We start from the raw sequence: 355,637 nt of genomic DNA on the forward strand, positions 1-355,637 counted from the left end.
CGTAGAGAGCGGGATCTTCGGATCCTGAAGGAAGTTGTTGTAGCCGAGGGCGACGAACGTCTTCAGCAGGACCGCCATGAGGAACGAGGGCAGCGAGAAGAGGAAGAAGCTGAACAGCGTGATCGTGTAGTCGAAGCCGCTGTAGACGCGAAGCGCGGTGATGATACCGAGCGCGATGCCCAGCACGATGGCCAGGAGGAACGAGAGGGTGACCAGCTGGAGGGTCGAGCCCATCGCCGCCGGCAGCAGTGCCGTGATCGGCTGGTTCTGGAAGTTCACACCGAGGCTGCAGCTGCCGCCGATCGGAACCACACAGCGGGCGACGCCGCCGAGCCAGATACCCCATCGCAGGACGGGGTTCACGTCGAGGTGCTGCTGTTGGATGCGCGCCTCGATGAGGGCCTGCTTGTTCGGCGAGTTGCCGGTCTGCAGCTCTCGGAGCGGGTTGTCCGAGTTGGCGACCAGCACGTACATGATGAACGACGCGGCGACCAGGACGAGGATCGAGACGAGAATTCGTCTCAGGATGAAGCTGACCATTGATTCGGGACCTTTGCGATGCGGACGCGCCCGTTCATGCCGGACAGGAGCATGACGAGGCTACTACGGGACTCGGCAGACGACGGGCGTCGAGTTCTTGTGAGAACCCGACGCCCGCCCTGTCGAGGTGTGGAACGAGATGGCCGTCAGACGGCCAACCCGGTCACGCTCTTCCTATTTGGTCCAGTCCCAGATGTTCCAGACGATTCCGGTCTGGCCACCGAAGAACTTGACACCCTTGAGGTTCGAGTTCGTCGCGAACAGGCCCGGCGTCTGGAAGAGGGGCAGGCCGTAGGCGTCGGCGAACGTGCCGGCGTCGATCTGCTCCTTCTCGGTCAGGAGCTGGTCAGCGTCAAGAGTCGTCTGCGTCTTGACCGCGAGGTCGCTGACGGTCTTGTCGTTGTACTTGTTGTAGTTTCCGCTGTTGTTGGTCTCGAACAGCTGCGGAAGGGCGGCGTTACCGGCACCCGGGTTGACCCAGCCGAAGATCGACGCGTCGTAGTCGCCACCGGCGAGGAGTTCGCTCCACTTGGGCGAGCCACCGTCGGTGACCTTGATGCCGGCCTTGGCAGCGGAGGCCTGGATGGCCTGGAAGGAGTCGACGCGGTTGGGGTTCAGCGTGTTGTAGAGGATCTTGACGGTCGGAGTCGCACCGTTCAGGAGCTTCTTGGCCTGGGCGATGTCGACCTTGTCGTAGTCGCTCGAGCCGTTCTTCGAGACGGACTCCTCGTAGCCCTCCTGGCCCGGCAGGAAGACCTGCGAGTCGAGCACCTTGGCGCTGGAGTTGATCGGGGTGACGATCGACTTGAGGATGTCTTCGCGAGGGATGGTCAGAAGGAACGCCTTGCGCACGTTCTCGTCTTTGAAGACCGACGAACCGAAGTTGAGGTCGAGGTGGTCGTAGGCGACCTGGCTGCCGTCGATGACGGTCGAGTTCGCGGCCTTGAGGGCCTTGACCGTGTCAGCGGAAGGCTGCGGCTGGATCGCGTCGACCTCGCCGTTCTGGAGAGCCGTCACCTGAGCGTTCGCATCGCCGATGAAGCGCATGACGAGCTTCGAGAACTTGACGGTGTGGTCGCCCTTGTATTCCTTGTTCGGGACGAACGTCATCGACTGCTTCGGGGTCCAGGCCGAGACCTGGAGGGGTCCGCCGGAGACGAGGAGGTCTTTGTCGCTCGGAAGCGACGTGGCGTCGTAGCCCGTGTTGATGAGCTTCGCCGCGGCGAGGATCGTCTTGTTGGGCGAAGCAGGCTTCGCGGTGTCGCCCTTGGGCGTGTCGAGAATGGCCTTCGTGAGGTCTTCGGTCGAGACGCCGGCCTTCTTCGCGACGATGTGCGCCGGGAACTGGATCGGGTTCACGAGCTCCCAGTCGACGTAGGGCTCGTCGTAGGTGTACGTGATGGTGTGGTTGTCGTTCGAAACCGTCGGGAGGTTGGTCGAGAACGGCGCGCCAGCCGCGGTGGAGAAGTACTGCGTGCCCTTGGTGACTTCACCCGCGTCGTTCAGGGTGGCCGAGTCGTAGTACCCCGAGGCCTGAGCCCATCCGAGGAGAAGGTCGTCAGCGGTCATCGCCGTGCCGTCGGACCACTTGTCGTCGTCGTTCAGCGTGTACTCCACCTTGAGCGGGTTGTCGCTGAGCTTCTTGTACGAGCCGAGATCGGAGTTGTGAACGATCTTGTACTGGTCGTCGAGAGTGAAGAACTGCGGCTGGGTGAGGTAGTTCACCATGCCGTTCGTGTCGAGGTTGCCCTGGGGGGTGTTGTAGTTGAACGACGAGACCTCGTTGACCTGGGCGATCGTTACGTTGCCGCCGGTCTTGGACGTCTCGTTGTCGGTGGCACCCGAGGTGGTGCAGCCGGAGAGGACGACAGTGGCCGCCCCTACGAGTGCAATGGCCCCGACGAGCGGGCGCAGTCGCTTACCAGTGATTTTCACTGAATGTTCCTCCTGATGGAATGTGACGCACAGCGGCTCCGGGCAAGGGGCACGGCGGACCGCTCTGGATAAGAAGACACTAAGGAACGGGTTGCAATTCGCCAAACCGCCGAACAAAGCGTTACGACTTGGAAACACGCCAAGCGAGTTTCTTGCACGGGTGGCCGGTAATTAGCGCGGGGCTACTGCGTGACGCAATAATCGTGCGTTTCAGGCAGCATGCAGGTGCGTCCAAGTATTTCAAGCGGGGTAACTCGGTCTGACATCATTGCCCGGTGACCCGCCGCCCGTTCTTCCGTGCCCCGCTCGATTTTCCGGTGGCCGTTCCTCTGCCGTCCGGCACCACGCGAGGTCGCCTGCGCGCCGAGATCCTCCTCGTCCTGGGCCTCTCCCTCGGGGCCAGCGCCGTGTACGCCGTGGTGCAGATCCTCGATCTGCTGACCCGGCCCACTCCCCTGTCGAGCCAGACGGCCAACCTCAACAACTCTCTCGACAGCCGCGAACTCTTCGACTTCGTCTATCAGGTGCTCGGCATCGCCTTCGACCTGGTGCCGGTCATCCTCGTCGGGTTCCTCCTCTGGCAGGCCGCCTCGCCGCACCTGGCGCGTCTCGGCCTCGACTTATCGAGCGGTCGCCGCTTCGGGCGCGATGCCCTCGGCGGTGCCGGTCTCGCCCTGACCATCGGCATCCCGGGTCTCGCCCTCTACTTCGCCGGACGCGCCATCGGCATCACCGTCGACGTCGTGCCGACGAACCTCGCAGCTCACTGGTGGACCGTGCCGGTGCTGCTGCTCTCTGCGCTGCGCTCCGGTGTGACCGAAGAAGTGATCGTCGTCGCCTACCTGTTCGCGAGGCTGCGCGACCTCGGGTGGCGACCCGTCTGGATCCTTCTGTCCGCCGCCCTTCTCCGCGGCACCTATCACCTGTATCAGGGCTTCGGAGCATTCGTCGGCAACGCCGTCATGGGCCTCGTCTTCGGGTGGCTCTACCTGCGATTCGGCAGGATCCTGCCGCTCGTGATCGCGCACTTCCTCATGGATGCGGCGGTCTTCGTCGGCTACCCCTGGGCCGCCGCCGCTTTCCCGGCGCTGTTCGGGACGCCCGGCTGACGTCGTGCCGGGCCCGCTGATTCCCTGCTGACTCGCGGGCCGGCGGCACTACCGTTGCGGCATGAGCATCCCCGATGTCGGCGCCGCGGCCCCCGACTTCACCCTTCCCGGCATCCAGCTCGTCGACGGCGAGGTGGTCCGGTCGGAGTACTCCCTGTCGGCAGCCGCCGGATCGCCGTTGATCCTGGCGTTCTACCCGGGCGACGAATCAGCCGTCTGCACCGCCCAGCTCTGCAGCTACCAGACCGAGCTCGCGGGCTTCACCTCGCTCGGAGCCACTGTCTGGGGCATCAGCAAGCAGGGCCTCGACAGCCACGAGCGGTTCGCCCGCAAAGAGGGGCTCAACTTTCCACTGCTGTCTGACGAGCAGGGCAAGGCCGTCAGCGCCTACGGTATCGGCCTCGCGGGGATCGGCCTGCGCCGGTCGGTGTTCGTCATCGACGCTGCGGGTGTGCTGCGGTGGAAGCACGTCGCGCTCGTCGGCGCGCGTTTTCGGAAGCCCGAGGTCTTGCAGAAGGCTGTCGCCGAGACTCTCGCCGCGTAACCCCCGCTTGACACCGCTTTTCGGCCCAGGCACCGCCGATGGGCGGTGGGGGCACCGAAAAGCGGTGTCATGCCACTAGGCGAAGGCCTCGACGGGTGGGCACGCGCAGAACAGGTTGCGGTCGCCGTATGCCTGGTCGATCCGGCGCACCGGCGGCCAGTACTTCGAGCGGACCAGCGACTTCAGCGGGTAGACGGCTTCTTCGCGGCTGTACGCAGCCGTCCACTCCCCCACGATCGCCGATTCGGCGGTGTGCGGGGCGCCACGGAGCGGTGACTCCTCGGCCGACCACTCGCCGGCGCCGACCCGATCGGCCTCGTGCTTGATCGCGATCATCGCGTCGACGAAGCGGTCGATCTCGGTCAGATCTTCGCTCTCGGTCGGCTCGACCATGAGAGTGCCGGCGACCGGGAACGACATTGTCGGCGAGTGGAATCCGTAGTCGATGAGGCGCTTGGCCACGTCGTCGACGGTCACACCGGTCTCGTCGCGAAGCGGCCGGAGGTCGAGAATGCACTCGTGCGCCACCAGCCCGCCGTCGCCCGAGTAGAGCACCGGGTAGTGGTCGCGGAGACGCGCCGCCACGTAGTTGGCCGACAGCACAGCTGCCCCGGTGGCCTCGGTCAGGCCGTCGGTGCCCATCATGCGGACGTACGCCCACGAGATCGGCAGGATGCTCGGCGACCCGTAGGGTGCGGCCGACACGGGCACGCCGGCGTGGGCGAGACGGTCGGTGCCGACTGCCGCGGGAGCGCCGGTTCGACGATCGGCCTGCTGCGCGAGGGGATGCCCGGGCAGGAACGGCGCGAGGTGCGCCTTCGCCGCGACCGGCCCGACTCCGGGCCCGCCACCGCCGTGCGGGATGCAGAACGTCTTGTGCAGGTTGAGGTGCGACACGTCGCCGCCGAACTCGCCGAACCGCGCGAAGCCGAGCAGCGCGTTGAGGTTGGCTCCGTCGACGTAGACCTGACCGCCGGCGGCGTGCACGGCGTCGGTGATGTCGCGGATGTCGTGCTCGTAGACGCCGTGCGTCGACGGGTACGTGATCATCAGTGCGGCGAGCTCGTCGGCGTTCGACTCGACCTTCGCCCGCAGGTCGGCGAGATCGACGTTGCCCTGCTCGTCGCAGGCGACCACGACGACCCGGAGGCCCGCGAGGACGGCGCTGGCCGCGTTGGTGCCGTGCGCCGACTGCGGAATGAGGCAGACGGTGCGCGCGTCGTCGCCGTTCGCCAGGTGGAACCCGCGAATGGCCAGGAGGCCCGCGAGCTCGCCCTGGCTTCCGGCGTTCGGCTGCAGCGAGACCGTGTCGTACCCGGTGACCTCGGCGAGCCAGCCCTCGAGCTGCCCGATGAGCTCGAGGTAGCCCCTGACGTCTGCCGCGGGTGCGAACGGGTGGATGTTGGCGAACTCCGGCCAGGTCACAGCAGCCATCTCGGTCGCCGCGTTCAGCTTCATCGTGCACGAGCCCAGCGGGATCATGCCGCGGTCGAGCGCGTAGTCCTTGTCGGCGAGGTGCTTCAGGTACCGCATCATGCTCGTCTCGCTGCGGTGCGTGCGGAAGACGGGGTGCGTGAGGTAATCGCTGGTGCGCAACTGGGCCTCGGGAAGCGGCGAGCTGGATCCTTCGGGCACCTCGATGCCGAGCAGTTCGCCGAGCACCACGAGGTCGTCGCGGGTCGTCGTCTCGTCGGTCGAGATCGAGACGGTGTCGGCGTCGACCTCGAGCAGCAGGTAGCCGCGCTCGTGGGCGGCGCTGACGATCGCGCCGGCGCGTCCGGGAACCGTCACGGTGACCGTGTCGAAGAAGGGCAGAGCCGAGGATCCGAGGCCTCCGGCCTCCGCGCCCGCCGCGAGGTCGACCGCGTGCTGGTGTGTGCGCTTCGCGATGTGCTTCAGCCCCCACGGCCCGTGGTAGACGGCGTACATGGAGGCCATGACGGCGAGGAGCACCTGCGCCGTGCAGATGTTGGAGGTGGCCTTCTCGCGGCGGATGTGCTGCTCGCGGGTCTGCAGGCTGAGGCGGTAGGCGGGGTTGCCGACGGCGTCTTGCGAGACGCCGACGAGACGGCCGGGAAGCTGGCGCTCGAGGCCGGTGCGTACGGCCATGTAGCCGGCGTGCGGGCCGCCGAAGCCCATGGGCACGCCGAAGCGCTGGCTCGTGCCGACAGCGACGTCGGCACCGAACTCGCCGGGTGCCGTGATCATCGTCAGCGAAAGGAGGTCTGCGGCGACTACTGCGAGGCCGCCGCCCAGGTGGACGCGATCGACGACGGGCTCGGGGTTCCAGACCGCTCCGGACGCGCCGGGGTACTGAACGAAGACACCGAACGCCTCGGGGATCTGATCGACGTCGATTCGCGCGAGCGGCAGTTCGACGAGGTCGATGCCGACGGCCTCGGCACGGCCGTGCAGGAGAGCCTTGGTCTGAGGGAGGGCATCGGCATCGATGACGAAGACGTTCGCCTTCGACTTCGATGCGCGGCGAGCCAGAAGCATGCCCTCGACCACCGCGGTGGCCTCATCGAGCATGGACGCGTTGGCGGTGGTGAGGCCCGTCAGCTCGGAGACCATGGTCTGGAAGTTGATGAGCGCTTCGAGACGCCCCTGCGAGATCTCGGGCTGGTAGGGCGTGTAGGCCGTGTACCAACTCGGGTTCTCGAGGACGTTGCGCTGGATCACGGCCGGAGTGACGGTGCCGTAGTAGCCGAGACCGAGGAACGAGCGGTTGACCGTGTTGCGATTCGCGATGGTGCGGAGCTCTGCGAGTGTCTCCCGCTCGCCGATGGGCTCCGGGAGCACGCTCGAGGCGAGGGTTCGGCCGTGGATGCTGTCGGGGACGGCGCGCTCGACGAGCGAGCGGACGCTCTCGGCGCCGATCGCGTCGAGCATGATGCGCTGCGACTCCGGGGTCGTGCCGATGTGGCGGTCGACGAAGCCCTCGGCCGCGGTGCCCTCGATCAGGCCGCTAGCCCGCTGCTCGGCGCTCATTCGGCGGTGAGGGCGACGTACTCGTCGCGGGTCAGGAGGGCGGGGAGGCCGCCCGAGAGCGAGATCTTGACGAGCCAGCCGTCGTCGAACGGCGAGGAGTTGACGAGGTCGGGGCTGTCGACGACAGCGTCGTTGATCTCGGTGACCGTGCCGAGCACGGGGGCGAAGAGTTCACCGACCGACTTGGTCGATTCGATCTCGCCGACGACCTTGCCGGCCTCGACGTCGGTGCCCACGGCGGGGAGGTCGACGTAGACGACATCGCCCAGCTTGTCGGCGGCGTAGTCGGTGATTCCGACGGTGGCGGTGTCTCCGTCGATCAGGAGCCACTCGTGCTCGGCGGTGTATTTCAGGGTGGTCAGGTCAGACACGGGGGTGGCCTTTCGACGATCTCGGCTTAGGAGCGCTTGTAGAACGGGAGTGCGACGACGGTCGCGGGAATGACGGTGCCGCGGACGTCGACACCGAGCACGGTGCCGACTGCGGACGAGGCGGGTTCGACGTAGGCCATGGCCACGGGGTGGCCGAGGGTCGGCGAGAGCGCGCCGCTCGTCACGACGCCGACGACGGCGCCGGCCTCATCGACCACCGAGTACTCGGCACGTGCGGCGCGGCGCCCTTCGAGGGTCAGGCCCACCAGGACGCGGGCATCATCGGACGCGGCGACGCCGTCACGGCCGACGAAGCTCGCCTTACTCGCGTCGACGACACGGCCGAGACCGGCCTGCGCCGGCTTGGTGTCGAGACCGAGCTCATGACCGTAAAGGGGCATGCCCGCCTCGAGACGCAGGGTGTCGCGGCTCGCGAGACCGGCGGGCACGACGGCGCGCGGAGCACCTGCCTCGGCTAGGGACTGCCACAGGACCGGAGCGGTCTCGTTGTCGATGTACAGCTCGAAGCCGTCCTCCCCCGTGTAGCCGGTGCGGGCGATCAGCACGGGCGCATCGTCGAAGGTGCCCTGGAGCACCCGGTAATAACGAAGCTCGGAGAGGGGGGCATCGGGGGCGAGCCGATCGCGGGTGATGAGTTCGTCGAGCACGCCGACGGCCTCGGGCCCCTGGATCGCGATCAGCGCGATGTCGTCGCTCTCGTCGTCGACCGTCACGTCGAAGTCGTGGGCGCGGGTGGCAAGAGCCGAGAACGCGGCGTCACGGTTGCCCGCGTTCGCGACCACGAGGAAGTCGTGCTCGTCGAGGCGGTAGACGACGAGGTCGTCGATGATGCCGCCCTCATCGGCGAGCAGCAGCGAGTACTTTGCGCGGCCGACCGCGATCGTCGACAGGGTGCCTGCCAGGGCGTGGTCGAGAAAAGCCCCGGCGCCCGGCCCCACGACGGCGATCTCGGCCATGTGCGACAGGTCGAAGAGCCCCGCTGCCGTGCGCACCGCGTGGTGCTCCTGCAGGTCGGACGAGTAGCGGACCGGCATCTGCCAGCCGGCGAAGTCGGTGAAGCTGGCTCCGGCCGCGACGTGCACCTCGTGCAACGGGCTGTAGCGCGGCTCGACCGCGTCTTCGGCGGGAGGGACGATGGCATCGGTCATTCAGGACTCCGGGGGCGATGTTCGCGTGTCAGCTAGGGAGTCCCCCTCTGTCATGGGCCTGAGAGTTTCGCCGCGCCCAGGGGCGCGGCTTTCACCGTCGGCGAGGCGCGATGGTGTGCTCCTGCTTTTCAGAGTGGCCAGTGTGCTGCTACTTCGCCGCGGTACGTGTACCTGAGAGATTGGCGGGGATGCTTGCTCCTTCGGTGGCCGACCGGTGTGGTCGGAGGCTCTCCCGCGGCGTGTGTCTGGCCCGATGTTCGATTGTGATGTGCCTGGTGGATCGCGGTCGAGCCTAGCAACGGGATGTTTCCCGCGTGTGACTTCGAACCGATCGGCCTAGAAGTTCGGAATACCCGACGGGTCGACCTTGCCGGGGGTCGTCGTCGGAGCGGCGGGTTCGTCCGCCTGCGCCTGCTCCATCGCGGCGACCATATTGCGCACATCGTTCGCGAGCTGCTGCACTCCCTCGGCGAGCATCTCGAAGCCCTCGGGGTTGCCGGGGTTGACGACGAGCCCGGTTTCGGCCGGGATCGCCTGGACGAGCTCCGCTGCGGGCAGTTGCACGGCATACGACGCGACGTCGGCGACCTGCGGAGGAATGCGGTCGATGTGGGTGAAGACAGCCAGCATCGGCATGCCCTCGCGGTCGAACAGCACGGGCTGCAGCTCGTTGAGGTCGTCGGTGACCTCGGTGGCGGTCGGAACCACGATGAGCGCGTTGACGAACTGCGCGATGACATCGTTCATGTCGCCCTGACCGGCCTGGCCGTTGGCGATCGCAGCCTCGAGCGGCGTGGACTCGCGCGCTTCTTCTTGCGTGTCAGCCGTCTCGCCGGTGGTTGATGCGTCGATGTTCTGGGGCTCGTTCGTGTCGGCACCCTCGGTGGAAGTCATCAGAACACCTTGCCCGCCCAACCTCCGTAACCCCTCAATCGACGGCGGCGAGTCGGGGGACGTCCGCGGTACCCCGCGACATCGGCGCGGAGGCTCCGTCCAGGCTCGACTGACTGACTGGGCTCCTCGGCTCGACGACGCGCCCCCGACTCCCCCCGAGAGGACACCCCCGTGCGCCCGATCGTCCGCAGCAGCCTCGCCCTGCCGCTCCTCTTATTGGCCGTCTGCGTGCCTGTCGCGTGGATCCTGCTCTCGCCCGCCGCTGCGGCAGCCCTGACGGCCCTCGCGCTGCTCGAGATCGCGATGGCCGCCGACACGTCGGTGCCGATGGCCGGGATCGCGGCAAGGATCCAGCATCCCGCCCGACGACTCTTCCTCTCTGTCGGTCTGGTCCTCGGAGTCCTCGCCATGAGGTTGCTGCTCCCGCCGACCGCCGTGGCCGTGACGCAGGCCGAGTCGCCGGCCGACGCCGCGGCGGAGGCCGTCCTCCAACCCGGCCTCTTCGCAGCGCATCTGGCGGCGGCCCGACCCGGCATCGCCGCGTTCGGCGCCGTGTTCATCTGGCTGGTGTTCTCGGAGTACCTCTTCAACGTCGAACGGACGAGCCGCCGGGCGTGGCTGGGCCGCGTCGAAGCCGCCCTCGCGCGAGTCCGCTTTCCCCGCGCAGCCGCACTCGGCGTGGGGGTGGCGGCCGCCGCGGTCTCCGTCGCTCTGGCCGACCCGTCCGTCCGGGGCGCAATCGCGATCGGCAGCGCCACCGGGATCGCGGCCTACCTCGCGAACAAGGTCGTGGCCGCCTGGGCGACCCGCGACGGGGCAGCGGGCTGGAAGCTCCACCTGCATGCCGCGACAGTGGTCTTCGAGCGCGGCCTGACCGTGTTCATGCTCTTCGAGATCCTCGACGGGTCGTACACGCTCTCGTCGACGAGCTCGTCCCCCGGGTTGAACTACCTCGAAGAAGCCGCGGTGGCCGTCGTCGGGGTGGCAATCGGAGCCGTCTTCCTTGCTCGCCTCACAGCGACGGTCAACGCCGAGCGCGGGCTCAAGCGCCTCCGCTATCTCAAGGCGGGAGCGGCCTACGTCCTCGGTGTGCTCTCCGTTCTCCTCTGGGCGAGCCTCGCCGTACCCATCCCCGGCGGACTGGCCGGCTGGTTCGGCAGCGTCATCATCGGCCTCGCGCTGCTGACGTCGATCCCTCGCAGGCGCTCGCTCCGCAACCAGGATCCGGTCGCTCCCGCTTCGTGAGTATGTCTCGATGGTCACGGCTCGGTAACAACGGAAAATCGAGCAAACCATTCCAGGGGTGGTGGCGAACACATGACATCGGGCAAACGCCCACTGAGTACCCAAGAGGCATTCACAATTTATCCACGTAAGGAACAGCTCATGCGCAAGTTCTCGAAAGCTACAGTCGGATTCGCTACCGCCGGCCTCCTCGTCGCCGGCGTCACCGGCCTCGGCGTCTCCACCGCCTACGCCGCCCCCTCGTCCTCGAACGTCCACCTCGCCGCGTCCTCGTCGACCGTCCCCGCCCCGGCCGCGGCCGTCCCCGAGATCTTCGGCGGAGACACCTCCGTCGCCCTCGACAGCGACTTCCTCGCCGCGTTGAAGAGCCTCGGCCTCACCCCCTCCACCGAGGGCAAAGCCACCCTCACCGGCAGCGACATCGCCTTCCCCATCACCGGCGGATCGCTCGTCTACTGGAGCCCTGACGGCTCCTACCGCCCCTACGTCCAGGGCATCGTCGAGCACGACGGATCCGGCCTGAACCTCACCGCCGGCTCCACCAAGGTCACCCTCGAGAACTTCACCGTCAACCCGGGCAACTCCAAGCTCTACGGCGACGTCCTCGTCAACGGCAAGATGGCCGTCCAGCAGGCCTACATCTTCTCCCTCCACGGCGGCAGCCTCAAGCCCCTCTCCATGGACGGCAAGAACGGCGTCCTCACCGGCACCACCGTCCACGTCTCCGGCGTCGCCGCGAAACTCCTGAACTCCACCTTCAAGACCGACGCCGTCAAGGCCGACCTCCTCGTCGGAGTCGCCACCATCAGCGCCCAGATCACCGAGTAACACCCCCTCCCAGCACCATCCGAACGGCCCGTCGCACCCTGTGCGACGGGCCGTTCGGCGCGCGCCCAGCAGAAACCGGCGTGCGGGCCTCTGTCGGAGGCCATAGCTAGGCTGGAACGACACCGACTGAGTGAAGGGCCGACTGTGAAGCCGCTGACCGAAGACGACATCCGCTCGTCGTTCGTGAACGCCCTCCCCGGCGATCTCGACCGTCTGCCCATTCCCGGGCTGCACGAGATGCTCTGGGAGGAGCGCGAATTCCTCGGGTGGCGCGACAGCCAGGCCCATCTGCGCGGGTACATCGTCGTCTGGATGGACGACCGGCCAACCGGCCTCGTCGTCCGCACCGCCTCCACGACATTGCGCCCCGGTATCGCCGCCATGTGCTCCCTCTGCCACTCTCCCCAACCCGCCACCCAGGTGCGACTGTTCACAGCACCCCGGGCTGGCGAGGCCGGGCTGAACGGCAACACCCTCGGCACGTACATCTGCGAAGACCTCGCGTGCTCCCTCCTCATCCGCATCGCACCGCCCCATCTCAATCCTCCGGAGCGGATCGCCGAACGCGCCGCCGGGCTTCTGGCGCGCGTGCAGAGCTTCACGGCCGGGGTCATGAAGACGGCAGGCTGACGCCTGTCGACCGAACACTGCTTCTCGGAGTCGGCTCGCAGACTCGCGACGTAGCCTGCCGAATCACATGAGTCGCATAAGAAGGTCGTAGCAATGCTGCAGAAATCGAAGCTCCGGTGGATCCCCGCGATCGCCGTACCCGCCGTCGTCATCGCGGGCGCGGTCGCCATTCCCAGCATGGCCAACGCCGGTGTCTCGTTGCCCTCCAAGTCAGCGGCGCAGATCGTGGCTCTCGCTGAGAAGAGCGCGGGCACGTCGTTCTCCGGCACCGTCGAGCAGACGGCCAACCTCGGTCTTCCCGACCTCTCGTCGTTCGCCGGGGCGACTTCGAGCGGTGACGGCTCGGGCGTCTCCGACATCGTCAGCCAGCTGAGTGGCACGCACAAGGCCCGAGTGTTCGTCGACGGCTCCTCGAAGTCGCGCGTCCAGACGCTCGACCAGCTCGCGGAGCGCGACGTCATCCGTAACGGCACCTCTGTCTGGGCCTACGACTCCAGCGACAAGTCGGCCGTGCACCTCGCCCTCCCCAGCCGAGACGGAGACACGCCCTCGGCCGGCGCGACGCCCTCCACCGGTGCTGTGCCGACCGACCCGGCCACCGCCGCAGCCTCGGCCCTCAAGGCAATCGGTCGCTACACGACGGTCTCGACCTCCGACAACGTTCGCATCGCCGGCCAGAAGGCCTATCAGGTCACGCTCGAGCCCAACGACTCGAGCAGCCTGATCACGACCGCAACCCTGGCCGTCGATGCCACGACCGGGGTTCCGTTGCGAGTCGCGGTGACGGCCAAGGGCCAGACCGACCCGGCCTACTCCGTCTCGTTCACCTCGATCGACTACTCCACCCCGGCGGCCTCGACGTTCGCCTTCACGCCCCCGCAGGGCGCCACCGTGAAGAAGATCGCGGTGCCCGACCGCTCGGCGCACGCGGGCGGCACGACCACGAAGTCCCATCCCGGCATCACCAGCCGCAACGACCGCATCGCGAAGGCGAAGGCAGAAGCCCAGCCGACCGTCATCGGCACCGGTTGGTCGACCATCATCGGCGCGAAACTTCCCACATCGGCGATCAGTGCGCTTTCCAGCGACGACACGCTCGGTCAGGTCTTCACACCGGTCGACGGCGGACGCCTGCTGAAGACGGCACTGGTCACCGTGCTGATCACCGACGACGGCGAGGTGTACGCGGGCGCCGTGACCCCCTCTGCCCTCCAAGCCGCCGTCGCCGCGCAGTAACCCCCGCTCTGCCACCCGTGACCGCCGACCCCCTCGTGGCGACGACCGAACTCGCAATCGAGACGACGGGCCTCACCAAGGCCTTCGGACGCCAGCGGGCCGTCCACGACGTCGACCTCGCGGTGCCTCGCGGAAGCGTCTACGGCTTTCTCGGGCCGAACGGCTCGGGTAAGACGTCGACCATCCGCATGCTCCTCGGTTTGACTCAGGCGACCGGCGGCGACATCCGGCTTTTAGGATCCCGCATGCCCGACGATCTTCGAAGCGTCCTGCCGCGTGTCGGCGCCCTGGTCGAAGGTCCCGCGTTCGCGCCCTACCTCTCCGGTCGGGCCAATCTGCGCCGGCTCGACACGGCCGACCGTGATGCGCCCGGCGCGACCCGCAAGTCCCGTGTCGACGAGGCCCTCGACCGGGTCGGGCTCGGTCATGCCGCCGACAAGAAGGCCCACGCCTACTCGCTCGGGATGAAGCAGCGGCTCGGAATCGCCGGCGCACTACTCATGCCGCGCGACCTGCTCATCCTCGACGAGCCGAGCAATGGCCTCGACCCGCAGGGCACGCGCGAGGTGAGGTCGCTCATCGGCTCTCTCGCCGCCGACGGCACCACGGTGTTCTTGTCGAGCCATCTCCTCAGCGAGATCGAGCAGATGTGCACGCACGTCGGCGTGATGAGTGCGGGGCGCCTGCTGCTTCAGGGCACGCTCGACGACGTGCGGCGTCAGGGTGTGCAACGCGTCACCGTCGTCACACCGGATGCCGAGGCGGCGCAGCGGATCCTTGCGTCTCTCGGCCTCGAACCCGAGCTCCTGCCGACGGGTGTCTCTGCTGCGCTGCCGACCACCGAACAGGAGCCGGAACGCCTGAATGCGGCCCTGGTCGCCGGTGGTGTGCGCGTGCGCGGCTTCTCGGTGTCGGGAGCGACCCTCGAGGATCGCTTCGTCGACCTGACCGGAGAGGGATTCGCCGTTGCCGAATGACACCGTGCCCGCTGGCACCGCGCCGAACAAGACGGCCTCTCGACCCGCGGGCGGAAGCTCGCTGGGGCTCGCGCTGCTCGGGTCCGAGATCCGGACGCTCTTCCGTCGAGTGCGGACCATCGCCATGCTGGGCGCGCTGGCGGCCATCCCCATCCTCTTGGCGATCGCCGTGCGGGTGACGTCCGACGGAGGAGGAGGCGGGCCGGCGTTCCTCGGCGACATCACCCAGAACGGTCTCTTCGTCTCGCTCACGGCCCTCGTGGTCGCCATCCCCCTGTTCTTGCCCCTCACCGTCGGCGTCGTCGCGGGCGACACGATCGCCGGTGAGGCCGGTGCCGGAACGCTGCGCTACCTGCTCGTCGCCCCGGCCGGACGCGTGCGCCTGCTGGTCGTGAAGTACCTCGCGACGGCGCTGTTCTGCCTCACCGCGACCCTCGTCGTCGTGGTCGTCGGCGGAATCATCGGGGCGATCCTCTTTCCGGTGGGGCCGGTCACGCTTCTCTCCGGGCAGACCGTCTCCTTCGGCGAGTACGTGCTCCGCCTGCTGCTCCTGGCCCTGTACGTCAACGTCTCACTGCTCGGGCTGTCGGCGATCGGTCTCTTCATCTCGACGCTGACCTCGGTGCCCGTCGGAGCCATGGCGGCGACCATCGTGCTGTCGACGGTGGCGCAGATCCTCGGGTCATTGCCCCAACTGGAGTTCCTCCACCCGTGGCTCTTCACCGATCACTGGCTCGAGTTCGGCGACCTCCTCCGCACACCGCTCTCGTGGGAGTCGTTCGGCGACAACGCCCTGCTTCAAGCGGGCTACATCGTTGTCTTCGGCTTTCTCGCGTGGGGTCGCTTCTCGACCAAAGACATCCTGAGCTGAGGCGACCTCGGCGAGCGCCGCTGTCCCCCGCAAGCTGGACTCGGCACGACGTGGCGAGACTACGGTCACGGTCGTAAGGGTCGTCGGAGTCGACGCCCGGAAGGAGCCCCTCATGACCACCGATCTCACCGGCCGCCGCGTTCTGGCCATCGTCACGAACTACGGCATCGAACAGGACGAACTCGTCAAGCCCGTCGAGCACCTGCGCCAGGCGGGCGCGCACGTCGACATCGCCGCCACCACGCTCGACCCGATCGAGACCCTCGTGGACGACAAGAAGCCGGGCCAATCGGTCACGCCGACAATCACCCTCGACGACGCCGACCCCGCCGCCTACGGTCTTCTGCTCGTCCCGGGCGGCACCATCAATGCCGACACCCTCAGGACGTCCGAGCGTGCCGTCGAGATCGTGCGATCCGTCGTCGACGCCCACGGCGCCATCGCGGCGATCTGCCACGCGCCCTGGACCCTCGTCGAGTCGAAGGTCGTGTCGGGCAAAAAGCTCACGTCGTTCCCGTCGCTCCGCACCGACGTCGTGAACGCGGGCGGCGACTGGGTCGACCAGTCGGTGGTGCGCGACGACTCGAGCTCGTGGACGCTCATCACGTCACGGAACCCGGACGACATCCCCGACTTCCTGCGCGAGATCGACAAGGTGCTGGAGTCGCTCGAGACGCCGCAGCAGCCGGTTCTCTAGAGGCGAGTCGGCGAGCGGGGGCAGACCGACGCGACGGGTCTCAGTAACCGGCCGTGTCGGATCCTGCGCCCGCGGTGTCGTCGGCGGCGAGCATCGCTCGCGAGCCCGAGACCCCGAGGCGGGTGGCGCCCGCGGCGACCATCCGGCGGGCGTCGTCGAGGCTGCGGACGCCACCGGAAGCTTTGACGCCGAGGCGCGGAGCGACGGTCGCGGCCATGAGCGCGACAGCGTGCTCGGTGGCCCCGCCGGTGGGGTGGAAGCCCGTCGACGTCTTCACGAACTCGGCGCCCGCGCTCTCGGCGGCCTTCGAGACCGCGACGATCTCATCGTCGGTCAGGGCTGCCGACTCGATGATGACCTTGAGGACCGTGGGGGCCGGCGCGGCGGCTCGAACCGCGGCGATGTCACGCTCGACGCTGTCGAAGTCGCCGGCCTTCGCCGCGCCGATGTCGATCACCATGTCGATCTCGTCGGCCCCGAGCGAGACCGACTCGGCTGCCTCGGCGGCCTTGACCGCAGAGGTGTGCTTGCCGCTCGGGAACCCGCAGACCACCGCGACCTTGAGGTCAGACCCCTCGGGGATCACGACGGGCAGCATCGAGGGCGAGACGCACACCGAGTAGGTGCCGAGCTCGGCGGCCTCGGCGATGAGGGCGTCGACGTCGGCGCGGGTCGCCTCCGGTTTGAGCAGCGTGTGGTCGATGAGGCGTGCAATGTCTGAGGGCATGAGACCAGGCTAGTCGCCTCGAATTCGAAGGGGATCCGCCCCGCCCGATACCGTGGGGGCTGACCATGTGGGTGTTCGACGAGAGGCGGAGGTACGCGTGAAGAGAGGGCAACTCCGCGTGTTGCTCGGCGCCGCCCCCGGTGTCGGCAAGACCTTCACGATGCTCGAAGAGGGCTTACGGCTGAAAGCCGAGGGGCGTGACGTCATCGTGGCTGTCGTCGAGACGCACGGCCGGGCTGCGACCGCCGCTCTCACCGACTCACTCGAGATCCTCCCCCGAGTGGTCTCGCGGCATCGCGGGGTCGAGCTCACCGAGCTCGACGTCGCCGGGGTCATCGCTCGCCGCCCGAGCCTCGCCCTGGTCGACGAACTCGCCCACACCAACGCCCCGGGCAGTCGCAACGAGAAGCGCTGGCAAGACGTGCTCGACCTGCTCGAAGCGGGCATCGACGTCATCTCGACCGTCAACGTGCAGCACATCGAATCGCTGAGCGACGTAGTGGAGCAGATCACTGGCGCACCGCAGCGCGAGACGATCCCCGACGCCGTGCTCCGTTCGGCCGACCAGATCGAAGTGATCGACCTCGCCCCGCAGGCTCTCCGCGATCGCCTCGCCGAGGGCAACGTGTATCCCGCCGCCCGCATCGACGCCGCCCTCTCCAACTACTTCCGGCTCGGCAATCTGACGGCCCTCCGCGAGCTCGCCCTGCTGTGGCTGGCCGACGAGGTGGAGTCGTCGCTCAAGGCCTACCGGGCCGAACACGGCATCGACAGCAAGTGGGAGACCCGCGAACGCGTCGTCGTGGCCCTGACCGGCGGCCCCGAGGGCGACACCCTCGTCAAACGCGGCGCCCGGATCGCCGCCCGCTCGGCAGGAGGCGATCTCATCGTCGTGCACGTCAGCCGGCAGGACGGCCTCGCCGAAACGCACCCCGGTGCGCTCGCCTCGCAGCGTGCACTCGCGGAGAAGCTCGGTGGCAGCTACCACCAGGTGATGGGCGACGATGTTCCGCGCGCCCTGGTCGACTTCGCGAAGTCGATGAACGCCACCCAGCTCGTGATCGGGGTCAGTCGACGCTCGCGACTCGCGGCAGCACTGTCGGGCCCCGGCATCGGCGCGACGGTGATCCGCGAATCCGGCGCCATCGACGTGCACATCGTCTCGCACGCCCGCGCGGGCGGCCAGTTCACTCTCCCCCGCGTCGGCGGTGCTCTGACACTGCAGCGCCGGCTCATCGGCCTCGCCCTGACGATCGCGCTCGGGCCGCTCGTGACCTGGCTCCTCACGGCGCTCCGCTCCGACGACACCCTCACCAGCGACGTGCTCGTCTACCAGCTGCTCGTCGTCGTGATCGCCCTCGTCGGCGGCATCTGGCCGGCCCTCGTCGCCGCCGTGCTCTCCGGGCTCACCCTGGATTTCTTCTTCGTGCAACCGATCCACAGCGTGACGATCGATCAACCGTTGCACTTCATCGCCCTGGGCCTCTACGTGGTCAATGGCCTGCTCGTCTCGTACGTCGTCGACCAGGCGGCCCGCCGATCCCGATCTGCCGCCCGAGCCCTCGCCGAATCCGAGCTCCTTGCGACCGTCGCCGGGAGCGTGCTGCGCGGCCAAGACGCCCTCGAGGCCCTCGTGTCACGCACCCGCGAGGTCTTCGGCCTCACCAGCGTGCGAGTGCTCGCAGATGGCGAAGTGGTGTCGGAGTCCGGGCAGCCCGACCGCGACGACCGGATCACGACGGTGCCGGCCGGGTCACACGGCTCGCTCGAGCTCCGCGGGCCCACCCTCGCCGCCACCGAACAGCGTCTGCTCGGCGTCATCGCCACTCAGGTCGACGCCGCCCTCGAACGATCCGCCCTCCGGCAGGCGGCCGACGAGGTAGCCCCCCTCGCCCAGGCCGACCAGATGCGCACCGCGCTGCTCGCCGCGGTCGGCCACGACCTCCGTCGACCGCTCGCCGCCGCCACTGCCGCCGTGACGGGCCTCCGCTCCCCCGGTGTCGAGTGGTCGGCTGCCGACCGCGACGAACTCCTCACGACCGCGAGCGAGAGCCTCGACTCGCTCGCGACCCTCGTCACCAACCTGCTCGACGTGTCGCGGGTGCAGGCCGGCGTCCTCGCGGTGTCACTCGCGGCGGTCGACGTCGACGACGTGGTTCTCGGGTCACTCGACGAACTGAGCCTCGGCCCCGACCGGGTCGAACTCGGACTGGCCGACTCCCTCCCCCCGGCGCTCGCCGACGGGGTGCTTCTGCAGCGGATCGTCGTCAACCTGCTCGACAACGCCATTCGCCACGCACCACCGTCGACGAGGGTCCGCGTCGCGGCGAGCGAGTTCGGTGGACGAGTCGAACTTCGGGTCGCCGATCACGGCCCGGGGATCTCGAAGGAGCGACGAGACGAGGTGTTCGTTCCGTTCCAGCGACTCGGCGACACCGACAACACCACGGGGCTCGGGCTCGGGCTCGCGCTGTCACGGGGGTTCGCCGAGGGCATGGGCGGTACGCTCGACGCCGAAGACACACCGGGAGGTGGGCTCACGATGGTGGTGTCACTTCCCGTGGCGGCTGGCGCGGAGTCGAGCGGCGGTGGGCCCGGATCCTCGGCTTCGCCCGCCCGCGAAAAGGAGCCTGACGCATGAAGATCCTCGTGGCCGACGACGACCCGCAGATCATCCGGGCCCTGCGAATCACGCTCGGCGCCGCCGGATACGAGGTGGTCACCGCTGCCGACGGCGCCGCCGCCCTCGCGCAGGCCATCTCGCAGCACCCCGACATCGTGATGCTCGACCTCGGCATGCCGCACCTCGACGGGGTCCAGGTCGTTCAGGCGCTGCGGGGCTGGTCGCAGGTGCCGATCCTCGTCGTCTCGGGCCGCACCGGTGCCGCCGACAAGGTCGACGCCCTCGACGCGGGCGCCGACGACTACGTGACGAAGCCCTTCGCGATGGACGAACTGCTGGCCCGCATCCGAGCTCTCACCCGTCGGCTCGCGGGGCCGAGCGAGTCGTCGACCGTGCGCCTCGGCGACATCGCCATCGACATGGCGTCGCGCGTCGTCACCGGGCCGGACGGCGCGATTCGACTCACTCCGACCGAGTGGCGCCTGCTCGAGCTGCTCGTGCAGAACCCGGGCCGGCTCATCACGCGGGAGGCCATGCTCACCCAGGTGTGGGGTCCGTCGCACGCCCGCGACACCGGGTACCTCCGCCTGTACCTCGCGCAGCTGCGCAAGAAGCTCGAACCCGTGCCGGCCAGCCCGCGCTACTTCGTCACCGAGCAGGGCATGGGATACCGATTCGTGCCGCAGGGGCTCGCGTGAGACGGCGCAGCAGCGCGATCGCCGCCAGCGCTCTTGTCGCGGCCGTGCTGCTGACCGGCTGCACGGCGGGTGGGCAGGGTGGGAGCGGCACCGAACCGGCATCGGTATCGGCCTCCGCACCCGATGCGGCGGGCACGACCGCGCCGAGCCCGACCCCGACCCCGACCCGGGCAACGACGACTCCGTCGACGAGGGCCGCATTCGCCGCTCTCGAGAACAAATACGGCGCACGACTCGGTGTCTTCGCCGTCGACACCAGCGCCACCTCCGGCAGCGAGACGACCATCGCCTATCGCCCCGGCGAGCGCTTCGCCTTCGCCTCGACCTACAAGGCCCTGGCCGCCGGCATCCTCTTCAAACAGTCGACCGAAGACGAGCTCGACCACACGATTCACTACACGGAGAGCGACCTCGTCGACTACTCCCCCGTCACCGAGAAGCGTGTCGCCAGCGGCATGACCGTGCGCGAGATCATCGCCGCCGCTCTCCAGTACAGCGACAACACCGCCGCCAACCTGATGCTCGATCAGCTGGGTGGCCCCGCCGGGCTGGCCGAATCGCTCCGCTCGCTCGGAGACACGACTACCAGGGTCGACCGTCCCGAACCCGGCGTGAATGAGGCGATACCCAAGGATCCGCGCGACACCACGACACCCGCAGCCATCGCGGGCGACCTCCGCTCGTTCCTCCTCGGCGGTGCGCTCGCTACCCCGCGCCGCTCCGAGATGACCACCCTCATGCTCGGCAACACCACCGGCGCGCCCTGGATCCGCGCGGGAGTGCCCTCGACGTGGAAGATCGCTGACAAGACCGGCAATGCGTCGTACGGCACGCGCAACGACATCGCCGTCGCCTACCCGCCGGGGCGCGCGCCAATCGTCATCGCGCTGCTCAGCGATCGAGGCACGGTCGACGCTACGAGCGACGACGGGCTGCTGGCCGACGCCACTCGCGTCGTGGTGGGCGCGCTCGAGTAGTCCCGCTGCCGGCCCGGCCGCCAATTTGAGAGCGATTCGGCCTATCGCCACCACGCTCGCCCGGATCCGCGCGGCCGAGATTTGAGATCACTCGCAAATTGGCGGCCCGGCGGCCTGACAGCCGGCGGCCGAAGCACGCCCCGGACCTAGGGGTGCCTCACCCCGTCACCCGCGAGCACAGCGCGGTAGCCCTCGCGATAGGTCGGGTAGGCGAACTCGAATCCCGTGGAATGCAGGAGGGCGTTGTCGCAGCGCTTGTCTCCGGCTGCTCCCCTGGCCATCTCGGCTCCTTCGCTCGGTTCGTCGACGTCAAGCTCGGCAGCGATGAAGCGCAGGACGTCGGAGAGGGGCGCCGACTCGTCGTCGACCCCCAGCACGACCGGAGGAGGCGTGGCAACGTCGAGGGCGAGGTGCACGATGGCCGCCGCCGCATCGTCGCGGTGGATGCGGTTCGTGTGCGGCGAGTTGCGCGGGGCGTGCGCGCCCTGGCGCACCTGGTCGATGAGACGCTCGCGGCCGGGTCCGTAGATGCCGCCGAGGCGGAGGGAGACGGACTTCCAGCCCGACGCGGCGGACCGGGAGGCGAGCAGCTGCTCGGCCTCGAGCAGGATCGCGGCGGTGGGGCCCGACGCCGTGGCCGGGGTGTCTTCATCGACCACGCTGCCGTCGGCCACGTCGTAGACGGCCGTCGAGGAGACGAACACGATCCGCGGCGACGCCCCCGAGGCGGCGACGGCGTCGAGCACGTGCCGGAGCCCGTCGAGATAGGTGACGCGATAGACGTCGGGGTCTCGGCTGCCGGCGGCGAGCGCGACGACGACCACGGCGGTATCCGCCGGGATCACGGGTGCGTCGACGGAGAGGTCGAGGCTCTGCCGGTCGAAGGAGCCGGGCAGCAGGTCGGCCTGGCGTCGGATTCCGACCACTCGCAGGCCTCGGTCAGCGAATCGAAGGCCGGCCTCGGTGCCGAGGTCGCCGGATCCTGCGATGATTGCCGTTCGCCAGGCAGCAGCGCCCGGGAAACGGTGCGACGAGTCGCTCATGCGGCGCTCATCTCGAGCTCGGAGGCGGCGGCCCCGTCGGCGCCGAAGACGAGGCGACGGTTGGCGACCTTGTCGGCGAAGAAACGATCGTGGCTGACGACGATGACGGCGCCCGGGAAGTGCTGCAGAGCCCGCTCCATCACCTGCGTGCTGGCGAGATCGAGGTGATTGGTCGGCTCGTCGAGGAGCAGGACCGACGCGCCCGACAGCAGGCACTGGGCCATCGCGACTCTCGCCCGCTGGCCTCCCGAGAGGGTGCGGATGCGGCTCTGCAGGTCGGCCTCCGAGAACTGGAACATCGTCAAGAAGCGGCCCACCGATTTGCGCGTGGCGGTCAGCGCGAGACTGTCGGGCATCGCGTTGACCGCGTGAGTGACCGTGTCGTCGCCGTCGAGCTCGTCGAGCATGCGGTTGTACGAGACCACCTTCGCTCCGGCGGCCCAGTTCGCCGAACCGCTGTCGGCCTTCTCGTCACCCGTCAACACGCGCAGCAGCGTGCTCTTGCCCGAGCCGTTCGAACCGAGCACCACGATGCGATCGCGTCGCCGCACCTCGAACGAGACGCCCTCGAACAGCGTTCGATCGCCGTAGCTCTTCGCGAGCCCCTCGATGCGACCGAGGACGTCTTTGACGTGCAGGCCGCCGTAGATCTCGGTGATGATCTGGTCGACGGGTCGCGGCGTGCGAGCTTTCTTGATCTTCGAGAGCTCTTTCGAGAGCCCTGTACCGGCCTTCGCCGCCTTGACCGCCTCGCGACGGTCAGAGATCCCCTCCGACTCGAACGCGAGCAACTCCGACTCGTGAGCGAACTGCTGCTCGAGCGTCTTCAGCCGGAACTGCTTCTGCACGATGTACTCGCCGAAGTTGCCGGGGTACTCGTGCAGGTGGAAGTTCTCGACCTCGACGATGCGGGTCGCGATCGCGTCGAGGAAGCTCCGATCGTGCGAGACCACGATGGCGGCACCCTTGAAGTCGCGGAACCAGGCCTCGAGCCACTCCACGCCCGCGACGTCGAGGAAGTTCGTCGGCTCGTCGAGGAGAAGGACGTCAGGATCCTGCAGCACGATCTTCGCCAGGGCCGCCCGGTTGCGCCACCCGCCCGAGAGGTCGTCGATCGCGCTCGTCCGGTGCGCGTCGTTGAACCCGAGCACGCTGAGCGCCGTGTCGATGCGGCGGCCGTACTCCCAGCCATCGAGGCGATCCATCTCGGCGAAGAGCTCGGACTGGCGCTCGATCAGCGCGGTCAGCTCGTCACCGCCGTCGGGATCCATCGCCACGACGGCAATCCGCTCGTCGATGGTGGCCAGCTCGGCCTCGATCGCGCGGATGTCGGCGAAGAGGGCCTCCAGCTCGGCGACGATGGTGAGCGTGCCGTCGAGCTCGGAGAACTGCGAGAAGTAGCCGACCTTCACACCCTGCTCGACAGTGACCGAGCCCTCGTCGGGTTCGACCTGCTCGAGAATCAGCTTCAGCAGCGTCGTCTTGCCCGAGCCGTTGCGCCCGATCAGGCCGATCCGGTCACCGGAGTCGAGCTTCAGGAAAGCCTCTCGCAGCACGGGACGGTTCTCGAAGCGGACGGAGACGTCGTTCAGACGGATGAGGCTCATAGGCGACAGTCTGACAGGAGCGCCTGCGCGGGAACTTTCTGGGCGCCCTCGGCGTTGGGGCGTGTAGACCGACAGACACAAGGAGGCACCGTGTCGAACGACTACCGCAAGACCCCCGAAGCTCTCGAGAAGCTGACGCCGCAGCAGTATCGCGTCACTCAGAAGAACGGCACCGAACCCGCGTTCCGCAACGAGTACTGGGACACCCACGACGACGGCATCTACGTCGACGTCGTCACCGGCGAGCCCCTCTTCTCGTCCATTGACAAGTACGACAGCCACACCGGCTGGCCGAGCTTCACCAAGCCGATCGAGCCCGCGAGCGTCACCACCAAGACCGATCGCAAGCTGTTCGTGAAGCGCACCGAGGTCAGGTCGGCCTCGGGCGACAGCCACCTGGGCCACGTCTTCCCCGACGGCCCGCTCGCGACCGGCGGCGACCGCTACTGCCTGAACTCCGCCGCCCTCCGCTTCGTCCCCGCCGACTCGCTCGAGACCGAGGGGTACGGCGCCTACTCAGCCCTGTTCACACCGAAGGAGAACCCCATGACCGACACCAGTGCCGCAACAGACACGGCAGCACACCAGGATCCGGCTCCCGCCACGACCGAGACCGCCCTCCTCGCCGGTGGTTGCTTCTGGGGCGCGCAGCAGCTGCTCCGCCGCCGGCCCGGCATCATCTCGTCGCGCGTCGGCTACTCCGGCGGCTCGGTGGAGAACGCCACGTACCGCAACCACACCGGCCACGCCGAGGCCGTCGAGATCGTCTTCGACCCCGCGGTGACGTCGTACCGCGAGATCCTGGAGTTCTTCTTCCAGATCCACGACCCGTCGACGAAGAACCGCCAGGGCAACGATGTCGGAGACAGCTACCGCTCGGCGATCTTCTACACCTCCGACGAGCAGAAGAGCATCGCACTCGACACCATCGCCGACGTGAACGAGTCGGGCCTCTGGCCGGGCAAGGTCGTCACCGAGGTCACCGCCGCCGGACCGTTCTGGGAGGCTGAGGAAGAGCACCAGGACTACCTCGAGAAAGACCCCTTCGGCTACACGTGCCACTTCGTGCGGCCGAACTGGCGTCTGCCGCAGCGGAACGCCGCGTAGTCGCCGCGTAGTCGCTTCTAGGCGCTGAGACCAGCGCCGGCACCGACGAGGCCGGGTCGCATCACCTTGCGAGGTGCATGCGATCCGGCCTTTTGTGCGGCAGGGCCTTTCGCGCGGCAGGGCCTTTCGCGCGCCAGTGCCTTTCGTGCGCCAGGGCCCGGTGTGGAGCGCGGCTCCGCCGGATCCTGCGCCCTGGTCAGCTAGAAGCCGACGCGGCGCTGCTGCTGCTGCGGCTCGCCGAATCCCGGCAGACCGAGCGACGAGAAGTCGGGCATGGGGATCTCGGGAAGCGGCGGAATCTCGCCGTCGTTCACGACGATGGGCGCGCCGGGGGTCCAGAGCACCCACGTCGCGTTGCCCTCGGCATCGATGAGGTCGAATTCGGCGGGCTCACCGGCGGCTGCTGCGTGGCGTAAACCGTCTTTGACCTCGACGAGCTGGGCGTCGCTGATGGCGATTTTCTGACCGGAGTAGACGATGTGCGGCATAGGCCGAGCGTAGGCCGGGCTGGTTCGCTCGGGCCGCCGAGATCGCAGTTGAGGTCGGGTGGCGGCGACCATTACCGCGATCTCGGCGCGGAGCCGTTCTTGCAGCGCCGACCTGGGCTCAGCTCAACGGAGCGAAAAGGCGCGACTGCTCAGACGACGACGTGACCACCGTGCTGACCGCGACACTGCCGAGGGGCATCGAGTCGAGCGCGCGACGGATAGCAGTGCGGCGATCTTCGCTCGTCGCCGAGACGTTCATGACAGCGCCGTTGGCAAGACGCGCCTGGATTTCAACGTGGAACACTGGGCGGCCCTCCTAGGTCGGTGGTGTCTAAGAGAAGTGTGCCCGTTCGAGCCCAAACCGAGAAACGTGAACTGACCCATTGCTTTCGGTACCGATGTGTGCCTGAGCGGCTCATGCGTCCTCGTCTCCCCAGCGGCCGCTTGCGTTCTCCGCGTTGCACCCTGTGGAGAACGCCCGCAGGATCCGTCACGGGTCGTCAGGATTTTCGGCATGGGAATTCGTTACTACGCCTATCCGATCCTCGCCTCCGACATCGATCTCGCCCGCCGCGACCCGGTCGGCTACCTCAACTCGCATCCCCTCGTCGACGACGACAAACCGTACGACGAGCAGCTGCGCCTCGACCTCGACAAATCGTGGCGCGACCTCCAGGAGCTCTTCACGGTGCCGCACTGCTCACCGGCCGAGTGGGGAATGGATCTCGTTCGCGGCAACGTCCACTACGACAGCGGTTTCGCTTATCAGCCGCACTACGCCGTGCTCACTCCGGAGCAGGTCGCGACCGTCGCGACCCAGATCGCACGCTTCGACAAGGTCGATGTCCTCGCCATGTACGTCGATGGTGGGCGAAGCCATGTGCGTGAGACGGGCCGGATCCGCGACTACACGAGCTACGTCGGGCACTTCCTGGCAGAAGCGCAGAAGTTCACGGCCGCCTGCGCGGAGGCCGGCTACGGCGTGATCTACACGATCGGCTGACCTTCATGGCCACCGATCCGTGGGTATTCGGAACGACGCAGCTCATAACGGTCGGGGTTGCCGGCCTCGCGTTCGTCGGAGTGGCTCTGACTGCCACATTGCACTGGCGCGCCGACCGGAGCGACGAGCTCTGGCGGCGAATGAAATGGGCCTTCGATCAGTGCTGGCACGATAGGGCAAGCGCTCGATCTGTCGGGCGCTTCGCCTTGCGGACGTTCGTCGACAGCGCCCACGAATCAGACCATCCTCAGCCTCCCGCGTCGGTTTCGAGCTACGATTTAGTGCTTATAGAACGGGTGCTAAATACACTACAAGAAGAGGAGGCCCCTTGATGGAAGCATGGGAGATAGCCGACGCGCAGCTCGCCGTGACGGTCTGTAAGGCTTTGAATAAACCACTCCCTGGATGGATCGCCGAGCTCGCAAAAGTGGAATTGAACAACATCCCCGAGTGCACCATGAGGGAGTTCCGACTATCAGTGCACGACACCGTGCCGAAATACGCCGACATCGTCTATTGGCGTCGCGTGCCCTGGTGGAAGGTCTGGAAGCGCTGTCAATTCGAAGACCGGCCCCCGGAGCGGCTGACGAGGAAGAAACGGAAGGCGGCGCTTGAGCAGGCGGCTGCTGAGCATGACAACGCCGAACCGGGCTAAAACGCCGAGCTAGGCAGATCCTTCTCGTCTTCGGCGATCGCCCGGACGATGCGTTTCGCCACGTCATCGGGATCGAACCCGGCGCCCAGAGCGGGAGCAGTGCCAGCAATGGGGTGCTGAGAGAGTTCGGTGCCAATATGGCCGGGCCGGGCGTCGAGCAGCCGGATGCCCTGGCGCCGATACTCGCGAGAGGCGGCGGTCATGAACGCCGCGAGGCCCGCCTTCGCCGCCGAATAGGCAGCCATGCCCGCCGTCGGAACCTCGGCGACGATGCCGCTCAGCGTGACGATAAACGGTGAACCGCCCGCCTTCGCCGATTCGGCGAGCGCCGGCGTCGCCGCCCTGATGAGCCGAATCGGAGCCTGGAGGTTCACGTCGATCAATTCGTCGAGGGTGGCGTCGTCGATCTCGCCCGCCGGGCCGAAGGCGACCACGCCAGCGGCCACCACGACGCCGTCGAGCCGCCCGTGGGCCTCGAGGGCCGCGGCGACCAGCGAGGCTCCCCCCTCGGGCGATCGAAGGTCGGCCAGGTAGGCGCCGTCGCCGCTGAGACGTTCCGCGGTCCGGCCACCGCGTACGACGACCGCACCCGCCTCGGCAAGCTCCCGCGAGATTCGCGACCCGAGGCCTCCCGACGCTCCGACCACGAGAACAACCGCACCGCTGATGTCTGTCATTGCCCGCACGGTACCCGCTGCGGTGACGGAATGCCTGGCCCGGGGGCGACTCGCCCTCCAGGCCTGGTTAGGGGCGCTCGGAAGCGAGCGGCGTGATGCCAGACACGACGCTCTCGGCGTCGGGTATCCCGATGGACTGGAAGAGGGGAACCCATAGGGCCTTGAGACGCGCCTCGACACCCGGGCCACCCGGAGTCGGGAGGGCGCCGAGCACCCCGAAGGTGGCGTTGATGACGAGTTGTGCGGCGGCCTCTGAATCACCGAGAGGCGAGGATCGCGACCCGTCGAGTTCGGCCTCGATCTGGTCGCGGGCGAAGCGGTACCAGTCGTACCCGTCGGGCACCTCGATGTCTGCCCGTCGCAACTCGTGCAGGAGACGAATCGATCCGGCGGCGACCGGGCACTCCTGAGCGTTGAGCGCCGACGACAGCAGCATGGTCGCGAGCTTCTCGACGCCTCGCGATGCCGGGATCGCGTCGTCGAAGCGCTGCCATCGAGCCTGCTGATCGGCGATCACAGCCACGGCGAGACTGTGCTTCGACGGGAAGAGGTGGTAGCCGATGGCCGACTTCGGCTTGTTCATCGCCGCGGCAACACCCGAGAACGACGTGCCCTCGTACCCGTGCGCCGCGAATTCGGCACCGGCCGCCTCGACGATCTCCTGTCGAGCGCGAGCCATTCCTGCTTGGCGTTGATTCATGGAACCCCTCAGACGAGCGCTGCTCCGGGTCTTTCGATTCCCGGTCCCTCACTATACGATCATCTATGTCAGACGATCGTCTGGGATAACTGCGGCGATTCAGCGCGGCGACTCCTCGTGAGAAATGAGCCCGAAGATATGAGCGCGGAGAAATGAGCCCACAGATATGAGCGCGCAAGAATCGAGCGCGGTGAAATGACCCCACACCGCCATCCGCCTCACGCCGAGGTGTTCCGCAGCCTGGCTACCGGGCAGCCGATCCGCGTGTCGTGCACCTGCGATATCGCCCGCGACCACACCCATCTGGAATACCGAATGGCCCACCCGGGGCCGCCCGACCAGCTGAGAAGCGCTGCGGAGTCGATTCGCACCTACCTCGCCTCCTGGAAGACGGCATCCGTCGCGTCCCGGTCCACTCTGCGACAGGTGCCGACCGACTGGACCGGGTAGGTAATGCAGGCTGCGACGACGTCGTGACGATCTACCCCAGCGTTTTCTTCAGTTGCTGAAGCACGGCACGGGCCGCAGTCGGGCCCACATTCAAGAAGAACGTGTCGTCGTCGACCGCGACAGCGCGCTCCGCCGACACCGCAGTGAGGGTCGGCCAGAGCGGCAAGCCGGTGAGTTCGGTCTCGTCGCCACCCTGGACGCCGTAGAACACCCAGTCACCGTCGGCCTGCGACAGCTGTTCGGCGGAGATATCGACCGAGGTGTCGTCGGTGAACGCCTGGGTCGACGGGCGAGCGAGTCCGGCGTCTTCGGCGACCGAGCCACTGAACGAGGCGACACCGAAGATCCGGGTGCGATCGGCACTCTTTCGAAGGAACGAGACGGCCGGATCACCGTCGACGCTGCGACCGAAGGCGGCGGCGTCATCCTGGTAGTCCGTCAGCCACGCCTCGGCCTGCTGCGTTTTACCGACGGCATCGGCAAGGAGAAGGAAGTCCTGTTTCCAGTACTTTCCCGTTCCCTGCGTAGCGACGGTCGGGGCGATGGCGGTGAGACCGGCGTACAGGCCGGCCGCATCCTTCCCGGCAATGTTCATGAGGATCAGATCCGGGTCGACGTTCGCGATCGCTTCGAGGTTGGGTTCGAAGCGGTTGCCGACGTCGACGACATCGGCCAGCTGCGCGGCCTTCGCCGGGAACGCCTCGGTGAGGTACGCGGGGACGAGGTCGGCACCGTCGCCCGAGGTCGAGGCAGCCGGAGTGAGCCCCAGCGTGAGCAGGGCGTCCGCCTGCCCGGTCGAGATCACGACGATCTCCTTCGGCGCCGATGGGATGGTGGTGGAGCCCTCGAAGTGGGCGACCGTTCGAGGAAAGACCCCGTCGTCGGCATCGCTGCCCTTCCCTGCGGGCATGGTGCGCGGCGTCGACCATGAGCCATCGCCCTGCGTCGCGGCCGACTTCTCGCTCGTGGCGGAAGCGCCAGACACCTGCGCACACCCGCTGAGAGAGAGTGTCGCTGCCGTGACGACTGCAAGGACTATGGCAACAGGTGAGGTCGTTCTTTTCATCATGAAGTTAGCTTAGGCTATCCTAATTACTCGTGATGTCTGACGAACGCCTTCGCCCCGCCTCGGGCCCTCCTCGGGCGGCAATCCGCATCGTTTCCCTCGGGGCACTCGCTATCGGCTTCGCCGTCGCGAGTCTCCTAGTGGGATCGGGCGAGCTGGGCCCCGGGCAGGTGATGCGGGGCCTCCTGGCCCACGACTCGACGTCGGCGTCGATCATCGTCTGGCAGTTGCGCCTCCCCCGCACCCTGCTCGCTGTTCTGATCGGAGCAGCCCTTGCTGTCGCGGGAACCGTCATTCAAGCCCTGACTCGCAACCCCTTGGCCGAACCGGGTCTGCTCGGCATCAACGCTGGTGCCGCTCTCGCGGTCGTGACCGGAATAGCGGTCTTCGGCGGCGGTTCGGCTCTCGCTTCCACCTGGTTCGCTCTCGTCGGCGCCGCCGGCGCAGCGCTCCTCGTATTCGTCATCTCCGTTCGCCGATCCCGGGCCTCCCCGACTCGGCTGCTGCTCGCCGGTGTCGCTCTCGGGGCGAGCCTGAGCGCATTGACCGGGATCGTGATCCTGCGCGACGCCACCGCTTTCACGACCTTCAACTCGTGGGTGGTGGGGTCGCTGACGTCGCGAGGCATGGACGTCGTGGGCACCGTCGCGCCGTTCTTGACGCTCGGGTTCGCTCTCGCGCTCTTGTCCGGGCGCACGTTGAATGTACTGACGCTGGGAACCGAGCAGGCGACATCCCTCGGCATCCCTGTTCGCCTCGCGGTCGGAGCCGCCGTGCTGTCGGTGACGCTGCTGTGCGGGGCGGCGACCGCGGCGGTCGGCCCGATCTCGTTCATCGGGCTCGTCGTTCCTCACGTCAGTCGGCTGATCTGGGGAGCCGACCAGCGTCGGATCCTGGTCTCGAGCCTCGTCCTGGGGCCCGCGCTCCTCCTCGCCGCCGACATCGTCGGCCGCATCATCTCGTTTCCGGGCGAGATCGAGGCGGGTATCGTCACGGCGTTCCTCGGCGCACCCGTGCTGCTCTTTCTCATCGCGCGGCGAGCCTCGTGAGCGGCTTCTCCCGCCGCCGTGCTGTGCGGATCGGCGGCCTGTCGGTGGTCATTCGGCCGAGGGTGATCGGCGTGACCGGGATCCTCGCGCTCGTCGCACTGGCGATTGCAGCGCTGTCGGTGGCCACCGGCACATACCGGCTCGAGCTGTCCGGTGTCGTCGATGCCCTCACGGGCGGCGGAACCGCAACCGCCCGCTATCTCGTCGTCGAGCAGCGCCTGCCCCGCGCTGTGGCCGCACTCCTCGTGGGGTGCTGCCTCGGCGTCTCGGGGGCGCTCTTCCAGAGCGTCTCACGCAACCCGCTGGGCAGCCCCGACATCATCGGCTTCACGACCGGGGCGGCCACCGGCGGGCTCGTCGTCATCCTCCTGACCCCGTCGCCGTCGGCCCTGTCGATCGCCGGGGGAACGATCGTCGGAGGTCTGGCCTGCGCCACCGTCGTCACCCTCTTCGCCGCGGCACGACGCTTCTCGGGCGACCGCCTCATCCTGGGCGGCATCGCCGTCGCCGCGCTGCTCGCATCGGTCAACGACTACGTGATCAGCCGGGCCCCCCTCGAATCGGCCGAGGCGGCGCGAGCGTGGAAGTACGGCAGCCTCAACCTGATCACCTGGGATCGAACCGTCCCTCTCGCCGCCTGTCTGCTCGTCGCGTCGGTCGTCGTGGTCACGATTGCCCGCCCGGCAGGGATCCTCGAACTCGGCGACGATCTCGCCACCGGCCTGGGGGTGCGCACCCGACGGCAGAAGCTGACCATGGTCGCGGCTGGAACGATCCTGGCGGCCGCGGCGGTCTCGACCGCCGGTCCGATCGGATTCCTGGCCCTGGCAGCACCGCGTCTCGCCCGTGCCGCGACAGGCTTCTCGTCGGTCGGCCTTCTCCCGTCGGGGGTGATGGGGGCTGCCCTCCTCGCGGCGAGTGATCTGGCGGCGCAGCGGATCCTCGGTCCGTTCCAGATTCCGGTCGGGCTCGTCTGCTCGGCCCTCGGCGGCTTCTACCTGCTGTGGATGGTCGGTTTCGCGAAAACCGCCGACGCGTGACCGCAGTGCCCTCGAGATCCCGTGCGGGTCTAGCCTGATCGAGACCACGAGAGGGCGACATGGCTGACACCACGCGGGGAACGATCGAGCTGCAGGGCGCGACGATCGCGTTCTCGGAACAAGGATCCGGCCCCACCGCCGTCTACACCCACGGTCTTTCGGGCAGCCGAGCGCAAGTGTCTCGACTCGGCGTCCCCGATCTGTCCGGCGTCGTCGACACCAACCGGCTCGTCACCTACGACGCTCGCGGTCATGGCGAGTCGACCGGCGCTGCCGACCCGGCCTCGTACACCTGGTCGTCGCTCGCCGACGATCTACTCGAACTGCTCGACACGTTCTCGCCCGACGAGCCCGTCGCCGGCATCGGCACGTCGATGGGGACGGCAACGTTGCTCTTCGCCGCGCTCAGACGGCCGGAGCGCTTCAGCCGCCTCGTGCTCACCGCACCGCCGACCGCCTGGGCGACGCGGGCCGGGCAGACAGACGTCTACCGCCAGATGGCCGACCTGGTGGATGCGCGCGGCACCGGCGTGCTGGCCGGGATGATGGCGGCAGCGCCTGTCCCCGAGCTGTTCCGCGACGTCGCCGGCTACCCGCCGGAACCCGATGTCCGACCAGAGCTCGCGGCGTCCATCTTTCGCGGAGCGGGCTCGTCCGATCTGCCGTCACCCGACGGCCTCCGGGCGCTTGACCTTCCCGTGCTGCTTCTGCCCTGGGCTACCGACCCCGGGCACCCCGTGTCGACGGCCGAGATCCTGGCGTCACGCCTGCCGAATGCCGAGATGCGAATCGCCTCGTCACCACCCGAGCTGGCCGGGTGGCGCGAGGCGATCCGCGACTTCGTCGCCGTCTAGCAGGTCACTCAGACGAGCGGGCCGCCATCTTCTGTCGAACGGCGCGTGACGCGCTCGCCCGTTGCCGAGTCGATGCCCGAGCGCGAGGTGGTGGTCACCTGGCGGCGACGGCTGAGAAGCACGATTCCGAGGATGATCCCCAGCGCTCCCGCGGCCATCAGGATGTAGCCGATCAGGTGGATGTTGACGCCGGCGACCGTGAAGTCGACGGCGAACGCCAGAATGGCGCCGATAACGAGCAGGAAGATTCCTCCGCCGAGACTCATGGTGTTCCTTTCGTCGGGGTGACCTCGATTTCGAGGTTCAGAGGAAACCTATCGGGGCACGGCCCTCCGCGCCCACTCACGCGCGCTGCTGAGCAGCCCGGCCCCCTAGCTCTCGGGGGACTTGACGTTTCGTTTGCTACCTGACAATAATTGCAAGGTAGCAAACGAATTATCGTCGAACATGAAGGAGGGCGCCATGCCCACGGAACGCATCGCACTGGTCACCGGAGCAAATCAGGGAGTCGGCAAGCAGGTGGCGAAAGAGCTCGCCGAGCACGGGGTGACCGTGCTGGTCGGGTCACGTGATCTGGCGAAAGGCGAAGCGGCGGTGGCCGAGATCGGAAGCGGAGCCATCGCGATCCAGCTGGACGTCACGGATCCTGCGTCCATCGAATCCGCGGCCAGCACCATCCGCGAGCGCTTCGGCCGCCTCGACCTTCTCGTCAACAACGCCGGAATCTCGAACACCCTCGGTGCGGGCCTCACCCCGGAGCAGAACGCGGCGCAGTCGACGGCCAGCCAGGCGTCGCTCGACGAGATCCGAGCGGTGTGGGAGGTCAACGTCTTCGGCGTCGTCGCGGTCTACCAGGCGATGCTGCCGCTGCTTCGCGACGGTATCGATGCCCGCATCGTGAACGTGTCGAGCGGCGTCGGCTCGCTGGCGTCGAACGCCGACCCGAGCTTCCCGTACCGCGCCATCTTCGGCCCGGTCTACCCCGCCTCCAAGGCGGCCCTAAACGCGATGACCCTGGCGATGATGATCGAGCTCGAGGGCACCGACATCAAGGTCAACCTGGTCTCGCCCGGTTTCACGAGCACGGCGCTGAACAACTTCGCCGGCACCGAATCCGTCGAAGACGGCTCGCGCGAGGTCGTCCGCGTCGCCCTGTTCGGGCCGAACGACCCGACCGGCACCTTCACCCGCTGGGAGGACGCCACGATTCCGTGGTAACCATGTCGGGTGCCTGACGAACCCCAAGACCAACACGACTCGGTCGGAGCGTGGGCGAAGAAGTACTACCTCACCTCCCGTGCTCTGATCGAGTCGGTTCTGCGCGAGCACGACCTCGGGCCGACCCAGTGGTACGTGCTGTACCAGCTCGCCAATGTCGGCGCGACGAAACAGCGCGACCTGAGCCAGCTGCTGAACATCGAGCGAGCGACCCTCAGCGGCGTCGTCGCGACGCTCGTGCGCAAGGGACTCGTGGCGCAGGTGGCCGACGAGGTCGACCAGCGGCAGCGCATCCTGAGCATCACCGACGCCGGGCGTGCGCTGTGGGCCGAGCTTCCGGATCCTGTGGGGCGTGCGACGGCTCTGTCGTTCGACGGTGTCGATGCCGCTGACCTGGAGGTGGCGCGACGCGTGCTGCGAGAGGCGACGCAGCGGCTCGTCGAGCACATGGCGGGGCCTGGTTCGGCTGGCGCTTAGCTCCGGTTGCTGATCCTTTCGAGAGGAACGTCGGGCCAGTGCTCCTTCTCGAAGGAACGTTTACTGACCGATCTCCTTGCTGGAATGACGACCGGCGTCGTTTTTCCGGCTCAGCATCGCGCGGCTCCTTTCCAGAGGACGCCCCTGTCGTCCTCAAGAGACGCGGATCCCCGAGATGGTGCGAAGGAGAAGAGTCTCACTCGGCGGACCAGAGCTCCTCGGCCTCGAGGGCAAGATCGATCAGCTGACGCAAGAGACCCCCCAGCGTCGTCGACCTCAACAGGGTGTAACTGTCGTAATCACCCAGCGGGGCGATCGCCGCAAGCTGCCAGACGGCGGCGACGGGATCGTCCGACAGCTCGATGTCGTCATCCGACAGGGGCCCCGCGGCTCGGGTGATCAAGCGGCGGACCACTGCTTCGGCCTGGTCCCGCAGGGGTGCGAGCTTCTCGGACCACTCGAGATCGGGAAGCATCGAGAGCTCGGCCTGCGGGTACGGGTCTTCGTCGACCCAGCGCTCGACCGTGAACCGCTTGGTCCCCAGGCCGACGATGAACAGGTCGTCGGCACCCGCGGCGGCGCTCACGAGACGCGCCATCGTCCCGACCGAGGCGCGCTGGTCGCCACCCCCGGCCTCTGATCCGCGCTCAATGAGGACGACGCCGAACTCGGGTTCCTCCTCGTCGAGCAAGCGGCCGACCAACGTGAGATACCGCGGCTCGAAGATCCGCAGCTGGATTGGCATGAAGGGGAACAGCACTGATCCGAGCGGGAACATCGGTGAGACGGCCATACCTCAGTGAAGCACCGCGGGCGGAGTGTCGGCAGGTGCCCAGAGAGCGGTCGTCCACACCTCGAGAGAGGCCTAATTGTTGAAGCGGAACTCCGCTGCTAGCCCTCTCGTAACGCCCCGAGAGCGTCACCCGGAGGGACCGGTTGGCCCTGACGCGGCTTCTTGATGGCCGTGTCGCCACCCCCGACTCGATTGCTCCGTTCAGTCAGGGCAACGAGGGCCAGATGCTTGTCGGCAGTCCAGCAGACGAGACGACCCTTGTGATCTTTGCTCCGCCCAAGGATCCGGGCGTCCGCCAACTGGGTCAGAGCATTGTTCGCCGCCACCCGCGAGACACTATGCGCCTCGGCCACCGAGTCGATCGTGACGACCGGGTCGCTGGACAGCCGACCCAGAATCTTGAGGACGACAGCGTCTGCACGGGGAGACTCCGGAGCCAGCCCCTGCGATCGTCGGTAGGCGAGGAGTTGCTGCAGCAGGGCGTCGTCGAGTCGTGCGATGTCGTCGGCAAGGCGAACAGCATTCGAGGCCGCGATCTCTGCCGCCTGAGCGAAGCCGATAACCCAGGCGTCGACATCCCCCGCGCGATAGGAGGTGAGGCCGGCGATGTATGCGTCGACGTCGCCGGCGAATACCGTGCTGATCGGTACGAGGATGTGCCGCAGGGCATCGGCGCGTTTCAGCACGGTGTGGATGAGGGCCCGACCCGTGCGGCCGTTGCCGTCGATGAAGGGGTGGATTGTTTCGAACTGCGCGTGCGCCAGGGCGGCACGAACGACGGGGTTGCCGCCGGTCTTGGTGAGAAAGTCCGACAGGTTGGCCAGTAAGCGCGCGACCTCCGTCTCGGGGGGAGGTACGAAATCGGCGCGAAGGGGTGACCACCCGTTGCCGCCGACCCAGTTCTGCTCAACCCGGATGCCGGGCGCCAGCGAGGGCTCGATTACGTGTTGCAGGTGTTCCAGATCGGCCACCGCGATGGTTCGCTCGCGATCGGCCAGTGCCTCGATCGCCTCCTCGGTCGCCCTGACATTGGCGACCACATCGAGAGCGACCCGGTTGCCCTGGCGGAGCAACTCTGCGATTGCCAGCTTCTTGGGGGTGACTCGATTTCCCTCGATCCAGGATGACGAAATGCTCTCGGATCGAATGAGGAGGTGATTCAGGTAGCCGCCGCGGGTGCCAATGCGTTCATCGGCACGAGCGAGAACCGCGAGCGCGTCGGACGCAGCCTCTTCTGCCTCTCGTGAGAATCGGGGTAGCTCGGGCGGCAACTCGTCGGGGACGTAGGCGCGATAGCGGCCTGGCGCGCGATCTCTCCGGCTCAGGTGCGCCGCGTCTTCCGGGCTCCACAGGAGGTCGACGTAGCACATGGGTGCACCACCTAGCCTTGCCGGATCGTGGGTCAAAACAACTTTAGCTTGGTTAAAGTTGAGTATCTCTCGGAGGGCCTGACTTGAGGGCCACGCCGACACGCACCTCTAGGGACTCGGGTCGATGTCGGCGTCTTTCGTCAAAAGGATCATGGGCTTTTCGGTCGAAGGCAACGCCTCGACCTAGTCGAACGGCACCGCCTGCTCTCCCGTCAAAGCCGTCCCACGTCAGGCTCCGACAGTGACGAGCGTGGCGTTCTTCCTAATGCTCTCGTCAGTATGCGTGCTCGGGCCCGCAGTCATTGCAGTAGCCACCGACAGGGACATACGGAGCGGCACCATGGACATTCCCGGGTATCGCCGACCGACTAGAAGATGTGGTTCGCTGGTTTCGGTCTAGTTCTAGCCGCCGGGCTCGCTGGACTTGTCTGGGCGCTAGCAACCGCGTGATTCGCTGATGTGCTCCGGGCAGCGTCGATGCCTCTTGCACACGCAAGTGCCGCCTATTCGCCTCTCGCGATGCGTGCCTTCGCGTAGCGGGCTTTGATCTTGTCGGGGATGTCGTGTCCACCGCAGGCCTTGATAAAGCGTTCGAGGTGACGCAGCTGATCGACCTCGAGTTTTTGTTTGGTGAGGATCATGCAAATCTGATCGGTGGGCCAGGGGTCTGGACTGCCAGCGCTGGCCAGTGCGACCCGTTCCGTGGCTGAGACCATTTGATAGAGCCTCATGAGGGCTTCGTCGTATCGCCCTTGCTTCTTGAGCTCCATCACTTCAGGCTTGAAGATGGTCCAAAAGTCGCCTTTGATAGCTCCAGCTTCTCGGCGTCTCGCCTCGTCGGCAAATCGTCGATTTCGCTCGAGGTCTTCAGTGCCGTAGTCCTTCTCGATCTCAGGGTCCAAGTCATGACCTATGGTTACTCGGGCGCTCCATTGCCCGTCTCTGGGCCGACCCCACACGCGAGCGGGGATGACTCCGATATCGCCTCGGCTCAGCTGTCGAAGCGCGGCGGCTACTCGTGGGGCGAAGTCGCCTGGGACATAGCCGAGGTGGTATCCATCGACCACTACTTTGACGGCGTTCTTGTCGAAACGATTAGAGGGCTCAGCCTCGAGGACGGCTTCGGAGGTTGTAACTCCACCAGCCGGCCTTCCCAGACTAGAGAAGAACCGTTCAATGTCTGCGCGCCGATAGCTCTCTCCGACGACCTCGATGGGTTCCCAGGGCTGTCCTACGGCGACGCGGCCACCATCAGGCGATGCTGGTCCAGCGGTCGAGCCCCCAAGCAGCCGCTCGAATAATCCGGCCATGTCTACCCCCGATTGTCTTCTGTGCTCTATCACTATAGGAAAGTGAGCATGGCCCGGTAGCCCCCAAGCCTGACCTACTTCATCAGAGCGGGTCGTCGGAGACCGCACGCTTCCTTTCTCCATGCGCGTCAGCAGCAAACACCTAGACCTCGAGAGGGCATCTCACTGAATGGTCGGTGGAGTGAACACTGCAGGAGGGAAGAGACTGAACTCGCGCAAACCAACAGCTGCGCCGTACTCTCACTTCGTGGGCTATTTCGACGAGAAGATAAAAGGTAAGCCGCCAGCGTTGATTCTGCTCGGCGGCATGTTCCTCATTATCGGACTCTTCTTTTTCTTTGCCTTCGACCCGTCGGACACCATGAGGTATGGCCTTTTTAAGGGCCTTCCTAGCTGGATTCTTTCTGTCGTGATCATGGTTTTCGGAGTTGGCTTCTTAGTCGTTGGTCTCGTGAAAATGATCTTGTCTCGCCGTTAGATTCAGCCCGTGACCAAAAAGGTATTGGCCAAAACGAGTGCATGTCGCTCGAAGTTCTTAACTTTGCCCATGAAAGTCGATGCCCGCCGGCGCAACGACAACGCCCACGATGCGGACTCGGCACCACCCACATTCGTGGTGCCTAGTCCGCATCGTGGGCAAATTGCCGATGCGGCACGAACAGCTAGTTGTTGAAGCGGAACTCCACCACGTCGCCATCCTGCATGACGTATTCCTTGCCCTCGATGCGAGCCTTGCCGGCCGAGCGGGCGTCGGCGATCGAGCCGGTCTCGACGAGGTCGGCGTACGAGATGACCTCGGCCTTGATGAAGCCCTTCTCGAAGTCGGTGTGGATGACGCCGGCGGCCTGCGGGGCCTTCCAGCCCTTGCTGATCGTCCAGGCGCGGGTCTCTTTGGGGCCGGCCGTGAGGTAGGTCTGCAGGCCGAGCGTGTCGAAGCCGATGCGCGCGAGCTGGTCGAGGCCGGACTCCTCCTGGCCCGTGGAGGCCAGCAGCTCGGCCGCGTCTTCGGGGTCGAGGTCGATGAGCTCCGACTCGATCTTCGCGTCGAGGAACACCGCCTCGGCAGGCGCGACGAGAGCTGCGAGCTCGGCCTTGCGCGACTCCGAATTGATGATCGTCTCGTCGACGTTGAAGACGTAGATGAAGGGCTTGGCGGTGAGCAGACCGAGCTCGGCGATGGGCGACAGGTCGATCGACGTGGCCGAAAGGGCCTCACCGCGCTGCAGGGCGTCGCGGGCGGCGACGGCGGTCTCGTGCGTGATCGGCTCGACGCGCTTGAGGCGCAGTTCTTTCTCGTAGCGGACGAGCGCCTTCTCGACGGTCTCGAGGTCGGCGAGGATCAGCTCGGTGTTGATCGTGCCCATGTCGTTCTCGGGGTTGACCTCACCGTCGACGTGCACCACGTCGGGGTCGACGAAGCCGCGCACGACCTCGGCGATGGCGTCGGCCTCGCGGATGTTGGCGAGGAACTTGTTGCCGAGCCCCTCCCCCTCCGACGCGCCCTTGACGATGCCGGCGATGTCGACGAACGACACCGGCGCGGGCAGGATCTTCTCGCTGCCGAAGATGCCCGCCAGAACCCCGAGGCGCGGGTCGGGCAGGTTGACGATGCCGACGTTCGGCTCGATGGTGGCGAACGGGTAGTTCGCCGCCAGAACCTGGTTCTTGGTCAGGGCGTTGAAGAGGGTGGACTTGCCCACATTGGGGAGTCCGACGATCGCGATAGTGAGAGCCACGGTCCCCAAGCCTAACCGGCCCCACAGAACGAAGGATCCGGGCGGCGCAGGTCGCGGAGACCGGGTGACAGACCCGAGGTGGCCGGTTCGAGATCGGGGCGTCGGATCCTGAATGTCTGAGGCCCGTGTCACCATGACACCGTGCCCCTCGACTACGTAGCGATCGACTTCGAGACCGCGAACTCCTCCAGCGCGTCGGCTTGTTCGGTCGGTCTCGTGAAGGTCCGCAGCGGTGTCGTCGTCGACGCGGTGTCGTGGCTGATCAAGCCGCCGTTCGGGCACGACGACTTCAGCGAGTGGAACACCCGCATCCACGGCATCCGGCGCGACGACGTGATCGACGCGCTCGGCTGGCACGAGCAGCTGGCCGACCTGGTGACGTTCGCGGGCGACGACGTGCTGGTCGCGCACAACGCCGGGTTCGACATGGGTGTGATCCGGGGCGGGTGCGCCGCGACCGGCCTCGAACCACCGGCGTCCCGCTACCTCTGCAGCCTCCAGGTGGCGCGCAAGACCTACGCGCTCGAGTCGTACCGCCTGCCGGTCGCGGCGATGGCCGCCGGGTTCGAGGGATTTCAGCACCACGACGCCCTGGCCGACGCCGAGGCCTGCGCGGCGATCATCGTGCACGCCGCCGAGCGACACGGGGCCACCACGGTCGACGAGCTCGCGACCGCGACCGGCGTGCGCATCAACACGCTCACGCCGAAGACGGCTGTCCGCTTCGTTTAGGGGCCCTCGTTCGAACGGCTCCGGGGGCTAGCGCACGACCTTGATCGTCTTCGACTCGATGTCGACGTTGCCCTTGCCGTCCGACACCTGCACGTAGAAGCGGTAGACCCCGGCCGCCGCGGGAGCCTTGATCCGGTACCGCCCGGTGCTCACCTTCGTGAAGTTGGCGCGCGGGGCGGTGCCGTTCTGGTCGATCGTGGCCGACGTCCGCGACACGCTCCAGGTCAGCTTGTCGCGGTCAGGATCCGCCGCCGGCGCCGCAAGGGTGAACGTCTTGCCGGCCTTCACCGACCCGACCGAGAACCGCAGCGACGACACGACCGGCGGCCGGTTCGAGCCGACTGAGTCGCCCCAGGCTTTCGCGAGCGCGTAGTACGAGGCGCGCTTCTTGTCTCCCGGCCGGATGCCGAACCACAGAGACTGCAGGTCGGCCTGATTGCTGTAGTGGAACATGGTGCCGCCGAGCGAGATGCCTCGGGCCCCGGTGATGTTCGACCACGCCGAAGCGTAGGTGCGCGCGTTCGCCGCATCGGTCGGCTGGACCGGCTGACCGTTCGCGTCGCGGGCGACCTCCCAGGATCCGAAGGGGCCCGCCTCGGTGAGCACGTACGGCTTGGTGAACTTCCCGGCCCGCCACGCCTTCTCGACCGTCGGGATCCCGCCGTACATGTTGAGCCCGAACACGTCGAGCGACGGCGCGTACTTCTCGTACGCCGGCCAGAACGCCGTCTGAGCGTCGGTGGAGGTCACCAAGTGGTGGGAGTCGATGGCGTGGATCGCCTTCGCGGCCTTCTCGATGAATTTCGCGTAGCCGGCTCGCTGGGTGGCGTTCGGCAGGGTGAGCATCACCTCGTTGCCGACATCCCACATCAACACCGCGTTGTCGTTTTTGTAGGCCGTCACGATCTTCTTGATGGTCGCGAGCGCCTGCTTCTGGTAGGCCGAGTTCGTCGTCCAATTCTGGTTCTGGTCGATCCACAGACCCGCGATCACGCGGAGGCGGTTGGCGCGAGCCTGCGCGAAGAAGGTGTCGGTCGTGCTCGAGACGTCGGTGCCCCAGTCGCGCACGGTGTTCGCGCCCATCGACGCGATGTCGGGAAGGTACTTCGCGGGTGCGTTGACGTTCGGGTCGTAGGTGACGCCCTTCACCGTGTAGGCCTTGCCGCCGACAGTGAGATGCCACGACCCCTGCGATCCCGCGACGCGGACGGCCACAGCGGTCGTAGCGGCCGCGGTCGTAGCGGCCGCGGTCGTAGCAGCAGCAGCGGGCGCCGGTGCGGCGGCGAGACCGCCCGCGACGAGGGCCGCGACGGCGGCGGCCGAGACGACCAGGGCTGTGGAGGAACGGACAGTGCGCGGCATGGGGCTCCCAAGCGATCGGTTGCTCCCACGCTACGTGTCGCGAACGCACCGCGCAGTCCCCCAAAGTGCCTGCACTACTGGCCTCCGGCGCGAGCCGACGCTCCCCCAACAGGACGGATGCTATTGTCAGCACATATGCGGCCAGACCTTGCGGTCTACGGGGTCGCCCGTGCAGCGGGGAGTGGCGATGACAGCGCAGGATGGCGTCTTACCAGCGGACCTCTTCATGGATCTCGACCGATCCGGGCCCATGCCCCTGTACTTCCAGGTCTCGACCCGCCTCGAGCGGGCCATCACCTCCGGTCGCCTGCCCGCCGGATCGCGCCTGGAGAACGAAGTCGCCCTCGGTGAACGGCTCGGCCTCTCGCGCCCCACTATTCGACGCGCTATTCAGGAGCTGGTCGACAAGGGTCTTCTCGTCAGGCGGCGGGGCATCGGCACGCAGGTCGTGCACGGTCCGGTCAGCCGGAAGGTCGAACTGACCAGCCTCTTCGACGACCTCAAGAACGGCGACCAGCACCCCACGACGACCGTGCTCGGGCACAGCGTCATCCCGGCCGACGAACCGATCGCCGACGCCCTGGGCATCGACGTCGGAGACCCCGTGACCCACCTCCGGCGCCTCCGCCTGGCCGACGACGTTCCCGTCGCCCTGCTCGAGAACTACCTGCCGACCGCGGTGGCCGACCTGTCAGAGGTCGACTTCGACGAGTTCGGCCTCTATCAGATCCTCCGCGGCCGGGGCGTGACGATCCGTGTCGCGAAGCAGACCATCGGAGCACGGGCCAGCTACGACGACGAGGCGTCTCTGCTCGAGATCGACGAGCACGGTGCCGTGCTCACGATGACCCGCACGGCGTACGACGCCTCCGGCCGAGCGGTCGAGGTCGGCTACCACTGCTACCGCCCCGACCTCTACTCGTTCTCCATCACGCTGGTCGAGAAGTAACCGAGAGCTTGTGAGTCTCGCAGCCGAGCGGCCTCAGGCCTTGGGAACGTTTAGCTCGCCCGTCATGTACTGCGCGGCACCGAAACCGAACGACCAGTCTTCCGGCCCGTTCTCGACGTAGCCGATGAACACGTTCTCGCCCGCGACACCGACAGCCGCGAGCCCGGAGGCGATCCGGGCGTAGAGCGCCGCCTTGTCGTCGGTCGAACGACCGCGCTGCGTGAAGATCTGGATCATGACGACACCGTCGGTGCGCTCGAAGCCGAGACCGGCGTCTTGAGCGATGATCCGCGCGGCGGGCTGCTCGGTGATGATCTGGAAGCGGTCGCGGGGCGGAATGCCGTAGACCTCGACGATGGCCTCGTGAATGGCGTCGGCGATGGCGGTGAGCGTCTCGGCGGAGTGGCCCTGGATGACGTCGATACGAACGAGGGGCATGGGGATCCTTCGGTTTTGGGGGTTGCGAGTGTGGGAGTCAGACCGCGGGAACCAGGATGTCGCGCACCAGCGCATCGAGCTGAGCGTCGGCGTCGAGGAACTGGCGCAACGTCGTGACGGTGGCACCGAAGCGGTCGAACTCATCGGGCGTCATGCCGTCTTCGTCGTAGCTGCGACTGAACTCGGGAACCTTATCGCGCAGGCTCTGGATGATCTCAGGATCCACGGGGACGTCGATACGGTTCTCCGCCGGAATGGCTGCTGCGTTGATGTCGACCTGCCACTGGAACGGCGGGGAGACCACCAGGTCGCCGCCGACGAGCTCCGACCACTGCAGGTGGTTGCGGAAGGCCGCTGACAGCACGCGGGCCCGATAGCCGCGCGCCGTGAAGAGGTGGTGGGCCTTCTTGAGCGCGGCGACGCCGGCCCACTCGAGGTTGCCGGGGTCGATCATGATGCGGTCGCGCTTGACGACGGCCTTGAGCCAGTCGTCGAGGCGCCCGCCCATGATCGTGACGACGTTGCCGAACTCCTTTTCGGGCAGCCCGTCGGCGGCGCGGCGGTCGAGGGCGCGCTCCATCGCCTGCGCGACGGCGACGGCCTGAGCCACGGTGAACGAGACCGTGGCGTTGATGCTGACGCCCCGGTAGACGGCCTCCTCGATCGCCTCGATGCCCAGCTTCGTCGCCGGGATCTTCACGATGATGTTCTTCGCGAGCCCCGAGAAATAGATGGCTTGTGCGACCAGGGCGTCTTTGTCGCGGTGGAGTCGCGGGTCGGTCTGCATCGAGAGACGGCCGTTGCGCCCGCCCGACGCCTCGAAGGCCGACTCAAGAAACTGAGCGGCGCCGATCGACAGCTCTTCGACGGCCTTCCAGCCGAGCTCCGACTCCCCCGCGGTGGGGAACGCGTCGGCCAGCTGACGGATGCGCGGCACCCAGGTCTCTGGGTCGTTCTTGATGCAGGTGTAGGCGATCACCGGGTTGCAGGTCGCCCCGACGGCGCCGAACTCGGCGATCGACCGGCCCAGTTCACGAGGATCCGCGGAATCGTTCCAGAGGCTCGTGGGCGTGTCGTGCGCGGCTCGCAGTGTGCTGGGGCGCGTGTCGGTGGCAGTCGTCGTCATGGTGGGTCTCCCGTCTCGTCGACCAGCCTAGGCGCTCTGGTCTTATTGTCCTAACATATCTCGATGGCTATGGCACCGCTCTTCGGGTGAGACACCGTCGATCGACGGAGTCCTCACCGCACACCGGTGTCAAATATCAGGCCTAGGCGATCCGCGACCGGATCTCGGCGAGCTGATAGCGCGACACCTCATCGGCGTTCTCGTCGTCGGCGAACACGCTCGACACCGCGACGGTGTCGTCGCGGTCGAAGAACCCGAGGCCTTTCAGCCCGCCGAAGAACTCGCCGAAGTCGACGTCGCCGCCCCCGATCGGCAGGTGCTGGTGCACCCGGACCGCGTTGCCCGGCGGATTCGTGATGTAGCGCAAACCGTGCGACCGGTGGTGGTCGAACGTGTCGGCGATGTGCACGAGGCCGATCGACTGCCCCGCCGCCTCGAAGATGGCCGGCGTCTGATCGCCGTAGTGGAACGTGTGGCAGGCCACGAAGGCGAACCCGACCTGCTTCGAATTGAGCCCGCGGATCACGCGCACCGCCTCGAGGCCGTCCTCGACGAAGTCGTCGGGGTGCGGGTCGATCAGCACGCGGATGCCCTCGCGCTCGAAGAGCGGCAGCAGCTCTTCCATCGACTCGTAGAAGGCGCGCTCCGACTCCTCCTGCAGCTCGGGTCGGCCGCTGAACTCGGTGTTAATCAGATCGACGCCGAGCCTGGCGGTGATGTCGATCACGCGCTTCCACTGCTTCACAGCCGCGAGGCGCTCCGCCTCGACCGGGCTCGACCAGCGCAGGACCGGCAGCACCGACGCCACCTGTACTCCCGCGTTCGCGCAGGCTGCGGCGAACGCGTCGACCAGGTCGTCGTCTGCCTTCGGGTGCCGAAAGAAGGGGACGAAGTCTTTGTGCGGGGTGAGCTGGAGGTAGTCGTACCCGAGGTCGCGCACCTTCTGCGGCAGCTCGAGCAGCGAGTAGTCGTGATGGAACGGGGTCGGGTCGAGAGCGATCTTCACCATGGCTTCAGGATCCGACTAGGCCGTCGCCGAGGAAGGGGCCGTCGCGAGCGACTGCCGCGTCTCGTAGAAGGCCGGCTTCTCGATCGCGTAGGTGACGGGTTCTTTCTTGCCCGACTGCTGCGCGAGCACACCGGCGTCGGCGACGACGCTGGCGAGGTAGCCGTCCCAGGCCGAGGGTCCGTCGATCTCACCCCGGTGCGCAGCGTCGACCCAGCGCTGGATCTCGGTGTCGTAGGCGAGCCCGAAGCGCTCCTTGAACGACGGGGTCACCGACTGGCCGATCTGCCCGGCAGAGGCGACCTGGATCGTCTCGGCGCGCCCGATCGAGGCGACTCCCGACTCGAAGACGGCGTCGGTGGTGACCTGGTAGCCGAACTGGATGTTGACGCTGATCTCGACGATGGCCAGCGTGCCCGACGCGGTTTCGAACAGCACGAACTGCGGCTCGACGAGGCCGTCGGGGGCGAGCGAGTTGCGGCGCGGCTTCTTCACTTCGACCGAGACGATGGGCTCGCCGGTGAGGAACGGCACGATGTCGATCTCGTGGATGACCGAGTCGGTGATGAGGGCCGACTCGGAGTAGTTCGGCGGTGTCGACGGGTTGCGATGCGCGCAGTGGAGGGCGAGCAGCGCGCCGTTGTCGCCGCGTTCCACGAGCTCCCGGAGCTGGAGGTAGCCGGCGTCGAACCGGCGCATGAAGCCCACCTGGATGTGCGGGCGAGCGAGCTTCTGCTCGGCCTCGACGATGCGAAGGCTCGACTCGACCGTGTCGCTCAGCGGCTTCTCGCTCAGGATCGCCAGACCCGCATCGAGCGCGGGCAAGATCACCGGCTCGTGCAAGAACCCGGGCGTCGCGATGATGACGGCGTCGAGTTCGACGGCCTCCAAGGCCTCCTCGAACGAGGCAAAGGTCACCGAGCCCGGCGCGAGCTCGGCGGCGGCCGTGGCGCGGCCGGTGTCGGGGTCGACGATCGCCGTGACCTCGGCGCCCGAGATCCGGGTGGTGATTCGGCGGACGTGGTCGGCGCCCATGGCACCGGCGCCGACGACGGCGACGCGGAGGGGAGCGGGTGACTCAGACATGGGGTCTCCTTGAGAGCGGAAGCGGATCAGTGGATGCGGGCGGCCGACGTGCAGCCGAAGATGTGCTCGCGGGTGCGGGTGGCGATGCCGAGGGGCAGGTCGATCGACGAGACCGGGAACATGTCTTGCTCGACGATTCCGAAGATGGTCGGGTCGATCTTCGCGACCGCCTCGATGATCGGCGCGAACTCGGGCACCCCCGTCGGCGGCTCGACCATGACGCCCATCGCGACGGCGTCGCCGAACGGGATGTCGTTCTTCAGCACCGTGAAGCGCAGGTCGGAGTCGACCTGCTTGAGGTGGAGGTAGCCGATGCGGTCGGGATACTGCTCGATGAGCCTCACGTTGTCGCCGCCGTAGTAGGCGAAGTGCCCGGTGTCGAGGCAGAGGTTCGTGAACTGCTGGTCGGTCACCTCGAGGAACCGCTCGGTCTCCTGGTAAGTGCCGACGTGGCTGTCGGCGTGCGTGTGGAACTGCTGCTTCACGCCGAACTCTTCGAGTAGCGCTTTGCCGAGCTTGTCGTGGCCCGCGCCGAGCTTGCCCCACTGCTCGGTCGTCAGCGTGCGCGACTCGATCACACTCGCGTCGAGGTCGCTCCGCCAGAGGTCGGGGATCACGACGAGGTGCTCTGCGCCGAGCTTCGAGGCGAGACCCGCGACGTTCAGGGCTTGATCCCAGGCGCGCTGCCATTGGTCGTCGCCCTTGTGCAGACCGGTGAAGACCGTTCCGGCCGAGAGCTTGAGGCCCCGCTTGCCCAGTTCGTCTTCGAGCTGGTGCGGATCGGTCGGCAGGTAGCCGAACGGCCCGAGCTCGATCCACTCGTAGCCGGCCTTCTCGACCTCGTCGAGAAAGCGATCCCACGGAATCTGGCTGGGGTGCTCCGCGAACCAGACGCCCCAGGAGTCGGGCGCGGTGCCGATGCGGATGCCCCGGTCGACGGTGGTGGAGGTGACGGTCATGACGTCTTCGTCTTTCTGGTGGAGGTGGTGAATATGGTCAGCCGAGGAGCGGACGCTGGTGGGCCCGCTCCGCGAGGTAGTCGTCGTAGGCGGCCTTCGTCGACGGGATCGTCGAGACCTCGGCCACCGGCACGTCCCACCAACCGTCGCCGTCGGGCGCGTAGACCCGGGGGTCGCTGTTGACATGGATCAGCGTCGAGGTGTTGGACGCCTTGGCGGTGGCCAGCGCCGCCGACAGGTCGTCGATCGCACGGGCCGTCGGCTCGATCTCGATCACATCGAGGCCGTAGCTGCGCGCGTTCATGGCGAGGTCGACCGGGAGCAACTCGGCCCCCTGGAAGTCGAGGGTGTCGGGATCCTGCCGTCGATAGAGGGTGCCGAAGCGCTCCGACCCGACCGTCTCGGAGAGGTGGCCGATCGAGGCGTACCCGTGGTTCTGAATCAGCACGACGATCACCTTGATGCCCTCGGCGACGGCCGTGACGAGCTCGGTGTGCAGCATCAGGTACGACCCGTCGCCGACCATGACGATCACGTCGCGCTCGGGGGCGGCGCGCTTGACGCCGATGCCTCCGGCGATCTCGTAGCCCATGCACGAGAACGCATACTCGACGTGGTAGCCGAGGCTGTCGCGCACGCGCCAGAGCTTGTGCAGATCGCCCGGCAAGGATCCGGCGGCCTGTACGACGACATCCGTGGGGGCGCTGCCCGACTGGATCGCCCCGATGATCTCGGGCTGGCCGGGGAGCGCCAGGCCGCTCGGCTCGAACGCTTGGTCGACGAGGGCGTCCCAGGCGGCCTTCTCGGCTTTGATGCGAGCGGCGTAGTCGGCGTCGACACGGAAGTCGGCGAGGGCCTCGGCGAGCGCGTCGAGGGCCTCGCGAGCGTCGGCGATCACCGGCAGCTGCGATCCGTGCTTGTAGGCGTCGAACGAGGCCACGTTGATGTTGACGAACGTGACGTCGGGATCTTGGAAGGCCGTGCGAGAGGCGGTCGTGAAGTCGCTGTAGCGCGTTCCGATGCCGATGACGACGTCGGCCTCGGCCGCGAGGTGATTGGCGGCGAGGGTTCCGGTCGCGCCGACTCCGCCGAGGTACTGCGGGTGATCCCAGTCGAGGGCTCCCCCGCCCGCCTGCGACGTGCCGACCGGGATGCCGGTGGCCTCGGCGAAGGCCCTCAGCTGCTGCTCGGCGTCGGAGTAGATCACGCCGCCGCCGGCCACGATGATGGGGCGCTTCGCGTTAGCAATCGCGGCGACGGCACGGGCGAGCGGCCCCCTCTCGGGCACCGGACGTCGAATGTGCCACTCGCGCGGCTGCAAGAACTCGAGCGGCACGTCGAGCGCCTCCGCCTGGACGTCTTCGGGCAGCGCGATCGTGACGGCGCCGGTCTCGACCGGGTCGGTCAAGACGCGCATCGCCGCGAGCGCGATCGAGAAGAGCTGCTCGGGGCGATCGACCCGGTCGAAGTACCGCGACAGCGGGCGGAACGCGTCGTTGACGCTGACGGAGGTGTCGTGGGGCATCTCGATCTGCTGGAGCACAGGATCCGACACCCGGGTCGCGAAAGTATCGCTCGGCAGGAGCAGGGCGGGCAGCCGATTCGTCGTGGCGAGCGCCGCCCCGGTGAGCATGTTGGCAGCGCCCGGGCCGACCGACGCGGTCGAGGCGTACGTCGCGCGGCGACGGTGCATGCGCGCGAATCCGACCGATTCGTGCACCATCGCCTGCTCGTTGCGCGCCTGGAGGTAGGGCATGAGGCCGGGGTCGGTGTCGTGCAACTGCTTGAGCGCCTGGCCGACTCCCGCCACGTTGCCGTGGCCGAAGATGCCGAACATGCCGGGGATCGTGCGCTCGCGCACGTCGCCGTCGACCGTCCACTGGTTCGCCAGAAACTCGACCAGGGCCTGGCCGACGGTCATTCGCTTGGTGTTCGGGGTGCTCATCGAGACGCTTCTTTCGATGTTTCGGTGTAGGGCAGGCGGGGGTCGGGCTCCTGCGATTCCCATTCCGCCCGGACCCAGCCGTGGGCCGGATCGTCGGAGATGTTCCAGACCCGCTCGGGGTCGGGGCCCGCCATCACGTTGAGGTAGTAGAGGTCGTAGCCCGGGGCCGCAACGGCCGGGCCGTGATAGCCGAAGGGCACCAGGGCGATGTCTCCGGTGCGCACGAGCGCGTTGATGTCGATCTGGCCGGCCGGCGACGAGTACGTCGCGAACATGCCGAACGGGTCGGCCTCGGCGGGCGCGGTCACACCGCGCGACACCGCCGACTCGAAGTAGTAGATCTCTTCCAGCTTCGACTCGTGGCCGGGCACCGACTCGTCGTGCTTGTGCGCCGGGTACGACGACCAGTTCTCGGCCGGCGTGATGACCTCGCACACGATGAGCTTCTGCGCACGAAGGCCCGCCGGGGTGCCGTAGTTGTGCACCTGCCGGGTCGAACGACCGGCACCGCGGATCTCGACGGGAATGTCGGCTTTGCGGAGCACCTGCACGTCGAGCGCCTCGGTCGCGGGCGCCTCGGCGACCGCGACGCGGCCGGTGCCGGTGAGTGCGACGCTCGTGCCCACACCCGTGTACGCCACATCGGGCGGCCCGTCGAAGACCGAAGCGCGACCGGCGAGATCGAGTGAGCCGTGGGATCCTTCGCTCGTCACGTACTCGACGTGGACGTCGCCCGACAGCGGCACGATCATCCGCTCGACGTCGCCGCCCTCGAGCCCGAGCGACCCGCCCTCGGTCAACGCGCCGACACGGATGCCGGTGTGCTGCCACCCCTCGAGGGAATCGTCGACGACGCTCTCCCAGCCGTCGCGGGCGAGAGCGCCTCTCGGATGGAACCAGTTCTGCTGCGGAGCCATCGACTAGGCCTGCGGGAATCCGAGGTTGATGCCGCCGTGCGACGGGTCGGACCAGCGCGACGTGATCGCCTTCTCACGCGTGAAGAAGTGAAAGCCCTGCAGACCGTAAGCCTTCGAGTCGCCAAAGATCGAGTCTTTGAAGCCGCCGAACGAGTAATACGCGACTGGGACGGGGATCGGCACGTTGATGCCGATCATGCCGACCTCGATCTCGTTCTGGAAGCGCCTCGCGGCGCCGCCGTCGTTGGTGAAGATCGCGGTGCCGTTGCCGAACGCACCCGAGTTGATGAGCTCGACGCCCTCCTCATAGGTGTCGACGTGCACGACGCTGAGCACCGGGCCGAAGATCTCTTCGGTGTAGACGCGGCTCGTGAGCGGAACCCGGTCGATGAGGGTGGGGCCGAACCAGAAGCCGTCCTTCTCGCCGTCGACGGCTACTTCGCGCCCGTCGACGACGACCTCGGCACCGTCTTCGAGAGCGATGTCGACGTATGAGGCCACTTTGTCGCGGTGCTGCCGGGTGACGAGCGGGCCCATGTCGCACGAGCGTCGACCGTCGCCGACGACGAGCTTCGCCATGCGCTCTTTGATCATCGGCACGACCTTGTCGGCCACGTCGCCGACGGCGACGAGCACGCTGATGGCCATGCACCGTTCGCCGGCCGAGCCGAAGCCGGCGTTGATGGCACTGTCGGCGACGAGCTCGAGGTCGGCGTCGGGCAGCACCAGCATGTGGTTCTTCGCTCCGCCGAGCGCCTGGACGCGCTTGCCGTTCTTCGCCGCGGTCTCGTAGATGTACTTCGCGATCGGGGTCGACCCGACGAACGAGATGCTGGCAACGTCGGGGCTGTTCAGCAGGCCGTCGACAGCGAGCTTGTCGCCCTGAAGCACGGTGAAGACGCCGTCGGGAAGCCCTGCCTCCTGGAACAGCTCGGCCAGGAAGATCGACGACGAGGGATCCTTCTCACTCGGCTTGAGCACGACGGTGTTGCCGACCGCGATGGCGATGGGGAAGAACCACATCGGCACCATGACCGGAAAGTTGAAGGGGCTGATGATACCCACGACGCCGAGTGGCGATTTGGTCGAGTAGACGTCGACACCCGTCGAGACCTGCTGGCTGAACTCGCCCTTGATCAGGTGCGGGAAGCCGGTGGCGAGTTCGAGCACCTCGAGGCCGCGCTGGATCTCGCCGAGGGAGTCGGACACGACCTTGCCGTGCTCGGCGGTCAGGATCTGGGCGAGCTCGTCTTTGCGCTCGTTCACCAGCTCGCGAAAGCGGAACATGATCTGCTGGCGCTTGGTCATCGACATGTCGCGCCAGGCCGGAAAAGCCTTCTTGGCGCTCGCGATGGCCCGGTCGATCTCGTCCTGGCTGGCGAGGGCGACGTTCTTCGTCGCGACGCCGAGGGCCGGGTCGAATACCGGGCTGGTGCGGCCGGAGGTACCGGCGACGCGCTGACCGTCGATCCAGTGAGTGATCTCGGGAAGCGCGGTGCTCGTGCTGTCGGTCGTGGGAGCGGTGGTGGTCATGGCTGCTTCTTTCTGAACTAGGCGTGTTGGGTCTGCGCGGGCTGGATCGACGCGGACCCCGTCGGCGCCGGCTTCTCGGAATGGACCAGACTCGCCGCGATGTCGACAGCGCCCTGGACGTCGTCGTCGGGCGGGTAGAGGAGAGTGCGCCCGACGGTGAGGCCGCGGACACCGGGCTGCGCCAGCGCATCGGCCCACTTCGCGTAGCTCGCGTCCGGGTTCTCGGCCGGATCGCCGCCGAGGAGCAGGGTCGGGAGGGTCGTTGCCGCCATGACACGTTCCATCTCGTCGACGACCGGCAGCTTCAGCCAGCTGTACGCCGTTGACTCTCCGAGTCCCGAGGCGATGGCGACCGACTTGATCACGGCCTCGGTCGAGAGGTCGTTGACGATCGCGCCGTCGACCCAGTTCGAGACGAACGGCTCGAGCATGATCGGGAGCTTCAGGGCAGCCGCCTCGCTGACCGCCCGCGCCGTGGCCTCGACCGTCGCCGCCGTGCCGGCGTCTTCGAGGTTGAGCCGCACGAGCAGCTTCGCGAAGTCGAAGCCGGCGTCGACGATGCCGCGGGCCGAATAGGCGGTGAAGCGGTCGTCCATCTCGAAGCTCGCGCCCTGCAGGCCGCCCCGGTTCATCGACCCGACGACGACCTTTCCGTCGAGGGCGCCGAGGAGGGCGAGGTCTTCGAGGATGTCGGGGGTTCCGAGCACGCCGTCGACTCCGGGGCGTTCGAGCGCGACGACGAGGCGTCGCAGCAGTTCGCCGCGATCCGACATGGCCAGCGAGTCGCCGCGGACCCCCAGGGCACCCCGGGCTGTGTGATCAGCCGCGACGATGAAGAGCCGTCCGTCGCCCTGGAGCAGAGGGCGCTTGACGCGGGCTGCCAGTGCGGCGCCGATGGCAGCGGGCTGCGTGGCCCTGATGTCGCGGAGCCGCGCGATGTCGATGCCGTCGTGAGCGAAACCGTCAGACATGGAGAGCCTCCTCGAGGACGGCCTCGACCTCGGCCGAGGTCGGCATAGCGGTCGAGCACTCGAATCGGGTGGCGACGATGCCGCCGGCGGCATTCGCGAACCGCAGCACCCGCTCGAGCGGCCAGCCTTCGATGAGCCCGTGGCAGAGGGCGCCGCCGAAGCCGTCGCCCGAGCCGAGACCGTTGATTACGGTGACGAGGTGCGCCGGCACCTCGATCGTCTCGTCGGCCGTCTTCGCGAGCACTCCCCGCGGCCCCTGCTTGACGATCGCGAGTTCGACCCCGCGTTCGAGAAGCGCGTCAGCGGCTCGGTGCGGATCGGTCTCGCCGACAGCGATCTCGCACTCCTCGCGGTTGCCGACTGCCACGGTGACGTGCTCGAGCGCACGGCCGACCTCGCGGGTGGCGACCTCGGGCGACGACCAGAACATGGGCCGGTAGTCGAGGTCGAGGATCGTCAGCGGGCGGCGGCCACGTGCCTGATAGGCCACGTGGTGAGCCTGCCGGCTGGGCTCCTCGGAGAGGCCCGTCACAGTTGTCCAGAAGACCCTGGTCTGCTCGATCGCGGCGAGGTCGAGCGACTTCACCGAGATCATGAGGTCGGGCGCTTTGGGGGCGCGGTAAAAGTAGAGGGGGAAGTCGTCGGGCGGGAAGATCTCGCAGAAGGTCACGGGCGTGTTCAGCCCATCGACCGATGCAATGAACTTCGTCGAGACACCGAGCCGCTCGAGCTCTTTCACGACGTACCGACCAAAGGGGTCGTTACCGGTGCGCGTGACGACGGCTGTGCGGTGCTCGTACCGCGACGCGGCAATGGCGACATTCGTGGCACTGCCGCCGACCGACTTCGAGAACGTGTCGACCTCTTCGAGCGGAACCCCGGCCTGCTGCGGATAGATGTCGACGCCCACTCGACCCATGGTGATCACGTCGAAGGCGTGGTGCTCTGGTGTCTGCGTCATGCTCGTCTGGACAACTTCCTCGTCGTGGGCCGATCTGCGATTCTCGATGAGCGTACACCGGTTTTGGCTTAATGTCATGACATTATGTCTCAGCTCGGCTGAGGCACCGAAGAGACCGGATCTCAGGATCCGACGGCACTGTCGGTAGCTCCTGCCAGACTCCTCGCATGTCTCCCGTCGTGGCTCTTCTCCTCGGTCTTCTCACCGGTGCGGTGGCCGGTCTCGTGATCGGCCGCCTGCTGCTCTCAGCTCGCGCAGCTGCTGCCGACTCGACCGCCGCCGCTCTCCGCGATCGCCTCGCCGCGCAAGAAGAGCTGCACGCGCGGCAGCTCGAACAGCAGGAGCAACGGGTCGACGAGCTCCACGACCGGCTGATCGCCGCAGCCGAGGCCGAAACCAGGCGCTCGTCATCCGACGGGCGGGTCTTGACGGCTCTCAGCCCGGTCGCCGAGAGTCTGCGAGCCGTGCAGCTCAAGGTCGCCGAGCTCGAACAGCAGCGACACCGGCAGCACGGCGAGCTGAGCGAGCAACTGCGGAGTGCCGCCGAGTCGGAGGAGCGCCTCCGGTCGACGGCCGAGTCGCTCGCGGCCGCCCTTAAGTCGAACAGCACGCGCGGAGTCTGGGGCGAGACGCAGCTCCGCAACGTGGTGCAGGCGGCCGGGCTGCTCGAACGGGTCGACTTCGACGTCCAGACCGGCATCGTGGCCGATTCCGGTGCCCGGCGCCCCGACATGGTCATCCACCTGCCCGGCGGCAAGAACATCGCGGTCGACGCCAAGGTCCCCTTCTCCGCCTATCTCGAGGCGTCGAGCATCCCCGCGACGGCGACGGGGGCCGAGTTCGCGCGTCGGGGCGAGCTGCTCCGCGAGCATGTCAAGGCGGTCCGCGCGCACATCGACGCCCTGTCGAGCAAGGCCTACTGGTCGGGGCTCGAGTCGTCGCCCGAACTCACCATCGCGTTCATCCCGAGCGAATCGCTCGTCTCGTCGGCCCTCGAGGCCGACCCCTCCGTGATGGACTACGCCTTCCAGAAGAAGGTGGCGCTGGCCTCCCCCGTCACCCTCTGGTCGGTGCTCAAGACCATCGCCTTCAGCTGGCAGCAGGATGTCGTCACCCAGGAGGCCAAGCAGCTGTTTGACCTGAGCCGCGAGCTCTATGGCCGGCTATCCACGATGGCCACTCACGTCGACAAGCTCGGCCGGTCGATCCGCGGCACCGTGACCGACTACAACCGCTTCGTCGGCTCGCTCGAGCGGCAGGTGTTGCCGTCGGCGCGACGGCTGAGCGTGCTCGACGAGAGCACCGTCATCGCGGCGTCCCCTCCGATCGACGATGTACCGCGCGATCTCGCTGCGCCCGAGCTCATCGCCGAGCTCGACGCCGCTCCGGCGCCCGTGCCCACGCCTGCCTCCCCACCCGAGCCAACTCCCCCAGCTATCTAGGGCAGCGTTCCCTCGACCGACGAAAACGGGCGGACCCGCCACCGAAGTGGCAGATCCGCCCGAAATGGTCGGTCGAGGGTTCCGACCGGAGAAGCTCTTACTCGCCAAGCCACTTCGACTCGAGGTGGTCGGCGATCACACGACGCTGGGTGCCCGAGTGCGACCGCAGCACGAGCGACTCGGTGCGAATGAGGCCGTTCTTGCGCGAGACACCGGCCACGAGGCCACCGTCGGTGACACCCGTCGCGACGAAGTACGTGTTGTCGCCCGTGACCAGGTCGTCCTGGTCGAGAATCCGGTCGAGGTCGTGCCCGGCGTCGAGGGCGCGCTGGCGCTCGGTGTCGTCTTTGGGCTTGAGCCGCCCCTGGATCACGCCGCCGAGCGCTTTGACGGCGCACGCGGTGATGATGCCCTCGGGGGTTCCGCCGACGCCGACACACATGTCGATGCGCGAGTCGGGGCGGGCGGCGTTGATGCCACCGGCGACGTCTCCGTCGAGCAGCAGGCGCGTGCCGGCTCCGGCCGCGCGGATGTCGGCGATGAGCTGCTTGTGGCGCGGGCGGTCGAGGACGGCGATCTGCATCTCTTCGACTGGGATGCCCTTGGCCTCGGCCAGGGCGCGGATGTTCTCACCGATCGGGCGGGCGAGGTCGATGACTCCGCGACCCTCGGGCCCCGTCACGATCTTGTCCATGTAGAAGACGGCGCTCGGGTCGTACATGGTTCCGCGATCCGAGACGGCGATGACCGAGACGGCGTTCATGCGGCCGGTCGCGGTCAGCGAGGTGCCGTCGATCGGGTCGACGGCGATGTCGAACGACGCCCCGTTGCCCGTGCCGACGTGCTCGCCGTTGAACAGCATGGGGGCTTCGTCTTTCTCGCCCTCGCCGATCACCACGACGCCGTCGAAGTCGACCGTGCCGAGGAATTTGCGCATGGCGTCGACCGCGGCGCCGTCGGCGAGGTTCTTCTCGCCTCGGCCGATCCACGGTGCTGCTCGGATCGCCGCGGCCTCGGTCGCTCGCACCAGCTCCATACCGAGGTTGCGGTCGGGGTGTGTGAACAGGGTGCCTGGCTCCGTAGTCGTCATATTCCGAACTTTACTAGGGCCTCGACTCGATCCCTTCGTGCAGGGTGGGCTTTCGCCTGCACGTCTGTGCATCGTCATCGCGATGGAGCGCCCATTTGGGCGGCGAGTCTAGAGTTGAGCCCGAACGCGCCCGTCATCGAAGGAGAAGTCATGCCCGTCGCCACCCCAGACCAGTACGCCGAGATGCTCGACCGAGCCAAAGCGCAGGGGTTCGCCTACCCCGCCATCAACGTCTCGTCGTCGCAGACCATCAACTCGGTGCTGCAGGGTCTGACCGAGGCCGGCTCCGACGGCATCATCCAGGTCACGACCGGAGGTGCCGACTACTTCGCCGGTCAGACCGTCAAGAACCGAGCCGCCGGCGCCATCGCGTTCGCCAAGTTCGCCACCGAGGTAGCCAAGAACTACCCGATCACCGTGGCTCTGCACACCGACCACTGCCCGAAAGACGCTCTCGACGGGTTCGTGCTGCCCTTAATCGCCGCCTCCGAAGAAGAGATCAAGGCCGGGCGCAACCCGCTGTTCCAGTCGCACATGTGGGATGGCTCGGCGGTTCCCCTCGACGAGAACATCTCGATCGCCGAAGAGATGCTCAAGCGCACCCGTGCAATTAACGCCATTCTCGAGGTGGAGATCGGCGTCGTCGGCGGCGAAGAAGACGGCGTCGAGCACGAGGGCACCAACGACGCCCTGTACACGACCGTCGGCGACGTGACCCGCGTGGTCGAAGCGCTCGGCCTCGGCGACAAGGGCCGCTACATCGCGGCGCTCACCTTCGGCAACGTCCACGGCGTCTACAAGCCCGGCAACGTCAAGCTCCGGCCAGAACTCCTCGGCGAGATCCAGCAGGGCATCCAAGAGAAGTTCGGCACGAAAGACAAGCCCCTCGAGCTCGTCTTCCACGGCGGTTCGGGCTCGTCCGACGCCGAGATCTCGGAGGCCGTCTCGAACGGCGTCGTGAAGATGAACATCGACACCGACACGCAGTACGCCTTCTCCCGCTCGATCGCCGACACGGTGCTCAAAAACTACGACGGCTTCTTGAAGGTCGACGGCGAGGTCGGCAACAAGAAGACCTACGACCCGCGCTCCTGGGGCAAGATCGCCGAGTCGGCCATGGCCGCTCGCGTTATCGAGGCCACCAAGCAGCTCGGCTCGTTCGGCCACTCGCAGGGCTGAGATCCGACGCGAAAGCCCCGCCCACTCGGGCGGGGCTTTCGTCGTCTCGGGCCCTGGAGAATCGACCCCAGGATCCGTGTCGGTGACGCGACTAGACGGCTCCGGTGAACGACGGGTCGCCCATGACGATCGCCACGACGATCAGGCCCAGCGCGAGATTCACGATCACGCCCGGCAGCAGCAGCACCAGCCACGATCGCTTGCCGACTCGCAGGCGACGCAGAGCGACGACCAGCGCGATCAAGAAGACCGGCACCGAGACGATGGCCGCGACAAGAGCGACGGTGTCGAGGATCTCTGTGCTCTGAAAGGTGCCACTCAGGTACCCGAGCTTCGTGAACTCCGACACGTAGCGGCCGGTGAAAGTCTTGGCGTCGAACGCCGAACTGACGACGTCGTAGCCACCGAGAACGGCGAGCAGGACGGTGGCGAAGCGATTGAACGCGGCGCGACGAAGCGCTCGGGGCGGAGGGCCGGCGACGGGGGCACCGGTCGGCGGAGGGGCGTCGAATCGCTGCCGGGCCTCGGGCGGGGCCGGACGTGCGTCGCCCTGCTGACGAGCCGCAGGATCCTGCGCTCGTTGCTCATCGACAGGTGCCGGGGCAACCGGGCTCACCCAGCCCGGCGGCGCGTACTCGCCGTACTCGGGGGCCGGACGCCCCTCGACCCGCACGTCGCCGTCGGGATCGGTCATCGAGTGCGGCCGCCGAGCGCCCGCGAGTCGACGCTGCCGGTCGCGTCTTTGCGGAGCTCTTTGGGCAGCGAGAACATCAGGTCTTCTTCGGCGGTGACGACTTCGCCGACGTCGTTGTAGCCGGCGTCGGAGAGCTCGGCGAGCACCTCGTCGACCAGGACCTCGGGCACGGATGCACCGGAGGTGACGCCGACTGTCTCGACCCCGTCGAGCCACTCCTGCTGGATCTCGGAAGAGAAGTCGACCCGGTAGGCGGCCTTGGCGCCGTATTCGAGGGCGACCTCGACGAGGCGGACACTGTTGGAGCTGTTGGCGCTGCCGACCACGATCACCAGATCGGCGTCTTTCGAGACCTTCTTGATCGCCACCTGGCGGTTCTGGGTCGCGTAGCAGATGTCGTCGGACGGAGGATTCTGGATGTTCGGGAACCGCTCGCGGAGCCGGTTGACGGTCTCCATCGTCTCGTCGACGCTGAGGGTCGTCTGCGACAGCCACACGAGGTTGTCGGGGTCGGCGACCTCGATCTGGTCGACCTCGGCCGGGTTCTGCACGAGTGTCGTTCGATCGGGGGCGTGACCCATTGTGCCCTCGACCTCTTCGTGACCGGCGTGCCCGATGAGGATGATGTGCTGATCCTGCTTCGCGAAGCGGACCGCCTCGCGGTGCACCTTGGTGACCAGGGGGCAGGTCGCATCGATCGACAGGAGACCACGATCGGCGGCTCCCTGGACCACGCTCGGGGCGACCCCGTGCGCGCTGAAGACGATGTGGGACCCCTCGGGAACCTCGTCGACCTCGTCGACGAAAATGGCGCCCTGCTGTTCGAGCGTGGAGACGACGTGCACGTTGTGCACGATCTGCTTGCGCACGTAGACGGGCGAACCGTAGTGCTCGAGGGCTTTCTCGACGGCGATCACGGCGCGGTCGACACCAGCGCAGTAGCCGCGAGGGGCCGCCAGGAGCACGCGTTTGCGCCCGATGACGGGGGTATCCTTTAGCCTGTTGCGCACCGCGGGAACACGCGGCGTCGGAAGGTCTATGGCGAGAGCGCCATTGGTAATTCGGCTCACGAAGCGAGTCTAGGCGGGCCCGGTCCGGTCGGCCTGAGAGTCTCTCGATCAAGCGCCCAGGAGGAGCCCCCTTTGACGATCGTCACACCGCCTCCCACAGCCGAATCCCCCTGGCCGGTGGGGTTGCTCGCCGGCAAGGTCCGTGACTGGATCGACCGGCTCGGCACGGCCTGGGTCGAGGGTGAGATCACGCAGTGGAACTCCTCCGGCGGCAACGTCTACGGCAAGCTCAAAGACCTCGAGATCGACGCGACGGTCTCGTTCTCGATCTGGTCGAGCGTTCGTGGCAAGATCCCCGCCGACCTCAAGCAGGGCGATCGGGTCATCGCGGCGATCAAGCCCAACTTCTGGGTCAAGGGCGGCTCGCTCACCATGCAGGTCTTCGACATGCGCCACGTCGGCATCGGTGACCTCCTCGAACGACTCGAGCGTCTCCGACGCCAGCTCGCATCGGAGGGCCTCTTCGGTGCCGACCGCAAACGGCCCCTCCCCTTCCTTCCGGGCTGCATCGGCCTCATCACCGGCAAAGACAGCGACGCCGAGAAAGACGTGCTGCGCAATGCTCAGCTGCGGTGGCCCTCGGTCCACTTCAAGGTCGTCCATGCGGCCGTGCAGGGCGACCGGATGGTCGGCGAGGTGACCGCCGCGCTGCAGAGGCTCGACGCCGACCCCGAGGTCGACGTCATCATCGTCGCGCGAGGCGGTGGCGATTTCCAGAATCTCCTGGGCTTCAGCGACGAGACTCTCGTACGTGCCGCAGCGGCGGCCACCACTCCCATCGTCAGTGCGATCGGGCACGAGGCCGACCGGCCCCTTCTCGACGACGTAGCCGACCTCCGCGCTTCGACGCCGACCGATGCGGCCAAGCGGGTCGTCCCCGACGTGGGAGAAGAACTGCAGGGTGTTCGTCAAGCCCGTGCCCGGATGGGCTCTCGTCTCACCCACATCGTGAACGTCGAGATCGACCGACTCGGTCAGATCCGCAGCCGGCCTGTGCTCGCCCGCCCCGCCACGATGATCGAGTCTCGAGCCGACGAGCTGGTCCGCTACGTGGCCCGCAGCGAGGAGCTACTGCGGCGAGCGCTCGAACGTGCAGGCACCCGGGTCTCCGAGCTCACCGTCCAGCTTCGCGCCCTCTCACCCGAGTCGACGCTGCGACGCGGCTATTCCATCGTCCAGCTCCCCTCCGGCGCCGTCCTGCGCGACGCCTCCGAAGCCCCCGACTCCACACCCCTGGTGCTGACCCTCGCCTCGGGCACGCTCGGCGCCACCAGCACCGGCCCGGTCTCGGCCTGACCCTCCCCTCCCGATCGACGTCCACCCTCTCTCGATAGGATCACCCCGTGGCACAGACCTCTCCCTCCGACGCCGACGCACGCACCGCGGCGGCTGACTCCACCGCCGTCGCCGACCTCTCGTACGAGCAGGCGCGCGACGAGCTCGTCACCGTGGTGAACGAGCTCGAGCAGGGGTCGTCGACTCTCGAGAGATCGCTCGCCCTCTGGGAGCGCGGAGAGGCGCTTGCTGGCCGGTGCGAAGAGTGGCTTCTCGGTGCGAAAGAGCGTCTCGAGCGGGCACGAGCTCAGGTCGTAACCGAATGAGCAGCGTTCCCCCACCCCCGCCCCCGGTCGGCAAGCAGCGCGCACCCCGTGTCGTCGCCGAATTGGGGCGGCCCGAGACCCCCTCTGAGACGGCCGCCCGCAAAGCCGCCAGCTCGCGTGCCCATCGCGAGAATCAAACGGCCTTCAACCTCACCATCGCCATCATCGTGTCCGTGGGCATCGTGGTGCTCCTCGTCCTCGTCGTCGTGCGGCCGGGGGCCTCGCAGCTCAAAACGATCGATTACCTGAAGGTGGCCGCCGACGCGCAACCCCGGCAGAGCGAAACGCTCGCCGCCCCTCAGCTGCCCTCGGGGTGGACGAGCAACCGCGCCGAGGTCCGGCCGGCCGGCTCGTCGGGCGTCGCCAGCTGGTACGTCGGGCTCATCACTCCGTCCACGCAGTTCATCGGGGTGACCCAGGGCTTCAAGGCCAACCCCACGTGGGTCAGCAACCAGCTCGGCGAGGCTCGTCAGACGTCGTCGAAGACGGTCGGCGGAGTCCGCTGGGCCGTCTACAACCAGCGCGACAAAACAGACGCCGGCAACACCGAATACGCCATGGTCGCAGTCGAGGGTGACTCGACCGTCGTCCTCGCCGGTACGGCCGACGACGCCGAGTTCGACCTGCTGGCCGGTCGCATCGCCGACCAGCTCTCCGACTGACACCAGACCCCGCCCACCTCCGAACACCCGCAGGAGACCGCTCGTGACCACCGCAGACACCCCCACTCGTACGCCCGGCGCCGCCTGGGACGAAATGCGAGCCGGCAACGAGCGCTTCGTCGCCGGGGCGCCCGAGCACCCCCGCCAAGATGCCGATCGACGCGCTCAGCTCGCGGGCGGCCAGACCCCCGTTGCGGCCCTCTTCGGGTGCGCCGACTCCCGCCTCGGTGCCGAGATCATCTTCGACGCCGGCCTCGGCGACCTCTTCGTCGTGCGCAACGCCGGTCAGGTCGTCGGCGACACCGTGATCGGTTCTCTCGAATTTGCCGTCGGCGAGCTGGGCATCCCGTTGATCGTGGTCCTCGGCCACGACAGCTGCGGTGCGGTCGCGGCGGCGATCCAGTCGATCGACGCCGACTCCGAGCCCCAGTCGTTCCACCTCCAGCGCGTCATCGACATGATCGTCCCCTCCGTCAAGCGGGCCCACCGCGCACTCGGCGTCCAGCCGGGCGACGACCACGCCCTCGACCCGCGAGAGGTCGGGCGCCTTCACATCGAGGCCTCGGTCGGCGCCCTCCTGGAGCGGTCGATTCTCATCTCCGAGGCTGTGGCCACCGGTAAGTTGGCAGTGGTCGGGGCCAACTACGACCTCGCCAACGGCCGCGTCGACGTCCACACCGTGGTCGGCGACCTCTAACCGGCGGTCTCGAATCACAGTCCGCTCGTGAGCGGCTTGTCGTCGCCCCGATTCATCCCCGTCATCACCACACCACCAACGCACCGCTCGACGCCCCTACCGGAGCACCGAGCCCACGGAAGGACCACAACGACGTGACCACTACCGACGCCATCAACGCAGCCGAGTACCGCATCGAGCACGACACGATGGGGGAGGTGCGCGTGCCCGCGAACGCCCTCTACAGCGCCCAGACGCAGCGAGCGGTCGAGAATTTCCCGATCTCGGGTGCCGGGCTCGAACCGGCACAGATCGTGGCGCTCGCTCGGATCAAACGCTCGGCGGCCGTCGTCAACGGCGAGATGGGCATCATCGAGCCCGCGATCGCCTCGGCCATCGCCGAAGCGGCCGATCTGCTGATCGAGGGGGCCCACCACGATCAGTTCCCCGTCGACGTCTATCAGACCGGCAGCGGCACCTCGTCGAATATGAACATGAATGAGGTCCTCGCGACGCTGGCCTCGGGGATCCTCGGGTCTCCCGTGCACCCCAACGACCACGTCAACGCCTCGCAGTCGTCGAACGACGTGTTCCCGACATCGGTGCACGTCGCGGTCACCGGCGCGATTTTGCACGACCTCATCCCGGCCCTCGATCACCTCGCGATCGCCCTCGAGAAGAAGGCCGACGAGTGGAGCGGGGTCGTTAAGGCGGGTCGCACCCACCTGATGGATGCCACCCCCGTCACCCTCGGTCAGGAGTTCGGCGGCTACGCCCGCCAGATCCGGCTGGGCATCGAGCGCGTCACCGGCACGCTCCCCCGGGTGGCCGAGGTTCCCCTCGGCGGCACGGCCACCGGCACCGGCATCAACACGCCGGCCGGGTTCCCGCAGCGTGTGATTGCCCTGCTCGCCGCCGACTCCGCGCTGCCCATCACCGAGGCTCTCGACCACTTCGAGGCTCAGGGCGCCCGCGACGGCCTCGTCGAGGCCTCGGGTGCACTGCGCGTTCTCGCCGTCAGCCTCACCAAGATCAACAACGACCTCCGCTGGATGGGCTCCGGCCCCAACGCCGGACTCGGCGAGCTGCACATCCCCGACCTGCAGCCGGGATCGTCGATCATGCCCGGCAAGGTCAACCCGGTCATCCCCGAGGCCGTCCTGATGGTCAGCGCGCGCGTGATCGGCAACGACGCGACCATCGCCTGGGCCGGTGCCTCCGGCGCCTTCGAGCTCAATGTCGCCATTCCCGTGATGGGCACCGCCCTCCTCGAGTCGATCCGCCTGCTGTCGAACGCCACCCGGGCTCTCGCCGACAAGGCCGTCGACGGCCTCGTCGCCAACGTCGAGCACGCCCGTGCCCTCGCCGAATCGTCGCCGTCGATCGTCACGCCGCTCAACCGCATCGTCGGCTACGAGGCGGCGGCGAAGATCGCCAAGCACTCGGTGTCGGCCAAGATGACCGTGCGTGAGGCCGTCGTCGACCTCGGCTTCGTCGAGCGCGGCGAAGTCACCGAAGAGCAGCTCGACAAGGCGCTCGACGTGCTCAGCATGACCCACCCGGGCTGACGCGACCACACACCCTCGATAGCGCGAAATCCGCCCGGCAGCCGAGTGCTCCGGGCGGATTTTGCGCATTCGGCAGACGCGCGTGAGAGGTCACACGACGTTCACCGCCGCCAACGCGACCCAGTACCCGAACAACAGGCACGGCCCATAGGGAATCTCGCCGACCTCTCTCGCGGGGCCGACGCAGCGACTCTTCCGCCGTGCCACTCGACGCAGCCCCAGCCGCAGCCTCACCGCCAGCACCACCGCCCCGCCTGCGGCACCGGCGACGACCATCAACGCCCAGGCGGCATCGGCCCCCACGAGCGCCGCTGAGCCGGCCGCGGCGGCGGCGAGCTTGACGTCACCGAGGCCGACGCCACCGAGGCGCACCGACAGAAGGCCACCCGCGGCGATGAGCGTGGTGACGAGCAGGGCGAGCGCAGGATCCTTGACTCCCGTATCGACAAAGACGGCGACGGCACTCGATCCCAGCACGAGGCCGAGCGCGGGCATCGTCGCGAGGTTCGGCAGGCGTCGCCTGGTGACGTCGGATCGAATCAGGAGCGGCGTCGTGAATGCGAGCCACACCGCGGGCACGAGCGCACCCGGCGGGCTCGGCGCGGCAACACCGAGGAGCGCGAGGACGACTGCGGCGTCTACGAAGGCGATCATGCGTCGACGCTAGAGCGGGGCTCGCGCCGCAGGTACCGGACGGTTCCGTCAGTGGAGAGCCACTCTCCGCTCCGTCCCGGTGGAGACGAAGACGGGCCGGCGACCGGCTACACAGGCGCCCCGAGTCGAAACCCGGGGCGCCTCGTGTTACCAGAGATCGCGGTCGATCAGGCCAGCTCGTTCGACTCCAGCAGCTCGGTCACGAGGGCCGCGATCGCCGAGCGCTCGGAGCGGGTGAGCGTGACGTGGGCGAACAGCGGGTGGCCCTTGAGCGTCTCGATGACCGAGGCGACGCCGTCGTGCCGGCCGACCCGCAGGTTGTCGCGCTGGGCCACGTCGTGGGTGAGCACCACGCGAGAGTTCTGACCGATGCGCGACAGCACCGTGAGGAGCACGTTCCGCTCGAGCGACTGGGCCTCGTCGACGATCACGAAGGCATCGTGCAGCGAACGCCCGCGGATGTGCGTGAGCGGAAGCACCTCGAGGATGCCTCGCTCCAGCACCTCGTCGAGCACGTTCTGCGACACGATCGCCCCGAGGGTGTCGAAGACCGCCTGCGCCCACGGGTTCATCTTCTCGCCCGCGTCGCCGGGCAAGAAGCCGAGGTCTTGCCCGCCGACCGCGTAGAGCGGCCGGAACACCATGATCTTCTTGTGCTGCTGCTTCTCGAGCACGGCTTCGAGGCCGGCGCAGAGAGCTAGCGCCGACTTGCCAGTGCCCGCGCTGCCGCCGAGCGACACGATGCCGACCTCGGAGTCGAGCAGCAGGTCGATCGCGAGTCGCTGCTCGGCCGAGCGGCCGTGGAGCCCGAAGACGTCGCGGTCGCCGCGGACCAGCCGGACGTGGCCGCGAGACGTGACGCGGCCGAGAGCGGACCCGCGGTCGGAGTGCATGACGAGCCCCGTGTTGACCGGCTGCTCGGCCTCGCGGGTCGAGATGTGCTCGTCGTCGTAGAGCCTCTTCATCTGCTCGGCCGAGATCTCGACCTCGGCGATGCCGGTGTAGCCGGAGTCGACGATCTGCTCGGCCCGGTACTCCTCGGCCGAGAGACCGATCGACGCCGCCTTGACTCGCAGCGGCAGGTCTTTCGAGACGACGACCACGTCGAGCCCGTCGGCCGAGAGGTTAGATGCGACGGCGAGGATCCGCGAGTCGTTGTCGTCGAGACGGAGGCCGGAGGGGAGCACCGACATGTTCGAGTGGTTGAGCTCGACCCGCAGCGAACCGCCCTCGCCGACCTCGACCGGAAAGTCGAGTCGTTCGTGCTTGACGCGGAGGTCGTCGAGCAGCCGGAGCGCCTGGCGGGCGAAGTAGCCGAGCTCGGGGTCGTGGCGTTTCTTCTCGAGCTCGCTCACGACGACGACCGGAATCACCACCGACTGTTCGGCGAACCGGAACATCGCCTGGGGATCGCTCAGCAGCACCGACGTGTCGAGCACGTAGGTGCGCTGACCCGTGGCCGGCACCGCCGCCCCGCTCGAAGCTGAGGTTGCCTGGGGAGTGACTTCGAATGCGGTCACGACCGACTCCATCTCCGGGTGAAGAACACCCGGTACCTACCCTCGAGTCGGCCATGGAGCAAGAGCTAGACGAACTTACGTGGCCGTCTCGACCGGGTGCCTTACCCGATGGCTTGAAGCTACGTCAGCCCACCGACATCCCACAAATCCGACACACCGTGCCGGGGTTACGGGCAGATTAACGCGCGCCACAGGGGCCCCACGAGGGAGCAGGGCCAAGGGACGAGGATCCGAGCGGCGTCTGCCGGATCCTCGTCTCCGGTCAGCCCCCGAGCCGAGAGACGGTCAGTAGTGCACGGTCGTCGCGTACGACGTGAGCGCCCCCCGCAGGGCTCCGAGCGTCTCGTCGCCCGTCGAGACGTGCGCGCTGAGTCGCACCATGCCGTCACGGACGGTCGCGGTGATTCCGTGGTTGATGAGCGAGGCGGTGATGGCCGTCACCTGCGGCGGCTCGGGCTGAAGCACGACGATGCCGGCGCGCTCGCTCTCGTCTCGCGAGGAGATGACGGGAAGCGCGAACTCGTCGGCGAGGTCGATGATCGACGACACCGTCTCGGTGATCGCCCCGGAGATGGCGCCGACTCCGACGTCGGCGATGCCTTCGAGAGCCGTCGCGAAACGGGCCTGCGCGATCGGGTCGGTGCGCGTGACCTGGAAGGCGGCAGCACCCTGCAGGGGCGGCGGTACCTCTTCGTACGACGAGCCGAGCGGAACGATCGTGCCGGTGACTCCGCTGATGAGCGGAACCAGGTCGGTCGCCGCGCGTTCGCTCAATGCGAGGAAACCTGTTCCCCAGCCCGCCCGAACCCACTTCTGCCCGCCCGCCACGACGACGTCGGCCAGCTCGTAGGCGGCCTCGACGACTCCGAAGCCCTGGATCGCGTCGACGATCAGCAGCCGGTCGCCGATCACGTCGCGAATGCCCTCGAGATCGCTCCGGTAACCGGTGCGATAGTCGACGAGACTCACCGCGACGGCGGTGGTGGCAGGCGTGAGGTTGTCACGAACCACCTCGGGGGTCACGACCCCCTGCGGCGGCTGCATCGTGATCGAGTCGACCGAGTGCAGAGCCTGGGCGGCTCGCTGCGCCGCGACGGGGATGCTCGGGTACTCCCGCGCGGAGTAGAGCACCTGTCCGGTCAGGCCGAACATCGCGTGGAACAACCCCATCGAGGCGTTGGGCTGGAACACCACCCGGTCGGTCGGGAACCCGGTGAGGCGTCGAACCGCCTCGCGCACGCGGATGTCTTGCTCGTCGAAGACGCTCCCCGCGCCGTACCGACCTCGGGCGTGGATCTCGCCGAGGGCGTTCTGCTCGGCCAAGACGGCCTTGCTCATGGGCCCGAAAGAGGCGAAGTCGAGGTACCCCGGATCTTCTGCGAAACCCTGGCGGTACTCGTCGATGGTGGTCACGCGGGCTCCTTGTATGCGAACGAACCTAACTACCGTACCGGCGGTGGCGGTTCGCGAAGTCTCGGACGGCCCGCAAGAAGTCGACCTCGCGCAAATCCGGATAGAAGGCCTCGACGAAATAGAACTCGCTGTGCGCGCTCTGCCACAGCATGAAGTCGCTGAGGCGCTGCTCCCCCGAGGTGCGGATCACCAGGTCGGGGTCGGGCTGTCCGCCCGTGTAGAGGTGGTCGGCGATGAGCTCGGGGGTGAGCACGTCGGCGAGGTCGTCGATGGTGCCGCCGCCTTCGCCGTGGGCTCGCACGATGCTGCGCATGGCGTCGGCGATCTCGCGCCGGCCACCGTAGCCGACCGCGAGGTTGACGTGCAGACCGGCATGCTTCGCCGTGCCCGCCTCTGCCTCCTGAAGCGCAGAAACCAAGGATCCGGGGAGCCCGTCGACCGACCCGACGTGCTGCACCCGCCAGTCGCCCTGCTGCGACAGGTCGTGAGCCAGCTCGGAGATGATGTCGACGAGAGCTTCGAGCTCTTCGTCGTGGCGGTTCGTGAGGTTGTCGGCCGAGAGGAGGTAGAGCGTGACGACATTGATGCCGAGCTCGTCGCACCAGGTCAAGAACTCGCGGATCTTCGCGGCACCGGCACGATGCCCGTGCGCCGCGGTCTCGAGCATGCGCTGCTTAGCCCAGCGGCGGTTTCCGTCGACGATCATCGCGACGTGGTTCGGCACCTCGGCTTCGGCGAGGCCGCGGCGGATTCGGCGCTGGTAGAGACGGTAGGCGAAACCCCGGCCCACCGGCGTCTCGGCCGTGTCGCCGCCGCCTGATCGTCGCCGTGAAATCACGCTCTTACGGTAGCCCACTCGTCTGAGCCGGGGTATCCGCCTCCCGGGTGATGGACGGTGCCGCGCGGATGACGCCGCGCTGCTCCAGGTACGCATGAATGCGTCGGTGCTGGGCATCGAGTCGCGCCCTGATCTTCACGAGGCGGTCGGCGTACTTCTCCACCAGCTTCGCCTGGATATCCCACTCGGTGTCGTAGATGGCTTCGGCGTAGCCGCTTGATTCTTGGCACCCGGCGTCGGCCGTCGCGATCCTGATCTCGTCAGCGCTCGCCTTCTCTGTGGGTGGCGCATCGGCGTCGAGGCCGAACATCGCACGAAGGGAGGGTGTCGGCATATCTGCCGGGTCGGAGCCCAGATCGGCAATACCGAGCGGAGCCATGCAGTCGGCCCAGCGCCCGGCGGCGGCGACCACCCCGTGGTCTGCTCGGGCGCGAGCGTAGGCCTCGGCCGCGAGCTTCGTCGCGAAATGCGAGATCGGCTTGTCGAGCCCGAGACGCCGGTCGGCGCGCTCGGCACAGGCAGTCCAGGCCTTCTCGCCCGCTCGATCGAGGCGCGGTTGCCGAAAGAGCTCGTCGATCTTTCGCTGGTCGAGGCCGCCCTCGCCGATCTGCTGGTGATACCCGAAGGTACGCGCGGTCTCGGGAGTGAAGATCAGGCGGGTGACGGAGTTCCAGCTGGCGTTTCCGTCAGGACGCACCGTGCGGGGCGCGACGGACCACTTCTGGCCGGCCGCCTTCATGCAGGTGCCGATCGCGAGGTCGCGGGCATAGTCGCGGTTGCCGGTCTCCGTCTCGACGAAGGCGTCGGTCGGCATGACCATTCGGCTGCGGTCTTTGGCCGGCAGCCGGACGTCGTGGCGGCCCGTCTCGGGTTCGCTGCAGGCCAGTGCACCGAAGGCCACGACGAGGGTGACCGCCACGCCCGCCAGTGCGCGGCGAGCGCGGGGCCGGGCAGTCATTGCGCGACGAATTTGCCGGAACTGATGCGGTTGTCGAACACCTTCGTGATCGTGCCGCCCGCATCGCCGAGATAGCGGTCGCCGGAGCCCCGAGGGAGATCGATCGACGGGCCTTTGAAATTGGCGTCTTGCCAGAAGCGGACGGTCTGGTACCGACCCTTGTTGTAGACGGAGGTGGCGATGTCGTCGGCGTTCCACTGCCCCGAATCGCCGACACGCACCAGACGGAGATCGCTGACCGAGTTCGCGAAGCTCGTGCGGATTCCGCCATAGCTCTTCGCGTCGTAGAGACAGGCCGAACCGAGCGCACAGGTGCCCGGCGCGGGCGAGGTCGCGCGCGAGACGGCGCTGGCGGAGGCCGGGCTGGCGGCACCGATCGCGGCCGCCGCACCGGTGAGAGCGGCCACCGCGCTCACGAACATCCTCTGGCGAATGGACTTCATCGTTCTCCCTCGAGTCGTCGCCCGGCTGGGCCCCTTCATTCTATGGAACGAGAAGTGTCACATGCAAATACAGGTCTGTGAACTCCTGGCGGATAGCCAGAAAAGCCCCCTACGATCGGTGGATGACCGCTCTCAGCACCCAGCTCGAGGTCAAACCCACCTGGCGCGGGTGGATTCACGCCGCGACCTTTCCCGTGGCGATCGCCCTCGGCGTCGTCCTCGTGAGTCTGGCCGTGGGCACACCGGCCAAAGCATCGACGGCGGTGTACTTCGGCACGTCACTGCTGCTCTTCGGAGTGTCGGCGACCTACCACCGCTTCAACTGGAAGCCGAAGGCGAAGCTGCTGCTCAAGCGCCTCGATCACTCCAACATCTTCCTGCTGATCGCCGGTACCTACACTCCCCTTGCCGTCTTGAGCCTCCCGCACGACAAGGCGGTCATCCTGCTCTGGCTCGTCTGGGGCGGGGCCTTCGCCGGCATCGCCTTCCGCGTCTTCTGGACGAGCGCGCCCCGCTGGCTCTACACCCCGCTCTACGTGCTCCTCGGCGTGGGTGCTCTGCTCTACGTGCGCGAATTGATCGCCAACAACCCCGCGTCGATGATCCTGGTTCTCGCGGGCGGGCTCCTCTACATCATCGGAGCCGTCTGCTACGGCACGAAGCGTCCGAATCTCATCCCGGGCGTCTTCGGCTTCCACGAGCTCTTTCACGCCCTGACCGTGCTGGCGTTCCTCTGCCATTGGACGGCCGTGCTGCTCGTCGCGATCTAGCGCCGCTCTCGCGGGTTCAGCGAGTGGAGCCCGGGTCGTCCGTCTCGCCGCTCTCGCGGGTTCAGCGAGACGAGCCCGAGTCGTCCGTCTCGCCGCGCAACTCGTCGTCGAGCCCGGCGGCCGCCCTCGCGGCCTCCTCGCGCTCCGCCTCGATCTGCTCGCGCACTTCGCCCCGATAGCGGGTACGCCGCACTCGACGTGTCATGTCGACGATCAAGAACACCGTGGCCAGGGCGACGCCGAAGATCGCCAGGAACCCGATCCATCCGGGCGTGACGACGCTGTCGGGGACGGTCTGGACCCCCGGTGAAGACGGGTTGCCGGTTTCGGCAAGGATCCTCGTCGCCAGTGCACTGACTGACACCGATACAGCCAACACGCTCACTCGGTCACGCCCGCGAAGAGGTCGGTCTCGGGCAGCGTGGTCTCGACCTTGGAGTCGATGAGCTGGAAGTCTTCGGTCGGCCAGACCCTGGCCTGCAGCTCGTGGGAGTGCAAGAAGAAGAATCCGGTGGGGTCGACCTGGCTCGCGTGCGCTCGCAGCGCATCGTCGCGCGCCGGGAACGAATCGGCGACGTTCACATGTGTTGTCGACGGGTCGGCTCGTTCGCCCCAGCGTTCGAACATCTCATCCATCTGCGTGAGCACGGGAGAGTCGGGGGTCTCGACCTTGATGGCCTCGTAGATCGCCCTCATGCGCGTGGTGTTCATGATGCGGTCGTAGTAGAGCTTCGACACCTGCCAGGCAGGGCCCGCGTGGGGGTAGCGCGCGGGGTCGGCGGCAGCCTCGTAGGCCGCGACCGAGACCTCGTGGGTGCGGATGTGGTCGGGGTGGGGGTAGCCGCCGTTCTCGTCGTAGGTGAGGAGCACGTGGGGCTTGAACCGACGCACGATTCGCACGAGCGGCTCGGTCGAGATCTCGAGGGGAATGGTCGCGAACGAGTTGACCGCGACGCTCTCGCCCTCCTCGGGCAACCCGGAGTCGCTGTACCCGAGCCAGACATGGTCGACACCCATGGCCTCTTGAGCGCGGGCCATCTCGAGGATCCGCAGCCCGGCGATGTCCCGCTCGGCGTGCGCCCGCGCCTCGAGGTGCTCGTTGAGGATCGACCCCTGCTCGCCTCCCGTGCAGCTCACCACCAAGACCTCGACCCCGGCCTTGCGGTAGTGAGCGTACGTAGCGGAGCCCTTGCTCGACTCGTCGTCGGGATGGGCGTGGACTGCCAGCAGGCGCAATGGCACGGTGGTACCTCGGATCTCGGTCACGGCCAGCGTTGCTAACCTCTACCCAAGGATAATCGGACGGAGACCGCAGGTGGCGCCCACCCCCTCGAGCAACAGCACGAGCGCACCGCAGTCGTCGGCAGCACCCGCGGGCGACAGCAAGCTCGACGTCCGTTACGGCCGCACTCGCGCCTTCCGTCTGCGGCGTCGCTGGATCGCCGCAATCGCCGGCGGCGTGGTCGTGGTCGTCTTCGGAGCCTGGGTGCTCTTCGCAGCCTTCGATGGCACGAGCGCCACCATCGAGTCGAACGACGCCGGGTATGAGATCCACGACGCCCACTCAGCAACCGTGCGCTCGCAGATCAGCGTCGATCCGGGCACGAAGGTCGACTGCTCGATTCAGGTGCTCAACTCGGGCTTCGACGTGGTCGGCTGGAAGGTCGTCCACTTCCCCGCATCGATGAGTCAGAACAACACCTACACGACCGACCTCAAGACCATGAACCGCGGAGTCACGGGCTTGATCGACAAGTGCTGGCTGCCGTAAACTCTCGTGATTCCCGCTCGAGACCGGCCACACGGCCGGTCTCCTTTTTTCAGCCACCCACCCTTCGGGGTATTGGAGCAACCATGAGCAACGCAGAAACGACCACCTGGCTCTCGCAGGAGGCCTACGACCGACTGGCCGCCGAGCTCGAGACTCTCAGCACTTCGGGCCGCGACGAGATCGTCGGCCGCATCTCGGCCGCGCGCGAAGAGGGCGACCTGAAAGAGAACGGCGGCTACCACGCGGCCAAAGACGAGCAGGCGAAGATCGAGGCGCGCATCCGCACCCTGATCAACCTCCTCAAGACGGCAACCATCTCGGAGGGCGCGGCCGACACCGGCATCGTCGGCCCCGGCATGCTCATCACGGCGACCATCGCCGGCGACGAGTCGACGTTCGTGCTCGGCAGCCGCGAGATCATCGCGCCCGGCAGCGACCTCACCGTTTACAGCCCGACGAGCCCGCTCGGCGAGGCGATCGAGGGCAAGAAGGCCGGCGACTCGACCTCGTACACGGCTCCCAACGGCAAAGAGATCGCCGTCGCGATCTCGTCGGTTGCGCCCTACAGCTTCTAGCACGTCACGACAGAGGCCCAGGATCCCACGCGACTCGCGCTGGATCCTGGGCCTCTGTCGTGCGGACGCTTCAGCGTTGCAGACCGTTAGCGCCTACGAGGCCGCGGGCTGCGGCGTGAAGCCATTGTCGCGCAGACGCTCCATGACCTGCTCGGCGTGATCGGGGCCGCGTGTCTCGACGCTGAGCTCGAGCTCGACCTCGCTGATCTGGAGGCCGCGGCCGTGCCGGGTGTGCAGCACCTCGACCACGTTCGCGTTCGCCTCCGAGATGATCTCGGAGACGCGGGCGAGCTGACCCGGCCGGTCGGGAAGCATGACGCGGAAGTGCAGGTACCGGTCGCTGGCGGCGAGGCCGCGGCTGATCACTCGTTCCATCATGAGCGGGTCGATGTTGCCGCCCGAGAGCACGATGACGGTCGTTCCGGTCGGCTGCACCTGCTCGGTGAGCACGGCGGCCACGCCCACGGCTCCGGCGGGCTCCACGACCTGCTTGGCCCGTTCGAGCAGCACCAGGATCGCGCGGGCGGTGTCGTCGTCTTTGACGGTCACGACCTCGTCGACGACGTCGCGGGCGATCGCGAAGTTGAGCACTCCGGGCTTGGCCACGGCGATACCGTCGGCGATTGTCGGCGTGGGAACGACCGCGGTCGCCTCGCCCAGCTTCATTGAGATCGCGTAGGGCGCCGAGTTCGCCGCCTGGACGCCGACGATGCGGATCGTTCCGCCGGTCTCGCGCCGAGCCTGGGTGACCGCACTGGCCACCCCGGCGATGAGGCCGCCGCCGCCGATGCTCATGATGATCGTCTCGACGTCGGGCACCTGGTCGAGGATCTCGAGGCCGAGCGTGCCCTGGCCCGCGATCACGTCGGGGTGGTCGTAGGGCGGGATGAAGACGGCGCCGGTCTCGTCGGAGAACTCTTTCGCCGCTCGCAGGGCGTCTTCGACGGAGTTGCCGCCGAGCACCACATCGGCGCCGTAGTCGCGGGTCGCCTGCAGCTTCGGCAGCGCAACGCCGACCGGCATGAAGATCGTCGCCGTGATGCCGAGCTCGCGAGCCGCCAGCGCGACGCCCTGTGCATGGTTGCCGGCACTCGCCGCCACGACGCCGTGGGCGCGCTCGTCGGCGTCGAGCTGCGACAGCCGGTTGTATGCCCCGCGGATCTTGTACGAGCCCGTGCGCTGGAGGTTCTCGCACTTGAGGTACACCTTCGCGCCGAGCGCCTGACTCAAGAAAGACGAGCTCTCCATCGGCGTGACGTGCGCCACGTGCGAGACGCGCTCGCGGGCTTCTCGGAACTCGGCAAGTGTCGGGCCAGCCAGGGTCACATCCGTCATGGAAGAAGTGTAGGCGGCGAAACCCCGATTGAGGATCCGTATGTCGGTAGCGGCATCTATCCTCAGACCGTGCTCCCGTCCAGCGTTTCTCCCGCTCTCGCCCGTCGCGTCGCCCTGGCGGCGCAAGGGTTCGGTCGCGTCCCTTCCGGGCCCGTGGCGACGCGTCAACTCAACACTCTCATCGATCGTCTCGGCCTCTTGCAGATCGATTCCGTCAACGTGTTCGAGCGCAGCCACTATCTGCCGATCCACGCCCGGCTCGGATCCTTCGATCGGTCTCTGCTCGACCGACTCACCTTTGCCCGAGGGGGCCGCTACACCGAATACTGGGCGCACGAGGCGGCGTTCCTCCCGACGACCGATTGGCCGCTCTGGCGCTGGCGGATGGAGCACTACCGCGACTACTACGCCGCCCGGCCCGACTCGTGGGCGTCGGCCAACACCGCGACGCTCGACTGGTTGCGGGCGGAGCTTCGGGCATCCGGGCCCCTGCCTGCGAGTGCGATCGAGGCCGATGCCGTGATCGGCGCCGAGTCGACCGCCCGGCGGGGTCCGTGGTGGGGCTGGAGCGACGTCAAGCAGGGCCTCGAGGTGCTGTTTCGCACGGGCGAGGTCGTCAGCGCCGGTCGCACCCGCTTCGAGCGCGCCTACGGTCTTCCCGATCAGGTACTGCCCTCAGCGGTGCTCGATCGCACGGTCTCGCGTGCCGACGCGCACCGGGCGCTCGTCTCGCACGCCGCCCGGGCGCACGGTATCGGCACCGCGTCCGACATCGCCGACTACTTCCGGCTCAAGGCGGCCGACGTCGCTCCGGCCTTGGCCGATCTGGCCGAGGCCGGCGAGATCACTCAGGTCTCGGTTGACGGCTGGGGCCGGCCAGGGTGGCTGCACGCCGAGGCGAGACTGCCCCGACGAATCGAGGCCGACGCAGTGCTCTCGCCGTTCGACCCGATCGTATGGGAGCGCGCGCGGGCCGAGCGCCTCTTCGGGTTCCACTACCGGATCGAGATCTACACGCCGCAGCCCAAGCGAGTCTTCGGCTATTACGTGCTTCCGGTGCTGCAAGACGAGGCGCTGGTCGGTCGGGTCGACCTCAAAAGCGACCGTCAGGCCGGAGTGCTGCGGGTACAGGCGGCGTGGCATGAGGCGGGGCAGACAATCGACGTCGAGCGGTTGGCGGCCCTGCTCCGCCGGACGGCCGAGTGGCAGGGCCTGGAGTCACTCGAGGTGATGCCGCGTGGCGACCTCGCGCCGGCGCTGACTGCTGCCGTCCGCGCCCTCTCCTAAAGAAAGCGCCTGAGCACTCGCCGGGTTCGCTTCAGAACTGCACGCGGTCAGAACTGCACGCGCGGGGGCTCGGCGATCGCCGACGGCTCTGCCACTTCGAAGAAGTCTCGCGAAGTGAATCCGAGCCGCTTCGAGAAGAGGGTGTTCGGGAACACCGTGGTCTTCGTGTTGAACTCACGCACGCCGCCGTTGTAGAACCGCCTCGACCCTTGGATCTTGTCTTCGGTTTCGACGAGCTCTGACTGCAGTTGAAGGAAGTTCTGGCTCGACTGCAGCTGCGGGTAGGCCTCGGCCACGGCGAAGATGCTCTTCAGCGACTTCTGCATGTGGCTCTCGGCGACCGCGGCCTCGGCCGGACTCGTGGCGCTCAGCGTCTCGGCACGCGCCTTGGTGACGCTCTCGAAGACCCCCGACTCGTGAGTGGCATACCCCTTCACCGTGCTGATGATGTTCGGGATGAGGTCACCCCGACGCTTCAGCTGGACGGTGATATCGCTCCACGCCTCATCCACGCGCACCTTGAGGGTGACCAACGAGTTGTAGGTCGCCCAGAGGTAGATGCCGAAGATGATGAGCAGCAGCACGACGATGCCTGCTGCGATGAGAATGCCGATGAGGGCGGAATCCATGGTTGAGATACTCCTTGTCGATCCGGGGATCACTATAAATGGGCTGAATGGGGGCTCCATGCGCGGGGGGCATTCTCGGAGGCAACTCACGCCCAGCGGCGGTTTCGACGGATCCTTGGCCTCGTGCCTGTAGGTACTTGTAACAATTCACGGAGATTTCACGTACTCCGCCGTTCGAACGATTGACTTGTACCCCGCAACTTGGCTTACTGGGGGGCAGTGCTCACCAACACGACCCCCAGCTCCCGACGCTCCGTGGCCATGGCCAGCGGGCGCGTTCGTCGTGGGCGGGTGCCCGCAGCGATCTGCGTGGCAGCACTGGCCCTCGTTCTGATCGTCTCGGGTCTCTCGGTCGCTCCGTCCGCAGCCGAGGCGGCGCCGACGAGCGCGACGCCGACACCCTCGCAGGGCATCGGCACACCGGCCCCGCCCGTCGCCCCGACGATCTCGGTCGCCGACTCGCCGCGCGCCCGGGTGACGGTGTCAGGAACAGCCACGCCCTCGGCACACCTGCGCGTGCTCGACCCCGTCCACCCCGCATCGTCGCTCTGCACCTCGACAGCCACTGCCGACGGGCGCTGGTCGTGTGAAGTCGACCTCGTGTCAGGCGCCGGGCAGACTCTCACCGTGCGTGACCTCACCGACACCGCGCTCGGCGACGTGCAGTCGGCCCCGTTCTCGGTGCTCGCCGCCCCGGTGCTGTCGACCGGGTCGGGAGTCGACATCGGAGCCCGCGTCCAGGGGACGGGCTATCCCGGCGCTCGAGTGACGGTGACGACCGACGGCAAGGCTGCGGCCACAGCGACAGTCAGCGACGCGGGGCAGTGGAGCACCGTGCTCTCGGCCGCGACGACACCGTCCGGTCGCTACAGCGTTCAGGCTACGCAGTCGTCGTCGCGCGTGCCGGCGGTTCCGGTCTCGTCCGCCTCCGCCGCGGTCACCGTCACGATCGACCGCGATGCCCCGGCTGCGCCGACGGTCGTCCACCCCGCGCAGGGCTCCACCATCAGCCAGCAACCCGTGGTCTTCGACGGCACCGGCGAGAGCGGTTCCACCGTGACCACCTATGTCGACAGCAATCCCGTCTGCACCGCCGTCGTGAAGAACGGCGTGTGGAGCTGCAGTTCGGAGGGCCTCCTCCTCCCGTCCGGAGACCGCCGGGTCCAGGCCGCTCAGCGCGACGCCGCCGGCAACTACGGTGCGCCCAGTGCGGCCGTCCTGGTCACATTCGCCCCGTCGTCGCCATCGGCCACGCCCTCGACTCCGTCGGCGACTCCGTCCGCCCAGCCCACGACGCCATCCGACTCGACGGAGCCGTCTGCCGCTCCACCGACGGGCACGCCGACCAGCCCCGGTACCCCGGGCGGCGGGTCGCCCAGCGGTGACCCGTCTAGTTCCGGTGGGTCGACCGGATCAGGGGGAGGCACCGGCGGCAGTGGTTCAGGCGGCAGTTCAGGAAGCAGCTCAGGATCCCCCGGCTCGGGTTCCGCCTCGACCCCCGGCGTAATCGACAGTTCGTCGTGGTCGGGCCCGACCGGTTTCGGCGGCACCCTCCCCACGCTGTCGCAGGGTCTCGGCGGCTGGTCGTGGATGTGGGCCCTCGTCATCGGCCTCGTCTTCCTCCTCCTGGTCGTCGCACCCCTGCGCCTTGCTGCCTCGGCGCTGGGCGGTCGGCTCGCCGGACGAGCCCACCGACTCGCGGGCCGCAACCGCTCGCTCTCCGACCGCGACGAGCGGTCGGTCCTCTCTCCGACCGCAGGGGTCGTCCTGGCCCTCGCGGTCGGCGCCGTGCTCGTCGCCCTCGCCGCGGGCGTCGACGACCAGGTGCGCTACATCCGGCTCGTCGTGGCGATCGCCGTCGGAATCGCCCTGATCAACGGTCTCGGCGTCGTGCTCCCCACCTGGCTCCTCGGGCGTCGTCTCGGGCTGCGCCTCTCCCTCTCCGTTTCGCCCCGCCTCCTCATCGGTGCCGTGGCGGCGTGTGTGGCAACCCGAGTGCTGGGCATCGACCCGCCGCTGGCCCTCGGAGTGCTCCTCGCTGCGGGCCTCGCCGACGCGGGTGGGCGCGCTCTCCAAGCGAGCACGCTCGATGCACGCGGCCGTGACACCGGGCGGGACGACGTACGACGAGACGATGTCCGAACGGGCGGTGTCCTCGCTACGGCCCAACTCGGATCCTTGGCCGGTCTGTCGTTCCTGGCCTGGATCGCGCACGGGCTCATGCCTGCCTCGAGCACTGCGTTCGCCGCCGAGATCACGCGGGAGGCGCTGGCGACGATGTGTCTGGCGGGTCTTGGATCCTTGATCGTCTTGCTGGTTCCGCTCGGAGCCCTACCCGGCCGCGCTCTCTACGCCTGGTCGCGGCCGACGCTGGTCGGGTTCGCCGTGATCGGCGTCGCCATGGCCTCCGTCGTCTATCTTGGCGGCCCTGACGAGACGTTCCCGATGCTGCCGCTCGTGATCGCCTCCGCGGCGTTCGCGACCCTTGCCGTGGGCGCCTGGGCCTGGGTGCGCTTCGTCGAGCCCGGCGACGACATCTGACGAGCGAGTGCCCCCGCAGGGACTCGAACCCTGACTGAAGCGATTTTAAGTCGCCTGCCTCTGCCGATTGGGCTACGGGGGCGTGCCCGTCAAGCGTACTGAACGGGCCGCGAAACGCCTGATGCCCCCGCATGACGGGGGCATCGAGACTGTCAACGAGCTATTCGGCGGCGGGGGCCTTCTCGGCGGGCGCCTTCTTGGCAGCCGGCTTGCGCGCCGGAGCCTTCTTAGCGGCGGGCTTCGACTCTGCGGGCTTCGACTCGGCAGCAACCGGCTCAGCCTTCGTCTCGCCGTCGGCGGGAGTGGCGTACGCGGGGCCGGGCTGGCCGGCAACCTTGCCGATTTCAGGCGCGGGAGCTGCTGCGGGCTCGTCGGCCGGAGCCGCGGGCTTCGGGCGCGAGGCGAACTCCTCGAAGGCGGCGCGCGGCCTCGTGACGTTGTCGAGCGACGCGATGTCGCGGCCGAGCACGAAGTTGTTGGCCCAACCGGTCACGACGCGGATCTTCCGCTCCCACGACGGCATGGCCATGCCGTGGTAGCCGCGGTGCGCCATCCACGCCGGGAATCCCTTGAGGGCGAACTTGCCGCTCTGGAACACACCGATGCCGATGCCGAGACCGGCGACGGCTCCGAGGTTGTCGTGGCGGTAGTCTTTCGTGTTTTCGCCACGGAGGTCGGCCGTGAGGTTCTTCGCGAGCTGCTTGCCCATGCGAACGGCGTGCTGGGCGTTCGGCACGCAGAAGCCGCCGACGCCGCCGCCGGTGAGGTCGGGCGTCGCCGCGACGTCGCCGCAGGCCCAGGCGTCGGGCACGACGGTGCCGTCTTCGGTCACGATCCGGAGGTCGGGCTGCACCGAGATGCGGCCGCGGGCCTCGATCGGGAAGTCGGTGTTGCGAACCACCGGGTTGGCCATGACGCCGGCCGTCCAGATGATGAGGTCGGACTCGAACGACTCACCGGTCGACAACTCGACCTTGCCGCCGACGGCCGACTGCAGCTGCGTGTCGAGGTGGACGATGGCCTGGCGCTCGGCGAGGTTCTTGAGCACCCAGTGGCTCGTCTCGAGGGCGACCTCGGGCATGATGCGACCCATCGCCTCAATGAGGTGAAAGTGGGTGTCGTCGATGGTGAGGTTCGGGTAGTTCTTGAGCAGGTCGGTCGCGAAACTGCGCAGCTCGGCGAAGATCTCGATGCCGGCGAAGCCGCCACCGACGACGACGGTGGTGAGCAGGCGGTCACGCTCGGGGCCGGCGTCGAGGTTCGCGGCCTTCTGGAAGTTAGTGAGGAGCTTGTCGCGGATGGCCTCGGCCTCCTCGATCGTCTTGAGGCCGATGGCCTCGTCGGCGACACCCGGAATTGGGAACGTGCGCGAGACGGCACCAGCGGTCATGACGATCTGGTCGTACTCTTCCGTCCACTCGGGGCCGACCTCGGGGGTGATCGTCGCGGTCTTCGTCGCGTGGTCGACCTTCGTCACCTTGGCCGTGACGACGTTGGTGCGAGTCAGGTGGCGTCGCAGCGACACGATGGCGTGACGCGGCTCGATCGAACCGGCTGCGACCTCGGGAAGGAACGGCTGGTAGGTCATGTAGGGCAGCGGGTCCACCACGGTGACCTCGGCCTCGCCCTTGCGCAGCCACTTCTCGAGCTTCCAGGCGGTGTAGAAACCGGCGTAGCCGCCGCCGACGATCAGGATTTTGGGCACGAGGGATGAACTCCTAGATAGGTGTGGACGGGAAACAGGCTAGCGCCTGCTTCGCAGACGACTGAAATGGCGAACGGCCCCGATGACGACGACCAGCACACTGACCCCGAGACCAGAATAAACCGCGAGGGGGATCCCCGCAGATCTCCAGGTCTCGACACTCGGGAGGAATCCAGCGCTTCCGTCTCTATTCGCCACCGCGGTCGTCGGGCTCGCGGTCACCGGCGCGGAGGGCTCGGGCGACGAGGTCGGCTGCGGCGAGGCCTCGGCCCGGCGGTGGAGCCGAATCCACTCTGCGAGGTCGCCGACGGGGTTCGTCGAGACGCTCGCCACTCTCCTGGTGACGGCCGCATCGGCGTCGACCAGACCGTGGCCGTAGATCGGGCCGGGCGACGGCGACCCCTTGGGCGTGGCCGTCGAGACGATCCGCTGGATCACGTCGTCGGCCGAGATGCCGGGATGGCTGGCGAAGACGAGGGCGGCAATGCCCGAGACCAGCGGGGCGGCGCCACTCGTTCCGGACCACAGCAGGTACTGCCCGCCCGGCCCCACACCGACGAGCCCTTCGCTCGGTGCCGCGACCCCGATCGTGATCCCCTGGCTCGACGCGTCGAAACTCGCGTTCTTCGACTGATCGACGCCGGCCACGGTCAGCACTCCGGGCATCGTCGCCGGTGCCCCCACCTCGTCGGTTCCGCTCCCCCGGTTTCCGGCGGCGGCGATGACCACCGCACCTTTCTTCATGGCGTAGAGAAAGGCGTCGTCCCAGCTCGTGGGCCAGTCGAGGGTATTGCGCGTCAGCGACATGTTGATGACCTTGGCCCCGTGGTCGACCGCCCAGCGCACGGCCGTGGCGATCTGCCCGTCGGCATCGTTCGCCTTGGCGCCGAAACCGACCGAGATCGAGAGGATCTTCGCCTCGGGCGCGACGCCGATCACTCCGGAACCCGAACCGGTGCCCCTGCCGGCGATGAGCGAGGCGACCAGGGTGCCGTGCGCGGAGTCGTCGCCGATCGGCGTCTGCCCGTTCGACGATCCGCTCCCCGAGAAGTCCGCGCCACCGACGACGGCGCCCTGCAATTCGGCGACCGAGCCGTCCACTCCCGAATCGATCACGGCCACGGTGACGCCCTGGCCGCGGGTGGTGTTCCACGCCTGCTCGATGCCGTAGTCGCTGAGCCAGTACTCCCGATCGCGGATCGAGTCGGCAGACGCTGCGGTGGCCGGGAGGAGAACACCGGGGAGCACCAGCGCGGAGACGACAGCCACGGCGGCCGCGAACGCTCCGAGCCGGCGCACTCTGGTCAGCCCTTGGATCCTGCGGTCGCGTCGTTCGCGCCAGTCGCGCCGGTCGCGCCGGTCGCGCCGGGGCGCTCGGCCCCGTCGGCGGAGTAATCGGGGCAGGTGCACACGTCGGGGCTCCAGGTCGCTCGTTCGAGCGCGAGGTCGCCGAACGGGTTGACGCCGGGCCCGGCGGCGAGGGCGTGACCGGCCAGGGCGTGGAGGCACTTGACGCGCTCGGGCATGCCGCCGGCCGTCACGTGATCGATCTCGTCAACGTGCTCGATGCCCTCGCGATCGGCGAGGTACGCCTCATGAGCCGCACGATAGCTCTGCTGCAGGTCGGCGCTGTCGGCGAGCAGCTCGGTGTACTCGGCCATGACGCCGGTCGCCTCGAGAGTCGAGATCGCGGCCGTGGCACCCGGGTGGCACAGGTAGTAGAGGGTCGGAAAAGGTGTTCCGTCGGCCAGGCGGGGCTTGGTCGAGACCACGGTCGGATTGCCGCAGACGCAGCGTGCGGCGATGCCGATCACGTTGCGAGCCGGGCGTCCGAGCTGCTGAGAGACGACGAAGATGTCGTGCTCGGTGACGGGGGCGAAGGGTGGCGTGGTCATGGAGTGATCAGAATACCCGGCCCGTGCGCCTACTTGGCGCTCTTCAGGTCGGGCGACACGAGCTTCGCCGCGGGCTCGTCGGTCAGGCCCGCGTCGAGAACGGACGCGGTCATCGCCCCGACCCAGTCGACCTGCGGGTTCTGGATGTCTTTGGTGATCTTCGTTCCGGCCTCGGTCTTCGCGGCTGTCTCGGACTTCGTGGCCGCATCGTCCATCACGAGGTAGCTGTACTCGCCCGGATAGACGTACAACAGGCGATCGCGGGCCTGGGCCTCGATGTAGGCGGGGTCGTTCCACCGGGCGACGGTGTCTTTGAGATCGTCGACGTTCTGCTTCTGCGCATCGACGTCGGACTGCAGCGACGTGATCTGCTGCTGCTGCTGAATCAGCGTCTTCAGGCTCGGCGCGAGGATGATCACGAACAGCACGATGATCACGAGCATCAGCAGGCTGAACCCCGAGACGCGCATGCCACGCAGCCAGCCGCCGGCCGCCGTCTCCATCGCCGGCAGGGTCACCGGCACGCGTCGGGTCGTTTCGCCTTCGCGGTCGGAGGGTGAGCTAGCCATGCCTCGACCCTAGGCGACGCCCGGCCGCCTCTGGGCCAGCGCGCGCGTGCCGCCCGAATTCGAAGGAGATTCCCGCCTCCGGCGACGAGAAATCAAGGATCCGAGGGGGTCGCCCGGCAGTTTCTCCTTCAAATTCGGCAGGGGGCCGGCGCCGCGAGGGGTTCAGCGCCGCAGAAGCTCGCGAAGCGACGCGGTTCGGCCAATACGACCTGGCGCGCCGCGTCGTTTTGGCCGAACCGCGTCGCTTTAGCCAAACCGCGTCGCCGAGCGAGCGCGCGCACGCAAAAGCCCGCCCCGCGCCGAAGCGCGAGACGGGCCTCCTGCAGCAGTCGTTACGCGGTGAAGCGCGGGAACGCCGAGGCGCCGGCGTACACCGCGGCCTCGCCGAGCTCCTCTTCGATGCGGAGCAGCTGGTTGTACTTCGCGACGCGCTCGGAGCGAGCCGGGGCGCCGGTCTTGATCTGACCGCCATCGGTAGCGACGGCGAGGTCGGAGATCGTGGTGTCTTCGGTCTCGCCGGAGCGGTGCGACATAACGGTCTTGTAGCCGCTGCGCTGTGCGAGGGCCACGGCGTCGAGCGTCTCGGTGAGCGTGCCGATCTGGTTGACCTTGACGAGCAGCGCGTTGGCGGCGCCGTTCTCGATGCCCTTGGCGAGGCGCGTCGGGTTGGTGACGAAGAGGTCGTCGCCGACGATCTGCGTCTTGGAGCCGATGACGGACGTGAGGTGCGCCCAGCCCTCCCAGTCGTCTTCGTCGAGAGGGTCTTCGATGGTGACGAGGGGGTAGGACGCGACGAGCTCTTCGTAGTAGGCCGACATCTCTTCGGCCGACTTCGATGCACCCTCGAAGGAGTACGAGCCGTTCGAGAAGAACTCGCTGGAGGCGACGTCGAGGCCGAGTGCGATGTCTTTGCCGGGGGTGAAGCCGGCCTTGGTGATCGCCTCGACGAGGAGGTCGAGAGCGGCGCGGTTGCTGGAGAGGTTGGGGGCGAAGCCACCCTCGTCGCCGAGGCCGGTGGAGAGGCCCTGCGACTTCAGCTCGCTCTTGAGCACGTGGTACGTCTCGGTGCCCCAGCGAAGGGCCTCGGAGAAGCTGGAGGCACCGATCGGCAGGATCATGAACTCCTGGATGTCGACGTTGCTGTCGGCGTGGGAGCCACCGTTGATGACGTTCATCATCGGCACGGGCAGCGTGTGCGCGTTCGGGCCACCGAGGTAGCGGAACAGCGGCAGGTCGGCCGAGTCGGCGGCGGCGCGGGCGACGGCGAGTGACACGCCGAGGATCGCGTTCGCGCCGAGACGCTTCTTGTTGTCGGTGCCATCGAGGTCGATCATGGCCTTGTCGATGACGCGCTGATCGGTGGCGTCGAGACCTTCGATCTCGGGGCCGATCTCGTCGATGACGGCGGCGACGGCCTTGAGAACACCCTTGCCCTGGTAGCGACCCTTGTCGCCGTCGCGAAGCTCGTAGGCCTCGAATGCGCCGGTCGATGCGCCGGAGGGCACTGCCGCGCGCGCGACGACACCGTCGTCGAGCAGAACTTCGACCTCGACGGTCGGGTTGCCTCGCGAGTCGAGGATTTCGCGAGCGCCTACTGCGTCGATTGCTGCCACGGATAACTCCTTAGGATCGTCTGTTTTCGCTCAGGCTCGAAGCCCGCGCCCAATCCTAGTAGGGCGCCTTAACGCCGGAGGGGGTTCTCCACAGGCTGCCCGATGCCTCTTCTACGACAGGGAGCGGAAGGAGAGATCGGCGGCCGTCGCGGTGCTGTCGGAGACCGTGGCGAACGACTCGAAGCCCTGTTCCTTCAGGCCGGCGAGCTGGTTTTTGAAGTTCTTCGCCTTGCGGTCGAGGCGGATGCGGGTTCCGTCAGCGGCGAGCTCGTGCTGCAGACGCACGAGAGCGGCGGGCTCAGCGCCCGCGTCGTAGAGGAGGACGACGCCGTCGCCGGATCCTTCACCCGAAAGCTCGACGAGATCAACCAGACGCTCGAAGCCGAGCGAGAATCCGGCCGCAGGCACGTCCACGCCCAGGAACCGACCGATCATGCCGTCGTAGCGACCGCCGCCGCCGAGCGAGTAGCCGAAGTCGGGGTGCGCCACCTCGAAGATCGTTCCGGTGTAGTAGCCCATGCCCCGCACGAGCGTGGGGTCGAACTCGAGGCGGGCTCCGGGCAGAGCGTCTCGGAGCGAGACCAGATCGGCGAACGCGGCCGCGTCGAGCCAGTCAGCATCGGCGACCGATTCCCAGGTGGCGCCGGAGAGCTCGCCCAGAGCCTCGGCCAGACCGTCGACCGGGACCCCGATCGTGGCGAGCTCGGTGACGACACCGTCGACCCCGACCTTGTCGAGCTTGTCGACGATCACGAGCGCATGGTCGAACCGGTCGGCGGGAACGCCCCAGTGCGAGAGAAGGGTGACGAGGATCCGGCGGTCGTTGATCCGAATGGTCGTGCCCGCCAGCCCGAGCCCGTCGAGCACGGCCGACGTGGCACTGAGCAGCTCGATCTCGGCCATCGGGCCCGGCTCTCCAATGATGTCGATATCGCACTGGACGAACTGTCGGTAGCGTCCTTTCTGCGGCCTCTCGGCTCGCCAGACGGGTGCGATCTGAATCGCGCGGAACACCCCGGGGAGAGTCGCGCGGTGCGTCGCATAGAAACGCGCGAGCGGCACGGTCAGGTCAAAGCGGAGGCCGAGGTCGGCGAGCTCGAGCGGCTCGGAGGCCGCCGCGAGCTTCTCGGGCGTGATGCCGCGCTTCATGATGGCGAAGGCGAGCTTCTCGTTATCGCCTCCTAGCCCGGCGTGAAGGCGGTCGCTTTCCTCCGCCACGGGCGTCTCGATCTCGTCGAAGCCAAAGGATCGATAGGTCGACCGGATGCGGTCGAGGATCAGGTCGCGGCGACGCTTGTCGGCGGGGAGGAAGTCGCGCATTCCGCGCGGCGGAGTGACGGAGGAGGCCATGCGATCAGTCTTTCAGAGTCCGATGAGCGATTCGGCGCTCCGATCCGGTTGTCGAGATGTGACATTTCATGTATTCTGGCAACACCCGATCGGGTGGCCAACCGTTTCACACTGACCACCCCCCAAGACCGGCAGGCGCGAATCGGGTTGCGCGCCTTGCCTGCCCGGCAGCTCGTCCCTTCCCTGCGGTGACGAGCTGGTCCGGCCGGCGGCGCTCCGCTCCCTAGGCGGGGCGCCGCCACTTCGTTCCAGCAGACTTCGCGTAGGCCCTGCGTCGATCCCACGCCTCAGACAGTGGCGGGGGTGGCTGCCACTCGCATCCGCTCGGCGAAAGTCGCAACGTGACGACGAAAAACCTCGGCGACCTCCTCCGTCGCTCCCGTCGCCAGGGCGTCGTACTGCAGGCCGTAGACGGTGTCGGTGAACAGCCGCGCCTCGACCATAGCCACAGCCTCGGGCACCCCCTGCGAAACGCACCACTTCCGTGTAAAACCCTGCCACTTGGCGACTGCCGAGCGTGCGACGCCCGGCTCGACGCCGTCGATCATCTCGAGCATGGTGGCCTCGTACTCGAGACGCTGAAGTTGGAGGTTGTAGGGCGTCGACACTTTCTGCCACGCCGACTCCATGAAGTCGAGCCAACCCTGCTCGTCGAGGGTGGTGGGGTCGACCGCGAGGAGGTCGTCCTGGCGCGCCACGATGGCTCGTACGATCTCGTCGACGAGCTGCGCGCGATTGCCGAAGTGGTAGACGAAAACGTAGGTGCTGACGCCCAACGCTTCGGCGAGTGTGCGGAACGAGACGGTGGCGAGAGTCCGCCCGGCGAGGTGTTCGAGGATCTGGCCCAAGAGCTCCGGCTTGCGTGTCGGGTCGGGCTTTCTCGGCATCACACTCGTCTTTCGTACCGTCGCCGCGATGAGCCACCCTGCGCGACCCCAGCGACCAACGCTCACCATAACAGAGGGTGGACAGCAGGGGTCCGCCTGGTGAAATACTGAAAGTGACCAGGTGACATTTTACTGTGGTGTAGGGTTATTCCATCGCGCTGAACAAGCGCGGTCGAGCATGGCTGATCACCTGCTCGGGCGGGGTCCCCTCTATTCGGGTTGTGGGGTGCCCCGCCGTCTCTTCTCTTCGTCCTGCTCCACCTCGGCAATCCGCAGGGCAGCCTCGCGTCGGCGCACGGCGCCGCGAAGAGCTCGCTCGGCATCCCATCCGCGGGCCGACGCCTGATCCACCTCCGCTAAGAGGGCCGAGCCCCAAGCGGCCTCGCTGTCGGCGTCGAGAAGCGAGCCGTCGGATCCTGCACTCGGTTCTGAGACGGCCAACGACTCCGCGCGCGCCGCGATCTTCTGCGCTCTCGCCAGAGCCGGCAGCCCCGCGGGCACGCCCTCGAACCTGCTGCTCCGAGCCGCCTTCTCTCGGGCCTTCGCCGCCGACCAGAGCCGCACGATGTCGTCCACCCCGTCGGCCCGGTCGTCGCCGAACACGTGCGGATGACGCCGTCGGATCTTCGCGTCGACCTCCGTCACGACCGCGGCGAGGTCGAATCCGGAACCGTTCCGCTCGGCGATCGCCGCGTGCAGAACGACCTGGTAGAGAACGTCGCCGAGCTCCTCGCGAATGTCGGCCGGTGCTCCGTCTTCGATCGCCTCGACGAGCTCGAAGGTCTCTTCGACCAGGTAGGTGACGAGCGACTCGTGCGTCTGCGCGCGATTCCACTCGCACCCGGGCGGATCGAGCAAAGCACCGACCGTCGCCTCGAGGGCGGAGAGGGCGGCCGATGCCGGGGAAGACGTCACGTGATGCCTGCTTTCTGCGCCTGTCGGTGCTCAACGATAGAATGGGCATTGGTGAGTCGGGAAGTCTGGTCGACACTTCTCTGCCCGACCCTCCCGACAGGAACCCATGCCGAACCTGCTCCGCTCTGAGCGCGCCTCCGCCGTTCTTCTTCTCGCCGCCGCCGTTCTCGGCCTCGTCCTCGCCAATCTGTCGACCGGGCCCGGCCTCCTCGCCCTCAAAGACCACCACCTGTCGATTCCGCTCATCGGGCTCGACCTGTCGATCGGGCACTGGATCTCTGACGGCCTCCTGGCCCTCTTCTTCTTCGTCGTCGCGGTCGACCTCAAGCATGAGCTCGTCAAGGGACAGCTCAACTCGCTCTCGAAGGCGATCGTCCCGGCCATCGCGGCCATCGGCGGAGTCGCGGCGCCCGCCGCCGTCTACCTCATCTTCACGGCCGGTTCGTCGTACGCCTCCGGCTGGCCCGTGCCCACGGCCACCGACATCGCCTTCGCGCTGGGCGTGCTCGCCGTGTTCGGCCGGGGTCTGCCGGGGCGCATCCGCGTCTTCCTTCTCGCGCTCGCCGTGCTCGACGACCTGGTCGCAATTCTCATCATCGCCGTCTTCTTCACCCACGACAGCAGCCCGCTCTACCTCGGCCTGGGAGTTCTCGGCGTCGTCGCCACCTTCGCGGCCGGCCGGCTGCTCGGACGACGACAAGGATCCCTCGGGGTCGCGGCAGTCGCCCTCGTCACCCTCTTGGCAGTGGTCACCTGGTATCTCGTCCTGAGCTCCGGCGTCCACGCGACCATTGCAGCCGTCGCCGTCGGCCTCGTGCTGCCGCTGGGGCCAGCGCGCAAGGCCGTGCACGCGCTCGAGCCCTTCGTGAATGGCATCGTGTTGCCCGTCTTCGCCTTCGCTGCGGCCGCCGTTGCCGTTCCGAGCGTGGGTCTCGGCGAGCTGAGCCCGGTGTTCTGGGCGATCGTCGTCGCGCTTCCCGTCGGCAAGCTGATCGGTATCACCCTCGCCGGCGGTCTTGCCTCGAGAGCGTTCCGTCATCCCGACCCGGCGAGGCGCGGGCAGATCCTGAGCACGACCGAACTCATCACTGTCGCGATGCTCGGCGGCATCGGATTCACGGTGTCGCTCCTGATGAACGAGCTGGCCTTCGCGCGCAGCGAAGAGATCGTCGACGAGGGCACGCTCGCGGTGCTCGTCGGGTCGGGGCTGTCGATCGTGATCGCTGGCGCGCTCGTGAGCATGCTGGCGCGGGCGCACCGCAAGCGGGATCGCGCTCGCGCAACGCAACCCGCTTAGCTCGGCGCCGCCGCGCTGTCGGTGGGCCGCGCGGGCTCGGCCCCGTAGACGCTCGTCAGCAGCTGCTCGACCCAGGTGATCAGCTCGGCGTCGGGGAGCGCCTCGCCGTTCTTGCGCGGCATCGGCACGCTGACCGACTTGGTCTGGGCGAAGTAGCGCGCGCCTGGGAACAGCCGGGCGAGCCGGAGCTGCACGCTGTCGGCGAGTTCCATGGCCGCGACGCGCATGTTGGTTCCCATCGCGACGACCTCGCTGAGGCCGGTCTTCTGGGCCATCCTGCGAAGCCTCGACACCTCGATCAGGGCGAGGACCTCGGCGGGCGGTTCACCGTAGCGGTCGGTCAGCTCTTCGAGCACCGAGTCGATCTGCTCGTCGGAGGAGGTCGGCGACGACGCCGTCGAGAGCTTCTGGTACGCCTCGAGACGGAGGCGCTCGCTCTCGACGTAGTCTTCGGGAATGTGGGCGTCGACGGGCAACTCGAGCCTCAACTCGGTCTGCCCCTCTGCGACGTCGCCGCGGAAGGCGTTGACCGCTTCGCCGATCATGCGGAGGTAGAGGTCGAAGCCGACGCCGGCGATGTGACCGGACTGCTCGCCGCCGAGCAGGTTTCCCGCACCGCGGATCTCGAGGTCTTTCAGCGCCACCTGCATACCCGCGCCGAGTTCGTTGTTCGCGGCGATGGTCTCGAGGCGATCCTGAGCCGTCTCGGAGAGCGGCTTGTCGGCGTCGTAGAGGAAGTACGCGTAGCCGCGCTCACGGCCACGGCCGACGCGGCCGCGCAGCTGGTGCAGCTGCGACAGACCGTAGCGATCGGCGCGATCGATGATGAGCGTGTTGGCATTGGCGATGTCGAGGCCGGTCTCGATGATCGTCGTGGAGACGAGCACGTCGAACTTGCGCTCCCAGAAGTCGACCATCACCTGCTCGAGCGCCGACTCGGGCATCTGCCCGTGCGCTATGGCCACGCGGGCCTCGGGCACGAGTTCGGCGAGCTGGGCGGCCACCCGGTTGATCGACGAGACACGGTTGTGCACGAAGAAGATCTGCCCCTCACGGAGGAGCTCGCGACGGATCGCGGCGCCGATCTGACGTTCGCTGTTGGGGCCGACGAAGGTGAGGATCGGGTGCCGGTCTTCGGGCGGCGTGGCCAGAGTCGACATCTCGCGGATGCCGGTGACGGCCATCTCGAGCGTGCGCGGGATCGGCGTGGCGCTCATCGCGAGGATGTCGACATTCGTCTTCAGCTTTTTGAGCTGGTCTTTGTGCTCGACGCCGAAGCGCTGCTCTTCGTCGATGATCACGAGCCCGAGGTCTTTGAAGGAGAGCCCCTCGGTGAGAATGCGGTGCGTGCCGATCACGATGTCGACCGTGCCGTCGCCGATGCCCTTGATCGTCTCTTTCGACTCTTTGGCCGTCTGGAACCGGCTCAGCGCTCGGAGGTGCACCGGGAACCCGGCGAATCGCTCGGAGAAGGTCTCCATGTGCTGCTTGACGAGGAGCGTGGTCGGCACGAGCATGGCGACCTGCTTGCCGTCTTGGATGGCTTTGAAGGCGGCACGGATAGCGACCTCGGTCTTGCCGTAGCCGACGTCGCCCGAGATGAGGCGATCCATCGGAATGGGGCGCTCCATGTCGGCCTTGATCTCGTCGATCGTGGTCAGCTGATCGGGCGTCTCGGCGAACGGGAAGGCCTCTTCGAGCTCGCGCTGCCAGGGAGTGTCGGGGCCGAAGGCGTGACCGCGTGAGGCCATCCGCGCCGAGTAGAGCTTGACCAGCTCGACGGCGATGTCGCGAACGGCCTTGCGCGCCTTGCCCTTCGCCTGCGACCAGTCGCTGCCGCCCATCTTCGACAGCTTCGGCGCTTCGCCACCGACGTAGCGGCTGAGCAGGTCGAGCTGATCGGTCGGCACGTAGAGACGGTCGCCGGTCTGCCCGCGCTTCGACGGCGCGTATTCGAGCACGAGGTACTCGCGGCTGTGCTTGACGGCGTTGCGGCCGCCCGACGAGACCTCGCGGCTGGTGAGCTCGAGGAACCGGCCGATGCCGTGCGTGGAGTGCACGACGATGTCACCCGTCTTGAGTTGCAGCGGGTCGACGACGTTCTTTCGACGCGAGGCGAGCTTCTTGACCTGACGCCCGTCGTAGCCGGCGGCCCGACCGAAGAAGTCGGCCTCGCCGAGCACGGCGAGCTTCGCCTCGGGCACCTGAAATCCGGCCTCGACACCGCCGGTGACCAGATGCACGACCCCCGGCTCGAGGTCGTCGCCGAGCGCCTCGACGATGCGTGCCGCGACCCCGCGCTCGGCGAGGACGTCGCGGGCACGGTCGACGAGGCCCACGCCTCGGGCGGTGACGACGATGCTCCAGCCGGCGGCCGCGAGTTCGGCGACGTGCTCGACGGCACCCTCGGCGTTGCCGGAGAAGCTGGGGACGGTCTCGGCGTCGATCCGCACGTAGTCGCCGGCCGACTCGATCCGCTCCTCGTCGCTCAGCACGACGCCCGAGTCGAACCCGGACAGCGACCACCAGGTGCGGTCGCCGGCTTGCAGGCGCAGGTCGCCGACGGTGAGGAAGTCGCCCGAGTCGAGGTCGATGGGCGCTTCGGCACCAGCCGTGGCGGCACTCCAAGCGGCCTGGAGGAACTCGCGGTTGGTGTCGGCGAGGCTCTTGGCCCGCGACACGACGCGCTCCGGTGAGAGCACGGCGATGGCCGCCGACGGCGGCAGGTAGTGCGTGAGCGGCACGAGACGGTGCACGAGCGCCGGGGCCAGCGACTCCATTCCGTCGACGGGGATGCCCTGCCCGATCTTCTCGAGCATCTGCGCGAGGCTCGGGAACTCGTGCTGCATCTCGCGGGCCCGCTGGCGGACCGACTCGGTGAGCAGCATCTCGCGACTCGGCGGCAACTCAACCGTCTTCGCTTCGGTGTCGAGGCTGCGCTGGTCGGCGACCGCGAACAGGCGGATCTGGTCGATCTCGTCGCCGAAGAAGTCGACGCGGACTGGGTGCTCGGCCATCGGCGGGAACACGTCGAGGATGCCGCCGCGCACGGCGAACTCGCCACGACGCGTGACCATGTCGACGCGGGCGTAGGCGAGGTCGACCAGGCGCACGGCGATCGCCGAGAGGTCGTAGCCGCGCTCCCCCACGGTGAGCCGCACGGCATCGATGTCGGTGAGGTTGTCGGAGATCGGCTGGAGCGCGGCGCGCACGCCCGCGACGACCACGAGCGGGGCGACAGACGAAGGATCCGACGCGAACGCGGCTTGCCACTCGACCAGGCGCCGCAGTGCGTGGATGCGCTTGCCGACCGTCTCGGCGCTCGGGCTGAGCCGCTCGTGGGGAAGGGTCTCCCATGCGGGGAACTCGATCACCTCGGCGTCGGGCAGGTAGCTGGTCAGCGACGTGCGGACCGCCTCCGACTCGCGCCCGGTGGCGGTGATCACGAGAAGCGCCTGCGCCGCACCCGACCCTTCGGCACGGCGGTCGAGGAGACCGGCCAGAAGAGGCACGCGGAGGCCGTCGACGAGAGAGAAGTCGCTCGATCTCGTCGCCTGCTTCAGGGCAGAGTCGAACGTCGAGGCGCGCGAAAGCGCAGGAATCAAACCCTGGAGTATCACGAGTTCGAGTGTACGTGCCGCCTCCGACACCGGCCCGGGACTCCGCGCAGGGCGAAGTGGGTTACGACGCGGCAGTCAGCCGTCTCCGGCCATGGGCCGATCGGCGGCCCGCAGCCGGGCCCCGTCGACGCCTCCGCGCCGCGCGGACTCCGAGAGCGACCATCGCGAGCCCGTAGACGAGGAGGACGCCGGCGATCCCGGGCATGATCCACGGCCGGTCGTGGCCGTTGACGAGGGTGTTGACCCGGCCGAGCAACGGCACCGAATACCAGGCGACGCCACGGATCTGAATGGCGGCGACCGGGGCGTCGGCGACGTCGTTCGCGTCTCCGCGGAAGGTGAAGAGCCGTTCGCCGGTGGACGTGGTGGTGACGGCGCGCACGCGGTGCGTCACCACCTCGGGCCTCCCCGAGGCGAGCTGGTAGGTCGCGATGTCGCCGACTCGGATCCTTGACGGGTCTTCGGGGCGGACGACCACGAGGGTGCCGGGCGGGAGCGTCGGCTCCATCGACGACGTGAGAACGGTGAGCGGCGTCGAGCCGGTCGCCTTCGGCACGACGACGAGGATGACTCCGAGACCTGCCACGAGCAGCATCACCCCGAGACCGAAGCCCACCGCCACGGCGCGCACGATGCCGCTCACGCGCCGCACCGGAGTGTCCTGCCCGCCGACGTCGTTGCGAGCGTCACCGTGCTGGACGCCTGGATCGTCGCCGTCGCATTCCCGTTCGCGTCGAGGACGACCACGTCGACCCGGGCCGTTCCGTCGGGCGCGACCGTGGTCGAGATTCGACTGGCCGACAGGGTCGTCGATGCCGAGTACCCCTGGGTCGGGTCGCCGACGCGTGTGCCGCCGATCTCGAGGTCGTAGAAGGTGTCGGGCGATCTGCTCGAGGCGTCCCACGCGATGACGACGTTATTGCCTCCCGACTGGTCGGTGCAGGTTGCCGTCGCCACGGCGGCCGCGGCCTTGGCCGTGTCGACGTAGAAGCCGCCCGCCACCGTCGGCGACCGCCAGCTGCCCGCCGCGAGGACCATCGAGATCACCGGGTTCGTCGTCGACGACGCGGGTGCGCTCGACGTGGGCGCGCTGCGGAGACACCAGACGGCGGACTGCTTGGCGGGCAGGGATCCCGTGAGGCTCGGCATCGAGGCCCAGGTTCCCGAGAGCGACGAGGACGGGGCTTCGGCCGACGCAGTGCAGTCCGCAGCGGCGGCCACCTGCCAGGCGACCACCGTGATGTTCTGCGCGAGCGTTCGGCTCTGCGCGGTGACAGTCGATGTGAAGTACGTGCCCGCGATGGTGCCATTGTTCGTCAGGGTGAGCGGCGCGGTGAACGATGTGGCCGTCGACGAGAACGTCGTCGTCATTGCGTCGGTCCCCGAAAGGCCCCCCACGAGCGAGCCGATCGTGGCACTGGACTGGGTGATCCGAGATGTCGACCACAGGGCGAAAGCCGTCGACGAGGTACCGGCGATCATGGCCGCGACCAGGGCTGCGACGAGAGCCGCCCGCCCGGCGGGTAGTCGGATCCTGCGCTTCACGACACGACCTGCTTGCCCGACACGGTGACGACGAAGTCGACGACGGCACCCGAGACGGACTGCGGCGCGTCGGCCGCGAGCGACACCTCGAGGCACGCAGTGGCCCTGGTCGTCGTGACGGGCAGTCGGTAGTAGCCGGTTCCGGTGTCGAACGTCGCGATCGGCCCCGAGGCGCCCGACAGGCCGGCCTTGCAATCGGATGCCTTAGCAACGCTCGCGAGGTGCATCGTCAAGGATCCGAGGACGGTCGCGTCGGGGGTCGACCCGGCGTAGGCCACATAGGTGGACGTCGTCGACACCCGGATGTCCATGGGAACCGACCCCGTGTTCTGCACGGTGAACGCGCCCGTCGTGGAGCCTCCGGGGCCGAGAGCGGTCAGGTACATCGCGGGCAGGATCGACACGTCGAGGGAGGCCGTACCGCTCTTGATCGTGCCGGCGCGGATCGCCGCTTCGGCCTTCCACAGGGCGAGCGTGCCGCGGGCGCCGACGAGGCAGAGTAGGACTGCCACAGCCACGCCGAGGGCGAGCAGGGCGAGCGTCCGACGTCGCCGAGGCGCGGCGTGCCGTCCTGTCGCGATTTCTCGCATGGTTGCGTTCCCGTCGTCGCGGCTACGACCCGATGGCCGTCTGGGTGAGGGTGAACTTCAGCCCGGTCAGGTCGACGGTGCCGTTCTGCCCGGTCTCAGCCGTCTGCGGAAGCGCGATCGAGAAGACGACAGACACGGTCGATGTGCCGGCCGCCGGAGTCACGGTGAAGGTGTTGGAGCTGCCGACGCGACTGACGTTCGCCGACGACGAGGAGACGTCGAGCGAGCGCGTCGTCGCCTGGATGAGCTCGGACGTGCCCTTGATGCTGGCCTCGTCGTACGTCAGCACCGCCTTCAGATCGGTTCCGGTGGCCTTCACGGAGAACTGGCGCGTGTAGGAGTAGGAGTTGCCGGGCACCATCACGATGTTCGCGGCGGTTGTTCCCGTGTTGCGCCCGTACGTGGTGTCGGTCCAGGTGCCCGCCGATCCGGCGATGGGCGCGAGTGCGAGCGTGCCGGACGAAATCGTGCCCGCCTTGGCTCCGGTCGAACTGTTCCAGAGAGCGAACGTACCCGCTCCGCCGAGGAGCAGGACGATGCCGACGGCACCCGCGATCGTCCCGGAGACGATCCTGTTCATAGCGGTGCCGCGGGTGGCGGTGATCGTGGTGGTCTGGCTCATTGCATTGCCTTTTCTGCGCATCCGTGCGCGATCCTGCCGCGGACGTCGTCGGTGATGCTGACGATCGGGGTGTCCGCTGCGGAGTCCTTGAGTCCCCCGACTCTCGACGGCTCGGGTGCCGCCTGCGGAACAGGTCGGCTCACGGGGTGTTTCGGCTACCCGTGACGACCGTCGGGCAGTTGCCCGAACCGTTCTGTTCTGGGTAGAACCTAAGCCGGTCCCCCATACGGCGGACACACCCAGTCCGGGGGACATCGGGTGTCCCCCGTCCGGCGACGGCCCTCGCGCGCCCCGGCAGGCCCGAGTCAGGCGGTGTGGAACTTCAGCTGCGCCGCGGTCAGGCCGTCGGCCGCGATCATCTCCACGGCGTCGGCCGCATCGTCGAGGAGGTTGGGGAGCGTCTTGCGCTCGGTGCTCGAGAAATCGTGCAGAACGAAGTCGGCGGCGGGTTGACGCCCGGGGGGACGGCCGATGCCGACCCGCACCCGGGTGAAGTCATTCGACCCGCAGGCCGCGATGATGTCGCGCAGACCGTTGTGGCCGCCGTGGCCGCCGGCCTGCTTGATCTTGAGGGTGTCGAAGGGGATGTCGAGTTCGTCGTGCACGACGATGAGCCGCGACACGTCGAGGTCGTAGTACCGGAGGAGTGCGGCGACGGGCGGACCGGAGACGTTCATGAACGTGGTCGGCTTCGCGAGGACGAAGCGCGGGCCGCCGGGGAAGCTGCGCCCCTCGGCGACCACGGCCTGCGTCTTGTGGCTCTTGAAACCGGACTGCAACCGATCGGCGAGGAGAGCGAGGACCATCTGGCCCACGTTGTGTCTGGTCGAGGCGTAGTCGGGCCCGGGGTTACCGAGCCCGACCACGAGCCATCTGTTGTCGTCCAGAGCGCTGCTCCTCGCCGATCCGCTATTGCGCTGTTGTTCGGGGTGTTACTCGGAGCGCTCTTCGTCTTCGATCGACGGCACGTCGCCCTCGGCGGACTCGTCGGACTCGTCGGTCGAGTCGGCGTCGGACTCGAGGTCGAGCTGCGGCACGGTGACGTTGACGACGAGGGACTCGCCGTCGAGAACGAGCTTGGCGCCCGAGGGGAGCTCGACGTCGGAGGCGAGGATCTGGGTGCCCTCTTCGAGGCCCTCGATGGAGACGACGACGCTCTGCGGGATGTGCGTCGCCTCGACGTCGAGGAGCAGGGTGTTGGCCTCGACCACGTGGATCGTGCCGGGAGCCGACTCGCCCTCGATGTGAACGGGGATCTCGACCTCGACACGCTCGCCGGCACGGACGACAATGAGGTCGATGTGCTCGATGATCTGGCGCACCGGGTCGCGCTGGATGTCTTTGACGAGTGCGAGCTGCTGGGTGCCCTCGATGTCGAGCTCGAGGACCGAGTTCGCACGACGGGTGATCAGCATGGTCTCGTGACCGGGCATCGAGATGTGCACGGGCTCGGTGCCGTGACCGTAGATCACGGCGGGGATCTTGTCGGCGGCGCGGATCTTGCGAGCCGCTCCCTTGCCGAAGCTCGAGCGACGCTCGACGGAAAGCTTGTTGCTGTCGTCAGCCATTGTGTGTCTCCTTGGAAGATTGTGGGCCTCGCCGAAGTCGGCGATCTGTGGCCCGTGGATTCAACTCGAACGCAGTTGGTGAAACCGTGCGTGAGGAAAGACCGGGGCCTGCGCCCATAATCCGCCCACCGCGTCGATAACGGGTGCCGTGCACCCCTCGCCGAAGTTCAAGGGAAGAGTCTACACGGCACTCTCTCCGGCACCAGAGTGGGCCTGACAGACCCTGGATACGTGTCGGAGGTGGTGGATAGATTGACCTCACTTACTTTCGAAGGAGGCACCGTGGCCGAACACGGAAAGACCGCACAGGCGAACATCGGAGTGGTCGGGCTCGCCGTTATGGGATCGAACCTGGCGCGCAACCTGGCCAGCCGCGAGGGCAACACCGTCGCGGTGTACAACCGCTCCCCCGAGCGCACCGACACGCTGATGGACGAGCACGGCGACGCCGACTTCATCGCGTCGAAGACGATCGAGGAGTTCGTCGATTCACTGTCGAAGCCGCGCACCGCGATCATCATGGTGCAGGCCGGCAAGGGCACCGACGCGGTCATCTCGCAGCTCGCCGACCTCTTCGAGGAGGGCGACATCATCGTCGACGGCGGCAACGCCAACTTCCACGACACCATCCGTCGCGAGCACGACCTCAAAGAGAAGAAGCTGAACTTCGTCGGCACCGGCATCTCGGGTGGTGAAGAGGGCGCTCTCAAGGGTCCGTCGATCATGCCGGGAGGCAGTGCGGAGGCCTGGGAGACGCTGGGCCCGATCCTGAAGTCCATCGCCGCGGTCGCCGAGGGCGAACCGTGCGTCACCCACATCGGCACCGACGGCGCCGGGCACTTCGTCAAGATGATTCACAACGGCATCGAGTACGCCGACATGCAGCTCATCGCCGAGTCGTACGACCTCCTTCGCCGCGTTGGCGGCCACGAGCCCGCCGCGATCGCGGAGGTCTTCGAGGAGTGGAACAAGGGCGAGCTCGAGTCGTACCTCATCGAGATCACCGCCGAGGTGCTCAAGCAGGTCGACGAGAAGACCGGCAAGCCGCTCGTCGACCTCATCGTCGACCAGGCGGGCTCGAAGGGCACCGGCGTCTGGACGGTGCAGAACTCGGTCGGCCTCGGAGTGCCGGTCGGCGGCATCGCCGAAGCCGTCTTCGCCCGGGCGGTCTCGTCGAAGCCCGACCAGCGCGCTGCCGTTCAGAAGACACTGAAGAACCGACCCGAGATTCAGGATCCGGGCGACAACTTCGAAGACGACGTCCAGAAGGCCCTGTGCGCCTCGAAGATGGTCGCCTACGCCCAGGGCTTCGACGCCATCATCGCGGGTGCCAAGGAGTATGGCTGGAGCATCGACAAGGGCGCCGTCGCCAAGATCTGGCGCGGCGGCTGCATCATCCGCGCGCAGTTCTTGAACCGCATCGTCGACGCGTACGAGAACGACTCGACCATCGCCACCCTTCTCGAAGACGAGTACTTCGCGAAGGCCGTCGCCGACGGCGAAGACGCCTGGCGCCGAATCGTCGCGAAGGCAGCCCTCTCGGGGATCCCGGTTCCCGGCTTCTCGTCGGCCCTCGCCTACTACGACTCCCTCGCGTCGGAGCGCCTGCCGGCCGCGCTGATCCAGGGTCAGCGCGACTTCTTCGGAGCGCACACCTACAAGCGCACCGACAGCGACAAGGTGTTCCACACGCTGTGGTCGGGCGACCGCTCCGAGATCGAGACCGAACCGTCGACCCACTAGGGCCAAGCCGGCGAGACGGCTAGACGCGGCCGAGGAGGTCGGCGCTAGCCCGGGCTGCGGCTTGGGCGACGCCGACCTCGTCGATCGTCGTCATATGGCCGTCGTCGACGACCCGGCGCCCATCGACGAAGAGCCCTGCCAACGGCGGCATCGACGCGAGGCCGAGTGACGCGACCGGGTCGACGAGGCCGGCGAATTCGACGCCGCGGAGATCCCAGAGCGCGAGATCGGCCAGCTTGCCGACCTCGATCGACCCCAGATCGGCGTCGCGCCCGAGCACGCGGGCACCGCCCACGGTCGCGATCCGCAGCCCGTCACGGACGCTGAACCCATCAGCGCCGGCACGCAGGCGATTCATGAGCACGGCCTGGCGGATCTCGGTGCCGAGCTGGCCCGACTCGTTCGACGCGGAGCCGTCGACGCCGAGGCCGACCGGCGCCCCGGCTCGGAGCAGCTGCGGGATGGGCGCGATGCCGGCTGCGAGCCGGGCGTTCGACGACGGGCAGTGGGCACTGCCGGTGCCGGTCGCGCCGAAGCGGACGATGGCGTGGTCGTCGAGGTGCACGCTGTGCGCCATCCAGACGTCGTCGCCGAGCCAACCGAGATCCTCCAGATACTGGGTCGGGGTCTTGCCGAAGCGCTCCTGGCAGAACGCGTCCTCCTCGACCGTCTCCGAGCCGTGCGTGTGGAGGCGCACGCCGAGGGAACGGCCGAGAGCGGCCGCCTCGGTGAGCAGCTCGCTGGTGACCGAGAAAGGTGAGCAGGGCGCGAGAGCGATCTGCACCATCGAGTCGGCCGAGGCGTCGTGGTACCGCTCGACCGCGAGAGCCGACGCGTCGAGGGCTACGGCCGTGGTCTCCACGGCGAAGTCGGGCGGGAGCCCACCGGCCGAACGCCCGAGGTCCATCGAGCCGCGCGTACCGTGGAGCCGGATTCCGACTCGAGCGGCAGCACGGACGATGCCCCCGACGATGTCGCCGGATCCTCGGGGGAAGACGTAGTGGTGATCCGCCGCGAGGGTGCAGCCCGACTTGGCCAGCACGGCAAGGGCCGCTTCGGCACCCGCCTCGACGAGGTCTTCGTCGATGCGCGCCCAGGTCGGGTAGAGCGCGACGAGCCAGTCGAAGAGGATCGAGTCTTGCGCGATGCCGCGGGTGAGCCACTGGTAGAGGTGGTGGTGGGTGTTGACGAGGCCGGGCGTCAGCAGATGCCCGCTGCCGTCGACGCGTTCGACCTCGACCCCGTCGGCGAATACCCAGGGCGGCGCCGGGCCGTCGCCGACCGCGATAATGCGCGAGCCGTCGACCACGACGTGTCCGCCGGCGAACTCGCGATCGACCGCGTCGACCGTGGCCACGTGCGCGCCCTCGATGACGAGGCGACGCATCAGGCCAGCCACGCCGCGATCCCGGCGACTGCCTTCTGCTTGACGGCGTCGGAAGCGCCACTGCACTCGATCGAGCTGAGTGCACACGCCGCGATCTCTTCGTCGGTGAGCCGGAGCACCGACCGGCACAGCTCGTATTCCGACAGGAGACCGGGGCCGAAGAGCACCGGGTCGTCGGCGTTGATCGAGCATCGCACGCCCGCCTCGAGCAGCTGCTTGAGCGGGTGCGCGTCGATCTCGGGGATCACGCCGAGCAGCAGGTTCGAGGTCGGACAGACGTCGAGGCAGATGCCGTCGGCGGCCAGCCGTGCCGTCAGGGCATCGCTCTGAATCGCCGTCACCCCGTGCAGGATCCGGTCGGCCTGGAGGGCATCGACGGCTTTCTCGACCTGCTCCGGCCCTGCCAGCTCACCCGCGTGCGGAGTGGACAAAAGCCCCGCCTCCTTGGCGATCGCGAACGCCTCGTGGAATTGCTCGGCCGGGTGGCCCCGCTCGTCGTTGGCGAGGCCGAGCGAGACGACACCGCGACCGGCGTAGGCAGCGGCGATCTTCGCGTAGGCCGTCGCGGTCTCGACGCTCTCGGTGCGATCGACGGTGACCATGTAGCCGACCTCGACGCCCCAGCGCTCGCCGGCCTCGCGGGCTCGGGCGATCATGGCGTCGAGGGCGAGCTCGGTCGAGCCGAAGGTGTCGACGTAGAAGTGCGGGCTCGCACCGAACTCGGCGTAGACGATTCCCTCGCGAGCGCAGTCCTCGATCGACTCGTCGATCAGGCGGAACAGGTTCTCTTTGATCGAGAGCACCTGCAGCATGCCGCGGTAGGTCTGGCTGAATGCGCTGAAGTCATCGAACTCGGCGGGCACGGAGACGTCGACGCCTTCGGCGGCCCCCATCTCGGCAAGCGTCGTCGCCCGGATGGCGGCTTCGTGGTGGATGTGCAGGTGCGCCTTCGGCAGGGCCGTGAGGTCGCGGACGGGGGTGTCGCTCATGCGGGTACTCCTGGGTTCGGTACGGGGATGGTGCGGGTCACTTCGAGACGGCTTTTCCGGCGTCGGGGCCCCACTTGGCGAGAACGGCCGTCTCGATGAACGTCGCGATCGTGTAGAAGAGGATCGACACGACGGTGATGAGCACCACGATCGCCCAGATCATGCCGTAGTCGGAGCTCGACTTGGCGCTGGTGATGGCGGCTCCGAGGCCCTCGTAGGTGAAGAGCCACTCGTAGAGCATCGCCCCGGTGATGGCCCCGGGCACGGCGATCCGCATCGAGGCGAAGAAGTGCGGCAGCGCCGTCGGAATGGCGATCTTGCGCATGATCGTCCAGCGGCTGCCGCCGTAGACGCGGATCAGGTCGACCGACTGGGCGCTGACCGACCGGAATCCAAGTGTCAGGTTGACCAGCAGCGGGAAGAACACGACGACTCCGCCGATGAAGGCTGCCGTCACGAGCCCGTTGCCGAAGATCAGGTAGATGACGGGGGCCATGGCGAGCAGCGGAACGGTGCGCAGCAGCATGGCGATCGGCATGAACATGAACTCGATCGGGCGAATGAGGGTGAACACGATCGCGATGACGATCGATGCGCCCACCCCGAAGACGAAGCCGACCAGGGCATGCAGCAGTGTCGTGCCCAGCAGACCGAACAGCACCTCGCGGTTCTCGGCCGCGGTGGTCTGCGACAGCGACGAGTCGACGAACAGGTAGTTGTAGACGTCGAGCGGCTTCTTGGCGATGAAGGCGTTCGCGTGCAGTCCGATGATCGCGAACTGCCAGAGGAGGCCGAGGATCACGGCTGACGCGAGAATCGTCACGACCGTGCGGCCGATCCGACGCGCGACGAACCGCACGGTGGCTCCGGTCTGCGACGGCGCTCGGCTCTCACTCCGCGAGAGGCGGATCGCGGTGGCCATCAAAACCCCTGCCCCGCGCGGCTGTCGCCCGCCGACCACGGTGTGACGAGGCGACCGATCCGGCCGATCACGAAGTACGCGAGCCCGGCGACGCCACCGCAGATCAGCGCGATCGCCCAGAGCTTGACGCTGGCAGCGGTCGCCTGCGCGGCCAGAAGGAGGATCCCGATGCCCGAGTCGACCCCGAGGAGGAAGTACTCCCCGAGCACGGCGCCAAGGAACGCTGCGGGCGCTGCCAGCTTGAGCGCCGCCATGATGCTCGGCAGGGCCGCGATGAAGCGCACCTTGACGAGCTGCGTGAGGCGCGAGCCGCCGTAGGCGCGGACGACATCGAGTTGGGTCTGGGTCGCGGCGTTGAGGCCGAGAATGGTGCCGACCACGGTGGTGAAGATGACGCTCAGGGCGGCCAGGAAGATCGACGTGGTGCGGGATCCTGCGGGCATCAGCAACGTCACGATGGGCGCGATCGCCGTCAACGGGATGCACGAGGTGACGACCGCGAGCTGCGTCGACATGCCCTCGAACCACGGGAAGACAAGCACGAGCGCGGCCAGCACGAAGGCGATGAGGTTGCCCCACAGGAATCCCCAGCCGGCAGTCGCGGCCGTCTGGGCGATCGCGTTCCAGTAGACCGGGTCGGTGAGGTCGTGGAGGAGCTGGGCGGCGACGAGGCCCGGCTGCGGCACACTGCCCGTGACGGAGAACGCGGTGACGGCGACGATCTGCCAGACCACGAGGATCACGACGATGCCGACGACGGAGCCGACCCAGGGCGGCATCGAACGGAAGGAGCCGAGCATCGAGCGGCGGGCGGGACCACTGCTCGTCTCGACGTCGAGGGCGATGCTCTGCGAGAGCTCGCGCTCGGACGCCTGCTTGAGGTCAGTCATCGACGGCCGCCCCGTGCGAGCCGAAGAGGATCTCGGAGATGCGATCGACGTAGGCGTGGAACTCGGGAGTGCGAGTCAGTTCGGGGAGGCGCGGGCGCGGCAGGTCGATCTCGACGACCTCCGCGATGCGGCCGGGTCGAGCGCTCATGACGGCGACGACGTCGGAGAGGAAGACGGCCTCCGAGATGCCGTGGGTGACCATCAGCGTGGTCGCGGGCTTCTCGGTCCAGATGCGAAGCAGCTCGACGTTCATCCGCTGGCGCGTCATGTCGTCGAGTGCACCGAACGGCTCGTCGAGCAGCATGATCGTCGGCTGCACGGCGAGGCAGCGCGCGATCGACACCCGTTGGCGCATGCCGCCCGAGAGCTGGGCGGGCTTGGCGTTCTCGAAACCCTTGAGCCCGACCAGGTCGATCAGGTCGTCGACGAGCCCTGCGGGCGGGGTGATACCGGCGACCTCGAGTGGAAGCCGGATGTTGGCCGTCACGCTCCGCCAGGGCAGCAGCGCGCTGTCCTGGAAGGCGATGCCGGTCTCGTGGCTCTTCTGGATTTCGGCGGCGGATTTGCCGTTGACGACCACGGCGCCGGAGCTCGGGGTCTCCAGGCCCGCCAGGATGCGGAGAATCGTCGATTTTCCGCATCCCGACGGACCGAGGAGGGTCAGGAAGGCGTCTTTCTTCGTGCCCAGGTTGATCTCGGACAGGGCCTGGACCGATTTCCGGCCGAGCTGGAACGTCTTGGTGAGACCCTGGATGTTGATGCCGGTGGCGAGTTCCGGCGAACCGGCCGGGTCGTTCGTGGCGAGCGAGAGCTGAGTACTGGGCGCGAAAGACATGGCGATCAGGCGGTCGGGATCGTGAAGGTCGTGATCAGCTCGGGGTTCTCTTTGTAGACCTCGTTGATCAGGGTCAGGTCGAACAGCTTCTCGGCCGTGATGTCTGTTCCCATCGCCTTGAGCGACGCGATGTTCTCGGCCACGAGCTCGTCGGTCATCGTGAAGAGGCCGTTCTTGTTGACGTCGTCCGTCAGGATCAGGGTGTTCTGCGCCTCGGCCTCCTTCGTCTGCTCGGTCACGTCGAGATCCTGATCCTTGCCGTACTTCTCGGCGGCGTACTTGGCGCTCTGAGCGGGATCCTTGGCGGCGTCGGTCCATCCCTGCACCTCGGCCTTGAGGAAGGCCTTGAGGGTGTCGCGCTTGTTGTCGATCGCATCCTGCGTGGTGGTGAAGGTCTCGGCGACGAACGGGAGACCGTTGTCGGCGAAGCCCAACACGACCGGGGTGAAGCCGTCGGCCTCGGCCAGGATCGGCTCGTTGGTGATGTACGACATGTGCGCGTCGTACTTGCCGGCCTCGAGCGGGGCGATGTCGTACTGCGTGGTGACCATCGTCACGTCGGAGGTGGTCAGGCCGTTGGCCTTCAAGAAGCCCTCGAAGATGGTCTGGTTGCCTCCGGACTGCACGCCGATCTTCTTGCCCTTGAGGTCGGCGACGGTCTTGATCGGGGTCTTCTCGTCGAGCGACAGCAGGCAGAACGGGTTCTTCTGGAAGGTCGTGCCGATGATCTTGAGGGTCGCGCCCTTGTTGATCGAAGGGGCGGTGATCGACGGCGACGACAGGCCGACAAGCGCCTGTCCGGCGAGGAGGGCCTCTTCGGCGCCGGTCTGACCGCCGCCGGCAAGAAGCGTGACCGCGTCGAAACCGGCCTTCGTGTAGTAGCCCTTCTCGGTCGCGAAGTACTCGCCAGCGAACTCGATGTTCTTGATCCACGAGAGCTGCACGGCGATCGTGCCGAGGCTTCCGGCAGCAGCGGCGCCGGACGATTTCGGGCTCGAACCGGAATCGGTCGAGCAGGCGGCGAGGAGGGCTGTGGTGCCGACCACGAGGCCGACGCTTCCCCCGAGGCGCAGGAACCCGCGACGGTCGTAGTCCTTTTTCAGCACGGGCGGGGCAGAGAAGATGCTCATGGCACTCCAAGGGGCTCGGTGGCTCAGAAGGGATCGTTCGCGGCTGGGGCGGGTCTGTGGCCGCGGCATCGATCGGTGATCCTCGGAACGCTAGACCGCCGATGTTTCATCGGCATTTCGGTCGGATTGCCGTCGTCGCACTCCCGGCCAACCGATAGCGTCGACGGCATGGACGACGTCGACGGAGCCACTCGGGCCACGGGCGCACCCGGTCGCCGCGACGAACTGCTCGACCGCATCGTAGATCACGTCGTCGAGAACGGCATCGCCCAGATCACCCTGCGGGCACTCGCCACGGCGGTGGGCTCGAACAACCGCATGCTGCTCTACTACTTCGGATCGCGAGAAGAGCTCATCGTCGAGGCGCTGCACGGAGCCGAGTCGCGGTTTCCGACCATGGCCGAAGTGATCACGTTTCTCGATGACGACGCCCTGCCGCTCGCGGAACGTCTCGAGGGCGCGTGGGCGACCATCGCGGATCCTCGGAACCGGGCTTTCCACCGGCTCTTCTTCGAGATCTTCGGCCTCGCCGGGTTCGAGCGCGACCGCTTCGCCGCCCTGCTGGGGCTGATCGGCACCGAGTGGGTCGGTCATGTCGCCGGCGCGTTCGAAGACGCCGGCGCGTCACCCGACCAGGCTCTCGAGCTCGGCCACGAGACCGTGGCGCTCTGGCGGGGGCTCCAGGCGTCGCTACTCAGCCTCGGCGACGACGCGCTCGTCGGCCGGGTGGCCGACAGTGCGCACCGGGCCCTCTGCGAGCGCGTGGTGTGACGGTCGTCGCCCCAACGGAGCCCAGGATCCGGCCCGCCGTGTTACGACTTCGCGCCTGCTTCGTAAACAGCCTGTTTCGCACCTAGACCCCGAGTGAACCATTTGGTTCACTGGCGCCATGAAGCAGATGCATCTCGGCGTGTTCGAAGTCGCAGGCACACAGGTCGGCGGAACGCGCAGTTGGTCGCACCCTCGAAGCGACTCCGTCCGGTACCACGAGCTCGATCTGTGGATCGGCATGGCGAAGATCCTCGACCAGGCGGGATTCGACTTCCTGTTCTTCGCCGATGGCTTCGGCTACCCGACCATCGACGGCGACCTGCCCGAGATGGCGGCGCGGGGCGGAATCAACTTTCCGGGCATGGATCCGTCGCTGCTGATCCCGACCCTGGCCCGCGAGACCACCCGCCTCGGCTTCGTGGTCACTTCGGCGACGGGGCTCGACCACCCTCTGCAGACCGCCCGGCGTTTCGCCACGCTCGACCACCTCACCGGCGGCCGCATCGGCTGGAACATCGTCACGGGCGGCTCGGCGAACGCCGTCGCCGCGCTGTTCGGCCACACCGAGATGGTCAAGCACGACGACCGCTACGACCAGGCCGACGAATACGTCGACCTCGCCATGACTCTCTGGGAGGGCTCCTGGGAAGACGACGGCTTCCGCGCCGACAAAGACGCCGAGATCCTCGCCGACCGCTCGAAGATCCACCGCATCTCATTCGAAGGCCAGCACTTCCGCTCGAACGGCTACTTCACCGTCGCACCGTCGCCGCAGCGGACGCCAACGTTGTTCCAGGCCGGCACGTCGCAGCGCGGTCGCGCCTACGCCGCCCGCAATGCCGAAGCGGTCTTCGTCCAGTACACGACCGGCCCGCAGACCAAGGCGAACGTCGCCGACATCCGCGCCCGCGCCGCCGAGCACGGCCGCGACCCGGATTCCATCGTGACGATGGTCGGGCTCTCGGTGACAGTCGCCCCGACGAGCGAGGAGGCGCATGCCCTCCGGGCCGAATTCGATGCGATGCAAACCGACGAGGTCGTCGCGGTGCTCTACGCCGGCAACACCGGCATCGATCTGCTCTCGCTCGACCCCGATCGAGATCTGACCCAGCTGCGCGACGACGGCGGGCAGATCGGACAGATCGCCCAGAGCAACATCGACCGCTTCCTGCCCACCGACGGCACCGCTCCCCCGACCGTCCGCGAGATCCTGAACGATCTCAAGGGCAAGGGCACGCGCGGCCTCCAGCTCGTCGGCGATCCGATCGAGGTCGCCAACGCTCTCGAACGCATCATGGACGAGACCGGCCTCGATGGCTTCCTGCTCGAACCGCTGTTCGGCACCGCCGACTGCGTCGACTTCGCCGAGCTCGTCGTGCCCGAGCTCCGTCGCCGCGGCCGCATGCCCCTGGAGCCGGCCACCGGCACCCTCCGCGAGCAGGTGCTCGGACGACCCGGAGCCCACCTCTCAGCCGACCACCCCGGCCGCACCTTCGTGGTGACGCCGAGCCCGGCACCCGCCGATCAGGCGCGCGAGGCCCAGTCCGCGATGTCGTCGTAGAGCCCCTCGAAGGTCGGGGCCCGGAAAGTGGGCTTCGCTTCGGCAGCCGCGAACCGCTCGATCAGGGCCGTAGGGGATTTCTGATCGGCGGCCGGCTCGAGGTCGTTGCGCCAGATGTCGCCCACGCTGAGCAGACGCTCGGGGTGGGCGGCCAGGCCGTGCTTCTCCCGCAGAGACACCAGGATCCGAGGCATCCCACCCGGTTTACCGGCATCGGTCACGATCTCGTCGAAGACGCCGTCGAGCCCCAGGTGCGTCAGCTGCCCGGCTACGCCGGTCGCCGTGGCATTGGTGACGAGGACGACGGTGACGCCGGCGCTCCTCAGGCCGGTGAGGAAGTCGGCGAGGCCGGCCGGAGCCCAGGTCTCGAGGAGGCCGTCGGCCAGCTCGCGGCGGCTGGCCTCGTACGCGCGGCTGAGCGAAGCGGCGGCGACGCCGCGGGAGCGCGCGAGAGAGGCCGCAGCCGCGTAGCCGTCGGCGGCGTCGACCAGAGTGGCGAGGTGGCGAGCCGCGGATCCTGCACTCTCGTCTTCGTTCTCTTGAGCAGCCGCGTCGGGGCCGGCCAGGAACGCGCGGATCGTCGATTCGACGACGCGCTCGGTCTCGGGCAGGGCCTCGTCGATGTGCCGCACGTAGCTGAGCACGGGTTCGTCGCCGAGGCAGACGGTGCCGTCGAAGTCGAGGACGAGAAGTCGCGACAGCGGTGTCACCTCAGGCGGCGCCGTCGAACATCGACGTGACCGACCCGTTGTCGAACACCTCGTGGATCGCGCGGGCGATGAGCGGAGCGATCGGCAGGATCGTGAGGCTGTCGAACATCTGGTGCTCGGTGATCGGCAGGGTGTCGGTGACGACGACCGAGTCGATGAACTCGTTCGAGAGGATCTCGGGAGCCGGGTCGGAGAAGACGGCGTGCGTGGCGGCCACGATGACCCCGAGGGCTCCGGCCTTCTTCAGCGCCTCGGCGGCCTTGGCGATCGTGCGACCCGTGTCGATGAGGTCGTCGACCAGCAGGCAGACACGACCGCTGACCTCACCGACGATCTCGTGCACCGAGACCTCGTTCATGACGCGGGGGTCGCGACGCTTGTGGATGATCGCCAGCGGCGCTCCGAGCTTCTCGCTCCAGATGTCGGCCACCTTGACGCGCCCCATGTCGGGTGAGACGACGGTCAGCGTCGAGGGGTCGAGGCGCTCCTTGAAGTGCTTCAGCAGCACGGGCATGGCGAAGAGGTGGTCGACCGGACCGTCGAAGAAGCCCTGGATCTGCGGCGCATGCAGGTCGACGCTCATGATGCGGTGCGCGCCGGCGGCCTTGAACAGGTCGGCCACGAGGCGGGCCGAGATCGGCTCGCGACCGCGACCCTTCTTGTCTTGGCGGGCGTAGGGGTAATAGGGAGCGACGACCGTGATCCGCTTGGCCGAGGCCCGCTTGAGCGCATCGACCATGATGAGCTGCTCCATGAGCCACTCGTTGATCGGCCGGGTGTGCGACTGGATCACGAACGCGTCAGAGCCGCGGACGCTGTCGTCGTATCGCGCATAGATCTCGCTCGACGCGAAGGTGCGTGCGTCGGTGTGCGTCAGCTCGGTGCCGAGCTCCTGCGCGATGTCGATCGCCAGCTGCGGGTGCGCACGCCCCGTCACAAGGACGAGACGGTTTTCGCCGGTGATCTTGATTCCCGACACGTCACTCGCTCTCTGGCCCGGGGGCCCCGACACCGGCCGCGGGGCGGCGCAGTCGTCGATTGGTGGTTCTGGGTGCTCGGTCAGCTCGCCGTCTCGCTGGTCGCCGCCGCGTCGGCTGCCGCCTTCGCCGCGTCGGTGCCGGGGCGTTTGGCCTCGACCCACCCGCTCATGGTTCGCTGCGGAGCGACGGTGATAGCCAAGGATCCGGCCGGCACGTCTTTGCGGACGACCGTTCCGGCGCCTGTGTACGCTCCGTCGCCAATCCTAACGGGCGCGACGAAGACGTTGTGCGACCCGGTGCGCACGTGCGACCCGACCACCGTGCGGTGCTTGTTCACGCCGTCGTAGTTGGCCGTGATCGTGCCGGCCCCGATGTTCGCGCCGACGCCGACCTCGGTGTCGCCGACGTAGCTGAGATGGGGAACCTTGCTGCCCTCGCCGATGGTCGAGTTCTTCGTCTCGACGAAGGTGCCGATCTTCCCGTCGGCGCCGAGGATCGTGCCCGGGCGGAGGAAGGCGAAGGGGCCGACGCTCGCACCGGCACCGATCACGGCGAGGGTGGCGTCGGTGCGCTTGACGACGGCGCCCGCCCCGACCTCGGTGTCGACGAGCGTCGTGTCGGGGCCGACGATCGCGCCGGTCTCGACGACGGTGGCGCCCTTCAACTGCGTTCCGGGCAGGATCTCGACGTCGGCGGCGAGGCTGACGTCACGGTCGATCCAGGTGGTCTGCGGGTCGAGGATCGAGACGCCCTCGCGCTGCCAGTGCGTGACGATCGTGTCGTTAAGGCGTCGGGCCGCGGCGGCCAGCTGCACGCGGTCGTTGATGCCCTCGACGCGCCAGGCCTCGGCCACGGGCTTGGCCGACACGTGACCCCGGTTGATCGTCAGCAGCCCGACGACGTCGGTGAGGTACTTCTCGTTCTGCGCGTTCGCGGCGGTCACGAACGGGAGGTGCTTGCGGAGCGCCTCGACCGTGAACACGTAGGTGCCGGAGTTGATCTCGGCCACGTCGCGCTCGTCAGCCGAGGCGTCTTTGTGCTCGACGATCTTCTGCACCCGACCGGAGGAGCGGATCACGCGGCCGTAGCCCGTGGGATCCTCGAGGATCGCACTCAGCAGGGTCGCGTCGGCCTCGTCGGAGCGGTGCAGCTCGAGAAGGGCGAGGAGGTCGTCGTCGTCGAGGAACGGCACGTCGGCGCTCACCACGACGACGTCGCCCGTGAAGTCGGCGGGTAGGGCTTCGACGGCCTGCTCGACGGCTCGACCGGTGCCGGGGGTGTCATCTTGATCGATGAGAACGGCGCTCGGTGCGGCCTCGAGCACGCTCGCGGCGACCGTGTCGCGGTCGTGCCGGACGACGACCATGAGGTGCTCCGGCTCGAGCGAACGGGCCGTTTCGAGCACGTGGTGGATGAGCGGCAGGCCCGCGAGACGGTGGAGCACCTTGGGCGTCGACGACTTCATGCGGGTGCCCTGGCCTGCGGCGAGGACGATGACGGCGAGTGGCTGCATGGGTGCTCCTTGGTTCGACGTGCCGGGGCACGAGGTCGACTACCAGGGTAACGAGCCCGTCGCGAGGACGGTTCGTCTGTGGGGCGAGCCGAGGATCCCGCGGCACAGGTTCGACATTCGGCTCGTGCTCGAAGACCCGCGAGCTACTGCGAACGCAGTACACGGCCCGGCCCGAATCGACGACGTCATAGGGCTCCCGTTTCGAGATTCTTGAGGTGCAGCACGAGCTGCCACCCCGGACGATCAAGGAGTTTCCCATGACCATCACGACGCCTCCCACTGACCAGACCGTCGCACCGGCCCCCACCGTCTGGGACTACCAGACCATCACTGTCGCCCGCTCCGAGGCGGAAGAGCGACTCACCGCACTCGAGGTCTTCGGCTGGACCCTTCAGGATCAGGTCCCGACGATCCTCGACCGCCGCACCGCCACCTTCTTCCTCCGCCGCGATCGCGCCATCGCCGACCGAGCTGCACTCGATGCGCTCGAAGCAGAACACCTCGACGCGGTCACCGAGGTGAATCGCCTGGAGCGTTCGCCGGAGCGGGTGGCGCGCACCGTGGCGATCATCGCCGGTCTCGTCGGCGTCGCCTACATGGGCGGAGCGGTCTTCGCCTACCTCGACGGCGGCGGCCTGACCTATTACATCCTCGCCGCGGTCGCTGTCGCTCACTGCTTCCTGCCTATTCCGCTGAAGAAGACCATTCTGAAGAAGCGAACCGCGTCGGTGTCCGGCCGCCTGGCCGAGCAGAGGCAGGCCGCTCAGGAGGTGCTCGAGACCGCACGTGCGCTCCGCGACGGGCAGACCGTGTCGCGGTCGATCCGTCGGTGAACGCTTTTCTCCGGCAGGTCCGCTCGGGAGCGCTGCTGCGCGACAAGACCCGCCGGGCACTGTTCTTCACCGCGGCGTCCATTCCGGGCAGCTTCGCAATGGCGGCCTGGAAGGGCGCGCTCTTCCTGGTCGCCCCCTCCCTCTTCCTGCTCGCCACCGTGCTCTTCAACCTCGGGGTGATCGCGGCCAAGACCCTCCTCGTGCGGACTCACATCACGGCGGGGCGGAGGAGGGCGCTTGCCGAAGGGCCCGTCGGGAACGTGCGCGAACAGCACCGACGGGCCTACCGAGCCACCGGGATCCTGGTCACGGTCCTCTCGCTCCTCTACACGCTCAGTTTCATCCCGCTGTTCTTCGCCTCCGCGGAGAAGATCACCTACGACCGGCCGGTCGCCGTCATCATCGCCGCGATCACGTTCGCCGAGCTCGGCCTCGCCATCCACGGCACCGTCTCGGCCCGCCGCAACCGCGACCTCCTCTCCGAGGCGGTCAAACTCACCAACGTCGCCGCTGGCCTCGTGCTGCTCACCCTCACTCAGTCGGCCCTCCTCTCCCTCGAGAAAGACATCGACCCCGGGCACGCCAACGCGGTCAGCGGCGTCGTCTTCGGCACCATCGCGACAGGCATCGGCGTGTCGATGCTGATCCGCTCTCGTCGCGATTCGACCACCACCGAGCGTCTCGACGCCGACACCACCGAAAGGCCCCTCCCGTGCTGATCCTTCCCCTCATCACGCTGGGCATCGTCCTGCTCTCCGGGTTCCTGATCCGACGCCTCCTCGGCATCCGGAAGGGGCGCTGGGGTGCCACCGCGCTGGCTGTGATCCTCGGTCAGTCGGGCACCATCGGAATCCTGCAGTTCATCACCGGCGACGCCATCGGAGTCGGCCCGGAGTGGCTCCCGCTCGGTCTCACCCTCGCCGTGACGCTGTCCATGCTCGCGCTCACCCTCATCGAACTGGTCGCCCGCCCGGATGCGCGACCTCGGCCGTTCAGGATCCCGCACCCCGTCCGCGAGGTCCGCGGCAGTATCGAGCGCTCGAACCGATACGCGCAGGTCAGCACCATCGCGATCCGCTCGGGCCTGCTCGGCGTGACCGGCATCGACGGCCCCGATGGTGGCTCGCGTCTCGGTCGCGCGCTGGCAACCACTTTCGAGCAGTCAGGCGGTCTCTTCGTCAAACTCGGGCAGGCAATGGCCTCACAACCGCAGCTCGTCACACCGGCAATTGCGCACGAACTGACAAGGCTTCAGGATCAGGCCGCACCCGCTGACCCCGAAGCCGCCCTCCAGGTTCTCGCCGACGAACTCGGCCCCCTCGACTCGGTTTTCCGCACGTTCTCCGCCGAGCCGGTCGCCACCGCCTCCATCGGCCAGACCTACTTCGCAGAGCTGCTCGACGGCCGGCCCGTGATCGTCAAGGTGCAGCGCCCGGGCATCCGCCGCTCGCTCGAGCGCGACCTCGACATCCTTGCCCGCCTGGCCGAGATGCTCGAGCGTCGAGCCGCCTGGGCGCGCACCCTGGGCATCAAAGAGCTCACCGCGGGATTCGCCGAAGCCACCCGCGAGGAGCTCGACTTCCGCCTCGAAGCCGCCAACTGCGAGGCGGCGCGTGCGTCGCTCGACGCCGACCTGCCGATGGACATCCCCGGCATCGTGAGCGAGTTCACCACGAGCCGCGTGCTCGTGCAGGAGCGCATCCCCGGCGGCAGCATCCGCACGCCCGGCATCTTCGACGACATCACGCCGCGGCAGCGCAAGGAGCTCGCCGACGCTCTGCTCTCCGTGATGATCAAAGACATGCTGGGCGGCGCGAAGTTCCACGCCGATCCCCACGCGGGGAACGTGTTCCTCCAGCCGGATGGCCGCCTCGGCCTCATCGACTTCGGCGCCACCGGACGTCTGAACCGGTTCGAGCAGGCCGGGGTACTCGACCTCTTCCAGGGGCTCCAGCGCGAGAATCCGGCTTTGATGCGCAGCGCCGCCCTCCGCCTCGGCACCGCCACGACCCGCGTCGACACCGAAGCCCTCGATCGCGATCTCGCCCAGCTGCTCACCCGCGCGATCCTGCCCGGTGATCGCCTCAACCCGGCGGCGATCGGTGAAATCGTCTTCGTCTTTCGCGACTACGGGATCAGTCTTCCCCGGTCGATCACGGCACTGTTCCGCACCCTCTACACGACCATCGGCACTCTCGAGGTCATCTCCCCCGATTACGACCTCATCGGCGGCATCGCCCGCTGCAGCGACGTCATCGAATCGCCGTTCAGCTCGCCCAGCTCTCTCCGCGACTTCGCGCAGGATCAGGTACTCGCCCTGGCACCCGTGCTCGGTCGGCTCCCCGGCGACCTCGACGACGTTCTCCGCTCGCTCGGCAAGGGCGAGCTGCGCACGCGCGTCAGCCTGCTGTCCGAGCCGGAAGACGTCCGCGTGCTCTGGAGCATGCTGAATCGCGCGCTGCTCGTGGTCGTCGGCGCCGTCGGCCTCATCGCCTCGGCGATCCTGCTGGCTGCTCAGTCCGGTGGCGACCGTGGCGACGGCGCCGTCGTGCTCGGCTTCGTGGGTGGTATCGGGTTCGCGTTCTCGAGCCTGCTGCTGCTGCGCACCATCGTGCAGACTCTTCGCGATCGGCAGCCGAGCTGATGCTGTCGTGGTTCGGAACGGCCGTCCCCACGAGCCTGTTCATCATCCTGGAGGTCATCTTCTTCCTCATCGCCCTGGTCGTGGCCCCGCCGAACCGGAGACCCTCGTCGGCCCTCGCCTGGATCGTCGTCATCGTCGTCCTGCCGTTGGTCGGCATCGCGTTGTTCGTGCTCATCGGGTCTCCGAAGCTGCCCGCGGGCAGGCGCGCCAAGCAGCAGCGGATGAGCGATCTCATCACCGAGACGACCGCGCGCGCGCAGGCGGAGCGGTCGGCTTCGGAGCCCGGGTGGTTCGACTGGCTCGTGACGCTGAACCGCAACACCGGCGCGTTTCCGCTCGTCTCCGGCAACATCGGGCGTCTCCTGCCCGACTTCCCAGGCCAGATCGACGCACTCGTGGCCGGTATCGACGGCGCGGAGAAGTTCGTCCACGTCGAGTTCTACATCCTCGCCCTCGACGACAGCACGGAGCCGGTGTTCCGGGCCCTCGAGGCGGCCATCGCTCGGGGCGTGACCGTGAAAGTCCTCCTCGATCATCTCGGATCCCGCGGCTATCCCGGCTACCGGTCGGCCACGAACGAGCTCGACCGGATCGGTGCCCGGTGGCGGCTGATGCTGCCGGTGCAGCCGCTCCGCGGGCACTACCAGCGACCCGACCTCCGCAACCACCGCAAACTGGTCGTCATCGACGGGACGCGGGGGTTCATGGGGTCGCTGAACCTCATCGATCCGTCGTACCAGAGTCGAGCGAACGAGCGTCGCGGGCTGGCGTGGAAGGACCTGCTCGTCGAGGTTCACGGACCGATCGTGCAGGAGCTCCAGGGGGTGTTCACCACCGACTGGTTCAGCGAGACGGGAGAGCTGCCCGAAACAGGCTCCCTCGACACAGACACGATGACGACCAGCCCGGAGGCCTTCTCGGCGCAGATCACCCCGAGCGGGCCGGCTTACGACTCCGAGAACAACCTGGCGCTGTTCACGTCGCTGCTCTACGCGGCCGAGCGGCGCGTGTCGATCACCAGCCCGTATTTCGTGCCCGACGAATCGCTCCTAGCGGCACTCGTCACCGCGGCCCGACGCGGGGTCGAGGTCGAGCTGTTCGTCGGCGAGATAGGCGACCAGTTCTTCGTCTTCCACGCCCAGCACTCGTACTACCGCGATCTGCTCGCCGCGGGAGTCCGCATCCACCTCTACCGGGCTCCGACGATCCTGCACGCGAAGCACATGTCGGTCGACGACGACGTCTGCGTGGTCGGGTCGTCGAACATGGACATCCGGTCGTTCCAGCTCGACTTCGAGGTGATGATGCTCATCTGCGGCCGCGACTTCACCGACCGGCTCCGGGCCCTCGAAGACGACTACCGTGCGGCCTCGACGGAGCTGACTCTCGCCGACTGGGACGGCCGGGGGCGAGTGCACGCCTTCGTCGACAACCTCGCTCGCCTGACTTCGGCGGTGCAGTGACGATGCTTGGCACCCTTCATCCCTTAGTGGGCGAGAATCAATCCATGCCCTCATCGCGTCAGCCGATCCTGCCGCGGGTCACGCGGAACGGGATCTCGCGACTCGATGTACTGCCCGCGATCGTCGCCGGGGTCATCGCCCTCAGCCTCGCAATCGAGCTGATCCGGATGATCACCGACTCGCCCGGAATCCTGGTGATCGGAGGGCTCGCGGTCACGCTCGCCGGCCTCCTCATCGCGACGAAGCGGCCCTTCGTCGGCTTGACCGTGAACTCGTTCGGCTCCCTCGTCGTCGCCATCGGATCGTGGGGGCCTCTGGTCGAGTGGAGCATCACCGTCTTTCTGGTCTTCATCGTCACCCTTCGCTTCGGTCGACCCATCCGGGCTGCCGCACTGGTGGTCGCACCCACTCTCGCCGGCACGATCATCGCCGGCGACCTCGGGGACCCGCTCACCAGCGTCTTCGCGACCCTCGTCTCGTTGGCCGCAGGGTCGGCAATCGGCGCCGGCTTGCGGGCGCAGCGCCTCTACCGCGACTCGCTCGAGCGGCGGGCGGAGGACGCTCTCGCCACGCGCGAGCTCGAGGCGACACGACGGGTGGCCGAAGAGCGCCTCCGCATCGCCCGCGACCTCCACGACGTCGTGGGCCACGAGGTCGCCGTCGTCAGCATGAACCTCGGCGTCGTCGAGATGGCGCTGGTCGACACCCCTCCCGACGTCACCGAGGCGCTCGATCGGGCGCGAACCGGGGTGCGGAACGTCCTTGCCGAAACGCAGCGGATGCTCGTGCTCCTCCGCTCCGATGACGAGCAGGGTGGCGCCGATCCTGTCCCTGATCTCACCTCGCTTCCGGCCCTGTTCGAGTCGTACCGGCAGATCGGGATGGACCTGCACGCCGAGTTCGAGGTACCCGCCGACAGCGTGGATGCGGCGACGCAGCTGACGGTGTACCGGATCCTGCAAGAGGCCCTGACCAACGCGCAGAAACACGGTCGGGGCGCGGTGAGCGTCACGTGCGCGGCCGAGGGCGCGAAGCTGGTCGTCCGCGTGCGCAACGGGCAGCGCCTCGAGCCATCCGAGCGGAGCACCGGCCTCGGCCTCGTCGGAATGCGCGAACGGGTCGCCGCAGGTGCCGGGACGATGGCAGTGACCTCAACCGACACCGAATTCGTGCTGACCGCCCACCTGCCTCTGAAGAATGGACGTCTCGCGTGATCCGCCTCCTCCTCGTCGACGACCAGGAGATGATCCGGATCGGGCTCCGTGGGATCCTCGGCCGTCATGGGCCGTTCGAGATCGTCGCGGAGGCCTCTGACGGGCTCGGTGCCGTCGAAGCCCTCGCGTCGCAGCCGGTCGACGTGGTGCTGATGGACATCCGCATGCCGGGGATCGACGGTGTCGAGGCGACGCGAAGGATCCGACAGCGCTGGTCGGCGGAAGAGGTCCGGGTGGTCATGTTGACCACTTTCGAGCAGGACTCCAATGTGCTCGCGGCTCTCCGCGCCGGTGCCAACGCCTTTCTGAGCAAGGCCGCAGGACCGAAAGAGCTCATCGCAGCGATCGAGGAAGTGGCAGCGGGTGGCGGAGCGCTCTCGCCCGCCGCGGCCGCGATGCTCATCGGCCGGGTGAAAGACGAGCCGGCCACGGTCGTCGACGCGGACATGACGGCGCGCTTCGACGCGTTGACCCCGCGCGAGCGCGACGTGGTGCTCAGCATGATGACCGGGCTCGACGTCGACGCGATCGCCGCCGAACGGTTCCTGTCGCCGTTCACTGTGAAGACGCATGCGAACCGGGCGATGGCGAAGGTCGGGGCGCGCGATCGGGCGCAGCTGGTGGCGTTCGCGTACCGCGGTGGGCTCACGCCGTAGTCCGTGTCTACTGCACATGCAGTAGGTCGGATGTATGCGGTCAGACGATTCACAAGTCGAGCTCCGACGGGAGGCTTAAGGCATCACCTCAGCCCCCAAGGAGAACCGGATGTCCAGCTCGAAGCCCCTCACCCCCGCTCGGCCCACGACGATGAATTCGACCTACGTCACCGGCCCTGGAACGACCGCCGTGCTCGACGTGCCGACCCCCGAGGTCGGCCGGCGCGACGTGCTCGTGAAGGTGCGGGCCTGCGGCATCTGCGGTTCCGACTCGTTCTACGTCTCGCTCGGCGGGCTGCCCGGCCGGGAGGGCCACACGCCCCTCGGCCACGAGCCCGCCGGCGAGATCGTGGAGCTCGGTGCCGAGGTCACAGACCTCCGGGTCGGCGACCACGTCGTCGTCAACCCGATGGCCGCCCCGACGGGAATCATCGGCAGCGGCGGCTCGACCGGCGGTCTGAGCGACTACCTGCTGATCGAAGATGCCGAGGTCGGGCGCAGCCTCGCGGTCGTCCCCGACCACATCCCGTGGGAGGTCGCCGCGCTCAACGAGCCGATGGCCGTCGCACGGCATGCCGTCAACCGGACGGCGCCGAAGCCAGGTGACAAAATCGTCATCTTCGGTGCCGGGCCCATCGGCCTCGGCGCAGCCATCAGCTACATGGCCGCCGGTGCCGGGTCGATCGTCGTCGTCGATGTGATCCCCGAACGACTCGAGCTCGCCCGGGAAATCGGAGTCGACGATGTCATCGACTCCCGCACCGAGAACGTCACCGAGCGGCTCGTCGAGATCCACGGCGAAGGCGAGACGCGTCGCGGCGTTCGCAAGGCCGCCTCCGACATCTACCTCGATGCCGCCGGCGCCGCTCCCGTCATCGGCGCGATCACCGCCGCCGCCACGCACGGAGCGACCGTCGGCATCGTGGGTGTGCATAAGAACCCCGTCGAGCTGGACCTCGGCCAGCTCCTTGGAAGCGAGCTGACCATCGTGCTGTCGATGGGCTACCCGACCGAAATTTTCGAGGTCACGCGCGACATCGTCGCGAACTGGGAGAAGTACGCGGTGATCGTCAGCGACGTCATCCCGTTCGGCGATGTCGAGCAGGCGTTGACCCTCGCTGCGACACCGGGCGCCGCCGACAAGGTCGTCGTCGTCTTCGACTGACCCGTCCGGCACCACTCACGTCTCGAGAAAGAGAAGAACCATGCGAATCGCCGTTGATATGACCAAATGCCAGAGCTACGCACAGTGCGCCTTCCTGGCACCTGATGTGTTCCGGTTCGAGGGCGACGAGGCCCTCGTCTACGACCCCGACCCCGCCGAGGAGTTCCGGGCCCGCATTACGCAGTCCGCGGCAGCCTGCCCGGTGCAGGCCATTCGCCTCGACGGAGAGCACCGAAGGGCTGTGCCCAAGGCAGTGAACCCCTCGGCCCCGGCCTCCTCGGCGCTGGGCCCGTCTGCGCTGACCGAGACCGATCGCGTGGTCGTCGTGGGCGCATCGCTCGCCGGCCTGACGGCGGCGGAGGCCTTGAGGTCGGACGGGTTCCTCGGCCCGATCACACTCATAGGCGACGAGCCGGACGAACCCTACGACCGGCCGCCCCTGTCGAAACAGGTGCTGCTCGGTACGGCGTCGGCTTCGGGCACCCGCCTTCCGCAGGCCTCCGGCCTCGACGTGGAATGGCGCCTCGGCGTCGCTGCGACCGGCCTCGATGTCGACGCCCGTGCCGTTCTCCTCGCCGACGGCGCACGCGTGCCCTACGACAGGGTGCTCATCGCCACCGGAACCCGAGCCCGACCGTGGCCGGTGGCCGACGAAGCGGCTCTCGACGGAGTCTTCACCCTCCGCACTTCGGCCGACGCGGCACGGCTCCGCTCCCGCCTCGCCGCCGGACCGCGGCGAGTGCTCATCGTCGGTGGAGGCTTCACCGGCTCCGAGATCGCGTCGGCCTGCCGTCGCCTCGACCTCCCGGTCACCCTCGTCGATCGAGGCCCGGCGCCGCTCGCCCGAGCGCTCGGCGACACCGTCGCGGGCGTGCTCGCCGATGTGCAGCGCGAGCACGGCGTCGACCTGCGGTCGCTTGTCACCGTCTCCCGACTTCACTCGGACGAGAGGGGGGCGGTCGCGGCCGCCACGCTCTCGGACGGAACGACCCTCGACGTCGATCTGGTGGTAGTCGCGATCGGCGCCCTCCGGAACACCGAGTGGCTCAGCGAGTCGGGCCTGTCGGTCGGCCCGCTCGGGGTCGACTGCGACGCCACCTGCCGGGCGCTCGACAGCGACGGCACCGTACTCGACGGTGTCTTCGTGGCCGGCGATATCGCCGCCTTCCCGCACCCGTCGGGCGATGGCCGCCGAATGTCGGTGGAGCACTGGGGCAACGCCGTGGGCCAGGCCACCGTCGCCGCCGGAAACATGCTGACGGGTGCGAAGGTCCACCACGACGAGGTGCCGGTGTTCTGGTCGAACCAGTTCGGCCACGTGATCAAATCCGTCGGCATACCCGAGGCCGCAGACAGCGTGGTCATCGCTCAAGGATCCACCGAAAAGCGTTCGTTCGTCGCCGTCTACGGCGTCGGAGACCGCATGGTCGGTGCCACCGCCCTCGACCAGGTCAAGTGGCTCGAGCACTACCGGCGTGAGATCAACGACGGCGCCGCATTCCCGCCGACGGGCCGAACCGTCGACAGCCTGCCCGGTACCGACCGAAGCGTGCGCCCGCATTCCCGGGCTAGTCGCCCAACCACCATCCCCGCGAAGTCCGATGAAAGGACCACACTGTGAGCACTTCTCCCGAACCCCGCCCCGGCTGCCCCGTCACGGGCGGCTCCCCCACCGCCACGGCGGTGTGGAACGAATTCCTCGACCACGACAACCGCGCCGACCCGTATCCGGTCTATGCCCGCCTTCGTGATGCCGCGCCGGTTCAGCGCCTCGACGACGGGGCGTTCCTCGTCACGGGCTACGACGAGATCCTCGAGGTCGTCCATGATCCGCGGATCAGCTCCAACCCGCTCGCCGGCCGAGACGACACCGAGGGGGCCGCCCCCGGCCTCACGTCCGCGTTCGTCATGCAGGATCCCCCGGAACACGACCGCCTGCGCCGTCAGACCATGCGACACTTCGGCCCTCCTCATCACGCCGGCTACATCGACTCGCTCCGCGACGACATCACGCAGACGGCGACCACGCTCATTGACGCGTTCCCCGCATCCGGCACCCTCGATCTCGTCGAGGCCTTCGCCTACCCGCTTCCGGTCATGATGATCTGCGACGTGCTCGGCGTTCCCCACGAAGACGAGCCGCGCTTCCATGCCTGGAGCATGGCGATCATCGCGCCTCCTGAGGCCACGACACCCGAAGAGGCTGAAAGGCTGCAGGCGGAGGCGTCACGGGCAACCAGTGAACTCGGGGCCTATCTCGCCCAGCTTGCCGAGGTCCGTCGCGGAACACCCCAGGGCGATCTCCTGTCGGGACTTGTCAACGACACCGGCCCGGATGGCGCGATGTCGACCAGCGAGATGATCAGCACCACCATCATGCTGCTGATCGGCGGGCACGAGACCACGGTCAACATGATCGCCAACGGCGCGCTCACTCTGCTGCGGCACCCGGAGGCCCTCGACCGGCTTCGCGCGGACCCGAGCACGATGCCACTCGTCTTCGAAGAGTTGCTTCGGCTGGAGCCGCCCGCCCAGGTCACACCGAAGTACATCGCTCTCGAGGATGTGCGTATCGGCGACGTGACGATCACGAAAGGGTCCCCCGTCTGGATTGCCTGGGCCGCCGCCAACCGCGATCCCCGACACTTCGCCGATCCCGATCGGTTCGACCCCGAGCGGGAGAATCGTGACCACCTCGGATTCGGCGCCGGCATCCACGCGTGCTTCGGAGCGCCCCTCGCCCGCCTCGAGACCCAGATCGCCCTGGCCGAACTCTTCTCGCGACTCGAGAACGTGCGCCTCGTCGAAGACCCGCCGCCCTATCGCCGCAACCCCCTTCTGCGCGGTCCGAGTCGACTCGACATCACCTTCGACGGCATCACAGCACCGTGACCAGCCCGACGAACGAAAGTAGAGACCACGACACAATGGTGAACATGAGCGAGATCATCTCTTCCGGTGCTGCCCTCGTCGTCGTCGATATGCAGGTCGGCACGTTGGCGAACGCACGCTCGCAACCCGCCGACCGGCTCATCGTCGAGGTGGGGCGAGCGATCAACGACTTCCGAGAGGCGGGTCGACCGGTGGTTTTCGCGATCTCGACCGGCACACCGCCGGGCATAACCCAGTACGGATCGCAAGGGCGAACCTGGCCGAGCACCGACACCGAGCTCGTCGACGGCATTCAGGCGCAGGAAGACGAGCTGATCATCCACAGGGCCGCGTGGAGCGCCTTCGCGAACACGGAGCTCCATGAGCACCTGACGGCCGCGGCTGTAAACCAGGTCGTCATCGTGGGCATCGCGACAACCTTCGGGGTCGAATCGACGGCCAGGTCTGCCGCCGACCTCGGCTACGACGTCGTCGTGCTCGCCGAGGCCGTCTCCGATCCGGATCCCGCCGGTCACGACCGCACCCTCACCCGGGTCATCCCCGCCCTGGGTCGAGTTCTCTCGCTCGGAGGCTAGAAGACTCGGAGGCCGCCACATCACTGACTAGCCCGAAGCTCCGCCTCCAGGACTCGAACCTAGACCTAACAGCTCCAAAGGCTGTCGTGCTGCCATTACACCAAGGCGGACCACGCCCGGAGGCGCCGGACCATTCTGCCAGATCGCGGCTCCGGTTTTGGGGCGGGGCCCCGTGGGCGCGCGACAGGTGCGAGTGGGCGGGTGTTATCCGGAGTCGGCGGGTGCTGCAGCCCTCGCCGACCCTCAACGACACCCGCCCACTCCGACCGGCACCGGCGGCACACCGAGACCACGCGACATAATGGCCCGATGCCCGAAGAACAGCGCGACGAGGTCGACCGGATCGTCGCCAGCTGGAACCGCGAGCGCCCCGACCTCGACTTCGAGCCCCTGCACGTTCTGTCGCGCGTAGGCCGGCTCGCGAAGCACCTCGACCGCGAGCGCCGCGCCGCGTTCACCGCGAGCAACCTCGAATCATGGGAGTTCGACGTGCTGAGTGCCCTTCGCCGCGCCGGATCGCCCTACGCGCTCTCGCCGAAGGCCCTGCTCACGCAGACACTCGTGTCGAGCGGGACGATGACCAACCGGATCGACCGCCTGGTCGGGCGGGGCCTGGTCGCGCGGAACACCGATCCGAGCGACGGGCGCGGGATCCTGGTGTCTCTGACAGACGACGGTCGCAGTGCTGCCGACGCTGCCATCACCCGGCTCGTCGAGGCCGAACGCAGCCTGCTCGGCGACCTCTCATGCGCCGACCGCGAGATGCTCGCCGGGCTGCTGCGCTCGCTGTCGCTCACCCTCGGCGCCTAGAAGCCGGGCCGAAACCGAAGGATCCGGCCCACCCCCGCTCAGCCCTCGAGCTTCTCGCTCACTGCGAGCCATGCCAGCTCCAGCTCGTCGGCCTTGACCTCGATCGCGGCCACCTTCTTCTGCAGCTCTCCGAGCCCCACGTAGTCGTTCTGGTCGTGGGCGGCGAACTGGTCGAGGAGCGTCTGGCGCTCGGCGGCAGCCTTCTGCATGCGACGGTCGAGCGAGGCGCGCTCCTTCTCGGCGTTGCGCTTCTCGGCACCGCTCAGCCCCGAGGCCTTGGCCGCCGCGGTGACGGTCGCCGAGGCTCCCTGCGTCGCGGTGGGCCGGTCGGTCGCCTCGCCCGCGCCGCTAACGGCGATGCGGCGCAGCTCGAGATACTGGTCGACGCCCCCGGGCAGGTGGCGCATCTCGCCGCCGAGCACGGCGTACTGCATGTCGGTGACGCGCTCGAGCAGGTACCGGTCGTGGCTGACGACGAGGAGCGTGCCGGGCCAGGTGTCGAGGAGGTCTTCCATCGCCGCGAGCATGTCGGTGTCGAGGTCGTTGGTGGGCTCGTCGAGGATCAGCACGTTCGGCTCGTCGAGCAGGATCAGCAGCAGCTGGAGACGGCGCTTCTGACCACCCGACAGGTCTTTGACCGCGGTCTGCAGCTGCGGGGTGGTGAAGCCCAGACGTTCGAGGAGCTGACCGGGCGTCAATTCTTTGCCGCCCGAGACGTACGACGAGCGGTAGCGGGAAACGACCGTGTTGACGCGCTCGTTCGCGAACTCGTGGAGGTCGGCGAGCTGCTGGTCGAGCACGGCGAACTTGACCGTCTTGCCGCGGGTGACGCGACCCGTCGTCGGCAGAACCGCCCCGGTGACGAGCTTCAGCAGTGTCGACTTGCCGGCGCCGTTGACGCCGAGAATGCCGGTGCGCTCGCCCGGAGCGATGCGCCACTCGATGTCTTTGAGCACCTTGCGCTCGCCGTAGTCCACCGACACGTCAATGATGTCGACGACCTGCTTGCCGAGGCGCGACGTGGCCATCTGCGACAGCGAGACCTTGTCTCGCACGGGAGGCTCGTCGGCGATGAGCGTCTCGGCCGCCTCGATGCGGAACTTCGGCTTCGCGGTGCGCGCGGGGGCACCGCGGCGCAGCCACGCGAGCTCCTTCTTCATCAGGTTCTGGCGCTTGGCCTCGGAAACGGAGGCCGATCGGTCGCGCTCGACGCGCTGCAGTACATAGGCCGCGTAGCCGCCCTCGAAGGGCTCGACGATGCCGTCGTGCACCTCCCAGGTGTCGGTCGAGACCTCGTCGAGGAACCACCGGTCGTGAGTCACGACGACGAGCGCACCTTCGCGCGGCGACCAGCGGCGCTTGAGGTGCTCGGCGAGCCAGGCGACACCCTCGACGTCGAGGTGGTTGGTGGGCTCGTCGAGGAAGAGGACGTCCCAGTCGCCGACGAGGAGAGCTGCGAGCGCGACGCGGCGGCGCTGGCCTCCCGAGAGGGCGCCGATCGTGGAATCCCAGGGGATGTCGGTGGCGAGGCCCGAGATGACGTCGCGGATGCGGGCGTTGCCGGCCCACTCGTGCTCGTCGCGGTCGCCGACGATGACCTCGCTCACGATGGAGTCGAGGGGCAGGATGTCGCGCTGGTCGAGCACGCCCATGGTGATGCCGCGGCGGCGGGTGACGCGGCCGGAGTCGGGCTCCATGCGGCCGGCCAGCAGCGACATGAGGGTCGATTTGCCGTCGCCGTTGCGGCCGACGACGCCGATGCGCGAGCCCTCGTCGATTCCGAGGGTCACGCCTTCGAAGATCACACGGGTGGGGAATTCGAGGTGAAGCGCTTCAGCGCCGAGAAGGTGGGCCACCCGTCAAGGGTAGGCGGTGTGAGTGCGGGCTTCGACCGCCAGACCCGCACGATCGGCGTAAACACCTGCCCTAGGAGAGATGTTTATGCCGCCGAAGCGGGTCTGAGCCGATCGCGCGGGTCTGAGCCGATCGCGAGGGTCTAGCCGAGCGACGCCACCCACTCGCTCGTGCCGTCGGTGAAGTCCTGTTTCTTCCAGATCGGCACGCGGGCCTTGATCTCGTCGATCAGCAGCGCGCATGCGGCGAACGCCTCGGCCCGGTGGGCGCTCGAGACCGCGGCGGCGAGCGCGACGTCGCCGATGCCGAGCGGCCCGGTGCGGTGCTCGACTGCGATGGCCACTTCGGGATGAGCCCGAGCGATGTCGGCCGCGACCCCCGCGAGCACGTCGCTCGCGCTGGGGTGCGCCTCGTATTCGAGCGCGGCGACCCCGCGGCCGTCGTCGTGGTCGCGGACGACGCCCTCGAACGTGACGACGGCACCGGCCGTCGCCTCGTGCACGAGCGCCGAACAGGCCGCCACGCTGAGCGGGTCGGCAGTCACCCGGGCGAGGAGCACGCGGGGCTCAAGGATCTGACGCACGTCGTCATCCATGCCCGCCACCGCCGAGCTGGTCGAGGAGGTGGTCGAGCACACCGCCGAGAACGTCGAGGCCGTCGCGCACTCCCCCGGGTGATCCGGGGAGGTTGACGACGAGAGTGCGGCCGGCGATTCCGACGAGCCCGCGCGAGAGGAGTGCAGTGGGAGTGTGCGCGACACCTCGGCGCCGAAGCTCTTCTTCGAGCCCGAGGAGGCGCTTGTCGAGCAGCGGCGCAGTCATCTCGGGAGTGGCATCGGTGGGAGTCACACCCGTGCCACCCGTCGTGATGATGACCGAGACGGGCTGGGCGATGCCGCCGATGAGGGCCTGGCCGACCGGCTCGCCGTCGGCGACAACCGCGGGGTCGTCGAGAGTGAAGGAGCGCTCGCGGAGCCAGGCGGCGATGACCGGGCCGGTGCGATCTTCGGCTTCGCCCCGGGAAGCACGGGTCGAGGCGACGATGACGAGGGCCGTCCGTGGCACGACGACCGGAGCGGAAGCCGTAGAGAGTGGGTCGGTCATTGCGCGCCCTTCGAGTCGCGAGCCCAGTCGCCGCTCTTGCCGCCGGACTTCTCGAGCACCTGGATCGCCTCGATCACGGCGAACTTGTCGACCGCCTTGATCATGTCGTACAGGGTCAGGGCGGCGACGGAGGCGGCGGTCAGCGCCTCCATCTCGACACCGGTCACGCCTCGCGTCGACACGGTCGCGAGAATGCGCACCGACTCGTCGGCCGGTTCGAAGTCGATCGTGACGGAGCCGATCGGGAGCGGATGGCAGAGCGGAATGAGGCTCGACGTCTGCTTGGCCGCCATGATTCCGGCGACGCGGGCCGTGCCGAGCGCCTCACCCTTCGGCAGGGAGCCGTCGGCGATCCGCGCGACGACGTCGGATCGCGTGCGAAGCACGGCCTGTGCCGTCGCGACACGCTTGGTCTCGGCCTTCTCGGTCACGTCGACCATGTGGGCGCTGCCGTCGGCGCGCACGTGCGACAACTCTGAATCACTCATCGAGGGCCCACACTACGACCTCGTCGCCCGGCTCGACCCGTGAGACTCCGACCGGGATGTGCGCGAGCACGGTGGCCTGCGCGTAGTGGTGCAGCAGGTGCGAGCTCGGGCCGCCGACGAAGTGAACCCGGCCGTCAGCGTCGAGCCTGGCGCGACGGATCTGGTGCTTGCCGGGCGGCGAGTCGGCGGCCTCGGCGAGAGGCGCCCGACGATCGCGGTCAGCGACGATGGAGTGTGCTCCGCGGGCCAGCGGCACATGGAGAAACGCCTCGAAGGAGACGAGTGCGCTGACGGGGTTGCCGGGAAAGCACACGATCGGAATCGAGCCGTGCCCGGTCTCGACCGCGCCCCAGCCCTGCGGCCCGCCCGGCTGCATCGCCACCGAGGCGAATTCGACGCCGCGGTCGTGAAGCGCCTCGCGGACGACCTCGTACGCGCCAGCGCTGACACCGCCGGTCGTCACGACGAGGTCGATGGCGGCACCGTCGGCGGTCGTGGGGTCGGCCCCGTCGAGGCCTTGGATGAACGCGAGGAAGTCGTCGACGTCGTCGGTCGCCTGGTAGGTGGAGACGTGCACCCCGAGGGAGGCGATCGCCGACCCCAGGGCGGCCGTGTTGGCGTCGTGAATCTTTGCCGCGCCAAGGTTGCCCGGGCCCGTCGCCAGCTCGGCCCCCGTCGAGACGAGCATCACGCGAAGCGGGGCGATCACCTCGACCGTCTCGACACCCGACGACGCGAGCACACCCCAGTGCGCCGGTCGCAGAACCGTGCCGCGCTCCTGCAGAACAGACCCGCCCGGAAGATCGGAGCCGCGAGACCGGACGAACTGGCCGGCGGGGACCGGCCCCGGCAACGTGACAGAGAACGGGCCCGCCGCCTCGTCGAGAAACCGCGGCGGATCGGCGAGCTCGATCTGGACGACGGCGTCGGCGCCGTCGGGAATCGCGGCGCCGGTCATGATGGGGGCGGCCGTACCGGCGAGAAGCGGTGGCGGGGCGACGCCGGCCGGGATCCTTCGCCCGACGGTCAGCGCCCGAGGCCCCGCTGCGAGGTCGGACGAGCGCACCGCATAGCCGTCCATCTGGGAGTTGTCGAACGGCGGCAGATCGAGCGGCGCGATCACGTCGTGCGCGAGCTCGCGCCCGCGAGAGGCCGGGCCGAGCGACAAAGACCCGGAGGCAGCCGCCGTGACAGGCAGAAACTCGGTGCCCCGCGACGCGAGAGCCGCCTCGACCAGCTCGGAGATCGCTCGCTGATGCTCTTCGATCGTGCGCACTCGCACCTCGCTTTCACTCTCGGACGGGGCTGTCCCAGTAGTCTCGCATTCATGTCGCAGGCACCTCGGGAGTTGTCCACAGGCGCGCTTCCCCGCGTCGACGTCGCCGTGATCGGCGGCTCCGGTCTCTATTCACTGTTCCCGCGCGGGGCGTCCGACGAGGTCATCGTCGACACCCCGTACGGCCCCACGTCGAGCCCCGTCTCGATCGGCGAGCTCGGCGGCAAACGCGTCGCCTTCCTCACCCGGCACGGCGGCGACCACTCGGTGCCGCCGCACCAGATCGGGTATCGCGCAAACATCTGGGCCCTTGCAGCTCTCGGCGCCAAGGCGATCGTGTCGTCGTCGGCCGTCGGCGGCGTGCACCCCGACTACCCGCCGGGAACGATGGTCATCACCGACCAGTTCATCGACCGCACCTGGGGCCGTGCCGACACCTTCTACGACCAGGGATCGGTGCAGCACCTGTCCGCTGCCGACCCGTTCGACCCGACCCTGCGCGATCTCGCGGTCGACGCGCTCGCGAAAGAACTCGGATCCTTCGCCCCGTCCGGCACCTGCGTCGTGATCCAGGGCCCGCGGTTCTCGACCCGCGCCGAGTCGCTCTGGTGGCGGCAGGCCGGGGCCCACACCGTCAACATGACGATGGTGCCCGAGGTGCCTCTCGCCGGCGAGCTCAACATCGGCACCGTCAACCTCTCGTTCGTCACCGACGCCGACGCGGGGCTGGCCCCGAGCGACGACGACGCGGAGGCGGACGTCGAGACGGTCAGCCACGGACTCGTGATGGCCCGCCTGGCCGAGGCGCAGCCGCTCATCGTCGCGGCGATCGAGCGCATCGTCGCGTCCATCCCGAGCGACTTCACGCCGCGCCAGCTGATCCCCGCCGAGGCGGTCGACGCGGTTCTCGCGCGTCCCGTCTCGGGCGATCCGAGGCTTCCCGAATGACCGAAGGATCCGCGCCCACCGCCCCTCTGCTCCTCGTCACCGGCAGTGCAGGGTTCATCGGCTCGGCCGTCGTCGATGCCGCCCTCGAGCGCGGCTGGCGGGTGCGGGTGCTCGACTCCCTGCGGCCGGACGTCCACGGCGGGCCAGCCCCGATCGACCCTCGGGTCGACTTCCGTCGCGACGACGTCCGCGACGTCACCGCCGTCGACGAGGCTCTGCTCGGCGTCGACGCGGTGTGCCACCAGGCCGCGAAGGTCGGTCTCGGCGTCGACTTCCAAGACGCCCCCGACTATGTCTCGTCGAACGACCTCGGCACCGCCGTGCTGCTCGCAGCGATGGCTCGCGCGGGCGTCGGCCGTCTCGTGATCGCCTCGTCGATGGTGGTCTACGGCGAGGGCGCCTACCGCGGCCCCTCCGGCATCGTGCGCCCCGCGCCTCGCCGCATCGCCGACCTCGATGCCGGCATCTTCGATCCGCGCGACGACGCCGGCGATCTGCTCGCACCCGAGCTCATCGCCGAAGATGCGCAGCTCGACCCGCGCAACGTCTACGCCACGACGAAGCTCACCCAGGAGCACCTCGCTACGGCGTGGGCCCGCAGCACCGGCGGTCGCGCCGCGGCCCTCCGCTACCACAACGTCTACGGCCCCGGCATGCCGCAGAACACCCCCTACGCCGGAGTCGCCTCGCTGTTCCGCTCGGCGCTCGAACGCGGCGAGGCTCCCCGCGTGTTCGAAGACGGCGCCCAGCGACGCGACTTCGTGCACGTGCGCGACATCGCCTCGGCGAACATCGCCGCCCTGGAGTGGACGCGAGATCAGGATCCGACGGCTTACCGAGCCTTCAACGTCGGCAGCGGAATCGTCCACACCATCGGAGAGATGGCTGCCGCTCTTGCCCTCCACGCGGGCGGGCCTTCGCCGATCGTGACCGGCGAGTACCGGTCAGGAGACGTCCGCCACATCACCGCCTCCTCGGAGCGACTGCGGCGGGAACTCGGCTGGGAGCCGAGCGTGTCGTTCGACGAGGGCATGCGCGAGTTCGCAACCGCCCCGTTGCGCGCGAGCGTCTAGCCCCACCGGCCTCTCCGGCGACGGTCGATGCCACGCACGCCTAGCCGGTGACGAACAGCAAGTCCTCACGGCTCACGAGTGCGCCGTGCCCGGCGTGAACCGGTAGCCCACCCCCCAGACCGTGAGCAGGTGCGTCGGCGAGGCGGGATCGTCTTCGATCTTCTCGCGCAGACGCCGCACGTGGACGGTGACCGTCGAGTAATCGCCGACCTCCCACCCCCAGACGGATCGGAGCAGCTCATCTCGGCGGAATACTCGATCGGGGTGCGTGATCAGGTGCGCGAGGAGGTCGTGCTCTCGAGCCGTCAGAGTGAGGGTCGTGTCGCCGACCGTGATCTCTCGGCGAGCTCGATCGAGACGGAAACGCCCCGCCTCGATCGTGGCCGGGGGCTCTTCGGGTGACGAGGTGCGCCGAAGAACAGCCTCGACCCGGAGCAGGAGCTCGCGCGGGGAGAACGGCTTGACGAGATAGTCGTCGGCTCCCACCTCGAGGCCGGAGATGCGATCGTGCTCCTCGCCCAGGTCGGCCAGCATGATGATGGGCACGTCGGCGAGGAGGCGGATTCGCCGGCAGGCCTCCAGCCCGTCGATGCCCGGCAGCATCCGGTCGAGCAGCACGAGATCGGGTCGCGTCTCGCGAACCGCCTCGACGGCGTCGATCCCGTCGACGACCAGGCGCGCAGCGTGCCCGTTCGCCCGCAGAGACGACACGAGCACGTCGGCGGTGACCGGATCGTCTCCGACGACGAGAATGCTCCGCCGAGCTGGGCCCGATGAGCGAGAGGCGGGCTTGAGCGAAGGCGCGACCATCGGTGAATACGACATGTTTAACATGTTACAGATCGGTTACCGAGAGGCTTCAGGCTCATCGTTTCGTTCGACTTCTGTAATACCTCGGGCGGCCCAAGACCCCCGCCGCCCCGTACTCTCAGGGAATGCCGTTTTCTACCGTCGACGTCGTCTTGCCCTGCCTCGACGAAGCTGCCGCCCTTCCCGGCGTCCTCTCCCGGCTGCCCGAGGGCTACCGCGCGATCGTCGTCGACAACGGCTCGACCGACGGTTCAGCCGACGTAGCCCAAGCCCATGGGGCACTCGTCGTGACCGAACCCCGGCGCGGCTTCGGGTCGGCGGCCCACGCCGGCCTCCTCGCGGCAACGGCACCACTCGTCGCTTTCTGCGATGCCGACGGCTCGATGGATCCGGGCGATCTCCCTCGGCTCGCCGCCCCCGTGCTGGCCGGAGAATTCGAACTGACGCTCGGCCGCCGCCGCCCGACCACCCGCGGTGCCTGGCCTCTCCACGCGCGGTTCGCCAATCTCGTTCTCGCCCGCCTGATGCGCAGGGCCTCCGGTGTGGCCCTCCACGACCTCGGTCCCCTCCGAGTCGCCTCCCGAGAGGGGCTTCTGGCCCTCGACCTCCAGGATCGCCGAAGCGGCTACCCGCTTGAAATGGTGCTCCGTGCCTCCGAGGCGGGCTGGCGCATCCGCGAACTCGACATCGACTACTCCCCCCGGGTTGGGCGCAGCAAAGTCACCGGAACGGTGCGCGGAACGATTCGCGCAATCAAAGACATGTCGAGACTCCTCCGCGAGGCACGAGCATGACGACCCTGGTGGTGATCGCAAAGGAGTGTCTTCCCGGCAAGGTCAAGACGAGGCTGCACCCGCCGCTGACACTCGAGCAGGCAGCGGAGGTGGCCGCTGCCAGCCTCGGTGACACCCTGCTCGCTACCGATTCGCTGCCGGCGAGCCGTCGGATCCTGCTGTTCGATGGCAACCGACCGCCGGTCGGCTCCGAACAGTTCGATGTGATCCCTCAGACGACCGGCCCCCTCGACGAGCGGATCGCTGCGCTCTTCGAACTGGTCACCGGGCCGACCGTGCTCATCGGCATGGACACCCCTCAGCTGGTCCGCGACGACCTCGCCCCCGCCTTCGACGGTGAGTGGCCGGACGACATCGACGCCTGGTACGGCGCCTCGACGGATGGCGGGTTCTGGGCCCTCGGCCTGCGCGACCCCGACGGCTCACTCGTGCGCGGCGTGCCCATGTCGCGAGACGACACCGGGGCTCACCAGCTGGCCCGCCTCGCCGACGCCGGACTCCGAGTGAGCAGACTCCGCACCCTGACCGACGTCGACCACATCGACGATGCGATCGCCGCTGCCGCAGCCGCTCCCGACGGCCGATTCGCCGCCGTGCTAAACGACGCGCTCGGGAGCACCGAATGACCATCGCCGAACTGGGCCGCGAGGCCACCTTCGGTGCCGGCGGCGCCGAGCCGTACGCGCACGCGCTGCGCCGCGAAGGGCGCCTGACTCTCGTCCGTTCCGATGCGGGCGGCGAGACTTCAGGATCCCACGGCGAAGGATCCACCGAACCGAGCTCGGGCGACTACGACCTCGGCCGCTGGATGGCAGCCGCCGACGATGTCGACCGTGCCCTGCTCGCGGCCGAGCGTGGCCCCGTGCTCGACATCGGCTGCGGGCCGGGTCGCATGGTCGAGGCCGGAATCGCGCTGGGTCTCGTCGCTCTCGGCATCGACGTCTCTTCGGCCGCCGTCGCGGTCGCCAGGAACGCCGGTCTCCCCGTGCTGCGCCGAACGGTCTTCGAGCGCCTGCCCCGCGAACGTCACTGGGGTACGGCCCTCCTGCTGGATGGCAACATCGGAATCGGCGGCGACCCCGTGCGCTTGCTGAACCGCTGCCGCGAGTTGCTGTCTGCGACCGGCGCCGTCATCGTCGAGGCCTCCCCGCGGGACGAGGCCGACTCCGTCTTCTCGGCGCACGTCGTCGACGATCACGGTCGCGCCTCCTCGGACTTCCCCTGGGCCGAGGTCGGCGCCGACGCCATGGCGCGCCATGCTGCCTCGGCCGGCCTGCGGGTCGACCAGGAGTGGCGCATCGACGGGCGCGTGTTCGCCCGGCTGGTTCGCGCGTAGGCGCTGGTGCTCCTGGGGTGTGGAGGCGTTCTCAGCTGCATTGCCTCACGCGAGCCGGAGTCGGCGGGTGTTATGAGCAGTGGGCGGGTGCTCCAGCACCCGCCCACTCTCAATAACACCCGCCCACCTACTCGAAAGCGGCGAGCCCCCACCAGGCCAACCCTCTACGACCGAACGATCCGATCCCGCTCGGCCCGCCGACGCACCACCCGCAGGTACACCACGATGGCGAGCGCAGCCAGCACGGCGATAACCGCCCACAGGATCGCCAGCCGGTTGGCATAGTCGAACGGCAGCACCGTTACGTTCTTCGGGCCCTTGGCCTTGCGGATGATCTCGGGCACGACGACGAGGGTGAAGATCGAGCCGACGACGATGGCGCCCTGGATGATGCCGATGACGGCGGGCCGGACCCTGCGACCGCGTTTGCGCATCGCGAGGCTGATGGCGACGACAGCCGGCGAGATGATGCCGTCGTGGATGATCACGGCGCCGATCAGCCAGGTGACCAGACCCCAGATGTTTTTGGGCTTGACGGTATCGACCATGACGTAGGCGCCGAACAGGATCGCCGCCGCTCCCAGGCCGAGAAGGATTCCGCGAGCGATCTTCACGACAGCACCTCCAGTCGGCTCAACCATTTGGTTTGAAGCACACCGGGGCGGCCCGGAGCGATCATGCGCGCCGGATACCCGTGCTCGATGTCGAGCCGGGCGCCGTTGAGGTGGAGGGCGACCAGGGTGTTCTCGTCGCGCACGTATTCGGCTCCCATGAGGGTCACCCGGTAGCCGCCCTTCTTCTCAAGGCTGGTGATGCGCAGGCTGTCGGAGTCGCTCGCGCCGACCAGCGCGACGATGTCGCGCAGTCGCGGGCCTCTCCAGTCGGCCATCTGGCTCCAGCCCTCGACGCAGGAGATCGGCAGCGCGGCGTCGTGCTGGGGCAGCGCCTGGAGGTCGGCGAGCGAGAACGTGCGAGACGAGGATCCGCGAACCACCGTGAGCTCCCACCCCGGGTCGGTGGCGGTCTCGAGCACCTGGGCGGCCGCCGCGGTGCGGTTGATCGGCAGATCGTTCGGGCCGAGGCCGTTCTTGCGCGGCGCGAAGGCGTTGATCGGTGAGAGCGGGGTGGCCGACTGGCCCGCCGTCAGAGCGACGAGGCCGGCCGTGGTGACGCCGACGGCACCGAAGAACGCACGGCGAGAGGTCTTCGGGTCGATGGTGGGAGTGCGGTCGATCCACTCGAAGACGCGGCCGATGAGACCGGACGGGGCGCGAGCGGCGACGACCTCGCGGGTGACGTCTTCGGGCAGGACGATCCGCGGATCCTTGAGGTCGTCGGGGTCGACGCCCATCGTCGCGAGCTTCTCGCGCGCCACCCGCTGGGTCGTGGGCGGGACCTCGTCGACTCCGACGCTCTCGTCGACGAGGAAGCGGCCCTCGGCGTCGTAGCTGTCGCGCCCCCGCCAGTAGCGAGCGATGATCGGCAGTTTGACGCCGATGTGCACCGCCAGCGAACCGATGATCACGTACGAGAGCGCGTAGTGAACCTGCTTGAAGGGGAACGGCCACGGGTAGTACTGGAAGGTGTTCAGCAGGCCGGTGAAGATCTGGACGAGCGACGCCGCGACGAAGAGCGCGATCGAGGCGCGCTCGAGGATCTGCACGGGAGACGAGATCGGCGGGTACTTGAACAGCTGCGGGAACACCGCGTAGAGCTTGCCGAACAGCAGCGGGAAGCAGGCGATGCCGGCGGTGATGTGGATGCCCTGAGTCCAGCGGTAGAGCGACACGGGCCTCGTCGGGAACGACATCCAGGCCGCGGGCTCTTGGAGGAAGTGGCTGTAGAGGCCGGTGCCGAGGCAGATGACGAAGGCCAGACCGAGGAGCCGGCCCATCACCACTGCCGTCCGCGCGTTGCGGTTCGGCGAAGTCATCGACCGTCGGAGCCCGTAGAGCAGTTCTCGCATACTGAATCTCACCATGATCGGGAGGAGCGGCGGCCCGTTTCAAGCGGATCGGCTCGAGATGTCACAGTCGCGTAAGGGGTTCGGACCGGAACGCCCTTCGGTTCGGGCAGAGTAGAAGCGTGCGCACCTTTCTCGCCCTGCTCGGCTCGGCCGTCGTCGCCGCGACCATCGCCTGGGGCGTCGTGACGCTCGGCTTCTACAAGCCGGGAGTGGGGCATTCGTTTCAGATCTGGACCATCGTCTGCTGGTTGCTGTTCGTCGGCGCGGTCGTGCTTCTGCGACGGGTGCCCGCGCGATCCGCCACGGTCGTCGTGCTCATCGGTTCGGCGCTCATCGGCGGCGCCGCCATCGCGGGGCCACCGAACACGAGCACCGACTCGGCCCGATACGCGTGGGATGGCATCGTGCAGAACGCCGGCGTCTCGCCCTACGCCCATGCGCCCAACTCGGCTGCGACGGCCCGGCTGAAGCCGGAATGGCTGTTCCCGACGCCGACGACCGCGTCCGACGGCACCCAGCAGTGCATTGGCACCCGCATCATGACCACGCACGAGAAGGGGTCAGGAGACCTCCTGTGCACGGCGATCAACCGACCCCGGGTCTTCACCATCTACCCGGCGGCGGCCGAGCTCTACTTCGCCGCCGTGCGCGCGGTCGTGCCGGTCGAGGCCGAGTATTGGCCACTGCAGGCATCGGGGCTGCTCATCAGCCTGGCGATTACCGCGGGGCTCCTCGTGCTGCTGCGACGCCGCGGACTCGATCCGCGCTGGGCCGCGCTCTGGGGGTGGTGCCCGCTCGTCGCCTCCGAAGCCGTCACGAACTCGCACGTCGACCTGCTCGCCGCGGGGTTCGGTCTGCTCGCGACGGCACTGGTGGCGACCGAGAGCGTCTCCCGGCTCCGGCGATGGGGTGGCGGGGCGGCGCTCGGAGCGGCCATCGCCGTCAAGCTGATCCCCGTCGTCGCGGCTCCGGCCCTTCTCCGCCGCAAACCCCTGCCGGTGATCGCCGGTTCGATCGCGGCGTTCGTGCTCCTGTACGTGCCCTACATCATCTCGACCGGGCCGAAGGTGCTCGGCTATCTGCCCGGCTACCTGCAGGAGGAGGGGGTCAACGACGGCTCGCGGTTCGCACTCGTCTATCTCCTGGTTCACGGCACGGCGACGACCGTTCTGGCGCTCCTCATTCTCGCGGCGGTCGCCGTCATCGTGTGGCGGACCTCCGACGTCGACACCGTCTGGCTCGGGCAGCTGGTGATGATCGGGGCGTTCCTCTTCGTACTGAGCCCCCGCTACCCCTGGTACGCCTTGCTGCTGATCCCGTTCGTCGCCATGACCGGACGCATCGAGTGGCTGGCGCTGGCGCTGGCCATCTCGATCCGGCAGTTCTGGCCCTACAACTACGTGCGCGCCTCGACCCTCGGCGTCGCCCTCGTGCTCATCATCGTGGTCAGCATCCGGCGATCCGGGCCGGGCTGGCGGGGCAGGATCCGCGACCGCGCCGCGAGTGAATGGCGCCTCGTGACGCGCCGCCCGCCGCTCGCCGCGATCGGCCACACGCCCGCAGAGAACACCCCGTAGGCTCCGCTCATGCCCCAGCTCAGAATCAGCGAAGCCTCTCGCTACCTCGGCGTCTCGGACGACACCCTGCGGCGGTGGATCGACAACGGCACTCTCGAGGCATCGAAGAACGAGTCGGGCCGCACCGTGGTCGACGGCCTCGCCCTGGCCCAGTTGGCGAAGAAGAACGCCCTTCTGCCGGACGATCCGTCGGGCGTCGGCCGGTCGGCGCGCAACCGGTTCATGGGGCTCGTCACCGACATCAAGCTCGACACGGTCATGGCGCAGGTCGAGCTGCAGTGCGGGCCGTTCCGCGTCGTCTCGCTGATGAGCTCCGAGGCGGTTCGCGAGCTGGGTCTCGAACTCGGTTCCGTCGCGATCGCCGTGGTCAAAGCCACCACCGTGCTCGTCGAGACGCCGTCGCGCTGACACTCTCGAAATAAATTCTCACCAAAACCCAAACCGATGCGGCGAGGACTGCGAATCCTCTTGCAGCGCCGTCCCTACAACGGCGCTCGCTCTCTGCCAGGCGAGAGACCCGCAGCCTGGCATCAGCACACCGGATCGGTGAAACGCCCGGGGTCCCGCAGCGAACAACTCGCGTTGCGGTCTCCCGGGCGTTTGTTCTTCCGGGGGCTTAGAGGCCGCCCCAGTCGCTCAGGTGTTTCTTCTTGCACGCCGGGTCGGCCGCCTTGAAGGCCGGCGTCTCTTGGTCGATCCCCTCCCACGAGATGGTGCCCCGCGCCGCCTGGCTTTCGTCGAACCCGGTGATGCCGGCCTCCGCCATGCAGGCGATGTAGCCCTGCGTCTGCTTGGTCCAGGTGTCTTTCTGCGCGGTGCTCGCGCCCTTGGGTCCGCCGCAGCCGGCGGAGGCCTTCTGGAAGGCGTCTTCGTCGATGCCCTCGGGAATCCGGAGCCCGCCGCTCGCCAACTGGGCGTCGGTGGGGTCTTCGATCGAGATCCCGGCATCACGCATACAGGAGCCCCATTTGGCCGCGGCTCCGTCGGCGGACGGTGTCGGAGAGTCGGACGCCGGCGACGAGCAGCCGACGAGGCTCGCGACGAGGGCGGCTCCGAGAGCGAGCGCGATGACTTTCGGGCGGATGGTCGATGACATGGGATTGCCTTTCGTAGTGGGGTGGGTCAGGCCGCGGCGAGAGCCGAGGTCGGGGGAACGGAGGCGGCTCGGCTCGCGGGGTAGATTCCCGACAGCCCGCCGATGACCACGGTCGAGCCGAGACCGCCGGCGACGGCCCAGACGGGAACGGTCGGTGGCCAGCCCTGGGCGACGGCGAAGATCACGGTCACAACCGCGCCGAGCACGACGCCGCAGGCCCCGCCGAGGAGGGCCAGGAGGAGCGACTCGATCAAGAACTGGTCGCGGATGTTTCGTCGGCGGGCTCCGAGGGCACGACGCACCCCGATCTCGGCACGCCGCTCGAGCACCGTGATGACCATGGTGTTCGCCACGCCGATGCCGCCGACGAGCAGTGCGACGAGTCCGAGGCCGAGGAGCAGCCCTGTGAACGACGCCTCGGATGCCCGCTGCGCCTCGAGAGCGTCGGAGGGACGCGACACCGTGGCTCCGGCCTCGACCGCGGGGTTGGCGGCTCTCGGAAGGAGGGTGCGGACGCCGTCGAGCCGCTCGGGGTCGGCGCGGGCGGAGATCTGCGTGGGAGCCCCGTCGAACCCGAGGCGCGAGGTCGCCGCCGCGACCGGGACGAAGGCCGAGGAGTCGAGATCCGGCGCCAGGGTCAGCGGCTCGAGGATTCCGACGACGCTCCACCAGCTGCCCCCGATCCAGACGCGTTCCGCTCCGGTCACGCGGTCGATGCCGAGCGCCGTGGCAGCGCCGTGACCGAGGACGACCTCGGAAGGCGACCCGAAGGATCCTGCCGTCGCCGCTTCGGTCGGCCCCGGCTCTCGCAACCAGCCCCCGGAGACGAACCTCGCCCGGAGCACGCCCGGGAGGTCACCGAAGGCGGCGCGGACGTCGAGGCCCTTCGTCTGGAGCGTCGGGATCTTGTCGGTGCGATAGACGTGGGCGCCGACGACGAGACCCGTCCCCGCACTCTCGAGGACGCCGGGCACCCGTCCGACCTGGCCGACCGCCGTTGCGGGCAGCGGGATCGTGTCGCCCGTCAGCAATTTGCCGGGCAAGACCGCGAGCACGTTCGTCCCGAGGCGGTCGAGGACTCCCGTGAGCTGCGCCCGGCTCGACGAGCCCAGGCCGACGACGGCCACCATCGCGGCGATGCCGATCGCGATGCCGAGCGCTGACAGGAGGACGCGCGTGGGGCGGGTGCGCAGACCGAACAGCCCCAACCGGAGGAGGTCGCCGAAGCGGACGCCGGTGCGTGGGCCGGTTGCGATCCGGTTGACTTTTGCCGCGGTCATCGCGGGAGTCCGGTGGGCTCGAGCGGAGCGGGCGAGAGGTGCCCGTCGAGCATGCGAACACTCCGCGGGAGCGCTCCGGCGAGGTCGCGATCATGCGTGATCACGACCACGGTCGTCCCGTCGGCATTGAGCTCGCGGAGGACGGCGAGTACGTTCGCGCCCGACGCGCTGTCGAGGGCGCCGGTCGGTTCGTCCGCCAGAAGCACGCTCGGATTGCGGACGATCGCTCGGGCGATCGCCACCCGCTGTTTCTCGCCGCCCGAGAGCATCGGCGGCCGGTGCGTGAGACGGTGCGAGAGGCCCACGCGCTCGAGGGCTTCTGCAGCGCGGCGCCGACGCTCGGCGCGCTCGACGCCGCTGTAGAGAAGGCCGTCTGCGACGTTCTCCACCGCCGTGGCTCCGGCGGCGAGGTGGAAGTGCTGGAAGACGAAGCCGATATGGAGGGCGCGGAGCTCGGCGAGCCCGTCGTCGGAGAGATGGTCGACGCTGTGCCCGGCCACCGAGAGGCTGCCGGAGGTGGGACGGTCGAGCGTGCCCATGATGTTGAGCATCGTCGACTTGCCGGAGCCGCTCGGGCCGACGATGGCGAGCATCTCCCCCGCGGCGACCGTGAGATCGATCGAGTGGAGCACCCGGGTGTCGCCGTACGACTTCGAGATCTGTCGGAGGTCGAGGACGGGGCCGTTCACGAGGGCACCACGACCTCGAGTCCCTCGACGATCCCCTTTCCGCTGACCTCGACCCGGCCCTGCGCGAACAGGCCGACTTTCACCCGAAGGTGGGTGCGTCCGGCAGAAGAACGGGTCTCGACCTCGTAGCCGCCTTTCGGGTCGACGACCAGGGCCGCGACCGGCACCGACAGGACGTCCTTCTTCGCCGCGCCCGGCACGAGCACGTCGACGGCCTGCTCGCCCGTCTCGGCGTTCTCGAGAGCCGAGCCCACCTTCATCGTGACGTCGACGGTCGAGTCGGTCGACGACCCTCCCGTCGAGGGTTCCGGCTGGGAACGCGAACTCTGCGCCGAGACCTTGGCCGCGACCTTCGTGCCGTCGGGCAGACCCACCTCGACGCGATTGCCGATCGCGAAGGCGGATGCCTGCCGCGCGGTGACCGTGCTGGTGACGACGCGCGTGGTCGACGTGTACTCGAGGATGGGTCCGGAGGCGCTCGACCCCGCGGGCGCGGTGACGCCGGCGATCTTCACGTCGCCCGGCACGAAGGCGATCTGGTCGGCCCCGATCACGCCGGTCGCGGCGTAGCCGTGTGCCCGCTGCCAAGCGCTGACAGCCCGTGCCGTCTCGCGTGTGAACTCGTTCGAGGCGGGAACGGCGGTGTCTCCGAGCGCACGGAGGCTGGCGTTCAGCTGCTGCACGTCGCCGCCCGTCATGCCCCACGACATGGCCCGGTAGACGGGCAGGCGCCCATGGAGAGCAACGACGGGGCGCTCATCGACCGTGTAGAGGGTCTCGCCGAGCTTCACGACCGAGCCGAAGGCGGCGACCGACGTGATGGTGCCGGAGGCCGCGGCGACCAGCGTCTCGGGCGACCCGTAGCCGAGCGTTCCGGGATACAGCGTGCTGTCGACGAGGTCGCCCCGCAGCACCGGCGCGGTAGCGGTCGCAACGCTCGACCCCGCCGAACCCGCTGACGCCGGAGACTCGGTCGCCATCGCGACGACCCCGATGCAGGAGCCCCCGACGACGAGGGCGGTCGCGGCTGCCGTAATGACGAGTGTGCGCCGCCGCATCACAGCACCCGCCCTTCGAGTCGGGGAGCGGACGAGGGGGTGGTCGTGAGCATGCACTGGCCTTTCGTGTCGGGGCCGCGTCGGTCGACGCGTCGAGACCAGAAGACCAGGGCGCCTGTTTCGCCAGCGTCTCCCGACCGGAGAGGTCTGCGAAACACGCAGCGTCGTAATGTGCTGAGAGACGTGCGTCCGCCGGAGAGAGGAACCCATGCGACTGCTCATCGTCGAAGACGAGGTCACGCTGGCCGATCTGGTGGCTCGGGGGCTCCGGGCCGAGAACGTCGCCGTCGACGTGGCCTATCGCGGCGACGAGGCCGACGAGCTGCTGACAGTGAACGACTACGACGTGGTCGTGCTCGACCGCGACCTCCCCGGGCTGCACGGCGATCAGGTGGCGCGACGGATCTCGGAACGGGGCGACAGCACCAGGATCCTGATGCTCACTGCTTCAGGAACCCTCGCCGACAGGGTGGCCGGTCTCGACCTCGGGGCCGACGACTATCTGGCGAAGCCGTTCGAGTTTCCCGAACTCGTCGCCCGGGTGCGGGCTCTGGCACGACGGTCGGCACCGGCGTTGCCCACGATGCTGACCTCGGGAGACATCGTGCTCGACCCCGCCCGGCACCGGGCGACGCGCGGTGGTCGACCCCTCGACCTGACGCCGAAAGAGCTGATGCTGCTGCAGGTGCTCCTCGAGGCGCAGGGAGCCGTCGTCAGCGCCGAGGTGCTCTTGGAGAAGTGCTGGGATCACAACGTCGATCCCTTCACCGGGGCAGTCCGGGTCGCCCTGAGCAAGCTCCGCGGCAAGCTGGGCGAACCCGCGGTGATCACCACCGTCCAGGGGCGGGGGTACTGCCTGTGAGGAAGGAGTCGGCGCCGTCCCGACTCGGTTTGCGGGGCCGGACAGCCCTCGTCTTCGCGGTGGCGTTCCTCGTTCTCTCGGGTGGCGTCCTGGCCGGGATCAACGTGTTGACCGCCCTCGGCGTCAGCGCCCGATCGGGCGCCTCGATCACCGCCGATGTCTCCGGCACCTCGACCGGAGCCGGCACGGGCGTGGCCACAGTGGGCGTCGACGAGATCGCGCGCCAGCAGCTCCTGCTCTGGTCGCTCATCGGACTCCTGGCCGCCACCGTGCTCGCAGCCGCCGTCGGCTGGGTCGTCGCCGGCCGCATGCTGCGTCCGGTGCGGATGGTCACCGAGGCCGCGGGCCGCATCTCGGCCGAAGACCTGCACGAGCGCCTCGACCACGCGGGCCCCGACGACGAGCTGAAACGACTCGCCGACACGTTCGACGCCCTCCTCGCCCGACTCGAGATCGCGTTCGACAGCCAGCGACGCTTCGTCGCGAACGCGTCGCACGAGCTCCGCACGCCCCTCGCGATCCAACGAACGGCCATTCAGGTGGGTCTCGCCGACCCCGCGCCCGAGAACGTCGCCGCGACCGCCGAACAGCTGCTGGCTGCCAACCGTCGAACGGAGCGACTGCTCTCCGGGCTCCTCGCCCTAGCCACCGGTCAACGCGGTCTCGAGCGGACCGACGCGGTCGATCTCGACGCGGTCGTCACCGACCAGGTGGAGGTCCGCCGAGCCAGGGCCGCGCAGGAGCACACCGAGCTGCGGGTGCGAGTCGACCCCTTGGTGGTCTCGGGAGACGCGGTGCTTCTCGGGCAGCTCGTGGGCAATCTGCTCGACAACGCCCTCGAATACAGCACGAAGCCCGGAGTCGTCGAGGTCGACCTCGACCCCCGCCGCCTCCGCATCGGCAACACGGGCGCCGTCATCGACCCGGATGCCATTTCGAGGCTGTTCGAGCCGTTCGTCCGCCTCGACGGCGACCGGCACAGTGCCGGTGCACACGCGGGCCTCGGGTTGTCGATCGTCCGGTCGATCGCCGACGCGCACGGATTCACGGTGAAGGCGCAGGCACCGGCCACGGGTGGCCTCGTCGTAGAGCTCGCACTGACATAGGGTCGAGGAATGAGCATTTCGCTGGGCATGCCCACCCTGCCGGGTCAGCAGGATCCTGCGCGCCCGGGTGCCGTCTCCCGCCCCGCGGGCGTTCCCGGCCTCCTCGACCGTTTCAACCGGGTCGCGACCGACCTGCGGGTGTCGTTGACCGACCGCTGCAACCTCCGCTGCACCTACTGCATGCCCGCCGAAGGCCTGCCCTGGCTCGATCGCGAGCAGGCGCTCTCCGCCGACGAGATCGTGCGGCTCGTGGGGATCGCCGTTCGCGACCTCGGAGTGCGCCAGGTGCGCTTCACCGGGGGCGAACCGCTGCTGCGCGCCGACCTGATCGACATCGTCAGCCGCTGCGCTGCACTCGAGCCTCGACCCGAGATCTCGCTCACGACGAACGCGATCGGCCTCGCCTCCCGGGCTCAGGGCCTCGCCGACGCCGGGCTCGACCGGATCAACGTCTCGCTCGACTCCCTCCACGCCGAGACGTTCGCCGCACTGACCCGGCGCCCCTTCCTGCGGCAGGTGATCGCCGGAGTCGACGCGGCTGCCGCAGCCGGGCTCGGGCCCATCAAGATCAACGCGGTTCTGTTGCCGGGCATCAACGACCACGAGGCTCCCGGGCTGCTGCGCTGGGCTCTCGAGCGCGGCCACGAACTCCGGTTCATCGAGCAGATGCCCCTCGACGCCGACCACACCTGGAGTCGCGACAGCATGGTCACAGCAGCCGACATGCGTCAGCTGGTGGACGCCGAGTTCACCCTCACCGTGGCCAGGGAGCCGCGCGACGGGGCGCCCGCCGAACGCTTCATCGCGACGGCGCGCGACGGCTCCGGGCTCACCGGAACCGTCGGCATCATCGCCAGCGTGACCGAGGCGTTCTGCGAAGACTGCCGTCGCACCCGGCTCACCGCCGAGGGCAGCGTGATGAGCTGCCTGTTTTCACACGAGGAGACCGACCTGCGAGCCTCCCTTCGCACCGGTGGCTCCGACGACGACATCGCCGACCTCTGGCGGGGCGCGATGTGGGCCAAGCCGAAGGGCCACGGCATCGACGACCCCTCGTTCGTGCAGTCCGACCGTTCGATGAGCGCGATCGGTGGCTGAAGCGATGTCGACCACCGTCACCCTCCGCTTCTTCGCCGCCGCTCGGGCTGCCACCGGCCTCGACGAGCTCGCCTGCGTGTCGGCGGGCGAGCCGACCATCGGCGAGCTCGTCGACGGTGTGCTTCCGGCCAGTGGCAAGGATCCCGACGAGCTCGCCCGAGTGCTCGGCCGGTGCGCCTTTCTCGTCGATGGCGTCTCGACGCAGGATCGGTCGCGTGTTGTGCCGGCCGGTGCGGTCGTGGATGTCATGCCGCCCTTCGCCGGAGGCTGAAGACCAGAGGCTGGCACGGTGGCCCTCCTGCAAATTTGAAGGAAAAACGCGGCGGGCCGAGCGCAGACATCACGATCGGCGGGGGTCGACGCGAGGTTTCTCCTTCAAATTCGGAGCGGAGCAGGGCCGGGCGGCGGGACGGGGCGGAGCGGCCTACGAGTGCAGGTTCGGCCGGAAGCCGTCGGGGTCGATGTCGCCGAGCGGCAGCGGCACCCGTCCGGTCGCACCAGCACCAGCGGCGAGCGCGCCCGGCCGCAGGTTCCAGCCGAGCATGCCTCGGGTGAGCACGGTGACGTCGTACCCCTCCGCCGCCAGCAGCTCGGCGGCCTGTCGTGACCGCGGCTCGCGCGCGCAGTACACGACGATGGGCACGGCCGGGTCGAGCGGCGGGTGGTCGAAGCTGGTCGACCCGAATCCTGCAGCGAGGATCGACCCGGGGATCGCCTCGACGTCGTGCTCCTGCCGCTCGCGCACATCGACGAGCGCGAAGTCAGCGCCACCGTCGGCGCGAGCGGCGAGGCGCCCCTCCAGGGCGTCGGCGGTCAGGGCCGGAACGGTGACAGGCGGGCGGGCGGCGGCTACCGGGCGGTGCGCCGGATCCTGCCGTCGTTCTTCGGCCCGTTCGGGCGACCGCCGCAGTCGTGATTCGCGCCAGCCGCCGCCGAGCGCGTCGATCGTGACGACCCGGCCCAGCAGCGACTCGCCAGCGCCGGTCAGCAGCTTGATCGCCTCGGTGGCCATGACCGAGCCGACGAGGCCGCACAGGGGTCCGAGCACGCCGACATCGGCGCACGATTCGTCCCAGCCGTCGGCGGGGGCCTGCGGGTGGAGGTCACGGTAGTCGACGGCGAGGCCGTCGGGAGCGGCATCCCAGAAGACGCTGACCTGGCCGTCGAAGCGAGCAACGCTGCCCCAGACGACGGCGAGCCCTCGGGCGGCCGCCGCATCAGCGACCAGGTAACACGTGTCGAATGAATCGCTTCCGTCGACGACGAGGTCGTAGTCGTCGAGGATCCGAACGGTCGCCTCATCGAGACGGAACGCGTGAACGCGCACGGTCACCTCGGCATTGGCCTGCCGCACCCAGTCGGCGGCTGCGCGCGCCTTCGGCAGCCCCACCTGATCGGCGCGGTAGAGCACCTGCCTCTGCAGGTTCGAGAGATCCACAGCATCGTCGTCGACGATTCCCAGGGTGCCGATGCCGCTCTGCGCGAGATACTGGATGATCGGGCTTCCGAGCCCACCCGCTCCGATGACGAGCACTCTCGCGTTATGCAACCGAGACTGACCGCTCAGGCCTATCTCAGGCAATCGGATACTGCGTTGGTAGCGTGCGAAGTCGGGTGCTTTCGCGCCCTCTTCGCTGTGTCGGGGGAAAGCACCCCCGCTCGAGCCTTTTTGTCCGTCACCCACCAGAGGAGGAAGCGCCACCATGACCAACCTCCTCTCGTCGTCGACTGCTGCGATTCCTACTGTACGGCCCTCTCAGACGGGCCCGATCGGTCTGCTTCGACGCCTGCGGGCACAACCGGGCGGCGACCCCGCGATCGCGGGTCTCTTGGGCTTTCTCGTCAGCGTGGCGTTTGCGTGGGTGCCCTCGGTCTGGTTCGACGAGTCGGCCACCGTCGTCTCGGCGACCCGCTCGTGGAAGCAGCTCTTCGCCGAGGTGCAGAACGTCGATGCCGTCCACGCGACGTATTACGCGCTCATGCACGGCTGGTTCGACCTCGTCGGCTACACGCCCTTCACCCTGCGGCTGCCGAGCGCTCTCGCGGTGGGCGTGGCCGCCGGTCTTCTCGTCGTCCTCGCCCGAGAGCTCACCACGCGGCGGACGGCCCTCGTCGCCGGCCTTCTCTTCGTGGTTCTGCCACGGGTCACGTTCATGGCGACGGAGGGGCGTTCGTACGCCACGGCGACGGCCCTTGTAGTCGCCCTCACGCTCGTGTTCGTGCACGCCTCGAAGCAGACCCTGAAGAATCCTTCCCGCTTCGTTCGGTGGTGGCTCCTCTACGGAGTCGTGGCCTTGGCCTCCGGCGCGGTCTTCCTCTACACGGTGCTCGTCGTCGTGGCCCATGGCGTCACCCTCGCGCTCTGGAGCCTGCGCGGGCGCCGCGCCGGCCGGGCTCAGGCCTGGCGTTCGCCCATCGGCGGCTGGTTGGTCTCCTCGGCGATCGTGGGCGCCTGCCTGGTACCGCTGGCCCTCCTGTCGAGCAGCCAGTCGAAACAGATCAGCTGGATCTCGAAGCCCGACTTCTCCACGCTCGTCAGTCTCTTCACCTGGCCGTGGTTCATGCAGAACCTCCCGATGGCGGTGTTCGGCTGGGCGCTCGTCACCGTCGGCATCATCGCGGTCGTGCGGCGGCGATCGCGTTACGACGCTCCCAACGTGGTGCAGATCGCGGTGCCGTGGATCCTCGTCCCCGTCGTCGGCCTGATCGTCGCCTCGACCGTTCTCAGCCCCCTCTACTCGCCGCGATATGTCGCCTTTGCGGCCCCCGCTGTCGCGCTGCTGATGGCGGCGGGCCTGACGTCGCTGAAGTTCCGAGCTGTGATCGGTGCGGGCCTCATCGCCGCGATCGCCCTCACGGCCCCGAGCTACGTCGAACAGCGTCAGACCGAGGCCAAAGACAGCTCGTCGTGGTCGGAGGTGGCCGCCCTCATCGCGAAGGAGCGCGCCCTCGAGCCGAGCGGAACCACCGACGCGATCATCTACGGCCCCATCCGTCGGCACCCGGCTGCATCGGCCCGCAACATCGCCTACTCGTACCCCGACGCATTCGAGGGCATGACCGACGTGACGCTCAAGACGCCCGCCGCCGAGACCGGGTCGCTCTGGGAGACCCGCTACCCGCTGTCGGAGACGATCGATCGCGTCGACGGGCATCGGTACGTCTATCTCGTCACGAGCAACAGGCAAGACCTCCGCCCGAGCGTGACCTCGGCCCTCAAGGCCGAGGGGTACGACGTCGATCAGGAGTGGAGCCTGACCTGGGTGAACGTCGTCCGGTACGAGCGCTAATACCTCTCTGGCAGAACGAAGTCGGCACCGGGGATTCGGCACCGGGTAGTCGGCGCAGGTCGCTCTCGATCAGCCCGAATGCAGCGTCAGTCGGCGATGAGGCGGGCGCCGTGAACAGGACCCGTTGCCCGCACGACCTCGAGCTTCGCTGCGCCGAGGGCGAGTTGCAGTTCGAGCGCCGCATCGAGATCGGGCGCGAGGAACGCGACGGTCGGGCCGGATCCTGACACCATGCCCGCGAGGGCGCCGTTCTGCTCGCCCAGCTCGAGAACCGCGGCGAGCCCCGGCTCGAGGTGCAGCGCGGGGGCCTGCAGGTCGTTGTACATCACGTCGGCGAGGCGGGCGGGATCGCCTGCGCGAAGAGCCTGCAAGACCGCGGAGTCGACGCGGGGTGAGCGCACGACGGGGCTGATGTCGGCCTGGTGCCGCAGCCGGTGCTGGTCGAGTTCGCTGTAGACGGCGGGGGTCGACAGGCCGAAGTCGGCCAGGGCGAGCACCCACTGGAAGGTGCCCTGGGCCAGCGCCGGGCTCAACTCGTCGCCGCGGCCGGTGCCGATGGCCGTGCCGCCCATGAGGGCGAACGGCACGTCGGCGCCGAGCTGGGCCCCGAGTCGCTGCAGTTCGTCGCGAGAAAGACCCGTGTTCCAGAGGGTGTCGCAGGCGAGAAGAGTCGCCGCAGCATCGGCCGAGCCGCCGCCCATTCCGCCGGCGACGGGGACGTTCTTGTCGATCGAGAGTTCGACTCCCCCGCGGTAGCCGGCCGCCTTCGCGAGGAGTTTCGCGGCACGGATGGCCAAATTGGTGTCGTCGACGGGCACGCCGGAGAGATCGATGCCCGCGGTCGTCGAGGTGAAGCGCACCGTGAACTCGTCGGAGTCTCGGGCCCGGACGTCTTCGTAGAGCGAGACAGCCTGGTAGGCGGTGGCCAGCTCGTGGTAGCCGTCGTCTTGCAGGTCTCCGACGGCCAGGAAGACGTTGATCTTGCCCGGGGCGCGGGTGTGCACCACGGTCGAGGGCGCCACAGACGTCATACGACCAACCTACCTGGGTGCGACGGCCTCTCGTACCGACGTCGATTCGGCCCGCACGAGAGGAATGACGTCACGGGCGAACCGCTCCATCTCTTCGACCTGCGGCGAGAACTGGAGCAGCAGCGTGTCGACGCCCACCGCTTCGAACTCGAGGATCCGGTCGGCCACCTGCCGCGGGGTGCCGACGAATCCGGGCCGGAGCCCCCGGTTCGACACCGAATAGTCGCGAAGGTCGGGCTGGTGCTCGAGATGCGACTGCTTGATGAAGTCCTGGTACGACTCGTAGGCGGCGCCCGAGCTCACGTCGGTGATGCGGGCGAGCTCCTGCTCGGCCTCGGCCTCGGTGTCGCGCACGATCGCGTAGGCGGCCATGCCGAACGCCTCGAACGGCGTGGCACCCGCCGCCTCGCGCTTGACACGCATGTCGTCGATCTTGACCCGGAGCTCGTCGACGGTGCCACCGTGCGTCAGATAGGCGTCGGCGAACCCGACGATCGTGGCTTTGCCGGCCGGGCTCTCGCCCCCGGCGTAAATGCGCGGCTGCACCCGCGGCTTCGGCTCGAGGTGGGAGCGGGTGAGGTCGTAGTAGTCGCCGTGGAAGTCGTACGGCGTCTCGTTCCACAGCCCCTTGAGGATGCTGACGAACTCGCTGGTGCGCGCGTACCGGTCGTCGTGCTCCGAGAAGATGCCGCCGTACTGCCGCGACTCCTCCTCCCACCAGGCGCTGACCACGTTGAGAGTGAAGCGACCGCCCGAGACCTCGTCGATCGTCGCGGCCTGCTTGGCCGTGACGGCGGGCAGGTGGTAGCCGGGGCGAACCGCCGCCATCAACTCGAGCTTGTCGGTCACCGCAGCGATCGCGGCCGTGAGCGACCAGGCCTCGAGTGAGGGCGCCGCGACGCCCTTGATGTCGTTGAGGTTGAGCTCGGGGATCAGCGTCAGGTCGAAGCCAACGCGCTCGGCCGTCTGCACGACCTTCTTCACGTAGTCGAAGGTGACGGGCATCTGCTCGTCGTCGATGTTGCGGAGCCAGCCGCCGAAAATCGGTGTCCAGAAGCCGAACCTCATGCAAGGGCCTCGACCTTCGACGACTCCGGGTACCGTGCTTCGAGCAGGCCCCCGAGGAACTTCGCGATCTCGCGCGGCCCCGACTTCGGAGCCGCGGCCTCGACATCGGGGTTGTAGTTCGTGTTGGTGTTGACGTCGTAGACGACCGTGCGGCCGTCGGTCGTCTCGATGAACTCGATGCCGGCGATCTCGATCTCGTTAGCCGCCAAGAACTCGGGAAGCCGCTTGATCAGAGGGTGCTCGGCGATCGGATCGCCGTTCGCCGTCCGCTCGCGCAGGGCGAAGAGCGGGGCCTGGCCGGGAAGCGCGCACGCGTCGGCCGGGCAGAATTCGAAGGATCCGCCCGACGTATCGACGCGCACCGCATACACGAATTCTCCGCCAACGAACTCGGCCCGCGTCACGAACGACTCGGCGCCGACGAGCAGCTCCTGGATGAGCGTGATGCCATCCGGCGACGATTCGAAGTCCGGGCCATCGACCCAGGCCCGGAACTCGTCGATGGAATCCCAGCGGCGGACGCCGAGGCCCTTGCCGCCCTGGTTGTGCTTCGAGATGAACGGAGCGCCGAACGCCTCCGCGGTCGCGACCAGATCAGTCGTGCCGAACACGGCCTTCGTGCGGGGCACGTCGAAGCCGAGCGCCTGCAGAGCAACGTGCTGCTGCACCTTGCTGACCTCCAGGTCGATGACCGTGCGGCCACCGACCGTGCGGCGACCCGCGGCTTCGAGCCACGACAGGGTCGCGCGCGTGAACTCCTTCGAGAACTCATTGCCGCGCGTGTGGGCACTCGCCGACATGCGCGACCAGTAAACGCCCTCGGCGGGTTCGGCCGTGAGGTCGATGGCGCCATCGGTGAGCAGGAGCTCCTCGACGGGAACGCCTTCGGCCTCGAATGCGGCGCGCAGCGGGGGGAACCACTCGGGGTTCTCGTGGATCACGTAGACGGTGGGCTGATCGGTCACCGCCTCAGCCTAGGCACTCGCCTGGGTGTGCGCTGAAGTGTTGCGCCCCGCTACGCGTGCGTCGCACCTCGGCAGCGACACAGGCACACTGGAGCAATGGCACGGATGCAGCACTTCGGATGGTTCTTCGGCCGAGGCTTCGGACCGCAGGGCTGGCTCCGGCCCGACTGGCACTGGAACCTCCGCTGGGATCGCCCCAACCTCTACCAGCAGTCGGCTCGCGAACTGGAGCGCGCCGGCCTCGACCTGCTGATCATCGAAGACAGCCTCTCCCCCGGCCCCCGCGAGCAGCTCGACCTGCGCGTGCGCGGCGCGCTCGGCGCTCCAAAGCTCGACCCGCTCCAGCTCACGCCGTACCTCTTCGCCGCGACCGAGCACCTCGGCGTCGCCCCGACGATCAACGCCGGCGTCTTCCCGCCCTACCTCGCCGCGCGCCAGTTCGCGACTCTGCAGCACCTCAGCGACTACCGCGTCGGCCTCAACGTGGTGACCGACGTCAAGGGCAGCCGCCACTTCGGAATCCCCGAGCTGGCGCACGATCAGTCCTACGACCGCGCCGAGGAGTGGATGCACGTGGTCCGCCAGCTCTGGCACAGCTGGGCTGACGGGGCGATCGTCGAAGACACCGACACCTGGCGCTACGCCGACGGCTCGAAGCTCGACGCGTTCGAGCACCGCGGCGAGTACTTCTCGCTCGACGGCCCGCTCAACGCTCCCCCGTTTGACCCGGCGGCCGGCGGCGGAGACGGCGACCCGGTCATCGTCTCCCCGGGCGGCTCGGGCCGCGGCCTGGAGTTCGCCGGGCGCAACAGCGACGTGCAGCTCGCACTCGCGAAGCTCGACGTGGAGACCGTCCGGGCATACCGGCAGAAGATCCACCGAGCGGCCGAGGCCGAGGGGCGGAAGGCGACCGACATTCGGATCCTTTTCGTTCTGACCCCCGAAATCGTCGCGAGCGAGGAGGAGGTCAACCGGATCGTGGCCGCCTCGGCCCACCCGAGCGACGCCGATCTGCACGAGGTCATCGAACGGCAGTCGATCATCACCGAGACCGACCTCACGGGGCTCGACCTCGACAGGCCGCTCGACCCGGCGGTCTTCGGTCAGCACGTGTCGACGGGCAGCATCGGCGGACTCGTGGGCGGCGCCGACCCGGCCACTCCGTTGCGCGAGCTCTTCGTGGCGAAATATCGCAAGGGCCGGATCAGCGACGGCTCCGGGTTCGTCGGCACGGCCCCGCAGGTCGCCGACTTCATCGAACGGCTCGGCGACGACGCCGACAACGACGGCTTCATCTTCAACGGCGACCTGCACCCGGTCACGGTGCACCGCGTGCTCGACCGGCTTGTGCCCGAGCTGCGGAAGCGCAGGATCCTGCGCTCCTCGTTCGGTACCTCCGGTCTGCGCGGCAACCTCACCGATTTCTGACCGGCCCCGAAACTGACCATCGCGTTTCTCGACAATTCGAAGTAATCTCGGGAGTGTCGTTGCTACGGCCCGACACGGCTACCCGAGCCACCTCCGCGTCAACCGCTACCCGACCGGTTTGCCCTCCCCCAGGCGAACTGGTGCCGAGACGCTGATCCAGTACCACGCACTGAAAGCACCCCTTTGTTCCTGTCCCGAAACAGGAGACTCGCCGCCGCATCGGCAACCGTTCTCGCGCTCGTCGCGGGAAGCCTGGTCGCCGCCGATGCCGCGCTCGCGGACTCCGCACCCACCGCCCCGACCAACCCGAAGACTCCGGCCACCGTCTCGGCGGTGTCACTTCCGACGCCTCAGATCAACGGCGTCGTCTGGACCCAGACCGTCGTCGGCAACACCGTCTTCGTTGGCGGCAAGTTCTCGACCGCGCGGCCCGACGGCGCCCTGCCCGGCCGGTCGACGGTCAAGCGCTCGTCGATCCTGGCGTATGACATCCGGACGGGCGCTCTGATCGCGAAGTTCGCGCCCGTGCTGAACGGCCAGGTCAAGACGATCGTGCCGTCCGCCGATAAGAAGCGTCTCTACATCGGCGGTGACTTCACGACGGTGAACGGCACGACGAGGAACCGGATCGCTGCGATCTCGCCCGCTTCGGGCAACGTCGTGTCGTCGTTCCGCGCTTCCGCGAACAAGCAGGTCAGTGCCATCGGCGTCTACGGGTCGACGGTCTATGCCGGCGGAGCCTTCACGACGATGGACGGCCGGTCTCGAGTGAAGGTCGCCGCCGTGTCGTCGAGCACGGGCGCTCTCACCTCGTGGGCCCCCAAGCTCAAGGGCGGCGACGTGACGTCGATCGCAATCGCGCCGCGCGGAACACGGGTCGTGCTCGGCGGAGCCTTCACGTCGGTGAACGGCTCGTCGACCTACGGCTATGGCCTCGCCTCGCTCGTCCGCACCACCGGTAAGACCACGCGCTGGGCGGTCGACCGCGTTGTCCGCAACGCCGGGGCGAACTCGGCCATCACGAGCCTGACGGCCACGTCGACCGGTGTCATCGGCACCGCGTTCCGCTTCGGCACCAGCGGAAACTTCGAGGGGGCGTTCCGAGCCGACTGGTCGACCGGGGCCGTCCAATGGCTCGAGACCTGCCGGGGAGACGTGTACTCCGCAGCCGTCTCGGGCTCGGTCGTGTACACCGCCGGGCATGCGCACAACTGCGACTCCGTGGGCGGATTCCGCGAGACCAAGCCGGTGACCCACCGCCGCGCTCTCGCGTTCACGCTCGCAGCCACCCAGAAGCTCAATGACCGAGGATCCGGGCCGAACGCCGCTTTCACCGGCCGCCCTTCGCCGAGCCTGCTCAACTGGTACCCGGAGCTCACCCCGGGAACCTTCACCGGCAAGCAGCAGGCGGCCTGGAGCGTCGCCGCGACGTCGAAGTACGTGCTGTACGGCGGAGAGTTCACGGCCGTCAACGGACGCCCCCAGCAGGGTCTCGCGCGGTTCGCCGCACCGGCCTCCGCAGCTCAGTCGACCGGCCCCGTGTCGAACGGCGCCGGGTTCTTGCCCACCGTCACGTCGACGGTTCCGGGAACGGCCACGGTGAGCTGGAAGTCGAACGCCGACCCCGACAACTCGACGCTGACCTACCAGCTCTACCGCGACAGCCTCAACGACGCTCCCCTTTACCAGGTCAAAGCGGACTCGAGCGTCTGGTACCGACCGCGGTTGTCGTTCACCGACACGGGACTCACCCCCGGTGCCACCTATTCGTACCGAATCCGTGCCATCGACCCGTACGGCAACGCCGCCCTCGGCGACCGCGTCTCGGTGACCATCGCATCCACTGCGCCACCGGCGTACGCCGCGTCGGTCCTCGCCGACAAGCCAACATCGTTCTGGCGGTTCGGGCAGGCGAGCGGCAGCACCGTCCGCGACGAGACGGGACTCGCTCCGTTGACCGTCTTCGGAAAGCCCGTCCCCCGGGCCGCGGGCTCCAGTGCCGACCGCACCACCGCGACCCAGTTCACCGGCGCGACGTCGACGTACGCCGGCACCGCGGAGCCGTCGACCACGACAGCGGGAGCCCAGACCATCGAAGCGTGGGTCAAGGTACCCAAGGGCAAGGGCGGCACCGTGGTCGTCTTCGGAGACTCGATCGGCCGGACCTCGGGAGCGACCGACCGGATGCTCTACGTGAGCTCGAAGGGCCTTCCGGGCTTCGACCTTCGATCGTCGACCACCGGCGACCTGCTCGGCAAGAGAAGCATCGCCGACGGCAAGTGGCACCAGTTGGCGCTGACGGCCACGACGAAGTCGGCACAGCTGTTCGTCGACGGCAAGGTCGTCGCCTCGAGGACGGCGGCCATCTCGCTTCCGTCGCGCTGGGGCTACTGGCGAGTTGCCGGCGATCGATCGACGATCGCGAAGCCGTACCTCACCGGCACCGTCGACGACGTGTCGCTCTACCCGCGCGCGCTGTCGAGCAGCCGCATCGCGGCGCACTTCACGGCGTCGAAGAAGGCACCGGCCTCGAAGTAACAAGGATCGGCCATATCGACGCGGTTCGCCGCGTCGATATGGCCGATTCGCGTCGGTATGGCCGATTCGCGTCGGTTCGCCTCTCAGGCGGAAGGCCGAGCGGCGACGCGCTCGATGGCATGCTCGAGGCGACGACGAAGCTCGGGCACGCGTTCGGGCAGCCGGATCCTTGATTCTTCGATCGTGACCGCGCACCGCCCCTCGCGAGACGTACCCACGCGAGCCTCGAGCCGGTCGCCGCTCTCGAGCAGCCACACGGCGACGGAGCGCTCGGGTTGGCGATGCACCTCGGCTGGCGCGGCACCGCCGATCGTCGCGGCCTCGGCGATCGCGCCGTCGAGGAGGTCGGTCTGGGCACCCCGGATGCTGCGGCTCGCCGCCACCGCGAAGGTCCCGTCGGGCTGCTGACCGGGCAGCGCGATGCCGTGCGCCTGCTGATACCGGACGGCCACCGACTCGGCACCCCAGTCGGGCGCCTCGTAGACCTCGACGAGCAGGTCGACGATCTGCGCGTGCGAGAGACGCGTGGCATCTTCGGCGTCGAGGATCTCGAACCACTCGGCCACGCCTCGTCCCGATCTCGCGGCGAGCTTGGCATCCGTGGGGCCAGCCGCCGCTCGTCGCGTCGCCGGGCTCATGGCTGTACTCGACCCGCTCGGTGCGCTCCCCGCCCCCTCGGGCTGTCGCCTCCGCGTCGGAGACACGACTACTCGGCCCGGTCGGCCAGCCGCACTCGGGCGATGGCCAGGAAGTCGTCGACCGTGAGCTCTTCGCCGCGACCCGTCGCCGCCAGGCCCGCGCGCTCGATCGCGTCAGATGCCTCCGCCGACGACCCGAACACGACCGACAGCGACTGCCGGAGCATCTTGCGGCGCTGCTGGAACGCGGCGTCGACGAGCTCGAACGTGGCGGCACGCTCCGCCTCGGTGCCCTTCGGTTCGCGCTGGTCGTAGGCGACCAGAATGCTGTCGACGTTCGGCACCGGCCAGAAGACCTGGCGGCTGACCTGACCCGCCGTCGACCAGATGCCGTACCAGGCCGCCTTGATGCTCGGCGAGCCGTAGACCTTCGACCCGGGCGAGGCCGCGAGACGGAGCCCCACCTCGGCCTGAACCATCACGAGCCCTCGCGTCAGCGACGGGAAGTGCTCGAGGAAGTGCAAGAGCACCGGAACAGAGATGTTGTAGGGCAGGTTCGCGACGAGGTGCGTCGGCTCGGACGGCAGCTCGGTGACCTTCATCGCGTCGGCGACGACCACGGTCAGGTCGGCGTCGGGCTGCAGCAGGCGCACGGTCTCGGGCAGCTGTTCGGCCAGCCGCTTATCGATCTCGACCGCGGTGACCGAGGCACCGGCTTCGAGCAGACCGAGAGTCAAGGATCCAAGACCCGGCCCGATCTCGACCACACGGGTCTCGCGTGCGACCTTGGCAGCCCCCACGATCCGCCGCACAGTGTTGCCGTCGTGCACGAAGTTCTGGCCGAGCTTCTTCGTCGGCTGGATACCGAGGAGGTCGGCGAGGTCGCGGATCTCGGCGGGCCCGAGAAGCGTGCTGGATGCCACGTCAGGCCTCGATCCGGATGGGGTCGGACTCCCACGTGCCGTAGACCAGCTCGGTCGTCGACGTGATCTGCGCGGCGAGCATGCCGACGTCGGTGCCGAGGGTCTCGGCCATCGAGCGCAGGGTGTGCGGGATCAGGTACGGCGAGTTCGGGCGGCCGCGGAACGGGCTCGGCGTGAGGAAGGGCGCGTCGGTCTCGACCATGATGAGACTGCGCGGGGCCTGGATGAGAGCGTCGCGGAGGGCCTGCGCGTTCTTGAACGTGACCGTGCCGGCGAACGACATGTACCAGCCGTTCTCAGCGCAGACGGTGGCCAACTCGGGACCGCCCGAGAAGCAGTGGAAGACCGTGCGCTCGGGGGCGCCGACGCGCTTGAGCGTTGCGACGACGTCGTCGTGGGCGTCGCGGTCGTGGATCTGCAGGGCGAGATTGTGCTTCTTGGCGATCTCGATGTGCGCTTCGAACGACTCGAGCTGCGCGGCACGAGCGGCGTCGCGGGTGTCGTCGTCGGGAAGCCGGAACCAGTCGAGGCCGGTCTCGCCGACGGCACGCACGCGGGGCCTGGCGGCGAGTTCGTCGATCACGGCCAGCGCCTCGTGGAGTTCTCCGGCGGCGGCGAGCTTCGGCGCCTCGTTGGGATGCAGAGCGACCGCCGCCAGCACGCGCGGTTCACGGCTCGCGATCTCGGCCGACCAGCGCGATGTCGCCACGTCGTTGCCGACCTGCACCACTCCGCGGATGCCGACGCTCGACGCCCGGTCGAGGTGCTCGCGGTAGTCGAGGCCCTCTTCGCCGTCTTCGATCTCGAGGTGGGTGTGATTGTCGTAGACCGGAACCGTGAGGGGCTGCGGCAGCGGCGGGTAACTCAGATCGCGCTTCTGGCCGCCCGATTCGTCGCTGCGCTTACGGATGTGGGTCGCGCCGGCGTTCTGGTCGTGAGACGGGGGCATCGTCGCTCCGTCGCCGGATTCTGCGTCAGTCACGCTGTGGCCGGCTCCGGCTGCTCGATGCGCGGGAACAGCGTCGACGGAAGCGGCTGAACGTTCGGTGCCGACGACCACTCCGGAGCGCGGTCGACGTTCTGGCTCGTCAGCTCACCCTGGCCGATCGACGCCCACAGCTTGCGCGTGGCATCCGGGATGAAGGGGCTGAGCAGCACGGTCAGCGTGCCGAGACCCCGAAGCGCCGTGTTCAGCACCGTCGCGAGACGATCGCGCTTGGCTTCGTCTTTCGCGAGAGCCCAGGGCTCCTGCTCGGTGATGTAGCCGTTGAGGGCATCGACGAGCTCCCAGATGGAACCGAGGGCCTCGTGGATCGCGAACCGCTCGATCGCCGCGTCCGCGGCGGCGGTCACGCGCACCTCGGTCTCGCGGATGGCGAGGTCGGCCGCGTCGAGGTCGCCGGCGACGGGCACGGTGCCGTCGAAGTAGCGAGTGATCATGGCGATGATGCGTGACGCGAGGTTGCCGAATCCGTTGGCGAGCTCGGCCTGGTAGCGCGCCGAGATGTCTTCCCACGAGAAGTTGCCGTCGTTGCCGAACGTGATGGCGCGCATGAAGTAGTAGCGGAACGCGTCAACGCCGAAGGTCTCCGTGATCTGCTGCGGCGCGATACCCGTCAGCTTCGACTTCGACATCTTCTCGCCGCCTACCAGGAGCCAGCCGTGGCCGAAGACGTGCTTCGGCACGGGCAGACCGGCTGCCATGAGCATTGCAGGCCAGATGACGGCGTGGAAACGCGCGATGTCTTTGCCGACGATGTGAGTGGCGGGCCAGCGGCGGTCGAACTCGGCCTGCTGATCGGGCACGCCGTAGCCGACGGCGGTGACGTAGTTGAGCAGGGCGTCGAACCAGACGTAGACGACGTGCTTGTCATCCCACGGCACCTTGATGCCCCAGTCGAACGAGGCCCGCGAGATCGAGAGGTCGCGGAGACCCTGCTTGACGAACTGGACGATCTCGTTGCGGACGCTCTCGGGCTGAATGAAGTCGGCCTGCGACTCGTACAGATCGAGCAGCGGCTTCTCGAAGTCGCTCATGCGGAAGAAGTAGTTGCTCTCCTTCAGCAGCTCGACGGGCTTCGAGTGGATGGCGCAGACCTGCTGGCCCTCGAACGGACCGGTGCCGTCGACCAGGTCGGACGCCTGCTTGTACTCCTCGCAGCCGACGCAGTAGAAGCCCTCGAACTCGCCCTGGTAGATGAAGCCGTCGTCGTAGAGCTTCTGCAGGAAGGTCTGCACACCGGTCTCGTGCCGCTGGTCGGTGGTGCGGATGAAGTCGTCGTTGGCGATGTTCACCGTCTCGAGGAGCGGGATCCAGGCCTCCTCGACGAGCTTGTCGGCCCACTCTTTCGGCGAGACGTCGTGGCTCGTCGCCGTGCGCAGAATCTTCTGGCCGTGCTCGTCGGTGCCCGTGAGCAGCCAGGCGTCGTCACCGCGCTGGCGGTGCCACCGAGCGAGCACGTCGGTCGCGACCTCGGTGTAGGCGTGCCCGATGTGGGGCACGTCGTTGACGTAGAAGATGGGCGTGGTGATGAAGAAGGCGTCGCCGGCGGGCATGTCGTCCATCCTAAAGCCGCGCGGCGGTGCGTTTCGGCGTGTGGGAGGGGTCGGCGGGTGTTCACACCTACCGAGCGGCGAGCGCCCCCTGGTACAGGTCGCGCTTCGAGAGACCCGTCGCAGCCGACACCTCGGCGGCGGCCTCCTTCAGGCGGTCACCGGCAGCAACGGCCGCGAGCACGAGAGCGACGCCGGCCGAGAGGTCGACGTGACGGGCCGCGGATCCTTCGATCACGATGCAGATCTCACCCCGGACCCCCTCGGCAGCCCAAGCGACGAGCTCGGCCGCGGTACCCCGCTTGACCTCTTCGTGCAGCTTCGTCAGCTCGCGGCAGACGACCACGCGCCGCGACTCGCCGAGCGTCGACGCCACGTCGACGAGCGAGTCGGCCAGGCGGTGCGGAGACTCGAAGAAGACCATCGTGCGGCGCTCGCCCTCGAGTTCGCCGAGCACCCGCAGACGATCGCCCTGCTTGCGCGGCAGAAACCCCTCGAAGGTGAAGCGGTCGGTCGGCAGCCCCGAGACGGCGAGCGCCGTCAGCACGGCCGACGGGCCGGGAAGAGAGGTGACGGTCACTCCCGCGGCGGCCGCCGCTTCGACGAGCGGGAACCCAGGATCCGAGATTGCCGGCATCCCGGCATCGGTCAAGACGAGCACGTCGGCATTCCGTGCCAGCTCTACGACCTCGGAGGCTTTCTCGCGCTCGTTGTGCTCGTGCAGCGCGATGAGCCGCGGGCGGTTCTCGACGCCGAGGGCGCGCATCAGGTGGATGGCCGTGCGGGTGTCTTCCGCTGCGATCACCTCGGTGTTCGAGAGGGCCTCGATCAGGCGCCGGGAGGCGTCGCCGAGGTTGCCGATAGGAGTTGCCGCGAGAACGATCACCCGCCCATTCTCCTTCGTCGGGCCATCTACGATGGCCGAATGACATTTCGGCCGAGCGGCGACTTCGACCAGCTGGTCGGAAACGCGCCCGTCGAAGGCCCCGGCGGCGAATCCCCCCACGGTGCCGAGCCCGACCGGGTCGAGCGACCGCGGAAGCCGGTCGCGCATCGCTGGGGGCTCACGCCAATCGACGCCTGGTGGGGTCGCGTACTCTCTACCCCCGCCCGCCAGCGCGCCTGGCGCTGGGGCGGCCCGGCACTCGTCACCCTGATCGCCGCGCTGCTGCGCCTCTGGCACCTCGGCCACCCGAACACCCTGGTGTTCGACGAGACCTACTACGTCAAAGACGCCTGGAGTCTGCACAACCTCGGCTACGAGGGCACCTGGCCGGGCGACGTCGACTCTAAGTTCGCGGCCGGGCAGACCGATCTCTTCACGAGTTCCGCCGAGTTCATCGCCCATCCGCCCCTCGGCAAGTGGCTGATCTCGCTCGGCATGGCCGTGATGGGGCCGGCGAATCCGGCCGGGTGGCGGTTGAGCACGGCGGTGGCCGGGATCCTTGCCGTCCTCCTCATTACGCTAATCACGCGGTACCTGCTCAAGTCCGACGTGCTCGGAGTGCTGGCGGGGTTCTTCTTCGCCATCGACGGTCAGGCGATCGTGATGTCGCGGGTGTCGCTGCTCGACAACTTCGTGATGCTCTTCGCGTTGCTCGCATTCGGAGCCGTTCTGCTCGATCGCGCGCACAGCAAACGACGTCTGGACGCCTGGGTTCGACGGAGGAATGCGCGCGGGCGCGACCTTGCTTGGGGGCCGACGCTGTGGAACAGGCCGTGGCTGATCGCGGCCGGAATTATGCTCGGTGCCGCCTCGGGCGTGAAGTGGAACGGCATCTACTTTCTCGCCATCTTCGCGCTCTACACGGTGGCCGTCGACATGATGGCGAGACGTCGTGTCGGAGTCGAGCTGTGGGGCACGGGAACGCTCATCACGCAGGGTCCGGCGACGTTCCTGCTGATGGTGCCCGCGGCGGCAGTCACCTACATCGCCACCTGGACGGGCTGGTTCGTCACCCGGGGCGGCTGGAACCGCACCTGGCTCGAAGACGGCAACGGGGCCACCCCCTGGAAGGGCCTGCTCGCCTGGGTGCCCGACGTCGCGCAGAACTTCTGGCACTACCAGGCGAGCATCTACGCGTTCAACGTCGGGCTGTCCACGGCGCACCCCTACCAGGCGAACCCCCTGCTGTGGCTGCTGATGCAGAGGCCGACGAGCATGTTCTACCTCGGCCTGTCAGAGGGTCAGAACGGCTGCACGGTCGACCGCTGCGGCCAGGCCATCAGCGGCATCGCGAACCCGCTCATCTGGTACGCCGCCGTGCTCGCCTGCCTCTACCTCTGCTACCGGCTGGCGCGCTACCGCGAGTGGCAGTCGGGGGCCATCTTGATCGGCGTCGCCGCCGGCTACCTGCCCTGGATGATGTACCTCAACCGGACGGTCTTCCAGTTCTACACGATCGCGTTCGAGCCCTATCTCGTCATGGGGCTGGTGGCCGCTCTGGGCATCATCCTCGGCAAGCGCACCGACGATCCGCTCCGACGCCTGAGCGGGATCCGCGTCGTGGGGGTGATCGTGATCGTGGCAGTCGTGCTGACGATCTTCTACTACCCGATGTGGACGGCGACCCAAGCGCCGTGGACCTTCATCAACCTGCACTACTGGGTGCCGAGCTGGAAGTAGCCCGCTGACCCCTGGTCCGCGTGCAAATTTGAAGGAAAAACGCGCCGCGGCGACCGGAAACATGCCGATCCGGGGCCTCCAGCGCGAGTTTTTCCTTCAAATTCGGGCAACGGCGGCGAGCTGCTCCTCGAACTCGGGCACCGAGCCGACCGGCAACCGGCACACGAAGTCGCGGCAGACGTAGGCCGTCGCAGTAACTCCATCACCGGCGCCGAGCACCCGCCCTTTGAAGAGCTCGAATCCGGCGGCCGACCACTCTGCCGCCTGAGCTTCTGTCACGACGGCTACGACGGCGCCGGGCCGTCGCACTCGTCGGGCGGAGTCGGCGAGCGAGCCGTCGGATCCTTCGCTCCCGTCGGACACGACGACGACCTGAACCGCAGGATCCGACAGCGCGACACCGACCGACAGGATCGCCCCGAAGGCGGTCGGGTTGTCGAGCGCCAGGTCGTGCACCGAGCGAACGGCGCGCGCGGCGGCCTCCCGGTAGCGGGCGTCGGCCGTGAGCTGTGACAGGGTCAGCGCCGCCGAGGCCATGGCCGACAGGCCCGACGGGTAGGCGCCCTCCGACGGGTCGCTCGCGAGCTGGAGCCCCTGCGCGGCGAGCACCGGGTCTCCGCCGCCGGGAGCCACGAACACGCGGGCGTCGCCGGCCCCAGGGAGGCACTGCTCGACGAGGTCGCGCGCAGCCGTGGCGTACGACACCTCGCCGGTCGCTGTTGCGAGCCGCAGCAGCCCGTCGGCGAGCATGCCGAAGTCTTCGAGGGTTGCGACCGCGTCGGAGGCACCCCGCTCGGACGTCGCCCGCAGCAGGACGCCGCCGGTCGACACCGAAGACCCGAGGATCCGATCCGCCGCCGCTCGTGCCGCCGCGATCCAGTCGGCTCGCCCCTGCCGCACCCCGGCCTCTGCCAGCGCGCCGATTGCGAGGCCGTTCCACCCCGTCAGTACCTTCTCGTCGACCTTCGGCGGTGTCGCCGCGGCCCGCCCGTCGCCGCCCAGCGCGTAGTAGCCGCCCTCGCCGAGGTCGCTCTCGCTGTCTTGGGCCGACCCGAAACCACCGCCCGGCCGCTGCAGCGTCGTCAGCAGGAACTCGGCGATGCCCGCGGCCACGTCGAACGATCCGACGCGGGAGTAGGCGTCGAGCAGCACGGCATTGTCGTAGAGCATGCGCTCGTAGTGCGGCTCGTGCCAGTCGCGCCGAACGGAGTAGCGGAAGAAGCCGCCCTCCACCGAGTCGCGGAGAGGCGACGCGGCCATGGCGTCGAGGGTGCGTCCGACCAGCGCTCGCGCGGCTGGTGCGGCGGGCGACGAACTCGTCGCCACGTCGACGAGCAGGCGCTGCACCGGCGCGATCGGGAACTTGGGGGCGCGACCGAAGCCACCGAACTCGTCGTCTTCGAATGACGCGAGCCGAGTGACGATCGCCTGGATCTCGTGAGCCGTGACGTCGGATCCTGCGTTGTCGCCCGTGCCTGCGCCTATGGTCGTCGACGCTGCGGCGAGCGCGGCGGCGATCTCACCGGCGTTCTGCTCCACCTCGTCGCGGCGGTCGGTCCAGGCCTCCGATACGGCATCGAGCACCTGACGGAACGACGGCGTGCCCTGCACCGGAACTGGCGGATAGTAGGTGCCCGCGAAGAACGCGCGGCCCTCGGGGGTGACGAAGACGGTCAGCGGCCAGCCGAGGTTGCCGGTGAAGGCGCCCGCCGCCGCGAGATAGCTGGCGTCGACATCGGGGTGCTCCTCGCGGTCGACCTTGATGGCGACGAAGCGCTCGTTGAGATGCGCGGCCAACTCGGGGTCGGAGAAGCTCTCGCGGGCCATGACGTGACACCAGTGGCAGGTCGAATAGCCGATCGACACCATCATGGGGAGTCCGCGGCGGGCGGCCTCCTCGAACGGGGCGGCTCCCCACGCGTGCCACGCGACGGGGTTGTCGGCGTGGCTGCGGAGGTACGGGCTGATGGCGTCGCGGAGCTCGTTGGGCACGAGGCCACGCTACGCCGCCGGCCTGGCACCGGCTTCGGCCTCGCCTGTGCCGAGCGGTTGAGACACCACCTTTCGGCCTCACCACCGCCGATGGGCGGCGTCATGCCCGAAACCCGGTGTCGCGCCCTGCCTCACGACGAAGGAACGTCGCGATACCCCTCCCCCACGTACTCGCTCAGCGGTCGGATGAGCGCATTCGCACCGCGCTGTTCGACGACGTGCGCCGTCCAGCCGGCGACCCGCGCCGCGACGAACAGCGGCGTGAACACCTCGGCGTCGAACCCGAGCAGGTGGTAGGCGACGCCCGACGGGTAGTCGACGTTCGGCTTGAGGCCTTTCCGCTCGAGCACGCCCTGTTGAAGCGCGTCGTAGAGGTCGCGCAGCCGCTCGTTCTCCTGCCCGGGGCGCTCGTCGAGGAGCCGCCCGAGAGCGACCTCCATCGTCGGCACGCGACTGTCGCCGTTCTTGTAGACGCGGTGCCCGAAACCCATCAGGGTGCGCTTCTCGGCGAGGGCCGCATCGAGCCAGGCGTCGACCCGGTCGGGGTCGTGGATCTCTTCAAGCAGAGCCAGTGCTGCCTCGTTCGCACCGCCGTGGAGCGGGCCCCTAAGCGCGCCGATCGCGCCGACGAGGGCCGAGTGCAGGTCGGAGAGAGTCGAGGCGATCACGCGAGCCGTGAATGTCGACGCGTTGAACGAGTGCTCGGCGTAGAGGGTCATCGACACGTCGAACGCCTCGACGTCGAGCGGGTCGGGCTCTTCGCCGAAGACGAGCCAGAGGAAGTTCGCGGAATACCCGAGGTCGTCGCGGGAGTCCAAAGGATCCTGCCCTCGTCGTCGACGCTGGTCGTAGGCGATCAAAGCCGGGATCTGCGCGAAGACCCGAAGAGCCCTCTCGTAGGTCTCGTCGGGCGACGGCTTCGCCGGTTCAGGATCCAGGGTGCCGAGTGCACTCACGGCCGTCCGCAAGACATCCATCGGGTGCGTGGACTTCGGCAGCGAATCGATCAGCGAGCGGAGGGTCGGGTCGAGCGCCCGGGCACCGCGCTCGGCAGAGCGGAACGCCTCCTTCTCGGAAGCGGTCGGAAGCTCACCGCGCCAGAGCAGCCACACGACGTCTTCGAACGGCACGGCACCCGCGAGCTGCTGCACCGGATACCCGCGATAGAGGAGGGAGTTCGAGGCGGCGTCGACTTGGGAGACGCGGGTCTCGTCGACGACGACGCCGTTCAGGCCCTTGTGGATTTCAGGTGCGGTGTCGGTCGCTGCGGATGTCGTCATCGGTCACTCCTTCGTGAGGTCGAACGTGTAGATCGAGTCGTCGAACTGCGAGTAGCCCTCGTAGTCGATCAGGTCGTACAGGTCTCGGCGGTGCTGCATCCGGTCGAGGAGCGCCGCCTGCGTGCCGGCGGCGGCGATCTCGTCGAGACCGCGCTCGGCCTCGCCCATGGCCAGGCGCAACAGCGTGACCGGGTAGATCACGATCTTCACCCCGGCGCTCGCGAGCTCGTCGGCCGTGTGCAGCTCGCCCTTGCCGAACTCGGTCATGTTGGCAAGGATCGGCACGTCGAGGGCATCGGCCATCGCCTCGAACTCGCGGAGCCCCTCGAGCGCTTCGGGGAACACCGCGTCGGCGCCCGCGTCGACGAGGGCCTTCGCCCGATCCACGGCCGCCGCGAGACCGTCGACGGCGCGCACATCGGTTCGGGCCATCACCAGGAAGTTCGGGTCGCGACGACCGTCGACCGCGGCGCGGATCCGCTTGACCGCCGTCTCGGCGTCGACGACGCTTTTTCCGTCGAGATGCCCGCAGCGCTTCGGATTCACCTGGTCTTCGATGTGCAGGCCGGCCAGCCCTGCGTCTTCGAGCGTCTGGACTGTGCGCGCGACGTTCATCGGCTCGCCGAAGCCGGTGTCGGCGTCGACGATCGACGGCAGGTCGGTCATGCGGGCGATCTGCCCGGCCCGGGTGGCGACCTCGGTCAGGGTCGTCAGGCCGATGTCGGGCAGGCCGAGGTCGGCACTGATCACGGCACCCGAGATGTAGACGCCCTCGAAGCCCTTGCGTTCGATCAGCCGTGCGCTCAGCGGGTTGAAGGCACCCGGCAGCCGCACCAGACCCGGGCCGTCGAGTGCCCGCCGCAGGGCGACGCGTTTGTCGGCAGCCGAAACCGAGGAGTACAGCACTACAGCAGCCCCTGGCGCACGGTGAGCCCCTCGAAGTAGGCCGCATCGGGCATCACGGTCAGCCCGCCGAGCTCGTCGGCGGTCAGCTCGGGCAGACGCTCGGCGAGGTCGATGAAGGCGTCGATCGATGACGAATCGAGGATCCCACTGGCCAGGGTCCGGAACTTCGCCACGTAGTCCGCTCGCTGGAACGGCCGTGCTCCCAGGGGATGCGCATCGGCCACCGCGATCTCGTCCACGAGGGTGCCTCCGTCGGTGAACGTGACCTCGATGCGTCCGCCGAATGCCTGCTCGGCCGGGTCGAGCGAGTGGTAGCGGCGAGTCCAGTCGGGGTCTTCGACCGTCGTGATGGAGCGCCAGAGAGCGACCGTGTCGGCGCGGGCGGCCCGCTCCGGGGCGTAGGAGCGCTCGTGGTGCCATTCGCCGTCTTGCAGCGCCACGGCGACGATGTAGGGGATGGAGTGGTCGAGGGTCTCGCGGCTGGCGGTGGGGTCGTACTTCTGCGGGTCGTTCGCGCCGGAACCGATGACGCGGTGGGTGTGGTGGCTCGTGTGCAGCACGATGCTCGCCACGCGCGCGGGATCGCGCAGCTCCGGGTGCTCGCGGCCGAGCCGGCGGGCCAGGTCGATCCAGGCCTGCGCCTGATACTCAGCCGAGTGCTCTTTCGTGAACGTGTCGAGGATGGCGCGCTTCTGCTCGCCCGCGGCCGGCAGCGGTACCGAGTAACCCGCCTCGACGCCGTCGAGAAGGGTCGCGATCACGCCGTCTTCGCCCTCGTAGATCGGTGACGGGCTCGTCTGGCCGCGCATCGCGCGGTCGATCGCCTCGATCGCCTGCTTCCCGGCGAAGGCCGGCGCATAGGCCTTCCAGGTAGAGATGAGGCCCTTGCGCGACTGCCGCGTCGCGGTGGTCGTATGGAGGGCCTGGCCGATCGCCTGGTAGATCGTCTCGGCGTCGAGGCCGAGGAGCGTGCCGAGGCCCGCTGCAGCGCTCGGGCCGAGGTGCGCGACGTGGTCGATCGTGTGGCGGTGCAGGCTGATCGCCCGAGCGAGGTCGACCTGGATCTCGTACGCGGTCGCGATGCCACGCACCACGTCGGATCCTGAACGGCCCGCGTGCTGCGCGACAGCCAGCAGCGGCGGGATGTTGTCGCCCGGGTGCGAATATTCGGCGCTGAGGAAGGTGTCGTGGAAGTCGAGCTCGCGGACGGCGACGCCGTTGGCCCAGGCGGCCCATTCCGGGGCGAAGCGGAGGGTCGGGTCGGTGCCGAACACGGTTGATCCCCGGCGCCTGGGGTCTGTCGCGGGGCTGATCGGATGTGCCTCGGCCTGGGCGCGCGCTGCAACCACCGACGCGCGACGCAGCGACGCGGTCGCCACCGCCGCGTTGTCGATCACACGGTTGATGATCATCTCGGTGACGTCGTCGGCGACGGGCACCGGGTCGACGGCCAGCTCGGCGAGCTGCCAGGCGAGCTCCTGATCTTTCGGGAACCCCTCGTCGCTTCGGTGGACGCGGACCTCGACGTCTCTCACGCGTGAGCCGGGGCGAAACGCTGGACGAGCTGGCGCTTGAGCACCTTGCCGCTCGGACCGAGGGGCAGGGCGTCGAGCACGTGCACGACGCGAGGGTACTTGTAGGCCGCGATCTCTTCGGCGACGAAGGCGATGAGGTCGTCCGGGGTCGTCGTGCTCTCGGACGCCAGGACGACTGCCGCCTCGATCTCTTGACCGTGGGTCTCGTGAGGCACACCGAACACGGCGGCCATGCGCACGTCGGGGTGGCTGGCGAGGACTTCTTCTACCTGCCGGGGATACACGTTGTAGCCGTTGCGAATGATCATGTCTTTCGTTCGGTCGACGATGGTGAAGTAGCCGTCGTCGTCTTTGGTGGCGAGGTCGCCCGTGCGGAACCAGCCGTCGACGATCGCCTTCTCGGTGTCGTCGGGGCGGTTGAGGTAGCCGTTCATGATGTTGTGGCCGCGCACGACGATCTCGCCGATCGAGCCGTTCGGCATGAGCACGATGCGGTCGGCGACGCTGGGGTCGGCGACCTCGACGTCGACTCCCCAGATGGCCGTGCCGATCGTTCCGGGACGCGGCGTGCGGCCGACGTGGTTGAAGGTCGCGACCGGCGACGTCTCGGTGAGGCCGTAGCCCTCGTGGATCTCGGCCCCGAAGATTTCGCAGAACCGGTCGATGATCGCGACGGGAAGCGCGGCACCCCCGGAGATCGCGTATTTGAGACTCGGCCGCGACTCGGTGCGGGTCGCCGCGTCGAGCAGAGCCATGTACATCGTGGGGACGCCCATGAAGATGTCGCAGTGCTGCTCGACCATCACCCGCAGGGCCGTGTCGCCGTCGAACTTCGGCACCATCACCATGGTGGCGCCCGCCCGGAAGGCGACGTTCATGGTGCAGGTCTGGCCGAACGTGTGGAACAGCGGAAGCGCACCGAGAAGACGATCGCCGGCCTCGATCTTGAACGTGGAGAGAAGCAGGGCGTTGGTCTGCTCGAGGAGGCTGAAGTGCGACCCCTCGGCGCCCTTCGGCTGACCCGTGGTGCCGCTCGTGTACAGGATCGTCGCGGTGTCGAACGGGTCGCGGGGCACGTAGGTGTCGATGGGTTCGGCCGCCTCGGCGAGCGCCTCGAGGCGATCGAAGCCGGTGACGAGATCGGGCGGTGCCAGCACGGTGACCACGTCGACGCCGGCCAGACCGGCGCCGGGCGCCCCTTCGCCGAGGAGTGGTGCAGCGCAGACCAGCATGGCCGATCCGCTGTCGTGGAGGACGTATTCGATCTCGTGCTGCTTAAGCAGAGCATGGATCGGAACGGCCACTGCCCCGAGCGAGAGAATCGCGTAGTAGACGCGGGGGAAGTCGGTCACGTTCGGCACGAGCATGGCGACGCGGCTGCCCTCAATGACGCCCTTGGCACGGAGAGCGCCGGCGTAGGCGCGGGTCTCGGCCCACAGCTCGGAGTAGGTCGTCTCGGTCGGACCGACGACGACGGCGACCGCATCGGCGTGTCGGTCGGCCGACTCTTTGAGGATGGAAGCGACCGACGCGGTGGCACGAGAGGGGGAGGTGCGGGAACTACTCATTGGAGCTCCAATTTCGTCTTCGTTGACGACTCGGGTTCGAGCGGTGATCACAGCATACGGATCGCTCCTGATCGTCGCGAGCGCCTCATTCAAAATCCCAGATCGCCTCCTGCCAGTCGCTCCATTCCGATCGACAGCACTGCTCAGGGGGTCGAGTCGACGTAGCGGCGGTAGGCCCGCGCCACAGCAGCGACACCGGCGTCGACCCGAGGCTGAAGCCACGGCCAGGCGAACCAGACGCCCACGGCACAGGTCAGGAGCGCGAAGAGCCGCGAGACCCAGAACAGACCATCTGCCGCGATCTGCACGTCTCTCGGGGCGAGAGCGGCGAGGACGACGTACGGAAGCACGGAGGAGACGACCGCCACGAGAGTGAGCGCGACCAGGCCGTTCCGAGCGCGGGCAGACGCGTCGGGAGCGCGACCAACCAGGATCGCACCAGCGACGAGAAGAACCAGTGCCGCGAGCTCGACCACCAGGAAGGCCCATGAAAACGCCTGAACGGTCGGCGACTCGAACCTCTCGGAGGGCACGCTGCCGAAACTCGATGCGATGCCTGTCGCGAGCGAGAGCGAAGATGCTCCCACCAGTAGCAGCAGCACCACCCTGCCGGAGCCGAAGACGCCCGCCCTCCCGGGGAGCCCCAGGGCAAGCACCGCAAGCCCGACCGACCAGGCCAGCGCCCCGAGAAGGAAGGCACCTGAGACTCGACCTGCCCCCACCGACGCGACGCCTGCCAGGAACACCGCCCCGCCACCGACGAGGGCCACGACCGGTTCCGCTTTCAGCTCCACTGCCTCCATGCGCGCCAGCATGGCATAAATATCGCGTATCGGCGACCCCCGGCCTACCCCGCCCTCTTCTGCAACTTCAGGAGCGCGAAGGGCTCCCCCAGCGTCTGACTCTGCATCAGATCGTCTAGACGACGGCCGTCTTCCGACCGGATGAACCGCCTTGCGCTCTTCTTGCGTACCGGGTCGGCACTCCGGGCATCCCATGCGCTGTCGAGAGCGCACTCCAGCAGGTCGGCCTGGGCATGGTCGCCCGCCAGGCGCAGCCCGACCAGATGCCGACGAGCGGCGGCGAGTTCGTCTCGGAAGCGAGCCTCGTCGAGACCTCGGTAGCCGCCCGAGCGTTCGCGCGTGACGAAGTCGTTGCGCACGAGATTCTCGAGCACCTCCCGTGCGTGCGAGGTCGGGATGCCGAGTCGGCCGGCCGTCCGCTGCGTGAGGTCTTTCTCGCTCGTCACGCCGGTGAGAAGCAGGTCGAGCAGGTGCAAGACGGCGGGGCTGAGCAGGAGGATCAGGGCCCGGCGGTCGGGCGACATCATCACGCGCGCGCCCCCTCGGCTGCTCCGACGGCCGAGACGTGCCCGAGACTCCGGGCCTCGAGCCTCGCGGCGTGCCGACGACCCGCCGCCGACGCGCGAAACTGCGCCGCGCTGAGTCGTTTCGCCGGATCGGCGCTGCGGGTGTTCCAGGCGGCGTCCAGCGCCACGAGGATGTCGTCGACCTGGCGCCCCTCCCCCTTCGATCGCAGCCATTCCAGCTGATCCATCGCCTTCTCGAAATGCGCGGCGAAGTCGTCGAGCCCGAGATCGGCGATCTCGGTGAGACCGGCCCGCCCGATGTACCCGACGCCGATCAACCCGTCGAGCACCGCGGCGGCGTGCTCGACCGTGACGCCGATGCGCTCGGCGGCACGAGCCGCTATCTCGGCCTCGGAGGTGAGGCCCTCGTGCACGAGGTCGAGACAGTAGACGCAGACGGGATCGGTGAAGACGATGAGGGCTTGGACGCCCTCTGAGCTGGAGTCGAACGAAGAAGTCATGCGACGAGGATGGCAACCCGAGCGACTCCCCCGCTGGCCCCGACCACCACCCTGTGGATAACTCCTCACCGACCCGCGCGCGGTAAGCTGGAGGGCTCATGATTCCTGCCATCACCTTCCCCCCGGAGCTGCCGATCTCGCAGCGTCGCGACGACATCGCGGCTGCCATTCGCGACAACCAGGTCGTCATCGTGGCGGGTGCGACAGGCTCGGGCAAGACCACGCAGCTGCCCAAGATCTGCCTCGACCTCGGTCGCGAGATGATCGGCCACACGCAGCCACGCCGCATCGCCGCCCGCACGGTCGCCGAGCGCATCGCCGACGAGCTCGGCAGCGAGATGGGCGACCTCGTCGGCTACCAGGTCCGGTTCACCGACCATGTCAGCGACGCGACCCGCATCAAGCTGATGACCGACGGGATCCTTCTCAACGAGATCCACTTCGACCGCGACCTCACCAAGTACGACACGATCATCATCGACGAGGCACACGAGCGCAGCCTCACGATCGACTTCCTGATCGGCTATCTCAAGCAGCTCCTGCCCCGCCGCCCCGATCTCAAGCTGATCATCACGAGCGCGACGATCGACCCGGAGTCGTTCTCGAAGCACTTCGACGGCGCCCCCATCATCGAGGTCTCCGGCCGCACCTATCCGGTCGAGGTGCGCTACCGGCCGTTGGTTGCAGATGAAGTCAGTGCTGACGGCGAAACCGAAGGATCCAGCACCGACCCCGATGACCTCGACGCCCGGGGCGACCGACCGACCCGAGCCGACGACCGCGACTACCTTCAGGGCATCAACGACGGCCTCGACGAGCTGGCCCGGGAGAGCTCCGGCGACGTGCTCGTCTTCCTCTCGGGCGAGAACGAGATCCGCGATGCTGAGGAGTCGATCCGCGGCCGCAACCTGCCCTTCACCGAGGTGCTTCCCCTCTACGGCCGGCTGAGCGCGGCCGACCAGCACCGAGTCTTCGAAACCAGTCGCACCCCGGGAACGCGTCGGCGCATCGTCCTCGCCACCAACGTCGCCGAGACGAGCCTCACCGTGCCCGGCATCCGCTACGTCATCGACGCGGGCACCGCGCGCATCAGCCGGTACTCGACCCGAGCCAAGGTGCAGCGCCTGCCCATCGAGGCGATCTCGCAGGCGAGCGCGAACCAGCGATCCGGCCGCTCCGGCCGCACGAGCGACGGCATCGCGATCCGTCTTTACTCCGAGCAGGATTTCGAGAAGCGTCCGGAGTTCACCGAGCCCGAGATCCTGCGCACCAACCTGGCTGCGGTCATCCTCCAGATGATCTCGCTCGGCCTCGGCGCGATCGAGAAGTTTCCCTTCTTGCAGCCGCCCGACTCGCGCGGCATCAAAGACGGCGTCGACCTGCTGCGCGAACTGCGCGCCGTCGAGTCGCGGGGTGCGACCGACGAGCCGCGGATCACCCGGCTCGGCCACCAGATCACGCGCCTGCCGATCGACCCCCGTCTCGCGCGCATGGTGCTCGAGTCGAAGCAGCACGGCACCACCCGCGAGGTCATGGCCATCGTCGCGGGGCTCAGCATCCAAGATCCGCGCGAGCGTCCACTCGAACGCCGTGCCCAGGCCGACCAGCAGCACGCTCGGTTCACCGATCCGTCGGGCGACTTCCTCAGCCTGCTCAACCTCTGGAACTACCTCGAGGAGCAACAGAAAGACCTCGGCTCGAGTGCGTTCCGCCGCCTGTGCAAGGCCGAATACCTCAACTACCTCCGCATCCGCGAGTGGCAAGACGTGTACCGCCAGCTCGTGCGCGCTTCGAAGAATCTCGGGCTCCACGTCGGCGAGCCGAGCGCCAACCCTGACGGCGTGCACAAGTCGCTCTTGGCCGGGCTCCTCAGCCAAATCGCCCTGAAAGACCTGCAGAAGAAGGACTACGTCGGTGCGCGCCAGTCGCGCTTCGTCATCTTCCCGGGATCGGCTCTCGCAAAGAAGCAGCCGAACGCGATCATGGCCGCCGAGCTCGTCGAGACCTCACGCCTGTTCGCCCGGGTGGCCGGCTCGATCGATCCCGCGTGGGCGGCACCGATCGCGGGCGACCTGGTCAAGCGGAGCCACTCCGAACCGCACTGGGAGAAGAAGCAGGGCGCGGTCGTCGCTTTCGAGCGGGTCACGCTCTACGGGGTGCCGATCATCCCGCGCCAGCGAGTCCAGTTCAGCCGCATCGACCCCGTGTACGCCCGTGAGCTCTTCATCCGGCACGCCCTCGTTGAGGGCGACTGGGAGTCGCACCAGAACTTCCAAGACGCCAACGACCGCCTGATCGACGAGCTGACCGAGCTGGAGGAGCGCACCCGCCGCCGAGACATCCTGGTCGACGGCGACGCCGCGTTCGAGTTCTACCACCGCCGTATCCCCGCCGACGTGTTCTCGACGCGCTCGTTCGAGGGCTGGTGGCGCAAGGCCCGTGCCGAAACCCCCGACCTCCTGACCATGCGGGCCGACGACCTCCTCGGCGACGACGAGCCCGAGGTCGACGAGAAGGCCTACCCGACCACGTGGCGGCAGGGTGACCAGGCGCTGACCCTCCGCTACCGTTTCGAGCCGGGCTCGCACGACGACGGCGTGACCGTGCTCGTGCCGCTACCCCTGCTGGCATCGCTCAAGCCCGTCGGCTTCGACTGGCAGGTGCCGGCGTTCCGCGACGAGCTCGTGACCGCGCTCATTAAGTCGCTGCCGAAACAGCTGCGCAAGAGCGTGGTTCCTGCAGGCGACTGGGCTGCGAAGATCACCGCGGAACTGCCTGACGAACCGCAGGATCCTTCGGTCCCGTTCACAGCCACCGTCGCGGGCGTCATCAAGCGGCTTACCTACGCCCCCGTGGCTGAGACCGACTTCGATGTGTCGCGCGTGCCCGCTCACCTGCGCATGACGTTCGCGGTGGTCGACGAGAAGGGGCGTGTGGTCGGGATCGACAAAGAGCTCGGCGCGCTGCAGCGCTCCCTCGCCGCCGACACGCGCCGCAGTGTGGCGCGGGCGACCGAGACCGCTCCCGCCTCTCGGGTGACGATCCAGCGCGACGGCATCACGAAGTGGGATTTCGACGACCTTCCCGCCTTCGTCGACACCAAGCACGGCGACACGACGATCCGCGCCTACCCGGCGCTCGTCGATGATGCCGCGTCGGTGTCGATCCAGCTCATGGCGACGGCCGCCGACCAGGCTCTCGCCACCCCGCGCGGAGTCCGGCGGCTGCTCATGCTCGGCACCCCGTCTCCGATCGCCTATGTGCAGCAGCACCTGACGAGCGCCGAGAAGCTCATCCTCGCGACCAGCCCGTACCAGAACACCGCCGCGCTCTTCGCGGACTGCCTCACGGCGGTCGTCGACGACGTGCTGTACCGGGTAAAGCCCGACGGCATCGTCTTCACGAAGAAGGAGTTCGAGACCGTGCGCGACCGGGTGTCGGGAGCCGTGATGGATCAGATGTTCCAGACCGTGTCGCTCGTCGCCCGCACGCTGACTGCCGCTCGCGACGCCGACAAGGCGCTGAAGCAGGCCACGAACATGGCGCTACTGCCTGCGCTGACCGACGCGCGCGAGCAGCGGTCGCGCCTCCTCTACCCCGGCTTCGTGTCGGCCACCGGGATCGCGCAGCTGCAGCGGGTGCCGGTCTACCTCGTCGGCATCCAGCGCCGCGTGACGAAACTGCTCGAGAACCCCGCGCGCGACCGCGCCTGGATGGTCGAGGTGCAGCAGGCGCAGCAGCGGTACGTGGATGCGGGTGGGGCGTTCCCGCCCGCGGCCTCTGCTCCGGCGCCGCTCGTGCGGGCGCGCTGGATGATCGAGGAGTTCCGGCTGTCGCTCTTCGCGCAAGACCTTCGGCCGGCCGAGTCGGTGTCGTTGCAGCGGATCCAGAAGGTGCTCGCGACGGCGTCGGCCTGACCCTGCCCTGCCGAATTTGAAGGAGATCCGGCGCCGCCGCGACCGATTCATGCCGATCGGCAGGGTGCCTGCCCGGGTTTCTCCTTCGAATTCGGAACGCGCCCGCCCGCACCGCCCCGCTAGCCTGGCCGAATGCGCGCAACCGTTCGAGACGTGGCGACCCGGGCCGGGGTCAGCCCGAAGACCGTCTCCAACGTGGTCAACGGCGTCGTGTTCGTCCGGCCCGAAACGCGCGAGCGGGTTGAGGCCGCCGTCAAAGAGCTCCAGTACGTGCCGAACCTCAGCGCACGCGGCCTCCGCAACGGGCGCACCGGCGCGATCGCCCTCGCGTTCCCCGACCTCGGCACCATGTACACCGCCGAAATGCTGCACTGGTTCGTCGAGGTAGCCCACGAGTTGGGCTGGGCCGTGCAGCTCGAAGAGACCGGTCGGCGCCCCGAGCGCGAGCGCGAGCTGCTGTCGCGGGGCCGGGAGCACCTCGTCGACGGCCTCGTGCTCAACCCGGTCACCCTGGAGGCCAGCGCCATCGTGGGTGCCGACTCGCTCCCGCCGGTGGTGGTGATCGGCGAGGTCGAGCAGACCCTCGTCGACCAGGTGTCGGTCGACTCGATCACCGCCGCGCGTGACATGACCGCGTACCTGCTGAGCCTGGGGCACCGCCGCATCGCGGCGGTGGGAGCCGTGGGGCCGGCGTTCAACAGCGCCTCTAATCGACAGCGAACCGAGGGATACCGGCAGGCGATCGCAGCAGCCGGGCTTCCGACGGATCCTTCGCTCGAGCTCTCGGGCGAGTGGTCGCCCGAGTCGGGCCGTCACATGGTGCTCGAGGCGCTCGACCGCGGGCTCGACGTCGACGCCTTCTTCTGCTTCACCGACTCGATGGCCCTCGGGGCGCTGTCGGCACTGGCCTCCCGTGGCATCAGCGTGCCGGGCGACGTCTCGGTGGCGGGCTTCGACGACATCGCCGACTCGCGGTTCTCGACGCCGCCGCTGACCACCGTCACCTTCGACAAGCGGGCCTTCGCCGACCAGACGCTGAGCCTGCTCGCCGCTCGGGTGTCGGATCGGACCCTGGCGCCGCGTTACGTCGCGATCCCGCACGACGTCGTGTCGCGGGCGTCGACCCGCACCCGGCACTGAAACCGCCCGCGGGCCGTTCTCGGGCTGCATGAGAACAGCCCGCGGGCTGTTCTCATGTAGCCCGCGAGCGACGATTCGCGTAGAGCACTTGACGCAGGGTTACAACGATGTAATAGTCGTCACCAGCGCAGCGCGGCGCAGTCGACACTCCCCCCGACGGCGGCACCGCAGACTCACGTTGCCCACCGACAAGGAGGTCGAAATGGCACCCCGTCCATCGTCCACGTTCACCCGGCGCAGTCTGCTCACCGCGGGTCTCGCAACGGCCGGAGCGGTGGCCCTCGCCGGCTGCTCCAGCACCCCGCTCGGCGCGGGCCTCTTCGGCTCGCCACTCAACCCTGAGCAGCTCATCTTCTGGAACCTCTTCGGCGGCGGTGACGGCAGCCGCATGCAGACCATGGAGGCCGGCTACCGCAAGGCCAACGGCGGCACCAAGTCGCTGCAGGCCACGGTCTTCGCGTGGGGCAACCCGTACTACTCGAAACTCACTCTCGCCACGGTCGGCAACAAGCCGCCGGACGTCGCGGTCGCGCACCTCACCCGCGCGAAGCCGCTCTACGACGGCGACATCCTCGAGCCCATCACCGACGCCGACCTCGCCTCCGTCGGGCTCTCGGCCGACTCGTTCAACGCCAAGTCGTGGGACGCCCAGAAGACCGACGGCAAGAACATTGCGATCCCCCTCGACACCCACCCGCTGGTGATGTTCTACAACAGCGACGTGATGAAGAAGGCGGGCCTCCTCGACAGCGACGGCAAGCTGAAAGACCTCACCGGGCTCGACACCTTCGAGGCAGCTCTCGCGGCCATCAGCAAGGTGACCGGTGGCACGGCGATCACGGTCGCCAACGTCAGCGAGACCGCGACGCCGTGGCGCGTGTTCCAGACGCTGTACTGGCAGATCACCGGGGCCACCCCCTTCCTCTCCGACAACGGCTCCAAGATCACGGTCAACGACGACGCCTACGCGAAGGTCATGGAGCGGATCGCTTCCTGGGTCAAGAAGGGGTGGCTCAACAAGGGCCTCGACTACGCCGGTGCTCAGACTGCGATGTTCACGGGCAAGTCCGGTTTCTTCCTCCAGGGAGAGTGGGAGATCACAACGGCGCAGTCGATCAAGGGCCTCAAGTTCGGCATGGTTCCCGTGCCGACCCTGTTCGACAAGCCGGCCGCGCAGGCCGACTCGCACACGTTCGTGCTCCCCCGCAAAGACCGCACGCCGGCCCAGCGCAAGCAGGCGATGGTGTTCATCAAGTCGATGCTCGACCAGAGCCAGACCTGGGCGATGGGCGGTCACGTTCCCGCCTACCTGCCGACCCTCGACAGTTCGGCGTACAAGACCCTCGAACCCCAGGCCGACTACTCGAAGGCGGCTGAAGACGCGGTCTACGACGACCCCGCCTGGTACGGAGGATCCGGCTCGACGTTCGAAGTGACAGTCGGTGCTCAGCTGGCTCTCGTCCAGCAGCTCTCGAGCTCGCCGCAGGCCGCACTGTCGGCCATCAAGGGCCAGCTCAAGGTCTACACCAACACCCCCAGCCCGCTGTGAATCCCCGCACCCCGACCCCAGGAGGTACAACGTCGTGACCGCCGCTCCCGCTCTCACCCGCCGCGCAGCGGCCGCCCCAGAAGCCCGACCGAAGAGGCACTCTGTGCTCTCGCGCGGCGACGGCCGCGGTGCATGGCTGTTCCTCGCCCCGTTCGGGCTCTTCTATTTGGCGTTCCTGCTCGGGCCGACCATCTGGATGGTCATCACCAGCTTCTTCAACACGTCGACGGTCCGCACCGGGCTCGGTTCGTTCGCGGGTGTCGCGAACTACGCCGAGATGCTCGGTCGAGCGGACTTCTGGAGCGCGATGTGGCACACGCTGCAATTCACGCTCTACACGACGCCGCCGCTGGTGATCCTGGCGTTCTTCCTGGCCATTCTCACCAACCGGGTGCGGCGCGGGCAGTGGTTCTTCCGCCTCGCGTTCTTCCTCCCCTACATCTTGCCGTCGGCGACAATCTCGCTCATCTGGGTGTTCATCTTCACGCCGGGATCAGGCCTCTGGGCGAGCGCGCAGAGCATCTTCGGCATCACGCCAGGAGCCGGCGTGCTGGCCAGCCCGAACACGGCCATGATCGGCATTGCGATTGCCACGATCTGGTGGACCCTCGGGTTCAACTTCGTGCTCTACCTAGCCGGTCTTCAAGAGATTCCGCGCGAGCTGTACGAGGCCGCCGCGGTCGACGGCGCCTCGACCTGGGAGCAGATCCGCTACATCACGCTCCCGCTGCTCAGCCGCACCACGACGCTCGTGCTGCTGCTGCAGATCGTCGCCAGCCTCAAGATCTTCGACCAGGTGTACCTGATGACATCCGGCGGTCCCGGTATCTCGACGTCGGTCGCCCTGACGCTCGTCACGGGCACGGGCTTCACCGATAACCGTCTCGGAGCTGCCTCGGCCGCGTCGGTCCTCCTCCTCATCGTCATCATCGCGATCGCCGTCATCCGACAGCTCGTCGACCGCGCGGCAGTTCGAAAGGCGGCCTGATCATGGCTCTCACCACAGCTCCCGAACGCCGCACCAAATCGCCGCTGTCTGCGGCAGCCCCGGCGGCCCGCCCCACCGGCGCCCGCATGGGCACGAGCGGTCGCACGTTCAGCATCGTGTCGGCCATCGTGCTGACCGTCTTCGCGATCGTCTGGTTGATTCCGAGCGTCTTCGCACTGAAGACGTCGCTCTCCGATAACGGCGTCGCTGCTCTCGGCGCAACCGACATCCTGAAGACCTGGAACCCGACGCTCCACTCCTATGCCGCGCTGTTCCAGGCCGGAGACATCTGGAACTGGTACCTCGCCAGCGGAGTCACGAGCGTCGTCACCGCAGCGATGACCGTGCTCTTCGCATCGATGGCCGCCTTCGCGCTGTCGCGGTTGAAGTTCCGCGGCCAGAACGCCGTCTTCCTGCTGATCATCCTCGGCATCATGATCCCGAGCCAGGTGCTCATCGTGCCGATCTTCCAAGAGCTCGGCGCCGTCAACCTGCTCAACACCTACTGGTCGGTCATCTTCCCGCAGGTGCCCGCCGTCATCGCGGTGTTCATCTTCAAGCAGTTCTTCGACGGCATCCCGAGAGAGCTCGAGGAGGCGGCTCGCATCGACGGCGCCGGCCTCTGGAAGGTCTACTGGTCGGTCATCATGCCGCTGTCCCGCCCCGTGATCGCGGCCGTCATCATCCTCACCTTCGTCGGCGTCTGGAACAACCTGCTCCTGCCGCTGTTCGTCCTCTCCAATCCAAACCTGATGACCATCCCGGTCGGTCTCGCCACCGTCCAGGGCAGCTTCGGTCAGCGCTACGCCGACATCCAGGCGGGCGCCCTCCTCGCGGCTCTGCCGCTGGTCATCCTCTACCTGGCGTTCCAGCGTCAGATCGTCGAGGGGATCACGGGTTCCGGCCTCAAGGGCTGACCCCGAGTTCGATACGCGACGGGCGCAGGATCCGCAGCACCGGGATCCTGCGCTCTCGTTTCTTCTGCACCACACCACCCATCACCCACGTAAGGATCCCTATGCCCTCCGCGCGCATTGTCATCGACCGCGACTTCACGATCGGACCGGTGCCCCGCCGCCTGTTCGGCTCGTTCGTCGAGCACATGGGACGCTGCGTCTACACCGGCATCTACGAGCCGGGTCACCCCGAGGCCGACGAGCGCGGCTTCCGCCAGGACGTGCTGAAGCTCGTCAAGGAGCTCGGACCCACGGTCGTCCGCTACCCCGGCGGCAACTTCGTCTCGGGCTACAACTGGGAAGACGGCGTCGGCCCCGTCGAGGAGCGCCCGCGCCGCCTCGACGGCGCGTGGCACACCGTCGAGACCAACGCCTTCGGCCTGCACGAGTTCGTCGAGTGGTCGAAAGACGCCGACGTCGAGGTGATGGAGGCGATCAACCTCGGCACCCGCGGCGTCGACGCGGCCCGTGAGATCGTCGAGTACGCCAACCACCCCGGCGGCACCGCGCTCTCCGACAGGCGCATCGCCAACGGTGCGAAGGACCCCTTCGACATCAAGCTCTGGTGCCTCGGCAACGAGCTCGACGGCCCCTGGCAGATCGGCCACAAAACCGCCGAGGAGTACGGCCGCCTCGCGCAGGAGGCCGGCAAGGCCATGCGCTTCGTCGACCCGTCGATCGAGCTCGTCGCGGTCGGCTCGTCGAACTCGGGCATGCCGACGTTCGGTTCGTGGGAGCACACGGTGCTGTCGCACGCCTACGACGAGGTCGACTACATGTCGATGCACGCGTACTACCAGGAGCACGACGGCGACGCCTCGTCGTTCCTGGCGTCGGCCGTCGACATGGACTACTTCATCGAGTCGGTCGTCGCGACGTGCGATGCGGTCCGGGCGAAGCGCAAGGCCAAGAAGTACATCAACCTCTCGTTCGACGAGTGGAACGTCTGGTACCAGACCGGCCTCGAGACCGACGACCAGCCCGGCGCCGTGTCACAGTCGTGGCGTGAGCACCCCCGCCTGATCGAAGACACGTACAACGTGACCGACGCCGTCGTGGTGGGCACGCTGCTCAACTCGCTGCTGCGGCACGGCGACCGCGTGTCGATCGCGAACCAGGCGCAGCTCGTCAACGTGATCGCCCCGATCCGCTCCGAAGAGAACGGTCCGGCCTGGAAGCAGACCATCTTCTGGCCGTTCGCCCGCATGGCGGCTCTCGCGCGCGGCGAGATCCTCCGCACCGCGACCACGAGCGACAAGGTGTCGTCGAAGCAGTTCGGCGACGCCGACCAGGTCGACGTGAGTGCGACCTTCGACGAGCAGAACGGACGCGTCGCGCTGTTCCTGGCCAACCGCGGACTCGACGAGTCGGCCGACGTCACGGTCGCGCTGAACGGGTTCGCCGGTGGCCGGGTTCTCCGCGCCGAGCTGCTCGAGATCCCGTCGGGTGGCACGCGCCTGACCGCGAACACGCTCGAGTCGCAGGATACAGTCGGCCTCGTGCCGCTCGACGGAGTCGTCGTCGACGGCTCGACCGCGAGGCTGCGCCTGCCGGCTCTCTCGTGGGCGGTCGTCGAGATCGAGGTCTCGAAGGGTTAGAAACGCAGGTGCATGACGTGCAGGCCGACGGCTGCGGATCAGCATGCGCCGAGCGCAGTGCCCGGGTTCGCCGGTACCCCGACACCTCGATGCGTCTGCAGTCTGTTGGCCGTCATCGAGTGCCGCCTAATGCCGTCTGCGGCCTGGCCTCCCCGGCATTTGGCGTCACTCGGGGCGCCGGCGCCGACAGCGACGCCGATGGGCGGACGAGCGGCCAGACGCGGACGATGTCGGCGGATCACGGCAGGATGGAGTCATGCTCCTCACCTGCGACGACGCCTGGTTCGGCGGCTGGCGCGGGGCCAGCGCGCTGACCATCGAGGCCGGGCGGCTGCGATACGCCGGGCCGGCCGACGCGCTCGCCAGCGACCCGGGCAGCGACCCCGACAGCGCCCCCCAGAGAACAGAATCCGACGGCCACCTCCGGGGCGTCGTGCTCGCCCCCTTCACCGACTCGCACGTGCACCTCGGCCTGATCGACGCCGGCGCCCTGGTCGCCGGCGGTATCGGGCGCGTGGTCGACCTGGGGTGGGATCCCGCGCAGGCGCAGGCCTGGCCGAGCATCGGCGCCGACCCCGAGAGCGGCTGGCCCGAGGTGTCGATGGCGGGCCCGCTGCTCGGAGCACCCGGCGGCTACCCCAGCCGCTCGGCGTGGGCTCCGGCAGCGGCGGCCGTCGCCGTCGCAACCAGCGACGACGCGAAGCACGTGATCGACGGCGTCAGAGCCGTCGGCGCGAGCATCGTCAAGATCACCCTCAACTCCGACGCCGGCCCCGTCTGGAGCGACGAGACCCTCGACGCCGTCGTCGGTGCCGCCCACGACGCCGGCCTCCCGGTCGTCGCCCACGCGCAGGGCCTCGGCCAGACCCGCCGCGCGGCCCGAGCCCGCGTCGACGCCCTGGCCCACACCCCGTTCTCGGAGCGCCTCGACGACGACCTCCTCGACGACCTCGCCCACTCGATGACCTGGATCTCGACGCTCGCGATCCACGCCCGCCCCTCCGGCGCCAACGGCCAGGGCGGCGACGCCTACGACATCGCCGTCGACAACCTCGCCCGCTTCCACGCCCGCGGCGGCTCCGTGCTCTACGGCACCGACCTCGGCAATGGCGAGCTGCCGCTGGGGCTCAACGGCATCGAGCTCGCGGGGCTGAGCGCCGCCGGGCTGACGCCCGACGCCGTGCTGAGTTCGCTGACGCCCGGCAGCGGTGAGCCCGGCTACGACACGCGCCTCGTGACGTGGATGCCCGATCGACCCGCGACGATCGCCGATCTGGCGACCAGTCGGATCCTGACTTTGCCCGCCCTCGTGAGAGAAGCCGAATGACGCCCCCGACCATCGCCCCCGACAGCAGCCACTCCGATGAGAGCCACCTCGACGCCGCACTGCTCGACGCAGCCGACCCGCTCGCGCACTTCACCGAGCGCTTCGTGCCCGCCGAGGGTGTCGTCGCCTACCTCGACGGCAATTCGCTCGGCCGACCGCTCAAGGCCACCGGCGAGCGCATCGCGTCATTTCTCGCCCATGACTGGGGCACCCGCCTGATCCGCTCGTGGGACGACCAGTGGATGGACGCACCGACGTCGCTCGGTGACCGTCTCGGATCCTTGGTGCTCGGCGCAGCCGCCGGTCAGACCGTGATCGGCGATTCGACCACCGTGCTGCTCTACAAGCTGCTGCGCGCCGCTCTCGACCACGGGCAGAAGTCGGGCCGCGACGAGATCGTCATCGACGACGACCAGTTTCCGACCGACCGGTTCGTCGTCGAGGGCATCGCGCGCGAGCGCGGCGGCTCGATCCGCTGGGTGAGCGTCGACCCGACTCTCGGCGTGACTCCCCAGCTAGTCGCGGAAGCGGTCTGCGATCGCACGGCCGTCGTGCTCGTCAACCACGTGTCGTACCGGTCGGGCTACCTGGCCGATCTCACCGAGATCAGTCGAATCGCGCACGACGCCGGGGCACTCGTCGTCTGGGATCTCTGCCACTCGGCGGGAGTCGTGCCGATGTCGCTTGACGACTCGGGCGTCGACCTCGCCGTCGGCTGCAGCTACAAGTTCTTGAACGGCGGCCCCGGCGCTCCCGCGTTCGCCTACGTGCGCCGAGAGCTGCAGGAGGTGCTCGAGCAGCCGATCCAGGGCTGGATGGGCGCCGCCGACGTCTTCGCGATGGCCGCGTCGTACGAGCCCGCGCCGAGCATCCGCCGCTTCATCAGCGGCACTCCCCCGATCGTCGGCATGCTCCCGCTCCGCGACATGCTCGATCAGATCGACGAGGCCGGAATCGAGGCGATCCGCACCAAGTCGCTCGCTCTCACCGACTACGCCTTCGCTCTGGTCGACGAGTGGCTCGTGCCGCTCGGGGTCCGTGTGGCGACCCCCAGAGACACCAGGATCCGAGGCAGCCACGTTACGGTCACACATCCGGCGTTCCGCGAGATTCTGCCGTCGCTCTGGCAGGCCGGGGTGATCCCCGACTTCCGCAATCCCGACGCCCTTCGCCTCGGTCTCTCGCCGCTCTCCACCACCTTCGCCGAGGTGCGCGCTGGCGTCGCTGCGATCCGCTCCGCCCTCGCGTAGGTCGCCCGTGAGACCTCAAATTCGACCGTCGAGCGGCGACAGGATCGGTTGTTTCTGAGGTCTCACGACCAGGCTCGAGTGGCACAGTGGAGGCATGAACTCCGGCGACGCCTTCGAACCCGACCAGCGACATGCAGCCAACGCCACCTCCTTCGGCTCGGCCGCCGACGTCTACGAGCGAGGGCGCCCGTCGTACCCGGCCGAGGCCGTCGAGTGGCTCCTGCCCGAGGGCGCCCAGCACGTCATCGACCTCGGGGCCGGCACCGGCAAACTCACCCGACTGCTGGTCGAGCGGGTGCCACGTGTCACCGCCGTCGAGCCGTCCGAGAAGATGCGCGAGACGCTCATCCGTGCCGTGCCCGGGGCGCAGGCGCTTCCGGGGTCGGCCGAGCGCATGCCGGTCGACGGCGAAAGCGCCGATGCGATCTTCGCCGCCCAGGCCTGGCACTGGGTCGATCCCGAGCGCGCCGTCCCCGAGGCGGCCCGTGTGCTGAAGCCCGGCGGCGTCCTCGCCCTGCTGTGGAACATCCGCGACACGAGCACCCCCTGGGCCGCGGCGCTCGACGAGATCATCGACGCGGCGTCCGAGAGCGAGCTCGAATCCGAGGAGCCGCGAGTAGGCCCGCCCTTCCTCCCCGTCGAGCGGCGCGACTTCGCCTGGGTCAACCCGATGACGCACGACGAGGTCGTCGCCATGGTGGCCTCGCGCAGCTACGTCATCACGCTGCCCGAGGCCGAGCGGGAGGCGCAGCTCGCCCGCGTTCGCGAACTGCTCGAGACGCACCCCGACACCGCGGGCCGCGCGACGGTCGATCTGCCGTATGTGACGCGCTGCTCGGTGGCCGTGCTCCCCGCCTGACCGCTTCAAGCCCAGTAAGGTCGCTCCGTGCCCGCTCGCCGAACTCTCGCCATCATCGGCATCGTCGTCGTACTGGCCCTGTTCGTGAGCATCGGCATCGGGGCGATCCTCGTGGCCGGTCGCGAGTTCTCGAAGACCGACCCCCAGCGGACCATCTCTCCCTCCCCCACGCCAACGGCGTCGGTGGCACCCTGAACCATGACGATCTCGCTCCAGCCGATGCCGCCCCAGCGCCTCGCCCCGTGGCTCGATCACACCGCCGCGAGCTACATCGAGTCGCGCATGAAGGCGGGCGACAGTCGTGACCAGGCCGTCGCGAATTCCGACGCCTCGTTGGCTTGTACGTTCCCGCTCGGCAAGCCCGCTCCCGACCAGCACCCGTTCAACGTCTTGGCCGATGGCGAGATCGTGGGCATCCTGTGGATCGGCGTAATCGACCCGGCCTCGAAGGGCTGGTGGGTCTGGGACATCGAGATCGACGAGGCGCATCGCGGCCGGGGCCACGGCCGCGCCGCCATGGAACTCGCCGAGAGGGCCCCCAAAGAACTCGGAGCCGCAACGCTCGGCCTTAACGACTTCGGCTACAACACGGTGGCTCGGGCCCTTTACGAGTCGCTTGGCTACACGACGACGTCGGTGCAGATGAAGAAGCCGCTGCAACCACAAGACAAGCTTGGCTACGCCAGCGAATAGCCGTGCTCGGGTTGCCGGTTCTTCGCAATCTACAGTCGCGTCCTCGTCAGTACTTTAGCCGCCAGCCCACGGTTAGAACTGGTCCATCCGGGCGCTTTACCCTCCAGGCATGGTTTCCAGAGAAGGGTAAGTGGTCATTGCGTCGCTACTTCGGCTTTCGGAGCACTCTTGCAGAGAGCCTTGAGATTCGGAAGGTAGTCGGTCACAGCCGCCATGACTTGGTCTTCGGGCATGGATCTCAAATTCCCTAAGACGGCTGGCGAAAGCTCCGAGTGAATCATTTTGTTGGCCCCCGGGAAGAGCTTTCGAAATTCATCACTGTCACCTGGGTAGTCGGACGGGCTGAAAATGTAGGCACGCACTGCCGAGCTGAGGAATCTGCCGCACGTCGTCAAGGAGCTCTGTCGCTCGGTCAAGGGCTCAGGCGAGGGAATGGTGCTTGAGGGCCCTTCTTCGCGTCCCTTTATATTCTCAAAGCGAGTTAACTCCTTGGGTGGTCCGACCACAAACCAGTTCTTTCCTGAAACGACCTGCCGATCTTCTCCAAGCGAAGGCTCCCAATCATCGGTAAGGACCTGAGCTACTGACGATGAGGCATGAAAGACGCGGACGACGACAACATCGTCACTGCGGAGGTAGCAGTCCTGACCCAGGACATCGTCGTAAAAGGTTAGGTCGTTCGAAACCTCTATGACCGATGCGCACGAGAGGTGCTGAGTCAAAGATCTTAACTGATGCTCTTGCCCTGACCTCGAGAGGTACGTTGCCTTGGTCTCGGACTGAACCACGGGTTCAGGCATCGCGGCGCAGCCAGTAAAAATCAGCACGCACGCTGCGCCACTTACGACTTTGAATCCGCGTCGCTTGACACTTTGCTGGTGTGCGCCGCGAGCCCACATCTCAGGAGAACTTAATCTTGGTCGCGAGTGCGCCCGTGGAGATGCCCTGGATCTGCTTACTCGCAGCCACATTTCCCCAGTTGATCTGAATCGTTCGTCCAGTTCCTCGACCTGCCGCGTACCACGTCGTCTTCCTTGCCGAGTTAAAGCCCTTGGCATTGATCACAGCCGACCCTCGACCATCGGTTGCCCACCCATACCCAACCTTCACCTTGCTATTAGTGCCAATCACGTTGCACCCGTTGACGGAATTGGACCACACGTATCCGAGGGCAACGTAATTCCGGTCTGGGCAACCGCTTCGACCTGAGCCGCCGCTCTCGCCAATCACTACCGAGGGGGCTGTTGGGTCAAATGACTCATCGACATACGTTCCCGCTGGAACACGATTCGGTCCAGCGGTGGCGTGGGCAGCCGTCGACCCGAGAGCGATGAGAGACAAGGTTGCCCCCACGAACAGCGGAAGGCTGATCTTCCGCGAGCGGCTCGTTTGAAGAAATTTCATTATTTTTCCAATCGTTTGGCGGACGTCTCATCGAAAAGCAGACCCGATCTAAATGTCAAATTACAAACAAGAAATTGTGGATTTTTAGTCCTCAAAGGCGGTATGCGGCCATCTCCACCCCAGGCGACTTCGCCAGGCACGAAAGAGCGTCTCGCGCCGAACTCGGCGCCGAGGCCCTCGGCCTCAACGTCTTCGGCTACAACACGGTGACCCGGGGCCTCTGCGAATCGCTCGGCTACACGACGACGTCGGTGCAGATGAAGAAGCCACTGCAGACAACAGAGCCCCCGCACACGACGAAGCCGGCAAGTCAAACGCCCGAGTAGCGGTGCTCGGGCCGCCCGGTGGTGCCGTAGTGCAGCCGCATCCGGGCCAGCCCCTCGGCCGACAGGGTGGCCAGGTAGCGCTGTGCCGTCGCTCGACTCACCCCGACGCGCTCCGCGACCTCTGCCGCCGACAGCTCGACGTCCGGGGAGAGCACGTCGAGCACACTCCGCTCGGTCGCCGCGCGCGACGGCGAGCCCGCTTTCGAATCGCCGGAGTGCAGGATCCTCAGGCCCCGCTCGACCGCCTCCTGATCGAGGGTTCCGCGGTCGTCGAGCACGTTGCGAAAGCGCAGGTACGCGCGGAGCCGCTCGGCCAGCAGGTCGGCCGAGAAGGGCTTGATCAGGTAGGCGAGAGCTCCGCGGCGCAGGGCCGACCGGACGGTCGCAGGATCGGAGGCGGCGCTCACCACGAACACGTCGGTGTCGAGGGTGCGGAGCAGGTCGAGCCCGGAGCCGTCGGGCAGGTAGACGTCGAGCAGCACGAGGTCGACCGCTGTTTCCGCGACGACGCGCCTCGCCTCGGCCGCCGTTCCCACGGGGGCGAGTGCCCGGAATCCGGCAAGCTCGTCGACCTGCCGACGATGCAGGTCGGCCACGTAGAAGTCGTCGTCGACGACGAGGACGACGAGATCGGGGTCGTTCACGAGAGACCTCCCGGGGTCATGACGGCGACGAGGCGAGCGCAGAAGATCGCGCCGTGATCGTCGCCACCGGCGGACGCGAGCCACACGTCTCCGCCGCTGCGACGAGCCAGCTCGCGCGACAGGGGCAGACCGAAGCCGAGGCCGTGCGCCGGATCCTTCGCCCCCGGTTGCGGAGGCGTGTCGGTAGGGCCCGGCCGCCGCTCGAACGGATCCGCGGAGGCAGCACTCGGCCTGAAACCGCGGCCGGAGTCCATCACCGAGAGGTGCAGATCGGAGCCGTCGTCGAGCACCTCGATCTCGACCCACGCCGGGCTGACGTCGCCCGCTACCGCCGCGGCGACCGCGTTGTCGATGAGGTTGCCGAGCACGGTCGTGACGTCGCCCGGCTCGGCGACGACGCCTGCGACGAGCGTCTCGGCACCGAGCTGCAGCAGCACGCCGCGCTCGGCTGCCTCGACGCCCTTCGCCCCGAGGAATGCCTGCAGATACGGCTCGGTCAACCGGTCGGCGTGCTTCACGGGATAGCGGAGCGGCCCTCGCTCGAGCACGTCGGCCAGGTAGCCGCGTGCCTGCTCGACCTGACCGATCTCGAGCAGCCCCGACACCGCGTGCAGGCGGTTGGCGAACTCGTGCCGCTGAGCCCGCAGGGCCGTCGTCATCGCACCGACCGCGTCGAGCCGGCGCGAGAGCGCCTCGACGTCGGTCCGGTCGCGGACGACGGCCACGACCCCGAGATCATGGCCGTCGCGCGCAACGCGGCGCACATCGACGAGCAGCACGTGGGCGCCGACCACGAGCGTGCTGTCGCCCTCGGACGACGGCGAGCCAAGGATCCGACGGAACTCACCCGGAAGCGAGGCCTCCTCGATCGGGCGACCCGTCGGATCCTGAATTCCGAGTAGCGCGGCCGCCCTCTCGTTCCAGACCGTGACCACGCCCGTCGGTGACACCGCGAACACCCCCTCCCCGAAACCGCCGAGGACCGCCTGCTGGTTCTGCACGAGTGACACCAGGTCTTCGGGCTGGAGCCCGAGCGTGAGGCGAACCAGGCGTCGGCGGATGAGAATCGACGCGACGATGCCGATCAGAAGCGCAAGCAGGCCCACTCCGAAGACGGGAATCGCGTCGCGCATGAGTGAGTCGTACACGCGGGCTCGGGCGAAACCGACGCTGACCTCGCCGACGGGCTTCGAGTTCGCTCCCGCGCCGGACGCGTAGATCGGTACCTTCGCGCGGCCCGACTCGCCCAGGGTGCCACGATCCCACGACACGGTCTCTTCGCCGCGGAGGGCCGCTGCCGCACTCGTGCTGACGAGCTCGCCGATCCGGTCGACGTCGGGGTGGGCGAGACGGATTCCGTTGTCGTCGGTGACGACGACGAACAGCGCGCCCGTGCGGCGGGCCGTGTCGAGGGCGCCCGCCTGGACGGGGCCGTCGGCCAACGCCGCGCGATCGAGGTCGGTGCCGTCGACGCTCAGTCGAGCGACCTCGCTTCGCAGGTCGGTGTCGCTGGCGACGCTCTGTGCGATTGCCAGCGCTGTCGATTCGGCACCGGTCTCGAGGCGGTGCACTGCGATGCGGAAGAAGACGGCGCTGGTGAGACCGACCACGACGATCACGACGACGAGCTGAAGCACCAGCAGCTGCGTCGCGAAGCGCGCACCGCGTCGGGTGGGTCGTGCCGTCTCCGGCCTCGTCGTGTCAGCGTCGATCACGCGACCCAGCCTAGGCACTCCCGCCCCACCCTCGTGAGCAGAATGCGCAGAACGCGGCCAACGCGCTGTACTCGACCAATGCGCAAAAGCACGACGCAGCCACGCGACCCCCCTAGCGTGCTGGGAGCACACCACCGGACAAAGGAGTCCTCGCAATGCTCGTCCTCCTCGGCTACGGCATGGTCATCGCCTTCATGGTGCTCATCATGACCAAGCGCCTCTCGCCCATGCTCGCCCTCATCATCGTTCCGACGATCTTCGGCCTCTTCACCGGGGCCGGTCTCGGGCTCGGCGACATGATCCTCGAGGCCATCGGCACGCTCGCGCCGACGGCGGCCCTGCTCATGTTTGCCATCATGTTCTTCGGGCTCATGATCGACGTCGGGCTCTTCGACCCGCTCGTGCGCTTCATCCTGCGGGTCACCGGCAACGACCCCGCCAAGATCGTGCTCGGCACGGCCCTGCTCGCCGGCGCCGTGTCGCTCGACGGCGACGGATCGACGACCTTCATCGTCGTGACGGCCGCGATGCTGCCGATCTACCTGCGCCTCGGCATGAGCCCCGTCGTGCTCACCTGCGTCGCCGGTCTCACCAACGGCACACTCAACATCGTCCCGTGGGGCGGCCCGACGGCACGCGCCGCAGCGGCACTCAAGGTCGACGCCGCCGACATCTTCGTGCCGCTCGTGCCCTCGCTCGTCGTGGGCCTGATCCTCGCGTTCGGCTTCGCCTGGATCCTCGGCCTCCGCGAACGCAAGCGCCTCGGGCTGGTCGAGCTCGGCGAATCGAAGGTGCTGTCCGCCGGTCGCGCAGCCGGCCGTGTCGGGAAGTCGCGCGCTCTCGCCCTGGCCGGGGGCGACGGATCCTCGATGTTCACGAGCTCGACGGTCGCTCTCGGGCTCCGCGGCGGAGTGGCCGACGGGCGTCGCGCGGGTGCCGACGGCACCGATGAGGTGGGCGACGGCGAAGAATCCGGCCCACGCGGTGAGGCTTCAGGAACCCTGGCCGACACGATGCTCGATCCCGACCGCCCCACGCTCCGCCCGAAGCTGATCTGGTTCAACCTCGCGCTCACAGTCGCCGTGATGGTCGTGCTCGTGCTCGACGTCGTGCCGCTCGCCTACGTCTTCATGGTCGCGACGGCCATCGCGCTGCTGGTCAATTTTCCGCAGGTGAAGAGCCAGTCGGCCGAGATCGTGGCCCATGCGCCGAGCATCGTCGGCGTCGTGTCGATGGTCTTCGCCGCGGGCGTGCTCATCGGGGTGCTCGACGGCACCGGCATGGTCGATGCGATGGCCGACTGGCTGGTGCGGGTGATCCCCGACTCGATGGGACCGTATCTCGCCGTGATCACCGGCGTTCTGAGCCTGCCGCTGACCTTCTTCATGAGCAACGACGCCTTCTACTTCGGCATCCTGCCCGTGCTGTCGCAGAGTGCTGCCGCGTTCGGCATCACCCCGGTCGAGATGGCCCGCGCGTCGGTGGTCGGGCAGCCGGTGCACCTTCAGAGCCCGCTCGTGCCGGCGATTCTGCTGCTCGTGTCGCTGGCGAACGTCAACCTCGGCGACCACCACAGGAAGGTGCTGTGGCGTGCGGCCGTCGTGGCGTTGGCGATGCTCGCGGTCGGCGTCATCGTGGGGTGCATTCCGTTCGGGTGAGCTTGCCCGGGCTCAGGGTTCCGATGCGCTGCGCTACCCGACGCCAAACGGCCAAAACCACCTGCCGCGGCAGGTGGTTTTGGCCGTTTCGAATCTTCTAGCGAGGAGAGCCGACTTGTTAGAAGTCCCAGTCTTCGTCTTCGGTGGTCTCGGCCTTGCCGATGACGTACGACGAGCCGGAGCCCGAGAAGAAGTCGTGGTTCTCGTCGGCGTTCGGCGAGAGGGCCGACAGGATCGCCGGGTTCACATCGGTGACGTCTTTCGGGAACATCGGCTCGTAGCCCAGGTTCATCAGCGCCTTGTTGGCGTTGTAGTGCAGGAACTTCTTGACGTCTTCGGTCAGCCCGACCGAGTCGTAGAGGTCTTGGGTGTACTGCACCTCGTTGTCGTAGAGCTCGAACAGGAGATTGAACGTGTAGTCCTTGATCTCTTGCTTGCGCTCGTCGGAGGCGCCTTCGAGCCCCTTCTGGAACTTGTAGCCGATGTAGTACCCGTGCACGGCCTCGTCGCGGATGATGAGGCGGATCATGTCGGCGGTGTTGGTCAGCTTGGCGCGCGACGACCAGTACATCGGCAGGTAGAAGCCCGAGTAGAAGAGGAACGATTCGAGCAGCGTCGAGGCGACCTTGCGCTTCAGGGGGTCGTCACCGGTGTAGTAGTCGAGAACGATCTGGGCCTTCTTCTGAAGGTTGACGTTCTCCTCCGACCAGCGGAACGCGTCGTCGATCTCGGGGGTCGATGCGAGGGTCGAGAAGATCGACGAATAGCTCTTGGCGTGCACCGACTCCATGAACGCGATGTTCGTGTAGACCGACTCTTCGTGCGGCGTGATCGCGTCGGGGATCAGGCTGATCGCGCCAACGGTGCCCTGAATCGTGTCGAGCAGGGTCAGCCCGGTGAACACCCGCATGGTGAGCTGCTGCTCTTCGGGGGTCAGCGTGTTCCACGACTGCACGTCGTTCGACAGCGGGATCTTCTCGGGCAGCCAGAAGTTGTTGACCAGCCGGTTCCAGACCTCGACGTCTTTGTCGTCGTGGATGCGGTTCCAGTTGATCGCGCTCACGGCACGCACGAGCGGGATGCTCTTGCCGATGGCGTGGGCCGGGTCTGTAACAGTCATTTCAGGATCCTGTAGTCGTTATGCGATCAAAACGGGGGAGGACAACCGCGGGTGCGCCACACTCGGCGCCGCACCCGCGGCCGTCAGAGCAGGCTGAGCTCGTCAGCGTGCCGGGGCTTTACAGCATGCAGCTGACGCAGCCATCGACCTCGGTGCCCTCGAGTGCGAGCTGGCGAAGACGGATGTAGTAGATCGTCTTGATGCCCTTGCGCCATGCGTAGATCTGCGCCTTGTTGATGTCGCGAGTGGTCGCGGTGTCTTTGAAGAACAGCGTGAGCGAGAGACCCTGGTCGACGTGCTGCGTTGCCGCGGCGTACGTGTCGATGATCTTCTCCGGCCCGATCTCGTACGCGTCGGTGTAGTAGTCGAGGTTGTCGTTGGTCATAAAAGGCGCGGGGTAGTAGACGCGGCCCAGCTTGCCCTCCTTGCGGATCTCGATCTTCGACGCGATCGGGTGGATCGACGACGTCGAGTGGTTGATGTACGAGATCGACCCGGTCGGCGGCACAGCCTGGAGGTTCTGGTTGTAGATGCCGTGCTCCATGACGCTCTGCTTGAGTGCGCGCCAGTCGTCTTGCGTCGGGATCGTCACGTCGGCGTCGGCGAACAGCGCAGCGGCGCGGGCCGTCGAGGGCACCCACTCCTGCTCGGTGTACTTGTCGAAGAAGGATCCGTCGGCGTACTTCGAATCTTCGAAGCCCCCGAAGGTGACTTTGCGCTCGATGGCAATCCGGTTCGATGCGCGCAGGGCGTGGAACAGCACCGTATAGAAGTAGATGTTCGTGAAGTCGATCGCCTCTTCGCTGCCGTAGTGCACGCGCTCGCGTGCCAGGTAGCCGTGGAGGTTCATCTGGCCGAGGCCGATGGCGTGCGACGAGTCGTTGCCGACCTCGATCGAGCGGACGGACGCGATGTGGCTCATGTCGCTGACCGCGCTGAGGCCGCGGATCGCGGTCTCGACGGTGCGGCCGAAGTTGTCGCTGTCCATCGACAGGGCGATGTTCATCGACCCGAGGTTGCACGAGATGTCTTTGCCGATCTCGTTGTACGAGAGGTCTTCATTGAAGGTGGTCGGCGTGTTGACCTGGAGGATCTCGGAGCACAGGTTCGACATGTTGATCCGGCCCTTGATCGGGTTGGCCTTGTTCACCGTGTCTTCGAACACGATGTACGGGTAGCCCGACTCGAACTGGATCTCGGCGATGGTCTGGAAGAACTCGCGAGCGTTGATCTTGGTCTTCTTGATGCGGCTGTCGTCGACCATCTCGCGGTACTTGTCAGAGATGGAGATGTCGCCGAAGGGAACTCCGTAGACGCGCTCGACGTCGTACGGCGAGAAGAGGTACATGTCTTCGTCTTTTTTGGCGAGCTCGAAGGTGATGTCGGGCACGACCACGCCGAGGGACAGCGTCTTGATGCGGATCTTCTCGTCGGCGTTCTCGCGCTTGGTGTCGAGGAACCGCAGGATGTCGGGGTGGTGAGCGCTCAGGTAAACGGCGCCAGCACCCTGGCGGGCTCCGAGCTGGTTGGCGTAGCTGAAGCTGTCTTCGAGGAGCTTCATGACGGGGATGATGCCCGACGACTGGTTTTCGATCTGCTTGATCGGGGCGCCGGCCTCACGGATGTTGGAGAGCGACAGGGCCACGCCGCCACCGCGCTTGGAGAGCTGCAGCGACGAGTTGATGCCGCGCGAGATCGACTCCATGTTGTCTTCGATGCGAAGCAGGAAGCAGCTGACGAGCTCGCCGCGCTGCGCCTTGGCCGTGTTGAGAAACGTCGGCGTCGCGGGCTGGAAGCGCCCGGCGATGATCTCTTCGACGAGGTCGACGGCGAGCTTCTCGTCGCCCTGAGCGAGGCCGAGAGCCGTCATCACCACGCGGTCTTCGAAGCGCTCGAGGTAGCGCTTTCCGTCGAACGTCTTGAGCGTGTACGAGGTGTAGTACTTGAAGGCGCCGAGGAAGGTCTGGAAGCGGAACTTCTTGGAGTAGGCGAGCTCGTTGAGCTTCTCGATGAAGTCGAACGAGTACAGGTCGATCGTGGCCTGCTCGTAGTACTGGTTCTCGACCAGATAGTCGAGGCGCTCCTTCAGGTTGTGGAAGAAGACGGTGTTCTGGTTCACGTGCTGCAGGAAGTACTGCTTCGCTGCCTCGCGGTCTTTGTCGAACTGGATTTCACCGTTCGGGCCGTAGAGGTTGAGCATGGCGTTGAGCGAGTGGTAATCCATCCCGCTGTTCGGCCCGGCGATTACCTCGAGGTCGTCGACTGCTGTGTCCAAAATCGATCCAATCCTTCTTGCACTGCTTGTACGTCGTCTGGCGTGCCGAAGACCTCGACACGGTAGAGCAGAGGCACTTGGCACTTGGCGGCGATGATGTCGCCAGCAAGGCAGTACCCCTCTCCGAAGTTGGTGTTCCCGGCCGCGATGACTCCGCGGATCAGGTTTCGGTTGCCCTCGTCGTTGAGGAACCGGATGACCTGCTTGGGAACGGCACCTCGCCCTTCGCCGCCACCGTAGGTGGGGAGGACGAGGACGTAGGGGTCGCGCGCCTGAAGCGGCTCTTCACTGGGGAAGAGCGGAATGCGCTCAGCGGGGAGCCCGAGCTTCTCGACGAATCGGGCGGTGTTGCCCGAGACGCTCGAGAAGTAGATGAGGTGAGTCGACGTAGTCGCGAGTTGCACGGCCTGACTCCTCTCGATCGGTGGGGAAAGAAACGCGCTCTACGCGATCGCGGCGGCGAGGCCGGCGATCTTGTCAGGGCGGAATCCGCTCCAGTGGTCTTCGTCGGTGACGACGACGGGCGCCTGGAGGTAGCCGAGGGCCTTGACGGTCTCGAGGGCCTTCTCGTCGACGGAGACATCGAAGATCTCGTACTCGATGCCCTTGTTGTCGAGGGCGCGGTAGGTAGCCGTGCACTGGACGCAGGACGGCTTGGTGTAGACGGTGATCGCCATGATTCTCCCCTAGAAAAGAAGTGCGGTGGGTGGTGCCGAGTGGTGTTTGCTCGTGTGCTTCGATACTACATCTAGGGGCCGACATCGGGAGGCACAACTAGATGATGTGTTACACCGCTGTAATTACCCGAGGACGATTATCCACAGGGGTTCTCCACAGAAGCCCCGGCTTATCCCCGGAAAATCGGCGTTGTCCACACCTTCCTCCCCACCACCGACACTCGGATCTGTGGATAACCATTTGCGCCCGGGCACCGTCCCCAGTTCGGGGCACGGCGTGTCGCGACCCACGACGCAGGGTCAGCAGTCAAACGCGACCAGCGTCGGATCCTCGGCCGTTCTGGGGCGGGGAGGAGCGTGGCGGAATGTCGACGCGGATCCGTAGACTTGTTCCCTTGTGGGCGCCTATTCGAATCTTCTGAAGACGCCGGGAGTCGCACGGATCATCGCCGCACAGCTGACTGCCCGGTTCCCGTTCGGCATGCTGTCGCTGGCGTTCCTGTTGCACGTCGAGCACCAGACGGATTCCTATGGCGCGGCCGGCGTTGTCCTCGCCGCGACGAGCGTCGGCCAGGCCATCTCGGGCCCCCTCACCAGTCGCTGGATGGGCATCTGGCGCATGCGACCCGTGTTGCTGCTGACGCTCGTGGTCTGCCTCACGAGCCTCCTGGTATTCGCACTCGCTCCGCTGACTCTTCCCCTCTATATGGTCGTCGGCTTCTTCGCCGGGCTGAGTGTGCCGCCGATCCAGCCCGCCGTCCGCACCATCTACCCCAAGATGGTCAACTCGACGCAGCTCACTCCCCTCTTCTCACTCGACGCCTCCGCGCAAGAGATCATCTGGGTCGCGGGCCCCGTCGTCACCACGTTCGTCGGCACGCAGGTCAACACGGTGGCCGCGATTCTGGTGGCCGCGGCGTTCCTCATCGGTGGTGGAGCCTGGTTCATCGCGTCTCCCGAGGTGGGCCGCGTGCGCATTCCGCAGAGCAAGCGCGCCTTCGGCAAGGTGCTCCTGCGCCCGACCGTGCTCCTGTCGACAATGACCGGCTTCCTTCTGATCGGCACGTGCGCCGCGGTCGAAGCCGGAGTCATCTCGGCGTTCGGCGACGGCAGCCCCAACTCCGGCTTCGTGCTTGCCATCTTCGCGATCGGGTCACTCGTCGGCGGTCTCCTCCTCGGTCACCTCGCCGTCGGGCCGTGGTCGCTGCCGATCCGCATGCTGATCGTGTTCGTCGGCATCATTCTGACGATCGTGATGCCGACGTCGTTCGTCTGGCTGTGCGTCACCCTCCTGATTGCCGGTGTCGGAATCGCGCCCGCTCTCGCCGTGATGTTCGCGATCATCTCGTCGAGCGTGCGTTTTAGCGACACCGCCGAGGCCTATGGCTGGTCGGGCACCGGGCAACTGATCGGCGCTGCGATCGGCTCGGCCATCGCCGGCGCCCTCATCGATTCGAAGGGAACGGTCGGCGGACTCTACGTCGCCGCCGCGTTCGCACTCGTAGGGGTGCTGGTGCCCGTCGTCTTCAAGCGCTGGCTGCCCGATCTGCGCGGCACCGATGCGAGCCCGCTGGCCGACACCGAGCCGGTGCCGATTCAGACGAGCTGACGCGGCCAGTAAGCCGGCCCACCTTCGAATTTGAAGGAGATCTGTGGTGGCGACCCCGTCGGATCCTTGATTCTTCGTCGCAAGGCAGGCGTTTCTCCTTCGAATTCGGCCCAGCCTTCGAACCCTGGCGGTGCGGCAACCCTGCGCGGCGATAATCGAGTCATGACTCTCGACGCGGTCCCCAGGATCCGGCTCAACGACGGCAACACCATCCCGCAGCTCGGTCTCGGGGTCTACAAGGTCGACGACGACGAGGCGGAGCGCAGCGTCGCGGCCGCCCTCCAAGCCGGCTACCGCCACATCGACACCGCCGAGTACTACGCCAACGAGGCGGGCGTCGGGCGGGCACTCGCCTCATCCGGCATCGCGCGCGACGACGTCTACGTGACGACCAAGGTGTGGAACGACCAGCAGGGCTTCGACTCGACCCTCTCGTCGTTCGACCGCAGCATGGCGAAGCTCGGCCTCGACGTCCTCGACCTCTACCTGATCCACTGGCCGGCACCCCGCCAAGACCTCTACGTCGACACGTACCGCGCTCTCGAGCGCCTCCGCGAGGAGGGGCGCGTCCGGTCGATCGGCGTCTCGAACTTCCAGGTGCACCACCTCGAGCGCCTGCTCGGCGAGACCGACGTCGTGCCCGTGATCAACCAGATCGAAGTGCAGCCGTGGCTGCAGCAGCGCGAACTCCGCGACTTCGGCGACACCCGCCACATCGTCACCGAGGCGTGGTCGCCGCTGGCGCGGGGCAGGATCCTCGACGAACCCGTCCTCACCACGCTGGCGAGCGCCCACGGAGTGTCGGTCGCCCAGCTCGTGATTCGCTGGCACCTGCAGTCGGGGCTCGTCGTGATCCCGAAGTCGGTCACGCCGTCGCGGATCGCCGAGAACATCGACGTGTTCGGCTTCGAGCTCTCGGCCGACGAGATGGCGTCGATCGCCGCGCTCGATGCCGGCGAGCGCGTGGGGTCGCACCCGGACGAGGTCGGCTGATTGCGCAACGCGCCGGCCAGGTAGCGCGCCGACCCCCGTTGCAAATTTGAAGGAGATTTGGGCACGCGACCCCGCCGGATCCTGATGTTTTCGTCGCCGGCCGCGCGTTTCTCCTTCGAATTTGCAAGCGAACGGCCGAGCGGAGGCAGCGAGCGCAGGATCCGACGGCGCAGCTCCCAGCATCAGCCCCGGTACCGTTGCAGGGCACGCGCACTGCACACCGCAAGCGGCAGTGATGCCCGACGACCAGGGCTTGCCCGAGGTCCGGTACCGCGGACGCTTTCGGAGAAGAAGAAGAGCACAAGGAGCACCCATGACGATCACCGCCGCAGCAGACGGTTCCGCCCTCGGCAACCCCGGGCCCGCCGGCTGGGCCTGGTACGTCGACGACTCGCGATGGGCGGCGGGCGGCTGGCCGCGCAACACGAACAACGTGGGTGAGCTGACGGCTGTGCTCGAGCTGCTCCGCGCCACCGCCGACGAAGACGACGACCTGCACATCCTCTGCGACAGCCAGTACACGATCAAGGCGTGCACCGAGTGGCTGCCGGGCTGGAAGCGCAAGGGCTGGCGCAAGGCCGACGGCAAACCGGTGATGAACGTCGAGATCATCAAGGAGCTCGACGCGGCCCTCCAGGGTCGCCGCGTGAAGTTCGAGTGGGTCAAGGGGCACATCGGTCACCCGATGAACGAGGCCGCCGACATCCGAGCGCGGACGGCGGCAGAGGCATTCCAGCGCCGGAGCGAGGTGCCGCACGGCCCCGGGTGGCCGGGCCGGCCCGTGACGACGGTGTCGGATGCGGCTTCCGCGGATCCTGAGCCCCCGGCCACGCTCTTCTAAGACGCCGACCGACGTCTCGCGGACTCGCCGCCCTGCCGCGGCAGGTCGCCTAGTCCGCCATACGTTGTGCGGACACGCGCGCCGCCCGCGAACTACCCGCCGACCGGCCCCACAGCGGTCACCCGCACGACCGCCTCGCCCTGCTCGTTCGATTCGGCGAGGTCGACGGTCGCCGAGATGCCCCAGTCGTGGTCGCCCGCGGGATCCTCGAAGATCTGTCGCACCAGCCACTGGGTGGCGCCCTCCTCGACGATGAGCATCGCCGCGCTGCGGGCACTCGGCCCGGTGCCGATCGCGTCGAACTCGTCGTAGTACCGGTCGAGCGCGGAGCCCCAGGCGTCGACGTCGAATCCGGCCGCCGCATCGAGTGCGCCGAGAGCCTCCGCGTCATCGAGAGCCGCGAGCTGCACCCTGCGGAACAGCTCGTTGCGGACCAGCACGGTGAAGGCCCGATGGTTCGCGGTGAGGGTACGGAGGGTCGGCGGCACGATCGCCTCGTGCGACGTGACCTCGGTCGGGTTGACCATCTCTTCCCACTCGTCGAGCAGCGAGGAGTCGACCTGGCGGACCAGTTCACCCAGCCACTCGATGAGGTCGAGCAGTTCGTCGGTCTTGGCCTCGTCAGGAATCGTCTGCCGCATGGCGCGGTAGGCGTCGGAGAGGTAGCGCAGCACAAGACCCTCCGAGCGCGCGAGCCCGTAGAAGTTGACGTAGTCGCCGAACGTCATCGCCCGCTCGTAGAGGTCGCGGACGACCGCCTTCGGTGACAGCTCGAAGTCGCCGATCCACGGCTGAGACCCCTTGTAGGTCTCGAACAGCGCACCCAGCAACTCGTCGAGCGGCTTCGGCCAGGTGATCTCTTCGAGGCGCTCCATGCGCTCCTCGTATTCGATCCCCTCCCGTTTCATCTCGGCCACCGCCTCGCCGCGCGCCTTGAACTGCTGCTGCGAGAGGATCGGCCGCGGGTCGTCGAGCGTCGACTCGACCACCGACACCATGTCGAGCGCATAGGTCGGCGACTCCGGGTCGAGCACCTCGAACGTCGCGAGGGCGAACGGCGAGAGGGGCTGGTTGAGCGCGAAGTTCGGCTGCAGGTCGACGGTGAGCTGAATGGTCGGACGGGGCGAAGGATCCGCGGCACTCGCGACCCCGGGCACCTGCTCGACCACGCCGGACTCTCGCAATGCCCGGTAGATCGCGATCGCCTGCCGGGCGAGGGCGTATTTCTGCGGCTTCGTCGAGTGGTTCTCGAACACCAGCGACCGGACGTTGCCGAACACATCGCCGCCGCGGGCGATCACGTTGAGCAGCATCGCGTGGGTGATCTGCATGCTCGACGTGAGCGCTTCGGGTTCGGCCTCGACGAGTTTGAAGAACGAAGGCTCGCCCCATGAGACGAACCCCTCGGGGGCCTTCTTACGCACGATCTTGCGCTTCTTCTTGAGGTCGTCACCGGCCCGTTTGATCTGGGCGAGGTTTTCGATCTCGTGCTCGGGCGCCTGGAGGGTGACCGTGCCTGCGGTGTCGTAGCCCGCTCTGCCCGCCCGGCCTGCGACCTGGTGGAACTCACGGGCGCTCAGCTGCCGCATGCGCGTGCCGTCGAACTTCGTCAACGCTGTGAGCAGCACCGTGCGGATCGGCACGTTGATGCCGACGCCGAGAGTGTCGGTGCCGCAGATGACGCGCAGCAGACCGCGCTGAGCCAGTTGCTCGACGAGGCGGCGGTACTTCGGCAGCATGCCGGCGTGGTGAACGCCGATGCCCGCGCGCACCAGCCGGTTGAGGGTCTTGCCGAAGCCGGTCGAGAAGCGGAATCCGGCGATCAGCTCGGCGATCTCGTCGCGCTGCTCTCGCGTCGCGATCTTGATGCTCGACAGAGCCTGCGCTCGCTCGAGCGCGGCCGCCTGCGAGAAGTGCACGACGTAGATCGGGGCCTCGCCGGTGCTGAGGAGCTCCTCGACCGTCTCGTGCACGGGAGTCGTCGCGTAGAAGTAGTGGAGCGGAACGGGACGCTCGACGCCGGTGACGAGGGCGACGGACTTGCCGGTGCGGCGCCCGATGTCGTCGCTGATCGTCTCGACGTTGCCGAGCGTCGCGCTCATCAGGAGGAACTGCACGTCGGGCAGAAGGAGCAGCGGCACCTGCCAGGCCCAGCCGCGCGAGGGGTCGGCGTAGAAGTGGAACTCGTCCATGACGACCTGCCCCACCTCGGCAGCCGGGCCGTGCCGCAGGGCGAGGTTCGCCAGGATCTCGGCGGTGCAGCAGATGATCGGAGCGTCGGAGTTGACCGACGAGTCACCGGTGACCATGCCGACGTTCTCGGGGCCGAACAGCTCGACCAGTTGGAAGAACTTCTCGCTGACGAGGGCCTTGATCGGGGCCGTGTAGTAGCTGCGCTTGCCTGTCGCGAGTGCCGTGAAGTGGGCGCCGGCAGCCACGAGCGACTTGCCGGTTCCGGTCGGTGTCGAGAGGATCACGCTGGCACCCGACACGAGCTCGATCATGGCCTCGTCTTGAGCAGGGTAGAGCGCTCTGCCCGACTCCTCGGCCCAGCCGGCGAAGTCGGTGTAGACCGTGTCGGCGTCGTAGCTGCCGTCGCCGTGCGTGTCGTTCGGCCCGTAGTACTCGGACAGGAGGGCTTTGAGGGGGTACTCGACAGTCGGCATGGTGTCTACGATCCTGCCGTACTCCCCTGCACGGTGCCGGATCGCGTGGGCCGGGCTTGTGGAGTGGGCGGGTGTTCCCCGCAAGTGGGCGGGTGTTCCCCGCAAGTGGGCGGGTGTTCCCCGCAAGTGGGCGGGTGTTCCCCGCGAGTGGGCGGGTGTCGTTGAGGGTGGGCGGGTGCTGCAGCACCCGCCGACGCCTAAGAACACCCGCCCACTCGCGCGAGCCCGCCGCGGCGCAACCGCCAATAAAAACGAGAATGCGCCCCCGTCAACGAGCCGCGAGGCTCGGACTGGGGGCGCATCGACACGTCCCTGGCGGGCGACCGAGCGGAATCGGATCAGGTGACTGCCGCGCGATCGAACCAGTTGATGGACGTGCTGCCTCGGTAACCAGCCGAAAGCTTTCCTAAGCTATATGCCAACGCATACGACCAACGGGTGATCATCGGGTGATAGATCGGGCGGGTGTGGGTACTTATGCCTACACGGGGCACAGAATTCAGCGTTTCGGGGCACAAGGTGGCTGGACGATCCGACAATCAAAGGATCCGGGGCGTCTCCCCACTCGCCAGGCGTCGAGTGGCCCGTCTCAGCTTGCGAGGATCGCCGCCCGAGCGGCCGCGTGCTCCGACTCGGTGATGATGCCGCGCGCCCGGAGGCCGTCGACCTCGCGAAGGCGCTCCTCGAGCGTCAGCGTCGACGGCGCTGTCGGCGGTGGTGTCGGAGCACCCGCCGAGGCAGTTGCTCCGGAGGCGTCATCTGCGGAGGCAGCACCCGACACGACCTTCTGAGCCTGCAGCGTGTCCAGGGCCGCCGCACGGATGTCGTTGTCGAGCGTCAGCGGGTTCTTGCCCTGCTGGGCGAGCTTGACGGCCCGATAGATGGCAAGGCCGATCCCGATCACGATGATGATCACGATGATTGTGAAGATCGCCGAGAACGCCTGTCCCGGCCCCGACTGCATCAACGGGTCGCTGCTGCCGCCAAACGGATCGGAGCCATCGACGAACGGATCGTCGGCCGAGCCGTCGCCGGTCGCCAGAGCCGGATCGAAGGCCGAGGCGAAGACCATCGCGTGCGTGAAGAGTTCCCCCATGCGCTGATTGAAGCGCGCAGAGCCCCGGCGGCGCAAGTCGCGCGCCGCGTGTCAGGCCCCCCCACAACGGGCCGCCGGATCCTGGGCTCCCCCGTCTGCGATGCTGTAGAACGAAAAGATGCGGTTATCGCCGCCCACCCCCACTCAGAAGGATCGACGATGTCGTCAGCCCCTACCCCCGTCCGCGTCGCTGTCACCGGCGGTTCCGGCAAGCTCGGCCGTGCTGTCGTGCGCGATCTCGCCGAGCACGGCTACGAGGTGGTGCTGCTCGATCGCGTGCCGTCGCCCGATCCCGTGCCGGGCGTCTCGTTCACCCGCGTCGACCTCTCCGACTACGGGCAGGTGCTCGAAGCTCTCACGCACATCGACGACCGCTACGACCACATCGACGCCGTCGTGCACCTCGGGGCCATCCCGGCGCCGGGGCTGGTGCCGAACGCCGCCCTGTTCACGAACAACGTCACGTCCAGCTACAACGTGTTCGCGGCCGCTCGCGCCGCCAAGATCCGCAACGTCGTCTGGGCCTCGAGCGAGACGCTCCTGGGTCTCCCGTTCGCCATCGACCCGCCGTACATCCCCGTCGACGAGAACTACCCCGTGCGCCCCGAGTCGTCGTACTCGCTGGGCAAGGCCGTCGACGAAGAGATGGCGCGGCACTTCACTCGCTGGGATCGCCAGCTCAAGCTCATCGGCCTGCGCTTCTCGAACGTGATGGACGACGCCGACTACGAGGCGTTCCCGTTCGACGACGACCCGGAGTCGCGCTCGTTCAACCTGTGGTCGTACATCGACCACCGCGACGGCGCTCTCGCTGTCCGTCTGGCGCTCGAGTCGGATCTCGTCGGATTCGAGGCGTTCATCATCGCCGCGTCCGACACGGTCATGAATACGCCGACGGCCGTTCTCGCCGATCAGTTCCTGCCCGACGTCGAGCGTCGATCAGCCGTCGAGGGCACCATGCCGCTGCTCTCGAGCGACAAGGCCCGCGACCTGCTCGGCTTCGTGCCCGAGTACTCCTGGCGCGGCTGGGGCGATCGCTCCGGCAAGTAGCGCGACCACGTGACTGTCCACGATCTGCTGATGTCAGCGCTGTGGCATCAGCAGATCGTGGACGATCACCCGGTTGTGTGAGCGGGTCAGTGATCAGCGGCTGAGAAACTCAGGATCCCGCCCACCACGAGGTCACGCACCTGCGGCAGCAGCTCGGCCCGCAGGTCGGCCTCCGGCGCCTCGAGCAGCTGCGCGAGAGCGCCCACGATCGCCCCGACGCTGAGCTCGCCGTCGCTGGCCCCGACAAGCGCCGTCAGGGCCGTGCCCGCGTCGACGGTCCGCCCGAAGCCTCCGCCCTGCCGCAGCGTGATCACCGTCGGGTCGTCGTTGCCCGGCCAGTAGTGCCGCTCCTCCGTGACGTCCCCGGCGACCTGCAATGTCGTCTGCGCGAGGTCGTCATCCGAGAGGGTGCGCAGCCGGTCCAGGGCGTCGAGGGTCGCACCGAGGTGGGCGCCGAGCCCCACGTCGGAGCGGCCGAGGGAGCCTCGGAGACTCTCGATCCGTGTCTCGGGCCGCGCCGTGGGATCCTTCGGTCTTCTGAGCGTGACGTACCCGAAGCCGACCTCGACGACCCCGCGCGCATCGAAGTCATCGAGCCATGCCCCGTAGAGCCGCTCGAATTCGGGGCTGCCGGGTCTCGTGCCGCCGTCGCGGATCCAGGTTTCGGCATACGACGCAGGATCCTGCGCCTCGCGCTCTACTACCCAGACGTCCACCGCAACACGACCGCGCTCGGCCCAGTCCCCCACGCTGAACGGACCTCGCTTGTCGCTCGTCGCAGCCCCCGTCTCCCAGTTGCCGAGCAGCTGTGCGATGCCGCCCGGCGCGAGGTGCTCCCCCGCCTGCTCCACTACCGTCGCGACGAGCGCATCGCCGACCATGCCACCGTCGCGGTACTCGTAGGCGGGAACCCCGTCGACGCGCGGCGTGATGACGAACGGCGGGTTCGACACGATGTGGTCGAACGTCTCGCCGGCGACCGGCTCGAACAGGCTGCCGAGGCGGAACTCGATGCCGTCGATCAGGTTGAGCTCGGCGTTGAAGCGGGCGAAGTCGAGGGCGCGCTCCGAGATGTCGGTCGCCACGACGTGACGCGCGTGACGGGCGGCATGCATTGCCTGAATGCCGCAGCCGGTGCCGAGGTCGAGTGCCCGATCGACCGGTCGGGCGATCATCAGGCCGCTCAGAGTGGCGGAAGCGCCGCCGATGCCCAAGACATGGTCTTCGCGAAGGGCACCCTGCAGGGCGAGCTCACCGAGGTCGGAGGCGATCCACCAGTGCGCTTCGCCGGAGGCATCCGTGAACGAGTAGGGGCGCAGATCGACCAGGGCGCTGACCATGCCGCTGTCGTCGCGCGCCACGAGCTGCAGTTCGATCGCGCCGTCGAGTCCGAGCGTCGGCAACGCGGCAGCAACGGCATCGGCGGGCTGCGGGTAGCCGAGCACGAACAAGAGCGCCAGGGTGTCAGACGCGCGTTCTGCAGGCGTCTCCGGGATCCTCGAAGCCAGCGCCCGCCGCGCCGCGATCCGCTCGCCCCGGAACAACGCAGCACCGCCCTGCGCACCCCAGGCCCCGGCACCGGTCAGATGCGACACGGTGAAGAGGGAGGTGGAGAGATCGGAGCGGAGGCGGGAGATCAGGTCGGAGCGCACCGGTCCATCCTGCCGCACTCCCTTCGTCGGTCGGCGCGGGCTCTGCTAGTCGCGTATCGCAGGCTTAGTCGCGCTTTTTCGCGACTAACCCTGCGATTCGCGACTAGGTGCGAGCCAGTCGACCCGGCAGGAACGGCAGCAGCGGCGCCCGATAGCGGATGGCCTTCGTGCCCTGCTCGACGATGAGCTCGGCGGCCCCGAATCGCCACAGCCGATTGAAGAGGAACACGCCGATCGTGTCGCCCGGCTCGACCTGCCAGGTGCCGACGCCCCACTGCGCCGGCTGGCCGCGCCCGTCGATTACGGCGGTCGGCTTCGGATACCACCCGATCGGCGGCTTGGCGAGGGCGAGTTCGATGCGAAGCGTCTGCGGTTCGGGCACGCGTTCAGCCTAGGTGTCGGTGGCTCCCGCCCCGCCCCCGCCCCTCTTTTGAGGCCAGCGAGGCGGCCGCGTCGCGAAGCGACCAAGCCAGCACATGCAGATGGCCCTCCCGTAAGGGAGAGCCATATGCATTCGTGGAGCTAAGGAGACCCCGTCGTTCGGGCAAGCCCTCTCTCCTCCTCGAATCGCTGTGCCTAGACGACAAACAGCAGAAGGCGCGCCCCGGGGGGCACGCCTTCTGCTGTTTATCGTGGAGCTAAGGAGATTCGAACTCCTGACCTTCTCATTGCGAACGAGACGCGCTACCAACTGCGCCATAGCCCCAAACTGCTCCTCAACGATATCACCCCGTCGGCGGCGCTACCGACACAGTCAGCAGGCGCCATCGAGTCCGGCAGTGACTCGACCGAGGCGGGCCGGCCTCCCCTGAGAAGCGTTTTGCGCGCCGTCAAATTTGATGGACATCGAAACGCGGCACCACTTCGATCCGCGTCGAATTTGATCGCGCGCAAAACGCCTCCACGGAGGTGCCACCTCCCGCTCAGCCAGCCTCCACCTCAGCGAAGGCGCCTACGACACCGGAATCCAATTAAGGCACCGCCGAAAGGCAGTGCCGCGACCGGAAAGCGGTGTCGGCGCGAAAAGTCAGACGGCGCGACGACGCTGCAGAACGTCGTCGAGGCTGAGCTGCTCGATCTCGCCCTCGTCGTAGAAGCCCATGCGCGCGAAACGGCTCGTGGCAGCAGGCTCAGGATCCGCGGCAACCGCCGCAACAACCGGCGTCTCCCGGGCCGACCCAGCCGACCCCACGGAACCAGCCGACCCAGCCGAGCCAGCCGACCCCACGAACCCAGCCGACCGCGCCGAGCGCTGCGCCTGCAGCGCTGCTTCCGCCCGCGCCACCTCACGCAGAGCTTCGCGCTGGGCCTCCTGGCTCGCGGCCTCCTGCTCCTGGCGCAGGGCCTGCTCCTGACGCAGCGCCTCCGCCGAAGCGGCCGCGGCCTCCTGCAAAGCGGCGGCGTCGGCCGCGTTCGTCGCACTGCCCGCGACCGCAGCCGAACGAGCCAGCGCGCGCGCCGAACCCAATCGCAGATACAGGGGGCGGGGCATGGCGACGGGAGTCCACTGTCGTGATGCGGTCTCGGAACGCGACCCCGCAGGATCCTGCTCCTCGGCCACGACCCCGTCCGCCGCCTGCGACGGGGCGAAGTCGTGGAACGCCTGCGCCACCGGAGTCGCCGAAACGGTCACCGCGGGCGCGACTCGGGCTCGGCGTGCGCGGGCGCGCGACACCGCCGACAGCTGACCGAGCATGACGACCGAGCCCGCTCCGGCGATGGTGCCCGCGACGAGAAGGAGCCACGCCGACGGAAGGCCGACGATGCCGGCCACGAAGGCGATGAGAGAGGCGACGAGCACGAGCGTCGATACGAGGCGGGTGCGACGAAGACGACGGGCGGCAAGAGCCGGTTCGGCGTCGGCGGCGCGGAGAACGGGAGCGGTCGCGGCGAGCTCGCGGGTGACCGCACGCTGTCGGGCTGCCTCCTGAGCGCGGCGGATGGCCTCGCGCTTCGACTCCTCGGAGCGGAGGATCTTCTGCGCAGTCGCGACGGACTTGGCATTGGCTTCCACGCGGACCTCCTCGGGCAGCTCGGCCGTCTGCGCGAGAATGCGCAGCGTCTGCTGCAGGCGCACCGCGTTGCGCTCGGTGGCGAGGTACTGCTGACGTTTCGCCCACGACGGGATCAGGTAGACCAGCCAGAGCACTGCGACCAGCCCGAGGACAATGCCTCCACCCCACGACCCGATTCCCATGCTGGCAAGGGTAGGAGGGCCATGCGCGCCAACCCGGCTGATCGCGGGGTGTGTCGAGCCGCCACTGCCGAACTAGTAGCTGCGAGCGGCCTCGTCGAGAGCGTCGGGGGGCACGGATCCTTGGCCCGGAGGAATCCGGCCCTCATGCCAGCGGCGCAGGACCCCCTCGGAGACCTCTTCGGCGACCAACCCGAAGCAGAAGTGGTCGCGCCACTCGCCGTTGATGTGGATGTAGCGGCGACGCAGGCCCTCGTAGCGGAAGCCGAGCTTCTCGACCACGCGGAGGCTGGGGCCGTTCTCGGGTCGGATGCAGATCTCCATCCGGTGCAGTCCGAGGCGCTGGAAGCAGTAGTCGGTGGCCAGCGCGACGGCCGTGGGCGTGGCGTTGTGGCCGGCTGCCGACTGGGTGACCCAGTAGCCGATCGTCGCGGAGGCGAGCGAGCCGTAGGTGATCCCCGACACGTTGAGCTGTCCGACGAAGCGCCCGTCGAGCTCGATGGCGAACGGCAGACCGAGGCCCGCGCGCGCATTGGTCTGCAACGAACGGATGCTCGACCGCACGTCGATCGTCGTGAAGCCGTGCGGGTTCGTGGCCTCCCACTGCCTGAGCCAGGAGCGGTTCTCCGCCAGCGCCCTGTCGAGGTCGCGTGCGTCCCGCAACCGCAGGGGTCGGATTCCGATGCGCCCCGACACCAGCGTGGGGATGGTCGTCACTTGGTTGCCAATGGTTCTCGGGAGGTGCGGCCCCTGTCAGGGCCGCACCCACGTGGTGTCCGGGTTGTCGTCAGGCCCGGGTCAGGCCTTCTCGAGGCCCGCCGTGAAATCGATCAGCCACGATTTGAGGTCGTCGCCGAGGTCGTCACGGTCGCTCGCGAGCTGCACGATGGCCTTGATGTAGTCGAGTTTGTCACCGGTGTCGTATCGGCGCCCGCGGAACACGACGCCGTACACGCCGCCGGTCCACTCTTCGGCGGCAGCCATCTTCTCGAGAGCATCGGTGAGCTGGATCTCGCCGCCCTTGCCGGGCGCCTGCTTCTCGAGCACGTCGAAGACCTCGGGGCGCAGCACGTAGCGCCCGATGATCGCGAGGTTGGAGGGGGCTTCGCCCTGCAGGGGCTTCTCGACGAGACCGGTGATCTTCACGACGTCGTCTTCGTCGGTCTTCTCGACCGTGGCGACACCGTAGAGGTGGGTCATCGACTCGGGCACCTCGAGGAGGGCAACGACGCTGGCGTTCTTCTGACCCTGGACCTCGATCATGCGGCTGAGCAGCGGGTCGCGCGCATCGATGATGTCGTCACCGAGCAGGACGGCGAACGGTTCGCGGCCCACGTGCATGGAGGCGCGAAGGACGGCGTGACCGAGGCCGAGCGGGTCGCCCTGGCGCACGTAGTGCATGTCGGCGAGGTCGGTCGACTGGTTGACCTTCGCGAGTTTCTCGTGGTCGCCCTTCTTGCGAAGCGTCTCTTCGAGCTCTGACACGTGGTCGAAGTGGTTCTCGAGCGCGTTCTTGTTACGACCGGTGATCATGAGCACATCGGTGAGGCCGGCCGAGACGGCCTCCTCGACGACGTACTGGATCGCCGGCTTGTCGACGACGGGGAGCATCTCCTTTGGCATGGCTTTGGTTGCGGGAAGAAAGCGTGTGCCCAACCCTGCTGCTGGAATGACGGCTTTAGAAATCGTGAAACCCATGCCGCTCAGCGTATCTATTTCCTGCGTTACGGAGCGGTTAAGTTTGGTCTCCGGTCGTCTTCGACCGGGCGGTTACGATTGCGGGCATGACCGATCTGGTGTCCGATGCCAAACGAGCCCTCCGAAAAGAACTGCGCTCCCGGCGCCGCATGATGACCGACACGGAGGCCGACTCGTCGACCGAGGCGCTGACCGAGCACCTCATCGGCCTCGCCACCGAACTCGGGATCACCTCGATGTCGGCGTATCTCTCGGCCTCGTTCGAGCCCAACACGCGCCCGTTCCTCAACTGGGCCCACGACCGCGGCATCCGGGTGCTCTACCCGATCACCCGCGAAGACGGATTGCTCGACTGGGCGGTCTCGACCGACTTCGAATCCGAGACCGAGGGTCTCTTCGGCCTGCCCGAGCCGATCGGCGAGGTGCTGAGCCCGATGGCGATCAACGACGTCGACCTGATCATCGTTCCGGCGGCGCAGATCGACCACACCGGCATGCGCATGGGCTGGGGCAAGGGTTACTTCGACAAGACGCTCGGATCGATGGAGAAGCGCCCGCCGGTTTATGCTGTGGTGTTCGACTCCGAGTACGTCGAGTCTGTGCCGAGTGAGCGGCACGACCAGCCCGTCGACGGCGTCGTCACCCCTTCCGGCATCGTCCGGTTCTGATTCCGCTCCACCCTTCTCTTTTCCCCCGAGGCTCCGAGGTCCTGTGCCCACCTACAGCTACCGCTGCACCGAGTGCGGCAACGCGTTCGACATCCAGCAGTCTTTCTCTGACGACTCGCTCACGGTGTGCCCCGTCTGCTCGGGCAAGCTCCGCAAGATCTTCTCGGCCGTCGGCGTGACCTTCAACGGGTCGGGCTTCTACCGCACCGACTCGCGCGCCAAGCCGTCCGAGGGATCGGGGTCGGGTTCGCCCAAGACGCCGAGTAAGAGCGCAGGATCCGACGGATCCTCGTCCGGCAAGGCGTCCGGCACCGCGGCAGCGCCGTCCAAGCCCGCCTCCTCCGGTTCGGGCTCGGGGTCGGGCTCGTCGAGCTCGGGCTCCTCCGGTGGCGGTTCGTCGCCCTCGAAGTAACGCCGATACCCTCGGTCTGGTTGAGTCGACGGAGATTCACGTCTTTTCCGTCTACCTCGAGGAGCACCCGTGAAGGGCTTCAAAGAATTCATCCTGCGCGGCAACGTCATCGATCTGGCCGTCGCCGTTGTGATCGGTGCCGCATTCACGGCGATCGTCACCTCGCTCGTGACCAACATCTTCAACCCGCTCATCGGCGCTCTCTTCAACGCGTCGATGCTCGACGAGGCACTGAAGGTCGACATTCCCACCGTGGGCGGCGGCAAGCCCGCAACGCTTCTCTTCGGTGCGGTAATCGGCTCCGCAATCAACTTCATCATCATCGCCGCGGTCGTGTACTTCTGCCTCGTGCTTCCCGTCAACTCCCTGCTCAAGCGCTCGTTCGCTAAGCAGAAGGCGGACGAGGGCAAGCCGCAGGAGGTGCCGCCGACAGACGTCGAGATCCTCAGCGAGATCCGCGACCTGCTGCGCGCGCAGAACACCTCACTCGGCGACACGCACGGGTCGCACGCGGCCCCCGTCGCTCCCCCGACGGCCACCGGCACCACGGGCGTCCCCGGGATGCCTTCGGCCTAAGCGGCCGTTCAGCTCTGCAGTGCTTCGGTCGGCGGGATTCGCGCGGCCCGCATGGCAGGATACAGCCCGGCCAGGGCTCCGATCACGAGCGTCGCGCCCAGGCCGCCGGCCAGAACGAACGGCGGGATGACGATCGGCCATGCGTTCGACGACGCGAAAGCCGACGTGACCGCGGAGCCAATTAGCAGGCCTCCGACTCCTCCCAGCAGAGACAGGAACAGCGCCTCGGCCAGGAACTGCCGACGGATGTGCGGCCGGGCAGCGCCCAGGGCACGCCGCAGCCCGATCTCTTTTCGCCGTTCGAGCACCGAGATGACCATGGTGTTCGCCACCCCGATGCCGCCCACGAGCAGGGCTACGGATCCGAGTCCGACCAGAAGCCCGGTGAACGCCTGGTTCGACGCGTTCTTCGCGGCGAGGGCGTCCGAGGGGCGCTGGATCACGACATCCCCGGCCGACTGGGGCGCCACGGTCCGCGGGATGAGCTCCCGCACCTCGGCGATCGTCTCCTCGTCGGCCCGCAGGAACACCTTCGTCGGATGCACCGGCTGCCCCAGCAGTTTCGTGCCCATGCTCTCGCCAATGAACGCTCCGAGATCGAGATCTTCCGCGAGTTCGACGGGAGCCAGGATGCCTGCCACCGTAAATACCTCCGTTCCGATCACGATCTGCTGGCCAGGACTGGTCACGCCGAGCTTCTCCGCGCTGGTCGAGCCGAGGACTACGACGGGAAACTCGCTCTGCCCGTCGGTCAGCCAGGTGCCGGAGGCCATACTCCCGCCGGCCACGTCGATGACTCTCGGGGATGCGGCGTAGACCTGGATCCCGTTCGTGTCGGACGGGAGTGTCGCTGAGCTGCGGTACGCATGGGCGTCATCGACGACACCGAGTGTTCCGGCGATCTCGACGCCGGGCACCCGCAGGAGCCGACCAACCGTGTCGATGGGAAGCTCCGCCTGCTCGCCGAACACGTCCCGGCCGGGGAACGCGGTCAGAAGATTGGTTCCGAGGCGGTCCAGGGTCTTGCCGAGGTGCGCCTGACTCGACGTCGAGATGCCGACTACGGCGATCATGGCGGCGATTCCGATGGCGATACCGAGGGCGGACAGGATCGCTCGGGTCGGTCTCGAGATGAGACCCCCGAGGCCCAGCCGCACCGTGTCGCTCGGCAACAGGCGAGAGGCGGCTACGGTGGCGGCGCTCACGACGACTCCCCTGCCGTCACGAGCACTCGCCCGGCCGATGCTCCGTGGGCGCTATCGGCCGTCAGCCGGCCGTCGCGGATCATGATGCGACGCGGCAGCTTTTGGGCGAGCGCGTTGTCGTGCGTGATCACGACTATGGATGTTCCCTCCTCATGGAGCTCATGCAAGAGCTCTACAACGCCTGCACCCGATCGCGAGTCGAGGTTGCCCGTGGGTTCGTCCGCCAGCAACAGCGGCGGACGGTGGACCACAGCGCGCGCGATGGCGACACGCTGGCGTTCGCCGCCCGACATCTGGCCCGGTTTGTGGCCGAGCCGATGCGAGAGTCCGACCCTTTCGAGAGCGTCGACCGCTCGGATCCTTCGCTCTCGGAGGGTCACCCCCGAGTAGAGGAGTCCGTTCGCCACATTGTCGATCGCCGTAACGCCGTCGCTGAGATGAAACTGCTGGAACACGAAGCCGATGCGTCGGGCACGGAGCCCGGACAGCCGTGCATCGCTGAGCTGCGCCACGTCGATGCCGTCGATGTGCACGGTTCCCTCGCTCGGTCGGTCCAGGGTGCCCAGCACGTTTAAAAGCGTCGACTTGCCAGAACCAGACGGCCCGACGATCGCGAGCATTTCGCCTTTCTCGACTCTCAGGGAGACGCCATCGAGGGCGACGGTCGGGGGTCTGCCGTATTCGCGGCGAACGTCGCGGAGTTCTACGACCGCGCTCACGCCGGCACCACGACTCTTTGACCGGCCTGCAGTCGACCAACGGTGATCTCGACGCGATCGCCGGCGAAGAGACCCACGTCGACCGGTACCTTCGTCGAGACACCGGCCTTGCCCTCGACCTCGACGAGGAATCCACTGCCCGCCCTCGCGGCCAGCGCCGATACAGGCACCGACAGCACGTTCTTGCGCGTCTCGGAGACGAAAACGACAGAGACGGAAACCTGATCCAGCTCCCTGGCTTTGCCGGGGTCGGCGAGTTTCACGGTGACAGGCACCGTCGACTCTCCGCCGTCTTCCGGGGTCACGGGATCACCCAGTGACGAAATGGTCCCCTTCGCCTGCGGGGAACCGGGCAGGTCGACCTTCACCTTGCCTCCGACTCTCGCGAGAGGAGAGCCGACCGGTAGATCGACGACGACGACCATCTCGGTGCCGGTCGTCACGAGCAACTCGGCTCCCGGCTCGACCGGCGCCCCCGGCTCGAGCTTGCGCTCAGAGACGACCTGGTCGCCCATGCCGAACACGATCGTCCCGGCCGAGATGCTTCCGGTGATTGGCTGCTCCGTGGTTTTCTGCCACTTCTCGATGGCCACTCGGGCGTGCCAGTCGAAGTGCTCGGTCGCCACCTCGTCGAGATACCCCCAGGCACGCAGATTGTCTTCTAGCTGCTTGATATCGGGGCCATCGCTCATGCCGTCGATGAAGGGCCGCCACTGCGGGAGAACACCCGCGAGATAGCTGACCGGCACGTTGTCGACCCGGTAGACGACGTCGCCCGGCTTGATGACGGTCCCGATCCTGGGAACCTCGGTGAGCGTTCCTCTCGGACCTGCCGGGATGAGAGACCCCCCGATTCGCTGCACGGTGCCCGGCTTCGTGGTCGTGCCGACCAGGTCGCCCTTCTCGACGCGGGCTGTACCCGTCGAAACGGTCTGAGTCGTGATGTCGGCTTTGGTTTCGCCGCCACCCCGGCCGGTCGAGACCAGGATCCCTCCGGTCACAAAGAGGGCGGCTCCCGCCACACAGGCGGTCACGACGATCGCTCGGCGCTTCATCAGCTGCCCGCCGTCGGCGTACCAATGCCGCACTTCTTCTGGACGTCGGCGGAGATGTCGTCGAGGGAAAGAGCCTTGCCCTCGGCTACCTCGACGCCGTTCTTGCGGAGGCAGTCATCCGTCTTGGCATTCTCGTCGGCGTTATTCTTCTGCTGATCGCTCACGGGTCGCTCGCCGAGCTTCGCCGTGACCTCCTTGTCGCACCTGGTGCTGTCGGCCGTGAACTTCTCGATCGAGTCGTTCTCGCCGATCGACAGGCCCTGGCTGCTGCCATCTCCCGAGGGGTCTTCGACGTCATGGCCCGCGGCCCTCATGCACTTGGTCTGGGCTGCAGCCCACTCCTCGGCGCTGGCAGACCGGGGCGACGAAGCCCCGGCGGATTCCGAAGCCGAGTGACTCTCGGAGCAGGCGGCGAGACCTCCGACGAGGGCGGGGACGGCGGCGAGCGCCAGGACGCGGTGGATCATGCGGAGTTTCATCTCTTCCTTTCCTGTCAGTGGCGTCGGAAGACGCCCGGGGAAAGTTCAGCGGAGCGGATGTTGCGACGCCGTCTCGGATATGTCTTATATTTCATTAATGTTCGTGGCGCACACTGGAAACTCCGCTCCCGAAAGGATGACCATGCGCGTGCTCGTAGCCGAAGACGAGGCCTACCTGGCCGAGGCGATCCAGGTGGTCCTGACTCGCGAATGCATGGCTGTCGATGTCGTCCACGATGGCGACGCGGCGCTGGAGAGTCTCGCGGTCAACGATTACGACGTCGTCATCCTCGATCGAGACCTCCCCGGCACCCACGGAGACGAGGTCTGCCGCGTGACGGTGGCGGATGGATCGGGTGTCTTCGTTCTCATGCTGACGGCATCAGGCGGGCTGAGAGACAAGGTGGCCGGTTTCGAGCTCGGCGCTGACGACTACCTGTCGAAGCCGTTCGAGTTCGCCGAGCTCGTGGCTCGTCTCCGGAGCGCACACCGACGTTCGCGCGAGGCGCGCCCGCCCGTGCTCGAGTCCGGAGGGGTCAAGCTCGACCCGTTCCGACGCGAGGTCTACAGCGACGGGCGCTTCGTACGACTCAGTCGGAAGGAATTCGCGGTTCTCGCGGTGCTCATGTCGTCGGAAGGCGGTGTCATCAGCGCAGAGCGGCTCCTCGAGAAGGCGTGGGATTCGAACGCCGACCCGTTCACTAACTCCGTGCGGGTGACCCTGTCGACACTGCGCCGCAAGCTCGGCAAACCGCAGGTGATCGAGACGGTGGCGGGCTCGGGGTATAGGTTCGTCGGCCACCGTTCGGCGACCTGAGCTACGACGATCGATGCCTTCCACCTTCCACCCATGCAATCCACGGCGAAGCGCCCGTGTCCGTCTGACCCTCGCTTTCACCCTGCTCGTCCTGGTGGTCGGCGCTGCAATCGTCGGTTCGGTAGTCGTTGCGATGACCTACTTCACGCATTACGACATCGTGGCGCGCACAACCACCGCCGAACGGACGCACGGCGGCCTGGCCATACCGCCCATGGCCAGAGCATCCGGTGAGACCGAGTCGTTCGCACTGGCCACCGTCACCGACAAGAACGACATCCTCCGAGTCCTCGTTACAACCTCGGCCGTCGTGTTCACGGTCGTGTTCCTCGTCGGCACCGCCCTCAGCTGGATGATCGCCGGCCGTGTGCTCAGGCCGGTGGAGAAGGTGACCTCGGCCGCCAGGGCCGCCTCCTCTGGCACTCTCGATCATCGCATCGACCTGGCGGGGCCGCCTGACGAGTTCAAGCGGCTTGCCGACACCTTCGACGCGATGCTGGAGCGCCTCGACCGATCTTTCCAGGCACAGCGGCGGTTTTCTGCCAACGCGTCGCATGAGCTACGAACCCCGCTCGCGACGACACAGGCGATGCTCGACGTGGCGCTTCTCGACCCCGACTCCGTCGATTCCGCGACACTCGTTCGCAAGCTCCGTGAGACCAACACCCGCAATATCGAAACAGTCGAGGCCCTACTAGCGCTGTCCGATGCCGAGTCGGAGGCGATGGAGCATGAGCCCGTCGACCTCGCCGACGTCGCTCGCGAGGTCGTCGCATCGACGTGGTCGGAAGCGGCCGAGCGAGGAATCCACGTCCACACCACGATTCTCGCCTGTTCGATAAAGGGCGATCTCCGACTCGTCCGGCTCCTTCTGACCAACCTCGTGAGCAATGCAATCCGTTACAACGTGAACGACGGCGATATCTGGCTCACAGTCGCCAACGGCACGGTACGACTGGAGAACACCGGGGTCCTCGTGTCGTCCGCCGACGAACCCCGCCTCACCGAGCCGTTCTTTCGCTCGGTCGGTCGCGTGGCAGGATCTCACGGACTGGGCCTGGCTCTCGTCGAGGCGATCGCCCGTGGCCATCGTGCTGCGCTGCACCTTCAGGCCCGCGACGGCGGAGGCCTTGTCGTTGAGGTTGCGTTTGCCCGCTGACCCACTCGCGGCTCGCGGGCTCATCTTGCGTGGAAATGCGGCCCGGGGGGCGATGACGCTGCACCCGATCGCTACCAGTGCGGCGGCTTGTCGGCCTTGAGTCGGGAGTCGTTGTCGCCCGAATCGCGGCGCCGGTCGGCGGGGGCCGGGTTCGGGTCGGATCCGGGAGCGGGGTCGGTGGTCACACGGCGGCCGGAGCGACGCTGACCGCGCACGGGAGAGGTGGCCTGCGGGGGTGCCGCGGGATCCTGAAGGTCGTCGTCGGCCATGTCTCAGGCGTGGTTGACGTGCGAGCGGGCCCCCACGACCGGTGCCTGCTGGATGGGCACCGGCTGCGTGTGCGTCGCCCCGATTCCGAGCACGTCGGCGATGCGAGTCGCGACGGCGTCGGGGTCGGTGAACAGCTGGAAGGCGTGCACGCGCACATAGTGCCAGCCGAGACGACGAAGGATCTCGGGGCGCTCGCGCAAGGACTCACGGAGGCTCGAGGTGACGAGCGTCGAGTCGGTCTCGATGGTGACGCAGACGCCGTCGTTCGCGCAGACGAGCCCGAGCTTGCCGCGGTGTCCGAGTGCCACGGGAATGCCCTTTGCCTCGAGGCGCCGAGCGAGGTCGACCAGCATCGGATCGGAATCGTCGGGAACGTGCTCGGCCGTGGTGCGGACCTGCACCTCGCTGAGGATCTCGGAGAGCGCGACGGTGCCGTGCCCCATGCGGTCAGCGTCGATGTGCGACGGCTGGAAGCAGGTGACGATCACCATGGAGCGGCGAGCCCGGGTCATGGCCACGGCGAGGAGTCGCTCTCCGCCCGGCTGCCCGAGCGAACCGAAGTCGCTGAGTACGCGGCCGTGCGGTGTGCGGCCGTAGCCGATCGAGAAGATCACGTGATCGCGGCTCTGGGCGACGCTCTGCTCGAGGGTCGCGACGACGAAGGGCTCGCGGCGGTCGCCGATCACGAACTCGGTCAGGTCTTTGTGTCCGCTCACGGCGGTCAGAACGGCCTGCTGCACCCGGATGGCGTGCTTCGCGCTGGCGGTGATGACCATCAACGACTCAGCGGGGCGCGAGCGGGCGTGCTCCAGGACGAGCGCGACGACCCGGTCGACCTCGGCGTCAACGCTCTCGACGGCACCGGACTCGGGGTCGGGCACAGCGGTGCCGCCCGACACGTAGTCGAGGGCGATGCTGCCGTGACCGAGGAAGCTCCCGGCCCAGGGCAGCGACTCGATTCGGCCTCCGTAGAAGCGGCGGTTGACGAGCTCGGCGAGGTCTTCGCCACCGGCACGATAGCTGCGGGTCAGCGACAGCGTCGGCAGCAGGGTCGAGAGACGAGCGAGAGCCGACTCTTCGTGCAGCTGCTCGAGGCGCGACTCGGCGGTCGCGACGGCATCGAAGTCGTCACCGGATTCAGGATCCGTCGGCCCGCGTTTCACGACTCGGGCCGGCGCCTCGTCGACGTACGGCGCGATCGCGATCGAGAAGTCGGACGGCGTCTCGGTCACGGGGTCACCGAAGGCCACGGTCTGCTTGCCGCGACGAATCGCGCCTACGTTCTCGGCGAGGGTGGTGGCCCCGGCGTCGACGAGGATCACCGTGTCGAACGGCACGGTGTCGGCGATGCGATGCACCTCGTAGGGCGAAGCGATCCAGACCGGTGCGACGGAGCGCGAGAGGTGCGGGGCGGCGTCTTGCAGCATGCGACTGGAGACGTTCGGGTGCTGCAGCAGACGCTTGAGCTGCGCGGCCTCTTCGGGCCAGTCGACGAGACCGAGCTTCCAGTTCTCGGCGAGCTGCCATCCGAGCGACTGGGCGCTTCCGGCGGCGTGCGCCTCGTCGACGAGACGGAAGTCTGCCTCGAGTCGGTCGAGCATGCCGGTATTGGCGCCGAGCAGTGCCCGATCGGCCTCGAGGAGCGACTCGAGAGCGGAGCGCCACCAGGCGAGCTCGAGCTCGGCGGCGACCTGCGCTTCGGGCACGTGCCGGTTGGCGAGGTCGGTGATGAGCGGCGAGAGCTCGAGGTCGCGCAGGGTCGTCATGAGCTCGGTGCGCTCCTGCAGGTTGCCGAGCACGTCACTGTCGGCCGCGAGCACCTCGAGCTTCTGCTGCAGCTCGTCGATGCCGACGGCCTCGAGGAGGTCTTCGCCGGTGAGCCCGAGCGGCTTGTCGAGCTGCGCCAGGTCGTCGGCGACGTGGCGATAGAGCGAGATGGTGTCGGTGACGCCGGTCGGCACCTCGGGCGGGGTGCCGGCAGCGACGTAGCGCTGCCAGAGGATGCGCTGCTGCTGCACGCGCTCGAGCGCCTCGTGGAGATCGGCTACGTGCATGCCCGGGCGCACATACTCGCGGGCGAGCTTCTTCAGACGGCGGCGATCTCCGCCGGACATCTGCCCGTCGCGACGCCCCGAGGTCGCTTCGACGAGCTCGGCGACGCTGCGCTCGAAGACGACGGGGAGGAACTTGTCGAGGGTGTCGCGGACATCGGCGAGCAGGCGCAGGTAAATGCCGAGCTCGTGGATGCTGACGAAGGGACGCATGCGCGTCGCGCCCACGACCTCGTTCGCCCGCTCGAGCAGGTGCGGCACGTCGCGATGGAAGAGGTTCTTGGCCAGCTGGTGGGCCTGGCCGGCGGTGGGCCCGGATCCTGCGCCGTCGTCGAACCGCGCGCCGTACCAGGGCGAGTCGCCCGGCCCGTAGAGGAACTCGCCGAGGTTGGCAGCGTTGACCATGGTCTCGGCGACCCGACCGCGGCCCTCGACCATGGACTCGACGCTCTTGCGGCTCAACCGAGCGGTGGTCGCCGGGGAGGCCGGGAGCAGCGCGAGACGCGCGAGTTCGGTCAGGCAGTCGAGAACCGAGACGCCGAGCACCGGGTCTTTGCGGCTGAGTGCACCGCGGTAGTCGACGAGCACCCGGCGCAGGCGCACGAGAGCGTCGTCGACCTCGGCCATACCGGGCTGCTTGGCCTTCTCGTTGCGGCCGATTGCTCGGATCACATCGCGGCGCAGCGTGGTCGGAGAGACGGCGACACCGTTCAGGCCGATCTCGGTGAGGCGCGACGAGATGGCCCCGAGCGTGGCTCGGCGGGCGCTGACGACGAGCACGCGCTTGTTTTGCGCCACCAGGGTGCCGATGGTGTTGACGATCGTCTGCGTGCCGCCGGTGCCGGGGAGCGTCTTGACGACGACGGAGTTGCCGGCGGTGATCTGCGCGACGACGTTCTCTTGCTCGGTGTCGGCGTCGAGGAGGAGCGTGTCGGTCTCGGGGCTGCGCTCGTCTTGTGGCGTCGGCGAGACGGGGCGGTAGGCGGAGCGGATCTGCTGCTGCGCGCTGGGGTTGCCAGCGAGGGCGTCGAGGACGAGGTGCGAGAGGTCGCCGGCGTCTTCGACCATGGCGTCGGAGACCGCGGCGAAGGTCGAGACGACGAGTCGCGGCTGCACGGTGAAGCCGTCGAGGTGAGCGGTCAGTCCGCGCAGGCGGTCGATGACCGGGTTCGGGGTGAAGGATCCCTCGCGGTCGGCGAGCGCGACGAAGGCCGGCGCGTCGAGCGTGATGCCGAACTGGTCGTGCAGCGCATCGGCCAGCGCCGGGTTGAGGAACGGGGCACCCAGCAGCTTGACCTCGAAGTCGCGCCCGTGGCGGCGGATCGCCAGGGGGCGGAGCAGCAGGGGTGCACGGAACGTCTCGCCGGCGAACGCCCACTGCGCGATACCGATGGCGAGGTGCACGGCATCGATGCCGCGGACGGTAGCCAGCTCGAGACCCTTGGCGGCGATCTCGCCCGCGGCGATCCGGGCCGTGCGGAGGGCGAGGTCGTCGCGAATCAGGCTGGAGAGGAGGGTCGTCTTGCCCGTGATGAACTGCGCGAGGCCGCCGGGATGGGTCGTGCTCAGCTCGATGCGTGTGCGGGGTGCATCACGGAAATGCAGAAGGGTGGATTCCCCGCCGACCGCGTCGAGGCGAGCCCGCCACCCCTCCCACACCGGGTCGGCGACGTTCCCGACCGCGAGGGAGGGATCGCCGAGACTCAGGGTGTGCGGTTGAGTCTGGTTCGACCCCGGGGTCGAGTCGGAGAGGGGCGGCAGACCGGAGTCGATTCCGTCGCCGTCGCCGTCAGTACTGTCGAGACGCCACACATATCGACCTTAAGCGGTGCGACCCGGGAATGTGGGGAGGACGAGCTGTTTTTCGTCAGACGAGACTCCTTCGACGACGGCTTCTGAGAGACGACGTGATAGCTCGTCGATGCTGCGCACACAGAGTCGAGCATCTTTCGCATAATGCAAAAGCCTTTTACCGCAATGAAGATGCCGCTACATATCGATGTATGCCATGATATGCGCATATAGCCGGAGGGCCTCCGGCACATATCTGTCAGCACACGTCGAGAGTCAGTCATGCCATTCGAACAGAAGTACTCCCCCGACACGCGTGAGGCCTCGCTGGCCCGCGTGCTCGAGCGCCGCGAAGCCGAGCCGGGCAACCGCGCCATCATCCGCGAGACGGCCGACGAGTTCCAGGTCGGCGAGCAGTCGCTCCGCGGTTGGATCCGTGCACATGAGAAGGCGAACACCCCCGACGAGCCCGTCTCCGAAGCACCCGAGGTCGTCGAGACCGCCGCGGCTCCGGTCGCAGCGGGCCCCGAGGCGCCGGCCGAGCCGCCGGTCCGACGAGGTCGCCCGAGTGCCGCCGCGTCGGCAGACGCGCGAGTGGCCGAGCTCGAGACCGAGGTCGCCAAACTGCGCCGTGACCGTGAGACCCTCAAGAGCGCCCTCGCCGTCCTGCTCTCGGACTAGTCTTCATCCACCGTCATCGACAAGGGGTACTCATGCCTGGCAAGTTCGTCCTCACCAAGACCGAGAGCGGTGCCTACCGCTTCAGCCTCGTCTCCACCACCGGGCAAGTGATCGCCACGAGCGAGAACTACAGCACCAAAGGCGCAGCGCAGAACGGCATCGATTCCGTTCGCGACCACGCGACTGACGCGGTCGTCGACGACCAGACCGGGCGCGACCTCCTGCTCTAGCCACGACGTCACCCCTCGACATCGAGGGATTCTCGAACATCGCTGCCATGCCGACCGCTAGCGTCGAGCTATGGCCTCGCCGTACGAGTGCATCCTGGGGGACGAACTCGACAATCTGCACCCGCGTCTGCGGACGTACTTCGGCGCGATCCCCGAGGGGTCGGTCGGCCGGGGGCAGGGCACGTTCGACGTGGTGGGCACCCCGCGCCGGTGGCTGTGGCCGGCGCTGCGGATCCTGAGCCTTCAAGGCATCGCCTTTCCGGTCTGGGCCGCCGACGTTCCCTTCGACGTCGAGAACCGCCCCGTGGTCGACGCAGCCGCACACACGGCAGTCGCCGCCGTACGGACCTTCCACTTCGGCGCACGCCACGGCGGTACGCGCACCATGGTCGATGCCATCACGGCCGAGCCCTCGGGTCTCGTGGATCACCTCGGCCCGTCCCGTCTACTGGGCGCGGAGCTCTCGGCGACCGTGCGGGACGGGTCGTTGCGCCTGGATTCCCGCGGTCTCACCATTCGGGTCGGACGCCGCCGGATGGCACTCCCCCGTGCTCTCGCCCCGCGCGTCGCCCTCACCGAGCGCTTCGACGACGACGTCGACCGCCAGCACGTCACGGTGATCCTCTCGCTGCCACTCGTCGGTCGGGTCTACGAATACTCCGGCCACTTCGACTACGCCATCACTCTGGAAGAGGCACCATGACCGACCGCATCGTCATCGCCGGGGCTTCGGGCTTCATCGGCGACCACCTCGCCCGCGTGTTCCGCGCCGAAGGCTCCGACGTGAAGCTGATCGGGCGCACCGGCCCCGATGCGCGCTGGGGAGAGACCACCAGGATCCGGCAGCTCGTCGATGGAGCCGACCTCGTCATCAATATGGCCGGCAAGAGCGTCAACTGCCGCTACGACGAGGCGAATCGGCGGGAGATCCTCCGGTCGCGCATCGAGACGACACGCGAGCTGGGCGAGGCGATCGCCGCGAGCGACAACCCGCCGCGACTGTGGCTGAACTCATCGACGGCGACCATCTACCGCCATGCCGAAGACCACCCGCAGACCGAGTCGACCGGCGAGATCGGCCAGGGATTCTCGGTGTCGATCGCCACAACTTGGGAGGACGAGTTCTTCGCGCGCGACCTGCCCGGCACCCGCCGTATCGCCCTGCGCATGGCGATCGTGCTCGGCGACGGCAGCGCCCTCGTGCCCCTGATCAATCTTGCTCGCGCGGGCCTCGGCGGCCCTCAGCTCGACGGGCCGTGGCCGTCGACAGCGGCTCGACGCGAGGCCGGCACGTATCACGCGTTCGGTGCGGCGGGAGGGCGGCAGAAGTTCAGCTGGATCCACATCGACGACGTCGTCGGCAGCATCCGGTTTCTGCGCGAGCACGACGAGATCGAGGGCGTCGTCAACCTCGCCTCCCCGAACCCCAACGACAACCGCACGATGATGCGCGATCTGCGCCACGCGCTCGGCGTCCCGTTCGGCCTGCCCGCGTTCCGGTGGATGCTCGAACTCGGCACGGCGGCGATCCGCACCGAGGTCGAGCTCGTGCTCAAGAGCCGCTGGGTCGTGCCCGAGCGGCTGACCGCGGCCGGCTACGAGTTCGAGCACCCGTACCTCGACGAGACGCTCAAGTCGATCGTGGCGGAGCGGGCTACGCGCGCCTGACGGTGCGGCTTGGCTTGTGCCTTAACGCGTATCGCGGACTCAGAGACCTGCCACGGCAGGCCTGGGAGTCCGCGATACGTGGTGCGGCGCCAGGGTTGGCTAGAGAACGTCTTCGTCGACCCAGTCGAAGGTCTTCGTAACGGCCTTCTTCCAGAGGCGCATCTGGCGCTCACGCTCGGCGACGTCCATCGACGGCTCCCAGCGCTTCGACTCCTGCCAGTTGGCGCGGAGTTCGCCGAGGTTGGCCCAGAAGCCGACGGCGAGACCCGCGGCGTAGGCGGCACCGAGCGCGGTGGTCTCGGCGACAACGGGACGCACGACCGGCACGTTGAGCAGGTCGGCCTGGAACTGCATGAGCGCATCGTTGGCAGTCATGCCGCCATCGACCTTGAGCTCGGTGAGGTCGACACCGGAATCGGCGTTGACCGCGTCGAGCACCTCGCGGGTCTGGAATGCGGTCGACTCGAGAGCGGCGCGAGCGATGTGGCCCTTGTTGACGTAGCGCGTGAGCCCGACGATCGCACCGCGAGCGTCGGAACGCCAGTACGGCGCGAACAGACCAGAGAACGCCGGCACGATGTAGACGCCACCGTTGTCGTCGACCGTTGTCGCGAGCGTCTCGACCTCGGGCGCCGACTTGATGATGCCGAGATTGTCTCGAAGCCACTGGATGAGCGAGCCGGTGACCGCGATGGATCCTTCGAGGGCGTAGTGCGGTGCCGCATCTCCGAGCTTGTAGCCGAGCGTGGTGAGCAGGCCGTTCTCGGAGTGGACGATCTCTTCGCCCGTGTTGAAGATGAGGAAGTTACCGGTGCCGTAGGTGTTCTTCGACTCGCCCTGGTCAAATGCGGCCTGACCGAAGGTCGCCGCCTGCTGGTCGCCCAGGATGCCGGCGATCGGCACCTCGCGGAGAAGCGACGAGTCGCTCGCCATTCCGTAGACCTCGGACGACGACTTGATCTCGGGGAGCATGGAAGCCGGGACGCCGAACACGTCGAGGATGTCTTGACGCCACTGGAGCGTCTCGAGGTCCATGAAGAGGGTGCGCGAAGCGTTGGTCACGTCGGTGACGTGGACGCCGCCCTTGGTGCCGCCGGTGAGGTTCCAGAGCACCCAGGTGTCGGTGGTGCCGAAGAGCAGGTCGCCGGCCTCGGCCTTCTCGCGGGCACCGTCGACGTTGTCGAGGATCCACACGATCTTCGTTCCGGCGAAGTAGGTCGCGAGCGGCAGGCCGACGATCGGCTTGAAGCGCTCGACGCCGCCGTCTTTGGCGAGGCGGTCGACGATCGACTGGGTGCGCGTGTCTTGCCACACGATGGCGTTGTAGACGGGCTCGCCGGTGTTCTTGTCCCACACCACAGCGGTCTCGCGCTGGTTCGTGATGCCGATCGCCTTGATGTCGTGGCGGGTGATGTTCGCCTTCGACAGCGCCTGGCCGATGACCTCGCGGGTGTTGTTCCAGATCTCTTTCGGGTCGTGCTCGACCCAGCCCGCACGCGGGAAGATCTGCTCGTGCTCGAGCTGACCCGTCGAGACGATCGACCCCGAGTGGTCGAAGATGATGGCCCTCGTCGAGGTGGTGCCCTGGTCGAGTGCGATGACGTATTCGCTCACTGCTAACTCCATTGTTGTGGGTGTGAGCCGCCGACTAGGCGACTGCGCGGGTCGGCGCACCTCTATCCAAGGTGAACCACCTTTGAAATTAGTGGAGCTTGCACGGTCGCTACCAGCATGTGCACGGATGTGCAGTGCCGAGCTGGTGGGAGCTGCCGGCGCGGAGCCGGAGCGCCGGTGACGTGAACATCCGTGCACCCGGGGCCTCTGCTCGCGCGCCCGACTTCCGAATTCGAAGGAGATCTGTGGGGGCGACCCCGCCGGATCCTGATGTCTTCGTTGGCGCGAGGCGGTTTCTCCTTCGAATTCGGAGCAGAGCCGGAGTCGGAGTCGGAGGCAGTGCCGGGGGCTAGTCGATCAGGTCGCCGCGCATCAGGCGTTCGGCGTCGACCGATGCAAGTGCCGCGATCTCTTGCAGCTGCTCGGCGACGCGCTCGTACCTCTCGACAAGTGGCAAGCCGAAGCTCACATCGGGGCTCTCCGACAGTTCGCGATATCCGGCCTGGATCTCGGCGACCACTCGGAGGGCATCAGCGAGAGATCGGAGCTCCACTGCCACCGCCTTGTCGTAGGCCCGGGGCAGCCAGGCCATGCCGAGAATGTAGTGATCGGCGATGTCTCGAGCCGCGCCGATCCGGTCGGTGCGCGGCAGTGCGTCAAGCCACGCGAGGAAGAATCGCTCGGAGGCCTCGGCATGAGCATCGACGAAGGCCTCGTCGAGTGCCGAGAGGACGCCCCCGATCGGCCTACGAATGGCTATGGCCACGGCTTCCGTCGGGTCCGCCAGGACGGCCTCGCGGAGGGTGCAGCCTTGAGCAGATGGGTTCATATAAGTATTCAACATTGGAATAGGAGCAATCGGGCCGGCATCGCCCCCGAATTCGAAGGATATCTGTGGGGGCGACCCCGCCGGATCCTGATGTCTTCATTGGCGGGCGGCGGTTTCTCCTTCAAATTCGGACAGCGACGGCTACCGTCGACGCGTGACGACCACCCTGCCCGCGGCCCACGAGCACGGCGCGCCCCGCGACCCGGGCGCACAGCACGCACACGGGCCGCGCCGCGCATCCCGCCGCCTGCTCGTCGCGGGGCTCATCGTCGTCGCAGCTCTCGCGCTCGTCCGGATCACTACGGCGACCCTGCCGGCCGGGATCCTGCCCGACCGTCTGCAAGATTTCGTCACTCTCACGCTGAGCGTCATCGTCGAGTCGATGCCGTTCGTGCTGCTCGGCATCGTGTTGTCGATCGTGGTGCAGGTGTGGCTGCCCGCCGGATTCTTCGCGGCCTGGCTGCCGCGCAACCCCACCGCGAGGCGGGCCGTGATCTCGCTGCTCGGCGTCTTCCTGCCGGTGTGCGAGTGCGGCAACGTGCCTCTCGCACGCGGACTCGTCGTGAAGGGCTTCTCGGTCTCCGACTCGATGACGTTCTTGATCGCCGCGCCCATCGTCAACCCGATCACGATCATCACGACCTATCAGGCGTTCGGCTGGAGCGATGGGATCCTCGTCTCGCGCGTTCTGGGCGGCTTCGTCGTCGCCAACCTGCTCGGCTGGCTCTACGCGAAGCAGCGCGACGAGCGGTCGCTGCTGACGAGGCAGTTCGATGCGGAGTGCAGGATCCCCGAGACCCCGCACGACCACCCGCACTCGCGACTGACGTCGTCAGCTGTGCTCTTCCGCCGAGAGATGTCGACCATGCTCCCCGCTCTCTTCGTCGGGGCCGCGATCGCCGGCGGTGTGCAGACGCTCGTGCCGAGATCGGTGCTGCTGGCTCTGGGGTCGAACCCGCTCTGGTCGATCCTCGCGATGATGGCGCTCGCCTTCGTCATCTCGATCTGCTCGAACGTCGACGCGTTCTTCGTGCTGCCGTTCGCGTCGACGTTCTTGCCGGGATCGATCGTCGCGTTCCTCGTCTTCGGGCCGATCGTCGACATTAAGATGCTGACGCTGCTCCGCACCACGTATCGACCGGTCGTGCTGGTGCAGATCTCTCTGGTCGTGGCACTGGTCGCCGCGGCGCTCGGGCTGGCGGTGAACGCCCTTGCCTAGGCTCTCGCTCGCTGCACTGAGTGCCCGGTGGCGCGGGGTCGCTCTCACGCTGATCATCGGAGTGACGACGCTGTGGCTCGCCGCGGCGGGTCAGCTCGTGCTCTACATTCACCCCAGATACGTCGTGTTCACGGTCGTGCTGACGGTGATCGGGATGGCGCTGGCGCTGCTCGCACTGGCGCTGTCACCCGACGGTGATGACGAGCCGGGCCACGGCGGAGAGGACGCCCCGGCAGCCCAGCGCGATGGAGCCGCAGGCGCGGAGTCACCCGCCCGCCGCAGCCGCATTCTCGGCACCGCGGGTCTCGTCGTCACGGCGGCCGTCGCGGCCAGCCTCGTCGTACTGCCTCCCGCAACGCTCACCAGCGCCACCGCCGGCACTCGGGGTCTCGGTACGGCGGTCGTCACGACCTCGGGCGGCGATGCTCCCGCGACCGGCCCGACCTCGACCTACACGGTGCTCGACTGGGCGACGCGACTGCGCCAGTCGACCGACATCGGCACCTACGAGAACCAGTCGGTGGATGTGACCGGCTTCGTCAGCCCCTCCCCCGATGACCCCGACAACTCGTTCTTCGTCACGCGCTTCGTCGTCACCTGCTGCGCCGTCGATGCCCAGCCGGTCGGCGTGCCCGTCTACGACCCGGGGTGGAGCAAAGACCTGAAGAAGAACCAGTGGGTCAGGATCCGCGGATCGTTTGCCACCAACCCCAGCACCGCGTCGTCAGCCCCGATCACCCTGGCACCCCGAACCCTCGCGAAGATCGCCCAGCCCCGTGACCCGTACCTCTACTGACTTCGGTGCGGGCGGCACTGATGCCGACGAGGCCCCCCGCCAGCTGTCGTTCGCCCGCGCGTTCACCGTCGTCGTGATCGTGCTGGCGCTCATCTGCACCGCCCTGGTCGTCGTGACTCAGAGCCGCGGACCCCGCCTCGACGAGACGCGCGTCGACGCCGCCGCGGTCACTCAGCGGACCGACCAGCAGGCCCGGCTGTTTCTTAACGAGTCGGTGTCGACGGTGCGCTCGAGCCAGGTGCGCGTCACGCCGACGACGCCGTTCACCGTGTCGACGGCCGGCACGGTGGTGACCGTCCAGTTCTCCCGGCGGCTGCACTCGGCGACGAGGTACTCCGTGGCCGTCGACGGGGTGACGAGCATCTTCGGGTCGCGCGACGCCGACGTCGAGACGACGTTCACGACGGCGAACGCCGAGGTGCTGACGCTCGACCGGTCGGCCACCGCCGGTGGCGTCGATCGCATCGTCGAGGCCTCGGTGAACACGGTCGGGCGCGACGTCGTCTACGAGGCCCGGGGTATTCAGGCCTTCGCCTCGATCGGTACCGACCTCGTCGTCGCGGCCGACGACGGGGGCACGTCGACCCTGTCGATCGTCGCCCGTGACGGGACCCGCGAAAACCTGCTCCTGCCCGGCCCCGGGCTCGTGCGGAGCCTGTCTCTGGACGCGCCCACCGGGATCCTCGTCTTCGGGTTCACGGCCACGGGAGCCGCGCCCGACTCCGCCGAGCGTCTCTACTCGATCGACCTCGCCGGCGTACACCGAGCCGAGCCACTCAAGGGCGCGGACCGACGGGCTCTCGTGACTACCGCCTGGGGCATGACACCCGGGGCACCGGTCGTCGTGACGCACGCCCCCGGCGGCACCATCACGCGCGCCGATCTCGGACTCGAGGGCACGACGACGACTGTCTCGGCTGACTCTCTGACGGTCGGCGAACGATCGCTGATCAAGTCGGCGGGCACGGTTCGCGCAGGATCCGACACGGCTCGCCTCGCGACCTCGACCCGGTCGATCATCGTCGGTTCGCGCGCGCTCTACACGGCGCCCTCCAGCTCGCGGCTGTCGTCGCTGGGCGTCTCGCCGAATGGCCAGTACCTCACCGTCGTATCGGCTCCTGTCGGCGCTCGGTCGGATGGCGCGACGATCGCGCCGGCTCCCGTGGGGGCGACGACGCTCGTGCTCGACGCGGAGTCGGGCGCGCTCGTCGCGAGCTTCGCGGGGGCGTCGCTGCACTGGCACTAGCTGGCTGGAGACGCGTTGCGGACTAGCGGAGGCGCCGCGGCGCCTCGGGGAGTCCGCACGGCGTGTCCCAGCAGCGACCGCAGAGCCAGCCGCTACGACCGGGCACGCGGCGCCAACCGTTCCAGCTGCGTCACGTGCGACGGGTTCAGCTCCTCGAGCGAATTCACGCCGAGCAGCCGCATGGTACGAGCGACTTCGGTCGACAGGATCTCGATCATGCGGTCGACGCCCTCGCGGCCGCCGGCCATCAGACCGTACAGATACGCGCGGCCTACGAGCGTGAACCTGGCCCCCAGCGCGATCGACGCGACGACGTCGGCCCCCGACATGATTCCGGTGTCGACCCAGACCTCGGTGTCGGCGCCGACCTCGCGCGCCACCTCGGGCAGAGTGTGGAACGGGATCGGGGCCCGGTCGAGCTGACGTCCGCCGTGGTTTGACAGGATCAGGCCGTCGACCCCGAGCTCGGTGACGCGTTTGGCATCGTCGAGCGTCTGGATGCCCTTGACGACCAGCTTGCCGGGCCACTGCGACTTGATCCAGGCCAGGTCGTCGTAGGTGACGGTCGGGTCGAACATGGTGTTCAGGAGCTCGGCGACAGTGCCCGACCAGCGGTCGAGCGACGCGAACGCCAGCGGCTCGGTGGTGAGGAAGTCGACCCACCACCAGGGGCGCGGCAGCGCATCGATGATCGTGCGGGGCGTTAGCGACGGCGGGATCGTCATGCCGTTGCGGGAGTCTCGGAGGCGAGCGCCGGCGACCGGCACGTCGACGGTCACGAGCAGCGTGTCGAATCCGGCCTTGGCCGCGCGCTCGACGAGAGCCATCGAGCGGTCGCGGTCCTTCCACATGTACAGCTGGAACCAGTTGCGGCCGTTCGGAGCGGCCTCGGCCACGTCTTCGACAGACGCGGTGCCCATCGTCGAGAGCGAGAACGGGATGCCGGCAGCCGCCGCCGCGGTGGCCCCGGCCTTCTCGCCCTCGGTCTGCATCATGCGGGTGAAGCCGGTCGGCGCGATGCCGAACGGCTGCGCGACGCGCTTGCCGAGGACGTCCCATCCGGTGTCGACGTGGGCGACGTCGCGGAGGATCGCCGGGTTGAACTGCACGTCGCGGAATGCCTGCCGAGCTCGGCGCAGCGAGATCTCGGCCTCGGCGGAACCGTCGGTGTAGTCGAACGCGGCAGTCGGCGTGCGCCGCTTCGCGATCCTCCGGAGGTCTTCGATCGTGAGGGCCTCGCGCAGCCGCTTCGCCTTCAGGTCGAAGGTGGGCTTCTTGAACTGCATCAGCGGCGCGAGGTCGTGGAAGCGGGGAATGCGGCGTTCGACCATGGGTCAGGACCTTTCGGAGGGGAGAGAGACGGTGGCCGGCTGATACCGGACGGGTGGAAACGCCGCGCGGACGAGAGAGCGAAGGGACTCCAGACTGCCCGAGAGGAGACCCGCGGCGCGCGCCTGGACGAGAACGTTTCCGAGGGCGGTCGCCTCGACAGGACCGGCGAGCACGCTCCTCCCGGTGCGATCGGCGGTGAGCTGGCAGAGCAGCGTGTTCTGCGACCCGCCGCCGACGATGTGGACCGTCGTGATGGTGCGCCCCGAGAGACGCTCGGCCTCGTCGAGGGTGTCGGCATACGCCGCAGCCAGCGACTCGAGGATGCTGCGGACGCACTCGGCCCGCGTCGACGGCGCCGCGACGCCGTGTTCATCGCACCAGTCGCGGATCCTTCTCGGCATGTCGCCCGGTGGGGTGAAGCGCTCGTCGGAGGCGTCGAAGACCGCGACCGGTGCCGTCACCTCGGCCGCCGCCGCGAGCAGGGCGGCGAGGTCGGACGACCGCGTCGCGTCGGTCGACGCCTTGCCCGAGGCGGAGTCCCATGTGCGCATCGACTCGCTCAGCAGCCAGAGCCCGGATATGTTCTTCAAGAACCGGATGCGCGCGTCGACGCCTCCCTCGTTGGTGAAGTTCGCGGCTCGCGCGGCCTCCGTGACCACCGGCTGCTCGAGCTCGAGACCGACCAGCGACCAGGTGCCGCTCGAGATGTAGGCCGAGTGCTCGTCGAGGAGCGGGGCGCCGACGACGGCGGATGCGGTGTCGTGCGAGCCGACAGCCGTGACCGGCACGGCCCGACCGACGCCGATGTCGCGCGCGAGGTCGGGCAGCAGCCCGCCCACCGACGCCCCCGGATCGACGAGCGGGGCGAACAGGGTGCCCGGCAGCCCGAGGGTGTCGACGAGCCGAGGATCCCAGTCTCCCGTGGCCGCCGACAGCAGCCCGGTGGTCGACGCGTTCGTCCGCTCGGTCACGTCGACGCCCGTCAGCCATCGGCCGACGAGGTCGGGGATGAGCAGTGCCCGGTCGGCGAATGCCAGAGTTCCGGCGGCCCGGTCGGCCGCCAGCTGGAACACGGTGTTGAACGGCAGATGCGCGAGGCCCGTCCGGCGGTAGAGCTCGTCGGCGGGCACGGCCCGGTGCACGTCGACGACACCGCCCGCCGAGCGGTCGTCGCGGTAGTGGTACGGCAGCCCGACGAGACGGCCCTGCCGCAGGAGTCCGTAGTCGACGGCCCACGAGTCGACGCCGATCGACGACACCTCCGGCTCGCTGCGGAGCGCCTCGGCCAACCCGTCGCGTATGGACGCCCACAGACCGAGGACGTCCCAGTGGAGTCCCGACCGCCCCTCCCCCTCGGCGATCGACACCGGCCGGTTGGCGAATCGGGCGACGTGCTGCAGGCGCACCGATCGGCCGTCGACGTGCCCGAGCATGACCCGCCCGCTGGTCGCCCCCAGGTCGACGGCGGCGACGGTGCCGGAGGTCATCGCCCGGGTTCCGTCGTCGCGGAAGAGCCGCCCGGCGCTGATGGGCCTGTCATCGCAGGAAGGCTGCGGCGACACCCGCATCGACCGGGATGTGCAGCCCCGTCGTGTGCGACAGATCGCCGGCGGTCAGCACGAAGACGGCGTTGGCCACATGCTCCGGCAGCACCTCGCGCTTCAGCAGGGTGCGCTGGGCGTAGTAGGCGCCGAGCTCCTCTTCGGGCACACCGTAGACGGCGGCGCGCTTCGCCCCCCAGCCGCCCGCGAAGATGCCCGAACCGCGGACGACTCCGTCGGGGTTGATGCCGTTGACCTTGATGCCGTACTCCCCCAGCTCGGCGGCCAGCAGGCGCACCTGATGGGCCTGGTCGGCCTTCGTCGCCGAGTACGCGATGTTGTTCGGTCCGGCGAAGACCGAGTTCTTCGACGAGATGTAGACGATGTCGCCGCCGAGCTGCTGAGCCATCAGGACCCGGGCGGCGGCGCGCGAGACCAGGAACGACCCCTTCGCCATGACGTTGTGCTGGAGGTCCCAGTCGGCGACGGTGGTCTCGAGCAGCGATTTCGAGAGCGACAGCCCGGCGTTGTTGACCACCAGGTCGAGTCCGCCGAAGGCCAGGAGCGCCTCGTCGATGCCACGCCCGACCTCGTCTTCGCTGGTGACGTTCGCCTGGATCCCGATCGCGACATCGGCGGAGCCGAGTTCTGCTGCGGCGGCCCGGGCCTTCTCGAGGTCGAGGTCGGCGATGACGACGCAGGCGCCCTCGGCGGCCAGTCTCGTGGCGATGGCTTTGCCGATGCCGGAGGCTGCTCCCGTGACGAGGGCGATGCGCGACGCGAGCGGCTTGGGAGCCGGACGGCGCTGGAGCTTCGCCTCCTCAAGGGCCCAGTACTCGATCCGGAACTTCTCGCTCTCGTCGATCGGCGCATACGACGAGATCGCCTCGGCGCCCCGCATGACGTTGATCGCGTTGAGGTAGAACTCCCCCGCGACGCGAGCGGTCTGCTTGTCGGCGCCGTAGCTGAACATGCCGACGCCGGGGATGAGCACGATTGCGGGATCCTGCCCCCGGATCGCCGGCGAATCGGGCGTGGCGTGCCGGTCGTAATAGGCCTGGTAGTCGGCGCGATACTCGTCGTGCAGCGTCGCGAAGCGGGCGAGCGACTCGTCGACGGTCGCGGTCGGCGGCAGGTCGAGAAGCAGCGGCGTGACCTTGGTGCGCAAGAAATGGTCGGGGCACGAGGTGCCCAGGGCTGCGAGACGCGGGTGCTCGGCACGACTCAGGAACTCGAGGATCCGCGGGTCGTCGCTGAAATGGCCGACCTGGGCGCGGTCGGTCGACACCAGCCCCCGCAGCGCCGGCGCCAGTGCGGCCGCCCTCTCTCGGCGAGCCGACGCCTCGAGCGCGGCGTAGCCCGCGAGCTCGGCGCCGAACGGCTCGGCCTTCCCGTTCGCGTCGATGTAGTTCGCGGCGGTCTCGATGATCCACAGCGAGTTCGCCTCGGCCTCGTCGGAGGTGTCGCCCCACGCGGTGATGCCGTGGCCGCCGAGGATCGTGCCGATGGCCTCGGGATTCTGCGCCTTGATGTCGGCGATGTCCTGCCCCAGCTGCCAGCCCGGACGACGCCACGGCACCCAGACGACCTTCGACCCGAAGATCTGCTTCGTCAGGGCTTCGCCGTCGGCGGCCGTCGCGAGGGCGATGCCGGAGTCGGGGTGGAGGTGGTCGACGTGCGCGGCATCGACGAGCCCGTGCATGGCCGTGTCGATCGACGGCGCGGCGCCGCCCTTGCCGTGCAGTGTGAAGTCGAACGCGGCCACCATCTCGTCTTCGTGTTCCACACCCCGGTAGACGCCGCCGAGAGCCCGCAGACGATCGAGCCGCAGCACGGCGAGCCCGCTCTCGGTGAGGGTTCCGAGGTCGCCGCCGGAGCCCTTGACCCAGAGCAGCTCGACCTCCTCGCCCGTGGCCGGATCGATCTCGGTGCCCTTGGCGGAGGTGTTGCCTCCGGCGTAGTTCGTGTTGCGCGGGTCGCTGCCGAGCCGGTTGGAGCGGGCGATCAGGTCGGCGGCGGCGATCACGCCCGGTGCGGGCGGTGCGGTGGCGGTCATCTCGGTATCGGCCTTCGTGCTGTCGGTCATGGGGTCAGGCGCTCCAGCTCAGCTGCGTGCCGCCGACGCGCTCGTCGGCGATCTTCTGCTGGTGACCGGATTCGGCGTAGGTCGCCATGGGGTCTCGCGGAAGGCCGCGCGACTCACGCCAGTCGGCGAGGGCCGGGCGCACGTCGGTGTAGAAGGCGTCCATCAGCACCTGGTTGGCACCGAGGACGTCGTGCTCGGCCTGGGCCGCGGCGAGCGCCGGTCGATCGACCAGGAGTGCTCGCGCGGTCATCTCCTGGACGTTGAGCACCGACCGCATCTGGCCGGGGATCTTGTCTTCGACGTTGTGGCACTGGTCGAGCATGAACTGCACGGGCGAGTCGGCCTCGAGCCCTCCGCCGTTGATCACTTCGAAGAGGATGCGGAAGAGCTGGAACGGATCGGCGGCGCCGACTATGAGGTCGTCGTCGGCGTAGAAGCGCGAGTTGAAGTCGAACGAGCCGAGCTTGCCGAGACGGAGCAGCTGCATGACGATGAACTCGATGTTGGTGCCGGGCGCGTGGTGTCCGGTGTCGAGGCAGGTGTACGCCTGCGGTCCGAGAGCGCTCACCTGAGCGAAGCTGGTGCCCCAGTCGGGAACGTCGGTGTGATAGAAAGCCGGCTCGAAGAACTTGTACTCGAGCACGAGGCGCTGCTCGCCGCTCAAGCCTGCGTAGATCTCGGCGAGCGAGTCGGCGAGGTGATCCTGCCGCTGGCGCAGGCTGTCCTGGCCCGGGTAGTTGGTGCCGTCGGCGAGCCAGATCTTGAGGTCGCGCGAGCCCGTCTCGGTCATGATCTCGAGGCAGCGCAGGTGGTGGTCGATCGCCTTGCGGCGAACCGAAGGATCCGAGTGGGCGAGACTGCCGAACTTGTACTCGTCGTCTTGGAACGTGTTGCTGTTGACCGTGCCGAGCTGCACTCCCAGACCTTCGGCATACGACTTGAGCGCGGCCCAGTCGTCGACGAGGTCCCACGGGATGTGGAGCGCGACCGCCGGGGCCAGCCCGGTGAGCTCGTTCACCTTCGCCGCGTCGGCGATCTTCTCCTCGGGCGTGCGGGGAGTGCCGGGGGTGCCGAACACCTTGAAGCGGGTGCCCGAGTTGCCGAACGCCCAGGAGGGGAGTTCGATGCCCTGCCGTTCGAGGACGGGGGTGATGTCGGCGAAGGTTGTCATGCCGGTTCTCCTTGGTGCGAGGTGGTCGTTGCAGATCGATGGAGCGATGGGGATGGAGCGGGGAGAGGGGTCTAGATCCGGGTGAACGGCACCTCGAGCAATCGGGCCGCGGCCTTGATGTCGTCGGCTCGATGACCGACCGCGAGAGACCAGTGGTGACCCGTGCCGGTCGCCGACCACTCGTCGACCCATTCGCCGGGGTCTCGACCGAAGTCGACCCTCGAGGTCGTGTTGCCGATGGCGAGCAGCGGCCCGGGAACGACCTCGCCCTCCGAGACGATGAACCGGAAGCGGCCATCGACGTCCTGCCCGAGGGAGAACAGCGTGACCGGGCCCGGCCGCACGTCGAATTCGACGCTGACGCCCTTGCCTGCCTTGCCGTGATAGACGCCCAGGCCCCGCAGCAGCGGGTCGCGCGCGCTGACGGCCAGATGCGCCGGGCCGTCGTGACCCATCTCGACGACATCGTCCTCGAAGTTCAGGCCCTGGATCTCGGTGAAGGATCCGCCGGCGCCCATCGTCTGCGTCGCCAGCATCGCGATGCTCGTCCGGAGCTCGTATTCGCCCACCACCGGGATGCCGCGGGCGGTCAGGAGCGACGCTCCGAGGATCATGCCGGCGCCGAGCTGCTCGTAGACGTCGTCGCCCACACCCCGGTGGTAATAGGCCAGCGAATCGAGCTCGAAGTCGTCGACGAGCCGATCGAGGCCCACCGAGACACGGGCACCCCACTCGAGGTCGGCCTCGGCCACCGTCGCGTCCATCGTGAAGACCTCGTGGGCGAGGGCCGTCCGGTCGGCGACCTCGGCCTCCGTCACTTGGTCGACGCGAGCGCGCAGATCGTCGAACTCGAGCACTTCGACGTGCGATCCCAACTGCGTGGAGACCAGGGTCAGATCGGTCGAGACGTCGAGCATGCCCGGATAGAGGTGTCCCATTAGGCCGTGGCGAGCGGTGCGGAGGGCGCCTCGGACGGCGGCGGCGGTGATCCAGCGTCCGATGCGATCCCACGCGGATTCCTGCCGGAGCCAGCCGCTGACCGACTGGAACGGGATCCCGGCCCGGCGGAACACGTTGGCCACTTCGGGGACGGCGCACTGACCGCAGTACGCCAGCCACTCGCCGGTGCCGAACGTCGCGTGGTCCATCTTCTCTGTCGGCTGCAGGTCGATCACGAGCACGGGGGTCTTCGTGCGCTGAGCGATCGGCAGCACCATCGACGAGGTGAGGTAGGTGGTGAGGAACATCACGATGACGTCGCAGTCGCCGATCCGGAGTTGTTCGGCGGCACGGTTCGCATCCTGCGCATCCGAGATGAAGCCCACGTCGACGACCTCGGCGTCGAGGGCCGCGAAGCGTTCGGCGACGTACCGGGTCGACTCCTGCAGCTGCGGGAGGAGGGTCGGGAACTGGGGCCAGTAAGTGCCGAGCCCACCGGCGATGAGGCCGACCTTCGGCTTGCGGCGGGGTCGGGGGGCGAGAAGCCGGGAGACTTCGGGCGTGAGGCTCATGACGGTGCGGGCTCCTCCGACTCGAGAAGCGAGTCGAGTTGGGTTTCGAGATGGAAGATCGAGGTGAGCTGCTCGGTGGGGTTGTCGGCGTCGACGAAGAACGGCGCCATGTCGCGCTGCCACCGCCCGTTGACGTCGGTGTCGGCCATCGCCTCGGAGGCGGCATCGAAGTCGTCGGTCAGGAGGTACCCGACCACCAGGCCGCGGCCGTCGGAGAAGAGGGAGTAGTCGCGCCAGCCCGTCGCGGCCAGAGCCTGGAGCATCTCGGGCCAGACCGCGGCGTGACGCCGTTCGTATTCGAGGAGCCGCTCCGGCCTGACGTGGAGCACGAAGCAGATGCGTTGCATGAGGAGGGGGTTCCTTTCGCCCTCTGGAACCCGGGCCCGCGCGCGGTGCGCGGGCCCGAGCCGGGATCAGAAGTCGTAGTCGTCGATGTTCGCCGAGGTGAACTCGGTGGGCGGCCCCACGATGACGGTGTTGTCAGCGCCGACCTTCAGGGTTCCGAGGTCGCCCGCCTTGAACGTGTCGCCCTCCTTGCCCGTGATCGTCCCCGCGACGAGAGCCTTCGCCGCGTAGACGGTGGCGGTGCCGATCTTGGAGGGGTCCCAAAGCGCGAACTCCTTGACGGTTCCGTCTTTCACGTACTTGCGCATCTGGTTCGGCAGACCGAGACCGGTCAGGACGACCTTGCCCTTGTACGACGACGTCGAGAGGTAGCGGGCCGTGGCCGCGATGCCCACCGTCGTGGGCGAGATGATGCCCTTGAGGTTCGGGTACGACTGGAGCAGACCCTGAGCAGCCTGGAACGACGTGGTGTCGTCGTCGTTGCCGTAGACCGTCGTGACCAGCTTGATCTTGGAGTACTTCGAGTTCGACGCGAGCTCGTCTTTCATGTACTTGATCCAGGCGTTCTGGTTCGTCGCGTTCGCCGTGGCCGACAGGATCGCGATGTCGCCCTCGTAGTTGATCTGCTCCGCCATCTGCTTCAACTCGACGAGGCCGACGTCTTTCGCGACGACCTGGTTGATGAACAGGCTCCGGCACGACTTCGCGGTGTCGGAGTCGAACGTGATGATCTTCGCCCCGCCGGCCTTGGCCTGGTTCAGGGACGAGCAGACCGCGTTGGGGTCGTTGGCCGCGATCGCGATCACGTCGGTGTGCTTCTGGGTGAGCGTGTTGATGTAGCTCACCTGCGACGAGGCGCTGGCCGTGTTGGGGCCGACGACGGAGTACGTGTCGCCGGTCGCCTTCGCGGCCTTCTCGCCACCGCTCAGCTCGACGTCGGTGTAGGGGTTGTTGAGCTGCTTGGGCACGAACGCGATGCTGATCTTCTTGTTCGCGTCGCCCGAGCCTCCGCCCGACGAGGTGCCGGCGCAGCCCGCGAGGAGCCCGAGGGCGGCCGTGGCTGCGATCGCCGTGACGAGGATATTGCGCGCCGACGGGGCGGATCCTCGGGGTGTGTGATTGGACAACTTCATTGTTCTTCCTCTCTGGGGGACGACGCCGGTGCAGGCGCCACTGGGTCAGGTCGCTAGAGCTGCAAGGGACCGGGTTCTGGCCCGACGCTCTCGAGCCGCGGTGATGCGGGCCGAGACGCTGGGGGCGACGACGGACAGCACGAGCAGTCCGCCGGTGACGATGGTGAGCACGGTGTCGGGAAGGCCGCCGAGCTGGAGGGAGTAGTTGACCGTGCGGATGATGAGCACGCCCGCGACGACGCCGACGATGCTGCCGGAGCCGCCGAAGATCGAGACACCGCCGAGAAGGACCGCCGCCACGACGCTCAGCTCGAGGCCCTGGACGCTGTCGCTCTGGGCGCTCGAGTAGCGCAGCACCCAGAACAGCCCGGCCGCGCTCGAGATGACGCCGCTCGCGACGTAGAGCCAGAACTTCGACCGTCCGGCCCGGATTCCGACGAAGCTCGACGCCTCGGGGCTGTAGCCGATGGCGAAGAGCGAGCGGCCGAACGGGGTGAAGTGCAGCAGCACGGCGAAGACCGCGACGACCACGAGAACGAAGACCATCACGGTCGGCACGCCGATGCCCGGGATGCTCGAGGTGGCGAACGTCGTCAGCGACACGGGGAAGTCGGCCACGGCGTTGTCGCCGATCACGACCAGGGCGAGGCCGCGGAACAGCGCGAGCGTGCCGATCGTGACGGCGAGCGAGGGCAGGCCGACGACCGCGATGAGAAATCCGTTGAAGGCGCCGCACGCGGCTCCGACGACCAGGCACACGACGACGATGACCGCGATGTTCCCCTTTGCGTCGGACTGCTGCCAGAGGACGCCGAGCACCGCGGCCGACAGGCCGGCCGTGCTCGCGACCGAGAGGTCGATCTCGCCGGTGATGATGATGAGCGCCATCGGCATCGCCATGAGCAGGATCGGGATGGCGTCGATCAGCAGGAAGCTGACGGTCGTCACCGAGGCGAAGTAGGGGATGAAGATCGCGGCCAGGACGACGATCAGCACGAGCGCGTAGACGATCGTCGCGTCGCGTGACCGCCAGAGGCGACGGGGTGCCCGCGGAGCGGTCGCGGCGACAGCGGCCCGCACTTCGGGCGCGGTCTTCGTGTCAGACATTCTTGGCCTCGCTGACCCGCAGCTTGCGTGCGTTCCGGATGGAGATGATCTTGGTGATGAGGATGGCGGCGATGATGAGAACGCCGACGATGGCCTGCTGCCAGAACTTGCTGACATTGAGGGCCGCGAGGGCGCCGGTCATCGTGGTGAGCAGCACCGCGCCGATGGCGGCGCCGGCGACGGTGCCCGATCCGCCGAAGATGGCCACACCGCCGACCACCACGGCCGCGACGATCTGCAGCTCGTAGCCTGTGCCCGTATCGGCGCCGACCGAGTTGAACCGGGAGGCGTAGAGCACGCCGGCGAGACCCGAGAGGGCGCCGCTCACGACGAAGGCCGTCACGACGCGGGCATTGACCCGGATGCCGAAGAGCGCAGCGGCGGTGGGGTCGGATCCTATGGCGTACAGGTCTCGACCCGACCGCGCCCCGTACAGGTAGAGCGCGAAGAGGATCGTGACGACGAGGGCGATCAGGGCGAGCAGCGGGATGCCGAGCACGGTCTGAACGGACAGGTTGCCGAATTCGTCGGGCGCATCGCCGACGAAGTACTGGGTGCTGCCGGCCCACGCGTTGTTGATTCCGCGGAAGATGTAGAGCGTGCCGAGGGTGATGACGAGCGCCGGGACCTTCGCGGTCGTGACGATCAGACCGTTGACCGCACCGAGGACGGCACCGAAGACGATGCCGATCACGAAGATGCCGATCAGCGGCATGGTCGGGACGGCCGCGTAGACGGCGCCGGTCGAGAACGCCGTCAGGCCGAGGATCGAGCCCACCGACAGGTCGACGTTGCGCGTGATGATCACGAGCGCCTCGCCGACCGCCATGACGACGAAGATCGCGGAGTTGAGCAGGAGGTCTTTCGTGCCCTGGGGCGAGAGGAAGCGCGGATTCGCCACGGTGGTCACGATCAGCAGGATCGCGAGGGCCGCGAAGACCGAGAACTCGCGCGACGCGAAGGTGCGTCCGAGACCACGGCGTGCGGTGCCCGTCGAGGACTTCGCGGCGGTCGGCCTGTCGGTGAGAGTCGCGTGGCTCATGCGGCCACCCCCTTGTCGTGTGCGGCAGCGCTGTCGGTCGTCGCGGCGTGGAGGATGAGCTCGGCAGTCGCCTCGTCGCGAGCGAGCTCGGCCGAGATCCGACCCTCGTGCATGACGAGGATCCGGTCTGCCATCCCCATCACCTCGGGAAGCTCCGACGAGATCATCAGCACCGCGATACCGCGGCCGGCGAGCTCGGAGATGAGACGATGCACCTCCGACTTGGTGCCGACGTCGATGCCTCGCGTGGGCTCGTCGACGATGAGGAAGGTCGGGTCGGTGGCCAGCCACTTGGCCAGCACCACTTTCTGCTGGTTGCCGCCCGACAGCGTCGAGACGGCCAGGTCTTGCGAACCGGTCTTCACCTGCAGCCGTGTCGACCAGTCTTCGGCGGCGGCCGTCTCGCGACCGGCCGAGATGAGGCCGAACCTCGACAGCTGCCGACGGAGGGTCAGGGTGGTGTTCTTCGCCACCGAGAGCTCCATGACGAGCCCCTGCTTGCGACGATCCTCGGGGACGAAAGCCATCCCGGCATCGATCGAGGCCTGCGGAGACCGCGGCTTGACGGGCTTGCCCGAGAGCGTGACCGACCCCGAGTCGTAGGGGTCGATTCCGAAGACGGCGCGAGCGACCTCGGTGCGGCCGGCGCCGACGAGACCGGCGAGACCCACGATCTCGCCGGCCCGCACGTCGAAGGAGATGTCGGAGAACACACCGGCACGGTTCAGACCCTCGACCGACAGCACGACGTCGCCGACCTCGGCCTCGCCCTTGGGGAACAGCGTCGAGATGTCGCGACCGACCATCTCGCGGACGAGCGCGTCGACGGTGATGTCGGATGCACTGTGCGTGGCGATGTAGGCACCGTCGCGCATGACCGTGATCGTGTCGCAGAGTGCGAACACCTCGTCGAAGCGGTGCGAGATGAAGAGGATGGCGGCGCCCTGGTCGCGGAGGCTCCGAGCTACCGCGAAGAGCCGGTCGACCTCGACGCCGCTCAGAGCCGCCGTGGGCTCGTCCATGACGAGCACCCGGGCGTCGAGCGAGATGGCCTTCGCGATCTCGATGATCTGCTGGTCGGCGATGGAGAGCCCCTCCGCCGAACGGTCGGGGTCGATCGGCACACCGAGGCGGGTGAAGAGGTCGGTCGCCTGACGGCGCATCGCGGCCCGGTCGACGAACCCGAGGCGCCCCTTCGGCTGCCTTCCGATGAAGATGTTCTCGGCGACCGTCAGGTCGGGGAACAGGGTGGGCTCCTGGTAGATCACCGAGATGCCGGCCGCCTTGCTCTCGGCCGCGCCGGAGAAGACCACGTCTTCGCCGCGCATGCGCAGCGATCCGGAGTCGGGCTGGTAGATGCCCGCGATGGTCTTGACCATCGTCGACTTGCCGGCGCCGTTCTCGCCGACCAGGGCGTGGATGCGACCGCTCTCGAGGACGATCGTCCCGTTCGCGAGGGCGACGACCGGGCCGAACGACTTGGTCACCCCTCGCAATTCGAAGGCGGGCGGCGCCTCGGCGGGTTCCGTGCTCATGGAGATGTTCCTGACTTCGTCGTGAGGATTGAATCGTTTTACAAGTGATCGGTTGAACCTTAGGGAGCCGGAGCCGGTCCCGTCAATCGATTCGCGAAAAATAACCCCGACGACCTCGAATCCCATAGACTTCGGGCGCGACTGAGGGGCTTGAGGGGAGACACCGTGACTTCGGTGAACGTGCGCGACGTGGCAGCGCTGGCCGGCGTCTCAGTCGGAACAGTGTCGAACGTGTTGAATCGACCCGAAAAGGTCGCCGGCGCGACGGTCGAGAAGGTTCAGCGGGCGATCGATCAGCTCGGCTTCATCCGCAACGATGCGGCCCGCCAGCTCCGCGCCGGGCACAGCAACGCCATCGGACTCGTGATCCTCGACGTCACCAACCCCTTCTTCACCGACGTCGCTCGCGGCGCACAGCAGCACGCGGCGACGTTCGGCAAATCGGTGATCCTCGGGTCGAGCGACGAGCAGGCCGCCCTCGAGCGCTCGTACCTCGACCTCTTCGAGGAGCAGCGCGTGCTCGGCATCCTCCTCTCGCCCGTCGGCCCGGTCAGCGAGCGACTGGAGCGACTGCGAAGCCGGGGCATCCCCGCCGTCCTGGTCGACCGGATCAGCCCCGACTCCGGCTCGAGCTCCGTCTCGGTCGACGACGTCGCCGGCGGCGCGCTGGCGGTCTCGCACCTGATCGACCAGGGTCGCTCGCGCATCGCCTTCGTCGGAGGCCCCTTCGGGATCCGGCAGGTGTCCGACCGCGCGTCCGGCGCCGCCCGCGCCGCTGCCGACCGCGGCGCGACACTGGAGGTGCTCGCCACCGACGCCCTCTCGATCGACGAGGGCCGCCGCATCGCCGATGCCCTCCTCGCTCGACCCGCCTCGGCACGCCCGGACGCCGCGTTCGCCGCGAACGACCTGATCGCGATCGGGCTGCTCCAGACGCTCTTCGCCGATCAGCGTGTCAGCGTGCCCGGCGACATCGCCATCATCGGCTACGACGACATCGGCTTCGCGGCGTCCGCCGTCGTGCCGCTGTCGTCGATCCGGCAGCCGAGCGCCCGGATCGGCCGGACGGCCATCGACCTCGTGCTCGAGGAGGTCGCCGGGGGCGCGCCTCGGGCGGTCGTGTTCCAGCCCGAGTTGGTCGCGCGGGCGAGCACCGCCTAGAGCCGGGCGGGCCGCGATACGCGTCGCGGTCTCCCGGACGCGCCGCGGCACGTCGGGGAGTCCGCGACACGTCTGCCAGCGCGCCCGGGGGCGCGGCGATACAAAAAGCGCTTGACTACGTAGACAAAGTCGTGTTCACTGGCGTCAGTCCTCGTGTTGACTACGCAGTCAACCAGACGGCGAAGGAGCCGAGATGCCATCGACACCCGTCGGCGACCAGCCGAATCGTGCGACCCGCCCCGTCTCGATGATGGATGTCGCGGCCGCGGCCGGCGTCTCGCAGAAGACTGTCTCCCGGGTCGTCAACGACGAGCCGCACGTGTCGCCGGTCATCCGCGAGCGCGTCCTCGGCACGATCGCCGAGCTCGGCTTCCGACCCAACTCCGCGGCGCGCGTGCTCAAGGGCCAGCGGTCGCGGCGCATCGGCGTGATCACCATCGGAACCACCCTGCACGGGCCGGCCTCCACCCTCGCCGCGATCGAACGCGAGACCCGCACGCGCGGCTTCTCGCTCACGGTGGTCCGAACCGACGAGACGTCGCCCGAAGACCTCCAGCCCGCCGTCGACTCCCTCCTCGACCAGAACGTCGAGGCGATCGTGATCTCGGAGCCGGTCGACCACCACCTGTCGACCCTCAGGATCCCTGCCGACGTCACCGTGCTCACCTTCGGACAGGGGCCCGACGAGATTCGCCCGGGCTCCCTCGCCATCGCCATGGACGAGTCAGGCGGTGCTCGCGCGGCCACCGACCACCTTCTCGCTCTCGGCCACGAGACGGTCTGGCACATCTCCGGCCCGACCGACTGGATCCCGGCCAACCGCCGGGTCGCCGGCTGGGCCGCCTCGCTCGAAGACGCCGGAGCCGCCCGCCACGAGCCGATCGTCGGCGACTGGAGTCCGCGCAGCGGTTTCGAGGCGATGAGCAAGCTGCTGCAGCGCCCCGACGTCACGGCCGTGTTCGTCGCCAACGACCAGATGGCGATCGGCGCCATGTCGGCCATCCAGGCCAAGGGCCTCCGCGTGCCCGACGACATCAGCATCGTCGGCTTCGACGACAACCCGGTCGCCGAGTTTCTGGCCATGCCCCTCACGACGATCCATCAGGACTTCGCCGAAGCAGCGCGCCAGGCGATGCACCGTCTCTTCCGCACTCTCGACGGCCACCCGCCGGTCGAGAGCGCCCGACTCTTCGCTCCGCAGCTGGTCACCCGCAGCAGCACGGCGAAGCCGTCCCCCGAACGCCGCCGGGTGCGCCCGGTCGACTGACACCCGCGATCTTCTCCCCTTCCCTCGACGACGACGTCAGGAGTCACCGATGACCCCCTCTCCCCCGACCCGCAGAGACCTGTTCCGCTGGGGTGCCGCCGCCGGCGGCACGGTCGCCCTCGGCGCCCTCCTCTCGGCATGCGCGACCGGACCAGGATCCCGAGCGCTCACCTCGGGTGCCGCCGACCTGTCGTTCTGGACCCACGACGACGGCTACGTGAAGTTCTTCACCGAGGCGCTGCCCACGGCGGACGCCGCGACGACATACCGCTACGCGCTCGACGTCACCAAGATCGCCGCCGCCGACATCCCCACGAAGCTGATCGCCCAGGCGGTCGCCAACACGGGCACGCCCGACGTCGTCGGCCTCGAGATCGGCGCGTTCGCCCGCACCCTTCGCGGGGATATCGCGAAAGAGTTGCTGGTCGACCTCTCGCCCTCGATCGCCGACTACAAAGACGACCTCATCGGCGCACGGCTGACCCCGTTCTCGAAAGACGGCAAGCTGTACGCCCTCGACTCCGACACCCCGCTCTGCGTCTACTACTACCGCCCGGAGCAGTTCGACAAGCTCGGCATCCCGGACGACCTCGCCACCTGGGAGGAGTTCGAGGCGGCCTTCGCGAAGCTGAACCCGTCGAAGAACGTGTCGATGCACGCGGTCGCGACGAACGACCCGGGCGGGGCCGTCCAGAGCTACCAGATCATGTTGCTGCAGCGCGGCGGCGATCTCTGGGACGTCGACGGCAACCTGACGATCGAGACGCCCGAGGCGGAGGACACGCTCGCGTTCATCGCAAAGGGCGTCCAGTCCGGAGCCATCGCGACCGTCGCCGACATGTACGGGCCCAGCCTGCAGTCCGGCCTCAAGAGCTCGTCCATCGTGGGCGTCGACATGCCGTCCTGGTACGCCAGCTACGGCATCAAACCGAACGTGCCCGAGCAGAAAGGCACCTGGAAGGTGCGCAAGCTGCCGGTGTTCGCCGGAGGCGGCCGGACGACCAGCGTCGGAGGCGGAACCGGGTTCGCCGCGATTCGCAAGAAGCCTCTCTCTCAGGCGGGTGTCGACCTCGTTCTCTCGACCTACCTGAATGCCGACCAGCAGGTGAAGCGCTACCGCGACCTCGGATACCTGCCAACACTGCGGTCCGTCTTCGACGACCCGCGACTCTCGGCTATCAGCGACCCGTACTTCGACGGGCAACGGCTCTTCGGTGTCTACAAAGACGTGATCGATGACGTCCCGTCGCAGCACCAGAGCGCCGACACGGCGATCCTCCAGACCGTGCTCAGCGGCTACCTCCTGCAGGCCTACAAGGGTCAGCTCACCGCCAAGCAGGCACTCAGCGCTGCGGCGGACGATTTCCGCGGCCAGGCCCGCGCCTAGAAGGGACGACCATGTCGACATCCACTGCGACCGGGGTCCCGGTCGCCGCGAGCCCCGAGTCGAAGACCCGCCGCCGCAAGCTCAACACCAGCGGCGGTCGTGCGCCGTACCTTTTCATCGCGCCGTTCTACGTGCTCTACGGCCTCTTCATGATCGTGCCGGTACTGGCAGCGGTCTACCTCAGCCTCACCGAGTGGGTCGGTCTCGGCTCGCCGAGGTTCATCGGGGTGACGAACTACGTCAACCTCGTGCAAGACACCAGCTTCGGCACCGCGCTCGTCAACTCGCTGATCTACACGCTCATCGCCGTCTTCATCGTGGTGCCGTGCTCGCTCCTCGTCGCCCAGGCTCTCAACGCCAAGGGGCTCAAGGCTCGCGACCTGTTTCGCGTCGCCTTCTTCATCCCGATGGTGCTGTCGCCGATCGTCATCGCGCTCATCTACAGCCTCATCTTCGACACCGACTACGGTCTGCTGAACTCGGCGCTGAAAGCGCTCTTCGGGCTGCCGAACACCGACTGGCTCGGCGACCCGACCCTCGCCAAGCTCGCCATCGGCTTCGTGCTCCTCTGGCGGACGGTCGGCTATCTCACGATCTTCTTCCTCGCCGCCCTCCAGGCGGTCTCGCCCGAGCAGTACGAGGCGGCCTCGCTCGACGGCGCCGGACCGATCCGCAAGTTCTTCTCGGTCACGCTGCCCGAGATCCGACCGGTGACGAGCTTCGTCGTCGTCACCAGCTTCATCAGCGCGGCCCAGCTCTTCGACGAGCCCTACCTGCTCACCAAGGGCGGACCGGGCGAGGCCACGCTCTCGGTCGCCATGTTCATCTACCGTGCCGCGTTCGAGCGGCAGCAGTTCGGGTACGCGGCCGCCGCCGGCGTCGTGCTCTTCGTCATCGTGTTCGGGGTCAGTCAGATCCTCAACCGCGCACTCGCCATCGGGAGGACCTCATGAGCGCCAGCAGCACCACCACCCGAGCCGATGCTCGCCGCCTCCGCGCCGCCACCGGCGGCGGTTCACCGCAGCAGCGGCCGAAGAAGCGCGCGGGCGGCGGCTGGCTCGCCCGGCGCGGTCTGCTCTACGTCACCCTCAGCGTGCTGCTCCTCGTGTTCATCTTCCCGCTCGTCTGGGCGCTCTCGGGCTCGTTCAAGAACCGCGGCGACATCTTCGCCACCCCGCCGAGCCTGATCCCCGACCCGGCCACAATCGCCAACTACGTGAACTTGCTCACGACGCAACCGTTCTGGAAGTGGTTCGGCATGAGCGTCGGCACCGCGGCCATCGCCACCGTCATCTCGGTCTTCGTCTGCGCCCTCGCCGGCTATGGCTTCGCGAAGTTCCAGTTCCGCGGCAAGAAGGCTCTCTTCACGATCATGTTCTCGTCGCTGTCAGTGCCGTTCGCGGTGATCCTGGTGCCGCTGTTCATCCTGGTGGTGAAGTCAGGGCTCTCGACGCCGTGGTTTGCACTGGTCGTGCCCTGGGTCGCCCCGGCGTTCGGCATCTTCATGATGCAGCAGTTCATCGTCCAGTCGATCCCCGACGAGATCATCGAGGCCGCCCGGATCGACGGCAACTCCGAGTTCGGCACCTTCTGGCGCGTCGTGCTCCCTCTGCTCCGCCCGTCGCTCGGCGCCCTGGCCGTCTGGGGCTTTCTGCAGAGCTACAACTCGTTCCTGTGGCCGCTCGTGCTGCTCTCCGACTCGAACCAGTACACGCTGCCGCTCGGCCTGAACGTGCTGTTCGCCGCCGAGAACCGCTCGTACGACCTCGTTCTGGCCGGCTCCGTGCTGGCCTCGGTGCCCACGATCCTCGTCTTCTTCCTGCTGCGGAAGCAGCTGCTCGACGGGCTCACGGCAGGCGCCGTGAAGGGCTAGAAAACCAGCGACAAGGATCCTGAACCACCGCATCTCGCATCACCGTCACTGAAAGGCACACCCATGCAGCACCTGACCGACCGCGTCCTCTTCGGCGCCGCGTACTACCACGAGTACCACGCCACCCCCCGGCTCGACGACGACATGCGCCTCATGAAGGAGGCCGGGTTCAGCGTGATCCGGGTGGGCGAATCGGTGTGGTCGACCTGGGAGCCGGAGAACGGCGTGTTCGAGCTGGAGTGGCTCGCGCCGATCCTCGACGCGGCCGAGGCAAACGGCATCAAGGTGATCCTCGGCACGCCGACCTACGCGATCCCGATGTGGCTGGCTCGCCAGTTCCCCGAGATCAACGTCGAGCGGAATGCCGGCCACGCGATGGGCTGGGGCGCCCGGCAAGAGATCGACTACGCGCACCCGGCGTTCCTCTTCCATGCCGAGCGCGTCATCCGCAAGATCGTCGCCCGCTACGCCGAGCACCCCGCGGTGATCGGCTACCAGGTCGACAACGAGCCCGGCAACGAGATCATCGCCAACCGCGAGGTGTTCCAGAAGTTCGCCGACCACCTGCGGCACACCTACGGCACCGTCGAGAAGCTCAACGAGGAGTGGGGCCTCACCTACTGGTCGCACCGACTGTCGACCTGGGCCGACCTCTGGACCCCCGACGGAAACGTGCAGCCGCAGTACGACCTCGCCTGGCGCAAGTTCCAGGCGTCGATCACCACCGACTTCATCGCCTGGCAGTCGGGCATCGTTCGCGACTACTCGCGGGCCGACCAGTTCGTCACCACGTGCAACTCGTACGAGCGCCCCACCCTCGAAGACGACGCCGAGACCGTCGCCCTCGACATCACGGCCGGCAACCCGTACTACGGCATGCAAGACTCCCTCGCCCTCCCCTCCACCGAGAAGACGAGCCAGTACTGGACCTCGTCGGGCACCTGGTCGCTCTTCTCGAGCGGCGACCGCATGTACGGCTCGAAGCAGGCGCCGTTCCTCGTGACCGAGACGAACGCCCAGGCGATCGGCTTCTCCTGGTCGAACAAGCCGGCGTGGGACGGCCAGTGGCGACAGGCCGCGTGGGCACTGGTGTCGCGCGGGGCGACGATGATCGAGTACTGGCACTGGCACACGACGCAGGCCGGGGTCGAGACGTACTGGGGCGGGATCCTGCCGCACTCGCTCCAGCCGGGCCGGGTGTACCGCGAGATCGCCACGATCGGGGCCGACTTCGCTGCCGCCGGGGACCGCGTGACGGAGCTGACGCCACACGCCGACGTGGCGCTACTGTTCTCGAACGCGTCGAAGTGGGCGCTCAACGAGCACCCCGCGCTCAGCCTGGAGGGCACTCGTCACGGGCCGGAGGCCGATCGCCGCTCGTTCCAGACGGTGTTCGACTCGTTCGCCCGCGGCGTCTTCGAGGCCGGACTGCAGGCGAACACGGTGCACCCGTCGCAGATCTTCTCGCTCGCCCCGGCCGCATTCGCCGCCGACCACCCCGTGCTCGTCGCCGTCGCGTTCACCATCGCCTCCGACGCCGAGCTGCAGTGGCTTGCGTCGTACGCCGAAGCCGGCGGGCACCTCGTCGTCGGCATCCGCACCGGCTACGAAGACCACGAGCAGCGCGCCCGCCTCGAGCGGAAGCCGGCGTTCCTCGATGAGGCCGCGGGGGTCTGGTACGACGAGTTCTCGAACCTCGCCGACCCGGTGCCTCTCACGTCGTCGCGATCCGACGCGCTCGGCTTCGTCCTCCCCGCCGGCGCCACGGGAACGCTCTGGGCCGACGGCCTCCACAGCGAAGGATCCGAGGTGCTCGCCTCCTACGACCACCCCCACTTCTCGAAGTTCGCGGCCGTCACGACCAAGGCACACGGCGCCGGACGCGTCACGTACGTCGGCACCGTCCCCGACCTCGTGCTGGCGCGCGCGGTCGTCGACTGGGCGGTCGCGGTCGGCGCCGGAACGCCGACCTGGCGTCCGCAGACCGATTCGCAGACGGTGTCGTCGTCGGTGAACCGCCACGGCGAGACGATCCACGTCGTGCACAACTGGTCGTGGGAGCCCTCGACGTTCGAGTTGCCCGGTGCGGCGGCGGACGTGCTCGCGGGCACGACGTTCGAGGCGGGTGCCACGATCGAGCTCGGCGCCTGGGATGTGCGGGTGTTCGCGGCCCGGTAGACCTCCCGCCCGTCGCCGAGTGGCGGCAAATGCCTCCCAGCCCCTGGCTGGCGCGGCATTTGCCGCCACTCGGCGGTTGGGGCAGGGCGGCTGGCCATATACATAAGCCAGTTATATAGTTGAGCTATGTCACCCGCCGAGAACGCGCCGTCCACCACCGACGTGGCCCACGCGCTCGAGGCCGTCGTCACCTGGCTGCGCGATTCGCGCGAGCCCGTCGGAATCTCGAAGAGCTCGCTCAGTACGCTGGCGCGCCTCGACGTCGTCGGCCCGCTGCGCATCACCGACCTCGCCGAGCGCGAGGGCCTCACGCAACCCGGCATGACCACGCTCGTCAACCGACTCGTGCAGACCGGCCTCGCCGAGCGCCGCGCCGATCCGGGCGACGGGCGAGCCGTGCTCGTCGCACTCACGAGCGACGGCCTGGCCCGGTTGACCGAGTACCGCGTCTCGAGAACCGAGCTGATCTCCGCTCGGCTCGAGCAGTTGGATCCTGAGTCGCGAAGCGCCCTGGCCAAAGCCGTGCCGGCGCTCCATCGGTTCGTCGACGACTCCCACGTCACCGAGGAGAAATAGAAGCCATGTCGCACCACACCAGCGCCGACGCCACCACCGGCCAGAAGCCGCCGAGCCCGTTCACGCAACCACGCGCCGTCTGGGCCGTCGCCTTCGCCTGCGTCGTCTCGTTCATGGGCATCGGGTTGGTCGACCCGATCCTCAAGTCGCTCGCCGGCCAGCTGAGCGCGACGCCGTCGCAGGTCGAGCTGCTCTTCACGAGCTACCTCGTCGTCACGGCGGTCTGCATGCTCGGCACCGGCTGGATCTCGAGCCGCATCGGCCCGAAGCGCACGCTGATCGCCGGGCTCACTATCATCGTCGTCTTCGCGGCTCTCGCCGGATCGAGCGGATCGATCGGCGAGATCGTGGGGTTCCGCGCCGGCTGGGGTCTCGGCAACGCCCTGTTCATCGCCACCTCGCTCTCGGTGATCGTCGGCTCGGCCTCGGGTGGATTCGCCGGGGCCATCGTGCTCTACGAGAGCGCCCTCGGCGTCGGAATCGCCCTCGGGCCGCTGATCGGCGGCCTCCTTGGCAACATCTCGTGGCGTGGCCCGTTCTTCGGCGTCTCGGGCCTCATGTTCATCGCTCTGCTGGCGACCATCTTCCTGCTGCCGAAGCTGCCCACACCGGCCCGCAAACAGAAGCTGTCCGAGCCGCTGACCGCCCTGAAGCACAAGTCGCTTCGCACGACGAGCATCGTGGGTTTCCTCTACAACTGGGGATTCTTCACCGTGCTCGGCTACTCGCCCTTCTTGATGGGCATCGACAGCCCCATTCAGCTCGGCCTCGTCTTCTGCGGTTGGGGCGTGCTCGTCGCCCTCTTCGCCGTCTGGGGCGCTCCGTGGCTGCAGCGCCGCTTCGGCACCCCACGCACCCTCTACGTGAACTTCGTACTGATGGCGATCGACCTCGCTGTGATCGGCATCTTCCCCTACAGCCACGTCACCGTGATCGTCTGCGTGATCGTCGCTGGCGCCTTCATCGGCATCAACAACACGCTGGTCACGACGGCCGTGATGAGCATCGCTCCCGTCGAGCGCCCTGTCGCGAGCGCCACCTACGGATTCGTGCGATTCATCGGTGGGGGCATGGCGCCGTTCGTCGCCGGCCTGCTGGTCACGGCCTTCAACGAGCACGTGCCGTTCCTGCTCGGAGCCGCGACACTCGTCGCCGCGGCGATGGTTCTGAGCACGGCCCACAAAGCGCTCACCGCGGCCGACCGAGGCAAGGTAGCGCAGCCCGAGATCGACGAGCTCGATCGGGTCGAGAATCGCGACGTGTTCCCGGCGGCCGAGGCGATCGGTAACGCCGACTAGGCCCGTCGCCCACTCGCCCGCGCCCCCTCACCTCCCTCCTTCCGAATTCGAAGGAGAAACGTCGATCCGGTAACGAAAACATCAGGATCCGGCCCCGCCGTTGCACGCTTTTCCTTCGAATTCGGAAGCGCTCCCCTGCCATAACGCTCTGCGGCAATTCGATCCGAACTCATATATTCGCTAGGCTGACCAGCATTTGCTTGCGACCGATCTATTCGGAACAAGCGAAAAGCGTGACGAATGTGCTGATGACGATGTGAATGGGTAGACGACAGATGTTGTGGAATTTCGTAGTGGAGCGGTGGGACCAAATCTGGTTCGCCTCCTGGCAGCATCTGTCACTGGTGATCCAGTGCCTAGTGCTCGCCGTCATCCTGGCTCTGGTGATCGCGGCGCTCGTCTACCGCAGCCGCACCTGGAGCGCTGTCGCGAACGGCGTCTCGGCGGTCGGTCTGACCATTCCGTCGTTCGCGCTGATCGGCCTCCTGATCGCGCCGCTCGGCTTCGGCGTCGTGCCCTCGGTGGTCGTCGTGACCTTCTTCGCCGCGCTCCCGGTGCTCCGCAACGCCGTGGTCGGTCTGAACGAGGTCGATCCCGGCATCGTCGAGTCGGCGCGCGGCATCGGCATGAGCAAGTTCCGCACCTTCCTCACCGTCGAGCTGCCGCTCGCCTGGCCGATCATTCTCACCGGGGTGCGCATCTCGGCGCAGATGGTGATGGGCGTCGCCGCCGTCACCGCCTACGCGCTCGGCCCGGGTCTCGGCGGCTTCGTCTTCTCGGGGCTCTCCCGGCTCGGTGGCGCCAACTCCCTGCAATCGGTCGTCGTCGGGGTGGTGGGCGTCGTCGTCCTCGCCCTCGTCCTCGACCTCCTTCTCCTCGGCCTCGGCCGCCTGACCATCTCGCGAGGTATCCGTGTCGCACGCTAACTCCAAGAACGCTGACCCCACCACCACCATCGACAAGTCCGCCGACTCCGGCCGCAGCATCCTGCTCGACCAGGTCACCAAGCGCTACCCGGGCCAGTCGAAGCCCGCCGTCGACGGCATCACGCTCGAGATCCCGGCCGGCCAGATCGTCATGCTTGTCGGCCCCTCGGGCTGCGGCAAGACGACGACGCTCAAGATGATCAACCGCCTGATCGAGCCAACCGAGGGCCGCATCGTCCTCGGCGACGACGACGTGACAGGCATCGACGGCGACGAGCTCCGCCGCCAGATCGGCTACGTGATCCAGGCCGGCGGCCTGTTCCCGCACATGACCGTGAGCCAGAACATCGCGGTCGTGCCGAAGATGCTGGGGTGGTCGAAGGAGCGCATCAGCGCCCGTGTCGACGAGCTGCTCGAATTGGTGTCGCTGGATCCTGCGGTCTACCGCGATCGGTTCCCGAAAGAGCTGTCGGGCGGACAGCAGCAGCGCATCGGCGTTGCCCGCGCACTCGCCGCCGACCCGCCCGTGCTGTTGATGGACGAGCCGTTCGGCGCCGTCGACCCGATCACGCGTCAGCGCCTGCAAGACGAGCTGATCAACATCCAGCACGAGCTCAAGAAGACCATCGTGATCGTCACGCACGACTTCGACGAGGCCGTGAAGCTCGGCGACTGGATCGTCGTCTTCTCGGAGGGCGCGCACATCGTGCAGTACGACACTCCGGAGCGCATTCTGGCCGAGCCCGCCAACGAGTTCGTCGAGAACTTCATCGGCGCCGGTGCCGGCCTCAAGCAGCTCACGCTGAACCGCGTGCGCGACGTCGAACTGGCCGAGGCGATCGTCGCCCACCCGGGCGACACCGCGTCGTCGGTGCTGGGCCGCGTGGAAGAGGCGGGCCACGGCCACGCCGTCATCGTCGACTCGCGCGAACGTCCGATCCGGTGGCCGTCGCGCCGTCAGCTCGGCCGCCTCGACACGATCCCCGCCGACGTCGACCCAGCGCTCCCCGTCGTCAGCCAGGGGTCGACCCTGAACGACGCGCTCGACACCATGCTCGTCTCGAGCGCTGGTGCCGCTCTCGTCACCGGTCAGCGCGACCGCTTCATCGGGGTCATCACGGTCGAGGTCGTCATGGAGGCGATCACGCGCTCGCGCCGTCTCGCCGCCGACGAGGCCTACAAGCCGGTCGGCACGAACACCGGAACGCTCGACGCGATTCCCGCAGTGACGCAGGCCGACGACTCCGAGCCGACAAACGGCTCAGGATCCGCGTCCACCGTCGAGGCACCCCAGTGACCGACGTCGTAGCGGTCGAGAGGGCCAGCGGTACGACGAGCTGGCGCGGACTGCTGATTCAGCCCGCTGCCATCGCCCTCGTCTTCGTCGGCTTCGTCGTCTGGTTGATGACCGCCGACCTCACGCCGAGTGAACGCTCGACGCTCAACCCGTCCGACCTCGTCGACTACGCCGGTCAGCACCTCGCGCTGACCTTCGTGTCGGCGCTGATCGTGCTCGTGATCGCGATCCCTCTCGGGATCCTGCTCACCCGTCGCCCGTTCAACAAGGCCAGCGGCATCATCCTCGCGATCAGCAACTTCGGGCAGGCCGCACCGGCCATCGGCCTCGTCGTGCTCCTCGCTTTCTGGCTCGGCTTCAACTTCCGCTCGGCCGTCGTCGCGCTGGTGCTCTACGCGATCCTGCCGGTGCTGCGCAACACCATGATCGGCGTGCAGAGTGTCGATGCCCGCACGGTCGAGGCCGGGCGCGGCATGGGAATGTCGTCGTTCGCGGTCCTGATGAAGGTGGAGCTGCCGCTCGCCGTGCCGGTGATGCTCTCGGGCATCCGCACCGCGCTCGTGCTTCTGGTCGGCTCGGCCGCCCTCGCGACGTTCATCGGCGCGGGCGGGCTCGGCCTGCTGATTACGACCGGCGTCACGCTCTACCTGCCCCGCGTGCTCATCTCGGGCGCCCTGCTCATCGCGCTCCTCGCGCTGCTCATCGACTGGCTCGGCCGTCTCGTCGAGCATTTCGCCACCCCGAAGGGACTCCGATGACCCGCACTCCTTCTGCCTCCGCTCCTGCCCGAATTCGAAGGAAAAACCGCCTCGGCGCAACGGAAACATCGCGATCGCAGGCCCTCCAGCCAAGTTCTTCCTTCAAATTCGGACGCAAGCGACGCCACGCCCTGCGCGCCTCGATCGTCGGCGGCCTCACCGTCGCCGCGCTCGCCCTCACCGGCTGCGGCCTCCAGCCCGCTACCGCGTTCGTTCCCGCCGTCGCGCTGGGCTCGATCAAGCACATCGACGGCCTCCCCGCCGACGCGAAGCTGACCGTCACCAGCAAGAACTTCACCGAGCAGCTGATCCTCGGCAAGATCGCCGTGCTCGCCGCGAGCGCCGCCGGCTTCGACGTCACGGATATGACCAACGTGCCCGGCTCGGTCCCGGTGCGGCAACTCATGCTGACGGGCGGCGCCGACGTGACGTACGAATACACCGGGACCGCGTGGCTGTCGTTCCTCGGCAACGCCGAGGGCATTCCCGACAAGGCCAAGCAGTACGCGGCAGTACGCGATGCTGACGCGAAGAACGGCCTCGACTGGCTCCAGCCGGCCCCACTGAACAACACCTACGCGATGGCCATTCGCTCGGAGGCCGCCAAGAAGCTCGGCGTCACCAAGGTGTCGGACATCGCGAAGCTCCCCGTCGCCGATCGCACCTTCTGCGTCGAGTCGGAGTTCAACTCGCGGGCCGACGGCTTTAAGCCGATGCTGAGGCACTACGGCCTCGAGCTCGGCGGGTCGGGTAAGAACGGCGTGCCGTCCGGCAACGTCAGCATCCTCGACACGGGCGCGGTCTACACGGCCACCGACCAGGGCAAGTGCAACTTCGGCGAGGCCTACACGACCGACGGTCGCATCAACTCCCTCGACCTGACAGTGCTCGATGACGACGAAAAGTTCTTCCCCGCCTACAACGTCGCGCCGGTGTTCCGCTCCGCGACGCTCGACGAGTACCCCCAACTGAAAGAGGTCTTCGACCAGATCTCGCCGAAGATCACCGACGAGCAGCTGCGCAAGCTGAACCTGCGCGTCGATGTCGGCGGCGAAGAGCCGGCCGACGTCGCCTTCGACTGGCTGAAGAGCGAAGGGTTCGTTACCGCCGGCTGACCGGCCGGCATCTTCGCCCAAAGTGCGCACATGGGGCTCCGACTCGTCGTCGGGGCCCCATTTGCGTCCTCTCGGGAACGAGACGGGAGTCCAGGATCCGGGGATTGGCCCTTTCGACCAAACCGCGGGGCCCTCTACCGTGACCCTGTGCCTACCCCCGATTCCTTCCACGCCCCCGCTCGCACGAGACAGTTTGCTCAGGTCGACGTCTTCGCGTCGGATCCTTATCTCGGTAACCCGGTCGCCGTCGTGCTCGACGCCGACGGAATGAACGACGAGGCCATGGCGTCGTTCGCCCGCTGGACGAACCTCTCCGAGACCACGTTCGTGCTGCCGCCCACCTCGCCCGACGCCGACTACCGTTTGCGGATCTTCACGCCGAGCGAAGAGCTGCCGTTCGCGGGGCACCCGACGCTCGGATCGGCGCACGCGTGGCTGGAGGCGGGCGGGGTGCCTCGGGCCGGCGGTGCTGATGGCTCCGGCTCCGGCTCCGGCCTTGGCGTCGTCGTGCAGGAGTGCGCGGCCGGTCTCGTTACTCTTCGTCGCACCGACGGTCGTCTCGCCTTCGGCGCTCCCCCGACCATCCGCTCCGGCCCGGTCGACGAAGCCGACCTCGCTCGTGTGGCCACCGCACTCGGTGTCTCGCGCGCCGACATCGTCAGCCACCAGTGGATCGTCAACGGGCCGGAGTGGATGGGCATCGAGCTCGCCTCCGCCGACGCCGTGCTCGCCGTCGAGCCCGATTTCAGCGGCGTCCTCGATCTCGCGATCGGCGTCTTCGGCGCCTACCCCGAGGGCTCCCGTCACGCCTTCGAGGTGCGCGGCTTCGTGCCGAACGTCGGAGTGGGCGAAGACCCCGTGACGGGCAGCCTCAACGCCGCGCTCGCGCAGTGGCTCCAGCGCGAGGGCCGGGCGCCGGCGTCGTACACCAACGGCCAGGGCACCCGGCTGCAGCGCGACGGCGTCGTGTCGATCGACGTCGACTCCGCGGGAGCCGTGTGGGTCGGCGGGTCGACCACGACGCTGGTCCGCGGGAGCGTCCTGCTGTAGGTGCGTGGGGCGCGGATCCTGCGCTCTGTGTCTGCCTCTTTCTCGCTTAGGGGCGCCGAGACTCCACAAATGGCCCATCGTCAGCCGAAGGATGGGCCATTTGTGGAGTCTCGCCGCAGGAGCGCCGCTCGCCTGGGCGGCGAGACTCCACTCGTTGCGGGTGGCTGGGCGGCAGACCCGCAACTAGTGGAGTCTCGCCGCCGGAGCGGCGCTCAGCCGGCGTCGAAGGCGAGAGGTCCGGCAAGCTGCGAGATGAGCAGAACGTGCTCGCGCATCTTCACGCGCTGGAGGTTCTCGACGCGCTCCGGGCCACCGAGCGCAAGCAGCGGAACGTAGCCGAAGCACTCGTCGAATTCCGGCATACCCAACCGCTCGACGGCCGCCGCATACGAGCCCGCATCCAGCTCCGTGTCGAGGAACTCCTGGTCGTCGATCACCAGCAACAGCATCTCTAGATCGGCCACGAGCACAGTAACCACGCCGCGGCGGAATCTGAGGATGTTGAGGTAGCCGCGCTCCCACACGACCACGTCGGCGAAGGCGGTTGCGAAGACAGCCACCGCCTCGTCGTGACCGGGGTAGGTCTCGGCCAGAATCGGTGCCCACTCGGCCGGGTCGATTACTCGGAGGCATCCGCCCGCCCCGGTTGCCAACCCGACCTCCCGCCACAGCTCCACGATCTCGTGAGGAACACGAGCCGAGTGCTCCCGGATCGACGTCTCAGGCATCGCGGCGACAGAAACAAACGGAGGCATTGAGTTCAGCTTTCTAGAGACCGAGGTCAAGCTCGCGGAGTGCGAGCCCATCGGGAATCTCACCCGTCTCGTAATAGGCGAGGTAAATGGCGGCAGCCTCTTCGGCGGAGAAGACCTCGTTCGGCTGCACCTCGAGAGTGTGCTGCCCGAAGGGAATGCTGACCCACGGGGCGTTTGTCGCGCTCGACGACGAGGATCCGGCAGCGAACTGGCTGGTCACCCCGTCAACCGTGCGCCGCAACTCGATAGACATCGCGGTGGCTGATCCCGCCGACTGCAGGTAGTTCTCGTCGACCGCTCGAGTGGCTGATGCGTCACCGAGAGCAGCCCCCGCCGGAAGCTTCCAGAGCGCAAGAGAGAACAGGCTCGTCCCGTTCAATCGGCCGAGCATCCCCGCGAGGGTCTCGGGGATGGGGCCTTCCGAGTCGTCCAGAGGGATCTTTGTGAATCCGTTGACGGTCGTGACGTGGGTTGACTGCATCCGCATCAAACAGGGTCGAAGGCGAGCGGGCCCGCGAGCTGGGAGATGATGAGCACGTGCTCGCGCATCTTCACCCGCTGGAGGTTTTCAACTCGTTCCGGGCCACCGAGCGCAAGCAGCGGCACGTAGCCGAAGCACTCGTCGAATGCCGGCTGGCCCAGGCGCTCTACCGCAGGGGCATAGGCAGACCAGCTGAACTGCCAGTCGAGATACCTGGCGTCGGCTACATAGGTAACGAAGTTTGTCGCGTCCGCGCCGACGACAATGACGATTCCATCGCGGAAACGGAGAAGGTAAAAGAGCCCCTTCTCCCACACGATCATGTCTCCCAGGGCCGTGGTGAAGGCAACAACGGCGTCGTCATGGCCCGGGCACGCTTCGGCCAGAATCGGCTGCCATTCCGCAGGGTTGACGAGTCGGATGTATCCGCCCGCAGCGGTTGCTTGCCCAACCTCACCCCGGAGGGCCGAGATCTCGGTCGGTACACGGTCGGAATAGGTCCTCATCGACCCTGCTGGCATCAGGTCGAAGGACGTGAAGGGGGCAGAGTTCATCATGCATCAGCCGGCGTCGAAGGCGAGAGGGCCTGCGAGCTGGGAAATGATGAGCACGTGCTCGCGCATCTTTACTCGCTGGAGGTTCTCAACTCGCTCCGGGCCACCCAGGACGAGCAACGGTACATAACCGAAGCACTCGTAAAACTCCGGCTGCCCCAGACGCTTTACGGCCGGGGCATACGAATCCCAGTCGAACTTCCACTCGAGAAATTCGGGGTCGGCAATATACGTGACGAAGTTCTTGGCGTTCGCTCCGATTATGTCGACGATGCCCTTACGGAGGCGCAGGAGGTTGAAGAAGCCGTTCTCCCAGACGACCAGGTCCCCCATGGCCGTGGTGAACACCACGACGGCCTCGTCGTGGCCCGGGCAGACTTCGGCCAGGATGGGTTGCCATTCCGCGGGATCGACGAGTCGAATGTAACCACCCGCGGCGGAGCCCGTGCCTAGCCCCCTCCACAGGTCGACAACTTCTTGCGGCGTTCTGGACGCGTAGGCATCAATGATTTCGTGGCTAACGGAACCGCTGGCTACAAAGTCGGGGAGCGTGATCATATTTATTCCTAGCGGGTCAGACGAACGTGAATGAACGTTGTCTCGCGCTCTACCTGCGACATTCGAACCGCTTGGTCACGAATGCTCCGGTCGACGGGCACGATGAGAGTTCTCCACTGGGATCCTAGCGAGGAGTTGATTCGCGAATCGCCCAGGACATTGACAGATGCAGCGTGACCGCCAGCGATGAGGTCGGGGGTGTGGAGCGCGGCTCGCGATCGCATCCAGGCCACCGCCATCTCCCGGGACTCCCGCAAGGAATGGCCCTGAGCGAGATACTCATCGACTTTGAGCGCGCTCTCCGATTGGCGCAGTCGCTTCTGAGCCACCCTCGCCGCAGCGCCCCGTCGAGCCGTCGGATACACCTCCCGGTTGCGGAGGAACTCGGCGACGCTGAGGCGGTTCATTTCTTCCTGCTGGCCGAGGAGCTGCCGGTCGAACTCGACGACATCGTGCCCGGGACTGACGCGGAAGGTCACTGGAATCTCGGCTAGACGACGGTCGCCCGCTTTCGTGGTCTGAACGACCGCGCTCTCCACCACTACCTTCTCGCCGACACGACGCGTGCTGGCGGCGACCGCACCGCCGCCCGGCAGGAGCATGCCCCACAGCAGGTCTTCGCCGATGTTGGCCTCGGAGCCGTAGACGGCACCGTCGACGACGGCTCCCGAAGTGCTGGCGACGACTCCCTGGAGCACGTAGCCGGCGGCCATTGGCGCGATGCGCACGGCGAGCGCCTCGATGGCCACGCTGAGACCGCCGACGCCGGTGACGGTCTCGGCGACGACGCCCGCGGCGGTGATGGTCGACTCGACGGCCTCGGTCAGCCAGACGACGATGCGGCCCACGCTCGTGGCGGTCTCGGCGGTCACCGCGCCGGCGCCGACGGCGTCCGAGATACCGAGGGTGAGCGGGGTCAGTAGTGCGCTGGCCGCGACGGTCCCGGCGATCATGGCGGCGAGCTTGGCCAGTTCCGCAGTGGTGTCGTTGCGCGCCTTCTCGATGGCGTCGGCGCGCGCCCGGCAGCCCGTGGCGATAGCCCGGGCCTGGTTGGCGAGGCCGTCGACGACGGTTCGCACCGACTGCATCTTCTGCTCGATCGACGGGATCTCGGGCGAGCTGAAGCCCGACACGTGCGACAGCGGCCCGGTGGTGTCAATGCCGTCGAGCGCACCGGCGTAGGTCTCCCAGGCGCTCCCCGCAGACCGGAGCTTGCCGGTGTCGCCGTCGGGCCATGCCATGCCGATGAGGTCGGCGACATAGTCGAAACCCCAGGGAAAGTCGCGGTTGCCACCGTGGGACGACGGCGGAGAACCGATGCTGATGGTCGAGGGGGTGGCGGGAGCGGCCACGTCGGATCCTGCTCTCCCGTTCGAGGCGTGAGCCTCGGCGAGCGCGTGGTTGTACCCGGTGACGTGCAGCCCGACGGCGAGGGAGTCGATCGCGGTGAGGAGGGATCCGGTGTCGGTCGTCACGCTCCGGGCGGCCTCGTCGTAGCTGGTGGCCCAGGTCTGACCGGCGTCGTCCGATCCGGCCATGCCTCCGCTCCCGGCGAGCGACGAGAGCAGTGCAGAAGACGACGAGCTCAGGATCCGAATGAGGTCACGGGTCGCGACCCCCGCATCCACGTATCCGGTCGGGTCGACGTCGATCAGGTAATCGCCCATGCTCACGACCACCCCGCCCGGTTGTGCGCGGCGACGGCGTCGTAGGCCGTTCCCGCGGCGGCTGCGATCTTCGCGATGTCGGCCATGGCCTCGGCCATGGTCGCGGCTCCGGCAGACCACTCCTGGTGGAGAGCAGCGAACTGGGCTTGCGCGTCTCCTGACCAGTCGCCCGAGACGCGCCCCGCGGTCCCCTCGACGTGATCGCGGAGGGCGTGGCAGTACTCGGTCATGCGGCCGAGTTCGACGACGAGTTCGTTCAGCGAAGCGCCGACGGCTTTGTGGCGGGTCATCGGGCCTGCCCCGGGGTGCCGATGCGACCGCTGGGTGCTGCAGCCGGGGTCGTTGTTACCTCAGAGCTCGCTGAGGCGGAGGCCACGTGGGTCTCAGTGTCGGCGTAGGTCGACGCGGATTCGGCGAGGAGCCGGGAGATGCCGGCGAGGGCGTCTTGCACCGTCGCTGCCCCCTGCAGCCACTCCGTCCAGTCGCCCGCGAAGGCGTCCGCCGCACCGCCCGCCCAGTCGGCTCCGATCAGCCCCGAGACGAGTGACTGGCAGGCGGCGACCCGCCCCTCGAACTCGACGAGATGCTCGGCGACGTCGGCACTCGCAGCCTCGACCGCCTCCGATGACACGCGAAATTCCGCCATGCTCTCCCCCTTCACCCGCTTTCGACGCTAAACGAGGTGATGCGCAGGCCGCAAGCCTGCAGGGGGTGCACTTATGCCCCCGAAATCGAGACTCCAGTAGATGCGGGTGCCGAGGGCGCCTACCCGCACCTACTGGAGTCTCGCGACATACCGCGCAGCAGCGCGCGGGCGAAGCGGGGTAGCGCGTGAACGGTAGCGTGGAACCATGACCGAACTCGACGAGGCCATCGAACGATTCGTCCGGCCCCGGCGCGGAATCGAGGCGCTCCCCGTCGAATCGGAGGAGGTCGCCGGGTCGTGGGCGCTCCAGTCTCTGCTCGCCGAGACCGCGATCGCGCTCCGCCGACGCGGGATCGAGCCGGTCACGACCGTCATGCTCGGTCGGGCCGCGAACGGTGCGCCGATCTACAAGAGCGTTGCGCCGTGCTGGCCGCTCGAGATCTTCGCACTCACGGCCCGCGGGGTCGCGTTGCCGTATTCGATGCTGACGCAGGATGTTCCGGGGATGGATCCGCCACCGCGCATCGACGCTCCCGTCGTCTGCGTGCGCCCCACTCCGATCGCGGTCGGCCCCGGGCCGGGTGACGTCGAGGTGAATCGGCGCGGGCAGCTGCTGTGGCGGTGGGCCGCGACGGGGTCAGCGGATCCTTCGGCTCTGCCGTGGACGACCGGGTTCCGCGAGCGCTTCGACGCCAACTGGTCGGAGCACCGCTCGGGCCCGCTCGTCGAGCCGGTTGCGTTCGCCGTGGTGGATCACCTGGCGGGCCGAATCGAGCGCGGCGTCATCCACTGAGCGCCGCGCGGGCGGCGCACGGTGTCGACGCACCCCCTGATGGCCAGATAACCCCCGATTGCCAGGCCGATTGAGGCCAACCGGGGGTGCGTCGCGAGCTACCCGCCCACGCGCAGCGGCGGCGGTGCTGAGTGGCGGGCCGCCGGATCCTTCGGTCGTCGAATTGATAGCGCGAGCACCAACGACGCGATCACCGCCAGGAGCGCGAGCGTGACCTCTCCGGTGCCCCAGCCGAGCCCGCTGCGGGCGGGCGAGACGCCCATCCAGTCGGCGAACGAGGCGCCGATGGGTCGGGTCACGATGTAGGCGAACCAAAACGCGAGGATCGGGCCGAACAGCCCGGACGCGTACCCGGCTGCAGGAACAGCGATGACGACCGCGAACAGGATGCCCGAGGCCAGATAGCCGAGGTGCAGGGTCGAGGCGGTGAGGTCACCGGTCGCCGTTCCGAGCGCGAACGTCGCGAGCACGGTCGCCCAATAGAACGTCTCGCGCCGCCGGGTCGTGACGCTGTGGATCGAGAGGGTGCCCTCGCTGCGACGCCAGGCGACCAGCACGACCGCGAGCGTCACCGCGAAGACCGGTGCCGATACCAGGTAGGGCACGTCGAGCCCGACGTGGATCACGTCGGCGCACATCGTGCCGAAGACGCTCACCATCACGACCGCGAACCAGTACAGCGCGGGAATGTAGCGGGCTGCCTGGAACTGCAGCACCATCGCGGTCACGAAGAGCACGAAGCCGATGCCGACACCCAGCACCGGGTTCAGGTGGGTGACGAGAAAATCCGAGCCCGTCTCGCCGGCGCCCGTTGTCACGACCTTCACGATCCAGAACAGGGCTGTCACCTCGGGAACCTTGCTGAGGGCGATGCGGGAGCTCGTCATGCCCGAAGCCTGCGACCGCCCCTCTCAGAATCGACGAAGAATTGGCGAGGAATCGACGAGGAATCGAGACCAGGATCCGCACCTCACTCGGCGATCGGCAGCTCGAGGGCCATGGCCGTACCTGCGGCCGACGTGCGTTCGACTCGAACCGTGCCGCCCTGACGCGTCGCGATCTCCCGCACCAGCGCCAATCCAATTCCGAAGCTCTGGCGCCCGCCCTCGACACCGGCGCCGCCGGAGTGAGCGAACCGATCAAAGACGCGCTCCGGGGCGATGCCCTGGATTCCGGCGCCCTCATCGGCCACGACCAACCGAAGCGACCCGCCTGCCCGGTCGAGCGCGACCAACACCGTCGAACCGGTCGGCGAGTGCGCGAGGGCGTTGTCGACGAGCGCGACCACGCAGCGCCGAAGGGCCGCCACCGAGATGCGGACGCGGGCGAGATCGTCGACGTCGACGCTGAGCCGCACCCCCCGTTCGGCGGCGAGGATCCGCAGCGAGTCGACGGCCTCGACGATCACCGGCCCGGCGACGACCGGGTCGGGGCGAGCCTGACCCCCGCCCGCCGCCAGCAGCAGGTCGGTGACGATGTCGACGAGCGCGCGCGAGTCGGCTCGGAGCTCGGCGACCGTCGCGGCCGCGTCGCCGGTGCTCGGCGGGTTGGCACTGGCGAGTCGGCGCTCGAACACCTGGATGCGCGCGTCGAGCACCGACAGCGGAGTGCGCAGCTCGTGGCTCGCGTCGGCGACGAACTCCCGCTGCAACCGCAGGGCGTCACCGAGCGGCCGGACGGCCCGACGGGCGATGAACCAGCTCACGAGGCCCGCGAAGAGCACCGCGCCGATGCCGATCACGACGAGACCCTGATAGACGTCCGAGGTGTCGACGTAGACCCGGGCGACGCCGGACGCGTCACGGTCGATCTGCTCGCGCGGCAGCGACTGATGGAGGATGAAGACGATGGCCACCACGACGATGCCCAGCACGAGTATCGCCGAGGCCAGCATGATCTGCAGGCCGATCGAGAGCGAGGCGCGGCGGGTCGCCCGCGAATCGGCATCGGGGGTGGCCGCGGATCCTCGTCGTCGTGACCGAGTCACAGTGCCCCCAGTCGGTAGCCGCGATTGCGGACGGTGAGCACGACGTCGCGCTCGGTCTTCTTGCGGAGGTAGTGCACGTAGGTGTCGACCGTGCCGAGCTGCTCGCCGTCGGGGAACACGGTGCGCAGCAGGTGCTCTCGTGAGAAGGTGCGCTCCGGCTCGCGGGCCAGCACGCGCAGCAGCTCCGACTCGCGATCGGTCAAAACGACCCGGCTCCCATAGGGCGACGACATCACCCGGTCCTCGGGAGAGAACGACCACTCACCGATCGGGAGCATCGACGCCCCACCCGAGAACGACCGAGTCAGTGCCCGCAGTCGAGCGAGCAACTCGTCGAACTCGAACGGTTTGACCAGGTAGTCGTTCGCCCCGCTGTCGAGGCCGTCCACCCGATCGCCGACCGTGCCGAGTGCGGTCAGCATCAACACCGGCGAAGTGATGCGCCCTTTGCGCAGGGCCTCGACGATCTGGAGCCCGTCGAGCGAGGGCAGGCGACGGTCGACGACCATCACGTCGAAGTCGCCGTCCAGGCCGGCAATGAGCCCCGCCCGGCCATCGACGTGTCTCACCACGTCGTAGACCTCGGCCAGCACCTCCTCGATGAGCGGCCCGAGCGCGGGGTCGTCCTCGATGAGCAGCAACCTCTGCCGAGCGGACGATGGCGTCATGACTGCAGGCTAGCTGGCCGCACCGGCGGCGCGCCGGCCGCGGACGTAGCGCAGGATCCCACTGATCACGATGGGCAGGACGGAGACGATCACGACGAGGATCGCGAGCACGTCGATGTGGGTCCGCACGAACGGGATCTGCCCGAGCACGACGCCGAGCACACTGACGACGAGGGTCCAGGCGAAGGCGCCGGTCAGGTTCCAGAGCAGGAATTGGCGGTAGGGGTAGAGACTCGTCCCCGCCGCGAGCGGCACGTAGGTGCGGACGACGGGCACGAAGCGGCCGAGGATCAGGGCGGGGCCGCCGTACTTCGCGAAGAACGTCTCGGCCTCCCCGAGATACCGGGTCTTGAGCACTCGGGCGTCGGGCTGGAAGAGCCGTCGCCCGAAGCGGTGGCCGAGCCAGTAGCCGACCTGGTCGCCGAGAGACGCTGCGGCGAAGGCGACCAGGATCACCGACCAGACCGGCACGTGGATGACGCCGCTCGAGGCGAGAAGCCCCGCCGTGAAGAGCAGCGAGTCGCCCGGAAGGAACGGGAAGAGGAGCCCCGACTCGACGAAGACCATCAGGCCGAGGCCGACGAGGACGGCCGGGCCCATCGAGGTGAGGAACGACTGCGGGTCGAAGATCATGCGTTCTCCCGGTGGGCTGCTGTGCGGTCGGTGGGGTGGGCGGCGCGACGGGTCGCGGATCGATAGGTCAGCGGCAGGAGGAATCGATTCGACGCGGCCACGACGCCGGGCGCCACGGCGAGCGACCACGCGATCGAGGCGATGACGTCGCTCGGGTAGTGGACGCCGTCCGACACGAGGCTGAGCGCGACCACCGCGACGGCCACCATGCCGACCGCCGCGACGGCCGGCCGATAGCTCTTGCCCGCAGCCAGCAAGTAGAAGGTCAGGGCGAGGGTGGCGATGAACGCCATGTGCCCGCTCGGATACGACGGGTCGACCTCGGCGACGCCCAGGTGGTTCGCGAAGGCCCACGCGTCGGGCCGCGGGCGCTGCACGATCAGCTTCACGACGTCGCTCGAGATCCAGGTGACGGCGACCGTGAGGGCGAAGGTGCCCGCGAGACGGAGGTCTCTGGTCGCCAGGGCGATCACGCCGACGATCACGACGGTGATGCTCACCGCCTCGATCGGGCTGAACGCGGCGTACACCCCCGAGCCGACCGCCCCGACGAAGCCGATGTGCAGCGTGTTGAGCGCCTGCACGCCGGCCAGGTCGAGTCGAGTCATCGGCCCCGTCTTGGCGACGAGCAGGCCGAATGCCACGACGATGACGATGGCGGCGACGCTGAATGCGTTCCGGTTGCCGAGACCCGGCCGACACCGGAGGAGGGCAGGTCCGCCGGACGCGCCGAGTGATGGATTCGTTGAGAGCATCGAGACGGTGGGACTCGTCGGGGGCGCGGCGTGGGTCATGGACTCACCCTCCGGGCCGACCTCTGAGAATTCATGAAGAAACGGCGCGGTCAGCACCCGACTCGGTGCTGGTGGGGGCGCCTCGGCGGATCCGCCCCTGAATCGACAGGCCGGTCACGAGCACCAGGATGACGCCGAGGAACAGAACGCTCGTACCGGTGGTTCCGAGCCCGAGCCCGCCGTCGGCGCTTGGCTGCGACAGAAGGTCACCGGTGGAGGCACCGAGCGGACGGGTGAGGATATACGCGATCCAGAACGCGACCACGGCGTTGAGCTTCACGACGTAGTAGAGGAACGCGACGACAGCGATTGCGGCGGCGAAGACGATGAGCGACAGGACGTAGCCGAGATTGAGACGCTCGGCGAGAAGGTCGCCGGCCGCCGTGCCGAGAGCGAAGGTGAATAGCACCGTCAACCAGTAGAACGCTTCCCGGCGGGTGGAGCGGATGGAGTGGATCGAGAGGGTTCGTTCGACGGCGAACCAGGCCACAAAGGTTCCCGTCAGCAGCACTGCGAAGACGGCGGCCGTCACTGGAAGGGGTACGCCGAGGTTGTCGGTGAGGTTGTCGGTAATGAGTGTGCCGACGACGCTGATGAGCACGATCGCGAGCCAGTAGACGGCTGGCACGTAGCGCTGCAGACGGAACTGCGCGATGAGGGCGATGACGAGCAGAACGGCCATGAAGATCGAGGTCAGAGCGAGGCCGAAGCCGAGGGTCACGTTGAGGTAGTCAGCGAAGGTCTCGCCGACCGTGGTGGCCAGCACCTTGATGATCCAGAAGACGGCGGTGACTTCGGGCACCTTGTTCAGCAGCTCCCGCGGTGAGCGAGGGAGCCTAGCGGGCTGGAAAGAGTGGGCGGCGTTGGTCATGGGGTCGACTTCCTATCGTGGACGGCGTGGTAGGCGTGGGGTGACGGGAGCACTCCATCGGAGACCGTTCAGGCAGTCGACTCTCGCGACGCGAAGAATCGTCCAAGAACCCCCGCCGCGGCCGCCTCGCGACAAGGACCACGGAGACTCGCCGTAGGCTTCACTCATCACCTGTGTTCACCGACGAACAGCCCCCGGCTCCTCGGCAATCGACGATCAGTCAGTCACGACCCTCCCGCCTTCGCGCGGTCGGCATGCGATGGGGTCCACGTCTCCAGACTGAAAGATCCGCCTCCGCATGCACGAAATCATCTACACGCTGACCGACGAAGCGCCCCGCCTCGCGACTACCGCTCTTCTCCCCATCGTGCAGGCGTACGCGGAGAAGGCCGGCGTGCACGTCGAGACGCGTGACATCTCGTTGGCGGCGAGGATCCTGGCGAAGTTCCCGGAACACCTGCGCCCGGAGCAGCGTCAGCCCGACGCCCTCGAGGAGCTCCGGGCCCTGATCTCGGACCCGACGACGAACATCATCAAGCTCCCCAACGTGTCTGCGTCACTGCCGCAGCTGCAGGCTGCGATCGCGGAGCTGCAGCAGGCCGGCTACGCCGTGCCCGACTATCCGGCCGCTTCTTCCGACCCGGCTAGCGAGACAATTCGGTCTCGGTACAACGCCCTCAAGGGGTCGGCCGTGAATCCGGTCCTCCGGCAGGGCAACTCCGACCGGCGCGCACCGGCCTCCGTGAAGGCCTACGCCCACAAGCACCCCCACCCCATGGGTCCTTGGAGCCCGGAGTCAAAGACGCGCGTCGCCACCATGACGGCCAACGATTTCCGCGACACCGAAAGATCCACCATCGTCCCGGCCGACGGCCCGGTCACCATCGAGTTGGTCGGCGACGACGGCACCCACGCACCACTGCGAGAGCCCCTGATGGTTGGAGCTCACGACATCATCGACGCGGCGGTCCTGCGAGTGGGGCCTCTTCGCGAGTTCCTCGCCGAGCAGCTCGACCGCGCGCGAGAGGACGACCTCCTCTTCTCGGTGCACCTCAAAGCCACGATGATGAAGATCTCGGATCCGATCCTCTTCGGTCACGCCGTCCGCGCGTACTTCCACACCGTTTTCGACGCGCACGGCGATGCCCTGGTAGCCGCCGGTATCAACCCCGATGACGGCCTCGCCGCACTGTTCGCCCGGCTGGAAAACCTTCCCGACGGTGCGACCATCCGGTCGGCCTTCGACGACGCTCTGGCCGCCGAGCCGAAGCTGGCCATGGTCGACGTGGCCCGTGGCATCACGAACCTGCATGTGCCGAGCGACGTCATCGTCGACGCCTCCATGCCCGCCATGATCCGCTGGTCGGGTCAGATGACAGGGCCGGACGGATCCAGCCACGACACCCTCGCCGTCATCCCCGACTCCAGTTACGCCGCTTTCTACCAGACCGTCATCGACGACTGCCGCATCAACGGCGCCTTCGACCCCGCGACTCTCGGCACCGTGCCGAACGTGGGCCTCATGGCCGGTGCCGCCGAAGAATACGGCTCCCAAGACACCACCTTCGAAATCCCACGCGCCGGGAGGGTGCTCGTCAGAGACGCTGCCGGAACGGTCCTCCTCGAGCATGACGTCGCCCAAGGCGACATCTGGCGGATGTGCCGCACCCGCGACGACGCCATCAGAGACTGGGTCGCACTCGCCGTCAAGCGCGCCACAGCAACCCACGCCCCCGCCGTCTTCTGGCTGGACTCGTCGCGCGCCCACGACACCGTCATCGCGCGTCTCGTCACGAGCTACCTGGCTCTGCACGACACCACCGGCCTCGACATCACGATCATGGCGCCCGTCGACGCGATGACCTTCACCCTGGAACGATTCCGCCGGGGGGAAGGGACGATTTCCGTCACCGGGAACGTGCTCCGCGACTATCTCACCGACCTCTTCCCCATCATGGAGCTCGGCACCAGCGCCAAGATGCTGTCGGTCGTTCCCCTCCTCGCCGGCGGTGGCCTCTTCGAAACCGGAGCCGGCGGAACCGCCCCGCGGCTCCTCGACCAGCTCCGCGACGAGAACCACTTCCGGTGGGACAGCCTCGGCGAATATCTCGCTCTCGCGGCCAGCTTCGACCACCTCGCCACCACGACCGGCGACGCCGGAATCCGGGCTCTCGCCGACACCCTCGACCGCGCCACCGCGACGCTCCTCGACGAGAACAAGAGCCCCGCCGACGACGTCGGCACCATCGACAACCGTGGCAGCCACTTCTCCCTCGCCCTCTACTGGGCCCAAGAACTGAGCCGCCAAACCACCAGCCCCGACCTCAAGGCCGTGTTTACCCCGCTCGCAGAGCAGCTCTCCTCCCACGAGGCCGCTATCGAGGGGGACCTCACCGGGGCGCAAGGCCACGAGCAGGATCTCGCCGGCCACTACCTGCTCTCCGACGCGGTTCTCGCCGACGTGATGCGGCCGTCGTCCCTCTTGAACGAGATCGTCGACAGCTTCGGCACTCACCAGCTCGGGGCACCGGTCAGCACGCGAGCCTGAACGCCGAGAGGCCGTTCGCCCGGACTGGGGGTTAAACCACCCCTTTCCCGTTCGCCGTCTCCCCTAGGATTCAGAAAAAGCGGCCGAGATCACATCGGCTGCGCCTGACAACACGGGGGAACACCATGTCCGCACCACGTCTGCGCCGCCGCGCGCTCACGATCACCGCCGCTCTCGCCGGCACCGTCGGGCTCGCGCTCGGCGGCATCGCACCCGCGAACGCCGCGGCGCCGGTTGCAGCAGCTCCGGCAGCGGCTCCGGCCCAGAGCGCGACCGCGTCGAGCCGCGCCCTCGACGCGCTGCACAACACCGACTTCGGAACGCCCGCCAGCCGAGCGGCCGTCGCCCAGGCGTTGAACGGGACCGCTGCCGGATCCTCGACGCTTCCGTCGTCGTCGCTCCAGCGCAGCGCAACCACCGACGCGGTGCGCCCGGCTCCCGCCGGCGCGATCCCGGCCGCGAAGGTCGACCCGAACGCGAACGCCGGTGGTGCGTACGCGCAGGCCGTTCTCGGCGACGAGCTCTATGGCGTCAGCTATGACTGGGAATCCGACGAGACACGCCTTCAGCACTGGACATCGTTCGGCTGGAAGACGGTCGCCGGCGCTCCCACCGACATCGACGAGCAGGTCGTCGTCGTCGGAAACCTGCTCTACTTCACGGTCAGCACGTACTCCCGCAGCGGCAAGGCCACTGTCACGCTCACCAGCTTCGACGGCACGAACTACGCCGCGGTGAAGACGTTCTCCCACGACGTCACGCTGGCCTCGGCCGGGTCGACGCTGACCATCGTCGAAGACACCACCGACTACGACAATTACGATGACGACTACTTCACCCAGACTTCGGCCATCACCCGCTACGACGGAACGACCTTCTCCACCCCGATCACGACGAAGAAATATCTGACCTCCCCGGTCTCGATCGGCAACACTCAGTACTTCGTCGTGATGAGCCAGACCTCGAGCGCCACCGCGCTCTACCGCGTCGACCCGACCGCCCTCACTCGGGTCAGCTCAGCGCCGTACACCTTCTCGGGCGCCGAGTGGAAGGGCGCCTACTACTTCGGCGGAGTCTCGCCGAAGACCGAGACCGTAGCCGTCTACCGCTTCGACGGCACCGGCGAACCGACCCCGGTCACCACCGGTGTGTCGTTCAAGACGGCCACGGCCCTGCCTGCCGTGGGTGTCTACGACGGCGACCTCGAGTTCACCAACCAGACGAAGGGCCAGCGCCCCACGCTGTACAGCTTCGACGGCACCACGACGACCAACGAGGGCCCGATCGGCGGGACCATTGCTCCGATCGGCTTGTTCAAGGAGTTCGACTCGAAGCTGTTCTACACGTCGTACGACTTCGACGGATTCAACACCTACATCTACGACAAGAACGCCAAGGCCGGCACCCCGATCGAGTCGACCGTCCCCACCGTCGCCGGAACCCCGAAGGTCGGCAAGAAGCTGACCGCTGTCCCCGGCGACTGGACCGCCACCGCCAAGCTCTCGTACCAGTGGTCGGTCGACGGCAAGGCCATTGCCGGGGCGACCAAGCAGTACCACACGGTCGCGCCCGCCGAGCTCCGTCGCACCCTGACCGTCAAGGTCTCAGGATCCGGCCCGGCCTTCGTCACAGCCACCCAGACCAGCGCCTCGACCGCTGCCGCCCTCCCCGGCACCTTCGCGCTGAAGCCCGTCATCTCGGGCAAGACCGTCGTCGGCTCGAAGCTGACCGCCGTCACATCAGGCCTCAAGCCGAAGTCAGCCACGCTCACCTACCGCTGGTTGCGCGATGGCAAGCCGATTTCCGGCGCCACCAAGAAGACGCACACCGCGTCGAAGGGTGACGTCGGCACGAGCCTGACCGTCAGCGTCAAGGCGTCAAGCCCCGGCTACAGCACCGCCTCGGTGACAAGCGCGGCCAAGAAGGTCACGACGAAGAAGTAGTCGCGCAACGCCAAAGGGCGGGTGTTCGGTGGCCTGGTGAGGTCGGATCCTAGGATCCGGTAATCTCACCGCTGCCGATCACTCGCTGTCGTGCTGTCCTGCCCGACCCGGCGACAGAGGTCGGTTTGTGAGCCCTGGCCACCGTGGCGACCTCGCCGTGGCCAGGCGTGTACCGTGCCCGCCATGACCGAGTCGAACACGGGCAAGCAGGCCGCAGAAGATGACGAGCGCTGGCTCGTCATCAACGGCCGACGGTGGCGGCGAACCGACCCGAGCCTGCCCGACGACGTCGCGTCCGCCTTGAGGTCGCACCTCGGCCGCGGTCGCTCTGGAGTGGGTTCGGCGAAGCGCGCTTGCGACGAGTCGGCGGTGACGGCCGCACGGAAGCGGGTGGGTCTCGCCAAGCACGGTCTCGGCGAGCGGGGCGACTACTGGTGGGAGCGGCCAGTGGCCGACCGTCTGGTCCAGGCCGAGCAGGCCCTCCACGACCTGGATGCACTCGACGGCTGAGCCTCATGCTCGGCCACGGGCCCGCCACGCGCGGGCGACCGTGGCAGAGGAGGCCCGCGCGAAGCGCCGCGAGCGCCTACAGTTCCAAGTTCGTGCACGTCCGGTGCAGCAGGGATTGACCGCGTCGCAAGACGGGTGGGGAGTGACGAGTGTCGTCGATAACGGCTATGTGTGCTGTGGTGCCGGCTCACAATGAGGAGGGCCTCATCGGCGCCTGCCTCGAGGGTCTCAACGCGGCTGCGAGAGCTCTGCACGCCGCCCGCCCCGACATCGCTCTGCGAATCGTCGTGGTGGCCGACAGCTGCAGCGACGATACAGTGGCGATCGCTACGTCGTTCTCCGGCATCGAAGTCCTTTCGAGCACGGGCGGCACGGTGGGTGCGGCCCGGGCGGAGGGCATCGACCACTGTCTGGCTGCCCTCCGTGGCCATGCTGATGTCGGCCCTCTCGGTCTCGGTGTCTGGATCGGCAATACCGACGCCGACTCGGTCGTTCCGCGGAACTGGTTTGTCGAGCAACTCCGGCTCGCCGACGCCGGAGTCGACGTGATGCTCGGCACGGTCACGCCCGACTTCGCCGATCTCACCGAGGCCCAGATCGCCGCGTGGAAAGCGAAGCGCGTTCCCGGGAAGCCCAACGGGCACGTTCACGGGGCCAACATCGGGGTTCGTGCATCGGCGTATCTCGAGGCCGGTGGCTTTCTCCACCACGACGAGCACGAAGACAACGACCTGGTCACGAGGCTGCGAGCGCAGGGCGTCACGCTCGCCGCATCGGATGATTGCGACGTGATGACCTCCGGCCGACAGGTGGGTCGCACTCCGGGTGGCTACGCCCGATACCTTGCCGAGAACCTCGTGCCGGCTTGCGTGGCTCCGTCGTTCTGACCGGGTCTCGACCTGTCAAGTGGCCTCGAATAGCCGCGTGACCGAGCCTCCGTTCCGCCATCGAGCTACCGTCCACGTCACACCGATCACAAACCAGGAGATCTCCATGGCACAAGCAATTGGAACCATCGACGTCAACGTTCCCGTGTCCGTCGCCTACAACCAGTGGACCCAGTTCGAAGAATTTCCGAAGTTCCTCGACGAGGTCGAGTCGATCGACCAGGTCACCGAGACCCTAACCGTCTGGAACGTCAAGGTCGGTCCCGTCGAGAAGCAGTTCGAGGCCGAGATCACCGAGCAGCACCCCGACGAGCGCGTCGCCTGGAACTCCACCGGCGGCGAGGTCGACCACGCCGGCGTCATCACGTTCCACAAGCTCAGCGACTCCGAGACCCGCCTGACCGTGCAGATCGACTGGGAGCCCACCGGCTTCCTCGAGAAGGTCGGCTCGACGCTCGGCGCCGACAACCACGCGATCAAGAAAGACCTGAAGAACTTCAAGGAGTACATCGAGTCGCAGGGCAAGCCGGACGGCGCCTGGCGAGGCGACGTCAAGGCCTGAACGGTCTAGCCGACCGCTACTCTGCCCTCGTTCTCCACGACGAAGACCTCCTCCGGGCGCTGAAAGTGCCCGAGGAACCTCTCGTGAAGAACGGGGGCAGAGCCGTGTACCTGCGAGCGGTATTCGCCTAGCGCACGAGCTTTGGCGGCTACGTGGTCGCCGGTCAGCGGCAGCGTGGCCATCGTCGACCACGGGGTATTCGCGTGTTCGGGGTTGCCCCAGTGCCACAGCCAGATCGGGTACGCCCACAGCTGCCGTTGCTCGCGCCGACACACCTCGAGGGTGATCTCGCCCAGAACACGGTGGTCGCGGTGCCCGTCGCCCTGCCACGGTGCGACCACGAGGGCGCGCGGAAATTCGCTCAGGATCCCACCGGTCGCCCGGGCGACAAGGTCACGGTTCTCGCGAATGGCACCGTCGGTCACTCCGAGAAACCGGACGTCGTCGATGCCGAGGTCACGGGCTGCCGCCTCCGCTTCCGCGGTGCGAACCGCGGCGAGCGTCTCGCCCGGAGTAACGACACCGGCGCCGGAGCCGTCGGTGACGACGACGAAGGTAACCGGGATTCCGGCCGATCGGGCAGAGGCCAGGAGCCCACCGGCACCGAGGGTCTCGTCATCCGGGTGGGCGGCGAAGACGATCACGTGATCGATTCCGTCGAGGCGGAGTCGGGGCAGGCGCTGCCACCTCGGATCCGCGTCCCATTCCCGTGCCGCCGTGCCGGGGTCGGCGGCGTCGAAGCTCACCACTCGATGTCGGAGTCGCGCACGCTTCGACCGAGGGAGGCGTCGTCGCGCTCTCCGTGGTGCTGGCGAATGTAGACGGTGAGGTCGGCCACCCGCTTCGCGTGGGATTCGTCACGCACGAGGGGTTCCGGTCCGAGGGCGTGCCCGACGTGGAACATCGCGCCCTCCGCGGCTCGGGCGACGGTGGAGCGGAGGCGCTTGCCGAGCACGACCGCCTCGTCGCCGGAATCGAGCACGGCGGCGGCTGCCGCGAAGGCCCGACGGGATTCGGCCAGGCGGGCGTCGACCACGCCGAGATGCATGAGCGTGATGTCATCGCCTCGACCACCCGGTCGTCGAGTCGCCTCGAGCAGAGAGCGGCCGAGCCCGGTCGCGCCGCCCAGCCAGCACGCGGCGACGCTGATGCCGCCCCAGGCGAACCCGGGGCGATCGAGGTACCAGCCGGTCGCGCCCACGGGAGTCGCCGGGCTTTCGTCGAATTCGACGGCGTTGCTCGGGATCTCTTCGAGACCTCGAGAGTGCCACTCGGCCGACGACACCCGCACACCGTGCTCCGACAGCTTGACGCGGAACAGTCGCCGCTCACTCTCGCTCACCCAGGCCGTCACGAGGGCGTCCGAGAGCGATCCCCCGAGCGAACACCACTGCTTCACGCCGGTGAGACGCCAGCCGGTGTCGCTTTCGCGAGCTTCGACGCGATGACCGGAACCCTCCGACGCGAACACTCCCCAGGTGCCGCCGCGCACATGGCTCGACGCCTCCTGATCGAGGATGGTCTGAGCGTCGATGTGCGGCTCGATCGCGCGCGCGAGAGCGAGATCATGCGAGGCGAGAGTCGCCAGCGCCTCCCACACATCGAGTGTCGCGCCCTGACCGACGAAGGGGCGGAGCGGATTCAGGGCGACGCCGAGGTCGAGCGCGTCGTTCACTGTCTGGGGGTTCGCATCCAGGACCGCCTGGGTGATGCGACCCACGGGTGCTTCGGAGAGAGCAACTCGTTTCATGTCGTCGCCTTTCTGGTGAGAGTCACGACGTCGAGCACGAAATCGGGCTCTTCGTGGTGCACAACCGGCGTGAACTCGGGGTGCTGCGTGAGCGCCTGATGGACGGCGTCACCGGATTGCCGGAAGTCGGACGCCGGGTGCCGCCAATGGCACGCCACCACCGTGCCGCCCTCGGTGAGCTGCGACGCGATCGTGCCAACAAGGTGACGCCAGACGTCGCCGTCGAGGTAGTAGGCGACCTCCGACACCACGACGAGATCCCACTGACCGGCCGGCAGCCCGTCCGACACATCGCCCTGCGCGACCCGCACGTGAGCCAGACCGGCGAGTCGCTCGCGAGCCGTCTGCACGGCACTCTCGGCCAGGTCGACGGCGAGGATCCGATCGCTCCGGCCCGCGAGCTCCTCGGTCAGCACCCCGGTGGAGCAGCCGATCTCGAGCACCGCGCCGTATCGCTCCCGGGGCAGGGCGGCGAGCAGCACGGCACGCTTGCGAATCTCGTACCAGCTCGTCTCGACCGACCACGGGTCGGTTGCACGCAGGTGCGTCGCTTCGAAGTGCGATCGCAGGGCGCCGTGTGACTCGGCGCTCACGGCTTCGCTTCGTGGTGCGCCCGGCCGTGGCTGCGGCGATCCTCTTTCATCTCCGCTTCGAAGAGGTGGCGCTTGCCGCCGGCCAATTCGTCACGTGCCTTCGACTCGGCGGCCTTGAACGCGGCGTAGTAGTTGTCGTCGTAATCCTCGACCACCTGGAACGTCCATCGGCCGTGGATCACGTTGCGCCCGACGAGCTCGTTCTCGATCTCGTCGGCAATCGACTCCTGGCCGGCCTGGCGGAGCATCTCCACGGCCTCCCCCAGCGCGAGGTCGGCCTTGCCGGTGAGTCGATGGAATCCGTAGAGGTAGCCGCGGGCGTGCTCCACGACCTCAAGGGCCTCAGACATCTTGCCGAGGGCCGCCACCGTCGCGTCGTCGAGACCGGCCGGTCGGCGGTGTGCTGCGTCGGGTCCGTCGGATCCTTGTCGTGGGCTGTCTTCACTGGCGCTCATACGTCGAAGTATGGCCCTCCCTCCCGGGGTGTCGCCCACCGTGGACGGGCACAGACCGGCCCCAGCCACCGCATGCCACGATGAAGGCCACCCCGACCCGAAGGATCCGATGCGACTCCTCCTCATCCGCCACGGCGAGACCGCTGACAACGTCGCTCGCACCATCGGCTCGCACCTGCCCGGGCCGGCCCTTTCGCCGACCGGCCTCGAGCAGGCTCGCGCCCTCGCCGATCGTCTCGCCGCCGACGAGGTCGCCGTCGTGCACTCTTCGCGGGCGCTGCGGGCGTCGCAGACAGCCGCCGAGGTGGCCGCCGCCCGGGGTCTGGCACACCACGAGATCGACGGATTGCACGAGATCGATGCCGGCGACCTCGAGGGGCTCCCCTACGCCGAGGCCTTCTCCGGCTACGCGGGCACGATGCAGCGCTGGTGGCACGACCCCGACGCCCGCATCCCCGGGGGCGAGAGCGGCACCGAGTTCATGGCCCGCTTCAGTGCTGCCATCGACGCGGTTGCGAACGCATCGAACGAGGTCGCCGTCGTGGTCTCGCACGAGGCCGCGATCTGCGTCTGGGCCTCCTCGACGGCCACGAACCTCGATGCCGAATTCAGTCGCACCCACGGTGTGCAGAACACCGGCGTCGTGGAGCTCCACGGCTCCCCCGCCGAGGGCTGGCGAGCCGTGTCGTGGGATGGCGCGCCCGTCGACTAGTCGCTTCCGGTAGTGCGGTCGGCACGCTCCCTGAGGGCGTCGAACACCGGTGCGTAGGCTGCCCGGAGCTCCTCCCACGACGCGTCCATCAGCTCGGCCGACGGGGTGTCTACCACCGCGGCATAACCGTGTTGCGCCCGGGGCACTGGGTCGCCCGGCAAGACCAGCGACTGCACGAACGCGCCCGTGTCTTTCTCGAAGGTCAGGGTGTGTGAAGCGACGTTGCGGCCCCAGTCGGCGGATGGCCACGACAGGAAGGCGACGTGCCGCGGTTCGGTCGACAGGTCGGTCGCCGAGACATAGCTGCCGAAGTGCTCTTCGCCGAGCGAGAGGATCTTGTAGGCGCCGTTGTCGAGGTACACCAGGAGCGCCTCCGGGAACGGCTTCCGCCCGTACATTGCCGTGTACCGCAGCGCTTGTGCGAGCACGGGCGTGCCCAACGGCACCTCGATCTGATGCTGCGCGGGTGGGTTGACCTGGTCGACCATCATGTCTCCGATCGGAGTAGCTGGGGTTGCAAACGACGCCCACAATAGCGGCACCACCTGTCGCAAAAACGACTCCGTTTGCTGCGAGCGCGAAGGCACTTTTGAGCATTTTTTGAGCTACGACCCCGGCCACGGTTTTATATTTTTGGTGTCTGAATCCGGGAGGGTTCGGCACCACCAACTCCACACGCAGCACCCAAGAAAGGGGACTCTTCATGGCTATGTCTTTTGATCCTTTCACCGAGATCGACCGTCTCACCGCCGGTCTTCTCGGAACCCGGCAGGGGCCCAAGTTCATGCCCGTCGACCTGTATCGCGATGGCGATCGGTACGTCTTGAACGCAGACATGCCCGGTATCGACCCCGGGTCGGTCGATATCGACGTCGATGGTCAACTGCTGATCATCCGCGCCAACCGGACGGCCGACACCCGCGACGGCGTGAAGTGGCTCAGCCAGGAACGTCCGCATGGCTCGTACCTACGCCAGTTCTCGGTCGGCGAGGGCATCGACTCGACCAAGATCACGGCGCACTACGACAACGGCGTTCTGTCGCTGGTGATCCCGGTCAGCGAGAAGGCCAAGCCTCGCAAGATCGAAGTCACCACCGGCCAGGCCTCCGAGCTCAGCTCGGGTCAGGGTTCGGAACAGCACTCACTCAACAGCTGACGGCGAGGGTGGGGGCCCTCCATGAGGGCCCTCACCCCACCCTCTCACTACGCACCGGCGAGGAGGCCACCATGCTTCGGGTCGCAGCTCTCGACACTCCCACCCGGGATGACATCGACGACGTCATCCGCGAAGCGGAACAGATACTCGTCGACGCCGTCCTCGACGACGCAACCCGCGTGACCATCACTCGGGCAGCACCGCCACTGACTCCAGCCCGTGCAAAACCCGCGGCCACGCCCGGTTGCTCGACGACGTCATGGCGCCGCATCTCACGTCCGACAACCTCGACGCCTTGGGCCCGCTCACCTCCGAGGCGGCCGACACACGACTAGCTCCTCCCGGGGCGGGAACCGGCCTTTGCCAGTTCCCGCCTCGGCCTTTGCGACTGAGGAGGAGACAGCTCACGCACAACGACGCCGTCGCGCGCATCCCTGTCTGACGAAGCTGGAGAGGTCGCCCGGTTAGACGACCGCAGACTCGTTCAGGCCTGCTGCGTGCTCTGTGACGTATCGACGGGCTCGCCGAATGCGGACCACCTGCAGCGGAAGGATGACGACCAGCACCGCCACGAGAATCACGATGAGGATGATCGAGAAGCTGTCGCCTATACCTTCTTGCAACGTATTGACCTGCTGCAACACGATTCCTGCGTAGAGCAGCACGAGGTAGGCCAGCTGGAACGACATTGTGATCGAGATCACGGCTGCGTATCGGGCCGCAGCGGTCATGTCCTGAGGATCCAACTCCCCCGGCTTCTTACGGACGACGACTTTCGCGATGCGTCGGAGTCGAGCGGGATCCCGATCAGTGACATCGCGCAACCGTCGGTTCCACGGGAGGGTGGAGAAGAGCGCGACACCGCCGCCGGCGATGCAGGCAAAAGACAGCGCGAAGATCAGAACCTGCAGCAGGCTCAAACTGCGCGGGACCACCGCGCTCAGCACGCCAAGGCCGACGAGGCCAAGAGCAAGCACTCCGACGAACGTGACCGCCACGGTCACGATCTTCCGCCGGATCTCGGTCGGCTCAATCGCCACCCACTCCTGCTGCGGCCTCGGGTGAGCCCGGTCGTAGCGGTAGGCGACCGGCCCGACCAGCAGTGCCACCGCCGTCAAAATGGCACCGGTGCCGATGAAAACGATCGGGATGAGCGGAGCGCTCGAGGTTGCCACAGCACACACGACAGTGATCACAGCGGCGACGCCCTCGAGGCCGATGACAATCGACACAACGCGGCGGAAATACCGTCGAGACTCCTCCGACCCGGCGACGTCCCAGTACGCGCGAAACGAGCCGATGGTCAGAGGTCCGTAGACGAACGGAATCATGGCCAGTGTCTGCGCGAAGATCCATGCTGGATTCTCGGAGTTCCCCTGAAGAACAAGAAGCACCACTCCCCCCATCAGGATCCCAGTGGCCAACACGATGGTGAGAATGAACGCGGCGATGCGCATGAGCCGACTTTCGGGGTAGGCGGTGACTTTCGCTCAGCTTGGCAGAGTGGCCGTCGCCGCGCCAAGGGCCGGTCGAGTCGCTCGCGCTTTCGGCCCGCTGCGCTGCCTGGTCACATCACATAAGGATCCGAGTCGCCGACTCCCGAAGCACGGCGCCTCTCTTCAGCCCTAACGCCCGCCGGGTGACGACCACAACCGGCCGTTCCCTGCCTCGCTCACTTTTGGCCCCGGACCAGCGGAGCTGGCGGTGACGCCGCCCATGCGCTACATTCCGAGCAGAGGGAAAAATCCCGTTCGGCTTCGGTCGGCGGAAATGCGCACGCGTCTCATGGGAGTCGCCACTTCTTCCTCGAAGGAGTGCGCCTATGTCCGTGCAAACAAGTTCCTCTCCCCGTGTTACCGCCCCACCGGAGCGGCTCCGCGACGCGTGGATCGCCCTCGCCGGACTGTCGGCCGTTTTCCTGTTCGAGATGCTCGACAACTCGATCCTGAACGTCGCCCTGCCCACAATCGGCCGCGACCTCGGCGCGGCAACCGCAGCACTCCAGTGGGTATCGGGGGCGTACTCGGTTGCATTCGGTGGCCTCATGCTCCTGTTCGGGGCCGTGGCCGATCGCTCCGGCAGGCGCCGAGTCATGCTCACCGGTCTCGCCCTCCTTGCCATCGCAAGCGTCCTGACCGTGTTCGTCACGTCGATGGAACAGCTCATCGTCGTCCGAGCCCTCATGGGAGTCGCCGCGGCGATGACGACCCCCGGAACGATGGCCCTGGCTTTCCGCCTCTTCACAAGGGAGGATCTCCGGATCCGGGCATTGACCGTGATCTCCACTGCCGGGCTCGTCGGTCTGGCCATCGCACCGACTGTCGGCGGGTTCGTGCTCGCGGTCGCCCCCTGGCAGGTGCTCCTGCTGGCCACCGCTCCCATCGCCGCCCTCGCCTTCGTCGGAATCCGTGTCGGTGTCAGCACCGATCAGAAAGCCGACCTGCACCGTGATCCGATCGACGTCCTCGGCGCCGTCCTCGGCAGCGTGACCGTCCTCGGGATCCTCGTCACACCCACGCTCTTCGTCACCCACGCTGGTACGGGTTTGTCGTGGGGGTCAGTTGCCGTCACTGCCCTCTCGATCGCCGCTTTCGTGATCCGGGAGCGGTCGGCCCGCTTTCCGCTCCTCGACCTGCACCTCATCGCCACGCCCTTGGTCTCCAGCGGTCTGGCCTACAAAGCCGCGGCGGGTCTTGCCATGGCGGGCCTGTCGTATCTGGTCACTCTGCAGCTGCAGCTCGCGTGGGGGTGGTCGCCGGCTCTCGCCGCCGTCGGCACCCTGCCCCAGGTCGTCGTCCTCCTTGCAAGCGGACGGTTCGTGGGCCCCTTCGTCACCCGGGCAGGTCTTGGCCGTGCCGCGTGGATGAGCGCCGCCTCAGTGGTCGCCGGCCTTGCCGTGTTCGCGACCCTCGCCCGATTCGGCTACGTCTGGGTCGCCCTCGCGCTAGTCCTCGTCGCAGCCGGCATGCGAGTCGTCGGTGTCGTCGCCGGCAACAACGTCCTTCGGGGCCTGCCAGAGAACCGCACCTCGATCGGCGCCGCCCTCGTCGACACCGCCAGCGAGATCGCGACCGCCGTCGGGATCACCGCCACCGGCACCATCCTCGCCGCCCTCGTGGCAGGCAGCATCACCAGCGGGTCCTGGACGCCGACGCGAGTCGACTCGTTCGAGACCGCCCTCACCATCGCCGGCCTGACGATCACCGCCATCGCCGTAGCCCTCGTCGCGCTCGGCATCGTCCGTGCCCGCCACGCCACCAGCCCGTCCACCACCACCACCACCACCACGGAGCCCACTCATGTCTGACCCCACCATTCGCCCCACGTTTGACCCGGAACTGCAGACCTTCCTCACCGCCCTCGAAGCTCGAGGACCATTCACGCTTTCGACCGAGATGCTGCCCCGGATGCGCCAGCTCGACACGACGGAAGCAGAGCTCGACGAGAAGCTCCGCGACCGTGGTTACGAACGCCGAAGCGTCACCGTGCCCGGGCATTTGGGCGACCCCATCGAGCTGGCCGTCATCCAGAGAATCGGCCGCACCGGCGCCACGGCCGCCGTCTACTCGATCCATGGCGGCGGGATGATGTTCGGTCACTACCTCGGCAACCTCGACTCCTATGACGACTGGCTCCTCGACCACGACGTCGTCCTTCTGAGTATCGACTACCGCCTCGCCCCCGAATACCCCGACCCCTACCCCGTCGAGGACTGCTACGCCGGTCTCGTCTGGGTCGCAGCCCACGCCGACGAGCTCGGCATCGACCCCGATCGGATTGTCATCGCCGGCCAAAGCGCGGGCGGCGGGCTCGCCACCGGCACAGCACTCCTCGCACGTGACCGGAAAGGGCCGGACTTGTTGGCGCAGATCCTCGTCTCACCGATGCTCGACGACCGCGACAACACGGTGTCCACGATCCAGATCGACGGGGTCGGAGTTGCTGACCGGCAGATGACTCGCTTCGGCTGGGACGCCTACCTCGGCGCCCGCCGCGCCACCGACGACGTCTCCATCTACGCCGCACCCGCCCGCGCCGAAAACCTCTCTAGCCTGCCAAGGACCTACATCGACTGCGGCAGCACCGAGGTGTTCCGCGACGAAACCGTCGCCTACGCCAGTGCCCTCTGGGCCGCAGGAGTCGACGCCGAACTGCACGTCTGGCCGGGCGCCTTCCACGGATTCACCAGCATGATGCCCCAGGCCGTTATCTCGATAACCGCGACCGCCGCCCTGCGCGACTGGACACGACGAACCCTCGGACCACCCGCGCCGGTCGCAGAGGTTTCAAGTCGCGCGCCCCAGGTGTCTCCTAGCTGAAGTGTGCCGGAACCCCGGGGCTTCAAGACGAAATGATCGGTTGCAGTTATCCCCCGGTCACCGTGCATCGGCACCGTACGGGGTAAACGTGCATCTCCATGCCCGCAGGCATCCCACTTGACTGCCCGACGAGGAGCGAGCGGTGGTCGTCCCTCCCGCGGACTTTGTCCTAGCGTCAAGTTAGAGCCTGTGGTTGGCTCAAGTTATGTCGAGGAACATCCCAATTCGGGCCGTTGCGCTGTCCGCTGGAATCGGCCTCGTGGTTGGCGGTCTGGTCATTGCACTGCTAGGCCATCTGGCAGTTTCCATGGGTTCATGGACTACCGGTCTTGTGGCTGCCGGCATAGCTATCTCCGCTGTCGGCCTTGTTGCCGCCATCGTTGGAGCCCTCGGCTTCGCGATGTTCGGATCGGCGAAGAACCCCCGCGATCCGACCTGAAACGGAGCGTTCCAGGCACGCTGAGAGTTCCTAACCGAGAGAGGTCTCGACGGTCATCTGATCGTGGCGATTCCGGAGGAGAGTGATGGCATGGAAAACGATTTGATGGTGTCACGTTCGGGGGCGCGAAGCTCGGCCACCTTCTCTATTAAAACGACTCGAGAGTCACTGCCCGCGTTGATCTCCGAGGTGATCCGCACATCAAGGCGCTTCAAGCTCAAGGCCGCCCGCGCAGACGGAGCCACGCTGACCGTGGGATTTACCTGGCGAGTGTGGGCTGGGGTGATCGAGCTCAGCTTCGCACCCGTACAGGGTGGCTGGGCCGAGGTTGAAGCAAGTTGGCGACCGACCGTTACTACAACAGTCATCGACTACGGCCAAGGCGCCAAAGATCTTCGACGGCTCTATAAGGAACTCCTGGCCGCAAGCGAACGCTAGATGTTCGACCTCCAGGGCTCACCACGTTCGGTCTGAGTCGAGGTATGTTCTCCAAATGAGAGAGTCACAACGCACGCCAACGACTGGCTGGCGGGATATGCCGTGGTGGCTTGTCGTTGCAATCGGACTGTCTTTAGCCCTGATTATTACGGCCATCGTGATGTCTGTCGCGCGGATCGAGCACGCGCAAAAGATATGGGATGTCGCCATCCTGGTTACAGCTGCGTCATCCGTGGCGCGGGCTGTTTCCCGTAGTCGCTCCAAACGGAGCCCCGACGATCGTTAGTCGTTCTTCGAGTGAATCTTCAATCAATCGTGAGACCACTCCACGTCCGCAAACTCGCGCACTTCCTCCCGCAGCTTCTCAACAACAATTGCTCCTTCAACTAACCAAGGCGCTTCGTGGCCAGGGCGCCACTGCGGACGGTCAAGGTTGTAGTCAAAACCAATCTCCCAGGCGTCGAACCATTCCCGCATTCGCTTCGTCAGTTCTGGGGATAAGCCGTAGTCACGAGGTGTCGTGGTGTACGCATCGGTTCCTGTTTCCCAGAGTGGCCAGCGACGTGCGGCGCTGGGAAACACCCGAATGACGCGGCGGGGGGATGTTGTCATGTAAGTCAACCTATTCGTGCACGGAAACGGTTCCAATTGAGTGCGTCAAGTAGCCTCGCTCCATGCAGAGGGTAACGGGCGTCGTCATTTCGTGGAGCGAAGACGAAGGATGGGGCACCCTGCGATCGGACTCGGCTCCTTCCGACGTGTTCGCCCTCTTCTCCGACCTGGACATGGAGGGATATCACGCCCTGCAGCCGGGCCAAAAGGTCGAGTTTCTCCTCGAGGACTACCCGCGGGGTCAAGATGGATGCGTGTTTCGAGCCGAAGAAGTTCGCGTCATTGGCCGATGACGCGCAGACCCAAGGCCGCGGCGGGCGGATGAACGGTAGCGGTTCCTCTGCGAACGCTGTTCTCGCTGGGCGGTGGACGTCCAAATTGCGCGCCTAGAAAGACTTTGTCGTTTTGCTGCGGCGTAGTGGAGGATCGGCGTGATTTACCTAGTGTCCATCGAGAGCGTGGCAGCCTCCGTCAAGAACGAAGCCGGCCGTGTCGACAACCACCGTGCCTGCTGAATCAACTGATCCCACGAGGCAGCCGCTTTCGTTGACTTCCGCCTCGAACTTCACGAGGCCATCGCCCGGATAAACGGCGATCCACGGATCTGGGGCACCAACTGACGCGAGGACAGTGCGGACGTCTTTTTCGGTGGCCGGATGGGTGAGTCTCGTGAGATCGCCGTGAGCTGCATCGCGGGCTTTGTTCGTGCTGGCCTCGGCGAGGGCCGGGAGTGTGGTGCGGTTGTGGTGGCGTTTGTTGTCCGAGTAGGCCAGCGGTCCATCAGCCGGGCCAGCTGAAGGGGCGCTCGTGTCTGAATCACCGGGAAGGGTCGTCGAGGTGGGCGCGGGGGTCTGTACCGTCACGGTCGGTGCGGCGGACGGCGTGGCTGAAGCGCACGCCGTTACGCCGACCGCGACCATCCCAGCAACCGACAGCCCCGCCAGAAAATGAATACGCACACTTCCCCCTCTTCGCCAACCGGGCGATTCTGTCAGATGCGAAATGCAATCGCTACCTCTCGAAGATGCCCCTCGTCGGGCCTGCCCAACAGCCAAGCGTGAAAGCGGGCTTTCCGGTCGCTAAGGCGGCGGCGACGAATCCTGCCTAGGCAGATTCTGCGCGAGGGCACGCACTGGGCCTTGGGACAGTGACCCTTAGGGAAACAATGTGGCTGACGCAACACCCCGGCAGGTGCTTTCACGCGAAGTCCGCGGCGCACGCTCAAGGTTCCCCTCCGCGCTCTAGGGCGTCCGGCATAATTCGGGCGACGGCGAATTGACGCTCCGTGGTCGCCGTGTCTTGACCTTCGTTGTGATTCTAGAGAGCCTTAGCCCATGGCCATAGACAGCGCCCGACGTCGTCAAGCGCGAATCTACTTCTTCGGCGGCCTTGCGTACGTAATCCTCTTCGGCATCCTCATGCTCACAGCGTTTCCCCCGTCGAAGTCCATCGTGCCTCCATTGATGATCGGCATCGGCCTGATCGAAATGGTCGTAGCAGCTCTCTTCTGGTACCGATCCACGAGACGACCTGCACGCTAGTGGTTCCCTCTCGCGCACCCGAATCGTCTTGTAACTGGAGGGTGCCGAAGGAATCCAGTACCGTCATCTCACCCACCCGAGGAGCTGAGACTATGTCGAATCTGCAGCGCCCTTCCGCTTTTCAGGACGGGGACACGGGTGTTGGGAAGACGCCCCCGAAGCGCGAGAGATGGCCGTCGTGGGCGCGGATCCTGGTCGTCTTGGTGGCGGTGATCGGCATCTTGTTCGGATTCGCGCAGTGCACCGAGTACCAGGCGCGGCTCGTGCCGGACCTGCCCTCCGGGGCGAAGCAGGTGCTCGCCCGCCCCGCCACCGACGCGGGGGTGATCGGGACCTCTCGCACCAACAGGGACATCACTGTCGTGCAGAAGAAGGGCAGGATCCCCGTCGACCTGGTTCCCGTGCGCTGGAGCACCGGCACGCTCCACCCGGCCTCCCGCGACCTCCTCATCACTTGGGGGTACGGCAACTGCGGTGTGCCCGACCGCGAGACCGATGTGTTCCGCCTCGAGACCCCCGACTCGGTGCTCATCGACGTGTGGGACGACACCCGCAAGGACCTTCCGCTCGGAACGGCGTGCGCTGGCGTCGGCCTCACCGGCACGGCGACAGTGCACCTCGCGGAGCCACTTGGCTCGCGGACGCTCGAGCTGCACGAGATCGCTCCACGCTGACGCACGCTGGTAATAGTCAGTGCTCGGCTTCGCGGCATGACCAGCTTAAGTTTGGGGAGGGTTCCGTTCTGCGCACGTCAAGGAGACGTCTAAATCGACAGCAGCCCCCTTCGCCAGATCCACCCTCCGGCCGATCCATTGACCTCTTTGGGCCGATGCGACACCGTCCAACCTCCCCGTAGCGTCGAATTGTGACAACGGGATGGGACGACACCGGCGAGCTCTACAGAGAGCGGACGACGCAGCGCACCGCCGCCCAGTCCTGGATCCTCGCACTCATCGCCATCGGACTACCTGCCGCATGGTTAGCCGGCATAGTCTTCGCACGCTGGTTCGAAGGGCATGTCGGTTACCAGGAGGCACCGTTCGGTCCCTACCCCGGTTACGTGCACCCAACCGACGCGCAGACGAGGGTGCATCTCACCGCTGCTGCCCTCGAGACGTTGACGCTGCCAGCGATGGTCGCCGGGATGGTGTGCGGCTTCCTGTCGCTACGGCGGCCGCGACCGGACGTGCTGCCGGTCGCCGCGACCGTCATTAGCTGCGTCGCCGTGCTACCCGGCGTCTGCGTGAAGGTGCTCGGGTTGGTCGAGTTCATCTTCCAGTCGTAGCCGCCGCCTGGTTGGGCCGAGAAACACCCACTCGAATCGGTTTCTCTTTTTCCACCGATGCAGGGCTCGTTCAGCCAAGAACTGGAGATAGGTAACTCCCGTTAGGACCACAAAGCTCAAGGGGCGAACAGCAAATCCACCGGTGGTCGACTAACTACCAAAGGGCAAAAGGATGCCGAGCAAACACAGGGAGAAGAAGCGACAACCTGGTGTGTGGGGCCTGGCTATAGTCCTACCTGGACAGGAGTGCCATTCTGGTAGGCGTCCAGCCGATAAAAAGAGCAGCGAGGCAATGAGCCCCACCGTCGAGGAAGTCCAGAGATCCGCGGATGCCCAGCGCGAGCTCGCGCTCACGCTCTTCCGGGCCGTCCCCGAGAGCGACTGGGTCACAGTAGTCGCCACCTTCGTTGAAGGCGGAGCAACCAATATCGGACACGCGAAATTCATCCGACCGGATTCCTCGTTCGGATCCATCAGGGGAGGATGGGCCGTCTTCGAGGCCTGGACTGCTGTCCGAGCGTCCATGGTGGACGGCACGAAAGGCACCTGGCTGTCGGCCGAGATCACGCTCGAGGCCGCAGGCAAATACCATTTCGACTTCAACTACGACGTTCGACCCTATGGCGGAAGAAGCGCCGGCCTGTTCGCGCCGCTGGACGACCCCTCCACCGCTATGCCGACGGACGACGACTGGCGCGAAGACCTCCGCCGATACCCGCGCTCGCCTGAATTTCTCCCCAACTGGCTCGCCGCCCTCGCGGGTGAGGGCGACGCGCCGGTCGTCGCGCCCCACGAGGCGCTCGACTCGTCCCTCATCATCGCCGCCCTCGCAGCACCAATCACCTGGCCGGAAGAGCTCGCCATGCTCGAAAGCTCGCCCGAATGGACAGAACTGTACGACGCAGTCTCGGCCAGCACCGCGGTGCAACTCGACGTGAACCGCGACATCACCTCAATGCTCGCCTCCGAGAGCAAGCGCGCCGAGTGGGGCGGGTGGCTCGACAGCCTTCTACAGGCTGTGTTCAGCGACGTATTCGCAAACCGCATCGAGTCGGGCGACGTCGCCGGCCTCGAGCGGGTGTGGCGTCCTCTTGAGGCCGCGGGCCTCGCGAAGGCGCCGACGGGACTCGAGAACATTGACCGGTCGGCACCCGTCACCGGGATCGGCGGCAACATGCCCGACGTCGTGGTGCGACTCATCGATGACGTCTCCCACGCACTCGGTGTGCTGATCGCAGGCCAGTTGATCAACCGGTTCGGGTTCGCGCCGGAGGCGTGAGAAGCGAGGGATCTCAGCCCCGATGCCGCGAACCATTGACGCCGCAAGGCATTAGGTATCCAGTGGCATCACCTTTCTCGCTGGCTGTAGTCGACACCCTCCTGTCCCGAGGGCCAGACCGGTGTCACCCGCTGGCCGTCAGTCAGCAGAGTCGTGGAACACGGCTCGGAGCTTAGGTCGTATAAGGCGAGCCTCGGCGATAGGGTGTCGAAATCAGTTGCGGAGCGCGTGGGGGCACAGTGCAGTCATCAGACAGCGAGTCAGCATCAGGATCGTTAAACCAGTTCGCAGGCGTGGCTGTCATGAGGGGGCGCCGGGCCTCGACGATCACGGGAGCCGCAAGGGCATCCTCCGATGCCCTTGTATCGCTCATCGACAGGGTCATCCGATGAAACACGACACGACTATTCCTAGGCGTGGTTTCTTGGTCGCTGCAGCAGCCGTGGCGCTTCTGGTCGCGAGCGGATGCACGATGTCCACACCCTCGGTGATTGCGACCTCACACCGAGCAACCGCGGTAAGCCCCTCTCCGAGCCAGATGTCCGCGCCTCTCCTGCCTGCCAAGGATCTGGGCCCCCGAGAAGGGGCGGACGGAGAAGCGACACCTAGGGAAGACGGTGTCTTTGAATACGTGGTGGCGTCGGGCGACACTGAGACAGGCATCGCTTCGCGGTTCCGAATTTGCGTCGGTGACGTTCAAAGCTCCACCGGTGATTTGTCTATCTTTGCCGGTGATCGGATCAGTCTTGAAAAGACGACAGGCGTGCCTCTGGGCTCATCGAAATGTGTCCAGCCTGGCGGATAAAAATGCGTCGCTCCGACGCCTGCGAAACCGACAGCAGACCAGCGAGACAACTGATGGGCCGACCTCAAAGGCTGGTCCTGAGCGAACCTTCGCGACCATCTCGAAAGACAAGCGGCCAAGCAAATAACCGTCTCGATCAATCGAGGGACGAGACCTGCACGGACCGGATGCCGAGTACCCGTAGTTCGGTGATCAGTCCGTTCGCGCGGCGCTTCGTCGAGTGAGACAAGTCCACTGATGCGGCACGCGGGCGTCCCGCAATCGGTTGCGCAGGGGGTCTGGGGCAAGGAGCCCCTATCGAGCGAGCTCGTCCTCGACGAAGGCCGGCCGCGCCAATGTCACGGCCGGAATAGTCGCCACGAGTGCGACGACGAGCAGGAAGAGCAGCGGCAAGGTCCATCCGTCGCTGACGTCATGTAGGAGCCCGACAAGCAGTGGGCCGAGCGCGCCGAGCGCGTACGCAACCCCCTGTGCGAAACCACTGAGTGCGACGGTGCCTGCGGGAGTCCGCGTGCGTCCGTTGATGAGCACCAGGCAGACCGGGAACAGGATCGAACCCAAGCCGATGAGCAGGACCCACAGCAGCGTCAGCGGGGCGGGTGCGAGGAGAAAGCCGAGGTAGCCAAGCACGAAGCTGACGATGCCGGCGCCGATCAACCAGCCGACGTTCCGCAGCCGGGCGACGAGGAGGGGCGCAAGGAGTGCGCCGGGCACACTGACCAGCCCGGTTACGGCGAGTAGCACGCCTCCCTCGGCCGGGGTCGTCCCTGCGACATCTCCGAGGATCTCAGGGAGCCAGGCGAAACTGGCGTACGTGAGAATCGTGCTGGTCGAGAACGCGAGGGTGATCGACAGCGCTACGCGTGATCGCCATAGGCCCGTGACGACGGTCGCGGTCGACGGCGGGGCGGTGCCGGCATGTGACGCTCGTCGATGGCGCTCCCGCAGAATGACGGCGAGCCATGGAACGAGCGCGGCGATCGAGGTGACCGACCAGATTCCGAGGGAGAATCGCCAACCGGCGAACTGGGCGACGGGCGCTGCGAGGGCAGCGGGCACGGCGGTACTCACGCCGACGATGCAGACGTAGACCGCGGTCAGCAGGGCGACGCGATCGGGAAAGTACCGCCGGACGACAGACGGCAGCAACACATTGCCAATGCCCGTGCCGGCGAATGCAACGATGCTCCCGACGAGTAACACCCCGACGCCCGGTGCCGCCGCGCGGATGAGGTGCCCCGCGGTGATGAGAACCAGCGCGATGACGATGCCGCCATCAAGACCGAATCTGCGGGCGACCCGGGGTGCAATGAACCCCGAGCCGGCAAACAGAAGTGGCGGGAGGGTTCCGAGCCAACCAATGTCGAGGGTCGATAGAGGGATGTCCACGAGGACGTCGCCCAGGATCGGAGAGATCGCGGCGACAGCCTGGCGCAGGGAGAACGCAACGAGCAGGATGCCCACGAGAGCGGCTGTGCGTCCCGCCCACAGCGGCAGGCGACGATCATCAGGCACCCCGCGATTCTAGAGTCGTGCTGACACGCAACTCGATCGAGGGATGCGCCTGGGCCGGTCGACAGGGATACTTAGGCATCGGCCGTATAGCCGCGCGTGAAGGGGGATTCACCATGTCACACGACCAACAGCCCTATGCGGGCCGCCCCAATGCCAGCGAGATGTCGCACTACGGAGGCGTCGCCTACACGCCGCCCGAGCGAGTCGAGTCACGGCTCAGCGACCAGATCGCGCCTCTGTCGCGCTGGTCTCTCGTCTGGCGCCTCGCCGTCGCTGGAGTCCTGGCGCTCCTCGGGGTCATCGATCTCATCCGGTTCTTCATGCTGCTGTCGTCGGGTTCGAGTGCGAACCCGGCCCTCATCGTCGGATCCTTAGCTCTCGCCGTCGTCTTCTTCCTCTACCCGGTGTCCGTCGCGGTGAAGCTCCGAAGGGGCACGCTTTAGAGAGATTAAGGCGACATAACGCCGGCGCAATGCGGGGAAACTTCCCCTTGGCCGATTAGGTGAGCTGTTCCTAGCTCTTCGCCCCCTCCACAATCCACGCGTTCTGAAATGCGCACCCCTCAGGATCCGATTCGCTCGATTTGACCATCGGACGCCAGTTCGGTTTTTCGACCGGCGCGACTCCTAGTCCTTCCGCAATGAGTGCGAGTAGTTGCTCGCTCGTCTTACCCGTTGCTCATCCGCCAGGACGAGGCAGAGCCCCACGAACGCTCCGGCTACGGCGACGCTACACACGATGAGCAGAACCATGCCTCAAGTTTCCGTCGCGCACCATATGACCGCAATAACGGCGTGAACTTGATCGGCCCCGAGGGCACACGGGTGACCTGGGCAGAAACAGTCCCACATTGTTGGTCGCAGATCGCCCATCTGCCCTAGGTTGAGCAGTGGTGAGGAAGCCCGAATCTTTCTCAACTGTCTTTGAGGGGGATCCGTATGTCTGGTGAGTCGCGCCCGGGTGCCGGTCCTGGTGCCGGGTGGTACCCGGATCCTTCTGGGGGTGCGGGGACTCGCTGGTGGGACGGCGTGAGGTGGACGGATCTCGTGGCTCCCCCCGGTGGCTCCCATGCTGCGGGAACCGTTACGCCCGACAGGCCAAGGCTCGATCCGAAGACCCCGATCTACGGCCCGCTGATCTGGCTGATCGTGCTGCTGCCCGTGGTGGTCTGGCCGCTCAGCCTGTCGTACCGGCCGACGATCCGCGTAATCGAAGTGGGCCCCTCTGGCGTGCCCTCCGTCGACCCGGCATCGATCTACACACCGCAGTACATTGCCGTGCTTGCCGCGGGTTTCGTTTTGTATGGAATCAGCGTGGTTCTGGCGTGGGGAGACTACCGACGCCTCACCCGCGTCGGCGTCGTGCGCCCCTTTCACTGGGCCTGGAGCTTTCTCTCGTCGCCGGTGTACGTGATCGGCCGATCGGTGATCGTGCACCGCGTCGCTCCGGGGCGGGGCTTGTGGCCGGTGTGGGTGTTCATCATCGTCGAGGCCGGTGGGCTGGTGCTCGGGGCAATCAACGCGGCCAGTTACGCCCAGCAGCTCTCTGACGTCTTCCGGCCCGGATCGTGAGACGGCTCGCTCGAGATCTGCGCGTGCGTCTCATAGCGGCATCGCTCGGCGGCGGGTTTGTGATCGGCATGGGCGTTCTGGAATTGGGGGAGAAACACTCCTGGAGTCACCGCGGGTGGATTGCCGTGATCGCGGGCCTCATCTCCGCTGGTGTCATCGCGATCCTGATCCGCACTGATCCGAAGCGCGACCTTGCCGCAGGCGCCCGAGAAGTCGACGGATGGGTAAAGGAGAACCGCCTACCGTCCACTATTCCGCTCGGTGAAGCGTTGTCCCGGTTGGCCGAGCGCGTCGATCAGGTCCGGACGGCCGTGTGGTCTAACAGTGGCCTCCTGCTCCTGTGCCTCTTTCAACTCGGTCTCATGCCCGACCAGCCGACGCTCTTCAGCATCGGCATCCGAGTAGCACTCTGCGCCGTCTTCGCCGTAGCCCTGGGATGGGCCTTCCACGCCCGAGTCCGGCAGGTTCCTGTCATGCAGGAACTCATCCTTGAAGGGCAAAGACGCTTCGCCGGTATCCCCTCCCCCACCGATTAGCAGTCTCTCCGGCGCCACCCAACATTCCCTCCCGAAGAAAGCACTCTCATGTTCGTCTTTGCTCTGATCTGCCTCGTCGCAGGCGTCATCACCCTCGTTCTCGCCCGGCGCCACCGAGCGAACAAGCTCGCCCTTCCCAGGGGCAGCGAAGCACCGGGCCCAGACAAGACGGGAAACCGCATCGCTCTCGGCGCCGGTGCACTCCTTGTAGTCCTCGGCTTGGTACTGGGGGTCACGTCGTCCGTGTACGCCCAGGATGCCGGCGAAGCACGGGTGATCCGTTCCTTCACGGGTCAAATCGTCGGGCAGACGACGTCGACCGGCCTCCACGTCAAGGCGCCGTGGGATTCGACGGTGAACTTCAATATTCGCAACCAGACGGTCACCTACATCAACGGGACCGGGGGCAGCGATAGCGACAACAACGGTGGCATCCGCACCGGCCCGTACATCACCGTTCAAGATAAAGACGGGGTTTCGGAGAACGTGTCGCTCACCGTCCGCTACTCGATTCGGCCCGCGTCTGTCACGACGATCTACACGTCGTTCCGCGACGAGGAGAACTTCAAAGCGTCGTTCATCACTCAGGACGTCAGGGCCGTCGTGCGCGAAGTGCCGAACAACTACTCCACTCTCGAGGTGCTGACAAAACGTGCCGAGATCGAGACCAGTATCGAGCAGGCGCTGACCAAGCGGTGGGCGGACACCGGTGTCGAGGTCAACTCGATTAGCCTGCAAGAGATCCAGGCTCCGAAGGCCGTCACGGAGAGCTATGCCGAGGCCCAGCAGGCGCAGATCGACGTCACCAAGCAGCAGGCCAAACTCGATGCGACGAAGGTCAGCGCTCAGCAGGCAGTCGTCACCGCTCAGGCCAACGCGAAGGCGAACGATCTGCTGACGAAGTCGTTGTCGAGCCAGGTTCTCACCCAGCATTACATTGATGCCCTCGAAGCGTCCGCCGACAAGGGTGGCCTGGTCGTCGTACCCAACGGATCGTCGCCCCTGATCAACATTCCCAAGGCGACCAAGTAGTCGCTCGCGACACGTCGCTCGGAGCACGCCAGCCGCATACCGTGACGATAGACAGGACCCATGGCCACCCCGACTTCGCGAAAACTGCGTCTGGAGGCCGCGTCGCTCGACACCGCGCCGACGCGACTGGAGCAGCTCGCCGGCGACCAGGACAGCGCAGTTCGAGCGGCTGTAGCTGAGAACCCGAACGCAGCCCATGGGATCCTGCGTCTTCTTTCACAGGACGAGACCGAAACAGTGGGGATGGCGCTCTTGCGCCGTCCCCATCTCGACCCGCATCTTCTGACGCAGCTGGCGTCCTCGCCCAGACCCGCAATTCGGGAACTCGTCGCCAGTCGGTTCCGTTTCGCGGATGACAACCTGCCGTGGAGCACGCAGCTGGGGCTGGCCAGCGACCCCGAAACCGCCGTCAGAGTCGGTATGGCCAGCACCACGAACTACATCGATGTCTTCGAGCGGCTTCTCGCCGACGACTCGGAGAAGGCTCGTGCCGAATGCGCCTTCAACCCACGCATCACGGACGAGCATGCCGACCTTCTCCTCAACGATCGGAGGGCTGCTGTGCGGGCGCGGTTCGCTCTCCTCGAATCCACCATTCACCCGACCGACGATCAGCTGGATCACCTGGCCAGGGATAGGTCAGATCGGGTGAGAGTGATCGTGGCAGTGAGAGTGAATTTGCCCGAAAGCACGCGCCAGATCCTCGCTGTCGACCCAAACGCGCAGATTCGTCACCAGATCGCGTGCCGCGACCCGGCGAATACCGCTGGCGGTCGTCTCGTCGAGATCGACGGACGTAAGCGGTACGTGTGGGGCTTGGCCGAGCGCTTCCGGGGCACCCCGTTTCTCCCGCCGGCGACCTAGGTCACGCTTATCCCCGACCCATCAAGCGCAGGCCAGGATCCGCCAACCGTTTTCATCCCAACGATTCCGGCCACCTGGTCTCGAGTGGCGTCAGGTCGTGGTGAACCACACCGTCGTGTCTCGGGCGATGAGCCGCGTCGCCCTGACCTCAGGGTCTGAGGCAACGAGAATCGTGGCGTCGGGAGGTAGCAGGATCGGCTCACCGGCGACGTTCGTGACAACGTGGATGTCGCCTCGAGAAAAGGCGATCGCTCCTGAGGTCTGCGCGGTGTCCCACTCCAGAGCGGAGCCCTGGAGGTCGGCTGAGCGTCGGGCAGCGAGAGCGGATCGATAGAGGCTGAGCGTCGATTCCGGCTGGAGACCCTGGGCCGCGGCCGAGAACTCGGCGTAGTACGAGGGCGTGGGCAACCAGGTGTCGGTCGCCGCAACGGACGAGAAGCCGTTGGAGCTGGTCGAGTCGTCCCAGGGGAAGGGAACCCGGCAGCCGTCGCGCCCGCGGATCTGCTGATGCGAACGGGCCCACACCGGATCCTGGCGGGCTTCGTCGGGGAGGTCGGTGACTTCGGGCAGCCCCAGCTCTTCACCTTGGTAGAGGTACGCCGATCCTGGCAGGGCGAGCATGAGAAGTGTCGCCGCACGCGCCCGACGAAGACCGAGGGGCCGGTCGGGCTGTGGGTCGTCGACTCCGACGCCGTGCTCGAGAGCCACCGGTCCGTCGTAGCCGAAGCGGCTCGCGTGGCGCATGACGTCGTGATTGGACAGCACCCATGTCGTGGGCGCTCCGACCGCGTCGTTTGCCGCGAGGGAAGACACGATGGTCTCGGCGATGGCGTCTGCATCCCAGAGCTGCTCGAGATAGGCGAAATTGAACGCCTGATGCATCTCGTCGGGCCGGACGATGCGCGCAGTGCGCTCGGGCGGGAGCCATGCCTCAGCGCAGAGGATTCGCGAGCCCTCGTAGGAGTCCAGGATCGCCCGCCAGTCGCGGAAGATCTCGTGGATTCCTTCCTGATCCCACATCGGCGGCGTTCGACCCTCGATCGGCTGGACCACCCCGTGGGTCGGGTAGGGCCAGCTAGGAAGACCCGGTGCCTTGATGAGGGCGTCGCAGACATCCACGCGAAAGCCGTCGACTCCGCGGTCGAGCCAGAACCGGAGGGTCGTCTCGAAATCGACCCGGACCCCGGGGGCATCCCAGTTCCAGTCGGGTTGGGTCTCGTCGAAGAGATGGAGGTACCACTGGCCAGGCGTTCCGTCGATCTCTGTCACTCGGGTCCAGGCGCTGCCCTCGAACATGCTCTGCCAGTCGTTCGGCGGAAGCTCGCCAAATTCGCCGAGGCCGTCCCAGAAGTGGAACAGGCCCCGCTCTGCCGAGCCCGGCTCGGCGGCGAGAGCGGCCTGGAACGCGACGTGGTCAGCGGACGCGTGATTCGGCACAAGGTCGACGACGACGCGAAGGGCGAGTTCATGAGCGCGAGCCACGAGCGCATCGAAATCCTCGAGGGTGCCGAATTGCGGATCGACGTTTCGGTAGTCGGCGACGTCGTAGCCGCCGTCGCGCTGCGGGGACGGGTAGAAGGGCGAGAGCCAGATAGCGTCGGCGCCCAGCGACGCCACATGGTCGAGGCGCCGCGTGATGCCCGGGAGGTCGCCGATGCCGTCGCCATTGCTGTCGGCGAAAGATCGGGGGTAGATCTGGTAAATGACTGCGGTCCGCCACCAGGTGTCGTCGGTCAGGTCGATCATGCGAGTCCTCGAGCGTAGATGTCGGGGCGACGGTCGCCCAGGAGGTCGTTGTGCGGTGAGATCGCTTTGTCGCGAGCGAGCCGGGTGAAGACGTCGGCGCGCGCGATCTCGGTGCCTTCGGCGGGGCGGAAGGGGGTCCGGCTGCCCGCCGTCGCGGAGGCGCGGACCCAGCCGAACTGGTCGATGATGACGGTCCCCTCGGTCCACTCCTGGCCGCGTTCGATGCCGGCGCGGTCACAACACGCGATGAAGACGCCGTTGGCTCGGGCCGCAGCCTGGGCGTAGATGACCTCGGCCGCCCGTTCGTCGGCGGGGTGGTCGCCCAGCGGCCAGTTCGTCGGCACCGCAATCAGATCGGCACCCCGGAGGGCGAGAGAGCGCGGCATCTCGGCGAACTCGAGGTCGTAGCAGATCAGGATCCCGATGCGCCCGTGCACCGTCTCGAAGACGGGCGCCATCTCCGCTCCGGGCTCGAAGATCAGTGTCTCGCGATCCCACAGGTGCGTCTTTCGGTAGACCTCGACCACGCCGTCCTGCGTCACCGCGGCGGCACTGTTGAAGAGACCGCCATTCGGATCCTGCTCGCAAAAACCGAGGATGACGATCGAGTCGGTAGTGAGGAGCAGGTTGGAGAGTCGCTCGAAGAACGGGTCGTCCGGGCGGATCGCGACGGAGATAGCCTCCCGCTTCGACTCGAAAACGTAGCCAGCGGTCGCGAGTTCCGGAAGCACGATGATGTCGGCGTCGTCGGCCAGTGCCGTGCGGACCGCGGCAAGGCACTTCTCCTGATTTGCCATCAGCTCTCCGACGACGGGGTCGAGCTGAGCGCAGACGATGCGCGTCACGCGGGTCGGATCACCGTTCTCGGTGTGCCCGGTCACTTGACCGCGCCCGAGGTGAGGCCGGTGATGAGGCGGCGCTGAAGGATGACGTACGCGACGATGATCGGCAACGCGACGAGCACGGCAGCGGCCGCGGTGACGTTGGGGTTGGCGGCACGATCCGTTCCGGAGAAAAACGACAGCGCGAGCGGAGCCGTCTGCACTGCTTGGTTCTCGGGAACAAGGATCAGGGCGAGCAAGAATTCGTTCCAGGTGAAGAGGAAGAGGATCGTCGCGAGCGTGGCGACCGCAGGCCCGGCGATGGGGACGAGGACGAGGCGAAGGATCTGAAAACGGGAGGCGCCGTCGAGGCGAGCCGCCTCGAGGATCTCCTCGGGAACCGATCGGAAGAACGTCCGCATCCAGAACACACCGAGGGGCACAGACAGGCCGATCTGCGGCAGGATGAGCGCCCAGTACGTGTCGACCAGGCCCCAGCCCGCCAGCATTTGGTAGAGCGGAAGCACTGTGACCTCGTACGGCAGAACGAGCCCGACGAGAAGCAGCCCAAGGATGAGCTTGCCTCCGGGAACGCGCATCGTTGCGAGGGCATAGCCGGCCAGCGTCGCCACGATGGCCGTGACGACCACCACCGTCACCGCCACGAGAGCGCTCGCCACGAGAGCGGACGCGAAGTGGCCACGGGTCCAGGCGACGCTGAAGTTCGACCAGCCCACCCCGGATCCTGATGATTTCTGCAGCGACGACGAGATGATCGACGCGAGCGGGTAGACGGCGAAGAGCGCCGCGATGATCAGAAGCGCGTGCGTGCCGACAGACTCCCGAGTTCCGACCTTCATCGTGAGGCTCCTTTCGAACGGACGCGTCGGGGTGTGTCCGACGGCTCGCGAACGGCCAGTTGGACCAGCGCGACGATGATCAGGATGATGACCGTGAGGACCACTGCGAGTGCGGATGCCTGGCCGAGCTGCCGGTTTTGGAACGCATCGAGGTAGACGTAGAGCGAAGGAACTGTGGTGGACGTGCCGGGACCGCCGCGCGTCGTGTTCCAGATGAGGTCGAAGTTTCGCAGGGCGAACGTGATCGTCAAGATGAGCGCGATCGAGATCTGGGGGCGGAGAGCCGGGAGCGTGATGGCGAAGAACTCGCGCACCGGGCCGGCTCCGTCGAGTCGTACCGCCTCGTACAAGGACCGGTCAATGGTGACGATGCCCGCGAGAAAGAGCACCATGCAGAGGCCGTACTCGACCCAGGTGCCGATCAGGCCAATCGACGGCAGCGCCGTGTCGAAGTCGCCGAGCCACGAGGTCGTCAAGGATCCGAGCCCGACGTGGGCCAGCACCCAGTTCACCGGGCCGTCCGACGCGAGCAGACCCCGCCACGCCACTGCAACCACGACGCTCGAGAGGATCTGCGGCAGAAACAGCAGGGCGCGAAAGAGGGTGAGCCCGTAGATGCGGATCCTCGACATGGCACCCGCCAGCACGAGTCCGATGCAGACGGGAAGCGCGCAGTAGAAGACGAGGAGGAGAAGGGAGTGGCCGAGGGCTGCGCGGAGGTCGGGGTCGGTGAAGACGTTGACGTAGTTCGAGACGCCGGCCGGCGTGGCCACGGTGAGGCCGTCGTAGTTGTAGAACGACGTCTGCACCGAGATGCCGATCGGGTAGATGACGAAGACGGCGAAGAACGCCAGCGCCGGTGCGATGTAGATCAGGCTCGACCAGGTGGGGCCGTTGCGCCGGGAGCGCCGACGCCGACCCGCGGGGGTGGCGCCGACGCTCTGGCTCGGTGCGGCGACCGTCACTTGTGGCCCTTTGTCCACGCCGTCTGCACGGCTTCGGCGAAGTCGCCGCTGGTCGTGCGACCGGCCATGACCTCTTGGAGCCCACTGCCCATCACGCTGAGCATGTCAGTGGTCGTCCAGTCGTAGTAGCCCACCTGGGTGCCCGCAGCGATGGTGTCTTTCAGCGCGGTCAGCGTCTCCTCCTGAAGAGGGTCGGTGGAGGTGACGCCGTCGGTGATGACGGGCAGACGGCCGGTGTCGAGGATCTCTTGGCCGACAGCCGGCGATCGGAGCATGTCGAGCCAGGCGACGGCCGCAGCGGTCTTCGTCGTCTTCGCGCTGATGTGCCAGGGCGACGCTGTGGCCCCGACACCGCCGGAGACGAGCGACGAGAAGCCGAACTTGGCCGAGGTGAGCGACGCGCCGTTCCAGGATCCGCCGACAAAGAAGACGCCGTCTCCCTTCGCGAACTTCGCGATGGCGTCCTCATTGCTGAGGCCGTCGTAGCCGGATCCGAAGTATCCCGCCTGGGCCCACGCCTTCATGGTGTCGGCGGCTTTGACATTGCCGTCGGTCTCGAAGGTGGAACCCGATTTGCCGCCGATCCAGTCGCGGATGCCGGCGGGCTTCTGCTCGGTGACGGCGACGTCGCTGAAGATGTGAGTGCCGGCGTACTGGTCGGAGTTGCCCAGCATGATGGGCTGCTCGTCGGCGGCTTTCGCGATCGGAAGGTCTTTCTCGAGCGCGGAGATCGTCGTGGGCGCCGTGATACCGAGGTCGGCGAGCTTCGACTTGTTGTAATAGATGCCCTGGACTTCACTGATGGGCGACATGCCGTACAGGGTTCCGCTTCCGAAGGTCGTGCCGTTCGCGTTCCACTTGGCCGGGGCGAGTGTCGAGGCGCCCGTGCCCGAGTTCCAGCCGTACACGTCGGCGACATCGTCGAGAGACCGGACCAGCTTCGCCTTCACGAGAGCGCCATCGACCGCGTAGCCGATGTTGCCCTGGAATACGTCCGGGGCGCTCGAGCTCGCGGCGGCGTTGACGACGGTGGCGGTCAGGTCGTCGAAGCTCTTGTACGTGATGTCGACGGTCACGTTCGGATACTCCTTCTCGAAGGCGGGCACGACCTTCTTCATGAGAGGCTCCTCGGCCTGATCGGCCCACATCTTCAGCGTGGTTGTGGCGAGCTTCGCGACATCGGCGGCCGTCACCTTCGAGGTGAGGGCATCAGTCGAGGTCGACGCCTGCGTCGTGCCCGAACCGGGAGCCGAGCAGCTGGCCAGGACGAGAGCGGTGGTGACGGCACCGACAGCCAGGACCGTGATTCGGAGCGGAGTGCGTTTTCTCATGACTTCTTCCGGGTGGGATGGGACGCGGGAGTGCTTCGAGGGAACTTCTTCGTGCGGGCGTGCAGGTGCTGCGGGTTCAGGAGGCGTAGGTGGCGAGGCGCATCGTGGCCGTGGCCTGGTGCGCCGTCATCCCCTCGCTTGCGGAGATGACGTCGACGGCCTCCGCGAGCGACGGAGTCGCCGCCCGGGCGATGCGCTGGAAGGTGAGGGGCTTGAGATAGCGCGACACCGAGAGGCCAGCGCTGTGCTTCGCCCCTCCGGCGGTGGGAAGCGTGTGGTTGGTTCCTGCCATCCCCTTGTCGGAGTACGCGACGGTACTCCACGGACCGATGAAGAGCGAGCCGTAGTTCGTGAGGACATCCTGGTACCAGGTGTCGTCGGCGGTCTGGATCTCGAGGTGCTCAGGAGCGAACTCGTCCATGACGAGGGCGGCGTCCTCTTTCGTCGCCACCACGACGACCGAGCCGAAATCGCGCCACGCCGGTCCGCAGATCTCCGCTGTGGACAGCGTCACAAGCTGACGATCGACCGCTGCGATCACGGCACGACCGAGCGCCTCGGACGTCGTCACGAGCGCTGCCGGCGAGTTCGGCCCATGCTCGGCCTGACCGAGGAGGTCGGCTGCGACGATCTCGGGGTCGGCCGTGTCGTCGGCGATGACCGCGACTTCGCTGGGGCCGGCGAGAAGGTCGATCGACACCGTGCCGAAGAGCTGCCGCTTGGCCTCGGCGACGAAGGCGTTGCCTGCACCGACGAGCATGTCGACGGGTTCCTCTCCGAGGAGGCCGAAGGCCATTCCGGCGAGGGCCTGCACTCCTCCGAGAACGTAGAGGTGGTCGATTCCGGAGAGGTGCGCCGCGTAGGCGACGGCCGGGTTGACTCCGCCGTCGGGCTGGGGCGGGGTGCAGCCGATGACCGTGGGAACCCCGGCGACCTTGGCCACGCCCACGGTCATGAAGGCGCTGGCTGTCAGGGGAAAACGGCCGGCAGGAAGGTAGGCGCCGACGGTCGCGACCGGTACGTACTTCTGGCCGACCACGAGGCCGGGAACGATCTCTGCCTCGAAGTCGGTCAGGTGCTCTCGCTGCAACGAGGCGAACTGCCTGGTGCGCGCCGAACCGAGTTCGATGGCCTCGCGGAGGTCAGGGGCGACCCGATCGCCGATTGACGCCAGTTCGGCGGCTCCCAGCTCGAAGTCGGTGCGCTCGGAGTTGTCGAGTTTCTTTGCATATCGACGGATCGCGTCGAGCCCGTTCGCCTCGATGTCGAGCAGCATGGCGCTCACCGTCTCGGCTACGCGGGGGTCGCGTTGCGCTTCGGGCGCGTCGACGCCAGGGGCCTTGAGGTGGGTGAGGCGATCGCTGTGCTGAGCGAGGAATCGGGGACTCAGTTTCATGTCTACGAGATTGTCGTCACTTCTGACCCTGGACAAGGCCGAGTTGTGTGGGGTGAAGCATAGGCTAACCCTATGACGCTCAATCAATTGCGGGCATTCCTTCGTGTAGCTGCGCTCGGAACGTTCTCCGCGGCTGCAGCAGATCTCGCCATGACTCAGCCGTCGGTCTCGGAGCTGATCAAGCGAATGGAGGAGTCGTACGGTGTCCGACTCTTCACCCGCGGGGCCCGGAAGCTGGTCCTCACGAGCGCCGGCGAACAGCTGCTCCCCTATGCGCAGCAGGCGGTCGACGCAGCCGAAGGAGCCGATCGGGCCCTTCGATCACTCACCTCGCTCACGGGCGGCGTGGCCACCTTCGGCCTGCTCCGGAACGCGAACTACTACTTCCTGTCCCAGCTCCTCGAGACGTTTCACAACCGCTACCCGGAGGTGCGTCTCCGCATCATCGGGCTCAACAGCGTCGAGGTGGCCGAGGCGGTCTCAGCCGGCGAGTTGGAGGCGGGTCTCGTCGTCCTGCCGATCGACAGCGAGGGGCTCACCGTTACACCACTCATGCGTGACGAGGTCCTCTTCGCGTCGGCCGATCCGCGCAAGACGCAGAAACCGGCGACGATCGAGTCCCTGGCCGAAAGCGACCTCGTTCTGTACGACGCCCACTACGGCTGGCGGGATCCCACGCGTCGCCAATTGGCCGAGCGAGCTCAGTTGGCCGGGATCACCCTCACTGCCCAGATCGAACTCGAGCACGTCGAGACGGCGCTCGGAATCGTGGCTCTCGGCGGCGGCGACACAATCGTCTCTTCGGCGGTTGCTCGGTCGAAGGGGTTCCCCGATGGGGTACACACGATCGGCTTCGCGGAACCGCTCTACGACACGATCGCCATCGTCCAACGACGGGGCTCGGTCCTGTCGCCCGCCACGCGGGAAATTGCTCGACTTGCGAGACGGATGCTCCTCGAGCGCGCCTGAGGGAGCGTTCGGGCGTGAGCCGTCCGCGCGAACCCACCCGCCGGTCGCCCCCTACTCCTCCGACAACCCGCGCAACCCACGATCGACGAACGCAACCGTCCAGGCGAAGCTCTCGTCGACGTCGGTGTCCATCTGGAATCCGTTCGACGCCTCGAGGGTCGCGAAGCCGTGCACGACACTGCGCAGCAGCCGGATCGCGTGAATCTCGTGCTCCGGGGCGAGGTGGTAGCCGCGCAGCACAGCCGCGAACGAGCCGAGCGTGCGTTCGAGAGCGATGGCGAGGGGATCCTCGGGCCCCGTCGGGGTGATTCCGACGGTGGCGGCGTACCGGCCGGGGTGCTCCTTGACGAAGGTGCGCACCACTTGAGCGGCTGCGACGAGCGCATCACCGCCGGCCAGGCCCTGCATGGCCTCGCGCAGCGCGTCCCCCAGCTCGGTGGCGCCGAGAAGGGCGATCCGGCGGGTGAGGTCGGCGAGGCTGTCGACGTGTTTGTAGAGCGACGGCCCCTTCACCCCGAGGCGCTCGGCGAGCAGACTCATGCTGAGCGGGGCCGGGCTGATCTCGTCGGCGAGGTCGGCCGCCGCGAGGGTGACGGCCGCGGGAGCGAGCCCCGCCCTAGGCATTGGTCGGTGCCGCGGCGTGCGTCCGGCGCAGGAACGGGACGACGAGCTCGAGCACTGCCCCGGGGGTCTCGGTGTGCGGGTAGTGCCCGGCACCGTCGATGACGGCCAGTTCACCGAGTCCGGCAGGGAGGTCTCCGAGGATCCTGGTGCCCTCTTCGCGAGGATCGGTCCAATCCGGGTCGGCACTCCCCTCGATGACGAGCACCGGGCACTGCACATTGGCAAGTTGCGCACCCGCGTCGACCGGCGCGGACTTCGTCATGCCTCGCAGGGCCTTCATGCGCTCGGGCTTGGACAGCTCCGTCTCGATGCGCGCTCGCTCGGCGGTCCAGTCGGCGGGCTTCGCGGGGATGGCGATGTCGAGGTAGGCCAGCCAGCCCTTCACGCTGCCGCTCACCATCACCCTCATGAGCTGGGTCGTTCCCGTGCGAACGCGCTTCGTGCGGAGGATGCCGATCAGGTTGAACGACTGCTTGCGGGTGAACGGAGCAAGCTCGACGATGCCGACGATTACGTCGGGTGCGGTGGCGGCGGCGATCGTGGCGGCCCCACCGCTGATGGACTGGCCGACGATCACGGCCGGGCCGCCGAGGTGGCGCACGACCGCGACGAGGTCGCCGGCGATGTCGGTGCGCGAGTAGCTCGGCCATTCGGCGCTGGAGTCTCCGCAGCCGCGGATGTCGACGTTCGCCACCCGGTATCCGGCCGCGACGAGCTCGGGCACCAAGAAGCGGTACGAGTGCCGGCTGTCGCCCATGCCGTGGGCGAGGACGACGAGGGGGCCTTCGCCGGTGAGGTCGTAGGCGATTGTTCCTTCGCCGGTGGTGAGGTGCTCGAGCATGATGTTCTCCGTTGGTTGCGCGTTGGCTACTGTGTGTAGCTAAAAGCTATTGGTCGTAGCCAAGCATGTCAACCCCATATTCGAAACAGTCTCCGCCTCGGGTGTCAGCCCGCCCGACGGGGCGCGCTCATGGTCGAGCCAGAGGCGCCGACCGACTTCTTCGCACCGGGGGCAAGAATCTGCGAGACCCGACCGGGCGACATTTCGAGCGCCCCGCTGATGTCTCGCACCGAGTACCCCTTCGATTGCAGCAACTCGGCGACCCGAGCCGTGTTCCGCACGAGCTCAGCCGCCCGCTCTTCGAGCGAACGCCTTTGGCGCCCGAGCTCGATCGCCGATAAAAACTCGTCTTCGACATTCTCGAACGTCCACTTAGTTTCGACGAGGGCCCCGTCGTCGAGGTCGTCCATCACGTGAATGGCCTCCGCCAGCGCAGCTCGAAGCCCGGAATAAGTGCGCGAAAAAGTCTGAATACCCTCTCGGTTCGTCACCTCCCCGAGCCACGTGCCGTTCTCGCGCGTCACTAGGACCTCGTAGGTCGATCCACTCATTTCAGCCACCCCTTTCCAAATGCGGGTTCGAGTGATCTTTGAATGCTTGCCAGCGTGCCGGCGGGAATGTCATGCGGTCCGTGCTGAGCGACGATCGTGCGGTACGAGCGGCCATTGGCCCACACCTCGTACTTTCGATGCGAGCCCCGTTGACCCACCTGAACGCCTCCGAGCTTTTCAATGCGCTTGTTCACTTCACCCGCCTTCATAAGGCTAAGTTTAGGAGCTAAACACCGCAAGTGTATAGCTTCTAAACACTTGCATGAACTCATGCTCGCGAGAGTGCGGGCGAGCCGGTCAACCCCGTGGTAAGACCTATAGATAGGGCTCACACCCTCGAGATCGGCGGAGACACCGGCCCTAGGCGGCGGGTTTACGCCGATCGAGCGGGTCCACGCCGAGCCAGCGGGTTTAGGCCGAACGCGCGGGCCCCCGCGACCTCAGAGCGCATACCCGACGCCCGCATCCGCCGAGAACGCAAACCACGCCGTGTCGCCGGGGGCGAGGTCGAGGTCGGCAGCCGCAGCGGGAGTCACGTCGGCTGCGAGCACGTCTCCGCGGATCCTGATGCTGTCTCCGCGCGGTTCGACATCGAGAATCGTCTGCCGCACAGCGTTCCCCTCCGCACGCCCCGGCTCGAGATGCGAGACCCGCACCCACGACGGCTTCACTACGACCGCCGACGACGCACCCCTCGCCACCTCGGCCTCGAACGGCGCGACGACCTCCCACCCGGCTGCCGCCTCGATGCCATTGGAACTCCGCACCCCGGTCACGAGGTTCAGCCCGGCGAGACCCGCCACGAAGGCCGTCCGGGGGTGCGCGAACACCTCACGGGTCGGTCCGTCGTCGACGAGTCGGCCGCCCTCGATCACCAACACGCGGTCGGCTAGCACCAGCGCGTCAAGCGGATCGTGCGTCACCAGCAGCGCTGTCCGGTCGGCCAGCACCCTCGTGAGCAGCCGACGGAGCGCGGGCGCCGCGCCGATGTCGAGGGCCGACAACGGTTCGTCGAGAAGAAGAAGCGAAGGATCCGCGGCCAACGCCCGCGCAACACCCACCCGCTGGGCCTGTCCGCCCGACAGCGCTGCCGGTCGCCGCCCTCCCAGCTCGGCCGCATCCACTTCGATGAGCCACTGCCACGCCACCGCCCGGGCCTCCTGCCGCGATGCGCCCGTGCTCCGCGGCCCGAATGCCACGTTGTCGAGCACGCTCAGGTGCGGAAAGAGGAGGGCCTCCTGTGCGAGCAGCGCGACACCTCGGCGGTGGGGCTGTGTCCAGGCCCGTGAGCCGGCCGTTGCGTCGAAGAGCGTGCGGTCGTCGAGGCGGGCGTGACCCTGGTCGGCATGGACGAGCCCGGCCAGTAGACCGAGCAGGGTCGACTTGCCGGCGCCGTTCGGGCCCATGACGGCGATGGTCTCGCCCGTTTTCACGCCGAAAGCGAGGTCGAAGCCTCGGGCGCTCACCCGGGCGTCGAAGTCGAGCGTCATCGGTCGGCTCCCGAGGGGCCTGATGGCACGGAGCCGTTGCGGTAGGCGAGCCCCACCACGAAGACGGCGACGGCCACGAGCACGAGCGACAGCGCGACCGCCGTGTCGGGGTCGGTCTCGAGCTGCAGGTAGATCTCGAGGGGAAGGGTGCGCGTCGTTCCCTGCAGGCTGCCGGCGAACGTCAGCGTGGCGCCGAATTCACCGAGCGCGCGGGCGAACGACAGGATCGCCCCCGACACCAGCGCCGGAAGCAGCAGCGGCAGCGTCACCCGTCGGAGCACGGTGGTCGGGGCTGCGCCGAGGGTGGCGGCGACCGCCTCGTAGCGCGCGCCCGCCGTGCGGATCGCCCCCTCCAGGCTCAGGATCAGGAAGGGGATGGCGACGAACGTCTGAGCCAGGATCACGGCCGTCGTCGAGAACGCTATATCGATGCCGAGAATCTGGAAGGTGCCGCCGAGGAGGCCACGCCGCCCGAACGTGTAGAGCAGGGCGATGCCGCCGACCACGGGCGGAAGCACGAGCGGCAGCAGCACGAGCGACCGAGCAATGCGCTGCCCGGGGAAGGTCGCGCAGGCGAGCACGATCGCGATCGGCACACCGAACACGACGCAGAGCGCGGTCGCGGCAAGCGACGATCGCAGGCTGAGCAGCAGTGCCGCGACCGACGAGTCGGATGTGATCAACGGAACGAAGTCGACCCAGTTCACTCGGCTGACGATCGCGACGAGCGGGAGCAGAACGAACGCCGCTCCTACGCCTGCGAGAACAGCGACCCACCGGGGAACGCCGGCCAGGTGCGCCCGGGTTCGCGTCATCCTCCGATTCTGACCCATCCGCGCCCGCGGTATCGGAGCTGACCCGGTCAGGGCTGGCCGAAACCGGCCGCGGCGAGCACCTTCTGGCCCTCGGCCCCGGCGACGTACTTCACGAACGCGTCTGCCGCCGCCTTGTTGCTGGAGTCTTTGAGGGTGGCGATCGGATAGGTGTTGACGGCCTCCTTCGAGTCGTCGAAGGTCACTCCGTCGACCTTGCCGTCAGCGCTCTTCACGTCGGTCACGTAGACGAGGCCCGCGTCGGCCTCGCCGGTCTCGACCTTGCTCAGCACCCCCGTCACCGCGGTCTCCTCGCTGACCGGCTTGAGAGTGACGCCGGTGGCAGCCTCGATCTTCTCGGTGGCCGCGCCGCACGGAACCGCCGACGCGCAGACGACGGTCTTCACACCCGATTTCGCCAGGTCTGTGAAGGTCGAGATGTTCTTCGGGTTGCCCGTCGGCACCGCGATCTCAAGGGTGTTCGTCGCGAAGTCCGTCGGGGTGCCCGTCACGAGGTCGGCATCGGTGAGCTTCGTCATGTTGGCGGTGTCGGCCGAGGCGAACACGTCGGCCGGAGCACCCGACTGGATCTGCGTCACGAGCACCGACGATCCGTTGAACGTCGTCTTCACGCTGACGCCCGGGTTGGCCTTCTCGAAGTCGCTCGCGAGCTGCGTGAAGGTCGCCGTGAGCGACGCCGCGCCGTAGACGGTGATGGAGCCCGTGAGATCGCCCGTTCCGGAGGTCGTCGAGGTCGTCGCGGCGGGGGTGCCGCCGGAGGAGCAGGCGGCGAGGCCGAGAGCGAGGGCGGCAGTCACGGCCAGGAGGCCGGACGTACGGGCGAGGGGGCGCATGGGATGGCCTTTCGGATCCTTCAGCACCGCGTTTGCGGCGCTAAACCCACTCTAGATGCGCTTTTGCGGTTTCGTCGCGACAAAGCCCGCGGTCATTTGGGGTGAAGTCGCGTGAATCGGCCGAGGTCGCACCGCCGCGGCGCGCGAGGTCGGCCATTCCGCGCGAGGTCGCCGCACGCCCACGCCCACGCCCACGCCGCCGTCGGCACGCTAGCGGGAGCGGCAACTGAGTCACTCTGGCCCTGGCAGCTACGGTAATCGCAGCGAAAGCATCAGGCTCTAGCCCCTCGAAGGAGAGACCTCCATGAATTCGACTCCATCTGCTCCCACATCGGGCCCCTCTGAGTGGTCGTTCCTACTTCCGGGTGCGAGCACGGCCTGGCTGCAGGCCTGATGACGCTCCATCTCGCCGACTCGTGGGTGTGGGATTTCTGGCTCGTCGACGACGGCGCCGAGTACCACGCGTTCTTCCTCTACGCGTCGAGAGCGCTTCAGGATCCAGACGCCCGCCACCTGAGAGCGTCGGTCGGGCACGCGGTCTCGACCGACCTCCGCTCGTGGACCCGGGTCGCCGACGCTCTCGTGCACTCGGACGCCCCCGCGTTCGACGACGTGGCGACCTGGACGGGCTCGATCGTCAGGCACCCGGACGGCCACTGGTTCCAGTTCTATACGGGCACCTCGATGCCGGGCGGCCGGAACGTGCAGACCGTCGGCTACGCCACCTCCGACGATCTGCTGACCTGGACGAAGAACCCGGCAAACCCCGTGCTGCGGGCCGACGAGCGCTGGCACCACCGGCTCGTCGACGGCGGCTGGGATCACGAGGCGTTCCGCGACCCGTGGGTCTTCGCCGATGGCGACGGCTGGACGATGTTCGTCACCGCGCGAGCGGTCGGTGCCCGCGCGGGTGAGGGCGGCGGCGGAATCGTGGCTCGGGCGCACTCCACCGACCTCGAGCACTGGCAGGCGCTGCCGCCGCTGACGACGCCGGGGCACGGCTTCGAGCAGCTGGAGGTCGTGCAGACCTTCGGCCTCGACGGCCAAGCCTTCATCACGTTCTCCTGCCTCGCGCCCGAGCTGGCGGGGCCGAGGCGCGAGACGACGGCGACCGGCGGCATCTGGGTGGCCCCGGGCGAGAGCCTCAGCGGGCCGTTCGACCTCGAGGCCGCGCAGCTGCTCACCGACGACTCGCTCTACGTCGGCCGCGTCATCGCCGAGCGCGAGACGGGCCGACCGCTCTTCCTGGCGTTCCGGCACAACGCGCCCGACGGCTCGTTCGTCGGCGACATCAGCGACCCGTTCGAGATCGGCGTGGTCGACGGCGTCGTGCGCATCGAACCGTCACCAGTCGTGAACGGTGCCGTCGGCTAGGCGGTTGTAGGGCAGGTACGCCTTCTCGTAGGGGTACCTGCCCGCCGCGTCGACGTCGAGCGACACTCCGAGGCCCGGCTCGTCGCCGGGGTGCAGCATGCCGTCCGTCCAGGTGAAGGTCTGCTGGAACACCTCGTTCGTGGCGTCGCCGTGCTTCATGTACTCCTGGATGCCGAAGTTGTGGATCGCGAGCCCGAGGTGCATCGCGGCTGCCATTCCGACCGGCGAGATGTCGGTGGGCCCGTGCATCCCCGACTTGATCTGGTATTGCGAGGCGTAGTCGAGCACTTTCCGCAGGTGCGTGATGCCGCCGGTGTGGGTCACGGCGCTGCGGACGTAGTCGATCAGCTGCTCGCGGATGATCTGCTGGTAATCCCAGACGGTGTTGAAGATCTCGCCGATGGCCAGCGGGGTCGTCGTGTGCTGGCGCACCAGGCGGAGCGCCTCAGGGTTCTCGGCCGGCGTGACGTCTTCGAGCCAGAAGAGGTCGTAGGGCTCGAGCGACTTGCCGAGGCTCGCGGCCTGGATCGGCGTCATCCGGTGGTGCCCGTCGTGCAGCAGCGGCACCTCCGGCCCGAACTCGTTGCGGACGGCCTCGAACACGGTCGGCACGTGGCGGAGGTACGAACGGGTGTCCCAGTCCTCCTCGTTCGGCAGAGCCCCGCGCTGGGCGGGCTCGTGGTCGTAACGCACGCCCCTGTTGGCCTCGAAGGTGGCGTTCGAGGCGATGCCGTAGATCGACTTGAGCCCCGGCACGCCGGTCTGCACTCGGATGGCCTTGTAGCCCTGCTCCTGGTGCGAGCGGATCGAGTCGAACAGCTCGTCGGTCGTCTTGCCCGAGGCGTGGCCGTAGGCGAGCAGGCCGGTCCGCGACGCCCCGCCGAGTAGCTGGTAGAGGGGCATGCCTGCGGCCTTCGCCTTGATGTCCCACAGGGCGACGTCGACCGCGGCGATCGCGGCCATCGTCACCGGGCCCCGCCGCCAGTAGGCGCTTCGGTAGAGAAACTGCCAGGTGTCTTCGATGCGGCTGGCATCCCGGCCGACGAGGAGCGGCACGACATGCTCCGAGAGATAGGCCACGACGGCGAGCTCCCGGCCGTTCAAGGTCGCATCCCCGAGACCCGTGAGGCCGTCGTCGGTCGTCAGCTTGAGCGTGACGAAGTTGCGGTCGGGGCTGGTGACGATCACTTCGGCTTTGTCGATGATCACGGGAGAACTCCTTCGTTCTGGGTGGCGCGGGCGCACCATCGAGCCTACGGGCGCACCATCGAGCCTACGGGCGCCGGTCGCGCCTCGAAGGGCTGGTCAGAGCGAAGGATCCGCGGATCCTCGTGTGTGACCCGGCCGGCCCTACGCGCGCTGCGGCCGCCCGAGCACCCCGGCGCGCACCCCGAGCAGATACATCTGGCACCCCAGGCAGTAGCCGAAGACCGAGTTGAGGAACGCCGCGACGAACGCCAGAGCGGCGAAGAGCGGCACTGCCCAGGCGAGCCCGACGAGACCGAGCACGACGCCGATGCCGGTGATGACGAGGCCGACCCCCTGGGCGAACGTCGGCGGCGTGGGCTCTTCGAGCTCGGTCGGTGCTGGTAGTCGGGGCCGAATGACGCGTCGGAAGAGGGCGCCGTAGGGGTGACGGCGGATGCCCGCGAAGGCCCCCCAGGCGAAGAGGAGGGCGATCGCCGTCAGCACGATCACGGCCGCCACGGACGCGCCGACGAGCGACAGGAAGATCGTCGCGAGGAGGAGGATCGCGGTGATCCCGGCCCCGAAGCGGGGTGAGCGCGGGTCGATGCCGGATCCTCGGTCAGTTGGCGTCATGGTCGTCTCCCAGTAGTCGAGCGAGTTCGGATTCGAGTTCGCGAGGTTTCGGCGGCCCGCCGATTCGTGCGCGAATGGCCCCGCGACGGTCGAGGATCAGCGTCGTCGGCGTCTGCAGAACGTTGTAGCGCGTCGCCACGTCGGGGGCCCGGGTGAGGTCGACGTCGATGTGCTCGACGCCCTCGTGCCGCGCGGCCTCGGCCGATAGCAACCGCCTCGTCGCCGGGCAGTAGGTGCAGAACTCGGTCGAGAACTGCAGCAACGTGACGCGGTGGCCGAATGCCTCGGTCGTGCCGACGTCGGCGGGCCTGACGAGATCGCTCTCTCGGGTGTCGTCGTCACTCTCGGGTCGGCGACGCACCCGGCCGGTCGACCGCCGCCACGCCAGCCCGACGACGGTCGCCAACGCGACCAGCGCGAGGAGCGCGACAAGAGCAAGGCCGGGAGTCATCGCTCGACGATAGGTCGTTTTTCTGGTGCTTCGCCCACATGACCGCGTGTGACGAAGGATCCAGCACTGGTTACGCTTGCGATATGAGCCGCTCCCCGATCGTTCTCTCGCCGGGTGCGTCCATGCCGGGCACCACGGTGCCGGCCACGTCGGGCCCGCGCACTCTAAGTTGCGCGTTCGGTGCGAACTGCGCCTGTGTCTTCGCACCCAAGCCGGTCGCGGCGGATGCTGCGCTGGCGTCCACCGACGTCGTCGACGTGGAGGTCGCGAAGCTGACCGACCTCGGCTACACCGTCGTCGAGTCGAGCCCCGACGAGGTGCTGATGGAGCGCCGCATGGGCATCCCCTTCTGCTACAACCTCGGCCTGGTGGTCGTGACCGGGTTGCTCTGGCTCGCTTACTGGATTCCGCGCATCCGCCACCCGCGGTTCGACACCCGGCGCCTGACGCGCGCCGCCGACGGGTCCGTCGCCGTCGAGCGGGTAGTCGTCCGTCGCTAGCGCACCGCCACGCTGCGGTGCGCTGCTCAATGCCGCATCCCGCGTTGTCAACCCGTTCGGCCGTGAAGAGCCGATCGACCGCGACCGGGCCAGTGTCGAAGAATGAGCCAATACGACAAGAAGAACCCGATCACCCTCTACCCGGCCCCGCCGTTCCCGAAGCAGGAGCAGTCGTTGCCGGGCGCGGCCTGGAAGATGGATCCGAAGCCCGACCACGGTGAGGAAAGCTACGTCGGTCTCGGCCGCCTCAAGGGCTTCCGCGGTGTCGTCACCGGAGCCGATTCCGGCATCGGGCGAGCCGCCGCCATCGCCCTCTCTCGCGAGGGCGCCGACCTCGTCCTCTCGTACCTGCCCGACGAGCAGACCGACGCCGAGGAGGTCCGCGATCTCCTCGTCAGCGAGGGTCGCAAGGCGATCCTGGTGCCCGGCGACATCTCCGGCGAGCAGTACTGCGCGGATCTCATCGAGACAGCCGTCCGCGAACTCGGCGGACTCGACACCCTCGTGATGGTCGCCGGCCGCATGGAGAGCAACGACGACATCCTCACCCTCACGACCGACGCGATCGACTCGACCATCAAGACGAACGTGTACTCGCTCTTCTGGCTCTGCCAGGCAGCGATTCCGCACCTCGAGCCAGGATCCAGCATCGTCACCACGGGCTCCATCCAGGGCGCCCAGCCCTCCCCCGACAAGATCGACTACGCCCTGACCAAGGGTGCGATCGGTGTCTTCACCGCGGCACTTGCCCAGCAGCTCGCCCCCAAGGGCATCCGCGTGAACTCGGTGTCGCCCGGCCCCGTCTGGACTCCCCTCCAGCCAGGATCCGACGACGCCGAGACCGTATCGACGTTCGGCGAGCAGGCCCCGTTCAAGCGTCCCGGTCAGCCGGCCGAGCTCGCTGCGGCGTATGTGCACCTCGTTAGCCCGGAGTCCAGCTACACCTCCGGTGCCACGATCACGATCGCGGGCGGCACTCCCGCGTTCTAAGTCGTAGCGGCCGGGTCGGCCCCGGTCGAGATGTTCTGCGCCGCGTCGAGGTCGATGCCGCGCAGAACATCTCCACCGGGGTCCGCGCCCCCGCCCTGAGCCCCGCCTAGAGGCGCGGAGCGAGAAGCGCCGTGATCACGTCACGAAGAGGCCCTTCGAGGCCGTCGACCCCGGTGGAGGCCAGCGGCTCGAGACCCGTCGACGAAGCACGGAGCAGGGCAATGCCGAGCATTGTCGACAGCGCGATCTGCGCTCGGAGCCGGAGGTCGTCGCTCGAGACGTCTTCCACACTGCGCCCGGCCGCGACCGCCATCTGATCAGCGAAGTAGCGGAGCGTGTTGAGGCGGATCTCGTCGGCCGTCTCGTCTCCTGATGACCGCAGGAGGAGCAGGAGCTGAAGCGAACGGTCGCCGTTCGCTGGCCCCGCGACCTGCCGAGTGAGGGCCTCCACGAGATCGTCGAGCGTCGCCGCCGAGCCGTCGGACCGCCCCAGCTCGTCTCGGGCGTGGGCGAGGCAGGCTTCGAAGAGGCCCTCTTTCGACGAGAAGTAGCGGTTGATGAGCGCGACGTTGACCCCGGCGTCGGCGGCGATGTCGCGCACCCGGGTCGCCGAGTAGCCGTCCTGCGCGAATCGCCGACGAGCAGAGGAGAGAAGGAGTCGTCGGGTGTTGGCGGCGTCCCGCGATTTCCCTGTCGTGGCGTCTGCGTCGACGGCGTGCGGCGCTGTGTGCATCATGGCTCCCTTGCGATTCTCCCCCACCGTACAGGTCGAGCCCAGAGCCTGTAAACAACTGTTGACTTTCATCCGATTCTGGATAGAGTCGCTAAGTCATCACTTGTTTACATCGACTCGGAGCCTCATGTCGCACACCCTTCAGGAACCCGCCACCGGTTCCGTTCCCGTCACCCGCGGGCACAACCCGAACACGACTCTCCTGGTCGTCTACCTGGCACTCGGCGGCCTCGCGTACGCCGTCCTCCAGTCGCTTGTCGCACCGGCCCTCTCCACGATCGGCCGTGACCTGAACGCTTCGACGGCGAGCGTCAGCTGGATCATCACGGCGTACCTCCTATCCGCCTCCGTGCTCACGCCGATCTTCGCGAAGCTCGGCGACATGATGGGCAAGCGCAAGATCCTCATCGTCGTGATGAGCCTCCTGCTGATCGGAACGGTCGTCGCAGCCCTCGCCCCCAACCTCGGCGTTCTCATCGTGGCGCGCATCCTGCAGGGCGCCGCCGGCGCAGTGCTGCCCCTCTCGATCGGCATCGTCCGCGACGAGCTCCCGAAGGAGCGCGTCAGCGTCACGATCGGGATCCTGTCGGGCATCTTCGGCATCGGAGCGGGCGTCGGCATCGTCGCGGCCGGCCCGATCGTGCAGAACCTCGACTATCACTGGCTGTTCTGGTTCCCCCTCGTGCTCATCGTCGTGGCCCTCGTGGGCATCATCTTCGGCATGAAGGAGTCGCCGATTCGCACACCCGGGCGACTCGACCTGGCGGGCACCGGGATCCTGACGGTCTCGCTGGTCTCGCTCCTCCTCGCCATCAGCGAGGGAGAGAGCTGGGGCTGGGGCGACGTCAAAACGATCGGCCTCCTTGCCCTCGGCGCCGTTGCACTCGTTGCCTTCGTGCTGGTCGAACTCCGCGTCACCAGCCCGTTGATCGACGTGCGGCTCTTCACGATCCGCGGCGTCTGGACGGCCCACGTCGTCGCGCTCGTCTTCGGCTTCGCGATGTACGGCACCTTCGTGCTCGTGCCGACCCTGCTGCAGCTGCCCACGTTCACCGGTTACGGCTTCGGCAAGACCGCCTCGGTCGCCGGCCTGTTCCTCCTGCCGACGGTCCTGATGCTCGTCGTCGTCTCGCCCCTCTCGGGCAGCATCGTCCGCAAGTACGGGCCGAAGCCCGCGCTGGTCATCGGCGCCACCTTCTTGACCGCCGCATTCGTCTTGCCGGCCATCTCGCACGCATACCTCTGGCAGATCCTGGCCTCGGGAATCATGACGGGTGCCGGCATCGGATTCGGGCTCGCAGCCGCCTCGAACGCCGTCATCGAGAGCGTCCCCCTGGCTCAGACCGGCGAGGCGATCAGCGCCAACACGATCGCCCGCACCATCGGCTCGAGCGTCGGAACCGCCGTGATCGCGGCCCTGATCTCGTCACACACCCAGGTCTTCCCACTTCCGACCGGCTCCATCGCGCTGCCCTCCGACGACACCTTCACGATCGGCTTCTGGACGTCTGCCGGCGTCGCCGTCCTGGCGATCATCATCGCGCTGATCGCTCCGTCGATGAAGAAGCGCGCTCACGATGCCCGCGCCCTCGGCGTCGAAGACACCGATGCGATCGTCACCGTGAAGTAGGTCGCGAACGGGCATCCTGGCGGGTGACGAGAGACCGACTACCTCAGGATCCGGCGGTCCGCCCCCGCAGGATGCCCTCCGCCGCGGCCCGTGCGACGGCGAACGGCTCGGCGAAGGTCTCCATGCCGACCGTGACGAGGGCCCCCTCGTACAGCAGCATGAGCAGCCGCGCCGTGTCGTCCGGGTCGGTGACCCGGGCGGCACGGCAGAGCTCGGCGAAGACATCCAGCATCCAGACCTTCTGCCCGGAGACCTCGGGGAACACCGGGTGGCCGTCGTGGCCGTCGCCGATCTCGGCGCGGGCATTGATCGCGCTGCACCCCTTCGGGCTGTTGTCGCTCATCCACGAGTTCGACGCGTCGAAGACCGCGAGCACCTGGTCGATGCCGGGCTCGGGCACCCGAGCGAGGTTCGCGGCCACATGGTCGCGCCACCTCGCGTCGCGATGCTGGAGATACGAGACGACCAGCGCCTCCTTCGAGCCGAAGCGGTCGTAGAGGGTCTTCTTCGTCACACCCGCCTCGCTCGCGATCGTGTCGACGCCGATGGCGTGGATGCCGTGGTCGTAGAACAGGCGCGACGCCGCTTCGAGCACGCGGCGAGCGCCGGGGGTCATCGCCGGGAGGTCGCGAGCGGCGAGGAGCCTGTCGATAGAACTGCGAGAGCCCTCGTCGACGGCGGTGGCGGATGATGGCATGCCCAAAGTCTACCGACCTGTATAGTCGGCGGCATGAGTAAACAGATCGGTGTACTTCGCGTCGGTGCCCTTCGTGTCGGAGTCACCGCACTGGCCTCGGCGGCGTTCGTCGCCTCGTGGAGCTCGGGCTTCATCATCGCCAAGGTGGCCACCGTCGACGTCGGCTTGACAACCCTGCTCGTCTGGCGATTCGCACCATTGGCCATCGTCCTACTCGTCGTGACGGTCGCAACCGGGCGCTTTCGAGGTGTCACCCGCTCCGATCTGCGACACCAGGCCACGATCGGTCTGTTCGCCCAGTTCGGCTACTGCGTGTTCGTGTACGCCTCCGTCGGCACCGGGATCGCGACGGGCACGACCGCGCTGATCGACGCGATTCAGCCCCTGGTCGTCGCCACGCTCGTCGGCCCGCTGCTCGGGCTGCGAGTACGCGGTGCGCAGTGGCTCGGTCTCGCGGTCGGCGCCATCGGCGTGGCCACGGTCGTCGGCTCGCAGCTCGGTGGGTCTTCTGCGCCGCCCATCGCGTATGGGCTCCCCGCCCTCGCCATGCTCTGCCTGATCGCCGGCACGTTCGTCGAGCGCCGGTCGGAATCCCGCCTCCCCGTCGTGACCACTCTGACGATCCACGTCGCGGTGACGGCCGCAGCTCTGATCGTCTTGGCAGCAGTGACCGGCACGTTGGCTCCGCCGGCGAGCTCGACGTTCTGGCTCGCCGTGGCGCTTTCGGCGATCGTACCGACCCTGATCGCGTACGGCCTCTACTGGTGGCTCCTTCGCCGGGTCGGCATCACGGCGCTGAACGCCCTGCTGTTCCTCGTGGCACCGACCACCGCCATCGCCGGCAACCTGCTACTGGCCGAGCCGCTGACCGGCCTGACGCTGGTCGGGTTCGTGCCGTGCGCCGCGGGAGTGGCGCTCGTGCTGGCCAGCGAGGGCCGGGCAGCCCGCGCGGCTCGGACCATGCAGGCGGCGCGGCCGGATCCTCGGCCCCTGTCGCACTGCGCTGATCAGCCGAGCAGCTCCACGCCGAAGCCCGCGACGACCGCCCTCACTTCGGCGAGGTAACGCTGCGCCTGCTCGGTGAGGGGGATCGCCGAGTGGCCGATCCAGCCGATCTCGATTCGTTCGTCGACGTCGAGCGGCACAGCCACGATCTCGGGGTCGAGGTCGTCGCTGACGATGCCGGTCGAGATCGTGTAGCCGTTGAGGCCAATCATGAGGTTGAAGATCGTCGCGCGATCCGAGACCCGGATCTCGCGCTTGCTCGACAGGGTGGAGAGGATCTCCTCGGCGAAGTAGAAGGAGTTATTCGCGCCCTGATCGAAGGTGAGCCGTGGCAGGTCGGCGAGGTCGTCGAGGGTGGCACGCTCTCGGGAGGCCAGAGGGTTCTTGCGGGAGATGAAGATGTGCGGCTCGGCGAAGAAGAGGGGGTGGAAGAGGAGCCCGGAGTCGCGGAGGAGCTTGTCGATGACGTTCCGGTTGAAGTCGTTTCGGTAGAGGATGCCTAACTCGCTGCGGAGCGTACGGACGTCTTCGATGATGTCCCAGGTGCGGGTCTCTCGAAGCGAGAATTCGTACTCCGCCGCCTCGGTCTCTTTGACCATCCGCACGAACGCGTCGACCGCGAACGAGTAGTGCTGCGTCGACACCCCGAGCAGGCGTCGCGACGGCGGCCGTCCGAGGTAGCGCTGCTCCAGAAGCGCCACCTGCTCGACGACCTGCCGGGCGTACCCGAGAAACTCCGCGCCGTCGGTGGTCAGCGTGACTCCGCGAGCCGAGCGGAGGAGCAGCGAGCGGCCCACTCGGGTCTCGAGGTCTTTCATCGCCGCCGACATCGTCGGCTGTGCGACGTAGAGCACATCGGCAGCCGCCGTGATCGATTCCTCCGCGGCGACCTCGATGAAGTAGAGAAGCTGCTGCAGCGTGATTCCGCTCGTCCGTCGGGCCATAGCGAGAGCCTATAGGTAGGCATAGCAGCGCCGAATTACCTGATACCCGCGCCGAAGCACCACGATGGCTGTACCGACATTCACCAGGCCCTTCCCGGCCGATCAGCTACCGGATTGGCCGCTCATGGCGAACGACTTCACGTTCAACATCACCACCACCCGATTCGACGAGAACTACGCGCCGTCCGAGACCTCGCGGGCCACCACGAACTTCGCGAACCTGGCCCGGGGCGAGCACCGTCAGCAGAACCTCCGCAACGCCCTGACGATGATCGACCGGCGGTTCAACAGCCTCGCGCACTGGGACAACCCCGGCGGCGACCGGTACACCGTCGAGCTCGACATCGTCACCGCCGAGCTGCAGTTCAGCGCGGGCGGCGAAGACCGGGTGTTCCCGCTTCTCGAGGTGCTCGACATCCACATCGTCGACAAGCAGACCGGCGTGCGCCATCAGGGCATCGTCGGCAACAACTTCTCGTCGTACGTGCGCGACTTCGACTTCAGCGTGCTCCTGCCCGAAGTCAACCGCGACGCGACCGAATTCACTGTGCCCGACGACTTCGGCGCCCTCCACGGCAAGCTCTTCCAGCACTTCCTCGACTCCGCCGTCTATCAGGAGCGCTTCCCGATGACGCCGGTGATCTGCATCAGCGTCTCGACCAGCAAGACGTACAGCCGCACCTCGAACTCCCACCCGATCCTCGGCGTCGAATACCGCCAAGACGACTACTCGATGACCGACACGTACTTCGGGCGGATGGGCTTGCAGGTGCGGTACTTCATGCCGCCGGGTGCCGTGGCGCCGCTCGCGTTCTACCACCGCGGCGACCTGCTGAACGACTACACCAGCCTGCAGCTCATCGGCACGATCAGCACCATGGAGACGTTCCAGAAGATCTATCGGCCCGAGATCTACAACGCCAACTCCGCCGCCGCCGGCGTCTACCGACCGACCCTCGAGCAGCACGACTTCTCGCGCACCGAGATCTCGTACGACCGCACGGAGCGCAACCAGCTCGCAATCACACAGGGCAAGTTCACGGAGGAGCACTTCGTGAAGCCGCACCGAGAGGTGCTCGAGCACTGGGCCGCCAACTACCCCGTTCCTACTCGATGACCGCCGGAGGATCCTCGTCCATGAACACTCTTCTGCCCACCTCCCCCGTCGGCAGCCTGCCGAAGCCGTCTTGGCTCGCCGAGCCGGGCTCTCTCTGGTCGCCCTGGAAGCTCGAAGGTGAGGCGCTGGTCGAGGGCAAGAGAGATGCCCTCCGCATCTCCGTCCAGGAGCAGAGCCGTCTCGGCATCGACATCATCAGCGATGGGGAGCAGACCCGCCAGCACTTCGTCACGACGTTCATCGAGCACCTCACCGGGGTCGACTTCGAGAACCGCGAGACCGTGAGGATCCGAGACCGGTACGACGCGAGCGTTCCCACCGTCGTGGGAGCTGTGAGTCGCGAGAGGCCCGTGTTCGTCGACGACGCGAAGTTCCTCCGGCAGCAGACCGATCAGCCGATCAAGTGGGCTCTGCCCGGCCCAATGACCATGATCGACACGCTCTCCGACCGTCACTACAAGAGTCGCGAGAAGCTGGCGTGGGAGTTCGCCACGATCCTCAACCAGGAGGCCCGCGAGCTCGAGGCCGCCGGCGTCGACATCATCCAGTTCGACGAGCCCGCCTTCAACGTCTTCCACGACGAGGTGCAGGACTGGGGTGTGGCCACGCTCGAGCGGGCTGCCGAGGGCCTCCGTGCCGAGACTGTCGTGCACATCTGTTACGGCTACGGCATCAAGGCGAACAACGACTGGAAGGCGACCCTCGGCGAGGAGTGGCGGCAGTACGAGAAGTCGTTCCCCCTGCTGCAGCAGTCCAGCATCGACACGATCTCGCTCGAATCGCACCACTCGCACGTTCCGGTCGACCTCGTCGAGCTCCTGCGCGGCAAGAAGGTCATGCTCGGTGCCATCGACGTGGCGAGCGACACCGTCGAGACCCCGGACGAGGTTGTCGACACCCTGCGCACCGCGCTCCGGTACGTCGATGCCGACAAGCTCATCCCCAGCACGAACTGCGGGATGACGCCGATGACTCGGGGCGTCGCGCTCGGCAAGCTGGCCGCGCTCAAGGCGGGTGCTGACGTCGTTCGTGCGGAGCTGGTTGCGGCGCGGTCTTAGGGGCACAGCCACCGAATGAGTTCATGTTCCGTCGGGCACAGCCCGTTTCTCTGCTGGAAGGCTGCCTATTCGTCGCGCGCTTGATGCAAGTCGACCAAGCCCGACAGCGTCCTCAACAGGGCATGGACTGTTGCGCGGTCAACTCCTACACGAGTGGCGAACTCCCAATCGTCGAGAGCCTCCATGGTCTCGTTCAAACAGCTCATGATCGTGTAAACGTCGTCTTCATCTAGCTCGAGATGCATCTTGTCAGAGGCCATCTGATGCCTTCTTACCGTCCGAATATTGCTCTGCGAAGCACGGACAATTTGCCGGCCCCGTTCGGGCCGATGAAAGTGGTGATGCCGGCGAAGTCGACATCGACCTCGCCGAGGCAGCGAAAGTTTTCGATAAGTACGCATTTGATCTTCATGATTCCCCCCTTTGCAACGGATTATGGCACCCGCTGAGAACCAAGAAAATGGCGCGATTTACAACACCATCGGTACATCCAACAGGGCGGCATTAGCGCGGAGGCACCCTCAAACCACGTACCGGAGCAAGAGCCTTACGAGACTCGAACCCTAATCAGGGGTGGCGGTCACGAACCGCGGTCCGAACCAATGAAAAAGTCCGGCGCGGACGTACCGGTCGGACTGTACGCACCCTGTAAGTAAGAATACGTATTCATAGTATTGATGCCCCAACGTGTGTCGAAGCAAGGCGCTCGTTCACCTCGCTTCCTACGCTGGCTGGCCCAAGCAATGTTGGCGATCAAGATGGCCCGCGAGGTCCTCGACCGCTAAGTCTTCCCATCGACCTCGAAATACAAGTCTTTTTCATATCAGCACCGGCCTGATCTGGCATCTGAATTTGGCGTATAAACGGGCGCCGGTCGCGAGCACAAACACTGCTCGCGCCGACGCCACTTTTCGTGAAAGCCAGAGCGCGTGTTCTCCCCCTGGATGTAGTCACCCCAAGCTGCTGGGCTGCCCTCATCATCGACACCGAACACGGCAGGGTCAGCCACTAAATTGATCGCCGTTGCCCTCGCTCCCCTGCGTCGCCTGATTCGGCCAAGCACGAACGTCGCATTTTCAGCAAATCGTTCTGTCCACCAACATGGCGTCCTCTTTAGAACTGTCGAGAGTCTGGCCTGAGGACCGCTGGTGGAATCACTTAATCGAGATGCTCCAGGACTTCGAGCCACGGCGGTGGCAGGAGGCCTTGAACTCCGACTTCTTCTACTAGCTTTCGAAAGTTAATCCATATCAGGCGCCGTGCCTCAAGTTTGCTCGCGTCCAACGTCTTACCGACTCGCACTTCTACCTCTGATACGCCTCCGGGAGTCCTTTGTCCCGGTGTCCTCCTGTCGCCATATGGATGATCGGTCTCCGAAAGAATGCGATCTCTGGGAATCAACCCCAGAAGCCCCGACGACATGAGGGCGGGGGGAAGTGAGAAGTAGCAGCCCAAACGAACCGCTTCTTCCGTAAGGGCCGGCGAGCCTGTCCACCAGTGCAGAACAACACCATCTACAGGCGTGCGATGCAATTCGCGGAGTAGCTGAAGGTGAGCTCCCGCGCTATGGATGCTAAGGATGCGAGGGGATTCCTGAAGCACCTCGAGAATCGAGCGGAACGTGTTGATCTGCGTAGCCATGGGAACACGGCTTGTTCCGTCAAGTCCGATCTCACCCACGATCGGGGTCACCTCGACGAGTTTGCGGAACCGGTCCCGATCAAAATTTTCCTGCGCTCCGACAAGACCTGGGTGCACACCGACGGCCCAGACGACTCGTCCGTCTCGACGCTGGCTGACCGAGGTGAACTCTTCGAGCGATCGCGTTACGGCGAACACGAAAGCGCCAAGCGCGCGCAGGTCAGCGCCTTCAATCTTTGGGTCGACGTGTGCGTGCAAGTCGAGTGGTGCAGGCACGCGCCTCACAAGCCAAGGCCCCTCAGCTCGGCGCGGCCACGCTGCACCAGTTTGTCCGCTTGCGCGAGTAAAATATTCGACGGAATCTGAAGCCGCGCCAACTGCGCAACGCCGAAATCCTCCCCCAGGAAGTCCTTCATCGCGGGAATTACGGTCTTATCTTCGAGCCACGCCACCTGCTTCTGGTCGGCCGGAATCAGGTACGTAGTGGGGTCCGTTAGGTTCGCTGCGTGGAACGAGGCTCTGCGCAGTACGCAACCGAAGCAAACACCGCAGGCCACTTTTGGCGAGATTCCGTAGGAACGAGCGCCAGTGTGCGAGCACGAAGTTGTGTCCCCGAGGAACTCCGAGGCTTGCTGCATCCCTACGGCTCCGACCACTCGTGAAAACATTTCCCCTTTTGTCAGGTCGGCGAAGGGATTCATCAGATCGAAGTGCGCCCCGGCGCGTTCGAGAATGGCGCGAAGGTCTTGGAAAAATTTGGGATGAGTGGTCTTAGTTGAAAGACTCCCCCGGCGACTGAACGAGAGCGGCGGATTTATGGACGCGTACCCATTTTCAGGAATCCAAAGTGGCACCTCGTTCACCGAAGCGACAGCTAGACCGAGCGAAATAAAAAGAAGGGAACGCGAACGAGTGGAGTGTTCGGTGCCGTAACGCTTACCCGTCAGCGCCGTACGCGACCGCGAATGATGGACCTTGATGTGATCTGAGCTTGCCCCAGGCGCTAGTCGCTCGATCGTGTTCGCGACGCGTGACTGGATTGGTGAAAGCGTCGAAGACGACCAATGGGAAACAAGCACGTGCTTCTTGCTACTTTTCCCGAGCTCAAGTGCAGACAAGAGACCTCCAACCGCGGAGTCTGCGCCGCCACTTAGAAGTACTACTCGATCGGCATCAATGCCCACGCGACCCACTTGTTCCGGAGTCGCTTCGCCACGGCGGAAGCCAAGATGCCACGTGTCGCCGGTCAGGAATCCGAGGAGGGCTTCGAGATCCGTGCCAACTTCCTTCCACGGATCCACCTCCGTGACTTCGACAGTCAGCGAGATCTCGCGCTGATTCCAGCGAGACAGACTTCCCGACCGGGGCGCTGATCGATCCGCCGCGAGAACTCCCGAAGCTATGCGAACAAAATCGATATTGCGGTCCCTAACGGGACCAAAGTCACCGAGCAAGGGCCCGATATTAGAGGCGATTGTGCTCGTTGAGGAGTTCCCGTTCCAACGAAAGACATGATCTTCGTTAGCAGCGAGCGCTGCCACAGGCGTCACCGAGAGCTCGAATTCGAACATGGCTAGCTCTCTTCCCGCGGGTAAAGCCGACGGAGAAAGCGAAGACCGCGCTCAATCGCCTTGTCGATGGCGTCCGCCTTGGCACCGTGCTCAGACATATTCGTCTTCGCCGCCATCTGCTGTGACACATCGTAGACGGATTCAATGAATTGCTCCCGCGTGAGGCCGTCGCGAGATGTGAACTCTCCGCTCTCGGACACAAAGATCTCGGCCACAATAAAACCGATCGCATGCTCGGCAGTAGCGGCCGCGTCAGGCAACTGAGGGTTCACTTCCGTGTCCAGCATCCAGTCAAGCAGTGCACCCGCCATGTCTCGCTGTTCCTCGGTCGGAATGTCGCTGCTTGTCTGTGCTTCGAACACGACGTCGAGAATGGCTCGCACCATCTCGGAGCGCGTCGACAGACTCGACAATTTGTCGAAGTCGAGGCCCGCTTTTTCTAAGGCGGCACGATCGCCTTCTCGGAAAGCACGAGCAAGGCCGGCGGCTCGGCTCGCGGTCGACGCGTAGGCCCGAGCGTCTCGCCGCGGCGAGCCCTGTCTACCTTCACCGGACGAGCCACTAGTACCTCCAGCTGCCCCACCACCACCGGATCCCCGGGGCGCGCGGGGAAAGACGGGGATTCTCAGAGCCTGGGCTACAACTCGTTCTGGAACGGCGCTCAGCGCTCCGTTCCCCTGCGAGGAGGCCCAGTCGGCAACTCCGTCGCGAAGATCGCGCGACACCTTGCTGTTGGAGCCTTTGTAGGACGAACTAGTACCCACGCCTTACATGCCCTCTTTGGCAGCGGCGATCGCCTCAATGAGGTCGGTCCGTCCGCTCGCGCTTGCCATCGACTCAAGCTGCTCGAAGACCTCGCGCGGATCCGCAGGCTGCAGCTGAATAAGTCCTCCGACTTTTAGGTCGGACGGACTGATGCGTCGAAGCGCGCTGACGATGGCTGTTACTGACACGGAGTGGAGGCGACTTATGCGAATAAGCGCGACGACGCCGGCGGTCTGCCGCTGCGGTTCGTCGATGATGACACCGCCGATATGGGTCACGAGCTGCGTTGCCTCTGACACCGTAAGGCTTTTCAGCATGTCGTCTGTGGCCCGCCTGGCTTCGGAAGGGGACCGCGACAGGAGTTGAGTTGCGATATCCCGAATTCCTTCGGGCAGATTCTCTGCAGCCAAGAACACGCTCTTGAAGGAGGCTGCCAATACGAGGTAAGGGGCAATGTCCTTCTTCGAAAGGGGCGGTGAGAGGCGAGCCCATCGGACAAGTTGGTCGCTAAATTGCGTCCCAGTGACTGCGGCGTCAGTGCTCTCCGTCGGCTCTACCGCATCAACTTCCTTGGGCTCATCGTCGCCCACAACCTCTTCAGTCGTACTCGAACCGGCTCGTCGTTCGAGGGCCTCCATATTGGAGCGCAGCTTTTGCTCCCGGAGCCAGCCCGTAACTTCGCGAAACTCGTCCGGGAAATACTGCTCGAGGACCATGAGCTTGGCAATCGTCGCCGCGTCCAGCTCGATGCCGCGACGCGATGCGATGTTCAAACGCACGGAAAGGTCGTTCATGAAGCGCTTTATTCGCCGCGGATTGCCTTTTGTCTTTTCATGCACGATCTGCTTGATGCGGGTTGCGCTGTTGCGGGCCGTCAAGAAGGCGTCATCGCTGAGTGCTCGAATGGACTCGATCGGCGTGCTTGCCCGCCTCGCGGTGGCCACTTCGCCGACGATCGATGAAAATCGCGGGGCATCTACGAGAGACCGAATCTGCAGCAAGACCATGTAGGCCTCGGTATCAAAATCGCTGAGGGCAGGTACTGGCACCGATGTCTGAACGATCTTGTGCAGATAGAGCCGAGCAGGCGACTCCTCGCCGGTGCTCGCACCATCAGTTTTAGGAAAGTGCTCGGCGATCGCTTCGGCAACGCGTTCCTCGTCGGCTGCAATCACAAAAGACATGCGCGGCACGGAGAGGAACAGTCGAATGGTCTCCAGGGTTTCGACGACAGTCGGCGGAAGGCAGCGATCGAGGTCGTCCACGAGCACGATGACGTTCTTGAGATGGGCAAGGCCATCTGACTCAAGTAGTTTTTGGAACTCAGCCCTGAACTGCACCATGTCGGTGATGGGCTCGGGTTCGTTCGGATCTTCCGCTGGCTTCACTAGGCCCAGCAACGAGTCGACGGAGGGCAGCGTCACTGTGATGGCGGACTTGGCAGCAACTTGCAAGGCCTTGCCCCATTCGACGCGCTTCACCAGGCGTCGCAGGAGATTCTTTGCTTTCTCGCCAGTCCCGTCTTCGGGAATTTCGCTCGCCAGCGCGCTCAAGATCTCGCCGATAAGCGATTCCTTCGCACCTAGCTGAGGGTCGTACCGCCAAGGATCGGTCTGAATGACGAGCCGCGACCGGTCGTCGGCATGACCCTCCAGCTCTTTTGCTATGAGCCGAAGCACGGAGGTCTTGCCGCTTCCCCATGATCCAGAAAGGCCGAGAGCGATTGGGTCAAGCCGGCTGTCGAGTAAGGCTTCGACTGCCGTGCCCGCGACAGCATCGAACGAGAGAAAATCGATGTCTGTCGGCTCGTCAAGCAGCAGCGGAAATGAAACTAACTCCGTCGCAGCGCTGGCGTTGGTGTCAGTCATTGTGTCCCCCAAGATCATTATGCGAGTGCTGCACGTACTTCCTTGTCTGCCTCTCCCGCAGATCGTCATCATGAACCTATCGGCCACCTACGACATTGCGAATCATTCCACCGCAACTTGGTGACAAGAATGAGGTTGGAATCTAATATCTAATCTCATTTATCGCATGTCGGTGGCTGACTGGCAAGCGTCGGTGTTCGACAGGGCATGTCCGCCAGAGACCCGCCCGCGACTAATCCGAAGGCGACCGGACAGTAGCGGCCGTGGATGAGATGGCATTCAATGAGAAGGTGCCTCGAGGCTCAGGAACCTTCGGCACACGCCGCTCCTTGGTCAAATGTGGTCTGAAGGAGAGTCCTCCGACTCGCCGGCCGCATCAGATCAAGGAATGGAGCTCATGAGTGACTCCCTTTCCCCTGGCGGGCTGTCCGCCATCAAGACGCTGGCCGCGCGGCTGAACGAGGAGCGCCGAGCGCAGCTCGACATCATCGCGCAGTTAAACGACCGCACCGTGACCGAGGAGATCCGACTGGCGAATGACGCCTGGATCGCGAAGTCGAAGTCGGGTCCCGCGATAAAGCAGCGGGCGGCGGCAGTTCGCGCTGAAATTGAACGCGAAGCGGCGACTAAGCGGAGCGCTATCGAGGCCATCTTCGAGGTGCCCACCTCTGCCGCTCGAAGCACACCCCGCCAAGACGGACTAGGGGGCGCGTCCGTCTTCATGCCCTAATCGCGTACCCAGGTCATCCGTCCGTGAGCATCTGGGCAACGTTATCCAAGTCGTCCCCAAACCAGGTCAGCCATTGCGGCGGATCCGACGGGTAGACCGTAAGCCAGGCTGTCTCCTTTGCCTGAGAACCCGTGTGCTGGCCCAGGTGCCCGATGACGTGCACGTCGAGGGCGTCCTTCGGAACAAGCCACGCGTGCACGGTCGTCGGCGAGAGCCCCAAGAGAAGGCAGAAGTCGTACTCCCGATCTCGAATCTGTTGAAATCGATAGAAGCCGCTCTGCCACAAGGTCGAAAGCTTAACCTGGACCCGGAATCCGTTGATCAGGAGATAGATCTGCCTGTCTTCGGAAGTCCAGACGGTCGCCTCGAAGCCCGACTGCCTGGCCCAACGTTCAACGAGCCGCCGTCCGACAGCTCCTCTCTTTACAGGGGGCATGGTTTGAATCCATTCGAAGGGGCTCCCCCGCCACACTGGACTAGGCGTGTAGTCCGTCGCCAGACCCCTTGCGATCGCCCCAAGTTGACCGTAACTAGCTGCTCTGCTCATTTTCTTCCCCAACCTGCACTTGACCCATCGGTGATGCTGAAAGAATCGATCACTCGTGCAGAAGACGATGCCTCTCGAAGGCATCGGCCCTGCCTGGCGACCACGCGTTGACCTTCTGGCCAATCGGGCCTGACCAAGTGGCCCCGAACGTGAACTGCGGCCTGGTGACGCCCCGCGCCAGCCGTGCGTCGGGCGTGACCACGATGTATCCGCGCTCGAACAGGGCGTCACAGCCCAGGAGGCACACGAGCATCGCGTGGCCCTGGAAGTCGGCCCGCTGTTCCTCGTCCAACATCGACCGCGGAACAATGTGTCCGGCGACGAGCAGGTCCGAGGGCAGTTCTCGAGAACACATGCCGCACGGAGCCTCGTCCCGACCGTCTAGGAGGTGAGCTCGCAGGGCACGCTGCTCACGGCGGATAGTGGTCATCGCCTCGGCGTCCGCGGCACCCGACCATGCGCGCCAATCCTCGTGGGGACGGCCGGAAACACTCCGGCTCGGCTTCCTGAGATCAAGTCGCCTGAGGAGGGCGACAGCATCCGCGTCCCTCAGCTCGGAGACGTACTTCTCCTGCGGCTTTCCGGACCTCGTGAGGGGCCCGGGGCTCCCCCAGCCGACGATCCCGCACACGTCATCCCGGTGCAGCTCCAGCCCGACGGCGAATGGCTCGACGCGGACGAGCCAACCGTCTTCCGCGACGCCGTCTGTCGGCTGACCGATCGGGTACCCGGGAGGCCTGTCCGAGGGGATCCATGTCGACACAACCTGGCTGACGGCGCGCACGCAGGCCCCGCCGTAGTGGAAGACGACGTCATCGGGCTCCATGCTCTTGAGCGCCGTGCGGTCCTTCCTCATCGCGCCGGTGACTGTGGGGCGTGACCAGAGGGTCCCGAGCGGGATGACGGTCCTGTAGTTCCGGTTCTGACTTGCCCACCAGTAGGTCATATCCGACAGTAAGAGGGCGGCCTGGCCGTCCGGGAGCCCCCATCGGGGTGTCGGTGGCTCCCCGTACCGTGGCCACATGACCCCAACGGATCTCACACCTGCTCTTCGGCGGCCTTCTGCAGGGTGCTGCCGCAGCGGCCCATGTACTCGGCGGCGTGGTCTCTTCGCACCCACGGGCCGTCGGGCTGTTGGCCGGCCTCGTCCTACTTTCGGGTCTCGGCAAGCGCCGGAAGCGTCCACGGCGACGGGTCCAGTGGTGAGCCGTGCTTGAACTTCGCGCTGGCACGGGGGCCCGAGACGCCGCGAAGGCCCTTCACGAGGGCGCCCGATCTGGCAGGGACGTCATCGGCGGCAATGACAATGCGCCAGAGCGGATCCTCAGCGCCTATCGCCGGTGGATCGGCGTCCAGATCCTGCAGATCGGACAGTGGCTGGCAGATTCGGAACTCGACGGCGTCCTAACAACTAAGCGATATTGGGCATTGCAGAACCTGAACTCGTCGACGTTCACGCAGGCGGACCTCGCGGACTTCGTGCGGCTTGAGGTCGGGCAACGGATCGAGACTTTCGTGCGAGAGGCCGAGGCCCTGGACCACGAACTTTCGAGATGGGGCTCGTCTCGGCTTTCCGGGGAGTCCGACACCGTCGCCGTCGTCTTGGATACCAATGTGCTCCTAACGCATCACTCTGGACTCGAATCCTTCCCCTGGCACAAAACGCTGAACACTCAGGCTCACCGGCATCTAGGGCTCGCGGTCCCCCTCCAGGTCGTCCGGGAGCTCGACCGTCACAAGATGGCGAGCAATAATAACGTGAACCGTGGCACGCGAAACGAGCTGCGCCACGACGCTGGCGCCGCCCTTCGCTTCATCGATGAGGGAATACCGGAGTTCGACGGGAAACACTGGCTGCGCCGGTGGGAAGTCGGCGGAAGAACTGACCTTAGCCTCATGCTTATTGCGAACCGGACGCCCGGATTTCCGATTCCTGATGCAGACACTGAGATCATCGAGAGGGCCGTTAGCCTGCGCCCGTTCGCGACCGACGTGCACTTCGTCAGCTATGACGCAGCCGCCGTGTTCCAGGCCAGGCAGTCGGGCCTCAAGGCGACGAAATTGACGTATATGCACGCGGACTGACTTCGGTGTGGGCCCCGAGCCCTCCGTGGTTTTAATCCGCATCTCATAGGTGGCCCTCTTGACGCACATCAGTCGCCTCGTCCGCACAAAAGAGATGCCAGGCGCCGTAAGCCGACTCCGTCGACTTTCGGGAAATAAAGGTAACGGCGGGACGAGCCCGGAGTATTTGGTCCACGTCCCGCATGTCTTGAAGGCTCACCTCAAAATTCCACCCGCTTCGTTCGTAACGCCCGAGGTTGAAAGGCATGTCAGGGTCCTCCGCGTAGTCAGGAGGTTCGAAGAGAGACTCAACCCCTCCTCCCCCATGGACTGCTGCGTATCGCTCCGGTTCACGGTCGCCACGATCAATCTCCCAGTAGGCGTTAACTACCTGCGTGTCATGGTTGCCTATGTTCACCACCTCCAGGCTAAAACCGGCAACCCGGCCGCCACGGACGGTGCCCCTCACACTCATCCAATTTTTGCCGGAGACCAACATAACCGGTCGTTCCCACCGGCGGTTTCGCCATTCGCTCAAGGCCGCTACGGCAAGGGATGCCGCGAGGGCCGTCGTCGCGAGAATGTCTGAGTAGCTCATATCGGAAGCATGCCACTCGTTTTGGCCAGAACATTAGGGGTAGTAGTCGACGTCGTAGCGATTTATTTGTTCCAAGAACTTCAGCGTCATTGACCGGGCGGCGAACCTGCCGGCCGCCCTGGACATGTCGGGACATTGAGACCAAGTTTGCGATCGGGCACCCGATCATTTTCGCGGAGCTTTCAACGAGGCCGTTGTCAGCCCGATCTTCATGGATCAGGACGGCGATGTCACGGCGGATTTCGCGGAGCCATTCGAGACCATTCTCGGCAATCCATTCACCCTCCCGACAGAGGCCGGGAGGGCATCAAAAAACCCTCAGCCGAACAGGATTCGGTCGAGGGTTTTAAACAGGGCCTTATGGTGCCCCTGGAGGGACTCGAACCCCCAACCCTTTCCTTAGGACGGAACTGCTCTTCCATTGAGCTACAGAGGCTGACGACACCAGCCTAACCGACCTCGGATCCTGAGTTCCTGCCCGCCCGCCGCGCGCCCGAACCCTTGCAGTCGGCCTCCGAGGTGGTCCTAGGCAGAGTTTCCCGTCCGACCGCGAGGGTTTAGCCACCTGCACCCCCGCGCGGCCGAATCATCCGGCCGCACGGTGGGTCGCGAGACCGCCAGGGGGTGCGAGTCACGCTCAGCACCGCCGCACCCCCGCGAGCAAGCCGCGACCCCGCGACCAAACGCCAACCCACGACCTAAGCAGCAACCGCCAAATACTCGTCCCACACCGCTTGCGGCTGCTCGACCCCGCGCACGACCCATCCGACCCCGTGCGGCGCTTTCGGCTGCCACCGCAGCGACCAGCCCATCTCGAGCGGCGTGCGGTTGCTCTTCAGGTTGTTGCAGCGGAGGCAGCAGGCGACGAGGTTCTCCCACGAGTCTTGCCCGCCGCGCGACCGGGGCTGCACGTGGTCGATCGTGGTCGCGGTCTTGCCGCAGTACGCGCAGTGGTGCGAATCTCGCCGCAGCACTCCACGACGCGACACGGGGATCTGCCGGGTGTGCGGCGACCGCACGTACCGGGTCAACACGATCACCGACGGGCGATCGAAGGTGAATGTCGCTCCGAGCACCGGGTGTTCCGCGTCGGCCGCCAGCACGGTGGCTTTCTGGCTCATGACGAGCACGAGTGCTCTGCGGAACGACACGACGGCGAGGGGCTCGTAGCCGGCATTGAGGACGAGAGTGCGCATTGCTTCCCTTTCGAAACGGCCTGGACGGCTTCCAGGCATTCGATGCAGACAGCTCGGGGCTTACCGGTCGGGAGACGAAAAAAGCACCGTCGAAAGACGATGCTTCACACGCGGGCGCTGGGGCGCACACCGAAGTGGTGCACGTTCCGGCGGGTGGTCCGTATGGCACGGGTCAGCAACGCACCCATGGTGCGGGAGGCTGCTGGTCGTGACACGGGGATCTCCGTAACGGCTCGTCGAACTGCGTGCGCTCAGATTACGTCACGACGCCCGCGAGACCTAGAGCCGCCAGCAATGCTTAACACGGAGTTCACGACCCCAAAACCCAAGGATCCGCTCCGCCGCCTCACCCCCACCCCGCTCGTCGCCCTCGCGTCGCTCCCCCGCGCCCGACTGCAGACGCACCAGCCCCCACAAACAGCAAGCCCCACAAACAGCAAGCCCCGCTCCACACGGGAGCGGGGCCAGCAGTAGCAGCAGAAGTGCGGCCTACTTGATGCCGAGGCGCACGAAGTGCACGTCGCTCGTCCAAAGCGGACGGACGCTGACTGCGCCGCCGGGCTTGGGAGCGTCGAGGATCATGCCGTTGCCGGCGTAGAACCCATCGTGCGAGCCGTCGTTGAGCACGACGATGTCGCCGGGCTCGGCGTCGGCCTGCGAGATGATCGTGCCGGCAGCGGACTGCGCGGGCACCGAGTGGGCCAGCGAGATGCCGTACTGCGCGTATACGTACATCACGAAGCCGGAGCAGTCGAAGCCGGACGGGGTCGCCCCGCCGAAGACGTAGGGCGTTCCGACGTACTGCAGGGCCGTCTGGTAGACCGCCGCAAGGCTGAAGGCGGGGTGGGCGGGCGACGCGAGGTAGTCGGCGGCCGTCTTTCCCGTGTACGCGGTGCTGGCGGCGAAAGAGGCGCGCTCGGCGGTCGCAGCGGTGGCCTGCGTGTCGGTCAAGGTCGACGCGGTCGACGTGGTCGCGGTCTGAACGACCGGTGCGGCGACGACGGGTGCGGTGGCCGTGTAGCTGTCGCGGCTGGTGCTGGCGGCGGTCACGCCGGAGGCGACCGTGGCTGACTGCGATCCGGTGGAGAGCTCGGAGCTCAAAGCCGAGGTCGAAGCGTCGACAGACGAACCGGCGACCGGGCTCGCGGTCTGGGCGAAGGCCGGAATGGCCATAGTGCCCATGAGTCCGGCAACGAGGGTGAGGGCGCCGACCGAGACGACACCGCGCTTGACCGATCCAGCCTTGAAGGAGTGGCCTCCAGCGCGGTTCCGTGCGGCTGCCTCATCGGCGGCGCGAGCGGCTCGACGTGTCGTGGGTGCGGCGACGGCGGTGCTCGTGACGGTGTCGATGGGACCGGTGCGGATCGGGTCGGTGCGGGGGGTCGACCGACGTGTGGCGACCGAGGTCGATTGGGTGGTCGTAGTGATGCCAGTGCTCAAGAGGGGGGCTCTCCTGCGTCTCGACGCTGTTCCGGGCAAAGCGGTGGCTACCCGGGTCAGACGACCCATCCGTTCGTTGGATCAACGACTAGCGGCAAGAGATGGGGATCGAGACGTCTTGCCACGGGTCCGGCAACCGGCTTCCTGGTTGTTTGGACTTGGCGAGCGTACCCGAGTACGACCGCGGTGTCATCCTGAAGGAGGACTTTTGTAACGAAAGGGTAAACGAACGGGGCAAAAGTCAGACGCTGAGGTAGATGTGCGCCGCGACGTCATTGGCCAGCTCGAGTGCCTCGTCGTACCCCTCCACGTGCACGCGAACGTACGATCCCGCCTGCGAGATGGTCGCCGTCTTGCCGGGCTGTACCCCACTGTCGTGCAGCTGCTGCAAGAACTCCGGCTCGAACTGGACCGGCTCGGCGAGGCGCCGAATCGTTCCTGACTTTCCGCTGGGATTCTGCGCCGCCACGTCGACGATCGAGATCACGCCGTCCATGAACCGGCCCGCGGGCGAGTCGCCGAGCTCGTCGAGCCCCGGGATCGGGTTGCCGTACGGCGACTCCGTCGGGTGGTCGAGCATCTCGAGCAGTCGGCGCTCGACCTGCTCGCTCATCACGTGCTCCCAGCGGCAGGCCTCGTCGTGAACGAACGCCCAGTCGAGACCGATGACGTCGGCGAGGAGGCGCTCGGCGAGACGGTGCTTGCGGATCACGTGGGTGGCCTTGGTGCGCCCCTGTGTGGTCAGTTCGAGGTGGCGGTCGCCGGTGACGACGACCAGGCCGTCGCGCTCCATGCGGGCAACGGTCTGCGAAACCGTCGGGCCGGAGTGGCCGAGTCGCTCCGAGATCCGCGCGCGAAGGGGAACAATGTTCTCCTCTTCGAGATCGAGGATCGTCCGAAGGTACATCTCTGTGGTGTCGACAAGATCAGTCAACGGTGCCTCCCCGATAACGCAATTTTCATCAAGACTACTGCTCGCACCTTATGGGCCGGATCACCTGGGCGTCCTCTGATGGTGAACTTCCCCCGTAGTTGCCCTGGATACGATCGATCGCATGGCCGACACCCGCACCCCCTCCGACATCACGATCCCCCGCGACCTCCTTCCGACCGACGGTCGCTTCGGTTGCGGCCCCTCGAAGATCCGCGGCGCTCAGCTCGAGCACCTCGTGACGGCGGGCTCCACCATCCTCGGCACGTCGCACCGGCAGGCGCCGGTCAAAGACCTGGTGGGCAGGATCCGGGCCGACCTCTCTACGCTCTTCGCCCTTCCCGACGGCTACGAGGTGGTCCTCGGCGACGGAGGCTCGACCGCGTTCTGGGATGCCGCGTCGTTCGGCCTCATCGAGAAGCGCGCCGAGAATCTGTCCTTCGGCGAGTTCGGCTCGAAGTTCGCCAAGGCCGCCGGCGCGCCCTGGCTCGACGCGCCCCGGGTCATCACCGCGCCGGGCGGCTCGCGCGCTGAGGTCGAGGTCGAGGCGGGCGTCGATGTCTACGCGTGGCCGCACAACGAGACCTCGACCGGCGTCATGGCACCCGTGAGGCGCGTGTACGGCGACCCGGGCGCCCTCACCGTGATCGACGCCACCAGCGCGGCGGGTGGAGCGGCCTTCGACGCCGCCGAGGCCGACGTCTACTACTTCGCCCCCCAGAAGAACTTCGCCTCCGACGGCGGTCTCTGGTTCGCGATCATGTCACCCGCGGCGATCGAGCGCGTGGAGCGCATCGCCGCGTCCGACCGTTACATCCCCGAATTCCTCAGCCTGAAGAACGCGGTCGACAACTCGCGGCTGAACCAGACGCTCAACACGCCCGCCCTGACGACGCTCCTTCTTCTCGAAGACCAGACCCGGTGGATCCTCGACAATGGCGGCCTCTCGTGGGCCGACGCCCGCACCAAAGAGTCGTCGGGAGCCCTCTACGACTGGGCCACCACCTCCGACTACGCGACGCCGTTCGTCGTCAACCCCGAGCACCGCTCACAGGTCGTTGCGACGATCGACTTCGACGACTCGATCGACGCGGCCCTCGTCGCGAAGGTGCTCCGCGCCAACGGCATCGTCGACACCGAGCCGTATCGCAAGCTCGGCCGCAACCAGCTCCGCGTCGCCACCTTCACGGCGATCGAGCCCGACGACGTCCGCCAGCTCATCCGGTCCATCGAGTTCGCGGTCGCCGCCCTCGCTGCCTGACGCCGCCCCCTCCGAATTTGAAGGAGAAACGCCTACCTCGGGCCCAGAAATCAAGGATCCGACGGCTCACTCCCGAAAATCTCCTTCGAATTCGGTAGCGCTCCACGTCGAGTGCACGAAAACCGCCCCTCGGCCGAAGCCGGGGGGCGGTTTTCGTACTCTCAGTCAGCGTCTAGGAGCGCGTGACGTCGTCATCCTCGTCGTCGCCGTCCGACCCGTCGAGGCCGGCGGCCTCGGCCGCCTCCTCGACGTCGACGCCGTCGAACTCGCGGCGGAGGCCGCCGCGTGCCTTGCGGGGCGAGTTCTCGTCGTAGTCGTCGTCGTCATCGTCGTCTGAGTCGTTTTCGTCCGAGTCATCGTCGTCATCCGACTCATCATCGTCGTCCGACTCATCGTCATCGTCGTCGTCCGAGTCGTCGTCCGACTCGTCGTCATCATCCTCATCAGACTCGTCGTCGTCTTCCGACAACGCACCCTGCGCGGCCTCGTACTCCGCCAGGCGCTCGACCCACGGCACCCAGTCGGGTGCGAGCAGGGAGGTGTCGCCCGGCAGCAGTTCGGTCTCGAGCACCGAGGGCTCCTCCTCGCCGACGACAGCGATGCTGACCGTCCACAACCAGCCCGGGTAGCCCGGAAGCGTGTTCGCGAAGCGGACCGTCGAGACGCCTTCGCCCTCGTAGACCACTTCGAGCGGGTCGCCGATCGTGTCGTCGCGGGTGATCTCGAGGAGCGCTTCACGAGCCAGCGAGTAGAGGTCTGCCGCGTCAGCCATCGAGTTGGTCCGCGATCTTCCGCAGCACGGCGGCGACCTGCGCGCCATTTTCGGGGTAGCGGCCGCGGCGGAGGCGGTTGCCGACTCCGTCGAGCATCTTCACGACGTCTTCGACGATCACGGCCATGTCTTCGGCCGAGCGACGGTTGCGCTCGACGAGGCTCGGCGCCTTCTCGAGCACACGCACCGAGAGCGCCTGGGCGCCCTTCTTCCCGTCGGCGATGCCGAACTCGAGCCGGGAGCCGGCCTTGATCCCGGTCGTGCCGGCGGGCAGAGACGACGCATGGAGGAAGACTTCTTGGCCGTCATCGCTCGCGATGAAGCCGAAGCCCTTCTCTTCGTCGTAGAACTTGACCTTGCCGGTGGGCATGACTGAACTCCTAGGTAGTGGGGCCCGACAAGCATACGGGCCCATGGCCAGCCGTGCCCCGACTACGCTGAGCACCGTGGCACAGAAGAAGCAGGTCGTGAACGCTCCCGACGGAATCCGTCGAGCCGAGCGTGTCCTCGTGTACGCCGCGATCACCGTCGCGGTCTTCTCCGCTGTCTGCATCGCCATCTACCTCATCGGTGGCGCAGCCCACGTGACAAGTGCGAGTGGCATCTGGCCGGCGATCGCCGTGCTGCCCGTTCTCGGATTCCCGATCGCGATCCTGCTCATCATCGCGTTCGTCATCGTCAGCGCGATTCGCCGTCAACGCGAGACCCGGGGCGACACACGCTGACCGGCGGCCGCCAGAGCACCGGGGCAGAGGCGCCCCGTGGCTAGCGCCCTCGACCTCGCCGGCGTGCTCCGCGCCCTCGACGCCGAAACCCTCCGAGCTCGACTCCTCGGCCGCACCGTGCCGCGACCGAACACGGTCAAAGACGCCTTCGACCTCGCCGAGACCCTGCTCGACCGGGCATCACTGCGTGAGGTGCTGAGTCGCCTCGACCGTGTGTCGCTGATCGCTCTCCGCACGACGGCGACCGCTGCCGACGCCGCGCTGGTCATCGAGCGAGCCGAAGCCGCCTTCGATCTGTCGACGGACGATGTCGAAGCGGCCTTCGCCCGACTCTCCGAGCGCCTGCTCGTACTCCTGTTGACCGACAGCGCCGACAGCGCCGACGGCACCGACAGCACCGACAGCACCGACGCCACCGACACAGAAGGCACCGGCTCACCAGCCACCGACGCCCCTACCAGCGCAGCACCCACCGCCACCGCCTTCGACACCGTCACCGAGGCCCTCGACGACGACCCGCTGCTCACTCTCGCCCGCCTCGCCGGCATCCGTCCGCCTGTCGTGCTCGAGGCCGTCGAGCAGCTCGACGACGAGGCGAAGGCCGCACACGACACGGCGAGCGCCGAGCGTCTCTACGCGATCGTCGTGGAGGTCGCCGAGATCGTCCGCGCTGTGACCGACGCCCCAGCGCGCGAGCTCGCTCGTGGCGGCCTGGCGCTTCCCGAGAGCCGGCGCCTCGCCGAGGCCGCTCGGATCGACGTCGACGACGTGGCACCGATCCTCGTGGCGGCCCGGGCCGCGTCCCTGGTCGAGCTCGGCCCCGAGGGCTGGATTCCCGGCCCGAACGCCGAGGCGTGGCTCCTCTCGACCTGGGCCGACCGCTGGGCCTCGCTCGTGTCGGCCTGGCTCGACGCGCTGCCCGCCGAGGTGCGCACCGTCCTGGCTCAGCGCAGCTCGACGTCCTGGGGCGAGCCGCTCCGCACGTTCAGCGAGTGGCTGTTCCCCGCCGGCGGCTCGTGGGTCGCCGAGCGCCTTGATGCCTTCGCTCGGGCGGCCGAGCTCTTCGGTCTGACCTCGGGGTCGCGCCCGACCTCCGCCGCCGTCGCGCTGCTCGGCGATGGAGTCGAAGCCGCCACCGAGATCGTCCGGGGCCTCCTCCCCCAGCCCATCGACCAGGTGTATCTGCAGCACGATCTGACCGTCGTCGCTCCCGGCCCTCTCGCGCCCGACCTCGACGCTCGTCTCCGCCTGATCGCCGATGTCGAGAGCGCGGGTCTCGCGGCGACGTACCGAATCACCGAGGCAAGGATCCAGGCCGCCCTCAGCTCGGGCGAGACCGCCGACAGCCTCCGCGAGTTCCTCACCTCCCTGTCCTCTACCGGCATCCCCCAGCCGGTCGACTATCTGCTCACCGAGACGGCAGACCGGCACGGACGCTATCGGGTGGCTGATCTCGGGGCCGCCGACCTGGATCCTCAGGCGACGTCGTTCGGTGCTGTCAGCCAGCTTCGCGCCGACGATCCGGCCCTTCTCGACACCGCTCAGGTCGATCAGGCGCTCCGACCGATCGGCCTGTTCCGGGTGGGCCCTCTCGTGATGCTGAGCCGGTTCGACGCGGAGACGGTCTATTGGGCTCTGCTCGACGAGCGCTATCCCGTTCTGCTCGAAGACGCCGATCGCCGACCGACCAGGCCGCCGCTTCGCCGCCGCCCGCGCCGGTCTGCCCCGCCGGTCGCCGTCGATCCGCTCGTCGCCCTGGTGGAGCGCGTTCAGGCCTCCTCCGGCACCGACGACGACACCGAGCGGGCGTGGATCTCCCGCCAGCTCGACTCGGCCGCCCACGCTCGATTGACGGTCTTGATCACCCTCGCGCATGCCGACGGCACGACGAGCCAGCTGACGATGGAGCCCACCGGCGTCGGTGGAGGCCGGGTGCGCGGGCGCGACCGCAAGTCCGACATCGAGCGCACGCTGCCCCTGTCGAGCATCGTCGCCGTCGCTACTCCGCCCGCCTGATCGCGGCTCCGGCGCAACCCGGAGCCGCTCACAGGCCCCGCGCATATACTGACCGGTTATGCCAGGCCCGTTGATCGTCCAGAGCGACCGCACCGTCCTCCTCGAGGTCGCCCACCCCGATGCGGAGGACGCCCGACACGACCTTTCGGTGTTCGCCGAGCTCGAGCGCGCACCCGAGCACGTGCACACCTACCGCATCACGCGCCTCGGTTTGTGGAACGCCCGTGCCGCCGGCCACTCCGCCGACGACATGCTCGCGACCCTCGACAAATACTCGAAGTTTCCGGTGCCGCAGAGCGTCTCGGTCGACATCGCCGAGACCGTCGCCCGGTACGGCCGCATCGTCATCGAGCGCGACGGCGATCAGCTTCTGCTTCGCGGCACCGACAAGGCCGTCCTGAGCGAGGTCACCCGCGCGAAGAAGATCGGCGAGCTGCTCGGCGTCAAGCGGGCCGACGATCTCTGGGAGCTCCTGCCGTGGGCTCGCGGCGAGGTGAAGCAGCAGCTCATCAAGCTCGGCTGGCCCGCCGAAGACCACGCCGGCTACACCCCCGGCACCCCGCACGCCATCGATCTCGACACCTCCGAGTGGAACCTCCGCGACTACCAGCAGAAGGCGGTCGACAACTTCTTCGAGGGCGGCTCGGGCGTCGTCGTTCTCCCCTGCGGGGCGGGCAAGACGCTCGTCGGCGCCGGTGCCATGGCGCAGGCGAAGACCAACACGCTGATCCTCGTGACCAACACGGTCTCGGCTCGCCAGTGGCGCGACGAGCTCCTCAAGCGCACCTCACTGACCGAAGACGAGATCGGCGAGTACTCGGGCGCGGTCAAAGAGATCAAGCCCGTGACGATTGCGACGTACCAGATCCTCACCGCGCGCCGGGCGGGCAAGTACACCCACCTGTCGCTGCTCGACGCTCTCGACTGGGGCCTCGTGGTCTACGACGAGGTGCACCTCCTTCCGGCGCCCGTCTTCAAGCTGACCGCCGAGCTGCAGGCACGGCGGCGCCTCGGCCTCACCGCGACGCTCGTCCGTGAAGACGGCCGCGAGGGCGACGTCTTCAGCCTCATCGGTCCGAAGCGCTTCGACGCCCCCTGGAAAGAGATCGAGGCCCAGGGCTTCATCTCGCCGGCCAACTGCTACGAGGTGCGCGTCGACCTCCCCCAAGAGGAGCGCCTTCAGTACGCCGCCTCCCCCGACGAAGAGCGCTACCGGCTCGCCGCGACGGCGCCCGTCAAGATGAACGTCGTCCGCCAGCTCGTCGACAAGCACGAGGGCGAGCAGATCCTCGTCATCGGGCAGTATCTCGACCAGATCGACGAGCTTGCCGAGGCTCTCGACGCCCCCAAGCTCACGGGATCGACACCCGTCGACGAACGCCAGCGTCTCTTCCAGGCCTTCCGCGATGGCGAGGTGAAGGTGCTGGTGGTGTCGAAGGTGGCCAACTTCTCCGTCGATCTGCCGGAGGCGACGGTCGCAATTCAGGTCTCAGGATCCTACGGCTCGCGTCAAGAAGAAGCGCAGCGGCTGGGCAGGCTCTTGCGCCCCAAGAAGTCCGGCATTCCGGCCTCGTTCTACACGCTGGTCAGCCGCGACACGGTCGATCAGGATTTCGCTCAGAACCGCCAGCGGTTCCTCGCCGAGCAGGGCTACAGCTACACGATCCTCGATTCGCCGGCCCTGGCCGCCTGAGCCGGGCTGAGCACCAGCGCGTAGACATAGCGCGCACGCCCAGCTCTCAGCAAACGCTTAGACGGCGCGCAGATACTTGACCCATGAGCGATGGCCCCAAGATCCTGATCGTCGACGACGAGCCCAACATCCGCGACCTCCTGACCACGAGCCTCCGGTTCGCCGGCTTCGCCGTGCGTGCCGTCGGCAACGGCGCTCAGGCTATCTCCGCGGTCCTCGAAGAGGAGCCCGACCTCATCATCCTCGACGTGATGCTGCCCGACATGAACGGCTTCGGCGTCACCAAGCGCCTCCGCTCCTCCGGCTACACGTCGCCGATCCTCTTCCTCACGGCCAAAGACGACACCGAAGACAAGATCACGGGCCTCACGGTCGGTGGCGACGACTACGTCACGAAGCCGTTCAGCCTCGACGAGATCGTCGCGCGCATCAAGGCCATCCTGCGTCGCACCATGAACGAAGACGAAGACGCGATCATCCGCGCCGGCGAGCTGACCATGGATCAAGACACGCACGAGGTCACCATCGGCGAGACGGCCATCGAGCTCAGCCCGACCGAGTTCAAGCTGCTCCGCTACCTCATGCTCAACCCCAACCGCGTGCTGTCGAAGGCGCAGATCCTCGACCACGTGTGGGAGTACGACTTTAACGGCGACGCAGGCATCGTCGAGAGCTACATCTCGTACCTCCGCCGCAAGCTCGACCAGTTCTCGGCCGAGCCGATCATCCAGACCAAGCGTGGCTTCGGCTACATGCTGAAGGCCGCCAAGGTCTGAGCCGCTCCACACAAGAACGCCGTGACCCTTTCCGGGTCACGGCGTTCGTGCATTCCGATCGTGCTTAGGCGGCCTTCGCGCCGTCCAGGTAACCGTTCGGGTTCAAGACGTACTTGGTCGCCGAGCCGGCGTCGAACTCCTTGTAGCCGCGCGGGGCATCCTCGAGGCTGATCGCCTTGGCGTTGACGTTGTCGGCGATGTGCACCCGGTCGTGCAGGATCGCCTGCATCAGCCCGTGGTTGTACTTCATCACCGGGCACTGGCCCGTGGTGAACGACAGCGACTTGGCCCATCCGGTTCCGAGCGACAGCGACAAGGATCCCTTTTGGGCCGCTTCGTCAGCGGCGCCCGGGTCGCCGGTGACGTACAGCCCCGGGATTCCCATCGCCCCACCGGCCGCGGTGATGTCCATGAGCGAGTTGAGCACGGTGGCCGGCGCCTCCTTGGCGTCGTGGCCGTGCCCCTTCGCCTCGAACCCGACGGCGTCGACTGCACAGTCGACCTCGGGAATGCCGAGGATCTGCTCGATCTGCTCGGCCGGCCCACCCTTCGAAAGGTCGACCGTCTCGCAGCCGAAGCTTCGCGCCTGCGCCAGACGGCCCTCGTTCATGTCGCCGACGATCACGGCCGCCGCGCCGAGAAGGAGCGCGCTGGTCGCGGCAGCAAGGCCCACCGGGCCTGCACCGGCCACGTACACCGTCGAGCCGACGCCCACGCCTGCGGTCACGGCCCCGTGGAATCCGGTCGGGAAGATGTCCGACAGCATCGTCAGATCCATGATCTTTTCGAGGGCCTGGTCTTTGTCGGGGAAGCGCAGGAGGTTCCAGTCGGCGTACGGCACCAGCACGAACTCGGCCTGGCCACCGACCCACCCGCCCATGTCGACGTAGCCGTAGGCGCTTCCGGGGCGATCCGGGTTGACGTTGAGGCAGATACCGGTCTTGCGCTCCTTGCAGTTCTTACAGCGACCGCACGAGATGTTGAACGGCACCGACACGAGGTCGCCGACCTTGATGAACTCGACGTCGGGCCCGACCTCGACCACTTCGCCGGTGATCTCGTGACCCAGCACGAGATTGGTGGGAGCCGTTGTCCGACCACGGACCATGTGCTGGTCGGAACCGCAGATGTTAGTGGCGACCGTCTTGAGGATCGCCCCGTGCTTGACCTGCCTGCCGACGTTAGCGGGATTGACCCCTGGGCCGTCTTTCAGCTCGAATGTCGGGTAGTCGGTGTCGATGACCTCGACCTCGCCCGGCCCCTTGTAGGCGACGGCTCTGTTTCCTGCCATTGCGATCCTCCTTGATCACGCGGTCGCGGTGTGCTCCCGCTACACCCGACGCTAGAGGTCGAAACCGGTGCGTGCGCCGTGAATCCAACTTCTCGCCCCGAGGCTTCTCCAGGCCCCTCCGCTAATCTGGCGCAGTCATGCACTCACGCCTTTCGCAGTGGTGGAACGAGATCTCCATCCGAACCAAGATCACCGGCATCACCGTCTGCCTGGTGACGCTCGGGCTGCTCGTCGCCGGCCTCGGCACGATGACGGTGCTCAGCACGTATCTCTATGGCCAGGTCGACCGCGACCTGAAAACGGGGGCGGCAAGCATCCAGTGGGATGGCGCCGACTCCTGCACCTCGAACTTCGGCAATTACAAGACCAGCTACGTCGCGATCTTCTCCAACGACGGAGAACTTCTCTGCGACAACGGTGCGTCTCTGCCCGCGTCGTCCACGCCGTATCTTCCCGACTTCACCGAGCAGTCGGCCGCCACACACCCGACGGCCTTCAGCACCTACAACGCCCTGGGCACGGAGGAGTGGCGCCTCTACGCGGATCACACGACCCTCACCAACAAATCAACGAGCCAGTCGGTCGAGGCGACCGTGGTGGCCGGCACGAACCTCGCGACCACTAACGCGACGATCACCCGGTTCTCGTACATCTTCCTGGGCTTCGGCCTCTCCGTGGTCGTCCTCGGCGCTGCCATCACAAGGCTCCTGGTGACCTCGACCTTCGCCCCCTTGCGCGACGTCGAAGACACCGCCGCCCGGTTCGCCGACGGCGACTTCAGTCAGCGGCTCGACACCACGACGCCGAACACCGAGGTGGGCAGGCTCAACCGCTCCCTCAACACGATGCTCTCTCGCATCGACTACGCCTTCGACGACCGCGCGAAGACCATCGACCAGATGCGCCGCTTCGTCGGCGACGCCAGCCACGAGCTCCGCACGCCCCTGGTCTCGCTCCGCGGATACGCCGAGCTCTACCGCATGGGCGCCCTCACCAAGCCCGAAGACGTCGCCCAGGCCATGGACCGCATCGAAAAAGAGGCGATCCGCATGGGCGTCCTCGTCCAAGACCTCCTCCAGCTAGCGCGTCTCGACGAGTCCAAGCCCCTCGAGCTCGGCCCGGTCGATCTGGTGACTATCGCCCGCGATTCCGCACTCGACACGATGGCGTCCAACACCGACCGCGAGATCCGCGTCTTCGTGCGGGAGCCGGTCGATCCGGGCCACGAGTCGAGCGACGAGTACGTCGTCGCCCCGGGCCCCGTCGCACCGCTCGCCCCCGGCACGACAGGTCCGATCGCATTCGCCGGGGCGACCCTGGCCCGGCTCAGGATCCGACGCGCCCGCGCAGCAGAAGCGGGCACCGACGCGCTGGATGCTCCGAGTGCCGATGGTTCCGGCGACGGCGTCGTCAGCCCGGTGATCCTCGGCGAGGAGAACAAGATTCGCCAGGTGGTCACGAACCTCATGGGCAACGCCATGAGATTCACCGACCACGACGCTCCGATCGAGCTCGCCGTCCAGGCCGACCCCGGCCGAGGCATGGCGACCATCGACATCATCGACCACGGCGAGGGCATCCCGCCGCAGATCCGCGAGAAGATCTTCCAGCGCTTTTGGCGGGCCGACACCTCGCGCACCCGCGACACCGGCGGCTCGGGTCTCGGCCTCGCGATCGTCTCCGGTATCGTCGCCGCCCACCACGGCGACGTCGACGTCTTCGACACCCCCGGCGGTGGCGCCACCTTCCGCGTCTCTCTGCCCCTGATGCCTGCGGGCCCGGTTCCCACGCTCTCCTGACGCCGCGCGGGCCGCTGACGCCCGGCCGCACTCTGCAACCCGACGCGCTTCGGCCAAACCGACCCGGCGCGCCACGTCGCAATGGCCGATCCGCGTCGCCTTACGGTGCGCCACCTCGTCACCGTCTGCAGAGCGCCCCGCGGATCCTGCGCGCGCTGCCGGCCGGCGCCACCCCGCACGAACCGACGCGCTTCGGCCAAACCGACCCGGCGCGCCACGACGCAATGGCCGATCCGCGTCGCCTAGCCGCGGGGCGCGCCCGGCAGTACGCCCACCGGCAGCACGCCCACCGGCAGCACGCCCACCGGCAACGGCAAAGGCCGGCTCCCCCGAGGGGGAACCGGCCTGAGTCGTGAAGCGAAGCGGACTTAGAAGTCCATGCCACCCGTGGGGTCGCCGGCCGGGGCCGGGTTCTTCTCGGGCTTGTCTGCGACGACGACCTCGGTGGTGAGGAAGAGGCCGGCGATCGAGGCGGCGTTCTGCAGAGCGGAGCGCGTCACCTTGGCGGGGTCGATGATGCCGGCGGCCAGCATGTCGACGTACTCGCCGGTCGCGGCGTTGAGGCCCCATCCGACGTCGAGGTTGCGCACGCGGTCGACGACGACGCCGGGCTCCATGCCCGCGTTGAAGGCGATCTGCTTGAGCGGAGCGTCGATGGCGACACGCACGATGTTCGCACCGGTCGCCTCGTCGCCCTCGAGCTCGAGGGTCGCGAGAGCGGTCTTGCCGGCCTGGATCAGCGCGACTCCACCACCGGCGACGATGCCCTCTTCGACGGCGGCCTTCGCGTTGCGAACGGCGTCTTCGATGCGGTGCTTGCGCTCTTTGAGCTCGACCTCGGTTGCGGCGCCGGCCTTGATGACGGCGACGCCACCGGCCAGCTTCGCGAGGCGCTCCTGGAGCTTCTCGCGGTCGTAGTCGCTGTCGGTGTTCTCGATCTCGGCACGGATCTGCTTGACGCGACCGGCGATCATCTCTTCGTCGCCAGCACCCTCGACGATGGTGGTCTCGTCTTTGGTGATGATGACCTTGCGGGCACGGCCGAGCAGGTCGAGGGTGGCGTTCTCGAGCTTGAGTCCGACCTCCTCGGCGATGACCTGACCACCGGTGAGGATGGCGATGTCCTGCAGCTGCGCCTTGCGACGGTCGCCGAAGCCGGGAGCCTTGACTGCGACCGACTTGAAGATGCCACGGATCTTGTTGACGACGAGGGTCGCAAGAGCCTCTCCGTCGACGTCTTCCGCAATGATGAGGAGCTGCTTGCCCGACTGGATGACCTTGTCGACGATGGGCAGCAGGTCTTTGATGTTCGAGATCTTCGAGTTGACGATCAGAACGTAGGCGTCTTCGAAGACGGCTTCCTGGCGCTCGGGGTCGGTGACGAAGTACTGCGACAGGTAACCCTTATCGAAGCGCATGCCCTCGGTGAGCTCGAGCTCGGTGCCGAACGTGTTCGACTCCTCGACGGTGACGACGCCCTCTTTGCCGACCTTGTCGATCGCTTCGGCGATAAGTGCACCGATGGTGGGGTCGGCAGCCGAGATGGACGCGGTAGCGGCGATCTCGTCCTTGGTCTCGATCTCTTTGGCGTTCTCGAGCAGCTGGGCGGAGACGGCCGCGACGGCCTTCTCGATGCCGCGCTTGAGGCTGATCGGGTCGGCGCCGGCGGCGACGTTGCGGAGGCCCTCGCGCACGAGTGCCTGGGCGAGGACGGTAGCCGTCGTCGTGCCGTCTCCGGCGACGTCGTCGGTCTTCTTCGCGACCTCTTTGACCAGCTCGGCGCCGATCTTCTCGTAGGGGTCGTCGAGCTCGATCTCTTTCGCGATGGAGACACCGTCGTTGGTGATCGTGGGGGCGCCCCACTTCTTCTCCAGAACGACGTTGCGACCGCGCGGGCCGAGGGTGACCTTTACAGCGTCGGCAAGAATGTTCAGGCCGCGCTCGAGGCCGCGTCGGGCCTCTTCGTCAAAAGCAATGATCTTAGCCATGTGGTTTTTCGTCCCTCCCGGACGTCGTGGGGCACGCTGCCCCGGCTGGTGCCGTATATCAGGTGAGTCTTTTGGCACTCCCTCATCGAGAGTGCCAATTGATTCTGGCACTCTGCCGTATCGAGTGCAAGTGCTCTCAGGAGCCCCTTGGGCAAGGATCCGAAACCCCCGAGACCGCCCGACCGTCGCCTCCCGAAACGGTCGCCCACACGAAAAACGCCGCCCTCGCGGACGGCGCTTCTCTGCTCCGACGACTCAGGCGAGGCGTACGGCTTCGGCCTGGGGGCCCTTGTTACCCGTCCCGACCTCGAACACGACGGCCTGGCCCTCTTCGAGCACCTTGTATCCGCTCATGTCGATGGCTGAATAGTGGACGAAGACGTCCTGCCCGTCCCCCTCGACGGTGATGAATCCGTAACCCTTTTCCGCGTTGAACCACTTCACGGTTCCGTTGGCCATTTCGTACTCCCTAGCTGTGTCTGTCGGTGGCGCTGCCCAGCCGGCACGGACCGGTGCGGAGGGGCCGACTGATCCCAGATAGTAATAAAGAGCCGGGCCGAAAAGGGGGGTGCCGCCCGAAAAATCGGACCGGGAGGCGCCAAACGGTCTGTTGTTTACACGGCCGTAACCGAAGGCGTCATTTCCCGTCACGCAGAGCTTCGAGACGCTGCTTACCGATGGCTCACGACTGGGCGTTGAAGTCAGCTCCGAGGATCACCGTGATCGTCGCGCCGGGGAACGCCGTGCTCTGCTCGACCGTGTTGATCCCGAGCGACTTCGCGATGCCGAGGGCGATCGATTCGTTGTCAGCCGCCGAGTCGTCGTAGTAGACCACGGAGGTCGAGACCTGTGACGACGCGTTGCCCATGTTGCCGACGACCCAGCCGGCGTTCGTCAGGGTGGTTCCGGCAGTCGAGGCGAGGCCCGTGGTGGTGGTCGCGTTGAGCACGGTGATGGTCGTCTTCGTGGAGTCGACCTTCGATGGGTCGGCGAGGGGCGCGGCTGTCGGAGTCGCCGCGGGGGTCTTCGTCGCCCCGCTGGTGGCGGTGCCCGTCGTCGTGGATTTCGGCGTCGCACTGCTCGAACTCGTCGACGCCGAGCTACGGAACTGGAAGCTGTCGTTGGTCACGGTGAGCCAGGCGATGCCGCCCGCCGTCAAGACGCCCACGGCGAGGAAAGCCCACGCGAAGATGATCAAACCGAGGTGCCGCCGAACGCCGGAGCGGTGGGCGCCGACGCGCAGCAGCGAGTCGGGGACGCCATCGAAACGGTCCTGAGGGAACTTGGCCATGCGGTGTCTGGTCTTCCGTGATCGGGCGGTCAGCGGCCGAAAGTCCGGGCGCTGCGCGATGCGGCGCGGGAGTCGCGCAGGCGCAGCAGCCTCCCGACCAGCATCGGCGCGTAGGCAAGTGCATCGGGTCTTTCTATGAGCGAACCGAGCAGCTGCTGGTATCGCGGGGCAGAAAGGCCCAATTCAGACCGGATCGCCGCCGCTTTGCGCGGAGGTGAGGCGGGGGCATTCTGCTCGAAGTCGAGAAGGCGCCGATCGCGGTCACTGAGACCGCGCACGTACTCCTCGTCGCTCTGCATCTGCACCCTCCGGTTGCCGTCATCCTAGATCGCACGGGTAGCGAGCCCGGGCCGACACGCGTCAGACCGGCTGCACTCGCGTCCCGTGCGCATCTCCCACGGCGAGCGCGACACCGTCGAGTGAAAGCGTCGCGAAGGCCTCCGGTCGCCCTGTGAAACGACCAGGATCCGACACGGTCGCCTGCACTCCCGACAGCAGCCCGGTGCGCTCGTAGGCGATCCACCGCACGCCGAGCCGGGTCACCAGGTCGACGAACGCCTGGCGCCTGGCTCCCGGCAGGTAGACGAGGGTGCCGGTCGAGACCACCACCGGCGTGAGCCCCCGCGGGGTGCGGGCGACCAACTCTTCGAGCCCGTCGACAGCGTCTCCTGTCACCAACGTCGGCGGATCCTGCACTGCCACCCGCAGGGCCGCACGCAGCAGATCCACGCGGTCCTCTTGACCCGGCCACAGCAGCGTCTCGAGCCAGCGGCGGGCGTCGTCGTCGGCCACGGCGAGGGGCTGCAGGTCGAGGCCGAGCCGTACCTCGATGCGCGGCAGCGTGGGATCCTCGTCGCCCCACCACGGCCCGGCGACCTCCGTGGCCAGGCGGACGTCGCTCGTGGTGTCTCCCAGACTGAACGCGGACTCCTCGGCGGTGACCGCGAGCGCGAACCGGTCGGGGTAGAGGCCGAGCCCTGCCGACGCTCCCACCTCGAGCAGCGCGATCGGTCCGGCGATTCCAGCGGAGGCCAACGCGAGAGCGACCGGCCCCGACCTCCGCACATCGTTCGTCTGCGTGAGCCGTCGCCCCAGTTCGAGCACGAGGGCGTCGGCATGGTCGAGCATCCAGGCCCGGAGCGAGCCGAACGGAGAGAGCTGCGCCCCCAGGATCCGACACACGGCCAGCACGAGCACGGGCTGCCGCGATCCTGTGGGCGCCGCGTCGACGATCTCGACGAGCCTCGGGTCACCGGCGATCCCGCCTGCCCAGTCGGCGTAGATCGGCGAGCCGCCGGCCGCCGCCACCGCCGCGAATTCCTGGAAGCGGTCCGCCGTGCTCATGCCGCCGAGCCTACGGCCCGCTGTGCGGGCGGCGTTCCGGGTGCATACACGGAATCATCACCGGGCGTGCAGTGTTGAATGGGGTAGCCGGATCCTGCACCCAGCGGTCCCGGCCCCGAACGAAGGAGCACCCATGGAGTACAAGGTCGAGAAGAGCGACGCCGAGTGGCGCGAAGAGCTCAGCCCGGAAGAGTTCGCCGTGCTGCGCGAAGCCGCAACCGAGCGCCCCTGGACGGGCGAGCTGCTCGATGAGAGCCGGGCCGGTTTCTACACCTGTGCCGCCTGCGGCAACGAGCTGTTCAAGAGCGGCACGAAGTTCGATTCGAACTGCGGCTGGCCGTCGTTCTACGAGTCGGTCAACCCCGACGCCGTCCAGCTGATCGAAGACAAGTCGCTCGGCATGGTCCGCACCGAGGTCCGCTGCGCGAACTGCGGTTCGCACCTCGGCCACGTCTTCGACGATGGCTTCGGCACGCCCACTGGCGATCGCTACTGCATGAACAGCATCTCGCTGAACTTCAAGGCCGACGAGCAGGCGTGAACCTCTCCGACACCGCCGGAGCGTCGTTGACGGCCTCGCCCGTCCGCGAAGCCGTTCTGCGTCGCCGTTCCCGTTCCACCGTCACCGAGGAGGCCCCGTCACACGACGAGCTCCTCGAGCTCGTGGCAGCCGCGGCGACGGTCGCCGACCACTCGCACCTCGCGCCCTGGCGGCTCATCGCACTCCGCGGTGATGCGCGGCTCAAGGTCGGGCGCGCTCTCGCGAAGGCGGGCGGCGCGAACGGCGACTCGGTCGAGAAGGGTGCCCGCAAGCTGCTTCGTGCGCCGCTGGTCGTCGCGATCGTGTCGTCGCCGCGAGAGAGCCGCAAGGTTCCGGAGTGGGAGCAGGAGGCAGTCGCCTCGGGCGTCGCGCACCTGCTCAGCCTGCTGCTCGACGAGGCCGGCTGGGGCGTCTTCTGGCGCACCGGCACCGACACGCGTGCCAAGAAAGTCAGAAAGGCGCACAAGCTGTCGAAGGGCGAGAACCTTCTGGGCTGGCTCTACGTCGGCGGAGTCGACCACCGCGAACGCAAGCCGCGCAAGCCGGTCGACGCCTCGAGCTTCGTCACCGAACTCTAGAAGCACTCACAACGAAGACCGGCTCTCCGCTCGCGGCGGGCCGGTCTTGTCGTTGGTGAGAGCCACTGTGCTCCTGCGAGCGACTGAGCCTCTGAGAAGAGGCTGGGCTACCAGGAGCGGTTGCTGCGGCCGATGAAGTTCATCGGGATGAACAGCGCCACGGTGCAGGCCACGATTCCGCCGAAGAAGGTCAGGAAGCGCCAGGCCTCGGGCACCTGGAAAGCCAGGCCGAAGCAGAAGATACCGAAAACGAAAAGCGCGATGGCGACAACGGCGATGACGATGTTAGACAAGCGGGGCTCCTCAAAGGCTTCGAACTCCCCCTAGCGTAAGCCCTCGAGAGACTCACCGCCTCGCGAGGCGGCACCGGGGTCGACCAGGGTCGAAAACGAGTGGGGCCGACTGCGGGACTTGAACCCGCAACCTGCTGTTTACAAGACAGCTGCGCTACCAATTGCGCCAAGTCGGCAAGTGCGACCAGTGTAACCGCCCCGAGCGGACCGGACGACGACGATCCCCGCTGAGAGTCGGTTCGGCCCGGAATCGTCTCCGCTTCGGTCCCGAGCAAGGCGACACGCCGACGGGCCCCCCGAAGTGGGGCGACCCGCACTGGGGGAAGATCATCCTGCAGGATGATGCGAGGGTCGTTCCATGATCACGGGAACCCTCGAGCCGACGATGACCTCGGCCTCACGACTGCGGGCATTCACCACGCCTCGCCGCGTGGCACTTCTTGCACTCGCTCTCCTGCTCGCCTTCGGCCTCGTCGTCGGCACGTCCGCCACCCCCGCCCAGGCCTGGGGCGGCTACACCAATGGCAAGATCCCTCTCTCCAAGCTCATCGCCATCCCGAACGGCTATCTCCGCATCGACGCGGCGGCCGGCTACGGGTCGATGAACAAGGCCTTCAAGAAAAAGTTCGGCAAAGAGCTGGGTGTCACCGAGGGCTACCGCAGCTACGACAAACAGGTCTCGATCTGGAACTCGCGCTACGTCAAGCACTCGAAGAAAGTGGCGAACAGCGTCGCGTACGCCGGCAAGTACTGGACGAAGAAGAAGAACGTGTCGGTGGCCGCCGTTCCCGGCACCAGCGTCCACGGATGGGCGCTGGCCATGGATCTCAATTCGGGTGTGCAGACCGCCGGAAGCGCTCAGAAGCGCTGGGCCGACAAGTACGGCCCGAAGTACGGCTGGAAGCCCATTGGCAACAACTTCGGCGAGCCCTGGCACTTCGAGTTCACTCCCGTCAAAAAGTAAGACAGTTCTATATGCCAGCCACGGCATATGCGGGTACAGGGCATCCGGCAACCATCCAGTCACTGCGGTCGTAAACTCCAGGGGGTACAAAATCGACCCGCGACAACTGGACAGGGAGCTCCGTTGGACGGAAATGCAACGACGAGGCACAAAAACGTCGCCCTCCTCTCGGTAACGAGCGAGTTGGCGCAGCGTGTAACGACCTCCGACGAGCTCGATCGACGACTACAACCCGTCTTGAAACGACTGAAGCTTCCTAAGGGGCTGCTGCAGCGCGTCGCCGGCGTAATGGAGCGGCGCAACTGGAGCGACGGTCAGACGTTCGAGAAGGCGGCCATCGCCGCTGGCAAGCGCGCGCTCGACGAGGCCGGCATCCGGCCTGATCAGATCGGGCTACTCATCAACACCTCGATCACGCGCCGCAACCTCGAGCCGTCCGTTGCCGTGCACCTCCATGACGGGCTCGGGCTCGGCTCGGCCGCCCTGAACTTCGACATCGCCAACGCCTGTCTCGGTTTCGTCAACGGGATGAATCTCGCGGCTTCGCTCATCGACGCCGGTCAGGTCGACTACGCCCTCGTCGTCGACGGCGAAGATTTCGACGACGTGCAGACCAACACGGTCGACCGTCTCCTTAACGGCGACATCGCCCGTCGCGACTTCATGAGCGAGTTCGCGAGCCTCACCCTCGGTTCCGGTGCCGCCGCTGCCGTCCTCGGTCGCGCTGACCGCCATCCCGAGGGGCACCGCATCATCGGTGGCATCACGCGCTCGGCGAGCCAGTACAACGACCTCTGCGTCGGCACGGTCAACGGCATGTTCACCGACGCGGCCGGGCTCCTCAAGCACGGCATGGAACTGGTGGTCCACGCCTGGCGCGATGCTGCGAAAGACTGGAACTGGTCGCACATGGATCGCTATGTGATGCACCAGGTCTCCGACATCCACACGGCCGACTTCGTCAAGTCGGCCGGTATCGATCGCGATCTCGTCCCCCTCACCTACCCGACGCTCGGCAATGTCGGGTCGGCCTCGATCCCCATCACACTCGCCCAGGAGGCCAAGACGCTCTCCAAGGGGGATCGCGTGCTCCTCATGGGGGTCGGCTCCGGCATCAACACGGCCATGACCGAACTCGCCTGGTGATTTCTCGCCTCCCCCGGGCGGCTCGGCAGGTCGCCCCCGCTTCGCTCCCCCCTCGGGGCCTGCCCGGCATGGACGACTCGTTCTCCCGGCTGGTGCCGGCCGCCGGTCGTACCTGGCACGTGCTCGACTCCGGCCCCGTCCTCACCGACGAGGGTCTGGAGCCGGTGGGCACGATCCTCTGCGTGCACGGCAACCCCACGTGGTCGTACCTCTGGCGGTCTCTGGTCTCGGCGGCCACCGACCAGGCCCGATCCGGCGGCCCCGTCTGGCGCGTCATCGCCGTCGACCAGCTCGACATGGGCTTCTCCGAGCGCACCGGCGTGGAGCGCGACCTCACCCTCCGAGTCGGAGACCTCTCCGACCTCACCGACGCGCTCGAGCTCTCCGGCCCCGTCGTCACCTTCGGCCACGACTGGGGCGGCGTCATCTCGCTCGGCTGGGCCGTCGACCACCCCGACCTCCTCGCCGGCGTTCTGCTGCTCAACACCGCCGTGCATCAGCCGGAGTCGTCGAAGATCCCGGCCCCGCTCCGCCTCACTCTCGGCAAGGGAGTTCTCGGAGCCGCCACCGTCTCGACCCCCGCCTTCATCGAGACCACGCTCGCGCTCGCGCACCCGCCGCTCGCCCTCGACGTCAAAGAGGCGTACCGCGCCCCCTATCGCTCGGCCGATCGCCGCGGCGGAGTCGGCGGATTCGTCGCCGACATCCCCGTCGACGCCTCCCATGTCAGCGATGCCGAGAGACGACGTGTCGCCGAGGGCCTCCGCGCCCTGACCGTTCCCGCCCTCTTCCTCTGGGGCCCCCGCGACCCGATCTTCAGCGATCGCTATCTCGACGATCTCGTCGACCGTCTCCCGCACGCCGACGTGCACCGCTTCGAGGGTGCGGGGCACCTCGTCGCCGAAGACGTCGACTTCGCGAGCGCAACGCTCTCCTGGCTCGGGGATCGATTCGGTGGTTCCGAAGCCGAGGATCCCCCGGTGCCGGCGACCGCGCAGCCCGCGTTCCGTTCTCTCCTCAGCGCCCTCGACGAGAGGCGCGAGTCCGACGGGGTCGCCCTGGTCGAGATGCCGACCACGCCCGGCGGCACCCGTACCTCCCTGACCTGGCGCGGCCTCGCTCGTCGCGTTGACCGGCTCGCCAAGGGCCTCGCCCTTGCCGGGGTCGAACGTGGCGACCGCGTGTCGCTGCTCGTGCCTCCGGGGGCCGATCTGACGGCCGTCCTCTACGCCTGCCTTCGCCTGGGGGCCGTGGTCGTGGTCGCCGACGCGGGTCTTGGCGTCAAGGGGCTCACCCGCGCCGTGCGTGGCGCGTGGCCGGCCCATCTCATCGGCGCCCTCCCTGGGCTGAGCGCCGCTCGTGCCCTCGGCTGGCCGGGCCAGAAGATCTCGACGACCGCGCTCCCCGCCGCAGCCCAGAAGGCCCTCGGAGTGGCGCACTCCGTCCCCGAGCTGGTGTCGCTGGGTGCCGCTTCAGCGATCGGCCTGCCCGAGGCGCCCGGCGCCGACGATCTCGCGGCCATCCTGTTCACCTCGGGGTCCACCGGCCCGGCGAAGGGCGTCGCGTACACCCACCGCCGGCTCGCGGCTCTCTGCTCGACCCTGGGGGCGACCTACGGCGTCGGACCCTCGACGGGCATTGTCGCCGGCTTCGCGCCTTTCGCCCTGCTCGGCCCCGCCCTCGGCGCCCGCTCCGTGACACCGGCGATGGACGTCACCTCTCCCGCCACTTTGACCGCGACGGCGGTGGCTGCAGCGGCCGCCGAGATCGACGCCACGGTGCTGTTCCTCTCGCCCGCGGCCCTGACGAACGTCGTTGCCACCGCGGGCGACCTCTCGGAGGGGCACCAGCAGGCGCTGAACCAGGTCGGCACCTTCCTCTCGGCGGGCGCTCCCGTCTCCGCCGCCCTCCTCGAATCAGCCGGGGCGCTCATGCCCCATGCCGTGCCGCACACGCCCTACGGCATGACCGAGGGCCTCCTGATGACCGACGTGACTCTCGACGAGGTGCTGGCCGCCCGTGGGCAGACCGAGGCTGCGCAAGGCGTCTGCGTCGGTCGACCGATCGCGGGCGTCGAGATCCGCATCAGCGCTCTCGACCGCGACGGCGTCGCCAGAGGCGAACCCTCCGAAGTGGTCGACACCACCGGCGAGATCGTCGTCTCCGCGCCGCACCTCTTCGACCACTACGACAGGCTCTGGCTGACCGACCGCGCCTCCCGTCGAGATGTCCCCGCCGGACGATGGCACCGCACGGGCGACGTCGGCCACATCGACCGCGACGGTCGGCTCTGGATCGAAGGCCGCCTGCCACACGTGCTCTCGACGCCTGACGGGGCGGTGACCCCGGTCGGGCCCGAGCAGCGGCTTGAGTCGGTGCCTGGCGTTCGGCGTGCCGCGCTCGTCGGGGTCGGACCACGTGGAACGCAGGTCGCGGTGGCCGTGGTCGAAACCGAGCCGGGTGCTCGGAAGGTGGCCCTGTCGGATCCTGAGCTCGCCTCCGCCGTTCGCGACGTCGCGGGACTCGAGGTCGCAGCCGTTCTGGTCGTGCCGCTTCTGCCCACCGATGTGCGCCACAACTCCAAGATCGACCGCACTGCTCTCGCCACCTGGGCCGCGTCGATTCTCGAGGGCGGCCCGCTGGTCGCTCCGAGATGACCACGCTCGTCACCGGCGCCTCGGGTCTGCTCGGTCGAGCGGTCGCCGTCGAGCTGCTCCGCCGTGGTGTCTCGGTCCGCACGTTCCAACGGCGTCCGTCGGGTGTCGACGGCGCTGAGGGGCACACCGGGTCGATCACCGACCCCGCAGCGGTCGAACGTGCCCTGGTCGGGGTGGATTCGGTCGTGCATCTGGCGGCCAAGGTGTCACTGGCGGGCGATCCCTCCGAGTTCGAGGCGGTCAACGTGGGCGGCACGAAGCTGCTTCTCGCGGCAGCGGCGCGCGCCGGAGTGAGCCGCTTCGTCTTCGTCTCGTCGCCCTCGGTGGCGCACTCGGGCTCGTCTCTGTCAGGCGAGGGCGCCGGCCCCGCCGATCCGCCTCGGGCCCGCGGTGCTTACGCGCGCACCAAGGCCGAGGCTGAACTCCTGGCGCTGGCCGCCGATGCCGCAGACTTCTCGGTCGTCGTGGTGCGTCCGCATCTCGTCTGGGGCCCCGGAGACACCCAGCTCGTGGCTCGCATCGTCGATCGCTCCCGCTCGGGGCGCCTGCCCCTTCTCGCGCACGGTACCGCCCTGATCGACACGCTCTACATCGACAATGCGGCGACCGGTATCGCTCAGGCGCTCGCTCGCGCGGTGGATGTGCATGGTCGGGCGTACGTTCTCACGAACGGGGAGCCTCGGCCCGTTGCCGAACTCCTCGGGGGTATCTGTCGCGCCGCGGGTGTGCCCGCGCCCGAGCGCAGCATTCCGGCTCGCCTGGCGACCACGGCGGGTTCGCTCATCGAGGCTGTCTGGCGTCTTCGCCCCGGCCTCGACGAGCCCCCGATGACCCGCTTCCTCGCCGAGCAGCTGTCGACGGCGCACTGGTTCGATCAGCGTCGCACTCGCCACGATCTCGACTGGCACCCGTCGGTCTCTCTCGACGCGGGTTTCGCTAGCCTCGCTGCCTGGTACGCCTCAGGCTCCCCTGCCCTCTGACCCCTCGCCCCGGACGCGCCAGCCGGCCCTGGCCCTGCTGACCCCGCCCCCGTTATCGGTCCGAGCGAAGCAAGGGCTCACCCCGGACGCGCCAGCGTCCCTCTTTAGCGTCGTTTAAAGGAACAAACAGCAATCCCCCGGGCTCTCGCTTGCGAGTGCACAGGGGATTCGATTGCTGGGGTACCTGGACTCGAACCAAGAACAACTGAACCAGAATCAGTCGTGTTGCCAATTACACCATACCCCAATGACTGTTATGCATTGCTTGCAAGCAACGCGTTTCAGTCGTTGTAGCTCGTTGCCGAACCGGATCTACTGTACAGCATCGGCGAGCTCGTGGAGGCCACCGACGAGATCGCGGTTGATGGTGGCCGCTGTGCGCGCACCGGCACCCGCGGCCACGATGAGCTGCTGAGGGCCGGGGGCAGTCGACTCCCCGGCGACGTAGAGCCCGTCGACGGACGTTCGACCGTGTCCGTCAGCAACCAGCAGACCGTCGGTGTCGAACGCAGGATCCAACGGGGCCAGGTAGCCGAGTTCGCTCGCCCACGCGGGCCGCACGAAGCCTCCCTCGATGGCTACGACGTCGCCGTCTTCGAACCGGATGCCGGTGACGCCTTCCCGTCCGCCTTGGATCTCGGCGATGACACGGCGATCGACCGTGAACCCTCGAGCGTCGAGAGCCTGCTCGTCGAGGAGGGTGAGACTGTCGGCGCCGTTCGTGCAGACGCGCAGGTCGGCGCTCCACTGGCTGAGGAGCAGGGCGCGCTCCGCCAGGTCGGGCTCCTCCCCGATGACCGCCAGCGCCTGATCGCGCTTGTCGTATCCGTCGCATTCGATGCAGCTGTGGAATGCCGTGCCGTAAAACGCGCGGAGGCCTTCGATGTCGGGGAGTGTCTCTTGCAGGCCCGTCGCGACGAGAACGACCTTTGCCACGGCTCGACTCGTCTTGCGACGGAGCTCGCACTCCAGCACGAAGCCGTCGTCGCCGCGGGTTATCGACTGGACCATGGTCATCCGGTGCTCGGCGCCCTCGTATGCGAGGAACTCGTCGCGACCGAGCTTGCGGAGCTCCAGCGGAGAGATGCCGTCTCGCGTGAGGAATCCGTGCGACATCAACGTGGCGGAGTTACGCGGGCGGTTGCTGTCGATGAGCAACACGCTGCGTCGCGCACGGATCAGGTTCAGCGCGGCACTGAGCCCCGCCGGCCCGCCACCCACGATAGCGACGTCGTAGACGGTCTCTGTCTCAGCCTCGGTCACAGTTGCCCCGCCAGCTTCTCGAGCCGCGCCACCGTCGACTCGCGCCCGAGGATCTCCATCGACTCGAACAGCGGAGGGCTGATGCGGCGACCCGAGATGGCGACGCGGAGAGGGCCGAACGCGTTCCGCGGCTTGAGGCCCAGCTCGTCGACGAGGGCACTGCGGAGCGACTCCTCGAGGGCCGCGTGCGTCCACTCGTCGATGCCCGAGACGGCAGCGATCGAGGCGCGCAACACATCCGGGGCACCGTCGCCCAGCGTCTTGAGCGCATCCGCCGCGTAGTCGAGGTCGGTATCGGCCGTGAACAGGAAGCCGAGCAGACCGGGAGTCTCGCCGAGGAGCTGCATGCGCTCCTGCACCAGCGGTGCCGCAGCGTCGAGGATGGCCCGCTCCGCCTCGGTGGGCGGTGTCGAGATGTACTCGCCGAGATAGGGCACCAGCCGCGACGCGAAGTCGGCCGGCTCGAGAAGACGGATGTGATCACCGTTGATCGACTCGGCCTTCTTGTGGTCGAAACGAGCGGGGTTGGGGTTGACGTCTTCGACGTCGAACGCCGCGACCATCTCGACGAGCGAGAAGACGTCGCGATCGTGGGTCAGCGACCACCCCAGAAGAGCGAGATAGTTGACGAGCCCTTCCGGGATAAAACCATTGCTTCGGTGATGGAACAGATTCGACTCGGGGTCGCGCTTGGAGAGCTTCTTGTTGCCCTCCCCCATGACATAAGGAAGGTGGCCGAATCGCGGAATGAACTTCGCGATACCGATCTCGTACAGCGCCTCGTAAAGGGCGATCTGCCGCGGCGTCGACGAGAGGATGTCTTCTCCGCGAAGCACATGAGTGATGCCCATGAGGGCATCATCCAGCGGGTTCACGAAGGTATACAGAGGAATCCCGTTGGGGCGCACGACGACGAAGTCGGTGAAGGATCCGGCAGGGAACGTGATCTCGCCCCGCACCAGGTCATCGAAGCTGAGGTCGCGGTCAGGCACTCGCAACCGGAGGGCCGGCGCCCTCCCCTCGGCTCGGTACGCCGACCGCTGCTCTTCGGTGAGCTCGCGCTCGAAGTTGTCGTACCCCTGCTTAGGATCTCGCCCGTTCGCGATGTTCCGAGCCTCGATCTCTTCACCGGTCGCGAAGCTCTCGTAGAGCAGCCCTCGCTCTTTCAGCTGCTCGATGACGCTCTGATAGATGTCATGGCGCTCCGACTGGCGGTAAGGCGCATGCGGACCGCCGATCTCGACCCCCTCGTCCCAGTCGAGCTTCAACCAGCGGAGGGCCTCGATGATCTGCCCGTAGCTCTCCTCGCTGTCGCGAGCGGCGTCGGTGTCTTCAATTCGGAACACGAGCTTGCCGCCCGTGTGGCGGGCGTAGGCCCAGTTGAAGAGCGCCGTGCGGATCAAACCCACGTGAGGGGTTCCGGTGGGCGAGGGGCAGAACCGGACGCGCACATCGGCGCCGGTTGCGGTCGTGAAGGAGGCAGACATCGACAGCAATCTTACCTTCGACGGCGGCAACCGATTGGTGGGTTAAACGCAAGAAAGCCACCCCGTGGTGGGGTGGCTTTCAAGGTGTTGCTGAAGTTGAGTCCGGCGGTGTCCTACTCTCCCACAAGGTCCCCCTTGCAGTACCATCGGCGCTGAGAGTCTT

The 355,637-nt window shown here is 67.4% G+C and carries 341 protein-coding genes, 6 tRNA genes, 1 pseudogene and 2 riboswitches (1 of these 350 cut by a window edge); of the genes and pseudogenes, 151 read left to right on the forward strand and 197 right to left on the reverse strand.

The annotated features are described in order from the left end of the window. Both EDF39_RS10305 and EDF39_RS10310 read right to left on the reverse strand, forming a co-directional pair. Positions 1 to 540 carry the beginning of an ABC transporter permease gene (locus tag EDF39_RS10305; protein WP_123942833.1) on the reverse strand. The gene continues 993 nt to the left of window position 1, outside the view, so only the first 540 of its 1,533 coding nucleotides appear in the window; its start codon is at positions 538 to 540; the stop codon falls past the left edge of the window. Between the two features lie 174 nt (positions 541 to 714). Beyond that, positions 715 to 2,475 carry an ABC transporter family substrate-binding protein gene (locus EDF39_RS10310; protein ID WP_055963074.1) on the reverse strand — a complete coding sequence of 587 codons (1,761 nt, stop codon included), beginning with the start codon at positions 2,473 to 2,475 and terminating at the stop codon, positions 715 to 717. Positions 2,476 to 2,804: 329 nt separating this feature from the next. Here EDF39_RS10310 and EDF39_RS10315 point away from each other — a divergent pair, with 329 nt between their 5' ends. Together EDF39_RS10315 and EDF39_RS10320 are read left to right on the forward strand one after the other, a co-directional pair. Next, a complete protein-coding gene (locus EDF39_RS10315) occupies positions 2,805 to 3,584 on the forward strand; it encodes a CPBP family intramembrane glutamic endopeptidase (protein WP_199726205.1) in 780 nt (259 codons plus the stop codon). Between the two features lie 61 nt (positions 3,585 to 3,645). Then, a complete protein-coding gene (locus EDF39_RS10320) occupies positions 3,646 to 4,128 on the forward strand; it encodes a peroxiredoxin (RefSeq protein WP_123942835.1) in 483 nt (160 codons plus the stop codon). A 75-nt stretch (positions 4,129 to 4,203) separates the two neighbouring features. On the opposite strand, the gene gcvP is transcribed toward EDF39_RS10320, so the two are convergent. The 4 genes from gcvP to EDF39_RS10340 all read right to left on the reverse strand — a co-directional run bounded on the left by gcvP (position 4,204) and on the right by EDF39_RS10340 (position 9,553). Further along, positions 4,204 to 7,119 carry an aminomethyl-transferring glycine dehydrogenase gene (gene gcvP / locus EDF39_RS10325; protein WP_123942837.1) on the reverse strand — a complete coding sequence of 972 codons (2,916 nt, stop codon included), beginning with the start codon at positions 7,117 to 7,119 and terminating at the stop codon, positions 4,204 to 4,206. Beyond that, positions 7,116 to 7,490: a glycine cleavage system protein GcvH gene (gcvH, locus tag EDF39_RS10330; RefSeq protein WP_123942839.1), complete on the reverse strand. Its 375-nt coding sequence runs from the start codon at positions 7,488 to 7,490 to the stop codon at positions 7,116 to 7,118. Before gcvH ends, gcvP begins: the two co-directional genes overlap by 4 nt. Positions 7,491 to 7,516: 26 nt before the next feature. Beyond that, entirely contained in the window at positions 7,517 to 8,659 is a 1,143-nt protein-coding gene (gene gcvT, locus EDF39_RS10335) for a glycine cleavage system aminomethyltransferase GcvT (RefSeq protein ID WP_123942841.1), read from the reverse strand. 37 nt (positions 8,660 to 8,696) lie between these two features. Next, a riboswitch (glycine riboswitch) is annotated at positions 8,697 to 8,801 on the reverse strand. Between the two features lie 7 nt (positions 8,802 to 8,808). Beyond that, positions 8,809 to 8,904, reverse strand: a riboswitch (glycine riboswitch). A gap of 91 nt (positions 8,905 to 8,995) precedes the next feature. Next, complete coding sequence (locus EDF39_RS10340) at positions 8,996 to 9,553, reverse strand: SseB family protein (RefSeq protein ID WP_123942843.1); 558 nt, start codon at positions 9,551 to 9,553, stop codon at positions 8,996 to 8,998. A gap of 171 nt (positions 9,554 to 9,724) precedes the next feature. Between EDF39_RS10340 and EDF39_RS10345 the strand changes: the two genes are divergently transcribed. From EDF39_RS10345 to EDF39_RS10375, 7 genes are all read left to right on the forward strand, one after another. Then, positions 9,725 to 10,798, forward strand: coding sequence for a DUF475 domain-containing protein (locus EDF39_RS10345; RefSeq protein ID WP_123942845.1), 1,074 nt, complete (start codon positions 9,725 to 9,727; stop codon positions 10,796 to 10,798). A gap of 141 nt (positions 10,799 to 10,939) precedes the next feature. Then, positions 10,940 to 11,626, forward strand: a complete 687-nt coding sequence (locus EDF39_RS10350; RefSeq protein ID WP_123940349.1) for a hypothetical protein — start codon at positions 10,940 to 10,942, stop codon at positions 11,624 to 11,626. Between the two features lie 144 nt (positions 11,627 to 11,770). Beyond that, positions 11,771 to 12,256, forward strand: a complete 486-nt coding sequence (locus tag EDF39_RS10355) for an FBP domain-containing protein (RefSeq protein WP_158613210.1) — start codon at positions 11,771 to 11,773, stop codon at positions 12,254 to 12,256. Between the two features lie 93 nt (positions 12,257 to 12,349). Beyond that, complete coding sequence (locus EDF39_RS10360) at positions 12,350 to 13,492, forward strand: sigma-E factor regulatory protein RseB domain-containing protein (protein WP_123942850.1); 1,143 nt, start codon at positions 12,350 to 12,352, stop codon at positions 13,490 to 13,492. A gap of 17 nt (positions 13,493 to 13,509) precedes the next feature. Then, a complete protein-coding gene (locus tag EDF39_RS10365) occupies positions 13,510 to 14,469 on the forward strand; it encodes an ATP-binding cassette domain-containing protein (protein ID WP_199726190.1) in 960 nt (319 codons plus the stop codon). After that, positions 14,459 to 15,340: an ABC transporter permease gene (locus EDF39_RS10370; RefSeq protein ID WP_123942852.1), complete on the forward strand. Its 882-nt coding sequence runs from the start codon at positions 14,459 to 14,461 to the stop codon at positions 15,338 to 15,340. The genes EDF39_RS10365 and EDF39_RS10370 overlap by 11 nt, the downstream gene beginning before the upstream one ends. A gap of 112 nt (positions 15,341 to 15,452) precedes the next feature. Beyond that, positions 15,453 to 16,037 (forward strand): type 1 glutamine amidotransferase domain-containing protein, encoded by a 585-nt coding sequence (locus EDF39_RS10375; protein WP_055963106.1) that lies wholly within the window; start codon positions 15,453 to 15,455, stop codon positions 16,035 to 16,037. A 40-nt stretch (positions 16,038 to 16,077) separates the two neighbouring features. Here the strand turns inward: EDF39_RS10375 and deoC are convergent, their stop codons facing one another. Next, the gene (gene deoC / locus EDF39_RS10380; protein WP_055963109.1) at positions 16,078 to 16,764 is read right to left on the reverse strand and encodes a deoxyribose-phosphate aldolase; all 687 of its coding nucleotides are present in this window, start codon (positions 16,762 to 16,764) and stop codon (positions 16,078 to 16,080) included. Positions 16,765 to 16,861: 97 nt separating this feature from the next. Here deoC and EDF39_RS10385 point away from each other — a divergent pair, with 97 nt between their 5' ends. Genes EDF39_RS10385 through bla form a run of 3 tightly spaced genes read left to right on the forward strand, consistent with a single transcriptional unit; the run spans position 16,862 to position 21,062 of the window. Further along, complete coding sequence (locus EDF39_RS10385; RefSeq protein WP_123942854.1) at positions 16,862 to 19,405, forward strand: ATP-binding protein; 2,544 nt, start codon at positions 16,862 to 16,864, stop codon at positions 19,403 to 19,405. Then, a complete protein-coding gene (locus EDF39_RS10390; RefSeq protein ID WP_123942856.1) occupies positions 19,402 to 20,085 on the forward strand; it encodes a response regulator in 684 nt (227 codons plus the stop codon). Before EDF39_RS10385 ends, EDF39_RS10390 begins: the two co-directional genes overlap by 4 nt. Further along, the gene (gene bla, locus EDF39_RS10395) at positions 20,082 to 21,062 is read left to right on the forward strand and encodes a class A beta-lactamase (RefSeq protein WP_123942858.1); all 981 of its coding nucleotides are present in this window, start codon (positions 20,082 to 20,084) and stop codon (positions 21,060 to 21,062) included. The genes EDF39_RS10390 and bla overlap by 4 nt, the downstream gene beginning before the upstream one ends. 146 nt (positions 21,063 to 21,208) lie before the next feature. Here bla and EDF39_RS10400 read toward each other — a convergent pair whose 3' ends face one another. Both EDF39_RS10400 and EDF39_RS10405 read right to left on the reverse strand, forming a co-directional pair. Continuing rightward, the gene (locus EDF39_RS10400; protein WP_123942860.1) at positions 21,209 to 22,105 is read right to left on the reverse strand and encodes an NAD-dependent epimerase/dehydratase family protein; all 897 of its coding nucleotides are present in this window, start codon (positions 22,103 to 22,105) and stop codon (positions 21,209 to 21,211) included. Continuing rightward, entirely contained in the window at positions 22,102 to 23,712 is a 1,611-nt protein-coding gene (locus tag EDF39_RS10405) for an ABC-F family ATP-binding cassette domain-containing protein (RefSeq protein ID WP_123942862.1), read from the reverse strand. Before EDF39_RS10405 ends, EDF39_RS10400 begins: the two co-directional genes overlap by 4 nt. Positions 23,713 to 23,802: 90 nt before the next feature. Between EDF39_RS10405 and EDF39_RS10410 the strand changes: the two genes are divergently transcribed. After that, complete coding sequence (locus tag EDF39_RS10410; RefSeq protein WP_123942864.1) at positions 23,803 to 24,819, forward strand: bifunctional methionine sulfoxide reductase B/A protein; 1,017 nt, start codon at positions 23,803 to 23,805, stop codon at positions 24,817 to 24,819. A 200-nt stretch (positions 24,820 to 25,019) separates the two neighbouring features. Here the strand turns inward: EDF39_RS10410 and EDF39_RS10415 are convergent, their stop codons facing one another. Together EDF39_RS10415 and EDF39_RS10420 are read right to left on the reverse strand one after the other, a co-directional pair. Further along, positions 25,020 to 25,307 (reverse strand): hypothetical protein, encoded by a 288-nt coding sequence (locus tag EDF39_RS10415; protein ID WP_123942866.1) that lies wholly within the window; start codon positions 25,305 to 25,307, stop codon positions 25,020 to 25,022. A 118-nt stretch (positions 25,308 to 25,425) separates the two neighbouring features. Next, on the reverse strand, positions 25,426 to 25,611 hold the full coding sequence (locus EDF39_RS10420; RefSeq protein WP_055963125.1) for an HPF/RaiA family ribosome-associated protein: 186 nt from the start codon (positions 25,609 to 25,611) through the stop codon (positions 25,426 to 25,428). A gap of 210 nt (positions 25,612 to 25,821) precedes the next feature. Here EDF39_RS10420 and EDF39_RS10425 point away from each other — a divergent pair, with 210 nt between their 5' ends. Both EDF39_RS10425 and EDF39_RS10430 read left to right on the forward strand, forming a co-directional pair. Beyond that, positions 25,822 to 26,310 carry a DUF1877 family protein gene (locus EDF39_RS10425; RefSeq protein WP_055963127.1) on the forward strand — a complete coding sequence of 163 codons (489 nt, stop codon included), beginning with the start codon at positions 25,822 to 25,824 and terminating at the stop codon, positions 26,308 to 26,310. 331 nt (positions 26,311 to 26,641) lie between these two features. Beyond that, positions 26,642 to 26,965: a hypothetical protein gene (locus tag EDF39_RS10430; protein WP_123942868.1), complete on the forward strand. Its 324-nt coding sequence runs from the start codon at positions 26,642 to 26,644 to the stop codon at positions 26,963 to 26,965. Here the strand turns inward: EDF39_RS10430 and EDF39_RS10435 are convergent. Together EDF39_RS10435 and EDF39_RS10440 are read right to left on the reverse strand one after the other, a co-directional pair. After that, positions 26,962 to 27,642, reverse strand: coding sequence for an SDR family oxidoreductase (locus EDF39_RS10435; protein WP_123942870.1), 681 nt, complete (start codon positions 27,640 to 27,642; stop codon positions 26,962 to 26,964). The two genes, EDF39_RS10430 and EDF39_RS10435, sit on opposite strands and share 4 nt — an antisense overlap. 67 nt (positions 27,643 to 27,709) lie before the next feature. Beyond that, on the reverse strand, positions 27,710 to 28,342 hold the full coding sequence (locus tag EDF39_RS10440; protein ID WP_123942872.1) for a helix-turn-helix domain-containing protein: 633 nt from the start codon (positions 28,340 to 28,342) through the stop codon (positions 27,710 to 27,712). A gap of 195 nt (positions 28,343 to 28,537) precedes the next feature. Between EDF39_RS10440 and EDF39_RS10445 the strand changes: the two genes are divergently transcribed. After that, positions 28,538 to 28,792, forward strand: coding sequence for a hypothetical protein (locus EDF39_RS10445; protein ID WP_123942874.1), 255 nt, complete (start codon positions 28,538 to 28,540; stop codon positions 28,790 to 28,792). A 31-nt stretch (positions 28,793 to 28,823) separates the two neighbouring features. On the opposite strand, the gene EDF39_RS10450 is transcribed toward EDF39_RS10445, so the two are convergent. Continuing rightward, complete coding sequence (locus EDF39_RS10450; RefSeq protein WP_233573075.1) at positions 28,824 to 29,777, reverse strand: iron-siderophore ABC transporter substrate-binding protein; 954 nt, start codon at positions 29,775 to 29,777, stop codon at positions 28,824 to 28,826. A 116-nt stretch (positions 29,778 to 29,893) separates the two neighbouring features. On the opposite strand from EDF39_RS10450, the gene EDF39_RS10455 reads away from it, so the two are divergent. The 3 genes from EDF39_RS10455 to EDF39_RS10465 are packed head-to-tail and all read left to right on the forward strand — an operon-like array spanning position 29,894 to position 32,801. After that, positions 29,894 to 30,907, forward strand: a complete 1,014-nt coding sequence (locus EDF39_RS10455) for an iron ABC transporter permease (protein WP_123942878.1) — start codon at positions 29,894 to 29,896, stop codon at positions 30,905 to 30,907. Beyond that, the gene (locus EDF39_RS10460) at positions 30,904 to 31,947 is read left to right on the forward strand and encodes an iron chelate uptake ABC transporter family permease subunit (RefSeq protein ID WP_233573074.1); all 1,044 of its coding nucleotides are present in this window, start codon (positions 30,904 to 30,906) and stop codon (positions 31,945 to 31,947) included. The genes EDF39_RS10455 and EDF39_RS10460 overlap by 4 nt, the downstream gene beginning before the upstream one ends. 59 nt (positions 31,948 to 32,006) lie before the next feature. After that, positions 32,007 to 32,801 (forward strand): alpha/beta fold hydrolase, encoded by a 795-nt coding sequence (locus tag EDF39_RS10465; RefSeq protein ID WP_123942880.1) that lies wholly within the window; start codon positions 32,007 to 32,009, stop codon positions 32,799 to 32,801. A gap of 8 nt (positions 32,802 to 32,809) precedes the next feature. On the opposite strand, the gene EDF39_RS10470 is transcribed toward EDF39_RS10465, so the two are convergent. Further along, the gene (locus EDF39_RS10470) at positions 32,810 to 33,067 is read right to left on the reverse strand and encodes a DUF6458 family protein (protein ID WP_055963154.1); all 258 of its coding nucleotides are present in this window, start codon (positions 33,065 to 33,067) and stop codon (positions 32,810 to 32,812) included. A gap of 196 nt (positions 33,068 to 33,263) precedes the next feature. Here EDF39_RS10470 and EDF39_RS10475 point away from each other — a divergent pair, with 196 nt between their 5' ends. Together EDF39_RS10475 and EDF39_RS10480 are read left to right on the forward strand one after the other, a co-directional pair. Beyond that, positions 33,264 to 34,019 carry an SDR family NAD(P)-dependent oxidoreductase gene (locus EDF39_RS10475; protein ID WP_123942882.1) on the forward strand — a complete coding sequence of 252 codons (756 nt, stop codon included), beginning with the start codon at positions 33,264 to 33,266 and terminating at the stop codon, positions 34,017 to 34,019. 9 nt (positions 34,020 to 34,028) lie between these two features. After that, positions 34,029 to 34,496, forward strand: a complete 468-nt coding sequence (locus EDF39_RS10480; protein WP_123942884.1) for a MarR family winged helix-turn-helix transcriptional regulator — start codon at positions 34,029 to 34,031, stop codon at positions 34,494 to 34,496. Between the two features lie 196 nt (positions 34,497 to 34,692). Here EDF39_RS10480 and EDF39_RS10485 read toward each other — a convergent pair whose 3' ends face one another. From EDF39_RS10485 to EDF39_RS17925, 4 genes and pseudogenes are all read right to left on the reverse strand, one after another. Then, a complete protein-coding gene (locus tag EDF39_RS10485) occupies positions 34,693 to 35,289 on the reverse strand; it encodes an LON peptidase substrate-binding domain-containing protein (RefSeq protein WP_123942886.1) in 597 nt (198 codons plus the stop codon). A gap of 98 nt (positions 35,290 to 35,387) precedes the next feature. Next, on the reverse strand, positions 35,388 to 36,659 hold the full coding sequence (locus EDF39_RS10490; protein ID WP_123942888.1) for a Fic family protein: 1,272 nt from the start codon (positions 36,657 to 36,659) through the stop codon (positions 35,388 to 35,390). Between the two features lie 503 nt (positions 36,660 to 37,162). Next, the gene (locus EDF39_RS10495) at positions 37,163 to 37,561 is read right to left on the reverse strand and encodes a hypothetical protein (protein ID WP_123942891.1); all 399 of its coding nucleotides are present in this window, start codon (positions 37,559 to 37,561) and stop codon (positions 37,163 to 37,165) included. Between the two features lie 99 nt (positions 37,562 to 37,660). Then, a pseudogene (locus EDF39_RS17925) lies at positions 37,661 to 38,092 on the reverse strand (HIRAN domain-containing protein); the annotation flags it as partial. A 124-nt stretch (positions 38,093 to 38,216) separates the two neighbouring features. On the opposite strand from EDF39_RS17925, the gene EDF39_RS10505 reads away from it, so the two are divergent. Continuing rightward, positions 38,217 to 38,447 (forward strand): hypothetical protein, encoded by a 231-nt coding sequence (locus EDF39_RS10505; RefSeq protein ID WP_123942894.1) that lies wholly within the window; start codon positions 38,217 to 38,219, stop codon positions 38,445 to 38,447. 184 nt (positions 38,448 to 38,631) lie between these two features. Here EDF39_RS10505 and ychF read toward each other — a convergent pair whose 3' ends face one another. After that, positions 38,632 to 39,705 (reverse strand): redox-regulated ATPase YchF, encoded by a 1,074-nt coding sequence (gene ychF, locus EDF39_RS10510; protein ID WP_123942896.1) that lies wholly within the window; start codon positions 39,703 to 39,705, stop codon positions 38,632 to 38,634. Between the two features lie 141 nt (positions 39,706 to 39,846). On the opposite strand from ychF, the gene EDF39_RS10515 reads away from it, so the two are divergent. Next, complete coding sequence (locus EDF39_RS10515) at positions 39,847 to 40,437, forward strand: exonuclease domain-containing protein (protein WP_123942898.1); 591 nt, start codon at positions 39,847 to 39,849, stop codon at positions 40,435 to 40,437. 27 nt (positions 40,438 to 40,464) lie between these two features. Here the strand turns inward: EDF39_RS10515 and EDF39_RS10520 are convergent, their stop codons facing one another. Then, complete coding sequence (locus tag EDF39_RS10520; protein ID WP_123942900.1) at positions 40,465 to 41,799, reverse strand: glycoside hydrolase family 2 TIM barrel-domain containing protein; 1,335 nt, start codon at positions 41,797 to 41,799, stop codon at positions 40,465 to 40,467. Between the two features lie 187 nt (positions 41,800 to 41,986). Here EDF39_RS10520 and EDF39_RS10525 point away from each other — a divergent pair, with 187 nt between their 5' ends. Then, positions 41,987 to 42,748 carry a GntR family transcriptional regulator gene (locus tag EDF39_RS10525; RefSeq protein WP_123942902.1) on the forward strand — a complete coding sequence of 254 codons (762 nt, stop codon included), beginning with the start codon at positions 41,987 to 41,989 and terminating at the stop codon, positions 42,746 to 42,748. Positions 42,749 to 42,781: 33 nt separating this feature from the next. Here the strand turns inward: EDF39_RS10525 and EDF39_RS10530 are convergent, their stop codons facing one another. The 10 genes from EDF39_RS10530 to iolC form a co-directional block, all read right to left on the reverse strand. Then, positions 42,782 to 43,186: a tautomerase family protein gene (locus EDF39_RS10530; RefSeq protein WP_123942904.1), complete on the reverse strand. Its 405-nt coding sequence runs from the start codon at positions 43,184 to 43,186 to the stop codon at positions 42,782 to 42,784. 37 nt (positions 43,187 to 43,223) lie between these two features. Next, the gene (locus EDF39_RS10535) at positions 43,224 to 44,312 is read right to left on the reverse strand and encodes a transaldolase family protein (protein WP_123942906.1); all 1,089 of its coding nucleotides are present in this window, start codon (positions 44,310 to 44,312) and stop codon (positions 43,224 to 43,226) included. 142 nt (positions 44,313 to 44,454) lie between these two features. Next, positions 44,455 to 45,318 carry a sugar phosphate isomerase/epimerase family protein gene (locus EDF39_RS10540; protein WP_123943444.1) on the reverse strand — a complete coding sequence of 288 codons (864 nt, stop codon included), beginning with the start codon at positions 45,316 to 45,318 and terminating at the stop codon, positions 44,455 to 44,457. A gap of 18 nt (positions 45,319 to 45,336) precedes the next feature. Further along, positions 45,337 to 46,404, reverse strand: a complete 1,068-nt coding sequence (locus EDF39_RS10545; protein ID WP_123942908.1) for a Gfo/Idh/MocA family protein — start codon at positions 46,402 to 46,404, stop codon at positions 45,337 to 45,339. A 26-nt stretch (positions 46,405 to 46,430) separates the two neighbouring features. Next, complete coding sequence (locus tag EDF39_RS10550) at positions 46,431 to 47,363, reverse strand: sugar phosphate isomerase/epimerase (protein ID WP_123942909.1); 933 nt, start codon at positions 47,361 to 47,363, stop codon at positions 46,431 to 46,433. Positions 47,364 to 47,400: 37 nt separating this feature from the next. After that, entirely contained in the window at positions 47,401 to 49,308 is a 1,908-nt protein-coding gene (gene iolD / locus EDF39_RS10555; protein WP_123942911.1) for a 3D-(3,5/4)-trihydroxycyclohexane-1,2-dione acylhydrolase (decyclizing), read from the reverse strand. After that, positions 49,305 to 50,225, reverse strand: coding sequence for a 5-deoxy-glucuronate isomerase (gene iolB, locus EDF39_RS10560; RefSeq protein WP_123942913.1), 921 nt, complete (start codon positions 50,223 to 50,225; stop codon positions 49,305 to 49,307). The genes iolD and iolB overlap by 4 nt, the downstream gene beginning before the upstream one ends. A 3-nt stretch (positions 50,226 to 50,228) precedes the next feature. Then, complete coding sequence (locus EDF39_RS10565; RefSeq protein ID WP_123942915.1) at positions 50,229 to 51,758, reverse strand: CoA-acylating methylmalonate-semialdehyde dehydrogenase; 1,530 nt, start codon at positions 51,756 to 51,758, stop codon at positions 50,229 to 50,231. A gap of 17 nt (positions 51,759 to 51,775) precedes the next feature. Continuing rightward, positions 51,776 to 52,729 carry a class I fructose-bisphosphate aldolase gene (locus EDF39_RS10570; RefSeq protein ID WP_123942917.1) on the reverse strand — a complete coding sequence of 318 codons (954 nt, stop codon included), beginning with the start codon at positions 52,727 to 52,729 and terminating at the stop codon, positions 51,776 to 51,778. After that, positions 52,722 to 53,690 carry a 5-dehydro-2-deoxygluconokinase gene (iolC, locus tag EDF39_RS10575; protein ID WP_123942919.1) on the reverse strand — a complete coding sequence of 323 codons (969 nt, stop codon included), beginning with the start codon at positions 53,688 to 53,690 and terminating at the stop codon, positions 52,722 to 52,724. Before iolC ends, EDF39_RS10570 begins: the two co-directional genes overlap by 8 nt. A 167-nt stretch (positions 53,691 to 53,857) precedes the next feature. Here iolC and EDF39_RS10580 point away from each other — a divergent pair, with 167 nt between their 5' ends. Then, positions 53,858 to 55,132 (forward strand): DNA recombination protein RmuC, encoded by a 1,275-nt coding sequence (locus tag EDF39_RS10580; protein WP_123942921.1) that lies wholly within the window; start codon positions 53,858 to 53,860, stop codon positions 55,130 to 55,132. A gap of 97 nt (positions 55,133 to 55,229) precedes the next feature. Here EDF39_RS10580 and glpX read toward each other — a convergent pair whose 3' ends face one another. Continuing rightward, positions 55,230 to 56,222, reverse strand: coding sequence for a class II fructose-bisphosphatase (glpX, locus tag EDF39_RS10585; protein ID WP_055963206.1), 993 nt, complete (start codon positions 56,220 to 56,222; stop codon positions 55,230 to 55,232). 150 nt (positions 56,223 to 56,372) lie between these two features. On the opposite strand from glpX, the gene fbaA reads away from it, so the two are divergent. Continuing rightward, positions 56,373 to 57,401: a class II fructose-bisphosphate aldolase gene (gene fbaA / locus EDF39_RS10590; RefSeq protein ID WP_123942923.1), complete on the forward strand. Its 1,029-nt coding sequence runs from the start codon at positions 56,373 to 56,375 to the stop codon at positions 57,399 to 57,401. A 91-nt stretch (positions 57,402 to 57,492) separates the two neighbouring features. Here fbaA and EDF39_RS10595 read toward each other — a convergent pair whose 3' ends face one another. Together EDF39_RS10595 and EDF39_RS10600 are read right to left on the reverse strand one after the other, a co-directional pair. Next, on the reverse strand, positions 57,493 to 58,095 hold the full coding sequence (locus tag EDF39_RS10595) for a DUF6264 family protein (RefSeq protein WP_123942925.1): 603 nt from the start codon (positions 58,093 to 58,095) through the stop codon (positions 57,493 to 57,495). Next, positions 58,092 to 59,105, reverse strand: a complete 1,014-nt coding sequence (locus EDF39_RS10600; RefSeq protein ID WP_055963213.1) for a 4-hydroxy-3-methylbut-2-enyl diphosphate reductase — start codon at positions 59,103 to 59,105, stop codon at positions 58,092 to 58,094. Before EDF39_RS10600 ends, EDF39_RS10595 begins: the two co-directional genes overlap by 4 nt. 132 nt (positions 59,106 to 59,237) lie before the next feature. Between EDF39_RS10600 and xseA the strand changes: the two genes are divergently transcribed. The 5 genes from xseA to EDF39_RS10625 all read left to right on the forward strand — a co-directional run bounded on the left by xseA (position 59,238) and on the right by EDF39_RS10625 (position 63,672). After that, on the forward strand, positions 59,238 to 60,461 hold the full coding sequence (gene xseA / locus EDF39_RS10605) for an exodeoxyribonuclease VII large subunit (RefSeq protein ID WP_123942927.1): 1,224 nt from the start codon (positions 59,238 to 59,240) through the stop codon (positions 60,459 to 60,461). Between the two features lie 47 nt (positions 60,462 to 60,508). Then, on the forward strand, positions 60,509 to 60,766 hold the full coding sequence (locus EDF39_RS10610; RefSeq protein WP_123942929.1) for an exodeoxyribonuclease VII small subunit: 258 nt from the start codon (positions 60,509 to 60,511) through the stop codon (positions 60,764 to 60,766). Beyond that, the gene (locus EDF39_RS10615) at positions 60,763 to 61,428 is read left to right on the forward strand and encodes a DUF4245 domain-containing protein (RefSeq protein ID WP_055963221.1); all 666 of its coding nucleotides are present in this window, start codon (positions 60,763 to 60,765) and stop codon (positions 61,426 to 61,428) included. Before EDF39_RS10610 ends, EDF39_RS10615 begins: the two co-directional genes overlap by 4 nt. Before the next feature lie 94 nt (positions 61,429 to 61,522). Continuing rightward, entirely contained in the window at positions 61,523 to 62,125 is a 603-nt protein-coding gene (locus EDF39_RS10620; protein ID WP_055963224.1) for a carbonic anhydrase, read from the forward strand. 152 nt (positions 62,126 to 62,277) lie between these two features. Continuing rightward, on the forward strand, positions 62,278 to 63,672 hold the full coding sequence (locus EDF39_RS10625; RefSeq protein WP_123943448.1) for an aspartate ammonia-lyase: 1,395 nt from the start codon (positions 62,278 to 62,280) through the stop codon (positions 63,670 to 63,672). Between the two features lie 90 nt (positions 63,673 to 63,762). Here EDF39_RS10625 and EDF39_RS10630 read toward each other — a convergent pair whose 3' ends face one another. The 6 genes from EDF39_RS10630 to EDF39_RS10655 all read right to left on the reverse strand — a co-directional run bounded on the left by EDF39_RS10630 (position 63,763) and on the right by EDF39_RS10655 (position 69,498). Further along, complete coding sequence (locus EDF39_RS10630; RefSeq protein ID WP_123942931.1) at positions 63,763 to 64,326, reverse strand: prepilin peptidase; 564 nt, start codon at positions 64,324 to 64,326, stop codon at positions 63,763 to 63,765. A 167-nt stretch (positions 64,327 to 64,493) separates the two neighbouring features. Next, positions 64,494 to 65,858, reverse strand: coding sequence for a PhoH family protein (locus EDF39_RS10635; protein WP_123942933.1), 1,365 nt, complete (start codon positions 65,856 to 65,858; stop codon positions 64,494 to 64,496). A gap of 273 nt (positions 65,859 to 66,131) precedes the next feature. Next, complete coding sequence (locus EDF39_RS10640) at positions 66,132 to 67,259, reverse strand: aminotransferase class V-fold PLP-dependent enzyme (protein WP_123942935.1); 1,128 nt, start codon at positions 67,257 to 67,259, stop codon at positions 66,132 to 66,134. Positions 67,260 to 67,284: 25 nt separating this feature from the next. Continuing rightward, on the reverse strand, positions 67,285 to 68,094 hold the full coding sequence (locus EDF39_RS10645; protein WP_370275186.1) for an isoprenyl transferase: 810 nt from the start codon (positions 68,092 to 68,094) through the stop codon (positions 67,285 to 67,287). Between the two features lie 7 nt (positions 68,095 to 68,101). Beyond that, entirely contained in the window at positions 68,102 to 69,055 is a 954-nt protein-coding gene (locus EDF39_RS10650) for a hypothetical protein (protein WP_123942937.1), read from the reverse strand. Continuing rightward, on the reverse strand, positions 69,052 to 69,498 hold the full coding sequence (locus EDF39_RS10655) for a peptidase inhibitor family I36 protein (protein WP_158613212.1): 447 nt from the start codon (positions 69,496 to 69,498) through the stop codon (positions 69,052 to 69,054). The genes EDF39_RS10650 and EDF39_RS10655 overlap by 4 nt, the downstream gene beginning before the upstream one ends. A gap of 122 nt (positions 69,499 to 69,620) precedes the next feature. On the opposite strand from EDF39_RS10655, the gene EDF39_RS10660 reads away from it, so the two are divergent. Continuing rightward, positions 69,621 to 70,268: a hemolysin III family protein gene (locus tag EDF39_RS10660; RefSeq protein ID WP_055963245.1), complete on the forward strand. Its 648-nt coding sequence runs from the start codon at positions 69,621 to 69,623 to the stop codon at positions 70,266 to 70,268. A gap of 61 nt (positions 70,269 to 70,329) precedes the next feature. Here EDF39_RS10660 and EDF39_RS10665 read toward each other — a convergent pair whose 3' ends face one another. Together EDF39_RS10665 and mca are read right to left on the reverse strand one after the other, a co-directional pair. Then, entirely contained in the window at positions 70,330 to 70,632 is a 303-nt protein-coding gene (locus tag EDF39_RS10665) for a hypothetical protein (protein ID WP_123942941.1), read from the reverse strand. Between the two features lie 17 nt (positions 70,633 to 70,649). Continuing rightward, positions 70,650 to 71,534 carry a mycothiol conjugate amidase Mca gene (mca, locus tag EDF39_RS10670; protein ID WP_233573073.1) on the reverse strand — a complete coding sequence of 295 codons (885 nt, stop codon included), beginning with the start codon at positions 71,532 to 71,534 and terminating at the stop codon, positions 70,650 to 70,652. Between the two features lie 49 nt (positions 71,535 to 71,583). On the opposite strand from mca, the gene EDF39_RS10675 reads away from it, so the two are divergent. Further along, a complete protein-coding gene (locus EDF39_RS10675) occupies positions 71,584 to 72,039 on the forward strand; it encodes a DUF4307 domain-containing protein (protein ID WP_158613213.1) in 456 nt (151 codons plus the stop codon). Positions 72,040 to 72,122: 83 nt separating this feature from the next. Continuing rightward, positions 72,123 to 72,614: a transcription elongation factor GreA gene (gene greA / locus EDF39_RS10680; RefSeq protein WP_123942945.1), complete on the forward strand. Its 492-nt coding sequence runs from the start codon at positions 72,123 to 72,125 to the stop codon at positions 72,612 to 72,614. Positions 72,615 to 72,707: 93 nt separating this feature from the next. Here the strand turns inward: greA and ilvA are convergent, their stop codons facing one another. Next, complete coding sequence (gene ilvA, locus EDF39_RS10685; protein WP_055963253.1) at positions 72,708 to 73,949, reverse strand: threonine ammonia-lyase; 1,242 nt, start codon at positions 73,947 to 73,949, stop codon at positions 72,708 to 72,710. A gap of 69 nt (positions 73,950 to 74,018) precedes the next feature. Between ilvA and EDF39_RS10690 the strand changes: the two genes are divergently transcribed. Then, positions 74,019 to 75,236, forward strand: coding sequence for a winged helix-turn-helix domain-containing protein (locus EDF39_RS10690; RefSeq protein WP_123942947.1), 1,218 nt, complete (start codon positions 74,019 to 74,021; stop codon positions 75,234 to 75,236). A 47-nt stretch (positions 75,237 to 75,283) separates the two neighbouring features. On the opposite strand, the gene EDF39_RS10695 is transcribed toward EDF39_RS10690, so the two are convergent. Further along, positions 75,284 to 75,865, reverse strand: a complete 582-nt coding sequence (locus EDF39_RS10695) for a LemA family protein (protein ID WP_055963258.1) — start codon at positions 75,863 to 75,865, stop codon at positions 75,284 to 75,286. Between the two features lie 219 nt (positions 75,866 to 76,084). On the opposite strand from EDF39_RS10695, the gene EDF39_RS10700 reads away from it, so the two are divergent. Beyond that, complete coding sequence (locus EDF39_RS10700; RefSeq protein ID WP_123942949.1) at positions 76,085 to 78,406, forward strand: hypothetical protein; 2,322 nt, start codon at positions 76,085 to 76,087, stop codon at positions 78,404 to 78,406. An 8-nt stretch (positions 78,407 to 78,414) separates the two neighbouring features. Here the strand turns inward: EDF39_RS10700 and EDF39_RS10705 are convergent. The 9 genes from EDF39_RS10705 to EDF39_RS10745 all read right to left on the reverse strand — a co-directional run bounded on the left by EDF39_RS10705 (position 78,415) and on the right by EDF39_RS10745 (position 87,340). After that, positions 78,415 to 78,488 (reverse strand) — tRNA-Leu (locus tag EDF39_RS10705). Positions 78,489 to 78,566: 78 nt separating this feature from the next. After that, complete coding sequence (locus EDF39_RS10710; protein ID WP_055963263.1) at positions 78,567 to 80,111, reverse strand: NAD(P)/FAD-dependent oxidoreductase; 1,545 nt, start codon at positions 80,109 to 80,111, stop codon at positions 78,567 to 78,569. A 39-nt stretch (positions 80,112 to 80,150) separates the two neighbouring features. After that, complete coding sequence (locus EDF39_RS10715) at positions 80,151 to 81,410, reverse strand: S8 family serine peptidase (RefSeq protein WP_199726189.1); 1,260 nt, start codon at positions 81,408 to 81,410, stop codon at positions 80,151 to 80,153. 5 nt (positions 81,411 to 81,415) lie between these two features. After that, positions 81,416 to 82,006: a DUF501 domain-containing protein gene (locus EDF39_RS10720; protein ID WP_123942951.1), complete on the reverse strand. Its 591-nt coding sequence runs from the start codon at positions 82,004 to 82,006 to the stop codon at positions 81,416 to 81,418. Between the two features lie 29 nt (positions 82,007 to 82,035). Continuing rightward, positions 82,036 to 82,575, reverse strand: a complete 540-nt coding sequence (locus EDF39_RS10725) for a septum formation initiator family protein (RefSeq protein ID WP_123942953.1) — start codon at positions 82,573 to 82,575, stop codon at positions 82,036 to 82,038. Between the two features lie 332 nt (positions 82,576 to 82,907). Next, positions 82,908 to 84,188: a phosphopyruvate hydratase gene (gene eno / locus EDF39_RS10730; protein WP_055963271.1), complete on the reverse strand. Its 1,281-nt coding sequence runs from the start codon at positions 84,186 to 84,188 to the stop codon at positions 82,908 to 82,910. Positions 84,189 to 84,299: 111 nt separating this feature from the next. Beyond that, the gene (gene hisS / locus EDF39_RS10735; protein WP_123942954.1) at positions 84,300 to 85,538 is read right to left on the reverse strand and encodes a histidine--tRNA ligase; all 1,239 of its coding nucleotides are present in this window, start codon (positions 85,536 to 85,538) and stop codon (positions 84,300 to 84,302) included. 287 nt (positions 85,539 to 85,825) lie between these two features. Then, positions 85,826 to 86,425 carry a TetR family transcriptional regulator gene (locus tag EDF39_RS10740; RefSeq protein ID WP_158613214.1) on the reverse strand — a complete coding sequence of 200 codons (600 nt, stop codon included), beginning with the start codon at positions 86,423 to 86,425 and terminating at the stop codon, positions 85,826 to 85,828. 210 nt (positions 86,426 to 86,635) lie between these two features. Beyond that, entirely contained in the window at positions 86,636 to 87,340 is a 705-nt protein-coding gene (locus EDF39_RS10745; protein ID WP_123942958.1) for a MazG nucleotide pyrophosphohydrolase domain-containing protein, read from the reverse strand. 106 nt (positions 87,341 to 87,446) lie between these two features. On the opposite strand from EDF39_RS10745, the gene EDF39_RS10750 reads away from it, so the two are divergent. Further along, a complete protein-coding gene (locus EDF39_RS10750; protein ID WP_123942960.1) occupies positions 87,447 to 88,637 on the forward strand; it encodes a Na+/H+ antiporter NhaA in 1,191 nt (396 codons plus the stop codon). On the opposite strand, the gene mfd is transcribed toward EDF39_RS10750, so the two are convergent. From mfd to EDF39_RS10790, 7 genes are all read right to left on the reverse strand, one after another. Further along, entirely contained in the window at positions 88,634 to 92,257 is a 3,624-nt protein-coding gene (mfd, locus tag EDF39_RS10755) for a transcription-repair coupling factor (RefSeq protein ID WP_123942962.1), read from the reverse strand. The two genes, EDF39_RS10750 and mfd, sit on opposite strands and share 4 nt — an antisense overlap. A 61-nt stretch (positions 92,258 to 92,318) precedes the next feature. Continuing rightward, a complete protein-coding gene (locus EDF39_RS10760; protein ID WP_233573072.1) occupies positions 92,319 to 92,900 on the reverse strand; it encodes a signal peptidase I in 582 nt (193 codons plus the stop codon). Further along, on the reverse strand, positions 92,897 to 93,802 hold the full coding sequence (locus tag EDF39_RS17510) for a hypothetical protein (protein WP_158613215.1): 906 nt from the start codon (positions 93,800 to 93,802) through the stop codon (positions 92,897 to 92,899). The genes EDF39_RS10760 and EDF39_RS17510 overlap by 4 nt, the downstream gene beginning before the upstream one ends. Continuing rightward, entirely contained in the window at positions 93,799 to 94,392 is a 594-nt protein-coding gene (locus EDF39_RS10775) for a hypothetical protein (protein ID WP_123942968.1), read from the reverse strand. The genes EDF39_RS17510 and EDF39_RS10775 overlap by 4 nt, the downstream gene beginning before the upstream one ends. A gap of 22 nt (positions 94,393 to 94,414) precedes the next feature. Further along, positions 94,415 to 95,014 carry an alternate-type signal peptide domain-containing protein gene (locus EDF39_RS10780; protein WP_233573071.1) on the reverse strand — a complete coding sequence of 200 codons (600 nt, stop codon included), beginning with the start codon at positions 95,012 to 95,014 and terminating at the stop codon, positions 94,415 to 94,417. 305 nt (positions 95,015 to 95,319) lie between these two features. After that, positions 95,320 to 95,901 carry an aminoacyl-tRNA hydrolase gene (gene pth, locus EDF39_RS10785; RefSeq protein WP_084816239.1) on the reverse strand — a complete coding sequence of 194 codons (582 nt, stop codon included), beginning with the start codon at positions 95,899 to 95,901 and terminating at the stop codon, positions 95,320 to 95,322. Between the two features lie 45 nt (positions 95,902 to 95,946). Beyond that, entirely contained in the window at positions 95,947 to 96,582 is a 636-nt protein-coding gene (locus EDF39_RS10790; protein WP_123942970.1) for a 50S ribosomal protein L25/general stress protein Ctc, read from the reverse strand. 282 nt (positions 96,583 to 96,864) lie between these two features. On the opposite strand from EDF39_RS10790, the gene gndA reads away from it, so the two are divergent. Beyond that, on the forward strand, positions 96,865 to 98,325 hold the full coding sequence (gene gndA, locus EDF39_RS10795; protein WP_123942972.1) for an NADP-dependent phosphogluconate dehydrogenase: 1,461 nt from the start codon (positions 96,865 to 96,867) through the stop codon (positions 98,323 to 98,325). Between the two features lie 19 nt (positions 98,326 to 98,344). On the opposite strand, the gene EDF39_RS10800 is transcribed toward gndA, so the two are convergent. The 6 genes from EDF39_RS10800 to EDF39_RS10825 are packed head-to-tail and all read right to left on the reverse strand — an operon-like array spanning position 98,345 to position 104,478. Beyond that, the gene (locus EDF39_RS10800) at positions 98,345 to 99,724 is read right to left on the reverse strand and encodes an 8-oxoguanine deaminase (protein WP_233573070.1); all 1,380 of its coding nucleotides are present in this window, start codon (positions 99,722 to 99,724) and stop codon (positions 98,345 to 98,347) included. Beyond that, the gene (add, locus tag EDF39_RS10805; RefSeq protein WP_123942973.1) at positions 99,712 to 100,701 is read right to left on the reverse strand and encodes an adenosine deaminase; all 990 of its coding nucleotides are present in this window, start codon (positions 100,699 to 100,701) and stop codon (positions 99,712 to 99,714) included. The genes EDF39_RS10800 and add overlap by 13 nt, the downstream gene beginning before the upstream one ends. Positions 100,702 to 100,738: 37 nt before the next feature. Next, the gene (locus tag EDF39_RS10810) at positions 100,739 to 101,623 is read right to left on the reverse strand and encodes an ABC transporter permease (RefSeq protein WP_123942974.1); all 885 of its coding nucleotides are present in this window, start codon (positions 101,621 to 101,623) and stop codon (positions 100,739 to 100,741) included. Next, complete coding sequence (locus tag EDF39_RS10815) at positions 101,623 to 102,513, reverse strand: ABC transporter permease (protein WP_123942976.1); 891 nt, start codon at positions 102,511 to 102,513, stop codon at positions 101,623 to 101,625. Before EDF39_RS10815 ends, EDF39_RS10810 begins: the two co-directional genes overlap by 1 nt. After that, the gene (locus tag EDF39_RS10820) at positions 102,506 to 103,348 is read right to left on the reverse strand and encodes an ABC transporter ATP-binding protein (RefSeq protein WP_084816241.1); all 843 of its coding nucleotides are present in this window, start codon (positions 103,346 to 103,348) and stop codon (positions 102,506 to 102,508) included. Before EDF39_RS10820 ends, EDF39_RS10815 begins: the two co-directional genes overlap by 8 nt. 5 nt (positions 103,349 to 103,353) lie before the next feature. After that, on the reverse strand, positions 103,354 to 104,478 hold the full coding sequence (locus EDF39_RS10825) for an ABC transporter substrate-binding protein (RefSeq protein WP_123942978.1): 1,125 nt from the start codon (positions 104,476 to 104,478) through the stop codon (positions 103,354 to 103,356). A gap of 168 nt (positions 104,479 to 104,646) precedes the next feature. Between EDF39_RS10825 and EDF39_RS10830 the strand changes: the two genes are divergently transcribed. Both EDF39_RS10830 and EDF39_RS10835 read left to right on the forward strand, forming a co-directional pair. Further along, a complete protein-coding gene (locus EDF39_RS10830) occupies positions 104,647 to 105,249 on the forward strand; it encodes a TetR/AcrR family transcriptional regulator (protein ID WP_123942980.1) in 603 nt (200 codons plus the stop codon). A gap of 118 nt (positions 105,250 to 105,367) precedes the next feature. Next, a complete protein-coding gene (locus EDF39_RS10835) occupies positions 105,368 to 106,810 on the forward strand; it encodes an NtaA/DmoA family FMN-dependent monooxygenase (protein WP_123942982.1) in 1,443 nt (480 codons plus the stop codon). On the opposite strand, the gene EDF39_RS10840 is transcribed toward EDF39_RS10835, so the two are convergent. From EDF39_RS10840 to glmU, 3 genes are all read right to left on the reverse strand, one after another. Further along, positions 106,774 to 107,520, reverse strand: a complete 747-nt coding sequence (locus tag EDF39_RS10840; protein ID WP_123942984.1) for an HAD family hydrolase — start codon at positions 107,518 to 107,520, stop codon at positions 106,774 to 106,776. The two genes, EDF39_RS10835 and EDF39_RS10840, sit on opposite strands and share 37 nt — an antisense overlap. Before the next feature lies 1 nt (position 107,521). Beyond that, positions 107,522 to 108,499 (reverse strand): ribose-phosphate diphosphokinase, encoded by a 978-nt coding sequence (locus EDF39_RS10845; RefSeq protein WP_123942986.1) that lies wholly within the window; start codon positions 108,497 to 108,499, stop codon positions 107,522 to 107,524. Positions 108,500 to 108,579: 80 nt separating this feature from the next. Next, positions 108,580 to 110,013: a bifunctional UDP-N-acetylglucosamine diphosphorylase/glucosamine-1-phosphate N-acetyltransferase GlmU gene (gene glmU, locus EDF39_RS10850; RefSeq protein WP_123942988.1), complete on the reverse strand. Its 1,434-nt coding sequence runs from the start codon at positions 110,011 to 110,013 to the stop codon at positions 108,580 to 108,582. A gap of 257 nt (positions 110,014 to 110,270) precedes the next feature. On the opposite strand from glmU, the gene EDF39_RS10855 reads away from it, so the two are divergent. The 10 genes from EDF39_RS10855 (at position 110,271) to EDF39_RS10900 (ending at position 121,455) form a co-directional block, all read left to right on the forward strand. Then, complete coding sequence (locus tag EDF39_RS10855; protein WP_123942990.1) at positions 110,271 to 110,846, forward strand: hypothetical protein; 576 nt, start codon at positions 110,271 to 110,273, stop codon at positions 110,844 to 110,846. Then, positions 110,843 to 111,565, forward strand: a complete 723-nt coding sequence (locus EDF39_RS10860; RefSeq protein WP_123942991.1) for a hypothetical protein — start codon at positions 110,843 to 110,845, stop codon at positions 111,563 to 111,565. Before EDF39_RS10855 ends, EDF39_RS10860 begins: the two co-directional genes overlap by 4 nt. Further along, positions 111,559 to 113,490, forward strand: a complete 1,932-nt coding sequence (locus tag EDF39_RS10865; RefSeq protein WP_123942994.1) for an AarF/ABC1/UbiB kinase family protein — start codon at positions 111,559 to 111,561, stop codon at positions 113,488 to 113,490. Before EDF39_RS10860 ends, EDF39_RS10865 begins: the two co-directional genes overlap by 7 nt. Then, a complete protein-coding gene (gene cls, locus EDF39_RS10870) occupies positions 113,490 to 114,953 on the forward strand; it encodes a cardiolipin synthase (protein WP_123942996.1) in 1,464 nt (487 codons plus the stop codon). The genes EDF39_RS10865 and cls overlap by 1 nt, the downstream gene beginning before the upstream one ends. Positions 114,954 to 114,997: 44 nt before the next feature. After that, the gene (locus EDF39_RS10875; RefSeq protein WP_158613216.1) at positions 114,998 to 116,167 is read left to right on the forward strand and encodes a sensor histidine kinase; all 1,170 of its coding nucleotides are present in this window, start codon (positions 114,998 to 115,000) and stop codon (positions 116,165 to 116,167) included. Continuing rightward, on the forward strand, positions 116,164 to 116,823 hold the full coding sequence (locus tag EDF39_RS10880; protein WP_123943000.1) for a response regulator transcription factor: 660 nt from the start codon (positions 116,164 to 116,166) through the stop codon (positions 116,821 to 116,823). Before EDF39_RS10875 ends, EDF39_RS10880 begins: the two co-directional genes overlap by 4 nt. A 109-nt stretch (positions 116,824 to 116,932) precedes the next feature. Continuing rightward, positions 116,933 to 117,988, forward strand: coding sequence for a zinc-binding dehydrogenase (locus EDF39_RS10885; RefSeq protein ID WP_233573069.1), 1,056 nt, complete (start codon positions 116,933 to 116,935; stop codon positions 117,986 to 117,988). A gap of 40 nt (positions 117,989 to 118,028) precedes the next feature. Then, complete coding sequence (locus EDF39_RS10890; protein ID WP_123943002.1) at positions 118,029 to 119,609, forward strand: FAD-dependent oxidoreductase; 1,581 nt, start codon at positions 118,029 to 118,031, stop codon at positions 119,607 to 119,609. Then, positions 119,606 to 120,880 (forward strand): cytochrome P450, encoded by a 1,275-nt coding sequence (locus EDF39_RS10895; RefSeq protein WP_233573068.1) that lies wholly within the window; start codon positions 119,606 to 119,608, stop codon positions 120,878 to 120,880. Before EDF39_RS10890 ends, EDF39_RS10895 begins: the two co-directional genes overlap by 4 nt. 44 nt (positions 120,881 to 120,924) lie before the next feature. Continuing rightward, positions 120,925 to 121,455 carry a cysteine hydrolase family protein gene (locus tag EDF39_RS10900; RefSeq protein WP_158613217.1) on the forward strand — a complete coding sequence of 177 codons (531 nt, stop codon included), beginning with the start codon at positions 120,925 to 120,927 and terminating at the stop codon, positions 121,453 to 121,455. 38 nt (positions 121,456 to 121,493) lie between these two features. On the opposite strand, the gene EDF39_RS10905 is transcribed toward EDF39_RS10900, so the two are convergent. Continuing rightward, positions 121,494 to 121,565, reverse strand: a tRNA-Gln gene (locus tag EDF39_RS10905). 199 nt (positions 121,566 to 121,764) lie between these two features. On the opposite strand from EDF39_RS10905, the gene EDF39_RS10910 reads away from it, so the two are divergent. Next, on the forward strand, positions 121,765 to 122,265 hold the full coding sequence (locus tag EDF39_RS10910) for a MarR family winged helix-turn-helix transcriptional regulator (protein ID WP_123943006.1): 501 nt from the start codon (positions 121,765 to 121,767) through the stop codon (positions 122,263 to 122,265). 38 nt (positions 122,266 to 122,303) lie between these two features. Here the strand turns inward: EDF39_RS10910 and EDF39_RS10915 are convergent, their stop codons facing one another. The 5 genes from EDF39_RS10915 to glp all read right to left on the reverse strand — a co-directional run bounded on the left by EDF39_RS10915 (position 122,304) and on the right by glp (position 126,986). Next, a complete protein-coding gene (locus EDF39_RS10915; RefSeq protein ID WP_123943008.1) occupies positions 122,304 to 124,121 on the reverse strand; it encodes an ABC-F family ATP-binding cassette domain-containing protein in 1,818 nt (605 codons plus the stop codon). Positions 124,122 to 124,261: 140 nt separating this feature from the next. After that, on the reverse strand, positions 124,262 to 124,714 hold the full coding sequence (locus EDF39_RS10920; RefSeq protein WP_123943010.1) for a molybdenum cofactor biosynthesis protein MoaE: 453 nt from the start codon (positions 124,712 to 124,714) through the stop codon (positions 124,262 to 124,264). Continuing rightward, complete coding sequence (locus EDF39_RS10925) at positions 124,707 to 125,222, reverse strand: molybdenum cofactor biosynthesis protein B (protein ID WP_123943012.1); 516 nt, start codon at positions 125,220 to 125,222, stop codon at positions 124,707 to 124,709. The genes EDF39_RS10920 and EDF39_RS10925 overlap by 8 nt, the downstream gene beginning before the upstream one ends. Next, entirely contained in the window at positions 125,219 to 125,710 is a 492-nt protein-coding gene (gene moaC, locus EDF39_RS10930) for a cyclic pyranopterin monophosphate synthase MoaC (RefSeq protein ID WP_123943014.1), read from the reverse strand. Before moaC ends, EDF39_RS10925 begins: the two co-directional genes overlap by 4 nt. Beyond that, the gene (gene glp, locus EDF39_RS10935) at positions 125,703 to 126,986 is read right to left on the reverse strand and encodes a gephyrin-like molybdotransferase Glp (protein ID WP_233573067.1); all 1,284 of its coding nucleotides are present in this window, start codon (positions 126,984 to 126,986) and stop codon (positions 125,703 to 125,705) included. Before glp ends, moaC begins: the two co-directional genes overlap by 8 nt. A 51-nt stretch (positions 126,987 to 127,037) precedes the next feature. Between glp and EDF39_RS10940 the strand changes: the two genes are divergently transcribed. Further along, positions 127,038 to 127,934 (forward strand): MTAP family purine nucleoside phosphorylase, encoded by an 897-nt coding sequence (locus EDF39_RS10940; RefSeq protein ID WP_123943018.1) that lies wholly within the window; start codon positions 127,038 to 127,040, stop codon positions 127,932 to 127,934. Continuing rightward, positions 127,931 to 129,007: an NAD(P)-dependent oxidoreductase gene (locus EDF39_RS10945; RefSeq protein WP_123943020.1), complete on the forward strand. Its 1,077-nt coding sequence runs from the start codon at positions 127,931 to 127,933 to the stop codon at positions 129,005 to 129,007. Before EDF39_RS10940 ends, EDF39_RS10945 begins: the two co-directional genes overlap by 4 nt. Before the next feature lie 72 nt (positions 129,008 to 129,079). On the opposite strand, the gene EDF39_RS10950 is transcribed toward EDF39_RS10945, so the two are convergent. Then, positions 129,080 to 129,832: a response regulator transcription factor gene (locus tag EDF39_RS10950; protein WP_233573066.1), complete on the reverse strand. Its 753-nt coding sequence runs from the start codon at positions 129,830 to 129,832 to the stop codon at positions 129,080 to 129,082. A 110-nt stretch (positions 129,833 to 129,942) separates the two neighbouring features. Here EDF39_RS10950 and EDF39_RS10955 point away from each other — a divergent pair, with 110 nt between their 5' ends. Genes EDF39_RS10955 through EDF39_RS10965 form a run of 3 tightly spaced genes read left to right on the forward strand, consistent with a single transcriptional unit; the run spans position 129,943 to position 131,947 of the window. Next, positions 129,943 to 130,611: a glycosyltransferase family 2 protein gene (locus EDF39_RS10955; RefSeq protein WP_123943022.1), complete on the forward strand. Its 669-nt coding sequence runs from the start codon at positions 129,943 to 129,945 to the stop codon at positions 130,609 to 130,611. After that, a complete protein-coding gene (locus EDF39_RS10960) occupies positions 130,608 to 131,237 on the forward strand; it encodes a DUF2064 domain-containing protein (protein ID WP_123943024.1) in 630 nt (209 codons plus the stop codon). The genes EDF39_RS10955 and EDF39_RS10960 overlap by 4 nt, the downstream gene beginning before the upstream one ends. Next, positions 131,234 to 131,947, forward strand: a complete 714-nt coding sequence (locus EDF39_RS10965; RefSeq protein ID WP_123943026.1) for a class I SAM-dependent methyltransferase — start codon at positions 131,234 to 131,236, stop codon at positions 131,945 to 131,947. The genes EDF39_RS10960 and EDF39_RS10965 overlap by 4 nt, the downstream gene beginning before the upstream one ends. 164 nt (positions 131,948 to 132,111) lie before the next feature. Here EDF39_RS10965 and EDF39_RS10970 read toward each other — a convergent pair whose 3' ends face one another. Beyond that, positions 132,112 to 132,561, reverse strand: coding sequence for a hypothetical protein (locus tag EDF39_RS10970; protein ID WP_123943028.1), 450 nt, complete (start codon positions 132,559 to 132,561; stop codon positions 132,112 to 132,114). Beyond that, positions 132,558 to 133,913: a molybdopterin-dependent oxidoreductase gene (locus EDF39_RS10975; protein ID WP_123943030.1), complete on the reverse strand. Its 1,356-nt coding sequence runs from the start codon at positions 133,911 to 133,913 to the stop codon at positions 132,558 to 132,560. Before EDF39_RS10975 ends, EDF39_RS10970 begins: the two co-directional genes overlap by 4 nt. Positions 133,914 to 134,032: 119 nt before the next feature. Between EDF39_RS10975 and EDF39_RS10980 the strand changes: the two genes are divergently transcribed. Together EDF39_RS10980 and EDF39_RS10985 are read left to right on the forward strand one after the other, a co-directional pair. After that, on the forward strand, positions 134,033 to 135,490 hold the full coding sequence (locus EDF39_RS10980) for a glycosyltransferase 87 family protein (protein WP_123943032.1): 1,458 nt from the start codon (positions 134,033 to 134,035) through the stop codon (positions 135,488 to 135,490). A gap of 9 nt (positions 135,491 to 135,499) precedes the next feature. Then, on the forward strand, positions 135,500 to 135,898 hold the full coding sequence (locus tag EDF39_RS10985; protein ID WP_055963385.1) for a molybdopterin-binding protein: 399 nt from the start codon (positions 135,500 to 135,502) through the stop codon (positions 135,896 to 135,898). A 208-nt stretch (positions 135,899 to 136,106) separates the two neighbouring features. Here the strand turns inward: EDF39_RS10985 and EDF39_RS10990 are convergent, their stop codons facing one another. The 4 genes from EDF39_RS10990 to EDF39_RS11005 are packed head-to-tail and all read right to left on the reverse strand — an operon-like array spanning position 136,107 to position 139,613. Next, positions 136,107 to 136,586 carry a hypothetical protein gene (locus EDF39_RS10990; RefSeq protein WP_123943034.1) on the reverse strand — a complete coding sequence of 160 codons (480 nt, stop codon included), beginning with the start codon at positions 136,584 to 136,586 and terminating at the stop codon, positions 136,107 to 136,109. 26 nt (positions 136,587 to 136,612) lie between these two features. Further along, the gene (locus EDF39_RS10995; RefSeq protein WP_123943036.1) at positions 136,613 to 137,866 is read right to left on the reverse strand and encodes an ABC transporter permease; all 1,254 of its coding nucleotides are present in this window, start codon (positions 137,864 to 137,866) and stop codon (positions 136,613 to 136,615) included. Continuing rightward, positions 137,863 to 138,555 carry an ABC transporter ATP-binding protein gene (locus EDF39_RS11000; protein WP_233573065.1) on the reverse strand — a complete coding sequence of 231 codons (693 nt, stop codon included), beginning with the start codon at positions 138,553 to 138,555 and terminating at the stop codon, positions 137,863 to 137,865. The genes EDF39_RS10995 and EDF39_RS11000 overlap by 4 nt, the downstream gene beginning before the upstream one ends. Next, positions 138,552 to 139,613, reverse strand: coding sequence for a peptidoglycan-binding domain-containing protein (locus EDF39_RS11005; RefSeq protein WP_158613218.1), 1,062 nt, complete (start codon positions 139,611 to 139,613; stop codon positions 138,552 to 138,554). Before EDF39_RS11005 ends, EDF39_RS11000 begins: the two co-directional genes overlap by 4 nt. Positions 139,614 to 139,821: 208 nt before the next feature. On the opposite strand from EDF39_RS11005, the gene EDF39_RS11010 reads away from it, so the two are divergent. The 4 genes from EDF39_RS11010 to EDF39_RS11025 are packed head-to-tail and all read left to right on the forward strand — an operon-like array spanning position 139,822 to position 142,950. Next, entirely contained in the window at positions 139,822 to 140,475 is a 654-nt protein-coding gene (locus tag EDF39_RS11010; protein WP_123943040.1) for a response regulator transcription factor, read from the forward strand. A 29-nt stretch (positions 140,476 to 140,504) separates the two neighbouring features. Next, positions 140,505 to 141,581, forward strand: coding sequence for a HAMP domain-containing sensor histidine kinase (locus EDF39_RS11015; RefSeq protein ID WP_123943467.1), 1,077 nt, complete (start codon positions 140,505 to 140,507; stop codon positions 141,579 to 141,581). Between the two features lie 9 nt (positions 141,582 to 141,590). Next, on the forward strand, positions 141,591 to 142,679 hold the full coding sequence (moaA, locus tag EDF39_RS11020; protein ID WP_123943042.1) for a GTP 3',8-cyclase MoaA: 1,089 nt from the start codon (positions 141,591 to 141,593) through the stop codon (positions 142,677 to 142,679). Positions 142,680 to 142,683: 4 nt separating this feature from the next. Continuing rightward, the gene (locus tag EDF39_RS11025) at positions 142,684 to 142,950 is read left to right on the forward strand and encodes a MoaD/ThiS family protein (protein ID WP_123943044.1); all 267 of its coding nucleotides are present in this window, start codon (positions 142,684 to 142,686) and stop codon (positions 142,948 to 142,950) included. A gap of 153 nt (positions 142,951 to 143,103) precedes the next feature. On the opposite strand, the gene EDF39_RS11030 is transcribed toward EDF39_RS11025, so the two are convergent. Beyond that, positions 143,104 to 144,384, reverse strand: coding sequence for a ThiF family adenylyltransferase (locus EDF39_RS11030; RefSeq protein WP_123943046.1), 1,281 nt, complete (start codon positions 144,382 to 144,384; stop codon positions 143,104 to 143,106). Between EDF39_RS11030 and EDF39_RS11035 the strand changes: the two genes are divergently transcribed. Then, the gene (locus EDF39_RS11035) at positions 144,383 to 145,969 is read left to right on the forward strand and encodes a glycosyltransferase family 39 protein (RefSeq protein WP_123943048.1); all 1,587 of its coding nucleotides are present in this window, start codon (positions 144,383 to 144,385) and stop codon (positions 145,967 to 145,969) included. The genes EDF39_RS11030 and EDF39_RS11035 overlap by 2 nt on opposite strands. An 86-nt stretch (positions 145,970 to 146,055) precedes the next feature. On the opposite strand, the gene EDF39_RS11040 is transcribed toward EDF39_RS11035, so the two are convergent. Genes EDF39_RS11040 through EDF39_RS11050 form a run of 3 tightly spaced genes read right to left on the reverse strand, consistent with a single transcriptional unit; the run spans position 146,056 to position 149,033 of the window. Continuing rightward, the gene (locus tag EDF39_RS11040; protein ID WP_123943050.1) at positions 146,056 to 147,000 is read right to left on the reverse strand and encodes a 4-(cytidine 5'-diphospho)-2-C-methyl-D-erythritol kinase; all 945 of its coding nucleotides are present in this window, start codon (positions 146,998 to 147,000) and stop codon (positions 146,056 to 146,058) included. A 9-nt stretch (positions 147,001 to 147,009) separates the two neighbouring features. Continuing rightward, on the reverse strand, positions 147,010 to 148,068 hold the full coding sequence (locus tag EDF39_RS11045) for an LLM class flavin-dependent oxidoreductase (RefSeq protein ID WP_123943052.1): 1,059 nt from the start codon (positions 148,066 to 148,068) through the stop codon (positions 147,010 to 147,012). Then, positions 148,065 to 149,033: a RimK family alpha-L-glutamate ligase gene (locus EDF39_RS11050; protein WP_055963416.1), complete on the reverse strand. Its 969-nt coding sequence runs from the start codon at positions 149,031 to 149,033 to the stop codon at positions 148,065 to 148,067. The genes EDF39_RS11045 and EDF39_RS11050 overlap by 4 nt, the downstream gene beginning before the upstream one ends. A gap of 96 nt (positions 149,034 to 149,129) precedes the next feature. On the opposite strand from EDF39_RS11050, the gene EDF39_RS11055 reads away from it, so the two are divergent. Beyond that, the gene (locus tag EDF39_RS11055) at positions 149,130 to 150,461 is read left to right on the forward strand and encodes an LLM class flavin-dependent oxidoreductase (protein ID WP_123943054.1); all 1,332 of its coding nucleotides are present in this window, start codon (positions 149,130 to 149,132) and stop codon (positions 150,459 to 150,461) included. A 183-nt stretch (positions 150,462 to 150,644) separates the two neighbouring features. Next, on the forward strand, positions 150,645 to 152,999 hold the full coding sequence (locus EDF39_RS11060; RefSeq protein WP_123943056.1) for a LamG-like jellyroll fold domain-containing protein: 2,355 nt from the start codon (positions 150,645 to 150,647) through the stop codon (positions 152,997 to 152,999). 83 nt (positions 153,000 to 153,082) lie between these two features. Here EDF39_RS11060 and EDF39_RS11065 read toward each other — a convergent pair whose 3' ends face one another. From EDF39_RS11065 to rsmI, 5 genes are all read right to left on the reverse strand, one after another. Continuing rightward, positions 153,083 to 153,637, reverse strand: coding sequence for a hypothetical protein (locus tag EDF39_RS11065; protein WP_123943058.1), 555 nt, complete (start codon positions 153,635 to 153,637; stop codon positions 153,083 to 153,085). A gap of 68 nt (positions 153,638 to 153,705) precedes the next feature. Continuing rightward, positions 153,706 to 154,560, reverse strand: a complete 855-nt coding sequence (gene rsmA, locus EDF39_RS11070) for a 16S rRNA (adenine(1518)-N(6)/adenine(1519)-N(6))-dimethyltransferase RsmA (RefSeq protein WP_055963432.1) — start codon at positions 154,558 to 154,560, stop codon at positions 153,706 to 153,708. Position 154,561: 1 nt separating this feature from the next. Continuing rightward, positions 154,562 to 155,542 carry a TatD family hydrolase gene (locus EDF39_RS11075; protein WP_370275180.1) on the reverse strand — a complete coding sequence of 327 codons (981 nt, stop codon included), beginning with the start codon at positions 155,540 to 155,542 and terminating at the stop codon, positions 154,562 to 154,564. Continuing rightward, on the reverse strand, positions 155,539 to 157,116 hold the full coding sequence (gene metG, locus EDF39_RS11080) for a methionine--tRNA ligase (RefSeq protein WP_055964069.1): 1,578 nt from the start codon (positions 157,114 to 157,116) through the stop codon (positions 155,539 to 155,541). The genes EDF39_RS11075 and metG overlap by 4 nt, the downstream gene beginning before the upstream one ends. Before the next feature lie 67 nt (positions 157,117 to 157,183). Next, on the reverse strand, positions 157,184 to 157,999 hold the full coding sequence (gene rsmI, locus EDF39_RS11085; RefSeq protein WP_123943060.1) for a 16S rRNA (cytidine(1402)-2'-O)-methyltransferase: 816 nt from the start codon (positions 157,997 to 157,999) through the stop codon (positions 157,184 to 157,186). Positions 158,000 to 158,038: 39 nt separating this feature from the next. Between rsmI and EDF39_RS11090 the strand changes: the two genes are divergently transcribed. After that, entirely contained in the window at positions 158,039 to 159,739 is a 1,701-nt protein-coding gene (locus tag EDF39_RS11090; RefSeq protein ID WP_123943062.1) for a dolichyl-phosphate-mannose--protein mannosyltransferase, read from the forward strand. A gap of 96 nt (positions 159,740 to 159,835) precedes the next feature. Here EDF39_RS11090 and EDF39_RS11095 read toward each other — a convergent pair whose 3' ends face one another. The 8 genes from EDF39_RS11095 to EDF39_RS11130 form a co-directional block, all read right to left on the reverse strand. Then, on the reverse strand, positions 159,836 to 161,731 hold the full coding sequence (locus EDF39_RS11095) for a thioredoxin domain-containing protein (RefSeq protein WP_123943064.1): 1,896 nt from the start codon (positions 161,729 to 161,731) through the stop codon (positions 159,836 to 159,838). Positions 161,732 to 161,862: 131 nt separating this feature from the next. Beyond that, positions 161,863 to 163,011 (reverse strand): bifunctional 2-methylcitrate synthase/citrate synthase, encoded by a 1,149-nt coding sequence (locus EDF39_RS11100; protein ID WP_123943066.1) that lies wholly within the window; start codon positions 163,009 to 163,011, stop codon positions 161,863 to 161,865. A 3-nt stretch (positions 163,012 to 163,014) separates the two neighbouring features. After that, positions 163,015 to 163,917 (reverse strand): methylisocitrate lyase, encoded by a 903-nt coding sequence (prpB, locus tag EDF39_RS11105; RefSeq protein ID WP_055963448.1) that lies wholly within the window; start codon positions 163,915 to 163,917, stop codon positions 163,015 to 163,017. Beyond that, positions 163,917 to 165,452: an MmgE/PrpD family protein gene (locus EDF39_RS11110; protein ID WP_123943068.1), complete on the reverse strand. Its 1,536-nt coding sequence runs from the start codon at positions 165,450 to 165,452 to the stop codon at positions 163,917 to 163,919. The genes prpB and EDF39_RS11110 overlap by 1 nt, the downstream gene beginning before the upstream one ends. After that, a complete protein-coding gene (locus tag EDF39_RS11115; protein WP_123943070.1) occupies positions 165,449 to 167,020 on the reverse strand; it encodes a long-chain fatty acid--CoA ligase in 1,572 nt (523 codons plus the stop codon). The genes EDF39_RS11110 and EDF39_RS11115 overlap by 4 nt, the downstream gene beginning before the upstream one ends. Before the next feature lie 143 nt (positions 167,021 to 167,163). Next, the gene (locus EDF39_RS11120) at positions 167,164 to 167,835 is read right to left on the reverse strand and encodes a hypothetical protein (protein WP_148089112.1); all 672 of its coding nucleotides are present in this window, start codon (positions 167,833 to 167,835) and stop codon (positions 167,164 to 167,166) included. A gap of 32 nt (positions 167,836 to 167,867) precedes the next feature. Further along, complete coding sequence (locus tag EDF39_RS11125) at positions 167,868 to 168,353, reverse strand: hypothetical protein (protein WP_123943073.1); 486 nt, start codon at positions 168,351 to 168,353, stop codon at positions 167,868 to 167,870. Then, positions 168,350 to 168,850, reverse strand: coding sequence for a hypothetical protein (locus EDF39_RS11130; protein WP_123943075.1), 501 nt, complete (start codon positions 168,848 to 168,850; stop codon positions 168,350 to 168,352). Before EDF39_RS11130 ends, EDF39_RS11125 begins: the two co-directional genes overlap by 4 nt. Positions 168,851 to 168,948: 98 nt before the next feature. Between EDF39_RS11130 and hrpA the strand changes: the two genes are divergently transcribed. The 11 genes from hrpA to EDF39_RS11180 all read left to right on the forward strand — a co-directional run bounded on the left by hrpA (position 168,949) and on the right by EDF39_RS11180 (position 183,127). Then, positions 168,949 to 172,767: an ATP-dependent RNA helicase HrpA gene (gene hrpA, locus EDF39_RS11135; protein ID WP_123943077.1), complete on the forward strand. Its 3,819-nt coding sequence runs from the start codon at positions 168,949 to 168,951 to the stop codon at positions 172,765 to 172,767. Positions 172,768 to 172,899: 132 nt separating this feature from the next. Beyond that, positions 172,900 to 173,907: a LacI family DNA-binding transcriptional regulator gene (locus tag EDF39_RS11140; protein WP_123943079.1), complete on the forward strand. Its 1,008-nt coding sequence runs from the start codon at positions 172,900 to 172,902 to the stop codon at positions 173,905 to 173,907. Positions 173,908 to 174,109: 202 nt separating this feature from the next. Continuing rightward, positions 174,110 to 175,456 carry an extracellular solute-binding protein gene (locus EDF39_RS11145; RefSeq protein WP_055963472.1) on the forward strand — a complete coding sequence of 449 codons (1,347 nt, stop codon included), beginning with the start codon at positions 174,110 to 174,112 and terminating at the stop codon, positions 175,454 to 175,456. 34 nt (positions 175,457 to 175,490) lie between these two features. After that, complete coding sequence (locus EDF39_RS11150; protein WP_123943081.1) at positions 175,491 to 176,444, forward strand: carbohydrate ABC transporter permease; 954 nt, start codon at positions 175,491 to 175,493, stop codon at positions 176,442 to 176,444. Between the two features lie 2 nt (positions 176,445 to 176,446). After that, entirely contained in the window at positions 176,447 to 177,361 is a 915-nt protein-coding gene (locus tag EDF39_RS11155; RefSeq protein ID WP_123943083.1) for a carbohydrate ABC transporter permease, read from the forward strand. Positions 177,362 to 177,462: 101 nt separating this feature from the next. Next, entirely contained in the window at positions 177,463 to 178,998 is a 1,536-nt protein-coding gene (locus EDF39_RS11160; protein ID WP_123943085.1) for an alpha-N-arabinofuranosidase, read from the forward strand. A gap of 256 nt (positions 178,999 to 179,254) precedes the next feature. Continuing rightward, positions 179,255 to 180,325 (forward strand): amidohydrolase, encoded by a 1,071-nt coding sequence (locus tag EDF39_RS11165; RefSeq protein WP_123943087.1) that lies wholly within the window; start codon positions 179,255 to 179,257, stop codon positions 180,323 to 180,325. Then, on the forward strand, positions 180,322 to 181,575 hold the full coding sequence (locus EDF39_RS11170) for a kynureninase (protein ID WP_123943089.1): 1,254 nt from the start codon (positions 180,322 to 180,324) through the stop codon (positions 181,573 to 181,575). Before EDF39_RS11165 ends, EDF39_RS11170 begins: the two co-directional genes overlap by 4 nt. 94 nt (positions 181,576 to 181,669) lie before the next feature. Further along, positions 181,670 to 182,434 carry a class I SAM-dependent methyltransferase gene (locus tag EDF39_RS11175; protein WP_123943091.1) on the forward strand — a complete coding sequence of 255 codons (765 nt, stop codon included), beginning with the start codon at positions 181,670 to 181,672 and terminating at the stop codon, positions 182,432 to 182,434. Positions 182,435 to 182,461: 27 nt separating this feature from the next. Next, positions 182,462 to 182,629, forward strand: a complete 168-nt coding sequence (locus tag EDF39_RS17515; RefSeq protein ID WP_158613220.1) for a hypothetical protein — start codon at positions 182,462 to 182,464, stop codon at positions 182,627 to 182,629. A gap of 3 nt (positions 182,630 to 182,632) precedes the next feature. After that, the gene (locus tag EDF39_RS11180) at positions 182,633 to 183,127 is read left to right on the forward strand and encodes a GNAT family N-acetyltransferase (protein WP_123943093.1); all 495 of its coding nucleotides are present in this window, start codon (positions 182,633 to 182,635) and stop codon (positions 183,125 to 183,127) included. Between the two features lie 1,714 nt (positions 183,128 to 184,841). Here the strand turns inward: EDF39_RS11180 and EDF39_RS11185 are convergent. Together EDF39_RS11185 and EDF39_RS11190 are read right to left on the reverse strand one after the other, a co-directional pair. Beyond that, complete coding sequence (locus EDF39_RS11185; RefSeq protein ID WP_123943095.1) at positions 184,842 to 185,501, reverse strand: response regulator; 660 nt, start codon at positions 185,499 to 185,501, stop codon at positions 184,842 to 184,844. Then, entirely contained in the window at positions 185,498 to 187,216 is a 1,719-nt protein-coding gene (locus tag EDF39_RS11190) for an ATP-binding protein (protein WP_233573064.1), read from the reverse strand. The genes EDF39_RS11185 and EDF39_RS11190 overlap by 4 nt, the downstream gene beginning before the upstream one ends. A 155-nt stretch (positions 187,217 to 187,371) precedes the next feature. Between EDF39_RS11190 and EDF39_RS11195 the strand changes: the two genes are divergently transcribed. Next, complete coding sequence (locus EDF39_RS11195; RefSeq protein ID WP_123943097.1) at positions 187,372 to 188,874, forward strand: CitMHS family transporter; 1,503 nt, start codon at positions 187,372 to 187,374, stop codon at positions 188,872 to 188,874. 118 nt (positions 188,875 to 188,992) lie between these two features. On the opposite strand, the gene nrdF is transcribed toward EDF39_RS11195, so the two are convergent. The 4 genes from nrdF to nrdH form a co-directional block, all read right to left on the reverse strand. Further along, positions 188,993 to 189,994, reverse strand: a complete 1,002-nt coding sequence (gene nrdF / locus EDF39_RS11200; protein WP_370275181.1) for a class 1b ribonucleoside-diphosphate reductase subunit beta — start codon at positions 189,992 to 189,994, stop codon at positions 188,993 to 188,995. 118 nt (positions 189,995 to 190,112) lie between these two features. Continuing rightward, on the reverse strand, positions 190,113 to 192,218 hold the full coding sequence (nrdE, locus tag EDF39_RS11205) for a class 1b ribonucleoside-diphosphate reductase subunit alpha (RefSeq protein WP_055963499.1): 2,106 nt from the start codon (positions 192,216 to 192,218) through the stop codon (positions 190,113 to 190,115). Positions 192,219 to 192,238: 20 nt separating this feature from the next. Beyond that, the gene (gene nrdI / locus EDF39_RS11210) at positions 192,239 to 192,673 is read right to left on the reverse strand and encodes a class Ib ribonucleoside-diphosphate reductase assembly flavoprotein NrdI (protein ID WP_123943099.1); all 435 of its coding nucleotides are present in this window, start codon (positions 192,671 to 192,673) and stop codon (positions 192,239 to 192,241) included. Between the two features lie 39 nt (positions 192,674 to 192,712). Next, on the reverse strand, positions 192,713 to 192,946 hold the full coding sequence (nrdH, locus tag EDF39_RS11215) for a glutaredoxin-like protein NrdH (RefSeq protein ID WP_055963503.1): 234 nt from the start codon (positions 192,944 to 192,946) through the stop codon (positions 192,713 to 192,715). Positions 192,947 to 193,343: 397 nt separating this feature from the next. Here nrdH and EDF39_RS11220 point away from each other — a divergent pair, with 397 nt between their 5' ends. From EDF39_RS11220 to EDF39_RS11230, 3 genes are all read left to right on the forward strand, one after another. Then, the gene (locus EDF39_RS11220) at positions 193,344 to 194,555 is read left to right on the forward strand and encodes an MFS transporter (RefSeq protein WP_123943101.1); all 1,212 of its coding nucleotides are present in this window, start codon (positions 193,344 to 193,346) and stop codon (positions 194,553 to 194,555) included. Between the two features lie 162 nt (positions 194,556 to 194,717). Continuing rightward, entirely contained in the window at positions 194,718 to 195,548 is an 831-nt protein-coding gene (locus tag EDF39_RS11225) for an aldo/keto reductase (RefSeq protein ID WP_123943103.1), read from the forward strand. Positions 195,549 to 195,861: 313 nt separating this feature from the next. Next, positions 195,862 to 196,389: a ribonuclease H gene (locus EDF39_RS11230; RefSeq protein ID WP_123943105.1), complete on the forward strand. Its 528-nt coding sequence runs from the start codon at positions 195,862 to 195,864 to the stop codon at positions 196,387 to 196,389. 92 nt (positions 196,390 to 196,481) lie between these two features. Here EDF39_RS11230 and EDF39_RS11235 read toward each other — a convergent pair whose 3' ends face one another. Continuing rightward, complete coding sequence (locus EDF39_RS11235) at positions 196,482 to 199,055, reverse strand: RNA helicase (protein ID WP_123943107.1); 2,574 nt, start codon at positions 199,053 to 199,055, stop codon at positions 196,482 to 196,484. A gap of 589 nt (positions 199,056 to 199,644) precedes the next feature. Continuing rightward, positions 199,645 to 200,151, reverse strand: coding sequence for a hypothetical protein (locus EDF39_RS11240; RefSeq protein WP_123943109.1), 507 nt, complete (start codon positions 200,149 to 200,151; stop codon positions 199,645 to 199,647). 159 nt (positions 200,152 to 200,310) lie between these two features. On the opposite strand from EDF39_RS11240, the gene EDF39_RS11245 reads away from it, so the two are divergent. Beyond that, on the forward strand, positions 200,311 to 201,201 hold the full coding sequence (locus EDF39_RS11245; protein ID WP_123943111.1) for an NAD(P)-dependent oxidoreductase: 891 nt from the start codon (positions 200,311 to 200,313) through the stop codon (positions 201,199 to 201,201). A gap of 86 nt (positions 201,202 to 201,287) precedes the next feature. Here the strand turns inward: EDF39_RS11245 and EDF39_RS11250 are convergent, their stop codons facing one another. From EDF39_RS11250 to galU, 6 genes are all read right to left on the reverse strand, one after another. Next, positions 201,288 to 202,853 (reverse strand): methyltransferase, encoded by a 1,566-nt coding sequence (locus tag EDF39_RS11250; protein WP_123943112.1) that lies wholly within the window; start codon positions 202,851 to 202,853, stop codon positions 201,288 to 201,290. A gap of 103 nt (positions 202,854 to 202,956) precedes the next feature. Further along, the gene (locus EDF39_RS11255) at positions 202,957 to 203,235 is read right to left on the reverse strand and encodes a hypothetical protein (RefSeq protein WP_123943114.1); all 279 of its coding nucleotides are present in this window, start codon (positions 203,233 to 203,235) and stop codon (positions 202,957 to 202,959) included. A gap of 251 nt (positions 203,236 to 203,486) precedes the next feature. Beyond that, positions 203,487 to 203,559 (reverse strand) — tRNA-Ala (locus EDF39_RS11260). A gap of 321 nt (positions 203,560 to 203,880) precedes the next feature. Further along, a complete protein-coding gene (locus tag EDF39_RS11265; RefSeq protein ID WP_123943116.1) occupies positions 203,881 to 205,050 on the reverse strand; it encodes a hypothetical protein in 1,170 nt (389 codons plus the stop codon). Positions 205,051 to 205,122: 72 nt separating this feature from the next. Continuing rightward, on the reverse strand, positions 205,123 to 205,764 hold the full coding sequence (locus EDF39_RS11270; RefSeq protein ID WP_055963528.1) for a GNAT family N-acetyltransferase: 642 nt from the start codon (positions 205,762 to 205,764) through the stop codon (positions 205,123 to 205,125). An 81-nt stretch (positions 205,765 to 205,845) separates the two neighbouring features. Continuing rightward, positions 205,846 to 206,745: a UTP--glucose-1-phosphate uridylyltransferase GalU gene (galU, locus tag EDF39_RS11275; protein WP_123943118.1), complete on the reverse strand. Its 900-nt coding sequence runs from the start codon at positions 206,743 to 206,745 to the stop codon at positions 205,846 to 205,848. 86 nt (positions 206,746 to 206,831) lie between these two features. Between galU and EDF39_RS11280 the strand changes: the two genes are divergently transcribed. The 3 genes from EDF39_RS11280 to mscL all read left to right on the forward strand — a co-directional run bounded on the left by EDF39_RS11280 (position 206,832) and on the right by mscL (position 208,401). Next, the gene (locus tag EDF39_RS11280; RefSeq protein WP_055963533.1) at positions 206,832 to 207,413 is read left to right on the forward strand and encodes a 5-formyltetrahydrofolate cyclo-ligase; all 582 of its coding nucleotides are present in this window, start codon (positions 206,832 to 206,834) and stop codon (positions 207,411 to 207,413) included. Between the two features lie 43 nt (positions 207,414 to 207,456). Next, a complete protein-coding gene (locus tag EDF39_RS11285; protein ID WP_123943120.1) occupies positions 207,457 to 207,825 on the forward strand; it encodes an FmdB family zinc ribbon protein in 369 nt (122 codons plus the stop codon). A gap of 69 nt (positions 207,826 to 207,894) precedes the next feature. Next, a complete protein-coding gene (mscL, locus tag EDF39_RS11290) occupies positions 207,895 to 208,401 on the forward strand; it encodes a large conductance mechanosensitive channel protein MscL (RefSeq protein WP_055963538.1) in 507 nt (168 codons plus the stop codon). Between the two features lie 8 nt (positions 208,402 to 208,409). On the opposite strand, the gene EDF39_RS11295 is transcribed toward mscL, so the two are convergent. The 4 genes from EDF39_RS11295 to EDF39_RS11310 are packed head-to-tail and all read right to left on the reverse strand — an operon-like array spanning position 208,410 to position 211,859. After that, positions 208,410 to 209,606: an ABC transporter permease gene (locus tag EDF39_RS11295; RefSeq protein WP_123943122.1), complete on the reverse strand. Its 1,197-nt coding sequence runs from the start codon at positions 209,604 to 209,606 to the stop codon at positions 208,410 to 208,412. Continuing rightward, positions 209,603 to 210,325: an ABC transporter ATP-binding protein gene (locus tag EDF39_RS11300; protein ID WP_123943124.1), complete on the reverse strand. Its 723-nt coding sequence runs from the start codon at positions 210,323 to 210,325 to the stop codon at positions 209,603 to 209,605. Before EDF39_RS11300 ends, EDF39_RS11295 begins: the two co-directional genes overlap by 4 nt. After that, the gene (locus EDF39_RS11305; RefSeq protein WP_123943126.1) at positions 210,322 to 211,380 is read right to left on the reverse strand and encodes an HlyD family efflux transporter periplasmic adaptor subunit; all 1,059 of its coding nucleotides are present in this window, start codon (positions 211,378 to 211,380) and stop codon (positions 210,322 to 210,324) included. Before EDF39_RS11305 ends, EDF39_RS11300 begins: the two co-directional genes overlap by 4 nt. Then, the gene (locus EDF39_RS11310) at positions 211,380 to 211,859 is read right to left on the reverse strand and encodes a hypothetical protein (RefSeq protein WP_123943128.1); all 480 of its coding nucleotides are present in this window, start codon (positions 211,857 to 211,859) and stop codon (positions 211,380 to 211,382) included. The genes EDF39_RS11305 and EDF39_RS11310 overlap by 1 nt, the downstream gene beginning before the upstream one ends. A gap of 142 nt (positions 211,860 to 212,001) precedes the next feature. Here EDF39_RS11310 and EDF39_RS11315 point away from each other — a divergent pair, with 142 nt between their 5' ends. After that, positions 212,002 to 212,676: a response regulator transcription factor gene (locus tag EDF39_RS11315; protein WP_123943130.1), complete on the forward strand. Its 675-nt coding sequence runs from the start codon at positions 212,002 to 212,004 to the stop codon at positions 212,674 to 212,676. 133 nt (positions 212,677 to 212,809) lie between these two features. After that, positions 212,810 to 213,835 carry a HAMP domain-containing sensor histidine kinase gene (locus EDF39_RS11320; protein WP_158613221.1) on the forward strand — a complete coding sequence of 342 codons (1,026 nt, stop codon included), beginning with the start codon at positions 212,810 to 212,812 and terminating at the stop codon, positions 213,833 to 213,835. Between the two features lie 71 nt (positions 213,836 to 213,906). On the opposite strand, the gene EDF39_RS11325 is transcribed toward EDF39_RS11320, so the two are convergent. Both EDF39_RS11325 and EDF39_RS11330 read right to left on the reverse strand, forming a co-directional pair. After that, positions 213,907 to 214,104: a hypothetical protein gene (locus tag EDF39_RS11325; RefSeq protein WP_123943134.1), complete on the reverse strand. Its 198-nt coding sequence runs from the start codon at positions 214,102 to 214,104 to the stop codon at positions 213,907 to 213,909. 3 nt (positions 214,105 to 214,107) lie between these two features. Then, positions 214,108 to 217,968 carry an AAA family ATPase gene (locus EDF39_RS11330; protein WP_370275182.1) on the reverse strand — a complete coding sequence of 1,287 codons (3,861 nt, stop codon included), beginning with the start codon at positions 217,966 to 217,968 and terminating at the stop codon, positions 214,108 to 214,110. Between the two features lie 261 nt (positions 217,969 to 218,229). Here EDF39_RS11330 and EDF39_RS11335 point away from each other — a divergent pair, with 261 nt between their 5' ends. The 4 genes from EDF39_RS11335 (at position 218,230) to EDF39_RS11350 (ending at position 220,526) form a co-directional block, all read left to right on the forward strand. After that, on the forward strand, positions 218,230 to 218,628 hold the full coding sequence (locus EDF39_RS11335) for a hypothetical protein (protein WP_123943136.1): 399 nt from the start codon (positions 218,230 to 218,232) through the stop codon (positions 218,626 to 218,628). Positions 218,629 to 218,660: 32 nt separating this feature from the next. Beyond that, on the forward strand, positions 218,661 to 218,858 hold the full coding sequence (locus tag EDF39_RS11340) for a YegP family protein (RefSeq protein ID WP_123943138.1): 198 nt from the start codon (positions 218,661 to 218,663) through the stop codon (positions 218,856 to 218,858). A gap of 70 nt (positions 218,859 to 218,928) precedes the next feature. Further along, the gene (locus tag EDF39_RS11345; protein ID WP_123943140.1) at positions 218,929 to 219,561 is read left to right on the forward strand and encodes a DUF4166 domain-containing protein; all 633 of its coding nucleotides are present in this window, start codon (positions 218,929 to 218,931) and stop codon (positions 219,559 to 219,561) included. Next, positions 219,558 to 220,526: an epimerase gene (locus EDF39_RS11350; RefSeq protein ID WP_123943142.1), complete on the forward strand. Its 969-nt coding sequence runs from the start codon at positions 219,558 to 219,560 to the stop codon at positions 220,524 to 220,526. The genes EDF39_RS11345 and EDF39_RS11350 overlap by 4 nt, the downstream gene beginning before the upstream one ends. A gap of 99 nt (positions 220,527 to 220,625) precedes the next feature. Here the strand turns inward: EDF39_RS11350 and glpK are convergent, their stop codons facing one another. Together glpK and EDF39_RS11360 are read right to left on the reverse strand one after the other, a co-directional pair. After that, positions 220,626 to 222,140 carry a glycerol kinase GlpK gene (glpK, locus tag EDF39_RS11355; protein WP_055963569.1) on the reverse strand — a complete coding sequence of 505 codons (1,515 nt, stop codon included), beginning with the start codon at positions 222,138 to 222,140 and terminating at the stop codon, positions 220,626 to 220,628. Between the two features lie 349 nt (positions 222,141 to 222,489). Next, a complete protein-coding gene (locus tag EDF39_RS11360) occupies positions 222,490 to 222,969 on the reverse strand; it encodes a hypothetical protein (protein WP_123943144.1) in 480 nt (159 codons plus the stop codon). 154 nt (positions 222,970 to 223,123) lie between these two features. Between EDF39_RS11360 and EDF39_RS11365 the strand changes: the two genes are divergently transcribed. Genes EDF39_RS11365 through EDF39_RS11375 form a run of 3 tightly spaced genes read left to right on the forward strand, consistent with a single transcriptional unit; the run spans position 223,124 to position 226,230 of the window. After that, a complete protein-coding gene (locus tag EDF39_RS11365; RefSeq protein WP_233573063.1) occupies positions 223,124 to 224,188 on the forward strand; it encodes a permease in 1,065 nt (354 codons plus the stop codon). Further along, positions 224,181 to 224,984, forward strand: a complete 804-nt coding sequence (locus tag EDF39_RS11370) for a TIGR03943 family protein (RefSeq protein WP_233573062.1) — start codon at positions 224,181 to 224,183, stop codon at positions 224,982 to 224,984. Before EDF39_RS11365 ends, EDF39_RS11370 begins: the two co-directional genes overlap by 8 nt. Further along, positions 224,965 to 226,230, forward strand: coding sequence for a hypothetical protein (locus EDF39_RS11375; protein WP_123943146.1), 1,266 nt, complete (start codon positions 224,965 to 224,967; stop codon positions 226,228 to 226,230). Before EDF39_RS11370 ends, EDF39_RS11375 begins: the two co-directional genes overlap by 20 nt. 92 nt (positions 226,231 to 226,322) lie before the next feature. Here EDF39_RS11375 and EDF39_RS11380 read toward each other — a convergent pair whose 3' ends face one another. The 10 genes from EDF39_RS11380 to EDF39_RS11425 all read right to left on the reverse strand — a co-directional run bounded on the left by EDF39_RS11380 (position 226,323) and on the right by EDF39_RS11425 (position 239,033). After that, complete coding sequence (locus EDF39_RS11380) at positions 226,323 to 227,561, reverse strand: alpha-hydroxy acid oxidase (protein ID WP_123943148.1); 1,239 nt, start codon at positions 227,559 to 227,561, stop codon at positions 226,323 to 226,325. 3 nt (positions 227,562 to 227,564) lie between these two features. Next, positions 227,565 to 229,049 carry a rhamnulokinase family protein gene (locus EDF39_RS11385; RefSeq protein WP_123943150.1) on the reverse strand — a complete coding sequence of 495 codons (1,485 nt, stop codon included), beginning with the start codon at positions 229,047 to 229,049 and terminating at the stop codon, positions 227,565 to 227,567. A gap of 49 nt (positions 229,050 to 229,098) precedes the next feature. Then, the gene (locus tag EDF39_RS11390; RefSeq protein WP_123943478.1) at positions 229,099 to 231,159 is read right to left on the reverse strand and encodes a bifunctional aldolase/short-chain dehydrogenase; all 2,061 of its coding nucleotides are present in this window, start codon (positions 231,157 to 231,159) and stop codon (positions 229,099 to 229,101) included. Positions 231,160 to 231,193: 34 nt separating this feature from the next. Beyond that, positions 231,194 to 232,360: an L-rhamnose isomerase gene (rhaI, locus tag EDF39_RS11395; RefSeq protein WP_123943152.1), complete on the reverse strand. Its 1,167-nt coding sequence runs from the start codon at positions 232,358 to 232,360 to the stop codon at positions 231,194 to 231,196. A 71-nt stretch (positions 232,361 to 232,431) separates the two neighbouring features. After that, positions 232,432 to 233,871: an L-fucose/L-arabinose isomerase family protein gene (locus tag EDF39_RS11400; protein ID WP_123943154.1), complete on the reverse strand. Its 1,440-nt coding sequence runs from the start codon at positions 233,869 to 233,871 to the stop codon at positions 232,432 to 232,434. Further along, positions 233,868 to 234,218, reverse strand: coding sequence for an L-rhamnose mutarotase (locus EDF39_RS11405; protein ID WP_123943156.1), 351 nt, complete (start codon positions 234,216 to 234,218; stop codon positions 233,868 to 233,870). The genes EDF39_RS11400 and EDF39_RS11405 overlap by 4 nt, the downstream gene beginning before the upstream one ends. Positions 234,219 to 234,284: 66 nt before the next feature. Beyond that, the gene (gene rhaS, locus EDF39_RS11410; protein WP_123943158.1) at positions 234,285 to 235,349 is read right to left on the reverse strand and encodes a rhamnose ABC transporter substrate-binding protein; all 1,065 of its coding nucleotides are present in this window, start codon (positions 235,347 to 235,349) and stop codon (positions 234,285 to 234,287) included. A gap of 45 nt (positions 235,350 to 235,394) precedes the next feature. After that, positions 235,395 to 236,456, reverse strand: coding sequence for an ABC transporter permease (locus tag EDF39_RS11415; protein ID WP_123943160.1), 1,062 nt, complete (start codon positions 236,454 to 236,456; stop codon positions 235,395 to 235,397). After that, positions 236,449 to 237,498 carry an ABC transporter permease gene (locus EDF39_RS11420; protein WP_123943162.1) on the reverse strand — a complete coding sequence of 350 codons (1,050 nt, stop codon included), beginning with the start codon at positions 237,496 to 237,498 and terminating at the stop codon, positions 236,449 to 236,451. Before EDF39_RS11420 ends, EDF39_RS11415 begins: the two co-directional genes overlap by 8 nt. Beyond that, positions 237,495 to 239,033, reverse strand: a complete 1,539-nt coding sequence (locus tag EDF39_RS11425) for a sugar ABC transporter ATP-binding protein (protein WP_123943164.1) — start codon at positions 239,031 to 239,033, stop codon at positions 237,495 to 237,497. The genes EDF39_RS11420 and EDF39_RS11425 overlap by 4 nt, the downstream gene beginning before the upstream one ends. A gap of 165 nt (positions 239,034 to 239,198) precedes the next feature. Here EDF39_RS11425 and EDF39_RS11430 point away from each other — a divergent pair, with 165 nt between their 5' ends. The 13 genes from EDF39_RS11430 (at position 239,199) to EDF39_RS11490 (ending at position 253,919) form a co-directional block, all read left to right on the forward strand. Further along, the gene (locus tag EDF39_RS11430) at positions 239,199 to 240,194 is read left to right on the forward strand and encodes a LacI family DNA-binding transcriptional regulator (RefSeq protein WP_123943166.1); all 996 of its coding nucleotides are present in this window, start codon (positions 239,199 to 239,201) and stop codon (positions 240,192 to 240,194) included. Between the two features lie 193 nt (positions 240,195 to 240,387). Then, positions 240,388 to 241,461 (forward strand): LacI family DNA-binding transcriptional regulator, encoded by a 1,074-nt coding sequence (locus EDF39_RS11435; RefSeq protein ID WP_123943168.1) that lies wholly within the window; start codon positions 240,388 to 240,390, stop codon positions 241,459 to 241,461. Between the two features lie 49 nt (positions 241,462 to 241,510). Continuing rightward, a complete protein-coding gene (locus tag EDF39_RS11440; protein ID WP_123943170.1) occupies positions 241,511 to 242,848 on the forward strand; it encodes an ABC transporter substrate-binding protein in 1,338 nt (445 codons plus the stop codon). A gap of 11 nt (positions 242,849 to 242,859) precedes the next feature. Further along, a complete protein-coding gene (locus EDF39_RS11445; RefSeq protein WP_084816252.1) occupies positions 242,860 to 243,801 on the forward strand; it encodes a carbohydrate ABC transporter permease in 942 nt (313 codons plus the stop codon). Further along, the gene (locus EDF39_RS11450; RefSeq protein ID WP_123943172.1) at positions 243,798 to 244,721 is read left to right on the forward strand and encodes a carbohydrate ABC transporter permease; all 924 of its coding nucleotides are present in this window, start codon (positions 243,798 to 243,800) and stop codon (positions 244,719 to 244,721) included. The genes EDF39_RS11445 and EDF39_RS11450 overlap by 4 nt, the downstream gene beginning before the upstream one ends. 63 nt (positions 244,722 to 244,784) lie before the next feature. Then, on the forward strand, positions 244,785 to 246,899 hold the full coding sequence (locus tag EDF39_RS11455; protein ID WP_123943174.1) for a beta-galactosidase: 2,115 nt from the start codon (positions 244,785 to 244,787) through the stop codon (positions 246,897 to 246,899). Between the two features lie 126 nt (positions 246,900 to 247,025). Further along, positions 247,026 to 247,475: a MarR family winged helix-turn-helix transcriptional regulator gene (locus EDF39_RS11460; RefSeq protein ID WP_055963588.1), complete on the forward strand. Its 450-nt coding sequence runs from the start codon at positions 247,026 to 247,028 to the stop codon at positions 247,473 to 247,475. Between the two features lie 5 nt (positions 247,476 to 247,480). Continuing rightward, positions 247,481 to 248,773, forward strand: a complete 1,293-nt coding sequence (locus tag EDF39_RS11465; RefSeq protein WP_123943176.1) for an MFS transporter — start codon at positions 247,481 to 247,483, stop codon at positions 248,771 to 248,773. Positions 248,774 to 249,048: 275 nt separating this feature from the next. Next, complete coding sequence (locus EDF39_RS11470) at positions 249,049 to 249,699, forward strand: ABC transporter permease (RefSeq protein WP_370275183.1); 651 nt, start codon at positions 249,049 to 249,051, stop codon at positions 249,697 to 249,699. Further along, positions 249,686 to 250,996, forward strand: coding sequence for an ATP-binding cassette domain-containing protein (locus EDF39_RS11475; protein WP_123943178.1), 1,311 nt, complete (start codon positions 249,686 to 249,688; stop codon positions 250,994 to 250,996). The genes EDF39_RS11470 and EDF39_RS11475 overlap by 14 nt, the downstream gene beginning before the upstream one ends. Further along, complete coding sequence (locus EDF39_RS11480) at positions 250,993 to 251,754, forward strand: ABC transporter permease (protein WP_233573061.1); 762 nt, start codon at positions 250,993 to 250,995, stop codon at positions 251,752 to 251,754. The genes EDF39_RS11475 and EDF39_RS11480 overlap by 4 nt, the downstream gene beginning before the upstream one ends. After that, entirely contained in the window at positions 251,751 to 252,869 is a 1,119-nt protein-coding gene (locus EDF39_RS11485) for a glycine betaine ABC transporter substrate-binding protein (protein WP_123943180.1), read from the forward strand. The genes EDF39_RS11480 and EDF39_RS11485 overlap by 4 nt, the downstream gene beginning before the upstream one ends. Positions 252,870 to 253,016: 147 nt before the next feature. Continuing rightward, entirely contained in the window at positions 253,017 to 253,919 is a 903-nt protein-coding gene (locus EDF39_RS11490) for a PhzF family phenazine biosynthesis protein (RefSeq protein ID WP_233573060.1), read from the forward strand. 212 nt (positions 253,920 to 254,131) lie between these two features. On the opposite strand, the gene EDF39_RS11495 is transcribed toward EDF39_RS11490, so the two are convergent. From EDF39_RS11495 to EDF39_RS11525, 7 genes are read right to left on the reverse strand one after another with little or no spacing between them, the layout of a single operon-like run. Further along, positions 254,132 to 254,725 (reverse strand): T6SS immunity protein Tdi1 domain-containing protein, encoded by a 594-nt coding sequence (locus EDF39_RS11495; protein WP_123943184.1) that lies wholly within the window; start codon positions 254,723 to 254,725, stop codon positions 254,132 to 254,134. Continuing rightward, positions 254,688 to 255,155, reverse strand: a complete 468-nt coding sequence (locus EDF39_RS11500; RefSeq protein ID WP_123943186.1) for a hypothetical protein — start codon at positions 255,153 to 255,155, stop codon at positions 254,688 to 254,690. The genes EDF39_RS11495 and EDF39_RS11500 overlap by 38 nt, the downstream gene beginning before the upstream one ends. A gap of 5 nt (positions 255,156 to 255,160) precedes the next feature. Then, positions 255,161 to 255,712, reverse strand: a complete 552-nt coding sequence (locus EDF39_RS11505) for a T6SS immunity protein Tdi1 domain-containing protein (RefSeq protein WP_123943188.1) — start codon at positions 255,710 to 255,712, stop codon at positions 255,161 to 255,163. A gap of 3 nt (positions 255,713 to 255,715) precedes the next feature. After that, positions 255,716 to 256,267: a T6SS immunity protein Tdi1 domain-containing protein gene (locus tag EDF39_RS11510; protein ID WP_123943190.1), complete on the reverse strand. Its 552-nt coding sequence runs from the start codon at positions 256,265 to 256,267 to the stop codon at positions 255,716 to 255,718. An 8-nt stretch (positions 256,268 to 256,275) separates the two neighbouring features. After that, positions 256,276 to 257,934 carry a polymorphic toxin type 15 domain-containing protein gene (locus EDF39_RS11515; protein ID WP_233573107.1) on the reverse strand — a complete coding sequence of 553 codons (1,659 nt, stop codon included), beginning with the start codon at positions 257,932 to 257,934 and terminating at the stop codon, positions 256,276 to 256,278. Positions 257,935 to 257,936: 2 nt separating this feature from the next. Continuing rightward, positions 257,937 to 258,224: a WXG100 family type VII secretion target gene (locus tag EDF39_RS11520; RefSeq protein ID WP_055963608.1), complete on the reverse strand. Its 288-nt coding sequence runs from the start codon at positions 258,222 to 258,224 to the stop codon at positions 257,937 to 257,939. Then, positions 258,221 to 258,580 carry a WXG100 family type VII secretion target gene (locus EDF39_RS11525; RefSeq protein WP_123943194.1) on the reverse strand — a complete coding sequence of 120 codons (360 nt, stop codon included), beginning with the start codon at positions 258,578 to 258,580 and terminating at the stop codon, positions 258,221 to 258,223. The genes EDF39_RS11520 and EDF39_RS11525 overlap by 4 nt, the downstream gene beginning before the upstream one ends. Positions 258,581 to 258,785: 205 nt before the next feature. Here EDF39_RS11525 and EDF39_RS11530 point away from each other — a divergent pair, with 205 nt between their 5' ends. Continuing rightward, positions 258,786 to 259,373: a hypothetical protein gene (locus EDF39_RS11530; protein ID WP_123943196.1), complete on the forward strand. Its 588-nt coding sequence runs from the start codon at positions 258,786 to 258,788 to the stop codon at positions 259,371 to 259,373. A gap of 98 nt (positions 259,374 to 259,471) precedes the next feature. On the opposite strand, the gene EDF39_RS11535 is transcribed toward EDF39_RS11530, so the two are convergent. From EDF39_RS11535 to EDF39_RS11560, 6 genes are all read right to left on the reverse strand, one after another. Next, the gene (locus EDF39_RS11535; RefSeq protein WP_123943198.1) at positions 259,472 to 260,260 is read right to left on the reverse strand and encodes a hypothetical protein; all 789 of its coding nucleotides are present in this window, start codon (positions 260,258 to 260,260) and stop codon (positions 259,472 to 259,474) included. Between the two features lie 83 nt (positions 260,261 to 260,343). Further along, complete coding sequence (locus EDF39_RS11540; protein WP_123943200.1) at positions 260,344 to 261,360, reverse strand: sensor histidine kinase KdpD; 1,017 nt, start codon at positions 261,358 to 261,360, stop codon at positions 260,344 to 260,346. After that, a complete protein-coding gene (locus tag EDF39_RS11545) occupies positions 261,357 to 262,028 on the reverse strand; it encodes a response regulator transcription factor (protein ID WP_123943202.1) in 672 nt (223 codons plus the stop codon). Before EDF39_RS11545 ends, EDF39_RS11540 begins: the two co-directional genes overlap by 4 nt. A 9-nt stretch (positions 262,029 to 262,037) precedes the next feature. Beyond that, positions 262,038 to 262,661 (reverse strand): DedA family protein, encoded by a 624-nt coding sequence (locus EDF39_RS11550; RefSeq protein ID WP_123943204.1) that lies wholly within the window; start codon positions 262,659 to 262,661, stop codon positions 262,038 to 262,040. After that, complete coding sequence (locus EDF39_RS11555) at positions 262,658 to 263,455, reverse strand: phosphatase PAP2 family protein (protein ID WP_123943206.1); 798 nt, start codon at positions 263,453 to 263,455, stop codon at positions 262,658 to 262,660. The genes EDF39_RS11550 and EDF39_RS11555 overlap by 4 nt, the downstream gene beginning before the upstream one ends. A 31-nt stretch (positions 263,456 to 263,486) precedes the next feature. Then, positions 263,487 to 264,326: a hypothetical protein gene (locus EDF39_RS11560; protein ID WP_123943208.1), complete on the reverse strand. Its 840-nt coding sequence runs from the start codon at positions 264,324 to 264,326 to the stop codon at positions 263,487 to 263,489. Positions 264,327 to 264,624: 298 nt separating this feature from the next. On the opposite strand from EDF39_RS11560, the gene EDF39_RS11565 reads away from it, so the two are divergent. The 5 genes from EDF39_RS11565 (at position 264,625) to EDF39_RS11585 (ending at position 270,776) form a co-directional block, all read left to right on the forward strand. Continuing rightward, the gene (locus EDF39_RS11565) at positions 264,625 to 266,874 is read left to right on the forward strand and encodes an NADP-dependent isocitrate dehydrogenase (RefSeq protein WP_123943210.1); all 2,250 of its coding nucleotides are present in this window, start codon (positions 264,625 to 264,627) and stop codon (positions 266,872 to 266,874) included. Positions 266,875 to 266,999: 125 nt separating this feature from the next. Further along, positions 267,000 to 268,817, forward strand: coding sequence for a hypothetical protein (locus EDF39_RS11570; protein ID WP_123943212.1), 1,818 nt, complete (start codon positions 267,000 to 267,002; stop codon positions 268,815 to 268,817). A 183-nt stretch (positions 268,818 to 269,000) separates the two neighbouring features. After that, positions 269,001 to 269,327, forward strand: coding sequence for a biopolymer transporter Tol (locus EDF39_RS11575; RefSeq protein WP_123943214.1), 327 nt, complete (start codon positions 269,001 to 269,003; stop codon positions 269,325 to 269,327). 179 nt (positions 269,328 to 269,506) lie between these two features. Beyond that, complete coding sequence (locus EDF39_RS11580; RefSeq protein ID WP_233573059.1) at positions 269,507 to 270,214, forward strand: glycosyltransferase family 2 protein; 708 nt, start codon at positions 269,507 to 269,509, stop codon at positions 270,212 to 270,214. 106 nt (positions 270,215 to 270,320) lie between these two features. Next, positions 270,321 to 270,776 carry an SRPBCC family protein gene (locus EDF39_RS11585; protein ID WP_123943216.1) on the forward strand — a complete coding sequence of 152 codons (456 nt, stop codon included), beginning with the start codon at positions 270,321 to 270,323 and terminating at the stop codon, positions 270,774 to 270,776. A 5-nt stretch (positions 270,777 to 270,781) separates the two neighbouring features. Here the strand turns inward: EDF39_RS11585 and EDF39_RS11590 are convergent, their stop codons facing one another. Genes EDF39_RS11590 through EDF39_RS11605 form a run of 4 tightly spaced genes read right to left on the reverse strand, consistent with a single transcriptional unit; the run spans position 270,782 to position 273,574 of the window. Then, positions 270,782 to 271,525 carry a PIG-L deacetylase family protein gene (locus tag EDF39_RS11590; RefSeq protein WP_158613223.1) on the reverse strand — a complete coding sequence of 248 codons (744 nt, stop codon included), beginning with the start codon at positions 271,523 to 271,525 and terminating at the stop codon, positions 270,782 to 270,784. After that, positions 271,519 to 272,526 carry an acyl-CoA/acyl-ACP dehydrogenase gene (locus tag EDF39_RS11595; RefSeq protein ID WP_055963662.1) on the reverse strand — a complete coding sequence of 336 codons (1,008 nt, stop codon included), beginning with the start codon at positions 272,524 to 272,526 and terminating at the stop codon, positions 271,519 to 271,521. The genes EDF39_RS11590 and EDF39_RS11595 overlap by 7 nt, the downstream gene beginning before the upstream one ends. Continuing rightward, entirely contained in the window at positions 272,523 to 273,119 is a 597-nt protein-coding gene (locus tag EDF39_RS11600; RefSeq protein WP_158613224.1) for a class I SAM-dependent methyltransferase, read from the reverse strand. Before EDF39_RS11600 ends, EDF39_RS11595 begins: the two co-directional genes overlap by 4 nt. After that, positions 273,116 to 273,574, reverse strand: a complete 459-nt coding sequence (locus tag EDF39_RS11605; RefSeq protein ID WP_123943222.1) for a hypothetical protein — start codon at positions 273,572 to 273,574, stop codon at positions 273,116 to 273,118. The genes EDF39_RS11600 and EDF39_RS11605 overlap by 4 nt, the downstream gene beginning before the upstream one ends. Positions 273,575 to 273,683: 109 nt before the next feature. Here EDF39_RS11605 and EDF39_RS11610 point away from each other — a divergent pair, with 109 nt between their 5' ends. Further along, positions 273,684 to 274,286, forward strand: a complete 603-nt coding sequence (locus EDF39_RS11610; protein WP_158613225.1) for a histidine phosphatase family protein — start codon at positions 273,684 to 273,686, stop codon at positions 274,284 to 274,286. On the opposite strand, the gene EDF39_RS11615 is transcribed toward EDF39_RS11610, so the two are convergent. Next, complete coding sequence (locus tag EDF39_RS11615) at positions 274,283 to 274,777, reverse strand: hypothetical protein (RefSeq protein WP_233573058.1); 495 nt, start codon at positions 274,775 to 274,777, stop codon at positions 274,283 to 274,285. The two genes, EDF39_RS11610 and EDF39_RS11615, sit on opposite strands and share 4 nt — an antisense overlap. Positions 274,778 to 274,989: 212 nt before the next feature. Here EDF39_RS11615 and EDF39_RS11620 point away from each other — a divergent pair, with 212 nt between their 5' ends. Further along, a complete protein-coding gene (locus EDF39_RS11620) occupies positions 274,990 to 275,442 on the forward strand; it encodes an Hsp20/alpha crystallin family protein (protein ID WP_123943226.1) in 453 nt (150 codons plus the stop codon). A gap of 464 nt (positions 275,443 to 275,906) precedes the next feature. Here EDF39_RS11620 and EDF39_RS11625 read toward each other — a convergent pair whose 3' ends face one another. Beyond that, complete coding sequence (locus tag EDF39_RS11625) at positions 275,907 to 276,899, reverse strand: hypothetical protein (protein WP_123943228.1); 993 nt, start codon at positions 276,897 to 276,899, stop codon at positions 275,907 to 275,909. A 365-nt stretch (positions 276,900 to 277,264) separates the two neighbouring features. On the opposite strand from EDF39_RS11625, the gene EDF39_RS11630 reads away from it, so the two are divergent. The 4 genes from EDF39_RS11630 to EDF39_RS11640 all read left to right on the forward strand — a co-directional run bounded on the left by EDF39_RS11630 (position 277,265) and on the right by EDF39_RS11640 (position 280,638). Further along, complete coding sequence (locus EDF39_RS11630) at positions 277,265 to 278,749, forward strand: MFS transporter (RefSeq protein ID WP_123943230.1); 1,485 nt, start codon at positions 277,265 to 277,267, stop codon at positions 278,747 to 278,749. Next, positions 278,742 to 279,761, forward strand: coding sequence for an alpha/beta hydrolase (locus tag EDF39_RS11635; RefSeq protein ID WP_123943232.1), 1,020 nt, complete (start codon positions 278,742 to 278,744; stop codon positions 279,759 to 279,761). Before EDF39_RS11630 ends, EDF39_RS11635 begins: the two co-directional genes overlap by 8 nt. 307 nt (positions 279,762 to 280,068) lie before the next feature. Further along, positions 280,069 to 280,200 carry a hypothetical protein gene (locus EDF39_RS17795; protein ID WP_255410120.1) on the forward strand — a complete coding sequence of 44 codons (132 nt, stop codon included), beginning with the start codon at positions 280,069 to 280,071 and terminating at the stop codon, positions 280,198 to 280,200. A 90-nt stretch (positions 280,201 to 280,290) separates the two neighbouring features. Further along, positions 280,291 to 280,638 carry a hypothetical protein gene (locus tag EDF39_RS11640; RefSeq protein ID WP_123943234.1) on the forward strand — a complete coding sequence of 116 codons (348 nt, stop codon included), beginning with the start codon at positions 280,291 to 280,293 and terminating at the stop codon, positions 280,636 to 280,638. 309 nt (positions 280,639 to 280,947) lie between these two features. Here the strand turns inward: EDF39_RS11640 and EDF39_RS11645 are convergent, their stop codons facing one another. Further along, complete coding sequence (locus EDF39_RS11645) at positions 280,948 to 281,250, reverse strand: hypothetical protein (protein ID WP_123943236.1); 303 nt, start codon at positions 281,248 to 281,250, stop codon at positions 280,948 to 280,950. A 62-nt stretch (positions 281,251 to 281,312) separates the two neighbouring features. Between EDF39_RS11645 and EDF39_RS11650 the strand changes: the two genes are divergently transcribed. From EDF39_RS11650 to EDF39_RS11675, 5 genes are all read left to right on the forward strand, one after another. Next, a complete protein-coding gene (locus EDF39_RS11650) occupies positions 281,313 to 281,543 on the forward strand; it encodes a cold-shock protein (RefSeq protein ID WP_123943238.1) in 231 nt (76 codons plus the stop codon). 1,041 nt (positions 281,544 to 282,584) lie between these two features. After that, positions 282,585 to 282,791, forward strand: coding sequence for a hypothetical protein (locus EDF39_RS11660; protein WP_123943242.1), 207 nt, complete (start codon positions 282,585 to 282,587; stop codon positions 282,789 to 282,791). Between the two features lie 92 nt (positions 282,792 to 282,883). Further along, complete coding sequence (locus EDF39_RS11665; RefSeq protein ID WP_123943244.1) at positions 282,884 to 283,465, forward strand: hypothetical protein; 582 nt, start codon at positions 282,884 to 282,886, stop codon at positions 283,463 to 283,465. 191 nt (positions 283,466 to 283,656) lie between these two features. Then, a complete protein-coding gene (locus tag EDF39_RS11670; RefSeq protein WP_123943246.1) occupies positions 283,657 to 284,076 on the forward strand; it encodes a hypothetical protein in 420 nt (139 codons plus the stop codon). A gap of 292 nt (positions 284,077 to 284,368) precedes the next feature. Then, the gene (locus EDF39_RS11675) at positions 284,369 to 285,355 is read left to right on the forward strand and encodes a hypothetical protein (RefSeq protein ID WP_123943248.1); all 987 of its coding nucleotides are present in this window, start codon (positions 284,369 to 284,371) and stop codon (positions 285,353 to 285,355) included. 1,099 nt (positions 285,356 to 286,454) lie between these two features. Here the strand turns inward: EDF39_RS11675 and EDF39_RS11680 are convergent. Further along, the gene (locus EDF39_RS11680) at positions 286,455 to 287,675 is read right to left on the reverse strand and encodes a CynX/NimT family MFS transporter (RefSeq protein ID WP_123943250.1); all 1,221 of its coding nucleotides are present in this window, start codon (positions 287,673 to 287,675) and stop codon (positions 286,455 to 286,457) included. 113 nt (positions 287,676 to 287,788) lie between these two features. Here EDF39_RS11680 and EDF39_RS11685 point away from each other — a divergent pair, with 113 nt between their 5' ends. The 5 genes from EDF39_RS11685 to EDF39_RS11705 all read left to right on the forward strand — a co-directional run bounded on the left by EDF39_RS11685 (position 287,789) and on the right by EDF39_RS11705 (position 291,678). Then, positions 287,789 to 288,118, forward strand: a complete 330-nt coding sequence (locus EDF39_RS11685) for a hypothetical protein (RefSeq protein WP_123943252.1) — start codon at positions 287,789 to 287,791, stop codon at positions 288,116 to 288,118. A 495-nt stretch (positions 288,119 to 288,613) separates the two neighbouring features. Beyond that, positions 288,614 to 289,246: a DUF2510 domain-containing protein gene (locus tag EDF39_RS11690; RefSeq protein WP_123943254.1), complete on the forward strand. Its 633-nt coding sequence runs from the start codon at positions 288,614 to 288,616 to the stop codon at positions 289,244 to 289,246. Positions 289,247 to 289,269: 23 nt separating this feature from the next. Further along, entirely contained in the window at positions 289,270 to 289,782 is a 513-nt protein-coding gene (locus tag EDF39_RS11695) for a hypothetical protein (protein ID WP_123943256.1), read from the forward strand. A 48-nt stretch (positions 289,783 to 289,830) separates the two neighbouring features. Beyond that, entirely contained in the window at positions 289,831 to 290,814 is a 984-nt protein-coding gene (locus EDF39_RS11700) for a prohibitin family protein (protein ID WP_123943258.1), read from the forward strand. Positions 290,815 to 290,874: 60 nt separating this feature from the next. Further along, entirely contained in the window at positions 290,875 to 291,678 is an 804-nt protein-coding gene (locus EDF39_RS11705) for a hypothetical protein (protein WP_123943260.1), read from the forward strand. Positions 291,679 to 291,768: 90 nt separating this feature from the next. On the opposite strand, the gene EDF39_RS11710 is transcribed toward EDF39_RS11705, so the two are convergent. From EDF39_RS11710 to hisD, 6 genes are all read right to left on the reverse strand, one after another. After that, the gene (locus tag EDF39_RS11710) at positions 291,769 to 293,424 is read right to left on the reverse strand and encodes a glycoside hydrolase family 13 protein (RefSeq protein ID WP_123943262.1); all 1,656 of its coding nucleotides are present in this window, start codon (positions 293,422 to 293,424) and stop codon (positions 291,769 to 291,771) included. Further along, positions 293,421 to 294,305 (reverse strand): nitrilase-related carbon-nitrogen hydrolase, encoded by an 885-nt coding sequence (locus EDF39_RS11715; RefSeq protein WP_233573056.1) that lies wholly within the window; start codon positions 294,303 to 294,305, stop codon positions 293,421 to 293,423. The genes EDF39_RS11710 and EDF39_RS11715 overlap by 4 nt, the downstream gene beginning before the upstream one ends. Beyond that, a complete protein-coding gene (locus EDF39_RS11720; protein ID WP_123943264.1) occupies positions 294,302 to 295,105 on the reverse strand; it encodes a carbohydrate ABC transporter permease in 804 nt (267 codons plus the stop codon). Before EDF39_RS11720 ends, EDF39_RS11715 begins: the two co-directional genes overlap by 4 nt. Further along, positions 295,102 to 296,070, reverse strand: coding sequence for a carbohydrate ABC transporter permease (locus EDF39_RS11725; protein ID WP_123943266.1), 969 nt, complete (start codon positions 296,068 to 296,070; stop codon positions 295,102 to 295,104). The genes EDF39_RS11720 and EDF39_RS11725 overlap by 4 nt, the downstream gene beginning before the upstream one ends. Next, a complete protein-coding gene (locus tag EDF39_RS11730; protein WP_123943268.1) occupies positions 296,067 to 297,401 on the reverse strand; it encodes an ABC transporter substrate-binding protein in 1,335 nt (444 codons plus the stop codon). The genes EDF39_RS11725 and EDF39_RS11730 overlap by 4 nt, the downstream gene beginning before the upstream one ends. Before the next feature lie 76 nt (positions 297,402 to 297,477). Then, complete coding sequence (hisD, locus tag EDF39_RS11735; RefSeq protein ID WP_123943270.1) at positions 297,478 to 298,797, reverse strand: histidinol dehydrogenase; 1,320 nt, start codon at positions 298,795 to 298,797, stop codon at positions 297,478 to 297,480. Between the two features lie 72 nt (positions 298,798 to 298,869). Between hisD and EDF39_RS11740 the strand changes: the two genes are divergently transcribed. Next, complete coding sequence (locus EDF39_RS11740) at positions 298,870 to 299,766, forward strand: LysR family transcriptional regulator (RefSeq protein ID WP_123943272.1); 897 nt, start codon at positions 298,870 to 298,872, stop codon at positions 299,764 to 299,766. A 51-nt stretch (positions 299,767 to 299,817) separates the two neighbouring features. Here EDF39_RS11740 and EDF39_RS11745 read toward each other — a convergent pair whose 3' ends face one another. The 7 genes from EDF39_RS11745 to modA form a co-directional block, all read right to left on the reverse strand. Then, positions 299,818 to 300,390: a TetR-like C-terminal domain-containing protein gene (locus EDF39_RS11745; RefSeq protein WP_123943274.1), complete on the reverse strand. Its 573-nt coding sequence runs from the start codon at positions 300,388 to 300,390 to the stop codon at positions 299,818 to 299,820. Then, the gene (locus EDF39_RS11750) at positions 300,383 to 301,231 is read right to left on the reverse strand and encodes an alpha/beta fold hydrolase (protein WP_123943276.1); all 849 of its coding nucleotides are present in this window, start codon (positions 301,229 to 301,231) and stop codon (positions 300,383 to 300,385) included. The genes EDF39_RS11745 and EDF39_RS11750 overlap by 8 nt, the downstream gene beginning before the upstream one ends. A gap of 104 nt (positions 301,232 to 301,335) precedes the next feature. Further along, the gene (locus tag EDF39_RS11755) at positions 301,336 to 301,782 is read right to left on the reverse strand and encodes a hypothetical protein (protein ID WP_123943278.1); all 447 of its coding nucleotides are present in this window, start codon (positions 301,780 to 301,782) and stop codon (positions 301,336 to 301,338) included. Then, positions 301,779 to 301,976 (reverse strand): type II toxin-antitoxin system HicA family toxin, encoded by a 198-nt coding sequence (locus EDF39_RS11760; RefSeq protein ID WP_199726187.1) that lies wholly within the window; start codon positions 301,974 to 301,976, stop codon positions 301,779 to 301,781. The genes EDF39_RS11755 and EDF39_RS11760 overlap by 4 nt, the downstream gene beginning before the upstream one ends. A 246-nt stretch (positions 301,977 to 302,222) precedes the next feature. Beyond that, positions 302,223 to 303,272 carry a sulfate/molybdate ABC transporter ATP-binding protein gene (locus EDF39_RS11765; protein ID WP_123943282.1) on the reverse strand — a complete coding sequence of 350 codons (1,050 nt, stop codon included), beginning with the start codon at positions 303,270 to 303,272 and terminating at the stop codon, positions 302,223 to 302,225. After that, on the reverse strand, positions 303,269 to 304,087 hold the full coding sequence (locus tag EDF39_RS11770; RefSeq protein WP_123943284.1) for an ABC transporter permease: 819 nt from the start codon (positions 304,085 to 304,087) through the stop codon (positions 303,269 to 303,271). Before EDF39_RS11770 ends, EDF39_RS11765 begins: the two co-directional genes overlap by 4 nt. Before the next feature lie 47 nt (positions 304,088 to 304,134). Then, positions 304,135 to 304,938: a molybdate ABC transporter substrate-binding protein gene (gene modA / locus EDF39_RS11775; RefSeq protein ID WP_123943286.1), complete on the reverse strand. Its 804-nt coding sequence runs from the start codon at positions 304,936 to 304,938 to the stop codon at positions 304,135 to 304,137. Between the two features lie 393 nt (positions 304,939 to 305,331). Here modA and EDF39_RS11780 point away from each other — a divergent pair, with 393 nt between their 5' ends. Beyond that, positions 305,332 to 306,312, forward strand: a complete 981-nt coding sequence (locus EDF39_RS11780; RefSeq protein ID WP_123943288.1) for a glycosyl hydrolase family 32 — start codon at positions 305,332 to 305,334, stop codon at positions 306,310 to 306,312. Here EDF39_RS11780 and manD read toward each other — a convergent pair. The 3 genes from manD to EDF39_RS11795 all read right to left on the reverse strand — a co-directional run bounded on the left by manD (position 306,283) and on the right by EDF39_RS11795 (position 308,584). Next, positions 306,283 to 307,521, reverse strand: coding sequence for a D-mannonate dehydratase ManD (manD, locus tag EDF39_RS11785; protein ID WP_123943290.1), 1,239 nt, complete (start codon positions 307,519 to 307,521; stop codon positions 306,283 to 306,285). The two genes, EDF39_RS11780 and manD, sit on opposite strands and share 30 nt — an antisense overlap. A 141-nt stretch (positions 307,522 to 307,662) precedes the next feature. Continuing rightward, positions 307,663 to 308,133, reverse strand: coding sequence for a DUF4395 domain-containing protein (locus EDF39_RS11790; RefSeq protein ID WP_123943292.1), 471 nt, complete (start codon positions 308,131 to 308,133; stop codon positions 307,663 to 307,665). After that, positions 308,120 to 308,584, reverse strand: a complete 465-nt coding sequence (locus tag EDF39_RS11795) for a thioredoxin family protein (protein WP_123943294.1) — start codon at positions 308,582 to 308,584, stop codon at positions 308,120 to 308,122. The genes EDF39_RS11790 and EDF39_RS11795 overlap by 14 nt, the downstream gene beginning before the upstream one ends. Positions 308,585 to 308,667: 83 nt before the next feature. Between EDF39_RS11795 and EDF39_RS11800 the strand changes: the two genes are divergently transcribed. Both EDF39_RS11800 and EDF39_RS11805 read left to right on the forward strand, forming a co-directional pair. After that, on the forward strand, positions 308,668 to 309,084 hold the full coding sequence (locus EDF39_RS11800) for a hypothetical protein (protein ID WP_123943296.1): 417 nt from the start codon (positions 308,668 to 308,670) through the stop codon (positions 309,082 to 309,084). Between the two features lie 102 nt (positions 309,085 to 309,186). Further along, the gene (locus EDF39_RS11805; RefSeq protein ID WP_123943298.1) at positions 309,187 to 310,074 is read left to right on the forward strand and encodes an SDR family oxidoreductase; all 888 of its coding nucleotides are present in this window, start codon (positions 309,187 to 309,189) and stop codon (positions 310,072 to 310,074) included. 106 nt (positions 310,075 to 310,180) lie between these two features. On the opposite strand, the gene EDF39_RS11810 is transcribed toward EDF39_RS11805, so the two are convergent. After that, positions 310,181 to 310,807, reverse strand: a complete 627-nt coding sequence (locus EDF39_RS11810) for a TetR family transcriptional regulator (RefSeq protein WP_123943300.1) — start codon at positions 310,805 to 310,807, stop codon at positions 310,181 to 310,183. A 127-nt stretch (positions 310,808 to 310,934) separates the two neighbouring features. On the opposite strand from EDF39_RS11810, the gene EDF39_RS11815 reads away from it, so the two are divergent. Beyond that, positions 310,935 to 312,437 (forward strand): MFS transporter, encoded by a 1,503-nt coding sequence (locus tag EDF39_RS11815; RefSeq protein ID WP_123943302.1) that lies wholly within the window; start codon positions 310,935 to 310,937, stop codon positions 312,435 to 312,437. Between the two features lie 43 nt (positions 312,438 to 312,480). On the opposite strand, the gene EDF39_RS11820 is transcribed toward EDF39_RS11815, so the two are convergent. Beyond that, complete coding sequence (locus EDF39_RS11820) at positions 312,481 to 313,134, reverse strand: TetR/AcrR family transcriptional regulator (protein WP_123943304.1); 654 nt, start codon at positions 313,132 to 313,134, stop codon at positions 312,481 to 312,483. A gap of 33 nt (positions 313,135 to 313,167) precedes the next feature. Between EDF39_RS11820 and EDF39_RS11825 the strand changes: the two genes are divergently transcribed. Further along, positions 313,168 to 314,199, forward strand: coding sequence for a DMT family transporter (locus EDF39_RS11825; RefSeq protein WP_123943306.1), 1,032 nt, complete (start codon positions 313,168 to 313,170; stop codon positions 314,197 to 314,199). Here the strand turns inward: EDF39_RS11825 and EDF39_RS11830 are convergent. Beyond that, positions 314,142 to 315,083 (reverse strand): LysR family transcriptional regulator, encoded by a 942-nt coding sequence (locus EDF39_RS11830; protein ID WP_123943308.1) that lies wholly within the window; start codon positions 315,081 to 315,083, stop codon positions 314,142 to 314,144. The two genes, EDF39_RS11825 and EDF39_RS11830, sit on opposite strands and share 58 nt — an antisense overlap. A gap of 124 nt (positions 315,084 to 315,207) precedes the next feature. Between EDF39_RS11830 and EDF39_RS11835 the strand changes: the two genes are divergently transcribed. Next, positions 315,208 to 316,200, forward strand: a complete 993-nt coding sequence (locus EDF39_RS11835) for a DUF1852 domain-containing protein (RefSeq protein WP_123943488.1) — start codon at positions 315,208 to 315,210, stop codon at positions 316,198 to 316,200. A gap of 20 nt (positions 316,201 to 316,220) precedes the next feature. After that, positions 316,221 to 317,258, forward strand: a complete 1,038-nt coding sequence (locus tag EDF39_RS11840) for a methionine synthase (RefSeq protein WP_123943310.1) — start codon at positions 316,221 to 316,223, stop codon at positions 317,256 to 317,258. Positions 317,259 to 317,323: 65 nt separating this feature from the next. On the opposite strand, the gene EDF39_RS11845 is transcribed toward EDF39_RS11840, so the two are convergent. The 6 genes from EDF39_RS11845 to EDF39_RS11870 all read right to left on the reverse strand — a co-directional run bounded on the left by EDF39_RS11845 (position 317,324) and on the right by EDF39_RS11870 (position 323,103). Further along, positions 317,324 to 317,518: a helix-turn-helix domain-containing protein gene (locus tag EDF39_RS11845; RefSeq protein WP_123943312.1), complete on the reverse strand. Its 195-nt coding sequence runs from the start codon at positions 317,516 to 317,518 to the stop codon at positions 317,324 to 317,326. Positions 317,519 to 317,529: 11 nt separating this feature from the next. Next, on the reverse strand, positions 317,530 to 317,670 hold the full coding sequence (locus EDF39_RS17930) for an AAA family ATPase (RefSeq protein ID WP_123943314.1): 141 nt from the start codon (positions 317,668 to 317,670) through the stop codon (positions 317,530 to 317,532). A 746-nt stretch (positions 317,671 to 318,416) separates the two neighbouring features. After that, positions 318,417 to 319,175, reverse strand: coding sequence for a TatD family hydrolase (locus tag EDF39_RS11855; protein WP_199726184.1), 759 nt, complete (start codon positions 319,173 to 319,175; stop codon positions 318,417 to 318,419). Positions 319,176 to 319,180: 5 nt separating this feature from the next. Continuing rightward, the gene (locus tag EDF39_RS11860; RefSeq protein ID WP_123943317.1) at positions 319,181 to 320,470 is read right to left on the reverse strand and encodes a hypothetical protein; all 1,290 of its coding nucleotides are present in this window, start codon (positions 320,468 to 320,470) and stop codon (positions 319,181 to 319,183) included. 2 nt (positions 320,471 to 320,472) lie between these two features. Beyond that, positions 320,473 to 320,832, reverse strand: coding sequence for a hypothetical protein (locus EDF39_RS11865; RefSeq protein WP_123943319.1), 360 nt, complete (start codon positions 320,830 to 320,832; stop codon positions 320,473 to 320,475). Between the two features lie 405 nt (positions 320,833 to 321,237). After that, entirely contained in the window at positions 321,238 to 323,103 is a 1,866-nt protein-coding gene (locus EDF39_RS11870; RefSeq protein WP_158613226.1) for a P-loop NTPase fold protein, read from the reverse strand. A 397-nt stretch (positions 323,104 to 323,500) separates the two neighbouring features. Here EDF39_RS11870 and EDF39_RS11875 point away from each other — a divergent pair, with 397 nt between their 5' ends. Continuing rightward, positions 323,501 to 323,833, forward strand: coding sequence for a hypothetical protein (locus EDF39_RS11875; protein WP_123943323.1), 333 nt, complete (start codon positions 323,501 to 323,503; stop codon positions 323,831 to 323,833). A gap of 13 nt (positions 323,834 to 323,846) precedes the next feature. Here EDF39_RS11875 and EDF39_RS11880 read toward each other — a convergent pair whose 3' ends face one another. After that, complete coding sequence (locus tag EDF39_RS11880) at positions 323,847 to 324,269, reverse strand: hypothetical protein (protein ID WP_123943325.1); 423 nt, start codon at positions 324,267 to 324,269, stop codon at positions 323,847 to 323,849. Between the two features lie 160 nt (positions 324,270 to 324,429). Then, complete coding sequence (locus EDF39_RS11885) at positions 324,430 to 325,326, reverse strand: hypothetical protein (RefSeq protein WP_123943327.1); 897 nt, start codon at positions 325,324 to 325,326, stop codon at positions 324,430 to 324,432. 263 nt (positions 325,327 to 325,589) lie between these two features. Between EDF39_RS11885 and EDF39_RS11890 the strand changes: the two genes are divergently transcribed. After that, on the forward strand, positions 325,590 to 326,465 hold the full coding sequence (locus EDF39_RS11890; RefSeq protein ID WP_123943329.1) for a PIN domain-containing protein: 876 nt from the start codon (positions 325,590 to 325,592) through the stop codon (positions 326,463 to 326,465). A 43-nt stretch (positions 326,466 to 326,508) separates the two neighbouring features. On the opposite strand, the gene EDF39_RS11895 is transcribed toward EDF39_RS11890, so the two are convergent. The 5 genes from EDF39_RS11895 to EDF39_RS11915 all read right to left on the reverse strand — a co-directional run bounded on the left by EDF39_RS11895 (position 326,509) and on the right by EDF39_RS11915 (position 330,612). Then, positions 326,509 to 327,042, reverse strand: a complete 534-nt coding sequence (locus tag EDF39_RS11895) for a hypothetical protein (RefSeq protein ID WP_123943331.1) — start codon at positions 327,040 to 327,042, stop codon at positions 326,509 to 326,511. 361 nt (positions 327,043 to 327,403) lie between these two features. Further along, a tRNA-Arg gene (locus EDF39_RS11900) sits at positions 327,404 to 327,478 on the reverse strand. 262 nt (positions 327,479 to 327,740) lie between these two features. Further along, positions 327,741 to 328,238, reverse strand: coding sequence for an HNH endonuclease (locus EDF39_RS11905; protein WP_123943333.1), 498 nt, complete (start codon positions 328,236 to 328,238; stop codon positions 327,741 to 327,743). Positions 328,239 to 328,727: 489 nt separating this feature from the next. Continuing rightward, positions 328,728 to 329,678 carry a C40 family peptidase gene (locus tag EDF39_RS11910; RefSeq protein WP_158613227.1) on the reverse strand — a complete coding sequence of 317 codons (951 nt, stop codon included), beginning with the start codon at positions 329,676 to 329,678 and terminating at the stop codon, positions 328,728 to 328,730. Between the two features lie 241 nt (positions 329,679 to 329,919). After that, entirely contained in the window at positions 329,920 to 330,612 is a 693-nt protein-coding gene (locus EDF39_RS11915; RefSeq protein ID WP_123943337.1) for a metal-dependent transcriptional regulator, read from the reverse strand. A 121-nt stretch (positions 330,613 to 330,733) separates the two neighbouring features. Between EDF39_RS11915 and serC the strand changes: the two genes are divergently transcribed. Beyond that, positions 330,734 to 331,870 (forward strand): phosphoserine transaminase, encoded by a 1,137-nt coding sequence (gene serC, locus EDF39_RS11920; RefSeq protein WP_123943339.1) that lies wholly within the window; start codon positions 330,734 to 330,736, stop codon positions 331,868 to 331,870. A gap of 172 nt (positions 331,871 to 332,042) precedes the next feature. On the opposite strand, the gene EDF39_RS11925 is transcribed toward serC, so the two are convergent. Then, positions 332,043 to 332,642, reverse strand: a complete 600-nt coding sequence (locus tag EDF39_RS11925; RefSeq protein WP_233573055.1) for a DUF3027 domain-containing protein — start codon at positions 332,640 to 332,642, stop codon at positions 332,043 to 332,045. Further along, entirely contained in the window at positions 332,635 to 333,012 is a 378-nt protein-coding gene (locus tag EDF39_RS11930; protein WP_055963793.1) for a cold-shock protein, read from the reverse strand. Before EDF39_RS11930 ends, EDF39_RS11925 begins: the two co-directional genes overlap by 8 nt. A 76-nt stretch (positions 333,013 to 333,088) precedes the next feature. Here EDF39_RS11930 and EDF39_RS11935 point away from each other — a divergent pair, with 76 nt between their 5' ends. The 4 genes from EDF39_RS11935 (at position 333,089) to EDF39_RS11950 (ending at position 337,852) form a co-directional block, all read left to right on the forward strand. Continuing rightward, complete coding sequence (locus tag EDF39_RS11935) at positions 333,089 to 333,367, forward strand: multidrug ABC transporter ATPase (protein WP_123943342.1); 279 nt, start codon at positions 333,089 to 333,091, stop codon at positions 333,365 to 333,367. Between the two features lie 36 nt (positions 333,368 to 333,403). Then, positions 333,404 to 335,383: a helicase-associated domain-containing protein gene (locus EDF39_RS11940; protein ID WP_123943344.1), complete on the forward strand. Its 1,980-nt coding sequence runs from the start codon at positions 333,404 to 333,406 to the stop codon at positions 335,381 to 335,383. 58 nt (positions 335,384 to 335,441) lie between these two features. Next, the gene (locus EDF39_RS11945; RefSeq protein ID WP_123943346.1) at positions 335,442 to 337,076 is read left to right on the forward strand and encodes a DNA repair helicase XPB; all 1,635 of its coding nucleotides are present in this window, start codon (positions 335,442 to 335,444) and stop codon (positions 337,074 to 337,076) included. An 83-nt stretch (positions 337,077 to 337,159) separates the two neighbouring features. Continuing rightward, the gene (locus EDF39_RS11950) at positions 337,160 to 337,852 is read left to right on the forward strand and encodes a response regulator transcription factor (RefSeq protein ID WP_055963805.1); all 693 of its coding nucleotides are present in this window, start codon (positions 337,160 to 337,162) and stop codon (positions 337,850 to 337,852) included. A gap of 64 nt (positions 337,853 to 337,916) precedes the next feature. On the opposite strand, the gene fdhA is transcribed toward EDF39_RS11950, so the two are convergent. After that, the gene (gene fdhA, locus EDF39_RS11955; RefSeq protein ID WP_123943348.1) at positions 337,917 to 339,143 is read right to left on the reverse strand and encodes a formaldehyde dehydrogenase, glutathione-independent; all 1,227 of its coding nucleotides are present in this window, start codon (positions 339,141 to 339,143) and stop codon (positions 337,917 to 337,919) included. A gap of 137 nt (positions 339,144 to 339,280) precedes the next feature. Here fdhA and EDF39_RS11960 point away from each other — a divergent pair, with 137 nt between their 5' ends. After that, positions 339,281 to 340,942: a cell wall metabolism sensor histidine kinase WalK gene (locus EDF39_RS11960; protein ID WP_123943350.1), complete on the forward strand. Its 1,662-nt coding sequence runs from the start codon at positions 339,281 to 339,283 to the stop codon at positions 340,940 to 340,942. A gap of 368 nt (positions 340,943 to 341,310) precedes the next feature. Here the strand turns inward: EDF39_RS11960 and groL are convergent, their stop codons facing one another. The 5 genes from groL to EDF39_RS11985 all read right to left on the reverse strand — a co-directional run bounded on the left by groL (position 341,311) and on the right by EDF39_RS11985 (position 345,565). Continuing rightward, a complete protein-coding gene (gene groL / locus EDF39_RS11965; RefSeq protein ID WP_055963814.1) occupies positions 341,311 to 342,930 on the reverse strand; it encodes a chaperonin GroEL in 1,620 nt (539 codons plus the stop codon). Positions 342,931 to 343,185: 255 nt separating this feature from the next. Then, positions 343,186 to 343,389, reverse strand: a complete 204-nt coding sequence (locus EDF39_RS11970; protein ID WP_055963817.1) for a cold-shock protein — start codon at positions 343,387 to 343,389, stop codon at positions 343,186 to 343,188. A 223-nt stretch (positions 343,390 to 343,612) separates the two neighbouring features. Beyond that, entirely contained in the window at positions 343,613 to 344,221 is a 609-nt protein-coding gene (locus EDF39_RS11975; RefSeq protein WP_123943352.1) for a LytR C-terminal domain-containing protein, read from the reverse strand. A gap of 29 nt (positions 344,222 to 344,250) precedes the next feature. Beyond that, positions 344,251 to 344,520, reverse strand: a complete 270-nt coding sequence (locus EDF39_RS11980; RefSeq protein WP_055964110.1) for a DUF3263 domain-containing protein — start codon at positions 344,518 to 344,520, stop codon at positions 344,251 to 344,253. A 61-nt stretch (positions 344,521 to 344,581) separates the two neighbouring features. Then, complete coding sequence (locus EDF39_RS11985; RefSeq protein ID WP_123943354.1) at positions 344,582 to 345,565, reverse strand: DUF2332 domain-containing protein; 984 nt, start codon at positions 345,563 to 345,565, stop codon at positions 344,582 to 344,584. A gap of 133 nt (positions 345,566 to 345,698) precedes the next feature. Here EDF39_RS11985 and msrB point away from each other — a divergent pair, with 133 nt between their 5' ends. Together msrB and EDF39_RS11995 are read left to right on the forward strand one after the other, a co-directional pair. Beyond that, on the forward strand, positions 345,699 to 346,106 hold the full coding sequence (gene msrB, locus EDF39_RS11990) for a peptide-methionine (R)-S-oxide reductase MsrB (RefSeq protein WP_055963824.1): 408 nt from the start codon (positions 345,699 to 345,701) through the stop codon (positions 346,104 to 346,106). Next, positions 346,103 to 346,684, forward strand: coding sequence for a nitroreductase family protein (locus EDF39_RS11995; protein ID WP_233573054.1), 582 nt, complete (start codon positions 346,103 to 346,105; stop codon positions 346,682 to 346,684). The genes msrB and EDF39_RS11995 overlap by 4 nt, the downstream gene beginning before the upstream one ends. Before the next feature lie 107 nt (positions 346,685 to 346,791). Here EDF39_RS11995 and EDF39_RS12000 read toward each other — a convergent pair whose 3' ends face one another. Next, positions 346,792 to 346,977 (reverse strand): hypothetical protein, encoded by a 186-nt coding sequence (locus EDF39_RS12000; protein WP_055963829.1) that lies wholly within the window; start codon positions 346,975 to 346,977, stop codon positions 346,792 to 346,794. A 100-nt stretch (positions 346,978 to 347,077) separates the two neighbouring features. Beyond that, positions 347,078 to 347,153 (reverse strand) — tRNA-Thr (locus EDF39_RS12005). Positions 347,154 to 347,335: 182 nt separating this feature from the next. Between EDF39_RS12005 and EDF39_RS12010 the strand changes: the two genes are divergently transcribed. The 4 genes from EDF39_RS12010 to EDF39_RS12025 all read left to right on the forward strand — a co-directional run bounded on the left by EDF39_RS12010 (position 347,336) and on the right by EDF39_RS12025 (position 352,724). Next, a complete protein-coding gene (locus EDF39_RS12010) occupies positions 347,336 to 347,941 on the forward strand; it encodes a D-alanyl-D-alanine carboxypeptidase family protein (protein ID WP_123943356.1) in 606 nt (201 codons plus the stop codon). A 123-nt stretch (positions 347,942 to 348,064) separates the two neighbouring features. Next, complete coding sequence (locus tag EDF39_RS12015; protein WP_233573053.1) at positions 348,065 to 349,087, forward strand: 3-oxoacyl-ACP synthase III; 1,023 nt, start codon at positions 348,065 to 348,067, stop codon at positions 349,085 to 349,087. 68 nt (positions 349,088 to 349,155) lie between these two features. Further along, on the forward strand, positions 349,156 to 351,744 hold the full coding sequence (locus EDF39_RS12020) for an alpha/beta fold hydrolase (protein ID WP_123943360.1): 2,589 nt from the start codon (positions 349,156 to 349,158) through the stop codon (positions 351,742 to 351,744). Then, the gene (locus EDF39_RS12025) at positions 351,741 to 352,724 is read left to right on the forward strand and encodes an NAD(P)-dependent oxidoreductase (RefSeq protein ID WP_123943362.1); all 984 of its coding nucleotides are present in this window, start codon (positions 351,741 to 351,743) and stop codon (positions 352,722 to 352,724) included. The genes EDF39_RS12020 and EDF39_RS12025 overlap by 4 nt, the downstream gene beginning before the upstream one ends. A gap of 175 nt (positions 352,725 to 352,899) precedes the next feature. Here the strand turns inward: EDF39_RS12025 and EDF39_RS12030 are convergent. The 3 genes from EDF39_RS12030 to gltX all read right to left on the reverse strand — a co-directional run bounded on the left by EDF39_RS12030 (position 352,900) and on the right by gltX (position 355,474). Continuing rightward, positions 352,900 to 352,971: transfer RNA gene (locus EDF39_RS12030), tRNA-Gln, on the reverse strand. A 65-nt stretch (positions 352,972 to 353,036) separates the two neighbouring features. Next, complete coding sequence (locus tag EDF39_RS12035) at positions 353,037 to 353,987, reverse strand: NAD(P)/FAD-dependent oxidoreductase (RefSeq protein ID WP_123943364.1); 951 nt, start codon at positions 353,985 to 353,987, stop codon at positions 353,037 to 353,039. Beyond that, positions 353,984 to 355,474 carry a glutamate--tRNA ligase gene (gene gltX, locus EDF39_RS12040; RefSeq protein ID WP_123943366.1) on the reverse strand — a complete coding sequence of 497 codons (1,491 nt, stop codon included), beginning with the start codon at positions 355,472 to 355,474 and terminating at the stop codon, positions 353,984 to 353,986. Before gltX ends, EDF39_RS12035 begins: the two co-directional genes overlap by 4 nt. Positions 355,475 to 355,637: the final 163 nt, after the last annotated feature.

Origin of the sequence: Frondihabitans sp. PhB161 (genome assembly GCF_003814635.1) — a bacterium.
Lineage (GTDB): Bacteria > Actinomycetota > Actinomycetes > Actinomycetales > Microbacteriaceae > Frondihabitans.

Coding starts and splice junctions, on each gene's coding strand:
- EDF39_RS10320 (WP_123942835.1), top strand. CDS start 3,646: ATGAGCATCCCCGATGTCGGCGCCGCGGCCCCCGACTTCACCCTTCCC.
- gcvP (WP_123942837.1), bottom strand. CDS start 7,119: ATGAGCGCCGAGCAGCGGGCTAGCGGCCTGATCGAGGGCACCGCGGCC.
- gcvT (WP_123942841.1), bottom strand. CDS start 8,659: ATGACCGATGCCATCGTCCCTCCCGCCGAAGACGCGGTCGAGCCGCGC.
- EDF39_RS10340 (WP_123942843.1), bottom strand. CDS start 9,553: ATGACTTCCACCGAGGGTGCCGACACGAACGAGCCCCAGAACATCGAC.
- EDF39_RS10350 (WP_123940349.1), top strand. CDS start 10,940: ATGCGCAAGTTCTCGAAAGCTACAGTCGGATTCGCTACCGCCGGCCTC.
- EDF39_RS10360 (WP_123942850.1), top strand. CDS start 12,350: ATGCTGCAGAAATCGAAGCTCCGGTGGATCCCCGCGATCGCCGTACCC.
- EDF39_RS10375 (WP_055963106.1), top strand. CDS start 15,453: ATGACCACCGATCTCACCGGCCGCCGCGTTCTGGCCATCGTCACGAAC.
- deoC (WP_055963109.1), bottom strand. CDS start 16,764: ATGCCCTCAGACATTGCACGCCTCATCGACCACACGCTGCTCAAACCG.
- EDF39_RS10390 (WP_123942856.1), top strand. CDS start 19,402: ATGAAGATCCTCGTGGCCGACGACGACCCGCAGATCATCCGGGCCCTG.
- EDF39_RS10400 (WP_123942860.1), bottom strand. CDS start 22,105: ATGAGCGACTCGTCGCACCGTTTCCCGGGCGCTGCTGCCTGGCGAACG.
- EDF39_RS10405 (WP_123942862.1), bottom strand. CDS start 23,712: ATGAGCCTCATCCGTCTGAACGACGTCTCCGTCCGCTTCGAGAACCGT.
- EDF39_RS10415 (WP_123942866.1), bottom strand. CDS start 25,307: ATGCCGCACATCGTCTACTCCGGTCAGAAAATCGCCATCAGCGACGCC.
- EDF39_RS10425 (WP_055963127.1), top strand. CDS start 25,822: ATGGGAATTCGTTACTACGCCTATCCGATCCTCGCCTCCGACATCGAT.
- EDF39_RS10430 (WP_123942868.1), top strand. CDS start 26,642: ATGGAAGCATGGGAGATAGCCGACGCGCAGCTCGCCGTGACGGTCTGT.
- EDF39_RS10435 (WP_123942870.1), bottom strand. CDS start 27,642: ATGACAGACATCAGCGGTGCGGTTGTTCTCGTGGTCGGAGCGTCGGGA.
- EDF39_RS10440 (WP_123942872.1), bottom strand. CDS start 28,342: ATGAATCAACGCCAAGCAGGAATGGCTCGCGCTCGACAGGAGATCGTC.
- EDF39_RS10445 (WP_123942874.1), top strand. CDS start 28,538: ATGACCCCACACCGCCATCCGCCTCACGCCGAGGTGTTCCGCAGCCTG.
- EDF39_RS10455 (WP_123942878.1), top strand. CDS start 29,894: ATGTCTGACGAACGCCTTCGCCCCGCCTCGGGCCCTCCTCGGGCGGCA.
- EDF39_RS10465 (WP_123942880.1), top strand. CDS start 32,007: ATGGCTGACACCACGCGGGGAACGATCGAGCTGCAGGGCGCGACGATC.
- EDF39_RS10470 (WP_055963154.1), bottom strand. CDS start 33,067: ATGAGTCTCGGCGGAGGAATCTTCCTGCTCGTTATCGGCGCCATTCTG.
- EDF39_RS10475 (WP_123942882.1), top strand. CDS start 33,264: ATGCCCACGGAACGCATCGCACTGGTCACCGGAGCAAATCAGGGAGTC.
- EDF39_RS10485 (WP_123942886.1), bottom strand. CDS start 35,289: ATGGCCGTCTCACCGATGTTCCCGCTCGGATCAGTGCTGTTCCCCTTC.
- EDF39_RS10490 (WP_123942888.1), bottom strand. CDS start 36,659: ATGTGCTACGTCGACCTCCTGTGGAGCCCGGAAGACGCGGCGCACCTG.
- EDF39_RS10520 (WP_123942900.1), bottom strand. CDS start 41,799: ATGCCGCGCACTGTCCGTTCCTCCACAGCCCTGGTCGTCTCGGCCGCC.
- EDF39_RS10525 (WP_123942902.1), top strand. CDS start 41,987: ATGACAGCGCAGGATGGCGTCTTACCAGCGGACCTCTTCATGGATCTC.
- EDF39_RS10530 (WP_123942904.1), bottom strand. CDS start 43,186: ATGCCCCTCGTTCGTATCGACGTCATCCAGGGCCACTCCGCCGAGACG.
- EDF39_RS10535 (WP_123942906.1), bottom strand. CDS start 44,312: ATGACGACGACTGCCACCGACACGCGCCCCAGCACACTGCGAGCCGCG.
- EDF39_RS10545 (WP_123942908.1), bottom strand. CDS start 46,404: ATGTCTGAGTCACCCGCTCCCCTCCGCGTCGCCGTCGTCGGCGCCGGT.
- EDF39_RS10550 (WP_123942909.1), bottom strand. CDS start 47,363: ATGACCGTCACCTCCACCACCGTCGACCGGGGCATCCGCATCGGCACC.
- iolD (WP_123942911.1), bottom strand. CDS start 49,308: ATGAGCACCCCGAACACCAAGCGAATGACCGTCGGCCAGGCCCTGGTC.
- iolB (WP_123942913.1), bottom strand. CDS start 50,225: ATGGCTCCGCAGCAGAACTGGTTCCATCCGAGAGGCGCTCTCGCCCGC.
- EDF39_RS10565 (WP_123942915.1), bottom strand. CDS start 51,758: ATGACCACCACCGCTCCCACGACCGACAGCACGAGCACCGCGCTTCCC.
- EDF39_RS10570 (WP_123942917.1), bottom strand. CDS start 52,729: ATGTCTGACGGTTTCGCTCACGACGGCATCGACATCGCGCGGCTCCGC.
- iolC (WP_123942919.1), bottom strand. CDS start 53,690: ATGACGCAGACACCAGAGCACCACGCCTTCGACGTGATCACCATGGGT.
- EDF39_RS10580 (WP_123942921.1), top strand. CDS start 53,858: ATGTCTCCCGTCGTGGCTCTTCTCCTCGGTCTTCTCACCGGTGCGGTG.
- glpX (WP_055963206.1), bottom strand. CDS start 56,222: ATGACGACTACGGAGCCAGGCACCCTGTTCACACACCCCGACCGCAAC.
- fbaA (WP_123942923.1), top strand. CDS start 56,373: ATGCCCGTCGCCACCCCAGACCAGTACGCCGAGATGCTCGACCGAGCC.
- EDF39_RS10595 (WP_123942925.1), bottom strand. CDS start 58,095: ATGACCGATCCCGACGGCGACGTGCGGGTCGAGGGGCGTCCGGCCCCC.
- EDF39_RS10615 (WP_055963221.1), top strand. CDS start 60,763: ATGAGCAGCGTTCCCCCACCCCCGCCCCCGGTCGGCAAGCAGCGCGCA.
- EDF39_RS10620 (WP_055963224.1), top strand. CDS start 61,523: ATGCGAGCCGGCAACGAGCGCTTCGTCGCCGGGGCGCCCGAGCACCCC.
- EDF39_RS10630 (WP_123942931.1), bottom strand. CDS start 64,326: ATGATCGCCTTCGTAGACGCCGCAGTCGTCCTCGCGCTCCTCGGTGTT.
- EDF39_RS10635 (WP_123942933.1), bottom strand. CDS start 65,858: ATGGAGTCGGTCGTGACCGCATTCGAAGTCACTCCCCAGGCAACCTCA.
- EDF39_RS10650 (WP_123942937.1), bottom strand. CDS start 69,055: ATGACTGCCCGGCCCCGCGCTCGCCGCGCACTGGCGGGCGTGGCGGTC.
- EDF39_RS10655 (WP_158613212.1), bottom strand. CDS start 69,498: ATGAAGTCCATTCGCCAGAGGATGTTCGTGAGCGCGGTGGCCGCTCTC.
- EDF39_RS10660 (WP_055963245.1), top strand. CDS start 69,621: ATGACCGCTCTCAGCACCCAGCTCGAGGTCAAACCCACCTGGCGCGGG.
- greA (WP_123942945.1), top strand. CDS start 72,123: ATGAGCAACGCAGAAACGACCACCTGGCTCTCGCAGGAGGCCTACGAC.
- ilvA (WP_055963253.1), bottom strand. CDS start 73,949: ATGACGGATGTGACCCTGGCTGGCCCGACACTTGCCGAGTTCCGAGAA.
- EDF39_RS10695 (WP_055963258.1), bottom strand. CDS start 75,865: ATGGATTCCGCCCTCATCGGCATTCTCATCGCAGCAGGCATCGTCGTG.
- EDF39_RS10720 (WP_123942951.1), bottom strand. CDS start 82,006: ATGACCACGCCACCCTTCGCCCCCGTCACCGAGCACGACATCTTCGTC.
- EDF39_RS10725 (WP_123942953.1), bottom strand. CDS start 82,575: ATGGCTAGCTCACCCTCCGACCGCGAAGGCGAAACGACCCGACGCGTG.
- hisS (WP_123942954.1), bottom strand. CDS start 85,538: ATGGCCTCCTCCGTCACTCCGCCGCGCGGAATGCGCGACTTCCTCCCC.
- EDF39_RS10740 (WP_158613214.1), bottom strand. CDS start 86,425: ATGCCGAGAAAGCCCGACCCGACACGCAAGCCGGAGCTCTTGGGCCAG.
- EDF39_RS10750 (WP_123942960.1), top strand. CDS start 87,447: ATGCCGAACCTGCTCCGCTCTGAGCGCGCCTCCGCCGTTCTTCTTCTC.
- EDF39_RS10775 (WP_123942968.1), bottom strand. CDS start 94,392: ATGCGAGAAATCGCGACAGGACGGCACGCCGCGCCTCGGCGACGTCGG.
- EDF39_RS10780 (WP_233573071.1), bottom strand. CDS start 95,014: ATGAGCCAGACCACCACGATCACCGCCACCCGCGGCACCGCTATGAAC.
- EDF39_RS10790 (WP_123942970.1), bottom strand. CDS start 96,582: ATGGCTGACGACAGCAACAAGCTTTCCGTCGAGCGTCGCTCGAGCTTC.
- add (WP_123942973.1), bottom strand. CDS start 100,701: ATGAGCGACACCCCCGTCCGCGACCTCACGGCCCTGCCGAAGGCGCAC.
- EDF39_RS10810 (WP_123942974.1), bottom strand. CDS start 101,623: ATGGCCACCGCGATCCGCCTCTCGCGGAGTGAGAGCCGAGCGCCGTCG.
- EDF39_RS10815 (WP_123942976.1), bottom strand. CDS start 102,513: ATGACTGACCTCAAGCAGGCGTCCGAGCGCGAGCTCTCGCAGAGCATC.
- EDF39_RS10820 (WP_084816241.1), bottom strand. CDS start 103,348: ATGTCTTTCGCGCCCAGTACTCAGCTCTCGCTCGCCACGAACGACCCG.
- EDF39_RS10825 (WP_123942978.1), bottom strand. CDS start 104,478: ATGAGCATCTTCTCTGCCCCGCCCGTGCTGAAAAAGGACTACGACCGT.
- EDF39_RS10830 (WP_123942980.1), top strand. CDS start 104,647: ATGGACGACGTCGACGGAGCCACTCGGGCCACGGGCGCACCCGGTCGC.
- EDF39_RS10835 (WP_123942982.1), top strand. CDS start 105,368: ATGAAGCAGATGCATCTCGGCGTGTTCGAAGTCGCAGGCACACAGGTC.
- glmU (WP_123942988.1), bottom strand. CDS start 110,013: ATGCAGCCACTCGCCGTCATCGTCCTCGCCGCAGGCCAGGGCACCCGC.
- EDF39_RS10855 (WP_123942990.1), top strand. CDS start 110,271: ATGACCATCACGACGCCTCCCACTGACCAGACCGTCGCACCGGCCCCC.
- cls (WP_123942996.1), top strand. CDS start 113,490: ATGCTGTCGTGGTTCGGAACGGCCGTCCCCACGAGCCTGTTCATCATC.
- EDF39_RS10875 (WP_158613216.1), top strand. CDS start 114,998: ATGCCCTCATCGCGTCAGCCGATCCTGCCGCGGGTCACGCGGAACGGG.
- EDF39_RS10885 (WP_233573069.1), top strand. CDS start 116,933: ATGTCCAGCTCGAAGCCCCTCACCCCCGCTCGGCCCACGACGATGAAT.
- EDF39_RS10890 (WP_123943002.1), top strand. CDS start 118,029: ATGCGAATCGCCGTTGATATGACCAAATGCCAGAGCTACGCACAGTGC.
- EDF39_RS10900 (WP_158613217.1), top strand. CDS start 120,925: ATGAGCGAGATCATCTCTTCCGGTGCTGCCCTCGTCGTCGTCGATATG.
- EDF39_RS10910 (WP_123943006.1), top strand. CDS start 121,765: ATGCCCGAAGAACAGCGCGACGAGGTCGACCGGATCGTCGCCAGCTGG.
- EDF39_RS10920 (WP_123943010.1), bottom strand. CDS start 124,714: ATGGATGACGACGTGCGTCAGATCCTTGAGCCCCGCGTGCTCCTCGCC.
- EDF39_RS10925 (WP_123943012.1), bottom strand. CDS start 125,222: ATGACCGACCCACTCTCTACGGCTTCCGCTCCGGTCGTCGTGCCACGG.
- moaC (WP_123943014.1), bottom strand. CDS start 125,710: ATGAGTGATTCAGAGTTGTCGCACGTGCGCGCCGACGGCAGCGCCCAC.
- EDF39_RS10940 (WP_123943018.1), top strand. CDS start 127,038: ATGTCGCAGGCACCTCGGGAGTTGTCCACAGGCGCGCTTCCCCGCGTC.
- EDF39_RS10945 (WP_123943020.1), top strand. CDS start 127,931: ATGACCGAAGGATCCGCGCCCACCGCCCCTCTGCTCCTCGTCACCGGC.
- EDF39_RS10950 (WP_233573066.1), bottom strand. CDS start 129,832: ATGTCGTATTCACCGATGGTCGCGCCTTCGCTCAAGCCCGCCTCTCGC.
- EDF39_RS10955 (WP_123943022.1), top strand. CDS start 129,943: ATGCCGTTTTCTACCGTCGACGTCGTCTTGCCCTGCCTCGACGAAGCT.
- EDF39_RS10960 (WP_123943024.1), top strand. CDS start 130,608: ATGACGACCCTGGTGGTGATCGCAAAGGAGTGTCTTCCCGGCAAGGTC.
- EDF39_RS10965 (WP_123943026.1), top strand. CDS start 131,234: ATGACCATCGCCGAACTGGGCCGCGAGGCCACCTTCGGTGCCGGCGGC.
- EDF39_RS10975 (WP_123943030.1), bottom strand. CDS start 133,913: ATGCGAGAACTGCTCTACGGGCTCCGACGGTCGATGACTTCGCCGAAC.
- EDF39_RS10985 (WP_055963385.1), top strand. CDS start 135,500: ATGCCCCAGCTCAGAATCAGCGAAGCCTCTCGCTACCTCGGCGTCTCG.
- EDF39_RS10990 (WP_123943034.1), bottom strand. CDS start 136,586: ATGTCATCGACCATCCGCCCGAAAGTCATCGCGCTCGCTCTCGGAGCC.
- EDF39_RS10995 (WP_123943036.1), bottom strand. CDS start 137,866: ATGACCGCGGCAAAAGTCAACCGGATCGCAACCGGCCCACGCACCGGC.
- EDF39_RS11005 (WP_158613218.1), bottom strand. CDS start 139,613: ATGCGGCGGCGCACACTCGTCATTACGGCAGCCGCGACCGCCCTCGTC.
- EDF39_RS11010 (WP_123943040.1), top strand. CDS start 139,822: ATGCGACTGCTCATCGTCGAAGACGAGGTCACGCTGGCCGATCTGGTG.
- moaA (WP_123943042.1), top strand. CDS start 141,591: ATGAGCATTTCGCTGGGCATGCCCACCCTGCCGGGTCAGCAGGATCCT.
- EDF39_RS11025 (WP_123943044.1), top strand. CDS start 142,684: ATGTCGACCACCGTCACCCTCCGCTTCTTCGCCGCCGCTCGGGCTGCC.
- EDF39_RS11035 (WP_123943048.1), top strand. CDS start 144,383: ATGACCAACCTCCTCTCGTCGTCGACTGCTGCGATTCCTACTGTACGG.
- EDF39_RS11030 (WP_123943046.1), bottom strand. CDS start 144,384: ATGGTGGCGCTTCCTCCTCTGGTGGGTGACGGACAAAAAGGCTCGAGC.
- EDF39_RS11040 (WP_123943050.1), bottom strand. CDS start 147,000: ATGACGTCTGTGGCGCCCTCGACCGTGGTGCACACCCGCGCCCCGGGC.
- EDF39_RS11045 (WP_123943052.1), bottom strand. CDS start 148,068: ATGAGGTTCGGCTTCTGGACACCGATTTTCGGCGGCTGGCTCCGCAAC.
- EDF39_RS11055 (WP_123943054.1), top strand. CDS start 149,130: ATGGCACGGATGCAGCACTTCGGATGGTTCTTCGGCCGAGGCTTCGGA.
- EDF39_RS11065 (WP_123943058.1), bottom strand. CDS start 153,637: ATGAGCCCGGCGACGCGACGAGCGGCGGCTGGCCCCACGGATGCCAAG.
- metG (WP_055964069.1), bottom strand. CDS start 157,116: ATGCCCGCCGGCGACGCCTTCTTCATCACCACGCCCATCTTCTACGTC.
- EDF39_RS11090 (WP_123943062.1), top strand. CDS start 158,039: ATGACATTTCGGCCGAGCGGCGACTTCGACCAGCTGGTCGGAAACGCG.
- EDF39_RS11100 (WP_123943066.1), bottom strand. CDS start 163,011: ATGACGACATCCGCAGCGACCGACACCGCACCTGAAATCCACAAGGGC.
- EDF39_RS11115 (WP_123943070.1), bottom strand. CDS start 167,020: ATGAGTAGTTCCCGCACCTCCCCCTCTCGTGCCACCGCGTCGGTCGCT.
- EDF39_RS11120 (WP_148089112.1), bottom strand. CDS start 167,835: ATGCTGGCGCGCATGGAGGCAGTGGAGCTGAAAGCGGAACCGGTCGTG.
- EDF39_RS11130 (WP_123943075.1), bottom strand. CDS start 168,850: ATGACTTCTTCGTTCGACTCCAGCTCAGAGGGCGTCCAAGCCCTCATC.
- hrpA (WP_123943077.1), top strand. CDS start 168,949: ATGATTCCTGCCATCACCTTCCCCCCGGAGCTGCCGATCTCGCAGCGT.
- EDF39_RS11140 (WP_123943079.1), top strand. CDS start 172,900: ATGCGCGCAACCGTTCGAGACGTGGCGACCCGGGCCGGGGTCAGCCCG.
- EDF39_RS11145 (WP_055963472.1), top strand. CDS start 174,110: ATGGCACCCCGTCCATCGTCCACGTTCACCCGGCGCAGTCTGCTCACC.
- EDF39_RS11155 (WP_123943083.1), top strand. CDS start 176,447: ATGGCTCTCACCACAGCTCCCGAACGCCGCACCAAATCGCCGCTGTCT.
- EDF39_RS11160 (WP_123943085.1), top strand. CDS start 177,463: ATGCCCTCCGCGCGCATTGTCATCGACCGCGACTTCACGATCGGACCG.
- EDF39_RS11165 (WP_123943087.1), top strand. CDS start 179,255: ATGCTCCTCACCTGCGACGACGCCTGGTTCGGCGGCTGGCGCGGGGCC.
- EDF39_RS11170 (WP_123943089.1), top strand. CDS start 180,322: ATGACGCCCCCGACCATCGCCCCCGACAGCAGCCACTCCGATGAGAGC.
- EDF39_RS11175 (WP_123943091.1), top strand. CDS start 181,670: ATGAACTCCGGCGACGCCTTCGAACCCGACCAGCGACATGCAGCCAAC.
- EDF39_RS11180 (WP_123943093.1), top strand. CDS start 182,633: ATGACGATCTCGCTCCAGCCGATGCCGCCCCAGCGCCTCGCCCCGTGG.
- EDF39_RS11195 (WP_123943097.1), top strand. CDS start 187,372: ATGCTCGTCCTCCTCGGCTACGGCATGGTCATCGCCTTCATGGTGCTC.
- nrdF (WP_370275181.1), bottom strand. CDS start 189,994: ATGACTGTTACAGACCCGGCCCACGCCATCGGCAAGAGCATCCCGCTC.
- nrdE (WP_055963499.1), bottom strand. CDS start 192,218: ATGGATTACCACTCGCTCAACGCCATGCTCAACCTCTACGGCCCGAAC.
- nrdH (WP_055963503.1), bottom strand. CDS start 192,946: ATGGCGATCACCGTCTACACCAAGCCGTCCTGCGTCCAGTGCACGGCT.
- EDF39_RS11225 (WP_123943103.1), top strand. CDS start 194,718: ATGACTCTCGACGCGGTCCCCAGGATCCGGCTCAACGACGGCAACACC.
- EDF39_RS11230 (WP_123943105.1), top strand. CDS start 195,862: ATGACGATCACCGCCGCAGCAGACGGTTCCGCCCTCGGCAACCCCGGG.
- EDF39_RS11235 (WP_123943107.1), bottom strand. CDS start 199,055: ATGCCGACTGTCGAGTACCCCCTCAAAGCCCTCCTGTCCGAGTACTAC.
- EDF39_RS11240 (WP_123943109.1), bottom strand. CDS start 200,151: ATGGGGGAACTCTTCACGCACGCGATGGTCTTCGCCTCGGCCTTCGAT.
- EDF39_RS11245 (WP_123943111.1), top strand. CDS start 200,311: ATGTCGTCAGCCCCTACCCCCGTCCGCGTCGCTGTCACCGGCGGTTCC.
- EDF39_RS11265 (WP_123943116.1), bottom strand. CDS start 205,050: ATGGGAATCGGGTCGTGGGGTGGAGGCATTGTCCTCGGGCTGGTCGCA.
- galU (WP_123943118.1), bottom strand. CDS start 206,745: ATGGGTTTCACGATTTCTAAAGCCGTCATTCCAGCAGCAGGGTTGGGC.
- EDF39_RS11280 (WP_055963533.1), top strand. CDS start 206,832: ATGACCGATCTGGTGTCCGATGCCAAACGAGCCCTCCGAAAAGAACTG.
- EDF39_RS11305 (WP_123943126.1), bottom strand. CDS start 211,380: ATGAAGCGCCGAGCGATCGTCGTGACCGCCTGTGTGGCGGGAGCCGCC.
- EDF39_RS11310 (WP_123943128.1), bottom strand. CDS start 211,859: ATGAAACTCCGCATGATCCACCGCGTCCTGGCGCTCGCCGCCGTCCCC.
- EDF39_RS11315 (WP_123943130.1), top strand. CDS start 212,002: ATGCGCGTGCTCGTAGCCGAAGACGAGGCCTACCTGGCCGAGGCGATC.
- EDF39_RS11320 (WP_158613221.1), top strand. CDS start 212,810: ATGACCTACTTCACGCATTACGACATCGTGGCGCGCACAACCACCGCC.
- EDF39_RS11325 (WP_123943134.1), bottom strand. CDS start 214,104: ATGGCCGACGACGACCTTCAGGATCCCGCGGCACCCCCGCAGGCCACC.
- EDF39_RS11335 (WP_123943136.1), top strand. CDS start 218,230: ATGCCATTCGAACAGAAGTACTCCCCCGACACGCGTGAGGCCTCGCTG.
- EDF39_RS11340 (WP_123943138.1), top strand. CDS start 218,661: ATGCCTGGCAAGTTCGTCCTCACCAAGACCGAGAGCGGTGCCTACCGC.
- EDF39_RS11345 (WP_123943140.1), top strand. CDS start 218,929: ATGGCCTCGCCGTACGAGTGCATCCTGGGGGACGAACTCGACAATCTG.
- EDF39_RS11350 (WP_123943142.1), top strand. CDS start 219,558: ATGACCGACCGCATCGTCATCGCCGGGGCTTCGGGCTTCATCGGCGAC.
- EDF39_RS11360 (WP_123943144.1), bottom strand. CDS start 222,969: ATGAACCCATCTGCTCAAGGCTGCACCCTCCGCGAGGCCGTCCTGGCG.
- EDF39_RS11380 (WP_123943148.1), bottom strand. CDS start 227,561: ATGGTCGAACGCCGCATTCCCCGCTTCCACGACCTCGCGCCGCTGATG.
- EDF39_RS11385 (WP_123943150.1), bottom strand. CDS start 229,049: ATGACCTCCGGCACCGTCGCCGCCGTCGACCTGGGGGCGACCAGCGGG.
- EDF39_RS11390 (WP_123943478.1), bottom strand. CDS start 231,159: ATGACCGCCACCGCACCGCCCGCACCGGGCGTGATCGCCGCCGCCGAC.
- rhaI (WP_123943152.1), bottom strand. CDS start 232,360: ATGACAACCTTCGCCGACATCACCCCCGTCCTCGAACGGCAGGGCATC.
- EDF39_RS11400 (WP_123943154.1), bottom strand. CDS start 233,871: ATGAGCCTCACGCCCGAAGTCTCCCGGCTTCTCGCCCCCCGACCCCGC.
- EDF39_RS11405 (WP_123943156.1), bottom strand. CDS start 234,218: ATGCAACGCATCTGCTTCGTGCTCCACGTCAGGCCGGAGCGGCTCCTC.
- rhaS (WP_123943158.1), bottom strand. CDS start 235,349: ATGAAGTTGTCCAATCACACACCCCGAGGATCCGCCCCGTCGGCGCGC.
- EDF39_RS11415 (WP_123943160.1), bottom strand. CDS start 236,456: ATGTCTGACACGAAGACCGCGCCCGAAGTGCGGGCCGCTGTCGCCGCG.
- EDF39_RS11420 (WP_123943162.1), bottom strand. CDS start 237,498: ATGAGCCACGCGACTCTCACCGACAGGCCGACCGCCGCGAAGTCCTCG.
- EDF39_RS11425 (WP_123943164.1), bottom strand. CDS start 239,033: ATGAGCACGGAACCCGCCGAGGCGCCGCCCGCCTTCGAATTGCGAGGG.
- EDF39_RS11435 (WP_123943168.1), top strand. CDS start 240,388: ATGCCATCGACACCCGTCGGCGACCAGCCGAATCGTGCGACCCGCCCC.
- EDF39_RS11440 (WP_123943170.1), top strand. CDS start 241,511: ATGACCCCCTCTCCCCCGACCCGCAGAGACCTGTTCCGCTGGGGTGCC.
- EDF39_RS11445 (WP_084816252.1), top strand. CDS start 242,860: ATGTCGACATCCACTGCGACCGGGGTCCCGGTCGCCGCGAGCCCCGAG.
- EDF39_RS11450 (WP_123943172.1), top strand. CDS start 243,798: ATGAGCGCCAGCAGCACCACCACCCGAGCCGATGCTCGCCGCCTCCGC.
- EDF39_RS11455 (WP_123943174.1), top strand. CDS start 244,785: ATGCAGCACCTGACCGACCGCGTCCTCTTCGGCGCCGCGTACTACCAC.
- EDF39_RS11460 (WP_055963588.1), top strand. CDS start 247,026: ATGTCACCCGCCGAGAACGCGCCGTCCACCACCGACGTGGCCCACGCG.
- EDF39_RS11465 (WP_123943176.1), top strand. CDS start 247,481: ATGTCGCACCACACCAGCGCCGACGCCACCACCGGCCAGAAGCCGCCG.
- EDF39_RS11470 (WP_370275183.1), top strand. CDS start 249,049: ATGTTGTGGAATTTCGTAGTGGAGCGGTGGGACCAAATCTGGTTCGCC.
- EDF39_RS11485 (WP_123943180.1), top strand. CDS start 251,751: ATGACCCGCACTCCTTCTGCCTCCGCTCCTGCCCGAATTCGAAGGAAA.
- EDF39_RS11495 (WP_123943184.1), bottom strand. CDS start 254,725: ATGGGCTCGCACTCCGCGAGCTTGACCTCGGTCTCTAGAAAGCTGAAC.
- EDF39_RS11500 (WP_123943186.1), bottom strand. CDS start 255,155: ATGCAGTCAACCCACGTCACGACCGTCAACGGATTCACAAAGATCCCT.
- EDF39_RS11505 (WP_123943188.1), bottom strand. CDS start 255,712: ATGATGAACTCTGCCCCCTTCACGTCCTTCGACCTGATGCCAGCAGGG.
- EDF39_RS11510 (WP_123943190.1), bottom strand. CDS start 256,267: ATGATCACGCTCCCCGACTTTGTAGCCAGCGGTTCCGTTAGCCACGAA.
- EDF39_RS11515 (WP_233573107.1), bottom strand. CDS start 257,934: ATGGGCGATTACCTGATCGACGTCGACCCGACCGGATACGTGGATGCG.
- EDF39_RS11520 (WP_055963608.1), bottom strand. CDS start 258,224: ATGACCCGCCACAAAGCCGTCGGCGCTTCGCTGAACGAACTCGTCGTC.
- EDF39_RS11525 (WP_123943194.1), bottom strand. CDS start 258,580: ATGGCGGAATTTCGCGTGTCATCGGAGGCGGTCGAGGCTGCGAGTGCC.
- EDF39_RS11530 (WP_123943196.1), top strand. CDS start 258,786: ATGACCGAACTCGACGAGGCCATCGAACGATTCGTCCGGCCCCGGCGC.
- EDF39_RS11535 (WP_123943198.1), bottom strand. CDS start 260,260: ATGACGAGCTCCCGCATCGCCCTCAGCAAGGTTCCCGAGGTGACAGCC.
- EDF39_RS11545 (WP_123943202.1), bottom strand. CDS start 262,028: ATGACGCCATCGTCCGCTCGGCAGAGGTTGCTGCTCATCGAGGACGAC.
- EDF39_RS11550 (WP_123943204.1), bottom strand. CDS start 262,661: ATGATCTTCGACCCGCAGTCGTTCCTCACCTCGATGGGCCCGGCCGTC.
- EDF39_RS11555 (WP_123943206.1), bottom strand. CDS start 263,455: ATGACCCACGCCGCGCCCCCGACGAGTCCCACCGTCTCGATGCTCTCA.
- EDF39_RS11560 (WP_123943208.1), bottom strand. CDS start 264,326: ATGACCAACGCCGCCCACTCTTTCCAGCCCGCTAGGCTCCCTCGCTCA.
- EDF39_RS11565 (WP_123943210.1), top strand. CDS start 264,625: ATGCACGAAATCATCTACACGCTGACCGACGAAGCGCCCCGCCTCGCG.
- EDF39_RS11570 (WP_123943212.1), top strand. CDS start 267,000: ATGTCCGCACCACGTCTGCGCCGCCGCGCGCTCACGATCACCGCCGCT.
- EDF39_RS11575 (WP_123943214.1), top strand. CDS start 269,001: ATGACCGAGTCGAACACGGGCAAGCAGGCCGCAGAAGATGACGAGCGC.
- EDF39_RS11585 (WP_123943216.1), top strand. CDS start 270,321: ATGGCACAAGCAATTGGAACCATCGACGTCAACGTTCCCGTGTCCGTC.
- EDF39_RS11595 (WP_055963662.1), bottom strand. CDS start 272,526: ATGAAACGAGTTGCTCTCTCCGAAGCACCCGTGGGTCGCATCACCCAG.
- EDF39_RS11605 (WP_123943222.1), bottom strand. CDS start 273,574: ATGAGCGCCAGTGAAGACAGCCCACGACAAGGATCCGACGGACCCGAC.
- EDF39_RS11610 (WP_158613225.1), top strand. CDS start 273,684: ATGCGACTCCTCCTCATCCGCCACGGCGAGACCGCTGACAACGTCGCT.
- EDF39_RS11615 (WP_233573058.1), bottom strand. CDS start 274,777: ATGATGGTCGACCAGGTCAACCCACCCGCGCAGCATCAGATCGAGGTG.
- EDF39_RS11620 (WP_123943226.1), top strand. CDS start 274,990: ATGGCTATGTCTTTTGATCCTTTCACCGAGATCGACCGTCTCACCGCC.
- EDF39_RS11625 (WP_123943228.1), bottom strand. CDS start 276,899: ATGCGCATCGCCGCGTTCATTCTCACCATCGTGTTGGCCACTGGGATC.
- EDF39_RS11630 (WP_123943230.1), top strand. CDS start 277,265: ATGTCCGTGCAAACAAGTTCCTCTCCCCGTGTTACCGCCCCACCGGAG.
- EDF39_RS11635 (WP_123943232.1), top strand. CDS start 278,742: ATGTCTGACCCCACCATTCGCCCCACGTTTGACCCGGAACTGCAGACC.
- EDF39_RS17795 (WP_255410120.1), top strand. CDS start 280,069: ATGGGTTCATGGACTACCGGTCTTGTGGCTGCCGGCATAGCTATCTCC.
- EDF39_RS11640 (WP_123943234.1), top strand. CDS start 280,291: ATGGAAAACGATTTGATGGTGTCACGTTCGGGGGCGCGAAGCTCGGCC.
- EDF39_RS11645 (WP_123943236.1), bottom strand. CDS start 281,250: ATGACAACATCCCCCCGCCGCGTCATTCGGGTGTTTCCCAGCGCCGCA.
- EDF39_RS11650 (WP_123943238.1), top strand. CDS start 281,313: ATGCAGAGGGTAACGGGCGTCGTCATTTCGTGGAGCGAAGACGAAGGA.
- EDF39_RS11660 (WP_123943242.1), top strand. CDS start 282,585: ATGGCCATAGACAGCGCCCGACGTCGTCAAGCGCGAATCTACTTCTTC.
- EDF39_RS11665 (WP_123943244.1), top strand. CDS start 282,884: ATGTCGAATCTGCAGCGCCCTTCCGCTTTTCAGGACGGGGACACGGGT.
- EDF39_RS11675 (WP_123943248.1), top strand. CDS start 284,369: ATGAGCCCCACCGTCGAGGAAGTCCAGAGATCCGCGGATGCCCAGCGC.
- EDF39_RS11685 (WP_123943252.1), top strand. CDS start 287,789: ATGTCACACGACCAACAGCCCTATGCGGGCCGCCCCAATGCCAGCGAG.
- EDF39_RS11690 (WP_123943254.1), top strand. CDS start 288,614: ATGTCTGGTGAGTCGCGCCCGGGTGCCGGTCCTGGTGCCGGGTGGTAC.
- EDF39_RS11700 (WP_123943258.1), top strand. CDS start 289,831: ATGTTCGTCTTTGCTCTGATCTGCCTCGTCGCAGGCGTCATCACCCTC.
- EDF39_RS11705 (WP_123943260.1), top strand. CDS start 290,875: ATGGCCACCCCGACTTCGCGAAAACTGCGTCTGGAGGCCGCGTCGCTC.
- EDF39_RS11710 (WP_123943262.1), bottom strand. CDS start 293,424: ATGATCGACCTGACCGACGACACCTGGTGGCGGACCGCAGTCATTTAC.
- EDF39_RS11720 (WP_123943264.1), bottom strand. CDS start 295,105: ATGAAGGTCGGAACTCGGGAGTCTGTCGGCACGCACGCGCTTCTGATC.
- EDF39_RS11730 (WP_123943268.1), bottom strand. CDS start 297,401: ATGAGAAAACGCACTCCGCTCCGAATCACGGTCCTGGCTGTCGGTGCC.
- hisD (WP_123943270.1), bottom strand. CDS start 298,797: ATGAAACTGAGTCCCCGATTCCTCGCTCAGCACAGCGATCGCCTCACC.
- EDF39_RS11740 (WP_123943272.1), top strand. CDS start 298,870: ATGACGCTCAATCAATTGCGGGCATTCCTTCGTGTAGCTGCGCTCGGA.
- EDF39_RS11745 (WP_123943274.1), bottom strand. CDS start 300,390: ATGCCTAGGGCGGGGCTCGCTCCCGCGGCCGTCACCCTCGCGGCGGCC.
- EDF39_RS11750 (WP_123943276.1), bottom strand. CDS start 301,231: ATGCTCGAGCACCTCACCACCGGCGAAGGAACAATCGCCTACGACCTC.
- EDF39_RS11755 (WP_123943278.1), bottom strand. CDS start 301,782: ATGAGTGGATCGACCTACGAGGTCCTAGTGACGCGCGAGAACGGCACG.
- EDF39_RS11765 (WP_123943282.1), bottom strand. CDS start 303,272: ATGACGCTCGACTTCGACGCCCGGGTGAGCGCCCGAGGCTTCGACCTC.
- EDF39_RS11770 (WP_123943284.1), bottom strand. CDS start 304,087: ATGACGCGAACCCGGGCGCACCTGGCCGGCGTTCCCCGGTGGGTCGCT.
- modA (WP_123943286.1), bottom strand. CDS start 304,938: ATGCGCCCCCTCGCCCGTACGTCCGGCCTCCTGGCCGTGACTGCCGCC.
- EDF39_RS11780 (WP_123943288.1), top strand. CDS start 305,332: ATGACGCTCCATCTCGCCGACTCGTGGGTGTGGGATTTCTGGCTCGTC.
- EDF39_RS11790 (WP_123943292.1), bottom strand. CDS start 308,133: ATGACGCCAACTGACCGAGGATCCGGCATCGACCCGCGCTCACCCCGC.
- EDF39_RS11795 (WP_123943294.1), bottom strand. CDS start 308,584: ATGACTCCCGGCCTTGCTCTTGTCGCGCTCCTCGCGCTGGTCGCGTTG.
- EDF39_RS11800 (WP_123943296.1), top strand. CDS start 308,668: ATGAGCCGCTCCCCGATCGTTCTCTCGCCGGGTGCGTCCATGCCGGGC.
- EDF39_RS11805 (WP_123943298.1), top strand. CDS start 309,187: ATGAGCCAATACGACAAGAAGAACCCGATCACCCTCTACCCGGCCCCG.
- EDF39_RS11810 (WP_123943300.1), bottom strand. CDS start 310,807: ATGCACACAGCGCCGCACGCCGTCGACGCAGACGCCACGACAGGGAAA.
- EDF39_RS11815 (WP_123943302.1), top strand. CDS start 310,935: ATGTCGCACACCCTTCAGGAACCCGCCACCGGTTCCGTTCCCGTCACC.
- EDF39_RS11820 (WP_123943304.1), bottom strand. CDS start 313,134: ATGCCATCATCCGCCACCGCCGTCGACGAGGGCTCTCGCAGTTCTATC.
- EDF39_RS11825 (WP_123943306.1), top strand. CDS start 313,168: ATGAGTAAACAGATCGGTGTACTTCGCGTCGGTGCCCTTCGTGTCGGA.
- EDF39_RS11830 (WP_123943308.1), bottom strand. CDS start 315,083: ATGGCCCGACGGACGAGCGGAATCACGCTGCAGCAGCTTCTCTACTTC.
- EDF39_RS11835 (WP_123943488.1), top strand. CDS start 315,208: ATGGCGAACGACTTCACGTTCAACATCACCACCACCCGATTCGACGAG.
- EDF39_RS11840 (WP_123943310.1), top strand. CDS start 316,221: ATGAACACTCTTCTGCCCACCTCCCCCGTCGGCAGCCTGCCGAAGCCG.
- EDF39_RS11845 (WP_123943312.1), bottom strand. CDS start 317,518: ATGGCCTCTGACAAGATGCATCTCGAGCTAGATGAAGACGACGTTTAC.
- EDF39_RS17930 (WP_123943314.1), bottom strand. CDS start 317,670: ATGAAGATCAAATGCGTACTTATCGAAAACTTTCGCTGCCTCGGCGAG.
- EDF39_RS11860 (WP_123943317.1), bottom strand. CDS start 320,470: ATGTTCGAATTCGAGCTCTCGGTGACGCCTGTGGCAGCGCTCGCTGCT.
- EDF39_RS11870 (WP_158613226.1), bottom strand. CDS start 323,103: ATGACTGACACCAACGCCAGCGCTGCGACGGAGTTAGTTTCATTTCCG.
- EDF39_RS11875 (WP_123943323.1), top strand. CDS start 323,501: ATGAGTGACTCCCTTTCCCCTGGCGGGCTGTCCGCCATCAAGACGCTG.
- EDF39_RS11880 (WP_123943325.1), bottom strand. CDS start 324,269: ATGCCCCCTGTAAAGAGAGGAGCTGTCGGACGGCGGCTCGTTGAACGT.
- EDF39_RS11885 (WP_123943327.1), bottom strand. CDS start 325,326: ATGACCTACTGGTGGGCAAGTCAGAACCGGAACTACAGGACCGTCATC.
- EDF39_RS11895 (WP_123943331.1), bottom strand. CDS start 327,042: ATGAGCTACTCAGACATTCTCGCGACGACGGCCCTCGCGGCATCCCTT.
- EDF39_RS11905 (WP_123943333.1), bottom strand. CDS start 328,238: ATGCGCACTCTCGTCCTCAATGCCGGCTACGAGCCCCTCGCCGTCGTG.
- serC (WP_123943339.1), top strand. CDS start 330,734: ATGGCCGACACCCGCACCCCCTCCGACATCACGATCCCCCGCGACCTC.
- EDF39_RS11925 (WP_233573055.1), bottom strand. CDS start 332,642: ATGGCTGACGCGGCAGACCTCTACTCGCTGGCTCGTGAAGCGCTCCTC.
- EDF39_RS11930 (WP_055963793.1), bottom strand. CDS start 333,012: ATGCCCACCGGCAAGGTCAAGTTCTACGACGAAGAGAAGGGCTTCGGC.
- EDF39_RS11945 (WP_123943346.1), top strand. CDS start 335,442: ATGCCAGGCCCGTTGATCGTCCAGAGCGACCGCACCGTCCTCCTCGAG.
- EDF39_RS11950 (WP_055963805.1), top strand. CDS start 337,160: ATGAGCGATGGCCCCAAGATCCTGATCGTCGACGACGAGCCCAACATC.
- fdhA (WP_123943348.1), bottom strand. CDS start 339,143: ATGGCAGGAAACAGAGCCGTCGCCTACAAGGGGCCGGGCGAGGTCGAG.
- EDF39_RS11960 (WP_123943350.1), top strand. CDS start 339,281: ATGCACTCACGCCTTTCGCAGTGGTGGAACGAGATCTCCATCCGAACC.
- groL (WP_055963814.1), bottom strand. CDS start 342,930: ATGGCTAAGATCATTGCTTTTGACGAAGAGGCCCGACGCGGCCTCGAG.
- EDF39_RS11970 (WP_055963817.1), bottom strand. CDS start 343,389: ATGGCCAACGGAACCGTGAAGTGGTTCAACGCGGAAAAGGGTTACGGA.
- EDF39_RS11975 (WP_123943352.1), bottom strand. CDS start 344,221: ATGGCCAAGTTCCCTCAGGACCGTTTCGATGGCGTCCCCGACTCGCTG.
- EDF39_RS11980 (WP_055964110.1), bottom strand. CDS start 344,520: ATGCAGAGCGACGAGGAGTACGTGCGCGGTCTCAGTGACCGCGATCGG.
- EDF39_RS11985 (WP_123943354.1), bottom strand. CDS start 345,565: ATGAGCACGGCGGACCGCTTCCAGGAATTCGCGGCGGTGGCGGCGGCC.
- msrB (WP_055963824.1), top strand. CDS start 345,699: ATGGAGTACAAGGTCGAGAAGAGCGACGCCGAGTGGCGCGAAGAGCTC.
- EDF39_RS12010 (WP_123943356.1), top strand. CDS start 347,336: ATGATCACGGGAACCCTCGAGCCGACGATGACCTCGGCCTCACGACTG.
- EDF39_RS12020 (WP_123943360.1), top strand. CDS start 349,156: ATGGACGACTCGTTCTCCCGGCTGGTGCCGGCCGCCGGTCGTACCTGG.
- EDF39_RS12025 (WP_123943362.1), top strand. CDS start 351,741: ATGACCACGCTCGTCACCGGCGCCTCGGGTCTGCTCGGTCGAGCGGTC.
- gltX (WP_123943366.1), bottom strand. CDS start 355,474: ATGTCTGCCTCCTTCACGACCGCAACCGGCGCCGATGTGCGCGTCCGG.